This window comes from Paraburkholderia sp. BL9I2N2, from assembly GCF_004339745.1.
Lineage (GTDB): Bacteria > Pseudomonadota > Gammaproteobacteria > Burkholderiales > Burkholderiaceae > Paraburkholderia.
In genome coordinates this window covers 2,702,796-3,160,879 of record NZ_SMGP01000001.1, presented here as the reverse complement: position 1 = coordinate 3,160,879, position 458,084 = coordinate 2,702,796, and the positions used below count along the sequence as shown (strand labels likewise).

Here is a 458,084-nt window from a genome sequence, read left to right as displayed (position 1 = left end):
AGCCCGATCCTTACCAAACATCTCGAGAAATTATCGACTGTCACCATCCGCGTAGTGGGATATTCGCGACGCGTCCCCGGAATAGGCAATGAATCAACCTCAGCACGTCCGGATTGCTGGCCTCGACGGCTTACGCGCACTTTCCGTCATTGCGGTATTTCTTGCGCATACCGGTCTTGCCGGCGTTGTGGGGGGCGGGTATGTCGGTGTCGATGTATTTTTCGTATTGAGCGGCTACCTGATCACCAACCTACTCGTAGCCGAACACTTGCGCACCGGCCGGATCGATTTGCCGGCGTTTTATTGGCGGCGCGCCCGGCGGCTTTATCCGGCTCTATTGCTGATGCTTGCAGGCGTCGGTGTCTATTGTCTGATATTTCCTGCCCCGTTGAGATTGGGTCTGGAAGTCCTGCCGGCTTTCTTCTATGTGATGAATTGGGTGCGTGCGTTCGAGATCTACGATGCGCATCTCACCGGACATACATGGACCCTCGCGATCGAGGAGCAGTTTTACCTCGTCTGGCCGCTGATCCTGCTGGGCGTGTTGAAATTTTGGCCACGGCGCATCCTGATCGCGGTCGCGCTTCTCACGGTCGCGGTGATTGGGTGGCGTTCGTTTCTGATGTCGCATGACTTCCCGGTGGTCCGCGTTTATTGTGGTTTCGATACTCACTCCGACGGTCTTCTGATCGGCGCGTTGCTGGCAGTGGCGCCTCGCCGCTGGACCTCCTGGGCCGGCAAGTTGTGGCCGGTTGCTGCTGCCTATCTCTGTTTCGTGCTGCTGAGCGAGACCGGCGTCGAGTTTTCGTTGCAGGCGTTGGGTTATCCGCTGACACCGTTAGCCGCAGCACTCGTCATTGCGAAGGTCGTGACGGATCAGCGTTCCACGTTGGTTCGGGTGTCGATAGTTAATTGATTTGTTCGGCTGCCGTGCAAGACATGGTAAGTTGCACGGTGCCAGTCCCCACGTCGAGAGGTAGTTCATGAATCTGGTCACGACGCTGCGCCGCGGACATCTTCTGAAACATGCCAATCTGTCGGGAGTCGGTCTCGAGATAGGGCCGTACGATCAGCCAACCGTCTTCAAGTCGGAAGCGGATGTGCGATATCTGGACTGGAAAGATAAAGAGCAACTGGTTCGGGAGTGCACGCACCCGGACATGATTGTCGACATACCCGACATCGATTACGTGGTTCATTCGAACCGGTACGGCGACTACATCAGCGATAAGTTTGACTACATAATCGCGAATCATGTGATGGAACACGCGCCCAACATGATTCAATGGCTGTCCGACTTATGCGACATGATGCAGCCGGGCGGAATCCTGTTTCTCGCCTTGCCCGACAAGAAGTTCAGTTTCGACAAGTATAGGCAAGACACGGCGCTGAGCCATTTCGTGGCCGAGTATCTGGCGGGCGTCGAGGAAATCCCGCGCGAACATCAAATCGAATGCGAGATCTATTACGACGAAGCATTCGTCAACAAGCCGATGCACGTGGCCGACAAGCTGGATATGAACCGTATCCGGCAGAAGCTGCAGGCGCCTCCGCATGTCGGTATTCATAGCCACGTTTTCGAGAGCGGCACGATCGTGTCCAAGGTCTTGAAGCCGATCCTGAAGATGGGTTTCGTGGAATTCAATCTCGTCGACTTCGTGCCTGCGCGCGGAGAAACCGGCGGAGAGATGATCATTGTTTTTCGCAAGGAACCTCCTCGCGTTGAGCTTACGACCGAGGAGTTCTACGGCGCTCCGGTGGGTACGGAGAGGGCGGTGAGCATGAGCGCCGACCCGGCTGAGCGGCTCGCCGAAGCCGAACAAGCTCTTGCGGAAATGCGAGCCAAGGTCGCAGTGATGCAAGAGGAGATCGCATCACGGACTTCGACGATCAGGGAACTCGAGTCGTCGACCTCCTGGCGAATCACGGCGCCGCTGCGTGCCGTGGTGACGAAGCTTCGCGGGCTCGGTGCGAGGGGGCGAAACGTATCGTATTGAGTGCGCGCGTCGAAGTGGCTATGTACCCCGGTGTATCTGGCCGCCGCGTCGCAAGAGATGCGGATAGTCGCTTTGGGGTCAAGGCGGCAGGGTGAACAGGCAATTTCGTGAAAAACGCTCCAGCATCGAGGCACAGCTGACACGGCCGCACCGCTTCTTTGTATGATATTCGGCAGATGCCCTTCACCATTTGTCGGAGACCCCATGAAACCGATCAAATTGCGTGTGCCGCGCGAGGAAGCCGCCGACCTGCCGGACGATCTCAGCGCATGGGCGAGCCTCTCTGGCGTTGATCCGGGACTGACTGTGTTGGGCGAGCCCGGGTCCACGACCGACAGTAGCTCACCGGTTCTGTACCAGGTCTACGTGAGCCAAAGCTTCTTCGAGCAATTCCCGGAATGGCGGATGTATATCGAGCAGTAGTCGATCACGGCTCGGTAAGCGTTTTTGAAAACATCATATGAAATCCCTGGTTATATTCATCGACAGGTTTCTGTAAGATAATGGCTCACGTCAGCGCCCCGAGCGCGGTGTGTGTGTTTTGAGCCGCAGCGTTGCCTGCGGCTTTTTTTTGCTCAGCCTTTCTGAACCAGGTGGTAGTTTCCCTGGTGGCTCACCTTGGGGCATGGCGGTTGCGCGATGTTGGCTGCATACGCGGACCATCGCGTCAGGAGATTGATCATGGTTTGCCAAACCTATGCTCCGTATCGCGGGTTCAGAATCGACGTTCAGGTCACGACCGGGAAGACGTTGTGTTTGCACAATGTCGGACGCCGGTACAAGGTGTCCTGGACTATCAGTTCGTCGAGTCAACCTGTACAAAAGGTTGCAAGTTTTCCAGAGCAACTGGAATTCATCTCTGAGCAGGATGCGTTCAGATACGCGGAGAAGCGAGCGCATACGTTTATAGACTGTATGCACTCGGAAGACTCCGCCATTTATTCCCTTCGTGATGTTGGGGGCGGTCGCGAGGAAGCGCCTCGCGCCTGAAGGGGGATGTCTGTTTAGCTGGCGTGCACGGGGCCGAGTTGGACCGGTCGTCTTGCGGCTTGCAGCGAGCGGGCGATTGGCTTTGGCGGGCGTGGGCGATGGCGCCAACAAAAAGCCCCCAGCGTTTTGCGCTGCGGGGCTTTTGTGTCAATCACGTGCAGCTAGAAAATCTGGCGAGACAGCATTTCACCAACGCCGTCTAACTCAACAGGCATGTGAACGTGAGCTCCGCCTCCTGCGGCGTCCAGCCACGAACGCCATGAGTTTGCATGTCGACTTGATGCATTTGCTTGCCTCGTTGGGCGCAGTATTCGTCCGCGCGCTTCAGACTCGATGCTTTCACTTCGCCCCATGGTGTCATGCCGCCCCGAACCTGCGTTGTCACGGTGTAGTGTCCATCACCCGCTGGCGTAATTTCCGACACCGTTGTGCATGCGGCGAGCACAGTCAGCATCGCCAAAGATATCTTTGTTCTCATTGATCCCCCGATTTTTTTCGCAATTGTGCTGGCACATGTTGCCCACCGCAAGCGTCCGTTAGTCGAGCACCCTCGACCCATGCCTGGTAACCTTCCGCCACTCGCCGACCCTCAACATTTTGCTCGCCGTCTGTGGGCTGAGATGGAGCATGGCCGCAGCCTGCTTGATTGTCACGTGCACGGGCCGGGCGATTCGCGTGCCACTTCGCGTCTCATACAGATTCACAGCGCGGCTCGCGATGACTTGCAATTGATCTTCGATGAACCGCGTTATAAAGCATGGCGGAGCCAATTTCTGACAGGCACTCTCACTGGAACACAGCCTCATATACCTAGTCGACCTTTCCACTTGGCCGCGTGTCGCTCGAACTGAAAACCGTCTGCGAACTCGTCACGTCTTTTTCAACCGGTACTGGCCCGTTGATATCCAGATGTTCCGGAGCACGGGCATATCCGGATTTCTCACTGCACCCCGACAGAATTGCCATAGCGAGCAAAGCTATAGCAATCGACCGTTTTTTCATCTGCATTTTCCCGGTGATGAATATTCTTATTTGGTTCTCCCCGCTCCGGCCGTTTCATTGCCCGATGTTGCTGCCTTCGCGTCGCAGATACGTCGCTTCGCGATACCAGTCTATTTCGGACCAGATCCAGACTGCGCAGCCGACGATCGACCAAAATAGCGCTCCCTGATGAACCTCATATATTCTCAGCCCGAGCATATAGACAGCTTTTAATATCAATTCTGGCACTGAAAGGACACCGCATATCCGTATCAATGCTCGAACGGTCGTGTTTGTCACTGCTACACTCCTTTTGTATGAGCATATTTTACTGGAAGTGCGATTGACCCTTGATTTGCGCTGCCGCCGAGGAGCCTAACTGCATGGTTTTGCCACAAACGGGCTGCAAAGCTCGTACTTCCGTCGCGCCTTCATTTGGCATAGCCGACGGTCGGCCGGATGTGTGCAGTCGGGACTTCCTGCTCTTAGCGCTTCCGAGTGGTCAATTGGTGACGGGCCGGGTCACTGCGCCGGCCCGGATTGCTGCCGATTGATGACGCAGCGAAAGCGAGTGCGCAGATCGGGTTGATGGAGTTTCAGGTGGCATTGTCTGCGGCGCTCGCAGAGTTTGGCACGCCGACGGCCGCGCCTGGAGTGACGCGAATCGTGAGTGCATTCCTGACAGAGTTGCAGGTCGAACTGGTCAGTGACACCACGGACGGGGCGGCTGACGGCACCGCACATTCCGACAGGGCCCATTGACACACATCAGTCAGCCTGCATCCAACGGCGCGTGAATGTTCTTCGCCACCACTTTTTGCGGACCCTTGCTGATTGGCGCATCGCATGATTGAAAGCGTCGCGCTACCTCGCGTCCCTTCCGCCTTAACGGCTGTTCCAGCAAGCGATAATTCAGTTCTGAGAGACCAAGCATCAACACGAACCAGACCGAGAAGAATCTCAAGAAGAAATTCCCGGCAAAGACAGTCCCTTGCGGTTCTATGAAATACCAGATTGCCCGGGTGATGATCATCGCCGGCAGGTGTATCAAATAGATCGAATATGATCGTGAGCCAACCCATAAAAATATGGGCTTAAGCATCCTGGCTCTGACGATGTAATCACTGTTGAACGATGCGACGAAAACGAGCGCAACGGACACCAATGCAACCAAGCCGGTGGTGAAAGTGACGATGACGGGTTTGCCGGAATCGTTTTCCGGTAGCGAAATGAGTAGAACGACGGCTAAGGCGACGATTGGGAGCGCCAGCCAGCGGCACTCCAAGAACGTAGGCCTTAGTTCCCTATAGATTTTCGTGCGGGTGAAATATGCCAAGAGGACGCCGAGGCAGATCGCGTCGGTTCTCACGTACCAGAGAAAACTAGGAGACTCCCGATGCAGGAACAGTTGGAGGAGTGCGACACCGCCCAAAAAGTAGGGAAGTCGCTTCTTGAAGATCCACGCACAAATGGGGAGAACTATATAGAACTGCTCTTCCAGAGAAAGAGACCACCATACACCTATATCCCCGCAAAATTCCCGGTCGGTCGCGTGGCAAAACGCCCAATGAAAATTCGCAACTTGCAATACCACGGCGGTTAAATCTGCGAAGTTCTGCCTCGGCGATTGCATCAATCCAGTATTTCTTAGCGCCACGCTGAGTACGACGACGATGATCATCCAAAGAAGCGACGACGGCCAGATTCGATAGATGCGCCGGATCCAGAACGCTATCGCGCCTCTCCAAAAAGTAATCGAGTCCCGCGTGCCATCTAGTTGATTAAACAGGCTTTTGGCAATTACGAAACCGGAGATTGCAAAGAAAAGGTCGACGCCTGCCCAAAAATTGAACCATTGATAAAGATGACTCAAACCGGACGGGTTCCAGGGCGTCAAAAAGAGAAGGTGGTCGAATATCGTAATGGTCACAGCGATTGCTCGTAGTGCCTCGATGTCGTCGATGCGTCCGTCGGTGGAGTTCTTCAAAGTCCTATCCAGAAGGGTCGCCGGGGCGGCGTGCAATGATAATGGTCTGGCGAATGGGCTGAGATTATAGACTCGCGACCGAGCCGCAGACACGCAGTTCGCGGAAGGTCAGCTTCTTGCAACGCCCGTGGTAAGAGAGTCGCTTGCCGCCGGCACAAATATTATTCTCGTCGGGCAGTCCACCTTTTCGGGTGGCACGATGACCTGCAACGGTTTTATGCGCGCCCGGCGAATCCGCTGAACTGAAGGGGGAACCTGTCCCTTACCTCAAGTTTCCCCATCCTTTCATAGTGTTACAATCGCCCGCATTGGTAATACGAGCCGGATAACGCCCGGCATACGGGCGATGACTCACCCCAAATCCGGCCGCATCGCAGGCCTAGACGGGCTCCGCGCGCTTTCGGTTCTCGCAGTTTTCCTTTCCCACACCGGTCTTGCTGGCGTCGATGGCGGCTTCATCGGCGTCGATGTATTCTTCGTCCTGAGCGGCTTCCTGATTACGCGCCTGCTGGCTGCGGAGTATTCGCGCGAGCATCGCATCAGCCTTGCCGCCTTCTACGGCCGGCGGGCTCGGCGTCTCTATCCTGCGCTGTTCGGCGTGCTGGCAGCGGTGGCGATCTACTGCCCATTCTTCGAGCCACGCCTGAGCGGCTCGCTGGAAGTCTTTCCAGCGCTTCTCTATGTGATGAATTGGGTTCGGGCATTCGGCGGTTATGACGCCGCGCTGACCGGGCACACCTGGTCGCTGGCGATCGAGGAACAGTTCTATCTCTTGTGGCCGCTCGTCCTGCTAGGCCTGCTGAAGCTCGACCGCCGTCGTGCGCTGATCGGCCTCGCGGCGATCGCGCTAACTATCTGCGCATGGCGCTACTGGCTGTTCTCCGTCGACCATGTGCGACTCGCGCGGATCTATTCGGGCTTCGACACCCACACGGACGGGCTGATCTACGGCGCGTTGCTCGCGCTCATGAGCCGTGAGTGGGTGCGGAAAGTCGGCTACCTGTGGCCGCTCGGCGCCGCCTACCTGTGTGTGGCGCTGTTCAACCCGCACGCGGTCAGGTTTGCGGTGAATCCGCACGGCTACACGGTCACGGCGATCGCCGCGGCGCTGGTGATCGCGCGCGTGGTATCGGCGCAGTCGTCGCTGCTGGTTCGTGGCCTAGACGTCGCGCCGCTGTCGGGGCTAGGTCGCGTGTCCTACGGCTTCTATCTATGGCACTACCCGGTGATCCACGTCATGCTCTACGGCGGCCACGATCCGGTGATGGCATTCTTCGGTAGCCTTGGCTACCCCAAGTTAGCGATGGTCGCCTCGACCTTCGCCGTCTCCCTCGCGTTCACGCTGGTATCGTGGTTCGTGATCGAGAGGCCAGCGATGCGGATCCGCCTGCCCCTGACTGGTCGACCAAATAAAAAAGATTCTGGCTTTTCTAAAAAAGCACGTTCTGCCTGACAAGCCGCACTACACATTCCCGGACGGGGTAACCATACCAACGCGCCTCGCTTGGGTTTCGCGCGTGCCGTTCCGCGAAGGATACGACGCGGTCGACAGTGGCGGCTCGAACCAATACCCGTCGAAGTCGATCCAAGCAAGATCGTGGAACGTTGGTTATAGGAGGCAGAAAGGGCCGCAATGGTCGTCCTGTGATTCGAGTTTCACGCCAGCGTTATCCCGGAACCTCGGCTCCAAACACGCTGACAACGAATGACCGCATGAGCGCGACAAGTGGTGTCGCGCCTGCGGCGTGGTCAGCCTGGAATCCATCGTCAAGCGATCCCGTAAGACAGATCCCATTGCGGCCCGCACCCATGCGGTCAATGACCGCGCCTGCCGCGCCCCAATCGGTCGAGTAGGGCGGCACTACGCCGGGGCCGCTACCGACCGGATAATCCCGCGGATCGTAATTTCTCGGTGCGTCTGCGCTTACTGGATCAAATCGCTTGCTGCGATCGATGGGCGTTTGCAGAGCGCGCGATACCCAATAGTCGAGCAGCGTCCCTTCGAGCTTTTTCGTTATCATTTCCGTGCGTTTACGTTTCACAAGGATCGGTAGAATAACCCGAGCGACCGGCTTGCGCGTCCAGATAATCCGCCCACTCCTGCATCATCTTGCGACGCTCCGGCAGATATTCCGCGCGGACGTAGGCCGCCGTGACCTGATTTCGCTCAGCGTGCGCGAGCTGGCGATCGACGACGTCACGGCTGTAGCCGAGTTCGCGCAAGACCGTTGCGGCCAGTCAGCTTTCTGCGACTCGAACCATGCGCGGGCGACCGCTTCGAACGAGGAAACGGCTTCGAGGGCCCGCGCGCGTTTTACTTCTTTCTTCTGTTCGGATGGGTCGGTTCCTGCGGCCAACAGTTGGCGCGCAGCAAGACACGCCTTCCGGGCGGCGGCGAGCGACACTTCGGGGTAAACAGCGAACGAAGCAAGCTTTTCCTTTCCGTCGAAGCGGTACTTCATACGCCAGTAGCGCGAGCCGTTGGGCATCACCTGGAGATAGAGGCCCTTTGCCATCGGCGAGGCGATAGGGCTGTTCGGCCGGCTTGGCCTTGCGGACTTGAAGCTCGCTCAGAGGCGCGATGCTTAGGCATGGCGTTTGGGGGTATCGAATTTGGGGGTATTCGGCGATATCCCCACCGATACCCCCAACGCATCTGGATTGTGTTGGGCAAACGTGGGCACCGATGGCAGCAAAAAAGCCCCGCAGCGCAAGGCATACGGGGCTTTTATGAGCAAACTTGGGTGGCGCTGGGAAGCTAGTTGGTCCCCCTGACAGGAATCGAACCTGTATCTAGCGCTTAGGAGGCACTTGTTCTATCCATTGAACTACAGGGAGATGGATATTTGCAATGGGAGGATCGGAGCCTTGCTGCTATTGGCTTCCGTCTTATCCCATGGGCGTTTCCGGCTTTTTCGCTCCACCCTAAATGAAGCACCGTGACAGCCTGTGAACCCCTGTTTGTAGCAGTCAGTGCTACACTTTTGCTACAAATCGACCCTGTAGCAGTCGGAAGTGATCTGGCACTGCTACAGTTTCCGGACGGGGTAAAACATGGCTTCAATCCTGCCAGTCGGCAGTCGCTGGCGTGCCCAGGTACGCAAGCGAGGGCAGAGTATAGCAAAAACATTCAAAACCAAAGGCGCTGCCGAGGCCTGGGCGCGGGAAAAAGAAGTCGAAATCGACAAAGGACAGAACACCGTTGATGCGGCGACTGTGACGGTCGGCGACCTCGTCAAGAAGTATCGCGAGGCGCGGGCCGAATCTGATCGGGCCGTCAAACCGAAATCGAACGAGTACTACATCCTGCAGCGGCTGGAGGATGCGTTCCAAAGTCACTTTGCCTCGCGGCTCACCACCCAGCAGATCGTCAAGTTTGCCCAGGATCGCAGGAAAGCCGGCGCCGGCGGTTATACGGTCGACATGGATATCTCCAAGCTGGGGACCGTGCTGCGTCACACGGCGTCACTGCTTGGCCTGACACTACCCGACGCGATTGGCGCAGCCCGGCCAACGCTTCACCATCTGCGACTGATCGATGCCGGCGGCAAGCGGGATCGCCGACCGACGCCAGAAGAAATCGAAAAGATATTCGCCTGGTTTGCCGAGCATCCGGAACGTCAACAGGCAATGCCCGATCTGTTGCGCGTCGCCATGCAGTGCGCGTTCCGTCGTGGTGAGCTGTTCAACCTGCGCTGGGATGATATCGACGCCGAAAACCACCTCGCGCTCGTGCGCGATCGCAAGCATCCCCGGCAGAAGGTTGGCAACAACGAATGGATCCCGCTGATCGGTGACTCGTTCGAGGTCATCATGCGGCAACCGCGCTATCCGGTGCCGCCGGAATATGCTGAGAAGCGCAACGCGGATCCGAAGATGCCGCCGCACAGGAACGAATACATTTTCCGGTTCGACAAGGGCACGGCGAGCAAGTACTTCAAGCAGGCGTGCGACGAGAAAGGGATTGTAAATCTGCACCTTCACGATCTGCGGCACGAAGCAACTAGTGCGCTGTTTGAGGCGGGCTGGCAGATCCCGGAAGTTGCCGCGGTGACGGGGCACAAAGACTGGCGGAATCTGAAGCGGTACACCAACCTCGACCCGGCGCAGGTGGCGAAGAAAGGACGCCTCAAGCTTGTAAAAACTGCCTAGTTTTTTGGGTCCGCGTCGGGATTCAATTCGACTCCCCAGCGTTTTACGCGGATCTCATTCACGGCGGATTCGTTGGCAATGGCTTTTAGCGTAGCAATCATAGTCTGGCGGACCGTTTCCATTTCTTCGTCTGTGCCACGTGCGCGCATGATTCCTTCAACAAGCCGATTTAACATCGGCCCTTGATTCTGTTTGAGTAACGTGACCATTTCAGCGGGGCTAGCCGCCGCGAGTGTCGACGGAATCGCCTCGTCCCAATGTTTGTTTTCGATGATCATGTCAGCCGCATTCTGCAGCGTAAACTCTCGACGACTATTGCGTAATTCCTCAAAACAGCGCTCCCGGAACCGGGCGTCATCTACATCGCCCAGTCTGCCCTGATGATCGATGTCAAAGACCTTGGGCGTTGTTCTTCGTTGCTGAATGTAGGATTCAATGGCAGCGTCCGCTTCGTTGTCGTATCCGAGCTCCCTCATCAGTCTTACAGTGGAATTCAAATTTACCGGCGAGATCACTGTCGCAGCCTCGTCGATTGCATCGCACCAAGCTCTTACCAAGTCCGCTGCACTGACATCGAGTCTGTCGTGAAACAAATTCCAGGCAGCGGTGAATTTGGCGTTCATTTCGTCACGTCGAGCGATCGCGTCGAGCGCGGCTGCCTGATCTTCGGCCCCTGACCCGGAAAGATAGCCGGATTCCATCGCCGTCAGAATCGCTTCGTCAAACTCGTCGGCGTTCGTGAAGTTGCAGCGATCCAGTAGCGTTATCCAATATGGATCCGGTTCTGCCTCGCGCCGATTTTCGTTTACTCGTTCAAATGCACGAAGGAGCGAGTTGTACTTGAGAATTTCCTTGCCTGTAGGGAAGCCCCGGCCGCGCTCGTACAACGCGGCTGCGAACACGCACACAGACACGACCAGTTGCGTTTTCAAAGCTTCCGACCGCCCATCTACCACAGGGAAAAGCAACTTTAGGCTACGTTCAATTTTTTTGATGACGCGGATATTTGAGAACTCCAAGCGTTCGATATAGTCGAGAGCGAGCTCGCGTAAGGGTGTCTCCTCCGAGCATCCCAATTGCCCCGCTTCTGCGGGGGTAAGCGCAAACAGAAGTTTCTGGTCAATCACCTTTTCGCTATAGCGCTCAAAATCTTTCTTACTTTCGTCTAAGTGATCCTCGTTCAGCACAAGAATAACCTTGCACCCTCTTTGTTCTTTGAGTTCAGACACGAGGCCCATCAAGTCCTGAATTGGGACATTCCTGCTGAGGCGCTCGATGTCGTCTAGGCAAACTACAGTGTCTTTGACCAATGCGCTGGCGATGGTCTCGGCAGCGACGACGAAACTGCCTATACCGAAAGTCTTTAGTTCGCGGAACTGATTTGCGAGGTCCCGGAGCGGTAGACGCTTTGCCACCTGTTCGCGTCGCGATTCGTCGGTTTCCTCTTTGAGAGGCAGGCTACGCTTTCCAGTCAAGATTGCGGTGCGGACCGCCGCAATCGATTGAGCTCCGAAAAGGGAAACATAGGAGTATTGCTTGAGGGATCCTTTGCCGTTATATCCCGCAATGATCTTGCGTATCGCATAGGTTTTTCCTACGCCCCAAGGACCGGTCACGGCGAGGACTTCCGGCACTGGCGAATCGATGAAATCGACGACAACGCTCTCCACATGCTCTCGCGACATGTTCTACCCCGGTTACGAATGCAAATTGACTGCCCTGGGGCAGTCGGAACGGATGCACACTATACCGAATTTGCTGGACTTGGCAGACGACGCATTACCGGGAGCAAAGGGACCTCGCTTTTTCAGACATGGCATCAAGGTATTCGGCGACGGCGTCGTAAGGCGCGTAGCGGGCCGCACCTTCCTTGTATGTCGCTATTGGAAATGTTTCAGCGCTGACCTGATTGCGAATCGTGCCCTCGGACATTGCGAGCAGGGTCGCAAGTTGACCCATAGTCAGCCGCACGCCGAAGCGTTCCAGAATGAATGCGCGGGTTAGAAGACTCATTGTTACTACTCCGTTGGTGTCGGCCGCATCGCGCGATCGAGCATCATCAGTCCTGTTTCGAGCTGGACGCCGGCGGCGCTAGCCCACGTGCGTGCTTCCTGCGCGGCTTTGTGCCGGCGATAGCTGCCCACCTCGTCGCGCATGAGGTCGAGCAATTCAATGTCCGCGCCATGCACGACGACGTCGACCAGTTGACGAATCTCGTGGCGAATCGCGTTGATCCGTGCGAGGGAGGCCAGTCGGGAATCCGACTGGCCTTCGTTCATCTGGATAGTCTTGCGCCGCGTGAGCGGAGCCTCGTCCTTGTGGATCGCATTGGCGGGCGTGAGCACGCCGCAGTTGACGTCGTCGTTCGATGCGTGCGCCGGAACGGCACCAGCGAGCGAAAGCCGTGGGCGTTTGTCCGCTGCTTCCCGCTTACGCGGCAGCGGACGTGAGGTAATAATGGCCGGGCGAACCATCTTCAACCTCCTCGCTTCGTATCAAGTAGATCTTTCACGGGCAGCAGGGCGGTGTGAACTCCTGCGATGGTCTGCTTTTCCAATTGGCCGAATGCGCGGTCATGGAGCACAGCCTGCAGGGCCTGCAAAAGTTGCTTTGCCTGCAAGTCGGTGATTTTGTGCGTAGCCGGCTTGTCGAGAGCCTTCTTGGTGACTTTGGCCTTCCCGCTGGCCTTCACCTGTGCTGCTGCGTTCGAAAGGCGCTCAAGCGCTTTCTCGCCACCATGCGTCCGGATTTCCTCAATCGCGAGCGTCGACGCCACTACCTTGTCGCGGACGAGCTTGTGAAGTGCGACCGGTGCCTGGGCGAGCAGCAGTACGTCGCGGATCGTCTGGTCTGTAATGTTCAGCCGCTTACAGATCGTGGAATTGGGCTCGCCGAGCTGCTGCAGCTCCACGACCTTCTCCGCCAGCTGTAGCGGCGTCAGCTTCTCGCCATCGTTGTTGGTGATGCCCGAATAGATGAGGTTGACGCGGTTGACTGATTTCGCCTCGTCGATCACGATCGGAAGGCGGTCGATCTCGGCGCCTTCCTGAATGGCCATCAGTGCCGCGTGAAAGCGGTGCTGCCCCTCGTACACGAAGATTCGGTCTTGACCCCCGACTTTGCGCACAAAACAGCCGAGCGGTTTTTTACGGTCGTATCCGTTGGCCACTATCAAGCTGGCCAAGTGACGAACCCGCTCCATATCCAGTGGGCGAACGTTGTCGCGCGGATCGTAGTGGATCTCACCCGGCGGGACAGTCCAGAGGTCCGATGATCCACCGCCGGCAGCTTTGACCGCGGCCTTCGTGTTGCCGGTGACGATCATTGCGTCAAGAACGAGTGGGCTGGTCTTAGGCATGATTCGCCTCCAGCGTGGACGGGATACCGCCTACATCGGCGAACGTGGCATCCGGAGCATAGTGAAACAGCGTGCCGTCAAACGGAGCGATACCTACCCCGGCGAGCCAGTACACGAGGCGTTCGTCGGAGCGCCGGATAGCCTGCCGCACGACCGTGGCTCGCACGAGCATGTGCAACTCGAGGCGGAGTGCCTGTCGATCGGCGTGCGGCAATGCGGCCTCAACATTGTCGATTGTGAGCGGGTCTGTCTGGCTAGCAAAAAGGGCGATCAACGCCTTGCAGATCGGGGAGAGGTCAGTCGGCATGTTGTCTCCGGATGCGCCCGTAAAGGGTTACACGCAGGAACGGCCGGGCAAAGCAGACAGCGCAGAACAATGCGATAGCCACGACGACGAGCTTGCCGGCGGAAACACCGGCGAATAGCCAGAGCACGGTGTCTGCGAGACCGAACAGATAGCCAACATGGCGTCGCTGAGCCGGGCCAGTGAGGAACCACGCAGTGCAGCACGTGGTGATGGCGATGAGAAGGGCGAGGATCATGCGGCCTCCTTCACTCGCGTCGCGCGTGGCTTGCGGGTTTTCGCTTTGGCGATTGTCTTAGCGGCGAGCGACTCGGCCTGTTTGCGGCGGGTCTTTTTGATCGCCGTCGCGCAGTCGTCTTCATTCGGATACGAGATCGACGTGCCGGCGACGGCCGTACCGTCGAGGATTATGTAGAGCGTGTGCACGCTGCCGGCGAGAGGTCGGCGCGCAACGACGTACCTTCCCACCATGACAGGTGTGGTCGCGCGCGGTGCCATCGGATCGTAATGAACGATAGAGCGCAGGCCGATGGTATCTCTGCGGGTCGGCTCCTGCGGAGCATTGAGTTTTGGTCTGTGCATGTGGCGTTTATTCCGTATCGCCAGCGGCAAGACGCTTGCCGTCCAGCGTGGATTGGTCTGTTCGTTTCTGCCTTTTGCGCAGCTCGGCGCAGTTGGCGAGGCAGATCCGCAGGGCGGGATTAGTGACGGCGTCGACAGCCGAACCGCGTACGTGACGGAGACGAAATTCGCTGGCTATCTCGGCGTCGCTGACGGGGAGTCGGTCTGCCATCGCGTCAGTTACGCCATTGGGTGGATCGGTTTTGCGATTCCCCCTGTTGGCGGCGGAGCAAGCACATTGATGGTCGCCACGATGACGGCGACCACAACGACCAGGCGCCATGCCAACGACGTTTCAAAGTCACTTTGCGACGGCGCCAATTCTTCTTGCATCAGGCGAAGCCACGCCCGGCGGTCATTCCCAGCTGAATCACGTATGGAATTCATGCGATCTCCTGTTCCGACGCAAATGCGTCAGACGAAAGATAGTCTTTTATGGCTTACGCCGTCAAGGCATAAATGGCTATTTCTGTTTGGGAAATGCAGCACGCGACAGTTGGCGCATGCTGGGTTAAGTCGCCGGTGCCTACCTGAGGGGGCGCAGACGCGTCAGGGCGTAGGAGATGCCGACTTGCGCAGTCAGCGACAGTGCAGCGTCAATCCACGGCACGGTGTTGAGATACGTTGCAGCCATGCAGGCGAGTGAAAAAAGCGGGACGAGTCTGGTGAAGCCGCCGTGTCGCCGAGGCGGAGGGTGGTTGTCGCCGTGGGAATTGATTAGTTTCCTGAGGCGCAGCAGGCCTGCGCTGATCGCCGGCGTGAACTCGGGTTCTATACCGGTTGCCGCTAGTGTGACGGTGCCGTCTTGCGAAAGGAGAACGACCGCGAACGCGATAGCCGGTGAGCTGAGCCCATCAAACTGGGCGATAGCTTCGGATCTTGCGAGTCGGGCCCTGGTGGCCGCAGCTGAGCGGTCGGGGGAGATGTAATGCTTAGTGGTGAGTCTTTTCTTTCTGTAGCTAGTGAAATCAGCGACGTCCGCGCCTTCCACCGTGAGGTTTGGTTTGGTCTTCATCGATGCTCAACGTTTTGTTTGAAAGGTCTCGTTGAGCAACGCGCTTAACCATCTCTTCTTGTGCGGGGGTGGGTTTCATTGCCTCGGAATATTTAAACGGCGCGTCGCTCACCGAGTTCTTATCCTGCGACACAAACGTGAATTCGATAAATGACTCGATCTTGGCTCGATCTGCCAGCGATAGCTTTGCGAACTTTTGGCGATCGTAGCGGAGTTCGGCAACCCCTGACGTGTAGTCGGTCAAAAGGTCGGTGACAGTAACACCAAGCGCTTCTGCGACTCTTTCAACATGCCCCAGCTGCGGGTCCACCTCGCCGTTCAGCATGCGTCCGACGGTTCGTTGGGCAATGCCGGACTTCTGGGCGAGGCGCATCTGCGTGTCAAGCGTTGGATGCGCAGCCATCGCCTGCCGAAGGTTTGTCGCAAGCACGGCTCGGATGGGGGTCTTTTTCATGCGATCTATATTGCCAAATATGGCTAGACACTTGTGTCCTCTTTCGTACATTACTTCGGGTTGAAAAATAGCCATAAAAGACTTAAGATCGGGCCTGACTACATCTCGGAGCATGCAATGGAGCAAGGACAGGTGTCATGGTTGGCGACCGTAGTTCGCTCTCTGCAGGAAACCAAGGGCAAGTGGCGGACGATTTCGTCCGTGACGGGGATTCCATACGACACGCTCACCAAGGTAGCCCTCGGCCGGGTCGCCGATCCTCGCGTCTCGACGGTGCAGGCCTTGCATAACTATTTCGCAAGTCGGCCTACCGAGACGTCGCCGGCCGATCGCGCTCGCACGGCGCACTAACTCTTTTTTAAGCATTGGTGTTGAGCGGCGCCACGGGTGAGAAGAGCGACGGTGAGATCGCATAGTACGAGCGCCTGACAGCGGCAAACAGCATGAAAAGCCGTATCGACAAAGACACCGGGGATTCACATGACCTGCAGATACAGCGGCACGGATTGGCTAGACGTTCTTTATACGTCGGTACGCGGCACGCCGGGCGGCGTTGCAGACGCAGCGGCTTTCCTGACCAATCGTCGCGGCAAGAGCATTGGCACTGAGTCCTTGCGCCTGCGTTTGCGCGGGGAAGGCGAAAACCGTCTCTCGATGGAAATGTTCGAGCTTCTAATCGAGTGGATGGAAGAAAAGCGTCAGCCACAGCGCTTCGACGTGATTCATGCACTCAACGAACGTTTCGGACTTCGGGCGACCGAAGCCACCGAGCAGGATGGGCCCGACAGCGTCGAGGCGGTTGCGCTTGGCGCGTTGGAGCTTGCTCGGCAATCCGGCGTGGTGGCCGGCGAAGTGCGCACGGCAATCGAAGACGGGCGCATAACGGATCAGGAAGCCGACGCAATCGTGCTCGCTGCTCGTGATAATCAGCGACTGCTTGACCGACTCCTGCGCACCGTGCAGGCCGTTAGCAGGTTGGGTCGCCGTCAAGCATGAGGTTTTGTCCTGGAATGTCATGCTGCAACCCGCACCGTGAGCGGGTCGAACTGTCCTGCGACGTGAATCAGCAACTCGCGTGCGGCATGTCCGCGCTCCAGTGGATGGCCGATCGAGATCCGGACCACACGCCGCAGTTTCTGGCTTCCCTCATCAATACCTTTCCCCGCGACCTCGCTCTGATTCGACAGGCGGCCTTGCGCGCGGCGGTTATTCCCCTGTTCGTTGAACGGTCCGCACAGGCCTGTGCGGCATTGAAGACCAAAACTGAGCGACATGACTTCAGGCGACAACTGGCGGGAGGGCTCGCGCCTGCCGATCTGGATCGCTTTGATCAGCTCATGTCCGCTGAATGGCGCCGCCTTCGCGGCAAGTAATCAGGGAGATCTCAAAGTGACTTTGCGCGGTGCGAGTTCATTGCTTCGCCGTAGTAACCCGTCTTTCGGACGTTCTCCGTCCGGTCCACAGATGTACGCCGCCGGCCGCGCCGCGTGGCGTGCGTTTTCTCATCAACGCGAACGCCAGAGGAGGATCAACGAATGTCTTCGTTAGAGCAGATCGTTCAGCAGCTCGAGGCTGATGGTCATCCGAAGCTGCCTGACGGCCACCCGATTGCCGATGGCAAACCCCATCGGTATGGGGCTGGAAAAAAATACTGGTACTCGCTCCACCAGATCGAGCGTGCGGGCAAGGTCCTCGGCTACACCGGTGCATTCGGGCGCTGGTCCGGCAATGACAACGGCGCTCAGACTTTCCAGTGGCAGGGCGAGGCATTGACGCCGGAAGACGTCAATAAAGCACGGCAGCGTCAGCAGGCCGCCGATCGTGCGGAAGCCGAGAAGAAGGCACATGCGGCGAAACTCGCCGCGAATCGTGCGCGTGATCAATGGCAAAGAGCAAGTGACGACGGCACGTCCGGCTATCTCGACAGAAAGCAGATCACGCCAGAGGGCGTGCGCTTCGATTCCGAAGGCACGGTGCTCGTTCCGATGTTCCAGTACGCCGACAGCATCCGGCTCGTCGGCCTGCAAAAGATCACGCCCGATGGCGCAAAGCGTTTTAACAAGGGCATGGAGAAGAAAGGTGCTGCGTACCTGCTCGGCGAGATTAGCGATGATGACAAGGTCGCAATGGTCGCAGAAGGGTATGCGACCGGACGCTCAATCCGGATGGCGACCGGCGAGGCCATTCCGCTGTCGATCTGCTTCGATGCCGGCGGCATTCTGCCCGCAGCGCGTTACCTGCGTGATGTCTACCCGGATCTGCATCTGCTGATCTGCGCGGACGACGACTGGAAAATCGACCAGCGGCTGCGGGACTGTCTCGCCGAAGAGTTTGGCTATACAGGCGAACTGGCAATCGGTGGCGATGCCGTGCGCGTCGAAACAAAAAACACCTGGTACAGGATGCGCGCTGTGTTCAGGCGCGACGATCAGGGCGTCGGATTTATCGAGTTGTCTTACGGCAATGACGTGGCGCCGGAGCGCCGCAAGCGGTTTGAGAACGCCGGGCTCAGGTGCGCATTTGAGGCCGTTGCGGACGTCGGTAATGCGAGCGTCGTGTTCCCGCGCTTTGCCGGCCGCGGTGACCGTAAGCTCACCGATTTCAACGATCTGCATTGCGAGGAAGGTCTCGAGCCCGTGCGGCAGCAGATCCAGTCTGCGCTGTTCGCTGCATTGGCGCTGGCCGCACAGGACATCCCGCTGGCTGCACCCATGCAGGATCAGGATCTGGCAGGCGACCCGCTATACGACAGGGCGGTCGCCGTTGTGCGCGCAGCCCCGCGGGCTTCAGTGTCGCTCGTGCAGCGTGAGTTGCGCATCGGCTTCAATCGCGCGGCTCGGCTGATCGAACGCATGGCGTCAGACGGCGTCGTTTCCGACGAAAGCCCGAACGGTACGCGCTCGGTGATCGACGCCGCCAATGTAGAGCGCGCGACATCCGCTGGCGCTGCGACAGAGGAGAACGGCGGTCACGATGTCGAGAATGGTGCACATACGTGGGAGCGTGATCTCGCGCGAAGCGACAAAGGCAATCTGCTGCCCACGCTCGGTAACGTGCATCTGATCCTGTCGAATCACAAGTCATGGCAGGGCGTCATCGCCCAGGACGACTTCGCTGGCCGCGTTGTGAAGCGTAAGAGGCCGCCGTTCGCGCAGGGGGAGGTCGGCGAATGGTCTGACATGGACGATATCCGCTGTGTGCTTTGGTTGTCGCAGAAATACGGAATATCGGTGCGGCAGGACATCGTGATGAGCGCGGTGCTGCTGGTCGCCGACGCGACGCATTTTCACGACGTGCGCGAATACCTCGAATGTGTCGTGTGGGACGGTGTCGAGCGCGTGCGTACCTGGGCAACGCGCTATATGAAGGTGGCCGATAGCGAGTATGTGCAACTGGCCGGCACGAAGTGGCTCATCGCGGCAGTCGCGCGCGTGATGCGGCCCGGCTGCAAAGCGGACAACGTGCTGATTCTGGAAGGCAAGCAGGGCTGGTACAAGTCGACCGCGCTGGAAGTGATCGCGGGCAAGCCGTGGTACACGAACTCGCCGATCCGTATCGGCGACAAGGACACCTACGCCGTCATGGCGGGCAAGTGGATTATCGAACTGGCCGAGCTGGATTCACTTAACAAAAGCGATTCGTCGGCCGCCAAGAGCTTCTTTGCGACGGAAACGGACCGGTTCCGCAACTTCTATGGCAAGCGTGCAACGGACGTGCACCGGCAGGGCGTGTTCGCCGGCTCGGTCAACTTCGACACATATCTCAAGGACGAATCCGGAAACCGGCGTTACTGGCCGCTGCGTGTAGGAGGCCCGATCCTTATCGACGACCTGCGCCGTGACCGCGACCAGTTGTGGGCAGAGGCCGTGCACCTGTACCGGCAAGGTGTCATCTGGCACGTGACCGAGGCCGAAAAACCGCTGTTTGAAAGCGAGCAGACCGAGCGCTATGAAGGTGACGTCTACGAGGACCGGATCGCGCGCGATCTGGAGCTCCGGTCGCGCGTCACGATGGAGGAGATCCTCGCCGACATTCTCAAGCTCGACACGTCGAAGTGGACGCTGCCCGAGCAACGCCGCGTCGGCAAGGCGCTGAAATCACTCGGGTGGGTGCGCAAGCGGGAGTCGACGGGCCGGCGCGATTGGTACTACGTCAAGGAAGATGAGGCGCCCGCACCGGTGATGGAACTCGCGACTCAAGGCGCGGACGATGATGCACCGCTTTGATTTTGTGTCTTTCTGGCGCGCTGCGCTTCGGTTTTCGGCGCGCTTTTGCGACAGCTTTGGCGCGCCGTTTTCTGGGTGCAGCGTCGTCCTGTGTCCCAACGTCCCAAGCGATCGCCTTGCGTGTGTGCGCATGCCCGCGACGTGCGCGACGTGAGGGTGTGCGCATGTCGCGGGCGCGCACGCACCCACAAGCCTTTCCCTTGGGACATTAGGACATTGGGACATAGAAGGGGATAAAGATGATCGACCTGAAAGAACGAGCCGGTGTCGCAATGAATGTCCGCAGCCAGCTGGGCGAGCCGACTGGTGATCCAAAAGTAACTTTGGGCGCGCTCGCATTTGCAAACGAACTGGGCAATCTGCTGTGGAGAATGAAGTATGGGCAGGACATTAAGCGAAGCGGCCTGCACCGCGCGACATTGTTGCTGGCGAGTCGCATCCGGTGGTCGGGGAAGTTCGCACGCGGCAAATTCACTGGTCTCGATCGGAAAGAGAATCGCGATCGGCGTGCGGGTCGCTCTGTTGAGCGCTCGCATGCCGATATCGTCGAGCGATTCGCTCAGCGTGTGATTATCGAATGGGTTGCAGACAAATGCCCTCATTGTGAGGGGCGCGGTGTGTCCGGCCGATCGGAGAAGCGAAACACTGCAAAGATCGTCGAGGTCAAGTGCGCGACCTGTCATGGCGAGCGCTTTCTGGTGGTCGATGAGGAATACATTCCATTTGCGCACAACGGCCGGGGGCCGATGGCTTTTCGCGAATACGAACGGTGTGTCACCTGTCATGGTCGTGGCACGATCCGCAGCGAACAGAAGGCTGTGCGCGATGGACGGCAGATCTGCCGGTTCTGCGACGGGTCGGGTAGGCATCCGGTCGACGAAGCAGCGCGCGCGGTAGCGCTCGGCGTGTCGCTCGATCTGTACCGCTCACAATGGGCTCGCTACTTTCACGGCGTGTTCGCGGTGCTCGACAAGGTCGACGGCAGCGCGGCTGACACGATGCGTCGACAGATGCGAGCATGAAATTCTTGCAAACCAAGATTCAATCGAATATATTTCGGCCATCCTTTACCGAGCCACTGGATACCCGCTGGCACCGCGCGTTAGTCGTGCAAACCTCTCGGCGACACAACAATAAAAACTGGAGCCCGTTAGGTCGTGTGGAGGCGTGCGCCTTCGCGAAACGCAGAATCCAAAGCCCTGAGCGCGAAAGCCCCAGGGCTTTTGCATTTGGGAGTCGCCATGTCGCGTGGCTCGTTTCAGATCAGGGTCGATGCCAGCTCGCTGGTGCAGGGCATCGACGATAACGTGCAGCGTCAGTTGCCGTATATCCAGGCGACGGCGTTGAACAACACGGCGAAGCAGGCGCAGTCGGCATTGAAAACTGCGATGCCGCAGTACTTCGATAGGCCAACACCGTACACGTTGAGTTCGGCGCGCATTACGTTCGCAACCAGAGCAAAGCCGGTAGCGACCGTGGGGTACAAAGACGACTCGTTCAAGGGGACGCCGGCGACGAAATTTCTGCTGCCAGAGGTGGACGGCGGCACGCGAAACGTAAAACGCATCGAGTCGTTGCTGCGTGGCAAAGGCCTTTTGCCGTACGACATGTACGTCGTGCCGGGCAGTGCGGCGCAGCTGGACCGGTATGGCAACTTCAGCCGTGGGCAGTATTCGAAGATCCTGGCGCAACTGCAGGCTTCGCGTGATCGAACGCAGAACGAAACGAAAGCGTCGCGCGGGCGAAAGCGGCGCAACCCGTCGACCGATGTACGCTACTTTGTTGGGCGGCCCGGCGGTGGCCGCATGCCTCTCGGTGTGTGGGCTCGCTACCAGTTTGCGCACGGCTACGCAGTCAGGCCGGTGCTGCTGTTTGTCAAAGCGCCGCGTTACGCCGCGCGTTTCCCGTTCGACCAGATCGTGGCCGACGTGGTCGACGCAAACCTCAGCGCGAACGTCGCCGCTGCGTTCGCGCTGGCCGCGTCGACGTCGCGATAGGCGCGGTGGATGGCTGAGGGGATAGGGTGGTCCTATGCGGAGCGACGGCTCATAGCCCGCAAATGGGTCCTTCCTGGATATCGGCCAATGCGGGTAATTCGAGCCCCATCACACGCGCCGTCAAAGCAACTTTTCAGGGTAGTCACTCTGGTAGTCAGGTAGTCACTTTAGGGGTAGTCGGGTAGTCAACGACTGCCCCTTTCCCGTTTCTGGAGGCCGGATGGCAAAGCTCGGACAGAGGGCGTTTGCTCGGCACATTGGCGTCACATTGCGTGCGGTGCAAAAGGCGATTCAGTCGGGGCGCATTGCTGTCGATGCAGACGGCAAGATAGATGCCGACACAGCGGTCGAGGCCTGGCGTCGCAACACAGACGAGTCAAAGCGTTCGATCGCCGATCAGTCCCGCCGCTCACTTAGAAACGCCGCGTTCTCGATGCCGGCTTCTCCGGCTAATCCTGACGATGATGAGGAATACGACGACGTTCCTGCTGCCGCGAGCAGGGAAGACCCGTCGATGGTCACTTATCGCGCTGCACGAGCGGCGAGAGAACAGACACGTCTCGAGCGGGAGCGCATGGACCTCGAGCGCGAGCGCGGCACGACGCTGCCGCTCGCTGACGCACAACGTCTTGCCTTCACCGCGTTTCGCACCGTGCGCGACAACGTGATGAACATTCCTGTTCGTCTGAAAGACGCGCTCGCGGCAGAGGCTGATCCGATCAGGGTCGAGTCGATGCTCGAGGCGGAACTCGCTCGGGCACTTGCGTCCGTTGACGCGACTGCGCTTCTGAGCGAAAACGATATGGATGACGCCGATGGGAGCGACCGAGGCATTTCTGAAGACGATCACGGAGGCGATACGGCCTGACAAGCGGATCGGCATCGCCGAATGGTCAGAGAAGCACCGCATCCTGCCGGAAAGCAGCCCGGAGCCGGGCAAATGGCGCAATGAGCGCACGCCGTACCTCGTCGGCATCATGGATGCGCTCTCGGGTCAGGCGAGCACCGTCACGCGCTACGCGAACGACGATGACCGGCCGTTCGATAACAGTCGCGTGATTACGGTCGCTCTCATGAAAGGGCACCAGCTCGGTGGCTCGGCGCTCGGCGAAAACTTCATTGGTCGTTGCATCACGACGGCGGCCGGCAACATCCTCGCTGTTTTCGCTACGTACGACGACGCCGAGAAGTGGGAAATTGACCGCTTCGAGCCGATGCGTTCGTCGACGCCGGATCTGCGTCGCCGCGTGCGCGACGCGATGAAGAAGGGCAGCGAAAACACGAAGCTTCGCAAGAAGTTCCCAGGCGGATTGATGAATCTCGTCAGCGCGACCAAGGCAGGCCGTCTGAAATCGACGACCGTCCGTTACGTGCTGCTCGAGGAGATCGACGAGTATGAGCTCAACGTCGACGGCCAGGGTAACCCGATCGACCTTGCGACGAACCGGACAAGTAACTTTGGTCGCCGCGCGAAGATTTTCGCGAACAGCACGCCGACGATCAAGCGACGTTCGCAGATTGAAAAACTGTACGAGCGGGGCGATCAGCGCCGCTACTTTGTGCGCTGCCCGGATTGCGGTTCGCCGCAGTTTTTCGACTGGCACAAGGGCATGCGTCGATCGCCGGATGATCCAGGCGTCGTGCTGTACTACTGCCAGACCGGTTGCGGCGCCGGCAATCCGGAGAGCGTCTGGAAAACGCGCGGGTATGAAGGCGCCTGCTGGATGCCGACGGCGATTGGCGACGGCAAGACCGCCAGTTTCCATTTGAGCGCCCTGTACGCACCGCTCGGATGGCGCCCGTGGTCCGATCTGATGGACGACTGGGAGGCCGCGCAAACCGACACAGAGAAGATGATCGCGTTCGTCAACAACGCGCTCGCCGAGTGTTGGGAAGACAGGAGCGCGGAAATGAAGTGGGAGACGATCAAGCGCCGTGCGGAGCCCTACAAGCTTCGTACCGTGCCGCCAGGTTGCCTGCTGCTGACGTGCGCCGTCGACACGCAGAACGACCGGCTCGAAGCGGAGATATCCGGTTGGGGCCGGGGCATGCGCAACTGGACAGTCGACCATGTCGTCTTGCGTGGCGACCCGGCATTGCCTGACGTATGGAACCAGCTCGACAAATATCTCGATACGCCGATTACCAACCAGTTCGGCGTGTCGATGCGCATCGAGTTGTGTGCGGTCGACACCGGGGGTGGCCGCACGCAGGACGCGTACGACTATTGCCGGTTGCGTCGGCATCGGGGGGTGTTCGCCGTGAAAGGTGCGAAAGACAAACACAAGCCGATCATAGGCCGCCCGACTGATCAGGACGTAACGGTCAAGGGAAAGACCTACGCAAACGGCGTCAAGCTCTGGCCTGTCGGAACCGACACCGCGAAGAACCGTGTCTTCGGTGCGCTGCTCGCTGATGAGGACCGGGAGATCGTTGACCGGCGCATGCATTTTTCGACGGACCTTGACGATGAGTACTTTGAGCAGCTGACGGCGGAGGCATACAACCCCTCGAAAGACCGCTGGGACAAGCTCAGAAAGCGCAATGAAGCGCTCGACCTTAAGGTCTACAACTTCGCGTGCGCGTATCACCCCCGGCTGCGCCTGAATGCCTATCAGGATTCGGACTGGGCAGCGCTCGAAGCACTGATCGAGCCGCGTGTGCAGGATCTGTTCACGTCTGTTCCGGCTCGTGGTGACGCAGCGGAGAAGCCGGCTGTCGCGGGGACGACAGTGGTTGAAGCCGAAACGGTCGCGGAGGTTGACGGCGCGGCGATTGGTGAAGCGGTCGGGTTGGCCAGCGATCGCGTTGCGGCAGTTGAGGCACCAGTTCCGCAGGACACATGGATTCCACGCCGGGATAACTGGCTGAGGCGATAGATATGGCATTCACACAGCAGAACCTCGACGCGCTTGAACAGGCGATTGCTACCGGCACACTGTCGATCGAGTACAACGGCAAGCGCATCACCTATCGTTCCATGGCCGATCTGTTGAAAGCGCGAGACGTGATCAAGACGGAACTGGCGAAGCAGAAACCGGACAGTCCCCTGCGATCGAGCATCGCCATTTACCAACGGTTCTGACATGAAGACAAACATTCTCGACAGGGCTATCGAGTACGTGGCGCCGGGACTCGCTGCGCGGAGGATGCGCGCACGCGTATCCATCAATGCCGCGCGTGGCTTCGACGGGGCCAAGCGCGGTCCGCGTGCGGCAGGGTGGCGTGCATCCGGCGCGAGTGCGACTGCGGAGGTCATGCCCGCCCTCGGCGTACTGCGCAATCGCGCTCGCGACCTTGTACGAAACAACCCGCATATCCGCCGGGCGCTCAAGATCATGGTCGCGAACGCGATCGGGACCGGCGTGCAGGCCAAATTTGCCGACAAGGCTCTGCAGAAGCTCTGGAAACGCTGGATCAAGGTGAGTGACGCTGCCGGGTTGCTGGACTTCAACGGACAGCAGGCACAGGCATACAAGGCTCTCAAGGAGTCGGGCGAAGTGCTGGTGCGGTTCCGCACGCGTCTTCCGCAGGACGGCATGGAGGTGCCCCTGCAGCTGCAGGTTCTCGAGATCGACTATCTCGATACGCTCAAAGTCGGGCTGGTCGATGGTGGCTTTGTGGTGGCCGGCGTGCAGTTCAATGTGATCGGCCAGCGAACCGGGTACTGGCTCTTTGACCAGCATCCTGGTGAAGTCGCAACAGTGCCTCGCAACATGCTGAGCCGCTTTGTGCCGGCGTCGGAAATCATCCACCTCTTTGACGCCATCGATCGGCCGAACTCGGTGCGTGGATTTCCGTGGCTCGCCTCGGCTATCTGGAAGGCACGGGATCTTGACGAGTATCAGGACGCGGAGCTGGTGCGTAAGAAGATCGAGGCCTGCTTCGCGGCGTTCGTCACGACGAGCGACGAAGGGTTTCAGGTCGGTCGCACAACTGCAACTGCACCAACTGACCTTCGCCGGGTTGAGGCTCTGTCGCCTGGCATGGTTGAGTATCTGCGGCAGGGAGAGACTGTCACATTTTCAGCGCCGGCGACGAGCGCCGAATACGAGAGCAACGTGCGTGTCGATCTGCGCGCGATCGCCGCCGGTACGGACACCACCTACGAGCAGCTGACAGGCGACTACTCGCAGGTGAACTTCACGAGCGGCCGTATGGGCAAGATGGAATACAAGCGCATGCTCGAGCAGGAACTGTGGCTGATCTTCATTCCGATGTTCTGCGAGGTCGTTGCGCGCCGTTTTGTTGCGACCGCATACCTTGCCGGCAAAACGAAACTTCCCGTGGCGGACGTGTCGTGGTCGCCGCAGCGCATTGAGTTCATCGATCCGCTGCGGGAAGCCAACGGGATCATTGCCCTGATCGATGCTCGGTTGAAAAGCCGTCATCAAAGCATTCGCGATCTTGGCGATGACCCGGACGTGGTCGATGCAGAGATCGAAGTAGACACCCTCGCAATCGAGGTGCCCGTTTCGGGACGTTCGCTTGAAGCGAAATCGGCGCATGACATCCTCGACCGGCTGGAGCAGATCCTGTCGACTGTGCCGCAGTAGTTCCCTGCAAAGCAACTTTGAACCCTCTACAACGCCCGCGCAATGCGGGCGTTTTCTATTGGAGTGAACCATGCCCGAACCCGTTAATGGTCGTCGAGGCGGCGTCGGCACGTCTGCCTCGACGATGCCCCTGCAGACACGGCTGCAGCCGGTCTCGTCGGTCGATGCACAGAATCGCACGGTGGATGTCACCTGGACTGCCGGTGCCCAGGTACAGCGCTACGACTGGATGCGCGACCGAACCTATCTGGAAGAGCTCAGCACCGATCCGGGCGCGGTCCGGATGGACCGGCTGCAATCCGGAAACGCCCCGGTGCTCAACGATCACGATCGCTGGGGCGGTCTTGATTCGGTGCTCGGCGTTGTTTCCACCGCCTCATTGGACGACGGGAACAGTACCGGCCAGGCGACGCTGCGCTTTTCGGCACGCGATGCCGTGCAGCCTTATTTCCAGGACGTGCAGGACGGGATCCTTCGCAACGTCTCTTTCGGTTACCGGACCTATCGGATCGACATGATCCCGCCGGGTCAGGAAAGCAACGACCAGTGGATCTATCGGGCGATCGACTGGGAGCCGTATGAAATTTCGCTGGTCTCCATTCCGGCCGATCCGAATGCAACCGTGCGCAGCGCGGGCGGCGCATCCGAACAACAACGTTTTTTCCCCTGTGAATTCATCGATCGAAGCGCAGGGACTTCATCTGACGGGGCCGACGCCTCGCAACTTAACCAAGGAGCTGTGATGCCCGGTGAAAACCAACCTCAAACCCCCGCACAACCGTCCGGTTCGCAAACCACTACGGCGGCACGAAGCGATGACGCTGCGGCCCAGAACGAAGCCGCTCGCACTGCGGGCGCGCAAGCCGAACGTCAGCGCATGATGGATCTGCGCACGGCAGTGCGCGCGAGCGTGCTGGACAACCAGGACCAGCTGCTCGAGGGCTTTATTGAACGTGGCGTGACCGTCGAAGCCGCGCGAGAAGAAATCCTGCGCCTGCAGGCTGAGCGTTCGGCGGCCAATCCCCAGCGTGGTGCCGCCAACATCGTCACCGTGACCGACGAGACCGATGTTCGTCGCACGGCGATGACCGATGCGGTGATGCATCGCGTGAACCCACGTCATGAGCTGAACGATGCGGCCCGCCAGTATCGCGGCATGACGCTGCGGGAAATGTGCCGCGAGGCGCTGGAAGGGGCTGGCGTCGACACGCGTGGCATGGACCTTCGCCAGCTGGCTGGCATGGCACTCGGTATGACGGGCCGTGCGGGATACACCTCGACGTCGGATCTGCCGATCGTCTTCGGCAACGTGATTAACCGGACGCTGCGCGACGCCTATTCGGCGGCGCCGCGGTCCTTCACGAGCTGGGCACGGCAGGGCTCGCTGACGGACTTCCGTCCGGCGACGCGCGTGCAGGTCGACGGCGCCCTGAAGCTGGAAAAGATCAACGAGACCGGCGAATACAAGTACGGCAAACTGACCGATAGCGGTGAAGTGATCCAGCTCGGCTCGTACGGAAAGATCATCAACTTCACGCGCCAGATGATCATCAACGACGATCTTTCTGCGCTGCAACGCGTGCCGCTGTATTTCGGCCGCGCTGCGGCAAACCTCGAGTCCGATGTCGTCTACGGCTGCCTGACCGCCAACCCCGCCATGTCGGACGGCAAGGCGCTGTTTCATGCCCAGCATGCGAACCTCGGCGCGGGCGGCGCGATCTCAATCGACACGCTGACGGCTGGCCGTACAGCGATGCGCGTGCAGAAAGCGCCGGGCGACGGTACGCCGCTCAATACTGCGCCGAAGTTCCTGCTCGTGCCGGCTGCGCTCGAAACGATCGCTGGTCAGTACACCAGCAACCAGTACACGCCGAATCAGGCCACGCAGCAAAACCCGTTCTTCAACACGCTCACGCCGATCGTCGAGCCTCGTCTGGATGCGGTCAGCGCGTCGAGCTGGTATCTGGCCGCCGATCCGTCCGCGATCGACACGGTCGAATTCTGCTACCTCGAAGGCGAGCAGGGCTTGTACACGGAGCAGGACCTGGATTTCGACGTCGACGGCCTGAAGGTCAAGGCGCGGCTCGATTTCGCTGCGAAGGCAATCGACTATCGTGGCCTGTTCAGGAATCCGGGCCAGTAACCCCGCACTTGCGCCGGCCTCGTGCTGGTGCAGTTCAGTCTATTTCAACTTCAGAAGGAACTGATCTATGAATAACTTCATTCAAAAGGGCCGCACACTCACGGCCACGCTGGCGGCAGCGGTCACCTCCGGCCAACTGGTGCTGCTCGGCAACGGCAAGCTGCCGGCCGTCGCTTCGGGCACCTATGCTGCCAACGTAGAGGGTGAGTACAACACCGGCGGTGTGTACGAGTTCCCGAGCGCGACCAATGGTGCTGCGGTCGTTGGCGACCGCGCGTATCTGGATCCGGCAACCGGCGTTGTCACAGCGACGGCAGCGGAGAACGATCCGGTCGGTCACTTCGCCGCGCCGAAGGCTGCAGCCGATGCAACCGCGCGCGTGCGACTGTGGCTGTAGGCGATTTTGATCCGGGCGTGTTCTGGGGTGCGTTCGCAGCCGCTGGCATGCTGAAGACCGCGACGCTCGCGTTGGGCGATGGCTCAACGCGAGACGTCCAGGTTGGATTCATGTCGCCGGACGAACTGCAGCTCGACGGTCAGGTCACGGTGACTGACTATCAGATCGAGTACCAGAGTGCTGACCTGCCGGACCTGCGCCGTGATTCGACGCTCACGATCGGATCGGTTCGTTATCGCGTGCGACGACCGCCGCGTCGTAAAGACGACGGCTTCTTCAGCGTGGCCGATCTGGAGGCGTTGAAATGACCACGCGCCGCGAATCCTATGTCGCTGCCCTGATGAGTTTGCTCGAGGCAGACCCCGGTCTGCAGGCGCTCGGCACGACACTCAAACGGTCGATAGCGGAGGCAATCGACAGCGGAGAGTCTCCGGCGCTTGTTGTGCATCGTGGGCGCGATGTGGTTGCCGACTCGAATATCGGTCGGACGACCCGATCGTGTGCCCTGATGCTGACAGCGGTCGTTCGCGACCCAGCTCCGGACCGGGCCGCCGACGAACTGTTCGAGTTTGCTCATCCGATCCTTATGCATTTCGACGCTGACGGTGTGGTCGGCGTCAATGAGGAAACGACCGACGAACCGGAGACTGCGGAGATTGAGGGCGGCGTCGGTGTCGTGACGTTGCACTACACGATTCTGTATCAAACGAACACCGACAGCCTGATCGCCTGACATCGCGGTCGCAGCGTCACCTACCAACCTAGAGGAGTTGATATGGCCGGGTCCAAATCAATGAAGAATTCCGTCGTGCTGGCGGCACTGCAGGTCGCGATCGGCACGCCGGCCGTACCGACATCCGCCGACGATGCGATGCTGGTCAGCAACATCAGCGCCAAGCCGGTCGCGGCCGACTATGTATCGCGCGACACGATCCGCCCGTTCTTCGGCAACGACCAGCAGCTCACGGCCGGCTGTCACGCCGAGCTCGACTTCGAGATCGAAGTGGCCGCCTCGGGCGTCGCAGGTACGCCGCCGGCATGGGGGAGGCTGCTGGTCCCCTGCTACTTCTCCGAAACGGTCACGGCAGACACGAGCGTTGTCTATGCGCCCGTCAGTGTGCAGCCGACCACGCCATTGACGCTGTATTACTACCTCGACGGTCTCCTGCATAAGCTCACCGATGCGTACGGCACGGTCTCGTGGGACTTTACGGTCAAGCAGATCCCGAAGCTGAAATTCCACTTCATGGGCGTCTATAACCCGGTGACGGATTCGCCGATTCCGGCCGGCACGGACTTCTCGAAATTCCTGGTGCCGAAGGTCGCGAGCACGCAGTTCACCACATGGCAGATGCACGCGTATAGCGGTCCGTTGCAGGCGTTGTCGCTCGACATCGCCAACACACTGAACTGGTCGCAACTGATCGGTTACGAGCGGGCGGAAGTCACAGACCGGAAGCCGACGGGCAAGATCACCATGCAGCTCGGCTCGGTCGCGGACAAGGACTGGTGGACCTCCGCTAAAGACGCGCTGCTCGGTGCGCTGACGATCACGCACGGTGTCGGTGCCGGCAACATCGTCCAGCTCGACGCGCCAAAGGTACAGCTGACCGACCCGTCGTACACGGATCAGGACAACAAGGTCATGCTCGATGCGACGCTCACGGTCACGCCGGACGCCGGCAACGACGAGCTCATCATCACCGTAAAGTAACTTTGCAGTTCAACGACGCGGGCCGCCATGTGCGGCCCGTTTTCATTTGAGGATTCGAATGCCATACGTTCTCGCAAAAAATCCAACCTTCACGACACTCGTCAGGGTCGTCGAACCCGGCACTGCTGACGATGGTTCGCTCGAAACGCACGAATTCACGGCCGAGTTCAAACGGCTCAAGCGTGATGAGGCGGAAGCGCTCATGAAGTCGGGCCAGTTGGCCTATGTGGTGCTGGCGGATGTGCTGGTCGGCTGGTCGGGATTGAAGGGCGAGGATGGTGCGGTTCTGCCGTTCACCACGCAGTACCGTGATGCGCTGCTGCAGATTCCCCACGCGATCGTGGCCCTGTGGGATGCGTTCCTGCTGAATACGTCGGGAGCAGCACGAAAAAACTGATTGACGCGGCGCGGCGGTGGGCGGGTGTCGCGGTTGATGACAGTCGGGTCGATGCCGGCGTCGCGGCCGCGCTCGCGGCTTTCGGTGCACGACCGGAGGATGTCGAAAGGGCGCGCGAGCAGCAGGCTGAAAACGACTTCGAGGTCTATCCGGAGAACTGGCGGGCCGTTCAGGTGTTCCTTGCGCTGTCGACGCAATGGCGTACGGTCGCTATTTCAACGATGACCAGAGCCCGCCTCATTCATACCGGTCTCGACTATGCGGCAATCGAACCCGTCTTTCGGATGATGGGTATCAAACCGAAGCGCTGCGCCGCGATATTTCAGAAACTCAGGGTGATGGAAGAAGCCGCACTCGATGCGTTGCTGCCTGAATAGCCCTGTCTGCAGACGCCCCTCGTTGAGGGGCTTTTTCATTGGCGGATCGATATGGCTGGAACAAGTGGGTCGCTCGGGCAGCTGGTCGTGCAGATCACGATGGACCCGTCGTCCTACCAGGCGGGTGCGCGTGGCATCAGATCAGATGCGCAGGCAATGGGCTCAACCGTCGGGAAGGCGGGTGCGGACGGAGCCGCCGGCATGGACAAGATTGGCGCGCATACGGCCGGCGCGCGGCGGGAGTTGCTCGTCATGGCGCACGAGCTCGCAACCGGCAATTTCAAGAACTTCGGCGGTTCGCTGATGGTGTTCGGCGAACAGATCGATGCATTCAGGTTCATTCTGAGTCCAGTCGGGCTCGCGGTGGGGGCCGTGGTCGCGGGACTTGGCCTGTTCGCGGTAGCGGCATACAAGGGCCACGAAGAGGCGGAGACGCTAAGCAAGTCGCTGCAGGTCACGGGCAACTATGCAGGGTTGACAGCGAGCAGTTTCGCAGCGCTTGCGCAGCAGATTTCCGCCGGCACCGGAGACAGTTTCGGGACCGCACGCGCCGGCCTTCAGGCGTTGGTCTCCACAGGTCAGATCACGGGACAGTCGCTCGAAGTGCTTGGTGAAGACGTCGTACGCATGCACGACCTGACCGGGGAGAAGCTGGACGATATCGCCAAGGATTACGCCAGGATGCCCGAAGGCGTCGCGAAGTGGGCCGAGCAGCATAACCAGAGCATGCACTTCATCACGACGGCGCAATACGATTACATCCGGCAGCTTGAAGACGCGGGTGACAAGCAGGGTGCGATGCTGGTTGTCGCGAAAGCACTCGACGATCAGTTGCGCAACGAGTCGCTTAAAAACCTGGGGCTGCTGGAAACTGCGTGGCGAAAAGTCGGCAATGCCGTCAGTGGCGCGTGGGAATGGATGAAATCTATCGGTCGCGCGGAGACGGCGGCCGAGCAGATCGCGAGTGCAACGGCGGAAGTGCAGCGGCTTCAAAACGCGTTGATTGCACCCAGCGGCCAGATGAATGCTGATCTGCTGCAACCACAGCTTCAGGCGGCGCATGCGAAGCTTGAATCGCTGAATCGTGATGCTTTGCGTGCACAGGATGCAGCGACGGAGAAGTCGCAGCAGGCGCAGACGCAGCAGGCTGGTATCGCCGCATCGGACTTTCTGAAGAAGCTGCAGGACGAAGAAAAGGGCATCAATCGCGTCAGTCAGGCGCGGGATGACTACCGCAAAAAGGTCGCCGACTATAACAAGGCCAATCCGAACAGTCCGGTTTCGAAGCAGCAGCAGGCCGCCGATGAGGCTTATCTGCGCAAGCAGTACAGCGACCATTCGGGCCAGGCTGAGGCGAACAAGGTCCGCAAGAGCATGCTCGATGCTGCGTTGCAGACGACAAAAAACGGGCTGGATCTGATCCAGTCGGCGTACAAGGCGGCGGACGACCAGTTGCAGGCGCTGCACAAAGCTACTTTGATTTCGGACCAGACTTTCTACACGGCAGAAATCACCGCGGCCGACGATGCCGCGCAGAAGCAGATTGCGGCCTACGAGCAGGAAAAGAAAACGCTGCAGGATGCGTACTGGAAAGCGCCCCTCGACGAACGGATCAAGATCACGCAGGAGATCGGTGAGGTCGACACGAAAATCGCCAGGGTCCGGCAGGATAACGCCGCGAAGGATGCGGTCTACCTGACGCAGCAGACTGAGGCGCAGCGCAAGTACCAGAAGTCCATCGAGGATACGCGCGATGCGCTTCTCGCTCAGGCCGGTGTGAGCGCTCCAAAGGCTGCACACGACTACGATGAAAAGAACCGCGGTGCGATGCTGCAGGCAGCGACGACGGGCGATCTGAGTGGCGCCGCATTCCTCGACCAGAACCGGCAGCTCACGGTCCTGATCGCGCAATACAACGACGTCATCACGCAGTCGAAAGAGGCACAGAACAGCATTTCGCTCGACCAGCAGACGGGTGTGACCGGGCTGCTTGATGCGTTTTCGCAATTGCGTTCGAATTCGGCCGACACCGTGCAGTCGTTGCAGTCACTGTACGACCAGGTGAACAGGCTGTCGTGGCAAACAACCGACGAGGGTGTGCTGCGCAGTCTCGACCAGCTGCGCGACAAGATCCGGCAGTCGATGCTCGATAGCCAGAACTACTTTCAGGATTTCGCCGACGCCGGCAAGAGTGCTTTCTCCGGGATGTTTTCGGACATCGTGACGGGTTCCAGAACGCCCGCACAGGCGGTTCAGTCGATGGTTTCCAGCATGCTCGCTTCGTTTGCGCAGCTCTTCGCAAACAAGGCGTACTCGAGCATCGTCAACGGTCTGTTCGGTTCGCTCTTTCCGACGTCAACCGCAGCCACGGGAAGCGCCGCCTACGATTTCACGATGCCGTCTTCGATTCAGGGCAGCGGTGCACTGTTCGGAACCGGTGCGGGACTGATGTTCGCGAGCGGCGGCGACGTGTCGGGGCCGGGCACTGGAACCAGCGACAGCATCAACGCGAAGCTTTCGAATGGTGAGTTCGTGGTGAAAGAAAGCGTTGTGTCGCAGCCCGGCGTGCGTTCGTTTCTTCAGGCACTGAATGGCGGCCAAAGCGTCAGCGGCCGGAATCGCTTCGCAAGCGGAGGCTATGTCGGTGACGACTCGTCGAGCAGCTCGATGGCAGGACCGAATGTTGATCTGCATATCCATAACGCGCCGGCCGGTGCGCAGGTCAGCCAGACGAAGATGGCAAACGGCGGTCTGCGGCTGGATGTGATCCTCGAGAAGGTCGATGCGCATATCGCGTCCGGAATACGGTCGGGCAGGGGTGCGACGGCCCGCACGATGCAGCAGCAATACGGGCTTAACCGAACCGTGGGGCAAACCTGATGGCAGACCTACCAACGTGGCCGGCCACGCTGCCGGATCCGCGCGCGAGTGGCTATGGCATCCAGCCGGTAACTCCCTACGCGCGCACCGATATGGACAACGGCGCCGCCCGCCAGCGGCGTCGCTTCACGAGCGTCCCGTCGCATGTGTCGGTGACGTGGCGCTTCACGCACACGCAGCACGCGATCTTTGAAGGGTTTCTCGCATACGAAATCAATCTCGGGACGGACTGGTTCGCGGTAGGCCTGCTCAACGGTATGGGCGTGAATCGGGTGCAGGCGCGGTTCATGGACGATCCACCGTACAAGTCTGCAATCAGCGAATCGCGCGCGTGGTTCGACGTGACAGCAACGCTTGAAGTGAAATCGCTACCGTTGCCGTCGCGCGATGACTATGACGTGCTGCGTGTGTACACGGAGGCCGAAATTGCTGCGATGAGTGACTCGCTTCACGAGATCGTTCACGTTCAGTTGCCGGGTCCTATGAGGTGGAACTGATGGCGACAATTACTGAAGCACTGGCGGAGGTGTACGCCAGTAATCCGCGAGGCGAGGTTGTGTTGACCACGCTGGAGTTACGGCATTCCTCGTTTATCGATGAGGCGGGAAGTCCGGCTCCGATCCGCGTGGTCGCGGACTATAACGATCTGGTCGCAACACTTGAGAGTGATGCGCCGCTGAACGCGGGTGAGAGCGTGACCTTCACCGCTGTGGCGTTCCAGTTCGCGCTGCCGTCGATGGAAGAGGGGCAGGCGCCGCAGATCGATATCATCATAGACGGTGCGAGTGCAGAAATTATCGGCCATCTCGAAAGCGCGGTGACGCAGACCGAGAAGATCGAATGCACTCACCGGCGTTTTCTCGCATCGAACCCGGCTGCGGGGCCGCATGACGAAGAGCCGCTGACGCTGTATGTCGCCAGTGCCAAAGTAACTTTGACACGGGTCACTGCGACGGCGGCGCTCACGGACATCAATAACAGCCCATTTCCGTCGGACGTCTATAGCCCCGACGTCTTTCCGGGGCTCGTGCGATGAATTCAGAACAGGCGAATGCCTACGTCGGCCTGCCGTGGGTCGACGGTGCTCGCGGCCCCGACTGCTTCGATTGCTGGGGGCTGCTGCGCTGGGTGCAGTTTCACCATTTCGATCTTGCGCTGCCGGACCTGCCAGCCATGCCGGATATGCGCCGCGAGCTCTATAGGGAGCAGATGGAGTCGGGCGCGTGGAGCGTTATCGAACGGCCTGTGCATGGATGCGGCGTGCTGCTTCGCGGTGGAGATCGCCCGCATGTTGGCGTGTATCTCGATCTCGACGGCGGCGGCGTACTTCACGCTCAGGAAGGGGCGGGCGTCATCTACACCGAGCGGTCCAAACTCAAGAAAGTGGGGTATCCACGTGCTAGCTGGTACAGCTTCCTATAAAGCGACGATCGTTCGCGCAGTCAATCCGTATTGCCATGCGCAGGGACGGCGGGTCTACGAACTGGACGCGCCTTCCACGCCCGCTGAGTGGGCGGAACGGGCGGGCGTCGACACGCAGCATACGATTGTCTGCGTCGACACCGACTACTGGTTGCGCAGGGACTGGGACAAGCCGATCCCACACGGCGCGATTGTCCAGTTCATCCCCGTACCGAAGGGCGGTGGCGGATCGAATCCCCTGCAGGCCATATTGATGATCGCGGTGGCCGTCGCGTCGGTCTATACGGGCGGCGCTGCAGCAGCCGCATATGGCGCGGCGACCGGGGTCGCGGCTGGCACCGTTACGGCAGGCATGATGGCGGTCCAGGCAGGCGTGTCGATGGCCGTCATGGCCGCAGGCTCGATGCTGGTTAATGCGATCGTGCCGGCCAGGACAGCGAGCGTCGCACAGGGCACGACAAACAGTCCGACCTATTCCCTGTCGGCGAGCGGGAACGTGGCCCGGCTGCTCGAGGCAATTCCCGTTCTGTATGGCCGGATGAACACTACGCCTGATCTGGCCGCGACCCCGTACACCGAGTACCTCGGTAATGATCTGTACGTGTACGAGCTGTTCTGCATTTCGAAAGGCGAGATCGAAATCGAGCAGATCCTGATCGGCACCACAGACATCGGCAATTTCAGCGAGATCGACTATCAGGTCATCGGCCCTAATCAGGCGGTGACGCTTTTTCCCGACAACGTGGTGACGAGTGATGCGGTCAGTGGCATCGAGCTGCAGGCGCCGAACGATAGCGGGGACTGGGTTGGGCCATTCGTTGCCAATCCGGCAGCAAGCGCGGCGAATTTCATCGGGGTCGATATCACGCTGCCCTCGGGTCTCTTTTATGCGGCCGACAATGGATCGCTTCAGAACCTTTCGCTGACGTTTGAGGCGCAGGCGCGACTGATTGACAATGCCGGCGCTGCTGCAGGCGACTGGGTCGAGCTTGATCTGCGTGAGCTCAGTATGGCGACATCCCAGCCCCAGATGATCTCGTACCGCTATAGCGTTACGCCTGGCCGATACGAGGTCCGCATGCGTCGCACGACCAATCTCAACGAGGACACGCGTGCGCAGAACCGGATCCAGTGGGCGGCCTTGCGCGCCTATCTGCCGAGCGAGCGGTACTACGGCAATGTGACTTTACTGGCGATGCGCGCACGTGCAACGAATTCCCTGAATTCAAGCACCGCGCACGATGTCCACGTGATCGCAACGCGAAAACTGCCAGTTTGGACCGGCAGCGACTGGAGCGATCCGCAACCGACAAAGAGCATCGCATGGGCCATCGCCGACGCGGTCCGTAACGCCGACTACAGCCTCGGTCTGCCGGACACACGACTGGATATCGATGCGCTCGAACGGCTGGACGCTATCTGGACTTCTCGCGGCGATGAATTCAACGGCGTGTTCGATACGAAGGGCTCATTCTGGGATGCGCTGACGACGATCTGCCGTGCCGGTCGGGCGATCCCGATGTACTTCGGCGGGGTGATCAGCGTCGTGAGGGATGAGCTCAAAACGGTGCGCACCGCGATGTACACGCCGCAGAACATCGTGGCCGGATCCTTCGAGGCCGACTATGGATTCTTCAGCGTCGATTCGCCCGACTACGTGACGGTCGAATACGTGGACGAGACGACCTGGTCATGGCAGGACGTGGCGTGCATTCCGACGGGTTCGCCGGCTCTCGTCGAAAAGCGGATCCAGATGGTTGGACCAACCAAACGGGCGCAGGCGTGGCGCGAGGGCATCTATATGGCCTACGCAAACCGCGACCAGCGCAAGACGGTCATGATCACGACGGAGCTCGACGGGCTCATTCCGCTGTACGGCGATCTTGTGGGTATTTCTCATGACCTGCCGAAATGGGGCATATCCGGCATCGTCGAGGGTTTCGATGGGGTTCGTGTCGACGTAAGCGAGCAGCTCGAATGGACAGCCGGCGCACAGCATTACGTCTATTTTGCACAGCGTAACGGAGCGCCCACTGCAGCGCTCAGGGTTGCAAAACCGGCGGACGATGACGACGGCATGTCGATGGTGTTGTTGGATCCGTTGGCGGAGCTTTTCGACTTCAGCGACGGACACTCGGAAGAGCCGACGCGGTTTTCGTTTGGCCCGGCGCTCGACAGGATCGCGCAGGACGTCCGGCTGATCAAGGCGACGCCGCGCGACGGGCAGGTTGAGCTGACGTTCGTGAACAACGCGGAAAGCCCCCATACGGCAGAGACCGGGATGAGCCCGCCTGCGCCCGTATCGCCGTCGCTTCTGCCGGGCGTGATCCACGCGCCGATCATTGCGCAGGTGAGCGCGAACTCGAAGATCACGCCGCGCTATGTCTCGATTACCGCGTCGCCGGCCGCCGGGGCGTTGCTGTACGAGTATCAGGGCAGTCTCAATGCTGGCGTGACGTGGGCGCAGCTGGGCACGTCGGCGGGCAATGTCCTTACGGTACCTATTGCGCTTGGAGCATGGGAGTTTCGTGTGCGTGCCTATGGCGTGAGTGGCCTTCCCGGTCCGTTCGCGACCTGGGCAGGCACGGTCGACGAGTTCAGGTATCCGCCGGCACCGCCTGTGCTCACTCTGCGCGAGCCGTTTGCAGGTAATCAGCTCTCGGTCGAAATCCAGCGCTTGCCGGATGTCGATTATTTCGACGCTAGCGTGGTGGTGGGTGGCGTCGTCAGGTATGGGGCAGAAATCACGGCTCAAAACTTCACGTGGACGCTCGATCAGGCGAAATTCTATGGCGCCGTCGCCGGCACATTCGACGTCAAGGTGGCGGCCGGCAACATCGCCGGATTAGGTAATCCCGGCACCATCACCGTCACGAACCAGCCCCCGCCCGCACCGACTGTGACGGTAACAGCGGGCGACACCACGGTGACGTTGTCGATGAGTGTGACGGGCTATCCGGATGTCGCTGGCTATCGTGTCGCGGATCCGGACGGAGTCGTCGTATGCGACAGCACGACCGGAACTTGCACGCTTGACCCGGATGGCGCGACCTACACCGCCTATGCATATAACTCGTGGGGAAGCGTCTCGGCCGGTACACCGGTTGTTGCTTCGCCACCGGGCATTAATAGCGGTCCTGGAGATGGCGGTGGTCCGGCGTAACCAGCAGAAGCACGAAACAGAGGCTGCCTGAGGGTGGCCTTTTTTATTTCTACCGGGAAACCCATGTATGGCACTTTCCACAATTCAGAAGATTGACCGGCTGTCGGTCGACTGCGACCTCGCGCATCAGGTCGTCCACGGCGCGGCGGATGCCACCGTGCAGACCGAGGGCGGCCCAATCCCGACGATGGCGAATGCGGTCGCCACGCTCAAGGCTTACAACGTGCGCGGAGACTGGGTCGCCGGCATGACCCTCGCGATGAAGGATATTGTTGTCGCGGGTGGCGTTGCATACGTCGCGTTGTCGTCGGCAGAGTTCGTTTCCAATGAGATCGCAGCGGATCTGGCTGCGGGCCGCATTGGGGTGCATCAGGGTGCGACGGTCGAGGATCTGGCGAATCCCGACAAGGGCGTCAGGATGGTGGCTCACGCCGTCGACGATCGGGATCTGGCAAGTGGCGACGCCGGCAAGGGCGTCGCGATGGTCGCTCATGCTGTCGACGACCGGGCGCTCGCGGGAGACGGCGGGGCGGCGCTCATCGGCTTTCTGGCGGCCGGTGACGCAGCGGTGCGGCAAACGCTCGCGGCGATCCTTGATGAGTCGGTAAGCGTCGCTCGCTACGGGTCGGACCCGTCTGGCGTCGCGGATTCCACCAAGGCATTCAAGGCGGCGATTGCACGGGTCACGGCGCTGGTGACAGCTCAGGGGAGTCCCTATCCCGCACCGGTGATTGACTTGCCGCCTGGCGTCTACAAGCTCTCGGATACGCTGAACCTGCTGCCCTGGCACAGGATGCGGTCGAAGGGCGTCGTGCTGCTCGACTTCCGCGCGCTTGACGTGGCCAAGGACGGCATCGTCATGCGCAACGAGCAGAAGGCCATCCTGATGGGCGATGCGAAATGGGCATCGGTGGCGCCGTTTCTTGATGGCAGTGCCGGCTCGATTGTCGTGCTGGGGCCGGGCAAGGCGACATCGACCGGCTGGGGTGTCCGGGTGGGTAACACGACGGCCGAGTCCAGCGATATTCGCGATACGGGCGGCCGCAACGTGATTGTGACGGGTTGGCGTGGCGCCTTGCGCTATGACCCGATCAATCTGTACCTGATCACATGGGAGCGCAGCCGGTTCGAGCAGAACGGTTCGGAAAATCTATACGTGAGCAGTGCTACACCGGTGGTCAATAGTGGTGAGCGCATGGCATTCAACGACTGCACGTTCGCTGCGGCTAGCAATGCCGTTTATCACAACTGCGACGGCTACAGCTACGAATTCAACGGCTGTTCGTTCGACTATCACGCGACGCCATTCAGGATCGATGCGCTCGGCCGGTATTCGCGGTTTCTTTTCAAGGGCGGTCACTCAGAGGCATTCGACGGCCTGTGGTTCGATGCGACGGCGAGCGGTGAGCGCGTGGAATTGACGATGCAGGGTCACGAGATCCTGCCGACGCACTATGTCGACACCTCGGTGATCGCGTCGCCGCGCAAGCTCATCGACGGCAACGCGGCGAACCGTGTGCGTCTGGCGGCGTTCGGTACGTCGCTAAGGTATCTGTGGCGTCCTTATCTGCCGGATACACCGATCGTGGGCGATAACGTGCTGATTCACGCGCTGGACGGGACGATCCAGGAGGGCTACTACGGTGTGCTCACGCGCTCACGCTCGCTGATCCGTGACTATGACTTTCTTGCGAACGCGATCGGCACAAGCGCCGATGCACTGACAAACTGGACGCGCGATCCCGGGTTGGTCGACGTCGACGTGCGCGACATCCAGACGACACCATCGCTCGGGCAGTCGCTACACCTGCACGGCGCGTCTGCCAATTCGACGATCACCGTTCATTCCAACGACAGCATTCCGTGCAAACCGGGCGAGACGTATTGCGCCGGCTGCGATGTCTTCGCCAACGGTACGACGGGTGATCTCAACGTGCGCGTCTTCATGCGCTGTTACGACACGAGCGGAGCGCAGGTCGGCGCCGATCTCGGCGCCACCTACAGGATGGCCGATGCCTACGCCGACCCGGTGTTACCGAATCTCGCGGCCGGTCGAAACCGTGCCATGGGCATCGATCACCGGATCCAGACGATTCCGCCCTACGCCGCGAGTTTCAAACTGTACGCCACCGTCTCCAGCTTTATCGGCGACGTCTATATCAAGAATGTCCGCGCATTTCGCGCTTAAAAGAGGGGAATCCCATGTTTCGATGCGTCGAGGCCGCAATCATGCGAGCCATCCCGCAGGACAAGTGCCTGCACGTTATTGCCGGTGTGGTGGTGTTTGCTATCGCGCACTTTGCGACGTGGCAGGTTGGCATCGCAGCCGTGCTCGTTGCCGGCATCGCCAAGGAGCTGCTTGACCACTTTACGGGCGGTGACGTGTCCGTGTGGGATGTCGCGGCGACTCTGTCTGGCGGGCTGCTTGGACTGCTCTGTTTCGCACGTTAGCTGAATTTTAAAAGACGTTATCTGGACCGCCGTTGGGCGGTTTTTTTTCGGCTGCTCCGATCGCATATCGGCGCGGCCTTTTTTATTGGGGGCGTCGTTTGAACGAGAACCTGAAATATTCCGATCAGGGCATGTCGCTCACGGAGAACGCGGAGACGCTGGTCCTCTTTGCGTATCCGGATCCTGCGTCGCCGCTAGCCAAAGCGCTGCAAGCGCGCGGGCTCTGGCAGAAAACGCAGCAGGGTGCGCCGATCCCAGGTGATCTGCTCGGCTTGAGCGGAGCGCCGTGGACCGGCGGATGGGGGCACACCGGGCCGGACGTGCATTACGGCATGGTCATCACGCGCGATCTGGCCGTCGACTGGCTGCGTGCAGACGTGCGCGGTGCAGAGGCGGTGGTCAAGCGCGACGTCAAAGTTGCTTTGAACCAGGAGGAATACGACGCGCTCGTCGATCTGGTGTTCAACATCGGCAGCGGCAACTTCGACACGTCGACGCTGTTACGCAAGCTGAACGTCGGCGACACCGACGGCGCCCTTGCCGAATTCGTCCGCTGGAACAAGGCAGGCGGCGTCGTGCTGGCAGGACTCGTCAAACGGCGCGAGGCGGAACGCGTGCTGTTCCAGCTCGGCGCAAATCACGCGAGGGTCGCCGCATGAAAAACGATGCGCTCGCCCGGCTCATCTACGCGTATCTGGCGATCTACATCGCGGTGTCGGCATTCGCCGCACCGTGTTCGGCGACGTCGGTGATGCTCACGCGCGATGGATTCTGGGGCTATGTCGTCACGGCAGGGACCGCAGCGCTGGCGCTTGTCGTGGCGGTCGACGTCGCGATCAATGACTGGCTGCCGGACAGATACGTATTTCATTGGGCACAGAACCGCCGGCACTGGCTTTATGTGACGACGGCGACCTGCTACGTCACGCCCATGTTCGCGGCAAGCGCGTATTTCATCAACGCGGCGCAAGTGGTTTTTTACGTGGGCATGGCGCTGTTCGGGCTGCTGCTCGGTTATCGGGAAACGCAGGCAAAACGGGGGACAACGTGCGCCGATTGATTCAATGGGGTTGGGGAGGCTGTGCGCTGCTGTGGGCTGCTGCGGCATACGCAATGGTGCGGCAGAACGAGACCGCGCTCGCCGATGGACTGGCAGGCATTCCGGCCGCATCGCTGATGCTGGCCGTGTTCCTGGCGCTGATTGGAGGCACCGCCAGCACGTTCCAGCGTTTCGCGTCGAGCGATCCGCCGGCGCGTTCGGCGGCGATTGAAGTCGGCAGTGTGATCACCGCATCGATCGTCGCGGGGCTGTCCGCATTCTTTTTTTGCGAGTGGCGGGGGTGGCCCGCGCCGCTGACCGCGCTCGCGATCACGTTGGCGAGCTGGGGCGGCAAACGCGTGCTGGATCAGGCGGTCGATGCCGGGCTTCGTCGCCTTCAGGGAGAAAAACCATGACGGAAATCACCAGTCGTATCGCAACCGTGGTCGTGGGCCTCGTCGCCGTCGTGCTCGCGATCACGTGTGCCGTGCAGTTCTTCGAGCTGCGCGGTGTCCGATCGGACTATGCATCGGCACAGCAGAAGGCGCAGGCGGACGACCAGTCGATCGGTACGCTTCGTTCGCAGCTCGCGACGTCGCAGGCGGATCTCGCTGCGGTGGCCTCGGGCGCGCGAGCGTGCTCGGCCTCGGTGGCGCAGGCCGCGTCCGAGGCGGGCGCGGTCAGGGCCGCAGCGACTGCAGCGCAGGCGAAGGCAGCCACGCAGGCGCAGGCGTACCAGCAGCAGATCGACGCGCTTTCAAGGCGTATTCAGGATTCATCCAACCAGTCGGAGACATGCGATGCGGAATTCGATCGTTTGCGCGGCGCTCTGTAGCGCGCTGCTCGTTATTCCCGGTTGCGGGACGGCACCCCCGGCGCCGATCTCGCCAGTCGTCCATACAGAGATAGTCGAGGCAAAGGTGCAGGTGCCGGTGGCCTGCATCGATGCTGTGCCGCAGGCGCCAGCATTCCTCTCAGACGCGGATCTGCTCGCCGCGCCCAATGGTTCGGCTGTCGACCGGATCTGGCGGGACCACCTGCAACGCAAGCAATGGGAGGGGCAGCTTGAGGCGCTGATTGTTGCGTGTGCCGGTGTGAAGAAGTGAAAAAGAAGCCTGCCGGCGGACTACCGGCAGGCTGAAGGCATTTGAGGGATGGAGTTCGCCACCAGGGTTCCCTCAAACGGTCCGAGGCGGAGCGAGTGTAGGGTCGTGGAAAATCGGCCAGAAGAGGGGCTGCGGCCGAGGACAAAGTATTGGCGGAATGGACCAACAAAAAAATGGCCCATCAAAAACGGATGGGCCGAGACGCTTGGGGATCAGCCCGAACGGAAGGACGATTGTGAAGAAGGGTGATGAAATCGGGCAGTATGACTTTGATCGGGGATCAAGAGTCTGGTTGCCCGGCTGAACTGCTCAGTTACCAGCGAGTGGCTTGAGTGGCAGATAGCGTTCGCCGTCGTATGCCGTGGTGACGGTGTAGCCATCCCTCTTGCGGATCTTCAGGAAAAATAGTGTGGGCGAAACGCCCTCGGCGCCGCCGCAGGCATCGTTGTGATTCTCACGCACGCGCACGAGGAAGTACTTCCCTTTATCGGCGGTGTCGAACAGCAGGCATTCGGTTTTGTCTTTCGAAAGCTGGTAAGTGTGCGTGATCTCCGATGCACGGACCGCCGCGTCGTCGCCAGTCGCTAACGTCTGCTGGCCAGCGCATGCCTGCGTGCAGGCGACGAGTGCAAATACGATGATCGCCCGGCGCATCATTGATCGGCCTTTCGCGTGTCGTACTGGTCGAGCTTGTGGGCGCGAATGATTGCGTTGAGCTTCGCAGAATAGCTGGGATCAGTTGCGTAGCCGTTCTTCGCTAGCTGGACGGCGAACTGCGAGCTGCTTGTGTATAGAAAACACGAACGGAAGCGCGGATTGTTTCGCAACATCTGTGCGTAGTCGTCGGCGGAGTCGTCGTAGCTGGCGTAGGCGCGAAACGCATCGTTGATCTGGATCGACTGCCCGTTGATGACCTCATGAGTCGTGAACGTCGTGCTGTTGCCGCCTGGCGCCCGGCCCTTCACGCCGAAGTAGGCGTTACCAACCACCGACCGTCCCCAGTTGCTCTCAAGCGCCGACTGTGCGATCACCAACCCGGCCGGCACGCGATATTTGCGCTGGATCTCTTTGGCTGCGTCCAGATGTGCGTCGATGAACGCCTGCACGTACGCCGGTCGCTCGTGGTGCTTTGGCGGATGGTGAGCGGCATGGTGCCGGTGGGCGCCCGGTTGCGTCATGACAGCCTCATTCTTCAGAAGAAAAGACTTTCAGAATGCCACAACGGCGATGGCGCGGGCAATCCGCGCCATGCGGTACGCATAAAAGTTACTTTGACCGGGCCTCGTGGCTCCGGAAAAGACAGGGCGACCGGGATGATGTTCGCGCATTTCCCCCGGCCGCCTTTCCACTGAACCGACCAGTGAATTAGCCAAGGCCCTGACACCTACCGGTAGGCGGGGCGAATTCTAACAAATTCCCAACAAGGCAATCCACATATGGCAACTCCCATCGTTCCGTGGATCGGCGGCAAGCGTCGGCTGGCCGATCATCTGATCCCGCGTTTTCCAAAGCATGAGTGCTACGTCGAAGTGTTCGCGGGCGGAGCGGCGCTGTACTTTCTCCGGCCGCCGGCAGCGGTCGAAGTCATCAACGATATCAACGGGGATCTGATCAACCTGTATCGGGTCGTGCAGCACCACCTCGAGGAGTTCGTGCGTCAGTTCAAATGGGCGCTAACGAGTCGCCAGGTGTTCAAATGGTTGCAGGAGACGGTCCCGGAAACCCTCACGGATATCCAGCGAGCGGCACGCTTCTATTACCTGCAGCACAACTGTTTCGAGCTAAGGTCAAGAGTGGTGTATGAGCAATTTGACGGCGGACGATTTCAAGCGGCGAATTTCTGCTGAACCGGCCGATCGTCTTGCACCGGTTCGCCGTCCTTGAAGGCAACGCCCTCGAGCAACAGCTTGATCTTTTCCGGGCCGTTGACACGGCGCCAGGTTTTCTCGGCTTCCTCGATCAGCTTGAACGCCAGTCCGAGGAAGGTTGGTCGCGATACGCAGTTACGCGTGCGCGTCGTACGGTGGCGCACCGTCGCGAACGTCGATTCAATTGCGTTGGTCGTGCGCAGATGCTGCCAGTGCTCGGCAGGGAATTCGTAAAACGCGAGCAAGGCCTCCCGGTCCTTCTTCAACGTCTCGGTCGCCTTCGGATATCTGGCCGCATAGATCGACACGAAACGATCGAACGCGGCGTGCGCGTCGGCGCGGGTCGCCGCCATCCAGATCGATTGCATGTCGGCCTTCGCGCGTGCCTGTTGCGACTTGGGCAGTGCGTTCATGACGTTTCCCATTTTATGAAACCAGCAGCGCTGGCCACGCGTGGTCGGAAACACCTCTTCCAGCGCCGCCCAGAAGCCCATTGCGCCGTCGCCGACCGCCAGCCGTGGGCCCGCCTTCAGACCGCGCTTTTTCAGGTCGAGCAGCAGTTCCAGCCACGACGCTTTCGTCTCGCGATAACCATCGCCGATCGCCACACGCTCTTTGCTCCCGTCCGGTTTCACGCCGATGATGACCAGCAAGCATTGTCCATCGGAGTTCTCACTGCGCAGCCCCGTGTGAATGCCGTCGACCCACCAATAGACGTAGTGCGACCCGGACATGTCACGACGGCTCCAGGCCACATGCTCGTCGGCCCATTGCGCCTTCAGCCGGCTCACCACGTTGGCCGACAAGCCCTTGGCATCATCGCCCAGCAGCACGCTCAACGCTTCGCCCATATCGCCCGTCGAAATACCCTTCAGATACAACCAGGGCAGCGCTGCGCTCACGCGAGGCGACTTCCTCACGTACGGCGGCACGATCGCCGAATTGAACTTCACGCCCGATCCCGATCGATCGCGCACCTTCGGCACCTTCACCGCAATCGGCCCGGCGGCCGTCAATACCTCGCGCTCTGGCAAGTAACCGTTGCGCACCACGGCGCGTTGCCCGTGCAAGGTCTTGACGTTCGCGAACCGCTCCATCAGCTCTGCCAGCTCCGCTTCGATCACTTGTTGAATCACTTGCCGCGCCCCGTGACGAACCAATTCGTCCAGACCAAGCCCGACTCCCGATAGACCGACGACTGCTTTTTCCGTATCCTTGCTCATGGTGGATGGTTTGATTTTTTGCTGGTTTCCGACTTCGACAATCAGATTCTCAGCTGAAACCTCCACCGCCTTCAACTTCCCGCCTCAACTCCCCCCGTACACCAGATTCGACTTTAGCTCAACTGTTTCGGCGCCAAGGTGGAGGGGCAGTCGTTCGGGACGGCAACCACGACCCCGCCCGGTCTAAACCTGCTGAGGCTCGAGGAAACGCTGTCGGCCGCGCACCTTCGGCTTTCCAGTACGTTCGTCGAGCACCTGGACTGGAAGACGTGCGTGGACCGATACGATCGGCCCCACACGCTGTTTTATCTGGACCCGCCCTACTGGGAGACTGAAGGCTACGGCGTCCCGTTTCCCTACGAAGAGTACGTCGCCATGGCGGCCCGGCTGCGTACTTTGAAGGGTAAGGCGATCATTAGCCTGAACGATCACCCGGCGATCCGACAGGCCTTTGATGGCTTCCACATTGAGACGGTGGACATCAAGTACACCGTGGGCGGTGGCGGGAAAGAAGCCGCCCGCAAGGAAGTGATTATTTTCAGTTGGGACGAAGCCGCACAACCTGTCGGCTTATTTTAATTCTGGCAGGGTTCGGCTCGCGGATGTCGCGAGCCGTTTGCACGGCGATTTCGAAAGATTGAAGAAAAATTTCCACTCATCGGTTGCATAAAGTTGTCGTTTTCGAGAATCTGTCTCTTTTATCCACGGGGGAGATGGATGACTAGTGCAACTGACGAGTCGACGACCGGCTCAAGCGGCTTTCCGATAACATTGGCTGAGGTCGCCGAGTCCGTGCGCAAGGGGAAGGGGTTTGACGTGACTATTTCAGCCCTCGCGCTGACTCACGGCGTCCCGATACCGCCGTCAATAATCGAGCGCATTCGAGTGGGGTGCGGTCGCTTAATCGATGGAGGATTTAACTATGTGGCCAGAGCGGTAGACCGTCGTACCGAAGCAGCGGATTTCCACGCGAGAAAGACTACCGAGTTGGTTTCGAAAGCAGCGAATGCAGGACTGAAACAAATCCCGGCCGACGTCAGTGAAGCGATAGCGATGTCGTTCTTGAACGAATACGCTGTGAAGCACGACAACAGATCGCAGGTCGTTGCCGACGCCTTGACTGTTCTTGCCGCCGATCCACGGATCGAAGACGAAGACCCCAATGCAGTGCTTAGTAAAGACTGGCTGAACTATTTCGCGGACATCGCGGCCCAGAAAAGCGATCCTGAGATGCAGTCATTGATGGGGCGAATTTTGGCTGGAGAAATTCGGCGCCCTGGTTCGTTTTCGCCACTTACTATTCATTGCTTGGCAACACTTACGCGTGCGGTCGCTCAGAAATTTGAACTTCTGTGCTATCACGTGGTGTGCTGCCAGGAAGCCTTCTTTGTGCCTCTCTCGGACGAGGACGCGAACACCGGCAAGGGTCTGCCACAAATTGGTTTAAGCATTATTGATCTAATTCAACTTACGACATATGGTTTGCTGCTGATGGACACGAAGCATATGCAACTCGATAGTCCGGATATTTTTGCAGTCCGGGGCCAGAGCTTTACCGCGATACCGAGTGCAGACGAAGCTTTGATCCCGTGCTTTCTGCTGACGCAGGCTGGAGCGGAAATTTACAGACTCGTTGAGATTTCAGGCTCATTTGATCTTCAGGCGTGGGTGGCATCGAACCTCGGCCCTCGCGGAGTAGCGATCGGCTGAAGCTGAAATGTATGTCACCCCGACGTGCAAAAAAGCCCGCTTCGGCGGGCTCTCTGCTTATCACTCCCTTGATCTATCGCCGCTCGGGACGACCCGGCAAAGTGACTTTGAACGGCTCCGTCGACCCGCAAGTGATCTTCAGCCGTTCGGAGCAACCGTCCGCTTCGCGGATAAGATCTGCCTCGGTTCAAAATGAGCCCAACAGCCTGCGTCGGCAGTCTTGCCCTTAGGCATCGCAAATACACGCGCGTTTGCGAGAACTAGTATTGTTGATTTCTAATTTTCATGAGTTCAATTTTGACAGTCTCGCCCCTTACCAGAATAATCTGCACGCGGTTTGGCTCCGGACTACCCGATTTGCTGCCAAATGTTCCGCCAGTGCACGCCGTGGTAAATTCATTGAGGGAGCCAAGGATCATTGGCTTGTCGAACTCCTTATACTGCTCGTTCAAGTACTGAACCATAAGCTCTATCTTAGTTTGCATTCCGATAACGTAATAATTCACGTTGGTCTTTTCTCTATCGGTGCAGACCCAATATTCGCATGCGTAAGTCTCTAACTTTGATATGGATTGAGCTATCTCTTCGATGCGCTTGGAAAAATCCTGCGCCCTTATTGTGTAACGTGTTCGCCAGAAGTTAGTAAAAATTGCAACGAACGCACCGACTAGTGCCGAAAAAATGCTGATGATGTATTTATCATCCATTGTTCTCACTCGCTGTATCAATGAAGTGAAAAATTCGACTGGTATAAATTTTGTTTTGGCTGACGAGCTTTAGCCGTAACTTTAATTCTGACGAGGAATAACCACGACGAACAAGTCCACCGAATGCCTCTTCCAAAAATGAACTGGCGTATCCGAGTGGTCCATCTAGGGTGATCGTAACTATCTCCGCCTCACTGAGAGCATTTTCGATCTTCATAGAGAACTCTTCCCCTGAATTGGGGCCGTCGGATACAAACCGACCGCCTGGCGTCTCGGAAAAATCCTTTGCGATAGATATCTCAATGTTTGGCAGACGCCCTGATAGTCGAGTGCAGGATGCTATAGAAAATGAAATGGACGTGCCGTCAAACGATACATCCGTGTCGCGTACAGTATTGCCTGACAAGCATGCATGCGAAAAATAACCGTGGCGACTCGTGATAGAAAACGAAGCAAAGATGCCGCGTTGGGCAGTTTCTAAAATGAACGCAAGGCCCTTTCCGCGCCACGGCTTACTCCGATCAGCGCCTCCGTCGACGGCAGCCTCTATCAATGCACTGTCAGACTCTCCTTTCAAAGAGATATCGCGTTGAACGGACGAAACGATCTTATCGAATATTGATTGAGGTATTGTGATGCCGGAGTCAATGACCGAAATTTTCACCGTATCGTCGTCTGCAGTGTATAGGCGAATCTCGCAAGTACGCTCGGACTTGTAAACGTGGTCTTTGGGATACGCGTGTTCGAACACGTTCGAGACCAATTCGATCGTGGCGGCGTACGTGTTCACCAACGCTTCATTGCCAATTTCGTAATTATCTTTAAGAAATTCAATGAGTTCTGCTGTTTCTGTCGTGCTGACTTTTATTAAAGTCCATTTTTTGTTTAATTTCACACCGCCCTCAACAATTATCTAAACTGTATTATAAGAATTTAAGATAGGCAAAAGCCGACAGGTTTCATGGCATACGTTGCGCAAGCGAATCCGAATCTGCAAATCCTGGCAGCTCAGCGAAGTTCAGCGCGACCATTTCCGACCGAGCGCCAAGACGCAGACGGTCAAGCCAGCTGACTTGGGCTCCATTGGCGTTTGCCCAGATGCTCTGTAACTCCACAACATGATCGGTTCGCATCCAGCCGCTGGTACGTGCTCGTGCAACCAGCTGTCCTGCCACCAAGTAGCAGAGCAGCTCGGCGCGGGCTTCGTCGTCAAGTTTGCTCGAATAGGTCATCTGCTGCCTTATCGCTTATCCTTGCCACCGGGGGTATGTTTTCGGTTGCGGGTCGTTCTAATCGCATGTTATGTAACCCTGCCCTTCGGTAATGTGCCCCCTCCGACGCGCGACATCGACCGCGCTAAATCGCCAATCAAAGAGTAACGACAATGACTTTATCGGAAGAACAGAAGGAATATTACATGCTTAAGGCGCACGTCGAACAACTTGAAAACGATAAACCTGACATCGTTGTTCAAGTAGAAGCTCTGCCGAATCGGATGGTGGGATTTGAGGGACGTGCCATTCTGCGTCGAGTGGTGCTGAACCACAATGGAGGCCTCTTCCGCGTCGAGACACAGCGGGGGAATGCGAACTGGAACCCGACCGTTATGCGGGTCATCGCCGACGGGCTGAAGAGATCCAACGAACCCCGCGTGGAGTTTATCGAAGTCCTGAAGGCTGGCTGACAGGCTAGGCAACTATGGAAACGGATATTGGACGGGCGTTGCGCCTGTCATTGCTGCGACTGAATGCCGCAAGCATGGTCTGATCCAAAGTCACTTTAACGATGACTGATACTCGCGGACGAGCTGTAGGATGCTGTTGAGGTGCGTACGAATTCTTTCCGCCAATTTATCCTTAGGCTCCACGGGCTCCCCGGAAGCCGTTTTCAGCCCGTTCCGATTCGAGTTGCAGTACGTAATAACTGCATCCTCTACTTCATCGAAAGCCTCTGATGCTGGATCGTATAGCTTGGGAGAGAGCAGTCCGAAGGCGATAAGGTTGGTCGATTGAATCCGGTGATCTTGTTGGTACTTCGACATGAACGCGTCGAGGGCATCTGGCAGAAAATTAGGTCCGCAGCAATCGGGCGGAATCGCACTTATTGTTTCCAGCATCGTCTTAATAAGCGGCTCGATCGCCAGTGGGCTGACGACCTTGCGGAGCCAATAGTCATCAGAGATGGATTGTGTGCGCGCTTTCCGATCCTTGAATAGAGTGTAAATCGCCAACGACCCGGACAGAAAGAGCGCTAACGTCGACACGACCATTGTGTAGATCTTGTCGGCGGACACGTTGCCCTGGTCAGACCTGATCGACGTCTGGCTCGCGGCGGGTGTCGGGGGAATGGCAGGGGGAGTTCGAGGAGCGGGCTGTTGAAGAGCCTCCCTCCGATCGGCAGGACCACCAACGGCCTGAATTGCTGAAGCAGCGACACCAGGTCCGGACGAAACTGGCGCAGACGAGCTAGAAGAGGGCGGAGGGGCGGCTTGCGCGCGCGCAAGTACGCTGATCCCGAAAAAAAGGATCAGCTGGAGCTTTGCCCAACGCTTAGGCGTGCCGTTCGCCAAGAATGCTTTTTTGCTGAAGCGCCCGATTGACGCAGGTGTCGACAACGTCGCGAAACATTTGCGAACTCATGAAGTGGTACTTCCTGTAGAACGCCTCGCGACTGCCCGCCTTGACGACGCTCTTGCCAAAAAGGCCGAGGACGAAGGAACTGCTGATCGAATAGGTGCTGTCAGGAATCTTCACTTCCACTACTTCGTTGCTCTCGTCCAGAGCGTCGACGCCGAGCTTGTCCCGAAGCTGCTCGCCTCTAGGACGTCCAGTGAAGACGGGGCCTTCCAATGTTCCAAAGTCAATCACGGTATGGCTCATTTTTGTTCACTCCCAAAGCTACAGTGCTACCCGTACTTAGGGGAAAACGGATGCTAATGATGGTTCCAGGAAATTGTACGCTACCTAACGACCTGACATACCCGGAATCTGGCTGTTTGTAAAGAGTATTTTGTGCGTTAAACGCTATGACTTTACCATGACCTGGCGCGCCGCTGCTCAGTCGATATTTCCCATCGAACAAGATGAAGGTGCTACCAGAAAGTATCGCCATCTTCGCTTTCTCTGTGCTGTCCTTCGCACACTCCTCGTACATCTTCTGAAAGAATTCGATCAGGTCGACAGTTCCTTGGCCACGCGTATCTTCCACAGAAAAATTCTTCGAACTTACATTTCCTTGCAGCGCTACCAGCGTCAGCAGGTCCCGTTCCCGCCACCCTTTGCGAAAAAAACCAGCGCCACGGTGCATGAGAATATAGGGACTGATTTGTTTCCACGTGTAGCTGTTCTGCGGAAGCCCCATGAGCGTGTCAGCAATCGAAGTACCGAAGTTGAAGATAGCTATCTCACATATGGGGGTGTCCATGGAATTGTCCAGGTACCCTTGGATGGTCCAATCTGAGAAGCCAGCATGATCTTCGGCGTTGCCGAGAATTTCTCCGATGTACACGCACAGCTTTTGGACCGCGGCGGGAGTTAGTGTGCGGCCGTGGTCGCTGAGGCAGTTGTTGATATGGTCGACGAACCCTTCCGCTACCCGTGATTTGAAGTCGGCTTGAGCTGGATCGTCTGGTTCGCTGTAGTTGCGTTTCCGTTTGTCGAACACGCGAACGGCGTTCTGTTCGTCAGACGACGCTACCTCGTGTGCGATATCTAGCTGCTTAACAATTCCAATACATCGTATAAATCGTTTCAGATGAGCCGGCAACGGATAACGGCCAAAAAATCTGACCTTTGTGGCGCGTTGACGCGCCTCAAGCGCGAGCTCGCTCGCGACTATGTCCAGCACTGCATTGGCCGCCAAGTCGTAGGTTTGCATCTGACTATGGTCGAACTCAATGTTGCGGATCTTATTTGTCCGCACCAACTTAGCGAAGCTAAGAATTGTCCGCAGCGCTCGTTGTGGATCATCAATAATCGAAAACACCGGCGGCACTACGACTCTAGCTCCGCTACGTTCGAGTTTGACCTCCGGCGGGTATGCATCTGCGAGCATTCTGATGATTCGCGAATGGTCCCCGAAACGAAGTCGCTGGGAACGCTGCTGATCCAGTGCTCTAGCCCTTACCTTGGTCAGGCGCCATCGCCTTCGTACAGCCTTACGGAAGCGTTTTTCGGAGAGCAGTTGGTCTACGTCCAATGGTAACGGCATGGGGGATGTGGCCTCTCTCTTTGTCAGCGCTGGGGAAGCGCTGTTTTCTTTTAGTGCGGTAGGCCCACACCGTTCTAATTTCGTTGCTACTAATTTGCTACAGCACCGTAGTGTCGCCTTGTCTGACGGGCTTCCGGCGTATCATTCCACCCCCTGAACTACAGGGAGAAGACCAAACCAAAATGATCGCCGCAATCCCGCTATCGAACAAGGTCCGCGAGGATCGGGCGAGTCCAAATTCGCCAGCGAGCGCAGAGTATATCAAACACGCCCAAACGCGAGGAGGGCCGTGCAGGAGCGCCGAAGCCCGTCCCACAAAGCACACGGCCCAGCAGTCAAAGCCTGCTGGGCCGTGTAAACTGCCCGGGCGACCGCTCCAGCGCGCGCAACGACCTAATGCTGCGCCCCGGCAGCCCGATAAACCCGCCTCAGAACTCCACCACCGCGAACTCAGCCTTGCCCACATCGCACAGCGGGCAGCGCCAGTCTTCGGGAATCGCGGCGAAGCGCGTGCCCGGCGCGATGCCTTCCTCGGGCAGGCCTTCTTCCTCGTTGTAGATCCAGCCGCAAATCAGGCAGACCCAGCTCTTATATTCAGTCACTTCAATTACTTCGCTCACGACGCACTCTTCTCTAGTTCAATGCAAAATCCGCCCAGTCTGCCCCTTTTTTGGGCACGGCGGCGACCCGCAATATTACCGGAATTTGTCAATCCGGCTGAAAACGGCCGATGTGGCAGCGCCGTAAAGCGTCCGGCACAACGCCGAACCCACTCGACGGACCGCGTCACACACAGCGTGTATGCTCTGATCCGCAGCTGATCTTTTGGACCGGCGCGCCGGGGCGCCTGGCATGAACTGCGACGATCGGCCTCAGGCCACTGAGGCGCCATCGCCGCCGACATGGCCCGCGCATGACTTTCGTTTCCCAAAAAGGAGAAAAACGATGTTCAAGAACAAATGGTTGGTCGGTGCGGCATTGGCCGGATTGCTCGCCGTATCCGGTGCGGCGCAGGCCGCGAGCGTGTCGTTCGTGCAGCCGGCGGACGGCGCGACCGTCAGCAATCCCGTCCACGTGGTGTTCGGCGTCGACGGCACGAAGATAGCGCCGGCCGGCACGATGACGGAAGGCACGGGCCACCATCATCTGCTGGTGGACGGCAAGCCGCTGCCCAAGGGCGAGGTCATCCCCGCGAACGACAAGTCGCTGCACTTCGGCAAGGGCCAGACCGAAACCGATCTGACGCTGCCGCCGGGCGACCACACGCTGACGCTGCAATTCGGCGACGGCGCGCATCGTTCGTACGGTCCGGAAATGAGCAAGACCATCACGGTGCACGTGAAGTAACCCGCCGCACGGGACAGCCGGGTGGGCGCAACTGCCCGTCCGGCGTCCGCGCCATGCGCAGCCGGGCTATCCGCGTCCGGCAAGCCGGCCGTTCGATCTATCTCTTCCGGCATACAGGCACCCGCCCGTGCGCCCGGTACAATGGGCAGTTCCGACTCATCGCTGTCTTCTCCAATTCTCCATGTCGCTTTACACCATTACCGGAGCCCAACTGGCGTTCGGTCACGTCGCGTTGCTCGATCACGCGGATTTCTCTCTCGAAGCGGGCGAACGCGTCGGGCTGATCGGCCGCAACGGTGCGGGCAAGTCGTCGCTGCTGAAGATCGTCGCCGACCTGACCAAGCCTGACGACGGCCTCGTCACGCGCCAGCAGAGTCTGAGCACGATTTACGTACCGCAGGAGCCGGAGTTCGACACGGACGACACGGTGTTCGAAGCGGTCGCCGCCGGCCTCACGCACGCCCGCGCGCTGCTCGACGAATACGACGCGGTCGCCAATCAGCTCGCCGACGAGCCGGAAGGCCCGGAGCACGACGCGCTGATGTCGCGCATGAACACGCTGCAATCGGCGCTTGACCATTCGGACGCCTGGAACTGGAGCACGCGCGTCGCGACCACGCTGCAGCAGATCGGCCTGAACGGGGAGGCGCGGGTGGGCTCGCTGTCGGGCGGCATGCAAAAGCGCGTGGCGCTGGCGCGCGCGCTGGTCGTGCAGCCGGACGTGCTGCTGCTCGACGAGCCGACCAACCACCTCGACTTCGACGGCATCCGCTGGCTCGAAGACCTGCTGGTCTCGCTGCGCGCGGGCCTGCTCTTCATTACCCACGACCGCGCGTTTCTCGACCGCGTCGCCACGCGCATCGTCGAACTGGATCGCGGGCGTCTGTTGTCGTATCCGGGTAATTTCTCGGCTTATCAGACGCGCAAGGCGCAGCAGCTCGAAGTCGAGCAAGTGGAAGCGGCCAAGTTCGACAAGCTGCTCGCGCAGGAAGAAGTGTGGATTCGCAAGGGCGTCGAGGCTCGCCGCACGCGCAGCGTCGGCCGGATTGCGCGGCTCGTGGAAATGCGCAACCAGCGCGCGGAACGCCGCAACGTGCAGGGCAACGTCAAGCTCGACGTCGGCCAGGGCGAGAAGTCCGGCAAGATCGTCGCCGAATTGACCGACGTCACCAAGCGCTACGGTTCGCGCACGGTGGTCGACAGCTTCACGGCCACGGTCATGCGCGGCGACAAGATCGGCTTTGTCGGTCCGAACGGCGCGGGCAAGACCACGCTGCTCAAGATGATCCTCGGCGAATTGGCGCCCGACGAAGGCACGGTGCGCATTGGCACAAATCTGCAGGTCGCGTATTTCGACCAGATGCGCGCGCAGCTCGATCTGGACAAGAGCCTTGCCGATACCATCAGCCCGGGCAGCGAGTGGGTGGAAGTCAACGGCCAGAAGAAGCACGTCATGAGCTATCTCGGCGACTTCCTGTTCGCGCCGGAACGCGCGCGTTCGCCGGTCAAGTCGCTGTCTGGCGGCGAGCGTAACCGCCTGCTGCTCGCCCGTCTGTTCGCACGTCCGGCCAACGTGCTGGTGCTCGACGAACCGACCAACGACCTCGACATTCCGACACTCGAACTGCTCGAAGAACTGCTCACGGAATACGACGGCACGGTACTGCTGGTCAGCCACGATCGCGCGTTCCTCGATAACGTCGCGACCTCGGTGATCGCGTCCGAAGGCGGCGGCAAGTGGCGCGAGTATGTCGGCGGCTTTACCGATTGGCAGATCCAGCGCGACCGTTCGCAGCAAATGGCGCTGGACGCGCAGAAAGAAGCCGGCAAGGACGCGGGCAAAGATGCGGCCGCGGCCAAAGACAGTTCCGCGGGCCGCAATACGCAACGCGCCGCGAAGCTGTCGTTCAAGGAGCAGCGCGAACTGGAGGCGCTGCCGGAGAAAATCGCCGCGCTCGAAGCCGAGCAGAAAGCGATTGGCGCACAACTCGAAGACGGCTCCGTATTCGCCAAAGACGCGCAGGAAGGCACGCGTTTGACTGAGCGCTATGCCGCGATCGACGAAGAACTGCTGGTTGCGCTCGAGCGTTGGGACGAGCTGGAAAACCGGCGCAAATGAGGCGCGGGCGCGGCGCGCGATGGGGCCGCGCCACCGCCGTCCCTTACCAGACGGCCTATCCCGTGCATCGTGAATTGCCGCGCGTATCGAAATCAGTAAAATACCCCGCGAACAGGCTTCCCCGGCGTTCGCACCAGCGTCGACGTTGCCCGCCTTGTTGCACATGCAGGGCAGGCTTCGAGCCGCCATCGAGCGCGCCAACGGGAAGCCATGCGACAAAACAGCTTGCCCGCACTGCGGGCACCCCACCTAACCCCGTTGTTTCGTTTCGCTTTTTTTGAAAACTCAACGCATTGTCCACAGACCTGTGAACAGGACCTGTGGACAACGATGAACCGACGCACCCGAGTCAACCATGTCTACGAAAAAGCCAAACGCCGCGTATAGCGAAGCGTCGATCAAGGTGTTGAAGGGCCTGGAGCCGGTCAAGCAACGGCCCGGGATGTACACCCGCACCGAGAATCCGCTGCACATCATTCAGGAAGTCATCGACAACGCGTCGGACGAGGCCCTCGGCGGCCACGGCCGGCAAATCACGGTCACGCTGCACGCGGACCATTCGGTCTCGGTCGAGGACGACGGCCGCGGCATTCCCTTCGGTCTGCATCCGGAAGAAGGCGTGCCGGTCGTCGAGATCGTTTTCACGCGCCTGCACGCGGGCGGCAAGTTCGACAAAGCCGCCGGCGGCGCGTACACGTTCTCGGGCGGCTTGCACGGCGTCGGCGTGTCCGTCACCAACGCGCTGTCCACGCGCCTCGACGTCACCGTGTGGCGCGACGGCAAGATCGCCGAACTGAGTTTCGCCAATGGCGACGTCGCCAAGGAACTCGAAGTGCGGGCCGCCGCGAAAGGCGACAAGAAATCCGGCACGCGTGTCACCGCGTGGGCCAATCCCAAGTACTTCGATTCGCCGAACCTGCCGCTCGGCGAACTGCAACGTCTGCTGCGTTCGAAGGCCGTGCTGCTGCCCGGCGTCGAAGTCACGCTGATCAACGAGAAAACCGGCGAGCAGCAAACCTGGAAATACGAAGACGGTCTGCGCGGCTATCTGCTCGAAGGCATGAACGGCAGCGATCTGCTGATTCCGCTGTTCGAGGGCGAGCGCTATGCCGAAAACTCGCGCGCGAGCGAAGAGACGTTCGCCGAAGGCGAGGGCGCCGCATGGGTGGTCGCGTGGAGCGAGGAAGGTACGCTCATGCGCGAGTCGTATGTCAACCTGATTCCGACGCCCGCGGGCGGCACGCACGAATCCGGTTTGCGCGACGGTCTGTATCAGGCGGTGAAGAGTTTCGTCGAGTTGCACAATCTGCAGCCGAAGGGCGTCAAGCTGCTCGCAGAAGACGTGTTCGCGCGCGTGTCGTTCGTGCTGTCCGCGAAGGTGCTCGATCCGCAATTCCAAGGGCAGATCAAGGAGCGCCTGAATAGCCGCGACGCGGTCAAGCTGGTGTCGTCGTTCGCGCGGCCGGCGTTGGAGTTGTGGCTGAATCAGCACGTCGAGCACGGCAAGAAGCTCGCCGACCTCGTCATTAAGCAGGCGCAGGCGCGCACGCGCGCCGGGCAGAAGGTCGAGAAGCGCAAGAGTTCGGGCGTCGCGGTGCTGCCGGGCAAGCTGACCGATTGCGAATCGACGGAAATCGGCCGCAACGAACTGTTCCTCGTCGAGGGCGACTCGGCGGGCGGCTCCGCGAAGATGGGCCGCGACAAGGAATATCAGGCGATCCTGCCGCTGCGCGGCAAGGTGCTGAACACGTGGGAAACCGAGCGTGACCGCCTGTTCGCCAACAACGAGGTGCACGACATCTCGGTGGCGATCGGCGTTGATCCGCACAGCCCTGACGACAAAGTCGACCTGTCGAATCTGCGCTACGGCAAGATCTGCATTCTGTCGGACGCGGACGTCGACGGCTCGCACATTCAGGTGCTGTTGCTCACGCTGTTCTTCAAGCATTTCCCGCAGCTGATCGAACGCGGACATGTGTGCGTGGCGCGTCCGCCGCTGTTCCGGGTCGACGCGCCCGCGCGCGGCAAGAAGCCGGCGCAGAAGTTGTACGCGCTCGACGAAGGCGAACTCGAAGCGATTCTCGACAAGCTGCGCAAGGACGGCGTGCGCGACACGCAATGGTCCATCAGCCGCTTCAAGGGTCTCGGCGAAATGAGCGCGGAACAGTTGTGGGACACCACGATGAACCCCGACACGCGGCGCCTCTCCCCGGTGGCGCTCGGCGAACTCGACTACGACGCCACGGTCGCGCGCATGACGATGCTGATGGGCAAGGGCGAAGCGGCGTCGCGCCGCAGCTGGCTGGAAGAAAAGGGCAACGAAGTAGAAGCGGATATCTGAGCGCTTTTTAAAGCGCACTCACTCCGCACGAAAACTTCACGCCAAACACGGATACGGAATCTAGATGGACGACGATAACACTCTCGACCTTTTCACCGAGCCGCCGCCCCCTGAGGGCGACTTTCTCACGCTCGGCAACTACGCGGAACGCGCGTACCTCGACTATGCGGTGAGTGTGGTCAAGGGCCGCGCGCTGCCGGATGTGTGCGATGGCCAGAAGCCGGTGCAGCGCCGCATCCTGTTCGCGATGAACGACATGGGTCTGTCCGACAACGCGAAGCCGGTCAAGTCGGCGCGCGTGGTCGGCGACGTGCTCGGTAAGTATCACCCGCACGGCGACCAGTCCGCGTACGACGCACTGGTGCGTCTCGCGCAAGACTTTTCGATGCGCTATCCGCTGATCGACGGTCAGGGCAATTTCGGATCGCGCGACGGCGACGGCGCGGCGGCAATGCGGTACACGGAAGCGCGCCTCACGCCGATCGCGAAGCTGCTGCTTGATGAAATCAACCAGGGCACGGTCGATTTCATGAAGAACTACGACGGCGAGTTCGACGAGCCGAGGTTGTTGCCGGCGCGCTTGCCGTTCGTGCTGCTGAACGGCGCGTCCGGCATCGCGGTGGGTCTGGCCACGGAAATCCCGTCGCACAATCTGCGCGAAGTCGCGGGCGCCACCGTTGCCATGATCCGCAATCCGAAGATCACGCACGCGGAATTGATTCAGCACATTCCGGGTCCGGACTTTCCGGGCGGCGGCCAGATCATTTCGAGCGAAGCGGAAATCTCCGCGGCGTACGAATCCGGCCGCGGCAGCCTCAAGGTGCGCGCGCGCTGGAAGATCGAAGAGCTCGCGCGCGGCCAGTGGCAACTGGTGATCACCGAACTGCCGCCGAATACGGCCGCGCAGAAAGTGCTCGAGGAGATCGAAGAGCAGACCAATCCGAAGATCAAGCTCGGCAAGAAGGCGCTCACGCCCGAACAGTTGCAGACCAAGCAGACCATGCTGGCGCTGCTCGACGCGGTGCGCGACGAGTCCGGCAAGGACGCGCCGGTGCGTCTCGTGTTCGAGCCGAAGTCGAGCCGCATCGATCAGACCGATTTCGTCAATACGCTGCTCGCGCATACGAGCCTGGAATCCAACGCCTCGCTGAATCTGGTGATGGTCGGTGGCGACGGCCGGCCGCGTCAGAAGGGCTTGAGCGAAATCCTGCACGAGTGGATCGCGTTCCGCTTCGCCACGGTCACGCGCCGCACGCGGCATCGTTTGTCGAAGGTCGACGACCGGATTCACATCCTCGAAGGCCGGATGATCGTCTTTTTGAATATCGACGAGGTCATCCGCATCATCCGCGAATCGGACGAGCCGAAGGTCGCGTTGATGGCCGCGTTTGGCCTGTCCGATCGTCAGGCCGAGGACATTCTTGAAATCCGGCTGCGTCAGTTGGCGCGGCTCGAGAAGATCAAGATCGAGAAGGAACTCGCCGAACTGAAAGACGAGAAGGCCAAGCTGGAAGAACTGCTCGGCAGCGAATCGGCGATGAAGCGCCTGCTCATCAAGGAAATTGAAGGCGACGCCAAGCAGTACGGCGACGAGCGCCGCACGCTGATCCAGCAGGAAAAGCGCGCGACGTTCGAAGCGCGCGTGGTCGATGAACCGGTGACGGTCGTCGTCTCGCAGAAGGGCTGGGTGCGTGCGCTGAAGGGCCACGGCCTGGACGCGGCGGGCTTCACGTTCAAGGCCGGCGACGGCCTCTATGCGGCCTTCCAGTGCCGCACGCCGGACACGCTGGTCGCGTGGGGCAGCAACGGCCGCGTCTATTCGGTCGCGGTGGCAATGCTGCCGGGCGGCCGCGGTGACGGTGTGCCGGTCACGTCGCTGATCGAACTGGAGTCGGGCAGCCATCTGATGCATTACTACGCGGCGTCCGCGGATCAGGCGTTGCTGCTTGCTTCGAGCAACGGCTTCGGCTTCGTCGCCAAGGTCGGCGACATGGTGAGCCGCGTGAAGGCCGGCAAGTCGTTCATGACGATCGACGCCGGCGCCGCGCCGCTCGCGCCGATGCCGATGTTGCCGGACGCGACGCACATTGCGTGTCTCTCCTCGGGCGGGCGTTTGCTGGTGTTCGGCCTCGACGAGATGAAGACGCTCTCGGGCGGCGGCCGCGGCGTCACGCTGATGGGCCTCGACGACAAGGAAACGCTCGTGCAGGCGCTGGCCATCAATAACGCGGGTGTCGTGTTGATCGGCACGCGCCGTGGCGGCCGCGTCGACGAAGAAAAGGTGAGCGGCGCCGCGCTCGCGCCGCATATCGGCAAGCGGGCGCGCAAGGGCCGCGCACCTGAGAGCAAGATGAAGCTCGAAGGCATGCGTCCCGTGCTGGCCGTTTAACAAAGCTTGATGCTGAAACACGGCAAGCGTCTGCTAGCATGCGGGCGCTTGTCGTGCGTAGTACAAAACCGGGGAGCAGCATCGCCATTGCGGTGGGCATGCTGCGATAACAACTACAAAAACGGCGTGAAAGCCACGAATGCCATGGAACTGCGTGCATAGCGCGCGGTCGAATGCGCTCAATAGCCGCTCGTTATGCGCGGTGTGGCGTCGTCGGGAGAGGAAAACAACATGAACAAGGCTATCGAACTCGCGCTCTTTCTCCATCTACTCGCGGTTGCCGTGTGGGTAGGTGGGATGGTGTTCGCGCATTTCTGTCTGCGCCCGGCAATTGCCGATCTCTCGCCTCAATTACGCTTGCCGTTGTGGGAATCGGTGTTCGGCCGCTTCTTCAATTGGGTCGCCGCCTCCGTGCTGGTGATACTCCTCACCGGCGGCTTCCTGCTGATGCAATTCGGCGGTGGGCATGCCACCTGGCCGCTGCATGCCATGGCCGGCCTCGGCATTGTGATGATGCTGATCTTCGGGCACATCCGTTTCGCCGTGTTCCCGCGCATCCGCCGCGCAGTGCAGGCGCAAAAATGGCCGGATGGCGCGCGGGCCGTCGGCACGATCCGTCGTCTGGTGCTGATCAATATCGTGCTCGGCGTGGTGACGATCGGCGTCGCGGTGCTGTCGCGCGGCTTCTAAGATTTTGCAATTGCCCGTTTGAAGTCCGATCGCCGCGTGGTGACACCGCCGCGCGGCGCACTCTTGAAGCCTCGCCACCATCGAGCGAAGCGCCGCTGCGCCGTCTAGATCAGCGCGCCATATGCGAGCCACAGCCCGCACACCACCGCCACCGTCCCGTACACCACGTACACCGGCACCTTCAGCTTGGCGAAGCACATCGCGGAGAACAACGCGGTCAGCAGATAAACCGGTTTGAACGGCACATGCGCGGCAATGCGCAGCACGGCCACCGCGAGAAACGCGGTGGTGACGGCGCGCAGGATCCGCATGCCGTGCTCGAAGCGCGGATTGGCCTTCAATTGATGCAGATGCCGCTGTGCCAGCACGACGAGGCACCCCGACGGCACGAATAACGCGAGCGTGGCAATCAGCGCGCCCACCCAGCCATCCACCAGATAGCCGAAGAACGGCACCACGTTCAACAGCGGCCCGGGCGACAGCGGCGACAGCGAGAACGCCAGCGTGAAGTCGTTATCGGAGACGCCGATCGCCGGCGTGACGAACAGCGTCTTGAGCACCGGCAACGCCGAGAAGCCGCCGCCGAACAACGTCATGCCGGCACCCGCAAGCCGCGGCCACAGGAGCGCCAGTTCATAGCGATGCGGCAACGGCATCGCGAACAACACGAGAAACACGCTCAGGGCGGTCAGCATCTGCCAGTCGCCACGCGCGAACGACACGACGACGCGCGAGTTCCGAACCGGGCTCACCAGCCAGCCGGTGCCGAAGGCCGCCCCGAGCATGACGACATAAGCGGCCGGACTGCGCGCATAGAAGAGCGCGATGCAACGAGCACCGCCGCGCCCCATTCGAGTTTGCCGCGCACCAGCGCGCGCGTCTGTTTGTACCAGGTGATCGCGATCAGCGTGGCCAGCACGACACTGAAGTGATTGAGCAAGGTTTGCGAGGCGGCGGCGCGCACGAACGGCGTGCGATAGAAGATCGCGAACAATGTCATCAGCATGAAGAAGGGCAGCACGCTGGCAATGCCCGCGACCCAGGCGCCGGCGCGTCCGCGCAGCGCATGTCCGAGTTGCACGGCGACATTGCAGCCTACCGGGCCGGGCACCATCCAGGCGAGTGCGATCAGATCGGAGAAAGCGACGCGCGAGAGGCGTCCTTCGCGTTCGACATAATGGTTTTCAAGTTGCGCCATGAGCGCGAGGCCGCCCCATGACAGCGCGGACAGGCCGAATACGACCCGAAACAGCGTCCATAGCGGTTCCCGTTCACCTCGTCGGGCAGCATCCTGGCTCGTGATCATCTGCATGGCGCCACGAGCGCCCGGCACGCGGGCGCTCGTCCTTTGAGATCATCGTTTAGTGGTTTTGACGCGGCCGGCGGGCGGCATCGCGCTGTGATGCAGTACAGCGAGAATGTAGCCGGTTTTGCGGCGCTGCGGGTAGATGACCCGTGACGATCCGCTGCGTGCGCCGCTCAGGTGTTGGTGCTGGACACGCTGCTGGCGCTGTCGGCTTCGTGCGCGGTGCGGCGGCCCGTCATGCCGCAGACGCCGAAGCGTTCGAGCAGCGCCGGAATCGCGTCCACCGGCACCGGACGCGAGAACAGGAAGCCTTGCGCCTCGATATGGCCGAGCGCGGCGAGCCACGCGATCTGCTCTTCGGTCTCCGTGCCTTCAACCACCACCGTGAGCCCGAGCGAACGCGCCAGATTGACGATCGCGGTGACCATCACGCAGACGCTGCGGTCGCCCGGAATTGCCTGGATGAACGAACGGTCCACCTTCAGCGTATCCACCGAGAAGCGGTTCAGGTAGGACAGCGACGAATAGCCGGTGCCGAAATCATCGAGCGCGATGCGCACGCCGAGACGCTTCAACGCGAAGATCTTCTCCGAGACGAGTTCGGGATACTCCATCATCGCCGTTTCGGTGATTTCGAGCTCGAGGCGGCGCGCGGAAATGCCGCTTTCCTCGATGGCGTGCGAGATCGTTTCGTACAGGTCGCCGCGCCAGAATTGCACCGCCGAGATGTTCACCGCGAGCGACAGCGTGTCGTAGCCCTGTTGCTGCCACAGCGCGAGTTGCCGGCAGGCGGTCTCGATCACGAAGTCGCCGATCGGCACGATCAGGCCGGTCGATTCGGCAACCGGAATGAACTCGTTGGCCGGAATCAAAACCGTGCTGCGGATGATTCCAGCGCACCAGCGCCTCGAAGCCGGTAATGCAGCGGCGCGTCAGATCGATCTTCGGCTGATAGGCGAGGAACAGTTGCCCTTCGGCGAGCGCGACGCGCAACTGCTGTTCCCACTTCATCAAATGATCCGCGCGATGCGACAGTTGCGGCGAATAGAATTGATAGCAGTTCTTGCCCGCGTCTTTCGCGCTGTACATGGCGAGGTCGGCTTTTTTTCAGCAGGTCGATCTCGCTTTCGTTGGTGACGGAGTAGAGCGCAATGCCGATGCTCGCATGCAGCACGAACGAACTGCCGCGCACTTCGAACGGCTTGGCGAACGCTTCGGCCGCGGCTTCGGCGAGCGCGACGGCGCGCTTCTCGACGTCGTCGCCCTTGATCACGACGACGAACTCGTCGCCGCCGATGCGGCTCAACGCGCCGCCTTCGCCGACCGCGGTGGCGAGTCGCGAGGCCGTCATTTGCAGCACGATGTCGCCGGCGTTGTGGCCGAGCGTGTCGTTGACGGTCTTGAAGTTGTCGAGATCGATAAAGAGAATCGCGAGGCGGCCGAGGTTGGCCTGCTGCGCCACGTCGTGCCGCAGCGTTTGCAAGGTCGCGTAGCGATTGCGCAGACCGGTGAGCAGATCGTATTCGACCAGATGCGTCATCTCGCGCTCGCGGCCGAGCAGTTTGCCGATCAGGCCGGTGGCCACGGCGAAGAAGCTCAGCATGGCGAGCGAGATGAAACCCGCCATTAGCAGATAGACGTTGCGTGTGTGGTTGTAGTCGGCGAATTCTTCGGCTTGCGAGAGACCCACCAGCACGCCGAGCGGATAACCGTCGATATGCCGGTACGACACGATCCGCGTGACGTTGTCGATCGAATCGATGTAGGTGCCCGACACATGCTCCGAGGTCGGATACGAGCCGCTCGCCGAGAACGCGCCGTTGGCGGTTTCGGCGCTGCCGGTGCGCCGCGCGAGCACGGTGCCGTTGTCCGAGATCACCGCGATCACGCCTTCGCGGCCGATGGCCGCGTTGTTGTAGAAGTCGGTGGTGAAATAGCTGGGATCTTCGGAGACCACCACGACGCCCGCGAACGAGCCGTCCGGATGATTCAGACGCCGCGTCATCTGCAATGTCCAGTGACCGGACACGCGACCGAGCACCGGCTTGCTGATATACAACTGGTCGTCGTTCTCGTGTTCGTGGACCTTGAAGTGTTCACGGTCGGATAGATCGATGCGCCTGGGATTGAGTTCGGCGGTGTTGGCGATCAGCGTGCCGTGCTCGTCGATCAAGGACACCTGCACCAGCGTCTCGCTTTGCACTACGCCTTTTTCCACTGTGCTGGCGAGATCGAAATGATTCGGCGTCTTCTCGAACTCGAATTTGACAAAGCGGGTGATCTGATCGACCTGGTGAATCGCCTTGACCGTGTGCTGCTCCAGCGCCGCGGAGAGAATCGCAGCAGAGGCCATGGCTTCACGATAAGTGGCTTCTTTCTCGACCGACAGACGCGCGAAGATCACGGTCCAAAGCAGGATCAGGACCAATACGCCGAGCGCGGGAATCGCGAGCAAAGCGCGCCGGCGCGACACTGCGGGATCGCGCCGTGCTTTGGCTTCGCGCTGGTCGGAGAACCGGGATTGACTCATCGGGCGGCCCGTGCGTGGGTGCCGGCCGGTTGCAAACGAACGAGCGTCGACTGCGCTGATTTCATGAGTGGCTGCATGGTGACCAAGGTGCCGGAACTGCTGCGCAGAAGAGATAAGCGTGGCGCCGTGCCTGACCATCCGCAGGTCATCGGGTACGTCTCGATATTACTTAATGCCACTGGATTAAGGAAGAGGCCGGGCATCGGGTATACGAGGGCGCGGCAAGCTGCCCGGTGCGGCGATTTTGACACCCCGTCCGGCCAATCTTGAGGCGGCCGCTGCGCTGTCGTGTTCGAGTATTTCATCGGGAATCGGCGGCGAGGCGCGCCGGCATTCAGGTGTGCCAGGCCTTTAACAGGCCTCTTCCAATGCAAGGCGCATTTAATCGCGCAAACGATGCGGCGTTTTGTGGTCAAGCGCGGCCAGGCAGGGCGAACCCTATGCCGCCTTCTTCGGTTGCATGCCTGACACATGAACGAGGCAAGGGGCGTGCCGATCAGGGCAAGCGAAACGTGCCGTCGACAATCGTCACCGACGGGCCGCCGATCCATGTCTTGCGGCGTGCGTCGTCGTAGTGCACGGAAACCTGGCCGGCTCGGCCCAGCGCGGTGCCTTGACGGGCTGAATAGTGCGTGCCCGGGCGCAACTGCTGGGCGCTCAGCAGGCCGGCGAGCGCCGCATTGGCGCTGCCTGTCACAGGGTCTTCACCGATGCCGAAACTACCGCCGGCCATCAGGCAGCGTACCTCGAAAGTGGCCGGGCCGCCGGCCTCGTGCGGGCCGTAGACGGCGAGGCCATGCGTATTGACCGAACGCACGATGTCGGCTAACGCGGCGGCATCGGGTTCCAGCGCGAGGCATTCACGCGCCGAATTGACGCGCACCACGAGCCACGGCGCACCATTGTCGACCGCGCAGGGCGTCGCGCTGAAATCGATCGCGTCGCTACGTAAAGCCGTAGAGAGTGCCGCGTAGCGATCCTCGGCAAGCGGCGTGACTCGCGCGGGCGGCGCGGCGAAGGCCCATGCGCCGTCCGCTCCCGGCAGCGCCTCGAGTTCGACGAGTCCCACGCCGCATTGCTGCACGAGTTTGCCGGCCTGCTTCGGCTGATAGCCGCTTTCGCGCAGCGCGTGCGCGGTGCCGAGCGTCGGATGACCCGCGAATGGCAGTTCGCCATGCGTGGTGAAGATGCGCACGCGATAGTCGGCGGCCGGGTCGGTCGGCTTGAACAGGAAAGTCGTTTCGGACAGATTGGTCCAGTGGGCGATGGCCTGCATCTGATTCGCATCGAGTGCATCGGCATCGAACACGACGGCAAGCGGATTGCCTTTGAACGGCACCGACGTGAACACGTCGACTTGTTTGAAACGGACAGTGTGAGCGGGCATCGGGCGCGGTCCAGCGAATCAAACGGATGGATAGGGTTGGCGGATTCTATCCGTTGACGGCGGAACGATCTACCTCGCCACAAATGCAAAACGCGCCGCGGGTGGCTGACACCTCGCGACGCGTTCCTGTTCCGCTGCGCCGGATGGACCGGCAGCGTCGACTGCGTTACTCGACTTCGGCGATCATCTCGATCTCGACGCACGCGCCGAGCGGAATCTGGGCGACGCCGAATGCCGAACGCGCATGCTTGCCGCGTTCGCCGAACACGTCGGCGACCAGTTCGGACGCGCCGTTGGTGACCAGATGCTGTTCGGTGAACTCGAGCGTCGAGTTGACGAGGCTCATCAGCTTGACGATGCGCGTGACGCGGTTCAGATCGCCGACATGCGCGTGCAGCGTGGCGAGCAGGTCGATGGCGATCGAGCGTGCGGCGGCTTTGCCTTCCTCGGTCGTGAGGGTGGCGCCGAGCTTGCCGGTCCACACCTTGCCGTCCTTCTTGGCGATATGTCCGGAGAGATACACCGTGTTGCCGCTTTGCGCGCTCATCACATATGCGGCAGCCGGTGCGCCGGCGGTCGGCAGTTCGATGCCCAGTTCCTCGAGCCTGTCGTAAATATTCGTTTGAGCCATGGTGTGTCCTTCGTCAGTAGTGGAATTCGCTGGATGCGGGCCGGGCGAAAATCGCGCAAACCGCGCGCAAACAAGCGCGCGGCAGCGTCTAGATTTTCGCGCGGATCAGCGCGCCGAGACGCGACACGCCTTCGTCGATTTTGGCCGGCGGCACCGTCACGAACGACAGGCGCAGCGTGTTGTGTTGCGCTTCGCTCGCGAAGAACGGACCGCCCGGCACGAACGCGACGTTCTGCGCGACAGCTTCTTCCAGCAGCTTCATGCTGTCGATCTGCGCGGGCAGATTCACCCACACGAACATGCCGCCTTCCGGGCGGTTCCAGCTTACGCCTTCCGGCATGTAGCGTTCGAGCGAAGCCAGCATGGCCGCGCATTGATTGCGATACAGTTCGCGGATGGTCGGTACGTGCGTGTCGAGGAAGCCGTCCTTGATCACTTCGTACACGATGCGCTGCGTGAAGCTCGGCGTGTGCAGATCCGTGGCTTGCTTGGCTTGCACGAGTTTGAAGATCAACTCTTCCGGCGCGATGATGTAGCCGACCCGCAGGCCCGGCGCCAGCACCTTCGAGAAAGAACCGAGATGGACGATGTGGTCAGGCGCCATCGACAGCATGGTGGGCAGCGGTTCGCCCGCGTAGTCGAGCGCGCCGTACGGATCGTCTTCGATCACCGGGAACGGCGCGGTCTTCGCGAACTCGGCGAGCGCGCGACGGCGTTCGACCGGCAGGCGGCGCCCCGTCGGGTTCTGGAAATTGGGTTGCGCGTACAGGAGGCGCGCGCCGGCCGTCAGTTCGGGCGTGAGCCCTTCGGGGACGAGGCCTTGTTCGTCGGTCGGCACTTGCACGTAGCGCGGCTCGTACATGGAGAACGACTGCAGCGCGCCGAGGTAGGTCGGCGTTTCGACCAGCACCGGGCTGTCCGGACATACCAGCACCTTGCCGAGAAGGTCGAGCGCCTGCTGCGAGCCGGTGGTGATCAGCACCTGAGTCGGACGAATCTGCGCGCCGTTCACCGAATAGCGCTTCGCGACCCATTCACGCAGCGGCAGAAAGCCTTCGGTCGCGCTGTATTGCAGCGCCGCGGCGGGTTCGTCGCGCAGAATGCGGTCCGCTGCCGCGCGCATGCGTTCGGCCGGGAAGGTCGCCGGCGAAGGCAGGCCGCCCGCGAACGAAATGACTTCGGGCCGCTCCGTGACCTTCAGAATCTCGCGAATCGCCGAGCTCGTGAGCTTGCGTGCGCGTTCGGACAATTGCCACGTGGGGGCTTTCAAGTCGCTTTGGTCCATGGTCTCCTCTGCTGGTACTGGAACCGGTCAAAACTTCAATTATCGCGCGAGTTGGCGACCCGCGCGCGCTGCTTATTTAAGGGTCCGTAGACCGTCGGGTGTTTCAAATTCGGCGCTGAGCGCCGGGGCGCCTTCCGTGGGCTGCAACTCGATCAGATGCGCTGCGCCGAGCCAACGCAGTTGCGCCGCCATAGTATCGGCTTGCGGATGCGCGCCTTTCAAGGCTTTCAGCGAAATCTCCGTTTCCGGCAAGGCCGTGGACGGATGGTTCGTCGTATCCCACTGGATCAAGGAGGGCAGCACGCCGTCGCCGATGCCTTGCCAGGCGGGGAACGCGCCGTCGTCGGGTACGGTCAGGCTCCACGTGAAATCGCCGCGCGTCATTGGCACGACAGGTGGAATGCGCTGCGGATACTGCGCCTGCCACGTCGGCAGGTGTTTTGGCCGCTCGACCCGGGCGACCCAGTGCGACAGATACGGTCCGTTTTCGAGCCGCGCGTGCGTTGCCGGGTCGTCGAGGGCAAAGAGGCGCGGGCGTGGCGCGCCGCCGTCGGCCGGCGCAGCGGCCAGCGACGCCGCCTGCGGATCGACCGCGATCACTTCCAGATACACGCCGCCCCACAGATTCAGCAGACGGTTGTGCGTGCGCATCAGCGGATGCGCGCCGCCGCCGGCCGGTGCGACGCCGAGCGTATCGGCGACGTACTGCGTGCCCTCGTCGAGGGTGCGGGCGGAAATGACGAGGTGATCGAGGCGGAGCGAATGAGCAGTCATGACGGATCGGGGAAACGGTTTCTGCGGTAAACCGGAGCGTGCCGGGTGTCGCGGCAACGCTGCCGGGGCCGTAAGCATAACCGTTTGCCGGATCGGCGGGCCATGCGGATGGATGTTCGGCAGGGTTTTGCCGGAGAGCGCCTGGGCGTGGTGAGGCTTGCCGTGCCGCATTCCATCCTTTACTGATCTCAAATGTAACGACGCCGACCGGCACAGTAACGGTACAATCCATTCGATACTGTTCGGTACAGTTGGAGCCCGTCATGTCCGTCCCGCTCGCCCAGATTCCCGCCCCGCACGACACGGCGTCGCTGACGCTGGTCGAGCAGCTCGTCCAGTGGGCGCGCCGCCGCATCGAGGAGCGCGTGTTCCGCCCCGGCATGCGCATGCCGTCGATCCGCAAGCTCGCGCTCGACAAGGGCGTGTCGCGCTTCACCGTGGTCGAGGCGTATGAACGGCTGGTGGCGCAGGGTTTTCTGGAGTCGCGGCGCGGCTCCGGGTTCTATGTGCGCGAGCGGCTGGGCGCGTCGGCCAGCACCGAGATTCATCCGCTTACCGAGGCGGCGCCGGCGCCTGCCACGATCGACGTGGTCTGGCTGCTGCGCAACATGCTTCACACCGGCGCGCGGCCCGAGCGCAGTCCCGGCCTCGGCTATCTGCCGGCGCGCTGGCTCGACGGCGACCTGATCACCAATGCGCTGCGCACGCTCGGCCGGCAAAGCGGCGCGCAGATGCTCGGCATCGGCACGCCGCTGGGTTTCCTGCCGCTGCGCCAGCAATTGCAGACGCGGCTCGAGGAACTGGAGATCGGCGCATCGCCGGATCAGATCGTGATGGTGTCCGGCATCACGCAGGCCATCGACCTGATCTCGCGCATCTACGTCAAGCCGGGCGATGCCGTGATCGTCGGCGACCCGGCGTGGTTTCAGATGTTCGGGCGTTTCGCGTCTCAGGGCGCGCGGCTGGTCGGCATGCCGTACACGCCGGACGGCCCGGATCTCGACGCGCTCGAGTCGCTCGTGCAGACGTGGCGGCCGAAAATGCTGGTGATCAATTCGGTGCTGCAAAACCCGACCGGCACGTCACTCACGGCGGCCCAGGCGTTCCGCATTCTGCGTCTTGCCGAAGCGTACGATTTCATCGTCGTCGAGGATGATATTTATGGCGATCTATGTCCGCCGAGCTATCCGGGCACGCGCCTCGCGAGCCTCGACCAGTTGAAGCGCGTGATCTACCTCGGCAGTTTTTCGAAGACGCTCGCGCCGAATCTGCGGGTCGGTTTCGTCGCCTGCGCGCCTGAAGTGGCCACGGCGGTCAGCGACCAGAAGATGCTGGTCGGCATGACGAGCCCGGAACTGAACGAGCGTGTGCTGTACAAGATCCTGACCGAAGGCCACTACCGGCGGCATGTCGAACGGCTGCGTGTGCGGCTCGACGGCGTGCGCGAGAAATCCGTGCGGATGCTGGAGAAGACCGGCCTGAAGCTGTTCCTGACGCCCATGGCCGGCATGTTCCTGTGGGCCGACACGGGCGTCGACGCCGACGCGCTGGCGGCCGCCGGCCACGAAGCCGGTTTTCTGCTGACGCCCGGCAGCCTGTTTTCCCCGCAGCAGTCGTCGACCACCTGGATGCGCTTCAATATTTCCAACTGCGGCGATCCGGAGCTGGCAACCTTTTTGTGCCGTTATCTCGACAGCGTGGCGCGCCGCGCCTCTTGAAACCGCGCCGGCTTGCCCCCAATTACGCGGACAATCCGGCGGCCGGCGCATCCGGCGGCCGGCGCTTCGGCCCAGCGGCGGCGGCCCACCGGCGTTCCGCCGGCGGCAAGCCGGCAGGCCGCAACGAACGGCGCCGCGCCTGACTTGAACCCCCATTCGCAACAGAGAGGAAGTCCGACCATGGCACAAGAAACCATGAGCTTTCAGGCAGAAGTGAAACAGCTTCTGCACCTGATGATCCATTCGCTGTACAGCAACAAGGAAATTTTCCTGCGCGAGCTGATTTCGAACGCGTCCGACGCGGCCGACAAGCTGCGCTTCGAAGCGATCGAAAACAGCGCGTTGTACGAAAACGATCCGAACCTGCGGATTCGCGTGTCGTACGACAAGGCCGCGCGCACCATCACGCTCGACGACAACGGCATCGGCATGAGCCGCGACGAAGCGATCGCCAACCTCGGCACGATTGCGCGCTCGGGCACCAAGGAATTCTTCGGCAAGCTCTCGGGCGACCAGCAGAAAGACGCGGCGCTGATCGGCCAGTTCGGCGTGGGCTTCTATTCGGGCTTTATCGTCGCGGACAAGATCACGGTCGAAACGCGCCGCGCCGGTTTGCCGGCCTCGGAAGGCGTGCGCTGGGAAAGCGCGGGCGAGGGCGACTTCGCCGTCGAGCAGATCGAGCGCGCCGCGCGCGGCACGACCATCACGCTGCATCTGCGTGCGGATGAAGACGACCTGCTGTCGTCGCATCGTCTGAAGTCGATCATCCAGAAGTACTCCGACCACGTCGCGCTGCCGATCCTGATGCAGAAGGAAGAGTGGGACGCGGAAAAGAGCGAGATGGTCACCAAGGACGAGGACGAGACCGTCAATCAGGCCAGCGCGCTGTGGACCCGCGCAAAGAACGACATCACCGACGAACAGTACAAGCAGTTCTATCAACATCTCTCGCACGACCATCAGGATCCGCTCACGTGGACGCATAATCGCGTGGAAGGCCGCAGCGAGTACACGCAATTGCTGTACGTGCCGACCCACGCGCCGTTCGACATGTTCAACCGCGACTATCGCGGCGGCCTGAAGCTGTACGTGAAGCGCGTGTTCATCATGGACGACGCCGAGCAACTGCTGCCGGCGTATCTGCGCTTCGTGAAGGGCGTGGTCGATTCGGCGGATTTGCCGCTGAACGTGTCGCGCGAAATCCTGCAGGAAAGCCGCGACGTGAAGGCGATCCGCGAAGGCGTGACCAAGCGTTCGCTGTCGATGCTCGAAGAACTGGCCAACTCGGATAACGAGGCGGACAAGGAAAAGTACGCCGGTTTCTGGAAGGAATTCGGCCAGGTGCTGAAGGAAGGCATCGGCGAAGACTTTGCCAATCGCGAGCGGATCGCGAAGCTCGTGCGCTTTGCGTCGACGCATACGGACACGCCGGAGCAGACCGTGTCGCTGGCCGACTACGTCGCGCGTATGAAGCCCGAGCAGACCAAGATCTACTACGTGACCGCCGACACCTGGCAGGCCGCCACCCACAGCCCGCACCTCGAAGTGTTCCGCAAGAAGGGCGTGGAAGTGCTGCTGCTGACCGATCGCGTGGATGAGTGGATCCTGTCGTTCCTGAACGAATTCGAAGGCAAGCCGCTGCAAAGCGTGGCGCGCGGCGATCTCGATCTGGGCGCGCTGAACGACGAGGAAAAGCAGGCGCAGGAGAAGGTCGGCGAAGAGTTCAAGCCGCTCGTCGAGAAAATGAAGGAAGCGCTGAAGGACAAGGCCAAGGACGTGCGTCTCACGTTCCGCCTGACCGATTCGCCGTCTTGCCTCGTTGCCGACGACGGCGAAATGAGCGGCTATCTGCAACGCATGCTCAAGGCCGCGGGCCAGCAAGCGCCGTCGTTCCATCCGATTCTCGAAGTGAATCCGGAGCACGCGCTGGTGAAGGGCTTGCATGCGGACAGCGCGAACTTCGACGACTGGTGCCATCTGCTGTTCGATCAGGCATTGCTCGCCGAAGGCGGCGCGCTGGACGATCCGGCGAGCTTCGTGAAGCGCACCAATGCGCTGCTGCTGGCGCGCGCGAATTGAGCGTGGGTCGAGTTTGATTACGCGGCGTCTTACTGACGCCTGGAGTTGAAAGATGCGCTGCTTCCGCAGCGCATTTTTTTTGCCTGGTGCGGCCTGGTGCGGCGTGACGGAGCGAAGCGCAGTTGACTCCGCTTCGGCCGCCTCAGGACGGGTGCTTAACGCGCGGGCACCGATTCATCCAGATGGCGCGCTTGCGAGAGCACGCAACCGGCCAACTCTTTTGCCTCGTGACACGAAGTGTGATCGGCCAGCACTTTCGCCGCGAGACTACTGATGGCCTTGCTGGTCTGTTTCGACGTGTGGTGTTGCGCCAGCGCTGAGCCCGCCAGTTCTTTTTCCAGTTGCGCGACACCCGCGCGCCGTAGAACGATCGCAGCCAGATGAGCGATGCGGTCGGACGTTTTCTTCAATTTTTCAGTATTCAAACATTGCTCCATTCTGTAGTTGATCAAACTGATCGACTAACGGGCGTTACTCGTAGTCGACTGAAATTAATTATGGTTAACTAACTAAATGGAATCAACGTCATTAAATTGAGATTGATTTATGAGATGTGAAAACGCGGTTTTGTCTTATGCTCGCGCGATTTTTATTCGGAGGCTTGAAGGATTATTTTCAATCTCTAGGCATTGAAATCACCAGGTCTTATTTTTGTGATTACGCCTTCGCGCATGACAACAACAACGCTCTGAACTCCCCATGTCCGATTCCGCCCTGGCAGTACCTCTCGATTCCGTTCATCTCCTGTGGTCGATCCTGCGCGAGCAAGGTTTCGATGCCGCCGCGCGTCGCGCGGTCGAATTCGCCGTGGCCGGCGCAACGCGGCAGTTGCACGCCGACTTGTGCGCGAGCGCGGGGCGTTTCGAAGAGGCGTATCACAGCGCGTCGCAGGCGCAAGCGTGCGCGAACGGAGCGCGCCATGCGCGGGTCGCGCTGTTCGCCGACGCGCTCGGCTACACCAGCGCCGCGCAGCGCAACAGCGAGCGCGCGGTGGCCGTGCAGCCGGTCGAGGCAACGATCGACTGGGTCGTGTGGTTGATCGACACGTGCGGCGCGCAATCGGCGGCCGCGTGGATCTTGCGTGCCTATGAGCGTCGAGCGCCGCAGGACGCACGCGCGCCGTGGTGGTTGTCGATCGCGTTGGCGGCGCTGCCCGACACGAACGCGCGGGACGAGCGTCGCGCGGCGTTGTTGCGGGCGTACGCGCTCGACCCCGCGGTCGATCCGGCGTTGCCGCTGCAACTCGTGCTGGCGTTACGCGAAGTGCGCGATTGGCCGACGGTCGAGCGTATCTGCCGCGAAAGGCTTGCGCGCAATCCCGCCGATGCGGAGATGGCGTGGCAACTCAGTCACGCGCAATGGCAGTGCAACGACGCGCCAGCGGCGGAGGCCACCATGCGCGCCGTGAATGCCGTCGCGCCCGGCAACGCGGACGTGCTGGCGGCCATCGGCATGTATCTGAACGAACAGGCTTGCTACGAGGACAGCGAGGCGGCACTGCGTGCGGCGCTCGCGATCGATCCATCGGCGGTGCAGGCAGCGGTCGATCTCGCGGACCTGGAACTACGGCGCGGCGATTGGTCGAGCGCGTGGCCGCGTTTCGAGGCGCGTCTTGCGCGCGAAGACCGCCAGCAGAACAACATCGTCAGCGTGATGATGCGTTTGTGTCCGCGCTGGCATGGCGAAGCGCTCAGCGGCAAGACCCTGATCGTGCACAGCGAGCAGGGCAGCGGCGACGACATCCAGATGGTCCGCTTCGTTCCGCATCTGGCGGCGCGTGTGCGTGACGAAGGCGGACGGCTGGTGCTCGCCGTGCGTCGCGCGTTGCAACCGCTGTTTGCGCGTTCCTACGCGGACTGCGTGTCGATCGAAGAAGGTCCGCTCGGCTCACCGGATTACGCTTTGCCGCTCATGAGCCTGCCACTCGTGCTCGGTCTGGAACCGGAGCAGATCCGCGGCGCGCCTTATCTGCAGGCCGATGGGTCGAAGGTCGCGGCGTGGCGCGAACGGATCAGCGCGCACGCGCCCGCTGCGATGTGGCACGTCGGTCTCGTGTGGTCGGGCAGCCCGACGCATCGGCGCGACGCCAAGCGATCGATTCCGCTCGCGGCACTGGCGCCGTTGCTGAGGCTGCCGGATGTCGTATTCCATCCTCTCACGCCTGGACGCCACGCCGATGTGACGACGCTGGCCGCGCAGGGTTTTCGTCTGTGCGATCTGACCGGCGATTACGAAGACGGCTTCGCCGATGTGGCGGCGCATCTCGCCGCACTAGACGCGCTCGTGACTATCGACAGCGCCCCGTTGCATCTCGGCGGCGCGTTAGGACATCGCGTGTTCGCGATGCTCGATCACGTTTCTCATTGGTCGTGGGGCAACGAGGAGACGCAGCCCTGGTATGACTCGGTCGAACTGTTCCGACAGCCGCAGCCCGGCCAGTGGGCGCCGGTGGTCGAGCGCGTGGCCACGCGTCTGAAGACGATGATGGCGCCGGACCGGACAGCCTGAGCGGCGCAAGCCACGGCAAGTTGAGCAACTCACGCAACTGATCGATGTCGATGCACGAACCCGAATTCCCACTCCATACCAGCGCCTCCAACGATGTCGGCGCGATCACCGCGCGTGCCGATGCCTGCTTCGCCGCGGGGCGCCATCGCGAAGCGATTGCCGGCTACGAGCGCGTTCTCGCCGAACAACCGCGCAACGTGCACGCGCTCCATCGTCTCGGCATCGCCTCATTTCGCGTCGATCGGCCCGAACTTTCGCGCAAGTATCTCGACCAGGCATTGAGCGTCGCGCCTGAGCGCGCGGATATCTGGGAGCATCGCGGCTTGATCGCCGCGCTGGGCGGCGAGCTGACGGCCGCCGAAGCGTTTTACCATCGCGCGATGGATCTGGATGGCGGCACTGCGAGCCTGCATCGGAATCTCGGCGATTGCCTGAAGCTTGCGAAGCGTCTCGTCGAAGCGCGCGGACACTACCTCGAGGCGCTCGAACTCGAGCCGGCATTGCATCATGCCGTTCGCGCGCTCGCACAGATCAGTACGGAGCTCGAACGCTATCAGGACGCCGCGGATTACTGGCTGCATGCGTGGACGCTCGACTCGACGCATCTGACGGACGCGCTCGAACTAATTTCGGCGTTGTGGAGAGCACAGGGCGGTGCGGGGATAGACGGCGTGCTCGTCGAGCTGCGCGCTCGCTTCGCCGGCGACGCATCCGCGCTGCAACAGGTGGCCTTCGCATTGAACGGCGTGGAGCGTTTCAAGGATGCAATCAGCGTCGCCACTGAAGGCCTCGGCGTCGATCCGCACAACGGCTGGCTGCATCACAACGCGTCATTTGCGTTCAATATGCTGGGCGACTTTCCGGCCATGTATGCGCATGCCGTCGAAGCCGCGCGGCTGATGCCCGATCATCCGTCGATGCATTTCAACCTCGCCGCGGCACAACTGCGCGCGGGCGACTACGAAAACGGCTGGAAGCAATACCGCTGGCATGAGGCGCTGCCGGAAAATCACGACCTGGTTCGCCCGCCATATCCGGAGTGGCAAGGCGAGCGGGTGACGGGCCGTCGCTTTCTGCTCGTCGGCGAGCAGGGGCTGGGCGATCAACTGCAGTTCTTGCGCATGGCCGAGTGGTTGCATCGCCGCGGCGCGCAGGTCGACGTCTGGGTCGAGGCTCCGCTGAGCGAAGTGGCGCGCAATGCGGCCGGCGTGCATGCTGCGTGGACCACCGCGCCGCCCGGACCGTACGACTACTGGTGCCGCATGCTCAGAATGCCGGAGCATATGAAGCTGGACCTGCCGATGCTGCCGCTCGCGACGTCCTATCTGCGAGCGGAACCGGCGCAGGCGCAACGTTGGCAGAACCGCCTCGATGCAATCTGTGCGGCCGATGCGCGCGGTCCGCTCGGAAAACGCGTCGGCATTGTCTGGGCCGGCAATCCGGCGTACGGGCTCGATCGCTATCGTTCGATTCCGTTACGCGAATGGCTGCCGGTTTTGCAGCAGACTGGCCTGCAATGGTTCGCGCTGCAAAAGGGCGAGGCACAGAACGAGGCGGTGGCGTGGCATGCGGATATCGGCATGCACAGGCTCGGGCCCGAGATCGGCACGTTCGCCGACACGCTGGCGATCCTGCAGTCGCTTGATCTGGTGATTACGGTGGACACGGCGGTTGCCCATCTGGCCGGCGCATGCGGCACGCCGGTCTGGGTGCTGGTGCCCACGTTCACCGACTGGCGCTGGATGACGGAGCGCGATGATAGCCCGTGGTATCCGTCGGCGCGTCTGTTCAGGCAGCGCGAGTTGGGGCGTTGGGATACGGTGCTCGACGAGGTCGCACGAGCATTGCGCGATTTTGTCGCTGATTGAAAACCGGGCGGGCTCACACGCGCCCGGGTTTTTATTTAGAGCTGGCCTGGAACTGTGGCCGTCTACTTCTTTCCCATCAACGTATCCATCGTCTCGCCACGCACCACGATCTCGGTGCGACGATTCAGCGCGCGGCCTTCGGGCGTATCGTTGCTCGCCACCGGATCGTTGTACGCATTGCCCTTCGTGCGAATGCGGCTCATCGGGATGCCGCGCGCCACCAGCGCGTAGCCCACCGCGGTCGCGCGCGCTTCGGACAGTTGCTGGTTATATTCGAGGGTGCCGACGTTGTCCGTGTAGCCTTCCACGACAATCGGTTTCTTGCTGCGCTTGAGCAGCACGGCCGAACGATCGATGACTGCGGCGGCGTCGCTGCGCACGTTGGATTTGTTGAAATCGAACAGGGCGGTTTCGGGCAGCTTGACCGCGACACCGCCGGCAACCGGCGCCACCTCGATACCAACGGCCTTGTTCAACGATGTCTCGGTATCGCGGTTCAGTTGCGCCGCGCAACCTGCCAACAGCAGGACAGAAATCGCGCATGCGGTGATGCTCAGGATGTGCTTCATCTTCGTGTTTTCTCCTTGATTATTCGTTCACATGGCGCGCCATTCGATCGTCGGCGGCCGGCTTTGCAAAGCACGGAGGTTTTATCGCGCGACGCGAGCCGCGGAGAATCGGAACTATCTGAAATCGACGCGCCCGTAGAAGTGCTGCACGACCGCCGTCGTAGTCGATGGAATCCGCTGAAGGGAAAGGCCTGCGCGCTGGCGAATGGTCCGACAGCCGCGCCGTTATAATCCGACACCATGTCTATCCGTTTCGATGCCGCCGACGCCCACTGGCGCGTCGCGCCCTTACCCGGCTTGAGCGCCGCCCAGAAAGACTGGCTGACCCGTGGTGGTTCACTGACCGCGCATCTGCGTGCGCTCGGCGCGGTCGCGGTACGCGTGACGCGCGAAGGCGTCGCGCTGCCGTGGGCCGACGAGAGCGCCGCGCTCGGCCTTGCGCCGCGTGCGCCGGTCTGGGTTCGGGAAGTCGTGCTGTGCGTCGACGGCGTGCCGTTTGTCGCCGCGCATAGCATCGCGCCGCTCGCCGCGAGCGCGGGCGTGTGGCAGGCCATGCGGCGCTTGCGAACGCGACCGCTGGCGGAACTCCTGTATAGCGATAGCAGTGTGGCGCGTTCGTCGCTGGTGAGCCGCAGGTTGACCGCGCGGCATCCGCTCTATCACCTCGCGGCACATGAGGTCGACGGGCCCCCGCCGCATGCGCTGGTCGCGCGCCGCTCCGTGTTCGAGCGCCATGGCGCGCCGCTGATGGTCACCGAGTGCATGTTGCCGGCGTTATGGACGCATCTGGCGACTCTGTCCGGCGCGAGCAAATCGGATGAGTGGCTGGCGCATCCGCGGGTGCGCGAGCACGGCCGCCCGCTCGAGCACACCGCATCGCGCGCGCATCCCGCAACGCGTGCATCCGACGAACGGAGCCGCTGATGCTGCGCGGCTTTCCTCCCGTCGTCGCCGCGGACACGCATACGCTGATTCTCGGCAGCTTTCCCGGCGAGGCGTCGCTTGCCGCGACGCAGTACTACGCGCATCCACGCAACCAGTTCTGGCGCCTCATCGGCACGGTGCTCGACGAACCGCTCGCCGAACTCAGCTACGAAGAGCGTCTGCGCCGCGTGCTCGCGCACGGCATCGGCGTGTGGGACGTGCTTGCCGCCTGTACGCGCGAAGGCAGTCTCGACGCGGCGATCCGCAATGCCAGCCCCAATGATTTCGCTTCGTTGCGCGCCCACGCGCCGAAGCTCGCGAAAGTCTGCTTCAACGGCAAGACGGCGGGCCGTTTCGCGCCGGTGATCGGTGCGGCGGGCTACGTCACCCTGGTATTACCTTCGTCGAGTCCGGCGAATGCTATGCTCTCGTTCGACCAAAAATTGCGTCTTTGGCGCGACATCCTTACATGACGAAATTGATCAAGCGCGCTTCGGCTGAAGCGCGTGCCTTCCGCAACCGCGACGCTGACGTCGCCGGCGGTAAACAAAAAACGCAAAAAACGCAGAAAAAGCAGAACGCCGCGCGCAACAAACAGCGCGTTTCGCACGACGACGATCTGCACGATGCGCCGCAAATCGAAGCGCCGCGCAAGCCGCGTTTCGCGCCGGTGACGTTCTCGGAAGAGGGCGGCGTGCGCTTCCTGCATTTCGGCACGGAGTGGGTGCAAGGCGCAATGCGTCTGCGCAAGCCGGATCACATCGAACTCGAATACGCGCAGCAGATGATGGCCTGGCTGCTCTTCATCGAAACGCCCAAGCGCATCGTCCAGCTCGGTCTGGGCGCCGCGGCGTTGACCAAGTTCGCGCACCGTTTCCTGAAACGCGCGAAGGTCGAGGCGGTGGAAGTGAACCCGGCGGTCGTGGTGGCCGCGCGCACGATGTTCGAATTGCCGCACGACGACGCCCGTCTGACGGTGCACGAAACCGACGCATGGGACTTCGTCAACGACCGCGCCAACCACGGCACGATCGGCGCGCTGCAGATCGACGTCTATGACGCGACGGCGCGCGGTCCGGTGCTCGACAGCGTCGGCTTCTATCGCGCGGTGCGCGCGTGCCTGATCGACGCGGGCGTGGTGACGGTGAACCTGTTCGGCGATCACCCGAGCTTCGTGCGCAATATGAAGCGTTTGAACGAAGCCTTCGACGGCCGCGTGGTCGCGCTGCCGGAAGTGCACGACGGCAACCGCATCGCGATCGCATTTTCGGGTCCGGCGCTCGAGGTGCCGTTCACGGCGCTGCAAGCGCGCGCCAAGTTGATCGAAGCGGAACTCGGTCTGCCAGCGCGCAAGTGGATCAAGGGTCTGCAGGAATCGACCGGACAGACCGGCGTCTCGTTCTCGGTCTGATTGCGACGACCTGGGCGGTCGGGCCGCGCAAGCCGGTCCGATCCAAAGCAGTGCATGGACTGAACACCGCCGTCGGTGTGCCGCTCGCCGTTGCGCCCACGCGACGCTCGCCGCCGTCATCCATCGCGCATTGAACAGCCGGTCCCCTTCCTCGCGAAGCGGGCCGGCCTGTCAGACCCAAGCCACGCGGCCTTACGCGCCCCGCTGCAGCGCTTCAAATACGCCCGTCGAAACAGCGTCCCACTGGCCCCTGAAAGCACGCTCGTGCTGGGGTCGTCCCTGCTTGACCGCGCGTTCGCCGCTCCTATACTCTTTCGAAGCTTTCGGGGCGCCCGTGGCCATCCGCTATGGGATCCACCTCCCGTCAAACACGGGCCAACATTTCAATAATAGGGAAGAGGAGACGTCATGGCTCACGACGCCGACGCGAACAAGGCCAGTAAGCACTGGCTCTGGTTGCTGCTGTTGCCCTGGATCGCGATGATCTGGGTGCCGTCATATAACAAGGTCGAACCCGTGCTGTTCGACTTTCCGTTCTTCTACTGGTATCAGCTCCTGTGGGTGCTGATCAGCGCAGTCATCACGGCGCTCGTGTACTTCAAGACCAAGACGCGCTCCAGCGGCCGTCCGCAGGGGGGCGCACGATAATGAACGCCATTGCAACTTTCGTCTTCGTTCTGTTTTTCATCGGCGTCACGATTCTCGGCTTTATCGCGGCTCACTGGCGGCGCGGCGATCTCGCGCATCTGGAAGAGTGGGGCCTCGGCGGGCGGCGCTTCGGCACCATCGTCACGTGGTTCCTGCTGGGCGGCGACCTGTACACCGCGTACACCTTCATCGCCGTGCCGGCGCTGGTGTTCGGTGCGGGCGCAACCGGTTTCTTCGCGTTGCCGTACACGATCCTGATCTATCCGTTCGCGTTCGTGGTGTTCCCGAAACTGTGGAGCATCGCCAAACGTCAGGGCTACGTCACATCGGCGGACTTCGTTTCGGCGCGCTATGGCAGCCGTATGCTCGCTCTGGCGATCGCCGTGACCGGCATCGTCGCGACCATGCCGTACATCGCGCTGCAACTGGTCGGTATCGAAGTGGTGATCGGCGCGCTGGGTTTCGACACCAAGGGTTTCGTCGGCGATCTGCCGCTGATCATCGCGTTCGCGATTCTGGCGGCGTACACGTACACCTCGGGTCTGCGCGCGCCGGCCATGATCGCGGTGGTCAAGGACGTGCTGATCTACATCACGATCTTCGCCGCGATCATCGTGATTCCGCCGCAACTGGGCGGCTTCGGCCACATCTTCAGCGTGGTGCCGCCGGCCAAGCTGTTGCTCAAGGCGCCGGACGTCTCGAGCCTGAACGGCTACAGCGCGTACGCGACGCTCGCGGTGGGTTCGGCGCTCGCGCTGTTCCTGTACCCGCACTCGATCACGGCGGTGCTGTCGTCGAAGTCGGGTAACACGATCCGCCGCAATATGGCGATGCTGCCGGCTTATTCGCTGGTGCTCGGCCTGCTCGCGCTGCTCGGCTACATGGCGCTTGCCTCGGGTGTGAAGGACATGCCGGAGTTTGCGCCGTACTTCAAGGCGTTCGGCCCGAACTTCGCGGTGCCGGCGCTGTTCCTGCATTACTTCCCGTCGTGGTTCGTCGGTGTGGCGTTCGCGGCGATCGGCATCGGCGCACTGGTGCCGGCGGCGATCATGTCGATCGCGGCCGCGAACCTGTACACGCGCAACATCCACAAGGAGTTCGTCAACCGCAACATGACGCATGAGCAGGAGACCAATGTCGCAAAGCTGGTCTCGCTGATCGTCAAGGTCGGCGCGGTGGCGTTCATTCTCGGCCTGCCGCTCACGTACGCGATCCAGTTGCAGCTGCTCGGCGGTATCTGGATCATCCAGACTTTGCCGGCGATCGTGCTGGGTCTGTACACGCGCGTGCTCGACTACCGGGGCCTGCTGATCGGCTGGGCGGTCGGCATCGCAACCGGCACGTGGATGGCGATTTCGCTGAAGCTGGCCGGCTCGATCTTCACGATCCACCTGTTCGGCATGGCGATTCCGGGCTATGCCGCGGTGTGGTCGCTGATCGTAAACCTGGTGGTGGCGGTGGTGGTGAGCCTGCTGGTGCGCGCGGCCGGCATGCAGCGCGCCGAAGACCGCACCCGTCCGGAGGACTATCTGGACGTGGTCGAAAGCTGATCACACCTGCTTGATGTCGTGCCGCTTCACGGGTTCGACAAACTGAAAACCGCAACGCCCGCACACGAAAGTGTGCGGGCGTTTGTCTTGCCGACGTTTGTCCTAAGGAGGCACTCCAGGGCAGGATAGCGGAACCGTCCTTATCGCATCGAGCGCGCCGCCATGGCTTCTGCCGATTCCCACACCGTGATTCCACGCCGCTCGGCCCTTAGCCGGATGGTTCGCGCGGTTACGTCGCCTTACTACCGCTATCGCCACGCCAAGGTGCTGCACAGTCTGCGCGTCGGGCTGGCCATGCTGGTTTCGATTCTGGCGACCACCGGGATCGACATTCCGCACGGCATCTGGTCGTCGGTCACTTTGCTGGTGGTGATCGGCGGCTTGCAGCATCACGGCAATATCCGCAAGAAGGCAGCCGAACGGGCGGCGGGCACGTTGCTCGGGGCGTCGATCGGGCTTTCGCTGATCGTGTTGCAGAACCTCACCGGGTCGGCGCCGCTCACCTATGTGCTGATGTCGATCGTCGCGGGCATCTGCGCGTGGTTCGCGATCGGCTCGTCAGGCTATATCGGGCTGTTGACGGCGATCACCATGTGCATCGTCGCGGGTCACGGCGACAACCTGATCGACGTCGGCCTGTGGCGCACGCTGAACGTGCTGATCGGCATTGTGATCGCGCTGGCGTTTTCGTTCGCGCTGCCTCTGCATGCCACCTATTCGTGGCGCTACGGGCTCGCGACGAATCTGCGCGAATGCGCGCGCGTCTACACGCGGCTGCTGGAAGGCGAGACGATCAGCGAGGAAGAGCAGGTCAAGCGCTTTCTGGCGATCAACAAGCGGCTCGTGCAATTGCGGTCGCTGATGCCTTCGGTGGCGAAGGAAATCGACGTGCCGCAGTCGAAGCTCGAAGAGATTCAGCGGCTGCACCGCTCGGTGCTCAGTTCGCTGGAGCTGCTCGCCACGGGTCCGCTGATGCACGCCGACGCCACGGCGCGCGCCACGTACGCCGAGCAATGCGGCGTGGAGGTGCGCACCGTGCGCTCGATTCTGCTGGCGATGGCGCGCGGCCTGCGTTTTGGCCGGGCGACACACTTCGGCATTCCGGCCGCATCGCCGCTCGCGCAGAGGCACGGCGACGCGGCGCTCAAGCTGCCGACCGAATTTCAGGGGCCGTATTGGCTCGGACAGCGGCTTGCCGAACAAGTGGACCGGCTGCGCGAACTGTTGCTGGAAACCGAGCCGAACTGGAACATCGAACGGCATTCGAGGACTTTGCTGAAGGCTTAGGTGCGGCTGCGGCCCTCAACGCTCAGCCCTCCGGCACCGTCACCATCCACATGAGACCGAAGCGATCGACCACCATCCCGAAGCCCTTGCTCCAGAAAGTCGGCTGAAACGGCAGCGTCACCTGGCCGCCGTCGGCGAGCGCATTGAAGTACTTTTCGGCGGAGGCGGCGTCGTCGGCGGTGAGTGACAGGCTGAAGCCGTTCATCGTAGCCGAGGGATCGCAATGGCCGTCGGAGGCCATCCAGTCGGTCGAGCCCATCCGCACGTTAGCGTGCATGATCTTTTCTTCGAGACCCGGCCGCGGCTGGTTTTGCGGATCGGGCGGCGCCTCCTTGTAGCGCATCTTGAAGGTCACCTGAGCGCCGAGTTTCGCGCAGTAATAGTCGAGCGCTTCTTCGCAGCGCCCGTTAAAAAATACGTAAGGTTGAACCAGCATGATCGTCTCCGGAAAGGGTGAGCAGCGCGATATCCCCGCAACAAGCAACGCAAGGGCCCCAGGTTTGAAGAAGTACCGCGACGGCGCGCGCAGCGCCGCCGGAAGAATGAGTGCCTTGTCACGAGCGCACAATGCGCGAGGGCACGGATTCCAGATGCACCACTACCGTGGCTGCGCGGGGAGCCCGCTTAAGGGTTGGCGGTATAAAGCGGTTTTTTTTGCCTCCTTTCTTTGCCGCGGCAAAGAAAGGAGGTGCCGCCCCGCACAGGGGCAACGCTAATAGACCACCGTGAATCGCCCTTGCAGAAGATTCTAGTCGTCCGTCAGGCGTTAATTGTGACGATATGTCGTAGGCGCGGCGGTCCATGACGCGGGTCAAACGCAACCACAACCGCCGAAGGTCGGTAAACGGCACACGGCCCGGAACCGTGAAGTCCAAGGCCGTGTGTTTTGCGCGCCAGCCAAGCGGCGCGAGCAAAGCTTAACGCAACGCTTCGATCAGCTTTTCCAGCTTGACCGCGTCCGCAGCGAAGGCGCGAATCCCTTCGGCGAGCTTTTCAGTCGCCATGGCTTCGTCATTGACGAGGAAACGGAACGACGCTTCGTCGACCGGCACGCGTTCGATATCCGCACCTTTGGCGATATCCGGCGACAGCTTGCGCTCCACCTTATCGGTGCTGTCCTGCAGCTTTTGCAGCAAATCCGGGCTGATGGTCAGCAGATCGCAGCCGGCCAGTTCCAGAATCTGACCCGGCGTGCGGAAGCTCGCGCCCATCACCTCGGTCTTGTAGCCGAACTTCTTGTAGTACGCGTAAATGCGGCGCACCGATTTGACGCCCGGGTCGTTGGCGCCGCCGTCTTTCGCTTCGTCCCACGCGCTGCCAGCATTCTTTTTGTACCAGTCGTAAATCCGGCCGACGAACGGCGAGATCAGTTGCGCGCCCGCTTCGGCGCAGGCGGCCGCCTGGGCGAGCGAGAACAGCAGCGTCATGTTGCAGTGGATGCCTTCCTTCTGCAGCACTTCCGCCGCGCGGACGCCTTCCCACGTGGAAGCCAGCTTGATCAGCACGCGTTCGCGGCCAATGCCGTGCTCCTTGTACAGCGAGATCAGTTCGCGGCCCTTGGCGATCGAGGCTTGCGTGTCGAACGAGAGGCGCGCGTCCACTTCCGTCGACACGCGGCCCGGAATGATCTTGAGAATTTCGGTGCCGAAGGCGATCAGCAACTGGTCGATGATCGCGCCGACCGGCTTCGACGCGTGCGCCTTCACGGTCTTTTCGAGCAGCGGCTTGTAGTCGTCTTTCTGCACCGCTTTCAGAATCAGCGACGGATTGGTGGTCGCGTCCTGCGGCTTGTACTGGGCAAGCTGCTGGAAGTCGCCGGTATCGGCCACGACGGTGGTGTATTGCTTGAGTTGATCGAGTGCGGTTGTCATGTTCGAGCCTTCAGGGCGCGTGCGCGCCGTGGTTCAGGAGAAATGAGGTTGCCACCGGCCTGAAACGCTAACCAGATCCGGCGGCCGCGGGTCACGCTGCAACGCTGCCCGCCATCTTGCCGGGGAATTTTGACGGAAAGCGCTGCCGGATGCTTCTATTCTATGGCGGATCGGCTGATGCGGTATTGACAGTTGCCCACGGCGATCCGTTCACGCGGTTTCAGGCGGCATTTTCCGCCGACCGACCCGGCGCTGACCGATTCCGCCGAGCGCTTTTTGCCGACTGATCAGGCGCGCCGCGCGTTCAACACCACTTGCGTCAGCACGCCCGCCACCAGCCCCCAGAAAGCCGAGCCGATGGACAGCAAAGTCAGCCCGGACGCGGTCACCATGAACGTGACCAGCGCCGCCTCGCGCTGCTTCAGGTCCTGCATGGCGTTGGCGAGGCCGCTCATGATCGAGCCGAACAGCGCCAGCGCCGCGACGGAGACCACCAGCGCCTTCGGCAAGGCCGCGAACAGCGCGGCGATGGTCGCGCCGAAAACCCCTGCGATCAGGTAGAAGATGCCGCACCATACCGCCGCCATATAGCGCTTGTTGCGGTTTTCGTGCGCTTCGGGGCCGGTGCAGATCGCCGCGGTGATTGCCGCAAGATTGATGCCGTGCGAGCCGAACGGCGCGAGCAGCAGCGAGGCGATGCCGGTGGTCGAAATCAGCGGCGCCGAGGGCGTGCTGTAGCCGTCCGCGCGCAGCACGGCGATGCCCGGCACGTTCTGCGACGCCATCGCGACGACGAAGAGCGGGATCCCGATGCTGACACTGGCTGCCGCCGAAAACACCGGCATCGTGAACACCGGATGCGCCAGCGCGACATGGAAGCGGCTGAAGTCGAGCAGTCCGAGCCCGCCGGCGGCCGCCGTGCCGACGACCAGCGTTGTGACGATCGCATAGCGCGGAGCGAGCCGTTTGACGACCAGGTAGGTGAAGAACATGGTCAGCACGAGCGCGGTCTGGAACTGCGCGGCGCGGAAAATCTCGATGCCGATCTCGAACAGGATGCCCGCCAGCAAGGCCGAGGCGATGCCCGCCGGAATCTTCTTCATCAGCGTGTCGAACCAGCCGGTCAGGCCGACCAGCGTGAGCAGCAGCGCGCAGACGATAAACGCGCCGATCGCCTCTCCATAAGCCACGTGCGGCAGCGACGACACCAGCAGCGCCGCGCCGGGCGTCGACCAGGCGATCACGATCGGCGCGCGAAACCGCAGCGAGAGGCCGATCGTGCAGACGGCCATGCCGATCGACAAGGCCCAGATCCACGACGAAATCTGCGCGTCGCTCAGATGCGCGGCCTGGCCCGCCTGGAACATCAGCACGAGCGAACTGGTGTAGCCCGTCATCATCGCGACGAAACCGGCGACGATGGCGGACAGCGAAGTGTCGGCGAAAGGGTTGAGGCGCCCGGGCGGAGTGACGGCAGGGGACAAATCGGGCGTGGAAGACGGACTCATGCAGATGCTTTCTTATCGTTGAATGTAAAACTCGAGCGGACTATTTGCTCAGGGTGCGCATCGCGGTCTCGAGGCCGGCGAGCGTGAGCGGGTACATGCGGTGGCCGAGCACCTCGCGGATCGCGCTGACCGACTGCCGGTACGCCCACAAGCCTTCCGGTTCGGGATTGAGCCACGCGTGGTGCGGGAAGTGATCGGCGAGCCGGCGCAGCCATACCGCGCCGGCTTCGGCGTTGTTGTACTCCACCGAGCCGCCTGGCTGCAGCACTTCGTACGGGCTCATCGTCGCGTCGCCGACGAAGATCAGCTTGTAGTCGGACGTGAATTTGTGCAGCACGTCCCACGTCGGCATGCGCTCGGCGTGACGGCGGCGGTTGTTCTTCCACAGGAAGTCGTACACGCAGTTGTGGAAATAGTAGAACTCCAGGTGCTTGAACTCGGCTTTGGCGGCGGAGAACAGCTCTTCGGTGCGCTTGATGTGATCGTCCATCGAGCCGCCCACGTCGAGCAGCATCAGCACTTTCACCTTGTTGTGCCGCTCGGGCACCATCTTCAGGTCGAGCCAGCCGGCGTTCGCGGCGGTGCTGCGGATCGTGTCGGGCAGGTCGAGTTCTTCGGCGGCGCCCTCGCGGGCGAAACGGCGCAGGCGGCGCAGCGCGATCTTGATGTTGCGCGTGCCGATTTCGACCTGGTCGTCGTAATCGCGATACGCGCGCGCTTCCCAGACCTTGACGGCGGTCCGGTTGCCCGCCGCGTCGCCGCCGATGCGCACGCCTTCCGGGTTGTAGCCGCCATTGCCGAACGGCGAAGTGCCGCCCGTGCCGATCCACTTGTTGCCGCCTTCGTGGCGCTCCTTCTGTTCGTCGAACAGTTCCTTCAGGCGCTCCATGAGCTTGTCGAGGCCGCCCATCGCCTCGATCTGCGCTTTTTCTTCCGGCGACAGATCGCGTTGCAGCTTCTTCTTCAGCCAGTCGAGCGGGACGTCGAAGGCGAGCTCCGAGGCTTGCGCGACGCCTTTGAAATACGCGCCGAACGCCTGGTCGAACTTGTCGAAGTACTGCTCGTCCTTGACCAGCGTGATGCGCGCGAGATAGTAGAACTCGTCGAGTGACGGCGCGATCACGTTGGCTTTGAGCGCCTCGAGCAGCGTCAGGTATTCCTTCACCGACACCGGCAGTTTGGCGGCGCGCAGCGAGTAGAAGAAGTCGATCAGCATGCTGGGTCCTCTGCGGCGGCGGCGGGTGGTCGGGGCGCCGCGCGCTTCAATGGCGGCTTGGCGGCCGGCCGGCGACCATCCGGCGCTCAATCAACGATCAATCAACGGTGGTTCAACGGTTGTTGCGGTTCATGAAGATCAGCCGCTCGAACAGATTCACGTCCTGCTCGTTCTTCAGCAGCGCGCCGTGCAGCGGCGGAATGATCTGCTTCTGGTCGGACGAGCGCAGCGCTTCGGGGGGAATGTCTTCGGCGAGCAGCAGCTTGAGCCAGTCGAGCAGTTCCGAGGTGGACGGCTTTTTCTTCAATCCGGCGACGTTGCGCAGTTCGAAAAAGCTCTGCATGGCGGCCGCGAGCAGTTCCTTCTTGATGCCCGGATAGTGCACCTCGACGATCTGCTGCATGGTGACCGGATCGGGGAACTTGATGTAATGGAAGAAGCAGCGGCGCAGGAACGCGTCGGGCAGCTCCTTCTCGTTGTTCGACGTGATGATCACGAGCGGGCGCTGTTTCGCGCGGATCAGCTCGTGCGTCTCGTACACGTAGAACTCCATGCGGTCGAGTTCGCGCAGCAGGTCGTTGGGGAATTCGATGTCGGCCTTGTCGATCTCGTCGATCAGCAGCACCGTTTGCTCCTCCGACTCGAACGCCTGCCACAGCACGCCCTTGACGATGTAGTTGCCGATGTCCTTGACGCGTTCGTCGCCGAGTTGCGAATCGCGCAGGCGCGACACCGCGTCGTACTCGTACAGACCCTGCTGCGCCTTGGTGGTGGACTTGATGTGCCACTGCAAAAGCGGCATGCCGAGCGCGGCGGCGACCTCTTCGGCGAGCATGGTTTTGCCCGTGCCGGGTTCGCCCTTGATCAGCAACGGCCGCTTGAGCGTCATCGCGGCGTTGACCGCGAGCTTGAGGTCGTCGGTGGCGACGTACTGCGATGAGCCTTCGAAACGCATGGCGAGATGCTCTTTTTCGGGAAAAAACCCAGTATAAGTCAGAAGGCCTGTTGGCCTGAAACCGCCTCGCGTAAGGTGTCACCCGCGGTGCCGTAGCGCGAAGCCAGTGCGCACGCGGCGCCGGCGAGCGGCCCGAACGTTCGCCCGGCGGGCCTGGTGGGCGGGCGCGCCGGGCGAGAGCGGGCTGAATGCGGTGTCGGATGCGTGTCGAACCGGCGCGAGCGCCCGGCATGCGGCGGTGGCCGCCATGCCTTGCGGATCGGGCGCGGCGGAGCAAACCGGCGCTAGCCGTGGCTTTGCGGTGGCCGGATGCGCCGCGGCCCCGCGCGGTGGACGTTCGGCGCGGCGTCGCGGTACAATTAGCCCGATTTTTTTGGCCTGCGTGGCTCCCTATAAGAATAACGGCGCGGGCCGTTGCCTTTTTGGTCGCCCGTTTCCCCTCAAGCCAGGTTACATGCTATGAATAAATTCGTTGGCAAACACGTCGTGATCGCAGCGCTGTCGGTGCTCGCGGGCTATACGGCCGGTGCGCAGGCAGCGGATGTCGTCGGCAACGCGAAGGCGGGCCAAGGCAAGGTCGCGATGTGTATTGGCTGCCACGGCATCCCTGAATACCGCACGGCTTACCCTGAGGTCTACCGCGTGCCGATGCTCGGCGGGCAGAACCAGGCGTACCTCGAGAACGCCCTGCATGGCTACAAGAAGGGCGACCGCCATTTCGAAACAATGCGCGCCATCACCGCGTCGCTGTCGGATCAGGACATCGCCGACATCGCAGCCTACTACGCAGCGCAAAATTCCTCTTCGAAGAGCAATCCCGACAAGTGACCGGCGGCTTGTCCATCCAGTCACTCGGCAAATAAATTCGCGGGATAGGAGAATTCATGAATAAGCCCCAACAGGCACTCCACACGGTGTTCAAGGCTGCATGCGCGTCGGCGGCAGTGATCGGTCTGGTTGCAGCGAACGTCGCGCACGCCGCCGACGCCGGCAACGGCAAGGTGCTGTCCGACAGCCACAACTGCGCGGCTTGCCACGGCGTGAACCTGAACAAGCCGGTGAGCCCGGAGTATCCCAAGCTCGCGGGTCAGCATTCCGATTACGTCTACTGGGCGCTGCGCCAATACCAGATGGGCAACGGCAACCCGCACCTCGGTCGCAACAACCCGATCATGCAGGCGCAGGTGCAAAGCCTGTCGCAAAGCGACATGAAAGACATTGCCGCTTACGTCGAATCGCTGAACGGCGATCTGGTGCAGAAGAAGTAAGCGCGCCGCATAAGTCTTCGCGCTGCTTTTGGATTGAACGACACCCCGCTTCGGCGGGGTGTCGTGCTTTTGGGCGCTTGGTTCCGACTAGCGGATGTGCCAGCTTCAGTCGCGCGTGGCGCGCCGCTCGATGCGCTGCAGGTATGCGTCCGTGTCGGGCGGCGTGCCGGTGCGCTGCGCTTCCCAGATGGTTTCGCCGAGGCAGTCCATGATGGCGTGCTGCGCCTCGTGGGTCGAGCCGAGGCGTGCGGCAAGCCGTCCGTGCGCCGCGCGAATGCCGGGCGGCTGGTCGATCGACAGCTGTTCGGTGATCGCCAGATGCATAGATAGATGCAGGAACGGGTTGGTCTGGCCGCGTTCGGGCGAGTAGTCCTGTGCCTGGGCGGCGTCGCCGTCGGTCAGGTCGGCGTGGTATTCGGGATGCTCGACGATCCAGTCGGCGGCGATCGCCTCCAGCGGCGTCAGAATCTCGCCTTTGCGCTGCTTGCGCCAGGTGTCGGTGAAGAAGAGACGGACTTCGTCGCGGCTGGGATTGAACATCGTGAGACCGGTGCGTTGAGTGGGGCGTGTGACGTGAGCCTGTAAAGCGTCAGCCTGTGAATCGGACGAGGCAGGGCGTCATTTTACGCCGGGGCGCCGCGGGCTGCTGGCGGCGCTTTGGCGTTGAATGAGGTGTCGGTTCCCTACAGATCCGGCGGCGGGGTTTTCGGCCGGAACTCGCACAGCGGCTCGATCACGCAATGCCAGCATTCAGGCCGGCGCGCCTTGCATACATAACGGCCGTGCAGGATCAACCAGTGGTGCGCGTCCTGCTTGAACTCGGCGGGCGTGAATTTCTCCAGCGCCGCTTCGACCGCGCGAACGTCCTTGCCGGGTGCAAGACCGGTTCGATTCGCAACCCGAAAGATGTGCGTGTCGACCGCGATGGTCGGATGACCAAACGCGGTGTTCAGAATCACATTGGCCGTTTTCCGGCCGACACCCGGCAGGCTTTCGAGCGCTTCGCGATCCTCTGGCACTTCGCCGCCGTACTGGTCGAGCAGAATGCGGCAGGTAGCAATGACGTTCTTCGCCTTGGTGCGATAGAGGCCGATGGTCTTGATGTAGCCGGTCACGCCTTCTTCGCCGAGATCGAAAACTTTCTGCGGCGTGTTCGCGACCGGGAACATCTTGCGCATGGCCTTGTTGACCGACACGTCGGTGGCCTGCGCCGACAGCAGCACGGCGATCAGCAGTTCGAACGGAGTGGTGTACTCGAGTTCGGTTGTCGGATGAGGCGTGAGACTCTGAAACGTCTCGTAGATGGCGCGGCGTTTGTTCGCGTTCATGCTGGGCGTGACGGTGCGGTTAGTGCTTATCGGACGGTGTATCGGGTTTGTCCGCGGCGAGGCCGAGACGGCGGCGGCGTGCTTCGGCGGCATCGATCTGCGCCTGCACGTCCGCGCTCACACGTTCGGTGTTCAGCGGGCCCTGGCCTTTGGCGGCCAGTTCCTCTTTCTTCTTGCGAGCACGGTCGAGCGCGGCCTGGATAATCGCGCGTTTCTTTGCTTCGGCGTCGTTCGCGGCGGGCGCGGCCGATGGCGCCGCAGCGTCGGCTTGCGTTGTTTCGGTAACCTGAGCAGCGGGAGCGCTGCCGGCCCGCCGCGCTGCAGCACGTGCTTCGGCAGCCTCGCGCTCGCGGGCGAGACGCGCTTCGCGCCGGTCATGGCGCTCGCGCGCGGCGTCGGCCTGCGCCTGGCTCCACGCGTCCCAACCGGTCGCTTCGCCGGTGACCGGCGGCAAGGCAATGCAGTCGACGGGGCAGGGCGGCACACACAAATCGCAACCGGTGCAGAGTTCGGCGATCACCGTATGCATCTGTTTCGGTGCGCCAACTATTGCATCGACCGGACAGGCCTGCATGCACAACGTGCAGCCGATGCAAACTTGTTCGTCGATAACCGCCAACGGACGCGGCCGTTCGACGCCGTTGGCGGAATTGAGCGGAATCACCGGCTTGCCGAGCAAAGCGGCAAGCCGTGCGATGCCTTCGGCGCCGCCCGGCGGGCATTGATTGTAGTTGGCCTCACCGCTTGCAACGGCTTCGGCATAGGGGCGGCATGCGGGGTAACCGCACTTGGTGCATTGCGTCTGGGGGAGCAGATCTTCGATGCGGTCTGCGAGTGTTTTGGTATCTGTCACGGTCACGACGTGGGGCTTTGGCTTGCGGCCGCACAGCTTGAACTAAATAGCACATTATCGCCGATTTCCCCAATTGCCATCCGCAATCCATGTGCCATAATCGAAGCGCTTTTTTCGAAAGACCGCAGAAGGGTATTCCCCCAACCAGCCCGTTCAGTGCTGTCGGTGCAAGGCCCGAGGAGAGGCCGGCGGCGCGATCCGGATAACGCGGCTCACGAAGACGATGCCACCATGAATCAGCCGAAAATCAAAAGAGATCCTGAAGGCACACGGCGCCGCATTCTGCTTGCGGCGGCCGAAGAGTTTGCAAATGGTGGGCTATTCGGCGCGCGCGTCGATCAGATCGCCCGCCGCGCGGAAACGAATGAGCGCATGCTCTATTACTACTTCGGTAGCAAGGAGCAGCTTTTTACCGCCGTACTCGAGCACGCGTTCAGCGCGCTCAATGAAGCGGAGCGCACGCTCGAGCTCAATGGCATCGCCCCGGTCGAGGCGATCACGCGTCTCGCGCATTTTGTTTGGGATTACTACCGCGATCATCCCGAGTTGCTGCGTCTCATCAATAACGAGAATCTGCATGAAGCACGCTATATGCAGAAGTCGACGCGCATCCGCGAAATGATCTCGCCGATTGTCGCCACGCTCGGCGGCATTCTCGAGCGCGGTCAACGTGCGGGGCTGTTCCGCACCAACGTCGATCCGCTGCGCTTCTATGTCACGCTCTCGGGCATGGGCTACTACATCGTGTCGAACCGCTTCACGCTCGAAGCCACACTCGGCCGCGATTTCAGCAGCGCGAGCGAGCGCAGTGAAGTGATTCAGATGAACACCGAGTTGCTGCTCGCGTATCTGTTGCGCAAGTAGGCTGCGTCAAAAGCGGCGCACTGAGGCTTCGGGATCCTCATGAACGACAACGGCCTCCGAAGAGGCCGTTGTTTGTCGATTACGCGTGCGACGCTCAGGCTTCGACTTTTTCCTTCGCTACCTTCGGCGCCTTGTTGTGCTCGAGGATGAAGTCGCGCAACTGCGGATAGATGATGGTGCGCCAGCGGCGTCCGGAGAAAATGCCGTAGTGTCCGCACTTCTCCGCGGTGAAGTGACGTTTGTGCTCTTCCGGAATGCCCGTGCACAGCTCATGCGCGGCAAAGGTCTGGCCGTCGCCGGAGATGTCGTCCAGTTCGCCTTCGATCGTGAAGAGCGCGGTTTTCGTGATGTCCTGCGGCTTCACCCGTTCGCCGGAAACGTCCCACGTGCCTTCGGCTAGGCGGAATTCCTGGAACACCACGCGGATCGTGTCGAGGTAATAGTCCGCATCCATGTCGAGCACGGCGTTGTACTCGTCGTAGAAGCGGCGGTGCGCTTCCGCATCGTCTTCGTCGCCGCGCAGCAGGCTCTGGTAGAAATCCCAGTGCGACGCCGCGTGACGTTCCGGATTCATGGCGACAAAACCGGTGTGCTGCAAAAAGCCCGGGTAAACCTTACGGCCTACGCCCGGATAATTCGGCGGCACCGTGAAGATCACGTTGTTGTCGAACCACTCGTACGAGTGTTGCGTGGCGAGCGAGTTGACCGACGTCGGGCTCTTGCGCGCGTCGATCGGGCCGCCCATCATCGTCATGGTGCGCGGCGTGTCTTCGCCGCGGCTCGCCAGCAGCGAAATGGCGGCAAGCACCGGCACGGTTGGCTGACACACCGAGATCACGTGCAGATTCTTCGCGCCGATGTGACGGATGAATTCCTGAATGTAGGCGACGTAGTCGTCCAGATGAAACTCGCCGGCTTCGAGCGGCACCATGCGTGCGTCGATCCAGTCGGTCAGGTAAACCTTGTGGTCTTGCAACAACGTGCGCACGGTGTCACGCAGCAGCGTGGCGTGGTGCCCCGACAACGGTGCGCATACCAGCACGACCGGTTCGTCTTTCAATTGGGTAACAGCGTCGCTGTCGTCGGCGAAACGCTTGAAGCGCATCAGGCGGCAAAACGGCTTCTCGATGATCGTCTGTTCAATGATCGGAATGTTATGACCGTCTTTGACAATCTGATGAAGATTGAACTCGGGCTTTTCGTAATCTTTACCGAGCCGGTAGAGTAGTTCGTAACCGGCTGAAAGGCGCGTGGCGCCGGGCACGTAGGCCAAAGGGCTGGCGGGATTCGCGAAGGATTTCGACGCGGCCTGGGCCCAGGCGGTAAGGGGGCTCAACATCGCCCGCTGGAATTCGTGCAGTTGGTAGAGCATGGGTGCTCCGTTCTAAGCGGTTCGCATGGGGCTTCGCAAACACGCGTGTGGCGTTGCGGCGGGCCAATTTGGTTGTGGGCACATTGTTTTTCGGCCGACAGTCTAGTCGATCATATCGAACAAAGCGTACTTGTGCAATGCAGCATTTTGCGCGCGGCTATCACGCAAACTGTCATTAAATCATGCTACTGGCGATGTTGCCGCGCCGCTATCGGGGGTTGCAGCAGCATCAAGTTCTGGTTCTCCGGTGCCGTCATGGGGCGGTTGCCCGGTCGCCTGCGCCATCGCCTGCTCGTGTTTCATCAGGTTCAGGCCGGTGTGCACGAGCGCCACATGCGAAAACGCCTGCGGGAAATTGCCCACGAGGCGCTTCGCAGCCGGATCGTACTCTTCCGCGAGCAAACCGACATCGTTGCAGAGCGCGAGCAGACGTTCGTACATCGCGATTGCTTCGTCGAGGCGGCCTTGCAACGCCAGGTTGTCCACCATCCAGAACGAGCAAGCGAGAAACGTGCCTTCCCCCGGCGGCAGGCCGTCGTCGTATTCGGTGGTGCGATAGCGCATCACGAAGCCGTCGCGCATCAGGTCCCGCTCGATCGCCGCCACGGTGCCTTTGACGCGCGGATCGTTCGGCGGCAGGAACGCGACCAGCGGCATCAGCAGCACGCTCGCGTCGAGCTGGTCGGTGCCGTAGCACTGCGAGAACGCGTTGAGCGCGGGATTCCAGGCCTTCTCGCAGACTTCCGCGTGGATTTGCGCGCGGGTGGCGCGCCATTCGTCGAGCGGGCCGTCGAGCTTGAACATTTCCGCCGACTTGATGGCGCGGTCGTAGGCGACCCACGCCATCACCTTCGAGAAGGTGAAATGCTGGCGGCCGCCGCGCGTTTCCCAGATGCCTTCGTCGGGTTCCTGCCAGATCGTGTCGAGGTGCTTGAGCAACGCGCACTGCACGTTCCACGCGGTGTCGTCCGCCTGCAGGCCGCCGACGCGCGCGAGATGCAGCGCATTCATCACTTCGCCATAGACGTCGAGCTGGCGCTGGCCGACCGCGTTATTGCCGATCCGCACCGGTTTCGCGTCCTGATAGCCCGGCAGCCAGTCGATTTCGAATTCGGGCAAGCGCCGCTCGCCCGCGATGCCATACATGATCTGCAACTGGTCCGGCGCACCGGCCATCACCCGGCCGAGCCACGTGCGCCACGCGCGAGCTTCGTCGTAATAGCCGCCGCGCATCATCGCGAGCAGTGTGATCGTGGCGTCGCGTAGCCAGCAGTAGCGGTAGTCCCAGTTGCGCATGCCGCCGAGCTGCTCCGGCAGCGAGGTCGTGGGCGCGGCGACGATGCCGCCGGTCGGTTCGTAAGCGAGCGCCTTCAGCGTGATCAGCGAACGGCGGATCGGCTCGGCCCAGCGCCCTTCGACCGTGCCGCGCGCCGACCATTCGAGCCAGTGATTCTCGGTGCGCGCCAGCGAGGTGTGCGGATCGCGCGCCGGCGGAATGCGCAGATGCGAGGGTGAGTAGGCGAGCGAGAACGGCACCCGTGCGCCTTCGGTGACGGTGAATTCGGCGACCGTCTTCATGTCTTCGCCACGCAACTCGACCGGCGTGCGCAACACGGCGGTGTCCGGTCCGACGATCGCCTTGATGCCGCTGTCGTGCTTCAGGCGGTCGACCCACGGAATCGAGAAGCCGTAGTCGAAACGCAGCACCAGTTCCATCTTCATGCGCACCGTGCCGCGTTTGCCGACGACGAGCCGCACCATTTCCGACCAGCCGTTACCCGGCGGCATGAAATCGATCAGCGTGACGGCGCCCTCGGGCGTCTCGAAGTCGGTTTCGAGGATCAGCGTTTCGCCGCGATAACGGCGGGTGATGGTCGGCGGCGTGTCCGAGACCGGCGAGATCAGCCAGCGGCCGTTCTCGGGCGTGCCGAGCAGGGCGGCGAAGCAGGCGCCGGAATCGAAGCGCGGCCAGCAGAGCCAGTCGACGGAACCTTCGCGGGAAACGAGCGCGGCCGTGTGGCCGTCGCCGATGAGCGCATAGTCTTCGATGAGTGCGGGCATGAGGAGCGAGTCAGTATGGCGCGCGGCGCGGAGGCGCCGCGCAAGGTGTCATCGAGGTGTCGTAGTTGTTACCGGACTTGCGCGATGCGCTTTGGTTCATCATGCAATGCAGCGAAACGTGGGTTGGTAATTGTCAAATCAATGCCTACAATCAGATTTCAAGCCGACGCCCGGAGCTTTCCGGATTATGAACCGGCCCCGCCCATGGCGCATACAGACGCCGTTTCCGAGGACCAAAGCTATGCTGAACCCGTCGAAATCCGATTGCATTACGATTCTCTCGGCCGCCAGCGAACTTGCCGACGATTCGATGTTACCGCTCGATTATGGCCGGCTAGGGCTAAGCCGCAACGGCATGCTGACCGCCGCCGCCTTTCTGGTCGAACGGGCCTGCTTCCGGCGCTATAAGGAAGGCGATGGCCATTATGCCGTTGGCGCTCTCTCGCTGCAGGGACGCTTGCGTCTCGACCAGCTTTCGAACGGCTGACTGACGGCGCTTCGCGCACGCCGGATGGTTGCTGCACCGCACTGACCGCACACTCACCGTGCTTCGGGCGAGCCTACGCCGCTTCGCCGTGCCATCCGGCTTTATTGCTTGCCTCGTGCTTCACGGCCATTGGCGCGTGACGCTTGCGCACGTCTTATGTCCTGCCTCGACGCGAGGCGCCGCCGGGCCGGCGCTGCGCCCGGTCGTGCGCCCCGTGCTTGCGTAGCAGATTGCCGCCGCCGCTCAGAAGTGCGACGACCCCACGCCGAAGATCCCAATGATGCCGATGATGATCAGATAGAGCGCGACGATGTAGTTCAACAGGCGCGGCATGACGAGAATCAGAATACCGGCGATCAACGAAACCAGCGGGCCCAGGCTGAGTGTGACGTTCATGAAGACTCCGTAGTGTGAGACGCGATTGAAAAAACGCCCCGTCAGGCGGGACAATTGCCACTCATGCTGCCGATTGCCGCCTGACCGGATAGCGGTCACCGGATTCGCTGCATGATCCGACACAACGCTTTTATACTTCTTTCGATAAGAACAACGCTCGAACGATTGCGCGGCAGACCAGAGACACCATGACAACCGAATCAACCAAATAACCGATGTAGAGGAGGTCATATGCTTCGTCGTCACCGGGCCGCGATGCCTGCGGTTGCAGATTCCCGCTTGCCTTCTGCTGCTGCTTCCACCTCATGGCGCGCCGCGCACCCTGCTCCATTGCGCTCCGCCCGTTCGATAATAAAAGGTTTCGTGCTCATGGTCTCGATTGTTGCTACGCAGGCGTTTGCGCAAGATTCCGGCCCGGCCCCCGCCGACGGCGTCTATGACATGGTGGTCGGCACCTATACCGGCCCGAAGAGCGAAGGCCTGTATGTCTATCGCTTCGACACCAGGACGGGCGAAGCGACGCGCGTCTCGGTCGCGCAGACGGTCAACCCGTCCTACCTCGTGGTGAGCCGCGATCGCCGCTTCGTCTACGCGGTCAACGAAATGCCCGGCGACAACGGCCCGGCCACGCAGCGCGGCGGCATCAGCGCGTTTCGTTTCGACGCCGCGAGCGGCCAGCTGACGTTCCTCAACAAGGTCTCTTCGGACGGCAATGATCCGTGCTATCTGAGCCTGTCGCCGGACGGCAAGTATTTGCTGACCGCGAACTACTCGGTGGCCGCCGATCCGGGCGGCAGCTTCGCGGTGTTCCCGTTGCAGGCCGACGGTCAGGTCGGCCCGTCGGTGCTCACGGTGCATCACGAAGGCGGCGGTCCGGTGAAGGGCCGCCAGGACAACTCGCACGTTCACTCCACCGTGTTCTCGCCGGACGGCCACTATCTGTTCGCGCAGGATCTCGGCGCGGACAAGCTGTACTCGTATCGCTACACGCCTGACGGCAGCCGCGGGCTGTTCGGCCCGACCGACTGGCGCTACAACCAGGAGAAAGCCGGCTCGGGTCCGCGCCATCTGGTGTTCGGCGCCGACGGCAAACATGCGTATCTGACGAGCGAAATGGCGGCCACCGTCAGCACGTTCAATTACAACGACGGCAAGCTCACGCAGGTGCAAACGCTTTCGCTGACCGAGCCGGGCTTCAAGGGCGCGGTGGGCGCGGCGGCCATTCATCTGTCGCCGGACGGGCGCTTTCTGTATGCCACCAATCGCGGCGACGCGAACGACATCGTGATCTTTTCGGTCGACCCGACCAACGGGCACCTGAAGAAGATCGGTCATCAATCCAGCATGGGCAAGTCGCCGCGTGAATTCGCAATCGACCCGACCGGCAACTGGCTGATCGTCGGCAATCAGAACAGCGATACCGTGTACGTGTTCAAGCGCGATCAGCAGAGCGGTATGCTCGAAGCCAATCCGAAGCGTTTCGAACTCGGCTCGCCGGTGGATTTCAAGCTGGTCTCGCCGTCGTAAGTGTGGGCGAAGCGCGTGATGTGACGGCGCGCATCGAATGAAAAATGGGCCGCTTTTTCAAGCGGCCCATTTTCTTGCGGTGGGTGGTTTCGCACTGGCGGTGGCCAACAATAGTTGCTTATTCCGCCGGCCCAGGCGCGAGCACTTCGCGGCTTCCGTTGATGCCCATAGCCGACACGAGGCCCGCCGTTTCCATCTGCTCGACCAGACGCGCCGCGCGGTTATAACCGATGCGCAACTGCCGCTGCACCGACGAGATCGACGCGCGCCGCGTGCGCACCACGAAAGCGACGGCTTCGTCGTAGAGCGGATCGGCTTCCGCATCCGGCGATTCGCCGAACAGATCCTGCGCCGCACCGCCGTCGGTGGCCGGGCCGTCGAGAATGCCTTCCTCGTACTGCGGCTCGCCGAACTGCTTCAGATACTCGACGATCCGATGCACTTCCTCGTCGGCGACGAACGCGCCGTGCACCCGTTGCGGATAGCCCGTGCCGGGCGGCAGGAACAGCATGTCGCCCTGGCCGAGCAGCGACTCGGCGCCCATCTGATCGAGAATCGTGCGCGAGTCGATCTTCGACGACACCTGGAACGCCACGCGGGTCGGAATGTTCGCCTTGATGAGGCCGGTGATCACGTCCACCGAAGGACGCTGCGTCGCCAGAATCAAATGGATGCCGGCGGCGCGCGCCTTCTGCGCGAGGCGCGCGATCAGCTCTTCGATCTTCTTGCCCGCCACCATCATCAGGTCGGCGAGTTCGTCGATCACGACCACGATCAGCGGCAGCGGCGCGAGCGGTTCGGGCGCGTCCGGCGTCAGCGAGAACGGGTTGCCGAGCTTCTTGCCCTTGGCTTCGGTGTCGCGGATTTTCTGATTGAAGCCGGCCAGGTTGCGCACCCCGACCGCCGACATCAGGCGATAGCGCTTTTCCATTTCGCCGACGCACCAGTTCAGCGCATTGGCGGCGAGCTTCATGTCGGTGACGACCGGCGCGAGCAGATGCGGAATGCCTTCGTAGACCGACAGCTCGAGCATCTTCGGGTCGATCATGATGAGGCGGACTTCTTCGGGCGTCGCCTTGTAGAGCAGCGAGCAGATCATCGCGTTGATCGCCACCGACTTGCCCGAACCGGTCGTGCCGGCGACCAGCATGTGCGGTGCCTTGGCCAGATCGGCGACCACCGGATGGCCGGTGATGTCCTTGCCCATGGCGAGCGTCAACTGCGAATGCGAGTTCTGATAGACGCTGGCTTCGAGGATCTCGGACAGGCGGATGGTCTGGCGCTTGGCGTTCGGCAATTCGAGGCCCATGCAGGTTTTGCCGGGAATCGTCTCGACCACGCGGATGGACGTGAGGCCGAGGCCGCGCGACAGATCCTTCATCAAGCCGACGATCTGACTGCCGCGCACGCCGAGCGCCGGCTCGACTTCGAAGCGTGTGATGACCGGGCCGGCCGACGCACCGACGACGGTGACCGGCACCTTGAATTCCTGCAGACGTTGTTCGATCAGCAGGCCGGTTTCGATGAGCTTTTCTTCGGAGACCGGTTCGACGTCGATGTCCGCGGGCGCGAGCAGGTCGAGCGTAGGCAGTTCGACCATCGATGCCGCGGGCGCGTGGAACTCGAAGCCGTTGGTGGGGCTGTGGCCGCGCAGGGGTGGGCGTGGTTGGGCGGTGGGCTCCGTGGCTTCCGTGGGCTCCGTGGATGGGACCGCGGTTGTGTACGGTGCGGCGAGCGGTGCCGATGTTGCCGGCGCTGGCGGTGCTAGCGGAGGGATGGCGGCTTCGTTGGTGCGGTCTTCGACGGCGAAGGGTGCGTCGGCGATGACGTCGGATCCCATGGGCGTGGCCTGAACCACAAAGCCCGGAAAGCGGACTACGTTCGATGCTTGCGGCGCGATGGGTTGCGGCGGTGCTGCGGTGGTTATGTTTGTCGCTTGCGCGGGGGCGGACGAGTCCGAAGCGTGCGGTGCGATGCTTTGCGGCGCCGCTGCCGTGGTTATGTTCGCCGCGTGTGCGGTGGTCGACGAGTCCGAAGCATGCGGTGTGATGCTTTGCGGCGCCGCTGCCGTGGGTATGTCTGCCGCGTGCGCGGTGGCCGACGACTCCGAAGAGCGCGGCGTGAAGTTTTGCGGCGTTACTGCGGCGGCTATGTTGGCAGCGTGCGTGGTGACCGACGAGTCCGATGCTTCAAGTGCGTCCGAGAGGGCAGGGGAGTCCACCGTTTCCGTTTCGATCGGCGTGGCGAATTCGCTTTGGCGCGCGATACTCGGCGATGGCGTGGCGTCACGCGCCGGCACTGCCCCGCTCGACACAACGACGCTGCCGACAGCCGGCGCACTCGATGACGAAGCCGCGTGTTGCGCTAGGACCGCATCGAGTTCGGTTTCCCAAGGCGCGAGCGTTTTATCGATCACGGCTTCAGCAACCGGTGCAGGCGCGGCGGGTTGCGGTTCGACAAACGGTGCGGCTTCTTTCGAATGTTCGGTGATTGCCGGCGCAGTCGTCTGCCCGGTGACTTTCGGTGTGGCGACTTCCGAATGGTCCGCAGACTTGCTGAGCGTCTGCGCGGTTTCAACGCTCGGGCTCGCGTGACTGTCGGTGTGAGTTGTCGATGCCATCGAATCGTCTTCGCACGGCGATTCATTCTCGGTCGCTTCGCTTGCTTGCAACTGCGCGGCAAAAACCTGGAACGGCGTCGGCGTGGCGACCGGCGGCACATACTGCGACGCAGGTGCAGGTGCAGGTGCAGGTGCAGGTGCAGGTGCAGGTGCGGGTGCAGGTGCAGGTGCAGGTGCAGGTGCAGGTGCAGGTGCCGGTGTAGGTGCCGGTGTAGGTGCAGGTGCGACCACCGGCGCCGCCGTCAACGGAGCTTGAATAATCGGCGGCTCGATCGGCCATTGCACGACGGGCTCGTGGCTGACTTCGGGCGGATCTTCAAACGCGGCTTCCATGCGCGGCGCATCGGTCGGCGCTTCTATTGCGTGATCAGCCGCAGCATTAGCATTACCGGTAACACCCAGCGAAGGCGCGTTCTCATCCGGCGGCAAAGCCGGTTCAACCGCATTCGCTCGCGGCACATCCACACTCGACCGCTCAGCCTCGAACGACGGCGCGGCGTTCGGCGCGCTCGTCACCTTTGCGTTTTCCGTGCCGGTGCTGCGCGCGAGGCTGACGCCCGCAATGTCGGTCCAGCGAGCGGCGTTTTCTGCGATGCTGCGTAGCGTCTCCTGGACGCTGGCGGGTGGCGTAACTTTCTGCGTCGCCGGCATCGGCCGCGTGTAGCTCGGCGGCGGACGGCGCGTGGCCGGCGTCGGCGTGACATCGTTGGAATGCGGGGCAGGCGAGAAACCTTGCCGGGGCGCCGGCGCGCGACTGACTGGAGCCGCCGGGGCCGCCGAGCCTTGAGTCGTCGTCGCAGGACGACCCGCACCGGTCGGCGCATTTCCTGCGGAACCTACGGTCGCATGGGAGCCTGCGCCGCCGGACATTGCTCGCGCCGTCGCTGTCGTTGCGCGCCGCAGCTTGAGCCGCTTTAGCTGCCGCCCCCGCCGCACCCGCCGCAAAGGCAGCACCCGCAGCCAAACCCGCGCCGCTCCCCAAAGATCCCGCCGGCCGTTGTTCACCAGCCGAGCGACGTCCAATCTGCGACGCCCCATCGCGAGCCGCCGCACCGGACGCACCCGACGCACCCGGCGCAGCGGCGCGCGGCCCAGACTCGCGCAACCACCCAGCCGGCGCGACCGGCTCTGCCGGCATCCATGCCGCCTTGTCCGCTTTAAGTGGTTGCGTCTGCATCGGCACTTGTCGCGGCGGTGTCGTCGCGGCCCCCGTGCGCAGCACCGGCTCAGCCTGTATTGCCTGACGGCGCGGCGTGGCCGCGCCAGCACGCCAGCTCGCCGCAGCGCCACGCGCCGCCGCATCCTTACCCGCCGCACTCGCCGCGGCGCCGGCCGCAGCCGCGTCGCGTCCACGCGTCGGCGGACGCCAGACCGTCGGGCGCGCATAACGGCCATTGGTTTTAGGCGCCATCGTATTGGTGGCCGGCGAAACATGCGACGGCAAACCATCATCGACGCTGCGATGACGGCGCGCTTCCTCGTCGCGTTTGGCGAGGCCGCGCGACAGGCCGAGGCCGAACGCGCCGTCGGCCCAGGCGGCGAAGTCGCGCCAGCGGAAGTCGATCAGCCACGGCAGGCTGATGAAAAGCAGCGCGAGCGCCGCCAGGGGCGTGCCGATATGCCCGAGCAGATGGCCGAACCCTGCAGCCAGCGCATGGCCGAAGCCATTCACGCCGGCCACGCCGATCAGCGACGCCTCGAGTGTGCAGCTCGCCACCAGCACGCAGACGAAGCCGAGCCACAGCCGGATCGTGCCGGGGCCGCGCAGACCCGCGCCGCCCGGCAGTGCAGACTTTACGAGACGCCACAAAAGAGGAATGAACCAGACGGCTGACCCGCCGAACCAGCCGAAAACTACCGTGTGCATACTAGACATCAACGAATGACGGACGCGCAAAAAACGCAATCCGTCGAGTTTAAACCGGCGAAGCCCGATGCTTCGAAGGCAGACGCAAGTATGCTTGCGTCAATTGGAAAGCAGACCGGCGCGCGGCCCGCCGTCGGTGAAAAACAACGGCTGTCGGGACAGCCTTCATCGGTCATGTGGCCCGTCCCGATCGAGGCGCTCCGCTCCGCGGTCCGGTTCGCTCATCAGCGACCTCGAGCATCGACCGGACGATCCGCGACTCGTTCATTTCGTGCTGCGGTCGAAGGTCAGCGTGTCGCCGTTGTCGAGCACCAGTTGCATTTGCTGTGGCGCGCGCATCTGCACGCCGGTGCGGTCGATGTGCGTCAGCGCATTGAGATACGCGCCTTCGATCTGTCCGCCGGGCGTCATGCACGCCATGCGCGTGCCGCCCAGCGTGCCGAAGCTCAGCTTGCCGTCTTTCAGCGCGTACGAGCCCATGTAGCGGTTGCAGCCGGAAAAGCCGCTGGCATGGCGCTGGCCGGTCGAGGTGGAGAGCGTGAGCGTGATCGGCGCGTCCTGGTCCGCGGCCGGAATCGCGCGTGCCGTGCCGTCGGCCTGTTTCCAGGCGCTCAGCACCCAGCTGGTGTCGTCGAGCAGTTGCGCGGCGGCGGGATTGAATGGATCGGGCGCGGCGGCTTCCGAGTCGGGATGTTTCGGGATCGCACAGGCGCTCAACAGCGCGGCGACGCTCAACGCGGCGAGGGCGGTGCGCAGATACGGGGTGAAGCGCGCAACACGTCGCGCGGAGGAGCTTTGGAGCATGGCGTCGTTCCTCTTCAAACTGGCGAAGGCGTAAGGGTAACGCACTAAGCTTGCCGCACGCGAGAGCATTGGCGGGCGGAGCGCTTATTCGGTGCGCCGCGGCGCCCTTGCGCGCCGTCGTCGTGCTCCGCCGTTGCCCTTCACGCGCAGATCAGGATGCGGCCGCCGCGAGCAAGGCGCGGCGAGGGGCCCGCATGTTAACATCGTGTTCTACTCAATCCCACCCTCATCCGACTTTTATCTGGAGACCTCATGCAGATCGGCCAACGGATCGGCACGCCCCTTTCTGAATCCGCCACGCGTGTCATGCTGCTCGGCGCCGGCGAGCTCGGCAAGGAAGTGATCATCGCGCTGCAGCGGCTGGGTGTCGAGGTGATCGCCGTCGACCGTTATCCGAATGCGCCGGGCCACCAGGTGGCGCACCGCGCGCACGTGATCGACATGACCGACCGCGGGGCGTTGCGCGCGCTGGTCGAACAGGAGCGGCCGCATCTGATCGTCCCCGAGATCGAAGCGATCGCGACCGACGCGCTCGCCGCCATTGAAAACGACGGTCTCGCCGAAGTGATCCCGACCGCGCGCGCCACGCAGCTCACCATGAACCGCGAAGGCATCCGCCGTCTCGCTGCTGAGGAGCTCGGCTTGCCGACCTCGCCGTACGCGTTCGCCGATTCGCTCGACGAACTGCGCGCGGGCATCGCCAAAGTCGGCTATCCGTGCGTGGTGAAGCCGGTCATGTCGTCGTCGGGCAAGGGGCAGTCGGTGCTCCGCAGCGACGCCGACGTCGAACCCGCATGGCAATACGCGATGGCCGGCGGCCGGGTGAATCATGGCCGCGTGATCGTCGAAGGGTTTATCGACTTCGAATACGAAATCACGCAATTGACCGTGCGCGCCATCGACCCGGCGAGCGGCGAAGTCCGCACCTATTTCTGCGACCCGATCGGCCACGTGCAGGTGGCGGGCGACTACGTCGAATCGTGGCAGCCGCAGCCCATGAGCCCGCTCGCGCTCGAACGTTCGCGCGAAGTCGCGCACAAGGTGACGGCCGCGCTCGGCGGCCGGGGTCTGTTCGGCGTGGAACTTTTCGTGCGCGGCGATGACGTATGGTTTTCGGAAGTGAGTCCGCGTCCGCACGATACGGGGCTCGTCACGCTGTGCTCGCAGCGCTTTTCGGAATTCGAATTGCACGCGCGCGCGATCCTGGGTTTGCCGGTGGACACGTCGCTGCGGGCGCCGGGCGCGTCGGCGGTGATTTACGGCGGGCTCGACGAGACCGGCATTGCGTTCGAAGGCGTCGCCGCGGCGTTGGCGGTGCCGAACGCGGACCTGCGTCTGTTCGGCAAGCCGGAGAGTTTCGTCAAGCGCCGCATGGGCGTGGCGCTCGCCACCGGCGAGAACACCGACGAAGCACGTTCGCGCGCGAAGCAGGCCGCGGCAGCGGTGCGGCCGGTGTCGGCGAAGTAAGCGACGGCGTGGTGCACGGCGAACTGCTGCAACTGAAGCAATTCGCCGTGACTCGCCCGACCCGCGTGCCCGGCACCCATCGCCGCGCGCAATCTGAATGATTGGGCTCGTCGAGCCCGTCGGAGTAGAGGTACGTATGGCGCTGGAATTGCGCAACAACACGCGGCGCGGTTGGACTGGCCGCCTCGGCGCGCTCGGCGTGCTGCTCACGCTGTGCGCCGGGTTGACGGGCTGCGGCCTCGCGGCTGCGCCATGCCGGATCGCGTCCGCAGGGTTGAAGATCGTGCCGGTGGTCGGGCATGTGGCCGCCGCGCCCACCGACGCATGCGCCGACGTGATCGACCCATAACCGGCCCGTCGTCCGCATTTCAGCCGCAGTTCCAGAGGCGCAACGTGCGGCGCGCCGCCCGTGTTCGATTTGCCGCAACGATCGAGGCATCTCATGAAGAAATGGCTTGTTACAGTCACCACGGCGGCGGGTCTCGCGGCGCTGTACGGCCATGCGTGGGCCGCGCCGTTGCAGTTCTCGGAGATTCAGGCCAAAAACCGTCAGACGCACAAATACACCTGCGCGACCGGCAAGATTCTGCATGTCACTTACTGGAACACGGCGAACGGGCAAAGCTTCGCCCTCGTGCCGGTGAAGGGCAAGCAACTGCTGTTCGTCAATACGCTGTCGGCGTCGGGCGCGAAGTATCAGGCCGGCAGCTACACATGGTGGACCAAGGGGCCGCGCGCCGACCTGTATGACGCAATGGCCGGCGAAAACGCGCCACCCATGCTCTCCGACTGCATCACCATCAATCGCTGAGCGCGATGCGGCGGCTTTCCCTTCCCATGCCGCCGCTTGTCTCACCGCCTTCAGCTTCGCCGCATTGTCCGCCGGCGCACGCCGTTTCCATTCGAGTAGTAAGCTGTCCCGCATGGCATTTGCCGCCGTGCCACCGCGTCATGCCATCCGTGCCATCCCAGGCACTGTCGGCGTGGCCGGGGTCGTTTTCGATCGTCCGTTTCCGGGCTCCAGCAATGGAGTCACGGCCCGCGTCCGTATCATCAAGCGAGACCCTCAATGAAAGCATCGGACCTGTTCGTCAAATCGCTGGAAGCCGAAGGTGTCGAGTACGTGTTCGGCATTCCCGGTGAAGAAAATCTCGATCTGCTCGAATCGCTGCGCCGCTCGAAAATCCGTCTGATTCTCACGCGCCACGAACAGGCGGCCGGTTTCATGGCCGCCACATATGGCCGTCTCACCGGCCCGCACCGGTGTGTGTCTGGCCACTCTCGGGCCGGGCGCGACCAACTTCGTGACCGCCGCGGCGTATGCGCAGCTCGGCGGCATGCCGATGCTGATGGTCACCGGGCAAAAGCCGATCAAGTCGAGCAAGCAGGGGCATTTCCAGATCGTCGACGTGGTGCGCATGATGGAGCCGCTCACCAAATACACGCGGCAGATCGTATCGGTTGCCAATATTCCGGCTGCGGTGCGCGAGGCGGTCCGTCAGGCTGAAGAAGAACGGCCCGGCGCCACGCACCTCGAATTGCCCGAAGACGTCGCGCATGAAGAGGGCGATGGCAAGCCGATTCCGAAAAGCTTCAGCCGCCGTCCCGTGGCCGAGGAAAAAGCCGTGGCGCGCGCGGTCGAGGCGATCACCAGCGCGAAGCATCCGCTCTTGATGATCGGCGCGGGCGGCAACCGCAAGACCACCACCAAGATGCTGCGCGAGTTCGTCGACCAGATCGGCATTCCGTTTTTCACGACGCAGATGGGCAAAGGCGTGATCGACGAATCGCATCCCATGTGGCTCGGCAATGCGACGCTGTCGGACGGCGACTTCGTGCACCGCGCGATCGACCACGCCGACTGCATCATCAACGTCGGCCACGACGTGATCGAGAAGCCGCCGTTTTTCATGCGCAGCGGCGACGCCGGCGAGAAAACGGTGATTCACGTCAACTTCCTCGGCGCGGAAGTGGATACGGTGTACTTCCCGCAGATCGAAGTGGTTGGCGACATCGCCAACGCCGTGTGGCAACTCAAGGAAAGTCTCAAGGAGCGCCAGAAGCATTGGGACTTCACGCGCTTCAAGGAGATCAAGGAGCACTTCGAGGCGCATCTGGCCAAAGGCCAGCACGACGACCGCTTTCCTATGTATCCGGTGCGCGTCGTCAACGACGTGTATGAGACCACGCCGGTGGACGGCATCGTGTGTCTGGACAACGGCATGTACAAGATCTGGTTCGCCCGCTACTACCGCGCGCACGAACCGAATTCGCTGCTGCTCGACAATGCGCTGGCGTCGATGGGCGCGGGCCTGCCGTCCGCGATCGCCACCAAGATCGTGCACCCGGACCACAAAGTCATGGCCGTGTGCGGCGACGGCGGCTTCATGATGAATTCGCAGGAACTGGAAACGGCGGTGCGTCTGAAGCTGGATCTGGTGATCCTGATCGTGCGCGACGACGCGTTCGGCATGATCCGCTGGAAGCAGGAAAACATGAACTTCCCGGACTACGGCATGACGCTGAGCAACCCGGATTTCGTGGCGTATGCAGAGAGCTACGGGGCGAAGGGACACCGCATCGAATCGGCGACGGAATTCGCGCCCTTGCTGCGCGAATGTTTCGCGACGCCCGGCGTGCATGTGATCGATCTGCCGATCGACTACTCGGACAACGAGCGCGTGCTGAATCGCGAGATCAAGCGGCTTTCGGCGCAATTGTGAACTTGTCACGCATCGGATCAAGGAGACGCGTCATGTTGCAAAAGACTTACCCGTACTACCTGGCGAACGTTGCGGTGGCCGCCAACACCGATCTCGAAGTCACTGATAAATTCAGCGGCGAAGTCGCCACCCGCGTCGCGATGGCCGACGCCACCGCGATCGACAAAGCGATCGGCCATGCGGTCGATGCCATGCCCGCCATGCGCGTCTTTCCCCCGTTCAAGCGTCAGGCGGTGCTCGAACATTGTGTGAAGCGCTTTCGCGAGCGCTACGACGAACTGGCGCTCGCACTGTGCATCGAAGCCGGCAAGCCGATCAACGACTCGAAAGGCGAGGTCACGCGCCTGATCGACACGTTCAAGGTGGCCGCGGAGGAGTCGGTTCGCATCGACGGCGAGATCGTCAATCTGGAAATTTCGCCGCGCGCCAAGGGCTATCACGGCTATGTGAAGCGTGTGCCGATCGGACCGTGTTCGTTTATTTCGCCGTTCAACTTTCCGCTGAACCTGACCGCGCACAAGGTCGCGCCGGCCATCGCGGCGGGCGTGCCGTTCGTCTTGAAGCCGGCGAGCCGCACGCCGGTCGGCGCGCTCATCATGGGCGAGATTCTTGCGGAAACCGATTTGCCGAAAGGCGCATTCTCGATTCTTCCCGCGCATCGCGACGGCGCCGATCTATTTACCACCGACGAGCGCTTCAAATTGCTGTCCTTCACCGGCTCGCCTGCCGTGGGTTGGGAGTTGAAAAAGAAAGCCGGCAAGAAGAAGGTGATTCTGGAGTTGGGCGGCAACGCGGCCGCGATCGTCGACGGCGATCAGGGTGAGAAGCTCGACTACGTGGTCGATCGGCTGGCGTTCGGCGCGTTCTATCAGTCGGGGCAGAGCTGCATCGGTGTGCAGCGGATTCTGGTCCACGCGAAGGTTTATGATGCGCTGCGCGAGAAGCTGATCGCCAAGACGAAGTCGCTGGTGATGGGCGATCCGAAAGACGAAAAGACCTTTGTCGGGCCGATGATCTCCGAATCGGAGTCCAAGCGCCTCGCCGGCTGGATGGAAAGCGCGGTGCAGGCCGGTGCGAAAATCGTCGCGGGCGGCAAGGTCGACGGCGCGATGTTCGAGGCCACCTTGCTCGAAGGCGTGAAACGCGACACGGATCTGTATCGCAAGGAAGCCTTCGGGCCGGTGGCGATTCTGGAGCGCTTCGACGATTTCGGCGCCGCGCTCGCGACCGTCAACGACAGCGACTTCGGCCTGCAAGCCGGCGTGTTCACGGATTCGCTCGCGCACGCGCATCGCGCGTGGGATGAACTCGACGTGGGCGGCGTGGTGATCAACGACGTGCCGTCGTTCCGGGTCGACAACATGCCGTATGGCGGCGTGAAGGATTCCGGGCTAGGGCGTGAAGGCGTGCGCTACGCGATCGAGGACATGACCGAGATCCGGTTGATGGTGATGCGCGAGACGTGGTGAGACGATTTGGCGGCGTGACGGCGTGACGGCTGAGGGGCATCGGGGCCACCCGCACGGCCGGACGCGGCATCGCGCGCCGATCGCCGGGCCGCCGAACCAGCTCGCTGTCACGCAACTGTCGTCTCCACCAACTACGCTGCGAGCGAGGCGCGCCGGTGCTTTGCCGCGATTCGCCGGCGGGTGCGCAGTCTGCCGGCACCCGGCTTTCTCCGCCGTAAGCAGAAAGCCGGCGCATGCGCCATGAGTGTTTTTGCTGAAGTGCTACAATACCGGCCTTTCCGGCGGGTGTTTCCGCCGGCCGGAGCCGGCCGCATTTTTTCCCGCAATATTGACGGGTCCCGTGCGGAACGCCGTGGCTCCGCCTTCATCACAATGCCCTCTGCGGTTTCGACCGCTGCCGCGCGTACGCGCCAAGCGCATTTTTAGCGAAAGCCACCATGTCCGACACAGCCGTCACGCCCAGCACTGCGACTTTTGATCAATTCGGCCTCGCGCCCGATATCCTGAAAGCCGTCAAAGAGTCGGGCTACACCATCCCTACGCCGATCCAGGAGCAGGCGATCCCTGTCGTGCTGGCCGGCCGTGACATGATGGGCGCCGCGCAAACCGGCACCGGCAAGACCGCGAGCTTCTCGCTGCCGATCATCCAGCGTCTGTTGCCGCAGGCGAGCACGAGCGCTTCGCCCGCCCGCCATCCGGTGCGCGCGCTGATCCTTACGCCGACTCGCGAACTGGCCGACCAGGTCGCCGCGAACGTGCAGGCGTATGCGAAGCACACGGCGCTGCGCAGCGCAGTGGTGTTCGGCGGCGTGGATATGAATCCGCAATCCGAGCAACTGCGCCGCGGCGTCGAGATTCTGATCGCCACGCCGGGCCGTCTGCTCGATCACGTGCAACAGAAAACGGCCAATCTCGGCCAGGTGCAGATTCTCGTGCTCGACGAAGCCGACCGGATGCTCGACATGGGCTTCCTGCCGGATCTGCAGCGCATCCTGAACCTGCTGCCGAAAGAACGTCAGACGCTGCTGTTTTCGGCCACGTTCTCAGGCGAAATCAAGAAGCTTGCCGCCACGTATCTGCGCAACCCGCAAACCATCGAAGTCGCGCGCAGCAACTCCACCGCGACCAACGTGACGCAGGTCGTGTACGAAGTGGCCGAGGGCGACAAGACCGGCGCGGTCGTGCAACTGATTCGCGAACGCGGCCTCAAGCAGGTGATCGTGTTCTGCAACAGCAAGATCGGCGCGAGCCGTCTGGCGCGCAGCCTCGAGCGCGACGGCGTGGTCGCGACCGCGATTCACGGCGACCGCACGCAGAATGAGCGGATGCAGGCACTCGACGCGTTCAAGCGCGGCGAGATCGAAGCGCTGGTGGCGACGGATGTCGCCGCGCGCGGCCTGGATATCGCCGAACTGCCGGCGGTGATCAACTTCGATCTGCCGTTCAACGCGGAAGACTACGTGCACCGGATCGGCCGTACCGGCCGCGCGGGTGCTTCGGGCGATGCGTTGTCGCTGTGCAGCCCGAACGAGCGCAAGCAGCTTGCCGATATCGAGAAGCTGATCAAACGTCCTCTGGACGTGCAACGCCTGACGGTGGAAGCGCCGGTGCGGCATCACCATGAAGAACGCGCGCCGCGTCGTGAACGCAGCAGCGAGGGCCGTGAGGACCGCGGCAGCCGCCGGCGCACGGGTGCGTCGTCGGGTACGTTCGACCGGCCGCATCATCATCGCGCTCAGCCCGTGGATGATTTCTTCCTGAAGCCTTATGAGCCGTCGCCTTCTTCGGTTCGTAAAATCGAGGAGGCCGCTGCTTCCTCTGCGCCGCAAAAGACGGCTTCGAAGCAGCCGTTGGCAGCTTTGCTGGGCGGATTTGGGATGCCGAGGAAGTCGTCGTCTTCTTCCTGATTTTTGATTCGCTGGCGTGGCTCGGGTGCGGTTCGCCTGGGGCGCGGGCTGGGCTTGCGCCGGTAGTGGGGCCGCCGGCGGCGCGGCAAAATTTAGGGCGCTTCGAAAGCTCACCCCGCAGCGCGCTGGTTGCCGCAGCCAGCCGCGCACGGCGAGATCATTGTTAGGCGTGAACCGCGTTCACGCTGCTGGTAAGCCCATCCGCTTTGCCCATGCCGCCGTGGCGGCAGCATAAAAGCCGTCAAGCGTCGTATGGGCCGCAGCGCTTTCCAAGTCGAGCCCAAGATGCTGTGCCGCTGCGCATAGCGCTTCAAGCGGCTTGTCGATATCCAGTGCCGTCGCGCCGTTCTGCTTGCTGAGTTTTTCGCCCTGTTCGTTCGTGACAACGGGCACATGCAAATACTCCGGCGTCGGCACGCCGAGGCAACGCTGCAAATAGATCTGCCGCGCCGTTGAATCCATCAAATCCGCGCCGCGCACGATGTGCGTGATGCCCGCGTCCGCATCGTCCACGACCACCGCCAGTTGATAAGCCCATTGGTCGTCCGCGCGTTTCAGCACGAAATCGCCGACCTCGGTGGCGAGATTCTGCGTCTGCTTGCCCTGCCAGCGATCCTCGAACGTGATGACCGCGCTGTCGCCGTCGGGCACGCGCAGGCGCCATGCGCGCGCCGGTTTGCCGTGCAGGCCGTCGCGACAGGTGCCGGGATAGGCGAGGGTCGTGTTGCGCGCGTGCGCGTTGAGCAGCGAGTCGGCGATTTCCTTGCGCGTGCAGCCACACGGATAGATCATGCCGGCGGCCTTCAATTGCTCCAGCGCTTGCTGGTAGTGCGCCGTCCGCGTGCTTTGCCAGACGGGCGGTTCGTCGGCATGCATGCCGACGCGTTCGAGGGTGGCGAGGATGTCTTCGGCGGCGCCCGGCACGGTGCGCGGGCCGTCGATGTCTTCAACGCGAACGAGCCATGCGCCCCGATGAGCGCGTGCGTCCAGCCAGCTCGCGAGCGCGCTCACCAGCGAGCCGAAGTGCAACGGCCCGGTGGGCGAAGGCGCGAAACGTCCGCGATAGGTCATGGTCGAGTGGTGGCGTTTTGCGCCGCCACCATCACGCGGCGCGCGCCGCCTTGCTGTCCGGATGGCATTCCGGACACGTCTTGCCCGCCACGTACAACGGCGATTCTTGCGCTTCCGGCGGGACCACCGCGCGGCAACCGAAGCATTGCGTGGTCTTGCTGGGCTCGAGTTGCGGATTGAGCGCGGTGCGGTAGTCGAACACGAAGCAGTCGCCGTGATAATGCGCGCCGCCCACTTCCTCGAAGTACTTCAGAATGCCGCCTTCGAGCTGGTACACGTTCGCGATGCCGACTTCCTTCATGTGGATCGCGGCCTTTTCGCAGCGAATCCCACCTGTGCAGAACGACACGACCGTCTTGCCTTCCAGGTCGGCGCGATTTTGCTCGATTACTTCGGGAAACTCGCTGAATTTCGTAATGCGGTAGTCGAGCGCGTTGTCGAACGTGCCGACGTCGACTTCGAACGCGTTGCGCGTGTCGAGCATCACGACCGGACGGCCCTGATCGTCGTGACCGCGGTCCAGCCAGTGTTTCAGCGTGGGCGCGTCGACGAACGGCGCGCGGCCGAGCTCCGGCCGGATGGCCGGCTTTTTCATCGTGATGATCTCGCGCTTGAGCTTGACCAGCATGCGGGTGAACGGCTGCTTGTCCGACAGGCTTTCCTTGAACTGCAGATTCACGAACTTGCCGTCGAACAGGGCGTCGTGACGGATGTAGTCGATGAACGCGTCCGTGGCTTCGCGCGTGCCGGCGACGAACAGGTTGATGCCTTCCGGCGCGAGCAGAACGGTGCCCTTCAGGCCAAGCGCGTTGCAGCGTTCAGTGACGAACGGGCGCCAGGCAGCGGTGTCTTCGATAGTCGCGAAATGGTACGAAGAGAGATTGACGATACTCATGAGTGTCCAGCGGTAAGAAGTGGCCGGGCCTTGCGGAAAACAGGGCGCGTTGGGCTGCCCGCCTTCAAACGCCATGCGGCGCGGCCACGTCGAATAGGGCGAAACCCGTATTATCTCTCAACCCGGCGCTTTCCCCGACTCGGCCGAATGGGCAATGGGTTGCGGTAGCGCAAACCGTTCGTGAACTTGCTGCCGATTCGCTTCGCCCGAGCGGCCGTTCGCATGGTCCGCCACCTCAGGAACGCCTGCACACGCGGCTCGCGCGCTCGCGTCCTAAGCCGGTCGGCTAACGCGTGGTTTTGGCCTGAAAACTCCGGAAGGGTGGAGTTACAATGTCGCCCATGTCAGATCCCCGCTTCGTTCATCTCCGCGTTCACTCCGAATTCTCGATTGCCGATGGCATCGTGCGTCTTGACGACATCGTCAAGGCCGCGGCCAAAGACGGCCAGGGCGCGCTCGCCCTCACCGATCTCGGCAACGCATTCGGCCTCGTCCGTTTCTACAAGGAAGCCCGCGGCAAAGGGGTCAAACCCATTGCCGGCTGCGACGTCTGGATCACCAATCCAGACGACCGCGACAAGCCTTCCCGTTTGCTGCTGCTGGTGAAAGACCGGCTCGGCTATCTGAACCTGTGCGAACTGCTCAGCAAGGCGTCGCTCACGAATCAGTATCGCGGTCGCGCGGAGATCGAGGCCGGCTGGCTCGAATCCGGCCTGGGCGCTGGGCTGCTTGCATTGTCCGGCGCGCAGCAGGGCGACATCGGCCTCGCGCTCGCGGCGGGTAATGAAGAAGCGGCCAAACGCAACGCGTTGCATTGGGCTAAGGTGTTCCCGGGCGGTTTCTATATCGAGTTGCAGCGCTGTGGTCTGCCGGGCGGCGAGCAGTACGTGCAGCAGGCGGTCGCGCTCGCGGCGTCGCTGAAATTGCCGGTGGTCGCCACGCATCCCATGCAGTTCATGACGCCGGACGACTTCACCGCGCACGAAGCGCGCGTGTGCATTTCCGAAGGCGACATTCTGGCGAATCCGCGCCGCTCGAAGCGCTTTACATCCGAGCAGTACTTCCGCACGCAGGAAGAGATGGCGGCGCTGTTCGCGGACATTCCGTCGGCGCTTGCCAACTCGGTGGAAATCGCCAAGCGTTGCAACCTCACGCTCGAACTCGGCAAGCCCAAGCTGCCGCTGTTCCCGACGCCCGACGGCATGTCGCTCGACGACTACCTCGTGCATCTGTCGAAAGAGGGCCTCGAAAAGCGTCTCGAACAGTTGTATCCGGATGAAGCCGAGCGCGCCGCACAACGCGCGACGTATTACGAGCGCCTCGAATTCGAGTGCGGCACGATCATCAAGATGGGCTTTCCCGGCTACTTCCTGATCGTGGCGGACTTCATCAACTGGGCGAAGAACAACGGCGTGCCGGTCGGACCGGGCCGGGGCTCGGGCGCGGGCTCGCTGGTCGCGTACGCGCTCGGCGTGACCGACCTCGATCCGCTGCGCTACAACCTGCTGTTCGAACGTTTCCTGAATCCGGAGCGGGTGTCCATGCCCGACTTCGATATCGACTTCTGCCAGCACGGCCGCGATCGCGTGATCCAGTACGTGAAGGAAAAGTACGGCGCGGACGCGGTGTCGCAGATCGCCACGTTCGGCACGATGGCAGCGAAGGCGGCGGTGCGCGACATAGGCCGGGTGCTCGATCTCGGCTACATGTTCACGGACGGCATCGCCAAGCTGATTCCGTTCAAGCCGGGCAAGCACGTCACCATCGCCGACGCGATGAAAGAAGAGCCGCTCCTGCAGGAGCGTTTCGACAACGAAGACGAAGTGCATCAGCTGCTCGAACTCGCGCAGCGCGTGGAAGGCCTGACGCGTAACGTCGGCATGCACGCGGGCGGCGTGCTGATCGCGCCCGGCAAGCTGACCGATTTCTGCCCGCTGTACACGCAGGGCGATGAAAGCGGCGTCGTGAGCCAGTACGACAAGGACGACGTCGAAGCCGTCGGCCTCGTGAAGTTCGACTTCCTGGGTCTGACCACGCTGACGATTCTCGACTGGGCCGAACGCTATATCCGCCGTCTCGATCCGTCCAAGCAGGACTGGTCGCTCGCGCAGGTGCCGCTCGACGACCCGGCGTCGTTCTCGATCCTGAAGAAAGCGAATACGGTCGCCGTGTTCCAGCTGGAAAGCCGCGGCATGCAAGGCATGCTGAAAGACGCGCAGCCTGACCGCTTCGAGGACATCATCGCGCTGGTCGCGCTGTACCGTCCGGGCCCAATGGACCTGATCCCGAGCTTCTGCGCGCGTAAGCATGGCCGCGAAGTGGTGGAGTATCCGGATCCGCGTGTCGAACCTGTTCTGAAAGAGACCTACGGCATCATGGTCTACCAGGAGCAGGTGATGCAGATGGCGCAGATCATCGGCGGCTACTCGCTGGGCGGCGCCGACTTGCTGCGTCGCGCGATGGGTAAGAAGAAGGCCGAGGAAATGGCCGAGCACCGCGAGCTGTTCCGCCAGGGCGCCTCGAAAAACGGGCTGACCGGCGAGAAAGCCGACGAAATCTTCGACTTGATGGAGAAGTTCGCGGGCTACGGCTTCAACAAGTCGCACGCGGCCGCGTATGCGCTGCTCGCGTACTACACCGCGTGGCTGAAGGCGCACCATCCGGCGGAATTCATGGCGGCGAATATGTCGCTCGCCATGGACGACACGGACAAGGTCAAGATCCTGTTCGAAGACTGTCTCACGAACAAGATGGCGGTGCTGCCGCCGAACGTCAATCTGTCCGCGTACCGCTTCGAGCCGGTGGCGGAGCCTGATGGCAAGCGCTCGAAAACGATCCGTTACGGACTCGGTGCAATCAAGGGCAGCGGCCAGAACGCGATCGAGGAAATCCTGCGCGCGCGTGAAGAAGGTCCGTTCATCGACATCTTCGATTTCTGCAACCGGGTCGACCGCCGCATCGTCAATCGCCGCACGGTCGAAGCCTTGATCCGCGCCGGCGCGTTCGACACCTTGCATGCGAATCGCGCGCAACTGATCGCGTCCGTCTCGCTCGCCATGGAAGCCGCCGAGCAGGCGAGCGCCAATGCGCTACAGGCGGGTCTGTTCGACATGGGCGACGCTCCCTCGCAAGGTCACGAACTGGTCGACGAGCCGGAGTGGCCGGAAAAGAAAAAGCTGCAGGAAGAGAAGGCCGCGCTCGGCTTCTACCTGTCGGGCCATCTGTTCGACGCGTACAAAGACGAAGTGCGCCGCTTCGTGCGCCAGAAGATCGGCGAGCTGAAAGAAGGACGCGACAAGCTGGTTGCGGGTGTGATCGCGTCGCTGCGCACGCAGATGACCCAGCGCGGCAAGATGCTGATCGCGCTCCTCGACGACGGCACCGGCCAATGCGAAGTCACGGTGTTCAACGAGACGTTCGAAGCGCACAAGCAGTTGTTCAAGGAAGACGAACTGCTGGTCGTGCAGGGCCAGGCGCGTAACGACGCGTTCACGGGCGGCATCCGCTTCACCGTCGACACCGTCATGGATCTCGGCCGCGCGCGCTGCCGTTACGCGGAGGCGGTGAAGGTGCAGATGAACGGCAATGCGGACGCGCTGGCGTTGCGTCGCGTCCTTGAGGCGCATAGCGCCGGCAAAGACGAGCCGCAAGCGGCAGCGGCGCCAGTGGCTTCATCGCGTGGCGGAAACGGTGGTGGAAACGGCGGTGGCCGTAATGGTGGAGGCTATGGCGGGGGTGGCCAGCGTCAGGCGGTACAGATTCCGAACGGGCTTGCCGTGCAGGTGGTCTATCGCAGCCAGAATGCGGAAGGTGAAATGCGTCTGGGCGACGCATGGCGTGTGAAGCCGACCGACGAACTGCTCGCGGCCTTGCGTGGCGAGTTCGCGGGAAGCTCGATCGAGATCGTCTATTAGCCTTGAGTTTGCCCGCGCCACTGGCGCGGGCAAATCGATCGCTGGCCGCGCGCCTTTCTTGCCGGTATTCAGCGCCGCGCCTTCTCCCCCAACCGCGCCAGCTTCAAAAACCGGTAATACACCGTCTCCGCATTGAACACCGCGATCATGAAACCGGCGCGGCCGTCCAAAAAACCACGGCGCAGCAAGTAAGTCCGCACGAACGCCCATGCACCGCGCCCGAGCGCCTTGCCGAAGCTGCCGCGCTGACCCGCCGCATGACGTTGCTCGGCGCCCGCTGTCGAATACGCATCGAGCTTGCGCAACACGGCTTCGAAGTCCTCGTAGGAGTAATGCATCAGCTTTCCGGTGAGGCGCTGGGCCGGTGTATCGAACACGAGCCGCTCGTGCACCAGGTCATCGGAGAAACGCGCCGCGCCGCGTCTGAAGAGGCGCGGAATCCAGTCGGGATACCAGCCGCTGTGATGAATCCAGTGGCCGCAAAAGCTCGACAACCGGTCTACCGCGTAGACATCGGCGGTGGGGGCGGTAAGCGCCGCGCGAATCGCCGCCGCCAGTTCCGGCGACACGATCTCGTCGGCGTCGATTGAAAGAATCCAGCTGGTGCTGAGCGCGTCGACCGCGCGATTCTTTTGCGGGCCGAAGCCCGGCCAGTCGGTCTCTTCGATCACGCGGGCGCCGTGCGCGTGGGCGATCTCGGCGGTGCCGTCGGTGCTTCCGCCGTCGATCACGACGATCTGATCGGCGAAGGCCACGGCTTGCAGGCATTCAGCCAGCCGCGCCGCCGCGTTTTTGGTGATGATGGCGACGCCGAGGGTGGTTTCTTGCATACCTGAGTAGCGTGAGGGCGGAATGACGGAACGAATCGCGCAAGCGGGTGGCGCCAGGCAAGTGGCACGAGGAGTATACACAGCCAGCCTCTATCCGCCGACGCCCACCCCCAACCGTTTACAATGCTCTTTTTTGATATTCCGCCCGGCCGGCATTCCGTCCGCCGTGCGGTTGCCGTTCCGCATTCTCAGAGGATTCCTTGAGCGCGAAGCCAACGTTAAGCAAACCCATCGGTTCAGGTGAGGCGTCATCGGCCGCCGTCGTCTTTAAACGGCTATGGCCGTATATCAAGCCGTTGATGTGGGTTCTCCTCGGCGCAATCGTCGCGATGGCCGTCAGCGCCGCGACCGACGCGGCGATCCCCGCCTTGCTCAAGCCCCTGCTGGACAAGGGCTTCGGCGCGCATGCCAACGACAAGACCAAGTGGTTCGTGCCGGCCGCGGTGATCGGCCTCGCACTGGTGCGCAGCGTGTCGCAATACGCGTCCGGGTATCTGCTCGCCTACGTGACGAACAAGATCCTGCTCGATCTGCGCCTGAAGATGTTCAGCCGCATGATTCACACGAGCGTCGCGTTCTTCCAGCGCGAAACCGCGAGTACGGTGATCAACGCGATCGTCTTCGAGGTGAACCAGATTCTCAACGTGCTGCTGAGTGTGCTGGTCACGCTGGTGCGCGATTCGCTCACCGTGGTATTCCTGCTCGGCTATCTGTTCTATCTGAACTGGCGTCTGACGCTGATCGTCGCGGTGCTGCTGCCGGCGATCGGCTGGCTGGTCGGCAAGATCAACCGCCGGTTGCGTCGTTTGAACCGCGAGCATCAACTGCTGACCAATGAACTGTCGTACATCGTCGAAGAATCGGTGGGCGGCTACAAGGTCGTCAAGGTGCACAACGGCGAGCAGTACGAGATGGACCGCTTCGAGGCAATGAGCAAGCGTCTGCGCGGCTATGCCATGCGCATGACCGTGTCCGGCGGCCTCGCGCAGCCGTTGACGCAGTTCCTCGCGTCGATCGCGCTCGCCGTCGTGATCACGATCGCGGTGGTGCAGTCATCGTCGGATCAGACCACGGTCGGCGGCTTCGTCGCCTTCGTCACGTCGATGCTGTTGATCATCTCGCCGCTCAAGCATCTGATGGACGTGAACCAGCCGCTGCAACGCGGCATGACGGCGTGCGAACTGATCTTCGGTCTGATCGACGAGCCGTCCGAACCGGAAGGCGGCGGCAAGCCGCTCGAGCGCGCGCGCGGTGAAGTGGAATTCCGGGGCGTCTCGTTCAACTACAGCACCAACGCCACGCACAACCGCCACACGCTCGACCAGGTGTCGTTCAGAGTGGCGCCGGGCGAAATGGTCGCACTCGCGGGTCCGTCGGGCAGCGGCAAGACCACGCTGGTGAATCTGCTGCCGCGCTTTTTCGATCCGACCGGCGGCCAGATCCTGGTCGACGGCGTGGCGATCCCCGAATACGACCTGCACGCATTGCGTAGTCAGATCGCGATGGTGAGCCAGGACGTGGTGCTGTTCAACGACACCGTCGCGAATAACGTCGCGTACGGCCAGGCCGCCGATCCTGACAAGGTCAAGGCGGCGCTGCGCGCGGCCAACTTGTGGGACACCGTCGAGGCAATGCCGAAAGGCATCGATACGCTGGTCGGCGACAACGGCCTGATGCTCTCGGGCGGCCAGCGGCAGCGTCTGGCAATTGCGCGCGCAATCTACAAGGATGCGCCGATCCTGATCCTCGACGAGGCGACCTCGGCGCTGGATTCCGAGTCCGAGCGCCACGTGCAGGCCGCGCTGGAAACTTTGATGAAGGGCCGCACGACACTGGTCATCGCGCACCGTCTGTCGACCATCGAGCGCGCCAACCGCATCCTGGTGATGGAAGCGGGGCGGATCGTCGAGAGCGGCAGCCATCGCGAACTGCTGGCGCAAGACGGACTGTATGCGCATCTGCACCGCATCCAGTTCCAGCAGACCGCGGCCTGAAGCACGACACGTCAATCCGCCATTCGGCTCTCCCTTCACGCGGTCCGCTAGCCGGACCGCGCGTGACCGACCCCCTTAACATTTGACGAGGCGCAGGCGCGCGCTGTCTGAATGAAGAAACTTGGACTCTCCAGTAACGCCTTGCAGCACAGCGGCGGTCTCGAGCGCTACGCCATGGATCTGGTGCGCGGCCTCGCCGCGCTCGGCGTGGAGCCGGCTTTCTTCGCGCGTCGGTTCGACGCGTCGCTGCCGGAATGCAAGTTGGTCGAGCCGCATCGCATCAACGTCTCGTTCCTGCCGGGCAAACTGCGCGACCGCTGGTTTTCATGGCGCTTGCGCGCGGCGCGGCACGCGGCGCACGTCGATGTGCTGATTGGCTGCAACCGTGTCGACTCGTCCGAGATGGCGATCTGCGGCGGCACGCATCTCGGTTTCTTGCGGGCGACGGGGCGCGCGCACAAGCGTTCGGACCGCTGGCAGATTGCGCTCGAGCGCCGCCAGTATGAATGCTCGAAAGTCGTCGTGGCGCATTCGCAGTTGATGCACGACGAACTGCGCGAACTGTACGGTGTCGACGAAGCGAAGATCCGCGTGCTGTATCCGCCCGTGGACGGCGCGCGCTTCGCGCCGACCGATGCCGCGACGCGCTCCACCTTGCGTCACAAATATGGTTTCGCCGACGACGAGATCGTCCTGCTGTTCCCGTCGAGCAGCCATGAGCGCAAGGGTCTGCCGCTCATCGAGGCCGCATTGCGAGACACTTCGCTGCCCGTGGTGGTGGCCGTCGCCGGGCGGCCGCCCGCGCGCACATCCGAGCGGCTGCGCTATATCGGCTATGTGAAAGAACTCGCGGAGTGTTACCAGGCTGCGGACTTCACGATCCTCGCATCCACGTATGAGCCGTTTGGGCTGGTCGGTATCGAATCGGTGATGTGCGGCACGCCGGTCATTTTCCCGTCGAGCATTGGCTGCTGCGATGCGATCGCCCCGCATGCGAAATTCGTGTTCGCGCCGAACGACCTGGCCGACCTGCGCGCCACTCTCGAACGGGCAGTGCGCGCGCATCGCGACGGCACGCGTCGCGCGTCGCCGGAACTCGCCCGCGACGCGGTGCTTTATGACGCAAGCGTGACAGCTCACGTGAGCGCGCTGTTGACGCTGGCTCGGCAGATCGACGCCGCGCGTTAGAGACCGCCACGCCCTTGTCACAGAAGGGGCGGGCGGGCCGCCTGGCGCGGTTTTGCGTCGTTCCGCGGCAGGGGCGCATGTTATAATTTCAAGCTATCAACGCTCGAACTCAACTCGAGCCGAACACCCACTTATTTCATCGAGCTTTCCATGCCGGCCTGGACAGGCGGCGGGCAAAAAAGGCGGCGCGTCCCGAGCCGCGCCAGCCCGCCGCGACGGGGCCGTCGCCGCTGCACTGGAGGCCTTCGGGAAGAATACCGCTGGAGATTGTGCATGGCGAACGCGACCTCACGCCGGGTATCGGCGTACAGCAAGATCGCGGCGGGAACCCACGCGCCGATGAGCCTATGAGTCGGCTTGCCGGGCGTCTTCGTATTTTTGCGCGGGCTATCCCGCGACTGCTGATCAAGCCATTGCGACGCGAGCCACGGCGCCCGCGCCGTATCCTGATTGCGCATCATCTATTGCTGGGCGACACGCTGCTGCTCACGCCGTTGCTCGCCAAGCTGCGCGAGCAATACCCCCAGTCGCAGATCGTCCTCGCCTGTCCGAAGGCGATCGTGCCGCTGTATGCCGGCCGGCCGTTCGACATCACGGCCTTGCCGTTCGATCCGCGTGATGTGAAGTCGGTGCGCGACGTTTTGCTCTCCGGACCTTACGACCTCGGCATGGTGCTCGGCGACAATCGTCATAGCTGGCTCGCGTTGGGCGCGGGCTGCCGCTGGATCATCGGACACGCGGGCGACCGCCCGGCCTGGAAAAACTGGCCGCTCAACCGTAGCCTGCCGTATCCCGACACGGCGGCGGCCTGGGCCGACCTCGCCACTGAACTGATCGACGGGCCGCCGCCGCGCGCTTATCGCCCGGCCGACTGGAGCCCGCCGCAACACGCGGCGCTGCCCGAACCGTCGCTGCTGACCAAGCCTTACGTCGTGCTGCATCCGGGCGCGAGCACGAGCGTCAAACGCTGGCCCAACGCGCGTTGGCGCGAGCTTGCGCAACGCGTCGAAGCACTCGGCTATCTGCCGGTATGGACCGGCGGTCCAGGCGAAGCGGAACTGATTCGCGCGATCGACCCGGACCCGCATCATCCGAACCTGGCGGCGCGGCTCGGTCTGGGCGAGTTATGGCATCTGTTTGCAGGCGCGCAAGCCGTGGTTTGTCCCGATACCGGCGTCGCGCATCTGGGGCGTCTGATTGGGGTGCCCACCCTCGCGCTGTTCGGGCCGGGCAACGCGCTGATTCACGGCGCGGGCCGCTATTGGCGCGAGGTGCCCTTCGTGCCGATTACGATCGCCGATATGCCGTGCCGCGATCAGCCTTTTATTTTCCGCCGCGAGGTAGCATGGGTGCGACGCTGTGATCGCAACGAGACGACCTGCGTCGCGTGGCGCGGCGACCATGCCGACTGTATGGGCCGGCTGTCGGTCGAGTCGGTATACAACGCATTGCAAAATGTTCTGGTGAAAGTGTAATGACTCACACGGCTGCGCGAGTGGAGCGCGTGTTCTGGGTTGCCTGTCCGGTCATTCTGTTCGTGGTGATGTTCGGCCACATGACGGCGATCGTCTTCAATGCGCTCGCCCTGATGGCGCTCGGCGTGGCGGCGGCGGCCTGGTCGCCGGAGCGGCCCTCGCTGCGGCACTGGCCGCTGGCGCTGCCCATCGCGGGCTGGGCCGGCTGGAGCCTCGCCTCGGTCGCGTGGTCCATGTATCCGTCGATCAGTCTGCACGCCTGGTGCGACGAAGTGCTCTATCCGCTGGTGTCGTTCTGGGGCTTCTGGCTATTCGGCACGCAACTGCGGCGGCCCGAGCCCGTGGTGGCCGTCAACTGGATCGCCTGCGTGGCCGTCGCCGTGATCAGCGCGCTCAACTGGGGACATTTGCAGCCGCCCACCCCCAATACCTTCCCCATGCATTTCTATAACCGCGTCGGCCACACCAGCACGCTCGCGGTATTTTCCATGGCGCTGTTCGCGGGCTTCATGCTGCGGCCGCGGTGGCGCGTGATCGGCGCGAGCGGTATCGTGCTGTGCCTCTTCATCGGCCTCGCCACGCTCAACCGGTTCTTCTGGCCGGCGGCCGCCGCGACGCTGCTGGTCGCGCTGTTCCCGCTGTACCGGCGGCGCCTGCCGCTGGCGTTGCTGGTCATCGCCGTGGTGGGCGCGGCCGGCGTCGGCACGCTCGAACTCAGTTCCCGCTTGCGCACTGCGGCCCTGCCCCCTGCCACGCAGTTACACGATCTGGCGATCGAGGGTCATCAGGTCTATGTGCCAGGCTCGCTGTCCGCGATCGGCGACACGGTATCGGCCGACACGCGTCCGAAGCTGTGGGCGTTTTATGTCGGCGAGGCCGAGCGTCATGCGTGGGTCGGCGTGGGCTTCGGCAAGCCGCTGCCGGGTATCGTCTATCGCAGCGAAATGCCGGCCAGTTTGCTGGCGGTCGAACCACAAGCGCTGACGCACGCGCACAACCTGTTCATCAACACATGGCTGCAGACGGGATTCATTGGCGTGGTGCTGCAGACCGTGCTGTTGCTGTGCCTCGTCGCGCGTTTCTGGCGGCTGCGGCGGGTCAAGCCCTGGCTGTGCGCCGCGGGCATTGCGCTAGTGGCCGGCATGATCGCGAAAAATACGACGGACGATTTCATGTGGCAGACCACCATGCTCGCATTCTGGGCTTTCGCGGGCCTGCTGCTGGGCTGCGCGGAACAGGCTCGCGCGCCAGGCGGAACGTCGACCGAGACTGCACGTGGGCAATCCACGGCGGCACGCAGTGAACAGCGGCGCGAAGCGCCGACAGCAGAGTTGGGCGAATAACCTTGATGACGAACGTGAACCCTCACTCTATTGAAGCTGACCGCACCCCGCTGCGCATCCTGTTTCATATCAACGATTTCGGCAAAGGCGGCACCGAGACCGCGTTGCTATCGTGGTTGAAGACGCTCGACCGGCGGCTGTTCGCGCCGAGCCTGTCGGTGGCTTACCCGACCGACGACCTGGCGTTCTGGCGCGCGCAGTCGATTCCCGATGACGTGCCCGTCCACGTGCTCGCCTCGTCGAAGTGGATGTACGCGCTGCATCAGGCGGCCCGCCGGCGCAAGCTGGGGGCCGGCGAGAAGTTATTGCACAAGCTGTTGACCTACGGCGTGATCCGGCCGCTGGCGGCGCTGCGTATGCGGCGCCTCGCGAAGCAGCACGATCTGGTCTGCGATTTCGATTTTTCGCTGCGTCATATGGCGGGCAGTTGCAATGTGCCCTGGTTCGGTGTGAACCATTTCAGCCTCGCGGCTCGGCTCGGCGGCAAGAGCGAGCGGTACATCGCCCGGCGTGTGAGGCACTATGCGCGTTACTCGGCGATTACCGTGCTGATCCCTGCCATGCTGGACGAGGCGCGCGAACTCTTTTCGACGGCCGGCCAGGACATGGACATCGTCGAATTGCCGAATGTGATCGACGTCGACGCGCTGCGGCACGCAGCGCGCGCGGAGATCAAGCGTCCGGCTGAATCATTCATCGTTTCCGTGGCGCGTCTGGACGAAGGTCAGAAGGACCACAAGACCTTGCTGCGAGCCTACGCCCAACTACGCGAGCGCGGCCGCTGCGAGGCGGCGCTCGTCCTGATCGGCGAGGGGCGGGACCGGCGCGAGCTCGAGCAACTCGCCGACACATTGGGGATCGGTGCATCGGTCCAGTTTCTTGGCTTCTGTGCCAATCCGCTGCCCTATATCCGGCAGGCAGAAATGCTCGTCTTGAGCAGCCGCTACGAGGGTTGCGCCGTGGTGCTCGGCGAGGCGATGGCGCTCGGCACGCCGGTGCTGTCGGCGGATTGCCCGACCGGTCCGCGAGATATGCTGGAAGGTGGCAAGGCCGGCCTGCTGGTGCCGGTCGGCGACGTGGACGCAATGGCGCTTGCCATCGAGCGCCTGCTGACGGACACCGAGCTACGCCGGAGTCTCGCGCAAGCCGCGCTGCAAAAGGTCGAGACGTTCACGCCCCCACGCGCCAATCAGCGGATGCTGGAACTGGCGTTGCGCCTGCTGGCGAAGCACGACTCGACGTCGGGCGTGCAGACAGCTCACTGAAGCGCAAATCAGCGCAAGCCAGAGATTCACACGCCGCCGGTCACCAGCGGCAACACCGTCAGGTCTGGGTGCGTGCCTTCCACGATGCTGCGTCCCACGTGTATGCCTTCATAGAGGGCTTCGTCTTCGCCGGCGAAGCTCTCTTCGCCGTCGGGGTGAAATGGCACCGCGTGGCCGGGAATGGCCGGATCCGCGCCCGGATGGCAAACGTAGCCGATATACGTGTAGCGTTTATTCGCCGCGGTCGGCGTGTGCCCTTCCTTGGGCGGGTTTTTCAGAAACGGCGCTACGTGAATCTCGAAACCCTCGTATTCCACCATTTGCCAGGGTGCGGTTTCATCGGCCATGGCCGCCTCCGTCTAGTCACGTGCTTGTCAAAAAGTCTAGGTGATTTCAACGTAAAGCGCGTTCAAAACGGATCCGGCTAAACCATTACTGCTTGATGGCGCCGAGCTGTTTGAGCAGCGTCAGATTGTCTTCGAGATGCCAGTTTTCGACGATGCGGCCGTCCTTCACGCGATACAGGTCGAAGGCCTGGAAGTCGACGGTCTGGCCGGTGCCTTTGAGGTTCTGGAACTGCCCGGTGAAGTGACCACGGAAATGCAGGTGAACCGAGGCGCGGTCGCCGGCCACCACGAGGTCGTCGATTTCCGCGTGCAGGTCGGGCACCGCCGCGCGAAAATCCTTCGACGCTTGCAGCGGACCGTCAGGACCCTGCGGGCGTCCATCCGGCAAGGTGCGGTCGACAAAGGCGGACGACAGCGCGAGCTTCGCGTAGGCTTCGTCGCCGGTGTTCCAGAAGGCGGCGTAGCGGCGCGCGGTCCGCACGACTTCAGCGCTTTGCGCCGAGTTCGACGCAACCGCGACGTGGTGCGGCACGGGCAGGTCGGCGTCGCTTGCGGCGTGGGCGCTCAAGGCGCCGGCGAGGCTCGCGGCGAGCAGCAGATGACGGGCGATTCGGGACAGGGAAGAGGTCGACATGGCGCGTTCCAGAGAGCGTTGAAGTGCATGAAGCGCATTCTCCAGCGTAAGGCCGTGTTTGATAATCGGTCTGTCGCTTAAAGGATTTTCTATCCGTATTTGAAAATCACCCGTTCAGTGCTGAAGTGCGCGAACGAAGTAACAGAGTCCGTCCGGCCGACCGCGCGACGTCTATCGTCAGATAGAATGCTGCGCTTTGCCCGTACACGACTCTGCCCATGTGGTTCAAAAACCTTCAGCTTCACCGTCTTCCCGCTCCGTGGTCCGTCACCCCAGAACAGATGCAGAAGTGGCTCGCGCCGCACGCGTTCGCGCCCGGCAACAGCGTCGAGATGCAAAGCCATGGCTGGGCATCGCCGCGCGATAACGACTCGCTGGTGTACTCGCTCAATGGCCAGATGTTGCTGGTGTTTCGCGCCGAGAAGAAACTGCTGCCGGCGTCGGTCGTCACGCAAGTGACCAAGGAACGCGCGTTAGAACTCGAGGATCAGCAAGGCTTCAAACCCGGCCGCAAGCAGATGCGCGAACTCAAGGAACAGGTCACCGACGAACTGTTGCCGCGCGCCTTCAGCATTCGCCGCGACACGCGCGTGTGGATCGATTGCAAGAACGGCTGGCTCGTGATCGACGCCGCTTCGCAAGCGGTCGCCGATGAAGTGCGCGGCCTGCTGGTCAAGTCGATCGATCAATTGCCGCTCGGCACGGTGCGCGTCACGCACTCGCCGGTCGCGGCCATGACCGAATGGCTGCTCTCAGGCGTTGGTCCCGCCGGCTTCACGCTCGACCAGGACACCGAATTGCGCTCGCCCACGGAAGGCAACGCGACCGTGCGCTATGTGGGACATACTTTGGATGCCGAAGATATGCGCCGTCATATCGAAGCCGGCAAGCAATGCATGCGGCTCGCGATGACGTGGAACGATCGCGTGTCGTTCGTGCTGACACCGTCGCTGACGATCAAGCGCATCGCGCCGCTCGACGTGCTGAAGGAAGCGAGCGACCCCACCGCGCAAAACGACGACGAACGCTTCGACTCCGACGTCACGTTGATGACCGCCGAACTCGACCGCATGCTAAGCGATCTGCTCGACGCATTGGGCGGCGAGCAGGGCGGCGAAGCGATGCCGCAAGCCAGGGCGGCGTAAGCAGCTTCTGGTTTTCTGGTTCGTTGCAGGCCGGCGCGTTGAAGTCTATCCGCGCCGGCCTTTTTCATGCCTGATCGATCGGGCGCGAAAGCGCATCGGCATGAGCGGCACAAAGACGCTTGAGCGAGGCGCGGCGAATGTGCGCTTTCGCTTCGTGGTTCACGTTGAACCGCTGCGCGCCCACGCCGCGAAAATGGTTAAGATGGCGATCAGCAGAAGGCATCAGTCACGGAGGACTCGCAATGGTTCGTCTGGTCATGATTCTGTTGGGCGTCGATTATTTGCGCACGCGCTGGCGATCGTTGCGGATCGTCGGTTGCATCAGTGTGCTGCTCGGCGTGTTCGTGTTCAGCGACGCGCTCGATGGCGCGCTCTATTTTCCCATCACCCCGTTCGTCTCGTTGCTGTTGCTCGAAGGCCTCGCCACGCTGGCCGTCGCCTGGACCGGCATGGGCGGGCAACGCACGCTGCGCTATGTGAAGGGCATCGGGTTCACCACCGCGGCCGCGCTGATTCTGGTCGGTCACCAGCACGGCAACTTCATTCTGTCGATGATCTTCGGCACGCTCTTTCTCGCGGATGGCCTCCTGCAGATCGTCTCGGCCAAAGTGGTCCGCTTTCGCACTTGGCGGCTCGCGATGATCGGCGGCGCCGTCGAAATCGCGCTGGCAATCTTCTTCTATCAACCCTATCCGACTCACTACGTCGGCACGGTGCCGTACTGTGTCGGGCTCGGCCTGATCTTTGGCGGATGGAACATGATCCTGCTGAGCGCGCGGGTGCGGCGGCTCGCGACGAACCCCGCGGTGGTCGCGAGTAATTCCGCGGCGGATGCCGGCATCGCCGCGGCGAGCGCGCTCGCCGCGAGCCGTCTGATTGCTCATGAATGGGACGGCCCGCCCGCCGCCGACGAAGCCGCTTTGACCGTGCACGTGTGGACGCCGGTCGGTTCGGCCAAGGGCGAAGCACGTCGGCAATTGATCGTGGATCGCTATATCGCGGCGGTGGATCGCAACGGCGTGATATCGACCGGCCATGCCGCGCTCGAATCGCCCGAGGGCGTCTATATCAGCCTGTATCCGGGTGTCGAGATCGATCGTTCGCCCGACGACTTCGCGCGGCTTCTGCGCGCCACGCGCGAGAACGACGTGCCGGGGCTATTCCAGCCCGATTACCCGACCGAATCGAAAGCGTGGTGTCCATCGACGGTTCAGGTGCGCATCCGCAACTACGATCCGGTGCGCTTGCGCCGCTTCTGGGACACGTATCGACAGGACACGACGTACAACCTCACGCATCGCAACTGTTCGAGCAGTGTCTCGCGCGCCCTGGAGGCGGCGATCGAGGGCGCCTCGTCGCGTGTGTGGGGCGACCTCGGCGGCTGGCAGCCGTTTCTGCGCGTGATCTCGACACCCGAACTGTGGGTCGCCGCGCAAGTGCGCAAGCGAGCCGCGACGATGGCGTGGACACCCGGCCTCACGCTCGACTACGCGCGCGCTCTCAGCATGCTGGCCGACCCGCGGCCTTCGGGTTGGGTCAAGATGGCGCGGCTCGCGGTGCGCCGAATGGTTCGCTCGCGTCAGCAATGGCGCGAAGAAGCCCGTCACGCGCACGTTGCCGACGACGCGGCGCGCGGCACGGTGCGCGAATGACGCGCGCTCGGCGCGAGCGCTGCCCAACTTCGGCGTCACGGTAAAAATGGCAATCGCATCAACAGCTTGCGGTTTTTGCCGGATAGTTATGCACAGATTTGCGAACAGAATCTGTTGATAACTTTTTTGCCGCGGTGAAACGGTCTCACAGACTCGGTTAAGTTTTAACTCAGCAAGCTACTAGGTGGCACGCGGGGTTCGACTCGGGGCACTTGTTATTCGACGGGGGTGACGGGTTTCAGCAAACCTTAGATGCTCCGGTTGGCCTCTTGGACGACATGAGCGGCGTCGCGCCAGAAGTAGCTGTCATTGTCTTCATTGCGGGTCTCAGGAATAGACCTCTGGCCGGTCTCGGCATGTCACTGACTAACGTCTAGCCGCATTCTGCTTGATGTCAAACATACCCGTCACGACACCGCGACTTCCGCCTTGGGCATTCTGCACCATGTATTCCTGCTTCACCTTGGCAAACGACAGACGAACTTGTTCATAGCTCGCGGACATTTCGACACCGGTGATGACAACATCGCTCATGGTGATTCGCAGGAAGTCAAACGGCACGCCGCCCGCTTTGCGCATGCTCAGGACGACCGTGGGGATATGTTTGCCGGTCAAACAGTACGTCATCAGATTAGGGCTCGCCCGGTCTACATCATGAAAGATCACAAGGTCTTCAACCGTTGCCTTGCCCGCGCCTCCGCCAGATCCCGACATCGCGGATGCTTGCTGGGACATTTTCCAGGTCCAGTTCGCAATCTGGATCTCGTCAGGGTGCGCCGCGTCCTGTGATTCCCCCGCGATGCCATCGATTTTGATAAAAACGTCATTTGACATTTGATGGTCTCCGCTTACGCCACTCAACAGTGCGAGTCACAATCAACACAAGAAGCAGTGCTACAAATAAAGAGAGAAAGAACGCGGCGCCGACAAGGAAGTCGCCAATCGCTTCATCACCATAAATATGAAGTGCAGAGGTCGTGTAAAACACTGCACGATCCATGAAACTCGAAAACAGAAACATGCCAATAGGTATGTTGACCAATATGGCCACGCTTGCCACCGCACCGCACCGGATTGCAAATTTTTTGATATTCATTGGACGTCGACCGTGCCATATGCGAAACCCTTCCCACCCGGCAGAGCTATGAGTGTCGTGTGAAGAAGGCGATCTCTCAGTCTGTAGAACGCAACCGGATCGGCCAGTGTGATGCAGCCTTCGCTGAGATTTTGTCTGCCGTGCGGATGAAGTCGGAAGTTACCCCGCTTCACGCCGTCCACGAACGTCCAGTCGTCAATTTCGCCATCCGCCTTGAATAGTGCAAACCATTTACCGCGTTCGGTATGGTTGTAGATGTCATAGGCCCATGTCTTGATGTGTGAAAAGATGCCGCCCGAGCCGCGATCTACGATGTAGTAATGACCGGGCGGAAGTGGGCCAACATCACGAATAGCCGCGGCGGCGGGATTATTCTTACCGTTGCCGTCTCCCGAGAAAGCCGCAAAGTCACCAACACCGTCGCAATGCAACGTGGACATGGGCTTACTATTGAGGCGGAATGTACATGTAACCGGCAATCTGCCCTCCGTTGTTCGGCCTGATTGCTCCGGATCATTCAAAAAAACGGGGATGTATGGAATCGGACAAGTCCGAGAGTGCGGGGGGCGAGCAAGCGGGCTATGCGATCCGCACAGGACATCCTTCCCCGCGCACCGACCGCAAAGCCTTGAGGGCCAAAGTTTCAGCGCCTAGTGAGAAAATCCTCCACAGATCTGCGAACAGATTCTGTTGATAACTTCTCCCGCGCGACGCCGCGGCCAAATGAGTGCTTTCAACCAATATGGCGGGTGTATGCTGAACCCGTCAGTTTGTCGTGCAGAGCACTCGACCACACCGCAAGCCGGCCGTGGCTCATTAGGATCAAAACCGCGTCGTGCGCTTTTCGCCTGCGGCGGCCGCGGCTTTTTAAAAGCGTGAACGCGATGGACAGGATGAACCCGGCGGCATCCATCGGGCGGTCGGATGAATGAGCCGCAGCGCTTCACGGTGCGCCACGTCAGTGTCTACCGCTACTCGGAACCCGTGCGTTTCGGCGAACATCGCATGATGTTCAGGCCACGCGCGAGCCACGATTTGCGGCTCGTCACGAACAAGCTGGTGATCACGCCCGCGCCGTCGCGGCTGCATTGGCTGCACGACGTGTTCGACAACTCGGTGGCGGTCGCGAGTTTCGCGGAGAAGGCGAGCGAATTGCGCTTCGACAGCGAAGTGACGCTCGAGCACTTCGAAGCGCCCATGCCCGACTACGCGCTCGAACCGTACGCGGTGAACTGGCCGTTCGCGTACACCAACGAGGAGGCGTCCGATCTCGTGAACGCGCGCAGCCGCCAGTATCCGGACAGCGACGTGGACGAGTGGGCGCGCCGTTTCGTACCGACATCGGGTGTCGCTGCAAAGAGCGGCGAAGGCGGCAAAAACGGCAAAAGCGGCGGCACGGGCAGCGGCACGATGGCGCTCCTGCGCGCCATGACGCTCGAAATCAAGAGCTCGTTTTTCTATGTGCGCCGCACGGAAAAAGGCGTGAACCGTCCCGGCGACACCTTGCGCAGCCGCAGCGGCAGTTGCCGAGATTTTGCCGTGCTGATGATGGACGCGGTGCGTTCGCTCGGCCTCGCGGCGCGCTTCGTGAGCGGCTATATATTCGTGCCCGAGCATGATGCCACCCAAGGCGGCGGCGCGACGCACGCATGGTTGCAGATCTATTTGCCGGGCGCCGGCTGGGTCGATTTCGATCCGACCAACAGCATCGTCGGCAACCGCCATCTGATTCGCGTGGCGGTGGCGTGGAACGCCTATCAGGCGCTGCCGTTGTGGGGTACGTGGCACGGCGCGCCGCATTCGTTTCGCGGCTTGCAGGTGGACGTGAGCGTGACAGAAGGCGAATGACGGCGAAGCAAGGCGGATAAGAACGAATGAACGCGCGCCGAAGGTCGCGGCGTGTCGAATTAAAACGCGTATGCGGGGAGTGCCGTTTCGGGCGGCTCGCCGTGCGCGTCAACTGAACGTTTCAACTGGAAGAGGGCGTTGCGATGAAATTGCGCGTTGGCTACGAGCTGGTCTATGAGTGCGTGCAACCGACGCCGATGATGCTGATGTTGAACACCCACTATTCGCATGCGAAAGAGGTGCTGAATCCGGATTTGCTGGTGGTCGATCCACCGGTGCCGATCAGCCAGTATCGCGATTCGTTCGGCAATCTGTGCAGCCGGCTCGTAGCGCCGCCGGGAAAAATTGCCTTTTCTACGAGTGCGGTGCTGGAGGTGTCGTCCGAGCCGGAGATGCGCCCGCCCTACACCGAACAGCATCCGGTGGAAATGCTGCCTGACGATACGCTGGTGTTTCTGCTCGGCAGCCGCTATTGCGAAACCGATCTGCTCTCCGAATTCGCGTGGCAGACCTTTGGCAAGCTGCCGCTCGGCCGTGGGCGCGTGGATGCGATCTGCAATTACGTGCACAACCACATCGTGTTCGGCTACGACTTTGCGCGTCCGACCAAGACCGCATGGCAGGCCTGGCAAGAGCGCAAAGGCGTGTGCCGGGACTTCGCGCATCTGGCGGTGGCGCTATGCCGGGCCATGAATATTCCGGCGCGATATTGCACAGGCTATATCAGCGATGTCGGCTTGCCACCGCCGTACGCGGCGATGGATTTCGCCGCGTGGTTCGAGGCGTATATCGGCGGATGCTGGCAGACGTTCGACCCGCGCAACAACGCGCCGCGCACGGGGCGCGTGCTGATGGCGCGCGGGCGCGACGCGGCCGACGTGGCGCTCAGCAATGCGTTCGGGCCGACGCAGTTGCTAAAGTTCGCGGTGGTGTGCGAGGCTGTCTAGCTGCGTTGCGGATAAAGACCTAAAGCTGCCCGAGCGCTGCGCAACCCGCACTCGATATTGACAACGGCATTCAGGCATGCCGGCGCGGCGTCATTCCCCGAGCGCCAGCGCGCGCTTCCTTCGCACCAGCGCCGCGCCGATCGACACGGCGGCGCCGATGCCGCCCATCGTCAGCGACAGGGTCACGATCAGCGGGCCGGTTTGCGTGCGCGCCGAGAACACGCTGACCAGCAGGCCGGCGAGCGGCTGTGTCATGTTGTTGAGAAGGATCACCACGCCGGTCGTCTTGCCGTAGTCCTGCGGCGGAATGATTTGCTGCCGCGCGCTGCGGATGTAGACGTTGAACATCTTGTCGAAGCCGACGATCAGCAGGAAGCCGAGCGCATAACCCCACGGCGCCGGGCTCGCGCCGGCGATCACGCCGCCCGCGCAGATCGAGACGAAGGCGACCAGGCCCAAGGTGCGCGCCGGCCACGCGGCGCGTGCGATCGTCAACAGAATCAGCACCGTGGCCACGGCGCCGGCTGTTTGCAGTCCGGCATAGTAGTGATTCGATTGCGTGTGAAGGCCGGTCACCATGGCGGCGGACGTGGCGAGCGTCACGCCGATCACCAGATTTTCGGCGGCGGCGAGCACCACGACTTTCTTCAGGCCGGGCAGCACCAGCACATGACGCAGCGCGATGCGCAGCGGCAACGTCCAGTGACCTGGAGCCAAGGCCGGCGGCTCGGCGGCGCGAAAAACCGCTCGCGCGTTGCCACAGCAGCAGGGCGCCATCGGCGAGGAGAAACAGCACGCCGGTTGCACCGACAACCCATTCCCAACGCCACAGGCCGAGTAGCAGCGCGGCGAGCATCGGACCGAGCACGAACCCCAACTGATCGGCCAATTGCGAGTAGGCGAGCACGCGCTGAAACTGCTGCGTGCTGAAGATTTGCGGCAGCATGACTTCACGCGCGACGAGACCCTGGCTCGTCAACACGCCGCACACGGCAGAGAGTGCGATCAACCAGCCGATGCCGCCGAACAGCGCGTAAGCGAGTACACCGCCGAAACACGCTAGCGCCCGCACGGTCTGGCTCACGCGCATCAATCTGAGCGGCGAGATGCGGTCGCACAAGGCGCCGAAGAAGGGAAACACCAGATAGCGGGGCAGCGTTTCGATAAAGAACGCGAGCCCCGACCACGAGACCTGGTGCGTGGTCTGGAAGACGACGAGCGGTACGAGAAACAGCAGGACCTGATCGGCGAGACGGGCGACAAACAGCGAGCAGAAGAAAGCCTGATAATTGACGCGCACCGTTCATGTCCCGCCGATTATGGGTCGAGACCGATCCTATCAAAGATAGCGCTCTCGCGCCCCTGGCCTGCTTGCCGCGCCGTGAATTCTCAATGCAACGGCAAGCAGGCCGCGCGCCGACGGCAGCGCGCGTTCAGGGTTGCACTTCAATCGCCGCGATAAGCCGCTTCGAGCGGCGCGATTTCCAGCTTGACCATATCCATCATGGCCTTCATCACGCGGCTCGCCTTGGCCTCGTCCGGGTCGCGCAGCATGTCGCCGAGCACGTCGGGCGCGACCTGCCACGAGACGCCGAACCGGTCCTGAAGCCAGCCGCATTGCCACTCCTTGCCGCCGTCCAGAAGTTTCGTCCAGTAACGGTCGATTTCCTCCTGCGACTTGCAGTGCACGAACAGCGAAATGGCCGGCGTGAAGGGGAACTGTGGGCCGCCGTTCAGCGCCATGAACTCCTGGCCTTCGATCTCGAACGTGATGGCCAGCACGCCGCCCTTCGGCCCGGGTCCGGCGTCCGTGTAATGCAACGTGGTGGCGATGCGGGAATCGGAAAACACGGACGTGTAGAAGCGGGCCGCATCTTCCGCATTGCCGTCGAACCACAGGCACGGCGCAATCTTTTGCATGACGTTTCTCCTCCTTCTCACCGGACGGACCGCGCCTTACTTCATGCAGTCCATGGCTTTCTGGATTTCTTCCGGGCTCAGGTCGCGCTTGTGCGTGGCCAACGACCAGCTATGCCCGAACGGGTCTTTCACCTGACCGTAGCGGTCGCCCCAGAACATGTCGGTGACGGGCATCACGACGGTCGCGCCGGCGTCGACGGCCTGCTTGAAGCTGGCGTCGACATCTTCCACATAGTAGTGAATCGTGACCGGCGTGCCTTTCAGCGAATTCGGGCCGAACGACTGGTGCTCGGGCCATTCGTCGGTCAGCATCAGCATGGAATCGCCGATCTTCAGCGTGGCGTGCATGACCTTGCCGCCGGGGCCGGGCAGGCGGACCTGCTCGACCGCGTTGAAGGCCTTGGTGTAGAACGCGATGGCGTCCGCGGCGTTGGCGCAGATCAGATACGGGGTGAGCGAGTGCATCCCGTCCGGGATCGGTTTGACAGCGTTGCTGGACATGACGGCGACTCCTTGAAGTAACAGGTTCGTGAGGTGAAAGACCGACTCGTCGAGTCAGGTCTTCAACGTTACGACGAGTACATGACCGTTGAATCGACACTCCGGAAAAAATATTTTTGGTCCGGGCGTACGGCGACCACCCGGGCGCCTGTTTCAACCGGCCGGATTGTCCTCGTCCGGCGGCGGGGCGGACGGCGCCGGGGTGCCGCCACGTGGTGCGCCGAGAATGCTGATCTGGAACTTCGGCGTCGCCGCGAGCGATTGCAGCGTGGCGTCTTCGGGAATGTGTTCGAACAGCGGCAGAATCACCGAGCCGCCGATCACCGCGCGCCGGCTATCGTCGGCGGGCCGCAAGCCCCATACGTCCTGATAGACGACCGGCACCGCGCTGCCGTTGCGGGTGGTGTTGCCGATATACAGCATCACATGGCCGCCGATGTAGACCAGCGTGCGCAACGGCTCGCCGTGCTGCGCCAGATAGTCGAGCCGCTGGGCGGGCGTGGACGACGACAGGTCGATCATGCGGCCGGCGTTCATCTGCGTGGACGAATGGCGCGGCAGCCAGACGCCGAACGCGGCGAAGATGCTTTGCAGTTCCGACGAGCAATCGTTGTAGAGGCCGCTATTGCCCCAGCCGTAGGGGCGGCCGATCAGCGTTTTCATCAGCATCGCCAGATGGCGCGGCGTCGCGGCGAGCGGCATCGGCGCGATTTGCGCGTCGTTCAGGGCGGCGGTGCGGATCAGCGCCTGGCCTTCGGCGTCGCGCGCCGGGACGAGCACCTGACGCGCAACGGCCGGCTCGGCTGTGTTGCCGGTGTTGCCGGTGTTGCCGGGGTCGCTCGCCACGGGTTTTGCTTGCGCCGGCCGCGCGGCGCTGGCTGGGACGATCGGCAGCAGTGTGCCGGCCGGCGCGTCGAAGCGGAACACGCCGCGGCTGTCGCGCACCGGCGCCGACGCCACGATCACCGCACCGAGCGATTTGCCCGTCGCGGCGCGCCATGTATCGACGAAGCGGTCGTCGGCCATGCCGACACCCTCGCTGCGCACCCAGCCCTGCACGTCGGGCGTCTGCACGTAATGCCACGCGCCGTCGAGGCTGCTGCCGAGCACATACAGCGGCGTGCCGGGCCGCGCGGCCGAGATCTGCAGGTTGTCGAACGGATAGCCTTCGCCGGCCAGATGATGGTCGTAGAACGATGGGTCGGGGGTCGGCAACTCGCGCACCATCAGGTTGCCGGTCGCGATTGCGCGGCGCTGCGGCTGATAAACGGCGATCTGCGTGAACTGCGCGACGTTCATGTTTTGCGCGATGGCGTCGATCCATGCCTTGTCGTGCGGCCGGAAATTTTCTCCGTAACCGATGTCCGCGCCGCTCTTGCCGGTATTGTCGAACTTGCCGATGCGCCGCTGCTGCAGTGCGGCAATGTCCGCGCCTTGCTGGCGATACACCAGCATTGTCACGAAGTTGACATTCCACGGCGAGGGCGCCGCGGTACCGGTGCCGAAGTAGCGCGCGTACAGGGCCTTGAAGTGCGCCTGCTGGTCTGCGGGACTCAGGAACGGCTGGTCGTAGCCGGGGCTGTCCGGTTCGAGCCAGTGATCGACGTCCTGATCGTAATGTGCGATGGGGAAGAGCGTGACGGTGTCGACCGGCGCGTGCGCGTCGTGCGTCGGCGACGGATTGCTGCAGGCAGTGATCGCCGCGAGCGCGGCACACAACGCGGCGGCGCGGCAGGCGTTCGGCCAGGCGGCGAGGCGGGATAGAACGGCAACGGGCATGAGGTTCGGCGAAGAAGGTCCAGGGCACGATGATACGGTGTCGGCGCATTGTGCAGCATGTCGTACCGGCGCCGCGTTTGCACTCCCAAACACAACGCTTATGTGGTTTCATTAGGGTTCGCGTCGTCCATAGCGGCTGCGCGATACCGCGCTTCACGCGCAGGCTGCCGCAGCCGGCGAGCGTTCCACCACGCTCACTGCTTAACCCCAACGCATGGCCTCGAAAGAACACTCGCTCGAGGCCGCCCAACCAAGGAGAACAACATGCAAACCAGCGCACGCAATCAATTCGCCGGCGAAGTCACCGAGCTCAAACATGGCGCCGTCAACGACGAAGTCACGCTGCGCACCCAGGAAGGTCTCGAGATCGTGTCGATCATCACCCACGGCAGTGCGACGTCGCTCGGCCTCGCGGTGGGCAAGAAAGCCTTTGCGCTGGTCAAGGCGTCGTCGGTGATCCTGATGGTCGACATCACGAAGGACCAGGTGTCGGCGCGCAATTGCATCGCCGGTACGGTATCGGCGGTCACGAAGGGCGCGGTGAATTCCGAAGTGTTGATCAGCGCCGGCGGCGCGCAGATTGCGGCGATCATCACCAATGAGAGCGTCGATCGCCTCGGCCTCGCAAACGGCAAAGCGGTGACGGCGATTTTCAAGGCATCGAGCGTGATTATCGGCGTCGATCAGTAATCGTCGTGTGGTTTTGCCCGTTGGCTTCATGTCCGCGTGGACGCCGACGGGTCCTTCGTGCACCTTGCGCCGCGGCGCCGGCGCGCGCCGTGAAGGAAACGGCGGCTTGCTTTAAACTGCACGACTCGCTGTTCCTCTTTCCGCTTTCATCACGGACGCCGTCATGTTCGAAGTCTCCTCCGCCTCCCATCTGCCCAAAGCCGCGCACTACGAAGAACTGGTCGCCCAGGCGCGCTCGCTGCTCGCCGACGAAACCGACTGGATCGCCAACGCTGCGAATTTTTCCGCCTTCGTGTTTCATTCCCTCAGTGATCTGAACTGGGCCGGCTTCTATTTCCACGACGGCCGCGAACTGGTCGTCGGACCGTTTCAGGGCAAGCCCGCGTGTGTGCGCATCGCGCTCGGCAAGGGCGTCTGCGGCACGGCCGCGCAAACTCGGCAGACGCAAGTGGTGCGCGACGTGCACGAGTTTCCCGGCCATATCGCCTGCGATTCGGCGTCGCAATCGGAAGTTGTCGTGCCGCTCGTCGCGCCGGACGGCACGCTGATCGGCGTGTGGGATGTGGACAGCCCGATCGTCGCGCGCTTTGACGAAGAAGACGCGAAGGGCATGGAAGCGCTGTGCGCGGTGTTCATCGAAGCGGCGTTGCCGCGCGCCGCGTAAAAAGCGCGGTCGCGGTGCGGCGGCTCGCTATGCTTTTCCGTACATAGAGTCAATGCATTTCAGGGGATGGGTCGGCGGACCTCATCCCGCTATCGTTCTCTCCAACGCGCTCGAGACAGCTCATGAGCGCGACGAACCCCCACCAGGTTCTGGAGACACGCATGAGTTCCGCCACTGCTTTTGCCAACGCTTCGGCCACCACCAGTCCGCTGACATTTCAACGTTCACCCGCGTTACCCCGCAATTGCACGTTCGATAGCCACGCCTGGGAGATTCTCAGCCGCTACTGGCATCCGGTGGCGTTTGCCGCCGAAGTCACCGACAAACCCATCAGCGTGACGCTGCTCGACGAACCGCTCGTGGTGTTCCGCTCGAACGGCCAACTGGTGAGCGCGCGCGATATCTGTCCGCATCGCGGCGCGCCGCTCAGCCAGGGATGGGTCGATAACGGCAACATCGTGTGCCCGTACCACGGTCTTGCCTATAACAGCGAAGGCAAGTGCAAGCACATTCCATCGCAAACGGACGGCCCGATTCCCGAGCGGCTGCATCTCGTCACTTATGCGACGCAGGAAGCGTACGGACTCGTGTGGGTGTCGCTGGGCGGCGGCATGGAAGCCTTGCCCGCGTTTCCGAACTGGAATGATCCCGACTTCCAGCAGATCCTGCCGCCTTCGATCGACATCAACGCATCGGCGGGACGGCAGACCGAAGGCTTCATCGACGTCGCGCATTTTGCGTGGATTCACCACGACAGTTTCGCCGACCGGCACAACCCGGTGGTGCCGCAGTATGGCCGTGGGAGGCGTGAACTAGCCCATAACAATCTTCCGTCTGACCGACCTCACTTTGTGATCGCTCGGTGTCTGAAAGGGGCCGGTCACCTCGAAGGTATCCGATGATTGCATTCGCGCCGCAAGCTCTCTCGCTTGCTGCTTTTTTTGCCGACAAGGATAGTACGGCGTAGGCTGGAAAAGTTTGCTTAGGAAGCCAGATATTTGGCGACGCTCATGAAGGATCGAATATCCCGGCAATAGCGAGGCTCGTATGGCGCGCGCAAGCGCGAGCGAGCCGGTCGGGAGGATTGGGGATTACACCAAGGGAAACGATTGGCGCGAAGAATGGGGGGCTCGCGAATTCGGCGAGGGCACGAAAGCCCGTTATCATACGCACGGTTGCCCGAAACATCGGACCGGAACTCGGGGTTTCACTATTTGCGCCCGCGCGCAAGAATACGTCCGATCGCTTTGACTACTCAGGAAAAAACAAAAGGCCGGCGCGATGCAAGTCCCCCTCTACGCCGACATGCGTACGCGCGATGCCGCGCTTGCCTCGGCGCCTTACGGCATGTTCATCTGCACCGCGGACGGCACGTTCGAGACCGTCAACGCCGCTTTCGAAAAGCTGACTCGATTTGCAGCGGAAGAACTGATTGGCCGGCGGACTTTCGAGTCTTTGTTCGATCCCGCCGAACTCGCCAAGCGCCGCGGAGAACTGTCGCCGCTTGCCACGGTGACTTCGCGCTATGAGGCCGAATGGAGTTTTTTGCGGCGCAATGGCACGCCGGTTCGCGTGGTGCTGGCGTTGGCGCCGCTCATCGCCGAGCCCGCGCATCCGGGTGGCCTCGCCAGCAGGCCGGCGCGCTACGTGGGCATCGCCATCGACATGACGCGTTACGCGCAATCGGAAGCGCGTCTCTGGTACGTCGCGCATCACGACGGCGTGACCCGTCTGCCCAACCAAACGCTATTTACTGAGCGCCTGGAACTGACGATCGCGCGTTGCCAGCGTAGCGGCAGCGGTTTTACTGTGCTGATCGCCGAGCTCGATCATCTGCGTAAACTGCGCGATGCGCTCGGGTTGCATGCGGCCGAACTCGTGCTGCAGATTGTCGGTGAACGGTTGCGCGGTCTCTTTCCGAACGACGGCACGATCGCCTCGATCGGCGGCACGCAGTTCGCCTTGCTGGTCAACGAAACAGGCGCGGCCGCCGATGCCTTCGCCGCCGAAGCACTGGGCCGCATCGCCGAGCCGATCGACTACGCCGGCACTGCCTTGAACATTACCGCGAGCATCGGCATCGTGGCTTATCCGGCCGACGGCGGCGATGCGCCTACGCTGATGCGTCGCGCGGGCGTGGCGTTGTCGGCGGCTTCGACGGTGAACGGCAATGCGGTGCGGCGGTTTTCCACCGCGCTGGAAGGTCAGGCGGCGCGCCGCTTCGAACTGCAAACCATGCTGCGCGATGCGATCGAGCGTCAGCAATTGCATCTCGTGTATCAACCGCAGGTGACGCTCTCCAATGGCCGCATCGCGCAAGTGGAGACGCTGCTGCGCTGGAACCATCCGCAGCGCGGTTTGATCAGTCCCGTCGAATTCGTGCCGGTCGCGGAGGAGGCGGGGTTGATCGAGCAGATCGGCGAATGGGTGATTCGAACCGCGTGCCGCGATGCAGGCAAATTATTGAGGCTGACCGGCACGTTGCCGCGCTTCGCGGTGAACGTGTCACCGCAACAGTTCCAGCGACAGAATCTCTTCGAGACGATCCGCGAGGCGTTGGAAGATGCCGCGCTCGACCCTTCATACCTCGAGGTGGAAATCACCGAAGGCGTTTTGCTCGGCGACACCGAACAGGCTGTGCAGACACTTTTTGCGTTGCGCGATCTGGGCGTGGAAGTCGCGGTGGACGACTTCGGCACCGGCTATTCGAGCCTTGCGTATCTGACGCGCTTTCCGCTGAATCGCCTGAAAATCGACCGCTCGTTTGTGATGCGCATGAGCACCGACCCGCAATGCGCGGCGCTGGTCGGCGCCATCATCGCGATGGCGCATGCGCTCAAACTGCGCGTGACGGCCGAAGGCGTCGAAACGGCCGAGCAGGCCGCGCAACTGGAAGCGCTCGGCTGCGACGAAGCGCAAGGCTTCTGGTTTTCGCGTCCGATCACCGTCGCGGCACTGCGTAATTTGCTGAGGCCGTTGGGCACTGTTTGACGCGCAGGTTTGCCGGCGGCATGGATGCATGCTCACACGCATGCTTAGCCATCCCTATCAATTCTTGACCCGATGCAATGCATCGCCGCGATGAACGGCATGCTTGCCGCTCTTCTCGCTTTGTACTTCGTAATGTGGATCGGATGTCGACGCATCGATGGTTCTGCCGTCCATAGTCGTATGGGTAGAAATGACTCGCACGATCTTGCCGTGGGTGACGCCTTGCGGCGTGTTCCAACTGACACGGTCGCCAGTCTTCAAATGTTGGGACATGAGGTCCTCCTTTGCCTGTACTAACGACAGCGTAAACTCCCTTGCTGTAAGGCTTTGCATGATTGCACTGCCCGTGTTCGCATGTTTAAGCAAGCAGCGTGCCTCTGTGCACGAAATGTAAAGGGCGGGAACGTATCCTGCTTCGTTGCGTCAAGACTCCTATACCGTAACGGAACGAAGACTCAAGATGAACGATCTCCTCGCGCGACTCTTTCACTTCCAGCCGTCGTTGCTCGTCACGCTGACGCACGACGCCCTTCATATCGTGCTGGCCGTGCTGATCCTCGTGATTGGCTGGTGGCTCTCGAATCGCGTCGGCGCGATGTTCGCCCGCGCGCTCGCGCGCACGCACGCGGATCCGACGCTCGCGCCGATGCTGGCGGCGATGAGCACCTGGGCCGTGCGAGTGCTCGTGTTCATCGCGGCGCTCAGCGAAGTCGGCATCGCGACCGCGAGCGTGCTGGCGGTGCTCGGCGCCGCCGGCCTCGCGATCGGACTCGCGTTGCAAGGCACGCTGCAGAATATCGCGGCCGGCATGATGCTGTTGATGTTGCGGCCGTTTCGCGTCGGCGACGTGATCGAAGGCAGCGGCGCGGCGGCCGGCATCGTGCGCGAAGTGGGACTCTTCACCACGCGCATCGAGCGCGGCGACGGCAACGCCGTGTTCGTGCCGAATAGCCAGATCTGGAGCAATCCGGTGATCAACTACAGCAGCGGCGGCACGCAGCGCATCGAGGTCGAAGTGGGCCTCGCGCAGCGCAAGGACGTCGACGCCGCGATCGGCGAATTGAAGAAGCTGGTCGCAGACGAACCGCGCGTGCTGAGCGGCGCCACGCTCGCACCGATCGTCACGGTAGCGGACTATCCTGACGATGGCGGCGCGACGCTGCGCATTGCGGCGTGGGTGCGCACACCGGACGCGTCGCTCGCCAGCGGGGACCTGCACGAGCACGCGCAGGCCGCGCTTGAGCAGGCGGGCTGCCCGGTCGCGGCGTAGGCCGCGGCGCGGCATTTACCGGGGCCTTTTATCGCTCGCCCGCGCTGCTATAGCGCACGAGGCGCCTCTTGCAAAATGCGTCTCGCCCAAGCGGCTGTATAACCGGCAGTCCGGTCATTCATATTCAACCGGACTAGCTTGGTCCGGCGCCGATGTGCCGACTCAGTGCAGGCGCGGATGGGCGAGGAAGAATCGCACCATTTCCGCGGCGGCGTCGGGACCGGACGGGTCCGTGTACGAACCGTGCTGACTGCCGCCGGACCACGCGTGACCCGCGCCGTGAATCGACCAGGACTCCGCTTCGACGCCGTTGGCCGCCATGTGCCGTTGCTGTGTATAGGTGCGCCGTCCGCTTGCAGCGCCGGATTGCGTGCTGACGGTGGTGGTGCCGGCGTCGAAGGGCGCAACGATCTGCGCCGCGTTCGACGGATGGACTGTCGTGTCAGCGTCGCCATGAAACACGATCAGCGGACGTTGCGGCGCGGCATGTGTGCGATTGCGTGGCGCCTTGCCGCCTTTCATCGCGGCGAGCGCCGAAGGCAGGCCTTTCGCGCATCCATAGGGGAGGCCCGAGTGCACACCCGCTGCCGCGTAAAGATCGGGCGACGTTTTCAGCATGACGTCCGCCATCGCACCGCCCGCCGACAGACCCGCCACATACACGCGCGCCGGATCGACGCGATAGCGCGCCATCACCTCGCGCGTAATGCCGGCGATCAAGGACGGCTCGCCTTGATCGCGCAGCTGATCGGCAGGTTTGAACCAGTTCCAGCACTTCGAATGATTGGCCGCTTGCGCCTGATTCGGATACACGACGATGAAGCCGTGACGCTCGGCCATTTCGTTCATGCGCGTGCCGGCGGCGAAGTCGTCGGCGTTCTGCGTGCAGCCGTGCAGCATCACGATCAGCGGCAATGGTTCGGTCTTGTAGACAGCGGGCACGTAGAGCTTGTACTGGCGTTGTCCGGCTGCGTTGCTGAACGTGTGCGTGCTGAAGGTGCCCGGTGTGTCGGCGTCCAAAGTCGGCGCGGCAGGGGCGTGCGGAGCGGGGCTCGCTGGCGTTTGCGGCTGCGTCCACGCTTGCGCCCATTCGCTGGCATTCGAAGGCGTGTGCGGTGTTTGCACCGGGTCCACGTGGACATTGTTCGCGTTGTGGCCCGAGAGCGCGCGCTGAACCGCCGCCGTGGCTTCTTTGGGACCCTTCGTGCGCAATAGCTCGAAGGCGTCTTTCATCGATTTCAGGAAGTCTTCGTTCATTTTCATGATGGTTTGTATTGACCTGTGTGGGGCGTGGTTGAGAGTCGACTGATGGGTCGCCCGTTCAGCCACGGTAATGAGTCGAGCATCGCGCCTAGCTGATGCGGCCGGCGAGCGCCGCCTTGACCGCGGGCGACGCATGAAAGGCACCGAGCACCACCACCGATGCAATCGTGGCCGCCGCGAGTTCGGGCGGCACATCGGCTGCGATGCTGGCGAGGCCGAGCACGTGAATGTCGAGTTGTTCGTGCGCGGCCTGAGCGGCTTCGAGATCCTGTCGCGAGAAGTGCTGCAGGCCGAGCACCATGGCACGCCGGGTCACCGTTTCCGTGACGATCTGGGCGTGCACCGCGAGCTGGTTGCGGATTGCTGTGCGGATCAGGTCGGTGCGGTTCGAGTAAAAGCCTTCTTCGACCAATAGATCGATCTGACCGAGGTCGATCGGGCCCAGGTTGATGGTGATTTTTTCGGTCTCGCCGCCTTTGGGGCGCGAGGTGTTGATGAGATTGAGTTTGGGCATTTGCACTCCGGGAGGCATCTAGGTGCCATCCAATTAACATCCAGTGGGATGGTTATACGCCTCTCGATGGGGTGCGGTCAATGAGGAAATTGGGGGTTCGTTCGGGAGTGGGTGTGGGCGCTAGGCTCGGTGGCGAGGCCTATCGCTTCAATGCTGGGTTGGGTTTGGTCACCGGATTACTCCCGGTGAGCTTTGCGGAACCCGCGACGGGATGGCTGGCGCGGGACGTCGGCTAGGGCAGTCTGGCTAGCAGCCGGTCGTATAGCGATGGCGGTAGATGAATCGTTCCCAAGTCGGCACCGCTCTCGTCTCCGCGCTCGTAACGCAGTGCATCGCGTTCCCAATAAAGCCTGGCGGCGTCGTCGGTGTAGCTTCTATATGTTCTCTCAGCCAGAAGTTGCTGGCTTGGCTGCTCATAGAGCCGCAAGACAGTATGCGATCCAAGGTAACAGCCCCGTGCCGTATAGCGGCCATCGGCCGATTGCGCATCGTCGCAGTCTGTCGGCTTAACGATCGAACGTAGTCTCGCGCCGTCCCAATAGCTCCAAGCGGAAACGAATGCCGCCACAACGCAGACACCGACAATGGTTCGTTTGACCGAAGTCATTGCAATCAGTTTGGCCCGCTCATTGCGTCCGTCGCTGCTGGTAAGGCTCGGGTGCGGGCGGAATCGATAAGCCCGGCGGAGCTTTGTTCATCGAGATAATCAGATCTGGGACGGGAAGGCACCCGTTCTCAGCGTCACACCGGCTCCAGCGCCATAGAATCTTGTTGATTCTTTAATACGCGATTTTTCGTAATCAGCGGTCGACATGTTTGTTTTTGCCGGGCAATTTTCGAGTTCCGATTAGTGGCCGTTCTCTCGTTTCCGTCATATCGGGAAAGCCATCCTAATCGGTAACCGCGTCTCGAAAAACTGCTTTATGTTGTTTCTCCTAGCACAAACCAATCGCACCGCCAGCCGCGCACGATACCTTGGGCGACATCAATAAAAAGCCGGCCATTGCGCGACGTGAACTAACCTACATCAGCACAATATCGTACTGCTCCTGACTCAGATTCGACTCGACCTGCAGCGACACCGGCTTCCCAATAAAATCAATCAGCATCGCCAGATGCTGCGACTCTTCCTCGAGAAACAGATCGATCACCTGCTGCGACGCCACCACGCGGAACTCGCGCGGATTGAACTGGCGCGACTCACGCAGAATCTCGCGCAGCACGTCGTAACACACCGTACGCGGCGTCTTGACCTGCCCCTTCCCCTGGCAAACCGGACAAGGCTCACACAACACATGCGCGAGAGATTCACGCGTACGCTTGCGCGTCATCTCGACAAGCCCGAGCTGCGAGAACCCATTCACCGTCACACGCGTGCGATCGCGCGACAACGCCTTCTTCAATTCGCCCAGCACCTGATCACGATGCTCGACATTCTCCATATCGATGAAGTCGATGATGATCACGCCACCCAGATTGCGCAGACGTAATTGCCGCGCAATGGTGTGCGCGGCTTCGAGGTTGGTCTTGAAGATCGTATCGTCGAAGTTGCGCGCGCCGACATAGCCGCCGGTGTTCACGTCGATGGTCGTCATCGCTTCAGTCTGGTCGATCACGAGATAACCGCCCGACTTCAGATCCACCCGGCGCGACAACGCGCGCTGAATTTCCGCCTCGATGTTGTACAGATCGAAGAGCGGCCGCTCGCCGGTGTAGTGGTGCAGCTTCGACGACACTGCCGGCGTGAACTCGGCCGCGAAATCGGCCAGCATCTGATACGTCTCGCGCGAGTCCACCTGAATGCGCGACGATTCGTCGTTGACGAAATCGCGCAGCACGCGTTGCGCGAGATTCAGATCCTGATACAGCAGGCTCGTCGACGGCATGCGCTGCCCTTGAGACAGAATCGTCGCCCACGTCTTGCGCAGATACGCGACGTCGCCGGCCAGCTCTTCGCTGGTCGCATCTTCCGCGATGGTGCGCACGATGTAGCCGCCTTTCTCGTCGGCGGGCAGCACGGCGGTCAGACGCGCACGCACGGCTTCACGTTCGGCTTCGCTCTCGATCTTCTGCGAGATGCCGATATGCGGCTCCTGCGGCAGATACACGAGCGTGCGCCCGGCAATGCTCACTTGCGTGGACAGGCGCGCGCCCTTGGTGCCGATCGGATCCTTCACGACCTGCACCATCAGCGTCTGCCCTTCGAAGACGATTTTCTCGATCGGTTGATGCGGCGTCTGATGCTGCGGTTCGCCGGCAATGCGCGGATGCCAGATGTCGGCGACATGAAGGAACGCGGCGCGTTCGAGACCGATGTCGATGAAGGCGGATTGCATGCCCGGCAACACGCGTACGACCTTGCCGAGATAGACGTTGCCGACGCGGCCACGCGACAGAGTTCGCTCGACGTGAAGTTCCTGGACGGCGCCTTGTTGGACCAGCGCGACGCGCGTTTCCTGCGGCGTGACATTGATCAGGATTTCTTCATTCATGGTGTTATTTTAGAAGTCGATGCGCGCTGCACGCAGGAGGGCAGCACATTCAAAAAGCGGCAAACCCATGATACCTGAATAGGACCCGTCGATATGCTCGATAAACTCCGCGGCGCGCCCCTGCACACCATACGCGCCCGCCTTGCCGAGCGGCTCGCCGCTCGCCGCATAGCGGCGAATCGCGTCTGCGTGCAGTGCAGCAAAACGCACCTTCGACACGGATAGCGCGGCCGGCAGCAACATACCCTCGGCATCGACCACGGCCACGGCCGTCAGCACTTCGTGGTCGCGGCCGGCGAGGCGCTTGAGCATCGCGACGGCGTCGTCGGCATCGACGGGCTTGCCGAGAATCGCGTCGTCGATCGTGACGGTTGTATCCGCAACCAGAATCGGCCGCGCCGCATGGCCGCCGGCCACGAGGCGCGCGCGTGCCGCATGCGCCTTGGCGACGCATACGCGCTGCACATAGTCGTGCGCGCGCTCGCCGGGCAGCTCGGCTTCGAGCGCTTCCGCGTCTTCATCGGGACGCGGCAGCAGCAGTTCGAAACGCACGCCGAGCTGTTGCAGCAGCTCCTGGCGGCGCGGACTCTGCGAAGCGAGATAGACGAACGGATGCAGCGAAGCGGCGGACGTGGACATGAACAGGTCTCGATGAAGCGGATTGTATGAGGGTTCGGCGAGCGTGCCGGTCGAGCGTCGATCAGCGTCTGGTGAACGCTATCGCCGCGCGCACAAAAACACGCGCGTCGACATGCGATTCACTCAGCGCAGGCGATGCGGCGGAAAGCGCCCGGAAAGCGCGCGCGGCAACACGCGACAAAGCCGCGCGCTACACACGCCGCCTCGTTCGCTCACACGCGATGATAGGGGTGATTTTGCGTGATGGTCCACGCGCGGTAAAGCTGTTCGGCAAGCAGCACGCGGACCATCGCGTGCGGCAAAGTCAGGCTGGAGACGCGCAGCAGCATATCGGCGCGCGCTTTCAGATCGGGATCGAGCCCGTCGGCACCGCCGATCAGGAACGCCACGTCGCGGCCGTCCTGCTGCCAGCCGGGCAGGGCGCCGGCGAGCTGCATGGTGGTCCAGTCCTTGCCGCGTTCGTCGAGCGCGACGATCCGCGCGTTCTTCGGTAACGCGGCTTCGATCTTGAGCCGCTCGGCGGCCATCACGCTTTCCGCCGGCCGTCCCGACGAACGCTGCTCGGGTTTGATTTCGCGCAGTTCGATGCGCAGCTCGGGCGGCATGCGCTTCGCGTATTCGTCGAAGCCTGTGGCGATCCAGTCCGGCATCTTGTGGCCGACGGCGAGGATATGCAGTTTCATGACGAAGAGAGTCGCGGACGATTACCGTAAGCCGGCCAAAGCCCGCTTACTTGCGGCGTACGGCCGTCTTGCGCGCGGGCTTCTTCACGGCCGGCGCTGCTTCGTCTTCGTCCTCGTCTTCATCGGGCTCACTCGAGCGCGCGCCACCGAACGGGTCCGGCGTGGACAGCTTGATGCGCACCGGCTTGTCGCCCCAGATTTCTTCGAGGTTGTAGTACTGGCGCAGGGCCGGCTGCAGGATGTGCACGATGGCGTCGCCGCAATCCACCAGCACCCATTCGCCGATGTCCTCGCCCTCGGTGCTGATGATGTCGCCGCCGGCCTCCTTGACGCTCTCGCGCACGCTCGAAGCGAGCGCCTTGGTTTGCCGGTTCGAGGTGCCGCTCGCGACGATCACGCGATCGAACAGCGCGGTCAGGTGGCTGGTGTTGAACACCTTGATGTCTTGCGCCTTGACGTCTTCGAGAGCGTCGACGATCACGCGTTGCAGTTTGCGAATATCCATGAGGTTACCGGTGGTACAGATGATGTTGAAGAATATAGTCCCACACCGCGGTGGGGACATGGCTCGCCGCCTGGTCTTGCTGTTCGCCGCCCGCGAGGGCAAGCCGCCGGTTCACCTGCTCGCGCAGATGCGCGCGAATGTCGGTGGCCGAAACGTTGAACGCAAGCGTCGTATCGATCAGCAAGTGGCCGCAGGGCGTGGCTTGCAGAACGTCGGCGCGGGCACGGCGCGCGTCGATTTCTTGAGCGACCACCGGCGGAATCGACGCGAGGTCGAAACCGGGCCGGGTGGCCGCGCAGATATGGGCGAACTCGAACAGGCGCCGCCAGTCGCGCCATGTGTCGAGATGCACCAGTTGATCCGCGCCGATCAGGAGCGCAATCGAAGCGTCCTCACCTTCGCGTTCACGCCAGCGTTGCAGCGTGTCGAGCGTGTAAGTCGGGCCGTCGTGATCGATCTCGTCAGTCGCGACACGCACGGTCGCGCCCGGCAGCACCAGTTCGCTCGCCGCCGCGCGCGTCATGGCAAGGCGATGCACGGCCGGCGAAACGTCCGATTTTTGCCAGGGCTGGCCGGCCGGCAGCAGCACGAGTTCGGTCAGTTTCAGCACATGCGCGAAACGCCGCGCGAGCGCGAGGTGGCCGTCGTGGATCGGATCGAAAGTGCCGCCGAGCAGTCCGATCCGGCGAGGCAGGGCAACAGGATGAGCGTTCGGCTTCAGGTGAAGATCCTTTGTCGTGACGATTCGAGTGATGCGCGGGCGCGGCCCGTCACAGCCACTCGCGCGGCACGAGAAAATCGCTATAAAGACGCGCTTCCGGCGTGCCCGGTTCGGGCTGCCAGTTGTAGCGCCAGTTCACCACAGGCGGCATCGACATCAGGATCGATTCCGTGCGTCCGCCGCTCTGCAGCCCAAACAGTGTGCCACGGTCGAAGACCAGATTGAACTCGACGTAGCGCCCGCGCCGGTAAGCCTGGAAATCGCGCTCGGCTTGACCGTACGGAATGTTGCGGCGCTTTTCGATGATCGGCAGGTACGCTTTGAGGAACGCGTCGCCGACACTCTTGAGCATCGCGAACGATTGGTCGAAGCCCGGCGCCGAGAAATCGTCGAAGAAAATCCCGCCGATGCCACGCGCTTCGTTGCGGTGCTTGAGGAAGAAATATTCGTCGCACCAGCGCTTGAAACTCGGGTACAGGTCCTCGCCATAAGGCAGCAGCGCGTCGCGGCAGGTGCGGTGGAAGTGCTGCGCGTCTTCCTCGTAGCCGTAGTACGGCGTGAGGTCCATGCCGCCGCCGAACCAGAACACCGGCTCTTCGCCGGCCTTGGTCGCGATCAGCAGACGCACGTTCATATGCACGGTCGGACAGTGCGGATTGTGCGGGTGCAGCACGAGCGACAAGCCCATCGCTTCGAAACCCCGCCCGGCCAGTTGCGGCCGCGCCGCGCTCGCCGAACCCGGCAAGGCGTCGCCCGCGACATCCGAGAAACCGATGCCGGCCCGCTCGAAGAAATTGCCGCCTTCCAGAATCCGCGTGCAGCCGCCGCCGCGCAGCTTCTCGCCGGGGACGCGCTGCCATGCGTCGGTTGCGAACGGCGTGCCGTCGAACGCGCCGAGCGTGTCCGCGATATGCGTTTGCAGGCCTTGCAGCCAGCTGCGCACGGCCTGTGCGTCGTAGCTCGAATCGGTCATGAATGCAGATGCTGAGGGCGGCACGCTCGTCGTGCCGCGGGTTCTTCGTGAAGGGCGACGGCCGGGCCCGCGTCAGGGTGGAACCTGCGAAGGCGCGGCCATTCAGTTTTTCGCGCCGGGCGGGATACTGCCGCCCTAGTCAGGCCACGTCGGGCCTGCATCGGCCCATATCGGCCCACATGCTGCGGTGCGCGCGGTGACCGGGGTCAAACCGGCCGAAAACCCGCAGTGTAGCGCTGTTGGCGCCGCACGCGGGCGAGTGGGGTCATGGCTTAATGCTTGCCTTCGGTCTTGGCGTCGTGCTTGCGGTTCAACGCACGGTAGCCGATGTCGCGACGATACTGCATGCCGTCGAACGAGATCTGGTTGATCGTTTCGTACGCGACCGACTGCGCGCTGCGCACCGAATCCGCCAGACCGACCACGCACAGCACGCGGCCGCCCGAGGTGGTCAGCTTGCCGTCCGCCAACGTGGTGCCGGCGTGGAACGTGACCGAATCCGCGGTTTCAGCCGGAATGTCGTTGATGCGGTCGCCCTTGCGCGGCGTGTCCGGATAGTTGTACGCGGCGAGCACGACACCGAGCGCGGTGCGGCGATCCCACTCCAGTTCCACCGTGTCGAGCGTACCGGCGATGGCCTGCTCGACCACCTTCGAATAGTCGCCCTTCAGACGCGCCATGATCGGCTGCGTTTCCGGGTCGCCCATGCGGCAGTTGAATTCGAGCGTTTTCGGATTGCCTTGCGCGTCGATCATCAGACCAGCGTACAGGAAGCCGGTGTAGCGGATGCCTTCCTTCTCCATGCCGCGCACCGTCGGCAGGATGATTTCGCGCATCACGCGGGCATGCAGTTGCGGCGTGACGATCGGCGCGGGCGAATAGGCGCCCATGCCGCCCGTGTTCGGCCCCTGGTCGCTGTCGAGCAGGCGCTTGTGATCCTGGCTCGAAGCGAGCGGCAGCACATGCTTGCCGTCGACCATCACGATGAAGCTCGCTTCCTCGCCGGCGAGGAATTCCTCGATCACGACACGCGCGCCGGCATCGCCGAGCTTGTTGTCCGACAGCATCATGTCGACCGCGGCGTGCGCTTCTTCCAGCGTTTGCGCGACCACCACGCCCTTGCCCGCGGCGAGGCCGTCGGCCTTGATGACGATCGGCGCGCCCTTGGCGTCGAGATACGCGTGTGCGGCGGCGACGTCGGCGAAGGTTTCGTATTCGGCCGTCGGGATCGCGTGGCGCTTCATGAACGCCTTGGCGAAGTCTTTCGAGCTTTCGAGCTGAGCGGCTTCTTTGGTCGGCCCGAAAATCTTCAGGCCGCGCGAGCGGAACAGATTGACGATGCCGGCCGCCAGCGGCGCTTCCGGCCCGACCAGAGTGAAGGCGATCTGTTCTCTTTCGACGAAATCGGCGAGCGCAGCTGGCTCGGTGATGTCGACGTTGCGCAGACGCTCGTCCTGGGCGGTGCCGCCGTTGCCAGGAGCCACGTAGACGAGCTGAACCCGCGGCGATTGCGCGAGCTTCCATGCGAGTGCATGTTCGCGACCGCCGGAACCGACGACGAGTAACTTCATGTGAATCCCCGAGACTTAAAAACCATAAACGGCTGACGCAGCACGCTCAGCCGTGGAATAACAACGAGGTTCGCATTGGGCCCGCAGCCGGTGACGGCGCAGGGCATAGTGCGAACCCGGGTGGAAGCGCGGTGCAAAACCACACGCACGTCCGCTCAGCAACGACGCGAGGGTCAACCGGCAGAGGGTGGCGCGGCTCGACACGAGCCCGCGCGCCACGCGCTGCCGGGGCGCGCTCATTCGTCGGCGATCGCGGCGTTTGTATAGACTTCCTGCACGTCGTCCAGATTCTCCAGCGCGTCGAGCAGCTTCTGCATTTTCACCGCCTCGTCGCCGGTGAACTCGACTTCCGTCTGAGGTTTCATCGTCACCTCGGCCAGCTCGGCCTTGAAGCCCGCGGCTTCCAGCGCGGACTTCACCTTCGGGAAATCGTTCGGCGGGCACAGCACTTCGATACTGCCGTCTTCGTTCGTGACGACGTCGTCGGCGCCGGCTTCGAGCGCGGCTTCCATCAGCTTGTCTTCCGGCGTTCCGGGCGCGAACAGGAACTGGCCGACGTGATCGAACATGAAGGACACCGAGCCGTCCGTGCCCATGTTGCCGCCGTTCTTCGAGAACGCGTGACGCACTTCCGCCACCGTACGCGTGCGGTTGTCGGTCATGGTGTCGACGATCACCGCCGCGCCGCCGATGCCGTAGCCTTCGTAGCGGATTTCTTCGTAGCTTGCGCCATCAACACCGCCCACGCCACGCTGGATCGCGCGGTTGACGTTATCTTTCGGCATGTTGGCGTCGTACGCCTTTTCGACGGCGAGCCGCAGGCGCGGGTTCGAGTCGATGTCGCCGCCGCCCATGCGAGCCGCGACCTGGATTTCCTTGATGAGCCGCGTCCAGACCTTGCCGCGCTTGGCGTCGGCCGCTGCTTTCTTATGCTTGATGTTGGCCCATTTCGAATGACCCGCCATACCTTTCTCCATCGCGCGCGCCAGTGGGGCGCACGCATTGTGCAATTGTCGTTGCGATGCCGGGCGCTTGCGCGTGTTTGCGTGTTTTGCGCCTCGATGTCAAACCGTCCGCTACCTGACTGTCCGGCTCAACCGTTCGTGGCTACCGCCTGTGACTAGCCCTCCGCAACCAGGCGTTTCAAGCCTGATCACGCCCAGCCGAGCCCGGCTAGCGGGCCCGCGGGTTGGCAGCGCGATTGGGACGGGGCGCGGTGCGGCTGGCACGCGGCAAACGCCGCGCCGGCCTGCCAGGCCCCGCGAAAGGCGCCGTGCGCCAGGCGGTGGTGCGAGTTGAGCCGCTCTTTGAGCGGATTCGAATTTTATCACGCCGCAGGGGTGCGGCAGAGGGCGAGATAGTGGCAAACGCTGCGAAAAGTGCGCAACAGCGGCGTCTGATGCTCGCCGTCACGCAGTTTTCAGGCCGCTTTCAATTTTTCGTGCCGAACAGGCGGTCGCCGGCGTCGCCGAGACCCGGCACGATGTACGCGTGCTCGTTCAGATGCGAATCGAGCGAGGCGACATACAGCTTGACGTCCGGATGGGCGTCCTGAAACACCTGCACGCCTTCGGGCGCGGCGACCAGCGCGAGGAACAGGATGTTCTCGCCGGCCACGTTGCGGCGCTTGAGCACGTCGACCGCGTGCACGGCGGAGTAGCCGGTCGCGACCATCGGATCGCACAGAATGAACACGCGATCTTCGAGGTCGGGCAGGCGCACCAGATATTCGACCGGCCGATGGTCCTCGGCGCGATACACGCCGATGTGGCCCACCCGCGCCGACGGCACCAGCTCCAGCAGGCCGTCCGACATGCCGATGCCGGCCCGCAGCACCGGCACGATCGCCAGCTTCTTGCCGGCGATTACCGGCGCGTCGATCTCGACGAGCGGCGTGGTCAGGCGGCGCGTGGTCATGGGCAGATTGCGGGTGATTTCGTAGCCCATCAGCAACGTGATTTCGCGCAGCAGTTCGCGGAACGTGCGAGTCGAGGTATCCCGGTCGCGCATATGCGACAGCTTGTGCTGGATCAGCGGGTGATCGAGGATGAAGAGATTGGGAAAACGGCTGTCCTGGGTCATGGCGGGTGCGCACGGGGCGGCTAGAGGGATCGGTTCGGCGCGCCGCACGGCCGGTGAACCGGCTGGCTGGCGGACGCGCCACGGCGCAAGTTTACCGAAAGAGTGCCGCCCGAAGATACCGGAGATTGCAGCGGCCCGGCGCAGTCCGGCACCGATTCTTCTAGAATCGGGGAAACTTTGCCGCGAGAGGGCATCCAGAGCTGTCGCTTCGCGCCTGACGCGCAGGCGCAGAAAACTTGGGACGGCCCGGCGTTTCTCACGAGGCACACTTTCACGAGGAGAACACTGATGGACATGGGAATCGCAGGACGCACCGCGCTGGTCTGCGCGGCCAGCAAGGGTTTGGGGCGCGGCTGCGCGGAAGCGCTTGCCGCCGAAGGCGTCAACTTGACGATCGTCGCGCGCACCGCCGAGACGCTGGAGGCGACCGCGGCGGAGATTCGCAAGCAAAGCGGCGTGGAAGTGAAGACGGTGGCCTGCGACATCACCACGCCGGAAGGCCGCGCCGCGGCGCTCGCCGCCTGTCCGCAGCCGGACATTCTGGTCAACAACGCGGGCGGTCCGCCGCCGGGCGACTTCCGCAACTTCACGCATGACGACTGGATCCGCGCGCTCGAGAGCAACATGCTCACGCCGATCGAGCTGATTCGCGCGACCATCGATTCGATGAGCGCGAACGGTTATGGGCGCATCGTCAACATCACGAGTTCGGCGGTGAAGGCGCCGATCGACGTGCTCGGTTTGTCCAATGGCGCGCGCTCCGGGCTGACCGGCTTCGTCGCGGGACTCGCGCGCAAGGTCGCGCCCACCGGCGTGACCATCAACAACCTGCTGCCGGGTCTGTTCGACACCGACCGCATCGGCGTCACGTTCGAGGCGCAAGCCAAGGCGCAAAACATTTCCGTCGACGAGGCGCGCGCGCAGCGCACAAAGACGATCCCCACCGGCCGCTTCGGCACCCGCGAGGAATTCGGCGCCGCCTGCGCCTTCCTGTGCAGCGTGCATGCCGGCTATATCACCGGGCAGAACTTGCTGATCGACGGCGGCGCCTATCCGGGCACCTTCTGAACGGCCCGCATTCAAGCATCACCACAACAACGACAATCACAACGGTTTCAGGAGTCTTACGTCATGACCACCCGTATCGCGCTGATCGCGCACGATCATAAAAAAGACGACATCGTCAAACTGGCCGGCGAATACGTCGACACGCTGCGGCGCTGCGACATCGTGGCGACCGGCACGACCGGCGGGCGTATCGCCGACGCGCACGGGCTCTCGGTCGAACGCATGTTGTCCGGCCCGCACGGCGGCGACCTGCAGATCGGCGCGCAACTCGCGGAAGGACGCGTGGACATGGTGATCTTTCTGCGCGACCCGATGACGCCGCAGCCGCACGAGCCGGACATCAACGCGCTGGTGCGCGCGTGCGACGTGCACAACATTCCGTGCGCGACCAACATTTCGACGGCGCGCATGGTGCTCGACTCGCTGACCTTGCGTCTCACGCAACAGATTTGAGCTCGCACTCTCGACCCGATCAAGCGACACCCAACCTCAAGGAGACATGATGGTCAAAGCAATCCGATTCGATAAAACCGGCGGCCCCGAAGTGATGAAGTGGGTCGACGTCGAAGTCGGTGAGCCGGGCGCGGGCGAGATCCGTGTCCGGCAGACGGCGGTCGGGCTGAACTATATCGACGTGTACTTCCGCAAGGGTCTGTATCCGTTGCCGTTGCCGGGCGGTCTCGGCATGGAGGCGGCCGGCGAAGTGACGGCGCTCGGTTCGGGCGTGACCGGTCTGAAGGTGGGCGATCGTATCGCCTACGTGGGGCGTCCGCCCGGTGCGTACGCGCAGGAGCGCGTGCTGCCGGCCGCGCAGGTCGTGAAGGTGCCCGACGCCCTGAGCGACGAGCAGGCCGCCTCGGTGATGCTGCAAGGCCTGACCGCGCAATATCTGCTGCGCCGCACGTATCCCGTGAAAGCCGGCGACACGATCCTGATTCAGGCCGCGGCGGGCGGCGTGGGTCTGCTGGTGTGCCAGTGGGCGAAGGCGCTCGGCGTGACGGTGATCGGCACGGTCGGCTCGGATGAAAAAGCGGAGATCGCCACGGCGCACGGCTGCGATCACGCGATCGTCTACACGCGCGAGAACTTCACCAAGCGCGTGCGCGAGATTACCAACGGCGCGGGCGTGCCGGTGGTGTACGACTCGATCGGTAAAGACACGTTTACGGCCTCGCTCGATTGCCTCGCGCCGCTCGGCATGTTCGTGAGCTTCGGCAATGCGTCGGGGCCGTTGCCGCCGATCGATTCGTCGGAATTCGCCGGACGCGGTTCGCTGTTCTTCACGCGCCCGACGCTCTTCACTTATATAGCCAAACGCAGCGACTACGAGGCGATGTCCACCGAATTGTTCGACGTGCTGGTGTCGGGCAAGGTCAAGACGAGCATCAATCAGCGTTATGCGCTCTCGGATGTCGGCCGCGCGCACGCGGACCTCGAAGGGCGCCGCACGACGGGCTCGACGGTGCTGCTGCCGTAACGCCCACGACATCAGCGCGACGGCAGCCGTCGTATAAAAACCGCGCTCATTCGAGCTTGCGCCAGGGCCGGAGCCGAACCGGCGCGGCATGCCGCAAAACCACGCCCAGCAGGCACAAGGCCGTTCCATCGCAGGATGGAGCGGCCTTGTCCGTTTACGCGATTTTTATATACGCCCCCCCATCTTTGACCAGCCCTTTACACGGATCGGCATAACGTTGCGGCTATCCAAAGTCCGTGAATGGAGACCAAAAATGGATGTGCTGTATGTCGGGGGGCTGGTGCTGTTTTCCGCGCTGACCTTCGCGTTGATTATCGGCTGCGAGAAGTTGATGCAGTTTCGCCGTGGGCAGGGAGCGCGCTCATGAACTGGATTCTCTGGTTGTCCGGCGCCGCGACCGCGTTGCTGTTTGTGTACCTGGTCTATGCGCTGTTGCGCGCGGAGGACATTGAATGAACTCGAACAATGTCCTGCAAGCGGGCCTCTTCATCGTCGTGCTGCTGGCAGCCGCGGTGCCGATGTCCCGCTATCTGAGCGCCGTGATGGACGGCAGCTCGCGCGTGGTCCGCTTCGGCGGTCCCGTCGAACGTTTCCTGTATCGCATCGCGGGCGTCGATTCGTCGACGGAAATGAGCTGGAAGCACTATGCGATCGCCACGATCGCGTTCAACGTGCTCGGCGTGGCGTTCCTCTATGTGTTGTTGCGCGTGCAAGGCTGGCTGCCGGCCAACCCGCAGCAGTTCGGCCCGATGACGGTCGACGGCGCGTTCAACACTGCCGTCAGTTTCGTGTCGAACACGAACTGGCAAGACTACTCGCCTGAGCAAACCGTCAGCTATCTGACGCAGATGCTCGGCTTCACCGTGCAGAACTTCCTTTCGGCGGCCACCGGCATCGTAGTGGTGATCGCGCTGATTCGCGGCTTCGCGCGTCACACCGCGCAAACCATCGGCAACTTCTGGGTCGATATCACGCGCGTGACGCTCTATGTCTTGCTGCCGATGTCGGTCATCGTCGCGGCTCTGCTGATGAGCCAGGGCGTGGTGCAGAACTTCAAGGCCTATCAGGACGTGCCGACGCTGCAAACCACCACGTATGCCGCGCCGAAGCTCGACGCGCAAGGCAATCCGGTGAAGGACGCCAAGGGCAACCCGGTGACCGTCGATACGCCGGTGAAAACGCAGACGCTCGCGATGGGCCCGGTTGCTTCGCAGGAAGCGATCAAGATGCTCGGCACCAATGGTGGCGGCTTCTTCAACGGCAACTCGGCGCATCCGTATGAAAACCCGACCCCGTTCTCGAACTTCCTGCAGATCTTCTCGATCCTGATCATCCCCGCGGCGCTGGCGCTGGTGTTCGGCCGCATGATCGCGGACCGCAAGCAGGGCGTGGCCGTGCTCGCCACCATGACGATCGCGTTTGCGGTCTGCGTGTTCGGCGAGATCAGCTCGGAGCAGGGCGGCAATCCGGCCATCGCCGCATTGCACGTCGACCAGTCGGCCAATGCGCTGCAGTCGGGCGGCAATGCGGAAGGCAAGGAAACGCGCTTCGGCATCGCACAGTCGGGCATCTTTACGGTTGCGACCACCGCGGCTTCGTGCGGCGCGGTTGCCAACACGCATGACTCGCTGACGCCGATCGGCGGCCTCTATCCGATGCTGCTGATGCAACTCGGCGAAGTGATTTTCGGCGGCGTGGGTTCCGGTATGTACGGGATGCTCGTGTTCGCGATGCTGGCCGTGTTCGTGGCGGGCCTGATGATCGGCCGCACGCCGGAGTACGTCGGCAAGAAGATCGAAGCGTACGAGATGAAGATGGTGTCGATCGTCGTGCTGCTCACGCCGCTGCTGGTGCTGGTCGGCACGTCGATCGCGGTGTTGAGCGACGCGGGCAAGGCGGGCATCGCCAACCCCGGCGCGCACGGTTTCTCCGAAATCCTCTACGCGTTCAGCTCGGCGGCCAATAACAACGGCAGCGCGTTCGCGGGTCTCACGGTGAGCACGCCGTTCTACAACTGGCTCACGGCGATCGCGATGTGGTTCGGCCGCTTCGGCACGATCATTCCGGTGCTCGCGATTGCCGGTTCGCTGGCCGCGAAAAAGCGCATCGGCGTGACGGGCGGCACGCTGCCCACGCACGGCCCGCTGTTCGTCGTGCTGTTGCTCGGCACGGTGCTGCTGGTCGGCGCGCTGACTTATGTGCCTGCGCTCGCGCTCGGTCCTGGTGTCGAACATCTGATCATGATGGGCGCGCATTGAGGCGACCCTTGCGATCTAACGACTGAACAGGCGCAAACGGGAAATTCGAGGATTCAATGACTGAACATAATGCAACCCGGTCCATGTTCGACCCGGCGCTAGTGCGCCCGGCGATCGTGGACTCCTTCAAGAAGCTCACGCCACGCACGCAGTTCCGCAACCCGGTGATGTTCTGCGTGTACGTGGGCAGCATTCTCACGACCATTCTCTGGATCGCCGCGCTCGGCGGCCAGGCCGAGGCGCCCGCGGGCTTCATTCTCGCGGTCACCTTGTGGCTGTGGTTCACGGTGCTGTTCGCCAACTTCGCGGAAGCGCTTGCCGAAGGCCGTTCGAAGGCCCAGGCGGCGTCGCTGCGCAGCGCGAAGAAAGACGTGATGGCCAAGAAGCTCAACGAGCCGCATCCGAAGTCGCCGATCCGCATTCTGACGGCTTCCGATCTGCGCAAGGGCGACGTCGTGCTGGTCGAAACCGGCGACGTGATCCCGGCGGACGGCGAAGTGATCGACGGCGTCGCGTCGGTCGACGAATCGGCGATCACGGGCGAATCCGCGCCGGTGATCCGCGAGTCGGGCGGCGACTTTTCGTCGGTGACGGGCGGCACGCGCGTGTTGTCGGACTGGATCGTGGTGCGCGTCACGGCGAATCCGGGCGAGGCGTTCCTCGACCGCATGATCGCGATGGTGGAAGGCGCCAAGCGTCAGAAAACGCCGAATGAAATCGCGCTGACGATTCTGCTGGTCGCCTTGACGATCGTGATGCTGCTGGCCACCGCCACGCTGCTGCCGTTCTCGATGTTTTCGGTCGAAGCCGCGAAGGCCGGCCACGTGGTGGCGATCACCGCGTTGGTCGCGCTGCTGGTGTGTCTGATTCCGACCACCATCGGTGGTTTGTTGTCGGCGATCGGCGTGGCCGGCATGAGCCGCATGATGCAGGCGAACGTGATCGCCACATCGGGCCGCGCGGTCGAAGCGGCCGGCGACGTCGACGTGCTGTTGCTCGACAAGACCGGCACCATCACGCTCGGCAATCGCCAGGCTTCGCAATTCGTGCCGGCGCCGGGTGTGACGGAAGAAGCGCTCGCGGATGCCGCGCAACTGTCGTCGCTCGCCGACGAAACGCCGGAAGGCCGCAGCATCGTCGTACTGGCGAAGCAGCGCTTCAACATCCGCCAACGCGATATGGCTTCGTTGCATGCCACGTTCCTCGCGTTCACCGCGCAAACGCGCATGAGCGGCGTCGATCTGCCAGGCCGTGAGATTCGCAAGGGCGCGGCCGATGCGGTCAAGAACTATGTCGAAGCCAACGGCGGCCGTTTCCCCAACGAAGTCAGCAACGCCGTGGCCGAAGTTGCACGGCGCGGCAGCACGCCGCTGGTGGTCGCCGAGAAAGGCGAGCAGGGCGCGCGCGTGCTCGGCGTGATCGAGTTGAAGGACGTGGTGAAGGGCGGCATCAAGGAACGTTTCGCCGAACTGCGCAAGATGGGTATCAAGACCATCATGGTGACGGGCGATAACCGCCTGACCGCGGCGGCGATTGCCGCGGAAGCCGGCGTCGACGATTTCCTCGCCGAAGCCACGCCGGAAGCGAAGCTCGCCACGATCCGCGCGCACCAGGCCGAAGGCCGCCTCGTCGCGATGACCGGCGACGGCACCAACGATGCCCCGGCGCTCGCGCAGGCCGACGTCGCGGTGGCGATGAACACCGGCACGCAGGCCGCGAAGGAAGCGGGCAACATGGTCGACCTCGATTCGAATCCGACCAAGCTGATCGAGATCGTCGAGATCGGCAAGCAGATGCTGATGACGCGCGGTTCGCTCACCACGTTCTCGATTGCCAACGACGTCGCCAAGTACTTCGCGATCATTCCGGCCGCATTCGCCACGACCTATCCGGCGTTGAATGCGCTGAACGTGATGCACCTGGCCACGCCGGCCTCGGCCATCATGTCGGCGGTGATTTTCAACGCGCTGATCATCGTGCTGCTGATTCCGCTGGCGCTCAAGGGCGTGCGCTATCGCGCGCTGGGCGCGGCGATCCTGCTGCGCCGCAATCTGCTGATCTATGGTTTGGGCGGGATCATCGTGCCGTTTATCGGCATCAAGCTGATCGATATGGTGCTGGCCGCGTTCGGTTGGGTCTAAGCGCTAGTTCAAGAGGAATTATTCATCATGAAAAATCTGTTCCGTCCGTTGATCGTGATTTTCGCGGTGCTCACCGCCGTCACCGGACTTGCCTATCCCGCGGTGATGACTGCCGTCGGTCAGGCGGCCTTCAACGATCAGGCCAACGGCAGCATCCTCGAGCAGGACGGCAAGGTGGTCGGTTCGAAGCTGATCGGCCAGCAGTTCGATGCGCCGCAATACTTCTGGGGCCGCCTGTCGGCCACCAGCCCGATGCCGTACAACGCGCAGGGTTCGAGCGGTTCGAATCTCGGCCCGACCAACCCGGCGCTGCTCGACGAAATCAAAGGCCGTATCGACGCGCTGAAGGCAGCCGGCACGGATATGTCGAAGCCGGTGCCGGTCGATCTGGTGACGTCGTCGGGCAGCGGTCTCGATCCCGAGATCAGCCCGGCGGCTGCGGCTTATCAGATCGAGCGCGTCGCCAAGGCACGCAAGCTCGCTGCGAACGACGTGCAGGCGCTGGTGGATCGCTATACGAGCGGCCGTCAGTTCGGCATTCTGGGTGAGCCGCGTGTGAACGTGCTGGAACTGAATCTGGCGCTGGACGAGATGAAGCACGGTTGATCGACGAAACGCGGCAGCGCTTCGCTTCGCAAAGGCGGCGTCCGCGCGACTCCGCCTTTGCCTTTTGACGGCGCAACGCCATGTACGGTGACCGCGGTGTACGGTGGCCGCTATTTGCGGCCGGGCCGCCGCCGTGCCACCATGCATACACCGCCGCTCGCCCAACGATGAAAACCATTGAGCATGAACCGCCCCGATCCCGATGAGTTGCTCGACAAGCTGCAACGCGACGAAGAAAAACGTCAGCGAGGCAGGCTGAAGATTTTTTTCGGCGCGTCGGCGGGCGTCGGCAAAACCTATGCGATGTTGCAGGCCGCGCGCCGGCGTCACGATGAAGGTGCGGACGTGGTGGTCGGCATCGCCGAAACGCATGGCCGCACTGAAACCGCGGCATTGCTCGACGGTCTCGACGTGCTGCCGCTCGCGCATATCGAATATCGCGGCCGCAAGCTCGGCGAGTTCGATCTCGACGCCGCGCTCGCCCGCAAGCCGCAACTGATTCTCGTCGACGAACTCGCGCACTCGAACGTGCAGGGCGCGCGGCATCTGAAGCGCTGGCAGGACGTGTATGAACTGCTCGACGCGGGCATCGATGTCTATACGACGGTCAATGTCCAGCACCTCGAAAGCCTGAACGACGTGGTCGGCCAGATCACCGGCATTCGCGTCTGGGAGACGGTGCCGGATCGCGTGTTCGATCGCGCCGACGAAGTCACGCTGGTCGACTTGCCCGCCGAGGAACTGCTCGACCGGATGCGCGACGGCAAGGTGTACATGCCGCAGCAGGCCGAGCGCGCGGTGCGCAACTTCTTTCGCAAAGGCAATCTGATCGCGCTGCGCGAGCTGGCGCTGCGCCGCACCGCGGATCGCGTCGATGCGCAGATGCGTGAATATCGCGCCGACCGTTCGATCCAGCGTATCTGGCAGGCGCGCGAGCGCTTGCTGGTGTGCGTCGGCCCTGGCCCGGAAGCACCGATGCTGGTGCGCGCGGCGGCGCGTCTCGCCGCCAGCCTGAAGGCCGACTGGATTGCAGTCTATGTCGAGACGCCGGCGCTGCAGCGTTTGCCGGATGCGCGCCGCGAACGCACGCTGAACGCGTTGAAACTCGCCGCCGAACTCGGCGCCGAAACCGCCACGCTGGCGGCCGCCGACGCGGCCGTCGCGTTGATCGGCTACGCGCAGGCGCGCAACGTGTCGAAGCTGGTGGCCGGCGCGTCGGCGCGCACGGGCGTGAAGCGCTGGCTGCGCCGGCCGCTCGGCGAACGTATCGCCGAGAAAACGGCCGATCTCGATCTCACGCTGATTCGCGCCTCGTCCGACCGCGACGGCGGCGAGCATCGCCATCTGTTGAACACCACCGCGAACGCGTGGCGCGAGGCGCTGAGCGCGGCGCGCGAACGCCGCTCGCCGCCGCGCGCCTATGGCTTCGCGCTATTGATCTGCGCGGCCATCACGCTGCTGTCGAGCCAGTTGATCGACCATATCGATCTGACCAATCTCGTCATGCTGTACCTGCTCGGTGTGATCTTCGCCGCGGTGAGGCTGGGACGCGGACCCGGCGTGGTGCTGTCGTTCATGAGCGTGGCCGCGTTCGATTTCTTCTTCGTGCCGCCGCGTATGTCGCTGTCGGTCTCCGACACGCAGTATCTGTTGACCTTCCTGGGCATGCTGCTGACCTCGCTGGTGATCAGCCATCTGACTTCGAGCCTGCGCCGCGAGGCGAGCGTGGCGCGGCGCCGCGAGCAGCGCACCGGCGCGATGTACGCCATGGCGCGCGAACTGGCCGCGGCGTTGACCACGGAACAGATCGTCGGCATCGGCAGCCGTCATGTGAGCGAGGTGTTCGGTGCGCGCGTCGCGATTCTGTTGCCGGACAGCGTCGATCAGGTGAAGCAGAAGATCGAGGATCCCGACGCGGCGATCACGCTCGAAGGCGAGATGCTCGATAGCGACGTCGGTCAATGGGTCTACGATCAGCAGAAGCCGGCCGGCCACGGCACCGATACGCTGCCGGCCGCCGCCGCGCTCTACTTGCCGCTCAAGGCGCCGATGCGCACGCGTGGCGTGCTCGCGGTGGTGATGCGCGACGAGGGCGAGCTCGACGTGCCCGAGCAGCAGCGCATGCTCGACGCGTTCGCCGCGCAGATCGCGCTTGCGCTGGAGCGGGTGCATTACGTCGACATCGCGCGCGATGCGCTCGTCAACATGGAGTCGGAGCGCCTGCGCAACTCGTTGTTGTCGGCGATCTCGCACGATCTGCGCACACCGTTGACGACCATCGTCGGCTTCTCGTCGATGCTGGCGCAAGCGCCCGAGGCGCAGCCCAACGGCGAGCTGGTCGAAGCGATTCACGAGGAAGCGCTGCGCATGACCGGCATCGTCACGAATCTGCTCGACATGGCGCGTTTGCAGGCGGGCAGTCTGCAACTGAACCAGCAATGGACGCTGCTCGAAGAGACGGTGGGCGCCGCGCTGCGCGCGTGCAAACGCGTGCTGGCGAATCATCCGGTGCAGGTGAAACTGCCCGCTGATCTGCCGCTCTTGCACCTCGACGCCGTGTTGATGGAGCGCCTCTTCTCCAATCTGTTCGAAAACGCCGCCAAATATACGGCGCCGGCCACGCCGCTGACGATCGGCGCGCAGCGTCTCGACGCGGACGGCAAGTCGTTCGTGCGCGTGACCGTCGACGATAGCGGCCCGGGCCTGCCCGCGGGCATGGAAGCGCGCGTGTTCGAGAAATTCACGCGCGGCGAGAAGGAGTCGGCCAAGCCGGGCATCGGCCTGGGGCTCGCAATCTGCCGCGCGATCGTGGAAGCGCACGGCGGTACAATCGGCGCGCTCAATCGCGTGTCGGCGGACGGCCGTGTCGAAGGCGCGCGCTTCTGGTTCACGCTGCCGGTGGAGACGCCGCCCGACGCACCGGATTCCATGGAAGACGAGGGCGCCGATTCCTTGACTCACGTCGATACCGGCAGCGATTCAACTCTTAACCCGCTTTCCAAGCCTAGCCATGAGTGACCCCAGCATCACCGTCGTCCTGATCGAAGACGAAAAGCAGATTCGCCGCTTTGTGCGAACGGCGCTGGAAGGCGAGGGCATCGTCGTGCACGATGCCGAAACCGGCAAGCAGGGTCTCGTCGAAGCCGCGACGCGCAAGCCCGATCTGGTGATCGTCGATCTCGGCCTGCCCGACACCGACGGACTCGACGTCATTCGCGAACTGCGCGGCTGGAGCGAGCTGCCGGTGATCGTGTTGTCGGCGCGCACCCAGGAAAGCGAAAAAGTCGCCGCGCTCGATGCCGGCGCGGACGACTACCTCACCAAGCCGTTCGGCGTGTCCGAACTGCTGGCGCGGATCCGCGCGCATATGCGGCGGCGCAATCAAGGCGGCGCCAACGAATCGCCACAGGTGCGCTTTGGCACGGTGACAGTCGATCTGGCCCTGCGGCAGGTGAGCCGCGACGGCGCTGTCGTTCATTTGACGCCGATCGAATACCGGCTGCTCGCCACGCTGGTGCGCCATGCCGGCCGCGTGCTGACGCACCGCCAGTTGCTGCGCGACGTGTGGGGGCCGTCGCATGTCGAGAGCCATCACTACCTGCGCATCTATATGGCGCATCTGCGCGGCAAGCTGGAGCGCGACCCGGCGCAGCCGGAGCACATCATTACGGAAACGGGTGTCGGATACCGGCTGGTAGGCGCGGTTTGAGGCCGTGTGGCTAATTTGCGACGGCGCGGCGCGCTTGCTTGCGGCGGCCCGCTGCCGGCGGCGCCTGAACGGGCTTTGGTATAATTACAGTTCGTAAGGACGACCTTGCGGTTTCACAAACGGGGACGGCCCCATCTGACCATGGAGCTGTCTCATGTCCTGGATTCTTCTGTTGATTGCCGGTTTGCTCGAAGTCGCGTGGGCGGCCGGTCTCAAGACCTCCGAAGGTTTTACCCGGCTCTGGCCGTCCGTGTTCACGGTGGTGACTGCGCTTGGCAGCTTTGTGCTGCTCGCCATGGCCATGCGCCAATTGCCGCTCGGCACGGCGTACGCGGTGTGGACCGGGATCGGCGCGGTCGGCGCGTTCATCTTCGGGATCGTGATGATGGGCGAGGCCTTGACCGTCGCGCGGGTCGCCAGCGCGGCGCTGATCGTGGTCGGACTGATCGGATTGAAGCTATCTTCCGGGCATTGAGCCCTGCATTGCATGCCGCTGCCGGGCGCATTCGCCGAGTCCGCCGATGCCCGGCCGGCGCCCAATCAGTCTCGCCATTTATTCTCCGCTCTGCGTTCTGCGAATTAACGTGGCTATAATGAGATCGAATCCAACCTGAAATTGTCCGCGGCCCATTTGGCGCGGCCGGCTTGGCGCGGGTCTGACGACTTCAGTGCGGCTCCCCTTTCGTGGCCCGTCGAAGCGCCCGGCACGCACAGCGCGCCCGGAGGCGGCCATGCTTGAATCACTTTCGCTCGCTGCGGGCCTCTCATGGGGCAGCGGTCTGCGCCTCTATCTGACGGTCCTGCTGGCCGGCGTATTCGCCCGGCTCGGCCTCGTCCATCTTCCCGATACGCTGTCCGCGTTGTCCTCGCCGTGGGTCATCGGCGTGGCGGGCGTGCTGACCGTCACCGAATTCCTCGCCGACAAGATCCCCGCGTTCGATTCGCTGTGGGACGCGGTCCATACCTTCATTCGCATTCCGGCGGGCGCCGTGCTGGCAGCCGGCGCGCTCGGCCATGCCGATCCGGCGCTGTTGACCGTGGCCGCGCTCGCGGGCGGCACGCTGGCGGGCACGGCGCACCTTGCTAAAGCGGGCACGCGCGCGTTGATCAATCTGTCGCCGGAACCGGTGTCGAATGTCGTGACCTCGACCGCTGAAGACGGGCTCGTGTTCGGCGGCATGCTGCTCGCGCTGTTCGTGCCGCTCGTCTTTCTGGTGCTGATGGTGGGCTTCCTGATGCTGGCCGGCTGGGCGTTGCCGCGGCTCTGGCGTGGGGTGCAGGGCGGTTTTCGCGGCATGGCGACGCACATGGTGTCGCGCTTTGCCAGGAGCAGGCACGATTGAGCGATACGGTACGGGGTTCCACGGCGCGCAGGGCTTTACCGACGACGACGCGCCGGTTCGGTGGCATGGATCTGGTGCGCCAGTCCATTCGCATGACGGCGCGCGACTGGCGCGCGGGCGAGCTGACGATGCTGCTGCTGGCGCTGGTGCTGGCCGTGGCGGCTTTGTCGAGTGTCGGCTTTCTGGCTGACCGTCTGCACCAGGGGCTCGAACGCGACGCGCGGCGCATGATTGCCGCCGACTTCATCGTGCGGGCCGATCATCCGGTCGATCCGCAATTCGCCGGGCAAGCCAAAGCGCTCGGTCTGAATACCGCCAGTACGGCGATCTTTCCCAGCATGATCAATTCGACCGGCGCACAGCCGGTCTCGCGGCTTGCCGCGATCAAAGCCGTGTCGCCCGGTTATCCGCTGCGCGGCGCGTTGCGCATCGCGTCGGCGCCGGGCGCGGCGGACCATCCGGCGCAGTCGATTCCGCCGCCGGGCGTCGTGTGGGTCGATCAGGCGCTGCTCGACGCGTTGAAGGTGCGTGTCGGCGACGCGGTGAAAGTCGGCGGTCGCAACTTCACGATCGGCGCGGTGATCACGCGCGAACTCGACCGCGGTTTCTCGTTCGTCAACTTCTCGCCGCGCCTGATGTTGCGTGCCGACGACGTGCCGTCGACCGGCCTCGTCACCTACGGCAGCCGTGTGACGTACCGCTTGCTGGTCGCGGGCCCGGACGAATCGGTGGCGCGTTTCGCGCAGTTCGCGCATGAGCGGGTGGACGGCGGCAAGATGCGCGGCGTCGCGCTCGAATCGCTGCAGGATGGGCAGCCGCAAGTGCGCCAGACGCTCGACCGCGCGAGTCACTTCCTCACGCTCGTCTCGCTGCTTACGGCCTTGCTGGCGGCCGTGGCGATTGCAATGGCCGCGCATCGGTATATGCGCCGGCATCTGGACGGCTGCGCGGCGATGCGTTGCCTCGGCGTCAGTCAGTCGACGCTGCGTGCGCTCTTCACGCTTGAATTCGTCGGACTCGGTTTGATTGGCGGCGCGCTGGGCGTGGCGCTCGGTTACCTCGGGCATCTCGCGCTGCTCACGTGGCTCGGCAGTCTGATCGACGTGGTGCTGCCGTATCCGACGGTATGGCCGGCACTCGAAGGCATCGCGGCCGGTCTCGTGCTGCTCCTGGGCTTCGCGTTGCCGCCGCTGTTGCCGCTCACGCGCGTGCCGCCGGTGCGCGTGCTGCGCCGCGAATGGGGCGAAGCGGGGCGCACGGCGTGGGCGGCCTACGCGCTAGGCATCGCGCTGTTCGCCGCGCTGCTGATCATCGCGGCGGGCGAGTTGAAGCTCGGCGGGATCGTCGCGGGCGGCTTCGCGGGCGGGATGCTGGTATTCGCGTGCATCGCGCGGCTCGCGCTATGGGGCGCGGCGCGCGTCGTGCGCAGCGAGCGCGTGAATGCGAGCATCGGCTGGCGTTATGCGCTGGCGTCGCTCGAACGGCGCAGCAGCGCGAGCGCATTGCAGATCACCGCGCTCGGCATCGGCCTGATGTGTCTGTTGCTGATTGCGATGACGCGCAACGACCTCGTGGCTGGCTGGCGTAAATCGACGCCGCCCGATGCGCCGAACGAATTCATCATCGACATCCAGCCCGACCAGCGCGACGCCGTCACGCAATATCTGAGCACGCATGGCGTGCCCGGTACGGTGCTCGCACCGATGGTGCGCGGACGGCTGACGGCGATCAACGGCAAGCCGGTCAATCCGGATGCGTTCAAGGGCGACGACGCCAAGCGTCTCGTGGATCGCGAATTCAATCTGTCGTACACGACCGAGCTACCCGACGACAACCGTCTCGCCGCCGGCACATGGTACGGCGACACGAAAACGCCGCAGATTTCGATCGAGCAGGGGCTCGCCAAGCTGATCAACGTGAAGCCCGGCGACATGCTGCGTTTCGACGTGACCGGCTTGCAAATCGACGCGCCGGTCACGAGTGTGCGCAAGCTCGACTGGGGTTCGTTCAAGGTCAACTTTTTCGTGCTGATGCCGCCCGCTGCGTTGCAGGATTTCCCGGCGACGTTCATCACGAGCTTCCATTTGCCGCAGGAGAAACAGTCGACCATCGACGGCCTGATCTCCACTTATCCGAACCTCACGGCTATCGACACCGGGCCGATTCTCGCGCAGGTGCAGCGCGTCTTGCAGCAGGTGATCGGCGCGGTGCAGTTCCTGTTCGCGTTCACGCTCGCGGCGGGCGTGCTCGTGCTGTACGCGGCGCTTGCCGGCACGCGCGATGAGCGTATGCGAGAATCCGCGCTGCTGCGCGCACTGGGCGCGTCGCATCGACAGGTGCGGGCGGTGCAGATCGCCGAGTTCGTCGCGGTCGGCGCGCTGGCGGGTCTGATGGCGGCGGCCGGCGCGCAGGCCATCGGCTACGTGCTGGCGACGCGCGTCTTCGAGTTCTATCTGAGTTTCAATCCCTGGTTGTTGCCGGCGGGCATCGCCGCCGGCATCGCGTGTGCCGGCGTGGGCGGCTGGCTGAGCTTGCGGCATGTGCTGGCGCGGCCGGCGTTGCAATCGCTGCGGGACGCGTGATTTTTCTTATCGGTTAGTGAGCAGGTATGAGTGATTTGAACGACGAAGTGTCCGCGGCGCAGCCGACGGCCTTCGAACTGGTGGGCGGCGAAGCGCGTGTGCGTGAACTGGTCGACCGCTTTTACGACCTGATGGATCTCGAAGCGGATTTCGCCGGAATCCGCGCGTTGCATCCGGAATCGCTCGACGGTTCGCGCGACAAGTTCTTCTGGTTCTTGTGCGGCTGGATGGGCGGCCCGGATCACTACATCAGCCGCTTCGGTCATCCGCGTTTGCGCGCACGGCATTTGCCGTTCGCGATCGCCTCCAGCGAGCGCGATCAGTGGCTCAGGTGCATGGCGTGGGCGATGGAAGAAGTCGGTCTTGCCGAGCCGCTGAGGGAGCGCCTGCTCGGCTCGTTCTTCGAAACGGCTGACTGGATGCGCAACCGGAATGGCTAACGGGTTGGGGTTGGGCTCGACACCCGGCGCGGCAACTGCGGATTACGCCGACTTGCCTCAGGAAGCACGCGAAGTCCTCGACTGCTGGTTCGGCGTACCGGGCGCGCCGGAGTTCGGCACGGAGCGCAAAATCTGGTTTTCACGCAATGCGGCTTTCGACACGATGCTGCGGGAACGCTTCGGTACCCTGATCGATGCGGCCCGCGAGTCCGCGCTCGACAACTGGGCGCAAACACCGCTTGGCGCGCTGGCGCTCGTCATCGTGCTAGATCAGTTCTCGCGCAATTGTCACCGTAACACGGCGCGCGCGTTCGCCGCCGACCAGAAAGCCTTGCTCACCGCGCAGCAGATGATCGCCAGTGGGGCCGACCGCCGGTTGCCTACGGTGCACCATCGCGCGTTCGCCTATTTGCCGTTCGAGCACGATGAAACGCTCGCAAGTCAGCGCGAGTCGCTGCGTCTGTTCAAGCAGTTGGACGCGGAGCGGGGCGGCAAGTCGTATTACCGGTCCGCGGTGCGGCACGCGGAAATCATCGAGCGTTTCGGACGCTTTCCGCATCGCAACGCGCCGCTCGGGCGTCCCTCGACGGCGGAAGAAAGCGCCTTCCTGCGCACACCCGGTTCATCGTTCTAGGCCCACAGGCACTAGCCGCTCGGCTGACGCGCACGCGGCGCGTAGCGAGCAGGAAAGCGAGACCTAGCGTCCGCCGGATACATCGAGCAGCGCACCCGTCACATACGAAGCAGCGTCGCTCAACAACCAGGCGATCGTTTCCGCCACTTCGTCGGCCGTGCCGGGGCGGCCGAGCGGTGTGGTCGCGCCGAGTTGCGCGGCGCGCTCGGGCTTGCCGCCGCTCGCGTGGATATCGGTGTCGATCAACCCAGGGCGCACCGCGTTCACGCGCACGCCTCGCGGGCCGAGTTCCTTGGCGAGGCCGAGCGTCATCGTATCGACGGCGCCTTTCGAGCCGGCGTAGTCGACATATTCGTTCGGCGAACCAAGACGCGACGCCGCCGACGACACGTTGACGATCACGCCGCCCGCGCCGCCGCGGTCGGTCGACATGCGCCGCGCGGCTTCGCGCGCGCACAGATACGCGCCTAGCACGTTGACGTCGAACATGCGCTTCAGGCGCGCGAGGTCCATGTCGGCGAGTTGGCTCGACGGCGCGACGATCCCGGCGTTATTGACGAGCGCATCGAGCCGGCCGAACTTCTGTTGAAGCGCGTCGAAGATCGCCAGCACGTCGGCTTCGTTCGCGACATCGCCCGCAATCGTCAACGCGCGGCCACCCGCGCGTTCGACTTCGGCGGCGGTGTCCTGCGCCGCGGCGAGATTTTGCGCGTAATTCACGCCGACCGACCAGCCGCGCGCACCCAGCAAACGCGCGGTCGCGCGGCCAATGCCGCGGCTGCCACCGGTGATCAGAACGGCTTTCGTCATCGCAACCTCAACGTTAAGGGAAACTCAGACCGCGTCGCGCTTGATCGCCCACTTGTCGCTGACGGGCGGCTGGTAGCGTTGCAGCTTGCCGATCAACCCGGCGGGATCGGCGTCGATCTGCAGGATGTCGAAATAGGTCTGGCGCATGAACCCTTCGTCGACGGTGTGCTGAAGCATATTGATCAACGGATCGTAGAAGCCGTCGATATTCAGCAGCGCCACCGCTTTCTGGTGGTAGCCGAGTTGCGCCCACGTGTAGACCTCGAACAGCTCTTCGAGCGTGCCCGCGCCGCCAGGCATCGCGACGAACGCGTCGGACAGGTCGGCCATCATCTTCTTGCGATGATGCATATCGGGCACGACATGCAGTTCAGTCAGGCCGTTATGGCCGACTTCCTTGTTGACCAGCAGCTCGGGAATCACGCCGATCGCGCGGCCGCCTTCGGCCATCACCGTGTCGGCGATCACACCCATCAGACCGACCTTGCCGCCGCCGTACACCAGTGCGAGATCGGCTTGCACCAGCGCGCGGCCAAAGGCGCGCGCCGCTTCCGCATACAACGGTTTGGCTCCGTTGGAGGAGCCGCAATACACACACACCGACTTCATGCTCAAACGTCCTTCGGTTCGTTGCGGGGCGCGGCGCCTTCCTTGGGCGGCAGGTAGTCGTAAAACTCGCGCTTGGGCAGCTTGCCCGACACGAGGTCGTCGAAAATCTGCCGCGAGCGGCCGCGCAGATAAGGCGCCATCAGCGACACGATCTGCACGCTCACCTGATGCAGCTCCGCGCGCATCGCTTCCTGCTCGTTGTATTTGCGCGGGTTCATCACGAACTGGTACGAGAGCCAGTACGTGCCGATCACGCCGACGTTGGTGGCGATCACGTGCAGCTCTTCCGGCGTGACGACCATTTCGCCGTCAGCGACGAGCTGTTCGCAGAACTGGCTCGCAAACCGCACCTTGTGGCTGATGATCTGCTTGAAATGCGTTTCGAGCGTGCGATTGCGCGCCAGCAGATCGTTCAGGTCACGATACAGGAAACGATAACGCCACGTGAAATCGACCATGTACTGCAGATACGACCACATTTCGTCGATGGTCGCGCGATGGTCGTCGGGAAAACGCAGACGCTTTTCGATCTCCTGCTCGAACTGGCTGAAGATGCTGTTGATGATGTCGTCTTTGTTGCGGAAGTGGTAGTACAGGTTGCCTGGACTGATTTCCATTTCCTCGGCGATCGTCGTCGTCGTGACGTTCGGCTCGCCGATTTCGTTGAACAGCTTCAACGACAGTTCGAGAATCCGTTCGCGCGTGCGGCGGGGAGGTTTGGCTTCCATGTCGTCCGGCCCTGGTTACGCCGGGCTGGGGCACACGGCGGCGTGCCGCTCTTTGCGTGATCCACCCGGACGCGGTTGGTATATGAGCGCCCCCAACCTGTCGCAGTTCGACAGGCCTCCGCGAGGGCAATTCCCCCAAGCCCCAAAGGGGACTTCCTTCGGAACGGGGACTTCCTGCGGAGCGGAAAACTTGGGGCGGCCCAGCGTTTTCCTGTGAGACTGTCGGACGATTATAAACCGAGCGTTCTTATACCAAGCGGATAGTCAGGATTTTCATTGCTCAAGGCGGTTTCGCGCGCCGTTCGACGGCGGCGTGAGCGCATTAAAACGCGCTCACGCGCGCCTTCACAGCCATGCCTTGACCCAATGCACGACCAGTGGCCCGACGATCAGCAGCCACGTCATCAGGCACATGCCGAGCGCGACCATCACGGCCGCGCTGCCGAGATCCTTCGCGCGGCGCGAGAGTTCATGGCGTTCGAGCGAAATCCGGTCGATGGCCGCTTCCACGCTCGAATTCAGCAACTCGACGATCAGCACCAGCAGCACGGAACCGAGCAGCAATACGCGCGACACCGGCTCGACCGGCACCAGCACGCCGCAGGGAATCAGGATCGCGGCGAGCGTGAGCTCCTGGCGAAAGGCGCTTTCCTCACGAATCGCCACGCGAAATCCGGCGAGCGAATTTTTCATCGCGTGCCAGGCGCGCGTGAGGCCGCGATTGCCTTTGTAGGGATTGAAAGGCAGCGGCGCGAGTGGATCGTCGGGACTGAGCGGTTCGTTCTGCGTGTCGGATTGCGTGCCGTTCTGTCGCGTGCCGTTCGCGGCACTCGCTCCGTTCATGCCGTTCAAACCATGCGCGTGATCCGCATGATTCGGCGTGCCTGGCTCGCTCACGTCGTCGAAGGGTTCGATGCTCGCGTTGTCGTTGTCGTTGTCGTTCTCGGCATCGACGGCACGCAGCGCGCCGTTCGGCGCGCGCCCCACGGTGGATGGTCTGGTTCGCATGGACAACTCGGCACGCCGCGTCACGCGGCGGCGCTTTCCTCGCGATATGAAGCGCGCGGCAGCGGCTTCAGATGCGCGGCGAATTGCTCGGAGGCCGCCGCCCACGAGAAGCGTTCGGCCCACGCGCGCGCGTGGTTGCGATCGATCTTCAGCGCTTCGAGGCAGGCTTCGCGCAGGTCTTCGTGCATCGCACCCGCGCCGCCGTCGCCGAGCACGTCGATCGGACCGGTGACGGGATACGCCGCGACCGGCGTGCCGCAGGCGAGCGCCTCGAGCAGCACGAGCCCGAACGTATCGGTGCGGCTCGGGAACACGAAGACGTCGGCCGCCGCATAGACCTTCGCCAGCTCGGCCTGCGTCAGCACGCCCAGGTAATTCGCTTGCGGATAGCGCGACTTCAGTTCGGCGAGCGCCGGACCTTCACCGGCAACCCACTTCGAACCGGGCAGATCGAGCTTCAGAAACGCCTCGACGTTCTTCTCGACTGCCACACGTCCCACGTACAGAAAGATCGGCCGTGCGCTGTTGAGCACCTTCGAGTCCATCTGGTGAAAGATGTCCAGGTCGACGCCGCGCGTCCACAGCACGACGTTGGTGAAGCCGAATTTTTCGAGGTCGCTCTTGACGACCGGCGTGGGCGCCATCACAGCCAGCGACGGCTTGTGAAACCAGTGCAGGAACTTGTAGGTCGCGGCGAGCGGAATGCCGAAGCGCGCCTGCACGTACTCCGGAAAACGCGTGTGATAAGCGGTGGTGAACGGCAGCTTGTGCTGGATCGCGTAGGCGCGCGCGGCCATGCCGAGCGGACCTTCGGTGGCGATGTGCAACGCGTCGGGCGAGAAGGCATCGATACGCTCGCGCAGCTTGCGGCGCGGCAGCAGCGAGAGGCGGATCTCAGGATAAGTCGGGCAAGGGATCGTTTTGAATTCGAGCGGCGTCAGCAGATCGACGTGATGGCCGAGCGCGCTGAGTTCGCGCGTGGTGTTTTTCAGCGTGCGCACGACGCCGTTGACCTGCGGTTCCCATGCGTCGGTGACGATCATGATCTTCATCGGTTTTGGCCCAATAGAAGTTAAGAGGGACTACGCGGTCGCCCGGGCCTTTTGCACGCCCATTTCCGGGGAGCGCATCACGGTCCAGTAGATCACCTTCAGTTCGCCTTCATAGGTTTCGACGAGTGCCGACAGGCTTTCCACCCAGTCGCCGTCGTTGCAATACAGGACGCCGTCGATATCGCGTATCTCGGCTTTGTGGATGTGCCCGCAGACCACGCCGTCGCAGCCGCGGCGGCGTGCTTCGTCGGTCATCACGCGTTCGAACGAGGAGATGAAATTCACCGCGTTCTTCACCTGATGCTTCAGGTACTGCGACAGCGACCAGTACGGAAAACCGAGCCGGCTGCGGATCCGGTTGAACCAGCGGTTCAGGATCAGGATCATGGTGTAGAGCGTGTCGCCGAGATAGGCGAGCCACTTGGCGTGCTGGATCACACCGTCGAACAGATCGCCGTGCACGATCCACAGACGCTTGCCGGCGAGCGTGGTGTGAAACGCCTCGCCGCGCACGTGGATGTCGCCGAACGCGAGATCGCAGAACTGGCGTGCGGCTTCGTCGTGATTGCCGGGCACGTAGATCACTTGCGTGCCTTTGCGCGCCTTGCGCAGCACCTTCTGCACGACGTCGTTGTGGGCCTGCGGCCAGTACCAGCCTTTCTTCAACTGCCACCCGTCGATGATGTCGCCCACAAGGTACAAATACTCCGACTCGTTGTGGCGCAGGAAATCGAGCAGATACGGCGCCTGGCAGCCGCTCGAACCGAGATGGATGTCGGACAGCCAGATGGTGCGGTAACGGTGCGGCTCGGCGTGATCGTCGTCGTGATGACTGGCGTTGGCGTCGAGCGGCAGTGGCGGCACGGGCAGCGGCAAGCCGTGACTATGGTTGGGTTCCGGGCGGAACGCGACAGGGTCGACGCTCGGGCCGGTCTGGCGGAACAGGGAAGTCGCGGACGTTTTGGGGTCCATGGCTCACGCGTCGAGTTGCGGTGCCCGTATTGGGCCAAGTGTGCGTGACTGTGCCGTGACAGTCATGAGAAGTTCTTATTACTGCGCGGCGGGGAGGTGGGGCGGTGGAGGTGACGGGCGGGGGATCAGAATATAGACGGCCGTGATGGGCGCGGCTCGCGCGGCGTCGCGGTGGGTCGAAGGGCGCGCGAAGTCATGGACTGGTCAGCTCGGCCGCGACTGGCGTGGCTCGCGTAGTGTGGTAACGAGCCGACAGGAGAGCGAAATAATTGTCCGGCCGGCACGGTCGCGCTCGGCATGACGCGCGCCGGGAGATAGCGGCCCAACAGTTAAGCGAAATATCGACCGGGTAGCTCGAGGCGGATCAGCGCGAGACGCTGACGATCCGTGTACCCGCGAGGCGGTCGTGCAGGAACTGACGCTGCGGATCGAAGCGGCCGGTGGCCGCCCACAAGACGAACCAGATGCCGGCGATCAGCAGCGTCTGCGGCAGCTTGAGTCCGAGCAGCGGATGCAGCGCGAGCGGCGGCAGAAACCACAGCCACGCGAATACGTAGCGGGCGACCGCGCGGCCGGTGGAGAGCGGCGTGCCGTCCGCGGCGACCACGCGCAGACGCCAGGTTTTCATCGGCAGGGTCTGGCCGCTGTGGGTCCAGAACCAGACGAAATACACGCCGACCACGAGGCCGATCCAGGTTGCCAGCAGGTTGTGATGAGTCAGACCATTGCGTTGCTGCGTCAGCGTGCTGAACAGGTAGCCGGCGATGAACACCACGCCGAACAGGATCACCGCTTCATAGAGCAGCGCCGCGAGGCGCCGCCGGACGGTGGGTGCGTTGCCGTTGGTATCGGCGGTCAATGCTGAGGACGCGAGCGGTTGGGACACGGCGCGGCCAGGCTCAGGAGCCGTTGAAGATCGACGGCGCTTCAGCCGGCGAAACCGGCAGCGGCGTAGCGGGCACGAAACTGCCGGCGGCGGGAATCGGCGGCGCGGCGACCGGGCTCGGCAACGACGCCGCGGCTGCCGCGCTCACCGCTGCAGCGCCGCTTGCGCCATGCTCACGCGCATTGACCAGGCGATCGAGCCCCTTGATTTCGCTGCGGCCCGAGGGCGGCGCGCTGACCACGCTGGGGCGCCGCTTGCGCTCGCTGGCGGCGAGCCGTTCCTTCTGTTCTTCGGGCAGCTGCTGATACGCCTTCCACGCGTTCTGACGGGTTTCGCGCGGCAATTCCTTCGACACCTGGTAATTTTCACGCGCGACGCGCCGCTGATCGGGCGTCATACGGGTCCATTCAGTCATGCGCTCATGCAGGCGTTTTTGCGCATCAGCCGACATCTTCGGGTAACGCGACGCGATCTTCAGCCATTTGCGCTTACGTTCGTCGCTGAAGGAATCCCATTGGGCTTCAAACGGCGCGAGCGCGATATGTTCGGCCGATGTCAGGCGCGACCATGCCATCGGACTGTTGCTGCCGGGCAGGCTGGGCAATTCGACGGCGAGCGTCGGCGTGGGCGCCTTGGCGGTCGCGTTGGCGCCCGCGACTGGCGCGCTGACGGGCGACGGGCTCGGATAAAAGCGCGGATAAGTCGCGGCAAACGACACCAGGGCCGCGATCGTGCATCCGAAAACAACGGCCAGGCCGCGCTTGTAACTCACCCGAAGAATCTCCCGCTCAGTGGGCGCGTGAAAGGTACGCGTTGAAACCGTGGTCGAGATAGGCATTGAGCGGCAGGTCGTCGCTTAGCATGGCGGCATCGATATCGGCGAGTTCGGCGGTGCGTTGCTGGTCTTCCCAGTAGGCAATGCCCACGAGGCTGACGACCAGCGCGGCGAGCGGCCACGCGAGCGCAAAGCGGCGCAGCGGCGAACGGCGGCGCTGCGGCAGTTCGACCGGCGGCATGCCGGAGGCCATGCCCGCGCCGGCGAGGGCCGGCACGAACACCGGCGCGCTCACGGTTTCGGGCTTCTTGCGGGCGAGCGCGGCACGGCGCGCCGCGGCGAGTCGATCGACGGTGGCGGGCGCAATGCTGGCGGCGTTTTCGTCGAGCGCGCGGCGCACCTGGCGGGCGAACTCGAGTTCTTTAGTTTCGAGGGAGCTCATAGCGTGATTCCTTTGGCCTTGAGCGCTTGCGCCAGCGTGTGGGTGGCCCGCGAGCAGTGCGTTTTCACACTGCCTTCGGAGCAGCCCATTGCGGCGGCAGTCTCGGCGACATCCATATCTTCCCAATAACGCATGAGAAACGCCTCCCGTTGACGTGCCGGTAACTTTTGGATCTCGTCGTCGATTAACTGCAGAACCTGTTCGCGTTCGAGTTTCTGTTCGTTGCTCTCGGAACCCGCCGAGCCTTGCTGGGCCTCGAAGGTTTCGAGGGGGTCGAAATCCTCGTCGTCGGCGTTGCCGAGCGACGAAAAAAGACTCACCCAAGTATTGCGCACTTTCGCACGACGGAAATAGTCGTGCATCGCATTCTGCAGAATACGCTGAAACAGCAGCGGAAGTTCGGCGGCCGGACGGTCGCCGTATTTTTCGGCGAGCTTGATCATCGCGTCCTGCACGATATCCAGCGAGGCGTCGTCGTCCCGCACGGCGTAGACCGTCTGCTTGAATGCGCGCCTTTCGACGCCCGCCAGAAAATCGGCGAGTTCCTTGTCTGATGCCATCCGTTGGGGGTCGGCGCAGCGAGCGTGCGCGTAATCGGTCGAAAAATGTCGTAAAACTCGCGGATGCTAACAAACTTTTGCGCCGCTGGGGCGAAACGTGATTCACCTTGCATCTCTATAACAGGCTTTCGGTCATTTTCGAGATTCGGCGGAAGGCGCCAAGGCAATATTTGCTTGACCGCGCGGGCGTCTGCAGATATCGTCGCTGGTTCGCAACATAAGTGACTTGTCTCAATTGAGGTGTGGCCCAAGAAGCTCACCTGTCAACTGGACGCGCCGCTTGAACCCGAGCCACAAGCCCGGCAGAGAGCACCCGATCAAATTTTTGCCGAAATTTCGAAAGGTGAATTAATGAATATGCCCAGCGCGGAATTCTCCACGTCGGATACGACTCCCCATCCCGAAGCTGACTCTATCGGCGCCACCGTGCTCATGAAGGCACTGGCCGACGAAGACGTCGAGTTTGTGTGGGGCTATCCCGGCGGCTCGGTACTCTACATTTACGACGAGCTGTACAAGCAGGACAAGTTCCAGCATATCCTCGTGCGCCACGAGCAGGCCGCTGTCCACGCCGCCGACGCTTACTCGCGTTCCACCGGCAAGGTCGGTGTGTGCCTCGTGACCTCCGGCCCCGGCGTCACCAATGCGGTGACCGGCATCGCCACCGCCTACATGGATTCGATCCCGATGGTGGTGATCAGCGGCCAGGTGCCGACTGCCGCGATCGGCCAGGATGCGTTCCAGGAGTGCGACACGGTCGGCATCACGCGTCCTTGCGTGAAGCACAACTTCCTCGTGAAGGACGTGCGCGACCTCGCCGCCACCGTCAAGAAAGCCTTCTATATCGCCCGTACCGGCCGTCCTGGCCCGGTGCTGATCGACATTCCGAAAGACGTGTCGAAAGCGCCTTGCCAATACGAACCGCTCAAGACTGTTTCGCTGCGCTCGTACAACCCGGTCACGAAGGGCCACTCCGGCCAGATCCGCAAGGCCGTGGCGTTGCTGTTGTCGGCCAGGCGTCCGTACATCTATACCGGCGGCGGCATCATTCTCGCGGACGCCTCGCGTGAACTGAACCAGTTCGCCGATCTGCTCGGCTATCCCGTCACCAACACGTTGATGGGTCTGGGCGGCTATCGCGCGAGCGACAAGAAATTCCTCGGCATGCTCGGCATGCACGGCACGTACGAAGCCAACATGGCGATGCAGCACTGCGACGTGCTGATCGCGATCGGCGCGCGTTTCGACGACCGTGTGATCGGCGACCCGGCGCACTTCTCGTCGCGTCCGCGCAAGATCATCCATATCGACATCGATCCTTCATCCATCTCCAAGCGCGTCAAGGTCGACATTCCGATCGTCGGCGACGTGAAGGAAGTGCTGAAGGAGTTGATCGAGCAGCTGCAAACGGCCGAACATGGCCCGGACACCGCGGCGCTCGCCGACTGGTGGAAGGACATCGAAGCCTGGCGCGCGAAAGACTGCCTCAAGTTCGACCGCAAGAGCGAGATCATCAAGCCGCAGTACGTGGTGGAAAAGGCGTGGGAACTGACCGACGGCAATGCCTTCGTGTGTTCCGACGTCGGCCAGCACCAGATGTGGGCGGCGCAGTTCTATCGCTTCAACAAGCCGCGCCGCTGGATCAACTCCGGTGGTCTCGGCACGATGGGCTTCGGCCTGCCGGCGGCGATGGGCGTGAAGATGGCGCACCCGGACGACGACGTGCTCTGTATCACGGGCGAAGGCTCGATCCAGATGTGTATTCAGGAGCTCTCCACCTGCAAGCAGTACGAGACTCCGGTGAAGATCATTTCGCTGAACAACCGCTATCTGGGCATGGTGCGCCAGTGGCAGCAGATCGAATACAGCAAGCGCTATTCGCATTCGTACATGGATGCGCTGCCGGATTTCGTGAAGCTCGCCGAAGCGTACGGCCACGTCGGCATGCGTATCGAACGCACGGCCGATGTCGAGCCGGCGCTCAAGGAAGCGCTGCGTCTGAAAGATCGCACGGTGTTTCTCGATTTCCAGACCGATCCGACCGAAAACGTCTGGCCGATGGTTCAGGCCGGCAAGGGCATCACCGAGATGCTCATGGGTTCGGAAGATCTATAACGACGGAATTTGCGTCGGCTTCGTCATGCGCGCCTTCATGAAAGGCGAGGGCGGACGAAGCGGCGCGACTCCGCTCGCAGACATCGACAAAACATCTGGAAGAAGCGAATCATGAGACACATCATTTCCGTCCTGCTGGAAAACGAACCGGGCGCGTTATCACGCGTGGTTGGTCTGTTCTCGGCACGCGGCTACAACATTGAAACCTTGACGGTGGCTCCGACCGAAGACCGTTCGCTGTCGCGCATGACCATCGTCTCCATTGGCTCGGACGACGTGATCGAACAGATCACGAAGCATCTGAACCGCCTGATCGAGGTGGTGAAAGTGGTCGACCTTACCGAGGGCGCCCACATCGAACGCGAGCTGATGTTGATCAAGGTGAGGGCGGTCGGCAAGGAACGTGAGGAGATGAAGCGGATGTCGGATATTTTCCGCGGCCGCATCATCGACGTCACCGAAAAGACCTACACGATCGAACTGACGGGCGCGAGCGACAAGCTCGACGCCTTTATCGAAGGGCTCGACGCCACGGCGATTCTCGAAACGGTCCGCACGGGCAGCTCGGGGATTGGTCGCGGCGAGCGCATTCTGAAGGTGTGACGCGCGAGCGTTCAACCGTCTCGATCCAGGCCGGGCCGTGCCTGCACCAACCCGGCCACGCAACACACTATTTGCAGCATTTGAATTTCACTGAATCATCGAATTTAGCCAAGGAACCGACATGAAAGTTTTCTACGACAAGGACGCTGACCTCTCCCTCATCAAGGGCAAGCAAGTCACCATCATCGGCTATGGCTCGCAAGGCCATGCGCACGCGCTGAACCTGAAGGAAAGCGGCGTGAACATCACGGTCGGTCTGCGCAAGGGCGGCGCATCGTGGAGCAAGGCTGAGAACGCCGGCCTGCAAGTCAAGGAAGTGGCGGAAGCCGTCAAGGGCGCGGACGTCGTCATGATGCTGCTGCCGGACGAACAGATCGCCGAAGTCTATGCGAAGGAAGTGCACGCCAACGCCAAGCAAGGCGCGGCGCTGGCATTCGCACACGGCTTCAACGTTCACTACGGCCAAGTGATTCCGCGTGCCGACCTCGACGTGATCATGATCGCGCCGAAGGCACCGGGCCACACGGTTCGCGGCACCTACACGCAAGGTGGCGGCGTGCCGCACCTGATCGCCGTCGCGCAGGACAAGTCGGGCGCAGCACGTGACATCGCACTGTCGTACGCGGCAGCGAACGGCGGCGGCCGTGCCGGCATCATCGAAACGAACTTCCGCGAAGAAACGGAAACCGACCTGTTCGGCGAACAAGCCGTGCTGTGCGGCGGTACGGTCGACCTGATCAAGGCCGGCTTCGAAACGCTGGTGGAAGCGGGCTACGCGCCGGAAATGGCGTACTTCGAATGCCTGCACGAACTGAAGCTGATCGTCGACCTGATCTACGAAGGCGGCATCGCGAACATGAACTACTCGATCTCGAACAACGCCGAATACGGCGAGTACGTGACGGGTCCGCGTATCGTGACGGCGGAAACGAAGAAGGCGATGAAGGCCGTGCTGACCGACATTCAGACGGGCGAGTACGCAAAGAGCTTCATCATCGAAAACAAGGCTGGCGCACCGACGCTGCAATCGCGCCGCCGTTTGACGTCCGAGCACCAGATCGAACAGGTCGGTGCGAAGCTGCGCGCGATGATGCCGTGGATCGCGAAGAACAAGCTGGTCGACCAGTCGAAGAACTAAGCTGGTTCTAGCTGTTGTCCGGCGCGGCGCCGTGCCGCAATAGCCGGACAGATCAAAAAGCCGTCCAAGGGTGCTGAACCCTGGGCGGCTTTTGCTATCCTACGGTTTTACGTGCGACACGCACGCTCGTGTCCGTCAGCCCCACGTTACGGGGCATCGACTAGAGGGTTATTGAGGAAGGTCTCGACTGAACTCACCATGCCCTCCGCAGGCGGCTCCCTTGTGAGCCGCACTTTAAGCAGTAGATGTGTCCTTAGGGGCACACCTTAGTAGTGAACACGGGACACGGTGCATTCCGCCGTCAACCGTATTGCATTGACCTGATTACCGTCAGGTCCCGCCCAGTCAGCGGCTTCATCTCCGCCGACAGGGCGGGGTGATGTTTGCAATTCCTGCGCCTCAGGGCAACGGAGTCGCTAAACGATACGAGCGAAAAGCTCGGTGTGTCATTGTTCGGCCTCGCTGGCTGCATTGGCGAGGGTAGTGAACCTGCTGTACGACCAGCAGTAGCCTAGGAAGACATGCGTCACTGGCAACGGTGAGGTGTGAAGCTCTTCTAACAATGTACCCCCCGGAAGTTCGGGCGGATGGTGGTTGCGAGATGACCATCCGGAGACTCCCAGCAGCAACGGGGTTGAGGGGCTAGGCTGGCTGATATGGTTAATGCAAGTGAACTGCTGATAAACCTCGTAAGTAGGACGGTGCCAAAGCTGCTGACAGGCATCAACCAAACAGGTGTGCGGTCGGATAACCCGCTGTAAATTCGGGTTACGTCGTCATCGGACCGCCGGGGAATAGGCAGAACCTAAGTCAGTCGTGTGACATGCCGGGAACGTGGTAAGCCTGTATGGTTGCCGGTCGTAGTTTGACTGGCAGGCGAACCGTGAGGGACGCTGTTGATTGTGCAGGTATGGGACGACGGAGAAAGCGAAAGCCGGTCTGTAATGGGTCGGATAGGGGTTGGAACATTACCCCACGCGAAAGCGGGCAGACTTCCGTCTGGTCTACCGTCGCAAGATGGCTGACTAACCCTTAGCTGGAAGATGATTGCTGTCGGGCTTCTGGACCGTCTGCATATGTTTTTTAACCCCCCTTGCGGGAGCAGATCGCTCCCGCAAGGGGCGATCTGTTCTTCGCTCGGGATTCACTTCTTCGAGTAGGAGAGCAGCATGAGAGTATCTGTCCGAAAGGACGGATCTGCGCTTTCCCACGCGCCGGACAACTGGTACGCCGTAGATTGGCGGCGGGTTGAACGGAACGTGAGAGGGATGCAGATTCGAATTGCGAAGGCGACGCGGGAAGGCAACTGGCGCAGGGGGAGAGCCCTGCAACGGATGTTGACCCGCACGTTGTCCGCAAAGCTGTATGCGGTACGACGTGTTACGCAGAATCAGGGTGCGCGAACGGCTGGAGTCGATCGCGAACTTTGGGACTCGCCTGAGAGCCGATGGCTTGCTGTCGGCAGGTTGAAGCGGCGTGGATATAAGCCTCTGCCTTTACGGAGAGTCTTTATCCCCAAGGCCAATGGAAAGGAGCGCCCTCTGGGCATTCCGACCATGCGGGACAGGGCGATGCAAGCCTTGTATCTGCTGGCCTTGGAGCCGGTGTCGGAATCGACGAGCGACCCGAACTCTTATGGGTTCAGGTTAAACCGCTCGACGGCTGACGCCATGTCACAGATATTCGTCGCCATGTCCCAGAAGGGCTCAGCCCGTTGGGTGCTGGAGGCGGATATCAAGGGATGCTTCGACCATATTAGCCATAACTGGTTGGAGACCCATGTCCTGATGGACAAGGAAATCCTCCGGAAATGGCTGAAAGCTGGCCTGATTTACAAGGGGCAGCTTCAGGCGACAGAGGCCGGTACGCCGCAAGGAGGGATCATTTCTCCGACGCTGGCGAATGTGACGCTGAACGGGCTGGAGCGAGAACTGCTAGCGCACCTTAGTGCGAAGTTTGGGATCGCAAAAGCCAACAAGCTTAAAGTCAATGTGGTGCGGTACGCGGACGACTTCGTGATCACCGGTGACTCGCAAGAGTTGCTGGAGCAGGAAGTTCGACCTTGGGTGGAAACATTCCTTGCCGTTCGAGGTCTGCAACTGTCCGAGGAGAAAACGCGGATCACACACATTGACCAAGGCTTCGATTTCCTGGGGTGGAATTTCCGTAAGTACTCGGGGACGCTACTCATCAAGCCGAGCAAGAAGAACGTGAAAACGTTCTATCGCAAGGTGGCGGATACGATCAGCGGTCATAAGACGGTAAAGCAGGAGAATCTGATTCGACTGCTGAACCCGATGCTACGGGGCTGGGCGCAGTATCACAGTCCTGTGGTCGCCAAAGAGGCATACAGCCGCATGGAGTCTTTGATTTTCCGAAGGCTTTGGCGGTGGTCGAAGAGGCGGCACCTGAACAAGAGCGCCGAATGGGTGAAGAAGAAATACTTTCACTCGGAGGGCAATCGACACTGGGTGTTCGCTGTTCCTGTAGCTCGTGACGACGATGGTAAGGGGTTGCTTAGCCTGTACCAGATCAGCGGTACGGAAATTAAGCGACACAGAAAGGTCAAAGGAGCATTCAATCCCTTTGATCCTGAGTGGGAGCAGTACGGCGAACAGTTGCGACAGGCGCGCATGGAACACTCAATGCGTTATCGGAAGCAATGGGTTTCGCTGTATATGTCGCAAGACGGGCTTTGCTCGCATTGTGGCTGTGCCCTGACAAAGGAGACCGGCTGGCATGACCATCATCTAGAGTATCGGATGCACGGTGGCACGGACGCTCTCTCGAACAGGGTTCTGCTTCACCCACACTGCCATCAGCAGGTGCACGCAGGTAAAATTGCGGTAACTAAGCCGGCCCGGTCCTAAGACCGGGCTTTGTTTGTAGATTTGAGCCGTATGCGGGGAAACTCGCACGTACGGTTCTTAGGGGGCCCTTCTTCCGCGAGGAAGGGGGGCTACCCTCCAAAAACACAGAAGCCATTCATGAATTACCCTCATCCGATCATCGCGCGAGAAGGCTGGCCGTTCATCGCCATCGCGGCCGTCGTTGCACTCCTGGTTCACTTCATCGCGGGGTTCGGCTTTTCATGGCTGTTCTGGCTCCTCCTGATCTTCGTCGTGCAGTTCTTCCGCGATCCGGCGCGCCCGATCCCCACGCAGGCGAATGCCGTGCTGTGCCCGGCCGACGGCCGTATCGTCGCGGTCGAAACCGCGCATGATCCGTATGCCAACCGTGAAGCGCTGAAGATCAGCGTGTTCATGAACGTCTTCAACGTCCACTCGCAACGTTCACCGGTGGATGGCGCAATCTCCAAGGTCGAATATTTCCCGGGCGCGTATCTCAATGCCGCAGTGGACAAGGCTTCCACCGAAAACGAGCGCAATGCGGTGGTGATCGAAATGGCCGGCGGACAGACGGTGACCTCGGTGCAGATCGCCGGTTTGATCGCGCGGCGCATTCTTTGCTACGTACGGGCAGGTGAGCCGCTCACCCGTGGTCAACGGTACGGATTTATCCGCTTCGGTTCGCGCGTCGACGTGTATCTGCCGCTGGGCAGCCGTCCGCGTGTGTCGATCGGCGAGAAGGTTTCGGCGTCGTCCACGATCCTCGCTGAACTATAAAGCGGCACCAAGGAGGTTTTCCGAATGGCCGCATTCAAACCGCGTCGACCCCGTAACAGCGGACCGCTTCCGCGTCCGTTCCGCCGTAACAAGCCGATGGTGACGGAGGCGGCGGTCGACAGCCGGCGCGCCCAGCGTCAGCAGTTCCTGAGAAAGCGCGGCATTTATCTGCTGCCGAACGCCTTTACCACCGCGGCCCTGTTCTGTGGCTTCTTTGCCGTGGTGCAGGCCATGAATGTGCGCTTCGAGGTCGCGGCCATCGCGATCTTCGTGGCCATGGTGCTCGACGGCATGGATGGCCGCGTCGCCCGCATGACGCATACGCAAAGCGCGTTCGGCGAGCAGTTCGACAGCCTGTCGGACATGGTGTCGTTCGGTGTGGCGCCGGCGCTCGTGATGTACGAGTGGATTCTGAAGGACCTCGGCCGCTGGGGCTGGCTCGCGGCGTTCGTCTACTGTTCGGGCGCCGCGTTGCGTCTCGCGCGCTTCAACACGAACATCGGCGTGGTCGACAAGCGTTTCTTCCAGGGCATGCCGAGCCCGGCCGCGGCGGCGCTGATCGCCGGTTTCGTGTGGCTCGCCACCGACAACCGCGTGCCGCTCAAGCTGGTCTGGCTGCCGTGGGTTGCCTTCGTGCTGACCATCTACGCCGGCGTGACGATGGTGTCGAACGCGCCGTTTTATAGCGGCAAGGCGCTCGACGTGCGGCATCGCGTGCCCTTCGGCGTGATTCTGCTGGTAGTGGTCGCGTTCGTGCTGGTGTCCTCCGACCCGCCGCTGATGCTGTTCGGCCTGTTCGTGCTGTACGGCCTGTCCGGTTACGTGTTCTGGGGTTATCAGGCGATGCGGGGCAGGGCGAATCCGGCTCGCTCGGTGACAGGCGACAGGTAACGGTTCGCTCGCGTGCGCTGATGTGCATGACACAGGAAAACGGCGGCCTCCGGGTCGCCGTTTTTCGTTTGGCGAGCCCGTTTGGCGGTGCCCCGCAACGCTCCGTAGGCAGGTCCGGCGCTAATTGCACGCCGGCGGGAATGTCGCTATAGTCGTTGGATCAATGCGTTCACGTTCCTTGTCGAACCGCGCAACGAGCCTCGACAGGCGGCGCGCCGCTGAGCGTGCCCTTGCTGGAGCGTCCGCCGCGCTGATGGCCACGCTTCGGGTCACGCTGATCGTTTTACCCTCCGTCCGCCTTCTCCGTGATCGAGTGTCGCCAGCGGTGGCGCAGACAGCCGAATTCCAATATCCCATCCCTACAATTGAACGACTCCGCAGGAGACTCGACATGTCCGACAAACTGATCATATTCGACACCACGTTGCGAGACGGCGAGCAATCGCCCGGCGCGTCAATGACGAAAGAAGAGAAAATCCGTATCGCCAAGCAACTCGAGCGGATGAAAGTGGACGTGATCGAAGCGGGCTTCGCGGCAAGCTCGAACGGCGACTTCGATTCGATCCATACGATCGCGGGCCTGATCAAGGACAGCACGGTCTGTTCGCTCGCCCGCGCCAACGACAAAGACATTCAGCGCGCGGCCGACGCGCTCAAACCCGCCGATCACTTCCGCATCCACACGTTCATCGCAACTTCGCCGTTGCACATGGAAAAGAAGCTGCGCATGACGCCGGACCAGGTCTTCGAGCAGGCCAAGCTGGCCGTGCGTTTCGCCCGCAAATTCACCGACGACGTCGAGTTCTCGCCGGAAGACGGCAGCCGCTCGGATATGGACTTTCTGTGCCGCGTGCTGGAAGCGGTGATCGCCGAAGGGGCGACTACGATCAACATCGCGGATACGGTCGGTTATGGCGTGCCGGAGTTGTACGGCCAGCTCGTCAAAACGCTGCGCGAGCGCATTCCGAACTCGCATAAAGCGGTGTTCTCGGTGCATTGCCATAACGACCTCGGCATGGCGGTGGCGAATTCGCTGGCCGGCGTGCAGATCGGCGGCGCGCGTCAGGTCGAATGCACGATCAACGGCCTCGGCGAGCGCGCGGGTAACACGTCGCTCGAAGAAATCGTGATGGCGGTGAAGACCCGCAAGGATTACTTCGGCCTCGATATCGGTCTCGATACCACGCAGATCGTGCCGGCTTCGAAGCTGGTGTCGCAGATCACCGGGTTCGTCGTGCAGCCGAACAAGGCGGTGGTCGGGGCAAACGCGTTTGCGCACGCTTCGGGCATCCATCAGGACGGCGTACTGAAGGCGCGCGACACCTACGAAATCATGCGCGCCGAAGACGTGGGCTGGAGTGCGAACAAGATCGTGCTCGGCAAGCTGTCGGGCCGTAACGCGTTCAAGCAGCGTCTGCAGGAACTGGGTATCGCGCTGGATAGCGAAGGCGAGTTGAACACGGCGTTTGCGCGCTTCAAGGAACTGGCCGACCGCAAGTCGGAAATCTTCGACGAAGACATCATCGCGATCGTCACGGAAGAATCCGCCGAGGCGCAGGAGAGGGAGCACTATAAGTTCCTGTCGCTGTCGCAACATTCGGAAACCGGCGAGCAGCCGCACGCGAAAATCGTGTTCTCGGTGGAAGGCAAGGAAGTGACCGGCGAAGCGCGCGGCAATGGCCCGGTCGACGCCACGCTGAACGCGATCGAAACGGAAGTGGGCAGCGGCTCGGAACTGCTGCTTTACTCGGTGAATGCGATCACCACCGGCACGCAGGCGCAAGGCGAAGTGACCGTGCGTCTGTCGAAGAGCGGGCGCATCGTCAACGGCGTGGGCACTGATCCGGATATCGTCGCGGCTTCGGCGAAGGCGTATATCTCGGCGCTCAACAAGCTGTACTCGAACGCGGACAAATTGAATCCGCAACGTTCGGAGTAAGCGGTGTGGTAGCAGCGCGCTGACGGTGCGACGGCGTGGTCATCGTTCTCGTACGAGCCGGGAGAGCCCCGTGCCTTGATTGGCACGGGGCTTTTTCATTGCGAGCGGCGTTACTCCGTCGCCGTCCGTCGCATCGACCAGCCGCGTGAAGCGCGTGCCTGTGCCTGCACCTGATGCCGCACTTCAACGGCGATGCCGCGGCGTGGCGCGTCGGCCACGAATGTGTCGAGCAGTTCGCGCACGTCGTGGTCGACGAAATCGGCGCGCGTCGCATCGACGATCAAGGTGGCGCCGTCAGGAACCTGCTGCAGGTAGTGCTTGAGCGCCACCTTGCCGAGAAACGACACGTCCTTGCGAAACGACAGCAGATAGTGATCGCCGTGTTGCGCGAGCACGATCGGGCTGCGCAGATTCGCGTACAACGCGAGCAGCACGCTGCACAGAATGCCGAGCACGATGCCGATCAGCAGGTCGGTCGCGAGCACGCCGACCAGCGTGACGATAAACGGCGCGAACGGTGCAAAGCCCTGTTTCGCGACGGCGACGAATAGCGACGGCTTGGCGAGCTTCAACCCCGTGAAGATCAGGATCGCCGCCAGACAGGCCAGCGGAATCAGGTTGATGACGCTAGTGAGTGCAAACACGCTGACGAGCAACAGCACGCCGTGAATGAACGCCGAGAGCCGGCTTTGCGCGCCCGCATGCACATTGGCCGAACTGCGCACGATCACCGACGTGATCGGCAAGCCGCCGATCGCGCCGGCAATCAGGTTGCCCACGCCTTGCGCCTTCAACTCGCGATCCGGCGGCGCGGCGCGTCGTTCGGGATCGATCTGCTCGACGGCTTCGAGGCTCAGCAGCGTTTCCAGGCTCGCAACGATCGCCAGCGTGATGGCGACGCGCCAGACATCGGGATTGACGAGCTGCGCGAAGTGCGGCCCGAAGTCGGCCCATTCCAACGCGAGTTGCAAGGCCGCGAACGATTCCAGCGGCGGCAGGGCGACCCGATGTTCGGCGGGCGGCGCGAGCGACGGCGCCAGCACGCTGAGCAGCAACGTCGCGCCGATCCCCAGCAGAACGACGGCGAGCGGCGCCGGTACGCGGCGCACCAATGCGAAGCGCCGAAATGCGCGCGTCTCCCAGCCGATCAGAATCGCCAGCGACAGCAGGGTGATCACGCAGGCTGCAAGCGAAATCGAGCCGAACGGCGTGGCAACCGCTCCGGGCGCCAGCGAGGCAGCTTGCGTACCCGACGCCGCATGCACGCCGGACAGTCCGAGCGCGAGCGGAAACTGCTTGACGATCAGCAGCACGCCGATGGCCGCGAGCATGCCCTTGATCACCGGCGACGGCACATAGGCTGCAAAACGGCCGGCTTTGAGCATGCCGAAACCGAACTGGATCGCGCCGGACAGCAGCACGGCCAGCAGGAACGCGGAGAAGCTGCCAAGCTGCGCGATCCCATCGACGACGATCACGACGAGGCCCGCCGCCGGCCCGCTCACGCTCAAGCGCGAGCCGCTCAGCACGGCCACCACCAGCCCGCCGACGATGCCCGAGACAAGCCCGGCAAATGGTTCGACGCCCGATGCGTTAGCGATACCCAGACAAAGCGGCAGGGCCACTAGAAAAACGACCGTGCCCGCAAGCAGGTCGCGCTGAAACGTGGAGAAGAAAGCTCGAAGGTTCATGGTGTCGGTGCAGTGAGGAGTGGGGCCTGGTATGCGGCGAAAGCTGAACCGGATCGGATTCGCATGCAGTGCCGCGTGGGTGTCGCGTCAAGCGGCGGCGCTGTGGGCGGCGGTCGTGCAGGTCATCGCGTCGTCGGCTTCGTAGCCGGACGTGAGGACCTTGATGCGCCCGTCTTCGAGCGCGAAGATCCAGCCGTGTACGAGTGGCGCCGTATCGGCCTCCCGCACGACGGGGTGCGCGCGCAACCCACGCACCTGTTCGAGCACGTTCAGCTCGGCGAGGCGGTTGACACGCTCACGTTCGCTTTCGTGGTCCTGCAGTTCTTCGCGATGCGCCTTGGCGAGCGTGCAAAGCGGCGCGATCCGCCGATTCACATGCGGCAGGCTCGGCTCGGGCGGCAGCAGCGCGGCGCGCACGCCGCCGCATCCGTAATGGCCGCAGACGATCACGTGGCCGACCTTCAGCACCTTCACCGCATATTCGAGGACACTCGCCGAATTGTCGTCGTCGGGCTGAAAGAGGTTGGCGATGTTGCGGTGGACGAACAGGTCGCCCGGTTCGCAATGCGTAATGGTCTCGGCGGGCACACGGCTGTCCGAGCAGCCGATCCACAGGACGTGGGGATTCTGGCCGCGCACCAGATCGCGGAAAAACTCGGGGTTGCGCACGGCGGTTTCATGCGCCCAGGCGACGTTGGCGACCAGCAGGCGTTTGGGACGATTCATCGATAGCGGCTCCGTAGTGGGGCGCATTCATCCGGCGCCGAATTCACGGCTGCGCTCGTGCGGCCTCATGAGAGGCCAGCACCGAATCAATGCTTACGAAAGCCTTTCTATCAAAAAATAAATCCGCTGTGCGCGAAATAAAATTCGCCGCCATGCGTAATAAATAAAAAAAAGCCGCCCGGGAAGGCGGCTTCGTAGATGCATGCGAATCGGATCAGGCGGCGCTCAGAACAGGCTGCGGCGATCCGGATCGTGCAACGGATCGGGCGTTTTCTGCGTCAGGCGCACGATGCCCTGCTCATCGAAATAAAAGCTGTACATCATGTACCAGACGTTGTCTTCCAGATAACGGTAGGTCCAGACTTCGCGCTTCATCAACGGGAAGTACGACGTTTCGACCGGGCGGCCGAAGTTCACCAGCACGTCGCTCTTGGTCCATTTGCCGATTTCGGCGCGGTAGAACTCGTTGGGCTGCAGCACCTGGCGCACGTTGACGATCTTGCCGGATGCGTCGATGTCGGCCGCGGTGGTGGTTTCGCCCATCGGCTGGGTCGGCCACATCAGCCGCTTGCCGCCGTTCGGCAGGTCATAGCTTTCGCGCGGCGGGCCGAGGCGCGCGACGATGGTCGATTCGTCCGCGCCTTGGGTGTATTGCTGCCACGGCTGCACGCAGCCGGCAAGCGCCAGCGCGCTCAGGCAGACGAGCGCCGCGCGGCGCAAGCGCCCCGCGGCCGGCGCTCCGATCGAGGCCGCCGTGGTGTGATGGCGGTTGAACATGAATTCCTCCGATGGCGTTTGAGTAGCGGTTTTTATCATCGAGACGCATTATTTTGACACGCGCTGCGGCAAAAGATTTGCGCTTCATGAAGAGCCGGCCGGGCAATACGATAACGCTTGCGCCGGCTTGCTTATTCCGTGCTGAACACCATATGATCCGCGCTTTCACCAATCAGGCGGGGTGATGACGATGGCGAAGTGGCAACGGACGGCGGCAGCGGTGCTGGCGGCGATGTCGATGGCGGCGATGGCGTATGCGGCGAGCGAGCCGGCAGCCAATCCCGCGGCCGGCCTTGGAACAAAGCCGGCGAGCAAACCCACCGGCGCGCCGATCCAGCTGGCGCTGATCGAAGGCATGTCCGGCCCGTTCGCCAACGCGGGCGCGGCGGTGGAGCGCAACCTGCGCTTTGGCGTCGAGCAGGTGAATGCGCACGGCGGCGTGAAGCTCGCCGACGGCGCGCATCCGTTCGAGCTGGTCGTGCTCGACAGCAAGGGCGGCACCGAAGAGGCGCTCACGCAATTGCGCGCGGCCGCCGACCGTCATATCGGCTACATCATGCAGGGCAACAGCTCGGCGGTCGCCGCCGCGCTGATCGGCGCGATCGACAAGCAGAACAGCCGCGAACCGGGCAACCGCGAACTGTTCCTCAACTATTCCGCCGACGACCCGTCGCTGACCAACGCCAACTGCAGCTTCTGGCATTTCCGCTTCGACGCGCACGCGGGCATGCGCATGGACGCGCTGGCCGACGTGATCCAGCGCCACAAGGCGGTGAAGAAGGTCTATCTGCTGAACCAGGATTACAGCTTCGGACACGACGTCAGCAGCCTCGCGCGTTCGACGCTGACGACGAAGCGTCCGGACATCGCGGTGGTCGGCGACGAATTTCATCCAATCGGCCGCGTGAAGGACTTCGCGCCGTACATCGCGAAGATTCGCGCAAGCGGGGCGGACGCCGTGATCACCGGCAACTGGGGCAACGACCTGACGCTGCTCGTCAAGGCCGCGCGCGAGCAGGGGCTGGACACGAAGTTCTACACGTTCTACGGCAACAGCCTCGGCGCGCCCGCCGCTTTGGGCGACGCCGGCGTCGGTCACGTGGTCGCGGTGGCAGACTGGCATCCGAACGCCGGCGGCGCGGCGTCCGACGCCTGGTACGGGGCCTTCCGGGCGCGCTTTCCGGCCGCGCAGGACGACTACCCGGTGCTGCGCATGCCGCTGATGATCGAAACTCTGGCTGCGGCAATGACGCGCGCCGGCAGCGCCGATCCGATGGCGGTGGCGAAAGCCCTCGAGGGAATCAAGTTCGACAACGGCTTTCACGCCTCGTGGATGCGCGCCGACGATCATCAACTGATCCAGCCCCTTTACGTGATGGAGATGGACAAAGCCGGTACGCCGGGCGTGCATTTCGATAACGAAGGCTCCGGCTACGGTTTTCGCACGGTGCTGGCGCTGCCGCCCGAGCGCACCGTCCTGCCGACCGTCTGCAGGATGAAGCGGCCGTGATCGAGGTGAGGCGCGCCATCGCCCGGCACAGCGGGGTTCGCGGCCGGATTGGGCTGTGCTACAATACGCGTCCCGTTGTGAGGCAAGCCTTTGTCCAAGGCCTGTCAGCAATATTTAAAGCACACGGGTAACCCACGGCACGGCCTTTCTTCCGTGACCGCCTGTCTAGTTCTTAAGGAAATCGACATGTCCGCAGTTGAAACAAGCAAGAAGTCCGAAGTCGTTGCGCAATTCGCACGCGCCGCTAACGACACCGGCTCCCCCGAAGTTCAGGTCGCGCTGCTCACGACCCGCATCAACGAACTGACCGTTCACTTCAAGGCACACACGAAAGATCACCACAGCCGCCGCGGTCTGCTGCGCATGGTGAGCCGCCGTCGTAAGCTGCTCGACTACCTGAAGGGTAAGGACGCGGATCGTTACCGCGCACTGATCGAAAAGCTGGGTCTGCGTAAGTAATCGGCCAGTCGTTCAGCAAGATGCCTGTGTCAGTTCCACTGATACAGGCATTTTGTTTTTGCACGGTGCGCTTCATGTGATGCGCGCCGGCTGTTCTCCGCAGTGGCGTGCCGGTTCATGCGGCGGGAGCAGGCAGCAGTAATCAAGCAGTAGAGCAAGCAGTAAAGAAGAGATTCATGGCCGGGCTTCAGGGGCGGAGCTTTGTGTCATTCCAGCGGTTCGCGCGCGTACTCGACGTAGGGCGTGGTTCTCTGGAATGGCATAACACTACTCTTCCCATGCGGCGCCGGTCCTGGCGTTGCCGCGCCGCTTCTGGTCCGCGCGGCATTACGAAGAGGAAAAGCAATGACTATGTTCAATAAGATCGTCAAAGAATTTCAGTGGGGACAACATAAGGTTCGCCTCGAGACCGGCGAAATCGCTCGCCAGGCGAGCGGTGCCGTAATCGTCGACGTCGAAGATACCGTGGTGCTGGCCACCGTGGTCGGCGCCAAGACGGCCAAGCCGGGTCAGGACTTTTTCCCGCTGACCGTCGACTACCTCGAAAAGACTTACGCCGCCGGCAAGATCCCGGGTGGCTTCTTCCGCCGCGAAGGCCGTCCGTCGGAAGGCGAAACGCTGATCTCGCGCCTGATCGATCGTCCGCTGCGCCCGCTGTTCCCGGAAGGCTTCTACAACGAAGTCCAGGTTGTGATCCACGTCCTGTCGCTGAACCCCGAAATCCCCGCTGACATCCCCGCGCTGATCGGCGCGTCGGCGGCGCTCGCCGTGTCGGGTCTGCCGTTCAACGGCCCGGTCGGCGCAGCACGCGTGGCCTACATCAACAACGAATACGTGTTGAACCCGACGCGTCCGCAAATGAAGGAATCGGCGCTCGACCTGATCGTCGCCGGTACGGAACGCGCGGTGCTGATGGTGGAATCGGAAGCGCAGCAACTGAGCGAAGAAGTGATGCTCGGCGGCGTCGTGTTCGGCCACGAACAAATGCAGATCGCGATCGACGCAATCCACGAACTGGTCCGCGAAGGCGGCAAGCCGGAATGGGATTGGCAACCGGCGGCGAAGAACGAGCCGCTGATCGCACGCGTGACGGAACTGGCGCAAGCCGACCTGCTCGCGGCTTACCAACTGCGCGACAAGCAAGCCCGTTCGACCAAGCTGAAGGAAGTCTACGCAGCCACGTCGGCGAAGCTGGAAGAAGACGCCGCAGCAGGCGGCACGGTGGCGGCCGACAAGGCAACCGTCGGCAACGTGCTGTTCGACATCGAAGCGAAGATCGTCCGTACGCAGATCCTGAACGGCGAACCGCGTATCGACGGCCGCGACACGCGCACCGTGCGTCCGATCGAAATCCGTACCGGCGTGCTGCCGCGTACCCACGGTTCGGCACTGTTCACGCGCGGCGAAACGCAAGCGCTGGTGGTGGCCACGCTGGGCACGAAGGGCGACGAGCAGAACATCGACGCGCTCGAAGGCGAGTACCGCGAACGCTTCATGCTCCACTACAACATGCCTCCGTTCGCGACCGGCGAAACGGGCCGCGTCGGTTCGCCGAAGCGCCGTGAAATCGGTCACGGCCGTCTCGCCAAGCGCGCGCTGGCTGCCTGCCTGCCGAGCGCCGACGAATTCGGCTACTCGATTCGCGTCGTGTCGGAAATCACGGAATCGAACGGTTCCTCGTCGATGGCTTCGGTGTGCGGCGGCTGCCTCGCGCTGATGGACGCCGGCGTGCCGATGAAGGCGCACGTCGCCGGCATCGCCATGGGCCTGATCCTGGAAGGCAATAAGTTCGCCGTGCTGACCGACATCCTCGGCGACGAAGATCACCTCGGCGACATGGACTTCAAGGTGGCGGGCACGGAACAAGGCGTGACCGCGCTGCAGATGGACATCAAGATCCAGGGCATTACCAAGGAAATCATGCAGGTCGCCCTCGCGCAAGCGAAGGAAGGCCGTATGCACATCCTCGGCAAGATGACCTCGGCGGTGTCGGGCGCGAACACGGTGCTGTCGGACTACGCACCGCGCATGATCACCATCAAGATCAATCCGGAAAAGATTCGCGACGTGATCGGCAAGGGTGGTTCGGTGATCCGCGCGCTGACCGAAGAAACCGGCACGACGATCGATATTTCCGACGACGGCGTCGTCACCATCGCCAGCACGAGCAGCGAAGGGATGGCCGAAGCGAAGAAGCGTATCGAGAACATCACGCTGGAAGTCGAAGTGGGCCAGGTGTACGAAGGCACCGTGCTCAAGCTGCTCGATTTCGGCGCGATCGTGAACATCCTGCCGGGCAAGGATGGTCTGCTGCACATCTCCGAAATCGCCAACGAGCGTATCAAGGACATCAACGACTACCTGAAGGATGGCCAGCAAGTGAAGGTCAAGGTCATCCAGACGGACGAAAAGGGCCGCGTGCGTTTGTCGGCCAAGGCGTTGCTGAATGAAGGCGCGAATGGCGCAAGCGGCGCGCCGCAAGGCGAACCGACGCCGCAGTAATGCGGTAGCGGCACAACGGCCGGCAGCGTGAATGCGCGCCGGCCGTTTTTTATGAAGGGTGCAGGGTGGATTGCGTTGCAGGTGGACAGAAACGGGTACTCTATTTGTTCATTCCGGCATGCAACGCAATCCAATCTTGGAGTTGACGCAGATGAAAGCGATCGAAATCACCGAATTCGGAGCGCCGGACGTCCTGAAGCTGGCTGAGCGGCCCACGCCGCAGCCAAAAGCAGGCGAGGTGCTGATCAAGGTGGCCGCATCCGGCATCAACCGTCCGGACGTGTTCCAGCGCAAGGGCGGCTATGCGCCGCCGCCGGGCGCGTCGGATCTGCCGGGGCTGGAAGTGGCGGGTGAAATCGTCGAAGGGTCGATCGACGAGAAGAACAACCCGTTCGGTCTGAAGGTAGGCGATCGCGTGTGCGCGTTGCTGGCCGGCGGCGGCTACGCGGAATACGCGGTCGCGCCGCTGCTGCAGTGCCTGCCGGTGCCGGCCGGTTTGTCGGATGTCGAAGCGGCTTCGCTGCCGGAAACGTTCTTCACGGTGTGGAGCAATGTGTTCGACCGTGCGCAACTCGGCAAGGGCGAAGGCGCGCCGAACGAAACGCTGCTGGTGCAGGGCGGTTCCAGCGGCATCGGCGTGACGGCGATCCAGATTGCGCATGCGCTCGGCTTTCGCGTGTTCGCGACCGCTGGCTCGGACGAGAAGTGCCGCGCCTGTGAAGCGTTGGGCGCGGAGCGGGCGATCAACTACAAGACTGAGGATTTCGTCGAAGTGATCAAGTCGCTGACCAACGATCGCGGCGTCGACGTGGTGCTCGACATGGTGGCGGGCAGTTATGTGTCGCGCGAGCTGACGGCGTTGGCAGATGGTGGCCGCATCGTGCTGATCGCGTTGCTGGGTGGCGCGAAAGCGGAGCTCAATCTGAACGAGGTGCTGCGCCGCCGTTTGACGCTGACCGGTTCGACACTGCGTCCGAGGCCGATCGAATTCAAGGCGAAGATTGCCGCGCAGTTGAAAGAGCATGTCTGGCCGCATCTCGAAGACGGCCGCATCAAGCCGGTGGTGCATCGCGTGTTCCCGGCCGCGCAGGCTGCCGACGCGCACGCGCTGATGGAGAGCAGCACGCATGTCGGCAAGATCGTACTGTCTTGGGGTCAGGACGCTTGACACGGTCGGTTTGACCCGATCCACCCCACGCAGTAAAATTGCGCGTTTTGCGCACGCCGCATGAAACCGAAAGGCGGACTGTAAGCGCAAACAAAGTCCGCCGCCAAGACAAGACGAGACGATGTCGAAACAACGAGCCAAACTGGTAGTCGGTAACTGGAAGATGCACGGGCGCCTCGCCGAGAATGCCACGCTGTTGCAAGCCGTGGCGCAAGGCGCGGGCGAATTGCCGGCCGACGTGCGCGTCGGCGTCTGCGTGCCGAGTCCGTACCTCGCGCAGTCTCAATCGTTGCTGGAAGGCAGCCGGGTCGTGTGGGGCGTGCAGGACGTGTCAGCGTTCACGCATGGCGCCTATACCGGCGAAGTGGCCGCGCCGATGGTGGTGGATTTCGGCGCCACGCTCGCGATCGTCGGACACTCGGAACGCCGTGCCTATCATCGCGAAAGTGCTGAACTGGTCGCGGTGAAAACGCAGCGCGCGCTGGAAGCAGGCCTGACGCCGATCGTCTGTGTCGGCGAAACGCTTGAAGAGCGCGAAGCCGGTTCGACCGAGCAGGTGGTCGGCACGCAACTGGACGAAGTGCTGGCCAAGTTGTCGGTGCAAGAGGCGGCGCGGCTTGTCGTCGCGTATGAGCCGGTTTGGGCGATCGGCACCGGCAAGAGCGCAAGCTCGGAGCAGGCGCAGGCAGTCCATGCGTTCCTGCGTGCGCGTCTGGCGGCAAAGGGTGCGGCGGTGGCGGATGTGCCGCTGTTGTACGGCGGCAGTGTGAAACCGGAAAACGCGGAAGAATTGTTCCGCCAGCCGGATATCGACGGCGGCCTGATCGGCGGCGCGTCGTTGAAAGACCAGGATTTCCTGGCGATCTGCAAGGCGGCGGCCGCAACGAGCGTCGCCGGTTAAGCAGGGCGCCTTGGCGAGGATGACCCCATCCCGTGCAACACGCAGTGCGTGGCGCGGTTAAATAAAGACTCAGGTGAGTGTGATGCTGTATTTGAAAACATTGATTATCGTCGTTCAGCTGTTGTCGGCACTCGGGGTTATCGGCCTCGTCTTGCTGCAGCACGGCAAAGGCGCCGATATGGGCGCGGCTTTCGGTAGCGGTGCGTCGGGAAGCCTGTTCGGCGCGACTGGTTCGGCAAACTTTTTGTCGCGTACGACGGCGGTGCTCGCAGCGGTATTTTTTGTCACCACGCTGACGCTCACTTACCTCGGCGCGTATCGTGCGAAACCTTCTGCAGGCGTGCTGGGCGCGGCTGTGACTGCGCCGGTCGCGGCTTCGGCTGCCTCGGCGCCGGCAGGTGGCTCGGCTGTTTTGCCGGCATCGGCTGCGTCCGTCCCGGCGACCGACGTGCCGAAATAAATTTTCGTTCAAACGTGCTTTTGTGCGTTGAACAATCTGTTTAGACCAGTTACAATCTAAGTCTTGAAGCGATTCGCGGGTTTTATAAGTTGTTTTCCCGGATTGCATGCAGTGCCGACGTGGTGAAATTGGTAGACACGCTATCTTGAGGGGGTAGTGGCGAAAGCTGTGCGAGTTCGAGTCTCGCCGTCGGCACCAAAATGTTATCTAAATGCCAGCCGCTTGCTTCGCTTCGGCTGGCATTTTCACTTCTGACGTGCGGCTTGCGTTGGGCTTGCGGCATGTGCGTTTCGGAAGTGATTTCGCGTCAGGAGTGCTATGCTCCTGACGGCACTCAGAACCAACCGATTGAGGATAGTCTTGAACCTCGCAGCCTATTTCCCCGTCTTGTTGTTCCTCGTTGTGGGCACCGGTTTAGGCGTAGCACTGGTCAGTATCGGCAAGATCCTCGGTCCCAACAAGCCCGATACCGAGAAAAACGCACCGTACGAGTGCGGCTTCGAAGCATTCGAAGATGCGCGCATGAAGTTCGACGTGCGCTATTACCTCGTCGCCATTCTCTTCATCATTTTCGACCTTGAAACCGCGTTCCTGTTCCCGTGGGGCGTTGCTCTGCGCGACATCGGCTGGCCGGGCTTCATGGCAATGATGATTTTCCTGCTCGAATTCCTGCTGGGCTTCGCCTATATCTGGAAGAAGGGCGGCCTCGACTGGGAATGATGGATTAATCGCCGGTTTGCGTGGGTGGCCAAGGCTTGCCGCCCCGTCTGGAGTGGAAAGCAAATGAGTATCGAAGGGGTCTTGAAGGAAGGGTTTGTCACCACCACGGCTGACAAACTGATCAACTGGACGCGCACCGGCTCGCTGTGGCCGATGACGTTCGGTCTTGCGTGCTGCGCGGTCGAGATGATGCATGCGGGCGCTGCCCGTTACGACCTCGACCGTTTTGGCGTGGTGTTTCGTCCGAGTCCGCGTCAGTCGGACGTGATGATCGTCGCCGGTACGCTGTGCAACAAGATGGCGCCGGCTCTGCGCAAGGTCTACGACCAGATGGCCGAGCCGCGCTGGGTGATTTCGATGGGCTCGTGCGCGAACGGCGGCGGCTATTACCACTACTCGTATTCAGTGGTGCGCGGCTGTGACCGGATCGTGCCGGTCGACGTCTATGTGCCGGGTTGTCCGCCCACGGCGGAAGCGCTGGTGTACGGCGTGATCCAGTTACAGGCCAAGATTCGCCGCACCAACACAATCGCCCGTCAATAAGGCCAACGCCTCCCCCACAATATGGCAAGCAAACTCGAGACCCTGAAAGCGAACCTCGAGGCGGCCTTTGGCGGCCTCCTGCTGAACATCACCGAAGCAATCGGTGAGTTGACGATCGTCGTGAAGGCTGGCGACTACCTCAACGTGGCAACCCGTTTGCGCGACGACCGCTCGCTCGGTTTCGAGCAATGCGTGGATCTGTGCGGCGTCGACTATCAGACCTACGCCGACGGCGCTTACGACGGTCCGCGTTTCGCGGCCGTTCTGCATTTGTTGTCGGTGCAGAACAACTGGCGTCTGCGTCTGCGCGTGTTCGCACCGGACGACGAAGTGCCGATCCTGCCGTCTGTGGTCGAAATCTGGAATTCGGTCAACTGGTACGAGCGCGAAGCATTCGACCTGTACGGCATCGTCTTCGAAGGCCACCCGGACCTGCGCCGCATCCTGACCGACTACGGTTTCATTGGTCACCCGTTCCGTAAAGATTTCCCTGTCTCCGGCTACGTCGAAATGCGTTACGACCCGGAAGAGAAGCGCGTCGTCTATCAGCCTGTGACGATCGAGCCGCGGGAAATTACGCCGCGCGTGATCCGCGAAGATCGCTATGGCGGTCTGAAACACTAAGAGAACGCCATGGCAGAGATCAAGAACTACACGCTCAACTTCGGCCCTCAGCACCCGGCAGCGCACGGTGTGCTGCGCCTCGTGCTCGAACTCGACGGCGAAGTCATCCAGCGCGCCGATCCGCACATCGGCCTGCTGCATCGTGCGACTGAAAAGCTCGCCGAAACCAAAACATTCATCCAGTCGGTGCCGTACATGGACCGTCTCGACTACGTGTCGATGATGGTCAACGAGCACGGCTACGTGATGGCGATCGAAAAGCTGCTCGGCATCGAGGTGCCGGTACGCGCGCAATACATTCGCGTAATGTTCGACGAAGTCACGCGTGTGCTGAACCACCTGATGTGGATCGGCGCGCACGCGCTCGACGTCGGCGCCATGGCGGTGTTTCTGTACGCGTTCCGTGAACGCGAAGATTTGATGGACGTGTACGAAGCGGTGTCCGGCGCACGGATGCACGCGGCTTACTATCGTCCGGGCGGCGTCTATCGCGATCTGCCTGACGCAATGCCGCAATACAAGGCGTCGAAAATTCGCAATGCGAAGGCATTGTCGAGGATGAACGAGAACCGCCAGGGCTCGTTGCTCGACTTCATCGACGATTTCTTCACGCGTTTCCCGAAGTGCGTCGACGAATACGAAACGCTGCTCACCGACAACCGGATCTGGAAGCAACGTCTGGTCGGTATCGGTGTGGTCAGCCCGGAACGTGCGCTGAATCTCGGCATGACCGGCGCGATGCTGCGTGGCTCGGGCATCGAATGGGATCTGCGCAAGAAGCAGCCGTACGAAGTCTACGACAAGCTCGATTTCGACATTCCGGTCGGCGTGAATGGCGATTGCTATGACCGCTATCTGGTGCGTGTCGAAGAAATGCGCCAGTCCACACGGATCGTGAAACAGTGCATTGAGTGGCTGCGCAAGAATCCCGGCCCTGTGATGGTCGACAATCACAAGGTTGCGCCGCCGTCGCGCGTGGGCATGAAGTCGAACATGGAAGAGCTGATTCACCACTTCAAGCTCTTCACGGAAGGCTTCCACGTGCCGGAAGGCGAGGCGTATGCCGCGGTCGAGCATCCGAAGGGCGAGTTCGGCATCTATCTGATTTCGGACGGCGCCAACAAGCCGTATCGCCTGAAGATCCGCGCACCGGGCTACGCACACCTGTCCACGCTCGATGAAATGGCGCGCGGTCACATGATCGCCGACGCCGTGACGATCATCGGCACGCAGGACATCGTGTTCGGCGAAGTGGATCGCTAGGACGTATTCATCAGAGCGCGCCTTCAGATTGCATCGAAGCGCGCGTCAAGCAAAGGAACGCCGGGTCTGTCGCATCATGCAGCGCGCGACAGGTTTTCGTTCGGTAGGAATTGAAAGAGTCGTGTCTGAAAATGATCTCAGCTGAAGGCCTGAAAGAAATCGATCGCGCGATCGCGAAGTATCCCGCCGATCAGAAACAGTCCGCCGTGATGTCGGCGTTGGCTACTGCTCAGGAAGAGCATGGCTGGCTGACGCCCGAACTCATGCAGTTCGTCGCGGACTATCTCGGCATGCCGGCAGTCGCCGTGCAGGAGGTGGCTACCTTCTACACGATGTACGAGACCTCGCCGGTCGGCAAGTACAAGATCACGCTCTGCACCAACCTGCCGTGCCAGCTCGGCCCGGACGGCGGCTCGGACAGCGCCGCTGAATATCTGAAGCAGAAGCTCGGCATCGACTTCGGCGAAACCACGCCCGACGGCAAATTCACCCTGAAAGAAGGTGAGTGCATGGGTTCGTGCGGCGACGCGCCGGTGATGCTGGTGAACAACCATCGCATGTGCAGCTTCATGAGCCGCGCGAAGATCGACCAGCTGCTCGAGGAACTTTCGAAATGACGTCTTTACACGATCGTCACATCAAACCGCTGATTCTCGCCGGCCTGAACGGCGACAACTGGCATCTCGAAGACTATGTGGCGCGCGGCGGTTACGCCCAGCTGCGCCGTATTCTGGAAGAGAAGATTCCGCCCGAGCAGGTGATCGCCGACGTCAAGGCGTCGGGTCTGCGTGGCCGTGGCGGTGCGGGCTTCCCGACCGGCCTGAAGTGGAGCTTCATGCCGCGTCAGTTCCCCGGCCAGAAGTACCTCGTCTGCAATTCGGACGAAGGCGAACCGGGCACGTTCAAAGACCGCGACATCCTGCGCTTCAATCCGCATTCGCTGATCGAAGGCATGGCCATCGGCGCGTACGCGATGGGCATCACGGTTGGCTACAACTATATCCACGGCGAAATCTGGGAAGTCTACAAACGCTTTGAACAAGCGTTGGACGAAGCTCGCCGCGCCGGGTTCCTCGGCGAAAATATCATGGGCTCGGGCTTCTCATTCGAACTGCATGCGCACCACGGTTACGGTGCCTATATCTGCGGCGAAGAAACCGCGCTGCTCGAATCGCTGGAAGGCAAGAAAGGCCAGCCGCGCTTCAAGCCGCCGTTCCCGGCGAGCTTCGGCGTGTATGGCAAGCCGACCACGATCAACAACACCGAGACGTTCGCCGCAGTGCCGTTCCTGCTTGCGATCGGTCCGCAGAATTACCTCGAGATCGGCAAGCCGAATAACGGCGGCACGAAGATTTTCTCCGTCGCAGGCGACGTCGAGCGTCCGGGCAATTATGAAGTTCCGCTCGGCACGCCATTCGCCACGTTGATGGAACTCGCCGGCGGCATGCGCGGCGGCAAGAAGATCAAGGCCGTGATTCCCGGCGGCTCGTCGGCACCGGTGATTCCGGGCGACATCATGATGCAGACCGACATGGACTATGACTCGATCGCCAAGGCTGGCTCGATGCTCGGTTCGGGCGCGGTCATCGTCATGGACGAGACGCGCTGCATGGTGCGCTCGTTGTTGCGTCTGTCGTATTTCTATTACGAAGAATCGTGTGGTCAATGCACGCCTTGCCGCGAAGGCACGGGCTGGCTGTACCGCGTCGTGCATCGTATCGAGCATGGGCTCGGCCGTCCGGAAGATCTGGATCTGCTGAACTCGGTCGCTGAAAACATCATGGGCCGCACGATTTGCGCGCTCGGCGATGCAGCGGCCATGCCGGTTCGCGGCATGCTCAAGCACTACTGGGACGAATTCGAATACCACGTCGCCCACAAGCATTGCCTCGTCGGCGGTCATGCCGGCGCAGCAGCGGCGTCGGAAACCGTAGCGGCTTGAGTCTGCGGATAAACAAGCAGATAAGCACGCAGAAGAACATGCCATCCGCGGGGTTCATCGCCTGAAACAGGCGCTGAACAGGCGAACGATTGAGCGGTAACAGGTTAAGGAAGATTGACCATCATGGTTGAACTTGAAATAGACGGCAAGAAAGTCGAGGTGCCCGAAGGCAGCATGGTGATCCAGGCTGCGCATAAGGTCGACACATACATTCCTCACTTCTGCTATCACAAGAAGCTGTCGATTGCGGCCAACTGCCGGATGTGTCTGGTCGATGTCGAAAAGATGCCGAAGGCGGTGCCCGCATGCGCCACGCCGGTATCGGCCGGCATGATCGTGCGCACCAAGTCGGACAAGGCGGTGAAGGGCCAGCAAGCCGTGATGGAATTCCTGCTGATCAACCACCCGCTGGATTGCCCGATCTGCGATCAGGGCGGCGAGTGCCAGTTGCAGGATCTGGCCGTGGGTTACGGCAAGTCGGCATCGCGCTACAGCGAAGAAAAGCGCGTGGTGTTCCACAAGAACGTCGGCCCGCTGATCTCCATGGAAGAAATGTCGCGTTGCATCCACTGCACGCGTTGCGTCCGCTTCGGCCAGGAAGTGGCCGGCGTGATGGAGCTCGGCATGCTGGGCCGCGGCGAGCATTCGGAAATCACGTCGTTCGTCGGCAAGACGGTGGATTCGGAGCTGTCGGGCAACATGATCGATCTGTGCCCGGTCGGCGCACTGACCAGCAAGCCGTTCCGCTACAGCGCCCGTACGTGGGAATTGTCGCGCCGCAAGTCGGTGAGCCCGCACGATTCCGTCGGCGCGAACCTCGTGGTGCAGGTGAAGAACAATCGCGTGATGCGCGTTCTGCCGTTCGAAAACGAATCCATCAACGAATGCTGGATTTCGGACAAGGACCGCTTCTCGTACGAAGGCTTGAACAGCCCCGAGCGCCTGACTCAGCCGATGCTCAAGCAAGGCGGCAAGTGGGTCGAGACCGACTGGCAAACCGCGCTCGAATATGTGGTGAAGGGTTTGAAGGGCATCAAGGGCGACCACGGCGCGAACGCGCTGGCCGCACTCGGCAGCGCCCACAGCACGGTTGAAGAACTGTTCCTGTTGAAGCAACTGGCGCAAGCGGTCGGCACGCCCAACGTCGACTTCCGTCTGCGTCAGTCGGATTTCTCCGCACCGGTCAACGGTACGCCGTGGCTCGGCGCCGCTATCGCCGATCTGTCGAACGTCGACGCCGCACTCGTGATCGGCTCGGATCTGCGCCGCGATCATCCGTTGTTCGCCGCGCGTCTGCGTCAGGCTGCGAAGGGCGGCGCGAAGCTCACGCTCGTGCAGTCCACCAGCGACGACGCGCTGATCCCGCAAGCGGAGCGCGTTGTAGCAGCGCCGTCGGCATGGCTGGAAGCGCTGGCTGGCATCGCCGGCGCAGTGTCGGAAGCCAACGGCGTGGCACTGCCGGAAGCTTTCGCCGGCACGCAGCCGACGGACGCCAACAAGCGAGTCGCGAAGTCGCTTGCCACGGGCGAACGCCGCCTCGTGTTGCTGGGCAACAGCGCGGTCCGTCATCCGGATTTCGCGGTCATTCACGCCGCGGCGCAATGGATCGCGGACGCGACCGGCGCGACGCTGGGCTTCCTCACGGAAGCGGCCAACACGGTCGGCGCGCATCTCGTGAACGCGTTGCCGGGCGAGGGCGGTCTGAACGCTCGCGAAGTGTTCGAGCAACCGCGCAAGGGTTATGTGCTGCTGAACGTCGAACCGGAGTTCGACACGGCCAATCCGGCGCAGGCTTTGGCCGCGTTGAAGCAGGCTGAAATGGTCGTCGTGATGTCGCCGTTCCAGACCGGCGCGGAATACGCCGACGTGCTGCTGCCGATCGCTCCGTACACGGAAACTGCCGGCACATTCGTCAACGCCGAAGGCACGGTGCAGACGTTCAACGGCGTCGTGCGTCCGCTCGGCGATACGCGTCCGGCATGGAAGGTATTGCGTGTGCTGGGTAGCCTGCTGGGCGTGCCCGGTTTCGAATTCGACACCTCGGAAGAAGTGCGCACGGCTGCCCTCGGCGACGGCGAACTGACGTCGCGTCTGTCGAACAAGACGGGCGTCGCGGTTGCGCGCGGCAATGCGGCGAAAGCGTCGGAAGGCAAATTCGAGCGTATTGCGAACGTGCCGATCTACCACGCCGACGCGCTGGTGCGTCGCGCTGAGTCGTTGCATCTGACCGCAGCGGCACGTGCAGCGAACTCGGTCGGTCTGCCGGCTGGGCTGTTCGACAAACTGGGTTTGAAGGAAGGCGACGCGGTGCGCGTGCGCCAGGGCGAGCAATCGGTGCAGTTGCCGGCCGTGCGCGACGCAAATCTTGCGGAGACGGTCGTCCGCGTATCGGCGGCTACGCCTGCCGGTGCAGCGCTGGGCAGCCTGTTCGGTGAACTGGTGGTGGAGAAGGCGTAAATGAGCTTGTTCGATACGATCAACTCGGGCGGCACCCAGCTTCTCGGTGTGGCATGGCCCACGGTGTGGGCACTGGTGCGCATCCTGGTGGTGGCCGTCGTGATCCTGCTGTGCGTGGCTTACCTGATTCTGTGGGAGCGTAAGCTGATCGGCTGGATGCACGTGCGTCTCGGCCCGAACCGCGTCGGCCCCGCAGGTCTCTTGCAGCCGATCGCCGACGTGCTGAAGCTGTTGCTGAAAGAAGTGATTCAGCCGGCGCAGGCGAGCCGCTGGATCTACCTGATCGCGCCGATCATGGTGGTGGTGCCGGCCTTCGCGGTCTGGGCGGTGATTCCGTTCCAGGCGGGCGCTGTGCTCGGCGACATCAACGCGGGTCTGCTGTACGCGATGGCGATCTCCTCGATCGGCGTGTACGGCGTGATTCTGGCGGGTTGGGCGTCGAACTCGAAGTACGCGTTCCTCGGCGCGATGCGCGCCGCGGCGCAGATGGTCTCGTACGAAATCTCGATGGGCTTCGCGCTCGTGGTCGTGCTGATGACCGCTGGCACGCTGAATCTGTCGGGCATCGTCGCTTCGCAGGAACATGGCATCTTCGCGTCGTACGGCTTGAACTTCCTGTCGTGGAACTGGCTTCCGCTGCTGCCGATGTTCGTCGTGTACTTCATCTCGGGCATCGCCGAAACGAACCGTCACCCGTTCGACGTGGTGGAAGGGGAGTCGGAAATCGTCGCGGGCCACATGATCGATTACTCGGGTATGGCGTTCGCGCTGTTCTTCCTTGCCGAGTACATCAACATGATCGTGATCTCGGCATTGGCTGCAACACTGTTCCTCGGCGGCTGGAGCGCACCGTTCGGCTTCCTGTCGTTCGTCCCGGGCATCGTATGGCTCGTCGCCAAGGTTTTCTTCCTGTTGTCGGTGTTCATCTGGGCGCGTGCCACATTCCCGCGCTATCGCTATGACCAGATCATGCGTCTGGGCTGGAAGATCTTCATTCCGGTCTGCGTGGTGTGGCTGGTGGTGGTCGGCTTCTGGATCATGTCGCCGTTGAACATCTGGAAATAAAGGGCGGATGAACCCATGACCGCAATCCAAAACTTTTTCAAGACCTTCTTCCTCACGGAACTGCTCAAAGGCCTCGCGCTGACCGGACGTTATACGTTCCAGCGCAAGGTGACCGTGCAATTCCCGGAAGAGAAGACCCCGATCTCGCCGCGTTTCCGCGGGCTGCACGCGCTGCGCCGCTATGAAAACGGCGAAGAGCGCTGCATCGCCTGCAAGCTGTGCGAAGCAGTGTGCCCGGCGCTCGCCATCACCATCGAGTCGGAAACGCGCGCGGACAACACCCGCCGCACGACGCGCTATGACATCGACCTGACCAAGTGCATCTTCTGCGGTTTCTGCGAAGAGAGCTGCCCGGTCGATTCGATCGTCGAAACGCACATTCTCGAGTATCACGGCGAGAAGCGTGGCGACCTGTACTTCACGAAAGACATGCTGCTGGCCGTGGGCGATCGCTATGAAGCGGAGATCGCCGCGAACAAGGCAGCCGACGCACCGTATCGTTGAAGCGCTTCAGTTAAAGCAGTAAATGCAGCAATCACGGCCTGTTGTCGGGCCGGGCGCCGCGGCCTGAACGCCGCGGCACGGCGCACCTGTGCGGCTGTTCTGGCGTTATGCCAGCCACAAGTGCCAAAGAACAATGCCTGACGATGGCCTAACGATGAACCGGTAATCATGGAATTCACGACCGTACTGTTCTACATCTTCGCGCTGCTCCTGGTGGTTTCAGGGCTGAAGGTGATCACCTCGCGCAACCCGGTGTCGTCCGCACTGTTTCTGGTGCTGGCGTTCTTCAACGCAGCCGCGATCTGGATGCTGCTGCAGGCCGAGTTCCTTGCGATCCTGCTGGTGCTGGTCTACGTCGGCGCGGTGATGGTGCTGTTCCTGTTCGTCGTGATGATGCTGGACATCAACATCGACGTGCTGCGCAAAGACTTCAAACGCTTCGTGCCAATGGCCACGTTGGTGGGCGCGATCATCGTGATCGAAACCGCACTGATTCTCTGGCACGGTTACGGCGCGACCGCCACGGCGCTGCGCGACACCACCGCCGCCGCGAACGGCATGGGCGACTGGTCGAATACGCGCCTGATCGGCAAGGTCATCTACACCGACTACATCTTTGCGTTCGAAGTGGCCGGTCTGGTGCTGCTGGTGGCGATCATCGCGGCGATTGCGCTGACCACGAGCCACAAGAAAGACAGCAAACGTCAGAACGTCAGCGAGCAGGTCAAGGTGCGTGCCCAAGACCGTGTGCGCGTCGTGAAGATGGCGTCGGAAAAGACCGCGGCAACCGTCGCGGCGGAAGAAGCCGCAGCAGCGGCAGCAGCAGCGGCCGACTCGGCACCGGCTAAGAACAGCTGAGCGGACAGGAGATAGAAATCATGTTGACCCTTGCCCATTACCTTGTCCTCGGCGCGATCCTGTTTGCGATCAGCATCGTCGGCATTTTCCTGAACCGTCGCAACGTCATCATCATCCTGATGGCGATCGAACTGATGCTGCTGGCGGTGAACACCAATTTCGTCGCGTTCTCGCATTACCTCGGGGACGTGCATGGTCAGATCTTCGTCTTCTTCGTGCTGACGGTTGCGGCAGCCGAAGCGGCGATCGGACTCGCAATTCTGGTGACCCTGTTCCGTAGCCTCGACACGATCAATGTCGAGGACCTCGATCAGCTCAAAGGTTAATTTCAGGTAAAGCGGTTATGTCAACGACACTCAATGAAAACCTGCTGCTGGCGATCCCGCTGGCACCGCTGGCTGGCTCCCTGATTGCGGGGCTGTTCGGGAAAGCGGTAGGGCGAGCCGGTGCACACACGGTTACGATCCTCGGCGTCGCGATCGCGTTCATCCTCTCGTCAATCGTCTACTTCCAGGTGATGGACGGCGCGAGCTTCAACGCGACCGTCTACGAATGGATGTCGATCGGCAAGACGAAGTTCGAGATCGGCTTCCTGGTCGACTCGCTGACGGCGATGATGATGTGCGTGGTGACCTTCGTGTCGCTCATGGTGCACATCTACACGATCGGCTACATGGCCGACGACGATGGCTACCAGCGCTTCTTCTCGTACATCGCGCTGTTCACGTTCTCGATGCTGATGCTCGTGATGAGCAACAACTTCCTGCAGCTGTTCTTCGGCTGGGAAGCGGTGGGTCTGGTGTCGTACCTGCTGATCGGCTTCTACTTCACGCGTGAGAGCGCGATCTACGCGAACATGAAGGCGTTCATCGTGAACCGCATCGGCGACTTCGGGTTCCTGCTCGGCATCGGCCTGCTGTTCGCTTTCGCCGGTTCGATGAACTACGGCGACGTTTTCGCGAAGCGCACCGAACTCGCGGCGTTGAGCTTTCCGGGCACGGACTGGGGTCTGCTGACGGTCGCCTGCATCTGCCTCTTCATCGGCGCGATGGGTAAGTCGGCGCAGTTCCCTCTGCACGTCTGGCTGCCGGATTCGATGGAAGGCCCGACGCCGATCTCCGCGCTGATTCACGCGGCAACCATGGTGACGGCCGGTATCTTCATGGTCGCGCGCATGTCGCCGCTGTTCGAATTGTCGGATAGCGCGCTGTCGTTCATTACCGTAATTGGTGCGATTACAGCGTTGTTCATGGGCTTTCTCGGGATCGTCCAGAACGACATCAAACGCGTGGTGGCTTACTCGACGTTGTCGCAGCTCGGTTACATGACGGTTGCACTGGGCGTGTCGGCATACCCGGTTGCCATCTTCCACCTGATGACGCACGCGTTCTTCAAGGCGCTGCTGTTCCTCGGCGCGGGTTCGGTGATCATCGGCATGCACCACGATCAGGACATGCGCAACATGGGCGGCCTGCGCAAGTACATGCCGATTACGTGGATCACGTCGCTGGTCGGTTCGCTGGCGCTGATCGGTACGCCGTTCTTCTCGGGCTTCTACTCGAAAGACTCGATCATCGACGCAGTGAAGCTGTCGCATCTGCCGGGCTCGGGCTTCGCGTACTTCGCCGTGGTGGCGAGCGTCTTCGTGACCGCGCTGTATTCGTTCCGTATGTACTTCATGGTGTTCCACGGCAAGGAGCGCTTCCGCGATCCGAAGCATCCGGAATCGCCGATGGGCATCGAAGCCGCAGCGCATGCACATGACGCGCACGGCCACGATTCGCATGGTCACGATTCACATGGCCACGGCCATGGTCACGACGACCACGCTCACGAACCGCACGAAACGCCGTGGGTGGTGTGGCTGCCGCTGGTGCTGCTGGCGATCCCCTCGGTGGTGATCGGTGCGATCGCCATCGGCCCGATGCTGTTCGGCGACTTCTTCCAGCACGGCGTGGCGTTCGACAAGGTGATCTTCATCGGCGAAAACCATCCGGCGCTGCATGAGATGGCCGAAGAGTTTCAGGGCTGGGCGGCGATGGGTCTGCACTCGGTCGCGGGTCTGCCGGTCTGGCTGGCGCTCGCGGGTGTGGTGGTCGCGTGGTTCCTGTATCTGGTTCGTCCGGATCTGCCCGCTGTCATCAAGCGCGCGTTCGGTCCGATCTACACGCTGCTCGATAACAAGTACTACATGGACAAGATCAACGAAGTCGTGTTTGCGCGGGGCGCCGTGGCAATTGGCCGTGGTCTCTGGAAGGAAGGCGACGTCGTGGTGATCGACGGCATCGTCAACGGCAGCGCACGCTTTATCGGCTGGTTCGCCGGCGTGATCCGCTTCCTCCAATCCGGCTACATCTACCACTACGCGTTTGCCATGATTGTCGGCATGTTGGGGCTCCTGACCCTGTTTGTAACGCTCGGCGGCAAATAAGGCGAGGGACACTAATGCACGCTTATCCGATTCTCAGTATTGCGATCTGGTTGCCGATCCTCGTCGGCCTCCTGGTCCTGGCCATTGGTTCCGACCAGAACCCGGCTCCCGCGCGCTGGATTGCGCTGATCGGTTCGGTCGTCAGCTTCCTCGTGACGATCCCGCTGATTACCGGTTTTGATTCGAGCACCGCCGATCTGCAGTTCGTCGAAAAGGCGAACTGGATCGAGCGCTTCAATATCACGTATCACCTGGGTGTCGACGGCATCTCGATGTGGTTCGTCGTGTTGACCGCATTGATCACGGTGATCGTCGTGATCGCCGCGTGGGAAGTGATCACCAGGAACGTGGGGCAGTACCTGGCCGCGTTCCTGATCCTGTCGGGCATCATGGTCGGCGTGTTCAGCGCGGCCGACGGCATGCTGTTCTACGTGTTCTTCGAAGCGACGCTGATTCCGATGTACATCATCATCGGCGTGTGGGGCGGGGCGAATCGCGTGTACGCGGCGTTCAAGTTCTTCCTGTACACGCTGATGGGCTCGCTGCTGATGCTGGTCGCGTTGCTGTACCTGTACGTCGAGACCGGCACGTTCGACCTCGCCACGTGGCAGCATGCGCAGATCGCCATGACGCCACAGGTGCTGCTATTCATAGCGTTCTTCCTGGCCTTCGCCGTGAAGGTGCCGATGTGGCCGGTTCACACGTGGTTGCCTGACGCCCACGTGGAAGCGCCGACCGGCGGCTCAGTCGTGCTGGCCGCGATCATGCTGAAGCTGGGCGCATACGGTTTCCTGCGCTTTTCCTTGCCGATCACGCCGGACGCCAGCCACTTTCTGGCGCCGGTCGTCGTCACGCTGTCGCTGATCGCGGTGATCTACATCGGCCTGGTCGCGATGGTGCAGACGGACATGAAGAAGCTGGTCGCGTATTCGTCAATCGCGCACATGGGTTTCGTGACGCTCGGCTTCTTCATCTTCAACCAGCTCGGCGTGGAAGGCGGGATCGTGCAGATGATCTCGCACGGCTTCGTGTCGGGCGCGATGTTCCTGAGCATCGGCGTGCTGTACGACCGTATGCATTCGCGTCAGATCTCCGATTACGGCGGTGTCGTCAACGTGATGCCGAAGTTCGCGGCGTTCGTCATGCTGTTCTCCATGGCGAATTGCGGCCTGCCGGGCACCTCCGGTTTCGTCGGTGAGTTCATGGTGATCCTGGCTGCAGTCCAGTACAACTTCTGGATCGCGGGCGGCGCGGCAGTCACGCTGATTCTCGGCGCGGCCTACACGCTGTGGATGTACAAGCGCGTGTACTTCGGCGCGATCGCCAACGATCACGTGAAGGGCCTGCTCGACATCAACCGTCGCGAATTTTTCATGCTGGCAGTGCTTGCCGCACTGACGCTGTTCATGGGCCTGTATCCGAAGCCCTTTACCGATGTGATGCACGTATCCGTGGAAAACCTCCTCGCCCACGTTGCGCAGTCAAAGCTGCCGTTGCCTCAGTAACGCCGAGCGAGGAATTAAAGACCATGCAAAACGCCCCTATGACTGCTCTGTTGCCCGACGCGCTGCTGATGCTCGCGGTTGTCGTCGCGTGGCTCAACGACACGTTCGTCGGCCAGGCCGGTCGCCGTACCACGTACTTCATCGCGTTCTTCTCGTCGCTGGTCGCCGGCGTCTGGTTCGCAATGAACGCGTTCGACCCGCAAGTGCGCTACTACTTCGGCCACATGTACGTGGTGGACTCGTTCGCCAACGTGATGAAAGCGGTGGTGACGCTCGGCTACGCGGTGTCGATCGTCTATTCGCGACGTTACCTCGAAGATCGCGGGCTGTTCCGCGGCGAGTTCTTCCTGCTGGGCATGTTCTCGTTGCTCGGCCAACTCGTCATGATCTCGGGCAACAACTTCCTGACGCTGTATCTCGGCCTGGAACTGATGTCGCTGTCGCTGTACGGTGTGATTGCCCTGCGTCGTGACGCAGCGCCGTCGAACGAAGCGGCCATGAAGTACTACGTGCTCGGCGCGCTGGCTTCCGGCTTCCTGTTGTACGGTATTTCCATGTTGTACGGTGCGACCGGTTCGCTCGACCTGAACGAAGTGTTCAAGGCGATCGGCACGAGCCACTACGACCCGAGCGTGCTGCTGTTCGGCGTGATCTTCATCGTGGCGGGCGTGGCGTTCAAGATGGGCGCGGTGCCGTTCCACATGTGGGTGCCCGATGTCTATCAAGGCGCACCGACGGCAATGACTCTGCTGGTCGGCGGCGGTCCGAAGGTTGCTGCGTTTGCCTGGGGTCTGCGCTTTCTCGTAATGGGTCTGCTGCCGCTCGCGGTCGAATGGCAGGAAATGCTGGTGATCCTCGCGGCGCTGTCGCTGATCGTCGGCAACATCACCGGTATCGTGCAACGCAACGTCAAGCGGATGCTCGCGTACTCGGCGATCTCGAACATGGGTTTCGTGTTGCTGGGTCTGCTGGCCGGCGTGGTTGATCACAAGACCACGGGTGCGGCCAACGCGTACGGCTCGGCCATGTACTACAGCATCGTCTACCTGATCACGACGATGGGCACGTTCGGCGTCATCATGCTGCTGGCGCGCCGCGATTTCGAAGCGGACACGCTCGAGGACTTCAAGGGCCTGAATCAACGCAGCCCGGTGTTCGCGTTCGTGATGATGATCATGATGTTCTCGCTCGCCGGCATTCCGCCCGCGGTCGGCTTCTACGCGAAGCTCGCGGTGCTGCAGGCCACCATGAATGCCGGTTTGACCTGGCTGACGGTGCTGGCCGTGATTACCTCGTTGTTCGGCGCGTTCTACTACCTGCGTATCGTCAAGCTGATGTATTTCGACGATCCGCAAGACAAGTCGCCCATCCTCGCCGACACCAGCACGCGTGCTTTGCTCGCGTTCAACGGTGTGGCCGTGCTGGTGCTCGGTATCGTGCCGGATCCGCTGTTGAAGGCCTGCCTGCAGGCGATCCAGCACACGCTGCTGCTCTGATGTCGGCAGCGGGTTGGTTTATCGTGCTGTTGGCGCTGGTCGGCGCCAACCTGCCGTTCCTGAATCAACGCCTCTTCGCCGCCGTGCCGTTGAAAGCGGTGAAGAAAAGCGCCTGGATCCGGATAGCCGAATTGATCGTGCTGTACTTCGTAATCGGCGCGCTCGGTTTTCTGCTGGAAGCGCGCGCGGGTAACCGCTTCGAACAGGGTTGGCAGTTCTACGCCATCACGTTCGCGCTCTTCGTGGTGTTCGCGTTCCCTGGCTTCACCTTCCAGTATCTCGTCAAACGCCGCTGACGGCGTCTCGCCGTCGGCGCACCATGTCCCCAAGGTCCGCATATGGCTGAACTTCCCGATCACGACGCCGCGCTTACCGAGACCTGTCTCGAGAGCAAAACGATCCATCAAGGGCCGTTTCTGACGCTCAAGTGCGACACCGTTCGTCTGCCGGACGGCAAGCACGCCACGCGCGAATATGTTCAGCATTCCGGCGCCGTGATGGTGATTCCATTATTCGACGACGGCCGCGTGCTGCTGGAAAGCCAGTATCGCTATCCGATGGGCAAGGTCATGGTCGAGTATCCGGCCGGCAAGCTCGATCCGAACGAAGGCGCGTTGGCCTGCGCGAAACGTGAGTTGCGGGAAGAGACGGGTTATACCGCGCGCGAGTACGTTTATCTGACGCGCATTCACCCGATCATTTCCTATTCGACCGAATTCATCGACATCTACCTCGCGCGCGGTTTGACCGCCGGTGAGCGCAAGCTCGACGAAGGCGAATTTCTCGAACTGTTCACGGCGACAGTGCCTGAGATGTCCGAGTGGGTGCGCACCGGCAAGGTCACTGATGTGAAGACGGTGATTGGCACATTCTGGCTGGAGAAGGTGTTGTCGGGTGCGTGGCCGTTGGCGAAGCCGGAATAACGTCGGTAGCGAAGAAGCTGCGCGCCGCTTCGGAAGTCTGAGAAAAGCCCCTGCCGGTCTAAGACCGGCAGGGGCTTTGTCATTGCAGGTTGCGAAATCTCTGCAACCGCGTGTGTGTTTGCCGGCGCCTTGAAATGTGTCCTTTGTCTTATGCCATCCGACAGACTCGTCGCACAGCCGCCGTCGCTCTAGTATCGACTTTTGAGAGCGGGCACCACGATTTGTTTATTTCGGATAGCGAAGTTGTGGGGACTCTCGATTCTTTCGAGTGGCGATCAGGTTGTCATTTGACAACCTGATCGCCACTCGCTAAATTGGAGGACATTAGATGGTTCGAGGAACCCACTCTAAGAAAGAGGTCGAAGCGGCGTTGGCGTATGCCGAAAGAAATGGCTGGCGTGTTCAGGGCGGCGGCAAAGGTCACGCCTGGGGAAAAATGTACTGTCCTGATAAAGACGCGGAGTGTCGGTGCGGCGAGTTCTGCATATCGAGCGTCTGGAGCACACCGAAGAATCCCGGCAACCACGCCCGAAATCTGCGGCGCATCGTCGACAACTGTACGGCTCGCCGGTAGCAGAAGCGTTCTGTTGGCGAAAGCCTTGGGCTGAACGAAGGCAGGAGTAACTTATGGAATATGTGTTCACCTTGAAGTACCGGCTCGCGGCGCAAGACTGCGATCTTGACGCGATCGTCGAGCGTCTGGGCGAGGCCGGGTGCGACGATGCGACCGTCGGCGTCGGGCAACCGGGCCGCATCGCGCTGTTTTTTACGCGCGAAGGCGAGTCCGCATTCGAGGCGCTGGTCAGTGCTCTGCAGGACATCAAGCGCGTGGTGCCGACAGCACGTCTCGTCGAGGCGGGTCCCGATTTTGTCGGCCTCACCGACGTCGCCGAAGTCGCTGGTGTGTCGCGGCAAAACATGCGCAAGCTGATGCTGAGCCACGCAATTGATTTTCCGCCGCCGGTCCACGAGGGCAGTGCATCGGTATGGCATCTGTCGGACATCCTTGATTGGCTCGCGGCGCGCGGCGGTTATGAAATCAAGGCAGACGTGTTCGACATCGCGAGAGCGGTCAAACAGATCAACCTCGCTAAAGAGGCACGCGAGCTCGAACCGCAGCTTGGTCGTCAACTGGAATGTCTCGTGGCATAGAAGCAGCGCGGCGGCCAGCGTGCGAAGGCGCGCAGACGTTTGTGACCGGCAAGCCCATTTGCCTTCCGGAACACCTTCGGCAGGCGTTTGCGCAAAGCGTTAAAATCGCCCACCGCGTCCGAATTGTCAGCAACCTCCGGCGTCGGCGCCCTCGTCCGTAAATTTTTACGAACGACCGTTCACAAATTTCCGTTTTGCGCTAAACTGGCACGCAAGCCCTGATTCCACATGAAGGTCCTCGATTTACAGTGTCCGCATGGCCATCGGTTCGAAGGCTGGTTCGCTTCGGCTGATGACTTTGAATCGCAGCAGTCCCGCAAGCTCGTCGAATGTCCGATCTGCGGCGCGAACGAGGTGAGCCGTTTGCCGTCGGCGCCGCGCCTGAACCTGTCGGGTGCGACCGAAACGAAAGCGCCAGCGGGCGCAGGGGAAATGCAGGCGCGTGTGATGCGTGCCTTGCGCGAGGTACTGGAAAAGACCGAGAACGTGGGCGACCGCTTCGCCGAGGAAGCACGGCGCATTCACTACAATGAAGCGCCTGCACGCAATATTCGCGGTGTCACGACACCGGAAGACGCGAGAGCCTTGGTCGAAGAAGGCATCGAAGTGATGCCGCTACCGGTCCCGGCTGCCTTGAAGGAACCGCTGCAATAGCGCAGTGGCTCACTGGCGGCGGGTGGTGGCGGCCAGGAGACACGACGCATGAATCTGGACTATTCTGCGGCTGATAACGCGTTCCGCGCGGACATCCGCGCCTGGCTCGAAGCGAATCTGCCTCGCGAACTGAGCGACAAAGTACTCAATCACAAGCGTCTGGCTCGCGAAGACTTCGCAGGCTGGCACAAGCTGCTCGGCACGCGCGGCTGGTCGGCGATCGCGTGGCCGAAAGAATATGGCGGCCCGGGCTGGGACGCGACTCAGCGGCACATCTGGGACGAAGAGTGTGCGCGTATCGGCGCGCCGTCCGTGCTGCCTTTCGGTGTCTCCATGGTGGCGCCCGTGTTGATGAAGTACGGCAACGAGGCGCAGAAGCGCCATTATTTGCCGCGCATTCTCGACGGCACGGACTGGTGGTGCCAGGGCTATTCCGAGCCGGGCTCGGGTTCCGATCTGGCCTCGCTGCGCACACGCGCCGAGCGCGTCGGCGACCATTACGTGGTCAACGGTCAGAAAACATGGACCACGCTCGGCCAGTACGCCGACATGATGTTCTGCCTCGTGCGCACGGACAGCGGTGCCAAAAAGCAGGAGGGCATCTCGTTCCTGCTGATCGACATGAAAACGCCGGGCATCACTGTGCGGCCGATCATTACGCTCGACGAAGACCACGAAGTCAACGAAGTCTTTTTCGAAGACGTGAAGGTGCCGGTCGAGAATCTGGTCGGCGAAGAAAATCGCGGCTGGACTTATGCGAAGTATCTGCTCGGCCACGAGCGCACAGGCATCGCGCGGGTCGGCCAGTCGAAGCGCGAACTCGTTTTCCTGAAACGGCTTGCATTGAATCAGAAAAAGAACGGCAAGCCGCTGCTGCAAGACCCGGTTTTCGCCGCGAAAGTCGCGAGCCTCGAGATCGAGTTGATGGCGCTCGAAGTCACCGTGCAACGCGTGGTCGCGAATGAAACCAGTGGACGTGGACCGGGACCGGAAGCGTCGATGCTGAAGATCAAGGGCACGGAAGTGCAGCAAGCGCTGACCGAACTGATGTTCGAAGCGGTCGGCCCACTCGCCGCACCGTTCGACGTACCGTTCCTCGAAGGCGAACGCGAACACAGCGTGGCCGGCGACGACGATGCCGCGCCCTTGGCCGCGTACTACTTCAACTTCCGCAAGACGTCGATTTACGGCGGCTCGAACGAAATTCAAAAGAACATCATCGCGCAGATGATTCTCGGACTTTGAGGAGCGGCGCATGGACTTCACTTTCAACGACGAACAACAGCAATTCGCCGACGCGCTGCGCCGCTATCTGGACAAAAGCTACGGGTTCGAAGCGCGCCAGGCGATCGTGAGATCGGAAACCGGCGTGTCGGACGCGCATTGGGCCGCGTTTGCCGAACTGGGCCTGACAGCGTTGCCGGTGCCGGAAGCGCAAGGCGGCTTCAACGGCGGCCCGATCGACATGCTGGTGGTCATGCAGGAACTCGGTCGCGCGCTGGTCGTCGAGCCTTATTGGGCGACTGCGGTCGGCATCGAGGCGTTGCGCCTCGCGGGTAGCGATCAGGGCGAAGACGCGTCGCTGCTCGAACGCGCGGCTCAAGGCGAGATCAAACTGGCGGTGGCATTTCACGAACCGAACGCACGCTACGACCTGTTCGCGGTCGAGACAACCGCAAGCGGCCACGGCGAGCAGTTGACACTGACCGGCACGAAGTCTGTGGTGCAGCATGGCGCGCAAGCGGATCACTGGATCGTGCCGGCCCGGCTGAACGGCGAGATCGCGCTTTTCGTCGTGGCGCGCAATGCGGCGGGCGTCAAGATCGCGGACTACCGCACGATCGACGGCCAGCGTGCCGCCACACTCGAATTCAACGGCACGCCCGCGCGCCGGCTTGCCGGCCAACACGCCGGCGCGGCCGCGCTCGAACATATCGCGGATTACGGCACGGTGCTGTTGTGCGCCGAGGCGATCGGCGCGCTGGATGCCTTGAACCTCGCCACCGTCGACTACACCAAGACGCGCCAGCAGTTCGGCCAGCCGATCGCGCGGTTTCAAGCGTTGCAGCACCGTATGGTCGAGATGCTGATTCACGCCGAACAGGCGCGTTCTGTCACGTATCTGGCCGCGATGCGCTACCCGAGCACGGATGCGGACGAACGTCGCCGCGCGGTTTCCGCCGCGAAGGCGCGGGTCGGTCAGGCCGCGCGGTTCGTCGGCCAACAGGCGGTTCAGTTGCACGGCGGCATGGGCGTCACGAACGAAGTGGCCGCGGCGCATCTGTTCAAGCGGCTTGCAATCATCGAAACCACATTGGGCGATGTCGATCACCATCTCGCGCGGTTCGCCACGCTACCCGGCTTCGTGACTGCCGAAGCCTGATCAGACATTCGAATCGGATACAAGGAGGTGCGGCGATGGGTTTGAGTTACGAGGACTTGATAGTCGGCACGAGCGTCGAAATCGGCAAGCATACGTTCACGCGCGAAGAGATCGTCGAGTTTGCACAGAAGTTCGATCCGCAGCCGTTTCATCTGGATGAAGCCGCGGCTGCCGAATCGCCGTTCCGCGGCTTGGTGGCGAGTGGCTGGCATACCTGTTCGGTCATGATGGGCATGCTGGTCCGTAACGCGTTCGCGGGTTCCACGTCGATGGGCTCGCCCGGTATCGACGAAATCCGCTGGTTGAAGCCGGTGCGTGTCGGGGACACGATCACCATGATCAACGCCGTGCTCGACAAGCGCGTCTCGGAGAGCAAGCCGGATCGAGGTATCGTGTCGACGCAGTGGGAGGGCATCAATCAGCATGGCGAAACCGTGATCACGGTGCGCTCGAAGGGACTGTTCGGCCTGCGCAATCCGGGCGCTGCGTCATGACGGGCAGCGCGGCGCCTGCCGCCGCAACGTTGGGCAGCGCCACGGCCTTGGGCGCGTTGGTGGGCGCCGAGCCGCTCGTGAGCGAATGGCTGACGGTGGATCAGGCGAGCGTCGATCGTTTCGCCGAAGCGACTGGCGATCATCAATGGATTCACGTCGACCCGGAGCGGGCGCGGCGCGAGTCACCGTTCGGCGGTCCTGTGGCGCACGGTTTCCTGACGCTGTCGTTGATCCCGGCACTGCTCGGTAAGACGGTGGCACTCGAGCAGCGCATGGGCGTCAATTACGGCTTGAATCGCGTGCGGTTTACGTCGCCGGTGCCGGTCGGCTCACAGTTGCGCGCGAAGTTCGCGGTCGAGTCCGTGACCGAAGTCGAAAACAACGGTGTGCAAGTGGTGTGGAATGTGACGCTGGAGCGGCAGGGCAGTGAGCGGCCTGTGTGTGTCGCGGAGTTCATCACGCGGCATTATTTCTAGCGTTGCAGCGGGCGCATGCAAGGCAAAACAAGCGCGAGCGGCATTCATGCCGGCTCGCGCTTTTTTTGTTAGTTCAGATTCAGATGCCGCGCTGAGATCAGTGTTTCGCGTACTGCGTCGCACCGAACAGTATTTCCTTCGCCTTGTCGTCCATGAGCGGTTGGCGCGCGGACGCCAGCACTTCCACACCACGCACCACTGCCGGACGCGCGGCGATCTCTTCATGCCAGCGCTTTACATTCGGAAACGCATCGAGTTCCAGGCCCTGGTTTTGCCACGAACGCGTCCACGGGAAGGCGGCGATGTCCGCAATCGTATAGTCGTTGCCCGCGAGATATTTCGTCTTGCCGAGTTGCGTGTCCATCACGCCATATAGACGCTTCGTCTCGTTCGTGTAACGGTTGACCGCGTATTCAATCTGTTCCGGCGCGTAGTTGCGGAAGTGGTGCGTTTGACCGAGCATCGGACCCAGACCGCCCATCTGGAACATCAGCCATTGCAATGTCGAATAGCGCGCGGCTGGATCGGTCGGCAGAAACTTGCCGGTTTTTTCGGCGAGATAAATCAGAATCGCGCCCGATTCGAACAAGGCGAACGGCTGGCCGCCGGCGCCCTTGGGCCCCTCGGAATCGACGATGGCTGGGATCTTGTTGTTCGGGCTGATGGCGAGAAACTCGGGTTTGAACTGGTCGCCCGCGCCGATATTCACACCGTGCACGTTGTACGCGAGGCCCGTTTCCTCGAGCATGATGTGAACCTTGTGGCCGTTCGGGGTCGCCCAGCTATAGACGTCGATCATCGTATCTCCTTTGTTTCGTGAAAGCGGCGCCTCGAAGGGCGCCGCAGTTGACGAAAATTAGAGCATAGATCGCGCGATGCTGCTTGCGGCGCCGCGAGTCGGTCGCGACCGCGCTGCGCCGGGCGTGACGGTTCGGCTCAGCATCAAACCCGCGTGATCGGCGTCTCCACACGAGCGGCCGCGCCGGCATCCATATAACGCGCGAGTTCGAGCTTGGCGATCGCGTTGCGATGCACCTCGTCGGGACCGTCGGCGAAACGCAGCGTTCGTGCCGACGCGTAGGCATACGCGAGCGGGAAGTCGTCGCTGACACCGCCGCCGCCGTGCGCCTGAATTGCCCAGTCGATCACCTGACACGCCATGTTCGGCGCAACGACCTTGATCATGGCGATCTCGCCGCGCGCGCCCTTGTTGCCGACGGTGTCCATCATGTAGGCGGTTTTCAGGGTGAGGAGGCGCGCCTGTTCGATCATGCAGCGCGCTTCGGCGATACGCTCCTGCGTGACGCCTTGCGCGGCGACCGGCTTGCCGAACGCGACACGTTGCAGCGAGCGTTTCGCCATCAATTCGAGCGCGCGTTCAGCAAGACCGATCAAACGCATGCAGTGATGGATGCGTCCCGGTCCGAGTCGGCCCTGCGCGATTTCGAAGCCACGGCCTTCACCGAGCAGCATGTTGCCGACCGGCACGCGCACATTTTCGAGCGTGATTTCCATGTGCCCGTGCGGCGCGTCGTCGTAACCGAAGACGGTGAGCGGGCGATGCACGGTGATGCCGGTGGCGTCGGCGGGAATCAGAATCATCGACTGCTGCTGATGGCGGGGTGCTTCCGGATCGGTCTTGCCCATGACGATATAGATCTTGCAGCGCGGATCGCCCGCGCCTGACGACCACCACTTGTGGCCGTTGATCACGTAGTAATCGCCATCGCGCACGATGCTGGTCTGGATATTGGTCGCATCCGACGACGCCACTTCAGGTTCCGTCATCAGAAACGCCGAACGGATCTGACCTTGCAGCAGCGGTTCGAGCCACGCGCGCTTGTTGTCGTCGCTGCCGTAGCGCTCGATCGTTTCCATGTTGCCGGTGTCGGGCGCGTTGCAGTTGAATACTTCAGGCGCCCAGGGCACGCGGCCCATGATCTCGCACAATGGCGCGTATTCGAGATTCGTCAAGCCCGCACCGCGCACGGAGTCGGGCAGGAACAGGTTCCATAAGCCGGCGTCGCGCGCTTTCTGCTTGAGTTGTTCGATCAGTTCGGTCGGTAGCCACGCGTTGCCGTTCTGGCGATTGCGTGCGATTTCCGCGTAGAACGCCTGCTCGTTCGGATAGATGTGCTCGTCGAAGAATGCGAGCAGTTTCTCGCGCAACGCCTGAACCTTCGGGGTGTAGTCGAAATTCACGTAAGACCTCGCGGATGATGAGTAACGAACGACGTTTGTTCGGAGCGCAGCATGATGCACACCCGGACACGCGACTTAGCGCGCGATTCCGGTCAGCGCACTTTCTGCGCGTAGCGCCAGGCGAGTTCGGCCATCGGCTTCGCGCGACGGCCGGCGTCGAGTGCCTGAGCGCTGGCCGCGGTGCCGTCGACGACGCGTTTCATGATGCCTTGCAGGATCGCGGCAATGCGAAACATGTTGTACGCCAGGTAGAAATTCCAGTCGCCGTGAATCTCGAAGCCGGTGCGTTGACAATAGCGCTCGACGTACTCGCGCTCGTCGGGAATGCCGAGGGCCGCCCAATCGAGGCCCGCGATACCGCGAAATTGTGTCGGGTCGACGTGCCATGCCATGCAGTGATACGCGAAGTCGGCGAGCGGATCGCCGAGCGTCGACAACTCCCAGTCGAGCACCGCGAGGACGCGCGGCTCGTCGGGATGAAAGATCAGATTGTCGAGCCGGTAGTCGCCATGTACGACCGATGCGCGCTCACCCGTTTCGGCCGGCATATGCTGCGGCAGCCATTCGATCAGGCGCTGCATCGCGTCGATCGGCTCGGTCTCGGATGCGATGTACTGCTTGCTCCAGCGGCCGATCTGGCGCACGAAGTAATTGCCTGGCTTGCCATAGTCGGCGAGGCCCACAGCCGCGACGTCCACGCTGTGCAGCGCCGCGATCACGCGGTTCATTTCGTCGTAGATGGCGGCGCGCCCGGCGGGCGTCATGCCGGGCAACGATTGATCCCACAGCACGCGGCCTTCGACGAACTCCATCACATAGAACGCGCGGCCGATCACGCTTTCGTCCTCGCACAAGGCGAGCATTTTTGCGACCGGCACGTCAGTGTCGCCGAGCGCATGCATCACGCGGTATTCGCGTTCGACGGCGTGCGCTGACGGCAGCAGCTTCGCCGCCGGCCCTGGCTTCGCGCGCATCACATACGAACGCGACGGCGTGAGCAGTTTGAACGTGGGATTGGACTGACCACCGGCGAATTGCTCCAGCGTGAGCGGCCCGGAAAATCCGTCGACATGCTGGGTCAGCCAGGCGGCGAGCGCATCGGTGTCGAAGCGTTGCCGCTCGCTGACCGGGCGCGTGCCCTCGAAGTCCGAATAGTCCGGTTGGTGTTCTGGTTCGCCGGTCTGTGTGGCTTGCACCATCTGTCTCCTCCAGTTCGGGGTTCAGCTACGCTTGTATTGAATGAATTGTGCGTAGAGCATTTCCATCGTGGTGTTGCGGACGTCGCGATGCAGCGGCGACGGCGGTGAATAGTTGATCGTGCGCAGCACCCAGTCGCGCGGGGCAGCGCCCACGTCGAGCGCGTTGATGCAGCCGGTGGCTTGCGCCAGATGGCCGAAGAACGTGCGGCCGCCGGCGGTGAGCGCATGCGACAGGATTGCCCGATTCACACCACCGTGCAGCACGAGCAGCACGGTGTCCCACGACGTGTCTTCTCGCAACGCCGCAACCGCGGGCAAAACGCGATCGAACAGGGCGCCGATGGTCTCGCCGTCGAGAAAGCGCGTGCTGTCCGGCACGATGCCGTCGAACACGCCGAGAAACGCGGCCTCGATATCCTGCGGCGGAATATTGCCGAGCTTGCCGCCGCGAATCTCTTCCCAGGCAGGTTCGATTTCGAGTTCGATCTGCTGGCCGGTCTCTGCCAACACGCGCCGCGCAGTTTCGATGGTGCGCGGCAAGCCACTGACGATCACCCGGTCGAAGCGGACCTGCTGTTCGGCGAACACGCGGCCCGCCGCGCTGGCCTGCGCGCGGCCGTTGGCGTTCAGGGGCACGGTTTCGGGATCGATCGCGCGGCCGGAGTCGTCGAAGTAGGTGACGTCGCCGTGACGCATCAGAAAGATGCGGCGGCGCTTGGGCAGCTGGTAGTCAGGCATCGTCCCTTCGCTCACTTGTAGACCGGCGCGCGTTTTTCGAGGAACGCGGAAATGCCTTCCAGCCCTTCACGGTGATGCAGCGAGGCCACAAAGCTGTCGCGCTCCGCCACGAGATGATCGGCGAGCGGCTGCGTGCCGGCTGCGCTGATCAACCCCTTGATGCGCGCGACCGAGTTAGGCGAAATCTTGCCGAGCTCGTCGGCCCAGGCAATCGCGGAATCGCGCACGGCGCCGGTCTTGGCCAGTTTGTTGACGACGCCGAGTTCATGCAGACGCGTGGCGCCGATCGGTTTGCCTTCGATCAGCACTTCGGTGGCCAATTGACGCGGCAGGGCTTGAGCGAGAAACCACGAACCGCCGCCGTCGGGGGTCAGGCCGACACGTGCATACGACATGACGAACTTGGCATCGTCCGCGGCGACGATCAGGTCGCACGCAAGCGCGAGCGAGAATCCCGCGCCGGCTGCGGCGCCATCGACGGCGGCGATCACCGGCTTCGACGATAGACGCAGCGCCGAGATCCATTCGCCGAGCAGATCGATGCTTTCGGCTTGCACGGACGGATCTTTCGCACGGTTTTCCAGCAGGCGGTTCAGATTGCCGCCCGCGCAAAAGAAGTTGTCGGCGCCGGTAATTACGACGGCGCGAATCGACGGATCGCGCTCCACCGAGTCGAGCGCCTCGATGCCGGCGGCGTACATGTCCGGATGCAGCGCGTTGCGTGCGCCGGGGTTCGAAAGCGTAAGGACCAGCGTCGATTCGCTTTCGGTGGGGCGCGAGGTCAGCAGTTCGGCGCTCATTGTCGCGTCTCCAGGGTCTGCGTTTCGGTATCGGCTGCGTCGCGCTGAGTGAGCGACAGGCCAAGCTGGGCGCGTCGCGCAAGCCAGGGCGACGGACGATAGCGCGGATCGCCGAGCACACTGAACATGTTGCGCAAGATCGCGAGAATGGTCGTCGAGCCTAGCGCGTCGCCGAGGGCAAGCGGGCCGCGCGGATAGCCGAGGCCGAGCGTGACGGCAAGGTCGATATCGTCCGGCGTGGCGATCTGTTTTTGCGCGATGTCGCAGCCGATATTGACGATGGTCGCCACCACCCGTTGCGCGACGAAGCCGGTCGAGTCGCGGATCACGGTGACGGGCACGCCGTCGGCGGCAAAGAGCGCGTGCGCCGTGTCACGCGCGGCGCGCCTGGTGGCGGGTGTGGTCATCAGCGTGCGGCGTTGCGCTCCGACGAGCGGGAAGAGCGCATCGATGGCGACGACGCGGCTGGCGTCGAGTGCTTCGTCGACAGCGGCCGTGGTCGCATCGTGGCCGAACGGTGTGACGACGATCAGCGAATTCGCTGCGGGCGTAGCGCCGTCGTCGAGTTTCACGCCGGCTTTCTCAATGAGTTGCACGACGGCATCGTGAGCTTGCGGATAACGCTTGCTGACCCACACGCTGGCCGGCAATCCAGTCGGCGCGGGCGCTTCGGCAGGCACTTGCTGCTTGCCTTCTTCGTAGAGATAAAAGCCTTCGCCCGTCTTGCGGCCGATCAATCCGCCCGCGAGCCGCGTGCCGGTGATGGGCGACGGCGTGAAGCGCGGCTCTTCATAGAACTGGTGATAGATCGACTCCATCACGGGATGCGAGACCCGCGCCGTCAGATCGAGCAACTCGAACGGTCCGAGGCGAAAGCCTGCCTGCTCGCGCATGATGCGGTCGATGTCGGCGAAACTGGCCACGCCTTCACCCGCCACGCGCAAGCCTTCGGTATTCATGCCACGGCCCGCGTGATTCACGATGAAGCCGGGCATATCTTTCGCGCGCACCGGCGTGTGACCCATGCGGCGCGCGAGATCCATCAGCGCGTCACCGGCCGCGGGGTCGCTGCGTAGACCGTCGATCACTTCGACCACCTTCATCAACGGCACGGGGTTGAAGAAGTGATAACCGACCACGCGCGACGGGTCACTGCAGCCGGCGGCAATCGCCGTGATGGACAGCGAAGACGTATTGGACGCCAGCACGCAGTTGCCGCTCACGACGGTTTCGAGTTCGCGGAACAGTGCCTGCTTCACGTCGAGTTTCTCGACAATCGCCTCCACGACCAGATCGCAACCGGCCAGCTCGCCGATGCTTTGCGCGCCGCTCACGTTCGCGAGCGCCGCAAGCGAGCGCGCCTGGTCGAGCTTGCCTTTGGCGGTCAATTTGGCGAAAGTCTCGGCAAGGTAGTCGCGCGCGGCGCCGATCGCAGCAGGGTTGGTGTCGTACAGACGCACGGTGAGCCCAGCCAGTGCGGCGATCTGGGCGATGCCGCGGCCCATTGCTCCGGTTCCGACAATGCCAATAGTCTCGATGCTGAAATTGCGAGAGGTCATTGTGATGCTCGACTCCATGGTTATTTTAGAATAGCACGATCGTGCAATTTACTGGATGATTGAACGAAGGCCGCTGCTTTGACGTTGACGGGCGGTCGCATACAACTCAAGGGAAGGAGACACCTGATGATCAAGCTGTGCGGTTTCGCGCTCTCTAACTATTACAACAAAGTGAAGTTCGTGCTGCTCGAACACGGCATTCCGTTCGAGGAAGTGTCCGTGAAGCCCAGTCAGGACGAGGCGATGCTCGAGCATTCGCCGCTCGGCAAAGTGCCTTATCTGCAGACTGAAGACGGCGATCTGTGCGAATCGCAATGCATCGTCGAGTATCTGGCCGCGCGGTTTCCCGACAAGGCGATTTTCTCCGCCGACCCATGGGAAGCGGCCAAGGAGCGCGAACTGATCATGTTCGTCGACGTGCATCTCGAACTGACCGCGCGCAATCTCTACAAGGAAGCGTTCTTCGGCGGCACCGTGACCGACGCGACCAAGGGGCGCGTGGAGAAACTGCTCAAGCACCACATTGCCGGCTTCAAACGGATCGCGAAGTTCGGGCCGTATCTGATGGGCGAACGCTTCAGCGTGGCGGATACGGCCGGGTATGTGAGCTTGCCGCTGGTGGGCATGGCAACGCAGACCATTTACGGCAGCGATTTTCTGGTCGACGCCGGCATTGACTGGAAGAGCTATGTGAAAGCGATCAACCCCAGGCCGGCCGCGCAGCGTGTGACCGAGGACCGCAAGGCGCATATCGCGGCATCGCGCCCTGCTTGACGGGCGTTGCCCCGAAGGAAGCGGACCGGCGCGTGCCGCGCACGCCGGGGCCGCTGCGCGCGATGGCGAGGAACGTAGGTTCGTTCGCAGCATCGCGCGGGACATGCTAGAGGCGCGCCAGCCGCTCGAGCGCGGTGGCGAGTGTGTTTTCCTGCTTGGCGAAGCAGAAGCGCACCACGCCCGACTCATGGGCCTCGTGATAGAACGCCGAGACGGGAATGGCCGCGACGCCGATCTCGCCGGTCAGCCATTGCGCGAATTCGGCTTCGGGCAAGTCGCTGATCGCCGAATAGTCGACGCACTGAAAGTACGTGCCCGTGCACGGCAACAGCTTGAAGCGCGAATTCGCGAGGCCGGCGCGGAAGAAGTCGCGCTTCTTCTGATAAAACGCCGGCAAGTCGAGATACGGAGACGGATCTTTCATGTAGTCGGCGAGGCCGATCTGCATTGGCGTGTTCACCGTGAACACGTTGAACTGGTGCACCTTGCGGAACTCGGCGGTGAGCGCGGCGGGCGCGGCCACGTAGCCGACCTTCCAACCCGTCACGTGGTAGGTCTTGCCGAAGCTCGACACCACGAAACTGCGTTGCGCCAGTTCCGGATAGCGGGCCACGCTCTCGTGCGGCGCGCCGTCGTAGACCATGTGTTCATACACTTCGTCGGACAGGATCAGCACGTTGGTGCCGCGCACGATCTCTTCGAGCTTGCGCATGTCATCCGCGCGCCAGACCGTGCCGGTCGGATTGTGCGGCGTGTTGATCAGCAGGAGCCGCGTTTTCGGCGTGATCGCGGCGGCCAGCTTGTCGAACGGGATCGCGTAGTCGGGCGCGTCGAGCGTGACGAATACCGGCTTGCCGCCCGCCAGTTCGATGGACGGCAGGTAGCTGTCGTAGGTCGGCTCGACCACGATCACTTCGTCGCCCGGGTGGACCGTGCACAGAATCGCGGTCAGCAATGCTTGCGTCGCGCCCGCTGTCACGGTGATTTCGGTGGTGGCGTTGTAGCGGCGGCCGTACAGGTTCTCGATCTTGTCCGAGATCGCCTGACGCAGCGGCGCGGCGCCGGCCATTGGCGGGTACTGGTTATGGCCGTCGCGCATGGCGTTCGCGACCGCGTCGACGATCCGCGGATCGCAGTTGAAATCGGGAAAGCCCTGACCGAGATTCACCGCGCCTTTTTCGGCGGCGAGCGCGCTCATCACCGTGAAAATCGTCGTGCCGACATCCGGCAGGCGAGACGGAAACGTGGGACTCGTGGGCGTGTCGTGCGGTGCATTCATGGCGCTGTCCGGAGCGTGGGCAAGTGGGTTGGGCAAAGGCGTCGTTTGAAACGGGCGAAGCCTGATTGTAGGGAATCGCGGCGTGGTGTGCGCGCCACGGAACTCACGTTAGCCGTCCGGCCAGGGCCATGCGGCTGAAGAGTCATGCTGTTAAAGGCTCGCCGGCGGCGCTCAGGGACATGCCGATGGCGGCGACGAACGGCGCCGGCTGCGCGATCTGAAAGCCGAAGTCACGCGCAATCCGCTTGGCCAGCTTCAATACCGCGCGATCTTTCGAAACCAGCCAGTCGGCCTGCGCGGCGTGCGCGAGCTCGAGAAACTTCTGGTCGTCGCGGTCTTTGCATTTGGGCAAGGGTTTGGCGTCTTCCGCTTGCACCTCGGGTTCGACCAGCTGCGCGAGCCGTGCGACGACCGCCAGCGCCGCGGCCTTGTCCACATTCCGATGCACGAATTGCGGATAGTCGAGCACGTAGGTGAGTTCGGCGAGGCAGCGTGCATCGATCAGCGCGGCCAGCGCGCCGCTTTCGAGCGCGGCCGCGATCGGCCGCGTGTGCGGGTCGTCGAACACGAGTATGTCGATCCACACATTGGAATCGAGGACGACGCGCAAAGCGTCGGGTGAGGCATGGGAACCGGGCATTCGTTACAATCTGGCTTTCGTCTTTGACCGCCAGGCACGGCGTGCCTGCAAGCCTCTATGATAATCGTTCTGTCGCCGGCGAAATCGCTCGACTACGAAACCCCGCCTCACGTCAAAAAGCACACGATCCCCGATTTTGTCGACGATGCGGCCGAATTGATCGGCGGATTGCGTCGTTTGTCGCCGCAGCAGATCGCCTCCCTGATGGACATTTCGGATCAGCTCGCGCACCTCAATTTCCAGCGTTACGCGCAGTGGTCGCCCAAGTTCGGCACGCACAACGCCAAGCAGGCGGTGCTGGCGTTCAATGGCGACGTGTACGAGGGCTTCAACGCGAAGACGCTCTCGTCGGCGGATCTGGACTATGCGCAGAATCACGTGCGCGTGTTGTCCGGCCTGTACGGTTTGCTGCGTCCACTCGATCTGCTGCAGCCTTACCGGCTCGAAATGGGTACGCGTTTCGTCAACCCGCGCGGCAAGGATCTGTACGCGTTCTGGGGCGAGCGCATCACGCAGGCGTTGAATGCGCAGTTGAAGAAGAACGCCGCGGCATCGCGCGTGCTGGTGAACTGCGCATCGGGCGAGTACTTCAAGTCGGTCAAGCCGAAGCTGCTCGAAGCGCCGATCATCACGCCTGTTTTCGAGGACTGGAAGGGCGGCCGCTACAAGATCATCAGCTTTCATGCAAAGCGCGCGCGCGGCCTGATGGCGCGTTATGCCGTGGAGAACCGCCTCGACAGGCCTGAGCAACTGAAGGACTTCGACGCCGACGGCTATGCGTTCGACGCTGATGCCTCGAACGATTCCACTTACGTATTCCGCCGCCGCGTCGCTGAATAAGCGTTGCGCCGCGCATAGAAGCAGGGAAGAACATCATGACGTTATCGATTACAAGCAACTTCGACGCGGGTGCGATCGAAGTGCTGTCCTGCGAAGACGCGGGCAATATCCGCTTGCGCGTGCGGCCGGACAGCCATGCCGAGTTCGCGCAGTGGTTTTATTTCGGTTTGTCGGGCGCGGCGGGCGAGCGCTGCGTGATGACCTTCGAGAATGCGGCCGCGTGTGCCTTCGCCGAAGGCTGGCGCGACTATCAGGCGGTGGCGAGCTATGATCGCGTGAACTGGTTTCGCGTGCCCACGTCCTACGACGGCCGTGTGCTGACGATCGATCACACGCCGGATTTCGACCGTATTTACTACGCGTACTTCGAGCCGTACAGCGAGGAGCGTCATTCGGAGTTTCTCGGGGCGGTGCAGCAGATGCCGCAGGCCACGCTCACCGAATTGGGCACGACCGTCGAAGGCCGGCCCATGTCGCTGCTCACGCTCGGCACGCCGCAAAGCGGCGACACGCCCAAGAAGAAAATCTGGCTGATCGCGCGCCAGCATCCCGGCGAGACGATGGCCGAATGGTTTATCGAAGGTCTCGTGAAGCGGCTCGCGGGTTGGGGCGATTGGGCGGGCGACCCGGTTGCGCGCAAGCTTTACGATCACGCCGTCTTCTACATCGTGCCGAACATGAATCCGGACGGCAGCGTGCACGGCAATCTGCGCACCAATGCGGCCGGAGCGAATCTGAATCGCGAGTGGATGGAGCCGGATGCCACGCGCAGTCCTGAGGTGCTGGTGGTGCGCGACGCGATTCATGCCACCGGTTGCGATCTGTTCTTCGATATCCACGGCGACGAGGCGCTGCCTTACGTGTTCGTGGCCGGCTCCGAAATGCTGCCGGGCTTTACCGAACGGCAAGGGCAAGAGCAGAAAGCGTTCATTGAAGCGTTCAAGCAGGCGAGCCCTGATTTCCAGGACAAGTACGGCTACGCCGCGAGCAAGTATCGCGAGGACGCACTGAAGCTGGCGTCGAAGTACATCGGCAACGAATTCGGTTGCCTGTCGCTCACCCTGGAGATGCCATTCAAGGACAACGCCAATCTGCCCGACGAACGGGTGGGTTGGAACGGTGAGCGTAGCGCGTCGCTCGGCGCTGCGATGCTGCAGGCGATCTTGCGACACGTGGAAACATTTGCCTGAGCATCGCCGCGCATAAAAAACAAGGCACACACTTCACGGTGTGTGCCTTGTTTTCATTGGAGCGCTTGTTTTGACCTGTGGCACCGGCGGCCCGATGCCGCAAGCGTGACCCGTTATTGAGTCTTTTTCTTCGCGGTTGTTTTGTTCGAACTCGTTCGCGACGATTTGCCCGAACTCGGTTTGGAAGACTTCGTGGTCGCCTTCTTCGTCGTTTTGCCGCTCGCCGAGTGCTTGCCTTTGGCGCTTTTATGCTTGCCTGACGACGCTTGCGACCCCGATGGTTCAGCGCTGCGTGCACGGGTCGGCGGCACCGGATCGTTCCAGCTGAACGCCAGCATCTGCGCGCCGACATAGCCGCAGCGGAACTTCAGATCGGCAGGATCGCCGCCGCCACTCTGGCGGATGCCGAGCCCTTCGACGGTGACGATGTTATCTACCTTGACGCGCTGCTTGCCCTCGTCGAACGAATCGTTCCACGGCGTGACCGACGCGTGCGCGCTGTCGAACGAACTAGGTGGAAATTCGACATGGTCGAAGGCGGTCGACGTGCTGGCAACAAAGTTGCCATGCGCCGCGCAGTCCGCGACCAGCGGGTCCGCGTGCATATCATTGACAAATTTGTTGACGAGATCGTTGTGCTGTTCGAGTTGATCGGCGAATGCGGGAGCAGAGCATATCAGCGAGAGACTCGCCGCACATGTTGCCAACCGGCCGACCAACCGCAGCAATCGGCGCGGTACGTTGGTGCGATCCATCTAGTTCGTTAGACGCTAATGAGATGAGGCACGTAAGATGCCCGGCGAGAGGGTGGAGTTCAATCCTGACACAAATATTTTGTCCTGTTGATGGCGTGTCCGCTGGCGGCTCGATGTTGTCGAGTCGCCAATTGCCGCAAGTACGCGTTCGGTGCCCGCGCAAGTGTCAGGTGCGCGGTCCGCCTAGCCGGTATCGCCGCACATCATAAGTGGTGACCCACGCAGGGCGGTAGACCGCGATCAATGCCGTCGACATGCCAGTGAACCAGGATTCCCCGATGGCAAGTAGAAACACGCTGAACGCGTAGCCCGCAGGCACCACGGTCATCGAACCGTCAGCGAGCGCGATATGAATGCCGAGGGCGGCGGCGGCCGTGAGCGACACGGCGATGGCAGGCGAGACAAAACCCTGGCCGAGGATGAACATGAAGAGATTGCGTGGCAGCCACGCGATGCTGATGCGCTGGAGCAAAGTGGAAATGCCGACCGGCAGTGCACCGTAGACGAGGAAAGTTAGCGCGATGCCCTGCCACGGGGCATCGAAGATGACGGCGGCAAGACCGGTGACCACCGCCATGGCGATCAGCGCCAACGCCCAGTCGAACAACGTGACGACTAGCGTGGCGCCGAGCAGATGCATGACGGTGCCGTCGTCGAGCCATGCATTACTTGCCCACAGCACCGACACTGCGACGATGATCGCAAGCCAGACATGCTGCAGTGTGCCGTCCTGAAGTCGTTTGAAAGGATTTTTCCACAGCGCGAGCGCGACCACTATCGCAGTGGCGATCCAGCCACCGACAGCGACCCAGAACGGAAGCGGTGTGTAGAGGAAACCCATGAGTCTCATATTACTCGTTGGACGAGAAAAGGTGTGAGCGGATTCCATGCCAGCACGCGCAAACGCTGCCGGAAAGTGCTCGCCCGGATTCTATTGCGCGCGCCGGCTGCACTCATGCAGGACCTTGTGCGAGCGGGTCCGGTGCCGCTCCGGCGGGCGCCGCGTCGCCATATGGCGCGCCTGGTTCGGCAGCCATGGGCAGCAAGGCGGCCGTGTCGTTAGCCGGCAACGGATATTGGAAGCGGCGCCGCGCGCGGCGCCGCAACGGCACCACGCCGGGTTGCCCCATGATCGGGCGCAGCAGGCCATCGCCGCCATTGCGCAGCACTTGCAAATGGTTCGACAGCCAACCGTTGTAGAGCGCGACCGCGGCGGCGCGATTCGGCGCACCGAGCTGCTGGAATATGCTGGTCAGATGGATCTTGACGGTGCCTTCGCTGATGCCGAGCGTGCGAGCGATCATCTTGTTGGTGCTGCCCATGTGGACACAGCGCATGATCTGCTGCTGACGGGGCGACAGTACGTTGGCCAGTCTGGTGCGGCGCGGCGGTGGGCTCTTCTCGTCGAACGGCCGGATCGTGGTGTCGGGCGGCAGCGGAGGATCGAGCGCCAGCGCGCCGGGCGGCACGTAGTGACCGCCCAGCAGCACCATTTCAAACGCGCGCACGATCAGACAAGGATCGGTGTCGCGCGGCACGACGCCGAGCACGCCTTCGTCCATCAGTTCTCGCACGGCGACCGGCGAGATCTGATCGGTGAGCACGGCAATGCGCAGATCGGGGTAATGGCTGAGCAGATGGCGAATGTCGGCGATCGACATCCAGCCCTGCCAATCTATCAGGAGCAGGTCGGGCCGTTGACGTTTGAGCGTGCGTTCGACCTGACGCCAATCTTGTGCCTCGTTGAAACGCGCCAGCCGGTCGATTTGCCGCAGCAGCGCTTTGAGCCCATCACGTCGTTCCGCGTCTGAGTTGAGTATCGAGAATCGCATGCATGTCTCCAGATGAGTCGGGCGAAGTGGCGCGATGCGCGCGCACGGCACGTGAGGAGCCGAATGCGTTCGCGATGCGTCGCCGTTCCTATGATGACAAATTCCCTTCAACTTGACGGCCTGTCCAAAAGGCATAAGAGGAATGACGTAAAAATGAACCGGCAAAAAAAGCCCCGCGCGTGGCGGGGCTTCTTTATGTCGACTTCGACGCGCGAGCGCGCCGGCGAGGATGGTCAATGGAAGTGCGGCTGCGCAGGTTCTGCGTCTTCCGGCATTTCAGCGTGGACGATTTCGCCGAGCGGATCGGCATACAGCGGCACGCCGCAGTCGTCGCAGTATTCCGGCTCGAAGCGGCCGGCGTGGCGGCGCACTTCGGTCACGCCGGTCTCCTTGAGCAATGCGACGATTTCTTCGAGCGGATCGTCCGAGGCGGGGGTTTCCTGCGGTTCCTCGTCGATGCCGGGTTCGCCGTTCTCACGGCCGTACAGCGGCCACACGACGCCGTAGATCACGTCGTTGCTGCCGCGGCGCGTGAAGCCGACGCGGTATTCGTCGATGCGGCGTTCGCCGAAGCCCGCGACAACCGCGCGCAACTCCTGCGGCGCCGCGCCGATCGTGTCGAACAGATAGCGCACGGCGGTGCGCACCGTGTGGGGTCGCACGCGTTCGTCGGCATCGCGGCAGGCCGAGTAATAGGCATCCGGCAGCAGGCACTCGAATTCGCAGCCCGGCAGCACCAGCGACAAATTGGCGCCGCCTTGCGTGGCCCATTGCTCGAGGCATTGCCCGCGCTCGATCCGGCTGCCGTGTTCTTCTTCCTGCCAGCGGAACGTCGGCTCGCCGACCGGCGCCGCGACCACGGCCAGCAGGAAGCGCGGGTCGGCCAGAATCGGCGAAGTCTCCGGCAACTCGCCGAAATTCAGCTTGACGTTGCCACCGGCCATGGCCGCCTGTGTGAGTTGCTGGGCAATGCGCCAGGTTTCGACGTGATGACGCGGCAGTTGATCGATGCTGTATAGGAACGGTGCCATGGCGACCCGCGTGTTGGCCGCGAGCACGTGCGCCTGCAGGTGCGCGCGCAGGGCGTCGGCGGCGTCGGTCTTGAGCGGACCGGACGGAATCATGTAGCGCGTCCAGGCGAGTACGGGTGCGGCGATCAGCAGCGCCTCGTACGGCACGCCTTCGTGTTCGACGATGAAAGACTCGCTATGGGTTTCCGCCATATCGGCGAGCGCGCCGTAGGCATCGGGATGATTTTGTTGCAGATGATCGAGCGCGGCGTCCAGCGTAGTCTGGTTGGCGTTGCGGACGATCTTGGCCAGCAGCGCATCGAGTTTCGCTTCCCAGAAGCGGTCCTCGGTGCGGCTGCCCGACGCGAAAAGCGCGAGCGAGAGACCGACAAGCTTGTCGGCATCGGGGGGGAGACGTTTGGCGATTCGCGAGCGCATAAATCCGGAAATTGGGGTGCACAGAACCTTATATTCTAGTCTTTTCTATGCCGCCATATTGTTTGGCCGGCAATGCCGGATGAATTAGGACGTTTCTACACGAAAAATCAGCGCTGTTTAGCGTGCCTGTGGAGTCGTTGCGGGGCGACCTGGCTCGATGATATAAGACGCCCCAGGCGCATGACTGGCTTCTATACTGACCCTTTCAGCGGGCGCCCGACAAGCTTATGTCCGCTCGTCACTGGGGTTTGGCGCAACAGGAGATTCATTGTGAAATCGGACCAACTGATCGAACGCCTTGCCGCAGTGTTCGCGCTGATTATTCTGGTGGGCGGCTCGCTGCTGGTGCTGGCGCCTTTCACGACCGCGCTGCTGTGGGGCGCCATTCTCAGCTATAGCTCCTGGGGCTTGTACCGGCGGCTGACCGCGGCCTTGGGCGGCCGACGCAAAGGGGCCGCCACCTTGATCGTGTTGATCATTCTGATTGTGGTGCTCGGACCGTTCGTCTATGCGGGCTTCGCCTTTGGGGCGCACGTGCACGAAATCGTCGCACTGGTTCAACGGCTCTTCGAGGCCGGCTTGCCGGATTTGCCACCGTGGGTTGCCCGGATTCCGCTGGTGGGTTCCAGCATCGATGCATTCTGGGAGCGTCTCACGAGCAGCAATTCGGAACTGATCGCGCAATTGCGTACGCTCGCGGCGCCGGCCGGCAAGTGGATTCTGGCGGCTGCGATTGCTGTTACGCATGGTCTCGGGTTGCTGGCGTTAAGCATCGTGCTCGCTTTCTTCTTTTATACGGGAGGCGAGGGCGCAGCGGCCTGGCTGAATGCGGGCATGCGGCGTATTGCTGGCGAGCGCGCCGATTATCTGCTGGCGCTGGCTGGCAGTACGGTGAAAGGCGTGGTCTACGGGATTCTAGGCACGGCGCTCGTGCAAGGGATTCTGGCTGGGTTCGGATGCTGGATCGCCGGCGTGCCGGCGCCGGCGCTGCTCGGGCTGGCGACGTTCTTTCTGTCGGTGATACCGGGCGGCCCGGTCGTCGTGTGGTTGCCCGCTGCAATCTGGCTGTACCACGGCGGCGCGACAGGATGGGCGATCTTTCTTGTCGTGTGGGGCGTGCTGGTCGTCGGCATGTCAGACAACGTCATCAAGCCGATCCTGATCGGCAAGAATAGCGACATGCCTCTGATCCTGGTGATGCTGGGTATCCTGGGTGGCGCATTTGCTTTCGGCTTCCTCGGTGTTTTCATCGGCCCGACTTTGCTGGCGGTCGCCTATACCGTGCTCCACGACTGGACGATCGGTGCGCCGGCTGCGCGTGGCTTGGCACCCGATGCAAAAGCGCCCGTCGTCGACGAGCCGGGGCCGGTAAAAAAGCTGCCTTGAATAAATTCCAGATAACGCTTGCAAGGCGGAGTTGGGCTCGCTAGAATCTCGCTCTTTCGTGCTCCGGACAGCGGGGCACGGGAGGCGGGAGAGCCAGCAGTGGCAAGGCTTTCAGCGAAGTGGGCAGGTTCAGGAAGTTGGAAAAAACCTGTTGACGACGTAGCGAAAGTTCTTCATAATCTCGTTTCTCTGCTGCTGATGCAGCGACGCAGAACGAAGCGGTGCCGGGTGGTTGTGAGGTTGACGACGCGCGGTGCCGGTCCGGTAGTGAATGCGTAACCGATCTTTAAAAATTAACAGCCGATAAGTGTGGGCGCTTGATGCGCGACGCGAGGTGGATCCTTCGGGATCTGCCGACCAAGCGAAAGTATCAAGTCTCACACAGTATTAGAGGAAGGTTTGAGCAATCAAATCATCGTCAGTACGTTGAGTGAGCGACCGGTTCTTAACTGAACCGAAAACAGTAACAGGTTTGAACTGAAGAGTTTGATCCTGGCTCAGATTGAACGCTGGCGGCATGCCTTACACATGCAAGTCGAACGGCAGCACGGGAGCAATCCTGGTGGCGAGTGGCGAACGGGTGAGTAATACATCGGAACGTGTCCTGTAGTGGGGGATAGCCCGGCGAAAGCCGGATTAATACCGCATACGATCTGTGGATGAAAGCGGGGGATCTTCGGACCTCGCGCTACAGGGGCGGCCGATGGCAGATTAGCTAGTTGGTGGGGTAAAGGCCTACCAAGGCGACGATCTGTAGCTGGTCTGAGAGGACGACCAGCCACACTGGGACTGAGACACGGCCCAGACTCCTACGGGAGGCAGCAGTGGGGAATTTTGGACAATGGGCGAAAGCCTGATCCAGCAATGCCGCGTGTGTGAAGAAGGCCTTCGGGTTGTAAAGCACTTTTGTCCGGAAAGAAAACCTCGTGGTTAATACCCGTGGGGGATGACGGTACCGGAAGAATAAGCACCGGCTAACTACGTGCCAGCAGCCGCGGTAATACGTAGGGTGCAAGCGTTAATCGGAATTACTGGGCGTAAAGCGTGCGCAGGCGGTTCGCTAAGACAGATGTGAAATCCCCGGGCTTAACCTGGGAACTGCATTTGTGACTGGCGGGCTAGAGTATGGCAGAGGGGGGTAGAATTCCACGTGTAGCAGTGAAATGCGTAGAGATGTGGAGGAATACCGATGGCGAAGGCAGCCCCCTGGGCCAATACTGACGCTCATGCACGAAAGCGTGGGGAGCAAACAGGATTAGATACCCTGGTAGTCCACGCCCTAAACGATGTCAACTAGTTGTTGGGGATTCATTTCCTTAGTAACGTAGCTAACGCGTGAAGTTGACCGCCTGGGGAGTACGGTCGCAAGATTAAAACTCAAAGGAATTGACGGGGACCCGCACAAGCGGTGGATGATGTGGATTAATTCGATGCAACGCGAAAAACCTTACCTACCCTTGACATGTATGGAACCTGGCTGAGAGGCCGGGGTGCCCGAAAGGGAGCCATAACACAGGTGCTGCATGGCTGTCGTCAGCTCGTGTCGTGAGATGTTGGGTTAAGTCCCGCAACGAGCGCAACCCTTGTCCCTAGTTGCTACGCAAGAGCACTCTAGGGAGACTGCCGGTGACAAACCGGAGGAAGGTGGGGATGACGTCAAGTCCTCATGGCCCTTATGGGTAGGGCTTCACACGTCATACAATGGTCGGAACAGAGGGTCGCCAACCCGCGAGGGGGAGCCAATCCCAGAAAACCGATCGTAGTCCGGATCGCACTCTGCAACTCGAGTGCGTGAAGCTGGAATCGCTAGTAATCGCGGATCAGCATGCCGCGGTGAATACGTTCCCGGGTCTTGTACACACCGCCCGTCACACCATGGGAGTGGGTTTTACCAGAAGTGGCTAGTCTAACCGCAAGGAGGACGGTCACCACGGTAGGATTCATGACTGGGGTGAAGTCGTAACAAGGTAGCCGTATCGGAAGGTGCGGCTGGATCACCTCCTTTCTCGAGCTAACGTGTCAATCGCGTTGAGCGCTCACGCTTATCGGCTGTGAAATCTAGGACAGACTCAGGGGTCTGTAGCTCAGTCGGTTAGAGCACCGTCTTGATAAGGCGGGGGTCGATGGTTCGAATCCATCCAGACCCACCAAAGTCTTGTCTGGTGTGCTGATCGATGATCCCGGGGTATCCATGCAGGTAGAGAGTTTATCTGTGTATGACTGGGGGATTAGCTCAGCTGGGAGAGCACCTGCTTTGCAAGCAGGGGGTCGTCGGTTCGATCCCGTCATCCTCCACCAATCCTCAATGCGTAGCGTTCTGCACGAAGCAGAGTGTTGTGCATTGGCGATTGAGCCAGTCAGAGTGATATGAAGCAGAGCTTTATATCGGCTGTCGTTCTTTAACAATCAGGAAGAAGTAGTAAAGAGATTCACGAAAGATCACTTAGAGATGGGTGATTGAGTAGGTGAATCAGGGTTGTGATTGTATCAATGTATTTTAAAGGTGATCGAAAGATCGCTTTGGAATACGGCGCAACACGAATACTCAACCTGTAGCGATTGTGGCGAGCACATGATTCCCCGTGGATCATGCACGAGACACACCCGTTATAGGGTCAAGCGAACAAGTGCATGTGGTGGATGCCTTGGCGATCACAGGCGATGAAGGACGCGGTAGCCTGCGAAAAGCGGTGGGGAGCTGGCAAACGAGCTTTGATCCACCGATATCCGAATGGGGAAACCCGGCCCGTATGGGTCATCCATGACTGAATACATAGGTCATGTGAAGCGAACGCGGTGAACTGAAACATCTAAGTAACCGCAGGAAAAGAAATCAACCGAGATTCCCAGAGTAGTGGCGAGCGAAATGGGACCAGCCTGTACTCTTTATCCGTACTGTTAGTCGAATGCTCTGGAAAGTGCAGCCATAGCAGGTGATAGCCCTGTAGACGAAAACAGAATGGAAGAACTGGGTGTACGACAAGTAGGGCGGGACACGTGAAATCCTGTCTGAAGATGGGGGGACCATCCTCCAAGGCTAAATACTCGTGATCGACCGATAGTGAACCAGTACCGTGAGGGAAAGGCGAAAAGAACCCCGGGAGGGGAGTGAAATAGATCCTGAAACCGCATGCATACAAACAGTCGGAGCCTTCGCAAGGGGGTGACGGCGTACCTTTTGTATAATGGGTCAGCGACTTACATTCAGTGGCAAGCTTAACCGATTAGGGCAGGCGTAGCGAAAGCGAGTCCGAACAGGGCGTTCAGTCGCTGGGTGTAGACCCGAAACCAGGTGATCTATCCATGGCCAGGATGAAGGTGCGGTAACACGTACTGGAGGTCCGAACCCACTAACGTTGAAAAGTTAGGGGATGAGCTGTGGATAGGGGTGAAAGGCTAAACAAACCTGGAAATAGCTGGTTCTCTCCGAAAACTATTTAGGTAGTGCCTCGTGTATCACCTTCGGGGGTAGAGCACTGTCATGGTTGTGGGGTCCATTGCGGATTACTACGCCATAGCAAACTCCGAATACCGAAGAGTGCAATCACGGGAGACAGACATCGGGTGCTAACGTCCGGTGTCAAGAGGGAAACAACCCAGACCGCCAGCTAAGGTCCCCAAATATTGCTAAGTGGGAAACGAAGTGGGAAGGCTAAAACAGTCAGGAGGTTGGCTTAGAAGCAGCCATCCTTTAAAGAAAGCGTAATAGCTCACTGATCGAGTCGTCCTGCGCGGAAGATGTAACGGGGCTAAGCAATATACCGAAGCTGCGGATGCATATTTATATGCATGGTAGGAGAGCGTTCCGTAAGCCTGCGAAGGTGCATTGAAAAGTGCGCTGGAGGTATCGGAAGTGCGAATGCTGACATGAGTAGCGATAAAGGGGGTGAAAGGCCCCCTCGCCGTAAGCCCAAGGTTTCCTACGCAACGTTCATCGGCGTAGGGTGAGTCGGCCCCTAAGGCGAGGCAGAAATGCGTAGCTGATGGGAAGCAGGTTAATATTCCTGCACCATTGTTAAATGCGATGGGGGGACGGATCGCGGAAGGTTGTCCGGGTGTTGGAAGTCCCGGTCGCTGCGTTGGAGAAGGCACTCAGGCAAATCCGGGTGCGCAATTCAAGGGCGTGGCGCCATTCACTTCGGTGAAGAAGCAACTGGAAGTGGTTCCAAGAAAAGCCTCTAAGCTTCAGTTTAACAAGACCGTACCGCAAACCGACACAGGTGGGCGAGATGAGTATTCTAAGGCGCTTGAGAGAACTCGGGAGAAGGAACTCGGCAAATTGGTACCGTAACTTCGGGATAAGGTACGCCCCTGTAGCTTGACTGGCCTGCGCCAGAAGGGTGAAGGGGTTGCAATAAACTGGTGGCTGCGACTGTTTAATAAAAACACAGCACTCTGCAAACACGAAAGTGGACGTATAGGGTGTGACGCCTGCCCGGTGCCGGAAGATTAAATGATGGGGTGCAAGCTCTTGATTGAAGTCCCGGTAAACGGCGGCCGTAACTATAACGGTCCTAAGGTAGCGAAATTCCTTGTCGGGTAAGTTCCGACCTGCACGAATGGCGTAACGATGGCCACACTGTCTCCTCCCGAGACTCAGCGAAGTTGAAGTGTTTGTGATGATGCAATCTCCCCGCGGCTAGACGGAAAGACCCCATGAACCTTTACTGTAGCTTTGCATTGGACTTTGAACCGATCTGTGTAGGATAGGTGGGAGGCTTTGAAGCGTGGACGCCAGTCTGCGTGGAGCCGACCTTGAAATACCACCCTGGTTTGTTTGAGGTTCTAACCTTGGTCCGTTATCCGGACTGGGGACAGTGCATGGTAGGCAGTTTGACTGGGGCGGTCTCCTCCCAAAGTGTAACGGAGGAGTACGAAGGTACGCTAGGTACGGTCGGAAATCGTGCTGATAGTGCAATGGCATAAGCGTGCTTAACTGCGAGACCGACAAGTCGAGCAGGTGCGAAAGCAGGTCATAGTGATCCGGTGGTTCTGTATGGAAGGGCCATCGCTCAACGGATAAAAGGTACTCTGGGGATAACAGGCTGATACCGCCCAAGAGTTCATATCGACGGCGGTGTTTGGCACCTCGATGTCGGCTCATCTCATCCTGGGGCTGTAGCCGGTCCCAAGGGTATGGCTGTTCGCCATTTAAAGAGGTACGTGAGCTGGGTTTAAAACGTCGTGAGACAGTTTGGTCCCTATCTGCCGTGGGCGCTGGATATTTGAAGGGGGCTGCTCCTAGTACGAGAGGACCGGAGTGGACGAACCTCTGGTGTACCGGTTGTCACGCCAGTGGCATCGCCGGGTAGCTATGTTCGGAAGAGATAACCGCTGAAAGCATCTAAGCGGGAAACTCGCCTTAAGATGAGATATCCCCGGGGCTTCGAGCCCCTTGAAGGGTCGTTCAAGACCAGGACGTTGATAGGTCAGGTGTGGAAGCGCAGTAATGCGTTAAGCTAACTGATACTAATTGCCCGTAAGGCTTGATCCTATAACCGGTGTGTTTTGCGATGACCGTCAGTGCTTCAGCACTTGCGCGCATCCCACCCCCGAAGGGGGGCGCACACAGGTTGAGATCGATGTTGTGCCAGAAACAGCACAGCCCAACGCTTTACCCCTGGTGAGCATCACCAGAAACTACTTCTTCCAGATTGGCTGTACTGCTCCACGGGCAGTGCGGCAACCAGTCATGCCTGATGACCATAGCGAGTCGGTCCCACCCCTTCCCATCCCGAACAGGACCGTGAAACGACTCCACGCCGATGATAGTGCGGATTACCCGTGTGAAAGTAGGTAATCGTCAGGCTCCCCCGCAGCAAACAGAAACCCCACCCCGAAAAGGTGGGGTTTCTGCGTTTATACAGCCGGAAAACCGCCCTCAATCCCTCCTCATCCGCAGCGCGTTCGCGTAGTAGCTCGTTAGCCTTCGGCATCCATACTTGACTCCTCCCATCCCTTCACAACAACTCAACCTGAAGCATAAAAATAGCTGTTTTCAACAGATATAAAAGCTGTCCTAAAAACAGCATTCATCACTTCCTCAAGCCCCTTCCTGCACACACCGGGCTGCATCCCTCCGTCTTAACATTCATCCCAAAATACTGTATAAATATACAGTGAAAAATCGTCACCTCATGCTTGCTCGATGCCGGGCAGGGCGGAGCATTCCCTATTCAAGAGCGTGTCTATGGCAGCAGCGATTCAGCTTGCGACGACCGCGCTGTCGTCTAAATTACGGCGTCAGGTGTGGCAGGGCAACGAGCTTGCCGAGGCGGACTCGCGTGTAATTTCCAGCGGCTATGCCACGCTGGATCAGTTGTTGCCGGGACAAGGCTGGTCGGCTGGCGGCCTGACAGAGTTGTTGGTTGAGCATGGTGGAGTGGGTGAAGTACGGCTGCTAGCTCATGCGCTGCGTCATCTGACGAAGCAAGCCGGGCGGCATGTCATGCTCGTGGCGCCTCCGTATCAGCCATGCGCTGCCGCATTGAGAGCTTGGGGTGTCGATGTCGAGCGAGTCTTATGGGTGCGCTCGAGTGAAGACCAGGCCCTGTGGGCCGCTGCTCAGGCCTTGAAGCAGGATGGCATCGGCGCGGTCCTGGTTTGGCTGCCGAATGCGCGTGCCGACAAGGTCCGACGCCTGCAAGCGGCGGCTCAGGAGTCGGCATCGCTGGCATTTTTGATCCGGCCTGTCGAGGCCGCCACGCAATCTTCCCCAGCGCCATTGCGAATGATCTGCGAGCCGCTTTTGCCGGCCAATGCGCAGACGATCAACCGTCGTCAATGGCTGCAGGAGATTGGTTTGTCTATCGACATCTTCAAGCGTCGCGGGCCGCCGCTAGCCGAGCCTCTTCGTCTCGTTTTGCCTTTACAAAGCGTCTTGTTGCCGGAAGACGGGGTCGACCGTCATCAAGGGCCAGAGATCAAACATGCTGTGGATCGCAGTCACATTGCCACTCTTGTCGCTGGAAGCGGTGAAGCCTCTCGCGCCGCTCCAGGATGGTTCGCTCGCGAAGCCGAATCGGCGTGAGTCGCGCGACGAGACAAGCAAACTTCACGATGCCGAAGACATCGGTGGAGGGCGTTGTTACGCCCTAGCCGATCACGCGCACATCCTGATGCCGGATCTCGACGCGCTGCGTGCCGGCGTGCATGCGGGTCATTCGCGTTCGTACGCCTTGGCGTTGGCGCCGGGGCTTGAACTGCTTGCCGCCGATGCCGCCCGCGAAACTCAGGCATTCGAAGCCATAGCGCTTGCCTTGCTGACATACACGCCGAAAGTGTCGCTTGCCGACGCGCACACCCTGTTGCTGGAAGTCGGCTCGGGTTTGAGATTGTTCGGCGGCTTGCGCGCGTTGTTGTCGCGGGTGTCTGCCACGGTGGCGGAATTCGGCTATACGGCGCGCATCGCCTGTGCGCCGACCGCCTGGGGAGCGTGGCTGTTGGCGCAGGCGCGCGCCGTTCGGCAGGGCCATCGCTGGCACGTGGTCAAGGAGACGTCGCTTGCGCGCGTCCTCGATGGCTTATCCGTCTCGCTGCTGCCGGTCACGCAGGCGCATCGCGATGCGTTTTCGCACGTCGGCTGTACGACGCTGGCCGATTTGCGTCAATTGCCACGTTCGGGTGTCGTGCGACGTTTCGGCAGCGGTATTCTGGATCTGCTGGCGCAGGCGTATGGCACGCGCCCGGATCCACGCGAATCGTTTCGCGCGCCGGCGTCGTTTCATGCGCAACTGGAGTTGCCCTCGCGGGTCGATAACGCGGATGCATTGCTGTTCGCCGCGCGTCGGCTGATTGTGCAGTTGGCCGGCTGGCTGAGCGCGCATCATGCAGCGCTCAGCGGTTATACGTTGCTGCTCGAGCATGAATTGGCGTCCCGTCATGCACCGAAGACATCGAGCCTGAAGGTCGCATGGGCCATACCGTCGCGTGATGCCGAGCATCTGATCTGGTTGTTGCGGGAAAAGTTGAATCAGACCGTGCTGGCGGCACCGGTCATCGAGTTGAAGCTGGTCGCTGAGCAGATCGGTGAATATGCCGGGCAGTCGGACACCTTGTTTCCCATGCCCGAATCGGATGGCGATTCGATTGCGCGTCTGCTGGAGCGCCTGAGCGCGCGATTAGGGCCGGAGAATGTGCTGCAGATGTCGGTGCAGGACGATCATCGTCCCGAGCGGGCAATGCGCGTCGAAGCCTACCAGGCGCAAGCGTTTTCGCGCAAGAAGCGTTCGCCTGCGAAGTCCCGGTCGAAGATCAAAGCGGACAAAACCTGGCTGACCGATGAGTTGCGGCACGCTGCCGCGGAGGAAGGGCGCGAAGACGGCGAGTCGCTCGCCTACGCGGTCGAGGCGGCTGAGGCGACCCAGGCACCCCAACGCCCATCCAAAACAAACGACGCCAAAAACACCAGCACATCCGCACCGCAACCCGGCAACGCACAGGCATCCCTTGACCTACCTGACAGCGCATTGCCTTCCCAGCCTCGCCCGGTCTGGATGCTCGACAAACCGCTGCGCCTGATGATGCGCGACCAGCGGCCGATCTATCGCCGGCCGCTGAAAATGCTCACGCGTACCGAACGGATCGAAGCAGGGTGGTGGGACGGCAACCGCGTCGAGCGGGACTACTACGTTGCAGCCGACGACCGCGGCCACATGTTCTGGGTATACCGCGAACGCCTCAGCGGCGAGTGGTATTTGCAGGGTTTGTTCGGTTGACCATCATGCCTCTAACCCAGCCATCATTCCTCGCGCAGCCGCCGCTCGCCACCCAGTTGCCGGCGTATGCGGAATTGCATTGCCTGACTAATTTCTCTTTTCTGCGTGGCGCGTCGCATCCTCATGAACTCGTCGAGCAGGCGATGTCGCGCGGCTACTGCGCGCTCGCCATCACCGATGAATGCTCATTGGCAGGCGTCGTGCGCGCCCACACGGCGTTGAGGGAAATCAAAGCGGAGCGGGACCGTCAGCAGAAAGAGCGCGAGGAAAAGGCCAAGGCTGCGCAACCGGAAGCGCCTTTGGAAGACGCGACAAAAACCGGAACGTCGCAACAGGAAACCGTGGAAGCCTCGGAAACCGAGGCACTAAAACCCCTCCCTCAACTGATCATCGGCAGCGAACTCAATCTGACCGACGAAACCGGCGAGCCTTTCTGCACCCTGGTCGCGCTAGCAACCAACCGCAACGGTTACGGCAATCTTTCCGAGCTGATTACGCTAGCCCGCTCGCGTGCGGACAAAGGCAGTTATCGCCTCGGTCCGTCCGACTTCACCGACTCCTTGCCTCATCTGGCACATCTGAAGACGTTGCCCGATTGCGTCCTGATGCTCGTGCCGCAGCGCGCGGCGACGCTCTCGCATACGCTGCGTTGCGCGCATTGGCTCGCATCGTTCGCTGCACAACGGGCATGGATCGCGCTCGAACTCTGGCAAACGGGCGGCGACGATCTTCAGATCGACGCCCTGCGCATGATTTCAAAAGCGAGTGGTTTGCCGCTGGTCGCGGCGGGCGGCGTTCTCATGCATGCCCGATCGCGCAAGCCTTTGCAGGACACAATGACAGCCATCGGCCTCGTTACGCCGCTATCGCAATGCGGCCACGCGCTCGAGGCGAATGCGGAGCGGCATATGCGTACGCGCGTGCGGCTCGGCAAACTGTATCCGCACGATACGCTGGAAGAAACGCTGCGTATCGCCGCGCTATGCCGCTTCTCGCTCGACGAACTCAAGTACGAGTATCCCGAAGAACTGGTGCCCGCCGGCGAGTCGCCGTCGAGTTATCTGCGCAAGCTGGTCATGGCCGGTGCGATGGAGCGCTGGCCCAAAGGCATGGACCTGAAGCGAATCGGTCAGATCGAAAAGGAGTTGGGGCTGATCGCCGATCTGAAATACGAAAAGTATTTTCTGACGGTGCACGATATCGTGAGTTTCGCGCGCTCCAGAAACATTCTCTGCCAGGGGCGAGGTTCGGCGGCGAATTCGATCGTCTGTTATTGCCTGCACGTGACGGAAATCGATCCGGTGCATATGAACATGCTGATCGAGCGGTTCATCTCTCGCGCGCGTAACGAGCCGCCTGATATCGACGTCGACTTCGAGCATCAGCGGCGCGAAGAGGTCATTCAATATATCTACACGAAGTACGGCCGTCATCGGGCGGCCCTGACTGCATCGCTGATTACGTATCACGCGCGTAGTGCGCTGAAAGACGTCGGCAAGGCGCTGGGTCTCGAGGCGTCGTTGATCGAGCGGATCAGCAAGTCGCAACAATGGTGGGACGGCACGGATGCAGTCGCCAAATATCTGGCCGAAGCGGGCTTCGATGCCAACTCGCACATCACGCGGAACCTGATTCGTTTGACCCAGGAGTTGCGCAGCTTTCCGCGTCATCTGTCGCAACACGTCGGCGGTTTTGTGATCGCGAAAGACAAGCTGTCGCGACTCGTGCCGATCGAGAACGCGACGATGAAAGACCGCAGCGTGATCGAATGGGACAAGGACGATATCGACGCGCTCAAGCTGCTGAAAGTCGACGTGCTGGCGCTCGGCATGTTGTCGGCGATCAGACGCGCGCTGGAATTCGTCGCGTTGAGGCGCGGTTTTCCAACGTTCAGGGTGCAGGATATTCCGCGCGAGGATCGCGCCGTCTACGAAATGTGCGGCCATGCCGATACGATCGGCGTATTCCAGATCGAATCGCGTGCGCAGCAAAGCATGCTGCCGCGCCTGAAGCCCAACAAATACTACGATCTCGTGATCGAAGTGGCGATCGTGCGGCCCGGGCCGATTCAGGGCGGCATGGTGCATCCCTATCTGCGCCGCAAGCAGGGGCTCGAACCGGTTGACTACGCGAAGGATGAATTGCGTCCCGTACTCGAACGTACGCTCGGCGTGCCGATTTTCCAGGAACAGGTCATGCATCTGGCGATGGTTGCGGCGAAATATACCGGTGAGCAGGCCGATCAGTTGCGGCGCGCGATGGCCGCATGGCGTCGCAGCGGCAACCTGGCGAAGTATCAGAAGGATTTGAGCGACCGCATGTCGGCGCGCGGTTATGAACAGGAGTTCATCGACCGTATCTGCAAACAGATCGAAGGCTTCGGCGAGTATGGTTTTCCGGAGAGCCATGCGGCGAGTTTCGCGTTGCTCGTTTATCTCAGCGCGTGGTTGAAGCGCTATGAACCGGCAGCTTTTCTGGCGGGGTTGCTGAACAGTCAGCCGTTGGGGTTTTATTCGCCGTCGCAACTCGTTCAGGATGCGAAGCGTCACGGCGTCAAGGTATTGCCGCCCGACGTGACCCTGAGCGATTGGGAGTCGACATTCGAAAGACGCGGTCATGAAGGACAGCGGATCTCAGCGGACGAAACCTGTTTGCATCGTCAACAGGCCGTACTATCCGCGCAGCAATTGCGCGATCTTTCGCTGCGGCGCCTGACGGTGAGCAGGACGGTCCGGCGCGCGGCACAGCGATTGACTGCCCGCGTGTTTCAATCGTCGGATACCTATGGCGCTCGCGGTCCCGCCGTGCGCATCGGCATGCATCTGATCAAGGGGCTGGCACAAGGGGCCGCCGAACGCATCATGGCGGCACGCGACGAGGCGCAGTTTACCGATGTCGACGATCTGGCGCGCCGTGCGGCCTTGACGCGGCGCGATCTCGAAGCGCTTGCCGCGGCGAACGCGCTGGTCAGTATCGCGGGACATCGGCGCGAAGCATGGTGGGCCGTGACGGCGCAGCACACGGTGCCCAAACTGCTGCGCGACGCACCGATCGCCGAAGCGCCGCTGCTGTTGCCGCAGGCAGCCGAAAGCCGCGAAATCGTCGACGACTACGCGAGCCTCGGCCTCACGCTCAATCGCCATCCGCTCGCGTTGTTGCGCGCACGCCTTGCTCACCATCGTTTTCGCACGGCCGCCGAACTCGCCGCGTGTCAGCACGGCACGCTGGCGCGAGCGTGCGGCATCGTTACCGTGCGGCAGCGGCCGGGCACGGCAAACGGCACGGTGTTCGTTTCCATCGAAGACGAGACCGGGTCGATCAATGTGATCGTCTGGCCGTCGCTAGTGGAAAAGCAGCGCAAGGTTTTGCTGGGCTCGTCGTTGCTCGCGGTCTACGGCGTGTTGCAGCGCGACGACGGCGTGGCGACCGGCGGCGACCATGCCGGAAATGGCGTGAGCGCAAACCAGGCAGGCAAAGCGAAACGGAAAAACAAAGGCGAGGTGATCCATCTCGTCGCCCATCGCCTCGAGGACCACAGCGAATGGCTGGGTGAACTGGCCACGGCGAGCCGCGATTTTCATTGAGGGCGGCTTGCGGCTGTTAAACCCGCACGACCGCCATCAGGCCGTCGTGCCGGCGCATCGCACTCATGGCGACACGGGGTGCCGCCGTGGCCAGCCCTATCTGCCAGACGAGGCGTTCTACGCCTATTCGGCACCTCGCCACGGAAACACGGCTAACACCTGCCGGATCGCCGTATCGAACGGTGTGCGGCGGCCGATCCCGAGCGCCTCGAGCCGGCTCGAAGCCAGGTGGCAGTTATGCGGGCGCGGCGTCGCATCGGTCGGCGTGTGTTGCGGCGTCAGATGCGCGCCGACTTGCAACGCTTCGGCAAGGCGCAGGGCGATTTCGTACTTGTTCATCGGTTCGCCGCCGGACCATTGCACGATGCCGCGGATCGCGTCGCCCCGCGCATGCCGTTCGAGCATTTGCCGGATCACGAACGCGACGTCCGGCGTGAAGGTGGGATAACGGATCGCCCATGCATCCATGACGGCGGGTTTGCCATCGGGCGTGGCCGACGCGGCGATCGCCGGCACGAGACTCGTCACGGCAGACTCCGCCCAACTGACGATCGGCCCGTACAGCAACGGCAAACGCAGCACGCAGCCGAGGTCGGTCGATTCAGTCAACGCGCGCTCGCCTTCGAGCTTGCTGCGCCCATAGGCGTTGAGTGGCGCGGGCGCGGAATCGTGCTGGTAGGGCGGGTGCGTGCCGTCGAACACGTAATCGGTGGAGATCGACAGCGTCCATGCGCCGCGCCGGTTCGCCGCCGCGGCAAGGGTGCGCACCGCGTCGACGTTCAGCGCGCGGGCCAGCGCGGGATCATGCTCGCACACGTCCGGCCGACGCTCCGCCGCGGCAATCACGAGCGCGTCCGGCGCTTCGCGCTCGACGAACTGCTCGACTGCCTGCGCGTCGCGAATATCCAGCGCGACCGTGCCCGGCGCCAGCCGGCTGAAAGCTGTGGCGACGACTTGCCAGCCGGTCTGCTGCGCCAGTTCGTCGACGAGCGCGCGGCCAAGCAGCCCTGAGGCACCAATGACGGCAACTTTGAACATGACGTGAACTCGCTCACCGGGCGGCGCCGGACGCGCCGTTTGTCGTGTCGTTTGACGCGCCATTCGCGATGCCCGTCACCGTGTATCCGGCCTCGTCGATGGCGGCCTTCAGCGTCTCAGCCGGTTGCGCCGATTCGATCGCCACTCGCCCGGATGCCAGATCGACGTGGACTTTCGCGGCTTCATCGTGTTCGCGGATTGCGTTCGTAACCGCCGCCACACAGTGCTGGCAGCTCATGCCTTCTACCTGGAATTCGATTGTCATCGGGATTGCCTCGGAAAAATGGATAGTGCGATGGTTGAATTATGCCTGCCGATTCGCAATTGAGTGGTACACCTTCCCATCATGGGAAGGTGTACGATCGACGTACATAGACTGGGGAAAGAGCCATGAATATCGGTGAAGCAGCCCGCGCGTCGGGCGTCACGGCGAAAATGATTCGCTACTACGAAAGCGTCGACTTGCTGGCGGCGAAATCGCGCACGAGCGCCGGTTACCGCGTATACGGCCCGCAAGAGGTGCATTCGTTGCGCTTCATTCGCCAGGCGCGCCGGCTTGGCTTTCTGGTCGAAGACATTCGACGGCTGCTGGCGCTGTGGCACGACCGCTCGCGCGCCAGTGCCGAAGTGAAGACGATTGCGTTGGAACACGTTGCGGAGCTGGATCGCCGCATCGCTGAACTGACCGACATGCGCGACACACTGGCGCACCTGGCCGACCATTGTCACGGCGACGACCGCCCCGATTGTCCGATCATCGAGCGACTCGCGGATACCGATCTGGTCTCAGGACAGGGTTGTCATCCAATTTGAGATGGTCTTTTTGGCGTTCGCCGCAACCTCTAGCTGAGTTAATTGCGACCCAATCGACATTTGCACCAATATCGTGCGTTAAAATATGGGGCGGTATCGATTTTTGCAAAAAATCCGTCTCAATTTAAGCCAAATCAACTAGTTACGTGCACCGCTCTCGTGCACCATTCCAAAACGGAATGCACGTCATGCGGGCATTTCACTAGTCAGGTTGCGCTATAGGGCTATAATCCGGGTTAACCCTTTTACGGGAAATCCCTGATGCCCAATCCACCGGGGATTCAATCTGATCCTTGGAGAACATCATGTTTGCATACGTACTTGAAAAGCTGAGCACCTGGTTTGAAACCGCTGAACGCACCCGCCGCGAAGCCTATCTGGCGTCGTCGTCGGATATCGTCCAGCTCGAACAGCGCATCCGCTCGCTCGAAACCAACGGCTACTCGCTGTAAGTTTCAACTGCATCAAGTTTGACCCGGCAGCGCTTGTCGCGCAGCCACGGCAGTAAAAGCGTCAAGCCCCGTCCATGCGGGGCTTTGTCACATCTGGACGTCGAAAATTTCAGTCCGACGGCGTCTGCGGGCTATTTGTGGCGAATATCGACTAGCCTCGCGGCGACCGTCGCGGTAAGGTAAAGCGTTTTCTGCGAAATCCGGCTTTCCCACACTCAACCGGTCCGCCCATGTCACCTGTTCGCCCGCTCAAATCCCTCCTGGCCGTGACCATTGCAGCCTCGCTGACCACGGTTTTTGCCATGTCGAGCGCTTGTGCTGCGTCGACCAGTGCGCGCAAGCCGGTGATTCTCGACTCGCAGAACGGCATCAACGACGGCCAGAGCGGCACCGTGCTGCAGACCGCGCCGCTTTCGCATCAGCCGATCGTCGAAGCGCAGCCCATCGCGACGCCGGCCGAACTGGCGCCGAATTCGACAATCCCGATCGTCGTTGCGCCTTATATCCAGTTGCCTGCGGGCGGAGGCATGCCGCTGCCGCAACCGCAGCCTCGTCCAGTGCCCCGGCCGCAATAAATGCTCGCGACGCGGCCGTTCCCGCCGGCTCTCTTCCATATCCGTTGATCCTTCGGGTGCGCGGCTAATCCCACCGCCTCGTGGACGCCTGCGCGAGTACGCCCGCGATTAACGCAGCCCCGCCTTGCACGCCGACGACGGCAGCGCGTGATTGCTGGGCGTGAGCACAGGCACGGGATCGGACATATGCGCCGACTCGCTGCGTGCGCCATTGGGGTTTGGGCGCATGGCGCGCGCGAAACCGTCCGACGACAATCATCGCGCGGTCTCTCGCTAGCGACGCGGGCCCCACATCAAGCCCGGCGCCACCGTATCGAACGAAAAACAGAATAAGGAGACATCGAATGCCGACTCACTGGATGCGGCAGGCCGCCGGCGCCTGCGTCACGCTGCTTGCACTGGTCGCGCTGCCTGGCGCCGCGCTCGCCAAAGACACACCGGAAAAGCCCACGCTGACGATGGCAGTCGGTGGTCTGCCGGGCCTCTACTATCTGCCGGTGCTCGCTGCGCAACAGTTGGGCTACTTCAAGGACGAAGGCCTCGACGTCACGCTCGAGGATTTCGCGGGCGGATCGAAGGCGCTGGAAGCGGTGGTGGGCGGCAGCGCCGACGTGGGTGCCGGCGCATTCGAGCACACGCTGTTCATGCAGGAGAAAGGGCAGCACTACCGGGCGTTCGTGTTGATGGGACGCGCGCCGCAGATCGTCGTTGCCGTGTTGAAGTCGAAGGCGGACCAGCTCAAGACTTTGGCGGACTTCAAAGGCGCGAAAGTCGGCGTGAGCGCGCCGGGATCGTCGACGGATCTCGTGCTCACCGTGGCTTTGCGCAAAGCCGGCGTGCAGCGCAACGAGATTTCAGCGATCGGCGTGGGCAGCGGCGCCTCCGTGCTCGCCGCGGTAAGCGGCGGCCAGATCGACGCGCTCTCCAACGTCGATCCGATGATGACCAAACTGACGCGCAGTGGCGCGATCAAGGTGCTGGTCGATACGCGCACGGTGAAGGGCACGCAAGAGGTATTCGGCGGAACGATGCCGGCGGCGACGCTCTATGCCTCGGACAATTTCATCCAGAAGTATCCGAAGACGACGCAGGCGCTGGCCAATGCCATCGTGCGCGCGGATCACTGGCTGCAGACCGCGAGCGATGCCGATCTGCTGAAGATGGTGCCGCCGGCTTATCTGCTCAACGACTCGGCGCTCTATGTGGAGGCCTTCCACAACGTGCGCGACGCCTATTCTCCGGACGGCTTGATGCCCGCGGACGGTCCGGCGACGTCATTGCGCGCGTTGTCGTCGTTCGATAGCCGGCTCGATCCGAAAAAGATCGACCTGAACGCGACCTATACCAACGACTTCGCCCGGAAGGCTGACGCGCAACTCAAGTAGGCGGCGCGGCCCGGACTGACTGAGCAGCCGCACCGGCTGCGCGCGTCGTGCGCGCGTGGCCGGTGACAACGTTAGGATGGCTCGACGAACCGCGTAAGCTCGGAGGCCACAAAAACTCGTAGCCGACAAAAGCTCACAGCCGAAAAAGCTCGCTTCCCACAATAAGAAGCTCAGTCGCCGCGATACTCCACCTTGAACTGCGCGGCCTTGTCCTCGCCAAGCGCGTTGACGAGCCAGGGCATCTGGTCCTTCAACGTTTTTGCCAGCGTATACGGCGGGTTCAGAATGAACATGCCGCTGCCGAAAAGCCCAAAACCATCTTCTGGCGGATTGCTGACAGTCAGACTCACGTGCAGCCAGTTCCGGTCCTGCAGCTTCTTCAGTTGATCGGGGAAGCGCTGCGACTCAGGGCGTCTCACCTGCGGATACCAGACCGCATACGTACCGGTCGGAAACCGCTTCAGGCTTTCTTCGACGCAGCGCAGTGTGCGCGTGTAGTCGCGCTTGTCCTCATACGACGGATCGAGCAGCACCAGTGCGCGGCGTGGGGCCGGCGGCAACAAGGCAAGAATGCCGTCGAAGCCGTCCCCCGCATAGAGCATGGCGCGGCGGCCCGCGTCGCGGAAATTGTGGCGCAGCACGTCGATTTCGGTGGTGTGCAGCTCGAACAGACGCATGCGGTCCTGTTCGCGCATCTGCCGCCACGCGATATACGGCGAGCCGGGATAGAAGCGCAGCTGGCCGTCCGGATTGAGCGCGCTCACTTCGTCGACGTAGTCGGCGAACATCGGCGGCAGATCGTTGCGTCCCCACAGTTTGCCGATGCCGGTCTGGAACTCGCCGGTTTTGGTCGCGTAACCTTCCTTCAGCGAGTAGACGCCGGCGCCCGCATGCGTGTCGATATACCAGTAGGACTTGTCCTTCTGGCCGAGGTAGCGCAGGAGCTGCAACACGACGGCGTGTTTCAGAACGTCGGCGTGATTGCCTGCATGAAAGGCGTGGCGGTAGCTGAGCATGATGAGGAGACGCTGAAAGAGGGCGTGCCGCTCCAGGGCGGATTCGGCGATGCGGCTGCAATGTGGCTGCACAACGCGGACATACAGCGCCGGTGTGCAGCGCGGTCGCGTATTGTACGCGACACCGCGTCGCGCCCTGCGCATTGCAGCAAGTTCCATGCGTAACACAGCCGCGATGCCGCCACGGCCATGTTACGCGGTCACGCGAGTCCGGTCAGTCGTGGGCGTCGCCGATAATTTCCTCGATTCGGGTTTTGATCTCCGGCGTGATCCGCTCGGCTACATCGGCGGACTTCATGTTCTCGCCGATCTGTTCGACCCGTGACGCACCTGTGATCACCGTACTCACATTGGGATTCTTCAGAATCCAGCCAATGGCGAGCTGACCGACGGTGCAGCCCAACTCATCGGCCACTTCGCCGAGCTTGCCGACCACGTTGTTCTTGCCGGCGTCGGTGACCTGCTTGCGCAGCCAGTCGTAGCCCTGCAATTGCGCGCGGCTGTCGGCCGGCACGCCGTCGCGGTATTTGCCGGTCAGCAAGCCGGATGCAAGCGGGCTCCAGGTGGTCAGCCCGAGGCCGATATCCTCGTAAAGCCGCTTGTATTCCTGCTCGACGCGGTTGCGATGGAACAGGTTGTACTGCGGCTGCTCCATGACCGGCTTGTGCAGATGATGCCGTTCCGCGATGTCGTAAGCAGCGCGGATTTCATCGGCGCTCCATTCGGACGTGCCCCAGTACAGCGCCTTGCCGCGAGTGATCATGTCGCTCATGGCCCAGACGGTTTCCTCCACCGGCGTGTTCGGGTCGGGACGATGACAGAACACCAGATCGACATAGTCGAGCTGCAGCCGTTTGAGCGACGCGTCGATCGCGTTCAGCAGATATTTGCGGTTCAGCGTGTGGTACTGGTTCGGCGCTTCCGCGAGTCCCCAGAAGAATTTCGTCGACACTACGTAGCTCACGCGCGGCCACGCCAGTTCCTTGAGCGCCTGGCCCATGATCTCTTCGGACTTGCCGCCGGCATAGACCTCGGCGTTGTCGAAGAAGTTGACTCCCGCGTCGCGCGCGGCCGCGAGCGATTCGCGCGCCGCGTGGGTGTCCACCTGATTGCCGTAGGTGACCCACGAGCCGATGGACAGTTCGCTGACTTGCAGGCCGGAACGGCCCAGACGTCGATAATTCATGCATTGCTCCTTGTTGGTGATGCCACCGGAATCCCGCCGAAAACGTCCAGTTTAAAGAGATACGCTTCGATGTGCTTTTAACCGATGGAGTTCACACGGTTCATGCACAATAGCAGCGTTGGCCGCAGTGCAGCATTCGGCCGAACGGCCTATGCCGTTTGGCTGACTTCACGCCGCCCGCGGCCCGCGGTCTCATTGCTCATCAACTGCATGGAGGTTCTAGATGTCGTCAACGAACACGAATCTGAATGGCAAGGTTGCGGTGGTTACTGGCGCCGCAAGCGGCATCGGCAAGCAGATTGCGCTGACTCTTTCCGCGGCGGGCGCGGCTGTCGCGATCGCCGACCTGAATCAGGACGGAGCGAACGCCGTCGCTGAAGAAATCAAGAAGGGCGGCGGCAAGGCAATCGGCGTGGCGATGGACGTCACGAACGAAGACGCCGTCAATCAAGGCATCGACAAAGTGGCCGCGGAACTCGGTTCGGTCGATATTCTCATTTCCAACGCCGGCATCCAGATCGTTAACCCGATCGAAAACTATTCGTTTTCAGACTGGAAAAAAATGCAGGCGATCCACGTGGACGGCGCCTTCCTGACCACCAAGGCCGCGCTCAAGCACATGTACAAGGACGATCGCGGCGGCATCGTGATCTACATGGGCTCGGTCCACTCGCACGAAGCGTCGCCGCTCAAATCGGCCTATGTGACGGCCAAGCACGCGCTGCTGGGTCTCGCGCGCGTGCTGGCTAAAGAAGGCGCAAAGCACAACGTGCGCTCGCATGTCGTGTGTCCTGGTTTCGTGCGCACGCCGCTCGTCGACAAGCAGATTCCCGAACAGGCCAAGGAACTGGGCATCAGCGAGGAAGACGTGGTCAAGCGCGTCATGCTGGGCGGCACAGTCGACGGGGTCTTCACCACGGTGGAAGACGTCGCGCAAACGGTGCTGTTCCTGTCCACCTTCCCGACGGCGGCGCTGACCGGCCAGTCCTTTATTGTGAGCCACGGCTGGTATATGCAATAAGGAGGTGCCTATGGCGCAACGCAATCTCAAGCGGGCGCGCGTCGGCGCGCCCGGCGACGGGGAAGGCGAGGGCGCCGGTCCGGCGCCCTCCGCACATCCCGGCCGGCACCTCCATTTGCCCAACTACGAAACCGTTGCCTTGATGCTGCAAGGCGGCGGCGCATTGGGCGCCTATCAGGCTGGCGTCTTTCAGGGACTTTACGAAGCCGGCATCGAGCCGAACTGGCTGGCCGGTATTTCGATCGGCGCGTTGAATACGGCGATCATTGCAGGCAATCCGCCCGAAAAGCGGGTCGAACGGCTGTTGCAATTCTGGGAGACGATTTGCCAGCCGGCCTTCGGGCCGCCGTTGCCCGCGTTTATCGAACACGCGCTCTTCAATTCCAGCGACGCCGTGCGTAAGGCCTTTACGGCAACGCAGGCAATCGGCGCCATCGTCGAAGGGCAAAAGGGCTTTTTCGTACCGCGCTTTCCGCCGCCGTTGCCCACCGTGTCCGGGCCGCCGCAACTGGCCAGCTACTACGACACCACGCCGTTGAAGGCCACGCTCGAAGCGTTCTGCGATTTCGATCGGATCAATTCGAAGGAAATGCGCGTCTCAGTGGGGGCGGTCAATTGCGGCACGGGGAATTTCGCGTACTTCGATAACACGCATACGACGCTCAGGCCCGAGCATTTCATGGCGTCAGGCGCGTTGCCGCCCGGCTTCGCGGCGGTCGAGATCGACGGCCAGTACTACTGGGACGGCGGCTTGATGTCGAACACGCCGCTCTACGAAGTGATCCAGTCCACGCCGCGTCGTGACACGCTCGCCTTCCAGGTCGATCTCTGGAGCGCGATCGGGCCGGTGCCGGACAACATCACCGACGTGCAAGGGCGCGTGAAGGACATCCAGTATTCGAGCCGCACGCGTCTCGTGACCGATATGCTGCAACGGTCGCAGCGGTTCCGGCACGTGTTGCGCGAGGTGCTGGATCGCGTGCCGTCCGATCAGCGTGACGATCCGTGGTGCAAGCTTGCCGAAGATCTGTCGTGTTCGAAGCGCTACAACGTGATCCATCTTATCTACCGGCACAAGGAGTACGAAGGGCACTACAAGGACTTCCAGTTCGGTCTGTCGACAATGCGAGAACATTGGCAAAGCGGTTTGGAAGATATCCGCCATTCGCTCGCGCAACCGGATTGGCTCGACATGCCGGATAACGATGCGGGTTTTGTCACGCACGATATCCATCGGGATTCGCGCTGAAGGAGCCACGGGTCCGAGTGGCGCATGACTGAATGAAGTGGGTCGCGGCAATTGTGGCAGTCCTTGCTGTGTCGAAAGCGGCCTTGCTCGAGCAACAGGCAACAAGTAAGTTGCGAACGCAAACAGGCCGCAAACAAAAACGGCGCCCTAAAAAGGGCGCCGTTTTCACAAGCATTTCCAGCGGAGCGGGTGCAATGAATGCCCGCGCCCGCCAATACCTTACTTCAACACGTGAGCGACCGCGTTAGCCACTACGTCGAGGTTGCGCGTATTCAGCGCAGCCACGCAGATGCGACCGGTGCTCACAGCGTAGATGCCGAACTCTTCGCGCAGACGGTCCACTTGCGGTGCGGTCAGACCCGAGTACGAGAACATGCCGCGCTGCGCGTTCACGAAGCTGAAGTCGCGATCCACGCCGCTCGCCTTCAGACGCTCGACCAGACCGTTGCGCATGGCGCGGATACGGTCACGCATTTCGGCCAGTTCGGTTTCCCACGTGGCGCGCAGTTCCGGCGACGCGAGCACTGCCGCGACCACCGAGCCGCCATGCGTCGGCGGGTTCGAGTAGTTCGTGCGGATCACGCGCTTGAGTTGCGACAGCACGCGAGCGGCTTCTTCCTTGCTTGCCGTGATGATCGACAGCGCGCCGACGCGCTCGCCGTATAGCGAGAACGACTTCGAGAACGACGACGACACGAACACGTTCAGTTCCGACGCAGCGAAGAGACGCACTGCCGCGGCGTCCGCTTCGATGTTGTCGCCGAACCCTTGATACGCGATGTCGAGGAACGGCACCAGATTGCGCGCCTTCACCACTTCGACAACCTGCTTCCATTGCTCGACGCTCAGGTCCACGCCGGTCGGGTTGTGGCAGCACGCGTGCAGCACGACGACGGTGCCGGCGGCGTAGCTGTTCAGCGTGCTCAACATGGCGTCGAAATTCACGCCGTGCGTGTGCGCATCGTAGTACGGGTACGACACGACTTCAAAGCCTGCGCTTTCAAACAGCGCGCGGTGGTTTTCCCAACTCGGATCGCTGATCGCGACTTTGGTGTTCGGGTTCAGGCGCTTCAGGAAATCGGCGCCGATCTTCAGCGCGCCCGTGCCGCCCAATGCTTGCGCCGTCACGACGCGGCCCGCTGCGATCAACGGCGAGTCGTTGCCGAGCAGCAGTTTCTGCACGGCGGCGTCGTAAGCGGCAATGCCTTCGATGGGCAGATACCCGCGCGGCAGCGCGGCTTCGACGCGAGCCTTTTCGGCGTCGCGCACGGCGCGCAGCAGCGGAATCTTGCCTTCTTCGTTGAAGTACACGCCGACGCCAAGGTTGACCTTGGTGGTGCGCGCATCGGCGTTGAAGGCTTCGTTCAGGCCCAGAATCGGGTCGCGGGGAGCAAGTTCGACGGCGGAGAACAGAGACATGATGGGTGGGCAGCAGTAGTGAGAAGAGGGCGGCTTCGATCGCGGACGGCCGGGCCAGCGGCGTCCGACGCAAAACGCGGACAGGCGGCGGACAACGGCGAGCGAGCGCAACTCCGCATTGTAACGAATTCGCGACCGTTTTTCGGACGCCAACGCCGCTCGTAGAGATTTTTTTGCTTGAAAAACAGGCACTCCGACGCCACCTGGCAATAGCGGCGCTGCCTGGCAGGCCGCGCGGAGAAGCCCAGCGAGCGGCACGCAACCAGGCGTGGCCATGGCTTGTAGTGAGCGTCGGCTGCCATGACCAGAAGCCGCGAGAAGCCGCGCGGCTGCTCCAAAGGGCCGTACCATCGCGTCGGACCCTACCCACGCGAGCGGCCCCAAACCCTACGCAGACCCGCTCGGTCTTCGATTCCCGCAACCCGTTAGAATAGTTCTTTGCCCAAGGCCCGGTGCCGCCCCCCATGTCCGAACAACATCTGACTGAAGCCGAAGAAACGCTCGACGAATCCAAATTCGTCAGGTTCGAAGGCTCGCCGTTTCAGCTCTACCAGCCGTATCCGCCCGCCGGCGATCAGCCCACGGCGATCGACAGGCTCGTCGAAGGCGTCGAGGACGGCCTCGCGTTCCAGACGCTGCTCGGCGTGACCGGTTCCGGCAAGACCTTCACGATGGCCAACACGATCGCGCGGCTCGGCCGCCCGGCCATCGTGTTCGCGCCGAACAAGACGCTCGCCGCGCAGCTCTATTCGGAGTTCCGCGAGTTCTTCCCGCGCAACGCGGTCGAGTACTTCGTCTCGTACTACGACTACTACCAGCCGGAAGCGTACGTGCCGCAGCGCGATCTGTTCATCGAGAAGGACTCGTCGATCAATGAACATATCGAACAGATGCGGCTGTCGGCCACCAAGAGCCTGATGGAGCGGCGCGACGTGGTGATCGTGGCGACCGTGTCGGCCATTTACGGTATCGGCAATCCATCCGAATACCACCAGATGATTCTGACGCTGCGCACCGGCGACAAGCTCGGTCAGCGCGACATCATCGCGCGGCTGATCGCCATGCAATACAACCGCAACGAAGCCGACTTCCAGCGCGGCTCGTTCCGCGTGCGTGGTGACACGATCGATATTTTCCCGGCGGAGCACGCCGAGATGACGGTGCGCGTCGAACTGTTCGACGACGAAGTCGAAACGCTGCAACTGTTCGATCCGCTCACCGGCCGCGTGCGTCAGAAGATTCCGCGTTTCACGGTGTATCCGTCGTCGCACTATGTGACGCCGCGCGATACGGTGGTGCGCGCGGTCGAAACGATCAAGAACGAACTGCGCGAGCGGCTCGAATTCTTCTATAGCGGCGGAAAGCTGGTTGAAGCGCAGCGGCTCGAACAGCGCACGCGCTTCGATCTGGAAATGTTGCAGGAGTTGGGCTTCTGCAAAGGCATCGAAAACTATTCGCGGCACTTCTCGGGCGCCGCGCCCGGCGAGCCGCCGCCTACGCTGGTCGACTACCTGCCGTCGGACGCGATCATGATGCTCGACGAATCACACGTGCTGATCGGCCAGTTGAACGGCATGTACAACGGCGACCGTGCGCGTAAGGAGAATCTGGTCGATTACGGTTTCCGTCTGCCGTCGGCGCTCGACAACCGGCCGCTCAAGTTCAACGAGTTCGAACGCAAAATGCGCCAGGTGGTGTTCGTGTCGGCCACGCCGGCCGACTACGAGCAGAAGACGGCAGGGCAGGTGGCGGAGCAACTGGTGCGTCCGACTGGCCTCGTCGATCCGGAAATCGAGGTGCGGCCGGCACGCAGCCAGGTCGACGACGTGCTCGGCGAGATCAACGAGCGCGTCAAGGTGGGCGACCGCGTGCTGGTCACGGTGCTGACCAAGCGCATGGCCGAGCAGTTGACGGAGTTTCTTGCTGATCACGGCGTCAAGGTGCGCTATCTGCACAGCGACATCGACACGGTGGAGCGCGTCGAAATCATCCGCGATCTGCGCTTGGGCACCTTCGACGTGCTGGTGGGGATCAACCTGTTGCGCGAGGGGCTGGATATTCCGGAAGTGTCGCTGGTCGCGATTCTCGATGCGGACAAGGAAGGCTTTTTGCGCGCTGAGCGCTCGCTGATCCAGACCATTGGACGGGCGGCGCGGAATGTGAACGGCAAAGCGATTCTCTACGCGGACAAGGTCACCGACTCGATGCGTCGCGCGATCGACGAAACCGAGCGGCGGCGTAACAAGCAGATCGCCTTCAACCTCGAGAACGGCATTACGCCGCGCGGGGTGGTCAAGCGCATTCGCGACATTATCGACGGCGTGTACAACGTCGACGATGCTCGCGCCGAACTGAAGGAACAGCAGGCGCGCGCGAAATTCGAGGACATGTCCGAGAAGCAGCTTGCCAAGGAACTCAAGCGCCTCGAAAAGCAGATGATGGAGCACGCCAAGAACCTCGAGTTCGAGAAGGCCGCGCAGACCCGCGACCAACTCGCGTTGCTGCGCCAGCGCGTGTTCGGCGCGAACGCCGGCGACCACGTGTCGGGCGTCGACTAGTCGTTTTTCCGCCTCGGGGCGCGGCAACGTGCCGCGCCCTGTCGATCAATGCCGGGCACTCGCCCGGCCTCGCATCATTCCATTCCAGCACTTTCTTAAGACCGCCTTAAGACCCTGCTGCCACAAGGCTTTGCGTGCGTTCTGATTTGTTCTCCCTTGCGATCGATGATAAACTCGACCAATATTGAGAATGGTTCGCATTAACGTTCGTACTGCCGCCTGGCTGGCGATCGATCGCGGTGCTCAAGGCCCGCGACCGCTGCATCGAGGTATGCGCGACGCACTGTTCCAATGGGTTCGATTCCAGTCTGATAAAAACAAGGAGTTTCAATGCGGATTTCTTCATTTGTGCGCGGTGGCGCGGCAACGCTGGCCGCAGTGGCGGCTTTCTCGGCAGCGGCGGCGGAGTATCCGATCGGCAAGCAGCAGATTCATGGCGGCATGGAAATCAACGCGGTCTATCTGCAGCCGATCACGATGGAACCCGAAGGCATGATGCGCAAAGCCTCGGATTCGGACATCCACCTCGAAGCGGACATTCACGCGGTCAAGAACAACCCGACCGGTTTCGCCGAAGGCGACTGGATGCCGTATCTGCAAGTGCACTATGAACTGACGAAAGCCGGTTCGACCCAGACGCAGAAGGGCGACCTGATGGCGATGGTCGCCAACGACGGTCCGCACTATGGCGACAACGTCAAGCTGCAAGGCCCGGGCAAATATCACCTGAAGATGATCGTCGAGGCACCGATGCAAACGGGCCATATGGCTTTCGGCCGCCACGTCGACAAGGAAACCGGCGTGGGTCCGTGGTTCAAGCCGATCACGCTCGAATACGACTTCACCTTCGCCGGAATCGGCAAGAAGGGCGGCTACTGATCGCCGCGCGTGAGTGAATGACCGAATGAGCTGAGCGAGCCAATGCAGCAGGCGGCGCTTTGGCGGTTGAATGCCAACGCGCCGCGTTTTCCGGAAGGGCTAATGAGAATCAACCGAAAGATCGCGATCTTCGCCGCCACGGCTTTGCTGGCGGGCGCGGCCCACGCAGCCGACCTGCCGACCTTCAAGCTGGAAATGAACGACGGCAAGCTGAACCCGGCCCGCATCGAAGTGCCGGCGGGGCAGCGTATCAAGATCGAAGTGCGCAACACCGGCAAAGGCGCGGCCGAATTCGAAAGCGTGCAATTGCGCAAAGAAAAGGTGTTGGCGCCGGGCGCGGATTCGTTCGTCGTGATCGCGCCGCTCGAGCCGGGCGAATACAAGTTTTTCGACGATTTCCACCAGCAGGCGCAGGGCGTCATCGTCGCGAAGTAGTGGCTTGGGACGCGAGCGCCGGCCGTCATCAGGTCCGCGTTCGCTGGAAGCAGAAGCAGGTAGAGGGAGAGCTTGATGGGTCAGATTCTATTCATCGTGTGGCGGGAAAGTGTCGAGGCGTTGCTGGTCGTCGGCATCCTGTACGCGTGGCTGAAAAATGGCGACGACGACGCGCGCCGCGGTTTGCCGTACCTGTGGGGCGGCGTGGCGGCTGGCGTGATAGCGGCGGTGGCGCTCGGCGCCGCGCTGGTCGGCTTCACCGAAGTGCTCTCCGGTGACGCGCAGGATTATTTCCAGACCGCGATGGTGCTGGTCGCTTGCGTGCTGATCGTGCAAATGGTGCTGTGGATGAAGCGGCACGGCCGCACGCTCAAGCGCGACATGGAACAGTCGCTGCAAAAGAGCCAGCGCGATTCGAACTGGTGGGGCGTCGCATTGCTGGTGGCGTTGGCCATTGCGCGTGAAGGCAGCGAGACGGTGATCTTTCTGTACGGGCTCGGCTTCGGCCAGTCGGGTCACGTGGACGCCAGCCAGACGCTCGCGGTCGTGATCGGCCTGGCGCTCGCATTCCTGACCTTCTACGTGCTGCAACTCGGCGGCAAGATCTTCTCGTGGCGGCTCTTTTTCCGCATCACGGAAATCATGCTGCTGTTTCTCGGCGCGGGTCTGTTCCAGACCGGTGTCGACAAGCTGATCGACAAGGAAATCCTGCCGACGATCGTCGACCAGATGTGGAATTCGTCGGCGATTCTCGATGATTCGAGCACCTTCGGTTCGCTGGTCGCCACGCTAACCGGCTATCGCGCCCACCCGGCGCTGATGAATCTGATCGCCTATGTGGCGTATTGGGCGGTCGTCTATCTGCTGGTGCGCCGCGCGAATCGCAAGCCGGCGCCGCAAGCCGCCGGGCGCACGGCATGAGCACGGTCATGACCCGTCCGGGGCGCCTCGCGGCGGCCGGGCAGTGGATGCAACGTCACGGTGCCGCGATTCGCGGTATTCAGTGGGTCGTGGTGGCGGTGTACGCATTTCTGATTCTGGTGCCGGCCGTGATGCCGCTGCCGGACGACACGGCGCACCTTTGGAACAACCTGACGCTCGCCGCGCAGTTCGTGTTCTGGGGTATCTGGTGGCCGTTCGTCCTGCTCTCCATGGTCATGCTCGGCCGCGTCTGGTGTGGCGTGCTGTGCCCCGAAGGCGCGCTCGCCGAATTCGCCAGCAAATACGGGCGAGGCTGGGCGATTCCACGCTGGATGCGCTGGGGCGGCTGGCCGTTCGTCGCGTTCGGCATCACGACCATCTACGGTCAGATGGTGAGCGTCTACCAGTATCCGAAGGCCGTGCTGCTGGTATTGGGCGGCTCGACCTTCGCGGCGATGATCATCGGCTTGCTATACGGACGTGAGAAGCGTGTCTGGTGCAAGTATCTGTGCCCCGTCAACGGGGTTTTTTCGCTTCTGGCACGCCTCGCGCCGTTTCACTACAAAGTCGATGAAGACGCATGGCGCCGCTCCTACAAGAACGGCGAGCATGGGCATCGCGTGATTCCAATCAATTGCGCGCCGCTCGTGCCGTTGCGCAATATGAAGGGCGCGTCGGACTGCCATATGTGCGGACGATGCAGCGGCCACCGTGACGCGATTGCGTTGACGTGGCGCGCGCCGTCGTCGGAAGTGGTCCAGTTGGGCGACAAGCAGGCCAATGCGTGGGATACCGCGTTGATCCTGTATGGCCTGCTCGGCATCGCGATCGGCGCGTTTCACTGGACCGCGTCGCGCTGGTTCATCGATCTGAAGATGTTCTTCGCGAACTGGCTGGTCGATCACGACATCACGTGGCCGCTCGACACCAACGCGCCGTGGTTCCTGTTCACGCACTATCCCGAGCAGAACGATGTGTTCTCGTGGCTCGACGGCACGATGGTAATCGGCTACATCCTCGCCACGGCACTGGTGTACGGCACCGCGCTGCTGGTGCTGCTGATGGGCGCGACGCGCATGCTGGGGCGCTTCAATACCGTGCGTCTGCATCATTTGACGCAAGGGCTGATTCCGATTGCCGGCGCGGGCGTGTTCCTCGGCCTGTCCGCTACCACGCTGTCGCTGTTGCGCGCGGAGCATGTGTCGTTGTGGTGGGCGTCGGATATGCGCATCGCGATTCTGGCAATTGCCAATCTGTGGAGCGCGTGGCTCGCCTGGCTCGTCACGCGCCGCTATAGCGAGCGTTTCGTTCAACGCGGTCTCGCGATGGTGTGGTTCGCCGCGGCGCTGGCCGTGGTCGATAGCGCGTGGTGGTTGATGTTCTGGGGCTGGGCTTCGAAGTAACGAATTCACCGCTCGCGCTTGCAGTAGTTAGCGCCAGCACAAAACAAAAAGCCGTGGAGATGACAACATCCCACGGCTTTTCCATTTTCCACATGATCGGCACACGGTGTTGCGTGCTGCCGTATCGAGTGAGAACCAAAAAAAGCGGCCTGGCTTGCTGCGACGGCTGGCTTGGTGTCTGCACGAAGGGGTCTAGTTCTCGCGTGCAAGCCGTCATGGCTGGCTACTGCCCAACACCTCTCTGGGAGGTGGTCCCCACAATACCCGGTACTGACTGCTATTCGTTCCTACTTCGTCAGGATCAGCTTGCCTAAGCGCGTTGCCCGCAACTGATAGGTCTCGCCGTTATGCACGATGCTGACGTGGCTATGTCCTTGCAACAGAGCGTCGCTCCGTACGACTCGCTCCGACGTCTCGCCCGAACCGTTAGTCCGATCCGCGCCGGGTTTCTGGCCGGTTACCGGTGCCGTCGCCGTCGACGTTTTCGGGCGGCTGGTCAGCGCGGCCGCCGGGCGGCGCAGGCTGAGTGTGGAAGGGCGCGTGGGATCGGTCATTCGTTTTAGCTGTTGGTCGATTCGATGGATTAATTCTAAATGATAACTATTCCCATTTACAAGGAAGAGAAATTGATCGGATTTGATTTTCGATAGTCTGTGGGGGGAGGCGGAACGGCGGAGGAGTTTGCAGCAAGACCGCCAGCTCGTTCGGCGGTCTTGCGCTCAATGGCGAGCAGGGTGCCCGCGCGACATTCAATGCAGCGTGCCGGGCTCCCGTTTCGTTTGCACATACTGGCGAATCAGCCGAACGGTATCGATATCGTTCTCCCGATATGCCGACTTCACGATCTCCTGCGTCTGATGCGCGTCGGGATCGGTCGATTCGGGCAGCGTGGTCGCGTACTCGAAGCGCAGGAACAGTTGCAGTTCGTCCGGTTGCTCAATCGTCATGGTGAGCGAGCCGCCGACGTGATCGGCCGTCGGCAGAATGTCGTAGCGCACGCTCTGGCTCTCCTCCAGCGTGACGCGGTCGCGCACCGTGGCCTGGCCATAGTGCAGCTCCCGTTCGAGGACGTTGCCGTCGCGCGAAAGAATCGTGCAACTATCGAGCCCCATCACGAACAGTTGCGGCTGTTCGGCACGCAGCACGAGACCCTCCCACAACTGCTCGCGGGTCATCGATTCGACAAACGGATTCAACGGGTCGTTGATCTGGATAAGGTGTTCGAAATTCAAAACGACGGCTTCCTATGAAAGCGTTTAAGCGACGGCGAGCCCCGAACGGATCGTAATCGAATGCGTGAGGATCTTGTGAACCGGGCACTGATTGGCGATTTGCAAGAGCCGTTCCCGCTGTTCGTCGGACAGATTGCCTTCGAGCACGATCCTGCGATCGATGGTCGTGCCCGCGTCGCCGGTTTCGAGCGAAAGCGTCACGCGCACGTCGGCGAGCGGCCAGTCCTTGCGCTGGGCGTACATCTTCAGCGTGATCGACGTGCAAGCACCGAGGCTCGACAGCAACAGTGACACAGGCGTCGGCCCGCGATCACCGCCGCCGAGCGACTCGGGTTCGTCGGCAAGCCATGTGTGCGTGCCGTCGTCGAAAAGAACCTGGAAATTCGTCGAACCGATGTGTGCGGTGACGGTGGACTCTGCCATGCGCGCTCCTGAACAGGGACGGAAATCGCCGCGCGCCACGGCCCGTTATCAGTGAACGGCGTGGCGCGCGGCCTGAATTGCTATTGTGAACGAATTTACCGGCCTTCGCGCCTCGGGTTGCGCCGCGGACGGACCATGCCGCGCCCGTCGACGACTCAATGCGTGATCGCGCCCATGCGCCCCGCCTGGTAATCAACGACAGCCTGGCGAATCTCGTCTTCCGTGTTCATCACGAACGGGCCGTAGCGCACCACGGGCTCCTTCAGCGGCACGCCGCCGAGCAGCAGCACCTCGAGTGGCTCCGCGCCGGCCGTGAGCGTCACGGAGTCGCCATCGTTCTGAAACACGACCATTTTCTGCGCGTCGATTTCCTGACGCGCTTCGCCTTCACCGTAGAAGCCCTTGCCGGACAGGCTATAGGCAAACACGCGATAGTCGGCCGGCACCGGCTGCCGGATCGTCGCGCCCGGTTGCAGCGAGAAATGCTGGTACAGGATCGGCGTACGCGTTTCGATTGCCGCTTTGACGCCGAGCGCCTCGCCGGCGATCACCTTGACGCGCACTTTGCCGTCCGCGGAGGTCGCCACGGGAATGCTCGACGACGGGATTTCCTGGTAGCGCGGCTCGATCATCTTGTCGCGCCGCGGCAGATTCACCCAGAGTTGCAGGCCGTGCACGCGTCCGCCGGTGCGGATGAACGACGGGTCCGGCATCTCGCTGTGCACGACGCCCGCGCCCGCGGTCATCCATTGGACGTCGCCGGCGTGCAGGGTGCCGGAATGGCCGGCCGAATCTTTGTGGCCGAACTGTCCCTCGAGCACATACGTGACCGTTTCGAAGCCGCGATGCGGATGGTCGGGCGCGCCTTTGGCCTCGCCCGGCGCGTAGTCGATCGGGCCCATTTCGTCGAGCAGCAGGAACGGATCGAAGTCCATCAGCAGGCGGGTGGGAAACGGGCGGTGGACGATAAAGCCGCCACCCTCGGTCGTGCGAACGGCCGGGAACGTGCGTTCGATCGTGCGGGTCGTGCTCATCAAAGTCACCTCAAAAAATGGGGAATAGCGTTATTTTTGAAACATGGAGCTATTATAGGGACCGTTTTCCGGGGTGCCAGCCGCCCTCACGCAATGGATTGTTCTATTACTGGAACGATGAGATGAAGATCGATTCACATAATCTGAATGACCTGATGTATTTTTCGCAGGTTGTCGAACACGGCGGGTTTTCGGCCGCCGAACGCGTGCTGGGGATTTCCAAGTCGCGCCTGTCACGCCGTCTGACCGAACTGGAAGCGTCGCTCGGCGTGCGGCTGTTGCAGCGATCCACGCGCAAGCTGGCGCTGACCGAAGCCGGGCAATTGTTCTACCAGCATTGCCAGGCGATGCTAAGCGAGGCGCAGGCGGCCGTGAACGTTGTCCAGCAGCTGCGCTCGTCGCCGCGCGGCACGGTGCGCGTCAGCGTGCCGGTCACGATCTCGCAGACCATTCTGTCGCAGATCCTGCCCGAATTCATGCATCGCTATCCGGAAGTGCGGGTGGTGATGCGCGTGACGAACCGCGTGGTCGATCTGTTCGAGGATTCGATCGACGTCGCGCTGCGGGTGCGCTCGGATCCGCCGGAAAACGCCAATATCGTGGTGCGGCCGCTGTGGCGCACGCAGCAGATGCTGGTCGGCGCGCCGAGCCTGTTGCAACAGAATGCGCCGCCATTGCTGCCAGCCGATCTGAACGGTTTCGAAACGCTCGACGTACCGACCGGCGACGGACGCCACGTCTACAACCTGATCGCGCCCGACGGCACGCGTCATGCGCACGAACACGAGCCGCGCCTCGTGACCGCCGATCTGATGACGATTCGTGAAGCGGTGCTCGCCGGCGTCGGCATCGCCGCGCTGCCGGAGATGATGTACGGCGCCGCGCTGCGAGCCGGCCAATTGTCGCCGGTTATGCCGGGCTGGACGTTTCCGACGCCGCAGTTGTACGCCGTATTCGTGTCGCGGCAGGGGATGGTGCCGGCCGTGCGCGCCTTTGTCGATTATCTGGTCGAGATGCTCGATCCTGACGACGGTAAACACATCGCGGGCGAGTGTCCCGCGCGCGAAGTAAATGTCGTTGCCGCGCAGCCGATGTTTGCAATTGCGCCATAGCACTTGTTACGGACCGCAACATCGCTTTTAGCATTTAAGCGTGGCCTGTCATGAGTACTTTCAATGGCCGTTTGCTTGAATGCGCGCGCGGACGGGCCTATAGTGAAATCCCTTCGCTAAGGAGTCTCTTATGCGGAAACTCATGGCCGCTATCATAGCGGGCCTGATAGGGCTGACCGCGCTGTCCGTGTCGATCACGGCTGTCGCATGCGGTGATTCGACGAGCTATCAATCTTCGAACGATGGCAAATGATCCCGCCGCCCGAAGGCGCCGAGTGCGCACAAAAAAAGGCCTTCATCTGACGATGAAGGCCTTTTACTTTTTGGCCCTTGTTTCAAGGGCTTTTTACGGCGTCACCTGGCTTTCGGTTGCGTAACGAAGCCGATCTTCGTAAGGCCGCCGGCTTGTGCCGCCGACATCACTTCCGCCACTTTCTCGTACGGAACCTTGCGGTCCGCATCCAGATGCAGCTCGGGTTGCGGGTTCGCTTGCGCGGCCTCTGCAATCTTCGCGCGCAGTGCGGCGTCGTCGAGCTTCTTGTCGTCCCACATGACGTTGCCGTCCGCGTCGACCGTGACCGTCACCTGCGCGGGCTTGGTGTCTTCCTTCTGACTGCTTGCGTGCGGCAGATCGATTTTGACCGCATGACGAATCACCGGAATCGTCACCATGAAGACGATCAGGAGAACCAACATCACGTCGACGAGCGGCGTCATGTTGATTTCGTTCATCAGGCCGTCGTCATCGTCGCCGGCGAAGGGGCTCATTGCCATCGGAGTGCCTCGTCAATCAGTTCGTGCGCGCGGCAAGACGCAGGCCGTCGCCGCGCCTGGACGACGACAGGCGCGCGCCCGTCACGAAGAATGCATGCAGGCCGTGCGCAAAACGGCTCAGTTTGGCGACGACCGCCTTGTTGGCGCGCGTCAGTGCGTTGTAGCCGAGCACCGCCGGAATCGCGACGAAGAGGCCGAACGCGGTCATGATCAACGCTTCGCCGACCGGACCGGCCACCTGATCGATCGACGACTGGCCGCTCGCGCCGATGGCCAGCAGCGCGTGATAGATGCCCCACACCGTGCCGAACAGACCGACGAACGGCGCCGTGCTGCCGATCGACGCGAGAACCGCGAGACCGCTCTGCATGCGCGCGACGCTTTCGTCCATCGTGTCCTTCAGGCAGCGCGTGACCCAGTCCGACACGTCCATGCGGTCGTGCAGATGCGGCTGCGTCTGATGATGATGATCGGCCGCTTCCTGGCCCGACAGCGCCAGCGCGAGGAACGGATTGTCCTGCGGCGTCGACGACCCGGCGCCGAGCTTCTTCACGCCGTCGGCGAGGTCGTCCGAATGCCAGAATGCCTGCTCGGCATTCTTCGTGAGACGGTTCAGGCGCATCACGTTCCAGCCCTTGATGACGATCACGCTCCACGACATCACCGACATGATCAACAGCGCGAGCGCGATTCCGCGCGTCACGAAATCCCCTTGCGCCCAGACGTGCGCCAGTCCGTAGTTTTGCATTGCAATTCCTTTTTTTAAAATCTGCCTCAATCGTTCAGATTGAAGTCGTAAGGCTGGGTGTAGGCGGCCCGAATTGGCTGGCCGTTCTCGAGATAAGGCTTGCAGGCGCTCCCGTGCACGGCTGCGAGCGCGGCGTCGTCGAGGCGGCTGAAGCCGCTGCTTTTCTTCAATTCGATGTTTTCGAGCTTGCCGGTCAGGCCGACCACGAACTTCACGTACGCGGTGCCGGTTTCGCCGCGGCGCTTCGAGAGCGACGGGTACTCGGGCTTGGCGATGTTGCAGTCGAGGTGCGAGACGTTTTTAGGCGCGCTGATCTCCATCGTCTGATGGCCGATCGCCGGTGCGGCAGGCGCGGGCGGCGCAACGGGGGCAGCCGGTGCGGGCGGCGTCGGATCGGGCGCCGCCACGGGCGTCGGCGACGGCGCGGCGGCCACCGGTAGAGGCGTAGGCGTTGGCTTGGGCGTCGGAGTCGGCTTCGGTTGGACCTTCGGCTTGGTATGAACCGGCGGCGTCGGCGTGGGTGGCGGCGGCGCGATCGACTGCATGGCGACCGGCGCGGCAACCGGCGCCGGCGGCAGCAACTGCGCGGTCATGACGTGCGATTCGAGGGCCGGCTGCACGGGGTCGTGACGCAAGGTCATCACGACGGCAAGCAACGCGACGTGAATCGCTGCAACCACGGCGGTTGCGGTCAGGACGCGAGAGTTCGTGCGAGTGGACGAAGCCGGCATGGCGCCGGCTGAAGCGGTATGCGAAGCCTGCATGTTAGCGTGGTGGCGCGCAGTCGATGCAGCGCGTCAGACAAGACATCGTCATGTTCGAAAAATCAGCAGCGAAATGAACAAAGTAGTCACGAAACCAATCAGCAATTCCATCTCGAACTCCTGTGACGGGTGAGCGGGTAGCTGGCTGGTACGAATACTGGCTTGCTGACGGCAGTGGGATAACGCTTGAACAGCGAAAACGGCAGGAGCGGTAAGAGCGCTCGAGGCGCGGCGTGAACCGCGCCCTGGAACCTGGCTCAGGCGGCCTTGCGTTCGTAAAATGTCAGCGGTACGGCTTGCGGGTGATGCTCGAAACCACAGCGGCTCGCGCAGACGCCGCTTTTCATCATGACGTCGCGCACGGAGTCGGCGCACTTGCCACAGCAGGATGCAACGCCGAGCTCGAATTGAAGCTCGTCAAACGAATCCATGCCTTCCTCGATCGAAGCACGGATCTTTCGGTCAGAAACAGACTTGCAGACACAGACAATCATGGCGGGCGTCATAGCTAACGTTAATGCGAATTATTATCATTTTGTTTGGTCCGTTTGGCAAGTGTCCTGCTTGATTTTTTGTAACAAAACCAGACTCTTAGAAGGGTTTCGTCTATGAGACGGAATCTGGTGCCAGCGGCGGGCGGCGCGGAAAAGCGCCTAAAAAGCGGGCAGAAGGCCGCGTAACGGACCAAAAACGGCGCTTGGTGGCAGTTTATGCGGCTTGGGAGTCCGGCGCTGCCGTGCGGCGCGAGGGGATCGACACCTGTTCGACGGTGGCGTCGATGTGGAGCAGGGTAGCGGCCAGCTGCTGCTGATGCGAGCCGTCGCCGGTCGAATAAAAGCGGGGCAGAACAATGGCCGTGTTTTCCGGTGCGGCGCGCAAACCGTGCTGGTCGAGCACCCGTTCCAGTTGGCGCGCAATAGCGACGCTCGTGTCGATCAGCATCAGCCGGTCGCCGACGATGTCGCGAATCGCCGCATCCAGAAACGGGTAGTGCGTGCAGCCGAGCACCAGCGTATCCGCGCCGGCGTCGAGCATGGGTTGCAGATAGCCGCGCAGCAGCGCGCGCAATTCGGCGGAGCCGACGTCGCAGCGTTCCACGGCCTGCACGAGCCCGTGGCCCGGCTGGCAAAGAAAGCGGCAATCCGCGGCGTAGCGTTCGAGCAGCGCCTGAAAGCGGGCGCTGCGTAGTGTCACTTGGGTGGCGAGCACGCCGGCGACACGCGTTTTCGACTGGAGCGCGGCGGGTTTGACGCCAGGTTCGACGCCCACCAGCGGAATAGGCAGCTTTTCGCGAACCAGCGCGATCGACTGCGCGGTTGCCGTATTGCAGGCGACCACCAGCGCCTTCGCGCCTTGCTTGACCAGCCATTCGCCGATCGCGAGCGTGCGGTCGGCGATGAAGTCGTCGTCGCGCTCGCCGTACGGCGCGTAGAGCGAGTCCGCGACGTACAGAATCGCTTCGTCAGGCAGTTGTGCCCGGACCGCCCGCAACACCGACAAACCGCCGAGCCCCGAATCGAAAATGCCGACCGGTGCGCGCGATCCGGCGCCAGACGTGAACATTCTTGCATTCGTGGACGGTGATTCTGCGGGCATAGGCGAAGAGGACGCGTGCGGCACAGCACTCAAGGGAAACTCGGAAAAACAGGAAAGTGCGCAAGTATATCGTCCGCGCGGCCAGGGCCATCGCAAATAAGCTGACCCATGAACGGGCACGCGGACGGTTGCAACCTGGTTCGATCAGGACTCGACCGAGCCCATTGCGGATTGCTGGTAGTTCTGGATGCCGACCTTGCCGATCAGGTCGATTTGCGTTTCGAGCCAGTCGATATGCTCTTCGGTGTCGTCGAGAATCTTCGTGAAGATTTCACGCGAGATGAAATCGCGAACCGTTTCGCAATATGCGATGGCTTCTTTACAGGTGCTCTGCGAAATCTGTTCGAGCTTCAAATCGCATTCGAGGATTTCTTTCGTTTCCTCACCGATCAGCAGCTTGTGCAAGTCTTGCAGATTCGGCAGACCGTCGAGCATGAAAATGCGTTCGATGAGCCAGTCGGCGTGCTTCATTTCGCCGATCGATTCATCGTATTCATGCTTGCCGAGTTTCTCGAGGCCCCAGTGCTTATACATCCGCGCATGCAGGAAGTACTGATTGATGGCGGTCAGTTCGTTTTTCAACTGCGAGTTGAGATATTCGATGACCTTTTTGTCGCCTTGCATGGTGTGTCCTTGTAGGGGCTTTGAATTTCCCAGAACAATAAACGGCGAAACGCAAAAAGCCAAGCCAAAATATCAGTTTTTCGCCTGATTTTAGAGGGTTTTTCGCGTGATGCGTACCGTTCTCATTTCATCATAAAAAAAGCCGGGGTTTCAGGCCCCGGCTTTGAATTACTCAGCGGATGTCAATACCAATCAAACCGTCGCGACTGGAATCTTGCCGATCTTTGCTTGCCATTCTTTCGGGCCGGTCTGATGAACGGAAGTGCCGTTCGAATCGACAGCCACCGTCACTGGCATGTCCTGCACGTCGAACTCGTAGATCGCTTCCATGCCAAGGTCTTCGAACGCGAGAACCTTCGCGCTGCGAATCGCCTTCGAGACGAGATACGCCGCGCCACCCACGGCCATCAGATACGCGGCCTTGTGCTTCTTGATTGCCTCGATGGCGACGGGGCCGCGCTCCGCTTTGCCGATCATCGAGATCAGGCCGGTCTGCGACAGCATCGTCTCGGTGAACTTGTCCATGCGCGTTGCCGTGGTCGGGCCTGCGGGGCCGACGGCCTCATCGCGCACCGGATCGACCGGGCCGACGTAGTAGATCACGCGGTTCGTGAAGTCGACCGGCAGCTTCTCGCCCTTGGCGAGCATGTCGGCGATGCGCTTGTGGGCCGCGTCGCGGCCCGTCAACATCTTGCCTGACAGCAGCAGCGTCTGGCCCGGCGTCCACGCAGCGACTTCTTCCGGCGTGAGCGTGTTCAGATCGACGCGCTTGCTCTTCTCGGTGTCCGGCTCCCACTGCACCTTCGGCCATGCGTCGAGCGACGGCGCTTCGAGCTTGGCGACGCCGGAACCGTCCAGCGTGAAGTGCGCGTGACGCGTAGCCGCGCAGTTCGGGATGATCGCGATCGGCTTGGACGCGGCGTGCGTCGGCGCGGCCATGATCTTCACGTCGAGCACGGTGGCGAGACCGCCGAGACCTTGCGCGCCGATCCCGAGCGCGTTGACCTTCTCGTGCAATTCAACGCGCAGTTCTTCGATCCAGTCCTTCGGGCCGCGTGCGATCACGTCCTGAATGTCGATCGGATCCATCAGCGATTCCTTCGCCATCACCATCGCTTTCTCAGCGGTGCCGCCGATGCCGATGCCGAGCATGCCCGGCGGGCACCAGCCCGCGCCCATGGTCGGCACGGTCTTCAGAATCCAGTCGACGATCGAATCCGACGGATTCAGCATTGCGAACTTCGACTTGTTTTCCGAGCCGCCACCCTTGGCCGCCACCTGCACGTCGACCGTATTGCCCGGCACGATCTCGTAGTGGATCACGGCCGGGGTGTTGTCCTTGGTGTTCTTGCGGCCGCCTTCCGGAGGGCTCACGATCGACGCGCGCAGCACGTTGTCCGGGTTCAGGTAACCACGGCGCACGCCTTCGTTGATCATGTCGGTGACGCCCATCGTCGCACCGTCCCAACGGACGTTCATACCGACCTTCACGAACACCGTGACGATGCCGGTGTCCTGGCAGATCGGGCGCTTGCCTTCGGCGCACATGCGGCTGTTGGTGAGAATCTGTGCGATGGCATCCTTCGCGGCCGGGCTCTGTTCGAGCTCGTAGGCGCGGCCCAAGGCCTGGATGTAATCGAGCGGGTGGTAGTAGCTGATGTACTGAAGCGAATCAGCAATGCTCTGAATCAGATCTTCCTGTTTGATGACGGTCATGGCTAGCTCAGTGGGGACAGTGGCGCTTGTTTTCAGACACGCGGGGCAGTGCGGGTCAGTCGTGCGCCTTCAGGGGAGTGGAACCTTTAACGGCACCCACGGCGTGCAGCACCGTGGGCTCTTCGAAATGCTTGGGATGCGTATGCGTGGTGAGGCGGTCGACCAGTGCCATCACGAGCGCCGAGACGAGGAACGCGACATGGATGATCACTTGCCACATGATCGTATGCGTCGTGTTCTGATCGGGGCTGATGAAGGTCTTCAGCAGATGGATCGACGAGATGCTGATCAGCGCCATCGACAATTTGACTTTGAGCACGCCCGCGTTCACGTGGTCGAGCCATTCCGGTTCGTCCGGATGACCCTCGACGCCCAGGCGCGACACGAACGTTTCATACCCGCCGATGATCACCATGATCAGCAGGTTCGAGATCATGACCACGTCGATCAGGCCGAGCACGACCAGCATGATGTTAGTTTCGTCGAGCGTCATGGAGGCCGTGACGAGATGCCAGACTTCCTTGAGGAACAGCACGACGTAGACGCCCTGGGCGACGATCAGGCCCAGATAGAGCGGCAACTGCAGCCAGCGGCTCATGAAAATGATGGCAGGGACCGGGCGCATCGGGCGGCGCTGATGGGCGGAGTCGGATCGCGGAGCGGACATGGGCAAGAGTCAGATGAAACGCAGGTGACGGAACATGGACCAAATGCGCCGACCCGGCACGCGCAATACTCCTCAGCACGCACGCGGATCAGGCACGCAAACCAGGCGTAGACGGCGCGGTGCACGACCAGGGGAGGCCGGAAAAGCTCGCGTCAGGCGCGCTATTGTACAGCGTCGGGTGAATTTGCTGCGTTGCGGCGGGCAAGTTGGCGGCGCCCGACAGGCAGCGCGCGTGGCGAATTGCGGCTCGCGCGTTCATGCTTCAGGGCTCACGACGCCACCGGCGGCATTGCCCGTGAACGATGTCTCGCCGCCCGCGCTCTGATCCACGTGAGCGAGATTGATGACAACCACCCCGACGATTGCCAGCGCGATCGACGCGAGTGCCCGACCGTTCGGACGCTCTTTGAGGATGGGCCATGAAAGCAGCGCGACGACCACGGGGATCGTGCTCGTGATGCCCCCCCGGCCGCGACCGCGCTCGTGCGTTGCACGCCGCCCAGCATCGGCAGCGTAAACCCGAAGGTGCCGAACAGTGCCTGTAGGAGCAGATTGAACCATTCATCGCGCTTCACGTGGCGCAGTCTTGACACGCGCACAAGCGGCCACAGTAGTGCCATCGCGATCACAAAGCGCAGCAGCGCGAGCAGAGGGACGGGGACAACGTCGACGATCGATTTACCAATTCCGGCATTGCTGCCGACCGGCCGCATCGAGGCGATGAGAAGCAGGAGTAACGATTCAGGCTGGAATCCAGGCGGCTAGTTCAGTTAGCATTGTAAGAGGCCGTGCGAGCCAGCGTACCGGCGCGCCTGGTGTCGCGGCATTCAGGATGCTCGACGATATGGTGGCGGGTCAAGCACATGTTCGTCACGGAGCGCGTAGCATGCGTTGCTTCGCGCTGCATCTTCATACGACGCTGGCGTCACATGAGCCGCGTTAGGGTTTTCGCTGGCAGTCCGGCGCCATGCGCGTAAGTGGCCGGTAAGTTGCAGCGCTTATGTTTGAGCGTGAGAGCGGAACGTCGTCCGGCACACACTCATGTTGCAGTGCCGCATGAGTGGTCGATGCAGAGTGACGGGCCGTGGCGCGATGATCGGTGAAACGACGCGCGAGGTTTGGAGACAGCGCGCCGCACGTTGCGGCGTCAACAAGACATGGCGCGCCAGACGCGCGCCGGCCAGGTTTTACGTTTCATCTTCACCAAGGGGTTGTCGATGTCTGCGATTGAATCGGTTCTTCACGAACGCCGTGTTTTCCCGCCCTCCGCTGAAGCAGCGGCAGGCGCCGCGATCTCCGGCATGGACGCGTACCGGGCGCTGGCCGCCGAGGCGGAACGCGATTACGAAGGTTTCTGGGGGCGCCTCGCGCGCGAGACGCTAAGCTGGAACACACCCTTCACCAAGGTGCTCGACGAGTCGAACGCGCCGTTCTACACGTGGTTCGAAGACGGCCAGATCAACGCCTCGTATAACAGCATCGACCGTCATGTCGAAGCCGGCAACGGCGAGCGCGTCGCGATCATCTTCGAAGCCGACGACGGCACCGTCACCAACGTCACCTATCAGGATCTGCTGCAACGTGTCTCGCGCTTTGCGAACGCGTTGAAGAAGCGCGGCGTGAAGAAGGGCGACCGCGTGGTGATCTATATGCCCATGTCGATCGAAGGCATCGTCGCGATGCAGGCTTGTGCGCGGATCGGCGCGACGCATTCGGTGGTGTTCGGCGGCTTCTCGTCGAAGTCGCTCAATGAGCGGCTGGTGGACGTGGGCGCGGTCGCGCTCGTCACGTCCGACGAACAGATGCGCGGCGGCAAAGCATTGCCGCTGAAAAACATTGCCGACGAAGCGCTTGCGATGGGCGGCTGCGAAGCAGTCACGAGCGTGATCGTGTACCAGCGCACCGGCGGCAAGGTCGCCTGGAACGAAGGCCGCGATCTGTGGATGCACGAGGTCACGCAAGGCGAATCGGATCAATGCGCGCCCGAGTGGGTCGGCGCCGAGCATCCTTTGTTCATCCTGTACACGTCGGGTTCGACGGGTAAGCCGAAGGGCGTGCAGCACAGCACCGGCGGCTATCTGCTGTGGGCCGCGCAGACCCTGAAATGGACCTTCGACTGGAAGCCCGCCGACGTGTTCTGGTGTACCGCCGACATCGGCTGGATCACCGGCCATAGTTACATCACCTATGGTCCGTTGACGCTCGGCGGCACGCAGGTCGTGTTCGAAGGCGTGCCGACCTATCCGAACGCCGGCCGCTTCTGGGACATGATCGCCAGGCACAAGGTCTCGCTGTTCTATACGGCGCCGACCGCGATCCGCTCGCTGATCAAGGCCGCCGACGCCGACGAGAAAGTGCATCCGAAGAGTTACGATCTGTCGACGCTGCGCATCATCGGCACGGTCGGCGAGCCGATCAATCCGGAAGCGTGGATCTGGTATTACGAGAACGTCGGCGGCAGCCGTTGCCCGATCGTCGATACGTGGTGGCAAACCGAAACCGGCGGCCACATGATCACGCCGCTGCCGGGCGCGACACCTTTGGTGCCGGGTTCGTGCACGTTGCCGCTGCCGGGCATCATGGCCGCGGTCGTCGACGAAACCGGCCAGGACGTGCCGAACGGGCAGGGCGGCATTCTGGTGATGAAGCGTCCGTGGCCGTCGATGCTGCGCAACGTGTGGGGCGATCCGGACCGCTACAAGAAGAGCTACTTCCCCGAAGAACTCGGCGGCAGGTTGTACCTCGCCGGCGACGGCGCCGTGCGCGACAAGGACACCGGCTACTTCACGATCATGGGCCGTATCGACGACGTGCTGAACGTGTCGGGTCACCGGCTCGGCACGATGGAGATCGAGTCGGCGCTGGTGTCGAACCCGCTCGTCGCGGAAGCCGCTGTGGTGGGGCGCCCCGATGCGACCACCGGCGAAGCCGTGTGCGCGTTCGTCGTGCTGAAACGGGCGCGTCCGGAAGGCGAGGAAGCGGTGAAGCTCGCCAACGAACTGCGCAACTGGGTCGGCAAGGAGATCGGTCCGATCGCCAAGCCGAAGGACATCCGCTTCGGCGAGAACCTGCCGAAGACGCGTTCGGGCAAGATCATGCGCCGCCTGCTGCGCTCGCTCGCGAAGGGCGAGGAAATCACGCAGGACGTGTCGACGCTGGAGAACCCGGCGATTCTCGATCAGCTCGGCGAGTCGCTCTGAGCCTGGGTTTGTCCGTGTGAACGGCAAGAGCGTGTCGAACGACACACTCTTGCTTCGACGCAGAACTTTGGTTGTGATGCCACGTTGTTGAAGCCACCGCGCGGTCAATCCCGATTGCCTGCCCGGTGGCTTTTTGATACATAGGCGCATGGCCGCGCCGCACCACTCCTCTCACGCTACGCTCAATCCGCCGCCCGAACCGCCCGCGGTCTCGGCAGCGATGGCGCGCGCGCATCAAAAGTACTGGCGTTTCAACCTCGCCTTGATTGCGACGTTGATGACCTTGGGCTTCATCGTGTCGTTCGTCCTGCCGTTGATGGCGCCGGCTTTGGCGCAGGTGCGGGTCGGCGGCTTCAGGCTGCCGTTCTATTTCGGCGCGCAGGGCGCGATCCTGATCTATCTGGCGCTCATCGTCGTCTATATCGTGCTGATGCAGCGCGCCGACCGCCGGCTGCAACGCGCTTTGGAAGCGGACGCCAGCGCCGGTGCCGACGCACTCACCGCGCTCGGAAACTGAGCCGATGAAGCTCACGAACCGGCTGATCCGCTACTACGCCCTTTACACACTCGGCTTTCTGCTTTTCATCTACGTGATGTGGCGCATCGAGCGCACCACCGGTCCCGGTGTGTGGATCGGCTATGTGTTTCTGTTCGTGCCAATCGCGGTGTATGCAGTGATCGGTCTACTATCGCGGACTTCCGACCTGGTCGAATACTACGTGGCGGGGCGGCGCGTGCCGTCCGCCTTCAACGGCATGGCGACGGCGGCCGACTGGCTTTCGGCGGCCTCGTTCATCGGCCTTGCCGGGTCGATCTATGCGACCGGATATGACGGTCTCGCGTATCTGATGGGCTGGACCGGCGGCTATTGCCTCGTCGCGTTCCTGCTCGCGCCGTATGTGCGCAAGCTCGCGCGCTACACGATTCCCGATTTTCTCGGCACGCGTTTTTCGAGCAACGCCGTGCGCGGCCTTGCGGCGCTGGCGGCGATCCTGTGCTCGTTCGTTTATCTGGTCGCGCAGATCCAGGGTGTCGGGCTGATCGCGACGCGCTTTATCGGCGTGGATTTCGCCGTCGGCATCTTCTGCGGACTCGCTGGCATTCTCGTGTGTTCGTTTCTCGGCGGCATGCGTGCCGTGACGTGGACGCAGGTCGCGCAGTACATCATCCTGATCGCGGCGATTCTGATTCCCGTGTCGATGATCGCGCACAAGGACGGCCTGGGCTGGGTGCCGCAATTCAACTACGGCCGTTTGATGGAGCGTGTCGAAGGCCTCGAGAAGCAGGTGCGCGACGCGCCGCTCGAGCAGACCGTGCGCGACGACTACCGACGCCGTGCCGCGTTGATGCAGATGCGGCTCGACACGTTGCCGCAATCGTTCGTCGACGAGAAGCTGCGTCTCACGCAAGAGGTCGCCGATCTACGCCGCCATAACGGCCCGCTGCGCGAGATCAACGAGCGCGAGCGGGCGCTCGAACAGTTTCCACGCGATGCCGCCGCCGCGCAGATCGTCTGGACCCAGCGACGCGATGAAATGCTGATGCGTGCCGCCGCACCCGTGCCGATGCATGAGCCGTTCCCCGCCGTGAACGATGAAGACCGGCGCACCCATGAACGCAATTTTCTTTCGCTGCTGCTGTGCCTGTCGCTCGGCACGGCGAGCCTGCCACATATCCTGACGCGCTATAACACGACCACCTCGGTGGCCTCGGCGAGACGTTCTGTCGGATGGACGCTCTTTTTCGTCGCGCTGTTCTATCTGACAGTGCCGGTGCTGGCGGTGCTGATCAAGTACGAGATATTGACCAATCTCGTTGGCCATCATTTCTCGGATTTGCCGCAGTGGCTCATGCAATGGCGCAAGGTGGAGCCGAGCCTGATCAGCCTCGCCGATACGAACGGCGACGGCATCGTGCGTTGGAGCGAGATTCAGATGCAGCCCGACATGGTCGTGCTTGCCGCGCCGGAGATCGCGGGGCTGCCGTATGTGATGTCGGGGCTGATCGCGGCGGGCGCTCTGGCCGCGGCGCTTTCCACCGCGGATGGTTTGCTGCTCACCATCGCCAATGCGTTGTCGCACGATGTGTACTACCACATGGTCGATCCGAACGCGTCGAGCCAGCGGCGCGTGACGATCTCGAAGATTCTGTTGCTGGGGGTCGCGCTGTTTGCCTCGTATGTGGCGTCGCTGAATACGGGGAACATTCTGTTTCTGGTGGGCGCGGCGTTTTCGCTGGCGGCTTCGAGCCTGTTTCCGGTGCTGGTGCTGGGCGTGTTCTGGAAGCGCACCACGCGGCTCGGCGCGGTGGCGGGTATGGTGGCGGGGCTGGTGGTGTGCATCTACTACATCGTCTCCACGTATCCATTCTTCACGCAGATGACGGGCTTCGCCGGCGCGCGGTGGTTCGGGATCGAGCCGATCAGCTCCGGCGTATTCGGCGTGCCGGCGGGCTTTCTGGTGGCGATCGGCGTGAGTCTGGTTGACCGCAAACCGGACGCTTACACGCGGGCGTTGGTGGACTATATCCGGCATCCTTAGGCCGGTTTGCGCGTGGGTCTGGCGCAGGGCGCGAAGTTTGCTATAATTCGGCTCCCCGCCGGAGAGATGGATGAGCGGTTTAAGTCGCACGCCTGGAAAGCGTGTATAGGTTAATAGCCTATCGGGGGTTCGAATCCCCCTCTCTCCGCCAGGACATCACTGAATACGGGCCTCTTGGCCCGTTTTTCATTTCTACCCGCCAAAGAACCCGCCAACCCGGAAAGTGTTGTTCCAACGACAATGGCCGAACAAGAAAACATCGATCGCTTCAACAAGTACGCCTCCGAGGCATTCGCGATTCTGTACTCGTTCTTTCCGCAGGGCTGCAACTTCGGTCCACACGATTTCGATATTCCGAAAGATGAGCACGGTGGCGTAACTGACGAGGATGCCAGCTTCGTCTCTGCCACCATCGATTGGTTGAAGGACGAGGGTTATCTGAGGATTTTGAGCGCGGACATGTCCGGCAATGTCTATGGCGCAGTCCTAACGGGAAAGGGGCTCGCCGTGCTGAAACTTATCCCCGACGCACTTACCAACCCCGCACCACTGGGCGAACAGATCCAAGCCGCAGTCAAGGCGGGCTCTGTGTCGGTCGCGAAGACGCTTCTCAATACCGCGCTCGACGCCGGGATCAAATATACGATGGCACACGCCGGCATTCCGGTCTGAGAACTCCGCAAATTGTCCGCAGGCCGTAAGCATGACACCGTGACTTGCTTAACCAAAGCCCCAACCAAACCCCACACCAAAGCCGAGCTTGGGTGCAAGCATCCGTGAGCACTTGCTAAGCAGGTGCTAAGCACTTCCTAGACGCATGCTTGCAGGATGCTCCAAGCATTCCTTCAAGCATCCTCGTTGCATCGCGTTGCCCTGCGTTGCAGGGTATCCCATTTGGGGACTAGTCCTGATTCGAAAACGGGTTTAATCATCCCCTTGCTCGCGCTACAAGGCTACCGTCGATAATCCGGTAACGTTACCGGTTTGTCCCATGGGACAGACGCTGCGCTCCTTGGGGACAAGTTCTGTCACAGAGCGTCGACAGAGTCTGTCGGTAACGCCGCGTGCGTTACTGAAACGTTACCGCGCTGATATCACCTCGATATCTGCACCTTCGGTGGTTGTCAAAACAACAAGGGGTTGTCGAAACGCCAACCGTTGTCAAATCAACAACCCTGTGACGCCGCGTGACGCACGGTGACGCTCCGATAACCCACGGTGAACCCACGGGTAACCGCTGGGTTCCGAAAGGGTTAGCGAAGGGTTGCCATTTCAGCAACGGTTGCTTTTTGGCAACCGGGGTTACCGAATCAGTAACGGTTACCAAAACGGTAGCCCCTAAGCAGTGTGCGATTTCCATCGCAGGGCGACTCCGGCTTTGAGCTAATCTAGGTGCCCATCTTCCTGCTCAGGTGCGTCATGCCTGCAACTAGATCCGTCCGTAAGCCTCGCGAACTTAAGCTCGCTGATTTCATCAAGCTGGAATACGAAGTGGCTCGGCTCGCGGCCGAAAACACGAGGCTCGCGGCGGACAATCGTTCGCTAGAGAGCGATCTGTCGATGTCGCGCTACGTGATCGTCGACCTTATGGACGTCCGGGGGCTGCTGGACGGATATGTTGGCCTGGAAGACTACAAAGACCTTGTGGTTTGGAGAGAAAAGGCCTTAGAACGCGTGCTCGATGCCGCCGACCCGCGACCGGCGATGCAGATGGGGGATCTTGGATCTGGAGAGCGTGCTCTTTGCCCACTCTGCCGCGGTAGCGCTAGCAGTCCTAGCGTCCGCGGTTTCGCCTTTCCCGAAGGGTTGAAGCGCCATTTGCTGGGCTCACATACGCCTCACCAGTGCGAGGTCTTTGCCGCTGCTGATAAAAGCATCATCGGGCGCATTCGTGCGAAGGTCGTTCGCATGGGCGGCGCTTAAACCGGTATGGAGTGGCAATACTAGAAGGTGTACGAAAACCGTACATAGCGAAGACGCAAAACCGCCTCATATAGATACGGTTTCCGTACATACAGGACAAAGCCCATGTACGGTTTTCGTACCTATCAGGCGGCTTCCATATACGGTTTTCGTACAGGAGACTCTGTTTTGGGATCGGGCTTCGGCGATGGTTTCCAGCGTGCGTAGGCGCCGCGCGGAAACGCTGCCGGCGACACATCCAACCCGTCCAGTTTGTCGAGCGCTGCCCAGGTGATCGCGTACCAGCTCGCCTTGTTCGGCATGCGCCCTTGGACTGTCAGAAAGATCAGATCCCGCTCCAGAAGCTCGAGCCGGGCGCGGTTCAGCGTCTCCTGCGAACGCCAGCCGCGCTTCTCGTTCATGTACCGCCATGAGCAGAGGAGCGCACCATTGTTGCGAGTGTTGTATTGCTGGGCGATGTCGACGAGCAGCTTCACGCCGTTGCCTGAGAGAGTCAGGAAAGCGTCGCTGAAGAGAACCACATGGGGAATGAGCATAACGGCCCCGCCGGGGCCGTCACGCTTTGATTTAGCCGTCTTGGCGCGGTTTGAACGGTCGCTCATACATTGAACGACCTCTCGCACAGGCAACGGCTGAGAAGACGCCGCGTCATGTTCATGTTTTCTCTGCCCCGGCGGCGCGCATCACAGATCCGTTCCGAGGTCTGCTCTTTCGATACCCTTCACAGACCACATGACCGGGTAAAACTCCCTGATAAGTCGGCGGGAAACCGTCTCGGTCATCTCGGGAGCATAGCTATGCACGGTCAACTCGGTTTCGCTAATGCCATCGAGCCGCCATACGATGGACCCACCATTAACGAAGACGACGAAGATATCGTCTCCCACTTGCACGGGCTCGTTTTTATCAAATAGCACGAAATGACCTTGCTTATGCCGGGGAGCCATGTTGGCATGGACCACACGTCCGACGAACACAGCAGTGCGCGTCGACTGACCATCCATGGCGGCGAAATGACGGGCGTCGTTATACATGGCAGACCTCCTTGTTTGCGAGTGCTTGGCGGGTGCGGCGCAAGGCCTCGTCGAACAGATCGCGCGCCTTGGCTTCGATCTCCGGCATCAACGCTGCAAGTGCTTCGTCGGTCAGCGTCGGCGGCAAATTGATTCGACCGGTGTAGTAGCTTTCATCATCACCCAGAAGGCTTGCATTCGGCCTATGGTCGCCTGAATCGCAAGGATGCTCCGCCAACAACTCGCGTGCTCGCCAGCAGTCCTCGGTAAGTGTACGAAGCGCGTCAGGCAATGCCTTCTCAAACCTTCGTCGAGCAGCCCTTCCGTCGATCGTCAGGCCGAAACTGAATGGCGCAACGAACAGCAGATGACATGCAATCGCCGGCCGGTCGTTATCACCGCGGCGGCCTGTCACGTGCTTCAGGGTCGCGGCCTGACGAGTATTTCGGCCACCGCGTGCGGCGGCCTTGCGCACTGCAGGTGATGCACAAACCGCGCGCGTGATTTCCGCCAGCCGCTCATCGTCAGCCATAGTGTGCGAACGGAGGGCCAGCGCAGTAACTTGCTGCACGCCCGTCAAACCAGTGTTACGATTCGTCATGTTGACTCTCCTTACCAGAGGGGACTTCTTCAGATCACAACGCCTCGCCGGTTGCAGCCAGCGGGGCGTTTTCTTTTTCGGCGCTCAAAACAGCGCCTGCCAACAAACTGTTCTGCAGCCGGAACACCACCTCAGCGTTGACGCTTCGACGATTGACCTCTGCCTGAGCGGTCAGCCAGTCTTTCAGCGTCTCCGGCAATCGAAGCTTCATCTGCGGAAGCTGTGCGGCCGTACTCATTTACACCTCCCTGTATGAACCACAGTGGTCCGTTGCAATCAACGATAGACCACCGTGGTCCCATTGTCAAGACCACCGTGATCCATCATTATTCGGGCCATGACACGCGAAGATCCACAAATGAAGCTGCGGCTTCCGCCCGAACTGAAGGAAGTGCTTGCGGAGGCGGCGATCGCAAACAATCGGTCGCTGAATGCCGAGGTTGTGTCGCGCTTGCAGGAAAGCGTTAGCGGCCGGGCGTCGGCGATCGACGAATGCACCATTGATCTCTTCGCCGAGAAGGTTGGCCAGGTGCTGGACGAGCGCGACAAACGCCGCAAGAAGGTTTAAACTCCGCGAAAAACGCTGTACCGACATAGCCCGCCTTGAGCGGGCTTTCGCACATTCGGCTATCGAAACGGAGGTGCGAACATGGCAGGTATAGCGCGGCGCCGGGCGGACCGGGCGCGAATTAAGAAGAACCGTGGGTACTATTGGTGGGGTCGTCGGCTGGTCGACGACGAACTCGGAAAGGTGATCGATACTCCCACGCCATGCAGTTGCTGGATGTGCGGGAATCCGCGGCGACGCCTGAAGAAGGATCGGCTCACAATCTGGGAGCAGCGCTGGTTTCAGGAGGTCGATGATGAGTCATAGCAAACGGAAGACGCCGATTACCGCAATGACGACGGCGGTCAGCGAAGCATGGAAAAAAGCAAAGTGGCATCGGCGCCATCGCCGTGAGGAGCGCGCCCGGCTGAAAGTCGAGGCCGAGGGCTATGTCCCGCGCAGTCACCGCGAGCACTCAAGTCCGTGGACAATGGAAAAGGACGGCAAGTTGTACTTGGGATCTGAGGCCGATCCCAAAGAGATGCGAAAATGAGGTCGGTTGGCGGGCTAATGGTGGGTAAAACCGGGCCGCACGCTCCGAAGCGTTGCCGTGCCTAATACTGTGGCGGTTCCGCCGATCTACGCTGTTACGCTGCAGTTACTCGGCAAGCCATTCGTTCGCAGCCGAAAAAAATGAGTCGATTTCTGTTAGCAAATCGGAATCTCTCTTCTTTAATGCATTTGTATGGCGCGACATATGCGCGTCTTTGTCTTTGAGCACCAAAGAGCGATTACTGGAGTGTTCGAAGATATCCAAATCGATCCGCTCTTGGACCATTCTGTTGTTGATCTGAAGAGAGAGAATCAATCGCTTGAAACGCGAATACACTGAAACAATCAGTCTACGTAGCTCAACATCAGGCACCTTTCCTATTTGATAGGACGCGGAGCCGTTGTAGATTGTGAATGCATCTTCCGATGCCGGAAATAAGTAAAGGAATGGCTGATCATCGCGTGTCTTTCGCAGTGCGGGTCCAACGTGCTCGTTATAGTCACTCCATATCGCTCGCAATTCATCATGAGTTGCCTGAATGAAGGCGCGTATCTCCGTTTCTTCTCTGGCGATTTCAGCCCCCCTCCGCTGACCCTCAAGAAGCTGACTGTCTCGATACTGCTTGTGAGACACCCAAATGGCGATCCCAACAGCGCCTATTGAGCCAATTGCCTGAACCCAGGTCGCCCAGTCGGAACTGCTGTTTGGGGGGAATTTCAAGAGTGCCGTCAGCAGCATTCCTGCCCCAAACCCAATCGCAAATAGAATCTTCCAATTAACGGACTTCATGCGATCCTCGTTTTTTTTGGGGATCGTAGCATGGACGGAGGACCGCGCGCTCGCGGTCACAATTCCTCGCCGTCCGCGGCGAGCTAAAGTCGTCGGCTCCTGGTGCCGTTATCCCATTGTGGACTGCAATAATCTTCGCGCTTCCTACAAACAATCTCACAATCGGGGAAAAGTATGGCGACTTACGTAGAGAAAAATCTTGTCTCGGGCGAACAAATTATCTACCGGGGCCAACTGAGCCTTTGGCACCTTGCACCCAATATTATCGCTGGCGTGCTGTTGCTGCCGCTGTTCGGCCTCGGCTTGCTGGTGTTGCTCGGAGTGCTCATCCGCTACAAGTCAACTGAACTGGCAATTACGAACAAGCGAATCGTAGCCAAGTTTGGCTTTATTCGTCGTAGCACCGTAGAGATCGGCGTGCGGAAGATCGAAAGCATCCAGGTGCATCAAGGCATTCTTGGTCGCCTATTTAATTTCGGATCGATCGTGATGGCCGGCGCGGGAAATCCGCAAGCGCCTATTCCAGGAATCTCCCAACCGATGGAGTTCCGCAAGCAATTCCTCGAGCATCAGGAAGCAGCAGCGTAATTTCATGGCAGTTTCGGCGGAGCCAGTCTCCGCCGTACCGCCTTGCTGGTTGTGACTCGATGGACTTCCATGCGTGTCAACCCGCCATCCACCCGCCCATTCGGTCCAAATTGAAAAGCCGCCCGAAGGCGGCCTGAGCTAGCTGAGCACCTTAGGTCGGCGTCGGCAAGTACGGTTTATCGGCGGCTAGCGCGTTATCGTAAAACGTCTTGTAACGCGGGTCATTCGTTTCGACTGCGCCCTGATAGAAGTTTTCCTGTTCGGGCTGCGGATCACTGAAAGCGCCGTTGATCGCCGATTCTGTTTCGTCGGAAAACTGAACATAAATTGTCATGATTAGAACCTGAACCAGTTTGTACTAACGGTGAAGCCGGGAGTTCCGGCGCTGTTTGCGCTCTGAGTAAAAATCGACTGGGGCGCGACAATATCGACTTCGTACGGAATCGCCTGCGAACTGCCGGCCGCCAGATTTGTTGTGTTGAATTGACCGCCCATGTTATTGACGCCGGTTCCGGCTATAACCTGAGAAATAGCGCTTGCAGCACTGCTGCCAACCTGATTGAAGCCACCGACAGAGCGCGCATTGAGCGGAATCAATGCGGCGCTTGTTCGAATCGTCGGGCCGCCTACAAACGTCGAGGCAGTAATGATATTGCCGCCACTCCATGACACCTTGCGATCGGTCAGCGCAAACGGTGCGAAGTTGGCCGTCGTTGTGCCCATCGGGGCGATACAGATGAGCGCGCTCGCCGTGTAACCTGCCGGTAATGTTCCGCCATAAACCTCTGGCGCCTTAGCCGCAGTCGCATCAGTGACGAAAACGTTGGTCCCGGCCACCGCGCCGAACGCTGCGTAGACCGCCGCAAAGCCGTTTGCTGCCGGTGTAGTGCCGACGACGCCACCAATACCACTGGTGCCAAGCGAAACGGCTTTGCTGAACGATGACAGCAAATATGAAAGGCCGCCGAGAGCCGACTGGACAACGATCTCGTCTGCTGTGAATGTCACGCTCGGACCAGTGGCGGCGAGGAAGGCGGAAACATTGCGCGCTTGGCCAACTACCGCTCTTGAACTGGCCTGCACTGCCGCCAGAAGGTTGGCAATCAGAGTGGTAGTCGTACCGTCGTCAACAGCATTTTGTCCTGTCTGGTTCACGATGAACTGAGCCAGAACAGCCGCCATGATGCTCGACTGACGCCACACCTTGTTCAGGTCAGGCGATTTCGCGATGCCTGATGCAAAGCCGCCTTGAAGCAGCGTCGTGTCGGCCGCATAAGTTGCCTGCGGCGTGACGTTGGCAGTGCCGCCTACGGCGAACGGAAGGAAGTCATTCGACATGCGCGACCTCCTTATCGAAGCCGCCGTTCGGGTCGTCGAGCGAGATGAGATCGAACGCCTTCAGGATCGTGTTGCGGACGACACCGACTTGATAGCGCTGCATGCCCAGCACGTCCTGAGGAGCGGGCAGGGAGCCTTCCGAGATGCGCCTGCGGATGGTGGATGGGTGCACGCCCAGGAGGCCTGCTACAACGCCGATGTCGACGTGCGCCGAATCGGGTAATTCATCGAAGTGCTTCAGCGTCGGTTCAACGCCAGCATCCGAAATCGCGGTGGTCATGTGATGCCTCGCGCAACAGCAATCGCGAGCTGAGTAGTTCTGTGTGCGTGTGCTGTCGCTAGGGGTCTAAAGTCTCAGCTTGACACGAAGAATCTAACGTTGGCATTGGCAAACCTAAAGGGCTTGCCAAGTTTTGCATGGTGGGTGCTATGGCGGGTTATTCAATGAATGGAGTGAAGTGCTGCGTCGCATAAGGCCTAGCGGCGGAACTATGATCCGCCTTACCTTGGCGAGAGCGTAAGATGGCAGCAATTCGTTCGAGCCCCCTCTGATCAATGGACCCTCAACTTCAACTTGCCTCGCAAGTAGCCGCGGCCGTCGCGGACCAACTGCCTCAGTATTCTTGGGCTCGCCTCGGCATTCAGTCGATCCTTCTCGTCATCGCTGGCGCGATCGGCGGGTTTCTCGGCTCGCTTATTCGTGAGCACGCGAAGAATTGGGCGGCGCTACGCACCATCAGGAAGCTGACTCGCGCAGTCGAGGACATCAAGACTGATAACGCAAAACAACTCGCGGAATTGGGGCATCAAAACTCGATTTTTCTCGAACAGGCGAAGGCTCAAAACCAACTTCGATTCGCGGCGCTAGATAAGCGATTAAATGCGCACCAGGAAGCGTTCACGCTGTGGCGACGTCTTCTTGCACGTGCACACGAAGATGACGTCCACGAGATAGTCCGAGAATGCTACGTTTGGTGGGAAAGGAATTGCTTATATCTGGAACCGACCGCTAGAAACGCATTTAACCAAGCATTTTGGGCCGCATCTCATCACAAAGTGCTGTTGGAAACGCCGGTTCGAGATGAGGCTGCCATTGAGGCGATAAAGCGCAACTGGTCGGCAGTGCAAGACGCTGGAACCATAATAATGGACGCAGCGTCACTCCCCGCCATAAACGACCGTGAGCGCGAGGATCTGATTAAGACCCCGGGGCAAAACGTGCCGGGGACCGGGCTCGAACCGGAAAATCGCCCCAAGTAACCATATTCAGCGTTCGATGACGACCGATTTTGCGATACGTGTCATTGGTTGTGCGGATAAGAGTGCAACGTTGCACGCTTTTCGACTCCGCATAGGACTCCTCACCGCCGCAGGGGTGGCGTTAGACAAGTCAGGCCCCGGCAAGCTGCCACTTAAAGTGGTTATCGAATTTCCTCAATTTGAGGAAATCCACCCAGCCACGAAGCCGAGGTGCATACCAGCGTTTCCAAACGGCCCAAACCGTGGAAACCAAGTGGAAACTATCCGAGTCATCTGTTTCATAGATTGCAACAATCCGGTTTCGTCAAATCGCGCCGTTCGTACTAATCTGCGCAGTTATTCGTTCGGAAACAAGTGCCTCTGTCAGCGCTTATCCGTTGCGGCACAAGGCTTCCAGCGGATCGGCGCGTTCAGAAACATGCGCGGAAATATCGGGTTTACCGCCGCCGTAGCGCTCGCTCGATCGCTCGGCTGTGGCGAAGAAACTCGCGAACCTCGCGCATAGTCTCGATTACCTCGCGCGTGCGGACGCCGTGCTTGAACGAGTTGCGAGCTGCCGCGGCCTTGCCGGCTTCAGTCACAGGTCCGGTCGACTGCTCCCACGGTTTCCATCTGCGGATCTTTTCCGCCTGCTCGGCGCGTTGCTCCGGTGTCCAGCGTCGCGGCATGTTGCGCCCCCATCTCGTCGGTTAATAGTTCGTTTGCCGGGTTTCCATCTTCCTTCTCATGCGCGCGCGCGGGCATGGCCGCTGCGCCCTGCGTTACTGGTCCGTTGTTGACCTGCTGCGGGCCGGCCGCGTTGTTCTGCTGCTTGATGAACGCGACCGACTTTGGCGCCTTCAACTCGCCGAGCACGCGGAGCGTCTGGGTGCATTGCGCCTGTGCCTTGAGAGCCATTCGCAGCAGTACTTCAGCCTGCGGCAGCCGGTTCGCTATGTTCAGGCCGGCGAGTTGGGCACACTCGTTATAGATGGAGTTGAGCGACATCGCCTGCGAAATAAGCAGGGCTTCGGGAGTAGTCATGTCACCTTCAACCACTGCCTTGCATTTATCCCTATATTCCTCGTGCATGGTCAGGATGTTGGCCGGCCCATAAGCCTTCATCGAGTCCGGTATGAAGCTCATGGCTGTATGCGCGGACATGAACGACGGGCGGGCCATCAACGTAGCGGTAATCTTCGAAATATCGTGCCTGGCTTCCTTATCCGCCTTCTCGTTGGCCGCCAGGGTAGCGGCATCCGATTCCACTTGCGGCGCCGGCTCTTTCGGCTCGATCTGTTTCTTGGACATTATTCTTTCCTTTTTCAATATTGGGTGCCGGCCGCGGCGCCTGATAGGAGGCGGCGCCCGCCGGCTGTCGGGGTTTTCTTCTGGGGCGGCACTCACCGACTAATCCGCCTGGACTTGCCTAACGCTTTCCTTTAGTTCTCAAATGCATACGAAGCATCGTCAGAATTTCGTCGACGTTGATGTGCAGATGCTTTGCGGCGGCCTTGTCAGCCGTCTGGCGACGGCGTGGCGCACATTCGGCACACTTCGGCGCTCCCGCATGCCGCGAACACCCGCAACGCCTGGTGTCGGTCGTGAAGTGTTTGGGCAGGCGCTTCATGCGAAGTCCTCCCGCGCTGCTTCCGGATCGTCACGCAGAGCCGCGCTGTAGCGGTGCCAGACCTTGGCCGCGGTGTCCGGCGATGGAATCTCGATCCGCATTGCCTGCTGCCCGCTGAACGTGGCTGGCACGTCCGAGTACTGCGCGGCATCGATCGCCGTGGCCAGAGCCGTAAATTCGGCTTTGACGTCCTCCAGTCGCTTAACCATGGCTTCGACGTCTGCGCGCTTCACGGCCATCACCGCGAGCCGCACGGCTGTCTCTGCGGCCTTATAGGCGGCGTCCGATTCGGTCTGCTCCGCAACGAGCTGCTCGAGCGCAGCCTTGGCTGTGTCACGTCGCACCTCAGCATCGAGTACCGGGCCTCGATCGATCACGCGGCTGGCGTCGAACGATGCGCCACCTGATTTCAGTGCTTCGGCCAGATTGGCGCCGGATGCCTCGATCTCGCTTTTGTGCGCCGCCGTCATGGCGTCCAACTCAGACTGGCGGGCCGCAACAAATGCGCTGGCGCGCTCGACTGCCTGATTGGCAGCATCAAGGCGCGCTGAGGCGTCCAGCTGGGCCTCGATCGCCTCGCGCAGTGCATCGCGTTCCTTACCCGGCTCGATGTCCGGCAGGGGCGTAGCGGCCGCCACAATGTGCGGCGCAGCTACTGGCGCCGCAGACTGCTCTGGCGCGTCCATCAGCTCAGTGCGGATGCCTGGGAGGTTTCGATTCGTGACCAGGAACGTCGCCATGGCGTAAGCCGCGGTCGATGTCAGTTTTTCGGCATGCACCTCGCCATCGCCGGAAACAACTCTGAAAATTGCTGGCTCTTGCATGGTTACTCCGCCATCAAAGTAAGTTGCAGGTTGGGCAGGTTGTAGGACGTTTCGAGTACCTGGAGAATGTCCCAGGCGATTGCGTGCGAAACGTTTTGAACGACTACCGTGCCGTTGGTTGTGATTTGCCAAATGTTCATTTAGTGCTCCAAAATTTAAGGTATTTGGTAAGGCGCTGAATAAGTGAGTGCTTGGTGCGTTCGGCGCCTTCCAGCCGCACGGCACTATCTACGTCAATTACGATGTTCGGCGGCTCGCCGGCGATCGGATTGGGCGAAATAGACATCGATCCAATGACCCGCACGCGATCGCCGTGGCGAAGCGGCAGGACGTCCGCATAGCCGGCGCTGCGTGCTCGCGTGATGAGCCGCACGCTAACCTCGTTCCCTCTTGCGTCGAGCGCGATTAGCTTCGCCCGCAGCGTCCGTTGCAGCGGACTGCGTTGGTGCGGATCGTTGCGCATCGTTCCCTCGATCGCCGCCCACATCCGCGAATCAGTTTGCAGGTCGCTCATTGCCCAGCCCTCCCACAAACAGTCCCTGTAGATGGCATCTCTAGAGGGTGCACGACCGGCGTGTTAGAGAGACGTTCGAAAATGGTCCTGATTGACACGATCGGCGTGTCAGCGGAAAGGCCCCATGACACGGTCGGCGTGTCAATCAGGCGGCTTGTGACACGCTCGGCGTGGTAAGCGATGTGTTTTTCTGCATGATGGTTGGAAGGTCCGCGAACGCCATAAACGGGAAGGTTCGGGGTGAGACGTCGTACCCGTCGTTCGGATCGATTGCGAAGAAGGTCAGCGCAAACCAACTCGCTTTGTTCGGCCGCTTGCCCTTCACCGTCTCGAAGAGGAAGCCCGCCGCGGTTAATTCCGCACGCGCCTTGTCCAGCGTGTCGCGCGACTTCCAGCCGCGTTTCTCGTGCATGTGGGCCCAAGTGCAGATCAACCGCCCGTTGTCGTCCCCGCGATACTGCTCGAGCATGTCCATCAACAACGCTTTCGCGTGCGCGGACAGGCGGATGTACTTCGCGCTTTGCAGGACGACCGCCGGCAGCGCGTAGAACCGCCCGGATGCCCGTTTCTGCTTGGCGCCCTTGAACCGTTTGTTTGCCATACATCACGCGGCCTCCATCATGTCGACGAGATCCAGTTCGCGATCGATCAGGCTGTAGCGGGCGACGTTGGCGTGCGAGTAGCCATCGCTATCGACTGCTGTGACGCGATGCGAGTAGATGCGAAAGCCTTGCTGGATCAGCTCTTTGACGCGCTGCGCGGGGTGACTAATGCCTTTGGCGCGGAGGCTGTAGGTGGTTTGACCGTCTGCCTTAAGGTAATCGAGCACGCGCTTGCATTGCGCCGCAGCCGACATGTCTCTATGATTGCTCTTGGTGGTCTTCTGGGTCGCGCTCTTGCCGGAGTTGCGGCCCTTTTCATTGTTGGTGGTCATGCGCGCCCTCCTTATGCTCGGCAGGAGGATGCGCGCGAGGCAAGCCAAGCGTTCAGCTGCGATTCGAAAAAGATCGTGCATCGCGGCGACAGCTTGACCGGCTTGGGGAAGTCGGGGATGGTCTTGGCGTAGCGCCAGAAAGTCGAAACGCCGATGCCGAGGTGTTCGGCTGCCTTCGACGGGCGCAGGGCGCGCCCTTGTGCTTCTGCTGACATAGAAACTCCTGTTCGTATCAGGTTGTTTCCCAAGACAATCCGTCTTGGTTGTCAGCAGATTAATTTTCGAGGATTGGCAAACCTAAAGGGCTTGCCAGAAATCTCTAATCGACTACTCGCCGAATGGTGCTGATTGCTTCCAGTGGCAGCCCAAGACGATGCGCAATCACCCGCGCTTTCTGAAGCTTCGACTTTCCCCGCAGGTCTTCACCCTCGGCAATTTTCCGCCACGCAGCCTTATCTTCAGGGCCGTACTTCGTGACCTCTGCGACCGCCTTTCTTTGATTCTTGCGCTGCTGCTCAAGGGTTTGCTTGCCTTTGTCGCCGAGCGTTGCGCGCTCCTCGAGGTTTCGCCTGTCTGTCCGAACTGCATGTTCAGAAAGCAGATCGGCTTCGAGTGAGTTAAGACCCTTCACACCGCCCCAGCGCGTCGCTGTCTGTGCTTGCGAGGCGATGACTTCGCTGAGTAGCTCTGGGTCCTCCAGCAGCGGCTTTACCTGCTCCTGGACTCGTTCCCAAAACTCACGATTACGCTCGTTGATGTCCTTCTTCTTTGTTGTCATTGCGCCCTCACGCAACATCCCTCAATAGGGACCGCGCCAACCAAGGAGGGACTTGGCTTTCGGGGATCAGCCTAGGCGCGGTGTGATCGATTTACTGCTCGCTTGAATCGTAGTCGACGGGACCGAGCTGCTTCAAAGCCTGTTCGACAGATAATCTCGCGCTCTGAACGTCCGAATCATGAATGTGTCGTCTGTGCGCTCTGTCCAGAAAAATAAGCGCGGTGCCCAGCTTTACCCTGAGCAACTCGAACTCAAGTTCATTCATGCGTGCGCCCGCGAAAGATTGACCACGTTACCAGTCGGGAACGGTCGGGAAATGAAATGCGCCCAGTCTTCCATCAGTCGGCGCCGACGTTCAAGCACTTCACTGCGCCAGTAGGCCATCTCGCTCGAGTCTCCTGGAACGTGGGCCAATGCTACTTCGATTAGCTCGCGCGGGTGATTCGTCATTTCTGTGGCCCAGTCCTTAAACGTTGACCGAAAGCCGTGGGGCACGATAGCCGCATCGCTCTGCTTCGGATCTCGCCAGGTTGGTGGTTTACTATCGCCGTTCATTCGTTGGATAACCGCGAGCAGCGTCATGTCGCTTAGCGTCTTTCCGCGTGGGCTCGGAAAAACAAGGCCGGTCCGCGGTTTGTCGGACTGCGGTAATGCTTTCAATAGGTCAATGGCGGCTGGAGGAAGGGGAACGCGGTGCTCCTTTCCCAGTTTCATTCGATCGCCGGGCACACTCCATATCTTGCTTTCGAGATCAAATTCTCCCCAACGGGCGCCTCGAACCTCTCCCGAACGTGCTCCTGTGAGAATGGCAAACTCCAGGCACCGCGCACCAGTTGAGTCAATGGACCTAAGTTCCTTTATGAACGCAGCTGCTTGCTGAAATGGCAACGCTGGAAAATGGCGCACTTTTGCAACTTTAGAAGGCTTCGCCAAGAGGTGGTCAAGGTTGCCTCTCCACAGCGCGGGGTTTTCACCCGAGCGATACCCCTTGACTCGGGCCCAATCAAGCACGTTCTCAATACGTCCGCGGACGCGCGAGGCGGTCTCCGTCTTCGTTGTCCAGATTGGTTCAAGCACCTGCAGCACATGCTCGCGCGTGATATGCCGGACAAACATTTTTCCAAGAATCGGCTCGGCATACTGTGCCAGGGTGTTGCGCCACTGGTCCCCATGTTTGGCGTTTTTCCATTCGACAGACCGGGACGAGATGAACTCCTTAGCGGCCTTACTGAACGTAATTTCTGACGCTTGGGCGACGCGTAAAGCGCTTTCAGCAGCACGTCGCTGGAGAACTGGGTCGACGCCTCCGCGGACCATTTCGCGCTCGGCTTGTGCCTTCGTCTGCGCATCTTTAAGGCTGACGGCGGGGTAGGCTCCCAAGCCAATTTCCCGGCGCTTATCGCCGATCTTCACTCGCAATATCCACGAGCGGGCTTGCGGGCCAGCTACCTGCAAGTACAGGCCTGCAACTTTTCCGACCGGGTGCATACCTGGCTTAACCAGACGAGAGACAGCGAGAGCCCCGAGTTCCTTTGCTACCTTTGGCATTTTTTACCCACCATTCAACCCGCCATAAATATCAAGATTGAACGATATCATTCGACACATTCAAAGACAACGTTTCTTGTGAAGCCTTTTGTAAATGGGCTCTGTGGTTGTCTCACTATGTCTCGATTTGTGTAAATATGGCGGACCCTCTCTCCGCCAGGAACGAATGATATGCCGTTGAATCCGTAAGGATTCAGCGGCTTTTTGTTTTGGCTTGCCGCCCGAGCGTCAAACTGGGCTCTGCACGCCGTATCCGCACGTCGAACCCAATAGCGCAACGCACAATCCAACGGACCTTCGATGCGGTAGACTTCCGCGGAACCACCCCGGAGATCGCGCAATGGATCGCAAGGTCAATCTGCTATCTGGACTGAATCTGTCTACTGCAATTGGTGCGGAAATCGGCGCACTCTGCCGGCCGGTGGTGACACGATCGGACGGTACGGTCTATTACATCGACCACGCCAGCACCGACGCTCTGCGCGAAAAATATAAACATGATCCGAACGTCGACATCGGCGCGCTCGTCGATGTCGACGCCGTCTGGGGCAAGCAATCGCTCTCCGAAGCGCTAGGTGGCAAATCCGTCGACTACGTGATCGCATCCCATGTGGTCGAACATGTGCCCGATCTGGTCGGCTGGTTTGCCGAGATCGGCGCGATCCTCGAACCGGATGGCCAACTGCGCCTCGCTGTGCCCGACAAGCGCTTTACTTTCGATCTGATGCGGGAGGAGTCGCGCATCAGCGACGTGTTGAGCGCTCATATCGTGCGGGCGCGCATTCCTCAGCCGCAGGCCATCCTCGACCATGTCGTGAATGTGCGTTACGACGTGAATGCAGGGGCGATCTGGGCCGGCCTCCCGTCCGGTGGACGGCCGGCGCATACGTTCGCGGAGGGCATGGCCGCTGCCCAGGATGCTTTTGCCAACGGCAATTATCATGACGTGCATGTCTGGGTGTTCACGCCAGCCACGTTTGCGCGGATTTGCCGCCTGCTCGTCGAAAACGGCCTGCTGAGCATGTCGTGCGCGAACTTCTTCGACACCGCAAGAAACGAACTCGAGTTTCTGGTTCATATGCAGCAGTGCGCCGATGTCGAATTCGCATGCGCCAGTTGGGCGCGCATGGAAGCGGCCGCCGCACCGTTGCCGGCGGACCAGCCTGCGGCATCGCTTCAGGTTCGCGCCGTGCCTTCGCGGCTGCATCGTGTGGTGCGGCGCGTGGGACGTCTGCTGTCGTAGTGCGAAGCAGAGGACCAGCGCTTCAGTTTTCGTCCGCTTGCGGCGCTCGCCTGTCTGGCTCGATTTCGACTCGACCACGCTCGTTTCTGAATCTTGCAGCCGCGGGTATTCTGTAATCTGTAAAATGCGCGGATGGAAACACACAGCATCCGCGACGCAAGTTCTTTGCGCTACGTAACCGGCCTCGATGGACTCCGTGCCATTTCGATGATGCTGGTCGTCCTGTTTCATTACACGAGCTATTTTTCCAGTCGCCTTTCCGGGTTGGGCGGCGTTTGGTCCGTCATCGTGCGCATTGCGTCGACCGGCTGGATAGGCGTGGACGTGTTTTTCGTGATCTCGGGCTTTCTCATCACCACAACGCTATTGAAGCGGCCCGTCAATTCAATCGCGTCATATTCCAAGTTCATTCGGCGCCGGGCAATTCGGTTGCTGCCGGCCTACGTCGCGAGCCTGCTGATATTCACGCTTGTTGCGCTGCTCATCGATCCGCATACCAAAGTCCTGAGAAACGAGTATTTGCTATGGACATTCACGGCCAGTCTGCAATCGCTGTTCGGCGACCGGGTTGCGCTGGCCGATCAACACTTCACCATGGCGCATTTCTGGACGCTCGCCGTGGAATGGCATTTCTATCTCGTCTTCCCGATTCTCGTTGCCCGTTTCCATTCGTACTTTCGCCCGGCTGTGGCGCTGTTGCTGGTGGCGATAGCGTTCAGGGTGGTGTGCCATTTTGCCGGGGTTTCCGACAACGGTATCTATACTTTCACGCTGTGCCGGATCGACTCGATTGCAGTAGGTTGTTTGTTGGCACTGGTGCCTGCCCATCTTCGTTCCAGGCAGTCCACAGCAGCGGGCGTGCTCGGCGCGGTGATTTTCATGGCGGTCTGGATTGCGTTGGCCTGTTCGGATGTCCCATTCAAGACCTTGGCGTGGCTTCAGACGTTCGGATACACGCTGTTAGCGGTGTCCGTCGCGTTGATGATTTACCGGGTCATTCATTCCCCGCCGCGCTCGGTGATCGTGCGTGCGCTGGAATTCAAGCCGCTTACTGCAATAGGGCGCGCAAGCTATAGCCTATACATCTGGCACGTGCCTTTTTATCCCGCCATCGTGCTGGTGGCGCAACACAACTTCACGGACATCAGGCTTGCCTATCTTGTCGCGGTATTGGCCGGCGTCGCGATGACGGCGGTGCTCGGCAGCCTTTCTTATCTGCTCGTCGAATCCCGATTCACCCGGGCGCGTCCGGCGGTGCTGGCGTGAAGGCGGTGCGCTGCTCGATGTATGGCGGCGAGACCGACCGCACGAGGCGGTAAACCAAAACAAATCATCTTGCTCTAAACTAGCGGCCGCCCAAGCCCCCCAGTCAAGAGCAAGAACTCCATGCCTCCAGCGCCCGCCGAGCCACCCGGCTCCTCATCCGTTAGTTTGCCGAAACACCCCGCATTTCAGCGTTTCTGGTGCACCCGCATCCTCTCGTCGCTGTCGTTCCAGATGCTCGCCGTGGCAATGGGCTGGCACATCTACGCGCTCACGCATAGCGCCTTCGCACTCGGCCTCGTCGGCCTCGCGCAATTTCTACCGATGTTCGTGCTGACGCTCGTCGTTGGACACGTCGCCGACCGCTACGACCGCCGCTGCATTGCGGCCATCTGCCAAAGCCTCGAAAGCGTCGCTGCATTGTTATTCGCTTTCGGCACCTTCGGCGGATGGATCAGCGCGCCCGTGATCTATGTGCTGGCCGCATGCGTCGGCGCGGCGCGCGCCTTCGAATCGCCCGCGGTGGCTTCGCTGTTGCCTGGCGTCGTGCCGCGCGGGCAGTTGCCCAAAGCGACCGCATGGGCCACTTCCGCGAATCAGACCGCGCAGATCGCAGGCCCGGCGTTGGGCGGTCTGCTCTATGGCATCGGCCCCGGCGCGGCCTATCTCGCCTGCACGCTGTCGTTCGCGGCCGCGGCCACGGCCGTGTGGGGCATCTCGCTACAGACGAAGCCGGCGAATCGCGCGCCCGTCACGCTTGAATCGGTGTTCTCGGGCATTGCCTTCATTCGCAAGGAACCGGTGATTCTCGGCGCGTTGTCGCTCGATTTGTTCGCCGTGCTGTTCGGCGGCACGACCGCGCTATTGCCGGTCTTCGCACGCGATATGCTGCACACGGGCCCACTCGGCCTCGGGTTGCTGCGCTCGGGCACCGCCATCGGCGCGCTCGCGGGCACCATCTGGCTCGCGCATTTCCCCCTGCGTAACCGGCCCGGCGCGGCGATGTTCGGCGGCGTGATCGCGTTCGGCGCGGCCACGGTCGTGTTCGGTCTGTCGCATCAATTTCTCGTGTCGCTTCTCGCGCTGATGGTGCTCGGTGCTTCCGACACCATCAGCGTGGTCGTGCGTCTGTCGCTCGTGCAACTGCGCACGCCGGATGAAATGCTGGGGCGCGTCAGTGCGGTCAATTCGCTTTTCATCGGGACGTCGAATCAATTGGGCGAATTCGAATCCGGCGTGTCGGCGGGGTGGTGGGGCGCGCGTCCGGCCGTGCTGGTGGGCGGCGTAGCGACCATCGCGGTCGCCTTACTATGGATGCGCTTCTTCCCCGAACTCCGGCGCACGCGCTCGCTGGAGCGCGAAGAGGAACTGGCGCCGAGCCATTGATCGACGCGAGACGTTGCGTCAGGCCTGCGCGGCACTCACACGCAGCGCGGTCCATCGCACCGTCGCCAGAATCGATGCCGCGACGATCAATGCGCCGCCGACCCACGCGGTCACCGAAATCCGTTCACCCAGCCAGATGCAGGCAAACAACGCCCCGAACGCCGGTTCGCTGCCCATCAGCAGCGAGACACGTGTCGGACTGCTGCGTTTGATCGCGAAGTTCTGCGCGAAGAACGCGAACAGCGTGCAAGCGATCACCAGATAGCCGACATAGCCCCAGAACGCCGCATGTCCCGCAATCGAGGGCAAGGGCTGCCACTGCTGTGGCGCAAACAGCCAGGCGGCGGCCGCGCTGCCGAATGCCACCACGCCTGACTGAACCGCTGTCACCGAGAGCGGCGGCAGGGCCGAATCACGCATCACGCGTTTGGTCACGCACACCGTCAACGCGCGCAGCAGGGCGGCGAGCAGAATCAGCGCGTCGCCGGGATTGAGGCTCAGCGCGCCGTCGCCGGCGAGCAGCCATGCGCCCAGCAGTGAAAGCGCCACCGCCAGCCATTCGACACGGCTCGGCTTGCGCTTGAGCAACAACCATTCGACGATGGGCGTCAGCACCACGCACAAGCTGATCAGAAACGCGGCGTTGGCGGCGCGCGTCATCAGGATGCCGAACGTTTCGCACAGGAAGATGCCGAGAAGCAGCGCGCCAGCGATCAGCACGCCGCGCAGCGTGCGGCCATCGGCGGCGCGCAGGTGGCGCAGGGTGGGCGACAGGATCAAGAAAGTGATACCGAAGCGCAGCGCGAGCAAACCGAGCACCGGATAAAACACCAGGGCGCTTTTGACCACGCCGTAACTGGTGCCCCACACGACTGCGACGGCGAGCAGCATCAGATCGGACAACATGAGCAGGCGTTCTTGTTTCGACATGGACGGACCTCGGAGCTAACGAGACCATATTGTCGAACTTTGCGCCAAGCGTGATAATCGGGTCTCGGCGCACAGCGTTTATGTCGCAAATGCATTAATAGCCTGCCCGCACTCACGGACCTGGAACGATGACCCCAACCGAGCTTTTCGCGTTGCTACCGGACATGGCGGTTTTCGCGCGCGTCGTCGACGCCGGCAATTTCTCGGTGGCGGCGCGGCAACTCGGCAGCACGCCGTCCACGGTCAGCCGTCAGATCAAGCGTCTTGAAGACGCCCTGGCGACCCGTCTGCTGGAGCGTTCCACGCGCACGGTACGGGTGACGGAATCGGGTGCCCAGGTGGCGCGATTCTGTCGCGACATGGTGAGCGCAGCGTCGGGCGCGGTGGACGCCGCCGGGCAATTGGCCGGCAGACCGCAAGGCAAGGTGAGCGTGAGCGCACCGACCCAGTTCGCGAAGTCCGTGATACACCCGCTCATTCCCGGCTTCCTGCACGCTTACGACGAAGTCGACCTGCAACTCCTCTTCACCGACCACGACGTCGACCCGCTCGCGGACGATGTCGATCTGGTGATCCGCCTGACCGAGCATCCGCCGCAGGGACTCGCGGGGCGCCGGTTGGGCTCGGTGCGCTGGCTGCTGGTGGCGTCGCCGGCGTATTTGCGCGAACGCGGCACACCGGCGCAGCCACGCGAATTGCAGAAGCACGCCTGCATCTACCTCGGCGAGACTGCCGACGACAACCGCTGGCGCTTTCGCCGCGGCACGGAGACACAGAGCGTCGACGTGAAGGGCCGCTACATCGCCAATCATGCCGGCGCGCGGCTCGAAGCCGCGCTGCAGGACTTCGGCATTGCGTGTGTACCGGAATTCGCAGCCTCGGAATCACTGCAGAGCGGCGAACTCGTGCAGGTCCTGCCGAACTGGAATCTCGAAGCACGCGCCTACGTCGGCTCGGTGTGGCTGCTCTATCCGCCGAATCGTTTCTTGCCGCCGAAGGTGAGGGCATTGATCGACTACCTCGTCGAGCATCTTCACGACACGCTCGCTACCGCCTGAGAGCCACCGCACGCGAGACGAAAGTAGAATCGCCCGCGTAATCCATGATTCAATGCAGTCCCAGCGATTCGATCGATCACGAGGAGAACAGCATGAGCTTGCGCGAAACCGGACCGATTGCGGCGACTGTCTATCGCGGCGCTTCGATTGAGAACACGCATCTGGCGCACGTCGCGGTGGTCGACGCGAGCGGCCGCCTGTTGGCATCATTCGGCGATCCATCGCGTATGACGCTCGCACGTTCCGCAGCGAAGCCCGCACAAGCGTTGGCGGTGTTGGAAACCGGCGCGCTGGAGCGTTTCGGCTTCGACGAAGCCGACCTTGCGCTGATGTGCGGCTCGCACAGCAGTGAGGCGCGCCACATCGAGCGCACGCGACAGATGTTGGCCAAGGCGCAGGCGAGCGAAGCCGACTTACGCTGCGGCGGCCATCCGCCGCTATCCGACGCCGTCTACATCGACTGGCTCAAACGCGACTTCAAGCCGGGCGCCGTATGCAGCAACTGCTCCGGCAAACACGCGGGCATGCTGGCCGGCGCGCAATCGATTGGAGCAGCGATAGCGGGCTACGAGCGACCCGACCATCCGTTGCAGGTACGAGTAAAACACACGGTCGCGGACGTCTGCGATTTGCCTGACGACGCGGTGCAATGGTCGACAGACGGCTGCAATCTACCGACCCCTGCGTTTCCGCTAGACCGCCTCGCGCGCCTGTTCGCGAAGCTAGCCGCCGCGGAGGACGAGGTATCGTCGCAAGCGCAGTCCATCACATCGCGCACGACGGCGCTCGCCCGAATCTACCGCGCGATGACAACGTATCCGGAATGGGTAGCGGGCGAGGGGCGCTTCTGCACGCAGCTGATGCAAGCCTTCGACGGCGCGCTGGTCGGCAAGGTGGGCGCGGACGGCAGCTACGCGATAGGCGTACGAGCATCGGAGCAGACGAAGAGGGCGGGCGCGCAAGGCGCGCTGGGCATCGCCGTAAAAATCGAGGACGGCAACGTCGGCATACTGTACGCGGTGGTCGCGGAACTGCTTGCGTTGCTAGACATCGGAACACTGGAACAACGAGCGAAACTCGCGTCGTTTCACGCACCGAAGATGTTGAACACGATGGGCATCCCAACGAGCCGAATAACCTATTCGGTCGCACTCAAACGCGCACCAGAAGCCGCCACTCGATGAACGACCGCGACGGCGCGCGCAGCGCCGCCGGAAGAATGACTGCTGTGTCACGAACGCGGACTGTGCGAGAGCACAGATTCCAGATGCGCCACTACCGTAGCTGCGCGGGGGACCCGCTTAAAAGCTAGCGGTGTAAAGCCGCTTTCTTTGCCTACTTTCTTTGCGGCAAGCAAAGAAAGTAGGTGCCGCCCCGCACAGGGGCAACGCTAATAAACCACCGCGAATTCAAGGAAAGGCCAACAAACCAACAAGAAGCAACAGAAAAAACCCCCAACTCAAGCAGCAACAACAGAAGGCACAACCCCAATAGCATTCCGAATAGCATCCGCCAACTCCGAGGCAGCGAACTTCGCCACATACCCATTAGCCCCGGCATTCTTCACATGCGCCTCATTAGCCGCCCCGGTAAGAGAAGAATGAATAATGACCGGAATATCGCGAGTCCGCTCATCAGCCTTAATTTGCCGAGTGAGCATAAACCCATCCATCTCGGGCATCTCAAGATCAGTCAAAACAAGGGCGATACTATCCTTGACACGAGTCCCATTAGCCTGCGCCTCGCGCGCAACCTGCTGCAACGTATTCCAGGCCTCTTCCCCAGTCTTGGTCATGACATAATCCGCGCCAATAGCACTCAAAGCCTGCTCAATGAGCTTCCGAGCAAACCCCGAATCATCAGCAGCAAGAATCTTCGCCCCACGCCGAATCCCCAACGCCTCCCCAACGGAAGTCGGATCCACACTAGGATGCTGTGACGGAAACACATCACGCAAAACCTGCTCGACATCGATCACCTGGGCCAAGCGCGAATCACCAGTATTCCCATCGATCCGCGCAATGCTAGTAACCAGATTGCCCCCAGCCGCACCTTCGGCGGACAAAACCTGATTCCACTCCAGCCGCACGATATCGTCGACCTCTTCAACCGCGAACGCCTGCGTCGACCGAGCAAACTCCGTCACCAGCAAAATATTCAGCCCGCGCGTCGGCTGACACCCCATCAGCCGCGGCAAATCGATCACGGGAATGATCTGCCCGCGAATATCCACGGCGCCCATCACAAACGGCGACGAACCGGCGATCGGCGTAACCGTCGGCATGGTCGAGATTTCCCGCACCTTGAAGACGTTGATGCCATAAAGCTCATGCGCGTCGCTGCCGGGCACGGCGCCCAAGCGGTACAGCAACAACTCGAACTTGTTGGAACTCGTCAGGTTGCTGCGTTCATCGTTCGCGCGGTTTTCTACTGCCATCGAATCTCTCCAGGATTGCGTGTGATGCGCCATGCCACCGTTGCGTTCGATCCTGGCGCGCGCCCTACCTTTCTGTTATCGGCGCGGCGGACGGAAAGTTCAGCGATTCGACGGCGATTTCCTCGCATGCTCTGGTTAACGCGCAGCCGATATTGAGTTGAGGGCGGGAATCGGCGCAAGCGCAACGGCCGCAATCCAGCGCTGTCAAGGCATTCATATGAAGGTTACCTAAGGTTACAGAAACGACAGCGTCGTATCACATGGCGCACAGCGCGCCTTCTAGAATTCACAGCGATAAAAGCGTGGCGCCGTCAGTAGCTCGCAAGCTGACCGCAAGGTAACCGCACAGTCGGCAGGAGCCTGAGGCGCACACGCATCGCAGTTGTTTCGCTTCCACCTCAAGGAGAACGTATGATCCGCTTGCCTCTCGCCACTATCACCAGCGCCTGCATGGCTGGCCTGCTCGTCGTCGCCGGCGCGGCCAACGCTCAAACAACGCCGGCCGCACCGGCAGCGGCTGCGGCCGACGCCGGCCGTCTGCATGCCGCCGACCAGACGTTCATCGCGGACGGCACCAAGGCCGTTGCCACGCAACGCGACGCCGCCCGCATCGCGACCTCGCGCTCGACCGATCGCGACGTCAAGGCATTCGCCGAGCGCGTCTCGGCCGACAACGCGAAAATCTCCGATTCGCTGCGCGCGGCGAGCCCACGCGGCGTCGACGTGCCGAAGAACGACCCCGACGCAGCGGTGCTCGCGAGCATCAACAACCTGCGTGGCGCCGACTTCGACAAGGTCTATATCGAGCAGGTCGCGCTCGCCGGCGAACAGAAAGCGCTGTCGGCGTTCCAGGCGGAAATCGCTTCGGGCCGCGACGAACAGTTGAAGGACGCGGCGAAGAAGGCATTGCCGACCATCCAGGAACACTACGCGATGGCGCAGGATCTCGCCAAGCGTAAGCATCTGCCGACCGCGCAGTAAGCGGCTTAACGCGCGTCACGTTGCGGCGTGGCGCGCGGCCGTTCGAATGCGTGGTTTTCGGCGATAATCGGCTTCGCTCTTTCGAGTCCGCTGCGCGCAGGGTCTTGCGCGATGCATCGTTTGCGATTCATCTTGCGTGATGCGCGAACCTCGAAAGCTCCCACCACTTTCACGCGCATTCGACCAAAGCTCTCCGCATGAGCAAGTCCGCCAATCTGCCGCAACAGTTGGACCATATGCTTCGGCAAGCCGTCGCGCTTCAGCGCAACGGCGCTTTCACCGAGGCCGAGGAACTCTATCGCGAGATTCTCGAACTCAAGCCCCGTCATTTCGACGCGCTGCAATTGCTGGGCGCGCTGACGCTGCAAGCGGGCCGCCTGCAAGAGGGCGTCGAGTTACTCAGAAAAGCGCTTGCCATCAACGCGAAGCAGGCGCCGCTTCATTCGAATCTGGCCTATGCGTTGAACGCTTTGCAGCGATTCGACGAAGCCCTCGCGAGTGCCGAGCGCGCGCTGACCTTGCAGCCCAAATTTTCCGACGCACTGAACAATCGCGGCAACGCGCAAGCCGGCCTGAATCGGCCGCTTGATGCGCTCGGCAGTTTCGATCGTGCAATTTCATTGATGCCGGATTTCGCGCCGGCCTGGAACAACCGCGCGTGTGTGCTGCGCGATCTGGGCCGTCCCGCTGATGCGCTCGCAAGCTGCGACCACGCGCTCGCGCTGCAACCGAATTATCCGGATGCGTGGAGCAATCGCGGCAACGCGTTCAGTGACCTGAACCAGCCGGAAGAAGCGGAACGCTGCTACCGTCGCGCGCTCGAATTGGCCCCGGCATTCGCCGATGCCTGGAACAATCTCGGCCTGACGCAGATCGACCTCAATCAGCACGCGCAAGCGCTGTCGAGTTACGAACGCGCGTTGGCCGTGAATCCAGATGCTGCGGAAACACATTGGAATGAATCGCTGTGCCTGCTGCAAATGGGACAGCTCGAGGCCGGCTGGCAAAAATATGAATGGCGCTGGGAGCGCAGCCGCATCAAGGCAAGTCGGCGCAGTTTTGCGCAACCCCTTTGGCTGGGCGATTTTTCGATCGACGGCAAGACGATTCTGTTGCACGCGGAGCAGGGCCTCGGCGACACGCTGCAGTTTTGCCGCTACGCCGCGCTGGTGTCGAAACTCGGCGCCAAGGTCGCGCTCGAAGTGCCGCCCGAGTTGATGCGTCTCATGGCCACGCTCGATGGCGTGGACCAATTGATCGAAGCCGGCCAAACGCTGCCGCCGTTCGATTGCCACTGTCCGTTGCTGAGTCTGCCGCTTGCATTCAAGACCGAGCTCGACAGCATTCCATCGACAACGCCTTATCTCATCGCAAACGCCGAAGCGGCTCGCCAATGGCACGATCGGATTCACGCGGAAGCAGACGGACGCCTGAAAGTCGGACTCGTGTGGGCGGGCGGAAACCGGCCGCATGTCGCGGAGCTTCGCAAGAACGATGCGCGCCGTTCGATCGCTTTCGCACAACTCGCGCCGCTTCTCGAGGTGTCGAACGTGCAGTTCTTCAGCCTGCAAAAAGGCCCGGCGGCACAGCAACTCGAGAGCAGCGAGTGGGGCGAACGCGTGATCGATTACACGGAAGAACTCAGCGACTTCGCCGACACCGCAGCGTTGGTGGCGAACCTCGATCTGGTGATTTCCGTGGACACGTCCACCGCGCATCTGGCCGGCGCGCTCGACAAGCCGGTCTGGATTCTGAACCGCTTCGACACCTGTTGGCGCTGGATGCTAGAGCGTACCGACACGCCGTGGTATCCGCGCGCCCGCTTGTTCCGGCAACCGGCGCTCGGCGATTGGGACAGTGTGATGCAAGCCGCGCGTGACGCGCTGAGCGCATTGGCTACGGACGTGGCGCATTCACGATAACGATCCCGTTCGCACCCGCCACGTTCCCTGCGCGCTGGCCGACGCGTTTGCGCGGACGCGCGTAGACTGAATGTCCGTTTATGGACGGCTAAGCCACGGAGATTGATCAATGGAATACAGACATCTGGGTGCATCCGGTTTCAAGGTGCCGGTGCTGAGTTTCGGCACGGGCACATTCGGCGGCAAGGGCGAGTTTTTCCAGGCGTGGGGCGCGACCGACGTCGCCGAGGCGCGGCGTCTGCTCGACATCTGCTTCGATTCGGGCGTCACCATGTTCGACAGCGCGGACATCTATTCGAGCGGCGCGTCCGAATCGGTGCTCGGCGAAGCGCTCAAGGGCAAGCGCGACAAAGCGATCATCTCGACCAAGGCGACCTTCCGTTTCGACGATGGACCGAACAGCGTCGGCTCGTCGCGCTTCCATCTGATTCAGGCCGTGGACGCGGCGCTCAAGCGCTTGCAAACCGATTACATCGATCTGTTCCAGTTGCACGGCTTCGACGCCAGAACGCCGATCGCCGAAGTCATGTCCACGCTCGACGATCTCGTGCGCGCCGGCAAGATCCGCTACACCGGCGTGTCGAATTTCTCCGGCTGGCACCTGATGAAGTCGCAGGACGTGGCGGATCGCTACGGCTATCCGCGCTACGTCGCGAATCAGACCTACTACTCGCTGGTCGGACGCGATTACGAGTGGGAGCTGATGCCGCTCGGCGTCGATCAGGGCGTGGGCGCGGTGGTGTGGAGTCCGCTCGGGTGGGGGCGTCTCACGGGCAAGATCAAGCGCGGCCAGCCGCTGCCCGATTCGAGCCGCCTGCATAAAACCGCCGACATGGGGCCGCCGGTGCCGGACGAGTATCTGTTCCGCGTGCTCGATGCGATCGACGAGATCGCGGCCGAAACCGGCAAGACCGTGCCGCAGATCGCGCTGAACTGGCTGCTGCAGCGGCCGACGGTATCGACGGTGCTGATCGGTGCGCGTAACGAGGAACAACTGCGGCAGAACCTCGGTGCGGTGGGCTGGAATCTGACGCCCGAGCAGGTGGCGAAGCTCGACGCGGCGAGTGCCGTGCGTCCCGCTTATCCGTACTGGCATCAGGAAGGATTCGAGGAACGCAATCCGAAGGCGGTGTAAGCGCGCTTTCGCCTCGAGGCGCGCTGCGTGTCACGTGCTCCGGTTCGGACTCATTTCGCGAGTTCGGCTGGAGCGGCGAACAGTTGGCCGTAGTAGCGGCGGCCGGCGTCGAGATGCGTGCCGAAGGCAAAGCCTTGCGCGAGCATGGCATCGAAGTCGGCTCGTTCGATTTTCATCACGTAGCTGTGTTCGGTGGTGACGAGGCGGCACGCGGTGCCGGACGCCGCCGCCGCGCTGAACCACTTGCCCGCGCCAGCATGGTCCGCCGGGAAAGCGTGCGGACCCACTTCGACTTGCCAGCCGCCGTCCAGCAGAATCCACATGGCCTGATCCTCGGCAGTTGCCGCGCTGTCGTTGCATTGCGCGACGACCGTACCGGCCTGCGCTTCCCATTCATGCGAGTGGGCGATCACCCATCGCAGTTGGTCGGTCGTCAGGCCCGTAAAGAACGGCGTGTGCTTCAGCAAATGAAGGTACGTGACCGAGGGTTTCATGGTCGTGCTCCTCGTCGTGATGGAAGTGGCGGCCGGTTGAGGTTGGGCATCGCATGCGCCGATGAGAACCGGCAGCACAACGGCGCATGCGATCAGCGAAATTGCTTTCACGGCGGTATGCCTTGACGTCACGTTCAACGTTGAACCCGCGCTTCCAGCAAATCGCCCATACCGATTCGCTTGGCGAACTCGATGCGCACACGCTCCGACACTTCGAGCACCTCGCGCGCGCCGTCGCCGACGAAGTCGATCACCGAACGCATCGGCCGCCCGCCTGAAGGCAGGCCGACGAGCCGCACGATTTCATCGGCCACGGCTTGCGGATCGGCGTCCTCGGGCGTCAGCTCGGACAGGCGCTGGCCGATCTGATCCATCACGCCGTCGTAGCGTGCGTAGGCCGCGGCGCGTTCGGTATCGGCCGGCTTGCCCGCGCTCGGGAAGTGAGCGGTGCCGCGTGTGAACGCGCCCGGCACCACGATCGAGGTCTCGATGCCGAAGCGCGCGATCTCATATGCGAGCGAAACCGCCAGCGAATCCATTGCGGCCTTCGCGGCGCCGTATGGACCGAGGAAGGGAGGAAAGCCGCCCTTGGTCGTCGAACTGCTGATCCACAGCATCAAGCCGGCTTCCTGCTTGCGCAGATAGGGCAGCACGGCGCGGTTCACGCGCTGCGCGCCGAACAGGTTGGTGTCGAACACCTTCACCATTTCCTCGGGCGTGAACGCTTCGCTCGGGCCGACCACCAGATGGCCGGCGTTTTGCATCACCACGTCGAGCCGTCCCTGTTCGCGCACGACCGTCGCGGCGGCGGCATCAGCCGATGCTTGCGACAACACGTCGAGTTCGAGCGGATGCAACTGGATGTCCTTCGCTTTCGCAAGCGCGCGCTTTTCATCGGCGCGTGGCTTATTGCGTCCTTCGACGTCGCGCATCGTCGCGTAGACAATGTGGCCGGCTTCGGCGAGCGACTGTGCGCTGAGTTTGCCGATACCCGTACCGGCGCCCGTCACGAGGATGATCTTCTTCTGCATTTTTCTTCTCCGATTCGATGAAAGTGAGGCGGCTCGTCAGAGCCTGCCCGCAGCGATGTGCACCGAGCGCGTTAGGCAATGCCGCCGTTCGCACGCAGAATCTGCCCGTTGATCCAACCCGCGTCCGGACCGGCGAGGAACGCCACCACCGACGCAATATCGTCCGGTTGGCCGAGGCGTTGCAGCGGCGGCATCTTCGCGAAGGTCTGGATCTGTTCTTCGGTCTTGCCGTCGAGGAATAGCGACGTCGCGATCGGACCTGGCGCCACGGCGTTGACGGTGATGTTGCGGCCGCGCAGTTCCTTGGCGAATACATGTGTGAAGGATTCGACGGCCGCCTTGGTCGCGTTGTAGATCGCATAGCCCGGCATGTTCAGCGCCAGTGTGGTGCTCGAAAAGTTGACGATGCGCCCGCCGTCGTTCATGCGCGCAGCGGCTTCGCGCAAGGTGTTGAAGGTGCCGCGCACGTTGATGTCGAAGGTCTGGTCGTAGAGCGCGTCGCTGGTGTCGGCGAGCGGCACGGTCTTGAGCACGCCCGCGTTGTTGACCAGCACGTCCACTTTGCCGAGCTGCTGTTCGGTGGTCTCGAACATGCGGCGCACGTCGTCGGCGTTCGACACGTCGGCCTTCACCGCGACGGCTTTGGCGCCGGCTGCCGTGAGTTGCGCGACGAGCGCATCGGCTTCGGCCGAACTGGATGCGTAATTGACCGCGACCGCGAAGCCGTCCTTGGCCAGACGTTGCGCGACCGCTGCGCCGATGCCGCGGGACGCGCCGGTGACGATAGCGACCTGGGCGTTTTTTGGCGTGTTCATGATTCGTTTCCTTGTGTCCGTTGGGTGGGTGAGGTGAATCATGGACGCTTTCCGCGCATAGATAATCGGGTTAGACTTAGCATCATAATTCCATTTGCTTTAACAATTGACCTACGGACCACTCGACAGGCGTTACAAACAGCCACCCACAGCCACCCACAGGCACCAACCATGGATCGTTTCGAGGAAATGCGGGTTTTCATACGGATCGCCGAGCGGCAAAGTTTCACGCGCGCCTCGGACGACCTGCAGATTCCGCGCGCCACCGTGACCAATCTGATGAAGCGCATGGAGCAGCGGCTCGGCGCGCGGCTGCTCGAGCGCACCACGCGCACGGTGCGTCTTACGCACGACGGCGAGGCGTACTACCGCCGCTGCGTGCGTCTGATTGCCGACATGGAGGAGGCCGAGGGCTCGTTTTCGAACCTTGCGCCGAAGGGTTTGTTGCGGGTGAACTTGCAGGGCACGCTGGCGCGGCACTTCGTGGTGCCGGCGCTGCCGGCCTTTCTCGCGCGCTTTCCCGATATCGAACTGACCATCGGCGAAGACGACCGGCTCGTCGATCTGGTGCGGGAGGGAGTCGACTGCGTGCTGCGGGCGGGCAATCTGCAGGATTCGTCGATGGTGGGGCGGCGCGTCGCGCAATTGCCGCAAGTGACGGTCGCGAGTCCGGCGTATCTCGCCGCATATGGCGAGCCGGCCGAGCCATCGGCGCTGTCCAAGCATCGGGCCGTCAATTACGTGTCGAGCGCGACCGGCAAGGCCGTGCCGCTCGAATTCAGCGTGGCGGGCCGCGAGGTGGCGATGGTCCTGCCGTCGGCGGTGTCGGTGACCGGCACCGAACTCTATACGGGCTCCGCGCTGGCGGGGCTCGGCATCGTGCAGGTGCCGCAATACCGGGTGGCGGCCGAACTGGCGGCCGGGCGGCTGAAAATCATTCTTGCGGACTTTCCGCCGCCGCCCATGCCGGTGTCCGTGCTCTATCCGCAGAACCGTCAGTTGTCGTCGCGGGTGCGGGTGTTTGCGCAGTGGCTGCGTGATATTTTCGAAGCGGCAACGGCGACCACGGGCGGCGCGCTGTGAATACGCGTGTTCAGGCCGCCGCGCTGTGCGTGTCGAAGATGTTGATCAGCATGATGTCTATTCCCTGACTGCATACGGCCGCGAGCGAATAGCGGCAGTCGTGTCCTGCACCCCGAGCCGTGCCCGATCATGCGGCGCCAAGAAATCCTGAACCGGACCAAGCGGCACGACGCCGGTCGGATTGATGCCCCGGTGACTCTCGTAGTAATGCCGCTTGATGTGCGTGAAATCGACCGTCTGCGCAATGCCGGGCAACTGATAGATATCGCGCGTGTAGGCGGACAGATTCGCGTAATCGGCGATGCGGCGCAGATTGCACTTGAAGTGGCCGACGTAGACAGCGTCGAAGCGGATCAGCGTCGTGAACAACCGGATATCGGCTTCGGTGAGTTGCGCGCCGGTCAGATAGCGTTGCGTCGCGAGTTGCGTGTCGAGCCAGTCGAGCGTTTCGAAGAGCGGCGTGACGGCTTCTTCGTAGGCCTGCTGCGTGGTGGCGAAGCCCGCCTTGTAAACACCATTGTTCAGCGTGTCGTAGACGCGCGCGTTGATCGCGTCGATTTGCGGACGCAACGGCGGCGGATAAAAATCGCCGGGCTTGGCGCCGATGCCGTCGAACGCCGAATTCAGCATGCGAATGATTTCCGACGATTCGTTGCTGACGATCGTGGCGCGCTGCTTGTCCCACAGGATCGGCACCGTGACGCGGCCGCTGTAGTGAGGATCGGCGGCCGTATAGACTTGGTGCAGCAGCTTCGCGTGATTGACGGTGTCGGCCACGACGCCGGGGCCATCCGCGAAGGTCCAGCCGTTTTCCAGCATCAGCCAGTGCACGACGGAGACGTCGATCATCGCTTCAAGGCCTTTGAGCGCCCGCACGATCAAGGTGCGATGCGCCCACGGGCAGGCGAGGCTCACATACAGGTGGTAGCGTCCCGCTTGCGCTTCGAAGCCGCCGCTGCCGCTCGGAACGGGCGAGCCGTCGGCCGTCACCCAGTTGCGGAACGCCGCGTCCTTGCGCACGAAACGGCCGCCGGTCGACTTGGTGTCGTACCAGCGGTCCTGCCATTGTCCGTCCACTAAAAGTCCCATGTCGCCGCTCCTTGTGCGTACGCCGTCGTGCCACGACCGCGCGCAATGAATGTTCCAGGCGCCGCGTCGGCCGCGTTTGCAGTGGCTCGTCACTGGCTCGTGCGGCTTTTCCGAAAGCCCGCGCCAACCGTGCTTGCGGCCAATGTTGCCGCCATATCGCCATAGTGGACTAGCAGCGGCGCTTTGCCGTACCATCTTTTCGTCGAACTCGTTCGAAGGAGTAGAACATGTTGTCGGAAGACGAACTGGCTTTGCTCGACGCGATACGCGAGACCGGCAGCCTGTCGCGCGCGGCGGCGCGCCTCGGCAAGGCGCCGTCCACGATCTCGCATGCCGCCCGGCAACTGGAGACGCGCTTCGACGCGCTGCTGTTCGACCGGCGCCGCTACCGGCTGCAACTCACGCCCGCCGGCCAGCTTCTCGCCGACGAAGCCGCGCGTCTCATGCTCGACATGTCGCGTATGACGCAGCGCGTGAAGCAGATCGCGAGCGGCTGGGAAGACCGCCTTTGGGTGGTCACGGACGAGATTCTCGAATTCGAACTGCTGATGCCGGTGGTACGCGCCTTCGACGCACTCGACTCCGGCGTCAAGCTGCGCTTCACCCACGAAGTATTGAGCGGCACCTGGGAGGCGCTGCGCGACGGCCGTGCCGATCTGATCGTGGGCGCGACCAACGAGCCGCCGGCGATTCCCGGTCTGCGCTGGTTCGAACTCGGCGTGATGGAGTGGGTGTTCGCGGTGTCGCCGCGACATCCGCTGGCGGGTGTCGAGGGGGCGCTCGGCCGCGAACGGATCCTCGAACATCGCGCAGTGGTGGTGGCGGATTCATCGCGTACGACGGCGGGGCGTGCTTATGGTCTGATCGGCGGACAGGCGTCACTCGCCGTGCCGTCGATGCGCGCGAAAATTCTGGCGCAGCGCGACGGCCTGGGCGTGGGCTGGTTGCCGCGCCAGCGCGTCGCGACGCTATTGAAGCAGGGCGAGCTGATCGAGAAAGCGACCTCCGATCCGCGCGAGCCGAACGTGCTGTACGTCGCGTGGCGTGGCGATCATGAAGGACGCGCATTGCAGTGGTGGCTCGAACAGTTGCGGCAACCGCGGCTCGCGAAACGCCTCGTGCGCGGCGTGGATTTGACGATCTGCGCGTGACGCTCACGCCGTTGGTCCGCGAATCAGCGGCGCTTTTTATAGAGGCCGCGCCGCTTCTCGTGGGATCATACGCGCCGTGCTGGGCGATTTTGCTTTCTGCACGGTACGAAACAAGAGGAGCAAGGCGATGATCGATGGACTGGTGGGCGGGCGGTTATACGGCGAGGCGCAGATTCGCACGGGGCAGAACGGCAGGCGTTTCGTGACCTGCAAGGTGCGCGCGGCCACCAACGACGGCGACACGATTTTCGTCAACGTGATCGCTTTCGACGACGACGTGCAAACCGCGCTGCTCGCGTTGAGCGACGCGGACAGTGTCGCACTGAGCGGCACCTTGACGCCCAAGGTCTGGACCGACAAGAACGGGCTCGTCAAACCGGCCGTGGATATGGTCGCCCACAAGATGCTGACGGCTTACGAAGGCCGCCGCGAAGCGGATGAATGAGCCGTGTTCGGCGGCTCGCCGCCGGCATCCCTGAGATACTCGACGAAGCGGTCCGCGACGGGTTCCGCGTCGCCGCTTCGGCGCAGCAGCAGCACTTGCGACATTAGCGTCTCGCCCGTCAGCGGTAAAAACGCGACCTTCGGGTCTTGGACCTGACGCAACGTGTACGGCACCAGCGCAACGCCCATGCCGAAGCCGACCATCGTCACGACGGTCTGCCACAAGCGCGCCTCATGGCGAATCAACGGACTGAATCCCGCTCCCACGCACTGCGCGATGATCAGATCGTGATAGTGCGGCGACACGGTGCGCGGAAACAGAATGAACGGCTCCTGCGCCAATCCCCGCAGATCGACCTTGCGTTTGCGCGCCAGCGGATGAGCGGCGGGCAGGCAGCACAGGAACGGCTCGGAAAAAATCGGCGTGGAAATGACGTCGGTCGGAAAATTTCCCCAATGCGCGCAGCCCATATCGATCTGCATGCGCTGGATTGAGTGCACCTGCTCGCTGGTGTTCATCTCCTTCAGGACGATTTCGACGCCGGGGTAATCGGCCTCGAAGCGTTTCACCGCTTGCGGCATGCCACGGTACAGCATCGAATTCACGAAGCCGATACGCAAGCGGCCGGCGAGGCCATGCGCCGAGCGCACCGTCATGCGTTCCGCCTCGTTCGCCTGCAATAACAGGCGGCGCGCTTCGCCGAGCAGCACCTGGCCGGCGTTGGTCAGCGACACCGTTTTGTTGGTGCGCGCGAGCAACTGCACGCCGAGCCGCTCCTCGAACTTGCGAATGTCGAAACTGAGGGCCGGCTGCGAAATGAACAGCCGCTTGGCCGCGCGGCCGAAATGCAGCTCCTCGGCGACCGCCACGAAATAGCGCAACTGCTTCAGGTCCACGGCTGCCTCCTTGGTCTTGATCGATAAGCTGCGTCTATCGTACCGGATATAAGTTGTATTAGACGATTATCGACGCCGCTCCTATGCTCCTCCCACAAGCACTGACGTGCATAGCAGAGTAAGGAGACACGTATGAGCGAAATCACCGCGCAGCCGGCACACGGCTCGTCCAACATTCCCGATAGCCGGGGCATCAACTTCTTCACCAGCGATCCCGACTTCGAGCGTCTGTTGAAGCTGCATCTCGGCGAGACGCTGTTTCACGAACTCGAAAGCCAGCTCGTCTCGCTGGGCCAGCGCGCGTCCGACGAACTCGACGTGTGGGCGCTGTCCGCCGACAAGAACCCGCCGCAATTGCACCATCGCACGCGGCGCGGCGAAGCGCTGCAAAGTATCGACAAGCATCCGGATTACGTCGCGCTGGAACGCGTGGCTTACGCGGAGTTGGGACTGGCCGCGATGAGCCACGAAACCCGCGATGGCAAAAAGTCGCCGCCGCCGCTCGTGAAATACGCGCTGACCTTCCTGTTCGTGCAGGCGGAATTCGGCCTGTGTTGCCCCGTGAGCATGACCGATTCGCTCACGCGCACGCTGCGCAAATTCGGCGCGCCGGAACTGGTCGCGCGTTTTCTGCCGATGCTCGCCTCGCGCGATTTCAACACGCTATTCCAGGGCGCGATGTTCATGACCGAACAGGCAGCGGGTTCGGACGTCGCGCGCATTGCCACGCGTGCGTCGCTCGAAACCGATGCGAACGGTGACGAAACGTGGCGTCTGTATGGCGACAAATGGTTTTGCTCGAACGCCGACGCCGATCTCGCGATGGTGCTCGCGCGGCCGGACACGGCGCCGCCCGGCATCAACGGACTCGGACTGTTCCTGTTGCCGAAGACGCTGCCGGACGGCTCGCGCAACAGCTACCGGATCGTGCGTCTGAAGGACAAGCTCGGCAGCCGTTCGATGGCGAGCGGCGAGATCGTGCTGGAAGGCGCGGTCGCGTATCTGATCGGCGAAGTGGGCCGCGGTTTTCATCAAATGGCGGACATGATCAATATGTCGCGTCTGTCGAACGGCGTGCGCGCCGCCGGTTTGATGCGCCGTGCGCTGACCGAGGCGCTGCACATCGCGCGCAATCGCGAAGCGTTCGGCCGCAAGCTGATCGACATGCCGTTGATGCAGCGTCAGTTGCTCAAGATGATGCTGCCCGCCGAACAGGCGCGCTCGATGTTCATGCGCATCGCGCTGCTGCTGGAGCAGGCCGACGCGGGCGACCGGCAGGCGGCGAAATGCGTGCGCATCCTCACGCCGCTCATCAAGTTCCGTGCATGCCGCGACGCGCGCCGCGTGACCGGCGACGCGATGGAAGTGCGCGGCGGCACCGGCTATATCGAAGAGTGGAGCGACGCGCGGCTCGTGCGCGACGCGCATCTCGGCTCGATCTGGGAGGGCACCAGCAATATCGTCGCGCTCGACATCGCGCGAGCCGCGAAACGCGACGGCGCGCTCGAACCGTTGCGCACGTATCTGCAGGATCTGCTCGGCGCGGCAGGATTGCCGGCGGCCAGTCTCGCGTTGCTGCGCGCGACACTCGCGCGTGCGTGCGACGCGCTGGCGAGCGTGGCGGATTCCGGCCGCGACGAATGGGTCCGGCAAGCGGGCACCGCGCTGTATCACGCAAGCACCGCAGTGTTGATGGCCTGCGAAGGCGTGTGTCTCGCGCCGGATTACCGGCGTCTTGCGCTTGCGCATCTGGTGGTGCGGCACAAGCTGTTGCCGTTCGATCCTCTGGCCTTGCATTCGGCATCGGACGAGAGCGATGTAATCGACGCTTTGGTTCACGGCCGCAGCGTCACGCTCGAACAGGCGCTGCAACTGTTGCCGCAAAGGAGCGCGTAATGGCCGCACCGCTTCCGAACGATGGCAAGCAAGGCGCGTTGCAAGGCATCAAGGTGATCGACTTGAGCCGCGTGCTCGGCGGCCCGTACTGCACCCAGGCGCTCGCCGATCACGGCGCGCAGGTGATCAAGCTCGAGCCGCCCGACGGCGACGAAACGCGTGGCTGGGGGCCGCCGTTTTACGGCGACACCGCGTGGTACTTCGCGGGCGTGAACCGCAACAAGCAGGGCATCGCGGTCGATCTCTCGCGCGATGAAGGCCGCACGATCCTGTGGAAGCTGTTGGAAGATGCCGACGTGCTGGTCGAAAACTTCAAACCCGGCACGCTCGGGCGCTGGGGCATGGATTACGAGCGCGATCTGCGCGAGCGTTTCCCGAAGCTGATCCATTGCGCCGTATCGGGTTTCGGTCCCGACGGTCCGCTCGGCGGCTTGCCCGGCTACGACGCCGCGATTCAGGCGATGACCGGCCTGATGAGCGTGAACGGCGAGCGTGACGGTCCCGCCACGCGCGTCGGCTTGCCGGTCGTCGACATGGTCACCGGCCTGAACGCGCTCGCCGGCATTCTGCTCGCGCTCGCCGAACGCGCGAAGAGCGGCCGCGGTCAGTCGATCGATATCGCGTTGTACGACTGCGGCGTCTCGCTGCTGCATCCGCATCTGCCGAACTATTTCGGCTCGGGCCGCACGCCGCAGCGCAGCGGCAACGCGCATCCCAACATCACGCCGTACGACAGCTATCGCACAGCGACGGCGCCGATCTTTCTCGCGGTAGGCAACGACCGGCAGTTCGCGAAACTGTGCGCGCATCTCGGCGCGCCCGAACTCGCCGACGATCCGCGTTATGTCGACAACCGCAGCCGCTGCGCGCATCGCGAGCCGCTGAAGGCCGCGCTCGAAAGTCTGCTCGCCACGCACGAGTGCGAGCCGCTCGCGCATGCGCTGATCAACGCGGGCGTGCCGTGCGGTCCGGTGCAAACCGTCGACGTCGTGGCGCGTCATCCGCATACCTTGCATCGCGGCATGGTGGTCGAGATGGGTGAGTATCGCGGCACCGCGTCGCCGATCAAGCTGTCGCGCACGCCGGCCACGTATCGCAGCGCGCCACCGTCGCTCGGCGCCGACACGCGCGACGTGCTCGACGCATTGGGTATCGACGCCGCCACCCAGCAGCGTCTGCTCGAAGCGGGCGTGCTCAAAGCTTAAACACGCAGTTCCCGGCGACGGCACGCAGAAGCCGCGCCATCCAGAAGAAAGACCTTGGAGACAGAGACATGAATCACGAGTCCGACGACCACGCCGCAAGCCGGCAACCGACGCGCGCCGCAGCCGCGGCTTTTGTCGGCACCACGATCGAGTGGTACGACTTTTATATCTATGCCACGGCGTCCGCGCTGATATTCGGCAAGCTGTTCTTTCCTGGCAGCGATCCGTTTTTCGCCACTCTCGCTTCGTTCGGCACCTTTGCGGTCGGCTTCTTCGCGCGGCCGTTCGGCGGGCTGGTGTTCGGCCACCTGGGCGACCGCATCGGCCGCAAGAAAGCACTCGTGGCGACGCTGGCGATCATGGGCATCGGCACCGTCGGCATCGGCTTCCTGCCGACCTATGCAAGCGCCGGCGTGTGGGCGCCCGTGCTGCTCGTCTTGCTGCGGGTCGCGCAGGGCATTGCGATCGGCGGCGAGTGGGGCGGCGCGGTGCTGATGGCAAGCGAACACGCACCGCAGGGACGGCGCACCTTCTTCGCGTCGTTCGCGCAGCTCGGCAGTCCGGCGGGCTTGATCCTGTCGCTGCTCGCGTTCCGCGCGGTGGCCTCGATGGATAAGGACGCGTTCCTTGGCTGGGGATGGCGCCTGCCGTTTCTCGCGAGTGCCGTGCTGCTGGTGGTCGGCCTGCTGATCCGCGCGGGTGTCGACGAATCGCCGGAATTCAAGGCGCTCAAGGCGCAACGACGCGTGGCCGCGCTGCCGGTCGCCGAGGTCGTGCGCGATGCGTGGCGCACGCTGTTGCTATGCCTCGGCGCGAACGTGATCGGCGTGGCCGGCGCATGGTTCGTCAACACATTCATGCTCAACTACACGACGCAAACGCTCGGCCTCGACCGTTCGTTGATTCTCGATTGCCTGTTCGTGGTCGCGTTCATCCAGTTGTTCACGCAACTGGGGTCCGGATGGTTCGCGCAACGCATTGGCACGGGACGCTTCCTGAAGGGCGCGGCCGCGTTGGCGATGCTGTCGCCTTATCCGATGTTCGCGCTCGTTTCGACCGGGCGGCCGGTGGCGATCGTGATCGGCATTGCGCTCGCTGTGATGTGCATGTCGAGTTCCTACGCCGTGATGGCCGGCTTCATGTCGACCGCGTTCCCGGTGCGCGTCAGGTATTCGGCGATTTCGCTGTCGTATCAGGTGTGCGCCGCGCTGGCCGGTGGTCTGACGCCGCTGATCGGGACGTTGCTCGCGCATCGTTATCCGGGCGCCTGGTGGCCGTTGGCCGTGTTCTATAGTGTTCTGGCCGGCGTATCGCTGGTATGCATCGGCACGCTGGAGCGCCGCAAGCGCGGTGCGGCGCACGGCGTCGCCGAAGCGGCCTAGGCGTTTGCCGGTGCGCTCGACGCCGGGAAACACAGGGTAATTGTGGTTCGTGGTTGACCCCACGTCATAGTCCGCCTGCATAATGTCATCCTCAACCGCGCAAAAGCCGCCTACCATCGAGGCGGGCGGCAAAAAAAACGACGGGGGGAAGCCATCATGAATCGCTATCGTTCGCTGGGTGTCGTGACCGGCGCGGCGCAGCTCGCCAGCGCCGACGTCCTGTGCCGGATGAGCGCCGCCTGGAACCGGCTGGGCGCGGCGTGGCCATTCGATCTCGTTCTCGAGCAGCAGTCCTGGCAAGGGCCGGCCTCGCAGAGCGAGGCGAGCGCCCAGTTCAAGATTCACGTATTCGACACCATGCGCGCGTTCGAAAAGCGCGGCGTCGAGGCGATCGTGTTGCCGTGCTTCCTCAGCCATACCTTCATCGACGAACTTTCGGCGAACGTGGCCGTGCCGGTCGCCAACATCATGACGGCGCTCTCGGCGCACGTGCGGCAAGCGTTTCCGTCGGTGCGGCGGATCGGCGTGCTGACTTCGGAGGCCATCCGTCATCACGGCCTCTTCGAACGTTATTTCGATGCCGCGCGGTTCGACGTGCTGCATCCGCGCAACGAAGCGGGCGTCGATTGCGTGACGAGCGCGGTCTATAGCGATGAAGGCATCCTAAACGGCCGCTTCCATGGCCGCCCGGTCGAGTTGCTGCGCGCCGCGTGCGCGGACCTCATTGCGCAGGGCGCGGAGCTCATCCTGCCGGGGCTCGTCGAAATCGCGCTGGTCGCGCGCGCGCTCGGCCGGCTCGAGGTGCCGCTCGTCGACGCCAATCTCGTTTACGCGCGCTACGTCGCGGCGGCCCAATATGCGCAGCCGGAGCGGCGCTTCAAGGTGGGCGTGCTGGGCGGCGTCGGGCCGGCGGCGACGGTCGACTTCATGGCCAAGCTGGTGCGCAATACGCCCGCCGCGTGTGATCAGGATCACATCAAGATCATGGTCGAGCAGAATCCGCAGATTCCGGACCGCACCGCCGCGCTGCTCGGCAACGGCGACGATCCGACGCTCGCGTTGTATGCCGGCTGCAAGACGCTCGAGGACGGCGGCGCGGACCTCATCGCGATTCCGTGCAATACGGCGCATGCGTTCGTCGAGCGGATCCAGCCGTCGCTCGGCATTCCGATCGTCAATATGCTGACCTGTACCGCCGATTATCTGCGCGAGACCTTTCCGGACGTGCGCGAAGTCGGCGTGCTCGCCACTTCGGGCACGCTCGCGAGCCGCGTCTATGAGCAGGCGCTCGAAGCGCGCGGTTTCGTGCAGATTGCGCCGGGCGAACCGGCGCAGGCGCGGCTGATGAACGCCATCTACGGACCGAAGGGTGCGAAGGCGGGCGTCACGTCGGGCGAGTGCTGCGATGATCTCGCCGCGGCGCTCGACGATCTGGTCGCGCAAGGCGCCCAGGTGATCGTGCTGGGTTGCACCGAGTTGCCGCTGCTGTTGCGTGACGCGACGCTGGCGTGCGCGGGCGGACGGGTGATGCGGCTCGTCGATCCGACCGAGGTGCTGGCGAAGTGCTGCGTGGCGTATGCGCTGGGTAACAGCGGGGCGCTGGATGCAGCGCCGGGGGCTGCGGTGCCGACAGGGAGCCGATCAGTGCGGAAAGCGTCTACGGTCAAGAAATGTGCGCCCGTTACCACACCGTTGCGCCTTGCAAGTCTGGTGCGATAGCGCCGCTTCACGTCTCCGACGCCGCTTCGAGCGGCTTTAAACCTTTCTCTCCCCAACGGCACAACGCTTGCTGCCGCGCCAAGCGGCGCGCATTTTTGCCGCCGGTCACCGCCTGACGGGCCTGCAAAGCCCACCCGGGCCGCGTCGTGGAAAACTGTATAAATATACAGTATAGTATCCCGTTGCAAGCCGGGCTTCGGCGCGAGTTTCCGCCAGCCCGGCGCACCGAACTTGCGCGGTCGCGAGGCGTCCGTGAGAGGTGGCCCACTCATTCAGACGGTCGGAAAAATTGGCATCTAACGGCACTATCAAGATTCGCGGCGCACGCCAGCACAACCTCAAGAACGTCGACCTCGACGTACGAACCGGCGAAATGACGGTCGTCACCGGCCCGTCCGGCTCCGGCAAGTCGAGCCTCGTGTTCGACACGCTTTACGCGGAAGGGCAGCGGCGCTACGTCGAAACATTCAGCGCTTACGCCCGGCAGTTTCTCGATCGCATGGACCGGCCGCAAGTCGACCGCGTCGACGGCGTGCCGCCGGCCATTGCGATCGACCAGACCAACCCGGTGCGCAGTTCGCGTTCCACCGTCGGCACCATGACGGAGCTCAACGATCACCTGAAGCTGCTCTACGCGCGCGCGGCCGAACTGTTCGACCGCAAGACGGCCCATCAGGTGCGCCACGACACGCCGGAAACGATCTACGCCGAGTTGCTCGAACGCACGGCGGAAAACGAGCCGCGGCTCGTCGTCACGTTCCCGGTCGAGTTGCCGGAATCCGCGTCGGAGCAGGAAGTGGAGCAGTGGCTGTCGGCCAGTGGCTACACGCGCGTGCAGGCGCAGCGCGAAGTCGATTCGCCCACCGGCAAGCGCAAGCTGCTCGACGTGGTGGCCGACCGCTTCCGGCTGCGCTCGGTGGACAAGCAGCGGGTGGTCGAGGCGATCGAGGCCTCGCTCAAGCGCGGCGGCGGGCGCGTCAATATCTATGTGCTGCCGGCGTCATCGGAAGGGGCGGACAGTCAGGAAGCCGAACCGCAAATCTGGCGTTTCTCCACCGGCTTGCACAGCCCGGAAAGCGATCTGCGCTACGCCGATCCGCAGCCCGCGCTGTTCTCGTTCAACTCGGCCTACGGCGCGTGCGAAGTGTGCCGCGGTTTCGGCCGCGTGATCGGCGTCGACCTCGGGCTGGTGATCCCGGACGCGCGCAAGACGCTGCGCGACGGCGCGATCAAGCCCATGCAAACGCCCGCGTGGAAGGAATGCCAGGACGATCTGATGCGCTACGCGGCGAAAGCCGATATCCGCCGCGGCACGCCGTGGGGCGAGCTGACGGACGCCGAGCGCGACTGGGTCATCAACGGCTCGCCGGATTGGAACGGCAAGTGGCAAAGCCATTGGTACGGCGTCAAACGCTTCTTCGAGTATCTCGAATCGAAAGCGTACAAGATGCATATTCGTGTGCTGCTGTCCAAGTACCGCAGCTATACGCCGTGCGAAACCTGCGGCGGCGCGCGCCTGAAAACGGAATCGCTGTTGTGGCGCCTCGGCAGCAAGGCCAATGCGGACGACGTGCTGCCGGCCGAGAAGCGCTTCCTGCCGCGCGGCGTCGACTGGACGCGCGGGCAGCTCGAAGCGTTGCCGGGTTTGACCGTGCATGACCTGATGCTGATGCCGATCGAGCGCATCCGGCGCTTCTTCGACGAAATCAGTTTGCCGAGCGCCTTGCTCGACGACGCGCTCAAGCTGCTGCTAGCCGAAGTGCGCACGCGCCTCAAGTACCTGTGCGACGTGGGCCTCGGCTATCTGACGCTCGACCGGCAAAGCCGCACGCTGTCGGGCGGCGAAGTGCAGCGGATCAACCTGACCACGGCACTCGGCACGTCGCTCACCAAGACCCTGTTCGTGCTCGACGAGCCGAGCATCGGCTTGCATCCGCGCGATCTGAACCGCATCGTCGAAGCCATGCACCGTTTGCGCGACGCGGGCAATACGCTGGTGGTGGTCGAACACGATCCCTCCGTGATGCTCGCGGCGGATCGTCTGATCGACATGGGTCCGGGACCGGGCGAGCGCGGCGGCTCGATCATTTACGACGGCGTGCCCGAGGCGATCCGTTCGTCAGGCACGCTCACCGGCGAGTACCTGGGTGGCCGCCGGCATGTGGCCGACGCGGCGCATTGGTCGCAGCGTCCGGTGGATGCCGCCACGCCGCGCATCGTGCTCGAAGGCGCGACTGAGCACAATCTGCGCGATGTCACGGTGGAGATTCCATTGCAGCGGCTCGTCTGCGTGACGGGGGTGTCGGGGTCCGGCAAATCCACGTTGCTGCAGGACGTGTTGTATCCGGCCATGGCACGGCACTTCGGTCTCGCCACTGAGTCGCCGGGCGCATTCACAAGTTTGAGCGGCGCCGATCAGGTCACCGACGTCGTGTTCGTCGACCAGTCGCCGATCGGCAAGACGGCGCGTTCGAATCCGGCGAGCTACGTCGGCGCGTTCGACGAGATCCGCAAGCTGTTTGCCAAGGCGCCGCTCGCGCAGCAACGCGGCTACGGTCCGGGCATGTTCAGCTTCAACTCAGGCGAAGGCCGTTGCCCGACCTGCGGCGGCTCGGGTTTCGAACATATCGAAATGCAATTCCTGAGCGACGTGTACCTGCGCTGCCCCGATTGCGACGGGCGCCGTTATCGCGCGGAACTGCTCGAAGTGAAGATCGAGCGCGGCGAACCGGCGCGCGCGCTGAGCATTGCCGACGTGCTGGAATTGACGGTGAGCGAAGCCACCGCGTATTTTGCAAAAGATGCCGAAGTGCTGCGCGTGCTGCAGCCAATCGTCGACGTGGGCCTCGAATACGTGAAGCTCGGCCAGCCGGTGCCCACGCTGTCGGGCGGCGAAGCGCAGCGGCTCAAGCTCGCCGGTTTCCTCGCGGAATCGGCCCAGGCGCGGACTGCGCGCAGCGCAAAGCAGCCGGTTGCCAAACGTCTGTTCATGTTCGACGAACCCACCACGGGCCTGCATTTCGACGACATCGCCAAGCTGATGCAGGCGTTCGGCAAGCTGCTCGCGAGCGGTCATTCGCTGATCGTGATCGAGCACAATCTCGACGTGATCCGCGCGGCCGACTGGCTGATCGACCTGGGTCCCGAAGGTGGCGATGGCGGCGGCCGGGTCTTGTGCGCCGGCACGCCGGAAGACGTCAAAGCTTGCCCGGAATCGCATACCGGCGTGGCGCTGCTGCAATATGACCGTGCCATGGGCGCAGCGGCCGAACCGGCGTCGCAAGGCATTCCGCTGCAAAAGGCGCTGAGCGCCGCGCGCGCGCGCCGGGCGATCGAAGGCGAGGACGTGGTGCGCATCGTCAATGCGCGCGAGCACAACCTGAAAGCGCTGGACGTGGACATTCCGCACGGCAAATTCAACGTGATTACCGGCGTGTCCGGTTCGGGCAAGTCCACGCTCGCCTTCGACATTCTGTTTCACGAAGGGCAGCGCCGTTACCTCGAATCGCTGAATGCCTACGCACGTTCCATCGTGCAGCCGGCGGGGCGGCCCGAGGTCGACGCAGTGTACGGCATTCCGCCGACCGTCGCGATCGAGCAGCGGCTCTCGCGCGGCGGCCGCAAGAGTACCGTGGCGACCACGTCGGAGGTCTGGCACTTCCTGCGTCTGCTGTATGTGAAGCTCGGTTTGCAGCATTGCATTCACGACGGTACGCCGGTCACGTCGCAAAGCGTCGAATCGATCGCGGCGCAGTTGCTGCGCGATCACAAGGGGCAGCACGTTGGCTTTCTCGCGCCGCTGGTCGTGAACCGCAAGGGCGTTTATACGGATCTGGCGAAATGGGCAAAAGCGCGCGGCAATACTCATCTGCGTGTGGACGGCGAGTTCGTGCCGGTGGATCCGTGGCCGAAGCTCGACCGCTTCCGCGAGCATACGATCGAGCTGCCGGTGGCCGACATTGTCGTGTCGCCGGACAACGAAGCCGAACTGCGTCAGGCGCTCGACCAGACGCTCGAAGTCGGCAAGGGCGTGATGCATCTGCTGGCGCCGCTCGACGGTTTGCACGACGCGATCAGCGGCGGCCATCCCACCGCGAAACTCGGCGCGGTGAAGGTGCTGTCCACCAAGCGCGCATGTCCGGTGTGCGGCACGAGTTATCCCGAACTCGATCCGCGCATGTTCTCGTACAACAGCAAGCATGGCTGGTGTACCACGTGTGTCGGCACGGGCCTCGCGCTCACGCGTGAACAACGCGCGGTGTACGACGATACGATCGTCGTCGACGACAATCGCGGTCGCGAACAGAGCCTGCCGTCGGAAGAGCAGGAACCCGAAGGTCTCGTGGACGAACCATGTCCGGATTGTGCGGGTACGCGTCTGAACCCCACCGCGCGCGCGGTCACGTTCGACGCGCAGGCGATTGTCGATGTCGCGCAGTGGACCGTGTCCGACACGCGCGCGTGGATCGACACGCTGGAGATGACCGGTCGCGACGCGGAGATCGCGCGTGACGTGGTGAGCGAAATCGGCAGCCGCCTGCAGTTCCTCGAGGAAGTGGGGCTCGGCTATCTGAGTCTCGATCGCGCGGCGCCGAGTCTGTCCGGCGGCGAAGCGCAGCGCATCCGGCTCGCGGCGCAACTTGGCAGTAACTTGCAAGGCGTGTGCTATGTGCTCGACGAACCGACCATCGGTCTGCATCCGCGCGATAACCAGATTCTGTTGAACGCTTTGCGCAAGCTCGGTGAAAAGGGCAATACGCTGGTGGTCGTCGAGCATGACGAGGACACGATTCGGCGTGCGGATCACATCATCGACATCGGGCCGGGCGCGGGCAAACGCGGCGGCACGCTGGTCGCGCAGGGCAGTGTGGCCGACCTGTCGGCGCAACCCGATTCGCTGACCGGACAGTTTCTCGCGCAGCCCATCGTGCATCCGTTGCAGCCGCGCCGCGAAGTGGTCGCGCCGGGCAAACGTACGGCTGCAGTGCCGGAGAATTGGCTGACTGTGCACGGCGGCAAGCTGCACAATTTGCGCAACGTCACGGTCGGCATTCCGCTCTCGCGGCTGGTGGCGGTCACCGGCGTCAGCGGCTCCGGCAAGTCGACACTTGCACGCGACGTGCTGATGACCAACCTGCTGGATGCTGTCGGACGTTCGGTGCTGTCGTCGCCGGCCACGCGGCGCGCGCGTGCGGCGGCCGAGGAGAAGCCCGCGGCGAACCGGCGTTCCAGCGTGCTGGCGCGCACAGCGCCGCGTGCGCCGCTCAACGTGACGCATGCATGGCAAGGGTGCGATGCGATCACCGGCTGGGAAACCATCGACCGTGTACTCGAAGTCGATCAAACACCGATCGGCAAGACGCCGCGTTCGTGTCCCGCCACTTACATCGGCGTGTGGGACGCGATCCGCAAGCTGTTTGCCGGCACGCTCGAAGCGCGCGCGCGTGGCTATACGGCCTCACGTTTCTCGTTCAACGCCGGCGAAGGCCGTTGCCCGGCCTGCGAGGGGCAGGGCGTGCGCACCATCGGCATGAGCTTTCTGCCCGACGTGAAGGTGCCTTGCGATGTGTGTCACGGGCAGCGCTTCAATCCCGAGACGCTGGCGGTCACGTGGCGCGGCAAGAATATCGGCGACGTGCTGACCATGGAAATCGACGAGGCCGTCGAGTTCTTCGCGCCCATCTCCAATATCGCTCATCCATTGCAGTTGATGAAAGACGTCGGGCTCGGCTATCTCACGCTGGGTCAGCCGTCGCCCACGTTGTCGGGCGGCGAGGCGCAGCGTATCAAGCTCGTCACCGAATTGAGCAAAGTGCGTGACGACATCACACGGCGCGGCCAGAAACCGCCGCATACCTTGTATGTGCTGGACGAACCGACTGTGGGCCTGCATATGGCGGACGTCGCCAAGCTGATTCGCGTGCTGCATCGTCTCGCGGACGGCGGGCATAGTGTCGTCGTCATCGAACACGATCTGGATGTGATCGCCGAGGCGGACTGGATCATCGACCTCGGTCCGGAAGGCGGAGTGGGCGGCGGGGCGATCGTTGCTGCTACGGATCCCGAAGGATTGTCGCGCGTTGCGGCGAGTCATACGGGCGCCGCGTTGCGGCCGGTTCTCGCGCGATCGCGTAACAACAGCGCTGTCGTGGCAGGCGAGGGCACGAACGGTTGATGCAGCAGAGCGGCGCGATCATCGTTGCGCCGCTCCCGCTTGCTCCTTTGTTGAGTTGAACCCGCAAGAGTTGCCGGCGCATGATTCATTTCATTCTGGCCGGGCGAATTCGGCCCTCACGAAATTGCCCTATATGCCCACCAACGTCGCGCCGACATCGCCCGCGCCCGACATGATTCGTGTTGTTGGCTTAATGTAATTTATTGGAATTGTTTTGTAATTCAATTCAACGCGTAATTGAGATGCGTATTTAGAGTGTCGTAAATACCGCTAAAGTTTTTTTAAACGCTTCTACTCTTCTGCTATCGTCTCGCCTTCGGCGGCGGTCACACCCCCGGCGCCCGAACACCACAACAAACGTCCTATCCGCGATCCACGCGAGTCATGTTGAGATGGCGCGCAAACGCCTGCCCAGCGGGGGCTTTCGCGATCCGGATCAGACGTACTGCCGGCCGTTTCGCGTGCATCGATGCACGACGAATGTGCAGCGAATTCCCAATTGTCGGGCAGAAAAAGCCGAATGCTTATCTGCTCGACATACGCTTATTCTTTTAAAGCGGAGCGAATTTCGCTTGAGTTAGAGTTACCTCTCTAAACTAAGTATGTTGTCATCAAAAAAAGTTTGACCGTACATTTTTTGTCCTGCTATCGTTGCGACCGATGAAACGCGTGTGACGTTTGCGCAAAAAGTTCCAGGCGCTACGACTTATAGCGATCGGGTGGTCTCCAGCGTTCATGCAAGGCAGAAGTAAGCGGCTCAAATTTAATCTATTAGTAGTTCTACTTAGATCGGCTATTCGGCTCGCATGACGCACGGCCGCGGTCTCCTGGAGACGCGTCCGTGTCGTCGGATCGGAGCCGGGTAGTGTCACGTCCGTTTTGGACTCCGAATCAAGGACCGCCGGTCATCGGATGGTTGAAGTGAATGTTGTTTGCGGTAGATAAGCGCACTGCAGTTACAGAAATGGACGATTCACGCCGGAGGAGTAAAGGTGGGTACGAAAGTCGAAGGGCAATTTCCGGCAGTAGCGGCCCGTATGGAGAGGCCGGGGCGCCCGCGTGAGTTTGGGCGCAAGCAGCAAAACCCAGTACGCCGCTTTGGCGGTATCGCAGTTGTTCTGCTTTTGCACATCGTGCTGATTTATGCGCTGATCAATGGCCTTGCCACCAAGGTCGTGCAGGTCATTCAGCATCCTATCGAGACGAAAATCATCGAACCGGTGAAGCCACCGCCTCCGCCGCCGTTGCCCACGGTTCAATTGCCGCCGCCTAAGTTCGCGCCGCCGCCGCCGCCGTTCGTGCCGCCGCCGGAAGTGCAGGTGCAAACGCCGCCGCAGCCGACCATTACGCATCAGGCCGCGCCGGTCGTGTCGGCGCCTGCCGTGGCGCCGCCCGCACCGCCGGCACCGCCCGCGCCGAGCAAGCCTGTGAGCACCGAAGTTGGAGTCGTGTGTCCGAACTCGGATCAGATCCGTTCGTCGATCCGCTATCCGAAGGAAGCGCAGGAAAACAACGTGACGGGTGATGTCCTCATTGAATTCGTTGTCGACCCGCAGGGCCATATTACGAATGAACGCGTTGCCAAATCCTCGGACGACTCCTCACTGGATCGTGCCGCATTCAACGCAGTCAAGCAGTTTACGTGCGTTTCCCAAGGCCAGGCTGTCCGTGTGCAAGTTCCGTTCTCGTTTAACCTGAACTGAATTCACAGACTGTTCGGTACCGGTAGCGATTTATCAGTCTTAGTTTAGAAGTTGTACTAATGAACTTGGAGCAGGCATGAAGAAGCGTACTCTCGCCGCACTGGCGGCAAGCATGTTGATCGCCGTAACCACGGTGGATACCTTTGTTGCACCGCAAATGGCCCATGCGCAGGCTAGCGACGCCACCGCGTCGGCAACCGTCGCACCGGCCACCGCCGCGCCGCAAACCGCGAGCACGGCCGCCGACGAAGCGGTGCCGCCGCCGGCGCCAGCTACGTCCGAAACCGTCAGCAACCCGTACGGCCTTAGCGCCCTCTGGAAGAACGGCGACTTCGTTGCCCGTTTCGTGCTGATTCTGCTGGTGATCATGTCGATGGGCAGCTGGTACATCATGATCACCAAGTTCTTCGAACAGTTCCGCGCGAACCGCCGCGCAAAGAGCGCCGACGAGCAGTTGTGGACCGCGCCGTCGCTGGGCGAAGGCGCGAAGCTCCTCGACGAAGCCTCGCCGTTCCGCTTCATCGCTGAAACGGCCATCGAGGCCGGCGAGCATCATGACGAAGCGCTGCTCGAAGCCGTGGACCGCAACACGTGGATCGATACCTCGGTCGAGCGTGCGATCACCAACGTGTCGAATCGTCTGCAAGACGGTTTGGCTTTCCTCGGCACGGTCGGTTCCACGGCGCCGTTCGTCGGCCTGTTCGGTACGGTGTGGGGGATTTACCATGCGCTGACGGCCATCGGCATTGCCGGCCAGGCTTCGATCGACAAGGTCGCGGGTCCGGTGGGCGAGGCGCTGATCATGACCGCCATCGGTCTCGCGGTCGCGGTGCCCGCGGTGCTCGGCTACAACTTCCTGGTTCGCCGCAACAAGTCGGTGATGGAGCGTGTGCGTGCATTCGGCGCGCAACTGCATACCGTTCTGCTGGCCGGCAGCCGCCGCCCGGCGCGCGCCGCGGTTCGCGAAGCATCGCTGGTTCAATAAGCGGAGTCCGTCATGGCAATGAGCGTTGGGCAGGACGACAACGACGAGGTCATCTCCAGTATCAACACCACGCCGCTGGTCGACGTGATGCTGGTTCTGCTGATCATCTTTCTGATCACGATTCCGGTCGTGACGCATACGGTGCCGGTGCAATTGCCGAAGGAGACGATCCAGCCGCTGCAGACCACGCCCAAAAGTATCGTCATCGCGGTCAACCGCGACGGCGACTTCTTCTGGAACGAGAAGCAGGTCGACGCGCCGACGTTGCTGGCACGCCTGAAAACCGTGTCGGTCATGACGCCGCAACCGGAAGTGCATGTTCGCGGCGACCAGAGCGCGCGTTATGAATTCATCGGCCGGGTCATTACCGAGTGCGAGCGCGCCGGTATCGCGAAGGTTTCGTTTATCACTGAGCCGCCCGCGCGCGGCGGCTAACTTTGCATGGGATCGGACCAGGCGTAAAGCGCCAGGTCCGATCGACAGGAGGCGATGATGGGAATGAACGTATCGTCGGGCGGCGGCAGCGAACCGGATGTGATGGTCGACATCAACACCACGCCGCTGATCGACGTGATGCTGGTGCTGCTGATCATGCTGATCATCACGATCCCGATTCAGACGCACGCCATCAAGATGAACCTGCCGGTCGGCAATCCGCCGCCGCCGATCACGCAGCCGGAAGTGGTGCAGATCGATATCGACTTCGACGGCACCACGACCTGGAATGGCCAGCCGGTGCCGAACCGCGCGGCGCTCGAATCCAGGCTCGCGCAAGTGGCCGCCGAACCGGTTCAGGCGGAAATCCATCTGCGTCCGAACAAACTGGTGCCGTACAAGGATGTCGCGGAGGTAATGGCGTCGGCGCAACGATTGGGCGCGACGAAGATCGGCCTGATCGGCAATGAGCAGTACATGCAATAGGGAAGGGCAATGCAAACGATTCATCAACGGTTCAAGCGCGCCGTCATCGCGGCCGCTCTCGCGCTGCCGCTCGCCTCTCATGCTGCCGACACTTTGCGGCCGGATGTGGCGAAACCGCTGAATGCCGCACAGGATCTGTATCGCGCGCACAAGTACAAGGACGCGCTGACGAAGATCGATCAGGCGGCGGCAGTGCCCGGCAAGACGCCGTACGAAAGCACCATGGTCGAGCAGATGCGTGGCGCGGCAGCGGCGGCGGCGGGTGACACCGGCGTGGCTGCTCAGGCCTACGAAACGTTGCTGAGTTCCGGGAAGTTGAGCGGCGCGGACGAGCAACGTACGTCAGCGGCATTGGCCGGCATCTACTTCCAGCAAAAGAACTATGCGCAGGCGGCGAAGGTTGCACAACGCTATCTGAAGTCGGGCGGCGGTGATCCCGACATGCGCACGCTGCTGGTTCAGTCTTATTACCTGTCGAACGATTGCGCGAGCGTGGTGAGCTTGCTCAAGCCCGGCGTCGATGCGCAGGTGCACGCTGGCCACGCGCCTGACGAGTCGCAACTGCAATTGCTCGGCACCTGTGCGCAGCGCGTGAAGGACGATGCCACGTACCGCAGCACGCTCGAAAAGCTGGTTGCTTATCATCCGAAGCAGTCTTACTGGGACGATCTGTTCTCGGCGATTCGCAACAAGCCGGGCTATTCGTCGAAGCTCGATATCGACACGTATCGCTTGCGTCGCGCGACCGGCTCGCTGTCGACCGCCGACGACTACATGGAAATGACCCAACTGGCGATCGTGGCGGGCACCACCGCGGAAGGCAAACAGGTCATCGATCAGGGCTTTACGTCGGGCGTTTTGGGGCGTGACGCGCAGGCGGATCGCGAGAAACGTCTGCAGGCACTCGCGGCCAAACGTGCGCAAGCGCCCGCTGATCCGGCAAACCCCGTTGCCCCCGTCGACATGGGTTTCAATCAGGTTTTCGCGGGGCAGGCGAAGCAGGGTCTGGCGGCGATGGATGCCGCGATCGCCAAGGGTGGACTCGATCATCCGGACCAGGCGCAGCTGCATCTCGGTGAGGCGTACTACATGGCGGGCGACAAGGCTCGCGCGTTGCAAACCTTCCGTGCAGTGAAAGGCACCGATGGCTCAGCCGATCTCGCCCGTTTGTGGGTGCTGGTGGCGTCGAAATAAGAACACTCCGTTCCCGTTATGTTCCATCGGACGAGACGCGCTCGAGCTCTCCTCATGGCGGGCGCGAGGGGACGCGCTCGTCGTAGGAAATGTGGCTCGTCTCCGATGCCTGCTTGGCGTTGCAGCCGCGATCGTCACAAGGCATTCGCAGTATCCGGAAGTCTTCTGGACAACCAATTGTTCCCGTTGTCCATGGCGTAATTTCAGTTGACCTATCAGCAACGTTTGGGGAGAACGTTGCGCCGGACGAAACTTAATTTGCATATATCAAACTATTTTTGACTACGGGATTCTGTCTTGCTATGGTCTTGCCACTCAATAACAAGGCACACGTTGCAGTCTCTATAGGAAGCAAAATCCGCGCGCTGCGCCAACGGCTCAGTCGAACGCTGGATGAAGTGGCAAAGACCGCGGGCATTTCCAAGCCCTTTCTGTCGCAAGTGGAACGGGGTCACGCAACACCTTCGATCACATCGCTGGTCGGTATTGCGCGAGCTCTGGGTGTCACGGTGCAGTATTTCGTCGACACGCCGACTGAAGACAAGTCGGTGCGTAGAGGAAGCGAGTTGAAGTACTTCGGATTTGACGGAACCGCCAATCTGTTTGGAAGGCTGACGAACCTGTCGGTCGGCGGCAAGCTGGAAGTGATCCTCGTCAGGATGCCGGTGGGACAGAACCCATCAGAAGTCACGACGCACGCTGGCGAAGAATTCTTGTATGTGATGAGCGGCCAGATCTCGCTCACGTTGGAAGGCACAACGTTCGTCTTGCAGGCGGGCGACACCGCGCATTACGAGTCCACCGTGCCGCACTCCTGGTCCAACACCGCGCGTGAAGAAGCGGTGGTCGTGTGGGTAGGGACGCCAAGATTGTTTTAGTGCCGTAGGCCATGCTTTAGAAAAAGCAGTCACTCGATATTTGTAAGCATTACTTAAGTTTGTACCCGCGATTTGGGAAAATAAGCCGGCGCATAGCGGCATCCGTTCGGGTGGCAGTAGAAGTGGCATCAATCGGAAAGCGATGCGCATTCCGATTGCAATAAATTAGTAGTCCGACACTGACTTATTTGACGTTGCTTTAACGGAACGCGGCGCAAGATCGCCGTATATCGAGTAGAGCGGTTCACGAGACCACTCTTCACATACTGCTGTGGCCTTACTGACGAGCGAGAAGGGGAAAAATGAAACAAAGGGCATTGGCGCTGGCCATTAGAAGAATAGTCTGGGCTGAACTGGCATTGTCGGCCGTAATCGCGGTACCGGCGTTTGCACAAAGCCAGCCGGCCGCCACCGGCACTGCGGCAGGCGCGACGACGGAAAGCACCCCGGCAACGGGCACTGCCGCCACACCGTCCGCGGATGGCAACACCGCGACGCCGACGGGGAAAGGGGTTCAGCAACTCAAGAAATTTGAAGTGACCGGCTCGCTGATCCGCACGTCGGACAAGGTCGGCAATACGGAAGTTCAGACCATCACCGCCAAGGATATCCAGCAAAGCGGTTATACGACCGTGGCCGACTTCCTGCGCGGCACGTCCGCGAACTCGGGGAGCAGCTGGGGTCAAACGACGATGAATAGCTCCGCGCAAGGCGGCGGCGGCATTGCATTGCGCGGTCTGAGTGAGAAGTACACGCTGGTGCTGGTGGACGGGCAACGGGTGGCGAATTACGGCAAGGCGGTGAACTTCACCGACACGTTCTTCGACGTGAATTCGATCCCGCTCAACATGATCGACCACATCGACATCGTGAAGACCGGTGCGGTCTCGGTGTATGGTTCGGATGCAATTGCGGGCGTCGTCAACATCATCACGAAGAAGGACTTCCAGGGCCTGCAGATCGATGGCCAGCTCGGCAAGGCGCAGCATCCGGGCGACGCACAGGGCAACTTCAGCGTGCTCGGCGGTATCGGCGATCTGAATGGCGACCGCTTCAACGTGACGGCCGCGGCGAGCTACTACCGCGACACGGGGTCGTCGCTCGGCGATCGCGACATGACCGCGGGTCAGGACTTCAGCCAGTTCCCGGGTGGCCTCGCGGTCCGCTCGGTCCGAACCAGCAGTCGTTCTGGACCACGGCCGACGGCACCAACATGGCGCTCAACCCCTGTCCTCCGGGCAGCGTGTCGGCGAACGGCGCGTCCACGTGTAAATCGAATCCGGCCAGCACCACCTCGCTGGTGCCGGCGATCACGCGCCTGAACGCGAAAGTGCGCGGCACCTTCAAGGTCAACGACGACGTGCAGGCTTACGCCGACCTCTGGGTGAGCCGCAACGAAACCGTGCAGAACGAAGGTCCGGCGGTGCTGAGCAGCCAGACCAACGCGTTCAACCCGGCCACCGGTTCGGCGTTGCCGATTTCGCGCACGGTCTCGGGCACCAACCCGTACAACCCGTTCGGTGTGCCCACGCTGATCAACTACACGTTCCCGAACACGGTGTCGGCGGATACGGTGTCGACGTTCTGGCGTGCGATGACCGGTGTGAAGGGCTCGTTCACCACGGCCAAGTTCGGCGACTGGGATTGGTCCGCGGATTACGGCCATTCGCAGAGCACGGTCGACACGACCTACGGCAACGCGCTGAATGTTGCAGGCCTCGAGAACATTCTGCAAAACGGCGTGTTCAACTTCTCGAACCCGTCGGCCACGCCGAACGGCTTGAACGGCGTCTTCCAGAACGACTATGAGCAGGCGATCTCGAAGCTCGACAGCGTCACGGCGAAGACCTCGACGGGCAACCTGTTCAACCTGCCGGGTGGTCCGGTCGGTGTCGGTTTCGGTACGGAATTCCGTCACGAAAGCAACATCATCAACTCGCGCACGTATAGCGCGCTTGGGGTGACCGCGCCGGCCAACGTGCAGACAGTCGACGGCGAACGCAATGTGGCCGCCGTCTACTATCAGGTCGATATTCCGATCATCCGCAACCTGACGTTCACGCAGGCGGGCCGTTACGACCACTACAGCGACTTCGGTGGTGCGTTCTCGCCGAGCTTCGCATTGCGCTTCCAGCCGGTGCAGGCTCTTACAGCTTTTGCATCGTATAGCCGCGGCTTCCGTGCCCCGACGCTGGTCGAAAACTCGCAGGCGACCTATCTGGCTCACCAGAACCTGGTCGACCCGAACGACCCGAGCGGCACGCCGACCAAGCACTTCACGACGGAACAGGTCAACGGCAATCCGGCGTTGCAGCCTGAGCACACCAAGAACTACAACATCGGCTTCCAGCTTTCGCCGGACTCGTCGACGGATATCGGTGCGGCGTTCTACAAGATTCACATTGACGGCGTGATCGGCACGGACGATCCGAACGCGGTGATGGATGCGAACAACCCGTCGACCGTGATCCGCAATCCGGACGGCACGGTGGCCTTTATCAAGGAGCAGTTCGTCAACCTCGGTTCGCTCGACACCGACGGCTTCGACATGAACTTCCGCAAGTCGGTGGGCACGAAGTACGGCACGTTCACGCTGGCAGGCGACTGGGCCTATGTGTGGCACTTCAAGCTGAATAGCCCGGGTGCGCCGACGCAGGACTTCGCCGGCAACAACCTCGCGCTGCTGCAGCCGTTCGGTGCGTCCAATCCGCGCTGGAAGGGTAATACCAGCTTCTCGTGGGATTACCGCAAGCTGACCACTACGCTGACGTGGCAGTACACTGGCCCCTACACCAACGCGGTGGCGGCCGAGTTCGGCGACGGCGGCACGCTGTCGGTGGCGTCGTACAGCCAGTTCAATCTGATGGCCACGTATCGCGGCTTCAAGAACTGGACGATCTACGGCGGCATCAACAACATCTTCGATCGCACGCCGCCGTTCGACGTCGAGTGGCAGGCTACCCCGGATATCACGGGCTACGACCAGTCGCTTTACACCAACATCGGCCGCTTCTTCCAGGTCGGTGCGACGTACCGCTTCTGAAGTCCTTGATGTTTCTGATGCACCGGCAGTCTGTCTAGCCGGTCGGCCGCTCCGGCTTCCGTTCATCGGTACCGGAGCGGCGCAATTCTGTTAGAGACGTGCTTTGGAGTTCCCCGCGCACACTGCTCGTTCAAGCTCACGGCGAGCGACGGCGGCCAGTCATCAGCAGCGCTGCGCCAGCGGGGAAAGCTACGGGAGCGACGGCGTCGGGCCGTCACTCGCGCCGATTCGATTTACCGCGCGCCGGCCTGAAGCCGGCGCGCGTCCTTACGCATTCCGAAGATGAGACTTGTGAAGTTTCTCTGGCCGCGCACCTCCGGGCGAATCGCTCTATGCGCCGGTGCGTGTCTGGCATTGAGCGCGGTCTGCGCGCAGGCGCGGCCCTCGATTGCGCAATACGACGAGCCCAAATATCCTGCCGGCTTCACGCACTTCGACTATGCGGATCCCGCGGCGCCGGGCGACGGCAAGCTCAGCTTCCAGAACTTCGACGAACTGCAGAGCTACGATTCGCTGAATCCGTTTCTCGTACGCGGTGCGCCCGCGCCGGACATCCTGCATCTGATGTTCGATACGCTGATGCAGCGCAGTTGGGACGAACTGGCTTCCGAGTATCCGCTGATCGCCGACGATGTCGAAGTCGCGCCGGACCTCGCTTCGGCCACCTTCCACATCAATCCCGCCGCGCGCTTTTCGAACGGCGATCCGATCACCGCGGCCGATGTCAAATACTCGTTCGACACATTGACGAGCCCGAAGGCATCGCCGCTCTTCAATGCGCAGTTCTCAGTGATCAAAAGCGCGACCGTGGTCGATAAAAACACGATCCGCTTCGTTTTCAGGCACGCGGAGCGCGACGCGCCGCTGATTGCTGGCGATTTGCCGATCTTCTCGCCGAAGTGGGGCATGCGCGCGGACGGCACACGTCTGCCGTTCGACCAGATCGCGAACGAGCCGCCGGTCGCGAGCGGTCCGTATCTGATCGAGTCGCGCAAGAACGACAAGCAGATCACCTATCGCCGCAACCCCGATTACTGGGCCGCGAATTTACCGTCGCGGCGCGGCATGTTCCGCTTCGCGAGCATCACCTTCAAACTCTATCGCGACCATTACACGCAACTGGAAGCGTTTAAGGCCGGCGACGCCGACGCGATTGTCGAATACAGCGCAACGCAATGGGCGCGTAAATACGTCGGCAAGAACTTCGACAATGGACTGCTGAAAAGAGGGGAATTCGCCGACGGCCCCGCGCAGATGCAAGGCATGCTGATGAACCTGCGCAAGCCGATGTTCCAGGACCCGCGCGTGCGCCACGCACTGACGATGGCATTCGACTACGACTGGATGAATCGCCTGATGTTCTACGGTCAATACCGGCGCACCAGCAGCTATTTCGCAGCGAGCCCGTTCGGCGCGACCGGCATGCCCGGCCCGAAGGAACTGGCCTTGCTTGAACCATTGAGAGCCAGTGTGCCGCCGGAAGTGTTCGGTCCCATGCTGAAGCAACCCACGACGATCACGCCGGATTCCTTGCGCGGCAACTTGCGCGTGGCGCGCGATCTGCTGGCGCAAGCCGGCTGGCACTATCGCGACGGCGCATTGCGCGACGCCAACGGCACGCCGATGACGATCGAGATCATGGACGATCAGCCGGGCATGGACCGCCTGATCCTGCCGTATATGCAGGCGCTCGGTATGCTCGGCATTCAGGCGCATATGCGCGAGATCGACAGCGCGTTGTACCAGAAACGGCTCGACAACTTCGAGTACGACATGACCACCTTCATCTACCCGCCGGTGACGATTCCCGGCGCGGAATTGACGCGCCGCTTCGGCAGCGCGGCGGCCTCGGAAGTCGGCTCGGAAAACTATCCGGGCATCCGCTCCAAGGCGGTCGACTCGCTCATTCACTCAGCGCTCTCCGCCGACAATCTCGACGACCTGGAAGCGGCGACCCGCGCCCTGGACCGCGTGCTGATCTACTCGTTCTACCTCGTGCCGGAGTATTACGCGCCGGGCGCGCGGATCGGATACAAGTCGACGCTCGGTCATCCGGACAAGGTGCCGATGTCGTATCAATACGAAGACTGGGTGATCGACTACTGGTACACGAAAACGCCGGCCGCCCAGACCGCATCTTCCACCGCGGCCACGGCCGCTACGGCCCACTGAGGCACAGCATGCTTGCCTACATTCTCAGACGATTGTTGTTGATGGTGCCGACCCTGCTCGGCGTGGTCACGTTGACGTTTGTCGTCACGCAGTTCGTGCCGGGTGGGCCGGTCGAACAGGTGATGACGCAACTCCGCCACGGCGCTGGCCGTGGCGGAGAGGCGGGGGCGGGCGGCGGCGGTTATCACGGCAGCCAGGGCGTCGATCCGCAGCAGATCGAGCAGATCAAGAAGCAGTTCGGCTTCGACAAGCCGCCGCTCGAACGCTATCTGCTGATGCTCAAACGCTACGCGACGTTCGACCTCGGCCAATCCTACTATCAGCACGACAGCGTGTGGGACGTCATCAAATCGAAGCTGCCGGTGTCGATCACGCTCGGCTTATGGACGGTGCTGCTCACGTATCTGATATCGGTGCCGTTGGGAATCGCGAAAGCGGTGCGCAACGGCTCGCGTTTCGATACTGTCACGAGCGTGCTGGTACTGGCCGGCTATGCGATTCCCGGTTTCGTGCTCGGTGTGTTGCTGCTGATGTTGTTCGGTGGCGGCACGTTCTGGCAGGTGTTTCCGATGCGCGGCCTCACCTCGGATAACTTCAACGACCTCAGCGCGTTCGGCAAGGTGCTCGACTATCTGTGGCACATCGTGCTGCCGGTCACGGCATCGGTGGTGGGCAACTTCGCGATCGTCACGATTCTGACCAAGAACACGTTCCTCGAGGAAATCGGCCGGCAGTATGTGCTGACCGCACGCGCCAAGGGCGCGCCGGAGCGCGACGTACTGTGGAAACACGTGCTGCGCAATGCCGCGATTCCGCTGCTCACCGGTTTGCCGGCGGCGTTCGTCGGCGCGTTTCTGAACGGCAATCTGCTGATCGAAACGCTGTTCTCACTCGACGGCATGGGCCAACTGTCGTACGACTCGGTGATTCGCCGTGACTATCCGGTCGTGCTCGGTTCGCTGTTTCTGTTCACGCTGATTGCCCTCGTAACCAAACTCATTGCTGACGTCTGCTATGTCCTCGTCGACCCCCGCATCCAATTCAACCGCCTGGACCGCTGACGCGGCCGGCGCGGCGCACGCGGCGTCGCCTTCTCCGTGGCGGCGTACGTGGCTGCGCTTCAGGCAGCAGCGTCTGGGCTACTGGAGCCTCGTGATCTTCGTCTCGCTGTTCGTCATCAGCCTGCTTGGCGAGGTGTTGTCCAACGATCGTCCGTTGCTCGTGCGTTACGACGGGCACTACTACTTTCCCATCGTGAAGGACTATCCGGAGACGCTGTTCGGCGGCGACTTTCCGGCGCGCGCGAATTACCTCGATCCGTATATCCGTTCGCGGCTCGAATCGAACGGCAACTTCGCGGTCTATCCGCCGAATCATTTCCACTACGACACGATCGATTACTTCGCCGCGCATCCGTATCCGGCGCCACCTACCACGAGTAACTGGCTCGGCACGGATCAATTCGGGCGCGACGTGCTGGCGCGGCTGCTGTACGGTTTCCGCCTGTCGGTGCTGATGGCGCTGGCGCTCACGGTGTCCGGTGTCGTGGTCGGCGTGCTGACCGGCGCGGTGCAGGGCTTTTACGGCGGACGCACCGATCTGATCGGCCAGCGCCTGATCGAAATCTGGAGTTCGATGCCCGACCTGTACCTGCTGATCATCTTCGCGTCGATCTTCGAGCCCACCTTGTGGCTGCTTTTCATTCTGCTGTCAATGTTCGGCTGGCTCGTACTGTCCGACTACGTACGCGCCGAGTTTTTGCGCAACCGTTCGCTCGATTACGTCAAGGCGGCGCGCACGATGGGTCTGTCAAACTGGCAGATCATGTGGCGCCATGTATTGCCGAACAGCCTCACGCCGGTGATCACCTTCCTGCCGTTTCGCATGAGCGCGGCGATTCTCTCGCTGACCAGCCTCGACTTTCTCGGCCTCGGCGTACCGCCGCCCACGCCGAGCCTCGGCGAATTGCTGCAGGAAGGCAAGAACAATCTCGACGCATGGTGGATCTCGATGTCGGCGTTTGCCGCGCTGGTGATTACGCTTCTGTTATTGACCTTCATGGGCGACGCATTGCGCAATGCGCTCGACACGCGCTCGCGCGGTTCGGCTTTCGGCGGAGGTCCGCGATGACCAACACTCAGGCGCCAATCGGCCGGCCGTTGCTGGAAATCGACCGTTTCTCCGTGCGTTTCGGCGACAAGGTCGCCGTGCACGAACTCAGTCTTTCCATTGCACGCGGCGAGCGCGTGGCACTGGTCGGCGAATCGGGTTCGGGCAAGAGCGTGACCGCGTTATCCATTCTGCGGCTCGTCGAGCATGCCGAATTGAGCGGCCGCATGCTGCTCGATGGTGAAGACCTGCTGCAGAAAACCGAGCAACAGATGCGTGGCTTGCGCGGCGCGGACGTCGCGATGGTGTTCCAGGAACCGATGACGGCGCTCAATCCGCTCTTCACGATCGGCAAACAGATCGCCGAGAGTCTGCGTCTGCACGAAGGTTTGCGGCCGAATGCGGCGCGCGAGCGCGGCATCGAGTTGCTCAGGCGCACCGGCATTCCCGAACCGGAACGGCGCATCGACAGCTTTCCGCATCAGTTGTCCGGCGGCCAGCGGCAGCGCGCGATGATCGCCATGGCGCTCGCCTGCCGTCCGCGTTTGCTGCTCGCGGACGAACCGACCACCGCGCTCGACGTCACCGTTCGCCAGCAGATCGTCGATTTGTTGATTTCGTTGCAGGAACAGGAAGCGGCCGAACGCGGCATGGCCGTGCTGCTGATCACGCACGACCTGAATCTGGTGAAGCGTTTTGCGCAGCGCGTCGCGGTGATGGAAAAGGGCGTGCTGGTCGAAACCAATACGACCGAGGCGCTGTTCACGAGCCCGCAGCATCCGTACACGCGGCGGCTGCTCGACAGCGATCCGCAACGCGCGGTGGGGCCGGTCGAGGAGGGCGCGCGTCGGCTGCTGGAAGTGCAAGGCCTGGCCGTCGATTACCGCACGTCGGCGAAAGGCTGGCGGTCCATGTTCGGGCGCTCCACGTTTCGCGCGGTGCAGGACGTCGATCTGAGCGTGCGGCGTGGCGAAACACTCGGCATCGTCGGTGAATCGGGTTCGGGTAAATCGACGCTGGCCGCCACCGTGCTCGGCCTGCAGCAGCCGGCCGCCGGTCATATCCATATCGACGGCTTGCCGCTTTCCACGCTCAAGACGGCGAGCTCGCGCCGCGCGCTGTATTCGCGCATGCAAGTCGTGTTTCAGGACCCGTTCGGTTCGCTGTCGCCACGCATGACGGTGGAGCAGATCATCGGCGAGGGCCTGGCCGTGCATCGGCCGGAAGTGGATGCGAAGGCACGGCGCGCGCGCGTCGGCAGCCTGCTTGAAGAAGTCGGCATGCCCGCCGACGCGATGCTGCGTTATCCGCACGAATTCTCCGGCGGGCAGCGTCAACGCATTGCGATTGCGCGCGCGCTGGCAGTCCAGCCGGAATTGATCGTGCTCGACGAGCCGACCAGCGCGCTCGATGTCTCGATCCAGAAACAGGTGCTGAATCTGCTGACAAATCTGCAGAAAAAGTACAAGCTAAGCTATTTGTTCATTACGCACGATCTGGCGGTGATGCGAGCCATGGCGCATCGCGTGATTGTGATGAAGTCGGGACGCATCGTCGAAGCGGGCGACACACTCGATGTGTTGCATGCGCCGTCGCATCCTTATACCCAGTCGCTGCTGGCCTCGTCGCTCAACGTGCCGGAGCCGGGCGCCGCCGCGACTCATACGGGACACGCCAATGATTGACGAACGTTGGGCGCAAGCCGCCCAAACGCTGAAGAGCCGCGCGGCGTTCTGGTCGCTGCGCATTGTCGACGAACAGGTCGACGACCACGAGATCCGCAATGACGTCGCGCAGCCGCTGCGCACGGTGCGCGATCGCGGTGCGATGCTGATCGCGTGGGTGGGCGCCGGCGCGGGCTATGCCGCGACCGCGAATCTGTCGGCAGCGGGTTTGCAGGCGGCGCTCGATATGGCGACCGCGCGCGCTGAAGCGAGCGCGGCTTTCTCGCTGATCGACCATCGCGAAGTTGCACGTCCGGTTGCGAGCGGGCAGTACTTGTCGCCGAATGCGCAACGCGCGTTGCCGAGCCGCGCCGAATGGCTCGAGCTTCTCGGCGCGGAATGCGCGGGCGCGAACCTCGATGCAAAGATTGTCGAACGTGTGGCGGCGGTGCAGATCACACACACCGATCAACTCTACATGACCGGCGACGGCGTGCGGATCGACCAGCAGTTCCGCTTCGTGATGCCGCAATTGAGCGTCGCCGCGCATGCGAACGGCGACACGCAAGTACGCACGCTGGGCGGCAACTACGGCACGCTCGGACAGGGCGGCATGGAAGTGCTGACGCGCTTCGGCTTCGAAGGATCGGGCGCGCGCGTCGCCAATGAAGCGCTGCAATTGCTGGCCGCGCCGAATTGCCCGTCGGGCAAGCGCGATCTGTTGCTGATGCCCGACCAGATGATGCTGCAGATTCACGAGTCGATCGGCCATCCGCTCGAACTGGACCGCATCCTCGGCGACGAGCGCAACTTCGCGGGCTGGAGCTTCGTCAAGCAGGACATGTTCGGTTCGTATCGCTACGGTTCGGAACTGTTGAATGTCACCTTCGATCCGGAGCTGCGCGAAGAAGCGGCAACCTACGCATTCGACGACGACGGCACTGAAGCGCACAAGCAATATCTGATTCGCAACGGCGTGCTGGAACGTCCGCTCGGCGGCGCGCTGTCGCAACAGCGCGCACGCATGGCGGGTGTGGCGAACTCGCGCGCGTCGAACTGGAACCGGCCGCCGATCGACCGCATGGCGAATCTGAATATCGAGCCGGGCGAGAGTTCGCTGGAGGAGATGATCGGCAACATCGAACACGGCATTCTGATGCGCACCAACACGTCCTGGTCGATCGACGACCATCGCAACAAATTCCAGTTCGGCTGCGAGTTCGGCCAGTTGATCGAGAACGGCAAGCTCACGCAGGTCGTCAAACAGCCTAATTACCGCGGTATTTCGGCGAATTTCTGGCGTAGCCTGAGTGCGGTGGGCAATGCGGCCACGCGTGAAGTGTATGGCACATCTATGTGCGGCAAGGGCGAACCGGCGCAGATCATCCGCGTCGGCCATGCGTCGCCGGCCTGCGTGTTCAGCAACGTCGACGTGTTCGGAGGCGCATGATGAGCCAGTTCATCTCTTCGCGCGCGGCTACGTCGGTGGATTGGGAGCGGCATTTCACTTTGCTCGCCGATGCGATCGAGCGCCTGCAACAAGGCGGCGAAACCACCCTCAGTTCATTTGCCGGCGAGCAGTCCGACTTCATTCGCTTCAATTCGGGCAAGGTGCGGCAGACCGGCAGCGTGTCGCAAGGCAAGCTGACCTTGCGCCTGATCGACGGCGCACGTCAGGCCTATTCCACGCTGACCGTATGCGGCGATCTGCAACAGGATCTCGACGAAGTGAGCGCGGCCCTCGCCACCTTGCGCGAAGGTCTGCGCGATGCGGCGGACGATCCGCATCTGCTGTTCGACACCTCGAAATGGCAGCGCACCACGCAGCGCTCCGGCAAGCTGGCGAATTCCGACGGCCTCGCGCGCATCGTCGCGGAATGTGCGCAAGGGCTCGACTTCGTGGGCTTCTATGCGGGCGGCACCATTGTGCGCGGCTTCGCATCGACGAAGGGCAGCCGCGGCTGGTACGAAGTGGATAACTTCAATTTCAGCTGGTCGCTGTACGACCCGAGCGGCCGCGCGATCAAAACCAGCTACGCCGGCGACGACTGGAGCGATGCCGTGTTCGCGCGCAAAGTCGAACAGGCCGCGACACGTCTTGCCGTTCTGGCGCGCACGCCGCGCACGTTGGCGCCGGGACGCTACCGTTCCTATCTGGCACCCGCCGCGCTCGCGGAACTGCTCGGCGTCACCGCATGGAGTGGCTTTTCCGCGCGCGTCCAGGCGAGCTCGCGCAGCGAGTTGTACAAGCTGCATGTGGGAGAAATCGTAGTCGACCCGCGCGTAACGATCAGCGAAGATCTGAGCCTCGGCATCACGCCAGGCTTCAACGACGACGGCTACCTGCGTGACAGCGTCCCGCTGATCGAGGCCGGCCGCCGTGCCGAACGCCTGACCAACGCACGCAGCGCGCGCGAGTACGGCTTGATGCCCAACGGTGCGCTGGCCAGCGAGTCGCCGGCCGCGCTGTCGATGCAAGCGGGCGATCTGCTGGAAGAAGACGTGCTCGCCAAGATCGGCACCGGGCTCTACATCGGCAACCTGTGGTACGTGAACTTCTCGGACCGCATGAATTGCCGCCTCACCGGCATGACGCGCTTCGCGACGTTCTGGGTCGAGAACGGAGAAATCGTCGCACCGCTCGAAGCCATGCGTTTCGACGACAGCCTGTACCGTTTGCTCGGCAGCGAACTCGAACAACTCGGCGCGCAAGCCGAACTGCTACTGAGCGACTCGACATGGGGCGAGCGCGCCACGGGCGGCATGCAACTGCCTGGCATTCTGGTGAGGTCATTCGAATTGACGTTATGAGCCCATGGATCGACAAATAAAAACAAAATCAAACCCTGAGAGCTTGCCCGAGGGCCTGACGCTGCGCGCATTGCGCGTGGCCGACACAGAACAGTTTCACGCGCTGCTCCAGTTGCCCGCGGCGATGAACGGCAATCCGCAGCTGCCGTATCGGACCATTGCGAACACGCGCGAGTACCTGGAAAAACTCGAGGCGCCCGAAATCGCGATCGCGGCGACGGTCGGCGACACGCTGGTCGGTTCGGCGAGCCTCAGGCCTTTCAAGGGGCGCCGTGCGCATGCGGCATCGCTTGGCATCGGCGTGCACGACGCATGGCAGCGGCGCGGCATCGGTTATGCCTTGATGGCCGAACTGCTCGATCTCGCCGACAACTGGCTCGGTCTGCGGCGCGTCGAGTTGCATGTCTACACCGATAACCACGCAGCACTCGCGCTATATCGCAAGTTCGGCTTCGAGATCGAAGCGCATCAGCGCGGCGCGGTATTGCGCCGTGGCGTGCTGATCGATTGTTTCTTCATGGCGCGGCTGCGCGAGCCGGCGCCCTGGATGTCGCCGCCATCGGCCGCCCATCTCGCAGCGGAATAAGACCATGAAACAAACAAGGTTGCCGGACGACGCTGCACATTACAAATGTATTATGGTGCGCGCTCTAGAATCGTCGGACATGGATGCGTTCGCCGAGATCATGAGCTTGCCCGGTGTGCGGCGCGGCACGCTGTCGGTCGGCTATCGCAGTCCTGAGCAACTCGCGGCCTGGTACGAGCGGCGCCTCAAAGGCGGCGTGAACGTGTGCGCGATTATCGACGAACGCATGGTCGGCCATGCCGGCCTCGAGGTCCATCGGTCGAGCCGCGCGCACTGCGCGCATTTGGGCCTGGCCGTGCACGACGCGTATCGTGGCCGCGGTGTCGGCGCCGCGCTTTTGCAAGGCTTGATCGATTGCGCGGATGCGTCGCTCGGTTTGCGCCGCATCGACCTCACGGTGTTTTCCGACAATACGCCGGCCATTGCGCTGTATCGCAAGTTCGGCTTTGTCGAAGAAGGCCGCTCGCGCGGTTTTGCCCTGCGTGACGGCGTGTTGGCCGACGTGCTGCATATGGCCCGTCTCGTCGATGCACCGCGCCTCCAGACCATCTGAACGGATTCTTTGAGTGCCATTTTTCTTCATCGACCGCCCGGTCTTCGCATGGATCGTCGCGCTCGCCATTGTCGTGGCGGGCGCGCTGGCTATTCCGCAACTGCCGGTGGCGCAGTATCCGCGCCTTGCGCCGCCGCGCATCGTGATATCCGCCATGTATCCGGGGGCGTCGACTGAAGTCGTGGACGAGAGCGTCGGCAGCATTATCGAGGAGAGTTTCGATGGCGCCGACAATATGCTGTACTACCAAACGACCAGCGACAACCTGGGCGAGCTCGAAATCGACGCGACCTTCGCGCCCGGCACCAATCCGGATCTCGCGCTGGTCGACATCCAGAACCGGCTCAAGCAGGTCGAGCCGCGTTTGCCGCAGCAGGTGGTGCAGCAGGGCATCAGCGTGTTCAAGGCGGCCAACACGTTCCTGATGCTGGTCGCGCTGAGTTCCACCGACGGCACGCGCGACTCCGTGCAATTGAGCGACTATCTGAGCCGCTACGTGTTGCGTGAGCTGAAGCGCGCGCCGGGCGTGGGCTCGGCCCAACTCTGGGACGCCGACGAAGCGCTGCGTATCTGGCTCGATCCGATGAAGCTGCGCGAATACGGCCTCGGCGCCGCCGAAGTGAACGCCGCGATTGCCGCACAGAACGCGACTGTCACGGCAGGCACGCTCGGCGACGCGCCGTTCGTGCCGGGCCAGCAACTGACGGCCTCGGTGAGCGTGAAGGGCCAGTTGATCTCGCCGGCGGAATTCGGCCAGATCGTGCTGAAGGCGCGGGCGGACGGTTCGGCTGTGCGTCTGCGTGACGTCGCGCGAGTCGAACTCGGGCGTGACAATTACTCGTACTATTCGCGCCTGAACGGCAAGGCTGCGGCGACGGTCGGGATTCAACTCGGGCCGCGCGGCAACGCGCTGGAAACGTCGAACGCGATTCGCGCGCGGCTTGCCGAGTTGGCGAAAGGATTGCCTTCGGGCGTCGCCATCGAAATCCCGTTCGACAATGCGCACTTCGTGCAGATCGCGATTCACGAGGTGCTCGTCACGCTCGCGGAAGCGGTGGTGCTGGTGTTCTTCGTGATGTGGCTGTTCCTGCGCGATCTGCGCTATACGCTGGTGCCGACCGTGGTGATTCCGGTCACGCTGATGGGCGCGTTTCTCGCCATGTATGCGTGCGGTCTGTCGATCAACGTGTTCACGATGTTCGGCCTCGTGCTTGCCATCGGCATTCTCGTCGACGACGCGATCGTGGTGGTGGAGAGCGTGCATCGCGTGATGGAAGACGAGGGCCTGCCGCCACGCGAGGCCACGCGCAAGGCCATGTCGCAGATCGGCGGGGCGATTGTCGGCGTGACGGCGGTGTTGACGGCGGTGTTCGTGCCAATGGCGTTCTTTCCCGGCGGCGTCGGCGGAATCTACCGGCAATTCGCGGTGGCGATGATCGCGTCGATGCTGGTGTCGTCGTTCATGGCCTTGTCGTTGACGCCCGCGTTGTGCGCGAATCTGCTGAAGGCGCACACCCAATCGGTGCGTCAACGCGATGCGCGCCGTGGACTGCTGGGTTTCGCGGCACGTGCGGCAAGCCGCTTCACCTCCGGTTTCGACCACGCCGCGCGTGGGTATCGCGGGCTGACCGCGCGCACGCTGCGCCGCATCGGCCCGATGCTGGCCGTCTACGCGGTGCTGGTTGGTGTGTGCGGTGTGCTCTACTGGCAAATGCCCGGCGGTTTTCTACCGAGCGAGGACGAAGGCCAGTTGCAGGTGATGGTGCAATTGCCCGCGGGCGCCACCCAGGCACGCACGTTGGGCGTGGTGCAACGCGTGGAAGAGATTCTGCATGCCGAGCCCGCCATCGCGAACGTTACGAGTGTGATCGGCTGGAGCTTTTCGGGCAGCGGTCAGAACGTGGCGATGGGGTTCGTCGAACTCAAGGATTGGGGCAAGCGCGATATCGATGCACTGGCCCTGCGCGACCGGCTCAACGCAAAGTTCGACAAGATTCTGGACGGCAGCGTCGAGGCGCAATTGCCGCCTTCGGTGCCGGGACTCGGACATTCCGACGGTTTCGTGTTCCGCCTCGAAGATCGCGGCGGAGTGGGGCTCGATGCGTTGAAGGCCGCGCGCGAGCAACTGTTCGCGCAGGCCAAGGCGAGTCCGGTGCTGGCCTCGGTGCACTCGGAAGATCTGCCTGACGCGCCGCGCGTCGAACTCATCGTCGACCGCGCGAAGGCGTATGCGCTCGGCGTGTCGTTCGATCGCATCGCCGACGTGCTGGGCAGCACCTTCGGCTCGACCTATATCGACGATTTCCCGGCCGGCGGCCGCATGCGCCGCGTGATGATCGCCGCCGACGCCGCCACGCGCATGACCGAAGACGATCTGCTCGCGCTCGCCGTGCCCAACGCGACGGGCGGCATGGTGCCGCTTTCGGCCATCGCGACGCGTCAGTGGACGATCGGCCCGGTGATGCTGACGCGCTACAACGGTTATCCGTCGCTCGACGTGAGCGGTCACGCTGCGCCCGGCTACAGTTCCGGCGCGGCGATGGCGGAGATGGAGCGGCTTGCCGCTTCGTTGCCGGTCGGCGTGCGCTATGACTGGGTCGATGCGGCACGCGAGGAAACCGCGGCCGCGAAACTCACGCCGCTGTTGATCGGCCTCTCGTTGCTGGCGGTGTTCATGGCGCTGGCCGCGCTTTACGAAAGCTGGACGATTCCGCTTGCCGTGCTGATGGTCGTGCCGCTCGGCGTGATCGGCGCGGTCGCCGCGGTGCTGTTGCGCGGCATGCCCAACGACGTGTACTTCAAGGTCGGCATGATCACGGTGATCGGCCTCGCGGCGAAGAACGCGATTCTGATCGTGCAGTTCGCCCGCGATCTGTACCAGCGTGGCCTGCCATTGACGCGCGCCGTGACCGAAGCCGCGGGCGCACGCTTTCGGCCGATCGTAATGACCTCGGCGGCGTTCCTGCTCGGCGTCGTGCCGCTTGTGGTGTCGAGCGGCGCGGGCGCCGAAAGCCGCCGCTCGATTGGCACCGGCGTGTTTGGCGGCGTGCTGGCCGCCACGCTGTTCGGGCTGGTGTTCGCGCCGGTCGCGTTCCATGCGGTCGCATCGCTCACGCATGGACGGCGGCGGCTTGCGGAATTGCATCGCAAGCGTGCGGAGCGGCGGGCGCGCCGTGTTGCGCTCGAGCGCGGATCATTCGACGAATCGCCGACGGCCTGACCGTGCTCCACCGGTGCCGTGCTCAACCGGCCGGCTGATTCGCCGCTTGCACGGGCGTCGCGCTAGTCGGCATCTGGGCATTGCTTGCCGACACGCGCGGCGCGGCCGGCATGCAGTCCGCGCGATACTCGGCCTGCAGCTTATTCTCCGCGTGTTGCAGATCGCGCGGGTAGTCGTCGTCATCGGCGGTCGGTTGATAGCCGACCGCTTCGAGTTCGCCGAGTTCGCGCATCAACTGCTTGTGCGTCACTTCGCCTTTCAACGGTGTGAACGGATAATCGTTGCATTGCTGCGGCGTGAGATGCGGTGCGGCCATGGCCGATGCGCTGCCAATCAGAAGAAGGGCGCTGAGCAGGGTTTTCGTTGCAAGCTTCATGTTCATGTCATCCACGAGAGGGTTCGAGTCGTCCCGCATTGACGGCTGCGGGTTGACATCAGGCTAGTGGAGTGCGCCTACCGGAGCGGCGTCGGCAACATTAAACTTGTTTTATCCTGGCGTGATTTGCCGGGTTTTCATGGCTTTGCGGCGAACTTAAATTTTTCTTCATGAAGCGGACATCTATCCGCTAACAGCCCCCGCGTAGCCTGCATGCAAGCACCGAGGCAAAGCGCCGACATTCGTCGAACCGTACGCCCGTGCTCTGAACGCGCAAGCCGAATATGGCATCATGTCCCTCTACTGATAACCGGTCGCGCCCGCCGCTTGCATCGGTAGAGCGGGCTGTGGCGCATGCAATGATCATGTCGCGAGTACTGACGATCGAAGATGATGAAATTACCGCGAATGAAATTGTCGGTGAACTGAAAAGCCGCGGCTTCACCGTGGATTGGGTGGCCAACGGCCGCGACGGCATGGCGCGTGCGATCAGCGAAGACTACGACGTGATCACGCTCGACCGCATGCTACCCGGCATGGACGGCCTGACAATACTTACCACCATGCGCAGCATCGGCATTCAGACGCCGGTGCTGATGTTGAGCGCGCTCGGCGACGTGGATGAGCGGGTGCGCGGCCTGCGCGCCGGCGGCGACGATTATCTGACCAAGCCGTTCGACCCCGAAGAGATGGCCGCGCGCCTCGAAGTGCTGCTGCGCCGCAGTCAGACGCCGGCCGCGCAACTCGAAACGCACTTGCGCGTTGGCCCGCTCGAACTCGATCTGATTTCACGCAAGGTGCAGCGCGACGGCGAGGAAATCGTTCTATTGCCCACCGAGTACCGCGTGCTCGAATTCATGATGCGCCACGCGGGGCAGACCATCACGCGCACCATGCTGTTCGAGGCCGTGTGGGGCTATCACTTCGATCCGGGCACCAATCTGATCGACGTGCACATGGGACGCCTGCGCAAGAAAATCGACCCGCCCGGCGTGACGCCGATGATTCAGACAGTGCGGGGCTCGGGTTATATCCTCGCATGAGCGACACATTTTTGATGGACACAACCTTCCCCGCTCAATCTGCGCTCGGGCGGCGCTGGCATTCCACCACCTTTCGCCTGCTCTCCGTTTACGCGGTCATCTTTTCGTTTTCCGTGATGCTGCTGCTGGGCTTCATCGGCTGGGCCGTGACCGGCGACATGGAGCGTGAGACCGATGTGGTGATGGACTGGCAACTGATCTACTTCGATTCGCTGCCCGATTCGGGTCTCGCGGACGCGATCCACCGGCGCATCGAGCATGAGCGCATGCACACGAATTACTACGGCCTGTTCGCCGCCGACGGCCGGTTGCTGGCCGGCGACGTGCTCGCCTATCCGGGCGCGCTGCCCACCAATCGCACCGGCAAGACGCTCGATCTGACGCTCGCGCTCGGGCGTAACGATCAGGCACCGGTGGTGCGCGCCATGGCCGAGCGTCGCGAGGACGGCTCGACGCTCGTGGTCGCGCGTGACCTCACGCACATTCTGCGGATTCGCCAGACCATCATCAATGCCCTGGTGGGCGGAGGTGTTTTCTGTCTGCTCGCCGGTGTGGCCGGTGGTCTCGCACTGAGCGTGCGGCAGATGCGCCGTCTGAGAGCGATCCGGCGCGTCACGCAGCGCATCGCGCAGGGCGATCTCGCGCAGCGTTTGCCTATTGGCGGACGCGACGAAGTGGATATGCTCGCGCATCTCGTGAATCATATGCTCGCCGAAGTCGAGCGTCTGATGAACGAAGTGAAGGGCGCTTGCGATGGCATCGCGCATGATTTGCGTACACCGCTTGCGCATGTGCGGACGGTGCTTGCGCACGCGGCGGAGCGGACCGGGACGCTCGACGACGCCGAGTTGGCGAATCTGGTGGAGCGCGCGCGCACGGAAACGGATGCGCTGCTCGATCGGTTCCGCGCGATGCTGCGGATCTCCGAGATTGGTACGTTGCAGCGGCGCGGCGGCTTCGGTGAGATGCAGTTGGAGACGCTGATCGAAGAGGTCGGCGAACTGTACGAACCGCTCGCTGAGAGCCGTTCGATTCAGCTTTCTGTTCATGCGCAGCCTGTGGATGCGATCTATGGCGATCGTGCGTTGCTCTTTGAAGCGTTGAGCAATCTGGTGGATAACGCTATCAAGTTCACGCCTGAAGGCGGCGTGGTGCGGATGGAGTTGCGTCAGACGGCTGCTGGGCCGCAGGTGGATATTGTCGATAACGGGCCCGGTATTGCTGCCGATGAGCGTGATGCGGTTTTGCAGCGATTCTATCGCGGTAAGAGTACGCGGCATCTGGCCGGGTCAGGGCTGGGGCTGAGTATTGTCTCCGCGGTGATGCGGGTGCATGACTTCACGATGAAAATCGGTAATGCGCAGCCGGGTACTCGAATATCGATTGAATGCTGGTCAAGGACACTTGCATGAGCCTGATTTCTTTTCTTGTTCTTGCGGGGGCGTGAATGCGCGTTCTCTTCGTGGGACCTTCTCATCCGGAAGCTGCGTGGCTTTTCAAGGCGCTTCAGGAGAGCGCACATAGTTTGCAGCGAGCTGATGATCTGCGGGATGGGGTCTTTCTCGCGGCTCAGGAACCGTTTGATGCGATCGTTTTGATGGTGTTGGAGGTGGGGTTTTATTCTGCGTTGCTGGAATTTGTTGTCAAGTTTGCTTCGGCTGGGAGTGGGGCGGCGATTGTAGCTGTACTGGGCGCGGCTACGGCGCAGGATCGCACCAAAGTTTTGCGCGCCGGCGCGGATGCTTGCTTCTGCCAGCCTTACTCGTTTATTGAAATGCATGAGCGGATGCAGGCTTTGCAGCGCATCGGAATAGGGCGAGCAGTTGTTGGGGGCTCGGGTCCTTCTTCTTTTTTTTCCTCGGTTGATGAGCCCTCTTTGGATACCGCTACTCGGGAGCTTGTTTTTGGTGGGCGCAGGGTTGGGGTCACTCGTAGAGAGTTTCTTTTGCTCGAGTGTCTGATCAAGCAGGTTAATGCGCCTGTGGCGCGGGATCAGCTTATTCGGTATGCCTGGCCGGAGAAGGAAGATGTCGATCCTTCTAGTGTCAATCTGGTTGTTTCTCGGTTGAGGAGGAAACTTTTGGGTGATTTGCCTGAGGTTCGGATTGAGACGGTTAGTCGGTTTGGGTATCAGGTTTCGGTTGGTGTTTAGTTTTCTGTTTGGGGTTTCTTCTATTCGTGGTGGTCTATTAGTGTTGCCCCTGTGCGGGGCGGCACCTACTTTCTTTGCTTGCCGCAAAGAAAGTAGGCAAAGAAAGCGGCTTTACACCGCTAGCCTTTAAGCGGGTCCCCCGCGCAGCTACGGTAGTGGCGCATCTGGAATCTGTGCTCTCGCCCATTCCGCGTTCGTGACACAGCAGTCATTCTTCCGGCGGCGCTGCGCGCGCCGTCGCGGTACTTCTTCTAAACCATTTCTTTCTGCGTCCGCGTTGGCGGACGCGTTCGTTGCTTTTTCTTACTTCTCTCTCGTTCCCTCTGCTTCTACGACCCGTTCATGTACTCCCGTCAATGATCGGGGCATGAAAATCCAACGCATTTATTGAAAGTCTGTCTTGCGGGGGTGGTGTTTTCTGATCTGGATATATTCGTCTCGTGGCTGCATCCATTGCAAAGCGGTCGCTATTTTCAGGCATCCTAAATTAAATGGAAGGTGATTCATGAATCAGAAGATGAAGCTGGCGCAACTGGTCGGGGCACTGTTTTGCGTCGGTATCGCGTCGTCGGCACACGCGCAAAGCAGCGTCACGCTCTATGGGCTCCTCGACACAGGTATCGATTTCGCCAGCAACGTCAACGGCAGCCGTCTCTATCAGATGGCCAGCGGTGTGAGCGCAGGCAGCCGTTGGGGGCTCAGAGGCAAAGAAGATCTCGGTGGCGGACTGTCCGCTATTTTTGATCTCGAAAGCGGTTTCAATTCGACTAACGGTAGTCTCGGCAGCGGGCTCGCGTTCTCGCGTAATGCCTATGTGGGTCTCGCCAGTCAAACGGTCGGCACCGTCACCCTCGGGCGGCAGTGGGATCCCGTGGTCGATCTCATTGAACCGTTCTCGCTCAACGATAGCTACGGTGGCTGGTATTTCTCCCATCCCAACGACATGGATAACCTCGATAACGGCTTTGCAATCAGCAATGCAGTGAAGTACAAGAGTCCCACCATCGGCGGATTTACCGGCGAAGCGCTCTATTCGTTTGGCGGTCAGGCAGGGCAGTTTTCGAATAATGCGGCTTATAGCGCGGCGGCGGCGTATACGAATGGGCCGTTTTCCATTGGTGCGGGCTATTTGCGTGTCAACGATCCAGAGGAGTCGATTCAGAGCTATCAGAACAGCCCGGGATTTACCAATGCCGTGTACGGCAACTTTCTCGCCAATGCGCGTAGTCAGGGCATCTTTGCCGCCGGCGCTTCGTATCAACTCGGCAAGTTCAAGGTCATGGGCAACTTTACCAATGTCAATTTCCAGCAGGGCGACGCGGGTCAGGACGTCAAATTCCAGAACTATGAAATCGCCGGCACTTTCGCCGCGACTAGTCAGCTCAATCTCGCAGCAGGCTACACCTACACGGATGGCCGGGTTCACGCCACCAATCAGGAGCCGAAGTATCAGCAGCTCAATCTGAGCGCGGAATACGAATTGTCGAAACGTACTGCCGTGTATGCACTCGCCGCGCTGCAGAAAGCAAGCGGCGGCGCAGTCGCGCAGATTGCCGGGTTCGATCCGTCGTCCAACGGCAAACAGGTGGTCGGCCGAGTCGGCGTGCGGCACTCGTTCTAGAATCGGAGCAGTCAGTAAAAGAGCGCGCTATCCGCGAGGGTAGCGCGCTCTTCTTTTTAGGAACCAAAGTAGATGTTGCAGTAACTGGGTGGGCCGACGCAGCTGTCGGCAGTGCTCGAAGGGCGCGTCGCGCAGCCGGATAGCAGGAGCCCGGCTGCGACAGCGGCCGCGGCGAAGCGCGCGGAGCGTTTGATCGCGGTGCGAAGAGTCATCGATATCGTCGGTGAGGAAGAGGGTGGTGCGATTAACGGTAGAGCTGGTTGAGATAGTTCATCTGACCGTCACCCTCGGCTTTGATCAATTCGCGGTAGACCTGAGCGCGTGACTTGCCGTGAGCGTTCGTGGCGGTCGGCGAATTCCACTTTCCAGCGGGTGACAGTGTCGTTGAACGGCTGAGCGCGCCGCCCACCGGCGACGCGGCGACGGCCGATGTGGCCGCGGCCGCGAGGCCGGTGGCGAGCAGCAGCGCGAAAGTGGCGCGTGGTCGGGGATCGAGCATTGCAGGCGTCTCAGTGCGCGTAAATCGTCGAATTCAGATACGCGAGCTGGCCGTCCTTCTCTGCGTGCACCAGTTCCCGATAGACCTGTGCGCGCGTCTTTTCGCCGGTGGCCTGGCCATACGGCGGAACCCAGGAACCTGCGGCATTGATCGCCGAGGTGCTATTCGCGGCAACTTGCATCGACGGTGCGGCGGTCTGTTGAGTCGGTGTCGTGGTCGATTGAGCGAAGGCGGAAGCCGTTGCGGTAGCGCCGATGAAAGCGATGGCGAGCGACAGTGATTTCATGTTCGTAATCCTCACAAATCAAGTTGGATGGGCCGATGCGCGAATCTCACTGCATTCGTGGATCGGTTGATGAGAAGGATAGTCAACCGGCTTTAGCGGATCGGCGGTGTGTGCATGAAAAGATATTTATCCGTTCGAGCGTCGGTGAGCCGATGAATCAGGCATTCGCCGGATGCATGTCACGAAGATAAAAAACGTTTCATGAAACGGCCGGTTTTGATCACGGGTGTGTCACCGCGTCTATCTACATTGCGGCTACCCGCACGGTGTGCGGGATCGGTCCGACAATGCGCGGGCCGGCGCCTTCTCTTACCCGGAATCAAACATGAACAAAGCATTGGCAACCACACTCGTCGCGCTGGCCGGCACCTTCTGTGCGGCAGCACATGCGCAAAGCAGCGTGACGCTCTACGGCACGCTCGATACGGGCCTCGACTACATCAGCAATCAGAAGACGGCCACCGGCGGAAAAAGCAACTGGATGATGGAAAGCGGCAACGTGAGCACGGATCGCTGGGGCTTGCGCGGCAACGAAGATCTGGGCGGCGGCTTGAGCGCGGTCTTCGATCTCGAGAATGGCTTCAATATCGACAGCGGCAAGTTCTCCAACGGCGGGGACGAGTTCGGCCGGCAAGCATGGGTGGGTATCGCGAGCAAGCAGTGGGGCACCGTGACGTTGGGTCGGCAATACGACTTTCTGGTGGATTTCGTCGCGCCGCTGTCGGCGACCGGTTCGGGCTTCGGCGGCAATATCGCCGATCACCCGTTCGATAACGACAACCTCAACAACGATCTGCGCCTGAACAACGCGCTGAAATTCCGCAGTGCGACCTACGACGGTCTCACGGTAGGCGGCGCATACGCGTTCAGCAACGCGGCGGGCGGCTTCAGCAACAACAACGCCTATAGCTTCGGTGCCCAGTGGGCGGGCGGTCCGTTCAATCTGGCCGTCGCGTATCTGCAGATCAACCAGCCGGGCGGCGTCAATCAGCCCGCCAATACGGGTGGCGCGGTGAGCAGCAGCGACGGCGACGCGACCTTCACCGGCGCGCGTCAACGCATTCTCGGCGCGGCGGGGCGCTATACGTTCGGCGCGGCGACGGTCGGCCTCGTCTTCACGCGTACGATGCTCGACGATCCGCATCAGATCATGCAAGGCGGCGCCTATTCGACGCTCAACGGCGATCTGCTGACCTTCAACAATTACGAGCTGAACGCCCGCTACGCGCTAACGCCCGCGTTTACACTCGGCGGTTCTTATACATTTACCGACGGGCATTTCAGCGACGCGGGCAAGAGCGTCTCGCCGAAATGGAATCAGTTCATGCTGCAAGCGGATTACGCCTTGTCGCGCCGCACCGATCTGTATCTGGAAGGCGTTTATCAGCACGTGTCGGGCGCGGACGGCATCGCGGTGCTCGGCAATGCCTCGATCTATTCGCTGGCGGCCTCTTCGAACAACCGGCAGGCCGTGGTGGCCGTCGGCGTGCGGCACAGGTTCTGAGCGAAGCGAGCGGACTATCCGCGCGACGCGAGGCCCAGCGCAAACGCAAAAGTCGCCGGTGATGAGCCGGCGACTTTTTTACATACCGTAGGACGCCTTAACCCGCGGCGTCGGTAACGCGTGCTTTAGCGGCGTTCGCGTGCGTTTGCGCACGCGCCGCCTGAACGTCAGGCGCGCTGCTGGCGGCGTCGGCCGACCAGCCACCGCCCAACGCCTCGATCAACCCCACGGAAGCCAGCAAACGCCGCGTATTGAGGTTCAGCGCCGAGATCTGCGTATCGAGTTCGGTAGTCTGCGCCGTCACCACGTCGAGATAGCTGACCACGCCGTCACGGTAGCGCGACATCGACAGCGTCAAAGTGCGTTGCGCAGCGATGAGCGCTTCGTTCTGTTTCGTGGCCTCGTCGCCGAGATGATGCAGTTGCGCGAGGTTGTCCTCGACCTGCTGGAAGGCGAGCAACACAGCGGCCTTGTACTTGGCGCCATTTTCCGCGAGCTTGGCGCGGGCCCGATCGGTGATCGCCGCACGGCGGCCGCCGTCGAAGAGCGTGAATACGAGGCTCGGCCCGACCGACCACATTTCGTTCGGCGCGATCAGCCACGGCGAGAGCGTGTCGCTTTGATAGCCGCCGTCGAGGCCGAGCGAAATGTCCGGAAAGAACGCTGCCTTCGCGACGCCGATCTGCGCGTTCGCCTCGGCGACGCGCCGTTCGGCCGCGGCGATATCGGGGCGCCGTTGTAGCAGCGCCGCCGGCACGCCGGTCGGAATGGACGGCAAGTAGGCAGCGTCGGTCACGGCGGCGAGCGTGAAACGGGACGCGGGCGCACCGGTCAGGCTGGCGATCGCGTGTTCGAAGAGCGCGCGCTGCGCGGCGATGTCGTCGGCGGAAGCGCGCGCGGTGTCGAGTTGCGTTTGCGCGCGCGATACATCGAGATCCGATGCGATGCCGCCGGCGTGGCGGCTCAGCGTGAGCGTGAGGGCGCGCTGGTAGGTGTCGATCGTATCGTTTAGCAGTTGCTGCTGGGCATCGAGGCCGCGCAGGTTGAAATAGGCGCTCGCGAGATTCGCCTGCAAACTCAGACGCACCGATTCGAGGTCGGCCTCGCTGGCCTGCATCGCGGCGCGGCCGGCGGCCACTTCATTGCGGACCTTGCCCCACAGGTCGAGGTCGTAGGCGATGCCGACGTCGACGGTATTGGCGCCGTACACCGCAGGCTGTCCCGCGCCACGCAGCGGCCGGTTATCCGACTGCCGCTGGCGTTCGACCGAGGCTTCGGCGCCGATGGTCGGAAACAGGCCCGAACGCGCCTGCGAGAGATCGGCCGCGGCTTCGTCGTGGCGCGCCATGGCCGCGGCGACGTCGGGGTTCGCGGCGGCCACCTGTTCTTCCAGATGGTCGAGCACGGGGTCGCGATACACGCTCCACCACGCATCGCGTGGCACGCGGTCAGCGGGTCGGGCGAGCTGCCACGGGCCGCTTTCTTTGAACGTGGTGGGGATGCTGGTAGGCGGCGCGTGATAAGTCGGCGCGAACGAGCAGCCGTTCAGCAACGCCGCGGCCGCCAGTGCGATGCATAGACGGCGTTTATCCATGAGTGCTCTCCGCCGTGCGTCGGCCGGCCAGGGCGGTGTCGCTCGTGCCGCTCGCGCCGGTCTGCAATCGCACTTCATCGCCGGATGCGAGCGAGTCGGGCGGGTTGTCGATTACGCGATCCGTGGCGTTCAAACCCGAGGCGATTTCGACGTGCGTGCCAAGATCGGTTGCGATCGATACGGGCTTGAGCTCCGCTCGATTGCCCTTGCCGAGCACGGCGACCTGCAAACCGTTCTGCCGGAAGATCAGCGAGCTCGCCGGAATCGACAACGCGTGCGCGTTGGTCGGCAAGGCGAAATGCACCTCGGTGTACTCGCCGGGAATCAGCAAACCGTCGTGATTGTCGACCGCGAGCTGGACCAGCAAGGTGCCGGAAGACGGCGTGATGGCGTCGTCGGTGTCGACGAGTTTCGCGTTGAACTTTACGCCCGGCCGCTCGGGCACCGTGAGCGTGGCGCTCATGCCGGGCTGGATTGCGGCTGCTTCATCCTGCGGCACGCTCACGTAGACACGCAACTGATGCGCGTCGGACACCGAGAACAGCTCGGGCCCATTGCCACCGCCCGCATTGATGAGCGCGCCGATGTCGGTGGTGCGCGCCGTGACGATGCCGTCGAACGGCGCGGTAATGCGCTTGAACGATTCGAGGGCTTCGAGGCGCCGCACGTTGGCCTCGTTGGCGGCGACGGTGGCCTGTTTGGCGACGAGATCGCTGGTCTTTTCATCGGCGTCCTGCTGCGAGACGGAGTCCTGCTGCAACATCTGCGTCCAGCGGCGCGCGGTGGACGCCGCGAGTTTTTCATTGGCCACCGAGTTTTGCAAATCGGCGCGCGCCTGCTGCAATTGCTGATCGAGGTCGGGCGTATCGATCTCGCCGAGCAACTGCCCGGCTTTGACATGCGTGCCGATATCCGCGTACCACGCATGCAGATAACCCGACACCCGCGCATAGATCGGCGCATTGACGAAGGCCGACAGACGGCCGGGCAGCACCAGTGCTTGCGCGTCGGAGTCCCGCTTAGGTGTGTAAGCCACTACGGTAGGCACGGCTTGCTGGGCGGACCAGGTGGTCAATTCCTGTTTCGCATGCACGCGGCTGGCAACGCCGCTCACCACGATGCCCGCTGCCGCGAGCAGCGCGACGATACCGATGAGCTTCAGATGACGCAGCCGTTTCGGCGAATTGATCTCGATCTCAGTGGACATGATGGACTCCGGGTTCGGAAGAAGAGTGGTCGTGCGAAGGGCGGTGAGCGGCGGCGTCGCGCCGGTGCACGATGCTGAATACGACGGGGACGAACAGCAGCGTGGCGAACGTCGCGCAAAGCAGGCCGCCGATCACGGCGCGGCCGAGCGGCGCGTTCTGCTCACCGCCGTCGCCGAGACCGAGCGCCATCGGCGCCATGCCGATGATCATCGCGAGTGCGGTCATCAACACCGGGCGAAAGCGCGTGAAGCCCGCTTCCATCGCGGCGACCAGGGCGTTGCCGGTGACGGCCAGCCGTTCGCGCGCGAAGCTCACCACCAGAATGCTGTTGGCGGTCGCCACGCCCATGCACAGAATCGCGCCCGTCAACGCCGGCACCGAGAGCGGCGTGTGCGTGGTGAACAGCATCCAGACGATGCCGGCCAACGCCGCGGGCAATGCGGTGACGATCACGAACGCGTCGCTCCATGAATGGAAGTTCACGACGATCAGCAGATAGATCAGTGCAATCGCGCCGACCAGACCGAGCGACAAACCGAGAAACGCGCTATTCATTGTCTGCACCTGTCCGCGCAACGTGACGATGGAACCCTTGGGCACGTCTTTCTCCGTCGCGTGCAGGATGCTCTGAATCTTCGCCGCCACCGCGCCGAGATCCTGGCCTTGGGTTGTCGCGAACACGTCGTAGAGCGGTTCGATGTCGTAGTGCGAGACCACAGCATTGCCCACGCCGCGTGTAATCGTCGCAATGCCGCCGAGAATCTGCGCCTGGCCGCTCTTGCCGGTCACGGGCAGGTTGTTCAGATTCGACAGGGACGTCATGCGATATTGCGGCGTCTGCGCGACGATCGGATACGACACGCCGTTGTTAGGGTTGAGCCAGTACGTCGGCGACACCTGGCTCGTGCCGGACAGACTCGCCACCACGGAGTTGGTGACATCCTGTTCGGTAATGCCGAGCTGATCGGCGCGCGAGCGGTCCACGGAAACGGTGAACTGCGGATACGTCGACGCCTGTTGCATGCGCGTGTCGGCAATGCCGGGAATCATGCGCATGCGGCGCATGACTTCATTCGCGTACCGGTGATTGGCGGCCTGGTTCGGACCGGCCACCTGCAGATCGATCGGCGCGGGTGCGCCGAAATTCAGAATCTGGCTGACGATATCGGCCGGCAGGAAGGCGAACGTCGTGCCCGGAAATTGACGCGGCAGGGTTTCACGCAACGTGCGCACGAAGTCCGCGGTGGGCCGATGATTTTCGTTCAGCGAGATCAGAATGTCGCCGTCTTGCGGCCCAGCCGTGCCGCTATTGTTATACGTGAGATTGATCCCGCTATTCGGCAAGCCGATGTTGTCGATGATGCTGCGCAACTGGTCCGGCGGAATTGCGCGGCGCACCGCGTTTTCGATCAGATCGAACTGCGCGGCGGTATCTTCGATTCGTGTGCCGATCGGCGCACGCACGTGGATCGCAATTTCGCCGGAGTCGATATCGGGGAAGAAATTGCGGCCGAGCCACGGCGCGAGTAGGAACGACGCCCCCACCACGATCAGAAAGCCCGTCACGAAGCGTTTGCGATGCGTGAGCGCGAGACCGAGCACGATCCTGTACACGCCGCGCACGCGTTCGAAGCGCTGCTCGAAGCCGCGTTGGAAGCGCACCAGCGGATTGCGCGAAGGCGCCGCGTGGGAGTGGCCGCCAAGCGGGTCCATCGTCGCGGCCAGTTCGCCGGAGGCGTGGCCGCCCGATGCATGGGCACGCAGCAGGTATTGCGCCATCATCGGCACGAAAGTGCGCGAGAGGACGAAGGAGGCGATCATCGCGAAGATCACGGCCTCGGCCATGGGCACGAACAGGAAACGCGCAATGCCGTCGAGCAACAGCATCGGCACGAACACGATGCAGATGCACAGCAACGACACGAACGCGGGCGCGACGATCTGCGCGGCGCCGTCGAGAATCGCGCTCTTTACGTCCTTGCCCTGTTCCAGATGCCAGTTGATGTTCTCGATGGTGACGGTGGCGTCGTCGACCAGAATCCCGACCGCCAATGCAAGGCCGCCGAGCGTCATCACGTTGAGCGTTTCGCCCATTGCCGCGAGCCCGGCAATGGCCGCCAGCACGGCGAGCGGAATCGACGCCGCGATGATCAGCGTGGAGCGCCAACTGCCGAGGAACAGCAGGATCATCAGCGAAGTGAGCGCGGCGGCGATCACGCCCTCGCGCGCCACGCCGCTGACGGCACCTTTCACGAAGGTCGACTGATCGCCCATCGTGACGAGCTTGAGTCCGGGCGGCAAGGTCGCTTCGATACGCGGCAGTTGTGCCTTTACGCCGGAGATGATGTCGAGTGTCGAGGCGGAGCCGTTCTTCAGAATACTCATCAGCACCGCGCGGTGCCCGTCCACGCGCACCACGTTGCCTTGCGGCGGATAACCGTCGCGTACGTGCGCCACGTCGCGGATATAGATCGTGGCGCCGTCCACGGTTTTGATCGGCAGCGCGTTCAATTCGTCGAGAGCAAGCGGACTGTTGTTCAGCTTGATGTTGTATTCGAAGCGGCCGATCTTCTCGGTGCCCGCCGGAATGATCTGATTCTGTTGCGCGAGCGCGGTGGCGACATCGTTCGCCGAGAGTTTTTTCGCCTGCAAGGCCTGCGGGTCGAGATCGATCTGCACTTCACGCGTCTTGCCGCCGTACGGCGTGGGAATCGCCACGCCCGGCACGCTCAGCAATTGCGGACGAATGAAGTTGGTCGCGTAGTCGGCGAGCTTCTGTTCGTCGAGCGTATTGCTGGTCAGCGCCAGTTGCAGCACCGGCACCGTGGACGCGTTGTAGTTCAGGATTTGCGGCGGCGTGGTGCCGGGCGGCATCTGCTTGAGCACTGTCTGCGAAACCGAAGTCACCTGGGCGGTGGCGGTGCGGATATCCACGGTCGGCTGGAAGAAGATCTTCACGATGCCGTAGCCGCGAAACGACTGCGACTCGATATGCGCGATGTCGTTGACGGTGGTGCCGAGCGTGCGCTCGTAGTACGTGACGATGCGCCCGGACATGTCGTCCGGTTGCAGGCCGGCGTAATTCCACACCACGCTGATCACGGGAATGCGGATATCGGGGAAGATATCCGTCGGCGTGCGCAATGCGGCAAGCGGGCCGATCAACAGGATCAGCATCGCGAGCACGATAAACGTGTAGGGCCGGGTCAAAGCTAACCGGACTATTTTTAACATCGAAGGCTGCTCCGTTCAGAGGCGCGATTGAATCTGCGCGGGCGTGTGGCAATGGGGACTCGCGTCAATGGCGCGGCCCGGTAACGGCATTCTGGGGAGCGGGCCCTAACAGGCGCGGACAAAACAAATGAAACTAGTTTTAGGAAGCGGCGTGTGATGGGTGTTTGCGTCGATAGGCGTGCTGAAACGGCTTTGGCGCTGCATGCAGCGCCAAAGCTTGCTCGTCAGAAATGCGAATGCGCCTGGGTCAGCCGAACAGATAGCCCGAGCCGCGAATCGTGCGAATCAAGGGACGTTCGCCGGGCATCTCGACTTTCTTGCGCAAACGCCCCACGTGCACGTCGATCAGATTCGTACCCGGGTCGAAGCGACAACCCCACACGGCTTCGAAAATCATCGTGCGTGTGAGCACCTGGCCGGTGTGGCGCATCATGAATTCGAGCACGCGGAATTCGGTGGGTTGCAGATCGAGTTCGCGCTGACGGTGCGTGACTTTGCGGCGCACCAGATCGAGCTCGAGCGCGCCGTTGCGCAGCATCGTTTCAGCTTTCGCGTGACGTGGGCGCCGCCGCAATAGCACCTCGACGCGTGCGAACATTTCATCGGGCGAGAAGGGCTTGGTCAGATAGTCGTCGCCGCCGGCACGCAGGCCCTGAATGCGCTGATCGACATCGGACATCGCGCTCATCACCAGCACGGGCGTTTCCATGCCGACACCGCGCATGGTCGCGACGATCGTCAGACCGTCGAGATCGGGCAGCATGCGGTCGAGCGTGACGACGTCGTAATCGCCCGCCATCACTTTCGCCATGCCTTCGCGGCCGGTGTGAGCCACATCGACGGAAAAGCCGCTCGCGCTAAGCGTGCGAACGATGTCGTGAGCGATCAGCTCGTCATCTTCAATCGTCAATATCCTGGGCATGATGCGCGCGCCCGCTTCAGGCGACCGCGCGCAGTGCAACCGGGCGGTCCGGCGCGCGATACTGGCTGACCGCGAAGTCGATGAAGCTGCGTACGCGCATCGACAGGTAATTGCGGCCGGAGTAGAGAATCGACACCTGGCGCGGGCCGCCGTTGATCTCGAACTGTTCGAGCACGGGGACCAGCGCACCGCGCGTGAGATCGTCGGCGATGATCGGCATGGGCAGCAAGGCGATGCCCATATGGTTGAGCGCGGCCACGCGCACCATTGCACTGCTGGTCGCGGTGAGCGCGCTGCCGGTGTTGACGCGGTAGATGCCGTCGGCGTCCGCGAACTCCCAGGCTCGCGGCGAACCGTCGGACACTGTCAGTAGACCATGCCGGTTCAAAGCAGCGGGGTCGCGTGGCGTGCCGTTGCGCGCAAGATAAGTGGGCGACGCAACCGTCAGTTCGTCGACGCTGGTGAGTGTGCGGCTCACCAGTGTGGAATTGGCGAGGCGCCGGTCGTCGGAGAAGCACACGTCGAAGCCGCCTTCCACGAGATCGATCTGCGTGTCGAACGTCGTCACGTCGAAGTCCACGCGCGGATGCAGCGTGCGGTAGGCGGCAAGCAGCGCGCCCAAGCCCGCGGTGGCGAAGGTCATGGGTGTGGCGATCCGTAACGTGCCCTGTGGGTCGCGGGTGGTCTCCAGCAGATTCGATTCCATCTCGTCGAGTTTCTCGATGATCGCGCGGCAACCATCGAGATATTCGCGGCCCACGTCCGTCAGCGAAAGACTGCGTGTGGTGCGGTTCAATAGGCGCATGTTCAGATGCGCTTCCAGCGTGCCGACGCTGCGCGTGACCGCGGCCGCGGACATGCCTAACTGTCTCGCCGCGAGATTGAAGCTGGCGAGATCGACTACTCGTGTGAAGACACGCATCGCTTGTAGCTGGTTCATGTTGGAACAGTAGAGAAGGGCGATGGGTGCATCATCGGCGATGGCGGATAAATCCGCGCTGCTAGGTGCATTAAGTCTTTTTTAATTTTGTGCAATGTTCATGAACTGTACGCGCGAACGGCTTGCCGGTTCCAGGAGAACTGTGAGCAACACTAAGTAAGGGACAAAAAAGAGCGCGGACAAAGCCGCGCTTGCGAAAGAGACTTGAATGAAAGTAACCGCCGCTACGCGGCCACTGAAGTATAGGTGGACTGCGTAACGCGTTGCGCGTGTGATCTGAAACGCAGTCCTGCGTGAAACGCAACAAGCCTGCCTGCGGGTGTTTCAGTTGAGCATGCCGTGTACTTCCAGCGAGGCTTCCAGTTGCTGCGTGAGCGCGTGGTGCAGTTTGGCGAGGCTTTCGGTGGGCAGTGCGAAACCGGCCCAGCCGAGACCGGAATGCCGCAGGAACAGCACGGCGCCATCGTGCAGCGGATGCTTCTCCGCATGCCAGCACGGGTCGATCTCGATCACGTACTGGTGGGTGCGCAGCGGCTCCTCGGGCACTTCCGGGCGCATGCCGGCCCGCAGGACGCTGAGGTGCTCGATCACGGCGTCCAGATCGGCCACGTCGAGTAGCACGGCGCTGTCTGCGATGGCGATGCGAACCGCGTGCTGACCATATTCGTTGACTCTTTCGATGCTCATGGGGCGCGACATGTGCTGGCTCCTTGCGGCTATCACGATGCACAAATTATGTCGCTGCCGCGTCTGGCGAATCCTTAAAGAGCACGATCCACGGATGAAACTTTGTTTAAGGAACGCGCCGGCCGCATTCGCCGCGGCCGGCGTTCAATCCTCTGAAGTTTGCCAGAATTGTGCGCCGCAACCGCCTATTGTTCATACGTATAAAACCGCCAATGTTTCAATATAGAAACATTTTTGGGCGTTCGAGAATCGCGATTCAAAATCTTTAATCACGATCGATTCGTTAAATACGGGTTCGATTGCATCAGGTGGTCAATAAATTCCCAATTTGCGAATAAAGCCGCTATTGAACGGTCATTATCTGGGAGGTTTGGAGTTCAAGTTTGAAACACTTTTGGATGGGGCTCCGCCATACGCGGGTCACAAATCGAATCCCTGCCGACAGGCTCGGTTCACGCGCGCCGATGCCGGAAGATCAAGGCTGTACTTGGCTTCCCGGCCAGATGACGAAAATCGCGCCAGCATGGTTTGCTGTCGCGGCTGCGCAACCTGCCGTTCTCATATCAAACGCAAGATTACGGTTTTCTTCATACATTCTGTTTCTCGATAGTAATTTGTTTTTCAAATTTACTATAGCGATCCATTCCGCTAACATCACGCTTAATCCGTTAAGTGGCCTTGCCGTGATTCTGCCGGCAATAAATCATTTCGCTCATAGTGGCTGCTAACGGCGATCGGGGTCCACAATGTACGACAGTTTGGGGAAATATCATGCCGCACATGCACCTTGATACTGCGAGGATCACCTGGTTACATACGCCGACATTGAACGTGCGTAGTGCAACGCGGCGAATCGGCGTGTTGCTGTTCGACGGCTTCTGGCTGCTCGGCCCAGGCACCGTGGTGGAGATGTTCCAGACCGCGAACGAACTCTCGGGTTCGCGCGCCGGTGAAGAACAACCTTACGAAGTGCAATTCCTTTCCATGGACGGCGGCAGCGTCGCCAGTTCTTCTTCCGCGCGCATCTGGACTGACCGTATCGACGCGCGCTTTGCCAGCGGTTTCGACGTGCTGTTCATCGCGGGCGGCTACGGCGCGCATGTGGCCGCGCGCGACGAGCGCGTGCTGGGCTGGCTGCGTTCGGTGCAATCGCGCACGCGTGCGATCGAAACAATCGGTGAAGGGCGGCTCGTGCTGGAAGCGGCTGGCCCGACGGATAGCGACGGACTGCAGGTGAACCGCTATCTCAGCAATGTCACCGGCGAGTCCGCGCTCAACGCGTCCAACGATCGTAACGATTGTGCCCGCAGCGCGCTCATGTTCATCAAACGCGATCTCGGTGCCGAGCTTGCTCGCAGCGTTGCCGACCGCGTGATGCCTGGCATGGCTGCAACCTGGGTGCCGTTGCCGGCGGAAGGCGGCACGCTCAGCGTGGCCGAGAAGATCCGTGCCGCGGCGCGTTGGATGGAGGCCAATTGCGACCGTCCGGTTTCAGTGGCCGACGCCGCGCAGGTCGCGGCGATGAGCGAGCGCAATTTCCTGCGGCGTTTCAAGCATGAAATGCAGGTCACGCCGTCGGACTATCTGCTGCAGGTCCGACTACGCATTGCGTGCAACTTCCTGACCGAGACCGAACTACCGGTCGACAAGATTGCGCGGCGCAGCGGCACGGGCAACGGCGATCGTCTGGCGAAGATTTTCCGCAAGCGCATGGCGCTATCTCCAACCGAATATCGCGCGCGCAGCCGCGTGGCGAGCGAGGCGTAATATTCATGCAGGTGCCCGTGCCGGCGGCGGGGCGCCTGACGACAGTTGGGCGCGTCCGTCGTGGCGGCCGCGTTTTCGCCGGTCAGGCTTCTTACGAGCACAGCAGCAATGGGCAACAAGGTGATCGCGACGGCATTGCCGGAGGTGAAACTCATCGAGCCCGAGGTGTTTTGCGACGAATTCGGCTTCTGCTTCGAGAGCTTCAGCGCGGACGAGTTTATCGACGACCTCTCGCAAGCTTTCCAGTTCGTGCAGGACCGGCATTCGCGTGCGGTGCATGGCGTGTTGCGCGGGTTGCACTATCAGGTGCAACGTCCTCAGGGTCGCCTCATGCGGGTCGTGGTGGGCGAAGTCTTTGCGGTTGCCGTCGACGTGCGGCTCAATTCGCCGAATTTCGGCAAGTGGTGCGGGGCGTATCTGAGTGCGGCCAATTATCGACAGATCTGGGCGCCACCGGGCTTCGCGCTCGGTTTCGTCGTGCTGTCCAACTTTGCCGAGTGTTTGTGGAAGACCACGGAGTACTGGTTTCCCGAACTGGAGCGCTGCATTCTGTGGCGCGATCCCGACATCGGCGTCGAGTGGCCGATCGATTTCGAACCGACCCTTGGCGCGAAGGATGCCGCGGGCCGGCGTCTTTACGAAGCGGAAAACATCGCCTGAGTTGAGTGTGCGGTCTTGCCGCGCCGAAGCGCGCGCCTCGCGCCGCGCCTGTCAGCGCGTCGCCACTACGGCGCCGACGCTTGCGGTCACCACTAGCAACGTGCCCGCGATCTGTAGAACCCCCATCGGCTGATGCAGTACGACGAAGCCGGCCAACGCGCCGATCGCCGGTTCGACGCTCATCAGGATTCCGAATGAGGCGGCCGGCATGTGCCGCAGCGCCACCATTTCCAGCGCGTACGGCAACAGCGGGACCAGTACCGCGAGGCCCGCCGTCGCCGCGATCTGGCCCGTCGCGACATGCAGACCGCTTTGCGCCAATCCGAATGGCGTGGCCACGAGTGCCGCAGCGATCAGCGATACCGACAGTCCCTCGAGTCCAGCGAACAAGGTGCCGGTCTTCTTCATCAACACGATGTAGGTGCCCCACCCGAGCGCCGCGCCGCAGGCGAGCAGCACGCCGAGCGGTTCGCCGATCCAGCCGGCGCGATCACGCGAAAGCAGTATGACGCCGGCAATCGCCAGCGCGGGCCAGAGCAAGGCTCGCGCGCGACGGACCGCGAAGGTCGCGACGGCGAGCGGCCCGAGAAAGTCGATCGCGACGGCGAGTCCTAAAGGAATGCGCTGGAGCGCCGCGAAAAAGCACAGGGTCATGCCCGCCATCGCCGCGCCGAGCACGCCGGCGGCAGTCCAATGAGCGCGCGAGTAACTCAGCAAGCGCGGACGCACCAGCAAGGCGAGCACCAATGCCGCCCAGCACAGGCGCAACCATGTGGTGCTGAGTGAACCGTAGGTGGCCATCGTCGGCGCGGAAAGCGCGGCGCCGAATTGCACGCACGACATCGACAGTACGCACAGCAACGCCGCCCCGGCCGCGCTGCGGGCGGGTTTGACGCGGGTTTGCGCGGGATTCAGCGCGGCTTTGAGGGTGGTGTCCTGCATGGTCGTCTGGTGAGTTGGCGCTCGATCGGAGTTCGTCATCGCTATCTTATCGGTGCCGGCGGTATTAAGATAAGTTGATATTTCTTATGCTGACTTCAAGAACCTTTATGACCCGAGATCTCGACAGCAGCCTGCTGCGCGCCTTCGTCACCGTGGCCGAGACGGGCGCGGTGGGCGTGGCGGCGACGCGCCTCGCGCGGACCCAGGCCGCGGTGAGCATGCAATTGCGTCGGCTCGAAGAAGAACTCGGCCAGCGCCTGCTCGACCGCTCGCCGCGCGGCGTGCAGCTTACCGAAGCAGGTCACTTGTTGCTGCCGTATGCTCACACGATACTCGGCGCGGGCGCCGATGCGCGCCGCGCGTTGAGCGCAGGGCAGGTGTCCGGCACCGTGCGGCTCGGCATGCTGGAGGACATTGCGGTCGGTCGTTTGCCGCGGGCGTTGCGGCGCTTTTCGATCGCTTATCCGCAAGTGGCGCTGGAGATCGTCGTCGACAGCAGTGCGGCGCTGTCGAACCGGCTCGCGGATGGCAGCCTCGACGTGGTGGTCGGCGATCCCGCGCTGGTCGACGCAACGCCGCTTCTCACGTGGACGCAACCACTCTTCTGGGTCGGCGCGCGCGGTTTTAGCCGCGACGCGCAGGCCGCGTTGCCGGTGGTGGCATTCGGCGGCGCGTGTCTATGGCAGCAGCAGGTGTTGACGGCGCTGCGGCGCGCGGGGATCGCGTGGCGCATCGTGTGCACCAGCACCAGTCTGCCGGCCGTGCAATCCGCGGTTGAAGCGGGGCTCGGCGTGTCGGTGCTGCTCGACGGCAACATTCGTTCGGAATCGATGCGCGTGCTCGGTCAAAGCGAGGCTTTGCCCGACGCGCCCACCGCGGACTTCGGGCTCTTCATGCGCGAGGTTTCCGGCGCGCAGGCGGCCGCCGTGCAAACCTTGCAAACGTTCCTCTGCGAGGAATTGCATCTCGGTCTGCGCGAAGGTGGGCCGCAGCTCGTGCCGGCTTTGGGCTAATGCGTCGGCGCCTGGTCCCATGTGAGTTTTTACGACATTTTTTCTTGAGACGCATCCACGCGAAATCTACACTTCGAGCATCTTGATACCACGAGGTGCTCAACGTGAAGCGACGTGCAACGAAGCAACAATCCGTTCGTATCGACTACGTGTGTCACGGCATGGGCCGTGTCGAATTGCGCCGCTTCGATCCGGCACGCGATTCGTTCGTCGCGTTGACGGCGTTGTTGCATCGGGCCTTCACGCCGCTCGGCGCGATGGGCCTCAATTGCACGTGCGTGGATCAGACCGTCGAGACCACACGCTTGCGCGCAACGCGCGGCGATTGCTACGTGGCGGTGTGCGACGGGCGCATCGTCGGCACGATGACGCTCTATGCGACGGACCGTGAATCGGCGTGCGATCTATACCGTCGCGACGATATCGCCAGCATGCGCCAGTTCGCGGTCGAACCGGTGTGGCAGTCGCGCGGTATCGGTACGTTGCTGATCGCATTCGCCGATCATTGGGCCGCGACGCGAGGTTATGCCGAGCTTGCGCTCGACACGCCGCAACCGGCAGCGCATCTGATCGCGTTTTATCGTGAACAGGGGTTTCGTATCGTCGATTTCGTGCGCTTCGACGGCAAGCGTTACGACAGCGCGATCTTGAGCAAGCCGCCGGTGGCGACGCGTACGCTCGCTAACTGGTCGCATCGATTGAGCGTGCGTGCGCCGATTGCGCGCGCGGCGTGAAGACGAGGAAGCGACAACGAAGAGCGGGGAAGTGCTGCGGTGCAATGCGCTGTGTAGAACGCATGGATGCAGGTCGAGCCCGGAAGTGAAAACCCCGGCGCGGGCAGCAACAATTGCAATACGGTACGGCAAGTATTGCAACGGATTGCTGATTCTCGCGCCGGGGCAGGTGTGTTTCCGCCTAAACGGTCGAAGCATTCATCAGCGTCGCATCACGCCCATCAGCAAGGTGACGAGGAAGATCACCACGAAGATGAAGAACAGGACCTTGGCGATTTCCGTCGCGCCTGCGGCGATGCCGCCAAAGCCGAATACCGCGGCGATGATTGCGATGATGAAGAAGATTGCAGCGTATCGAAGCATGGGGCCTCCCACCGATGGATTGCTGGATTGAAATGGAAAACGGCGACTCGTTGTGGGCACTGCGTGCTTTGACGGGTTATTTGCCGGCGAGCGGAATAGAGCAATACGTGTGCCCAGACCTGGCCGTGCGAGGGCGTGCGTCTGATCGGCGCGTCGGCGTGAAGGAAATTTCGTTTGAAGCCGGCGGCGAGAAGGCGGCTGTCGTATCCACGCCAACGCGGATTTCGACACGGCGGCGGCCGGCGTTCCAGACCCGAGCGTTCACGAATGAATGTGGGCTATAAGAGGTGCGCGGCCGGTGTCACCGGCCGCAGCAAGCAGCATGTCAATATAAGTCAGCTCATCAATGCGCGGCGGCGTCCGTCACTTCATCGTTCCAGTAGGGCGGCAATGCCTTATACGGATTGCCCCCGGCAAGCGACGTGACATACACGCCGCCCGCGCCATGCGTCTTCGCGTATTGCACGACGCCCGGCAATTGCGCGGCAGTCGCGCCATACACCATGTGCACGAAGCGGTTCTTCGGATAGGCGGCTTGCCAGCTCATCGGCTGATATTTTGCGTAACTCTTCGCAGTGCTTTCGAACACGACGAACTGGTCGGCCGTCGGCAGGCTTGCGTAGAGTTCTGGAATGTTGGTGCCCGGATTGGCCGTCACCGAGTAGGTGGCGTTCAGTCCTTTGATGTAGTTGTAGATCGACTGGTAGAACTGGATGTGCGACATCTGGCTATCGGACGTCATCTCGTCGATGAAAAAACCATCCACCTTATACAGCGCCACGTAGGTATTGATGTCGGCCACGACCGCGGAGAGCGAGCGCTTTCCGTACGAGGTGGACACATAGCCCAGCACCTTGCCGCCCGCGGCGCGAAGCTTGGCGACGGCGGCGGCATAGTTCGGATCTTCCTTGACGCCGGGGCCGCTGTTCGGATTCAGGATGGCGGTGGTCGGCACTTTGCGCGCCGAGGTCACGAGGCTGTTCCAGTTCGCGACGCTGCCGGTGGCGTTGAAGTAGGACGGTACGACGAGACTGGTGGCCGTGCTGCCCGCCGCGAAGGCCGTGCCGTCGAGGCATCCCAGCAACAGACCTGCGATGAGTCCAACGCGTTTCAGACACCTGCCGGTGCGCCCCGCAAGGCGGGTTGTTTCCGCCGATTCCAACGCGAAGACCGCACGCACACCCGCAACCGCACCCATTCCCCGATTTTCTTGCATGTAGCCTCCTGACGCGGTCTTTCGAAACCGCTGTCGATTGGCCCGCCGTGGACACGGCGGGCAACTGGCAAACTCCCGCAAGGGAGTCCCTGTAGTTTTGCGTCGCCGGATCGCTCCGGGTTTGCCCAAACTGCGCTAACGGCATCCCTTGAGTTTTCTTTAGGGGGCCGATTTATTTTTTTGTCGTTTGATTCGAACCCCATCCAGAGTAACCAAAAAAAATCGATTTCTTTTTGCGTTTCGGTATTTATTGCAGCATGCCGCGGTGAGCCGAGCTTGAACGCCGGTCGATTACGCCTGTTTGACGAGGATTAAAAATATTTGAAAGAGCGCAGAAAGAGTAGGGCAACGCCTCTGTCTCGCGCGATTTATTGATCGGAAGATTAAGAGCCAGCAAGATTGATCTGCCTGCTGCAGCGGTTTTCCAACACATTGCGGATCTCCTTGACGAATCGATTTTAAGCAGCCGCAACACTTGATATCGGTTGTGCTCAGGTGCGCAATCGTTTGCCTTTGAATTCAAGCGGATGCATTTACCACTATTTAACAATCCAGATTCCGCCGACGACATAAGCGAGCTTGAGACGCCACATGTCATGTGCTATCTTCCACCGCCTTACCAGTAATCAGACAAAAAGTCGGTATCGCATCCGGCGCAAAGTCAGTTTTTGCGCGATGCAAATAATGCCGACGGGCCGGCTCGAAAATCCGCTAGCGGAAACATTCTCCCCACAAGGAGAACGCCGCTTGCGTTCAGACTGAACGGGGTAAAGATTTTGGCGATGAAGAAGCGGACCCGGGCATGCGCCGGCGGGGACTCTTGCGGGGTGGTCGAACGTGCGGGCGAACGATTTCTTACGCGCACCTTGATAGCGGTAATGCTTGGCGCGGCCGGTATTGCACCGCTTGCGACTCATGCAGTGACACGGACGGAGGCTGCACCGCTGCAGTCCGCTGCCGCGGCGACCAGCTCCACCTCTGCCGCGTCTGCCCCCAACGTCGCTTTCTTCTACGCCGCCAATCCGCCTGTCGGCGAATTGCAAGCATTCGATGCCGTCGTCGTCGATCCCGCCACGGGTTTCGACCCGGCCGCTCATCCGCTCGCGCATACCACCTGGATCGCCCGCACCACCGGTGCCGAGTCCGCCGGATCGGCCGACGCATTCCTCTCCAGCCAGATCGAACCGCTGTGGCAGCGCGGCTATCGTGGCTTCCTGCTCGACACGCCCGCGGCCGTGGCCGCCGCCGGCCGCATTCATGAAGCGCATCCGGACGCGCGCCTCGTGGCGGGCGGCGCCGACGTCATGCGTAACGCGCTGCCGGTTGCGAAGTCGCTCTACGCGGTAGTCGGCGATTCGCTGGTGCGTGGACTCGGCGACAGCGGCCAGCTTCTCGACGTCCCCGAATCGTTGCGCGCGCAACGCATTGCGGATGCGCGCGCATTCACGCAGCAAAGCGGCGTGCCGGTGGTGTCCGTGGAATATTGCGCGCGCAACGACCGGCAATGCGCCCGCGACACGGCGGCGCGCGTCGTGTCGGCCGGCATGCTGCCTTATGTGACGAGCAAGGCCCGCGACGTGGTCGGCATCGGCAAGATCGAAGTGCTGCCGCGCAAGATTCTCGTCGTGCAGGACCGCGACACCCAGGATCCGCTCGACCTGAGCGCGGGTGTGCGCGATCTGGCCACGCCGCTCAACTATATGGGCTACGACGTCGAGTACGCCGACTTCTCGTCGCGTCTGCCGGACGCCATCACGCCGGATCGCTACGCGGGCGTCGTCGCGTGGATCCAGCGCGGCGCGGTGCCCGATCCCGAAGCGTGGCAACGCTGGGTCGCGGCGCGCATGGCGGATCACGTTCCCGTCGCGTTCCTCGGCCAGTTCGGCTTCGACGCGGCCGGCTCGGCCGGCGCGGCACTCGACCTGCAAGCCGTGGGGGGAACCCTGGCCGCGCCGGTCACAGTGGTCAAGAGCGATCCGATGGTCGGCTTCGAAATCAGCCCGAAGCCCGAGCCGCGCGATCTGCAAGGCGTGCGCGTGGGTTCGCGCAGCCAGCCGTTGCTGCGCGTCTCGGCCAACGGCGTGCTGCTCGATCAGGTCGCGCTGACGCCGTGGGGCGGCTATGCGCTCAGCCCGTACACCGTGGCGTCGCTCGACAGCATCGAGCAGGAGCGTTGGGCGATTCAGCCGATGGCGTTCATGAAAGCGGCGCTGCGTCTGCAGGACATGCCGTCGCCGAGCGTCACGACCGAAAACGGCCGGCGTCTGCTCATGTCACACGTGGACGGCGACGGTTTCGCCTCGCGCGCCGAATTTCCCGGCCCCGACTATTCCGGCGAAGCGTTGTATCAGCAGATCTTCACCCGCTATCAGGTGCCGATGACGCTCTCGGTGATCGAAGGCGAAGTCGGCCCCAAGGGCCTGCATCCGGATATCTCGCCGCGTCTCGAAGAGATCGCGCGCAAGATGTTCGCGCTGCCGCATGTCGAGATCGGCACGCACACGTATTCGCATCCGTTCCAATGGGAGCAGGTGGACAGCAAGACCGGCGCGCAGGTGGACCGCGGAGGCGGCGACGCGGCGTTCTCGCTGAACATTCCGGGTTATCACTTCAATATCGACCGTGAGATCACCGGTTCGATCGACTACATCAACACGCGCCTCGCGCCGCCCGGAAAGAAGACCGTGCTGCTGCAATGGTCCGGCGATTGCCGGCCGCCGGGTTTCGTCGTGCGCAAGGTGTACGAGGCCGGCGTCTACAACTTCAACGGCGGCGACACGGTAATCACCAGGTCAGCCAATAGCTGGACCAATATCGCGCCGATCGGCGTGGACAAGGGGCCGGGCGCGTATCAGGTGTATGCGCCGAATCAGGACGAGAACGTCTACACGAACGACTGGCAAGGTCCGTTCTACGGCTTTACGCGCGTGCTCGAAACCTTCTCGATGACCGACCGGCCACTGCGCTTCAAGCCGATCGACATTTACTACCACATGTATAGCGGCACCAAGGTCGCCTCGTTGCGCGCGCTCGACCAGATCTTTTCAACCGTGCTCAAGCAGCCGGTGATGCCGGTCTACGTGAGCGAGTACATCCGCAAGGTGCTCGACTGGCACACGTTCGCCGTGGCGAAAGAGGTGGGCCCACAGGCGAGCGACTGGATCGTGCGCGGCAACGGCGAGGTGCGTGAGTTGCACTGGCCGCAAGCGGCCAAACCGTCGCTCGATAACGCGTCGGGCGTGACCGGCTTTGCAGCGGGACCTGACGGCACGTATATCCATATCGACGGCGGCAACGCCCGCTTTGCAATCGGCAGCGCGGCGGCCACACAGGCGGCGCCGTATATCGGCGAAGCCAACGGTTTCGTGCGCAACTTCCGGCGCACGGCGCAGGGCATGCGTTTCGAATTCGCCGGTCACTACCAGCCATTCGTGAAACTGGCCAACGCGCAGCAGTGCAAGGTCAGCGTCAACAAGCAGGCTGTCGCCACGCGTCGCGACGGCGAGTTCCTGCGTTTCGATACGCCGGCTGACGTCGGACAGAAACTGAACTACCAGTCCGTCGAGGTCGCCTGTGGCCGCTAATCGCCCTCGCATCGCGCCCATGTGGCTCGTCCTGCTGCTCGCGGGCGTCGTGCTGATCACGCTGTATCTCGTGCATCCGCGCGGCGGCCTGCGTAGCCGGATGACGTCGACCGACGCGCCGAGCGATCTCAGCATCGCCTACCTCGAAGCATGGCTGCGCGTGCAGCCCGACAACACGGAAATCCTCTCGGTGCTCGGCACGCAGTACGTGCGGCTTGGCCGCAACGAGGACGCGCGCCGTATCGCCGCCCGCATGGAAGCGATTCCGAGCGATCACATGCGCCGCGCGGCGCAGTTGCTGCGTCTAACGGTCGATACGCGCGAGACGTTTGCGCTGCCCGCTAACGATCCGGGCCGTGATGCCGCGCTCGCCCGTTTGCGTACGCAGCTCACGAATGCGGCGGCGCTGACGTGGTCGAATGCCGATCTGCAGATGCTGGCGGAAGCAGCCGCCTCGGTGAACGCGCAACAGCTCGCCGGCCAACTCTATGCGCGCCTCGCTGAACAGGACCCGGCGCAGCAAACGCGCTGGAACCGCGAAGTGGTGCGCTTCGCCATGTATGGGGGCGACTATCGCGGCGCGGCGAACGGCTGGTTCCGACTGCAAGCGAGCGCTGCGACCTTCGATGCAAAGCGTCAGTGCTTTCTCGAAGGTATTCGGGCCTTGCAATCGGGCAATCTGCTAGATGAGGCGCTCGCGGCCGCCAACGAACACGGCGCCGCGTTCGCGCACGATCACGAAACGCTCGTCGTGTTGCTGAATCTGGCGCGCGCGGCGCATCGTCCGGATCTCGTCGACCGTTACGCGAAGGCGCTGGCCGGCTATGCGCGGGCTCAGCCTGATCAGGACGGCGCGCTGCGTCTCGTCGCCTTCATCCGCGAACGCTCGCGTGAAGACGGCTCGCAAGGGCAGTACGCGTATATGGATGGTCCGCAAGGCGGGGCCGGTGTAGCCATGCACACTCGCACGCACGGCTCGCGCGATGTGCGTCTCGTGCGCGTCGCGGTGTCCAGCGCTGCGTCTGCGTCGGCGGCCGCGGCGTCGAGTCCCGCAGCAGCTGCGCCTGCGGCGCCGTCTGCCGCATCGAACTCCGCAGCCGCATCGAACGACGTCCCGAGCCTCCTTTACCAGTCCTTCCTCGAATCGAGCGATCTGCCGAACGCACAGCGAGTCGCTACCGAGCAGGTCAGCAAGAACCCAGGCTCGCCACTCTGGACCAAGCGCCTTGCTCAGGTCGCCGAATGGAACCATGCGTCGCCGCTCGCCTTGCAGATGTGGCTCGCTTACGCACAGACCACGCACGATCCGGAAGGCTGGAAAAACGTCATGCGCCTCGCGCCCATGCTCAACGACGACAATGCCTATCTGGCGGCGTTGATCCAGGCATCGAATGCGGCGCCCGGCGATCTCAAGCTGGCCGACTCGGTGGTTGCGGCTTACGAGCGTCTCGGCCGTCCGGACGACGCGCTGGCTTTCCTGCGCGGCCGCCAACGCAATTCGCCGGCTGAAGCAATCGATTCGCGCCTGGGTCAGCTCGCCGAGCGCTCCGGTCAGGACGACGAAGCGCTGACCTACTATCGCAAGCTGAATCAGCTCTATCCCTCGAACACGCAATACGCGCTGCGCACGGCGAGCCTTTTGTATCGCCACGGCGACTACAAGGGCGCGCTCGACACGCTGCTGGCCGCGCGCCGGGGCGCCAAGGACGACGACGTGCTGTTCTGGCGCAATGCCGCGCAACTCGCGCGTCTATTGCAGCGTGACGACATAGCGAACGACGCCTACAAGCATCTATTGGCGAGCGGCCAGGCCACACCCGAAGACCTGAGCGCGATGACGTACTTCTACGACGCGTACCCGGTCGACGCGGCTCGCACGTCCGAGTTGCAGTTCCGCCGCGACCACTCGCAGCGCGCGCTGCAGAGCGCGATTCACTATTACACGGATGCGGAGCAATACGACCGCGTCGACGCGTTGCTCAAGAGCCTGACGCCCGAACAACTGACGGCTGGCGAAGCCGACCCCGCGTTCCTGCGCGTGAGGGCCGAATACTATCGCCAGACCGATCGTCCGCTCGACGCACTGCACGATCTGCAGCACGCGGTGTCGCTGCCCGGCGCGACGCTCGACTTGCGCGCCGCGCTGCTCTGGACGCTGGTGGACTACGGCAGCGAAGCGCAATTGCGCGAGGCGGTCGCCGAATGGCGCGATGCGCCCGCGCAGGCGCCGGCCTTGTGGGGCCCGCTGGCCGCCGCGCTGATGCGTCTGAACCGGCCGGAAGCCGCGTTGAAATATCTGCGTCTGCAGTCGGCGTCGATGTCGCGCGATCCGTTGTGGCAACTCACCTACGCCGAAGCGCAGGAAATGGCGGGGCGCAGCGATCTCGCGTGGTCGATCCGTCGCAACGTCTGGCGTCAGATGCAGCAGGAAGAGGCCGAAGTTCGCGCCAACAGCGCGCAAGGGCAGATCGTGCTGCGCACGCGCGCTTCACAGGGCAGCGAAGTGCGCGAGCAGATGCTCGGCCGCCAGGTCACGCTCGCGTCGATCTTCGAAAACGCGGACGTGTCGAAGGCTTTCCTGATCGATCTGCTCGCCAGCGACGCAGGCCGCAACGACAACGCCGAAGCGCGCCGCACGCTGCTCGGCGACGCGGCCGGCCTGCCGCCCGCGCAACCCGTGAAGGCGCACGTGGCTGCGAAGTCGCCGGATCAGGCGCAGTTGACTTCGTCGGTAGCGCGCGACGTGGCGCTCGCCTGGGCGATGTCGCATGAAGCGAATCCGTTGGCAAAGCGCTGGCTGGCTCGCCAGTACGCCAATGTGCTGGTGCAGCCTTCGGAGCAGTTGATCGCGATCGCGCTTGCTGAAAACGACAAGCCCGCGATGGAGCGTCTGCTCGACCAGCAAGGCGCGCGTTTGCCGCTCTACAACCGTATCGACGCATCGATCGCGGTGGATCGTCCGGGCGCGGCTGAAAACCTCGCGTTTCAAGGCCTGGAAGGCGCGCCCTACGATTCGGAACTGCATAGCCGGCTGGAGCAGACCGCGTTGACGTGGCCGCAATCGCTCGACGCGACGGTGAACAGCTTCGTCGAGCATCCGCTCGATTACGTCGAGCAGACGTTGGCGGGCAGCATCAAGATTGCCGATTTCTACATGGTCGGCGTGAACGGTGTGCAGCGCTTCCAGCATTCGACGGACGAGTCGCAACTGACCAACGTGCCGTCGGTGGATCGGTCCGTGGAATTTTTCGCGCGGCGTCAAACGTACGACACGGCTTTCATGGTGACAGCCGGCCGCCGCGAAGCGCTCGACAGTTTCTATAGCGTGGCGGTGGCAGCGGAGTGGGGCAGGAACTCGCCGTTGTCGGTGGCCGTCAAGGCAGGCCGCAATCAGACGGCGCGTGAATCGCAGGCACTGCTGGTCGGCGGCATGAAGGACAACGTAATCGGTACGGTCACGTATCGCATGACGCAGAATCTGTACGCCACGGGCAGCGTCGAAGCGGATCGTTTCTATAGCCAGGCACGCAATTACCTCGGCAGCGGCGTGCTGTCGACGGGCGAGATCGGCTATCGGATCCGCACGAACTATCCGGACTACACGTTCCGCCTGGTCGGCGCGCATGGCGACTACGGCGCGAGCGGCAACGCCGACGCCCTGATTTCAAGGCTGGTCCCGGCGGCCGCCGGGCCGGTCACCGCGTCGACTTTCATCCCGCAGACATACTCGCAATACGGCTTTTTCTTCGGTTTCGGCAACGATCTGATCGACCAGTACACGCGCGCGTGGCGGCCGTTCCTCGACGTGGGCCTACAGCACGACTCGAATCAAGGCTGGGGGCCGGCGATCAGCCTGGGGCTCGCGGGCACGATCTTCGGCGGCGATCACGCGGCAATCTACTTCTCGCATCAGCGCGTGTCGCATCTCGGCACGCCCGTGACCCAGATCGGCGCACGGTATAGCTGGTTTTATTGAACCTGATTTCGAATACATATCCAAAGGAGCATTCTTCATGGTCGGCATTAAACGATTGGTTCGTACGAGCGCCTGGTGTGCCGCGGCAACCGCGCTGGCTCTGATGGTAAGCGCATGCGGCACGGTGCGTCAGACCTCGGGCCCGGCGCTCTCGCGCGGCGACAAAGTGGCGGTCGTGTCGATCGCCAACTACACTGAAACGCCGGACGCGGGCCATAGCGCCGAGTCGATCGCGGCCAACACGCTGCGCGCGGGCGGTATCGCCGATGTGCGCATCGCGCCGGCCGATTCGAGCCGCAATGCGATGTTCGACACCACGCAGCGCGCCGACGGCGACAAGGCGCTGGAATGGGCGCGTTCGCAGAACGCCCGCTATGTGCTGTCCGGCGCGGTCGAAGAATGGCGCTACAAGACGGGCGTGGACGGCGAGCCGGTGGTCGGCGTGACCTTCGAATTGATCGACGTGTCGAACGGCGCCGTGGTGTGGAGCGCGACGGGTACGCGTACGGGCTGGAGCCGCTCGGGTCTGTCGAGCGTGGCGACTTCGTTGATCGGCAAGGTTCTGTCGCCGTTGCAAGCGCGTCAATAAGGACGCCGGTAAGCATATCCCCAAGGTTGCGGCTTGCGCCCGAAGTGCGGGCCGCAAGCTGAAACCCGACATGTAAAAAGGAAATGGCCGTGAATACCGCAGCCGTGGAAAACAACCCGGGCGCCTCGAAGCCGCGCCATGCGCATCCGTTCGGCAATCTCGGACGCGTGCGCCGCTTGCTGGCGCCCGCGGTGGCACGGCCGTTCGCGATCGTTGAAACTGTCGTGCTCGTGCTGGTCGTGCTGGCCGTGGCCCGCTGGCTTCATCCTGAAGACCCGTTGCTGCTGCACGCCGGTTTTCCGTGGCTGTGGCTGGTGCCGTTGCTGGTGGCGTTGCGCTACGGCGCCCTGCTCGGTCTGCTGAGCGGTGCTTTCATGCTCGGTGCATGGACGCTCTTTTATCAGCACGGCGATCCGTTCCCCACGCTATATTTCGCGGGCGGTTTGATCCAGACGATTCTCGCCGGGCATTTCGGCGATACGTGGGGCAGCCGCGCCGGGCGCGCGTCCTCGTTGAATGACTACCTGAACGACCGTCTCGTGGCGTTGACCAACAGTCACTATCTGATGCGGCTCTCGCACGAGCGGCTCGAAAAGGACCTGCTGTCCCGCCCGACCACGTTGCGCGATTCGATTACCGAGTTGCGCCGTCTCTCGGTCGCCACCGATACGGCGCTCGCCGTGCCGGCGGCGGGCAAGGAAAGCGACCCGCTGGGCGGCGCGAGCGGTCTGCTCGAATTCGTCGCGCAGGCCTGCCAGATCGAAGTCGCGGCGCTGTATCCGGTGCATCACGGCAAGCTCGGCACGCAGGCCATCGCGCAGATCGGCGACGCGTTCGAACTCGCCATGCACGACGAACTCGTCACGCATGCGCTCAACACGCTGAGCGTCGCGCATCTGAAGAACGAAAACACGGTGGTGCCGGTCAGCCAGTACCTGGTCTGCGCGCCGCTGGTGTCCGCGGACGGTGAATTGCGCGCGCTGCTTGTCGTCAAGCGCATGCCGTTCCTGTCGCTCAATTTCGACAACCTGCAACTGTTGCTGGTGTTGCTGGGCTATTACGCGGACGGCGTCGAGCATTCCGCGTTCGTGCAACGCATTCTCGACAGCGTGCCGAATTGCCCGTACGAATTCGCGCTCGACCTGAGCCGCCTCACGCGTCTCCAGCAGAAGGCGGGCGTGGCGTCGTCGCTCGTCGCGCTGGCGTTTCCGCGCGATGAAGAGGGCGACTCGCTGTTCGAGCACGTCATGCGCCGCCGTCGTTCACTGGACGTGATGTGGCCGGTGCAGACCGCGAAGCAGTCGGTGCTGGTGAATCTGATGCCGGCCACCGACACGACCGGTATCGACGGTTATCTGGCGCGGATCGAAGCCAGCCTGACGGCCCAATTCAACACCGACCTCGAACACGCGCGCGTCGGCGTTCACACGCTCCACCTCGAGGGCGACGAGCCGGGCGCGGCGCTGATGCGTCTTCTCAAACGAAGCGGCCTCGATGTCTAAGACCCTTTCACTCATCGTCAGCGTGCTCGCGGCCGTGGTGGCCGTGATCGTGCAGTATCTGGCGATCGCGAGCCTGCTGCAACCGGCCGGCGCGATCGATCCTTTGCTGCGCTTTCTCGCGTTGCAAGCGGTGGCGGGACTCGCCGAAGCGGTCGCGTTCCGCGCGTGGCTGCCGGCGAATTATCGCGAGCCTCGCATGGTGTCGTTCGTGTTCCTGTGGCTCGCCTGCACCTTCGTGCCGCTGTTCGGCGGCCTCGTGGTGCTGATTAGCTGCCTCTGGGCAGCGCTCTTTCCGGGCGACAAGGACAGCGATCAACTCGCCGATGTGCCGCGGCCGGAATTCGTCACCTACCTGGTGTCGCGTGTGTCGCACGGCGGCGGCGCGCGGCTGCAGGCGCGTCTTGCCAACACCCAGGTGTCGCCCACCGACCGGCTGTCCGCGCTGGTGGCGATCCAGAGCATGCCCACTCGCACGACGGGCACGTTGCTGCGCGAGTTGCTTGCCGACCCACTCGAAGACATTCGCCTGATCGCTTACGGCACGCTGGATCACGCCGAAAACGAAATCATGCAGAAGATCTTCCGGACCAGCAAAGCGCTCGAAGCGACCGACAGCGACGTCGAACGCCACGCGCTCAACCGCATGCTCGCCGAGCTCTATTTCGAACTCGTGTACCAGAATCTGGTGCAGGGCGCGGTCTATCGCCATACGCTGCAACAGGCCGACCGCTACGCGCAGGCAGCGCTCGAAACCGATCCGGGCGACGCCGCGCTGTGGCTGATTCGCGGTCGTCTCTCGCTGGCGAGCGGCTTGCCTAACGCCGCGCACGAATACATCGGGCGAGCGCTCGCACTCGGTTTCCCGCGCGAACGGCTGGTGCCGTGGCTGGCTGAAGCCGACTTCCTGCGCGGCGACTACGCTCGTGTCGAGCAGCTTCTCGCATCGCTGGGCAATGCTGCCGCGTTGCCCACACTCAAACCGGTTGTGAAGTACTGGTCATGATGAAAGAACTCCCGATCCGCCGTGCCGCCGATGCCGATGTCTGCCTGCTGCTCGAAGGCACGTTCCCGTTCGTGCGAGGCGGCGTGTCGAGCTGGGTCAATGAAATGATCCGCTCGTACCCGGCAACCCGTTTCGCGATTGTCTTCATTGGCAGCCGGGAACAGGACTACAACGGTGCTGCTTACGCGCTGCCGGACAACGTCGTGCATATCGAAACGCACTACCTGTACGAGCAGGCCGTTGCGGACTTCCAGCCGCGCGCCGTCGATGGCGACGCCGCGGCCTTTGCCCGCTCGCAGAAATTGCATGACGCTCTGCGCGATCCGCGCAACGGCCGGGACGTGAGTGCGCTGATGGCCGACGTGATTCCGATGCTCGGGACCAACGGCGCGCTGAGCGAGGAACAATTCCTGTCGAGCCGCGCCGCCTGGGACACGATCGTCGATCAGTATCAGAAGTACTGTACCGATCCTTCGTTCACCGATTACTTCTGGACCGTGCGCATCATGCACAAGCCGCTGTGGCAGCTCGCGCGCGTCGCTGAAAAGCTGTTGCCGGCGAAGGTGTACCACACGGTATCGACGGGATATGGCGGTTTTCTCGGCGCACTGGTGCATTACCGCACGGGGCGCCCGCTGCTGATCTCCGAGCACGGCATCTATACGAAAGAGCGCAAGATCGACCTGCTGCAGAGCCAGTGGATTCGCGACAACCGCGGGGTGTTCGAGCGCGATATCTCGCGCGTCAGCTATTTCCGCGAACTGTGGGTGCGTTTCTTCGAAGCGATCGGCAAGCTCGCGTACGATGCGGCGGACGACATCGTCGCGTTGTACGAGGCGAACCGCCAGCGCCAGGTCACGGACGGCGCGCGCGCCGAGCGCACGCAATGCATTCCGAACGGCATCGACGTCGACGCGCTCGCGCCGCTGGTCGCCGAGCGCAAGCCGCGGTCACACAAAGTGGTGGCGCTGATCGGGCGCGTGGTGCCGATCAAGGACATCAAGACCTTCATTCGCGCGATCTTCATTGCGTCGCGCACCATGCCGGATCTCGAAGGCTGGATCATCGGACCGGAAGAGGAAGATCCCGCTTACGCGCTCGAATGCCGCGCGCTGGTGGAGAGTCTCGGGCTGAGCCGCAACGTGAAATTCCTCGGCTTCCAGCGTATCGACGACATGATGCCGAAAATCGACGTGATCGCGCTGACCTCGATCAGCGAGGCGCTGCCGCTGGTGGTGCTGGAAGGTTTCGCGGCCGGCGTGCCGGCCATCACGACGGACGTGGGTTCGTGCCGTCAATTGATCGAAGGCGTGGATGAGGAAGATCGCGCGCTCGGCTCGGCGGGCATGGTGGTGCAGCTCGCGGACCCGGCGGCGTTCGCCCAGGCGGTGCTGTCGCTGCTCGCCGACGAAACGCGCTGGCAGGCTGCGCAGCAGGCCGGACTCGCGCGCGTGCGCCGCTACTACACCAAGAAGCAGATGATCGACCGCTATCGCACGCTGTATGAGCGCCTCGCCGCCATGCCGGACCGTGACCGTAACGGCACGGCCGCCGATGCGGCGCGCTGCCCGATGCACCACGGCACCCAATCCAAGGCGGACCCGCGCGTGCAGCCGGCGCAGCCCGTTCAATCGCAGGAGACACGCTGATGGCGGGTATCGGCTTCGAATTACGCAAGATCATGCGCCGCGACACGCTGACCGGCGTGGCGCGCGCCTATGCCTACGCGGGCCTGATCAGTTCCGGTCCGCTGATCCTGTCAATCTTTGGGATCCTGATCATCGGGCTGATCAGTCTCACCTCGGTGATTCCGACTTTTGCGATCGTGCAGTTTCAGGTGTCGGTCACGTATCTGATCGCGCTCAGCCTGATTCTGACCGGGCCGCTGCAACTATCGTTCACGCGCTTCATCTCAGACCGGCTATTCGAAAAGCGCGACGACCTCGTGCTGTCGAACTATAACGGCGTGGTGCTGGTGTCGTCGGTGCTGGCCAGCGTGGTCGCGGTGATCGCGATGCTGGTGGGTTTCCGCGAGGAACCGCTGATCTACCGCTTGCTGATGATTACGGGCTTCGTCGTGGTCAGCAACATCTGGATCGCCGTGATTTTTTTGTCGAGCGTGAAGCAGTATCGGCAGATCCTCGTTGTGTTCGCGGTGGGCTATGCGTGCGTGGTGTGCCTTGCACTCGCGTTGAACGGCTATGGACTGGTCGGCTTGCTTGGCGGCTTCGTGGCGGGGCACATCGTGCTGCTCGCCGGTCTGTCGGGCTTGATCTACCGTAACTACCGCAGCGAGCGTTTCGTTTCGTTCGAGGTGTTCGAGCGGCGCTTCGCCTACCCGAGCCTCGCGCTGGTCGGCCTGTTGTTCAACATCGGCGTGTGGCTCGACAAGTTCATGTTCTGGTATGCGCCGGGCACGGGCACGCACGTGATCGGACCGCTGAATGCTTCGGTGATTTACGACATTCCGATTTTTATTGCCTACGTGTGCGTGATGCCCGGCATGGCAACGTTTCTCGTGCGCATCGAAGCGGATTTCGTCGAGTACTACGACGCCTTCTACGACGCGGTGCGCAGCGGCGCGACGCTGCGCCATATCAACGAGATGCGCGACATGATGGTGGGCAGCGTGCGTGCCGGTCTGTACGAAATCATCAAGGTGCAGACGGTCGTGCTGCTGCTGATCATCGCCTTCGGCGAGCGCGTGCTGGGCTCGCTCGGCATTTCGCCGTTGTACATGCCGCTGCTCGTCGTCGACGTGGTGTCTGCGAGTCTGCAGGTGTTGCTGCTGGGTCTGCTCAACGTGTTCTTCTATCTCGACGGGCGGCGCGTGGTGCTGCGGCTCACCGGCGCATTCGTCGTGCTGAACGGACTCTTCACCGGCATCACGCTCAGGCTCGGGCCGGATTTTTACGGCTATGGTTTTGCGCTGGCGCTGCTGGTCGTGGTGGTGGCATCCGTGAAGGTGCTCGACCGCAAATTCATGTCTTTGGAATACGAAACGTATATGTTGCGGGGTTGAACCCAAGGCGTCGCTGTTTGCGACTCAAGATCGTGTTCGTGCTGCCGTTCTAAGGTGGCGACATCCCGGCGCGTTTGACGAGCGTGAATCGGCGCGCCGACACCCTTGGCCTCACACCGTTCGACTTCGGATTCCACCATGCATCAGTATGATCCTGGCTCGCTTCGGCGGCCCGCGCGCGCGCGCCTTGCCGCCGACGTCCGTTACGGCCGCCGCATCGCGCAACGCTGGATCGGTGCGGCTGCGATCGTCGCGTCCTGCAGTCTGCTGGCAGCCTGCGGAGGCGGCGGCAGCGGTACGGGCAGCACGAATGGCACAACGGTGTCGTCGACGAGTTCGGCCACCGGCAGCGCCACGAACTCCAGTAACGCCGGTAATTCCGGCAACTCGACGGGTTCGACGAACTCGTCCGGTTCGGGCAATTCATCGACGAATACCAATTCCGGCTCGAGCACCACGCCGACGATCTCGACGGCGCGCGCCTTGCCGGCGTCGCCGGTCTGGGCCGTCTATTACGGCCAGGGCAGCGCGATCAACATCGCCCACGCGGCGGCCACATTTAAGCTGATCGTGATCGACGCGGACCTCGGCAACGGCACGCCCGCCTTCTCGGCCGTGCAGATCGCCGCGTTGAAGGCGAATGGCGCGAAGGTGCTCAGCTACCTGAATTTCGGTGCCTGCGAGAAATCGCGCACTTACTGGAACACGGTCCCGTCCAGCTTCGTGTCGTGCGGCGCGAATACCTCGGCGCAAAATCAGCAGATATTCGGGCTTCCAGGAATACTGGATGAATCCCGCCAACGCCGACTATCAGAACCTGATCGTCAACTACATCGCGCCGCGTCTCGCGGCTACCGGTGTCGACGGATTCATGCTGGATAACTTCGAAATCGTCGGCCACGGCGCCAATGCGTCTACGGCCCCATGCGATGCAGCCTGCGCGCAAGGTGGCCTCGATCTCGTCAAGCGACTGCGCGACCGCTATCCGGATCTGGCGATGGTGCCGAATGCGGCGCCGGTGCAGGCCATCGCCGGGACGACTGGCGGTGTATCGTTTCCGTGGCTGATCGACGGTGTAATCGCGGAACAGGTGTTCTTGCCGTCGACGAGCACGTCAGTCGTGCAGTTGTTGAAGTCATGGCAAAGCACCGAGCAGAATCTCGGTCGCAGCGGTTTCTTCGTGGGATCGCTCGACTATACGTCGTCATGCACGGCGAGTTCGTCCGCGCAAACCGCGTGGACGGCGGCGCAACAAACGGGCTTCAGTCCTTCGATCTCGACTGTGTCGCTCGATAGTATCTGCTGGTGGTCGTTCCTGCCTGTGGGTAGTTAGGACGACAGCCAGAAACGGGCGACGTTGCCCGAACAACATGAAAGAGGAACCGGCTTTGTCCGAGCACGATCACGATCACAACCGACGTTTCACCTTGCGCGCGCTGCTGCGTCGTGTCAGCCGGTTCGCGCGCATGGCCGCGCTCGGCGCGCTGGCTTCGGTGGCGCACGCGCAGAGCGCGGCGGACGCGCCGGCGGGACCGTCGGTGGCGCTGTATTACGGCGCGAATCCTCCCGTCGAAGAACTGGCCGCATTCGATGTCGTGGTGGTCGACCCCGACGCGCACTTCGATCCGCGCGCTCACGCGAAGGCGCAGCCGGCGTGGTTCGCTTATGTGAGCGTCGGCGAGGTGAACCCGCACCGCGCGTATTACAGCGCCATGCCGTCCGCGTGGCTGCCGGGCGTTAACGAAGCGTGGGCCTCGCACGTGATCGATCAGACGGCCGCCGAATGGCCGGCGTTTTTCGTCGACAAGGTGATCTCGCCGTTATGGAAAAAAGGCTATCGGGGCTTTTTCCTCGACACGCTCGACTCCTACCATCTGATCGCCAAAACCGATGCCGCGCGAGCCGCGCAGGAAGCTGGACTGGTGCGCGTCATCCGCGCGATCAAGAAGCGTTATCCGAAGGCGAAGCTGATCTTCAACCGCGGGTTCGAGGTATTGCCGCAGATCCATGATCTCGCCTACATGGTGGCGTTCGAATCGCTATACCGCGGTTGGGATGCCGGCAAGCAGCGTTATACGGAAGTGCCGCAGGCCGATCGCGACTGGCTGCTGATGCAGGCGGCGACCATTCGCGATCAATACAAGCTGCCGGTGCTGTCCATCGACTATTGCCCCCCGCCGACGACACGTGCGCAACCGCCACCGCGGCGCGGATCACGCAAGCCGGCTTCGTCCCCTACGTCACCGACGGCGGACTCGCGACCGTCGGCGTGGGCGCGACCGGGACCCGCAATGAGCGGCCGTGACACTCGAATTGAGTAACTATAAAAGGGAATTTCGCATGGACTTGAAAGGCACGATTCTGGTAACCGGCGGCGCGGGCTTTATCGGCTCGCATACCTGTGTCGAATTGCTGAATGGCTGCTACGACGTGGTCGTGGTCGACAACCTGGTGAACAGCAACCGCGAGTCGCTCAAACGCGTCGAGCAGATCACGGGCAAGCGCGTGGCGTTCTACGAAACGGATTCGCGCGATGAAGCGGCGTTGCAACGCATTTTCGACACGCACGCGGTGACCGGTGCGATTCACTTCGCGGCGCTCAAAGCGGTCGGCGAATCGGTCTCGAAGCCGATCGAGTATTACGACAACAACCTCGGCAGTCTGCTCACGCTGCTCTCGGTCATGCGCGCACGCGATGTGAAGCAGTTCGTGTTCAGTTCGTCGGCCACGGTGTACGGCGTGCCGAAGACCTCACCGATCGACGAATCGTTTCCGCTGTCCGCCACCAATCCGTATGGACAAACGAAGCTGATCGCCGAACAGATCCTGCGCGATCTGGAAGTATCCGATCCGTCCTGGCGCATCGCCACGCTGCGTTATTTCAATCCGGTCGGCGCGCACGAGAGCGGTCTGATTGGCGAAGACCCGGGCGGCGTGCCGAACAACCTGATGCCGTATGTCGCGCAAGTCGCCGTCGGCAAGCTGGAGAAGCTGCGCGTGTTCGGTGGCGACTACGACACGCCGGATGGCACCGGCGTGCGTGACTACATCCACGTGGTGGACCTCGCGCGCGGACACCTTGCCGCGCTCGATGCGCTGGTCGAGCGCGATGCGAGCTTCGTCGTGAATCTCGGCACGGGGCAGGGCTATAGCGTGCTGGACGTGGTGCGCTCGTTCGAAAAGGCGTCGGGCAAGCCGGTGCCTTATGAAATCGTCGCGCGCCGTCCCGGCGACGTCGCGTCCTGTTTCGCCGATCCGGCCGCTGCGGACAAGCTGCTCGGCTGGCGCGCGCAATACGGCATCGAACGCATGTGCGCCGACCATTGGCGCTGGCAATCGACCAATCCCGCCGGATACGCCTGAAGCTCGACTCGATTCGGGGCGGCTCGCCTCATCCGATACAACATCACGTGGGAAAGCAAATTTATGTGTGGCATTGTCGGCGCGGTAGCGCAACGTAACATCGTCCCGGTTCTGATCGAAGGACTGCGGCGTCTGGAGTATCGCGGTTACGACTCGTGCGGTGTCGCCGTGCTGGCCGAAGCCGGCCCGCGCCGCGCGCGCAGCACGGCGCGCGTCGCGGACCTCGACGCGCAGGCACGCGAGACGCATCTCGAAGGCGGCACGGGCGTCGCGCATACGCGTTGGGCGACGCACGGCGCGCCGGTCACGGACAACGCGCATCCGATTTTCTCGAAGGACGAGTTGGCGTTGGTGCATAACGGCATCATCGAAAACTACGAGCCGTTGCGCGAGATGTTGCGCGCAAAGGGCTACGTGTTCGTTTCGCAAACCGACACCGAAGTGGTCGCGCATCTCGTGCATAGCCTGTATCGCGGCGATCTGTTCGAGGCGGTTCGCGAAGCCGTGAAGCAACTGGACGGCGCGTACGCGATCGCGGTCGAGCACAAGGCGCATCCGCATCTGGTGGTGGGCGCGCGGCAAGGCTCGCCGCTCGTCGTCGGCATCGGCGAGGGCGAGAATTTCCTCGCGTCGGATGCGCTGGCGTTGGCCGGCGAGACCGAGCGCTTCATCTTCCTGGAAGAGGGCGATGTGTGCGAGCTGACGCTCGAGCGCGTGCGGGTCGTGAGCCGCGACGGCGCCGACGTAGCGCGCGAAGTACGCACGGTGGCCGCGTATGGCGGCGGCGTGGAACTCGGCCCGTACCGGCATTTCATGCAGAAGGAAATCTTCGAGCAGCCGCGTGCGATCGCCGATACGGTGCCGCAAGGCGAGTCGCTCGATGCGTCGCTGTTCGGTAAAGCGGCCGCCGCCGTGTTTGCGGATATCGACAGTCTGTTGATTCTCGCGTGCGGCACCAGCTATTACTCGGGACTGACGGCTAAATACTGGCTCGAATCGATCGCGAAGATTCCCACTCAGGTCGAAATTGCCAGCGAATACCGCTACCGCGATTCGGTGCCGAATCCGAAGGCGCTGGTGGTCGTGATTTCCCAGTCCGGCGAAACGGCCGACACGCTCGCTGCGTTGAAGCATGCGCAGTCGCTTGGGCATCAGCACACGCTGTCGGTCTGTAACGTGGCGACGAGCGCAATGGTGCGGCTGACGTCGCTGTCGTTTCACACGCACGCGGGCCGCGAGATCGGCGTGGCATCGACCAAGGCGTTCACCACGCAACTGGTCGGCCTGTTCGTGCTTGCCGCGACGCTGGGCAAAATCCGCGGCACGGTGAGCCCGGAACAGGAAGCCGACTACGTGCGCCAGTTGCGCCATTTGCCGGCCGCATTGAACGCCGTGCTGGCGCTGGAGCCGCAGATCATCGCGTGGTCGGAGAAGTTCTCGGGCAAGGAAAGCGCGCTGTTCCTCGGACGCGGTTCGCACTATCCGATCGCACTCGAAGGCGCGCTCAAGCTCAAGGAGATTTCCTATATTCACGCGGAGGCTTATCCCGCCGGTGAGTTGAAACACGGCCCGCTGGCGCTCGTCACCGATGCGATGCCGGTCGTGACGATCGCGCCGAACGATGCGTTGCTGGAGAAGCTGAAGTCGAATCTCCAGGAAGTGAAGGCGCGCGGCGGCGAGCTTTATGTGTTTGCGGATGCGGACACGCGGATTGGCAGTGAGCCGGGGATTCACGTGATCAGAATGCCCGAGCACTATGGGCCGTTGTCGCCGCTTTTGCATGTGGTGCCGTTGCAATTGCTCGCTTACCACACGGCGTGCGCGCGTGGGACGGATGTCGATAAGCCGAGGAACCTGGCGAAGTCGGTTACGGTGGAGTGAAGGGTTGGCGGCGGGGTAGTCGGCGGCGGCTCCCCGTCGGCTTTGCTGTTGAATGGTTGCCTGCCAAAGTTTGCTCAGAGCTTTGACCATTGTTCACGAACCGCAGGGCGACCGCATTCTCCTCTTCCTTACTCCTTGGCGTCATGACCCGAGCGCAAGCTGTTCGGTGCGACGATCATTGGATTGCGCAAAGACCTGTATGGATGTACAGTATCCGGCATGGGATTTCGTTGCGCCGCCGTGATTGTGGCGGCGTGATCGATGGCGCATAGGGAGAGAACATGTTTCGATTTTTGGGCTTGGGCGCTCTGCTGTTCGCGGTGGCTTCGACGGCCATGGCCGGCGCACACTATGTCGAAGTCTGGAACCCGCCGGAAGCACGAGCGAGCATGCCGCATCGCGCGGTCGTTGCCCATCGACCTGCCGGTGGTCGGCACATCGTTCCTCATGCCGTGAAAGCCCGCGCGCGGCCTGCATCGGCGCCAGTTGCCAGGTTCGTCGCGAAAACGGATCGGCGGGAAAACTTGCCTGTTCATGCGCCGGACATGTCGGAGATTCCGCGGCAGATCACGCCCGAGGGCAATGTGCTGCGGGTGGATTCGCGCGCCATGACGGCTGAGGTGACGCGCTGATGGAGTCCCAGACCTATCACGGCTACACCGTCTGGGGTCACGCCATCTTGCAGCAGGAGGACATCTTGCAGCCCGAGCGGTACGCCGCTAGCGGGACCATTACGCTTGCCGGCAAGCTGATCGAAGCGTCGGGCATTCTCGCCCACTTCGATACTGAGGAAGAAGCGCAACGCGCGGGCCTCGAGTGGGCGCGTGCCTGGATCGATAGCCACGGGTGAGCGGCAAAAAAAGCCGGCGATAGCCGGCTTGAATGGTCCTGGTTTTCCGAGGCTTCCAGAACCTGAGAGAAGGTGAGGGCTGCGTCTGACGGTCACTGAGACAACGTCCCAAACGCACGACGCACCCTCAAGTCAAGATGCTGCGACTGCTTCGATTAAGAGACGCTTAAGCAGGCGTGGAGCGGCTGCATGAGCGTTGAGGTTCCCGAACCGCTCGTGAGCCAGAATCTTCACTTCGCCGCACGAGCGGCCGTGATAATAGCCGCGGCAACTTCAGTCGGCTGCGACAGCATCGCAACGTGGCTCGCATTGACCTTGACCAGCGTGGCGCCGATCTGTTGCGCCATCGCGGCCTGCAAGGGCGCGGGGATCATGCGGTCCTTCTCCGTCAGCACGTACCACGACGGCTTGCTGTGCCACGCCGCGCTCGCCACCTTGTCGTCCGAGCAACCGGCAAACCAGGGGCCTTGTGTGGCCGCTACGATACGGGCCTGGGCCGGCGGGAGGTCCTGCGCGAAGTCCTTGATGATCCCGTCTGTCGACAGCGTCAGATAACCGGCGGAGTCCTTCTGCAACTCCGTCGCCCATGAAGGCGCGGGCTTGCCTTTGAGGAGGTCGTTGATCGACTGACCGTTATCCGGCGCAAACGCCGCGACATAGACGAGGGCCTTGACCTTGTCGTCGTTGCCTGCCTGAGAGATCACCGCACCGGCCCACGAGTGGCCCACCAGAATGACGGGCCCGTTCTGTTGTTCAATGACGCGTTGCGTCGCCGCTGCATCGTCCTCGAGTGATTTGAGGGAGTTTTGCACCGCCACCACGTGCAGACCTTTTGCCTCCAGGAGCGGAATCACTTTGTTCCAGCTCGAACCGTCGGCGAATGCTCCGTGCACCAGGACGACGTTTTTGCCTTTCAGATCGCCGTTCGGCGCGGCGGCGCTTGCCGGCGTGACAGCGGCCAGCGACAGCAAGCCTCCCAGCATCAACGTGGCAGCCAGGCACTTTTTCAGCAAGGTATTCATAATGTTCATCCTCTTCGTCAATTTCGTTGGGTAAGAAACAACTTGCGGATTGGAGGATGCGCCGATCGGCCGATTTCCTGTATCGGTCGAATGACCGAGCCGACACAGTCCGGCTGGACGCGCGAGTACTGACAACAAGGTCGAAAGCTATGCATGACGTTTCTGCAATCCGGGTGCTGGACGCAGTCAAGGCCCTCGCGTTCATTGGCGACCTCAGCATGGGGCAGCCCACCGACCATTCGCCGCGCACCGCCTGGCTGGCGGCGCGACTCGCCGCCGAGGCCGGTCTGGACGGCACGCAATGCGACGTAGTCAAGGAAGTGTCCCTTCTGAGGTGGTCCGGCTGCACGGCAAACGCGGCCGGTTTTTCTGACTGGCTGGGCGACGACATCGGCGGCCGCGCGGCCATGCTTGCCATGCGGCCGGACTGGACCGGGACCGGCGAGTCGCCGGCGCAAGTGGGCGCCGCGATCACGCCGCTCGCCCAGATACACTGCGAGGTCTCGGGCGAGGTGGCTCGTATGCTCGGGCTCACTCTTGCGACTCAGGAGGCGCTTCGACGTATTTTCGAAAGTTGGGACGGCGGAGGTTTCCCTGACCATCGGCCGGGGCGCGATGTACCCGCCGCGGTGTTCATCGTCGCCGTGGCCGGGGATCTCGAGATCCTGAGCCGGGTCTACGGTATCGAGCGCGCGCAGATGCTGATCGCGCAAAAGGCCGGCCGGCAATACCCGTCGGAATTGGCACAGCTCGCCTCGGCTCGGGCGGCCGCGTGGCTCGAGGAACTCGGGGATTCGATCGCGCGGCGGCGTGACGAGTCGGGCTGCACGCAAGCGCTGCAACTGGTCAGCGCGCCGGAGATCGTCGCCGACGTGATCGACCTGAAGCTGCCGTGGATGACCGGCTATTCGCGGCGAGTAGCGGAGACGGCTGGCGCCTGCTGCGCGCATTTAGGCCTGAGCGACGATGCGCGGCGCTGCACGTACACGGCGGGGCTGCTCCATGGCATGGGACGTATGGCGGTCCCCAACGCCATCTGGAATACGGCGGGCGAGCTTTCTCCGGCAGCATGGGAAAAGGTTCGCCTTGTGCCCTACTGGACCGCGCGTGCGGGCAAACAGATCGAGGGTCTTGCTCGCGAGTCGGAGATCGCTTCTTTCGCGTACGAGCGTCTCGATGGTTCGGGCTATTTCCGCAGCAGCGCCGGCGACGCAATTGGACGCGAAGCGCGGGTGCTTGCGGTTGCTGCCGCCTGGGTGGCGCTGCGCTCAGCGCGCCCCTGGAGGCCGGCATTTTCGCCGGAGCAGTCCGCGGCGCTGCTCAACGAGCAGGCGCGGGCGGGGCGTTTCGATACAGAGGCGGTCGAGGCAACCGTTTCCTCGGAACTCGGCGATGGTCCCGCATTCGGCGAACGTGCGCGCAATCCGAAAGCAGGGTTGTTGTCGCCGCGAGAAGCGGAAGTGCTAAAACACATCAGCCTGGGGGCGAGCAACAAGGAAGTCGCCCGCATTCTCGAACTGAGCCCCAGTACCGTGCGCACGCATGTGGAAAGCGTCTTTCGCAAGCTCGAATGTTCTACCCGTGCCGCGGCCACGTTGAAGGCTTCCGCGCTCGGGTGCATCTAGGCGGGTGTGCTGCGTACGGGTTTGCCGTGGCGCGGACACCGTAGTTTCTAAAGTTTTTGTGTTCCGGCAACACCACCTGACGGCAACCGCGCTGGCGGCGCTCACCGAAACTGTGTCACCGCGAGCAGCAGCACCATGCTGCCGATCGCGCCATCCAGCACGCGCCATGCTGTCGCCCGCTTGAAGAGCGGCGCGAGCGCCCGTGCGCCGTAGCCCAATCCGATAAACCAGATTCCGCTGACCGCCATCGCGCCCAGCGCAAAAGCGATCCGCGCGCCTTCGGGTTCGCGTGCGCCGGCCGTGCCGATCAATAGGAACGTGTCGAGATAGACGTGCGGATTGAGCCACGTGAAGGCGAGCGTCATCAGAATGATCGGCACGGCGCGCTGCACGGGCGCCGCGCTGACGTCCCCGCCTTCCAGTACCGCATGCCCAGGCCGCACCGCGCGGCGCAACGCGCTGATCCCGAACCACGCAAGATAGGCAAGCCCGACATACAGCATGGCGTGAACGAACACAGGATAGCGCTCGACCAATACCGATGCGCCGCCGACCCCCGCGCCGATCAGAAGGCAGTCCGACAACGCGCACAGCGCGACGATCTTGCCGACATGCGAGCGCATGATGCCCTGACGCAGCACGAAGGCGTTTTGCGCGCCGATCGTCACGATCAGGGAGGCGCACAAGGCGGCGCCGTGAGAAAAAGACAGCCAATTCATAATCGATCCAGTAGACGGGAGAAGCGAACGAGGCTAGTCTGCGGGTTTGCTGCTCATAAGAGAAGCTAATTCACTTAATGCCGATTAAGGAACGCTAATGCTCGACTATGCGTTGCTCGATGCGCTGGCCGCCGTGGTGCGCCACGGTTCGTTCGACCGTGCCGCCAGCGAACTGAATGTGACACCGTCCGCGGTATCGCAACGGGTCAAACTGCTGGAAGAGCGCGTGGGCAGCGTGCTGGTGAAGCGCGGCCAGCCCTGTGTCGCGACCACCTCGGGCGCGCTGCTGTGCCGCCACACCGAACGCGTGCAATTGCTCGAAGCGGAGCTGACCGGCCGCCTGCCGGCGCTGCCCGGCGCGCTGGTCGAACCGTGGCCGGCGCTGCGCGTGGCCGTCAACGACGACAGCGTCGGCACCTGGTTTATCGACGCGGTCGCGCAATTTTGCGTCGAGCGGGAGATGCTGCTCGATCTGGTGATCGACGATCAGGACCACACCGCGCAGCGGATTCGCGACGGTAGCGTGCAAGGCGCCGTCACCACGCAAGCCGAGCCCGTGCAGGGTTGCCGCTCCACGCGTCTTGGGCGGATGCGTTATCTGGCGGTCTGTTCACCGGATTTTCTCGCACGTCACTTTGCCGACGGCGTCACGCGCGAGAGTTTGCGGCGTACGCCGTGCGTCGACTTCAATCCCAAGGACCAGTTGCAAAAGCGCTTCATGCGCCGCATCACGCGCGCGGACATTGATCCGCCGTTGCATTGGATTCCGCACGTCGCCGGTTTTTTGCGCGCCTGCGTCACGGGCCTCGGCTGGGGCATGTGTCCGGAACGCATGATCGCCCCGCATCTGGCCAGCGGCGAACTGGTGGAGATCGCGCCCGGCAAGCATATCGATGTCGATCTCTACTGGCAGAGCTGGCGTTTATCGATCGACTGGCTCGACGACTTCGGCGCGGTGTTACGTAAGCGGGCAACCGAGTTTTTGGACTGAACATCCGCAATGCGTAATCAGGCAGCTGGCCAGTGCCGGTACTCGATCCGCACACTGCCGGTCCGCGCATCCGCCATGAAACTGTCGATCACGCGCCGCACGTCGTAGTCAATATAATCGGCCTGGGTCGCGTCGAGAATCAAGGTCGCGCCCGGCGGAATCTGCCCGAGATAACGTTTCAGTTGCGGCGTACAGAAGAAGCTCGCGTTCTTGCGCAAGGTCAGCACGTAGTGATCGCCGTCGCGCGTGAAGCTCATCGCGCGATGCAGGTTGCGTTCGACAACAAGTACCACGCTCAGCGCGAAGCCGATTGCAATGCCGCTCAGCAGATCCGTCAACAGCACCCCGGCGATGGTGCCGATGAACGGCACGAACTGACTGCGTCCGGCGCGGCCCATTGCGACGAACAGCTGCGGCTTCGCGAGTTTGTAGCCGGTGTGGATCAGAATCGCCGCGAGGCTGGCGAGTGGAATCATATTGATCACGCCGGTCAGCGTGAGCGTGGCGATCAGCAGCACGAGGCCGTGTGTCATGCACGAAATACGGCTGCGGGCACCCGCATGCACGTTGGCGGCGCTGCGCACGACCACGGCGGTGAGCGGCAGCGCGCCGATCAGACCGGCGAGCAGGTTGCCGACGCCTTGCGCCTTCAGTTCACGGTCGGGCGGCGCTCTGTGATGCGCGGGATCGATCTGTTCGAGCGCTTCGAGACTCAGCAAGGTTTCCAGACTCGCGACGATCGCGATCACCACGGCCACGCGCCACACAGCGGGGTCGAGCCAGTGCGCGAAGCCGGGAAACGTGAGCGCGTCGCGAAACGCATCCCATGATCCGAGCGCGGGCATCGCCACACGTTGCACGGACGCGATCGCGTTGCCCGGTGCGAGAGAGTCGGCGAATCCTGCGACCGCGATGCCGATCAACACCACCACAAGCGGCGCGGGAGCCGCGCGTACGAGCCGCCAGCGCTGCAACGTTGGCGTGTTCCACGCCACGAGTATGGCGATCGACGCGATCGCGAGGAGCGGCATGACCACGGAGATGCCGTCGCCACCGATGCCCGCGGCCAGCGGCAACTGGTTGGCGATCAGCAGAATGCCGATCGAGGCAAGCATGCCGTTGATCACCGGCACCGGCACATAGCTCGCCAGCCGTCCGGCGCGCAGAAAGCCTAGCATGATCTGCAAGGCGCCCGCGATCACGAGCGCGCTCAGAAACGCGGCGAAGCTGCCGAGCGTGGCCAGCGCATCGACGACAATCACGACGAGCCCGGCCGCCGGTCCACTCACGCTCAGCCGTGAGCCGCTCAGCAACGCGACCACAAGGCCGCCGATCACGCCGGCCAGAATGCCGGCGAATGGTGCGACGCCGGAAGCCTGCGCGATGCCCAGGCATAGCGGCAACGCAATCAGGAAAACGGTGATGCCCGCGAGCAGGTCGCTGCGCCATGCATACGGGCGAGACGCGGGGCTGCTGTTGACTTCAGGTTGTTCAGAGGTGGATGGAATCATCGTAAAGCTTGCCTCCAAGCTGGGGAGTCGAAAAAAACGCCGCGCTTATCGGCGGCGTTTGTCGTGCGCGGTTACAGCAGCGCGGGGGATTGGGACGAGTCGGTCTGCTCGCACGTATTGCGACGGGTTGGTGCAGCGGCGGTCAGCCCATCGCGGCTTCGGTGGCAGCGTTGCTGTTCGCGGTCCAGGGCGTGTCGGTCAATGTTTTCAGACGCCCTTCGAGCATCGAGAAAATCCAGCCGTGAATCTGCACGGGACGCCGCGCACGCTGAATCAGCGGCATGGCGTGCAGCGCCTGAACCTGTGCCAGCACATTGAGTTCGGCGAGCCGATCCACGCGTGCCTCGAAGCTCGGCAGCTCGCGCAATTCGGTGGTGTGCAGCGCGCACAGCCGGCGAATTCCCCCAATGCGCCGATTGACGTTCGGCAGTTCGGGCACGGGTGGCCGCAGCGCCGCCTGCACGCCGCCGCAGCAGTGATGGCCGCAGACGATCACATGCTCCACCTGCAGTGCGGTGACCGCGTATTCGAGCACGCTCGAGAGGTTGTCGTCGTTGTCGGCGACGAGATTCGCGATATTTCGATGCACGAAGATCTCGCCGGGCATCGCCCGCGTAATCGCTTCCGGCACGCGGCTGTCGGAGCAACCGATCCACAGCACGTTCGGTTGCTGATTGCTGGCGAGGCGCCGGAAATACGCGGGATCACGGTTGTTGATTTCGTCGGACCAGGCGAGGTTTTCGACGAGCATGCGTTTCGGGTATGTCATGAACGAGCTTCCGTTGATGCGACGATCGCGTTGTGAATTGCATCTGTATCTGTTGCCGAACGAGTGTCAGTCGTTCTCGGCCCAGTAGCGTTGCATGGCTGCATGGCGGGCTTTATTCGCGTCGATGCTCCGTTGACTCGGCGGATAGTCGGCCTCGGTGTTGGGAATGAGACCTTGCCGCTGAGCCTCGATTAACTCCTGACGCACCTGTTCGCGGGATTTCCCCATCTGTTGCGGCTGGCCCGCGAGGGTGCCTTGTGGTTGCGAGGTGAAGGTGGGAATGCTGTTGTTGTCGGTTGCTACGGCGGTGGTGGCGAGTGTGCTCAGAATCAGGGCGGTTGCGTAGTGTTTCATCGCGTCCTCTGCAAGTTGATTGGGATGTCTGATCAATGTTGATCAGACAGGGATATTGTGCATAGCAGGGGATGAGACCGTGGTGATCGCCGCATGATAGTTTTGTCATCGTGCGGGCGTGTGCCTGGCTCAACTGATCGGCGGATGCCTCGGGAAGCGCAAGCTGAACGTGGTGCGCACGTGCGGCACGCTTTCCACGCTGCATTCGCCGTGATGTTCGTCCATGATCGACTTGACGATGGCAAGTCCGAGGCCCGTGCCGCTTGCCGAGTTGTGCCGCGATGGATCGACCCGGTAAAAACGGTCGAAGATGCGCTCCAGATGCGGTCGCGCGATGCCGGCGCCGGTGTCCGACACCGAGAGGTGCGCATAGCGCCTGCGTTCCGCGCACTGCACGTCGACGGTGCTGCCGCGCGGCGCGTGGGTCAACGCGTTCGAAATCAGGTTGCTGAGCGCCCGTTGCACCATCAGCACATCGCCTTCGAAACGCGCATTGCCCAATACGACGATTTCGACGCCGGCATCCGCCGCCATGATTTCGTAGTAGCCGGCAATGCGCAGCGCCTCGCTGCGCCCGTCGACACATTGCAGCGTCAAGCGGTGGCGAATGCTGTCCGCGCGCGCGAGAAACAGCATGCTGTCGATAAGACGCGCGAGGCGCTGGAATTCGTCCACGCTCGATTCGATCACGCCGCGGTATTCGTCGGCGGAACGCGGTTGCGAGAGTGCCACTTGCGCTTCAGCCAGCAGATTCGTGAGGGGAGTCCGCATGTCATGCGCAAGGTCGGATGAAAATTGCGTGAGACGCGTGAACGATTCATGCAGGCGCGCCAGCATGCGATTGAAGGCACGGCTCAGCTCCTTCAGTTCGCCAGGCATGTCGCGCTCGGGCAATGGTTCGGCGAGATGGCTGCTGGAGATCTGCTCGGCGCGCGCCGTCAAACGAGCCAGCGGCCGCAGTCCGAAACGGGCGATCGACCACGCAAGCAGCGCATTCACCAGCGTCCCCGTCACGATGACGACCAGCACGTTGAGTGCGTAGGCGCGCAGTAACGCGCGTTCGCCGCTCGCGTCGTATTGCACGACCACGCGCACTTGTGTGCCGGATGGGTCGCCGAGCAGCGCCATTGCCACCAGAAAGCGCAGCGGCAGTTTCTCGATCGACACGCGCACGGGTGCGACGCCAGCGCGCACGGTCATGGTCTCCGCATTCGGCCAGTAGCCGTTGGTGCGAATGAGCGGTGCGCTGCGCGAATCGAACAGCGCGATATCCAGGTTCTGATGTCCGTATAGCTGGTTGTGCCACGTCTCACGATCAGCGCTGACCGCCTGGATGCTGGGCATGGTGTGCAGGCGCAATTGCAGCGCGGCGAGCGTGGTGGTCATCTCGCGCGCCGACGCGGCTTCGATGCGCGTTTTCAGGCCGTGATACAGCAATACGCCATTGAATATGAGTAGCAGCGAAGTCGAAAGGGCGAAGAGTATCGACAGCCTCGCACGCAAGGTGCGCGGCACGAGCCGCGCGGGCGGCCTGAAGCGCAGCGTTGACGCGCGCAGGCGCAGCGCCGCGAGTAGACGTCGGATCATGACTGCGATGGGCCGCGCTCTTCCAGTACGTAACCCATGCCGCGCACGGTGTGAATCAGCTTGGGCTCGTAATTGTCGTCGACCTTCGCGCGCAGGCGGCGGATCGCGGCGTCGACGACATTCGTGTCGCTGTCGAAGTTCATGTCCCACACCTGGGACGCAATCGTCGAACGCGGCAGAATTTCACCCTGACGACGCATCAGCAGCCATAACAACGCGAATTCCTTGGCCGTGAGCAGGATCATGTCACCGTGGCGCGTGGCCTTGCGGCGCGTCAGGTCGAGCACCAGATTGGCGACTTGCAGGGAAGCCGCGTCGCGCGTTTGCCCACGTCGCAGAATCGAGCGCACACGGGCCAGCAGTTCGGCGAAGTCGAACGGCTTGACGAGATAGTCGTCGCCACCCATGTTGAGGCCGCGCACTTTGTCGTCCACCTCGTCGCGCGCGGTGAGCAGCAGGACCGAAGTCGAATGGGTGCGGCGCAGGTTTTTCAGCACCGTCCAGCCGTCCTGGCCCGGCAGCATGACGTCGAGGACGATCAGGTCGTAGTCCTCCGTCAACGCGCGGTGCTGGCCGGTCACGCCGTCTTCCACCCAGTCGACGATAAAGCCCGCTTCGGTCAAACCTTTGCGAAGATACGTGCCGGTTTTGATTTCGTCCTCGACGATCAGGATACGCATGATTTTCTCTCAGTGCCGCGAGTCAGCGGCCGATGCGTGCATTGGGCGCGCATGACGTGGAGGCATTGGCTGCATCGAGCCCGTGATCGACTGCAGGCAGCGAACTGGAAGTCCGCGGCATGGTGCGAGTCATCGCGGAAAACACCTCGAGCGAGAGCAGGCCTCGCTTGAATAACGGCTCGTCCTGGCCAGTTGACTTTGCATATACGGAAGGGCAGGCTGGTTTGCCGCCGTCGAACAGCCCGTCAGGCTGAATCCACCAGAACGCTAGCGAACTGAGTGCAATGACGAGCAGCGCGGCTCCCAGAGAGACCGGGTGATCGATGCGGAGCCGTTCCCAGCGTGCCGGGACGCTTGCACTGAAATGCGTGATGCGCATCGTCAGACTTCGCATTCGTTGAAAGTGCCGCATACGGTTCAATTTGAAGATAGAACGGGTCCATCGTACGGATACCTGATCGATGCGAACATGAACGCAACATGACAATTCAGTCATATATCTTGCGTGCATGTTTTATTGCGGTGCGTCGCACGCATGACAGGATCGTCATGGCACGCTCATGTTCAGGGAGCCGCTTCGATCTAGCATGGGAGCTCAATCAAACGGAATCGGAGAATAGATCGTGCGGAAAGCGAAGTGGTTTGCGGGAGTCGTGCTGGGCTTTGCGTGGATGAGTGTGTCGGTGGCGAGCGACGGTGTTTCGTCGCTTGACCCAGCTACGGGGCCGCGTGTGGCTTACGAGGCTCAGGAGCAGGTGCAGCAAAAGCCGCAACAGGTGCAGGGTGGAGAAGAGCGTGCGGTGCGGAAGGCGCGGCAGGCGCCGCAGGGAAAGACCCGCGAGGAGGTGAAGCGTGAACTGGCCGTCGCGCGCGCGGCGGGTTGCATGGACGTGTCGGACAGCCAGTATCCGCAGCCGTGTCCGTTGCCGGACGGCGCGCGTTCCGTGGCGGACGCGTTTCAGATGCGCTAGGTTGAAGTAGGTGGCAAGCCGCTCACTTGCCGAACCGATCGCATCTATCGGCGCGTGAGCGGCAAAGTTTTCTCTAGTGCAAACGGATCACCGGATGCACGCGTCTGCGCAACCAGTGGCTCGCCGTATCGAGCGCCATGCGCGCGAAACCGGTCAGTGTCATGACGTGCCGCCGATAGATGAGCTTGTAGACCGCAGTGGCGAGCCAGCCATCGACAAACACCGGCTGCGTCAGCAAGCTGTTGCTGAGGCTGCCTATGGTGCCCTCACGCCCGAAGCCGACCAACGTGCCGGCGTCGCGGTACACGAACCCGGGTAACGCTTCACCTGCGATCCGGCACTTCAATGCGCGCGCGAGAAACAGCGCCTGTTGATGCGCGACCTGCGCGCGCGGCGCGAGGAATGCGCCGGCGTCGTCGGCGGGGCAGGCCGCGCAGTCGCCGAGGCCGAAGATATTCGGATCGTTCGTGCATTGCAACGTGCGATTCACCTGGATCTGCGCGTTGCGATTCACCGCGATGCCGTCTAACGTGCGCAATACAGGTGGTCCCGAGATGCCCGCTGTCCAGATCGCGATGTCGCTGGCGAGAGGGGCGCCGCCGTCGGTCAGCACGGCATCGGCGCGCACTTCGGTGACACGCGTGGCACTTAACACTTCCACGCCGAGACTGGCGAGCATCCGCTGTGCGCGCGCTGAAATCGTTTCGGACAAAGCGGGCAGCACACGTCCGCTGCTTTCGATCAAACGAATGCGGAAGTCGCGCACCGGATCGAGTGAAAACGGGCTGTAGCGATTCAGCAAACGCACCGTGTCGCGCAACGCGGCGGCGAGTTCGACACCCGTCGCGCCGGCACCGATGATGTTGATCGACACCGGTGTAGCCGCATGCGCGGTCTGCGCCCGGCGCGCATGGTTCGCGCGCAGACAGGCATCGAGCAACTTGCGGCGGAATGCTTCCGCATGTGCGACCGATTCGAGCGGCAACGCATGCTCCGCAGCGCCGGGCACGCCGAAATACTGTGTGACGCTGCCCATGGCCAGCACCAGCGTATCGAAAGCGATCTGCCGTGCCGGCAGAATTTCGCGGCCGTCTGCATCGTGTAACGCGCTCAGCGTGATATGCCGCTCGGCGCGATCGAGCGCAGTGAGTTCACCCTGTTCGAATTCGAAGCCGTGCCGTTGCGCCTGCACCGCATATTGCAGTTGATGGGTCGCGGGATCGAGTTGACCTGAAGCGGCTTCGTGCAGCAGGGGCTTCCAGAAGTGCGTGGGCCAGCGGTCGACCAGCACGATCTGCGCGAGGCCGGCACGCCCGAGCGATTCGGACAGGCGCGTGGCGAGCCCGAGTCCACCCACACCGCCGCCGACGATCACGACCCGATGCGCCGCCGAATTGTCCATGCGTTGCGCGGATTGCGCGTGGTGCGCCCGCTGCGTTGTTGCGCTTGCCTGTTGATCGATTGCGGCCATGATCTCTATCCTCCTGACGTTATTCGTGCCGGGCCGGTGCTGGCGCCGCGCGGAGCGCGATTCCAAACACTCCCCGGCTCATCTGTCAGGCCAGTATAGAATCGGCGAAAACCGCAGCACAATTTAATGTTTATACGGAACATATAGGTTTTCACTTATGTTAAAAGCCGCGACGTTTCGTCAGTTAAAGGCCTTGCATACGATTGCGAAGCTCGGCAGCGTGTCGCGTGCGGCCGAGGAATTGCGGCTCACGCAGCCGGCCGTGTCGCTACAGGTGCGGCTGCTCGAAGAGGCCGCGGGCGCGCCGCTGTTGCAGCGCGTGGGCCGTGGTGTGCAGTTGACCGCGGCCGGTGAGATCCTCGCCCGTTATGCGTTGGAAATCCTCGACCTGTGGAACGGCGCGGCCGACGATCTGGCCGCGTTGCACGGCGAGCAGGGCGGCACGCTGCGCATCGGCGCGATCACCACGGCCGAGTATCTGATTCCGCCGTTTCTGGTGCGTTTCACCGAATTGCGTCCGCAAGTGAAGGTGCAGTTCAAGGTCGGCAATCGCGCGGACATCATCCGCATGCTGGCGACGCACGAGATCGATCTCGCGGTGATGGGCAGCGCGCCGCGCGAATTGCGCACGGCGGCGACCGCGTTCGCCAAGCACCCGATGGCGTTCGTCGCCTCGCCCGCGCATGCGCTGATGAAGAAAAAGCGTTTGTCGCTCGACGATCTGCAAAGCGCGAATCTGTTCGTGCGGGAACGCGGCTCGGGCACGCGCTCGACCGTCGAGAATCTGTTTCGGCTCGCGGGCCTCAAGCTTCATATCGGCTCCGAGTTGTCGAGCAACGAGGCGATCAAGCAGTTGGTCGAGGCGGGATTGGGGATCGCGTTCCTGTCGCTGCACGCCTGTTCGCTGGAGTTTCAGGCGGGCTTGCTCGCGCTGTTGCCGATACCCGCCAACCCGATCGAGCGCGACTGGTATGTGATGCATGTGTCGGATAAACGTCTGCCGCATGTGGCCGGGCTGTTCCGCGATTTTTTGATCGAGCACGGCATGTCAGGCGCGGTGCCGGTGCCGCTGCCGACTGTCGCCGCCGCAAAAAAACGCCGCCAGACGCGCCAGGCGGGCGGCGCGGACGCGACATAACGCGTGCGGATTCTCGCTATTCGCTTCGACGTTTGCGCTGCGCGAAGCCTGCGGGAAGTCCCTAAGCGGCCTTTCTGAGCGCCCGCAGAGCCTTGCCGGGCCGTGCTTGCGGGTTACATCGCCAGCGATCGAAGTAAAGGTTGGGCGGACGATATTTTTGCCCGTGCCGATTGTCTTTACAGTGGCGTCCAGACATCTGAGAAAAGTGGACGCCGCATCCCCGTGGCGAGCCATTGTGATTGACCTGGCCGTTACAGGAGTCGGAGACAATGAGCAGCAACAGCATCACTCAAGTCGAAACATTCGGTTTCGAACGCATTCCGGCTCGCTCGCGCTATGCGCGGCCGATCGATCTGTTCCGCTTGCTGTTCGGCGGTTGCAATACCTTTTCGACGTCGGTGCTCGGCAGTTTTCCGGTGCTGCTCGGTTTGTCGTTCAAGGCGGGTGTCTGGTCGATCGTGCTCGGCGTGCTGATCGGCTCGTGCATTCTTGCGCCGATGAGCCTGTTCGGTCCGCGTAACGGCACCAGCGACCCGGTCTCGTCGGGCGCGCATTTCGGCATTCATGGGCGCATCGTCGGCTCGTTTCTGGCGGTGCTGACCGCGGTCGCGTTTTTCTCGCTGGCGGTGTGGAGTTCGGGCGATGCGCTCGTGGGCGGCGCGAATCATCTGCTCGGTTTGCCGGTCAACTGGATGACGCTGAGCTTCGCATATGGTCTGTTCGCGGTGCTGGTGCTGACCGTGTGCGTGTATGGTTTCCGCTTCATGCTGTGGGTCAACAAGATCGCGGTGTGGGCGGCGAGCATTCTGTTCGTCGTCGGTCTGTTCGCGTTCACCAAGTCGTTCGATGGCGCCTACGCCGGCAAGGTCGCGCTCGGCTCGGTGGGTTTCTGGCCGGTCTTCGTGAGCGCCGTGCTGGTTGCGATGAGCAATCCCGTATCGTTCGCCTGCACGCTCGGCGATTGGGCCCGCTATATTCCGGAGAACACGCCGAGAAAGCGCACGATCCTCGCGGTAATGCTCGCGCAACTGGCCACGTTCGTGCCGTTCTTCTTCGGCCTCGCCACGGCGACGATCATCGCCAGCAAGGCGCCGGATTTCATCGCGTCGAATAACTATGTGGGCGGTCTGCTGGCGATCTCGCCGAACTGGTTTTTCCTGCCGGTGTGTCTGATCGCGATCATCGGCGGCATGTCGACGGGCACGACCGCGCTGTATGGCACCGGCCTCGACATGTCGAGCATGTTTCCGAAGTTCCTGAACCGCGTGCGCGCCACGTTGCTGATCGGCAGCCTCGCCATCGGCTTCATTTTTCTCGGCCGCTTCGCCTTCAATCTGGTCGAAAGCGTGTCGACGTTCTCGGTGCTGATCAACGTCTGCAGTTGCCCGTGGATGGTGATCATGATCATCGGCTTCGTCACGCGGCGCGGTTTCTATCTGTCCGACGACTTGCAGGTGTTCAATCGCGGCGGCCGTGGCGGTCACTACTGGTTCACGCACGGCTGGAACTGGCGCGCGATGGGCGCATGGATTCCGAGCGCGGCGATCAGCCTGTGCTTCGTGAATCTGCCGGATCAGTTCGTCGGTCCGCTCGGCCAGCTCGCCGGTGGCCTCGACATCAGCATGCCGGTTTCGCTGACGCTGGCAGCCGCGCTGTATATCGCGTTGTTGCAGTGCTTTCCGGAGCCGGACGGCGTGTATGGACCGCAAGGCCGCCGTTGGCTGCGCGGCGGTTCGCAGCGCAATGTAACCGTGCATCCCGTGGTGCCGGCGACTAAGCTTAAAGCGGCCACGCAGCGGCGGACGAAACCGCAACGCGCCGTGGGTGCGGAACGGGAGCGCGAGGCGGAACTGGACACGCAGGACGCAGGTTAAAGCGCACGCCGATGTGCGCGGCTTCGTGCAGTGCAAGCAATGGTATTTAAATTGAGTAGGCAAACAGGATGAGCGAGTCAGTAAAGCGCGCGTTTGAAGGGGTAAAACTGTTTCCGTTCTGGCTGGACAATCCGCGCGCGCCGGCTGTCGAACGGGAATTGATCGGTCCGACCACTGCGGATCTGGTCGTGGTGGGAGGTGGCTTCACCGGTCTATGGGCCGCGATTCAGGCGAAAGAAGCCGACCCGTCGCTCGACGTCGTGCTGGTCGAGGCGGGCAAGGTGGCTTATGGCGCCTCGGGCCGTCCGGGCGGCATCATCTCGACTTCGGTGATGCACGGCCTGCCGAATGCGACGCGCGTCTTTCCGCAAGACCTCGACGTGCTCGAAAAGCTGGGCCAGGAGAATCTCGACGGCTTCAAGGAGTCGTTGACGCGCTATGGCATCGAGGCGGATGTCGAATGGAACGGCGAGATGACTGTTGCAGTCGATCCGGGCCACCTCGGTCATCTGAAGGGCGATTACGAGTTGCATGTCTCACACGGGCACGACGTGGTGCTGCTCGACAGCAAGGGCGCGCGCGAGCAACTCGATTCACCGCTTTTCGCAGGGGCGATGTGGTCGCGCAATCGCAGCGGCACGATTCATCCGGCGAAGCTCGCGTGGGGTTTGAAGGCCGCCGCGCTAAAACTCGGCGTGCGTCTGCATGAACATTCGCCGATCACGCGCCTCGAAGATTGCGGCGCGAAGATGATCGTGCACACGCAATCGGGCCGCATCGAAACGCCGCGCGTGCTGCTCGGCACCGGCACGGCGGATGTCGGCGTGACCGACATCAAACGCCGTGTGATGCAGGTGCGCGATCACATCATCGCGACCGCGCCGTTGAGCGAAGAACAGATGGCGCGCATCGGCTGGAAGAATCGCCAGGGCATTTACGACACGCGCACGCAGCTCAATTATTTCCGGCTCACGAAAGACAACCGCATCATCTTTGGCGGCCGCGTGAGCTATCACTTCGGCGGCAATCCGAACCCCGCCGCCGATCGCGACGAAAGCACCTACTACAAGCTAGCCGAAGCGTTCTACCGCACCTTCCCGCAACTCGACGACGTACGCTTCACGCATGCCTGGGGCGGCCCGATCGACTACTGTTCGCGCGGCGCCGTGTTCGCGCGTCGCTATCACGGCGGCAAGAGCGTGTTCGTCGCGGGTTATACGGGCTTTGGCGTGGCGGGCAGCCGCTTTGGCGCGAAGATGGGCCTCGACATGCTGTGGCATCGCGAGACGGTGATCACGTCGCTCGATATTTCGCGCAAAGGGCCGTCGTATATTCCGCCGGAACCCGTGCGCTGGATCGCCGCGAAGATTACCTTCAACGCGTTCGACGGCGCCGACGATCGCGGCGGCTGGCGGCGTCTATGGATCAATTCGATCAAGGCGCTGGGTTTTCCGATGTAGTTGATGGCGTCCGCGCAATCGTGGCGGACGCTTTTTTTGCGTTTTTTGGTTTCTTCGCCAGAATAAAAAAAACGCACCTCAATGGGTGCGGTTTCCGGTGAAGCAACGGTGCGATGCAGTCAGAATCAACCGCAGTACACGATGCTGTACTTCTTGGTCGCCACCGGCATATGCCACGTGCCCGAGAAGCCTTTGTGCAGGATGAAGGCGTCGCCGGCGGCATAGCGTTCGCTACGGCCGTCGTCGCTGGTAATCACGACTTCGCCTTCGATCAGCACGCACACTTCGTGGATCGGCAGGTCGGCCAGCTTCAGCGTGCCCGCATCGCATTGCCACACGCCCGCGGACAACATGTTGGTGGCGTCGGAGAAAGCATTGAGGGCGTGCGGTGCCTTGGCGCCTTCGAGAATGACGTCGGCCGGATCGTGCAGGGCGGGGTTCAGGCCGGATGCGCCAGGGCCTTTAGCGTCGATGCGGGTGAAAGTGATGTTGCTCATGTGTCTCTCCTGGTTGATTGGATCGAGGTCGCTATCGGTGTGAATCGATGCGAAAAATGGATTCGAAGCCGGAGTCTGAGCCAAAGCCGCGTAGCGATGAATTTCGATTTGAAGACATTCAGATTGAGTGGCGTCGATGTAAAGCAGGCGATGCCGCCGCGGGTGCGATTTGCCCCGCATCTGACCTGAAATTTTCATGTAGAGGACAAGCCCCATGCAACACGCCAAGCAGTTTTATATCGACGGTCAGTGGGTCGACCCCGTCGACCAGACCAACGCCGCCACACTCGACGTGATCGATCCGTCCACCGCCGCCGCGTTCGCGCAAATCTCGCTGGGCAGCGCGGCGGATGTCGATCGCGCCGTCGCGGCCGCGAAGCGCGCATTTCCCGCCTACAGCGACACGACGATCGCGCAGCGCATCGATCTGCTGCAAGCGATCCTCGACGCCTATCGCAAGCGCTATGACGACATGGTGCATGCGATCAGCCGCGAGATGGGCGCACCGCTGCAGTACGCGAACGACGCGCAGGCATGGACCGGTGTCGCGCATCTGGAAACCATGATCCGCACGCTCGATACCTTCGAGTTCGAGTACGTGAAGAGCGGCATTCTGATCCGCAAGGAAGCGGTCGGCGTGTGCGGGCTGATCACGCCGTGGAACTGGCCGGCCTTGCAGATCACCACCAAGGTCGCGCCCGCGCTCGCGGCCGGCTGCACGATGGTGCTCAAGCCTTCGGAACTAGCGCCGCTGTCCGCCATTATCTTCGCCGAGATCCTCGACGAAGCGGGCGTGCCGGCCGGCGTGTTCAATCTCGTGAACGGCGAAGGCCGCACCGTGGGTGAAGCCATGTCGTCGCATCCGGACATCGACATGATGTCATTTACCGGGTCGACGCGCGCGGGCGTGCAGGTCGCGAAGGCCGCGGCGGACACGGTCAAGCGCGTGCATCAGGAATTGGGCGGCAAATCGGCCAACCTGATTCTCGAAGACGCCGATCTGAAAGAAGCCGTGACGCGCGGCGCGCGTGCGTGTTTCGACAACAGCGGCCAATCGTGCGATGCGCCTACGCGCATGTTCGTGCCGCGTGCGCGCGAAGCCGAAGCGCTGGCGTATGCGAAAGAAGCCGCGGAAGCGTTGAACGTCGGTCCCGCGGACGCGAAGGGCACGGACCTCGGCCCCGTGATCAGCGAACAGCAGTTCGACAAGATCCAGCGGCTGATCGGCGTGGGCATGGAAGAGGGCGCCACGCTGGTGGCCGGCGGCCCGGGCCGCCCCGAAGGATTGAAGGGCGGCTACTTCGTGCGTCCAACGGTATTCGGCAAGGTCACGCCGGACATGACGATCGCGCGCGAGGAAATCTTCGGGCCGGTGCTGTCGATCCTCGCGTACGACTCCGAAGACGAAGCGATCGCGATGGCCAACGACAGCCTCTATGGTCTCGCGGGCTACATTCAATCCGGCTCGATCGAGCACGCGCGTGCGGTGGCGAAGCGCCTGCGCACCGGCACGATCTATCTGAACTACGCGGACTACAACCCCGAGGCGCCGTTCGGCGGCTTCAAGCAATCGGGCAACGGGCGCGAGTACGGCGAGTTCGGTCTGGAGGACTTTCTGGAGATCAAGGGCGTGGTCGGTTACGCGGATTGAATTCGCACAGCGCCGTGAGGTAACAAAACACTAAAGCAGCAACTCGATCGAATGAAATAGCCGGCGCTGCTCGGGATCTTGCGAGCGCGCCCCTTCGTCGATCACTTCACGCAGGCATTCGAGAAAGCACGCGGCCGCCGGACTCGTCGGCGCGCCGCGGCGTGAGGTGATGCTGACGATGGTTTCATCGACCGTCTCACGCAATGGCAGCGCCCACAGCTGCTCCTTCGCGAGCGTCACTTCCACGAGCGGCCACGGAAAGATGCTGAGCATGTCCGTGTGGGCGAGCAGCCCCAGCACGACCGCCAGCGAGTGCGCAAGCAGAATGGTGTGCGGCACCTGCATGCCACGCTTGCGAAACACGTTGTCCGAGATCGACTCGCGACTCGCCGGGTCCCAGTTCAATATCCACTCCGCGTCTTCCAGTTCGAGCAGCGTGCGGCAGCCGGCCTTCGGATGATCGCGCCGCGCGACCACGGCCGAGTGCGTGGAAAACAGCGGCACGTTGTGAAACTCCGATTGCGGCGACGCGGGTGGCGGCCGTCCGATTGAAAAATCGAGGCTGCCGTCGCGCAAACGCGGCTGCACGACCGCGAGCAATCCTTCGAAAAACTCCAGTTGCACTTCAGGCATGCGCTGCCGGAAGCGCTGCACCGTGGGCGGCAAAAACGTCAACGCGACCCACGGCGTGACGCCGATCGACAGTTTGCCGGCCGCCGCGCCGCGTAATGCTTCGATCTCCGCTTGCGCCCGTTGCAGTTGCCCCAGCACCACGCGCGCATGCACGACCAGCGCGCGGCCGAACTCGGTAAACGCGACGCCGCTCGCGCTGCGCACCACCAGCGGCGCTTGCAGATCGGCTTCCAGTTCGCGCATCGCCTTGGTCACGGCGGCGGGCGAGAGGCCAAGCGAACGCGCGGCGGCCCGGATACTTCCAGTATCGGCAATGGCCGCTAAGGTGCTGAGTTGATGCAGTTTCATCTGACAGAGTAGGTGTGAGGGTGGCAACCATGAGTTGCTGCCGTAACGATTTTACGCCTGCCGCTGGAATATCGGCGTCGTTATGCTGGGTTCACGCTTTCAATGACGGAGACACGACGTGAACACCATGGCCATTCCGGCGGGCATCGCCGAACTCGAAGACGAAATGATCGCGCTGCGCCGCCAGATCCACGCGCATCCCGAGCTGGCTTACGAAGAGTTCGCCACCGGCGATCTGGTCGCCGAACGCTTGCAGGAGTGGGGCTATACGGTGCATCGCGGGCTCGGTGAGACGGGCGTTGTCGGGCAATTGAAAGTCGGCGACGGTACGCGCAAGCTCGGGCTGCGCGCCGACATGGACGCATTGCCGATTCATGAAACCACCGGCCTGCCATATGCGAGCAAGCTGCCCGGCAAGATGCACGCATGCGGCCACGACGGCCACACGGCCATGCTGCTCGCCGCCGCCAAACATCTGGCGCAGGAAAAGTGCTTCGACGGTACGTTGAATCTGATTTTCCAGCCCGCCGAAGAGGGCTTGGCCGGCGCGAAAAAAATGCTCGAGGACGGCCTGTTCGACAAGTTTCCATGCGACGCCGTGTTCGCGATGCACAACATGCCCGGCCATCCGACGGGCAAGTTCGGCTTCCTGCCGGGCTCGTTCATGGCTTCGTCGGATACGGTGATCATCAAGGTAACCGGCCGCGGTGGCCACGGCGCGGTGCCGCATAAGGCGGTCGATCCGGTAGTGGTGTGCGCGCAGATCGTGCTGGCGTTGCAGTCCATCGTATCGCGCAACATCGCGCCGCTCGATATGGCGATCATCACCGTCGGCGCGATTCACGCGGGCGAAGCACCGAATGTGATTCCCGAGACGGCCGAAATGCGTCTCTCGGTGCGTGCACTGAAGCCCGAGGTTCGCGATTATCTGCAGGAGCGCATCACGGCAGTGGCGTGCGGCCAGGCGGCCGTGTTCGGCGCGCAGGCGCACGTGGACTATCAGCGTCGCTATCCGGTTCTCGTCAACGATGCGGAGATGACCGGGCTGGCGCGGCAAGTCGCGCTCGACTGGCTGGGCGAAGCTGGCCTGATCGCCGACATGCAACCGCTCACTGGCAGCGAAGATTTCGCGTTCCTGCTCGAGCGTTGCCCCGGCAGCTATCTGATCATCGGCAATGGCGACGGCGAGGGCGGCTGCATGGTCCACAACCCGGGCTACGACTTCAACGACGATTGCCTCGCCACCGGTGCCGCCTACTGGGTGAGACTCGCGCAGACGTTTCTGGCCTGAGGCCACAGCGTTTGCATAAGCGGGCAAAGCCGCCGCGCATTAGCAGGAAGAACATCACGGAGACACAGATGGACTATTCCGCCACACCGCAACCCGCAGGCACCGACGCGTTGAGCATGCAGAGCACGCCGGCCGCGCAGCCTGTCGAACGCACGAGCCACGCCAAGGCGATTGCCGCGATCACGCTGGGCAACGGCCTCGAGTTTTTCGACTTCACGATCTATAGCTTCTTTGCGACGATCATCGGCAAGCTGTATTTCCCGGTGGAAGGGCAACTCGCGCAACTGATGCTGGCGGTCGGCACGTTCGGCGTCGGGTTCATCATGCGTCCGGTGGGCGGTATCGTGCTCGGCGCGTATGCCGATCGCGCGGGCCGCAAAGCCGCGATGAGCCTCACGCTGTGGCTGATGACGCTCGGCTCCGCGATCATCGCGGTCGCGCCGACTTATGCGGCGATTGGTGTTGCCGCGCCGCTGCTGATCATTCTCGCGCGGTTGATTCAGGGCTTTGCGCTGGGTGGTGAGGTAGGGGCGTCGACGTCGCTGTTGCTGGAGTATGGGAGTAATGAGACGCGCGGGTTCTACGGCAGTTGGCAGTTCGTGAGTCAAGGGTTGAACACCGTGTGCGGATCGTTGCTGGGTGTCGCTTTGGCGGCGGCGCTTTCGACTGCGGCGCTGGAGAGTTGGGGGTGGCGCGTGCCGTTCGTGATCGGTATGGCGATGGGGCCGATTGGTATTTATATTCGGCGCCATCTGAATGAGACGCTGCCTGGTGTGGAAGATGGCGCGGCAGTTTCGCAGCCGGGTTTGCAGCCTGCCTCGCAGCCGGTGCGCAAGCTGTTTCGCGAGCATTCGCGCGTGATTACGACGGGCGTGTTGACGACGATCGGTGGCACGGCGGCGAACTACATCGTGCTGTTTTATCTGTCGACCTACGCGATCAGGATTTTGCATTTGCCGATGTCGTCGGCGCTCTGGGCTGCGTGGACCGCTGCAGTGGTGACGGTGATCTGTTCGCCGTTTGCCGGGGCGTTGTCCGATCGTGTTGGGCGTAAGCGGGTGTTGTGGATCTCGCGGGTGTTGCTGATCGTGGCGGTGTATCCGGCGTTCATGATTATCAATGCTTCGCCGACGGTGCCGGTTTTGTTGTCCGTAGTCGCCGGATTGGCTGTGCTCGTTGCGTTTACCGCTGTGCCTAATATCGTCATGCTGCCGGAGATGTTTCCTCGTGAGATTCGTGCTACCGGCATGTCGATTGTTTATTGTCTCGGGGTTTCTATCTTTGGTGGGTTTGCGCAGTTTTTTGCTACGTGGTTGATTCAGATTTCGGGGAGTAATCTCGCGCCGGCTTGGTATCTGATTGGGTGTGGGGTGGTTTCGTTGTTGCCGTTGCCGTTTATGCGGGAGACTGCTGGGCGGGATATTGGGTAGTGGCTTTTTGGCTGTGCTTTTTGGGGTGTTGGCCTTTCCTTGTGTTGTTAGTGGTCTATTAGCGTTGCCCCTGTGCGGGGCGGCACCTACTTCTCTTTGCCGCCGCAAAGAGAAGTAGGCAAGAGAAAGCGGCTCAAACCGCTAGCTTATAAGCGGGTCCCTCGCGCAGTCGCGATAGTGGTGCATCTGGAATCTGTGTCCTCGCGAAATTCGCGTCAGTGACAAGGCCGTCATTCTTCCGGCGGCGCTGCGCGCGCCGAAGCGGTTGTTCAATGAACACTGGCTGCATCTTTGCGGATGCGGTTCTCGGGGTCTTGAGTATTAGCGCCATCCCGTCGCCGATGCGCCTGTCTTCGCTTAAGCGGCGCGGTTCTTCGCTCACTCATGCTTAGGATAACGTTCTAGCTTATGCCGACGACCAAGAACTGTTCGTGACAATCCGCATGTGTCACCGGGGCCGAATCGTCATGGGGGTCGCCAATCGCACCACTTCGCGGCTCGCCGACGCCGCATTGAAAGAGCCATGACGATCGCCATCAACTCCGGAGACGACGGCTGGCGACGAATAGGAATTCTGGTCTCAGAACGAAATAACCGCTTCGCACGCGGCATGAATGCCGCGCGATTCGTTGGCAGAAATCGAGCAGGCGCGCACAAACCGCCATATAGAATGAAACCAATAGCCAGCAACGTGCGGCTTGAAGTACCGCGACGGCGCGCGCAGCGCTGCCGGAAGAATGACGGCCTTGTCACTGACGCGAAATTCGCGAGGACACAGATTCCAGATGCACCACTATCGCGACTGCGCGAGGGACCCGCTTATAAGCTAGCGGTTTGAGCCGCTTTCTCTTGCCTACTTCTCTTTGCGGCGGCAAAGAGAAGTAGGTGCCGCCCCGCACAGGGGCAACGCTAATAGACCACTAACAACACAAGGAAAGGCCAACACCCCAAAAAGCACAGCCAAAAAACCACCAGACAGGCCCAAACCCCTGCCCATTCACCGCACCGCCGACTTCCCCCCATCCGCCACCGGCCCCTCATCCTCAGCCGCCGCATCGCGAGTCTCCGGCATCGCCGCCCACACCAGCAATACAGCCAACGCCCCAGCCGCAGCCAATCCAAAAAAGCTCACAGCATTGCCAAAGTGATCGGCGACAAACCCAGCAGCGGTAGTGCTCAACGTAGCCCCGATCCCAGCCGCCAACCCGAACAATCCAATACAAAGGTTATAACGCCCCTTACCGCCGGCCACATCGGCGGCAATCAACGGAAGCATCACGCCAAACACCGCAGCACTCAACCCATCGAGCATCTGCACCGGCACGAGCAAATAAGGGCTGCTGATCCCGGCAAACAACAACGCCCGTATCGGCAACGCCGAAAACCCGAGCAGCAGAATCGGCCGACGTCCCCATCGCTCGGCCGAGCGTCCGACCCACGGCGACATCATCGCCACGATCGCCTGCGGCACGATGATGCACGCGGCAATCACGAGCTGCACGTTGTCACCCATGCCGGCCGTCACTTCGCCGGCGGCGAGATTGAGCATCGCCGCATTCGACAAATGGAACAGCACGATACACGCCGCGAACAACAGCATCCGCTTGTCGCGCAGCAATTCGCGCAGACTCTCGCGCCGCTCGATCTGCTGCGGCGTCGGCGCGGACTTCGGCAGTTCGACGGTGTCGGTGCGCTGGATCATCGTCAGCGCGAAGAGCGCGGGCACGGCGAGCGCGGCGGTCAGCCAGAACACCGCGCGCGGCGAATAGTATTCGCCGAACACGCCCATCAGGCCGGCCGCGACCGCGCTGCCGATCGACGCCCAGCGCGCATTGCGCCCCAACCGATCGCCGAGATTCGCTCGCCCCACCAGCGCGAACGAGATCGCGGCGAGCGCCGGCGTCAGCATGCAGCTCGCGAAGCCGTGGAAGACCTCGGCGGCGATCACCGGCAGCACCGTCGGGCTGACGGCCAGCAGCACCGCACTCAGGATGATCGCGATGATTGCCCAGGCCGCCGCGCCTTTCTTGTTGCGCAAGGCATCGACGGCGGCGCCGCCGGGCACCTGGCTCACCATCGCGCTGATGGTGCCCACGGAGAGCGCCATGCCGATCTCGCCCTGCGTCCATTTATGCGAGGCGAGATAGGACGCGATGAACGGTCCAAAACCCGTCTGCACATTGGCGACGAAAAAATTCAGCCAATCGAGCGCGCGCAAGCTGCGCGCCGTTACCAGAGTGCGGCCTATCATCGGGCCGCCCGTGCGTTGGAAACCGCCGTGGACGTGGCCGCGGCGGCCGGCGCCGCAACCGCGGCGGGTGCGGAAGCAGGAGCGGGCGCAGGCGCGGGCGGTGGCGCCGGCGACACCGCACGTATCGGTTTGTCGCTGGCGTATGGCGGTGTCGCGTTGATCTGCGCATCGCTCAAATCCATCAGCGGATGCAACTCCTTGTCCTTCGTCACGAAGCGCAGCGCCGACCAGTTGGCGGCAATCGTGCGCCGTTCGGTGCTGACCATGCCGTTGACGTCGAGCACGACCGCCTGCGGCTGCGCGTTGGCGTCGATCAACACATCGATCACGCGGCCGACCTTGGCGCCGTTCGAGCGCTCGACGGTTGCGTCGATCAGCGGCAATTGCACGGCAACCGAGGCGGCTTTGGCCGCGTTCGCCGGGACCGCGGCGGCATTCAGTGTGATGGGGGCGGCCTTCGCGGTCGGCGTAAAGCGGAACGCGCTCCACGGGAAGTTCACCTTGCGGTCGCCGACACCCAGGAAGCCTTGCAGGTTCACGACCATCTCACGCGGCTTGCCGCCGGCGTCGGCGATCAGATCGACTGCGCGTCCGACCACTTTGCCGTCGGGCTTCTGCACTTCGCTGTCGAGCAGCGCGCGCGCCTCGTTGCGCTCGATGGTGCGCAGCACGATCAGCGGCGGGGGCGGCGGAGGGGGCGGCGGAGGCGCCGTGACAACAGGCGGCGGGGGCTCGACCTTGTGCGGTTTGACGACCGGCTTCTTCGGCTTTTTCGATTGTTCGGGTTCGGCCGCTTCGGTCTCGACCGGTTCGGGCGCGGACGCGACCACCGGCGCGCTGGCCGGCTCGACGGGCATCACCGTGGCGTCGACGATCGGCGCCTGCTGCGGGCCCCACAGCAGGCTGCAACCGGACAGCGCGAACAGCGCGAACACAGCAAGAATCAAGAGACGCCAGGCAGGACGCGAAAAACCGCCGCTCATCAAGAAGGACTCCATGGGCCGGTGCGGACGGGCGCAGTGAGCCGCCGCAGTTAAAACAGGTACGGGCCAGAGTGTAACCCGCGACGTCGGGCGGCCCCGTTTTTGCAGGCGATCTGACAGGTTGGCCCAAGCACGGTTCATGCCGCGCTCCGCGGTTGCGCTCGCTCATCGAAGTCCATTTTCACGCGTGAAAACCCTCAAAACCCTTTCAGATCTTCATGACAAACCGTAGGTGTAAACACGCGGACCGTGAAGCTGGTTTGCCGTCCCTTAAAGGATATAAGCATCGCGACATGTCAGGCATGCCATCCATGCGATGGGAGATATATTTGTGTTGCCCTACATTTCGAGACAGCGAATAAGACCCCACCCCACACTAAACCAACGCAACGAGACGAACCTGATGACGACCGAATCGACGGCCGTTTCAGCACGCTGATAAAGGAGGCACTCATCATGATGGAACCCCACGCCCAACCGATTTCTGAAGTCGGCGCCGAATCATTCGACGGAAAGGGCTTTCTCGACCGCTACTTTGAAATCTCCTCACGCGGCAGTTCGCAGCGTCAGGAAATCGTCGCGGGGATCACGACCTTCCTCGCGATGGTCTATTCCGTGTTCGTCGTGCCGGGCATGTTCGGCAAAGCGGGCTTCGACACCAGCGCGGTGTTCGTCGCCGTGTGTCTGACCACGGCTTTCGGCTCGCTGCTGATGGGTGTGTGGGCGCGCTTGCCCATCGCGATCGGCTGCGCGATTTCGCTGACGGCCTTCACCGCGTTCGGCCTCGTGCTCGGCAAAGGCCTGCATCCGAACGTCGCGCTCGGCGCGGTGTTTCTGATGGGTGTCGTGTTCACCGCGATTTCGGTGACGGGCGTGCGTTCGTGGATTCTGCGCAATCTGCCGACGGGCATCGCGCACGGCACGGGCATCGGCATCGGCCTGTTCCTGCTGCTGATTGCCGCCAATGACGTGGGCCTCGTCGTGAAGAATCCGGGCGCTGGTCTGCCGGTCGCGCTGGGCAATATCACCGCCTTGCCGGCCATCATGTCGGTGGCGGGTCTGGCGGCCATCTTCGGTCTGGTGCGCCGCCGCGTGCCGGGCTCGATCCTGATCGTGATCGTGGCGATTTCGGCGATCGCCTTCGTGATCGATCCGGCCATGTCGTTTCACGGCGTGTTCGCGGTGCCGTCGCTCAGCGCACCGGGTCACGCGTCGCTGATCGGCGCGATGGACATCAAGGGCGCCTTGTCGATGGCGGTTCTGCCCAGCGTGCTGGCTCTCGTGATGACCGCGGTGTTCGACGCCACGGGTACGATCCGCGCCGTCGCGGGACAAGCGGGCCAACTCGATGAAAACGGCCGCATCATCAACGGTGGCCGTGCGCTGACGGCCGACTCGCTGAGCTCGATTTTCTCGGGCCTGCTCGGCGGCGCGCCGGCAGCGGCGTATATCGAATCGACGGTCGGCGTGGCGGCAGGCGCGAAGACCGGCATGGCCGCGGCGGTGGTCGGTTTGCTGTTCCTCGTGGTGATGTTCTTCTCGCCGCTCGCGGCCCTCGTGCCTTCGTACGCGACGGCGCCCGCGCTGATGTACGTGGGTTTGCTGATGCTCTCGAACGTCAGCAAGCTGCATATGGACGACATGGTCGACGCGATGTCGGGTCTGATGTGCGCGGTGTTCATCGTGCTGACCGCCAACATCGTGACGGGCATCATGCTCGGCTTCGCGACGCTGGTGATCGGCCGCGTGGTCAGCGGCGAGTATCGCAAGCTGAACGTGGGCACGGTTGTGATCGCCGTCGTGCTGGTCGGTTTCTATCTCGGCGGCTGGGCGATCTGATCGTCACGTCATAGGCTCGGGCATTGCCTGGGCCTCGCCGGGTTGCAGTATCGATCTGTTGAATCTGTGCTGGAAAGCGAGAGCGGAGTGGTGCGATTCTGGCCGCTTCGCTCGAGCCTGTAGTCGGTTGTTCTCCACCTTTGACGCGGCGCGTTGCAGAGGCTATCTGCGGCACGCCGCGTATCTTTTTTGCCGCGCTCCCCCTTTACTTTCCACGCGCTCTACGAAAGCGCGTACCTGTCCTTGACATCCTTCGCTGCGTTTCTATACTTAACCTCATGGTTAAGTTTAACGAAGCGCTACTGGATCGCACCTTCGCCGCGCTGTCCGACCCGACACGGCGGGCGTTGCTCGCGCGTCTATCGTCGAAAGATCTGTCGGTCAGCGAGCTCGCCGAGCCGTTTGCGATGTCCTTGCCTGCTGTGATGAAACACCTCGACGTGCTGAGCGAGGCGGGTCTCATCACACGCAACAAAACCGGCCGCACGGTGGCGTGCCGCCTGTCCGCCGGGCCGATGGAAGAAGCCATGGCGTGGCTTGGCCGCTATCAGCGCTTCTGGTCCGAATCACTCGATCGTCTTGCCGCTTTCGTCGAAGAGGAACAAGCCCCATGTCCACCCAGCCCAGCCTCACCCTCCAGCGGCGTCTCAACGCCGCGCCCGCCAAAGTCTTCCGCGCCTGGACGGAACCGGCGCAATTCATGACATGGATGCATCCGGGCGGCTCGGACGTGGTGCGCGCGGAGCTGGATGTGCGGGTCGACGGGCGTTACGTGATCGTCTATCGCAAGCCGGACGGCAACGAGGTCGAGGTCGGCGGCCGGTATCTGGAGGTGGTGCCCGACCGCAAGCTTGTTTTCACATGGGTGTGGCGCTATAGCCCGGAGCATGAGTCGCAGGTCACGCTGCTGCTGGAACCGGACGGCGACGCCACATGGCTCACGCTCACGCACGAACGTCTCGCCGACGATGCGCAGTGCGAGGATCATCGCCGCGGCTGGACCGACGGGATCGATTCGCTGGAACGCTACGTGGCGTGATGTCGTTTGTATTCGTTAGTCTGCACGACGCAGAGAAGGAGACGCATATGGAACCGCAATACCGTACTGGGTCGAGAGAGGAATGGCTGGCCGCCAGCAGGGCATTGTTAGCCGAAGAAAAGGCGCACATGCGCGCCGGCGACGAACTCGCGCGCAAACGCCGCGCGCTGCCGTGGGTGAAGGTCGACAAGACGTATACCTTCGATACGCCGCAGGGCCGCAAGACCCTGGCCGATCTGTTCGACGGACGCAGCCAGTTGATCGTTTATCACTTCATGCTGGGCGCCGATTGGGAAGAGGGCTGCGTCGGCTGCTCGTTCCTGTCGGATCACATGACCGGGATCGTCACGCATCTCGAACATCACGATGTGTCGTACGTGACGGTGTCGCATGCGCCGCTCGCGAAGATCGAGGGTTTCAAGAAGCGCATGGGCTGGAGTTTCCCGTGGGTGTCGTCGGCCGGCAGCGACTTCAATTTCGACTATCACGTGTCGTTCACGCCCGAACAGTTGGCGAGCAAGAAAGCGTTTTACAACTTCACCGAGCAGGACGTCGGCATCGATGAGCAACACGGCCACAGCGTGTTCTACAAGGACGAGAGTGGCGACGTGTATCACACGTATTCCTGCTATGGACGCGGCGATGAACGCTTCATCAACACCTACGCGCATCTGGACGTCACGCCGAAGGGCCGCAATGAAGACCGCAGCCTGACCGACTGGGTCAGACATCACGACCGCTATGAAGAGAAGATGCAAGGTGGCTGCGCCGCGTGCGGTTGACGGACCGCGGCGCTAGCTCAGGCTCGCGTTGAAAAGCGGGGACGTCATGCACCTTGGCGTCCCGCTTCGTAAAACAGCGCGAACAGTTCCGACTGTGAATTGACGTTCAGCTTCGTATAGATGTGCTTCTTGTGCGCGCGCACGGTCTCGAACGAGATCGTCAGTTTCTCCGCGATGGCGCGCGTCGAAAATCCGCTCAAGGTCAGCATCGCCACTTCCACCTCGCGTGCCGTGAGCGATGCGCGGCCACCCGACGATGCGACCTGTTCGAAGCGCGCGGCGTACGCGGGGGTGTCCGTGGGTGCTAGTGTTTCCGTTGCCGTTTCGGGGCTGGCCTCGGTCAGGGCCGACCGCGTCGCATCGAATCCCTCGTATGGCAAGCGCTGTCGCAAGAGCGCAATCACCCACGGCGCGCACAGCGCCAGCACGGCCAGATCACGCTCGCCATAGCGATGCGTCGCGCCCAGCGAAAAGGCGAGCGTGTGCCGCGCGTCGATCATGTAGTTGAAGTGCACCTCGTCGCCGACGATATTCTTCCTGAAGTACCGCTGGTAGTAATCGGTCATCGAGAAGTTGTCGGGCGCGACATCGGCCAGCGTGACGAAGCCCGACGCGGGCGTCTCGGTAGCGGCGATATAGAACGGATCGAGTTGATAGAGCGCGGCCAGATAGTCCTGAAACATCGCATCCACGGTGCCGTCCGGCGTCGGCGATTCGGCGCACACGAGCGGCGCTTCGCCGGGTGTGAAGCGCAACGCGACCCAACTGTCGAAGGCCACATAGCGTTCGAGCGCGCGCGTGAGGCGGGTCCAGAAGTGCGCGCTATCGAGGGCTTCGATAACCGCGCCGATCTCGCGATGAAAGGCCAGATCGCGCCATTCGAGTTCCATGCGTGCTCCGATGAGGGTAACCCAGCAGGGTAATTACGAACAAAAATATGTCTGGTAATAATAGGCCCAACCTGATCGCGCGGCGGCTTAAAACAGCCGCTATGCAACGCGAAGCGAACCGGCATGGACGGCAACTAAATTGCATGGGACCCGAGTCAGCACTGACTCGGGTCGACAGGAGACACAATGCTTCAACTCGAACTGGCACAGATTCCCGTCGTGGATGGCGCCGTGGGCGTCAGCGGCGCGAACGTGCAACGCGTGCTGCAAATCATCGGCCAGCGTTCGGCCGGAACCGATCTGATCGTGTTTCCCGAGACGACGCTGTCGGGCTTTCCGACGCGGCATAACGTCGGCGAAGTGGCGGAAACCATCGACGGTCCTTCGCTCACCGCCGTGCGCCATGCGGCGCGTGAAGCACGCGTGGCGGTGGCGGTGGGCCTCGCCGAGCGCGACGGCAGCCGCTTTTTCAACACCACGGTGCTGGTCGACGAGCGCGGCGAGATCGCGCTGCGCTATCGCAAGACGCACCTGTGGGCGTCGGACGTCGGCGTGTTCGAACCGGGCGACCGCTATGAAGTATGCAGGTTCAAGGGCATGACCGTCGGTCTCTTGATCTGTTACGACATCGAATTCCCCGAAACAGCGCGAGCGATCGCCTCGCTAGACGCCGATCTGCTGATCGTGACCAATGGCAACATGGACCCGTTCGGGCCGGTGCATCGCCGGGCCATCGTGGCGCGCGCCATGGAAAACCAGATGTTCGCGGCGCTCGTCAATCGTATCGGTCCGGGCGACGACAACCTCACGTTTCCCGGCGAATCGGCGCTGATCGATCCGTTCGGCGACGTGGCGTGCGACGCCGGCCAGCAGGAAACCGTGCTGCGCGCGACGCTGGATCGCGCGCGTCTCGAAGGCGCACGCGAACACTACCGTTACCTGCACGACGCGCGCATCGCACTCGATCTCGCCACTGAAGACGGCGCACAGGGCCAACGCGCGCGCGTGATTCGCTCGCGCTGAAGCAAACGCTCAGACAGATAGCGACCGGGCGCGTGCCGCTTTGGCGGCGGCATGCACAAGCCCGGCAAATCAGTAAAGACATCGGCGCGAATCCCGCGCTGCCAGCAAGTCCGATCGATCCGGTTCGACTGGGGCGCGTGCCATGCCGCGCCCGGGGCGACGCCTGTCCATTCGCAAGAGGAGACACCGTATGACTTCATCATCATCCGCCGCTGAACCCACGGCCCCGCGCAGCGCGCATCTGAAGCGCACGCTCGGCCTGCCTTCCGTCCTGCTGTTCGGCCTCGCCTACATGGCGCCGCTGATCGTCTACGGGACGTATGGCGTGCTGGCGAGCGCCAGCCACGATACGGCGGCGCTCGCCTATCTGATTGCCCTGGTGGCGATCGTGTTCACCGCGCTCAGTTACGGCAAGCTTGCGCGGCTCTTCCCGGTGGCCGGTTCGGCCTATACGTATACGCGCAAGAGCTTCAACCCGCATCTCGGCTTCATGATCGGCTGGGCCACCTTGCTCGATTATTTTTTCCTGCCGATGGTGATCTGGCTGATCGGCGCGGCGTATCTGAGCGCCGCTTTTCCGCATGTGCCGAGCTGGATCTGGATCGTCGCTTTCATCGTGCTGACCAGTGCGCTGAACATTCTCGGCATCGAACTCGCGAACCGTTTCAACATCGTGCTGATGGTGGTGCAACTGGCGATCGTCGCGTTGTTCGTCGTGCTGTGCTGCCACTATGTGACGGCGGCCGTCGGGCCCGGCGGCCTCATTTCGGCCGAGCCGTTCTTCAAGCCGCGGGTGCCGCTCTCCGCGACGATGGCGGGCGCCGCGATCGCCGCGTATTCGTATCTCGGCTTCGATGCTGTCTCGACGTTGACGGAAGAAACCATCGCGCCTGAGAAGACCATGCCACGTGCCATCGTGCTGATCGCGCTGATAGGCGGCGCGATCTTCGTGATCGCGGCATACACGGTGCAACTCGCGCATCCGGGCGCGGTGTTCAAGGACCCGGATTCGGCGGCCTTCGAAGTCGCGCGCAAAGTGGGCGGCGATATTTTCGTCACGGTGTTTCTGGCGGGCCTGATTCTCGCGCAGTTCGCCTCGGGCATCTCGGCGCAGGCGAGTGTGGGACGTCTGTTGTATGCAATGGGCCGAGACGAGGTGCTGCCTAAACGGATCTTCGGTTTCGTGCATCCGAAGTTCAAGACGCCGGCGCTGAACATCGCGATCGCGGGCGCCATCGGTCTGGTCGCCTTGAAGCTCGATGTGGCGACTTCGACGTCGTTCATCAACTTCGGTGCGTTCCTTGCGTTCACGGCTGTCAATCTCTGCGTGATCCGCCAGTTCTTCAACGCGAAGGGCAGTGCGAATGCAATGGGTGTGATCGGCGGCCTGCTGTTCCCGCTGGCTGGCGCGCTCGCAGACGTCTGGTTGCTGGTGAGTCTGGAGAAAACGGCGCTGGTGCTCGGCGCGGTGTGGTTCGTGTTGGGCTTGTGCTATCTCGGCTGGATCACGCGCTGTTTTCGTCAGGCGCCGCCGGAAGTCGCGGTTTGATGAAACGGCTTGCGCTCATGGATGAGCGTGGCCGTGGTGGGAGTGACGCCGCCGCGCGTGGCGTCACGCTCGAAGCGCTCGTGTTCAAAGCGACATGTCGAAGGCGGGCCTGAGGAACAGTTCGATCGCCATCACGACGAGTCCCATTGCGGCAGCTGACAGCGTCAACGTACCGTATTCGTCGTAGCGTGCATCGTAGAGACACGCCACGACGAAGAGAATCGCCAGCAGATTGGTTAGCCAATCGAAATTCAGCGCCAAAGTCATCGATCAAATCCGGGCTCATGTGCGGCTCGGATTGTCGAATCGCACGATCAGGTGAGCGCGATTCTATCGAGTCGAGCTTACGGATTCGCAACGGCGACGCTTACACTAATTACGCCCGGAAGAAGTCCTCTCGGGGTGTGCCCTGGAGGGCACACCAAAGGAAAATCCCCTCGGCTTACGCCGCGGAAGAAGTCCGCTCGGGGGACAGCATGTCGTGCTCGATCCAGTCGATCACTGACGTGCGCTTCGGCTGCCACCCCAGCAGCTTGCGCGCGCGCTCGCCGCGTACGCGGCTATTCGAGCCGAGGCCGTACGAGGCCATTTCATAACCCCATTCCTTCTGCGCTTCTTCGAGCGGCCAGTCTTGCGGCGCGCCGAGTTTCATCGCGCGCGCAATCGCGGCACTCATGTCGCGGAACGATGCTTCGCCGCTTTCGACGAAGTAGAAGGTACCCCCAGGCGTCTTATCCAACGCGAGGCGATACAGTTCGGCGACATCGTCGATGAACACGTTCGACCAGATGTTGCCGCCGCTGCCCACATGACGCACCACGCCGCTCTCTTGCGCCTGACGCACGAGGCGCGGCAACTGCACACTCGCGCTGCCCGGCACGGCGCCATGACCGTAGATCAGCGTGTTGCACAACACGGCCGAGCGGATGTTCTGCTGCGCGGCATCGAGCACCAGTTGATCGATGGCGACGCGCGCGGCCTTGTCCGCGGTCGGCTCGGGCAGCGCGTCCTCGTGATAGATGCGCGCCTGACCCGCTTCGCCGCCCGATGCATCGCCGACGATGCTCGAACCGCTCGTATGCAGAAACGTTTTGCCGGAGCCTGCGAGCCCGTCGATCAGCGCCTTGACCGCGCCTTCATGATCGCTGCTCGCGGCATTGATGACGGCGTCGGCGGCTTGCGCTTCGGCGCTCAGCAACGCGCGATCGTCGAGCGTGCCGATCACGGGTTCGATGCCGAGGCGTTGCAACTCGGCGCTATGGTCGGGGTTGCGGATCAAACCGCGCACGGTGTGGCCGGCGCGCGCCAGATGCGCTGCAATCGAACCGCCGATAAAACCGCTTGCACCAGTGATGAAAATCTTCAAGACGTTCTCCTTGATGAGAAACACGATGACATGCACGCAGTATCCGCCGACTTGATTCTCGCAAAAACCGTGTTAGTCTCAAATCAATCTTGATTTGAAATCAACAATGAAAACATCCACCGACGAGTTGCTGGTGTTCGTCACGGTGATCGACAGCGGCTCGATCACCGCGGCTGCGGAGAAATTGGGCCAAACCGTCTCCGGCGTGAGCCGCGCGCTCACGCGCCTCGAAAAGAAACTCGATACCGCGCTGGTGCGGCGCACGACGCGCCGTCTGCAACTCACCGAAGAGGGCGAGACCTTCCTGCAGCGCGCGCGGGCGATTCTGGACGCGATGGAAGAGGCCGAGGAGTCCGTCACGCGCGGACGCGAGCGGCCCTCGGGGCGCCTGCGTGTCGATGCGGCGTCGCCCTTCATGCTGCATTGCGTGGCGCCGCATATGACGGCGTTTTCGGCGCAGTATCCGGAGATCAGGCTGGAGCTGACCAGCAATGAACGGATCGTGGATCTGCTGGAGCAGAAGGTGGATATCGCGATCCGTATCGGCGAATTGCAGGATTCGACTCTGCATGCGCGCGCCCTCGGCACCAGCAAGCTGAGAGTGCTCGCGAGTCCGGCGTATCTGGCCGAATATGGCGAGCCGAAATCGGTGGAGGCGTTGCGCGAGCATCGGCTGATCGGCTTCACGGCGCCGGAGCATCTGAATCGCTGGCCGTTGCGGGAAGGGCGCAAGGGCGGTGCCGAGTCGCTGAAGATCGAACCGGCGATCACCGCTTCGAGCGGCGAGACGTTGCGGCAACTGGCGCTGTCGGGTTGGGGCATCGCCTGTCTCGCCAATTTCATGAGCGCGGCCGATGTGCGCGAGAAGCGTCTCGTGCCGATTCTCGGCAACGCGCTGGTGGACGAGCGGCAGCGGGTGAGCGCGGTGTACTACCAGAGCGCGTCGCTGGCGGGGCGCGTGCAGTGCTTCCTGGATTTCATCGCGGCGCGCGTGAAGCTTTAGCCACGCTGTCCCATTACTCGCCCAATAAGAAGGAGCTCGCGGCTCGCCTGAGCACGCGGGCTTTTTTGCGTCACAAAAAGCCTTTCCTATAACGCTCTTATAGGCAGCGAAGCGCGCCCGTTCGCCAGTGAAATCTTTTTGTCCGTCTCGCGCCTGCCATTTTGAACGTGTATATACAAGTTGAGGCCCACGCCGCCTGGAAGGTGATCCGCAGCGCGCGGCCGCCGGAAATCGCCGCAGTGGCAAGATCCAAGCCAAGCGTGCATCCCGCCCTAATGGAAACCCCTGGGGCAAAACCTCAAAAAACAAGTTGTATATACAAGCCGACGTCGCTAGACTTCTCTCAAATTGTATAGACAGGACGACAACCATGATGAATCTGAAGCCCGGCCACCTGACTCTCCCGCAACTGCGCCAGATCGCTCGCGAACATGTCGCGTTGCAACTCGATCCCGCCAGCCACGCCGCGATCGACGCCTGCGCGCAAGCCGTCGCCGATATCGCCGCGAAGGGCGAGCCGGCCTACGGCATCAACACGGGCTTCGGGCGCCTCGCCAGCACGCATATCCCGCATGACCAGCTCGAACTGCTGCAACGTAATCTGGTGCTCTCGCATGCCGTCGGCGTGGGTGAGCCGATGTCGCGTCCGGTCGTGCGTCTGTTGATCGCGCTGAAACTCTCGAGCCTCGGCCGTGGTCATTCCGGCATCCGCCGCGAAGTGATGGAAGCGCTGATCACGCTGTATAACGCCGACGTGCTGCCGGTCATCCCGGTGAAGGGTTCGGTCGGCGCATCGGGCGACCTCGCGCCGCTCGCGCATATGTCGGCAACGCTGCTCGGCGTCGGTGAAGTGTTCGCGAAGGGCGAGCGCATGCCGGCCACCGAAGGTCTCGCGCTCGTCGGCCTCAAGCCGCTCACGCTGCAAGCCAAGGAAGGTCTGGCGCTGCTGAACGGCACGCAAGCTTCGACCGCGCTCGCGCTCTACAACATGTTCGCCATCGAAGACCTGTACCGCACCGCGCTGGTGTCGGGCGCGTTGTCGGTGGACGCGGCAATGGGTTCGGTCAAGCCGTTCGATGCGCGCATTCACGAACTGCGCGGCCATCAAGGTCAGATCGACGCGGCCGAGGCGTACCGCTCGCTGCTGCAAGGCTCGGGCATCAACGTCTCGCACGCCGATTGCGACAAGGTGCAGGACCCGTACAGCCTGCGCTGCCAGCCGCAAGTGATGGGCGCGTGTCTGGATCAGATGCGCCACGCCGCGAACGTGCTGCTGCTGGAGGCGAACGCCGTCTCCGACAATCCGCTGATTTTCCCGGACACCGGCGAGGTGCTGTCGGGCGGTAACTTCCACGCGGAACCCGTCGCTTTCGCCGCCGACAACCTCGCGCTCGCCGTCGCCGAAATCGGCGCGCTGGCCGAACGCCGCATCGCGCTGCTGATCGACGCGACGCTGTCGGGCCTGCCGCCGTTCCTAGTGCGCGATGGTGGCGTGAACTCGGGCTTCATGATCGCTCACGTCACGGCCGCCGCGCTCGCCTCGGAAAACAAGACGCTCGCGCATCCGGCTTCGGTCGACTCGCTGCCCACTTCCGCGAACCAGGAAGACCACGTGTCGATGGCGACGTTCGCTGCGCGCAAGCTCGGCGACATTGCTGAAAACACCGCGAACATTCTGTCGATCGAGTTGCTCGCCGCCGCGCAAGGCGTCGATCTGCGCGCGCCGCACAAGACCAGCCCGAGCCTGCAGAAAGTGATGGACGCAGTGCGCAAGGACGTCGCGCATTACGAGCTCGACCACTACTTCGCACCGGATATCGCGGCGGTCACGCGCCTCGTGCAGGACGGCACGATCGCGAAGCTGAGCCCGTTCTCCTTCGTGTCCGAACAGTAAGCCTCAACGCACATCAAGCCAATGAACGCACCGGCCTACCAGGGCATCAAGGACTTCATCCTCGCGCGCATTCATGCGGGCGAATGGGGTGAAGGCGACCAGGTGCCCTCCGAAAACGAGCTCGCGCGCGAATTCAACGTGGCGCGCATGACGGTCAACCGCGCGTTGCGCGAGCTGACCTCGGAGCAGGTGCTCACGCGTGTGCAAGGGTCGGGTACCTTCGTGGCCCGTCCCAAGTACGAATCCACACTGGTGGCGATCCGCAGCATCTCCGACGAAATCGTCGCGCGCGGTCATCGTTATCAGGCGAACGTGCTGCACATTGGCGCGAGCATCGCCGACGAAGCGCTCGCCGAGGAAATGCAGGTGAGCGCGGGCAGTCCGGTGTTTCATTCGCGTGTGCTGCATTTCGAAAACGACGAGCCGGTGCAACTCGAAGAGCGCTGGGTCAATCCGGCAGTCGCGCCCGAGTACGCGCTGCAGGACTTCACGAACACCACGCCGAATCAGTATCTCGTGCGTGTCGCGCCGTTGCAGCGGGTCGAGTACCGCATCGAGGCGCTGGCCGCCGATGGCGATACCCGCGAGTTGCTGACCATGGACGAACTCGAACCCTGCCTCGTGCTCCATCGGCGCACGTGGTCGCAAAGCCAGGTCGCTTCGATCGCCAATCTGTGGCATCCCGGCAGCCGTTATCGCTTCACCGGACATTTCTGACAACGCCGTTTTTGCCGTACCCGAATCTTTTTCGACCATCTTCAAGCATTCCGAGGGCCATCATGAACAACCCGAAACACATCGACCCGCGTCTCGATCCCACCCGCACGATCCGCGCACCGCGCGGCGCGGAAAAGACCTGCAAGACATGGATCGCGGAAGCCGCGTACCGGATGATCCAGAACAATCTGGATCCGGAAGTCGCCGAGCATCCGCACGCGCTGGTCGTGTACGGCGGCATCGGCCGTGCCGCGCGCAACTGGGATTGCTTCGATCAGATTCTCAAGTCGCTGAAGGATCTTGAAGAAAACGAAACGCTGCTGATTCAATCGGGCAAGCCGGTCGGCGTGTTCCGCACGCATGCCGACGCGCCGCGCGTGCTGCTGGCGAATTCGAATCTGGTGCCGCATTGGGCGACGTGGGAACACTTCCACGAGCTCGATCGCAAGGGCCTGATGATGTACGGCCAGATGACGGCGGGCAGCTGGATCTACATCGGCAGCCAGGGCATCGTGCAGGGCACCTACGAGACGTTCTTCTCAGTAGCGAACCAGCATTTCAACGGCGATCCTTCGGGCCGCTGGATTCTGACGGGCGGCCTGGGCGGCATGGGCGGCGCGCAGCCGCTGGCGGCGACGATGGCCGGCTTCTCGATGATCGCGGTGGAATGCGACGAGACGCGTATCGATTTCCGTCTGAAGACGCGTTACGTCGACAAGAAAGCCGCGACGCTCGACGAGGCGCTCGCCATGCTCGAGGAAGCGAAGAAAGCAGGCAAGCCGGTGTCGATCGGCCTGCTCGGCAACGCAGCGGATGTGTTCGCCGAATGTGTGACGCGTGGCATCACGCCGGATTGCGTGACCGACCAGACCAGCGCGCACGATCCGATTCACGGCTACCTGCCGCAAGGCTGGAATGTCGAAGACTGGCGCGAGCGTCAGAAAACCGTGCCGGACAGCATCGTGCTGCCGGCCAAGCAGTCGATGGCCAAGCAGGTGCAAGCCATGCTGACGCTGCAGGAACGCGGCGCGGCCACGCTCGACTACGGCAACAACATCCGTCAGATGGCGCTGGAAATGGGCGTGGAGAACGCCTTCGATTTCCCTGGCTTCGTGCCGGCGTATATCCGTCCGCTCTTCTGCGAAGGCAAGGGCCCGTTCCGCTGGGTCGCGCTGTCGGGCGATCCGGAAGACATCTACAAGACCGATGCGAAGGTCAAGGAACTGATCCCCGACGATCCGCATCTGCACAACTGGCTCGACATGGCGCGCGAACGTATCGCGTTCCAGGGCTTGCCGGCGCGGATCTGCTGGGTCGGCGTGAAGGATCGCTATCGTCTGGGCCAGGCGTTCAACGAGATGGTCAGGAACGGCGAGCTGAAGGCGCCGATCGTGATTGGCCGCGATCACCTCGACACCGGTTCGGTGGCGAGCCCGAATCGCGAAACGGAATCGATGAAGGACGGCTCGGACGCGGTCAGCGACTGGCCGCTGCTCAACGCGCTGCTGAATACGGCGGGCGGTGCCTCGTGGGTCTCGCTGCATCATGGCGGCGGGGTCGGCATGGGCTTCAGCCAGCACTCGGGCGTCGTGATCGTCGCGGACGGCACGGATGCGGCGAAAGAACGCCTCGGCCGCGTGCTGTTCAACGATCCGGCCACCGGCGTGATGCGTCACGCGGATGCGGGTTATGAACTCGCGCAGGAAACGGCGCGCGAGGCAGGTCTCAATCTGCCGATGCTGGGCCGTTGAGCGTGACGCTTCACAGCACGCCTGTCGGCAGCGGGGCAAGCCTCACGCTGATTCGCGGCGCCGACCTCGTGGCGGCGCCGTGGAAGAACGGCGGCGGCGTCACGCGCGAAGTGGCGGCGTTTCCCGAAGGCGCGGGGCTCGATGCTTTCGTGTGGCGGGTGAGCGTTGCCGATGTCGCGCAAGCCGGGCCGTTCTCGCGCTTTGCGGGTATCGATCGCACGCTCGTGTTGTTGTCCGGCGCGGGCATGTTGCTCGATGAGGTGGACGGTGCGCGCGGTTCAACGACGCACGCGTTGACGCAAGCGCTCGACATGGCCCGTTTCACCGGCGAGGCGCAGATCGACGCGCGTCTGGTCGATGGCGCGACACGCGACTTCAACCTGATGGTGCGTCGTAACGCGGCGCAGGGTGAAGTGGAAGTATGGCGCGGCGTAACGCAACGCACGCTTTCCGCCGACGCGGTCCTGCTGTATTGCGCGGAAGGTTCGATGTCGGTTACAGCGGGCGATGCGCGAGCGCTGTCGCTCGCAACCGGCGACACGCTGCGCATCGACACGCCAAACGCGCTGTCATGCACGGTCGAAGGCGCGGGCGCCTTGCTCGCAATCAGCATCCGCTACACGCAACGATGACGACGATTCGCGTGCGTGCTCGCCGCTTATGTCACAGCAGTCGCGGCACGCGCACGCGAACCACCACAGACACGCAACAAGCTGCAAAGAGCACGCGATGAAGCAAACCGTCTGGCATCACCTGAAACTTTGCCCGCAGGGCGATCCCCAACATACGCTGCCCGATGCCGCGATCGCCGTTGAAAACGGCACGATCGTGTGGCTCGGCGCGGCTTCCGCATTACCCGCCGAATACGCCGCATGGCCGCGCGAAGATCTGCACGGCGCGTGGGTGACGCCGGGTCTCGTCGATTGCCATACGCATCTCGTGTACGGCGGTCAGCGCGCGGACGAATTCGCGCAGCGCCTGGCGGGCGTCAGCTACGAAGAAATCGCGCGGCAGGGCGGCGGTATCGTCTCCACGGTGCGCGCCACGCGTGCCGCGGACGAAGCTTCGCTGTTCCGTCAGTCGGCCGCGCGGCTCGAACCCTTGCTCGCCGAAGGCGTGACCACCGTCGAGATCAAATCCGGCTACGGCCTCGACCTCGCCAGCGAGCGCAAGATGTTGCGCGTGGCGCGTCAATTGGGCGAGCGCTATCCCGTCACCGTGTACACGACGTTTCTCGGCGCGCATGCGTTGCCGCCCGAGTTCGCCGGTCGCGCCGACGCGTACATCGACGAAGTCTGCAACACCATGCTGCCCGCGCTCGCCGGCGAAGGTCTCGTCGACGCGGTCGACGTGTTCTGCGAGCGCATCGGTTTCTCGCTGGAACAAAGCGAGCGCGTCTTCGAAGCGGCAGAGCGCTACAAGCTGCCGGTGAAAATGCACGCCGAGCAGTTGTCGAACGGCGGCGGCACGGCACTCGCCGCGCGCCATCATGCGCTGTCCGCCGACCACCTCGAATTTCTCGACGAAGCCGGCGTTGCCGCGATGAAGGAAGCCGGCACGGTGGCCGTGCTGTTGCCGGGCGCGTACTACTTCATCCGCGAGACGCAGTTGCCGCCTTTGGAATTGCTGCGGCGCTATCAGGTGCCGATCGCGATTTCGACCGACAGCAACCCCGGCACGTCGCCCGCCACCTCGCTGCTGCTGATGATGAACATGGCCACCACGCTGTTCCGCATGACCGTGCCCGAAGTGCTGCAAGGCGTGACGTCGCACGCGGCGCGCGCGCTCGGCAAGGCGGATCGGCACGGCTCGCTGGAAGCGGGACGCGCGGCCGATTTCGCGGTGTGGTCGGTCGACTCGCTGGCCGAGCTGGCTTACTGGATTGGACGTCCGCTGTGCGCGCGAGTCGTGCGCGCGGGCGAGACCGTTTATACGCGGCGTGAATTGAGCTAGGGCCTGAGATGACTGAACCGCACAAGCAATCGAATCAATCGCTGTTCGCCGAGCACGCATACCTGCCGGATGGCTGGCGCCGCAACGTGCTGCTGGAGTGGGACGCAAACGGCACGCTCACCGCCGTCACACCCGATACGTCGACGCCGCCCGCCGGCGTGCAGAAGGCTGCTGGTCCGGTACTGCCCGGCATGCCGAACCTTCATTCGCACGCGTTTCAGCGCGCGATGGCCGGGCTCACCGAATATCGCGCATCCGGCGCCGGCGCGACGGATAACTTCTGGAGCTGGCGCGATCTGATGTATCGCTTTGCCGCACGCATCACGCCGGAAGGCTTGGCGAGCGTCGCGCAATGGCTGTACATCGAAATGCTGAAGGCGGGCTATACGTCGGTGTGCGAGTTCCACTACGTGCATCACACGCCCACCGGCAGCCGGTACGCGAACCAGGCCGAACTCGCGCAACGCGTGGTGGATGCTGCGTCCGCGAGCGGCATCGGCATGACGATGTTGCCGGTGCTGTATCAGTACAGCGGCTTCGGTGCGCGCGCGCCGCGTGAGGATCAGCAGCGTTTCATCAACACGCCGGACAGTCTGCTCGATCTGCTCGGCACGTTGCGCGCGGCGCGCCCCGAAACTGCCGCGTTGCGTTATGGCGTGGCGCCGCATTCGCTGCGCGCCGTATCCGCGGATTCGTTGCGTGCGTTACTCGGTGGAATCGAGGACACGGCGCCCGTTCATATTCATATCGCCGAGCAAACAGCTGAAGTCGATGCTTGCCTCGAAACCGAAGGCGCGCGTCCGGTGCAATGGCTGCTCGATCGTTTCGATGTCGACAGCCGCTGGTGCCTCGTGCACGCCACGCACGTCGATGCGAACGAAACGCTGGCGCTCGCGAAAAGCGGCGCGGTCGCCGGTTTGTGCCTGACTACTGAAGCCAATCTCGGCGACGGCATTTTTCCGGCGCAGGCGTATCTCGACGCGAACGGGCGCATCGGCGTGGGCTCGGATAGCCATATCGGCGTCGACTGGCGTGCGGAGCTGCGTTTGCTCGAATACGGCCAGCGTCTCACGCGCCGGCAGCGCAACGTACTGGCGTCGGCGCAAGCCACGCACGTCGCCGATGGTCTCTTCGACGCCTCGCTCGAAGGCGGCGCGCGCGCGACGGGCCGAGCCGTCGGCGCGCTGCAAGCCGGCCGCCGCGCCGATTGGCTGGTGCTCGACGCGGATCATTCGAGCATCGCCGAGCATGCGCCGAACGCGTGGCTCTCGGGCGTTGTATTCTGCGAGCATGGCGAAACGCCGATTCGCGACGTTTACGCGGGCGGCGACAAGGTCGTCGACAACCGCAGGCATCGCGATGAAGAGGGCGCGTACGCGCGCTATCGCGTGGCGCTGGCGGACCTGCTCAAATGAATGACGCGCCGACTTGCCGGCGCGCCTCGCATGAGTTGCTGAACCGATCCTTCGATCCTATCGATTCCGGACTGACATGACTGCTTCGAACACTCCGCCGGTTTTCTCGCTGCATCGGGGAAGCCTGCCGTTCCTCATTTCGATTCCGCATCTGGGTACGCAAATCCCGGCCGATATCGCGGCGACGATGACACCCGTCGCGCAGCGCACCGACGATTGCGACTGGCATCTGGACCGTCTCTATGCGTTCGCGAAACGCATGGGCGCGTCGATTCTCGCGCCCACCTACGCGCGCTATGTGATCGACCTGAACCGTCCGCCCGACGGCGCGAATCTCTATCCGGGCCAGGACACGACCGGCCTGCTGCCAGTCGACACGTTCGACAAGGAGCCGTTGTACCTGGACGGCCATCTGCCGGACGAGGCGGAAGTCGCGCGCCGTCGCGAGGCTTACTGGAAGCCTTACCACGAGGCGCTGCAAGGCGAACTCGCGGCGCTGAAAGCGAAACACGGCAAGGTGCTGCTGTGGGAAGCGCATTCGATCCGCTCGCATGTGCCGCGTTTTTTCGAGGGACGTCTGCCCGATTTCAACTTCGGCACCTCGAATGGCGCGAGCGCGGTGGCCGGATTGGCCGAGGATATGGCTGCTATTGTCGAGCGAGACGACGGCGGCTATACGGCGGTTGCCAACGGCCGCTTCAAGGGCGGCTATATCACGCGCGAGTATGGTCAGCCGTCGCAAGGCGTGCATGCCTTGCAACTCGAACTCTCGCAGATCACGTATATGGAAGAGCATATGCCATATGCGTATGACGAAACGCTGGCCGCGAAAGTCGAGCCTCTGCTGGAAGCGCTGGTCGTGAAGGCATTGGAGCGCGTCAAGACGGCGTGACGCCGCGCGTCATCTTCTCTTCTTTTCCACGCGATTCACGGCGCCGCGCCAGTTGCTCGGCGCCGTGCGCGCGTCGGCCGACACCGCAAAGGTGTAACAGCATGTGTCCGTGATTGCATGCTGCCGTTTTCGCGCAGAACGTATATAGCGCGTTGAAGAAATCTGCCTGCTCCGCGCCGACTCGCCGGCGAAAAAAAGCCCCGCCTGTAGCGGGGCTTTACGATGTGCCGTGCCGGTCAGAGCGTGGCACCGCCCTTAATGGCAGCGTTTTTCCCAGTGATGATGAACGCGCACCTTGTGGCACTCCGGATGATGATGCTCATAAGCTTGTGCGGGAGCGATGGCGCTCAGGGCTGCAACGGCTGCGGCGATGGCGAGGACGATCTTCTTCATTACAAAATCCTTAAATCAGTGTTGGGGTACTAACGGTGCAGCACGGGGCGTGCCGCAACCGCCTGCAAGCATGCCATATCGCGAGGGCAGAGCGGAGGAACGCTGAACAAATGCAGATGTCAATTCACAACGTCGATCGTCGCGAGCCGCCACCGGCAATGGATAGCGGGCAATGGTGCGCAATGGCGCAGTGGCGTGTAATTACGACAGATCGACGCTCACGCAGTGGCATTTCGGGATTGCGCGCCATGCGGTGATGCGTCTACCCTTTCAATACGATAACGCGCGAGTGGCGCGTGATCTCTACATCGGGCAAAAAGATGGAAGACCCAGCGATGGAAGATTCCGACGAATTGCTGCTCCCGGTCTGGCGAGCAAACCTGGTGCTGTTGACCCGTGAGGTCGGCGCGGCGACGCGACTCGCGCGCATGATGACCTTCTCCGCGAGCTATCTGAAACTGATGTTGTCCGGCCAGCGCGAATTCAGCGAGGAATTCGTGCGGGGCATCGAAGCGGTCACCGGCTTGCCGGGCGGCTGGATGAACGTGCCTCACACCGAGCACGACATTCCGCCCAACGCGCGTGAGGCGATCGACAACGAACAGCCGCTCGCGCGGTTTCGCGGTACGGCGCATCCGGTGCGAAAGAAGACGGTGCTGCGGCCACCCGAGCCGATTTTCGGCCAGCCGGGGCCGGCCAAGCGTGTCGAGGAAGAAATCCTCGACGCGGAGGCGCATCGGCGTCAGGCGCACTTCCGCAAAGTCCGCGACGTGGCGATTCAGGACGTGCGGCGTTTCGAGCGGCATCTGACTCACGCGCCGGTGGAGCTGGCGACGATGCGTGCCAAGGTGGAAGACGTGATCGCCGCTGCCGATCTCGACGACCCGATCCAGGCGGACCTCGCGGGACGGCTCGAACAGATCGAAAAGCACCGGCATCTGCTGCTCAGGCACGTTGAGCGATTGCAGGCTTTGCTCGGGCAACTCGGCGAAACGGAGTGATGCAGCGAGGCGCGAGCTGGCGCTCGCTTACGTGGGCTGAGAGGAGCTCCTGCGGCGAGCGTGAAACTCGGCCTCGAGCGTCCACGTCACGCCGTCCTGTGCGAGCGCCACGCCGGTCCAACGGAACGAATCCGGCGTGATGTCGGTGAAGTTCCATCGAATCGGCGTGCCGTCGGCGTGTGTGCCGATCTGCACGAGATGCTCGCCGATGCGGCGGCCCACCAACTCGTCACGCTGACCGGTCCGCGGATTGAGGTACGTGACCCGCCATGCCCGCAGCGCCGGGTCCCAGACACGCAAGGTCGTGCCGTACATCGCGTCGCCGGGCGTCGGCGCGTCGCGTTGTGCGGCGAGCGGCGGCATGATCCAGACGTCCTGCACGGCGCGGCCTTCCAGCACCCAGCCGAAATGAATTTCGCCGCGACGGCGCGCGCTGCCCAGGTCGACGCGGTAATGCACCACGTCCATGTCCCAACTGCCGATCAGCCAGCCGTAGAGGTCGTCGGCGGCGTCGATGTCCGCGGCGCGCGCGGGCGCGCTCAGGGCGGCGTGAAAGCCGCTGTCCAGGTTGTACTCCAGCCGGTTCATCGTGTGTGCTCCTTCGGTGCATAGCGGGATCGGCATCGGCGGAGCCAACGGAAACGCGCCGGCCGCCGATGTGCTAAAACCACGATACGGACTCAGCCGAGGTGCATCTTGGGGAAAATTGCCGTCACGCTGCAACAGGCGCTGGCCCGCCGCGAACAGGAAGGCGCGCGCGGCGGCACGTCGGCGCGCGCGCTCGCCGGGGGCACAGGGTGGCGCGTCGAGGATGTGTTGTGCACCTTCGGCCCGCGCGACCAGCCGTTCGAAGAGCGGCACGACGGTGTGTGCATCGCGATGGTGGTGGCGGGCTCGTTCGCTTACCGCGAGGCGACCGGCCGCGAGTTGCTCACGCCTGGCGCGCTGCTGCTCGGCAACACGGGTGATTGCTTCGAGTGCGGGCATCGGCATGGCGCCGGCGACCGTTGCATCGCGTTTCACTATGCGCCGGCGTACTTCGAACGGCTTGCCGCGGATGCGGGGCTGGCGAGCGGCAATCTGCAATTCAAACGCGCGCGTTTGCCGTCGCAGCGTGCGTTGTCGCCGTTGATCGCGCGTGCATGTGTCGGTGCTGGTGGTGCAACTGGGGGTGAAGTTGGAGCCGATGCAGGTGCAGGTTCTGCTGTCGGCGCTGGAGCGAATGCCGGTGCTAGTGCTGGTGCCGGCGTAAGCGGCTCTGCCGCAACAGCATGGGACGAACTCGCCGTCGAACTCGTCGCCACGACGCTGCAAGCGGCCGGCGCCTTGACGCGTTCCGCTGCGCCCGCTAGCGCCACCGCCTGTTCGCGCGTCGCGCAGACCGTGCGGCTGATCGACGACACGCCCGGCGCGCCGCATTCGCTCGCGAGCCTCGCGGCCGCCGCGGGCTTGAGCGAGTTCTACTTTCTGCGCACGTTCCAGCGCGTGACCGGCGTGACGCCGCATCAATACCTGTTGCGGGCACGCTTGCGCGCCGCGGCGCTGCGTCTTCAGGACGGCGGCGCGAAGGTCGTCGATATCGCGTTCGATTGCGGCTTCAACGATCTGTCGAATTTCAATCACGCGTTTCGCGCGGAGTTCGCTTCGAGTCCGCGAGCCTGGCGCGCGCGGGGCAGGGCGCGGCGCACATGACGCGCTGCGTGGCGTTTTTTCTCAGGCTGGCCTGCGGGTCGGCACTGGGCGTATGCCTCGCCGCCAGCGCGTTCGCCGACGACAGCGCGTCCGCCACATCCGGCGACGATCGCGCGCCTTCCACGATCGAGCGCGACGTCCATCTCTTCACGATCCAGAAAGACGGCTCCGTCGAGGAACACGACGACACTGTCCTGCGCGCCAACACCACGAGCGGCGTCGACGATATCGCGCAACGCTACGTGTGGTTCAACAAGGACATCGAGCAGGTGCAGTTGCTGGCTGCCGAGACGATCGACCTGGACGGCGTCGCGCATCCGGTCGGTCCCGAGGCGATCCGCGACGTGCAGGAGCCGCGCTCGGCAGGCGCGCCGAGTTTCGAGGACGGCGTGTTGCGCACGGTGATTTTCCCTGGCGTGGAGCCGGGCTCGCGCGTGCATCTGGCGTTTCGCAAGACGCGCACGAAGCCCTTGCAGGCGGGCACCTTCGCGTATCTCGTCGAACCGACGCGCGACCCCGTCGAACTGCAGCGCCTGATTTTCGATCTGCCCGCCGACGTGCCGCTCTACGCCGACGCGCGCGGCTACGTCGCCGTGCCGCCGGTCACGGCAAACGGCCGTACCCGCTACGAGTTCGACTATCAGCACGGGCCGTATGCACCGCTCGAAGCGGGCGCGGTCGGCTACGCGAACTGGGGCGACCGTCTGATGGTGTCGACGGTGCCGGACTTTGCGAGTTTTGCCGCGCGCTATCGCGGGCCCGCAGCCGACGCAACGGCGAGCGATCCGGCGATTGTCCGCTTCGCGCAAGCGCTGACCGCCGGCACCGACGACCCGCGCGTGAAAGCGCAACGGCTATACGACTGGATGCGTTTGAATATCCGCTACGTCGCCTTGTTTCTCGGCGAAACGGCGGCGATTCCACACAAGGCGACCGACATCCTGCGCAATCGTTACGGCGACTGCAAGGACCACGTCGCGCTCTACGGCGCGATGCTGGCCGCGGTCGGCATCCGCAGCGAGGCGGTGCTGCTCAATCTCGGTCCGTACTACAGTTTGCCGGACGTGCCCGGCTACGGCACAAGCGCGATCAATCACGCGATTATCTGGATTCCTGAGTTGTCGTTGTATGCGGATACGACGGCGGGCGGCACGGCTTTCGGTTATCTGCCGCCGAGCGTAATGGACAGGCCGGTGTTGCTGGTCGGCGAGGGCGTGCTGTCGCGCACGCCGGCCACACAGTTGCGAGAGCGCAGCGCGCGCGTGCAGATCGACATCGGCGAAAGCGGGGCGGCGAATTACGCTTACCGCGCGGAGGACGCGGGATTTACCGCCGAGATCGAGCGCAACACGTTCCGGCGCGCGACGCGGCAACGTACGCAGCAGATCGCCGCGAACCGTCTTTTGCAGACGGGTTTGCACGGCACAACGCAATTGCGCACGGCGGAGCTCAGGGCCACGAATGGACCGTTCTCCACGTCGATGCAGGGACAGGTGGAACACTTCGTGTGGACCGACGGCACCACGGCGATACCGGCCTTGACGAGTTTTTCCGGCGGCATGGGCTCGCAGGTGCAGGCGTGGCTTGCGGAGCCCGCGAGGACTCAGCCCTGGACGTGCATCGGCGGGGAGTTCGACGAAACCTTGGAAATGACGCTGCCGCGCTTCGTACGGGTGACGGATTTGCCGTCCGACACCGCGGTGCAAAACCGCTTTCTGACCTTTTCATCCAGCTATGTCTACGATCCGGCCGCGCGGGTCTTGCAGGTCAGGCGGCACCTGCGCGCCGCGTTTGGTCATCAGATGTGTTCAGCGAGTGAATTCGCCGAGCTGCACGACGATCTCGTGCGGATCGAGCGCGATCTCGAAGCCGAACTGGTGGTCAAGGTCGCCAATTCGAAGAACCCGTAGCGATTCCGCCAGCACGGGCGCAAGCATTAACACCCGTGCCGGGACCAGAAGTCGCCTAACTCCCGCTCTTGGTCACGATGGGCACCCACGCTCCATTCTTGACCTGATAGAGCGTCGATGCGCCGCTCTTCAACGCGCCGGTGTTGTCGAAGGAAATCTTGCCGGTCACGCCTTCGAAATCGATGGCCTTCAGCGTGGGCCGGTAGTCGTTCGGCGAGATGGACTTGGCCTTCTGCATCGCCTTGATCGCGGCCCATGCGCCGTCATAGCCGAACGGCGCATAGGACAGGATATCCACCCCGAAGCGCTTCTTGAACTTCGAGGAGAAATCCTTGCCGCCAGGCAGCTGCGCGAGTGGCCGTCCGTATTCCCAGGCCATCACGCCTTCCGCGGAATCGCCGGCGAGCTTGATGAAATCCTGATCCATCACGCCGCCGCCGCCCACTAGTTGCGCGTTCATGCCCAGCTGCTTCATGCGCTTGGCAAAGCCCGCGGCCTGCGTGTCCAAGCCGCCGAAGAAGATCAGATCCGCATTGGTCGATTTGATCTTGGTGATCTGCGTGCTGAAGTCGACCGCCTTGTTGTCGGTGTACTCACGCGTCACGATGTTGCCGCCGTGCGCTTTCACCGCTTTCTCGAACTCGTCGGCCTCGCCCTGGCCGAACGCGGTCCGGTCGTCGATGATCGCGATGCGTTTGGCCTTGGTCACTTCCACGGCATACACGCCCGCGTTGCCGGCGTTCTGCGCGTCGGTGGAAATCACCATGAAGGTGTTCGCGAAGCCGCGTCCGGTGATGATCGGATTGGTGGCGGCCGGGTCGATCACCGGAATGCCGGCCTGCTCGTAGACCTGCGAAGCCGGAATTGTCGTGCCCGAGTTGAAGTGGCCCACCACGGCCGACACACCCGCGTCGACCAGTTTCTGCGCGGCCTGCACGCCGATGCGCGGGTCGGCCTGGTCGTCTTCGGAGACGATCTGGAATTGGGCCACCTTGTCGCCGATCTTGATCTTTTGCGCGTTGGCCTCTTCGAGTGCGAGCCGGACGCCGTTCTCCAGGTCCTTGCCGTAGCCGGCGTTGGCGCCGGTCAGCGGCGCGGCGAAGCCGACCTTCACCGGCAGATCGTCGGCGTAGCTGGCCGGCGGCACGATGGCGAAGATAGCGCCAACGAACAGGGCAAGCGGTTTCAGCGTGTAGCGAAGACTCATGGTCTCTCCTTCCATCGACAGTTTCAGGTTGTGAAAGCGGCCAGGCAGTAACGCTGGATCGACGCGCAAGCATGGACTTCCCATGGCGCGCATCGAGAGACTACGGATGATCGGTCGCTTTGAACAATGCGGGAATGCGCGCACTTGTGCGCATTTGCGTTTAAGCGTCGGTCAATCTGGCGCGAATATAGAAAGCCAATTTGCCGTCGTCTTGGCAGTTCGAGGCACTTTGAATGAGCATTTCGGCATAGCTGGCGCAGCGCGTTCGCTGGCGGCGTGTCCGCGCCGGCGCGCGGGTGCGGATTGCGGCATATGCTTAAGAGACCGGCGCGAGCGCGCCGGCCATGTGACTACGGCAAAGCGGCGGGAGTGAATCCGTGCGCCATGCGCCGAGCTCAAGCCTCGTCGTGAGCTTAAAACCAGGCGCTCAATGCTCGCCTTGCTGGCGCAACAACTCTTCGCGCAGACGCAGCAGTGGCGCCTTGGTGTCGTCGTCGGCCCAGGTGTCGAGATCGTCGAGGGCGCGCTGGCAGCCGTCGAGCACCAGGTCGAGGTCCACCGGCACGCCGTTGTTCAGCGCGAACTCGATGGTCTCGGCGAACTGCTGGCACTCGTCCTCGCCGTACGAGATGTCGAGATTGTCGGCGATGACTTCGGCGATATTGCTGCGCGCCTTGTCGTCCGGCGTCACCATGTCGACGATGCCGCGCGCCACGGCCGGCGAGTAGTACAGCGCGATGTCGAGCCACTGCGCGGGATCGAAGTCGGCCTGATCGAACTGGCTCTCGAAGAACTCGATCGCTTCCTGTTCGTGCGCCTCGTCGGCATCGACGCTGATGCACAACTGCTCAAAAAATTCTTCCCGCTCGCTGCGGATATAACCGTCCATCGATGCCTCGTCTGCTGAATGCCGGATGCCTGAAAAATGCGGTGTGGGCTGGCAGGTGCCTCGTCCACGCGGCACGCATTATAGGACGGGCGGCTGACACCGAGCATCTTGCATGGGACCGGAGTCGGCGCGCAAGCGCCGAACTCTGGTCGACAGCCGAGCGACGCGGCGCGAATCGGCCGGTCACAGGGCGCGCATTACGGATTGCTTGCGCTGCACGAAACACACCGCCTACGCCGTATCCGCGACCCACGCATCGAACCACTCGCGCGGCTGTGCGATTTCATTCTGCGCGGCCACCAGTTCGAGCTCATAGCGGCCGGCCTGCCAGGTCGTCTTCACCACGGCATTCACGGCGGCCAGCGTGTGCTCGAAGGCCGCGCGAATCGAATCGCCTAGCAACGTGCGCGCGACGAACACCGCGCTCGTCAGATCGCCGACCCCCACCGGTTGCCGCGCGAACGGATAGAGCGGGCGCTGCCCCATCCACGATTCGCGTTCGGTGACGACCAGCATGTTGAAGCGGTCGGCGGGACTGTTGCGATCGAGCAGATGTTTGACCAGCACCAGCTTCGGTCCGCGTGCGATGAGTTCGCGGCATGCCGTCACGGCTTCTTCCAGCGTCTCGATCTCGCGTCCCACGAGGCGCTGCAATTCGGTGTGATTCGGCGCCATCGCGTCGGCCATCTCGGGCATGGTGCGCACGAGAAATTCCTGGATGCCCGGCTCGACCTTGCAGCCGCTCGCGGCGCCCATCACCGGATCGCAGAAGTACCAGGCGCGCGGATTAGCGGCCTTCACGGCCTTGACGATCTCCAGCACCGACTGCGCCTGCTCGGGCGTGCCCAGATAGCCGGACAGCACGGCGTCGCAGCGCGGCAGCATGCCGATGGCGCCGATGCCGTCGACCAGATCTTCCATTTGCGAGCCGTCGATCGCGCTGCCGGTCCAATGGCCGTACTGCGTGTGGTTCGAGAACTGCACGGTATTGAGCGGCCAGACGTTGACGCCGAGCCGACGCATCGGAAACACGGCCGCGCTATTGCCGGCGTGACCGAAGACGACATGTGACTGGATGCTCAGAACGTTTTTCGTCATGGTGTGGCCCGCGCAAACGGGTATGCGCGATCAATGAAAACGGGAAGGGTGCACCGCGGCGGCGATCCGGCTAGCACCCGGACGCCTCATGCGGCAGGACTGCTTCAGATGGTGCAGGAAATCGGCACACTCTGCATCGTCAGGAAACAATACATGAGTTTGCCTTGCGCGAGTCGATCCGTCCCCGCGTTGTTGCGCCGAACCATCAGACATGAGCATGGTGACGGACGGTTGCGAAGCCGTCCTTGGCTCGTAAAAAGCGGCGTGGCCGGGTTGCCCAACAGCCGTTCGAACTCAGGCCAGCTCGCGATACAACGCCAGATAACGCTCCGCCGAGGCGCCCCAGCCGAAGTCCTGGCGCATCGCGCGCCGCTGGGTTGCCTTCCATTCGGTGCGGCGTTCATACAGCGCGAAGGCGCGGCGGATCGCGGCGCCAATGCCTTTCGGTTCGAATCGCTCGAACACGAAACCGGTGGCGAGATCGTCGGCGAGATTTTCGAGCGAGGCGTCCACCACCGTATCCGCGAGGCCGCCGACGCTATGCACGAGCGGCAGCGATCCATACGCCAGCGCATACAGTTGCGTCAGCCCGCACGGCTCGAACCGCGAGGGCACCGCAATCACGTCGCTGCCCGCGACGATCGTATGCGCGAGCGTTTCATCGAATCCCAGTTCCACCGCCACGGATTCGGGATGCGTATGCGCGACGCGTTTCAAACCGTTCTCCAGCGCCGGGTCGCCGGTGCCGAAGACGATCAGCTGCCCGCCGTGCTTGACGATTTCGGGCACAGCCTCGAGCAACAGGTCGAGGCCCTTCTGCTCGGTCAGGCGGCTCACCACGCCGAACAGCAGCGCATCGCTTTTCTGCGCGAGGCCGAAGCGTTTTTGCAGCGCTTCCTTGCACGCCAGTTTGCCGGCGAGCCGCGTCATGCTGTAGTGGTTCTCGAGCAGCGTATCGGTGGCGGGACACCAGACCGTGTAGTCAACGCCGTTCAGGATGCCGCTCAGATCGTGCGAGCGATGCCGCAACAGACCGTCTAGCCCGCCGCCTTGGGCGAGCGTCTGGATTTCGCGAGCATAGGTCGGGCTGACGGTGGTGATGCGGTCGCTGTAGTAGAGGCCCGCCTTGAGAAACGACAGTTGCCCATAGAACTCCACGCCATGCACGCTGAAAAAATCGTCCGGCAGGCCGAGCTGACCGAACTGATGCGCGGGAAACACGCCTTGATACGCGAGGTTGTGCACCGTGAAGACGCTGCGCGCGAAGCGCTTGCCGTGCTGCCGCTCGGCCGCTTTCAGATAGGCCGGCGCGAGCCCCGCGTGCCAGTCGTGCGCGTGGATGATCTGCGGCGACCATGCCGGGTCCAGTTGCTGGGCGAGTTGCGCGGCGACCCAGCCGAGCAGCGCGAAACGCTGCGCGTTGTCGCCGTAGGGCACGTGCTCGTCGTTCAGATAGGGATTGCCGGGCCGGTCGTACAGCGTGGCCGCGCGGATCACATAGACGACCAGGCCGTTCGACGCCAGCGTGCCGCGCTCGAGCGTGACGCCCGGCGCGTCGAAGCGGCGGCCCAGTTGCGCGACCGGCGCCAGATCGGTCAGGCCGGCGACCACCGCCGGAAAGCCGGGCAACAGCACCCGCACATCGGCGCCGCGCTCGATCAGCGCGGGCGGCAACGCGCCCGCGACGTCGGCGAGACCGCCCGTTTTGAGGAGGGGATACAGCTCGCTTGCGACGTGCAGGGCGCGAATCGTCATAGGCTCCGTCTCTGTCCTGTTAGTGCGGGTTGGATGGCCGGCGGCAACCGGTCCGGTCTGCTAAGTCTTCTGCTGCAACGCCTCCGGCGTGACCAGCACGACGCCGTCGTCGGTACGGTAGAAGCGTTCGGCATCGCTCACCGGATCTTCGCCGATCACAGTGCCGTCCGGTATCGCGCAACCGCGGTCTATCACCACTTTCTGCAGCCGGCAGCTCGCGCCGACGGTGACCTGCGGCAACAAGACTGCCTCATTGATGTTACAGAACGAACTCACCTTCACATTCGAGGACAGCACCGAGCGCGAAATCTGCGAGCCCGAGATCACGCAGCCGCCGCACACGATCAGATTATTGCCCGAGCCTTGCAGCCCCTTCATGTCGCGCACGAACTTGGCGGGCGGCAACTGTTCCTGGTACGTCCAGATCGGCCAGTTGCGATCGTAGAGGTCGAGCGTCGGGATGGTGGAGGCGAGGTCGAGATTGGCGGCCCAATAGGCGTCGATCGTGCCGACGTCGCGCCAGTACGGCTCCACGTTCGGATCCGACGACACGCACGACATGCTGAACGGATGCGCGATCGCCGTGCCTTGCGTGACGACGCGCGGCAGGATGTCCTTGCCGAAGTCGTGATCGGTGTCGATGGTGGAGATGTTCTCTTCGAGCAGCGAATACAGGTAATCCGCGCTGAACACGTAGATGCCCATGCTGGCGAGCGCCGTATCCGGGCGGCCGGGAATGGCGGGCGGGTCGGCGGGCTTTTCCACGAAGCCGGTCACGCGGCGGTTTTCATCGACGTGCATCACGCCGAAGGCCACCGCCTCCATGCGCGGCACCTCGATACAGCCGACCGTGCAATCCGCGCCGCTCTCCGCGTGGTCGGCGATCATGCGCGTGTAGTCCATCTTGTAGATGTGGTCGCCCGCCAGCACCACCACGTATTTCGGCCGGATCGAACGGATGATGTCGAGGTTCTGGAACACCGCATCCGCGGTGCCGCGATACCAGTGAGCACCTTCCACGCGCTGTTGCGCGGGCCACAAGTCGATGAATTCGCCCATCTCGCCGCGCAGGAAACTCCAGCCGCGCTGCAGATGGCGCAACAGCGAGTGCGCCTTGTACTGCGTAACGACCGCGATGCGGCGGATGCCGGAGTTCAGACAGTTGGAGAGCGCGAAGTCGATGATCCGATATTTGCCGCCGAAGTGCACGGCCGGCTTGACGCGTTTGTTGGTAAGCGGCCCGAGCCGCGTGCCCCGTCCGCCCGCAAGGACGATGGCGAGGGTAGTGCGTTGCAGATCGTTCAGCCGTGCCGGAGTGTCCATGTCTGTCTCCTGATTAGTATGCCCCGGATGGTGTGGTCGCTTGCTCTCCACTGATGAATCGTGCTGCGAGGCGGCTCCGTCTTCGCGGGTCCGTCTGCTAGTTCTAGCACTGATTTGCCGCGGGGGAGTAGTCTGAATTGTGCGGATGCCGCGCGTGCGCCCACCTTGCGCACGATCACCCCTTGCAGCGCGGCGATCCGTGCGCCACGACACATAGGGCGTGAGGTGAGCAGCTGCAATATGCGTGCCACGACCGCCATGCCGCTGTCAGCGGGCGCCGGCGGCAGCAGAGTCGGGCGGCGCGTCGTAGAATCGTGCGCTCCCGGCCGCGGGTTCGGGCGTTGGTTTCGCCGTGCGTTTGCCTCGCATGCCTGCCGTGTTTCCTCTTTAGAAAAAACTTCGATGAGTTTTCGCCGCCTGTCCTTGCTCGCCACGTTGAGCGTTTGCGCGCTAGCCGCCACCTCCGCGCCCGCCGTTTTAGCGGCTTCCGCCGCCACACCCGCGAGCGCCGCCGTGCCCGCGAGTGCCGCCGTGCGGAGCGAGGCGAGCGTGGCTAGTCCGGCCAGCCAGGCCGTTTCCGCCGCCACGAGCGCCGCCGGCGATACCGGTACGGCTTACGGTCCCGAGTTGCAGGGTTTCAACTATCCGGCGCCGGTCGAGCAGTACGACTTCACCTCGCAAGGGGTGGCGCTGCATATGGCGTACATGGATATCAAGCCGGCGAAGGCGAACGGCCGCACAGCGGTGCTGCTGCACGGCAAGAACTTCTGCGCGGCGACGTGGGACGCGACCATTCATCGGCTGACCGACGCCGGTTATCGCGTGATCGCGCCGGACCAGATCGGCTTTTGCAAGTCGAGCAAGCCTGAGCACTATCAGTACAGTTTTCAACAGCTCGCGCGCAATACGCATGCGTTGCTGGAATCGCTCGGCGTGACCAATGCGACCATGATCGGCCATTCCACCGGCGGCATGCTGGCGATTCGCTACGCGCTGATGTATCCGCGCGAGACGCAGCAACTGGTGCTGGTCAACCCGATCGGTCTGGAGGACTGGAAGGCGAAGGGCGTGCCCTCGCTGTCCGTGGATCAGTGGTACGAGCGTGAGCTGAAGACGACCGCCGAGGGCATTCGCCGCTATGAGCAGGCCACCTATTACGCGGGGCAATGGCGCGCCAACTACGAACCGTGGGTGCAGATGCTGGCGGGCATGTATCGCGGTCCTGGAAAGCAGATCGTCGCGTGGAATTCCGCGCTGCTGTACGACATGATCTACACGCAGCCGGTGGTGTACGAACTGGGGCAGTTGAGCATGCCGACGCTGTTGCTGATCGGCCAGAAAGACACCACGGCGATCGGCAAGGACGCCGCGCCTGCCGAAGTGCGCGCGAAAATCGGCCATTACCCGGAACTCGGCAAGGCTGCCGCGAAGGCGATCCCGCATGCGACGCTCGTCGAATTCGCCGATCTGGGGCATGCGCCGCAGATGCAGGATCCGCAGGCGTTTCATAAGGCGTTGCTGGACGGTCTCGCGGCGGTGCCGGCGAACCGGTGAGTCAGGATTCGGTTGACTCTCGCAGATCGAAACTCTCGCAGATCGAAAAAAGGGCAGCCGCGCGCTGCCCTTTCTACATTCGTTGACGTAATTACCTGTCTTACTTGCCGCCCGCCAACTCCTCACGCACTTGCGCGCCGATCTCGAACGAGCGCAGCCGTGCCTTGTGATCGTAGATCTGTGCGGTGAGCATCAACTCGTCGGCGCCGGTTTGATCGATGACCGACTTCAAGCCTTCGCGCACCGTCTCACGATCGCCCAGCACTGTGCAGGCAAGCGAGTGCGCCACGCCGTTCAATTCCATCTGCGACGCCTCGAGCCGTTCGGCCGGCGGCTGCAACTGACCCGGCGTGCCGCGTCGCAGGTTGATGAATTGCTGCTGCAGCGAGGTGAAAAGGCGCTGCGCTTCTTCGTTCGTATCGGCGGCGAACAGATTGACGCCGACCATCGCATACGGTTTGTCGAGCGCGGCCGACGGACGGAATTGCGAGCGATACACCTGCAACGCCGTGAGCATGTAATCCGGCGCGAAATGCGAAGCAAAGGCGAACGGCAGACCGAGCGCCGCCGCGAGTTGCGCGCTGAAAAGCGACGAGCCGAGCAGCCACAGCGGCACGTTCAGCCCCGCGCCCGGCACCGCGCGAATGCGCTGGCCCGGCACGGGGTCGGCGAAATAACGCTGCAATTCGACGACGTCGTCGGGAAACGACTCCGCGCTATTTTGCAGATCGCGGCGCAGCGCGCGAGCGGTGCTCTGATCGGTGCCGGGCGCGCGGCCGAGGCCCAGGTCGATGCGGCCGGGATACAGCGAGGCGAGCGTGCCGAACTGTTCCGCGATAACGAGCGGCGCATGGTTCGGCAGCATGATGCCGCCCGAGCCGACGCGGATCGTTTTCGTGCCGCCCGCGACATAACCGATCACCACCGAGGTCGCCGCGCTGGCGATGCCCGTCATGTTGTGATGTTCCGCGAGCCAGAAGCGGCGGTAATTCCAGTTTTCCGCGTGCTGGGCGAGGTCGAGCGTATTCCTGAACGCGTCTGCCGGCGTGGCGCCCGCGGTGACCGGCGAGAGGTCGAGGACCGAGAAGGGGATCATTGTCTGTTCACTTGTTGTTTCCGGCGCTTTCGCGCGATGGGGCATTCTCGCAAAGGTTGTGCTTTTCTGCTGACGGTGCCGCGATGCCCACGTTCGTGAAAGGGGGTTTGCTCGCGCGCGGCGTTGGAAACACAAAACGCGTCGCTAGAGGGTCCGAGCGTTACATGCAAATCCGATATAGATATGGCTGATCAATATTTAACAAGCGCATGTCGCGCTGCTACCTTAACCCCTCGCACGAAACCCATGCATCCAGCCAGTCAACGTCACCGCCCCGCCGGGCAGAAACCATTCAGGGAGACACGCACGTGTCCATCGAATTCATCGGCATGATCCAGACACGCAAGGTGTCCGAAACCCACGCGGCGCAAGGTCCCGTCATCGACATCGATTACGTCGAACAGTTTGCCCGCGCGCATGAAGCCGCGGGCTTCGACCGCATCCTCGTGCCGCATCATTCCACCAGCCCCGATGCGCTGTTGACGATCGCGCATGCGGCGAGCGTGACCAGCAAGGTGCACTTCATGCTCGCGCATCGGCCGGGTTTTGTCGCGCCGACGCTCGCCGCGCGTCAACTGGCGACGCTCGATCACTATTCGGGCGGCCGCCTCGCGGTCCACATCATCTCGGGCGGCGACGACACCGATCAGCGCCGCGACGGCGACTTCCTCTCGCACGACGAACGCTACGCCCGCACGGACGAGTATCTGCACATCCTGCGGCGCATCTGGACCGAAGCCAAACCCTTCGATCACAACGGCCAGTACTACCGCTTCGAACAGGGCTTCTCTGAAGTAAAGCCGGTGCAGCAGCCGCATATTCCGGTGTACTTCGGCGGCGCGTCGGCGCCCGCGCTCGAAATCGCCGGCCGTCACGCGGACGTCTACGCGCTGTGGGGCGAGTCGAAGGCGCAAGTGCGCGAGCAGGTCGCCCGCGTGCGCGCGGAAGCCGCGAAGCACGGCCGCACCGTGCGCTTCTCAGTGTCGTTCCGGCCGATTCTTGCGGCCACGGAAGCAGCGGCTTGGGAGCGCGCGGAACACATCCTCGAAGAAACGAAGCGGCTGCGCGCGGCGCAAGGGATCGGCGTGGGTGGGCCCGCGCAAAGCGAAGGCGCACGGCGGCTGCTCGCGGCATCGGGCGATTCGGATCGCGTGGACGAGCGGTTGTGGACCGGTATCGCGAAAGAAATCGGCGGACGCTCGAATTCGACCGCGCTCGTCGGCACGCCTGAGCAAGTGGCCGATACGCTCGCCGAATATCACGCACTTGGTGTCTCGACCTTCCTCGTGCGCGGCTTCGATCCGCTGGAAGACGCCATCGACTACGGCCGTGAACTGATTCCCGCCACTCGCGAACGTATCGCGCGCGTCGAGCGCGTGGCGGCGTGAACGGAGGCGCCATGACCGATCTGTCTCTCACCACGTTCGCCAAGGAACTACCGGCAATCCGGCGTCACGCGCCGCAACGCAAATTCTGGTTCGACGATGTACCGCCGCGCGAGAGCGTCGCCGCTGAACGCCGCTATCGGCAGGAGCGGCTTGCCGTGGCGTTTCGTCTCTTCGCGCGCTACGGTTTCGATCAAGGGCTCGCGGGCCACATCACCGCGCGCGATCCGGAATGGCCCGATCACTTCTGGGTGAATCCGTTCGGCAAGCATTTCAGCCGCATCCGCGTGTCCGATCTGCTGCTGGTGAATGCCGAGGGCGAGATCGTGGTCGGCGAGGGACCGGTCAATCAGGCGGCGTTCGCGATTCACGCGGCGATTCACGAAGCGCGCCCCGACGTGGTCGCGGCGGCCCACACGCATTCGCTGTATGGCAAGGCATGGTCGACGCTCGGCCGTACGCTCGATCCGCTGACTCAAGACTCGTGCGCGTTCTATCAGGATCACGCGTTGTTCGACGATTTTCGCGGCGTCGTGCTCGATACCGATGAAGGCGCGCGGATTGCCGCGGCGCTCGGCGAGCGCAAAGCGGTGATCCTGAAGAATCACGGCATTCTCACGGCCGGCCCGAGCGTGGAAGCGGCGGCGTGGTGGTACATCGCGCTCGACAACGCGTGCCACGCGCAACTGCTCGCTGAAGCCGCCGGCACGCCGCAAGCGATTCCGCACGACATCGCCACGCTCACGCATGAACAGGTCGGCCGCGCGGGCGGCGCGCTGTTCGCGTTCCAGAGCCTGCTGGAAGGGCTGGTCGAAGCCGAGCCCGACGTCCTCACCTGAACGCTCCCACACGATGACTCAACGTACGAATTCGCCGGTTTCGCACCGGCGTCGCCGGCTCATGGCTGCGCTGTCAGCCGCGTTGCCGGCTGTGGCATGGCTCGGAGCGGGCAGCGGTTTGATCGCCCGCTCCGCCGTTGCTGCCACGCCCATGCCCAACACCGCAACCGGGCCGCGTCTGGACCTGAGCAAAGTCCGCCTGCGCGTCGCCACTTACAAAGGCGGCGACGCCACGCTGCTGAAAACCGCGGGCCTGACCGATACGCCTTACACGATCGACTGGTCCGAATTTCAATCGGGCAACGCGATGGTCGAAGCGATGAATGGCGGCTCGCTCGACATCGCCTCGGGCAGCGAGATTCCACCGATTTTTGCGCGCCTGCAGAACGCGCAGATCCGCGTGATCGCCGTCTATAAGGACGATGTCAACAACCAGGTCGTGCTGGTGCCCAAAGGCTCGACGATCCGCTCGATCGCCGATCTCAAGGGCAAGCGCGTCGGCTATCTGCGCGCGACCACCACGCATTACTACTTGCTGCGCATGCTCGAGGAAGCGGGACTCTCGTTCAACGACATCCAGGCGACCTCGCTCGCGCCGCGCGACGGCTTCGCCGCATTCAACGCCGGCTCGCTCGATGCCTGGGCGATCTATGGCTACAACGTGCCGCTCGCGATCTCGCAGGCTGGCGCGCGCGTGCTGAAAAACGCCAACGGCTATCTGTCGGGCAATTACCTGTACTACGGGCATCCGGCGACGCTTGCCGATCCGCTGCGGCGCGCCGCGTCCGCGGATCTGCTGGTGCGCTTGCAACGCGCGTGCACGTGGTTCGCGCAACATCAGGACGCGTACGCGAAGGTGCTGTCCGCCGAGTTGCGCGTGCCGGAGGAGGCGATCCTCTCGCTCTATCGCAACCAGAGCCAGGCGCGCCGCGTCACCGGCATCACGGCGGCGGATATTGCGAGCGAGCAGCAGGTGGCCGATACCTTCGCGCGTGCCGCCGTAATCGAGCGGCGTGTCGACGTCGCACCGCTGTGGACCGACACCTTCAACACCGCGCTCGCCCACGGTGCGTGAGCGCGCCATTCGAACCTACCTTCTGAATACTCGATGACTCAAGCCCTGAGGCCGGACCGCCTGCGCGCGTTCGCCGGCCGGATTGCCTCGCTCGTCGACGAAGCGGCGCCCGAAGCGCATCTGCTGGAAACCGGCGGCGCCGCGCTGCGCGAACTGATCGCCCACGACGACTGGCTGCCCGACGCCTTCGCGCAACCCGATCCCGAGCGGTATCAGCAGTACCTGTTGTACGCGGATGCGCGGCAGCGTTTTTCAATCGTCAGTTTTGTGTGGGGACCGGGGCAGGCGACGCCGGTGCACGATCACACCGTATGGGGTTTGATCGGTGTGCTGCGTGGCGCGGAAATTGCGCAGGGTTACCGTATCGCCGCCGACGGCGCGCTACAGGAAAACGGCGCGGCAAAACGACTGGACGCCGGCGCCGTGGATGCGGTGTCGCCGCGCATTGGCGATATTCATCGTGTGAGTAACGCTTTTAGTGACCGTACGTCGATCAGCATTCACGTGTACGGTGCAAATATCGGCGCGGTAAAACGGTCCGTCTATCCGGACGGCGCCACCCGCAAGCCCTTTGTCTCCGGCTACGCGAACGACGTGTTGCCGAATATCTGGAATGTTGCGAAGGAGTCCCCGATCTCATGAGTTTCGTTCAGGCATTTCGTACCCGATCATTCGAAGACGTGCGCCGCGCACTGCTCGAACGCGAGGAAATCGCGCTCGTCGACGTGCGCGAGGAAGATCCGCACGCCCGCAGTCATCCGCTGTTTGCCGCCAATCTGCCGCTGTCGCGGCTCGAACTCGACGCGCCCGTGCGCTTGCCGCGCCAGGCGGTGCCCATCGTGGTGTTCGATTCCGGCGAAGGACTCGCCGAACGTGCCGCGCGCCGTCTAGGCGAGCTGGGCTATACCGACGTCGCTCTGCTTGAAGGCGGTTTGCAAGGTTGGCGCGCGGCCGGCGGCGAACTGTTCCAGGACGTCAATGTGCCGAGCAAGGCGTTCGGCGAACTGGTGGAGAGCGTGCGTCATACGCCGTCGCTGACCGCGCCGCAAGTGCAGGCGCTGCTCGATCACGAAGCCGACGCGGTGGTGCTCGACGCACGCCGTTTCGACGAATATCACACCATGAATATTCCCGGCAGCATCAGCGTGCCGGGCGCGGAACTGGTGCTGCGCGCGCGCCAGCTTGCGCCGAATCCGGCGACGCGGATCATCGTCAATTGCGCGGGGCGCACGCGCAGCATTATCGGTGCGCAGTCGCTGATCAACGCGGGTGTGCCGAACCCGGTTGCGGCGCTGCGCAATGGCACCATCGGCTGGACGCTGGCTGGCCAGGCGCTCGCGCACGGCAGTTCGCGCAGGTTCGAGCCGATTGTCGACGATCAGCTACGTCTGGCCGCCGCCGATTCGGCGCGCACGGTGGCGGATCGCGCGAAGGTGGGCCGCACCTCACGCGATGAAGCGCGCCGCTGGGCCGGCGAAGCGGTGCGCACCGTGTATCGCTTCGACGTGCGCACGCCGGAAGAATACGAAGCGGGCCACGTGCCCGGTTTTCGCAGCGCGCCGGGCGGCCAGCTCGTGCAGGAAACCGATATGTTCGCGCCGGTGCGCGGCGCGCGCGTGATCCTCGCGGATAACGACGGCGTGCGCGCGAACATGACCGCGTCATGGCTCGCGCAGATGAATATCGAGGTGTATGTCGTCGATGGTTTGATGGCGGCGGACTTCGGCGAGAAGGGCGCGGCGCCCGCGGTTCGCCATGCGCCCACGGCGCCCGACGCCGACGAGATCACGCCGGCCGGACTGGTCACGTTGCTGCAATCGCGAGGCACCGCGGTGCTCGATTTCACCAGCAGCGCGAATTACGTGAAGCGGCATATTCCCGGCGCGTGGTTCGTGATTCGCGGCGAACTCGAGAAGGCACTGCACAAGCTGCCGGATGCGCAGCATTTCGTCGTGACCTGTGGCAGCGGCGAGCTCGCGCGCTTCGCCGCTCCCGACGTTGCGGCATTGACCGGCAAGCCGGTGCAGGTGCTGAGCGGGGGCACGACGGCGTGGATCGAAGCGGGCTTGCCGCTCGAGAGCGGCGAGACGCGCATGGCGTCGGGGCGCATCGATCGTTACCGGCGGCCTTATGAGGGCACCGATAACGCGCGCGAAGCGATGAACGCGTATCTGGAATGGGAGTATGGGCTCGTCGCGCAACTCGGGCGCGACGGTACGCATGGGTTTCGCGTGATCTGAGCGGTTTGCTGCGACGAAACCGTCGAACAGGCGAAGTGAGCGAGGGCGGCGCGGCTCAGGCCGCGCGCTGCGCGCGCGCTTCCTTGAACTGCCGCTCGACAGCCGCGCCGAAACGTTCGACAGGCTGTTGCAGTTTGCCGAGCACGCGCGGCTGCACGAGCCAGATGTCGATCAGCGGCTTGAAGTCGCTGATCGGAATGATATCGAGCGTGTCTGCGTGGGCGCTCATCTGCAGTAACGGCAG

General features: G+C 62.3%; 410 protein-coding genes, 5 tRNA genes, 3 rRNA genes, 10 pseudogenes and 1 riboswitch (1 of these 429 only partly in view). Of the genes and pseudogenes, 254 read left to right on the top strand and 174 right to left on the bottom strand.

Annotated elements, in window-relative coordinates:
• Window positions 1–88 precede the first annotated feature (88 nt).
• The 4 genes from B0G74_RS14610 to B0G74_RS14590 all read left to right on the top strand — a co-directional run bounded on the left by B0G74_RS14610 (window position 89) and on the right by B0G74_RS14590 (window position 4,730).
• A complete protein-coding gene (locus tag B0G74_RS14610) occupies window positions 89–916 on the top strand; it encodes an acyltransferase (protein ID WP_132375497.1) in 828 nt (275 codons plus the stop codon).
• 67 nt (window positions 917–983) lie between these two features.
• A complete protein-coding gene (locus B0G74_RS14605) occupies window positions 984–1,997 on the top strand; it encodes a methyltransferase domain-containing protein (protein ID WP_132375495.1) in 1,014 nt (337 codons plus the stop codon).
• A gap of 204 nt (window positions 1,998–2,201) precedes the next feature.
• A complete protein-coding gene (locus B0G74_RS14600; protein ID WP_132375493.1) occupies window positions 2,202–2,420 on the top strand; it encodes a hypothetical protein in 219 nt (72 codons plus the stop codon).
• Window positions 2,421–4,508: 2,088 nt separating this feature from the next.
• Window positions 4,509–4,730: a hypothetical protein gene (locus B0G74_RS14590; protein ID WP_132375489.1), complete on the top strand. Its 222-nt coding sequence runs from the start codon at window positions 4,509–4,511 to the stop codon at window positions 4,728–4,730.
• A 10-nt stretch (window positions 4,731–4,740) separates the two neighbouring features.
• On the opposite strand, the gene B0G74_RS14585 is transcribed toward B0G74_RS14590, so the two are convergent.
• Window positions 4,741–5,955, bottom strand: coding sequence for an acyltransferase (locus B0G74_RS14585; RefSeq protein ID WP_165923858.1), 1,215 nt, complete (start codon window positions 5,953–5,955; stop codon window positions 4,741–4,743).
• 346 nt (window positions 5,956–6,301) lie between these two features.
• Between B0G74_RS14585 and B0G74_RS14580 the strand changes: the two genes are divergently transcribed.
• Window positions 6,302–7,408 carry an acyltransferase gene (locus tag B0G74_RS14580; protein ID WP_132375485.1) on the top strand — a complete coding sequence of 369 codons (1,107 nt, stop codon included), beginning with the start codon at window positions 6,302–6,304 and terminating at the stop codon, window positions 7,406–7,408.
• 578 nt (window positions 7,409–7,986) lie between these two features.
• Here B0G74_RS14580 and B0G74_RS46615 read toward each other — a convergent pair.
• From B0G74_RS46615 to B0G74_RS14565, 3 genes and pseudogenes are all read right to left on the bottom strand, one after another.
• Window positions 7,987–8,178: a hypothetical protein gene (locus B0G74_RS46615; RefSeq protein WP_243658275.1), complete on the bottom strand. Its 192-nt coding sequence runs from the start codon at window positions 8,176–8,178 to the stop codon at window positions 7,987–7,989.
• 155 nt (window positions 8,179–8,333) lie between these two features.
• A pseudogene (locus B0G74_RS46610) lies at window positions 8,334–8,417 on the bottom strand (integrase); the annotation flags it as partial.
• 301 nt (window positions 8,418–8,718) lie between these two features.
• Window positions 8,719–8,793, bottom strand: a tRNA-Arg gene (locus tag B0G74_RS14565).
• Between the two features lie 216 nt (window positions 8,794–9,009).
• On the opposite strand from B0G74_RS14565, the gene B0G74_RS14560 reads away from it, so the two are divergent.
• Window positions 9,010–10,107 (top strand): site-specific integrase, encoded by a 1,098-nt coding sequence (locus tag B0G74_RS14560; protein ID WP_132375481.1) that lies wholly within the window; start codon window positions 9,010–9,012, stop codon window positions 10,105–10,107.
• Here B0G74_RS14560 and B0G74_RS14555 read toward each other — a convergent pair.
• From B0G74_RS14555 to B0G74_RS14510, 10 genes are all read right to left on the bottom strand, one after another.
• Entirely contained in the window at window positions 10,104–11,792 is a 1,689-nt protein-coding gene (locus tag B0G74_RS14555; RefSeq protein WP_132375479.1) for a hypothetical protein, read from the bottom strand. The two genes, B0G74_RS14560 and B0G74_RS14555, sit on opposite strands and share 4 nt — an antisense overlap.
• A gap of 94 nt (window positions 11,793–11,886) precedes the next feature.
• Window positions 11,887–12,120, bottom strand: a complete 234-nt coding sequence (locus tag B0G74_RS14550; protein WP_132375477.1) for a hypothetical protein — start codon at window positions 12,118–12,120, stop codon at window positions 11,887–11,889.
• Between the two features lie 5 nt (window positions 12,121–12,125).
• Window positions 12,126–12,581, bottom strand: coding sequence for a hypothetical protein (locus B0G74_RS14545; protein WP_243658185.1), 456 nt, complete (start codon window positions 12,579–12,581; stop codon window positions 12,126–12,128).
• 2 nt (window positions 12,582–12,583) lie between these two features.
• On the bottom strand, window positions 12,584–13,465 hold the full coding sequence (locus B0G74_RS14540) for a chromosome partitioning protein ParB (RefSeq protein ID WP_243658184.1): 882 nt from the start codon (window positions 13,463–13,465) through the stop codon (window positions 12,584–12,586).
• On the bottom strand, window positions 13,458–13,772 hold the full coding sequence (locus tag B0G74_RS14535; protein WP_132375475.1) for a hypothetical protein: 315 nt from the start codon (window positions 13,770–13,772) through the stop codon (window positions 13,458–13,460). The genes B0G74_RS14540 and B0G74_RS14535 overlap by 8 nt, the downstream gene beginning before the upstream one ends.
• On the bottom strand, window positions 13,762–14,007 hold the full coding sequence (locus B0G74_RS14530) for a hypothetical protein (protein WP_132375473.1): 246 nt from the start codon (window positions 14,005–14,007) through the stop codon (window positions 13,762–13,764). Before B0G74_RS14530 ends, B0G74_RS14535 begins: the two co-directional genes overlap by 11 nt.
• Window positions 14,004–14,381, bottom strand: coding sequence for a beta-hexosaminidase (locus tag B0G74_RS14525; protein WP_243658183.1), 378 nt, complete (start codon window positions 14,379–14,381; stop codon window positions 14,004–14,006). The genes B0G74_RS14530 and B0G74_RS14525 overlap by 4 nt, the downstream gene beginning before the upstream one ends.
• A gap of 189 nt (window positions 14,382–14,570) precedes the next feature.
• The gene (locus B0G74_RS14520; RefSeq protein WP_132375471.1) at window positions 14,571–14,777 is read right to left on the bottom strand and encodes a hypothetical protein; all 207 of its coding nucleotides are present in this window, start codon (window positions 14,775–14,777) and stop codon (window positions 14,571–14,573) included.
• A gap of 139 nt (window positions 14,778–14,916) precedes the next feature.
• Window positions 14,917–15,405 (bottom strand): hypothetical protein, encoded by a 489-nt coding sequence (locus tag B0G74_RS14515; protein ID WP_132375469.1) that lies wholly within the window; start codon window positions 15,403–15,405, stop codon window positions 14,917–14,919.
• The gene (locus B0G74_RS14510) at window positions 15,359–15,859 is read right to left on the bottom strand and encodes a helix-turn-helix transcriptional regulator (protein ID WP_132375467.1); all 501 of its coding nucleotides are present in this window, start codon (window positions 15,857–15,859) and stop codon (window positions 15,359–15,361) included. The genes B0G74_RS14515 and B0G74_RS14510 overlap by 47 nt, the downstream gene beginning before the upstream one ends.
• A 117-nt stretch (window positions 15,860–15,976) precedes the next feature.
• On the opposite strand from B0G74_RS14510, the gene B0G74_RS14505 reads away from it, so the two are divergent.
• The 29 genes from B0G74_RS14505 to B0G74_RS14365 all read left to right on the top strand — a co-directional run bounded on the left by B0G74_RS14505 (window position 15,977) and on the right by B0G74_RS14365 (window position 43,727).
• Entirely contained in the window at window positions 15,977–16,210 is a 234-nt protein-coding gene (locus B0G74_RS14505; RefSeq protein WP_132375465.1) for a hypothetical protein, read from the top strand.
• A gap of 129 nt (window positions 16,211–16,339) precedes the next feature.
• Entirely contained in the window at window positions 16,340–16,855 is a 516-nt protein-coding gene (locus tag B0G74_RS14500; RefSeq protein WP_132375463.1) for a phage regulatory CII family protein, read from the top strand.
• A 14-nt stretch (window positions 16,856–16,869) separates the two neighbouring features.
• The gene (locus B0G74_RS14495) at window positions 16,870–17,232 is read left to right on the top strand and encodes a hypothetical protein (protein ID WP_132375461.1); all 363 of its coding nucleotides are present in this window, start codon (window positions 16,870–16,872) and stop codon (window positions 17,230–17,232) included.
• Between the two features lie 162 nt (window positions 17,233–17,394).
• Window positions 17,395–20,085, top strand: a complete 2,691-nt coding sequence (locus B0G74_RS14490; RefSeq protein ID WP_132375459.1) for a VapE domain-containing protein — start codon at window positions 17,395–17,397, stop codon at window positions 20,083–20,085.
• 239 nt (window positions 20,086–20,324) lie between these two features.
• Window positions 20,325–21,107, top strand: a complete 783-nt coding sequence (locus B0G74_RS14485) for a hypothetical protein (protein ID WP_132375457.1) — start codon at window positions 20,325–20,327, stop codon at window positions 21,105–21,107.
• A gap of 219 nt (window positions 21,108–21,326) precedes the next feature.
• Entirely contained in the window at window positions 21,327–22,082 is a 756-nt protein-coding gene (locus B0G74_RS14480) for a hypothetical protein (protein WP_132375455.1), read from the top strand.
• A 220-nt stretch (window positions 22,083–22,302) separates the two neighbouring features.
• On the top strand, window positions 22,303–22,950 hold the full coding sequence (locus tag B0G74_RS14475; RefSeq protein ID WP_132375453.1) for a hypothetical protein: 648 nt from the start codon (window positions 22,303–22,305) through the stop codon (window positions 22,948–22,950).
• Window positions 22,898–24,961, top strand: coding sequence for a terminase gpA endonuclease subunit (locus B0G74_RS14470; protein ID WP_132375451.1), 2,064 nt, complete (start codon window positions 22,898–22,900; stop codon window positions 24,959–24,961). Before B0G74_RS14475 ends, B0G74_RS14470 begins: the two co-directional genes overlap by 53 nt.
• A gap of 2 nt (window positions 24,962–24,963) precedes the next feature.
• Window positions 24,964–25,167: a hypothetical protein gene (locus tag B0G74_RS14465; RefSeq protein ID WP_132375449.1), complete on the top strand. Its 204-nt coding sequence runs from the start codon at window positions 24,964–24,966 to the stop codon at window positions 25,165–25,167.
• Window position 25,168: 1 nt separating this feature from the next.
• Window positions 25,169–26,638 (top strand): phage portal protein, encoded by a 1,470-nt coding sequence (locus B0G74_RS14460; protein ID WP_132375447.1) that lies wholly within the window; start codon window positions 25,169–25,171, stop codon window positions 26,636–26,638.
• Between the two features lie 70 nt (window positions 26,639–26,708).
• Window positions 26,709–28,781: a prohead protease/major capsid protein fusion protein gene (locus tag B0G74_RS14455; RefSeq protein WP_132375445.1), complete on the top strand. Its 2,073-nt coding sequence runs from the start codon at window positions 26,709–26,711 to the stop codon at window positions 28,779–28,781.
• Between the two features lie 67 nt (window positions 28,782–28,848).
• On the top strand, window positions 28,849–29,178 hold the full coding sequence (locus B0G74_RS14450; protein ID WP_132375443.1) for a DUF2190 family protein: 330 nt from the start codon (window positions 28,849–28,851) through the stop codon (window positions 29,176–29,178).
• A gap of 47 nt (window positions 29,179–29,225) precedes the next feature.
• Window positions 29,226–29,486: a hypothetical protein gene (locus tag B0G74_RS14445; protein WP_132375441.1), complete on the top strand. Its 261-nt coding sequence runs from the start codon at window positions 29,226–29,228 to the stop codon at window positions 29,484–29,486.
• On the top strand, window positions 29,483–29,911 hold the full coding sequence (locus B0G74_RS14440; RefSeq protein ID WP_132375439.1) for a hypothetical protein: 429 nt from the start codon (window positions 29,483–29,485) through the stop codon (window positions 29,909–29,911). Before B0G74_RS14445 ends, B0G74_RS14440 begins: the two co-directional genes overlap by 4 nt.
• A 60-nt stretch (window positions 29,912–29,971) precedes the next feature.
• Window positions 29,972–30,892 (top strand): phage tail tube protein, encoded by a 921-nt coding sequence (locus B0G74_RS14435; protein WP_132375437.1) that lies wholly within the window; start codon window positions 29,972–29,974, stop codon window positions 30,890–30,892.
• Between the two features lie 58 nt (window positions 30,893–30,950).
• Window positions 30,951–31,289 (top strand): hypothetical protein, encoded by a 339-nt coding sequence (locus B0G74_RS14430; RefSeq protein WP_132375435.1) that lies wholly within the window; start codon window positions 30,951–30,953, stop codon window positions 31,287–31,289.
• Entirely contained in the window at window positions 31,241–31,666 is a 426-nt protein-coding gene (locus B0G74_RS14425; protein WP_207915647.1) for a DUF1799 domain-containing protein, read from the top strand. The genes B0G74_RS14430 and B0G74_RS14425 overlap by 49 nt, the downstream gene beginning before the upstream one ends.
• 51 nt (window positions 31,667–31,717) lie before the next feature.
• The gene (locus B0G74_RS14420; protein WP_132375433.1) at window positions 31,718–34,546 is read left to right on the top strand and encodes a phage tail length tape measure family protein; all 2,829 of its coding nucleotides are present in this window, start codon (window positions 31,718–31,720) and stop codon (window positions 34,544–34,546) included.
• Window positions 34,546–35,043, top strand: a complete 498-nt coding sequence (locus B0G74_RS14415) for a hypothetical protein (RefSeq protein WP_132375431.1) — start codon at window positions 34,546–34,548, stop codon at window positions 35,041–35,043. The genes B0G74_RS14420 and B0G74_RS14415 overlap by 1 nt, the downstream gene beginning before the upstream one ends.
• Window positions 35,043–35,582 (top strand): DUF1833 family protein, encoded by a 540-nt coding sequence (locus B0G74_RS14410; protein ID WP_279388609.1) that lies wholly within the window; start codon window positions 35,043–35,045, stop codon window positions 35,580–35,582. The genes B0G74_RS14415 and B0G74_RS14410 overlap by 1 nt, the downstream gene beginning before the upstream one ends.
• Window positions 35,579–35,968 carry an NlpC/P60 family protein gene (locus B0G74_RS14405; protein ID WP_132375427.1) on the top strand — a complete coding sequence of 130 codons (390 nt, stop codon included), beginning with the start codon at window positions 35,579–35,581 and terminating at the stop codon, window positions 35,966–35,968. The genes B0G74_RS14410 and B0G74_RS14405 overlap by 4 nt, the downstream gene beginning before the upstream one ends.
• A 496-nt stretch (window positions 35,969–36,464) precedes the next feature.
• Window positions 36,465–39,131, top strand: coding sequence for a host specificity factor TipJ family phage tail protein (locus B0G74_RS14400; RefSeq protein ID WP_132375425.1), 2,667 nt, complete (start codon window positions 36,465–36,467; stop codon window positions 39,129–39,131).
• A 67-nt stretch (window positions 39,132–39,198) separates the two neighbouring features.
• Window positions 39,199–41,319, top strand: a complete 2,121-nt coding sequence (locus B0G74_RS14395; RefSeq protein WP_132375423.1) for a hypothetical protein — start codon at window positions 39,199–39,201, stop codon at window positions 41,317–41,319.
• Window positions 41,320–41,360: 41 nt separating this feature from the next.
• Window positions 41,361–41,582 carry a hypothetical protein gene (locus tag B0G74_RS14390; protein ID WP_132375421.1) on the top strand — a complete coding sequence of 74 codons (222 nt, stop codon included), beginning with the start codon at window positions 41,361–41,363 and terminating at the stop codon, window positions 41,580–41,582.
• A 98-nt stretch (window positions 41,583–41,680) separates the two neighbouring features.
• On the top strand, window positions 41,681–42,241 hold the full coding sequence (locus B0G74_RS14385) for a lysozyme (protein WP_207915646.1): 561 nt from the start codon (window positions 41,681–41,683) through the stop codon (window positions 42,239–42,241).
• Window positions 42,238–42,642, top strand: a complete 405-nt coding sequence (locus tag B0G74_RS14380) for a hypothetical protein (RefSeq protein WP_132375419.1) — start codon at window positions 42,238–42,240, stop codon at window positions 42,640–42,642. Before B0G74_RS14385 ends, B0G74_RS14380 begins: the two co-directional genes overlap by 4 nt.
• Complete coding sequence (locus tag B0G74_RS14375; RefSeq protein ID WP_132375417.1) at window positions 42,630–43,037, top strand: phage holin family protein; 408 nt, start codon at window positions 42,630–42,632, stop codon at window positions 43,035–43,037. The genes B0G74_RS14380 and B0G74_RS14375 overlap by 13 nt, the downstream gene beginning before the upstream one ends.
• On the top strand, window positions 43,034–43,456 hold the full coding sequence (locus B0G74_RS14370; protein ID WP_132375415.1) for a hypothetical protein: 423 nt from the start codon (window positions 43,034–43,036) through the stop codon (window positions 43,454–43,456). The genes B0G74_RS14375 and B0G74_RS14370 overlap by 4 nt, the downstream gene beginning before the upstream one ends.
• Window positions 43,422–43,727, top strand: a complete 306-nt coding sequence (locus tag B0G74_RS14365; protein ID WP_132375413.1) for a hypothetical protein — start codon at window positions 43,422–43,424, stop codon at window positions 43,725–43,727. The genes B0G74_RS14370 and B0G74_RS14365 overlap by 35 nt, the downstream gene beginning before the upstream one ends.
• Window positions 43,728–44,036: 309 nt before the next feature.
• On the opposite strand, the gene B0G74_RS14360 is transcribed toward B0G74_RS14365, so the two are convergent.
• Window positions 44,037–44,384: a hypothetical protein gene (locus B0G74_RS14360; RefSeq protein ID WP_165923855.1), complete on the bottom strand. Its 348-nt coding sequence runs from the start codon at window positions 44,382–44,384 to the stop codon at window positions 44,037–44,039.
• A complete protein-coding gene (locus tag B0G74_RS14355) occupies window positions 44,381–44,905 on the bottom strand; it encodes a glucosaminidase domain-containing protein (protein WP_132375411.1) in 525 nt (174 codons plus the stop codon). The genes B0G74_RS14360 and B0G74_RS14355 overlap by 4 nt, the downstream gene beginning before the upstream one ends.
• 258 nt (window positions 44,906–45,163) lie before the next feature.
• Between B0G74_RS14355 and B0G74_RS14350 the strand changes: the two genes are divergently transcribed.
• Entirely contained in the window at window positions 45,164–45,574 is a 411-nt protein-coding gene (locus B0G74_RS14350) for a DNA adenine methylase (protein ID WP_279388580.1), read from the top strand.
• Here B0G74_RS14350 and B0G74_RS14345 read toward each other — a convergent pair.
• On the bottom strand, window positions 45,553–46,818 hold the full coding sequence (locus B0G74_RS14345; protein WP_132373950.1) for an IS256 family transposase: 1,266 nt from the start codon (window positions 46,816–46,818) through the stop codon (window positions 45,553–45,555). The two genes, B0G74_RS14350 and B0G74_RS14345, sit on opposite strands and share 22 nt — an antisense overlap.
• 120 nt (window positions 46,819–46,938) lie before the next feature.
• Here B0G74_RS14345 and B0G74_RS14340 point away from each other — a divergent pair.
• Together B0G74_RS14340 and B0G74_RS14335 are read left to right on the top strand one after the other, a co-directional pair.
• Window positions 46,939–47,397: pseudogene (locus tag B0G74_RS14340) on the top strand (DNA adenine methylase); the annotation flags it as partial.
• 138 nt (window positions 47,398–47,535) lie between these two features.
• Window positions 47,536–48,528, top strand: a complete 993-nt coding sequence (locus tag B0G74_RS14335) for a DUF2806 domain-containing protein (protein WP_132375410.1) — start codon at window positions 47,536–47,538, stop codon at window positions 48,526–48,528.
• Window positions 48,529–48,788: 260 nt separating this feature from the next.
• On the opposite strand, the gene B0G74_RS14330 is transcribed toward B0G74_RS14335, so the two are convergent.
• From B0G74_RS14330 to B0G74_RS14320, 3 genes are all read right to left on the bottom strand, one after another.
• Window positions 48,789–49,235: a hypothetical protein gene (locus B0G74_RS14330; RefSeq protein WP_132375409.1), complete on the bottom strand. Its 447-nt coding sequence runs from the start codon at window positions 49,233–49,235 to the stop codon at window positions 48,789–48,791.
• Window positions 49,228–50,130: a DUF4325 domain-containing protein gene (locus B0G74_RS46605; RefSeq protein WP_243658182.1), complete on the bottom strand. Its 903-nt coding sequence runs from the start codon at window positions 50,128–50,130 to the stop codon at window positions 49,228–49,230. The genes B0G74_RS14330 and B0G74_RS46605 overlap by 8 nt, the downstream gene beginning before the upstream one ends.
• A gap of 64 nt (window positions 50,131–50,194) precedes the next feature.
• Window positions 50,195–50,467 (bottom strand): hypothetical protein, encoded by a 273-nt coding sequence (locus B0G74_RS14320; protein ID WP_132375408.1) that lies wholly within the window; start codon window positions 50,465–50,467, stop codon window positions 50,195–50,197.
• Window positions 50,468–50,619: 152 nt separating this feature from the next.
• On the opposite strand from B0G74_RS14320, the gene B0G74_RS14315 reads away from it, so the two are divergent.
• Entirely contained in the window at window positions 50,620–50,919 is a 300-nt protein-coding gene (locus tag B0G74_RS14315; protein WP_132375407.1) for a hypothetical protein, read from the top strand.
• A gap of 90 nt (window positions 50,920–51,009) precedes the next feature.
• Here B0G74_RS14315 and B0G74_RS14310 read toward each other — a convergent pair whose 3' ends face one another.
• From B0G74_RS14310 to B0G74_RS14295, 4 genes are all read right to left on the bottom strand, one after another.
• Window positions 51,010–51,528, bottom strand: a complete 519-nt coding sequence (locus B0G74_RS14310) for a hypothetical protein (RefSeq protein ID WP_132375406.1) — start codon at window positions 51,526–51,528, stop codon at window positions 51,010–51,012.
• Between the two features lie 256 nt (window positions 51,529–51,784).
• Window positions 51,785–52,114 carry a DUF4325 domain-containing protein gene (locus B0G74_RS14305; protein WP_132375405.1) on the bottom strand — a complete coding sequence of 110 codons (330 nt, stop codon included), beginning with the start codon at window positions 52,112–52,114 and terminating at the stop codon, window positions 51,785–51,787.
• On the bottom strand, window positions 52,095–53,288 hold the full coding sequence (locus tag B0G74_RS14300; RefSeq protein WP_132375404.1) for a hypothetical protein: 1,194 nt from the start codon (window positions 53,286–53,288) through the stop codon (window positions 52,095–52,097). Before B0G74_RS14300 ends, B0G74_RS14305 begins: the two co-directional genes overlap by 20 nt.
• Before the next feature lie 584 nt (window positions 53,289–53,872).
• Entirely contained in the window at window positions 53,873–54,064 is a 192-nt protein-coding gene (locus B0G74_RS14295; protein WP_007175738.1) for a rubredoxin, read from the bottom strand.
• 325 nt (window positions 54,065–54,389) lie between these two features.
• Between B0G74_RS14295 and B0G74_RS14290 the strand changes: the two genes are divergently transcribed.
• From B0G74_RS14290 to B0G74_RS14270, 5 genes are all read left to right on the top strand, one after another.
• Window positions 54,390–54,791, top strand: a complete 402-nt coding sequence (locus B0G74_RS14290; protein WP_132375403.1) for a DUF4399 domain-containing protein — start codon at window positions 54,390–54,392, stop codon at window positions 54,789–54,791.
• A 181-nt stretch (window positions 54,792–54,972) separates the two neighbouring features.
• Entirely contained in the window at window positions 54,973–56,910 is a 1,938-nt protein-coding gene (locus B0G74_RS14285) for an ATP-binding cassette domain-containing protein (protein WP_132375402.1), read from the top strand.
• Window positions 56,911–57,265: 355 nt separating this feature from the next.
• On the top strand, window positions 57,266–59,251 hold the full coding sequence (locus B0G74_RS14280) for a DNA topoisomerase IV subunit B (RefSeq protein ID WP_132375401.1): 1,986 nt from the start codon (window positions 57,266–57,268) through the stop codon (window positions 59,249–59,251).
• Window positions 59,252–59,315: 64 nt separating this feature from the next.
• The gene (parC, locus tag B0G74_RS14275) at window positions 59,316–61,640 is read left to right on the top strand and encodes a DNA topoisomerase IV subunit A (RefSeq protein WP_132375400.1); all 2,325 of its coding nucleotides are present in this window, start codon (window positions 59,316–59,318) and stop codon (window positions 61,638–61,640) included.
• Window positions 61,641–61,871: 231 nt separating this feature from the next.
• Window positions 61,872–62,330 (top strand): CopD family protein, encoded by a 459-nt coding sequence (locus B0G74_RS14270; protein WP_012432243.1) that lies wholly within the window; start codon window positions 61,872–61,874, stop codon window positions 62,328–62,330.
• A gap of 104 nt (window positions 62,331–62,434) precedes the next feature.
• On the opposite strand, the pseudogene B0G74_RS14265 reads toward B0G74_RS14270, so the two are convergent.
• From B0G74_RS14265 to B0G74_RS14240, 6 genes and pseudogenes are all read right to left on the bottom strand, one after another.
• Window positions 62,435–63,642, bottom strand: a pseudogene (locus tag B0G74_RS14265) (chromate transporter).
• Window positions 63,643–63,809: 167 nt separating this feature from the next.
• A pseudogene (locus B0G74_RS14260) lies at window positions 63,810–66,166 on the bottom strand (EAL domain-containing protein).
• 496 nt (window positions 66,167–66,662) lie between these two features.
• On the bottom strand, window positions 66,663–67,553 hold the full coding sequence (locus tag B0G74_RS14255; protein WP_132375399.1) for a PhzF family phenazine biosynthesis protein: 891 nt from the start codon (window positions 67,551–67,553) through the stop codon (window positions 66,663–66,665).
• Window positions 67,554–67,719: 166 nt separating this feature from the next.
• On the bottom strand, window positions 67,720–68,184 hold the full coding sequence (locus tag B0G74_RS14250; RefSeq protein WP_132375398.1) for a RidA family protein: 465 nt from the start codon (window positions 68,182–68,184) through the stop codon (window positions 67,720–67,722).
• Window positions 68,185–68,272: 88 nt separating this feature from the next.
• Window positions 68,273–69,469 (bottom strand): PLP-dependent aminotransferase family protein, encoded by a 1,197-nt coding sequence (locus tag B0G74_RS14245; RefSeq protein ID WP_132375397.1) that lies wholly within the window; start codon window positions 69,467–69,469, stop codon window positions 68,273–68,275.
• 72 nt (window positions 69,470–69,541) lie between these two features.
• Window positions 69,542–70,243, bottom strand: coding sequence for a VOC family protein (locus B0G74_RS14240; RefSeq protein ID WP_132375396.1), 702 nt, complete (start codon window positions 70,241–70,243; stop codon window positions 69,542–69,544).
• Window positions 70,244–70,506: 263 nt separating this feature from the next.
• Between B0G74_RS14240 and B0G74_RS14235 the strand changes: the two genes are divergently transcribed.
• Both B0G74_RS14235 and htpG read left to right on the top strand, forming a co-directional pair.
• On the top strand, window positions 70,507–71,961 hold the full coding sequence (locus B0G74_RS14235) for a PLP-dependent aminotransferase family protein (protein ID WP_132375395.1): 1,455 nt from the start codon (window positions 70,507–70,509) through the stop codon (window positions 71,959–71,961).
• Window positions 71,962–72,141: 180 nt separating this feature from the next.
• Window positions 72,142–74,040 (top strand): molecular chaperone HtpG, encoded by a 1,899-nt coding sequence (gene htpG, locus B0G74_RS14230; protein WP_132375394.1) that lies wholly within the window; start codon window positions 72,142–72,144, stop codon window positions 74,038–74,040.
• Between the two features lie 155 nt (window positions 74,041–74,195).
• Here htpG and B0G74_RS14225 read toward each other — a convergent pair whose 3' ends face one another.
• Window positions 74,196–74,477 (bottom strand): hypothetical protein, encoded by a 282-nt coding sequence (locus tag B0G74_RS14225; RefSeq protein ID WP_132375393.1) that lies wholly within the window; start codon window positions 74,475–74,477, stop codon window positions 74,196–74,198.
• Between the two features lie 262 nt (window positions 74,478–74,739).
• Between B0G74_RS14225 and B0G74_RS14220 the strand changes: the two genes are divergently transcribed.
• Together B0G74_RS14220 and B0G74_RS14215 are read left to right on the top strand one after the other, a co-directional pair.
• On the top strand, window positions 74,740–76,548 hold the full coding sequence (locus B0G74_RS14220; RefSeq protein WP_132375392.1) for a hypothetical protein: 1,809 nt from the start codon (window positions 74,740–74,742) through the stop codon (window positions 76,546–76,548).
• Window positions 76,549–76,592: 44 nt separating this feature from the next.
• The gene (locus B0G74_RS14215) at window positions 76,593–78,416 is read left to right on the top strand and encodes a tetratricopeptide repeat-containing glycosyltransferase family protein (protein ID WP_132375391.1); all 1,824 of its coding nucleotides are present in this window, start codon (window positions 76,593–76,595) and stop codon (window positions 78,414–78,416) included.
• Window positions 78,417–78,478: 62 nt separating this feature from the next.
• On the opposite strand, the gene B0G74_RS14210 is transcribed toward B0G74_RS14215, so the two are convergent.
• On the bottom strand, window positions 78,479–78,985 hold the full coding sequence (locus B0G74_RS14210; RefSeq protein ID WP_132375390.1) for an OmpA family protein: 507 nt from the start codon (window positions 78,983–78,985) through the stop codon (window positions 78,479–78,481).
• A gap of 240 nt (window positions 78,986–79,225) precedes the next feature.
• On the opposite strand from B0G74_RS14210, the gene B0G74_RS14205 reads away from it, so the two are divergent.
• From B0G74_RS14205 to B0G74_RS14180, 6 genes are all read left to right on the top strand, one after another.
• On the top strand, window positions 79,226–79,909 hold the full coding sequence (locus tag B0G74_RS14205; RefSeq protein ID WP_132375389.1) for a chorismate lyase: 684 nt from the start codon (window positions 79,226–79,228) through the stop codon (window positions 79,907–79,909).
• On the top strand, window positions 79,909–80,382 hold the full coding sequence (locus tag B0G74_RS14200; RefSeq protein WP_132375388.1) for a DNA-deoxyinosine glycosylase: 474 nt from the start codon (window positions 79,909–79,911) through the stop codon (window positions 80,380–80,382). The genes B0G74_RS14205 and B0G74_RS14200 overlap by 1 nt, the downstream gene beginning before the upstream one ends.
• A complete protein-coding gene (locus B0G74_RS14195) occupies window positions 80,379–81,320 on the top strand; it encodes a spermidine synthase (protein WP_132375387.1) in 942 nt (313 codons plus the stop codon). The genes B0G74_RS14200 and B0G74_RS14195 overlap by 4 nt, the downstream gene beginning before the upstream one ends.
• Window positions 81,321–81,728: 408 nt before the next feature.
• A complete protein-coding gene (locus tag B0G74_RS14190; protein ID WP_132375386.1) occupies window positions 81,729–81,968 on the top strand; it encodes a DUF3311 domain-containing protein in 240 nt (79 codons plus the stop codon).
• A complete protein-coding gene (locus tag B0G74_RS14185; RefSeq protein ID WP_132375385.1) occupies window positions 81,968–83,518 on the top strand; it encodes a sodium:solute symporter family protein in 1,551 nt (516 codons plus the stop codon). The genes B0G74_RS14190 and B0G74_RS14185 overlap by 1 nt, the downstream gene beginning before the upstream one ends.
• Before the next feature lie 162 nt (window positions 83,519–83,680).
• On the top strand, window positions 83,681–84,805 hold the full coding sequence (locus B0G74_RS14180; protein ID WP_132375384.1) for an FUSC family protein: 1,125 nt from the start codon (window positions 83,681–83,683) through the stop codon (window positions 84,803–84,805).
• Window positions 84,806–84,827: 22 nt separating this feature from the next.
• On the opposite strand, the gene B0G74_RS14175 is transcribed toward B0G74_RS14180, so the two are convergent.
• The 5 genes from B0G74_RS14175 to B0G74_RS14150 all read right to left on the bottom strand — a co-directional run bounded on the left by B0G74_RS14175 (window position 84,828) and on the right by B0G74_RS14150 (window position 90,355).
• Window positions 84,828–85,241 carry a VOC family protein gene (locus tag B0G74_RS14175; protein ID WP_132375383.1) on the bottom strand — a complete coding sequence of 138 codons (414 nt, stop codon included), beginning with the start codon at window positions 85,239–85,241 and terminating at the stop codon, window positions 84,828–84,830.
• A 481-nt stretch (window positions 85,242–85,722) separates the two neighbouring features.
• The gene (tal, locus tag B0G74_RS14165) at window positions 85,723–86,676 is read right to left on the bottom strand and encodes a transaldolase (protein ID WP_132375382.1); all 954 of its coding nucleotides are present in this window, start codon (window positions 86,674–86,676) and stop codon (window positions 85,723–85,725) included.
• 287 nt (window positions 86,677–86,963) lie between these two features.
• Entirely contained in the window at window positions 86,964–88,184 is a 1,221-nt protein-coding gene (locus tag B0G74_RS14160) for a benzoate/H(+) symporter BenE family transporter (protein WP_132375381.1), read from the bottom strand.
• 40 nt (window positions 88,185–88,224) lie between these two features.
• Window positions 88,225–89,400: a VWA domain-containing protein gene (locus B0G74_RS14155; protein ID WP_132375380.1), complete on the bottom strand. Its 1,176-nt coding sequence runs from the start codon at window positions 89,398–89,400 to the stop codon at window positions 88,225–88,227.
• A 112-nt stretch (window positions 89,401–89,512) separates the two neighbouring features.
• Complete coding sequence (locus tag B0G74_RS14150; RefSeq protein WP_132375379.1) at window positions 89,513–90,355, bottom strand: MoxR family ATPase; 843 nt, start codon at window positions 90,353–90,355, stop codon at window positions 89,513–89,515.
• 459 nt (window positions 90,356–90,814) lie between these two features.
• Here B0G74_RS14150 and B0G74_RS14145 point away from each other — a divergent pair, with 459 nt between their 5' ends.
• Window positions 90,815–91,183 (top strand): c-type cytochrome, encoded by a 369-nt coding sequence (locus tag B0G74_RS14145; RefSeq protein WP_132375378.1) that lies wholly within the window; start codon window positions 90,815–90,817, stop codon window positions 91,181–91,183.
• A 56-nt stretch (window positions 91,184–91,239) separates the two neighbouring features.
• Window positions 91,240–91,623, top strand: a complete 384-nt coding sequence (locus tag B0G74_RS14140; RefSeq protein WP_132375377.1) for a c-type cytochrome — start codon at window positions 91,240–91,242, stop codon at window positions 91,621–91,623.
• 105 nt (window positions 91,624–91,728) lie between these two features.
• On the opposite strand, the gene B0G74_RS14135 is transcribed toward B0G74_RS14140, so the two are convergent.
• The 3 genes from B0G74_RS14135 to rsxB all read right to left on the bottom strand — a co-directional run bounded on the left by B0G74_RS14135 (window position 91,729) and on the right by rsxB (window position 93,810).
• On the bottom strand, window positions 91,729–92,163 hold the full coding sequence (locus B0G74_RS14135) for a DUF1841 family protein (protein ID WP_132375376.1): 435 nt from the start codon (window positions 92,161–92,163) through the stop codon (window positions 91,729–91,731).
• 143 nt (window positions 92,164–92,306) lie between these two features.
• A complete protein-coding gene (gene nth / locus B0G74_RS14130; RefSeq protein WP_132375375.1) occupies window positions 92,307–92,951 on the bottom strand; it encodes an endonuclease III in 645 nt (214 codons plus the stop codon).
• 19 nt (window positions 92,952–92,970) lie between these two features.
• Window positions 92,971–93,810, bottom strand: a complete 840-nt coding sequence (rsxB, locus tag B0G74_RS14125) for an electron transport complex subunit RsxB (protein ID WP_132375374.1) — start codon at window positions 93,808–93,810, stop codon at window positions 92,971–92,973.
• Window positions 93,811–94,035: 225 nt separating this feature from the next.
• On the opposite strand from rsxB, the gene B0G74_RS14120 reads away from it, so the two are divergent.
• Complete coding sequence (locus tag B0G74_RS14120) at window positions 94,036–94,668, top strand: TetR/AcrR family transcriptional regulator (protein WP_012432273.1); 633 nt, start codon at window positions 94,036–94,038, stop codon at window positions 94,666–94,668.
• A gap of 94 nt (window positions 94,669–94,762) precedes the next feature.
• Here B0G74_RS14120 and phaZ read toward each other — a convergent pair whose 3' ends face one another.
• Window positions 94,763–96,040: a polyhydroxyalkanoate depolymerase gene (phaZ, locus tag B0G74_RS14115; protein ID WP_132375373.1), complete on the bottom strand. Its 1,278-nt coding sequence runs from the start codon at window positions 96,038–96,040 to the stop codon at window positions 94,763–94,765.
• Between the two features lie 180 nt (window positions 96,041–96,220).
• Window positions 96,221–98,101, bottom strand: a complete 1,881-nt coding sequence (locus B0G74_RS14110; protein ID WP_132375372.1) for a glycoside hydrolase family 15 protein — start codon at window positions 98,099–98,101, stop codon at window positions 96,221–96,223.
• Between the two features lie 241 nt (window positions 98,102–98,342).
• On the opposite strand from B0G74_RS14110, the gene B0G74_RS14105 reads away from it, so the two are divergent.
• Window positions 98,343–98,588 carry a hypothetical protein gene (locus B0G74_RS14105; protein ID WP_132375371.1) on the top strand — a complete coding sequence of 82 codons (246 nt, stop codon included), beginning with the start codon at window positions 98,343–98,345 and terminating at the stop codon, window positions 98,586–98,588.
• A 243-nt stretch (window positions 98,589–98,831) separates the two neighbouring features.
• Here the strand turns inward: B0G74_RS14105 and B0G74_RS14100 are convergent, their stop codons facing one another.
• Entirely contained in the window at window positions 98,832–98,984 is a 153-nt protein-coding gene (locus tag B0G74_RS14100) for a DUF3096 domain-containing protein (RefSeq protein ID WP_007175701.1), read from the bottom strand.
• Window positions 98,985–99,215: 231 nt separating this feature from the next.
• On the opposite strand from B0G74_RS14100, the gene B0G74_RS14095 reads away from it, so the two are divergent.
• Complete coding sequence (locus B0G74_RS14095) at window positions 99,216–100,511, top strand: lactonase family protein (protein WP_132375370.1); 1,296 nt, start codon at window positions 99,216–99,218, stop codon at window positions 100,509–100,511.
• 118 nt (window positions 100,512–100,629) lie between these two features.
• Here the strand turns inward: B0G74_RS14095 and B0G74_RS47440 are convergent.
• A pseudogene (locus B0G74_RS47440) lies at window positions 100,630–104,998 on the bottom strand (DNA translocase FtsK).
• 264 nt (window positions 104,999–105,262) lie between these two features.
• Window positions 105,263–105,802: an META domain-containing protein gene (locus tag B0G74_RS14080; RefSeq protein ID WP_132375365.1), complete on the bottom strand. Its 540-nt coding sequence runs from the start codon at window positions 105,800–105,802 to the stop codon at window positions 105,263–105,265.
• Between the two features lie 252 nt (window positions 105,803–106,054).
• Between B0G74_RS14080 and purT the strand changes: the two genes are divergently transcribed.
• The 6 genes and pseudogenes from purT to B0G74_RS14045 all read left to right on the top strand — a co-directional run bounded on the left by purT (window position 106,055) and on the right by B0G74_RS14045 (window position 113,368).
• A complete protein-coding gene (purT, locus tag B0G74_RS14075; protein ID WP_132375363.1) occupies window positions 106,055–107,269 on the top strand; it encodes a formate-dependent phosphoribosylglycinamide formyltransferase in 1,215 nt (404 codons plus the stop codon).
• A gap of 136 nt (window positions 107,270–107,405) precedes the next feature.
• Complete coding sequence (locus B0G74_RS14070) at window positions 107,406–107,618, top strand: DUF6726 family protein (protein ID WP_132375361.1); 213 nt, start codon at window positions 107,406–107,408, stop codon at window positions 107,616–107,618.
• A gap of 93 nt (window positions 107,619–107,711) precedes the next feature.
• Entirely contained in the window at window positions 107,712–108,080 is a 369-nt protein-coding gene (locus B0G74_RS14065) for an MliC family protein (protein WP_132375359.1), read from the top strand.
• 258 nt (window positions 108,081–108,338) lie between these two features.
• Window positions 108,339–109,992: pseudogene (locus B0G74_RS14060) on the top strand (acetolactate synthase large subunit).
• Between the two features lie 32 nt (window positions 109,993–110,024).
• Complete coding sequence (locus B0G74_RS14055) at window positions 110,025–111,461, top strand: aldehyde dehydrogenase family protein (RefSeq protein ID WP_132375357.1); 1,437 nt, start codon at window positions 110,025–110,027, stop codon at window positions 111,459–111,461.
• Between the two features lie 437 nt (window positions 111,462–111,898).
• On the top strand, window positions 111,899–113,368 hold the full coding sequence (locus tag B0G74_RS14045; protein WP_132375355.1) for a DEAD/DEAH box helicase: 1,470 nt from the start codon (window positions 111,899–111,901) through the stop codon (window positions 113,366–113,368).
• Window positions 113,369–113,548: 180 nt separating this feature from the next.
• On the opposite strand, the gene gluQRS is transcribed toward B0G74_RS14045, so the two are convergent.
• Window positions 113,549–114,439 carry a tRNA glutamyl-Q(34) synthetase GluQRS gene (gene gluQRS, locus B0G74_RS14040; protein WP_132375353.1) on the bottom strand — a complete coding sequence of 297 codons (891 nt, stop codon included), beginning with the start codon at window positions 114,437–114,439 and terminating at the stop codon, window positions 113,549–113,551.
• Window positions 114,440–114,470: 31 nt separating this feature from the next.
• The gene (locus tag B0G74_RS14035) at window positions 114,471–115,334 is read right to left on the bottom strand and encodes a sulfurtransferase (RefSeq protein WP_132375351.1); all 864 of its coding nucleotides are present in this window, start codon (window positions 115,332–115,334) and stop codon (window positions 114,471–114,473) included.
• A gap of 332 nt (window positions 115,335–115,666) precedes the next feature.
• Here B0G74_RS14035 and dnaE point away from each other — a divergent pair, with 332 nt between their 5' ends.
• Window positions 115,667–119,248: a DNA polymerase III subunit alpha gene (gene dnaE / locus B0G74_RS14030; protein ID WP_132375349.1), complete on the top strand. Its 3,582-nt coding sequence runs from the start codon at window positions 115,667–115,669 to the stop codon at window positions 119,246–119,248.
• A gap of 68 nt (window positions 119,249–119,316) precedes the next feature.
• On the opposite strand, the gene B0G74_RS14025 is transcribed toward dnaE, so the two are convergent.
• Window positions 119,317–120,078: a glycosyltransferase family 2 protein gene (locus B0G74_RS14025; RefSeq protein WP_132375347.1), complete on the bottom strand. Its 762-nt coding sequence runs from the start codon at window positions 120,076–120,078 to the stop codon at window positions 119,317–119,319.
• Window positions 120,079–120,278: 200 nt separating this feature from the next.
• Between B0G74_RS14025 and msbA the strand changes: the two genes are divergently transcribed.
• From msbA to B0G74_RS14000, 5 genes are all read left to right on the top strand, one after another.
• Window positions 120,279–122,072: a lipid A export permease/ATP-binding protein MsbA gene (msbA, locus tag B0G74_RS14020; protein WP_132375345.1), complete on the top strand. Its 1,794-nt coding sequence runs from the start codon at window positions 120,279–120,281 to the stop codon at window positions 122,070–122,072.
• 111 nt (window positions 122,073–122,183) lie between these two features.
• A complete protein-coding gene (locus B0G74_RS14015) occupies window positions 122,184–123,260 on the top strand; it encodes a glycosyltransferase family 4 protein (RefSeq protein ID WP_132375343.1) in 1,077 nt (358 codons plus the stop codon).
• Window positions 123,261–123,607: 347 nt separating this feature from the next.
• Window positions 123,608–124,735, top strand: a complete 1,128-nt coding sequence (locus B0G74_RS14010) for a glycosyltransferase family 9 protein (RefSeq protein ID WP_132375341.1) — start codon at window positions 123,608–123,610, stop codon at window positions 124,733–124,735.
• Window positions 124,735–126,078, top strand: a complete 1,344-nt coding sequence (locus B0G74_RS14005) for an O-antigen ligase family protein (RefSeq protein ID WP_132375339.1) — start codon at window positions 124,735–124,737, stop codon at window positions 126,076–126,078. The genes B0G74_RS14010 and B0G74_RS14005 overlap by 1 nt, the downstream gene beginning before the upstream one ends.
• Before the next feature lie 5 nt (window positions 126,079–126,083).
• Window positions 126,084–127,343 carry a glycosyltransferase gene (locus B0G74_RS14000; RefSeq protein ID WP_132375337.1) on the top strand — a complete coding sequence of 420 codons (1,260 nt, stop codon included), beginning with the start codon at window positions 126,084–126,086 and terminating at the stop codon, window positions 127,341–127,343.
• 26 nt (window positions 127,344–127,369) lie between these two features.
• Here the strand turns inward: B0G74_RS14000 and B0G74_RS13995 are convergent, their stop codons facing one another.
• Window positions 127,370–127,690, bottom strand: a complete 321-nt coding sequence (locus B0G74_RS13995; RefSeq protein ID WP_132375335.1) for a hypothetical protein — start codon at window positions 127,688–127,690, stop codon at window positions 127,370–127,372.
• Window positions 127,691–127,775: 85 nt separating this feature from the next.
• Entirely contained in the window at window positions 127,776–128,324 is a 549-nt protein-coding gene (locus B0G74_RS13990; RefSeq protein ID WP_132375333.1) for an ester cyclase, read from the bottom strand.
• A 218-nt stretch (window positions 128,325–128,542) separates the two neighbouring features.
• Between B0G74_RS13990 and B0G74_RS13985 the strand changes: the two genes are divergently transcribed.
• Both B0G74_RS13985 and B0G74_RS13980 read left to right on the top strand, forming a co-directional pair.
• Window positions 128,543–129,469, top strand: coding sequence for a recombination-associated protein RdgC (locus B0G74_RS13985; RefSeq protein ID WP_132375331.1), 927 nt, complete (start codon window positions 128,543–128,545; stop codon window positions 129,467–129,469).
• 242 nt (window positions 129,470–129,711) lie between these two features.
• Window positions 129,712–131,121: a DUF308 domain-containing protein gene (locus B0G74_RS13980; protein ID WP_132375329.1), complete on the top strand. Its 1,410-nt coding sequence runs from the start codon at window positions 129,712–129,714 to the stop codon at window positions 131,119–131,121.
• A 366-nt stretch (window positions 131,122–131,487) separates the two neighbouring features.
• Here the strand turns inward: B0G74_RS13980 and B0G74_RS13975 are convergent, their stop codons facing one another.
• From B0G74_RS13975 to B0G74_RS13965, 3 genes are read right to left on the bottom strand one after another with little or no spacing between them, the layout of a single operon-like run.
• Window positions 131,488–131,955, bottom strand: a complete 468-nt coding sequence (locus tag B0G74_RS13975) for a type VI secretion system tube protein Hcp (RefSeq protein WP_132375327.1) — start codon at window positions 131,953–131,955, stop codon at window positions 131,488–131,490.
• On the bottom strand, window positions 131,945–132,217 hold the full coding sequence (locus tag B0G74_RS13970) for a hypothetical protein (protein WP_132375326.1): 273 nt from the start codon (window positions 132,215–132,217) through the stop codon (window positions 131,945–131,947). Before B0G74_RS13970 ends, B0G74_RS13975 begins: the two co-directional genes overlap by 11 nt.
• Window positions 132,214–132,657: a DUF2778 domain-containing protein gene (locus B0G74_RS13965; RefSeq protein WP_132375324.1), complete on the bottom strand. Its 444-nt coding sequence runs from the start codon at window positions 132,655–132,657 to the stop codon at window positions 132,214–132,216. Before B0G74_RS13965 ends, B0G74_RS13970 begins: the two co-directional genes overlap by 4 nt.
• A gap of 484 nt (window positions 132,658–133,141) precedes the next feature.
• On the opposite strand from B0G74_RS13965, the gene B0G74_RS13960 reads away from it, so the two are divergent.
• Entirely contained in the window at window positions 133,142–134,065 is a 924-nt protein-coding gene (locus B0G74_RS13960; RefSeq protein ID WP_132375322.1) for a transglutaminase family protein, read from the top strand.
• Window positions 134,066–134,208: 143 nt separating this feature from the next.
• Window positions 134,209–135,012 (top strand): transglutaminase family protein, encoded by an 804-nt coding sequence (locus tag B0G74_RS13955; RefSeq protein WP_132375320.1) that lies wholly within the window; start codon window positions 134,209–134,211, stop codon window positions 135,010–135,012.
• Between the two features lie 90 nt (window positions 135,013–135,102).
• On the opposite strand, the pseudogene B0G74_RS13950 reads toward B0G74_RS13955, so the two are convergent.
• From B0G74_RS13950 to B0G74_RS13935, 4 genes and pseudogenes are all read right to left on the bottom strand, one after another.
• Window positions 135,103–136,312: pseudogene (locus B0G74_RS13950) on the bottom strand (MFS transporter).
• A 146-nt stretch (window positions 136,313–136,458) separates the two neighbouring features.
• A complete protein-coding gene (locus B0G74_RS13945) occupies window positions 136,459–136,932 on the bottom strand; it encodes a VOC family protein (protein ID WP_132375318.1) in 474 nt (157 codons plus the stop codon).
• Between the two features lie 36 nt (window positions 136,933–136,968).
• Complete coding sequence (locus tag B0G74_RS13940) at window positions 136,969–137,433, bottom strand: VOC family protein (protein WP_132375317.1); 465 nt, start codon at window positions 137,431–137,433, stop codon at window positions 136,969–136,971.
• 153 nt (window positions 137,434–137,586) lie between these two features.
• Window positions 137,587–139,212, bottom strand: coding sequence for an SH3 domain-containing C40 family peptidase (locus B0G74_RS13935; RefSeq protein ID WP_132375315.1), 1,626 nt, complete (start codon window positions 139,210–139,212; stop codon window positions 137,587–137,589).
• A gap of 264 nt (window positions 139,213–139,476) precedes the next feature.
• Between B0G74_RS13935 and B0G74_RS13930 the strand changes: the two genes are divergently transcribed.
• From B0G74_RS13930 to B0G74_RS13915, 4 genes are all read left to right on the top strand, one after another.
• Window positions 139,477–139,902 (top strand): TOBE domain-containing protein, encoded by a 426-nt coding sequence (locus tag B0G74_RS13930; protein WP_132375314.1) that lies wholly within the window; start codon window positions 139,477–139,479, stop codon window positions 139,900–139,902.
• A gap of 163 nt (window positions 139,903–140,065) precedes the next feature.
• Window positions 140,066–140,566, top strand: a complete 501-nt coding sequence (locus B0G74_RS13925; protein WP_132375312.1) for a GAF domain-containing protein — start codon at window positions 140,066–140,068, stop codon at window positions 140,564–140,566.
• 161 nt (window positions 140,567–140,727) lie between these two features.
• Window positions 140,728–141,468, top strand: a complete 741-nt coding sequence (locus B0G74_RS13920) for a Rieske (2Fe-2S) protein (protein WP_132375310.1) — start codon at window positions 140,728–140,730, stop codon at window positions 141,466–141,468.
• Between the two features lie 379 nt (window positions 141,469–141,847).
• Window positions 141,848–143,557 carry a GGDEF domain-containing phosphodiesterase gene (locus B0G74_RS13915; protein ID WP_132375309.1) on the top strand — a complete coding sequence of 570 codons (1,710 nt, stop codon included), beginning with the start codon at window positions 141,848–141,850 and terminating at the stop codon, window positions 143,555–143,557.
• A gap of 57 nt (window positions 143,558–143,614) precedes the next feature.
• Here the strand turns inward: B0G74_RS13915 and B0G74_RS13910 are convergent, their stop codons facing one another.
• Entirely contained in the window at window positions 143,615–143,830 is a 216-nt protein-coding gene (locus tag B0G74_RS13910; RefSeq protein WP_132375307.1) for a DUF2945 domain-containing protein, read from the bottom strand.
• Between the two features lie 187 nt (window positions 143,831–144,017).
• Between B0G74_RS13910 and B0G74_RS13905 the strand changes: the two genes are divergently transcribed.
• A complete protein-coding gene (locus tag B0G74_RS13905; RefSeq protein ID WP_132375306.1) occupies window positions 144,018–144,827 on the top strand; it encodes a mechanosensitive ion channel family protein in 810 nt (269 codons plus the stop codon).
• Window positions 144,828–144,989: 162 nt separating this feature from the next.
• Here B0G74_RS13905 and B0G74_RS13900 read toward each other — a convergent pair whose 3' ends face one another.
• The 11 genes from B0G74_RS13900 to upp form a co-directional block, all read right to left on the bottom strand.
• Complete coding sequence (locus tag B0G74_RS13900; RefSeq protein ID WP_132375304.1) at window positions 144,990–146,090, bottom strand: PHB depolymerase family esterase; 1,101 nt, start codon at window positions 146,088–146,090, stop codon at window positions 144,990–144,992.
• A gap of 88 nt (window positions 146,091–146,178) precedes the next feature.
• On the bottom strand, window positions 146,179–146,604 hold the full coding sequence (locus tag B0G74_RS13895) for a CopG family transcriptional regulator (protein WP_132375302.1): 426 nt from the start codon (window positions 146,602–146,604) through the stop codon (window positions 146,179–146,181).
• Between the two features lie 1,022 nt (window positions 146,605–147,626).
• Window positions 147,627–149,096, bottom strand: a complete 1,470-nt coding sequence (gene rng / locus B0G74_RS13890) for a ribonuclease G (protein ID WP_132375301.1) — start codon at window positions 149,094–149,096, stop codon at window positions 147,627–147,629.
• 9 nt (window positions 149,097–149,105) lie between these two features.
• The gene (locus tag B0G74_RS13885) at window positions 149,106–149,735 is read right to left on the bottom strand and encodes a Maf family protein (protein WP_132375300.1); all 630 of its coding nucleotides are present in this window, start codon (window positions 149,733–149,735) and stop codon (window positions 149,106–149,108) included.
• Between the two features lie 212 nt (window positions 149,736–149,947).
• Window positions 149,948–150,418, bottom strand: coding sequence for a 23S rRNA (pseudouridine(1915)-N(3))-methyltransferase RlmH (rlmH, locus tag B0G74_RS13880; RefSeq protein ID WP_091795971.1), 471 nt, complete (start codon window positions 150,416–150,418; stop codon window positions 149,948–149,950).
• 46 nt (window positions 150,419–150,464) lie between these two features.
• Window positions 150,465–150,923, bottom strand: a complete 459-nt coding sequence (gene rsfS, locus B0G74_RS13875) for a ribosome silencing factor (protein WP_132375298.1) — start codon at window positions 150,921–150,923, stop codon at window positions 150,465–150,467.
• A 4-nt stretch (window positions 150,924–150,927) separates the two neighbouring features.
• Window positions 150,928–151,677, bottom strand: a complete 750-nt coding sequence (locus B0G74_RS13870) for a nicotinate-nucleotide adenylyltransferase (RefSeq protein ID WP_132375297.1) — start codon at window positions 151,675–151,677, stop codon at window positions 150,928–150,930.
• 16 nt (window positions 151,678–151,693) lie between these two features.
• Window positions 151,694–152,617, bottom strand: coding sequence for an oxygen-dependent coproporphyrinogen oxidase (hemF, locus tag B0G74_RS13865; RefSeq protein ID WP_132375296.1), 924 nt, complete (start codon window positions 152,615–152,617; stop codon window positions 151,694–151,696).
• Window positions 152,618–152,889: 272 nt separating this feature from the next.
• Window positions 152,890–154,188 (bottom strand): phosphoribosylamine--glycine ligase, encoded by a 1,299-nt coding sequence (gene purD, locus B0G74_RS13860; RefSeq protein ID WP_132375294.1) that lies wholly within the window; start codon window positions 154,186–154,188, stop codon window positions 152,890–152,892.
• Between the two features lie 236 nt (window positions 154,189–154,424).
• Window positions 154,425–155,153 (bottom strand): YebC/PmpR family DNA-binding transcriptional regulator, encoded by a 729-nt coding sequence (locus B0G74_RS13855; protein ID WP_132375293.1) that lies wholly within the window; start codon window positions 155,151–155,153, stop codon window positions 154,425–154,427.
• Between the two features lie 466 nt (window positions 155,154–155,619).
• Window positions 155,620–156,270, bottom strand: coding sequence for a uracil phosphoribosyltransferase (gene upp / locus B0G74_RS13850; RefSeq protein ID WP_011487457.1), 651 nt, complete (start codon window positions 156,268–156,270; stop codon window positions 155,620–155,622).
• 288 nt (window positions 156,271–156,558) lie between these two features.
• Here upp and B0G74_RS13845 point away from each other — a divergent pair, with 288 nt between their 5' ends.
• The 15 genes from B0G74_RS13845 (at window position 156,559) to B0G74_RS13775 (ending at window position 172,528) form a co-directional block, all read left to right on the top strand.
• On the top strand, window positions 156,559–157,338 hold the full coding sequence (locus B0G74_RS13845) for an SDR family oxidoreductase (protein ID WP_132376945.1): 780 nt from the start codon (window positions 156,559–156,561) through the stop codon (window positions 157,336–157,338).
• 63 nt (window positions 157,339–157,401) lie between these two features.
• Window positions 157,402–157,791, top strand: coding sequence for a methylglyoxal synthase (locus B0G74_RS13840; RefSeq protein WP_132375292.1), 390 nt, complete (start codon window positions 157,402–157,404; stop codon window positions 157,789–157,791).
• 49 nt (window positions 157,792–157,840) lie between these two features.
• Window positions 157,841–158,815 carry a quinone oxidoreductase gene (locus B0G74_RS13835; RefSeq protein ID WP_132375291.1) on the top strand — a complete coding sequence of 325 codons (975 nt, stop codon included), beginning with the start codon at window positions 157,841–157,843 and terminating at the stop codon, window positions 158,813–158,815.
• A gap of 253 nt (window positions 158,816–159,068) precedes the next feature.
• The gene (locus B0G74_RS13830) at window positions 159,069–159,182 is read left to right on the top strand and encodes a potassium ABC transporter ATPase (protein ID WP_132375289.1); all 114 of its coding nucleotides are present in this window, start codon (window positions 159,069–159,071) and stop codon (window positions 159,180–159,182) included.
• Window positions 159,179–159,271: a K(+)-transporting ATPase subunit F gene (gene kdpF, locus B0G74_RS13825; RefSeq protein ID WP_011487462.1), complete on the top strand. Its 93-nt coding sequence runs from the start codon at window positions 159,179–159,181 to the stop codon at window positions 159,269–159,271. Before B0G74_RS13830 ends, kdpF begins: the two co-directional genes overlap by 4 nt.
• On the top strand, window positions 159,268–161,073 hold the full coding sequence (gene kdpA, locus B0G74_RS13820) for a potassium-transporting ATPase subunit KdpA (RefSeq protein WP_132375287.1): 1,806 nt from the start codon (window positions 159,268–159,270) through the stop codon (window positions 161,071–161,073). Before kdpF ends, kdpA begins: the two co-directional genes overlap by 4 nt.
• Window positions 161,074–161,129: 56 nt before the next feature.
• Entirely contained in the window at window positions 161,130–163,214 is a 2,085-nt protein-coding gene (gene kdpB / locus B0G74_RS13815) for a potassium-transporting ATPase subunit KdpB (protein WP_132375286.1), read from the top strand.
• A 27-nt stretch (window positions 163,215–163,241) separates the two neighbouring features.
• Window positions 163,242–163,820 carry a potassium-transporting ATPase subunit KdpC gene (gene kdpC, locus B0G74_RS13810; RefSeq protein ID WP_132375285.1) on the top strand — a complete coding sequence of 193 codons (579 nt, stop codon included), beginning with the start codon at window positions 163,242–163,244 and terminating at the stop codon, window positions 163,818–163,820.
• A gap of 183 nt (window positions 163,821–164,003) precedes the next feature.
• Window positions 164,004–166,838: a DUF4118 domain-containing protein gene (locus B0G74_RS13805; protein WP_132375284.1), complete on the top strand. Its 2,835-nt coding sequence runs from the start codon at window positions 164,004–164,006 to the stop codon at window positions 166,836–166,838.
• On the top strand, window positions 166,831–167,529 hold the full coding sequence (kdpE, locus tag B0G74_RS13800) for a two-component system response regulator KdpE (RefSeq protein WP_132375283.1): 699 nt from the start codon (window positions 166,831–166,833) through the stop codon (window positions 167,527–167,529). Before B0G74_RS13805 ends, kdpE begins: the two co-directional genes overlap by 8 nt.
• A 154-nt stretch (window positions 167,530–167,683) precedes the next feature.
• Window positions 167,684–168,004, top strand: a complete 321-nt coding sequence (sugE, locus tag B0G74_RS13795) for a quaternary ammonium compound efflux SMR transporter SugE (protein ID WP_132375282.1) — start codon at window positions 167,684–167,686, stop codon at window positions 168,002–168,004.
• 256 nt (window positions 168,005–168,260) lie between these two features.
• Entirely contained in the window at window positions 168,261–168,872 is a 612-nt protein-coding gene (locus B0G74_RS13790; protein WP_007175644.1) for a DUF4126 domain-containing protein, read from the top strand.
• Window positions 168,869–171,454 (top strand): FtsX-like permease family protein, encoded by a 2,586-nt coding sequence (locus tag B0G74_RS13785; protein WP_207915645.1) that lies wholly within the window; start codon window positions 168,869–168,871, stop codon window positions 171,452–171,454. Before B0G74_RS13790 ends, B0G74_RS13785 begins: the two co-directional genes overlap by 4 nt.
• 26 nt (window positions 171,455–171,480) lie before the next feature.
• Complete coding sequence (locus B0G74_RS13780; protein ID WP_132375281.1) at window positions 171,481–171,894, top strand: group II truncated hemoglobin; 414 nt, start codon at window positions 171,481–171,483, stop codon at window positions 171,892–171,894.
• Entirely contained in the window at window positions 171,887–172,528 is a 642-nt protein-coding gene (locus B0G74_RS13775; RefSeq protein WP_132375280.1) for a DUF924 family protein, read from the top strand. Before B0G74_RS13780 ends, B0G74_RS13775 begins: the two co-directional genes overlap by 8 nt.
• 63 nt (window positions 172,529–172,591) lie before the next feature.
• Here the strand turns inward: B0G74_RS13775 and B0G74_RS13770 are convergent, their stop codons facing one another.
• The 10 genes from B0G74_RS13770 to B0G74_RS13725 all read right to left on the bottom strand — a co-directional run bounded on the left by B0G74_RS13770 (window position 172,592) and on the right by B0G74_RS13725 (window position 180,370).
• Entirely contained in the window at window positions 172,592–173,338 is a 747-nt protein-coding gene (locus B0G74_RS13770) for an SDR family oxidoreductase (RefSeq protein ID WP_132375279.1), read from the bottom strand.
• Window positions 173,339–173,362: 24 nt separating this feature from the next.
• On the bottom strand, window positions 173,363–173,947 hold the full coding sequence (locus B0G74_RS13765; protein ID WP_132375278.1) for a TIGR00730 family Rossman fold protein: 585 nt from the start codon (window positions 173,945–173,947) through the stop codon (window positions 173,363–173,365).
• Between the two features lie 2 nt (window positions 173,948–173,949).
• Window positions 173,950–174,675, bottom strand: a complete 726-nt coding sequence (locus tag B0G74_RS13760; protein WP_132375276.1) for a TetR/AcrR family transcriptional regulator — start codon at window positions 174,673–174,675, stop codon at window positions 173,950–173,952.
• Window positions 174,676–175,020: 345 nt separating this feature from the next.
• The gene (locus B0G74_RS13755) at window positions 175,021–175,683 is read right to left on the bottom strand and encodes a diacylglycerol kinase (protein WP_132375275.1); all 663 of its coding nucleotides are present in this window, start codon (window positions 175,681–175,683) and stop codon (window positions 175,021–175,023) included.
• A gap of 20 nt (window positions 175,684–175,703) precedes the next feature.
• Window positions 175,704–176,735, bottom strand: coding sequence for a glycosyltransferase family 1 protein (locus B0G74_RS13750; RefSeq protein ID WP_106306728.1), 1,032 nt, complete (start codon window positions 176,733–176,735; stop codon window positions 175,704–175,706).
• A gap of 30 nt (window positions 176,736–176,765) precedes the next feature.
• Window positions 176,766–177,707, bottom strand: a complete 942-nt coding sequence (locus tag B0G74_RS13745) for a UDP-2,3-diacylglucosamine diphosphatase (RefSeq protein ID WP_132375273.1) — start codon at window positions 177,705–177,707, stop codon at window positions 176,766–176,768.
• Between the two features lie 364 nt (window positions 177,708–178,071).
• Window positions 178,072–178,593, bottom strand: coding sequence for an RDD family protein (locus B0G74_RS13740; protein WP_132375272.1), 522 nt, complete (start codon window positions 178,591–178,593; stop codon window positions 178,072–178,074).
• Between the two features lie 13 nt (window positions 178,594–178,606).
• Window positions 178,607–179,365 (bottom strand): DUF3106 domain-containing protein, encoded by a 759-nt coding sequence (locus B0G74_RS13735; protein WP_132375270.1) that lies wholly within the window; start codon window positions 179,363–179,365, stop codon window positions 178,607–178,609.
• 16 nt (window positions 179,366–179,381) lie between these two features.
• Window positions 179,382–179,810 (bottom strand): DUF3619 family protein, encoded by a 429-nt coding sequence (locus B0G74_RS13730; protein WP_132375269.1) that lies wholly within the window; start codon window positions 179,808–179,810, stop codon window positions 179,382–179,384.
• Window positions 179,807–180,370: an RNA polymerase sigma factor gene (locus tag B0G74_RS13725; RefSeq protein WP_012432361.1), complete on the bottom strand. Its 564-nt coding sequence runs from the start codon at window positions 180,368–180,370 to the stop codon at window positions 179,807–179,809. Before B0G74_RS13725 ends, B0G74_RS13730 begins: the two co-directional genes overlap by 4 nt.
• 351 nt (window positions 180,371–180,721) lie before the next feature.
• Between B0G74_RS13725 and B0G74_RS13720 the strand changes: the two genes are divergently transcribed.
• The 7 genes from B0G74_RS13720 (at window position 180,722) to B0G74_RS13690 (ending at window position 190,682) form a co-directional block, all read left to right on the top strand.
• The gene (locus B0G74_RS13720) at window positions 180,722–182,485 is read left to right on the top strand and encodes an acetolactate synthase 3 catalytic subunit (RefSeq protein ID WP_132375267.1); all 1,764 of its coding nucleotides are present in this window, start codon (window positions 180,722–180,724) and stop codon (window positions 182,483–182,485) included.
• A gap of 111 nt (window positions 182,486–182,596) precedes the next feature.
• Complete coding sequence (gene ilvN / locus B0G74_RS13715) at window positions 182,597–183,088, top strand: acetolactate synthase small subunit (RefSeq protein ID WP_007175629.1); 492 nt, start codon at window positions 182,597–182,599, stop codon at window positions 183,086–183,088.
• A gap of 121 nt (window positions 183,089–183,209) precedes the next feature.
• A complete protein-coding gene (ilvC, locus tag B0G74_RS13710; protein ID WP_132375266.1) occupies window positions 183,210–184,226 on the top strand; it encodes a ketol-acid reductoisomerase in 1,017 nt (338 codons plus the stop codon).
• A gap of 1,169 nt (window positions 184,227–185,395) precedes the next feature.
• A complete protein-coding gene (gene ltrA / locus B0G74_RS13705) occupies window positions 185,396–187,096 on the top strand; it encodes a group II intron reverse transcriptase/maturase (protein ID WP_132375264.1) in 1,701 nt (566 codons plus the stop codon).
• A 117-nt stretch (window positions 187,097–187,213) separates the two neighbouring features.
• A complete protein-coding gene (locus tag B0G74_RS13700; RefSeq protein ID WP_132375263.1) occupies window positions 187,214–187,852 on the top strand; it encodes a phosphatidylserine decarboxylase in 639 nt (212 codons plus the stop codon).
• A 24-nt stretch (window positions 187,853–187,876) separates the two neighbouring features.
• The gene (gene pssA / locus B0G74_RS13695; protein ID WP_132375262.1) at window positions 187,877–188,743 is read left to right on the top strand and encodes a CDP-diacylglycerol--serine O-phosphatidyltransferase; all 867 of its coding nucleotides are present in this window, start codon (window positions 187,877–187,879) and stop codon (window positions 188,741–188,743) included.
• A 391-nt stretch (window positions 188,744–189,134) separates the two neighbouring features.
• Entirely contained in the window at window positions 189,135–190,682 is a 1,548-nt protein-coding gene (locus tag B0G74_RS13690) for a 2-isopropylmalate synthase (protein ID WP_132375261.1), read from the top strand.
• 110 nt (window positions 190,683–190,792) lie between these two features.
• Here B0G74_RS13690 and B0G74_RS13685 read toward each other — a convergent pair whose 3' ends face one another.
• From B0G74_RS13685 to B0G74_RS13675, 3 genes are all read right to left on the bottom strand, one after another.
• A complete protein-coding gene (locus B0G74_RS13685) occupies window positions 190,793–192,373 on the bottom strand; it encodes a SulP family inorganic anion transporter (RefSeq protein WP_132375260.1) in 1,581 nt (526 codons plus the stop codon).
• Between the two features lie 87 nt (window positions 192,374–192,460).
• Complete coding sequence (locus B0G74_RS13680) at window positions 192,461–193,099, bottom strand: carbonic anhydrase (protein WP_132375259.1); 639 nt, start codon at window positions 193,097–193,099, stop codon at window positions 192,461–192,463.
• 225 nt (window positions 193,100–193,324) lie between these two features.
• Entirely contained in the window at window positions 193,325–193,876 is a 552-nt protein-coding gene (locus B0G74_RS13675) for a hypothetical protein (protein WP_132375258.1), read from the bottom strand.
• A 184-nt stretch (window positions 193,877–194,060) separates the two neighbouring features.
• Between B0G74_RS13675 and B0G74_RS13670 the strand changes: the two genes are divergently transcribed.
• The 30 genes from B0G74_RS13670 (at window position 194,061) to B0G74_RS13525 (ending at window position 222,366) form a co-directional block, all read left to right on the top strand.
• On the top strand, window positions 194,061–195,386 hold the full coding sequence (locus tag B0G74_RS13670) for a branched-chain amino acid ABC transporter substrate-binding protein (RefSeq protein ID WP_132375257.1): 1,326 nt from the start codon (window positions 194,061–194,063) through the stop codon (window positions 195,384–195,386).
• Between the two features lie 186 nt (window positions 195,387–195,572).
• Entirely contained in the window at window positions 195,573–195,845 is a 273-nt protein-coding gene (gene rpsO, locus B0G74_RS13665; protein WP_011487489.1) for a 30S ribosomal protein S15, read from the top strand.
• Window positions 195,846–196,190: 345 nt separating this feature from the next.
• Window positions 196,191–198,347 carry a polyribonucleotide nucleotidyltransferase gene (pnp, locus tag B0G74_RS13660; protein ID WP_207915644.1) on the top strand — a complete coding sequence of 719 codons (2,157 nt, stop codon included), beginning with the start codon at window positions 196,191–196,193 and terminating at the stop codon, window positions 198,345–198,347.
• Between the two features lie 151 nt (window positions 198,348–198,498).
• On the top strand, window positions 198,499–199,515 hold the full coding sequence (locus B0G74_RS13655) for an NAD(P)H-quinone oxidoreductase (RefSeq protein ID WP_132375256.1): 1,017 nt from the start codon (window positions 198,499–198,501) through the stop codon (window positions 199,513–199,515).
• Between the two features lie 121 nt (window positions 199,516–199,636).
• On the top strand, window positions 199,637–200,416 hold the full coding sequence (gene tpiA / locus B0G74_RS13650) for a triose-phosphate isomerase (RefSeq protein WP_106306759.1): 780 nt from the start codon (window positions 199,637–199,639) through the stop codon (window positions 200,414–200,416).
• 82 nt (window positions 200,417–200,498) lie between these two features.
• Entirely contained in the window at window positions 200,499–200,876 is a 378-nt protein-coding gene (gene secG, locus B0G74_RS13645; RefSeq protein ID WP_095419939.1) for a preprotein translocase subunit SecG, read from the top strand.
• A 113-nt stretch (window positions 200,877–200,989) separates the two neighbouring features.
• Window positions 200,990–201,074: transfer RNA gene (locus B0G74_RS13640), tRNA-Leu, on the top strand.
• A gap of 162 nt (window positions 201,075–201,236) precedes the next feature.
• A complete protein-coding gene (locus B0G74_RS13635; RefSeq protein ID WP_013339872.1) occupies window positions 201,237–201,596 on the top strand; it encodes an NADH-quinone oxidoreductase subunit A in 360 nt (119 codons plus the stop codon).
• A gap of 63 nt (window positions 201,597–201,659) precedes the next feature.
• On the top strand, window positions 201,660–202,139 hold the full coding sequence (locus B0G74_RS13630) for an NADH-quinone oxidoreductase subunit B (RefSeq protein ID WP_006052903.1): 480 nt from the start codon (window positions 201,660–201,662) through the stop codon (window positions 202,137–202,139).
• A gap of 21 nt (window positions 202,140–202,160) precedes the next feature.
• Window positions 202,161–202,763: an NADH-quinone oxidoreductase subunit C gene (locus tag B0G74_RS13625; protein WP_132375255.1), complete on the top strand. Its 603-nt coding sequence runs from the start codon at window positions 202,161–202,163 to the stop codon at window positions 202,761–202,763.
• Window positions 202,764–202,772: 9 nt separating this feature from the next.
• Window positions 202,773–204,026, top strand: coding sequence for an NADH-quinone oxidoreductase subunit D (locus B0G74_RS13620; RefSeq protein WP_132375254.1), 1,254 nt, complete (start codon window positions 202,773–202,775; stop codon window positions 204,024–204,026).
• A 131-nt stretch (window positions 204,027–204,157) separates the two neighbouring features.
• The gene (gene nuoE / locus B0G74_RS13615) at window positions 204,158–204,643 is read left to right on the top strand and encodes an NADH-quinone oxidoreductase subunit NuoE (RefSeq protein ID WP_106280364.1); all 486 of its coding nucleotides are present in this window, start codon (window positions 204,158–204,160) and stop codon (window positions 204,641–204,643) included.
• Entirely contained in the window at window positions 204,640–205,968 is a 1,329-nt protein-coding gene (nuoF, locus tag B0G74_RS13610) for an NADH-quinone oxidoreductase subunit NuoF (protein WP_132375253.1), read from the top strand. Before nuoE ends, nuoF begins: the two co-directional genes overlap by 4 nt.
• A gap of 123 nt (window positions 205,969–206,091) precedes the next feature.
• Complete coding sequence (nuoG, locus tag B0G74_RS13605; RefSeq protein WP_132375252.1) at window positions 206,092–208,425, top strand: NADH-quinone oxidoreductase subunit NuoG; 2,334 nt, start codon at window positions 206,092–206,094, stop codon at window positions 208,423–208,425.
• The gene (nuoH, locus tag B0G74_RS13600; RefSeq protein ID WP_106280370.1) at window positions 208,426–209,490 is read left to right on the top strand and encodes an NADH-quinone oxidoreductase subunit NuoH; all 1,065 of its coding nucleotides are present in this window, start codon (window positions 208,426–208,428) and stop codon (window positions 209,488–209,490) included.
• A gap of 15 nt (window positions 209,491–209,505) precedes the next feature.
• A complete protein-coding gene (gene nuoI, locus B0G74_RS13595) occupies window positions 209,506–209,994 on the top strand; it encodes an NADH-quinone oxidoreductase subunit NuoI (protein WP_012432383.1) in 489 nt (162 codons plus the stop codon).
• 168 nt (window positions 209,995–210,162) lie between these two features.
• Window positions 210,163–210,852: an NADH-quinone oxidoreductase subunit J gene (locus B0G74_RS13590; RefSeq protein WP_028196947.1), complete on the top strand. Its 690-nt coding sequence runs from the start codon at window positions 210,163–210,165 to the stop codon at window positions 210,850–210,852.
• 20 nt (window positions 210,853–210,872) lie between these two features.
• Window positions 210,873–211,178, top strand: coding sequence for an NADH-quinone oxidoreductase subunit NuoK (nuoK, locus tag B0G74_RS13585; protein WP_006052894.1), 306 nt, complete (start codon window positions 210,873–210,875; stop codon window positions 211,176–211,178).
• 17 nt (window positions 211,179–211,195) lie between these two features.
• On the top strand, window positions 211,196–213,283 hold the full coding sequence (gene nuoL / locus B0G74_RS13580) for an NADH-quinone oxidoreductase subunit L (RefSeq protein WP_132375251.1): 2,088 nt from the start codon (window positions 211,196–211,198) through the stop codon (window positions 213,281–213,283).
• A gap of 14 nt (window positions 213,284–213,297) precedes the next feature.
• Window positions 213,298–214,788 (top strand): NADH-quinone oxidoreductase subunit M, encoded by a 1,491-nt coding sequence (locus tag B0G74_RS13575; RefSeq protein WP_132375250.1) that lies wholly within the window; start codon window positions 213,298–213,300, stop codon window positions 214,786–214,788.
• Between the two features lie 23 nt (window positions 214,789–214,811).
• On the top strand, window positions 214,812–216,284 hold the full coding sequence (gene nuoN, locus B0G74_RS13570; RefSeq protein ID WP_132375249.1) for an NADH-quinone oxidoreductase subunit NuoN: 1,473 nt from the start codon (window positions 214,812–214,814) through the stop codon (window positions 216,282–216,284).
• Window positions 216,284–216,580, top strand: coding sequence for a DUF2818 family protein (locus B0G74_RS13565; protein ID WP_132375248.1), 297 nt, complete (start codon window positions 216,284–216,286; stop codon window positions 216,578–216,580). Before nuoN ends, B0G74_RS13565 begins: the two co-directional genes overlap by 1 nt.
• 42 nt (window positions 216,581–216,622) lie before the next feature.
• Window positions 216,623–217,207, top strand: coding sequence for an NUDIX hydrolase (locus B0G74_RS13560; RefSeq protein WP_132375247.1), 585 nt, complete (start codon window positions 216,623–216,625; stop codon window positions 217,205–217,207).
• A gap of 328 nt (window positions 217,208–217,535) precedes the next feature.
• Entirely contained in the window at window positions 217,536–217,781 is a 246-nt protein-coding gene (locus tag B0G74_RS46585) for a hypothetical protein (protein ID WP_132375246.1), read from the top strand.
• A gap of 53 nt (window positions 217,782–217,834) precedes the next feature.
• The gene (locus B0G74_RS13550; protein ID WP_132375245.1) at window positions 217,835–218,359 is read left to right on the top strand and encodes a DNA-binding protein; all 525 of its coding nucleotides are present in this window, start codon (window positions 217,835–217,837) and stop codon (window positions 218,357–218,359) included.
• A 228-nt stretch (window positions 218,360–218,587) separates the two neighbouring features.
• Window positions 218,588–219,013, top strand: a complete 426-nt coding sequence (locus B0G74_RS13545) for a DUF1178 family protein (RefSeq protein ID WP_132375244.1) — start codon at window positions 218,588–218,590, stop codon at window positions 219,011–219,013.
• Window positions 219,014–219,061: 48 nt separating this feature from the next.
• The gene (locus B0G74_RS13540; protein ID WP_132375243.1) at window positions 219,062–220,258 is read left to right on the top strand and encodes an acyl-CoA dehydrogenase family protein; all 1,197 of its coding nucleotides are present in this window, start codon (window positions 219,062–219,064) and stop codon (window positions 220,256–220,258) included.
• 10 nt (window positions 220,259–220,268) lie between these two features.
• Window positions 220,269–221,396: an acyl-CoA dehydrogenase gene (locus B0G74_RS13535; protein WP_132375242.1), complete on the top strand. Its 1,128-nt coding sequence runs from the start codon at window positions 220,269–220,271 to the stop codon at window positions 221,394–221,396.
• 35 nt (window positions 221,397–221,431) lie between these two features.
• On the top strand, window positions 221,432–221,890 hold the full coding sequence (locus B0G74_RS13530) for a MaoC family dehydratase (RefSeq protein ID WP_132375241.1): 459 nt from the start codon (window positions 221,432–221,434) through the stop codon (window positions 221,888–221,890).
• Window positions 221,887–222,366, top strand: coding sequence for a MaoC family dehydratase (locus B0G74_RS13525; RefSeq protein ID WP_132375240.1), 480 nt, complete (start codon window positions 221,887–221,889; stop codon window positions 222,364–222,366). The genes B0G74_RS13530 and B0G74_RS13525 overlap by 4 nt, the downstream gene beginning before the upstream one ends.
• A 97-nt stretch (window positions 222,367–222,463) precedes the next feature.
• On the opposite strand, the gene B0G74_RS13520 is transcribed toward B0G74_RS13525, so the two are convergent.
• The 6 genes from B0G74_RS13520 to B0G74_RS13495 all read right to left on the bottom strand — a co-directional run bounded on the left by B0G74_RS13520 (window position 222,464) and on the right by B0G74_RS13495 (window position 228,864).
• The gene (locus tag B0G74_RS13520) at window positions 222,464–223,165 is read right to left on the bottom strand and encodes a glutathione binding-like protein (protein ID WP_132375239.1); all 702 of its coding nucleotides are present in this window, start codon (window positions 223,163–223,165) and stop codon (window positions 222,464–222,466) included.
• A gap of 143 nt (window positions 223,166–223,308) precedes the next feature.
• Window positions 223,309–224,568, bottom strand: a complete 1,260-nt coding sequence (locus B0G74_RS13515) for an acyl-CoA dehydrogenase family protein (RefSeq protein ID WP_132375238.1) — start codon at window positions 224,566–224,568, stop codon at window positions 223,309–223,311.
• 92 nt (window positions 224,569–224,660) lie between these two features.
• Window positions 224,661–225,767, bottom strand: coding sequence for a phosphotransferase (locus B0G74_RS13510; protein ID WP_132375237.1), 1,107 nt, complete (start codon window positions 225,765–225,767; stop codon window positions 224,661–224,663).
• Between the two features lie 21 nt (window positions 225,768–225,788).
• Complete coding sequence (locus B0G74_RS13505) at window positions 225,789–226,505, bottom strand: histidine phosphatase family protein (protein WP_132375236.1); 717 nt, start codon at window positions 226,503–226,505, stop codon at window positions 225,789–225,791.
• An 11-nt stretch (window positions 226,506–226,516) separates the two neighbouring features.
• Window positions 226,517–227,305, bottom strand: a complete 789-nt coding sequence (locus B0G74_RS13500) for an enoyl-CoA hydratase (protein WP_132375235.1) — start codon at window positions 227,303–227,305, stop codon at window positions 226,517–226,519.
• Complete coding sequence (locus B0G74_RS13495; protein ID WP_132375234.1) at window positions 227,302–228,864, bottom strand: 3-hydroxyacyl-CoA dehydrogenase; 1,563 nt, start codon at window positions 228,862–228,864, stop codon at window positions 227,302–227,304. The genes B0G74_RS13500 and B0G74_RS13495 overlap by 4 nt, the downstream gene beginning before the upstream one ends.
• 126 nt (window positions 228,865–228,990) lie before the next feature.
• Here B0G74_RS13495 and B0G74_RS13490 point away from each other — a divergent pair, with 126 nt between their 5' ends.
• A complete protein-coding gene (locus tag B0G74_RS13490; RefSeq protein WP_132375233.1) occupies window positions 228,991–229,638 on the top strand; it encodes a glutathione S-transferase in 648 nt (215 codons plus the stop codon).
• Between the two features lie 106 nt (window positions 229,639–229,744).
• On the opposite strand, the gene B0G74_RS13485 is transcribed toward B0G74_RS13490, so the two are convergent.
• On the bottom strand, window positions 229,745–230,917 hold the full coding sequence (locus B0G74_RS13485) for a pyridoxal phosphate-dependent aminotransferase (RefSeq protein WP_132375232.1): 1,173 nt from the start codon (window positions 230,915–230,917) through the stop codon (window positions 229,745–229,747).
• 142 nt (window positions 230,918–231,059) lie between these two features.
• Window positions 231,060–231,557 (bottom strand): putative toxin-antitoxin system toxin component, PIN family, encoded by a 498-nt coding sequence (locus tag B0G74_RS13480; protein ID WP_132375231.1) that lies wholly within the window; start codon window positions 231,555–231,557, stop codon window positions 231,060–231,062.
• A 57-nt stretch (window positions 231,558–231,614) separates the two neighbouring features.
• Here B0G74_RS13480 and yaaA point away from each other — a divergent pair, with 57 nt between their 5' ends.
• Both yaaA and B0G74_RS13470 read left to right on the top strand, forming a co-directional pair.
• Window positions 231,615–232,397 carry a peroxide stress protein YaaA gene (gene yaaA, locus B0G74_RS13475; RefSeq protein ID WP_132375230.1) on the top strand — a complete coding sequence of 261 codons (783 nt, stop codon included), beginning with the start codon at window positions 231,615–231,617 and terminating at the stop codon, window positions 232,395–232,397.
• 35 nt (window positions 232,398–232,432) lie between these two features.
• Window positions 232,433–233,587, top strand: a complete 1,155-nt coding sequence (locus tag B0G74_RS13470; RefSeq protein WP_132375229.1) for a M14-type cytosolic carboxypeptidase — start codon at window positions 232,433–232,435, stop codon at window positions 233,585–233,587.
• 113 nt (window positions 233,588–233,700) lie between these two features.
• Here B0G74_RS13470 and B0G74_RS13465 read toward each other — a convergent pair whose 3' ends face one another.
• From B0G74_RS13465 to B0G74_RS13450, 4 genes are all read right to left on the bottom strand, one after another.
• Window positions 233,701–234,342 (bottom strand): hypothetical protein, encoded by a 642-nt coding sequence (locus B0G74_RS13465; RefSeq protein WP_132375228.1) that lies wholly within the window; start codon window positions 234,340–234,342, stop codon window positions 233,701–233,703.
• Window positions 234,343–234,508: 166 nt separating this feature from the next.
• On the bottom strand, window positions 234,509–235,183 hold the full coding sequence (locus B0G74_RS13460) for an energy-coupling factor ABC transporter permease (protein ID WP_132375227.1): 675 nt from the start codon (window positions 235,181–235,183) through the stop codon (window positions 234,509–234,511).
• Window positions 235,184–235,295: 112 nt separating this feature from the next.
• Window positions 235,296–236,174, bottom strand: a complete 879-nt coding sequence (locus tag B0G74_RS13455; protein ID WP_132375226.1) for a response regulator transcription factor — start codon at window positions 236,172–236,174, stop codon at window positions 235,296–235,298.
• A 233-nt stretch (window positions 236,175–236,407) separates the two neighbouring features.
• The gene (locus B0G74_RS13450; RefSeq protein ID WP_132375225.1) at window positions 236,408–237,622 is read right to left on the bottom strand and encodes a DUF2863 family protein; all 1,215 of its coding nucleotides are present in this window, start codon (window positions 237,620–237,622) and stop codon (window positions 236,408–236,410) included.
• Between the two features lie 270 nt (window positions 237,623–237,892).
• Here B0G74_RS13450 and B0G74_RS13445 point away from each other — a divergent pair, with 270 nt between their 5' ends.
• The 9 genes from B0G74_RS13445 to B0G74_RS13405 all read left to right on the top strand — a co-directional run bounded on the left by B0G74_RS13445 (window position 237,893) and on the right by B0G74_RS13405 (window position 251,309).
• A complete protein-coding gene (locus tag B0G74_RS13445) occupies window positions 237,893–239,008 on the top strand; it encodes an AI-2E family transporter (RefSeq protein WP_132375224.1) in 1,116 nt (371 codons plus the stop codon).
• A gap of 474 nt (window positions 239,009–239,482) precedes the next feature.
• A 16S ribosomal RNA gene (locus B0G74_RS13440) occupies window positions 239,483–241,013 on the top strand.
• 68 nt (window positions 241,014–241,081) lie between these two features.
• Window positions 241,082–241,158: transfer RNA gene (locus B0G74_RS13435), tRNA-Ile, on the top strand.
• 72 nt (window positions 241,159–241,230) lie between these two features.
• Window positions 241,231–241,306 (top strand) — tRNA-Ala (locus B0G74_RS13430).
• A 315-nt stretch (window positions 241,307–241,621) separates the two neighbouring features.
• Window positions 241,622–244,502: ribosomal RNA gene (locus B0G74_RS13425) — 23S ribosomal RNA — on the top strand.
• 201 nt (window positions 244,503–244,703) lie between these two features.
• Window positions 244,704–244,817 (top strand): 5S ribosomal RNA (gene rrf / locus B0G74_RS13420).
• The 16S, 23S and 5S rRNA genes sit together here with 2 tRNA genes alongside, the layout of an rRNA operon.
• 381 nt (window positions 244,818–245,198) lie before the next feature.
• The gene (imuA, locus tag B0G74_RS13415; RefSeq protein WP_132375223.1) at window positions 245,199–246,038 is read left to right on the top strand and encodes a translesion DNA synthesis-associated protein ImuA; all 840 of its coding nucleotides are present in this window, start codon (window positions 245,199–245,201) and stop codon (window positions 246,036–246,038) included.
• Window positions 245,938–247,725: a DNA polymerase Y family protein gene (locus B0G74_RS13410; RefSeq protein WP_132375222.1), complete on the top strand. Its 1,788-nt coding sequence runs from the start codon at window positions 245,938–245,940 to the stop codon at window positions 247,723–247,725. Before imuA ends, B0G74_RS13410 begins: the two co-directional genes overlap by 101 nt.
• A 5-nt stretch (window positions 247,726–247,730) precedes the next feature.
• A complete protein-coding gene (locus B0G74_RS13405) occupies window positions 247,731–251,309 on the top strand; it encodes an error-prone DNA polymerase (protein ID WP_132375221.1) in 3,579 nt (1,192 codons plus the stop codon).
• A gap of 123 nt (window positions 251,310–251,432) precedes the next feature.
• Here the strand turns inward: B0G74_RS13405 and B0G74_RS13400 are convergent, their stop codons facing one another.
• Together B0G74_RS13400 and B0G74_RS13395 are read right to left on the bottom strand one after the other, a co-directional pair.
• A complete protein-coding gene (locus tag B0G74_RS13400; protein WP_132375220.1) occupies window positions 251,433–252,347 on the bottom strand; it encodes an SDR family oxidoreductase in 915 nt (304 codons plus the stop codon).
• Between the two features lie 13 nt (window positions 252,348–252,360).
• A complete protein-coding gene (locus B0G74_RS13395; RefSeq protein ID WP_132375219.1) occupies window positions 252,361–252,612 on the bottom strand; it encodes a heavy-metal-associated domain-containing protein in 252 nt (83 codons plus the stop codon).
• A 125-nt stretch (window positions 252,613–252,737) separates the two neighbouring features.
• On the opposite strand from B0G74_RS13395, the gene cueR reads away from it, so the two are divergent.
• The 4 genes from cueR to B0G74_RS13375 all read left to right on the top strand — a co-directional run bounded on the left by cueR (window position 252,738) and on the right by B0G74_RS13375 (window position 255,572).
• A complete protein-coding gene (gene cueR / locus B0G74_RS13390) occupies window positions 252,738–253,160 on the top strand; it encodes a Cu(I)-responsive transcriptional regulator (protein ID WP_132375218.1) in 423 nt (140 codons plus the stop codon).
• A gap of 305 nt (window positions 253,161–253,465) precedes the next feature.
• Window positions 253,466–253,612 carry a DUF3563 family protein gene (locus tag B0G74_RS13385; RefSeq protein WP_012432419.1) on the top strand — a complete coding sequence of 49 codons (147 nt, stop codon included), beginning with the start codon at window positions 253,466–253,468 and terminating at the stop codon, window positions 253,610–253,612.
• A 230-nt stretch (window positions 253,613–253,842) separates the two neighbouring features.
• Window positions 253,843–254,187: a hypothetical protein gene (locus tag B0G74_RS13380; RefSeq protein WP_132375217.1), complete on the top strand. Its 345-nt coding sequence runs from the start codon at window positions 253,843–253,845 to the stop codon at window positions 254,185–254,187.
• A gap of 344 nt (window positions 254,188–254,531) precedes the next feature.
• Entirely contained in the window at window positions 254,532–255,572 is a 1,041-nt protein-coding gene (locus B0G74_RS13375; protein ID WP_132375216.1) for an ABC transporter substrate-binding protein, read from the top strand.
• 170 nt (window positions 255,573–255,742) lie between these two features.
• Here B0G74_RS13375 and rlmJ read toward each other — a convergent pair whose 3' ends face one another.
• The gene (gene rlmJ, locus B0G74_RS13370; RefSeq protein ID WP_132375215.1) at window positions 255,743–256,588 is read right to left on the bottom strand and encodes a 23S rRNA (adenine(2030)-N(6))-methyltransferase RlmJ; all 846 of its coding nucleotides are present in this window, start codon (window positions 256,586–256,588) and stop codon (window positions 255,743–255,745) included.
• Here rlmJ and B0G74_RS45745 point away from each other — a divergent pair.
• The gene (locus tag B0G74_RS45745) at window positions 256,532–256,753 is read left to right on the top strand and encodes a hypothetical protein (RefSeq protein WP_165923794.1); all 222 of its coding nucleotides are present in this window, start codon (window positions 256,532–256,534) and stop codon (window positions 256,751–256,753) included. The two genes, rlmJ and B0G74_RS45745, sit on opposite strands and share 57 nt — an antisense overlap.
• A 49-nt stretch (window positions 256,754–256,802) precedes the next feature.
• On the opposite strand, the gene B0G74_RS13365 is transcribed toward B0G74_RS45745, so the two are convergent.
• On the bottom strand, window positions 256,803–257,774 hold the full coding sequence (locus B0G74_RS13365; protein ID WP_132375214.1) for an aldo/keto reductase: 972 nt from the start codon (window positions 257,772–257,774) through the stop codon (window positions 256,803–256,805).
• 223 nt (window positions 257,775–257,997) lie between these two features.
• Between B0G74_RS13365 and B0G74_RS13360 the strand changes: the two genes are divergently transcribed.
• Together B0G74_RS13360 and B0G74_RS13355 are read left to right on the top strand one after the other, a co-directional pair.
• Window positions 257,998–258,795 carry a 3-hydroxybutyrate dehydrogenase gene (locus B0G74_RS13360; RefSeq protein ID WP_132375213.1) on the top strand — a complete coding sequence of 266 codons (798 nt, stop codon included), beginning with the start codon at window positions 257,998–258,000 and terminating at the stop codon, window positions 258,793–258,795.
• A gap of 10 nt (window positions 258,796–258,805) precedes the next feature.
• Window positions 258,806–260,044, top strand: coding sequence for a patatin-like phospholipase family protein (locus tag B0G74_RS13355; protein WP_132375212.1), 1,239 nt, complete (start codon window positions 258,806–258,808; stop codon window positions 260,042–260,044).
• A 219-nt stretch (window positions 260,045–260,263) separates the two neighbouring features.
• Here the strand turns inward: B0G74_RS13355 and B0G74_RS13350 are convergent, their stop codons facing one another.
• Window positions 260,264–261,463, bottom strand: coding sequence for an amino acid aminotransferase (locus B0G74_RS13350; RefSeq protein ID WP_132375211.1), 1,200 nt, complete (start codon window positions 261,461–261,463; stop codon window positions 260,264–260,266).
• Window positions 261,464–261,927: 464 nt separating this feature from the next.
• Between B0G74_RS13350 and uvrB the strand changes: the two genes are divergently transcribed.
• The 5 genes from uvrB (at window position 261,928) to B0G74_RS13325 (ending at window position 267,659) form a co-directional block, all read left to right on the top strand.
• Complete coding sequence (gene uvrB / locus B0G74_RS13345) at window positions 261,928–264,021, top strand: excinuclease ABC subunit UvrB (protein WP_132375210.1); 2,094 nt, start codon at window positions 261,928–261,930, stop codon at window positions 264,019–264,021.
• A 330-nt stretch (window positions 264,022–264,351) separates the two neighbouring features.
• The gene (locus B0G74_RS13340; RefSeq protein ID WP_132375209.1) at window positions 264,352–264,900 is read left to right on the top strand and encodes an iron transporter; all 549 of its coding nucleotides are present in this window, start codon (window positions 264,352–264,354) and stop codon (window positions 264,898–264,900) included.
• A gap of 102 nt (window positions 264,901–265,002) precedes the next feature.
• Window positions 265,003–265,335: a cupredoxin domain-containing protein gene (locus tag B0G74_RS13335; RefSeq protein WP_132375208.1), complete on the top strand. Its 333-nt coding sequence runs from the start codon at window positions 265,003–265,005 to the stop codon at window positions 265,333–265,335.
• Between the two features lie 75 nt (window positions 265,336–265,410).
• Entirely contained in the window at window positions 265,411–266,256 is an 846-nt protein-coding gene (locus B0G74_RS13330) for an FTR1 family protein (RefSeq protein ID WP_132375207.1), read from the top strand.
• Complete coding sequence (locus B0G74_RS13325; protein ID WP_132375206.1) at window positions 266,253–267,659, top strand: 4Fe-4S binding protein; 1,407 nt, start codon at window positions 266,253–266,255, stop codon at window positions 267,657–267,659. Before B0G74_RS13330 ends, B0G74_RS13325 begins: the two co-directional genes overlap by 4 nt.
• A gap of 287 nt (window positions 267,660–267,946) precedes the next feature.
• On the opposite strand, the gene B0G74_RS13320 is transcribed toward B0G74_RS13325, so the two are convergent.
• The 4 genes from B0G74_RS13320 to B0G74_RS13305 form a co-directional block, all read right to left on the bottom strand.
• Window positions 267,947–268,213: a hemin uptake protein HemP gene (locus B0G74_RS13320; protein ID WP_132375205.1), complete on the bottom strand. Its 267-nt coding sequence runs from the start codon at window positions 268,211–268,213 to the stop codon at window positions 267,947–267,949.
• A gap of 195 nt (window positions 268,214–268,408) precedes the next feature.
• A complete protein-coding gene (locus B0G74_RS13315; RefSeq protein ID WP_132375204.1) occupies window positions 268,409–268,891 on the bottom strand; it encodes an SRPBCC family protein in 483 nt (160 codons plus the stop codon).
• A 24-nt stretch (window positions 268,892–268,915) separates the two neighbouring features.
• Entirely contained in the window at window positions 268,916–269,314 is a 399-nt protein-coding gene (locus B0G74_RS13310) for an OsmC family protein (protein WP_132375203.1), read from the bottom strand.
• Between the two features lie 155 nt (window positions 269,315–269,469).
• Window positions 269,470–270,348: a pirin family protein gene (locus B0G74_RS13305; protein ID WP_132375202.1), complete on the bottom strand. Its 879-nt coding sequence runs from the start codon at window positions 270,346–270,348 to the stop codon at window positions 269,470–269,472.
• 122 nt (window positions 270,349–270,470) lie between these two features.
• Here B0G74_RS13305 and B0G74_RS13300 point away from each other — a divergent pair, with 122 nt between their 5' ends.
• Window positions 270,471–271,460 carry a LysR family transcriptional regulator gene (locus B0G74_RS13300; protein ID WP_132375201.1) on the top strand — a complete coding sequence of 330 codons (990 nt, stop codon included), beginning with the start codon at window positions 270,471–270,473 and terminating at the stop codon, window positions 271,458–271,460.
• A 354-nt stretch (window positions 271,461–271,814) separates the two neighbouring features.
• On the opposite strand, the gene B0G74_RS13295 is transcribed toward B0G74_RS13300, so the two are convergent.
• The 9 genes and pseudogenes from B0G74_RS13295 to B0G74_RS13255 all read right to left on the bottom strand — a co-directional run.
• Window positions 271,815–272,234, bottom strand: coding sequence for a biopolymer transporter ExbD (locus B0G74_RS13295; RefSeq protein WP_132375200.1), 420 nt, complete (start codon window positions 272,232–272,234; stop codon window positions 271,815–271,817).
• Window positions 272,235–272,250: 16 nt separating this feature from the next.
• Window positions 272,251–272,982, bottom strand: a complete 732-nt coding sequence (locus B0G74_RS13290) for a MotA/TolQ/ExbB proton channel family protein (protein ID WP_132375199.1) — start codon at window positions 272,980–272,982, stop codon at window positions 272,251–272,253.
• Window positions 272,983–273,008: 26 nt separating this feature from the next.
• The gene (locus B0G74_RS13285) at window positions 273,009–273,746 is read right to left on the bottom strand and encodes an energy transducer TonB (RefSeq protein ID WP_132375198.1); all 738 of its coding nucleotides are present in this window, start codon (window positions 273,744–273,746) and stop codon (window positions 273,009–273,011) included.
• Window positions 273,747–274,003: 257 nt separating this feature from the next.
• The gene (locus tag B0G74_RS13280; RefSeq protein ID WP_012432441.1) at window positions 274,004–274,240 is read right to left on the bottom strand and encodes a (2Fe-2S)-binding protein; all 237 of its coding nucleotides are present in this window, start codon (window positions 274,238–274,240) and stop codon (window positions 274,004–274,006) included.
• Window positions 274,241–274,454: 214 nt separating this feature from the next.
• On the bottom strand, window positions 274,455–275,342 hold the full coding sequence (gene murI / locus B0G74_RS13275; protein WP_132375197.1) for a glutamate racemase: 888 nt from the start codon (window positions 275,340–275,342) through the stop codon (window positions 274,455–274,457).
• 144 nt (window positions 275,343–275,486) lie between these two features.
• Complete coding sequence (bfr, locus tag B0G74_RS13270) at window positions 275,487–275,966, bottom strand: bacterioferritin (protein ID WP_132375196.1); 480 nt, start codon at window positions 275,964–275,966, stop codon at window positions 275,487–275,489.
• Window positions 275,967–276,158: 192 nt separating this feature from the next.
• Complete coding sequence (locus B0G74_RS13265; protein WP_132375195.1) at window positions 276,159–277,682, bottom strand: fumarate hydratase; 1,524 nt, start codon at window positions 277,680–277,682, stop codon at window positions 276,159–276,161.
• Between the two features lie 55 nt (window positions 277,683–277,737).
• Window positions 277,738–278,307, bottom strand: coding sequence for a TIGR00645 family protein (locus B0G74_RS13260; protein WP_243658265.1), 570 nt, complete (start codon window positions 278,305–278,307; stop codon window positions 277,738–277,740).
• A 372-nt stretch (window positions 278,308–278,679) separates the two neighbouring features.
• Window positions 278,680–279,062: pseudogene (locus tag B0G74_RS13255) on the bottom strand (DMT family transporter); the annotation flags it as partial.
• Between the two features lie 504 nt (window positions 279,063–279,566).
• On the opposite strand from B0G74_RS13255, the gene acs reads away from it, so the two are divergent.
• From acs to B0G74_RS13225, 6 genes are all read left to right on the top strand, one after another.
• Window positions 279,567–281,549, top strand: coding sequence for an acetate--CoA ligase (gene acs / locus B0G74_RS13250; RefSeq protein WP_132375193.1), 1,983 nt, complete (start codon window positions 279,567–279,569; stop codon window positions 281,547–281,549).
• A 148-nt stretch (window positions 281,550–281,697) separates the two neighbouring features.
• The gene (locus B0G74_RS13245) at window positions 281,698–282,066 is read left to right on the top strand and encodes a DUF4212 domain-containing protein (RefSeq protein WP_132375192.1); all 369 of its coding nucleotides are present in this window, start codon (window positions 281,698–281,700) and stop codon (window positions 282,064–282,066) included.
• Window positions 282,067–282,070: 4 nt separating this feature from the next.
• Complete coding sequence (locus B0G74_RS13240) at window positions 282,071–284,089, top strand: sodium:solute symporter family protein (protein WP_132375191.1); 2,019 nt, start codon at window positions 282,071–282,073, stop codon at window positions 284,087–284,089.
• Window positions 284,090–284,149: 60 nt separating this feature from the next.
• Window positions 284,150–284,240: transfer RNA gene (locus tag B0G74_RS13235), tRNA-Ser, on the top strand.
• Between the two features lie 23 nt (window positions 284,241–284,263).
• Complete coding sequence (locus B0G74_RS13230; protein ID WP_132375190.1) at window positions 284,264–284,761, top strand: hypothetical protein; 498 nt, start codon at window positions 284,264–284,266, stop codon at window positions 284,759–284,761.
• Window positions 284,762–285,508: 747 nt separating this feature from the next.
• Window positions 285,509–286,012: a hypothetical protein gene (locus B0G74_RS13225; RefSeq protein ID WP_132375189.1), complete on the top strand. Its 504-nt coding sequence runs from the start codon at window positions 285,509–285,511 to the stop codon at window positions 286,010–286,012.
• Window positions 286,013–286,137: 125 nt separating this feature from the next.
• Here B0G74_RS13225 and B0G74_RS13220 read toward each other — a convergent pair whose 3' ends face one another.
• From B0G74_RS13220 to B0G74_RS13205, 4 genes are all read right to left on the bottom strand, one after another.
• The gene (locus B0G74_RS13220) at window positions 286,138–286,614 is read right to left on the bottom strand and encodes a hypothetical protein (RefSeq protein ID WP_132375188.1); all 477 of its coding nucleotides are present in this window, start codon (window positions 286,612–286,614) and stop codon (window positions 286,138–286,140) included.
• Window positions 286,615–286,695: 81 nt separating this feature from the next.
• The gene (locus B0G74_RS13215; RefSeq protein WP_132375187.1) at window positions 286,696–287,046 is read right to left on the bottom strand and encodes a hypothetical protein; all 351 of its coding nucleotides are present in this window, start codon (window positions 287,044–287,046) and stop codon (window positions 286,696–286,698) included.
• Window positions 287,039–287,626, bottom strand: coding sequence for a hypothetical protein (locus tag B0G74_RS13210; RefSeq protein WP_132375186.1), 588 nt, complete (start codon window positions 287,624–287,626; stop codon window positions 287,039–287,041). Before B0G74_RS13210 ends, B0G74_RS13215 begins: the two co-directional genes overlap by 8 nt.
• 34 nt (window positions 287,627–287,660) lie before the next feature.
• Window positions 287,661–287,864 carry an Arc family DNA-binding protein gene (locus B0G74_RS13205; protein WP_132375185.1) on the bottom strand — a complete coding sequence of 68 codons (204 nt, stop codon included), beginning with the start codon at window positions 287,862–287,864 and terminating at the stop codon, window positions 287,661–287,663.
• A gap of 99 nt (window positions 287,865–287,963) precedes the next feature.
• On the opposite strand from B0G74_RS13205, the gene B0G74_RS13200 reads away from it, so the two are divergent.
• Both B0G74_RS13200 and B0G74_RS13190 read left to right on the top strand, forming a co-directional pair.
• Window positions 287,964–288,194, top strand: a complete 231-nt coding sequence (locus B0G74_RS13200) for an Arc family DNA-binding protein (protein WP_132375184.1) — start codon at window positions 287,964–287,966, stop codon at window positions 288,192–288,194.
• A gap of 295 nt (window positions 288,195–288,489) precedes the next feature.
• The gene (locus B0G74_RS13190) at window positions 288,490–288,726 is read left to right on the top strand and encodes a hypothetical protein (protein WP_132375182.1); all 237 of its coding nucleotides are present in this window, start codon (window positions 288,490–288,492) and stop codon (window positions 288,724–288,726) included.
• Window positions 288,727–288,831: 105 nt separating this feature from the next.
• On the opposite strand, the gene B0G74_RS13185 is transcribed toward B0G74_RS13190, so the two are convergent.
• Window positions 288,832–289,515, bottom strand: a complete 684-nt coding sequence (locus B0G74_RS13185; protein ID WP_132375181.1) for a hypothetical protein — start codon at window positions 289,513–289,515, stop codon at window positions 288,832–288,834.
• A 174-nt stretch (window positions 289,516–289,689) separates the two neighbouring features.
• On the opposite strand from B0G74_RS13185, the gene B0G74_RS13180 reads away from it, so the two are divergent.
• Window positions 289,690–290,103, top strand: coding sequence for a PH domain-containing protein (locus B0G74_RS13180; RefSeq protein WP_132375180.1), 414 nt, complete (start codon window positions 289,690–289,692; stop codon window positions 290,101–290,103).
• Between the two features lie 151 nt (window positions 290,104–290,254).
• On the opposite strand, the gene B0G74_RS13175 is transcribed toward B0G74_RS13180, so the two are convergent.
• From B0G74_RS13175 to B0G74_RS13165, 3 genes are read right to left on the bottom strand one after another with little or no spacing between them, the layout of a single operon-like run.
• A complete protein-coding gene (locus B0G74_RS13175; protein WP_132375179.1) occupies window positions 290,255–290,437 on the bottom strand; it encodes a hypothetical protein in 183 nt (60 codons plus the stop codon).
• 2 nt (window positions 290,438–290,439) lie between these two features.
• Window positions 290,440–291,441, bottom strand: coding sequence for a hypothetical protein (locus tag B0G74_RS13170; RefSeq protein WP_132375178.1), 1,002 nt, complete (start codon window positions 291,439–291,441; stop codon window positions 290,440–290,442).
• The gene (locus B0G74_RS13165) at window positions 291,431–291,721 is read right to left on the bottom strand and encodes a transcriptional regulator (RefSeq protein ID WP_132375177.1); all 291 of its coding nucleotides are present in this window, start codon (window positions 291,719–291,721) and stop codon (window positions 291,431–291,433) included. The genes B0G74_RS13170 and B0G74_RS13165 overlap by 11 nt, the downstream gene beginning before the upstream one ends.
• Window positions 291,722–291,996: 275 nt before the next feature.
• Here B0G74_RS13165 and B0G74_RS13160 point away from each other — a divergent pair, with 275 nt between their 5' ends.
• Window positions 291,997–292,701, top strand: a complete 705-nt coding sequence (locus tag B0G74_RS13160) for a hypothetical protein (protein ID WP_132375176.1) — start codon at window positions 291,997–291,999, stop codon at window positions 292,699–292,701.
• A gap of 573 nt (window positions 292,702–293,274) precedes the next feature.
• Here the strand turns inward: B0G74_RS13160 and B0G74_RS13150 are convergent.
• From B0G74_RS13150 to B0G74_RS13115, 9 genes are all read right to left on the bottom strand, one after another.
• Window positions 293,275–293,991, bottom strand: coding sequence for a hypothetical protein (locus B0G74_RS13150; protein ID WP_132375174.1), 717 nt, complete (start codon window positions 293,989–293,991; stop codon window positions 293,275–293,277).
• Between the two features lie 315 nt (window positions 293,992–294,306).
• Window positions 294,307–295,134, bottom strand: coding sequence for a hypothetical protein (locus B0G74_RS13145; protein WP_132375173.1), 828 nt, complete (start codon window positions 295,132–295,134; stop codon window positions 294,307–294,309).
• 2 nt (window positions 295,135–295,136) lie between these two features.
• The gene (locus B0G74_RS45740) at window positions 295,137–295,274 is read right to left on the bottom strand and encodes a hypothetical protein (protein ID WP_165923854.1); all 138 of its coding nucleotides are present in this window, start codon (window positions 295,272–295,274) and stop codon (window positions 295,137–295,139) included.
• The gene (locus B0G74_RS13140) at window positions 295,271–295,648 is read right to left on the bottom strand and encodes a hypothetical protein (protein ID WP_132375172.1); all 378 of its coding nucleotides are present in this window, start codon (window positions 295,646–295,648) and stop codon (window positions 295,271–295,273) included. Before B0G74_RS13140 ends, B0G74_RS45740 begins: the two co-directional genes overlap by 4 nt.
• Before the next feature lie 145 nt (window positions 295,649–295,793).
• On the bottom strand, window positions 295,794–296,249 hold the full coding sequence (locus tag B0G74_RS13135; protein WP_132375171.1) for a hypothetical protein: 456 nt from the start codon (window positions 296,247–296,249) through the stop codon (window positions 295,794–295,796).
• A 3-nt stretch (window positions 296,250–296,252) separates the two neighbouring features.
• Window positions 296,253–296,582 carry a helix-turn-helix domain-containing protein gene (locus B0G74_RS13130; protein ID WP_165923853.1) on the bottom strand — a complete coding sequence of 110 codons (330 nt, stop codon included), beginning with the start codon at window positions 296,580–296,582 and terminating at the stop codon, window positions 296,253–296,255.
• Window positions 296,583–296,593: 11 nt separating this feature from the next.
• Window positions 296,594–296,797: an AlpA family phage regulatory protein gene (locus B0G74_RS13125; protein ID WP_132375169.1), complete on the bottom strand. Its 204-nt coding sequence runs from the start codon at window positions 296,795–296,797 to the stop codon at window positions 296,594–296,596.
• Between the two features lie 104 nt (window positions 296,798–296,901).
• A complete protein-coding gene (locus B0G74_RS13120; protein WP_132375168.1) occupies window positions 296,902–297,360 on the bottom strand; it encodes a hypothetical protein in 459 nt (152 codons plus the stop codon).
• A 261-nt stretch (window positions 297,361–297,621) separates the two neighbouring features.
• Window positions 297,622–298,848, bottom strand: a complete 1,227-nt coding sequence (locus B0G74_RS13115) for an integrase arm-type DNA-binding domain-containing protein (RefSeq protein ID WP_347814519.1) — start codon at window positions 298,846–298,848, stop codon at window positions 297,622–297,624.
• 400 nt (window positions 298,849–299,248) lie between these two features.
• Between B0G74_RS13115 and B0G74_RS13110 the strand changes: the two genes are divergently transcribed.
• The 3 genes from B0G74_RS13110 (at window position 299,249) to B0G74_RS13100 (ending at window position 302,800) form a co-directional block, all read left to right on the top strand.
• Window positions 299,249–300,151: a methyltransferase domain-containing protein gene (locus tag B0G74_RS13110; protein WP_132375166.1), complete on the top strand. Its 903-nt coding sequence runs from the start codon at window positions 299,249–299,251 to the stop codon at window positions 300,149–300,151.
• A gap of 132 nt (window positions 300,152–300,283) precedes the next feature.
• A complete protein-coding gene (locus B0G74_RS13105) occupies window positions 300,284–301,417 on the top strand; it encodes an acyltransferase (protein WP_132375165.1) in 1,134 nt (377 codons plus the stop codon).
• A gap of 120 nt (window positions 301,418–301,537) precedes the next feature.
• On the top strand, window positions 301,538–302,800 hold the full coding sequence (locus B0G74_RS13100) for an MFS transporter (protein WP_132375164.1): 1,263 nt from the start codon (window positions 301,538–301,540) through the stop codon (window positions 302,798–302,800).
• A gap of 18 nt (window positions 302,801–302,818) precedes the next feature.
• Here B0G74_RS13100 and B0G74_RS13095 read toward each other — a convergent pair whose 3' ends face one another.
• Window positions 302,819–303,730 (bottom strand): EamA family transporter, encoded by a 912-nt coding sequence (locus tag B0G74_RS13095; RefSeq protein ID WP_132375163.1) that lies wholly within the window; start codon window positions 303,728–303,730, stop codon window positions 302,819–302,821.
• Window positions 303,731–303,858: 128 nt separating this feature from the next.
• Here B0G74_RS13095 and B0G74_RS13090 point away from each other — a divergent pair, with 128 nt between their 5' ends.
• Window positions 303,859–304,788, top strand: a complete 930-nt coding sequence (locus tag B0G74_RS13090) for a LysR family transcriptional regulator (protein WP_132375162.1) — start codon at window positions 303,859–303,861, stop codon at window positions 304,786–304,788.
• A gap of 92 nt (window positions 304,789–304,880) precedes the next feature.
• On the top strand, window positions 304,881–305,972 hold the full coding sequence (locus B0G74_RS13085) for an asparaginase (RefSeq protein WP_132375161.1): 1,092 nt from the start codon (window positions 304,881–304,883) through the stop codon (window positions 305,970–305,972).
• Between the two features lie 275 nt (window positions 305,973–306,247).
• Here B0G74_RS13085 and B0G74_RS13075 read toward each other — a convergent pair whose 3' ends face one another.
• The gene (locus B0G74_RS13075; RefSeq protein WP_132375160.1) at window positions 306,248–307,225 is read right to left on the bottom strand and encodes a chemotaxis protein; all 978 of its coding nucleotides are present in this window, start codon (window positions 307,223–307,225) and stop codon (window positions 306,248–306,250) included.
• Between the two features lie 411 nt (window positions 307,226–307,636).
• Between B0G74_RS13075 and B0G74_RS13070 the strand changes: the two genes are divergently transcribed.
• The 3 genes from B0G74_RS13070 (at window position 307,637) to B0G74_RS13060 (ending at window position 311,263) form a co-directional block, all read left to right on the top strand.
• The gene (locus tag B0G74_RS13070; protein WP_132375159.1) at window positions 307,637–308,206 is read left to right on the top strand and encodes a DUF4142 domain-containing protein; all 570 of its coding nucleotides are present in this window, start codon (window positions 307,637–307,639) and stop codon (window positions 308,204–308,206) included.
• Between the two features lie 197 nt (window positions 308,207–308,403).
• Window positions 308,404–310,128, top strand: coding sequence for a tetratricopeptide repeat-containing glycosyltransferase family protein (locus B0G74_RS13065; RefSeq protein WP_132375158.1), 1,725 nt, complete (start codon window positions 308,404–308,406; stop codon window positions 310,126–310,128).
• 109 nt (window positions 310,129–310,237) lie between these two features.
• Entirely contained in the window at window positions 310,238–311,263 is a 1,026-nt protein-coding gene (locus B0G74_RS13060; protein ID WP_132375157.1) for an aldo/keto reductase, read from the top strand.
• A 50-nt stretch (window positions 311,264–311,313) separates the two neighbouring features.
• Here the strand turns inward: B0G74_RS13060 and B0G74_RS13055 are convergent, their stop codons facing one another.
• The 3 genes from B0G74_RS13055 to B0G74_RS13045 all read right to left on the bottom strand — a co-directional run bounded on the left by B0G74_RS13055 (window position 311,314) and on the right by B0G74_RS13045 (window position 313,603).
• Window positions 311,314–311,757: a hypothetical protein gene (locus B0G74_RS13055; RefSeq protein ID WP_243658178.1), complete on the bottom strand. Its 444-nt coding sequence runs from the start codon at window positions 311,755–311,757 to the stop codon at window positions 311,314–311,316.
• 134 nt (window positions 311,758–311,891) lie between these two features.
• On the bottom strand, window positions 311,892–312,788 hold the full coding sequence (locus tag B0G74_RS13050; protein ID WP_132375155.1) for an SDR family oxidoreductase: 897 nt from the start codon (window positions 312,786–312,788) through the stop codon (window positions 311,892–311,894).
• A 71-nt stretch (window positions 312,789–312,859) separates the two neighbouring features.
• The gene (locus tag B0G74_RS13045) at window positions 312,860–313,603 is read right to left on the bottom strand and encodes an SDR family oxidoreductase (protein ID WP_132375154.1); all 744 of its coding nucleotides are present in this window, start codon (window positions 313,601–313,603) and stop codon (window positions 312,860–312,862) included.
• A gap of 171 nt (window positions 313,604–313,774) precedes the next feature.
• Between B0G74_RS13045 and B0G74_RS13040 the strand changes: the two genes are divergently transcribed.
• Window positions 313,775–314,686 (top strand): LysR family transcriptional regulator, encoded by a 912-nt coding sequence (locus tag B0G74_RS13040; protein ID WP_132375153.1) that lies wholly within the window; start codon window positions 313,775–313,777, stop codon window positions 314,684–314,686.
• Between the two features lie 57 nt (window positions 314,687–314,743).
• Here B0G74_RS13040 and B0G74_RS13035 read toward each other — a convergent pair whose 3' ends face one another.
• Window positions 314,744–315,775: a glutathione S-transferase family protein gene (locus tag B0G74_RS13035; protein ID WP_132375152.1), complete on the bottom strand. Its 1,032-nt coding sequence runs from the start codon at window positions 315,773–315,775 to the stop codon at window positions 314,744–314,746.
• Window positions 315,776–316,002: 227 nt separating this feature from the next.
• On the opposite strand from B0G74_RS13035, the gene B0G74_RS13030 reads away from it, so the two are divergent.
• Together B0G74_RS13030 and B0G74_RS13025 are read left to right on the top strand one after the other, a co-directional pair.
• Window positions 316,003–316,926: a LysR family transcriptional regulator gene (locus tag B0G74_RS13030; RefSeq protein ID WP_132375151.1), complete on the top strand. Its 924-nt coding sequence runs from the start codon at window positions 316,003–316,005 to the stop codon at window positions 316,924–316,926.
• Between the two features lie 127 nt (window positions 316,927–317,053).
• On the top strand, window positions 317,054–317,371 hold the full coding sequence (locus tag B0G74_RS13025; protein ID WP_132375150.1) for a single-stranded DNA-binding protein: 318 nt from the start codon (window positions 317,054–317,056) through the stop codon (window positions 317,369–317,371).
• Here the strand turns inward: B0G74_RS13025 and B0G74_RS13020 are convergent.
• The gene (locus tag B0G74_RS13020) at window positions 317,341–318,267 is read right to left on the bottom strand and encodes a LysR family transcriptional regulator (RefSeq protein ID WP_132375149.1); all 927 of its coding nucleotides are present in this window, start codon (window positions 318,265–318,267) and stop codon (window positions 317,341–317,343) included. The genes B0G74_RS13025 and B0G74_RS13020 overlap by 31 nt on opposite strands.
• 132 nt (window positions 318,268–318,399) lie before the next feature.
• Between B0G74_RS13020 and B0G74_RS13015 the strand changes: the two genes are divergently transcribed.
• The 21 genes and pseudogenes from B0G74_RS13015 to B0G74_RS12915 all read left to right on the top strand — a co-directional run bounded on the left by B0G74_RS13015 (window position 318,400) and on the right by B0G74_RS12915 (window position 352,483).
• On the top strand, window positions 318,400–320,163 hold the full coding sequence (locus tag B0G74_RS13015; RefSeq protein ID WP_132375148.1) for an acyl-CoA dehydrogenase family protein: 1,764 nt from the start codon (window positions 318,400–318,402) through the stop codon (window positions 320,161–320,163).
• Complete coding sequence (locus B0G74_RS13010) at window positions 320,163–321,368, top strand: CoA transferase (RefSeq protein WP_132375147.1); 1,206 nt, start codon at window positions 320,163–320,165, stop codon at window positions 321,366–321,368. The genes B0G74_RS13015 and B0G74_RS13010 overlap by 1 nt, the downstream gene beginning before the upstream one ends.
• A 68-nt stretch (window positions 321,369–321,436) precedes the next feature.
• Window positions 321,437–322,750 (top strand): MFS transporter, encoded by a 1,314-nt coding sequence (locus tag B0G74_RS13005; RefSeq protein ID WP_132375146.1) that lies wholly within the window; start codon window positions 321,437–321,439, stop codon window positions 322,748–322,750.
• Between the two features lie 156 nt (window positions 322,751–322,906).
• A complete protein-coding gene (locus tag B0G74_RS13000) occupies window positions 322,907–324,469 on the top strand; it encodes an amino acid racemase (protein WP_132375145.1) in 1,563 nt (520 codons plus the stop codon).
• 289 nt (window positions 324,470–324,758) lie between these two features.
• A complete protein-coding gene (gene uvrA, locus B0G74_RS12995; RefSeq protein WP_347814515.1) occupies window positions 324,759–330,644 on the top strand; it encodes an excinuclease ABC subunit UvrA in 5,886 nt (1,961 codons plus the stop codon).
• 1,037 nt (window positions 330,645–331,681) lie between these two features.
• A complete protein-coding gene (locus B0G74_RS12990) occupies window positions 331,682–332,347 on the top strand; it encodes an energy transducer TonB (protein WP_207915680.1) in 666 nt (221 codons plus the stop codon).
• Between the two features lie 76 nt (window positions 332,348–332,423).
• On the top strand, window positions 332,424–333,332 hold the full coding sequence (locus B0G74_RS12985; protein WP_132375142.1) for a MotA/TolQ/ExbB proton channel family protein: 909 nt from the start codon (window positions 332,424–332,426) through the stop codon (window positions 333,330–333,332).
• A gap of 12 nt (window positions 333,333–333,344) precedes the next feature.
• The gene (locus B0G74_RS12980; RefSeq protein WP_012432473.1) at window positions 333,345–333,767 is read left to right on the top strand and encodes a biopolymer transporter ExbD; all 423 of its coding nucleotides are present in this window, start codon (window positions 333,345–333,347) and stop codon (window positions 333,765–333,767) included.
• 57 nt (window positions 333,768–333,824) lie between these two features.
• Window positions 333,825–334,253 carry a biopolymer transporter ExbD gene (locus B0G74_RS12975; protein ID WP_011487696.1) on the top strand — a complete coding sequence of 143 codons (429 nt, stop codon included), beginning with the start codon at window positions 333,825–333,827 and terminating at the stop codon, window positions 334,251–334,253.
• Between the two features lie 9 nt (window positions 334,254–334,262).
• Window positions 334,263–335,447 carry a tetratricopeptide repeat protein gene (locus B0G74_RS12970; RefSeq protein ID WP_132375141.1) on the top strand — a complete coding sequence of 395 codons (1,185 nt, stop codon included), beginning with the start codon at window positions 334,263–334,265 and terminating at the stop codon, window positions 335,445–335,447.
• Between the two features lie 302 nt (window positions 335,448–335,749).
• A complete protein-coding gene (locus B0G74_RS12965) occupies window positions 335,750–336,325 on the top strand; it encodes a cupin domain-containing protein (RefSeq protein WP_132375140.1) in 576 nt (191 codons plus the stop codon).
• A gap of 302 nt (window positions 336,326–336,627) precedes the next feature.
• Window positions 336,628–339,368, top strand: a pseudogene (locus B0G74_RS12960) (TonB-dependent receptor).
• Window positions 339,369–339,650: 282 nt separating this feature from the next.
• Window positions 339,651–341,540: an extracellular solute-binding protein gene (locus B0G74_RS12955; RefSeq protein ID WP_132375139.1), complete on the top strand. Its 1,890-nt coding sequence runs from the start codon at window positions 339,651–339,653 to the stop codon at window positions 341,538–341,540.
• A gap of 8 nt (window positions 341,541–341,548) precedes the next feature.
• On the top strand, window positions 341,549–342,601 hold the full coding sequence (locus B0G74_RS12950; protein WP_091795321.1) for an ABC transporter permease subunit: 1,053 nt from the start codon (window positions 341,549–341,551) through the stop codon (window positions 342,599–342,601).
• Complete coding sequence (locus B0G74_RS12945; protein WP_132375138.1) at window positions 342,555–343,670, top strand: ABC transporter permease; 1,116 nt, start codon at window positions 342,555–342,557, stop codon at window positions 343,668–343,670. Before B0G74_RS12950 ends, B0G74_RS12945 begins: the two co-directional genes overlap by 47 nt.
• Window positions 343,667–345,334, top strand: a complete 1,668-nt coding sequence (locus B0G74_RS12940) for a dipeptide ABC transporter ATP-binding protein (RefSeq protein WP_132375137.1) — start codon at window positions 343,667–343,669, stop codon at window positions 345,332–345,334. The genes B0G74_RS12945 and B0G74_RS12940 overlap by 4 nt, the downstream gene beginning before the upstream one ends.
• On the top strand, window positions 345,327–346,763 hold the full coding sequence (locus tag B0G74_RS12935) for a TldD/PmbA family protein (RefSeq protein ID WP_132375136.1): 1,437 nt from the start codon (window positions 345,327–345,329) through the stop codon (window positions 346,761–346,763). Before B0G74_RS12940 ends, B0G74_RS12935 begins: the two co-directional genes overlap by 8 nt.
• Window positions 346,763–348,124 carry a metallopeptidase TldD-related protein gene (locus B0G74_RS12930; protein ID WP_132375135.1) on the top strand — a complete coding sequence of 454 codons (1,362 nt, stop codon included), beginning with the start codon at window positions 346,763–346,765 and terminating at the stop codon, window positions 348,122–348,124. The genes B0G74_RS12935 and B0G74_RS12930 overlap by 1 nt, the downstream gene beginning before the upstream one ends.
• 4 nt (window positions 348,125–348,128) lie before the next feature.
• Window positions 348,129–348,710: a GNAT family N-acetyltransferase gene (locus B0G74_RS12925; RefSeq protein WP_132375134.1), complete on the top strand. Its 582-nt coding sequence runs from the start codon at window positions 348,129–348,131 to the stop codon at window positions 348,708–348,710.
• Between the two features lie 4 nt (window positions 348,711–348,714).
• Entirely contained in the window at window positions 348,715–349,263 is a 549-nt protein-coding gene (locus tag B0G74_RS12920) for a GNAT family N-acetyltransferase (RefSeq protein WP_132375133.1), read from the top strand.
• 13 nt (window positions 349,264–349,276) lie between these two features.
• Complete coding sequence (locus B0G74_RS12915; protein ID WP_132375132.1) at window positions 349,277–352,483, top strand: multidrug efflux RND transporter permease subunit; 3,207 nt, start codon at window positions 349,277–349,279, stop codon at window positions 352,481–352,483.
• 22 nt (window positions 352,484–352,505) lie between these two features.
• On the opposite strand, the gene B0G74_RS12910 is transcribed toward B0G74_RS12915, so the two are convergent.
• On the bottom strand, window positions 352,506–352,859 hold the full coding sequence (locus B0G74_RS12910; RefSeq protein ID WP_132375131.1) for a DUF4148 domain-containing protein: 354 nt from the start codon (window positions 352,857–352,859) through the stop codon (window positions 352,506–352,508).
• Between the two features lie 365 nt (window positions 352,860–353,224).
• Between B0G74_RS12910 and B0G74_RS12905 the strand changes: the two genes are divergently transcribed.
• The 4 genes from B0G74_RS12905 to B0G74_RS12890 all read left to right on the top strand — a co-directional run bounded on the left by B0G74_RS12905 (window position 353,225) and on the right by B0G74_RS12890 (window position 357,675).
• Window positions 353,225–353,902: a response regulator transcription factor gene (locus tag B0G74_RS12905; RefSeq protein ID WP_132375130.1), complete on the top strand. Its 678-nt coding sequence runs from the start codon at window positions 353,225–353,227 to the stop codon at window positions 353,900–353,902.
• Window positions 353,903–353,916: 14 nt separating this feature from the next.
• A complete protein-coding gene (locus B0G74_RS12900) occupies window positions 353,917–355,314 on the top strand; it encodes a HAMP domain-containing sensor histidine kinase (protein ID WP_132375129.1) in 1,398 nt (465 codons plus the stop codon).
• Window positions 355,315–355,349: 35 nt separating this feature from the next.
• The gene (locus B0G74_RS12895; protein WP_132375128.1) at window positions 355,350–356,054 is read left to right on the top strand and encodes a response regulator transcription factor; all 705 of its coding nucleotides are present in this window, start codon (window positions 355,350–355,352) and stop codon (window positions 356,052–356,054) included.
• Window positions 356,055–356,577: 523 nt separating this feature from the next.
• Window positions 356,578–357,675, top strand: coding sequence for a porin (locus B0G74_RS12890; RefSeq protein WP_165923902.1), 1,098 nt, complete (start codon window positions 356,578–356,580; stop codon window positions 357,673–357,675).
• 244 nt (window positions 357,676–357,919) lie between these two features.
• Here B0G74_RS12890 and B0G74_RS12885 read toward each other — a convergent pair whose 3' ends face one another.
• Both B0G74_RS12885 and B0G74_RS12880 read right to left on the bottom strand, forming a co-directional pair.
• Window positions 357,920–358,174, bottom strand: a complete 255-nt coding sequence (locus tag B0G74_RS12885; protein ID WP_132375126.1) for a DUF4148 domain-containing protein — start codon at window positions 358,172–358,174, stop codon at window positions 357,920–357,922.
• Between the two features lie 10 nt (window positions 358,175–358,184).
• A complete protein-coding gene (locus tag B0G74_RS12880) occupies window positions 358,185–358,460 on the bottom strand; it encodes a DUF4148 domain-containing protein (RefSeq protein ID WP_132375125.1) in 276 nt (91 codons plus the stop codon).
• A 325-nt stretch (window positions 358,461–358,785) separates the two neighbouring features.
• Here B0G74_RS12880 and B0G74_RS12875 point away from each other — a divergent pair, with 325 nt between their 5' ends.
• Window positions 358,786–359,964 carry a porin gene (locus tag B0G74_RS12875; protein WP_132375124.1) on the top strand — a complete coding sequence of 393 codons (1,179 nt, stop codon included), beginning with the start codon at window positions 358,786–358,788 and terminating at the stop codon, window positions 359,962–359,964.
• Window positions 359,965–360,061: 97 nt separating this feature from the next.
• Here B0G74_RS12875 and B0G74_RS12870 read toward each other — a convergent pair whose 3' ends face one another.
• The 6 genes from B0G74_RS12870 to B0G74_RS12845 form a co-directional block, all read right to left on the bottom strand.
• Complete coding sequence (locus tag B0G74_RS12870; protein ID WP_132375123.1) at window positions 360,062–361,558, bottom strand: efflux transporter outer membrane subunit; 1,497 nt, start codon at window positions 361,556–361,558, stop codon at window positions 360,062–360,064.
• On the bottom strand, window positions 361,551–362,765 hold the full coding sequence (locus B0G74_RS12865) for an efflux RND transporter periplasmic adaptor subunit (protein ID WP_132375122.1): 1,215 nt from the start codon (window positions 362,763–362,765) through the stop codon (window positions 361,551–361,553). Before B0G74_RS12865 ends, B0G74_RS12870 begins: the two co-directional genes overlap by 8 nt.
• Entirely contained in the window at window positions 362,755–366,000 is a 3,246-nt protein-coding gene (locus B0G74_RS12860) for an efflux RND transporter permease subunit (RefSeq protein ID WP_132375121.1), read from the bottom strand. Before B0G74_RS12860 ends, B0G74_RS12865 begins: the two co-directional genes overlap by 11 nt.
• A gap of 247 nt (window positions 366,001–366,247) precedes the next feature.
• A complete protein-coding gene (locus B0G74_RS12855) occupies window positions 366,248–366,922 on the bottom strand; it encodes a response regulator transcription factor (protein ID WP_132375120.1) in 675 nt (224 codons plus the stop codon).
• 16 nt (window positions 366,923–366,938) lie between these two features.
• Window positions 366,939–367,862: a LysR family transcriptional regulator gene (locus tag B0G74_RS12850; RefSeq protein WP_132375119.1), complete on the bottom strand. Its 924-nt coding sequence runs from the start codon at window positions 367,860–367,862 to the stop codon at window positions 366,939–366,941.
• 324 nt (window positions 367,863–368,186) lie between these two features.
• Window positions 368,187–368,561 carry a hypothetical protein gene (locus tag B0G74_RS12845; protein ID WP_132375118.1) on the bottom strand — a complete coding sequence of 125 codons (375 nt, stop codon included), beginning with the start codon at window positions 368,559–368,561 and terminating at the stop codon, window positions 368,187–368,189.
• A gap of 759 nt (window positions 368,562–369,320) precedes the next feature.
• Here B0G74_RS12845 and B0G74_RS12840 point away from each other — a divergent pair.
• Both B0G74_RS12840 and rfbC read left to right on the top strand, forming a co-directional pair.
• Window positions 369,321–370,316: a helix-turn-helix domain-containing protein gene (locus B0G74_RS12840; RefSeq protein WP_132375117.1), complete on the top strand. Its 996-nt coding sequence runs from the start codon at window positions 369,321–369,323 to the stop codon at window positions 370,314–370,316.
• Window positions 370,317–370,424: 108 nt separating this feature from the next.
• On the top strand, window positions 370,425–370,976 hold the full coding sequence (gene rfbC / locus B0G74_RS12835; protein WP_132375116.1) for a dTDP-4-dehydrorhamnose 3,5-epimerase: 552 nt from the start codon (window positions 370,425–370,427) through the stop codon (window positions 370,974–370,976).
• Window positions 370,977–371,027: 51 nt separating this feature from the next.
• Here the strand turns inward: rfbC and B0G74_RS12830 are convergent, their stop codons facing one another.
• Window positions 371,028–371,918: an EamA family transporter gene (locus tag B0G74_RS12830; RefSeq protein ID WP_132375115.1), complete on the bottom strand. Its 891-nt coding sequence runs from the start codon at window positions 371,916–371,918 to the stop codon at window positions 371,028–371,030.
• Between the two features lie 107 nt (window positions 371,919–372,025).
• Here B0G74_RS12830 and B0G74_RS12825 point away from each other — a divergent pair, with 107 nt between their 5' ends.
• Both B0G74_RS12825 and B0G74_RS12820 read left to right on the top strand, forming a co-directional pair.
• The gene (locus B0G74_RS12825; RefSeq protein WP_132375114.1) at window positions 372,026–372,931 is read left to right on the top strand and encodes a LysR substrate-binding domain-containing protein; all 906 of its coding nucleotides are present in this window, start codon (window positions 372,026–372,028) and stop codon (window positions 372,929–372,931) included.
• A gap of 104 nt (window positions 372,932–373,035) precedes the next feature.
• Window positions 373,036–373,665 (top strand): GNAT family N-acetyltransferase, encoded by a 630-nt coding sequence (locus B0G74_RS12820; protein WP_207915642.1) that lies wholly within the window; start codon window positions 373,036–373,038, stop codon window positions 373,663–373,665.
• A gap of 201 nt (window positions 373,666–373,866) precedes the next feature.
• Here the strand turns inward: B0G74_RS12820 and B0G74_RS12815 are convergent, their stop codons facing one another.
• The gene (locus B0G74_RS12815; RefSeq protein ID WP_007182451.1) at window positions 373,867–374,028 is read right to left on the bottom strand and encodes a DUF1328 domain-containing protein; all 162 of its coding nucleotides are present in this window, start codon (window positions 374,026–374,028) and stop codon (window positions 373,867–373,869) included.
• A 343-nt stretch (window positions 374,029–374,371) separates the two neighbouring features.
• Window positions 374,372–375,244, bottom strand: coding sequence for a spherulation-specific family 4 protein (locus B0G74_RS12810; RefSeq protein ID WP_132375113.1), 873 nt, complete (start codon window positions 375,242–375,244; stop codon window positions 374,372–374,374).
• Window positions 375,245–375,300: 56 nt separating this feature from the next.
• Window positions 375,301–375,380: riboswitch (cyclic di-GMP riboswitch) on the bottom strand.
• A gap of 742 nt (window positions 375,381–376,122) precedes the next feature.
• Between B0G74_RS12810 and B0G74_RS12805 the strand changes: the two genes are divergently transcribed.
• The 7 genes from B0G74_RS12805 (at window position 376,123) to pelG (ending at window position 388,920) form a co-directional block, all read left to right on the top strand.
• Entirely contained in the window at window positions 376,123–378,828 is a 2,706-nt protein-coding gene (locus B0G74_RS12805) for a sugar ABC transporter (RefSeq protein ID WP_132375112.1), read from the top strand.
• A 19-nt stretch (window positions 378,829–378,847) separates the two neighbouring features.
• Entirely contained in the window at window positions 378,848–382,804 is a 3,957-nt protein-coding gene (locus B0G74_RS12800; RefSeq protein ID WP_165923852.1) for a tetratricopeptide repeat protein, read from the top strand.
• A 37-nt stretch (window positions 382,805–382,841) separates the two neighbouring features.
• On the top strand, window positions 382,842–383,393 hold the full coding sequence (locus B0G74_RS12795) for a penicillin-binding protein activator LpoB (protein WP_132375110.1): 552 nt from the start codon (window positions 382,842–382,844) through the stop codon (window positions 383,391–383,393).
• Window positions 383,394–383,476: 83 nt separating this feature from the next.
• Window positions 383,477–384,895, top strand: a complete 1,419-nt coding sequence (locus B0G74_RS12790) for a PelD GGDEF domain-containing protein (RefSeq protein ID WP_165923851.1) — start codon at window positions 383,477–383,479, stop codon at window positions 384,893–384,895.
• The gene (locus B0G74_RS12785; RefSeq protein ID WP_132375108.1) at window positions 384,888–385,898 is read left to right on the top strand and encodes a hypothetical protein; all 1,011 of its coding nucleotides are present in this window, start codon (window positions 384,888–384,890) and stop codon (window positions 385,896–385,898) included. Before B0G74_RS12790 ends, B0G74_RS12785 begins: the two co-directional genes overlap by 8 nt.
• Window positions 385,895–387,547 (top strand): GT4 family glycosyltransferase PelF, encoded by a 1,653-nt coding sequence (gene pelF / locus B0G74_RS12780; protein ID WP_132375107.1) that lies wholly within the window; start codon window positions 385,895–385,897, stop codon window positions 387,545–387,547. Before B0G74_RS12785 ends, pelF begins: the two co-directional genes overlap by 4 nt.
• Window positions 387,547–388,920 (top strand): exopolysaccharide Pel transporter PelG, encoded by a 1,374-nt coding sequence (gene pelG, locus B0G74_RS12775; RefSeq protein WP_132375106.1) that lies wholly within the window; start codon window positions 387,547–387,549, stop codon window positions 388,918–388,920. The genes pelF and pelG overlap by 1 nt, the downstream gene beginning before the upstream one ends.
• Before the next feature lie 203 nt (window positions 388,921–389,123).
• Here the strand turns inward: pelG and B0G74_RS46580 are convergent, their stop codons facing one another.
• On the bottom strand, window positions 389,124–389,378 hold the full coding sequence (locus tag B0G74_RS46580) for a hypothetical protein (RefSeq protein WP_243658176.1): 255 nt from the start codon (window positions 389,376–389,378) through the stop codon (window positions 389,124–389,126).
• Window positions 389,379–389,403: 25 nt separating this feature from the next.
• Between B0G74_RS46580 and B0G74_RS46575 the strand changes: the two genes are divergently transcribed.
• The 7 genes and pseudogenes from B0G74_RS46575 to B0G74_RS12745 all read left to right on the top strand — a co-directional run bounded on the left by B0G74_RS46575 (window position 389,404) and on the right by B0G74_RS12745 (window position 395,014).
• The gene (locus tag B0G74_RS46575; RefSeq protein WP_243658175.1) at window positions 389,404–389,802 is read left to right on the top strand and encodes an endo alpha-1,4 polygalactosaminidase; all 399 of its coding nucleotides are present in this window, start codon (window positions 389,404–389,406) and stop codon (window positions 389,800–389,802) included.
• Complete coding sequence (locus B0G74_RS46570) at window positions 389,708–390,253, top strand: endo alpha-1,4 polygalactosaminidase (protein WP_243658174.1); 546 nt, start codon at window positions 389,708–389,710, stop codon at window positions 390,251–390,253. Before B0G74_RS46575 ends, B0G74_RS46570 begins: the two co-directional genes overlap by 95 nt.
• 133 nt (window positions 390,254–390,386) lie before the next feature.
• Window positions 390,387–391,195 (top strand): annotated as a pseudogene (locus tag B0G74_RS12765) (endo alpha-1,4 polygalactosaminidase); the annotation flags it as partial.
• A gap of 65 nt (window positions 391,196–391,260) precedes the next feature.
• Entirely contained in the window at window positions 391,261–392,283 is a 1,023-nt protein-coding gene (galE, locus tag B0G74_RS12760; RefSeq protein ID WP_132375105.1) for a UDP-glucose 4-epimerase GalE, read from the top strand.
• A 63-nt stretch (window positions 392,284–392,346) separates the two neighbouring features.
• Window positions 392,347–394,164, top strand: coding sequence for a glutamine--fructose-6-phosphate transaminase (isomerizing) (gene glmS / locus B0G74_RS12755; RefSeq protein ID WP_132375104.1), 1,818 nt, complete (start codon window positions 392,347–392,349; stop codon window positions 394,162–394,164).
• Between the two features lie 281 nt (window positions 394,165–394,445).
• Window positions 394,446–394,796: a hypothetical protein gene (locus B0G74_RS12750; protein WP_132375103.1), complete on the top strand. Its 351-nt coding sequence runs from the start codon at window positions 394,446–394,448 to the stop codon at window positions 394,794–394,796.
• Complete coding sequence (locus B0G74_RS12745; protein WP_132375102.1) at window positions 394,796–395,014, top strand: hypothetical protein; 219 nt, start codon at window positions 394,796–394,798, stop codon at window positions 395,012–395,014. The genes B0G74_RS12750 and B0G74_RS12745 overlap by 1 nt, the downstream gene beginning before the upstream one ends.
• Before the next feature lie 230 nt (window positions 395,015–395,244).
• Here B0G74_RS12745 and B0G74_RS12740 read toward each other — a convergent pair whose 3' ends face one another.
• Window positions 395,245–396,036 carry an alpha/beta hydrolase gene (locus B0G74_RS12740; RefSeq protein ID WP_132375101.1) on the bottom strand — a complete coding sequence of 264 codons (792 nt, stop codon included), beginning with the start codon at window positions 396,034–396,036 and terminating at the stop codon, window positions 395,245–395,247.
• A 149-nt stretch (window positions 396,037–396,185) separates the two neighbouring features.
• Between B0G74_RS12740 and B0G74_RS12735 the strand changes: the two genes are divergently transcribed.
• Complete coding sequence (locus B0G74_RS12735) at window positions 396,186–397,661, top strand: HD domain-containing phosphohydrolase (protein WP_132375100.1); 1,476 nt, start codon at window positions 396,186–396,188, stop codon at window positions 397,659–397,661.
• Window positions 397,662–397,762: 101 nt separating this feature from the next.
• Here the strand turns inward: B0G74_RS12735 and B0G74_RS12730 are convergent, their stop codons facing one another.
• Window positions 397,763–398,380 carry a LysE/ArgO family amino acid transporter gene (locus B0G74_RS12730; protein ID WP_132375099.1) on the bottom strand — a complete coding sequence of 206 codons (618 nt, stop codon included), beginning with the start codon at window positions 398,378–398,380 and terminating at the stop codon, window positions 397,763–397,765.
• Between the two features lie 97 nt (window positions 398,381–398,477).
• Here B0G74_RS12730 and B0G74_RS12725 point away from each other — a divergent pair, with 97 nt between their 5' ends.
• Complete coding sequence (locus tag B0G74_RS12725; protein ID WP_132375098.1) at window positions 398,478–399,371, top strand: LysR family transcriptional regulator ArgP; 894 nt, start codon at window positions 398,478–398,480, stop codon at window positions 399,369–399,371.
• A gap of 17 nt (window positions 399,372–399,388) precedes the next feature.
• On the opposite strand, the gene B0G74_RS12720 is transcribed toward B0G74_RS12725, so the two are convergent.
• The 6 genes from B0G74_RS12720 to B0G74_RS12695 form a co-directional block, all read right to left on the bottom strand.
• Complete coding sequence (locus tag B0G74_RS12720; RefSeq protein WP_132375097.1) at window positions 399,389–400,882, bottom strand: SulP family inorganic anion transporter; 1,494 nt, start codon at window positions 400,880–400,882, stop codon at window positions 399,389–399,391.
• 142 nt (window positions 400,883–401,024) lie between these two features.
• On the bottom strand, window positions 401,025–401,651 hold the full coding sequence (locus B0G74_RS12715; protein WP_132375096.1) for a carbonic anhydrase: 627 nt from the start codon (window positions 401,649–401,651) through the stop codon (window positions 401,025–401,027).
• 66 nt (window positions 401,652–401,717) lie between these two features.
• Window positions 401,718–402,005 carry a DUF4148 domain-containing protein gene (locus B0G74_RS12710; protein WP_132375095.1) on the bottom strand — a complete coding sequence of 96 codons (288 nt, stop codon included), beginning with the start codon at window positions 402,003–402,005 and terminating at the stop codon, window positions 401,718–401,720.
• Between the two features lie 129 nt (window positions 402,006–402,134).
• Complete coding sequence (locus B0G74_RS12705) at window positions 402,135–403,592, bottom strand: heavy metal sensor histidine kinase (RefSeq protein ID WP_243658173.1); 1,458 nt, start codon at window positions 403,590–403,592, stop codon at window positions 402,135–402,137.
• On the bottom strand, window positions 403,589–404,272 hold the full coding sequence (gene irlR, locus B0G74_RS12700) for a heavy metal response regulator transcription factor IrlR (RefSeq protein ID WP_132375094.1): 684 nt from the start codon (window positions 404,270–404,272) through the stop codon (window positions 403,589–403,591). The genes B0G74_RS12705 and irlR overlap by 4 nt, the downstream gene beginning before the upstream one ends.
• Window positions 404,273–404,294: 22 nt before the next feature.
• A complete protein-coding gene (locus tag B0G74_RS12695; RefSeq protein WP_165923850.1) occupies window positions 404,295–404,651 on the bottom strand; it encodes a hypothetical protein in 357 nt (118 codons plus the stop codon).
• A 244-nt stretch (window positions 404,652–404,895) separates the two neighbouring features.
• On the opposite strand from B0G74_RS12695, the gene B0G74_RS12690 reads away from it, so the two are divergent.
• Entirely contained in the window at window positions 404,896–405,243 is a 348-nt protein-coding gene (locus tag B0G74_RS12690) for a DUF4148 domain-containing protein (RefSeq protein ID WP_132375093.1), read from the top strand.
• A 73-nt stretch (window positions 405,244–405,316) separates the two neighbouring features.
• Here B0G74_RS12690 and B0G74_RS12685 read toward each other — a convergent pair whose 3' ends face one another.
• Entirely contained in the window at window positions 405,317–406,714 is a 1,398-nt protein-coding gene (locus B0G74_RS12685; protein WP_132375092.1) for an NAD(P)/FAD-dependent oxidoreductase, read from the bottom strand.
• 157 nt (window positions 406,715–406,871) lie between these two features.
• Between B0G74_RS12685 and B0G74_RS12680 the strand changes: the two genes are divergently transcribed.
• The 3 genes from B0G74_RS12680 to B0G74_RS12670 all read left to right on the top strand — a co-directional run bounded on the left by B0G74_RS12680 (window position 406,872) and on the right by B0G74_RS12670 (window position 411,186).
• Complete coding sequence (locus B0G74_RS12680; protein ID WP_132375091.1) at window positions 406,872–407,852, top strand: LysR family transcriptional regulator; 981 nt, start codon at window positions 406,872–406,874, stop codon at window positions 407,850–407,852.
• Window positions 407,853–408,121: 269 nt separating this feature from the next.
• On the top strand, window positions 408,122–409,726 hold the full coding sequence (locus B0G74_RS12675; protein ID WP_132375090.1) for a cytosine permease: 1,605 nt from the start codon (window positions 408,122–408,124) through the stop codon (window positions 409,724–409,726).
• A gap of 68 nt (window positions 409,727–409,794) precedes the next feature.
• Window positions 409,795–411,186 carry an FAD-dependent oxidoreductase gene (locus B0G74_RS12670; protein ID WP_132375089.1) on the top strand — a complete coding sequence of 464 codons (1,392 nt, stop codon included), beginning with the start codon at window positions 409,795–409,797 and terminating at the stop codon, window positions 411,184–411,186.
• A gap of 125 nt (window positions 411,187–411,311) precedes the next feature.
• Here B0G74_RS12670 and B0G74_RS12665 read toward each other — a convergent pair whose 3' ends face one another.
• Window positions 411,312–411,683: a cupin domain-containing protein gene (locus tag B0G74_RS12665; protein ID WP_132375088.1), complete on the bottom strand. Its 372-nt coding sequence runs from the start codon at window positions 411,681–411,683 to the stop codon at window positions 411,312–411,314.
• Between the two features lie 214 nt (window positions 411,684–411,897).
• Between B0G74_RS12665 and B0G74_RS12660 the strand changes: the two genes are divergently transcribed.
• Window positions 411,898–413,334, top strand: a complete 1,437-nt coding sequence (locus B0G74_RS12660) for an aldehyde dehydrogenase family protein (RefSeq protein WP_132375087.1) — start codon at window positions 411,898–411,900, stop codon at window positions 413,332–413,334.
• Window positions 413,335–413,364: 30 nt separating this feature from the next.
• Here the strand turns inward: B0G74_RS12660 and B0G74_RS12655 are convergent, their stop codons facing one another.
• Window positions 413,365–414,315 (bottom strand): LysR substrate-binding domain-containing protein, encoded by a 951-nt coding sequence (locus B0G74_RS12655; protein WP_132375086.1) that lies wholly within the window; start codon window positions 414,313–414,315, stop codon window positions 413,365–413,367.
• A gap of 118 nt (window positions 414,316–414,433) precedes the next feature.
• Between B0G74_RS12655 and B0G74_RS12650 the strand changes: the two genes are divergently transcribed.
• Together B0G74_RS12650 and B0G74_RS12645 are read left to right on the top strand one after the other, a co-directional pair.
• Window positions 414,434–415,606, top strand: a complete 1,173-nt coding sequence (locus tag B0G74_RS12650; protein ID WP_132375085.1) for a M20 aminoacylase family protein — start codon at window positions 414,434–414,436, stop codon at window positions 415,604–415,606.
• 68 nt (window positions 415,607–415,674) lie between these two features.
• Window positions 415,675–417,036 carry an MFS transporter gene (locus B0G74_RS12645; protein ID WP_207915641.1) on the top strand — a complete coding sequence of 454 codons (1,362 nt, stop codon included), beginning with the start codon at window positions 415,675–415,677 and terminating at the stop codon, window positions 417,034–417,036.
• A gap of 997 nt (window positions 417,037–418,033) precedes the next feature.
• Here the strand turns inward: B0G74_RS12645 and B0G74_RS12640 are convergent.
• Both B0G74_RS12640 and B0G74_RS12635 read right to left on the bottom strand, forming a co-directional pair.
• A complete protein-coding gene (locus tag B0G74_RS12640; protein ID WP_132375084.1) occupies window positions 418,034–419,287 on the bottom strand; it encodes an MFS transporter in 1,254 nt (417 codons plus the stop codon).
• Complete coding sequence (locus B0G74_RS12635) at window positions 419,284–420,270, bottom strand: PRC-barrel domain-containing protein (protein ID WP_132376938.1); 987 nt, start codon at window positions 420,268–420,270, stop codon at window positions 419,284–419,286. The genes B0G74_RS12640 and B0G74_RS12635 overlap by 4 nt, the downstream gene beginning before the upstream one ends.
• Window positions 420,271–420,726: 456 nt before the next feature.
• Here B0G74_RS12635 and B0G74_RS12630 point away from each other — a divergent pair, with 456 nt between their 5' ends.
• From B0G74_RS12630 to B0G74_RS12615, 4 genes are all read left to right on the top strand, one after another.
• Window positions 420,727–422,109: an NCS2 family permease gene (locus B0G74_RS12630; RefSeq protein WP_132375083.1), complete on the top strand. Its 1,383-nt coding sequence runs from the start codon at window positions 420,727–420,729 to the stop codon at window positions 422,107–422,109.
• A gap of 278 nt (window positions 422,110–422,387) precedes the next feature.
• Window positions 422,388–422,813 carry a metalloregulator ArsR/SmtB family transcription factor gene (locus B0G74_RS12625; protein WP_132376937.1) on the top strand — a complete coding sequence of 142 codons (426 nt, stop codon included), beginning with the start codon at window positions 422,388–422,390 and terminating at the stop codon, window positions 422,811–422,813.
• Window positions 422,810–423,148 (top strand): SRPBCC domain-containing protein, encoded by a 339-nt coding sequence (locus B0G74_RS12620; protein WP_243658172.1) that lies wholly within the window; start codon window positions 422,810–422,812, stop codon window positions 423,146–423,148. Before B0G74_RS12625 ends, B0G74_RS12620 begins: the two co-directional genes overlap by 4 nt.
• 47 nt (window positions 423,149–423,195) lie before the next feature.
• Window positions 423,196–423,930 carry a thioredoxin family protein gene (locus tag B0G74_RS12615; RefSeq protein WP_132375081.1) on the top strand — a complete coding sequence of 245 codons (735 nt, stop codon included), beginning with the start codon at window positions 423,196–423,198 and terminating at the stop codon, window positions 423,928–423,930.
• A 44-nt stretch (window positions 423,931–423,974) separates the two neighbouring features.
• Here the strand turns inward: B0G74_RS12615 and B0G74_RS12610 are convergent, their stop codons facing one another.
• Window positions 423,975–424,820: a helix-turn-helix transcriptional regulator gene (locus tag B0G74_RS12610; RefSeq protein WP_132375080.1), complete on the bottom strand. Its 846-nt coding sequence runs from the start codon at window positions 424,818–424,820 to the stop codon at window positions 423,975–423,977.
• Window positions 424,821–425,006: 186 nt separating this feature from the next.
• Between B0G74_RS12610 and B0G74_RS12605 the strand changes: the two genes are divergently transcribed.
• Together B0G74_RS12605 and B0G74_RS12600 are read left to right on the top strand one after the other, a co-directional pair.
• Window positions 425,007–425,843: a carbon-nitrogen hydrolase family protein gene (locus B0G74_RS12605; RefSeq protein ID WP_132375079.1), complete on the top strand. Its 837-nt coding sequence runs from the start codon at window positions 425,007–425,009 to the stop codon at window positions 425,841–425,843.
• Between the two features lie 190 nt (window positions 425,844–426,033).
• Window positions 426,034–427,392 (top strand): APC family permease, encoded by a 1,359-nt coding sequence (locus B0G74_RS12600; protein WP_132375078.1) that lies wholly within the window; start codon window positions 426,034–426,036, stop codon window positions 427,390–427,392.
• An 84-nt stretch (window positions 427,393–427,476) separates the two neighbouring features.
• On the opposite strand, the gene B0G74_RS12595 is transcribed toward B0G74_RS12600, so the two are convergent.
• Window positions 427,477–427,659, bottom strand: a complete 183-nt coding sequence (locus tag B0G74_RS12595) for a hypothetical protein (RefSeq protein WP_012432554.1) — start codon at window positions 427,657–427,659, stop codon at window positions 427,477–427,479.
• Between the two features lie 175 nt (window positions 427,660–427,834).
• Complete coding sequence (locus B0G74_RS12590) at window positions 427,835–428,758, bottom strand: NAD-dependent epimerase/dehydratase family protein (RefSeq protein WP_132375077.1); 924 nt, start codon at window positions 428,756–428,758, stop codon at window positions 427,835–427,837.
• 106 nt (window positions 428,759–428,864) lie between these two features.
• On the opposite strand from B0G74_RS12590, the gene B0G74_RS12585 reads away from it, so the two are divergent.
• The 8 genes from B0G74_RS12585 to hutG all read left to right on the top strand — a co-directional run bounded on the left by B0G74_RS12585 (window position 428,865) and on the right by hutG (window position 438,383).
• Window positions 428,865–429,761, top strand: a complete 897-nt coding sequence (locus B0G74_RS12585; protein ID WP_132375076.1) for a LysR family transcriptional regulator — start codon at window positions 428,865–428,867, stop codon at window positions 429,759–429,761.
• 370 nt (window positions 429,762–430,131) lie between these two features.
• A complete protein-coding gene (gene hutH, locus B0G74_RS12580) occupies window positions 430,132–431,655 on the top strand; it encodes a histidine ammonia-lyase (RefSeq protein ID WP_207915640.1) in 1,524 nt (507 codons plus the stop codon).
• 21 nt (window positions 431,656–431,676) lie between these two features.
• Window positions 431,677–432,372 carry a histidine utilization repressor gene (hutC, locus tag B0G74_RS12575; RefSeq protein WP_012432558.1) on the top strand — a complete coding sequence of 232 codons (696 nt, stop codon included), beginning with the start codon at window positions 431,677–431,679 and terminating at the stop codon, window positions 432,370–432,372.
• Between the two features lie 62 nt (window positions 432,373–432,434).
• Entirely contained in the window at window positions 432,435–434,123 is a 1,689-nt protein-coding gene (gene hutU / locus B0G74_RS12570) for a urocanate hydratase (protein ID WP_132375075.1), read from the top strand.
• A gap of 2 nt (window positions 434,124–434,125) precedes the next feature.
• Window positions 434,126–434,755 carry a HutD family protein gene (locus tag B0G74_RS12565; RefSeq protein ID WP_132376935.1) on the top strand — a complete coding sequence of 210 codons (630 nt, stop codon included), beginning with the start codon at window positions 434,126–434,128 and terminating at the stop codon, window positions 434,753–434,755.
• 97 nt (window positions 434,756–434,852) lie between these two features.
• A complete protein-coding gene (gene hutI / locus B0G74_RS12560) occupies window positions 434,853–436,076 on the top strand; it encodes an imidazolonepropionase (RefSeq protein ID WP_132375074.1) in 1,224 nt (407 codons plus the stop codon).
• A gap of 8 nt (window positions 436,077–436,084) precedes the next feature.
• Window positions 436,085–437,491: a formimidoylglutamate deiminase gene (locus B0G74_RS12555; RefSeq protein WP_132375073.1), complete on the top strand. Its 1,407-nt coding sequence runs from the start codon at window positions 436,085–436,087 to the stop codon at window positions 437,489–437,491.
• Window positions 437,492–437,567: 76 nt separating this feature from the next.
• Entirely contained in the window at window positions 437,568–438,383 is an 816-nt protein-coding gene (gene hutG, locus B0G74_RS12550) for an N-formylglutamate deformylase (RefSeq protein WP_132375072.1), read from the top strand.
• Between the two features lie 255 nt (window positions 438,384–438,638).
• On the opposite strand, the gene B0G74_RS45735 is transcribed toward hutG, so the two are convergent.
• Window positions 438,639–438,776, bottom strand: coding sequence for a hypothetical protein (locus B0G74_RS45735; RefSeq protein WP_165923849.1), 138 nt, complete (start codon window positions 438,774–438,776; stop codon window positions 438,639–438,641).
• Between the two features lie 335 nt (window positions 438,777–439,111).
• On the opposite strand from B0G74_RS45735, the gene B0G74_RS12545 reads away from it, so the two are divergent.
• Window positions 439,112–439,777 carry a hypothetical protein gene (locus tag B0G74_RS12545; protein WP_132375071.1) on the top strand — a complete coding sequence of 222 codons (666 nt, stop codon included), beginning with the start codon at window positions 439,112–439,114 and terminating at the stop codon, window positions 439,775–439,777.
• Between the two features lie 27 nt (window positions 439,778–439,804).
• On the opposite strand, the gene B0G74_RS12540 is transcribed toward B0G74_RS12545, so the two are convergent.
• Window positions 439,805–440,365 carry a hypothetical protein gene (locus B0G74_RS12540; protein WP_132375070.1) on the bottom strand — a complete coding sequence of 187 codons (561 nt, stop codon included), beginning with the start codon at window positions 440,363–440,365 and terminating at the stop codon, window positions 439,805–439,807.
• A gap of 108 nt (window positions 440,366–440,473) precedes the next feature.
• On the opposite strand from B0G74_RS12540, the gene B0G74_RS12535 reads away from it, so the two are divergent.
• Together B0G74_RS12535 and B0G74_RS12530 are read left to right on the top strand one after the other, a co-directional pair.
• Window positions 440,474–441,469 (top strand): AraC family transcriptional regulator, encoded by a 996-nt coding sequence (locus B0G74_RS12535; RefSeq protein ID WP_132375069.1) that lies wholly within the window; start codon window positions 440,474–440,476, stop codon window positions 441,467–441,469.
• A complete protein-coding gene (locus B0G74_RS12530; RefSeq protein ID WP_132375068.1) occupies window positions 441,466–443,379 on the top strand; it encodes a DUF3857 domain-containing protein in 1,914 nt (637 codons plus the stop codon). Before B0G74_RS12535 ends, B0G74_RS12530 begins: the two co-directional genes overlap by 4 nt.
• A gap of 55 nt (window positions 443,380–443,434) precedes the next feature.
• Here B0G74_RS12530 and B0G74_RS12525 read toward each other — a convergent pair whose 3' ends face one another.
• The 5 genes from B0G74_RS12525 to glgC form a co-directional block, all read right to left on the bottom strand.
• Window positions 443,435–444,586 (bottom strand): branched-chain amino acid ABC transporter substrate-binding protein, encoded by a 1,152-nt coding sequence (locus B0G74_RS12525; protein WP_132375067.1) that lies wholly within the window; start codon window positions 444,584–444,586, stop codon window positions 443,435–443,437.
• Between the two features lie 427 nt (window positions 444,587–445,013).
• Entirely contained in the window at window positions 445,014–445,475 is a 462-nt protein-coding gene (locus B0G74_RS12520; RefSeq protein ID WP_132375066.1) for a hypothetical protein, read from the bottom strand.
• 231 nt (window positions 445,476–445,706) lie between these two features.
• Window positions 445,707–446,573 (bottom strand): pyridoxal kinase PdxY, encoded by an 867-nt coding sequence (pdxY, locus tag B0G74_RS12515; RefSeq protein ID WP_132375065.1) that lies wholly within the window; start codon window positions 446,571–446,573, stop codon window positions 445,707–445,709.
• A gap of 294 nt (window positions 446,574–446,867) precedes the next feature.
• Window positions 446,868–448,328, bottom strand: coding sequence for a glycogen synthase GlgA (gene glgA / locus B0G74_RS12510; protein WP_132375064.1), 1,461 nt, complete (start codon window positions 448,326–448,328; stop codon window positions 446,868–446,870).
• Window positions 448,329–448,388: 60 nt separating this feature from the next.
• Window positions 448,389–449,651 (bottom strand): glucose-1-phosphate adenylyltransferase, encoded by a 1,263-nt coding sequence (gene glgC, locus B0G74_RS12505; RefSeq protein WP_132375063.1) that lies wholly within the window; start codon window positions 449,649–449,651, stop codon window positions 448,389–448,391.
• Window positions 449,652–450,053: 402 nt separating this feature from the next.
• On the opposite strand from glgC, the gene B0G74_RS12500 reads away from it, so the two are divergent.
• The gene (locus tag B0G74_RS12500; protein ID WP_132375062.1) at window positions 450,054–451,205 is read left to right on the top strand and encodes an alpha/beta hydrolase; all 1,152 of its coding nucleotides are present in this window, start codon (window positions 450,054–450,056) and stop codon (window positions 451,203–451,205) included.
• Window positions 451,206–451,305: 100 nt separating this feature from the next.
• Here the strand turns inward: B0G74_RS12500 and B0G74_RS12495 are convergent, their stop codons facing one another.
• On the bottom strand, window positions 451,306–452,301 hold the full coding sequence (locus B0G74_RS12495; protein ID WP_132375061.1) for an LLM class flavin-dependent oxidoreductase: 996 nt from the start codon (window positions 452,299–452,301) through the stop codon (window positions 451,306–451,308).
• A gap of 308 nt (window positions 452,302–452,609) precedes the next feature.
• On the opposite strand from B0G74_RS12495, the gene B0G74_RS12490 reads away from it, so the two are divergent.
• The 5 genes from B0G74_RS12490 to B0G74_RS12470 all read left to right on the top strand — a co-directional run bounded on the left by B0G74_RS12490 (window position 452,610) and on the right by B0G74_RS12470 (window position 457,840).
• Window positions 452,610–453,689, top strand: a complete 1,080-nt coding sequence (locus tag B0G74_RS12490) for an LLM class flavin-dependent oxidoreductase (protein ID WP_132375060.1) — start codon at window positions 452,610–452,612, stop codon at window positions 453,687–453,689.
• 11 nt (window positions 453,690–453,700) lie between these two features.
• Window positions 453,701–454,525: a class II aldolase/adducin family protein gene (locus B0G74_RS12485; protein ID WP_132375059.1), complete on the top strand. Its 825-nt coding sequence runs from the start codon at window positions 453,701–453,703 to the stop codon at window positions 454,523–454,525.
• 61 nt (window positions 454,526–454,586) lie between these two features.
• The gene (locus tag B0G74_RS12480; protein ID WP_243658171.1) at window positions 454,587–455,600 is read left to right on the top strand and encodes an ABC transporter substrate-binding protein; all 1,014 of its coding nucleotides are present in this window, start codon (window positions 454,587–454,589) and stop codon (window positions 455,598–455,600) included.
• A gap of 33 nt (window positions 455,601–455,633) precedes the next feature.
• Window positions 455,634–456,242: a cysteine dioxygenase gene (locus B0G74_RS12475; RefSeq protein ID WP_132375057.1), complete on the top strand. Its 609-nt coding sequence runs from the start codon at window positions 455,634–455,636 to the stop codon at window positions 456,240–456,242.
• Window positions 456,239–457,840, top strand: a complete 1,602-nt coding sequence (locus B0G74_RS12470; RefSeq protein WP_132375056.1) for a rhodanese-related sulfurtransferase — start codon at window positions 456,239–456,241, stop codon at window positions 457,838–457,840. The genes B0G74_RS12475 and B0G74_RS12470 overlap by 4 nt, the downstream gene beginning before the upstream one ends.
• A 55-nt stretch (window positions 457,841–457,895) precedes the next feature.
• Here B0G74_RS12470 and B0G74_RS12465 read toward each other — a convergent pair whose 3' ends face one another.
• Window positions 457,896–458,084, bottom strand: partial view of a LysR family transcriptional regulator gene (locus B0G74_RS12465; RefSeq protein ID WP_132375055.1) — the final stretch only. 723 nt of this gene lie beyond the right edge of the window; the window shows 189 of its 912 coding nt (coding positions 724–912); its start codon lies off the right edge, out of view; its stop codon occupies window positions 457,896–457,898.

Excerpts from the sequence above, each read along its gene's own strand:
- B0G74_RS14610 (WP_132375497.1), top strand. The coding sequence starts at position 89 with ATGAATCAACCTCAGCACGTCCGGATTGCTGGCCTCGACGGCTTACGC.
- B0G74_RS14605 (WP_132375495.1), top strand. The coding sequence starts at position 984 with ATGAATCTGGTCACGACGCTGCGCCGCGGACATCTTCTGAAACATGCC.
- B0G74_RS14600 (WP_132375493.1), top strand. The coding sequence starts at position 2,202 with ATGAAACCGATCAAATTGCGTGTGCCGCGCGAGGAAGCCGCCGACCTG.
- B0G74_RS14580 (WP_132375485.1), top strand. The coding sequence starts at position 6,302 with ATGACTCACCCCAAATCCGGCCGCATCGCAGGCCTAGACGGGCTCCGC.
- B0G74_RS14560 (WP_132375481.1), top strand. The coding sequence starts at position 9,010 with ATGGCTTCAATCCTGCCAGTCGGCAGTCGCTGGCGTGCCCAGGTACGC.
- B0G74_RS14555 (WP_132375479.1), bottom strand. The coding sequence starts at position 11,792 with ATGTCGCGAGAGCATGTGGAGAGCGTTGTCGTCGATTTCATCGATTCG.
- B0G74_RS14550 (WP_132375477.1), bottom strand. The coding sequence starts at position 12,120 with ATGAGTCTTCTAACCCGCGCATTCATTCTGGAACGCTTCGGCGTGCGG.
- B0G74_RS14545 (WP_243658185.1), bottom strand. The coding sequence starts at position 12,581 with ATGGTTCGCCCGGCCATTATTACCTCACGTCCGCTGCCGCGTAAGCGG.
- B0G74_RS14540 (WP_243658184.1), bottom strand. The coding sequence starts at position 13,465 with ATGCCTAAGACCAGCCCACTCGTTCTTGACGCAATGATCGTCACCGGC.
- B0G74_RS14535 (WP_132375475.1), bottom strand. The coding sequence starts at position 13,772 with ATGCCGACTGACCTCTCCCCGATCTGCAAGGCGTTGATCGCCCTTTTT.
- B0G74_RS14530 (WP_132375473.1), bottom strand. The coding sequence starts at position 14,007 with ATGATCCTCGCCCTTCTCATCGCCATCACCACGTGCTGCACTGCGTGG.
- B0G74_RS14520 (WP_132375471.1), bottom strand. The coding sequence starts at position 14,777 with ATGAATTCCATACGTGATTCAGCTGGGAATGACCGCCGGGCGTGGCTT.
- B0G74_RS14515 (WP_132375469.1), bottom strand. The coding sequence starts at position 15,405 with ATGAAGACCAAACCAAACCTCACGGTGGAAGGCGCGGACGTCGCTGAT.
- B0G74_RS14510 (WP_132375467.1), bottom strand. The coding sequence starts at position 15,859 with ATGAAAAAGACCCCCATCCGAGCCGTGCTTGCGACAAACCTTCGGCAG.
- B0G74_RS14505 (WP_132375465.1), top strand. The coding sequence starts at position 15,977 with ATGGAGCAAGGACAGGTGTCATGGTTGGCGACCGTAGTTCGCTCTCTG.
- B0G74_RS14500 (WP_132375463.1), top strand. The coding sequence starts at position 16,340 with ATGACCTGCAGATACAGCGGCACGGATTGGCTAGACGTTCTTTATACG.
- B0G74_RS14495 (WP_132375461.1), top strand. The coding sequence starts at position 16,870 with ATGTCATGCTGCAACCCGCACCGTGAGCGGGTCGAACTGTCCTGCGAC.
- B0G74_RS14490 (WP_132375459.1), top strand. The coding sequence starts at position 17,395 with ATGTCTTCGTTAGAGCAGATCGTTCAGCAGCTCGAGGCTGATGGTCAT.
- B0G74_RS14485 (WP_132375457.1), top strand. The coding sequence starts at position 20,325 with ATGATCGACCTGAAAGAACGAGCCGGTGTCGCAATGAATGTCCGCAGC.
- B0G74_RS14480 (WP_132375455.1), top strand. The coding sequence starts at position 21,327 with ATGTCGCGTGGCTCGTTTCAGATCAGGGTCGATGCCAGCTCGCTGGTG.
- B0G74_RS14475 (WP_132375453.1), top strand. The coding sequence starts at position 22,303 with ATGGCAAAGCTCGGACAGAGGGCGTTTGCTCGGCACATTGGCGTCACA.
- B0G74_RS14470 (WP_132375451.1), top strand. The coding sequence starts at position 22,898 with ATGGGAGCGACCGAGGCATTTCTGAAGACGATCACGGAGGCGATACGG.
- B0G74_RS14465 (WP_132375449.1), top strand. The coding sequence starts at position 24,964 with ATGGCATTCACACAGCAGAACCTCGACGCGCTTGAACAGGCGATTGCT.
- B0G74_RS14460 (WP_132375447.1), top strand. The coding sequence starts at position 25,169 with ATGAAGACAAACATTCTCGACAGGGCTATCGAGTACGTGGCGCCGGGA.
- B0G74_RS14455 (WP_132375445.1), top strand. The coding sequence starts at position 26,709 with ATGCCCGAACCCGTTAATGGTCGTCGAGGCGGCGTCGGCACGTCTGCC.
- B0G74_RS14450 (WP_132375443.1), top strand. The coding sequence starts at position 28,849 with ATGAATAACTTCATTCAAAAGGGCCGCACACTCACGGCCACGCTGGCG.
- B0G74_RS14445 (WP_132375441.1), top strand. The coding sequence starts at position 29,226 with ATGCTGAAGACCGCGACGCTCGCGTTGGGCGATGGCTCAACGCGAGAC.
- B0G74_RS14440 (WP_132375439.1), top strand. The coding sequence starts at position 29,483 with ATGACCACGCGCCGCGAATCCTATGTCGCTGCCCTGATGAGTTTGCTC.
- B0G74_RS14435 (WP_132375437.1), top strand. The coding sequence starts at position 29,972 with ATGAAGAATTCCGTCGTGCTGGCGGCACTGCAGGTCGCGATCGGCACG.
- B0G74_RS14430 (WP_132375435.1), top strand. The coding sequence starts at position 30,951 with ATGCCATACGTTCTCGCAAAAAATCCAACCTTCACGACACTCGTCAGG.
- B0G74_RS14420 (WP_132375433.1), top strand. The coding sequence starts at position 31,718 with ATGGCTGGAACAAGTGGGTCGCTCGGGCAGCTGGTCGTGCAGATCACG.
- B0G74_RS14415 (WP_132375431.1), top strand. The coding sequence starts at position 34,546 with ATGGCAGACCTACCAACGTGGCCGGCCACGCTGCCGGATCCGCGCGCG.
- B0G74_RS14410 (WP_279388609.1), top strand. The coding sequence starts at position 35,043 with ATGGCGACAATTACTGAAGCACTGGCGGAGGTGTACGCCAGTAATCCG.
- B0G74_RS14405 (WP_132375427.1), top strand. The coding sequence starts at position 35,579 with ATGAATTCAGAACAGGCGAATGCCTACGTCGGCCTGCCGTGGGTCGAC.
- B0G74_RS14395 (WP_132375423.1), top strand. The coding sequence starts at position 39,199 with ATGGCACTTTCCACAATTCAGAAGATTGACCGGCTGTCGGTCGACTGC.
- B0G74_RS14390 (WP_132375421.1), top strand. The coding sequence starts at position 41,361 with ATGCGAGCCATCCCGCAGGACAAGTGCCTGCACGTTATTGCCGGTGTG.
- B0G74_RS14380 (WP_132375419.1), top strand. The coding sequence starts at position 42,238 with ATGAAAAACGATGCGCTCGCCCGGCTCATCTACGCGTATCTGGCGATC.
- B0G74_RS14370 (WP_132375415.1), top strand. The coding sequence starts at position 43,034 with ATGACGGAAATCACCAGTCGTATCGCAACCGTGGTCGTGGGCCTCGTC.
- B0G74_RS14365 (WP_132375413.1), top strand. The coding sequence starts at position 43,422 with ATGCGGAATTCGATCGTTTGCGCGGCGCTCTGTAGCGCGCTGCTCGTT.
- B0G74_RS14360 (WP_165923855.1), bottom strand. The coding sequence starts at position 44,384 with ATGATGCGCCGGGCGATCATCGTATTTGCACTCGTCGCCTGCACGCAG.
- B0G74_RS14355 (WP_132375411.1), bottom strand. The coding sequence starts at position 44,905 with ATGACGCAACCGGGCGCCCACCGGCACCATGCCGCTCACCATCCGCCA.
- B0G74_RS14350 (WP_279388580.1), top strand. The coding sequence starts at position 45,164 with ATGGCAACTCCCATCGTTCCGTGGATCGGCGGCAAGCGTCGGCTGGCC.
- B0G74_RS14345 (WP_132373950.1), bottom strand. The coding sequence starts at position 46,818 with ATGAGCAAGGATACGGAAAAAGCAGTCGTCGGTCTATCGGGAGTCGGG.
- B0G74_RS14335 (WP_132375410.1), top strand. The coding sequence starts at position 47,536 with ATGACTAGTGCAACTGACGAGTCGACGACCGGCTCAAGCGGCTTTCCG.
- B0G74_RS14330 (WP_132375409.1), bottom strand. The coding sequence starts at position 49,235 with ATGGATGATAAATACATCATCAGCATTTTTTCGGCACTAGTCGGTGCG.
- B0G74_RS14320 (WP_132375408.1), bottom strand. The coding sequence starts at position 50,467 with ATGACCTATTCGAGCAAACTTGACGACGAAGCCCGCGCCGAGCTGCTC.
- B0G74_RS14315 (WP_132375407.1), top strand. The coding sequence starts at position 50,620 with ATGACTTTATCGGAAGAACAGAAGGAATATTACATGCTTAAGGCGCAC.
- B0G74_RS14305 (WP_132375405.1), bottom strand. The coding sequence starts at position 52,114 with ATGAGCCATACCGTGATTGACTTTGGAACATTGGAAGGCCCCGTCTTC.
- B0G74_RS14300 (WP_132375404.1), bottom strand. The coding sequence starts at position 53,288 with ATGCTCGCAGATGCATACCCGCCGGAGGTCAAACTCGAACGTAGCGGA.
- B0G74_RS14290 (WP_132375403.1), top strand. The coding sequence starts at position 54,390 with ATGTTCAAGAACAAATGGTTGGTCGGTGCGGCATTGGCCGGATTGCTC.
- B0G74_RS14285 (WP_132375402.1), top strand. The coding sequence starts at position 54,973 with ATGTCGCTTTACACCATTACCGGAGCCCAACTGGCGTTCGGTCACGTC.
- B0G74_RS14280 (WP_132375401.1), top strand. The coding sequence starts at position 57,266 with ATGTCTACGAAAAAGCCAAACGCCGCGTATAGCGAAGCGTCGATCAAG.
- parC (WP_132375400.1), top strand. The coding sequence starts at position 59,316 with ATGGACGACGATAACACTCTCGACCTTTTCACCGAGCCGCCGCCCCCT.
- B0G74_RS14270 (WP_012432243.1), top strand. The coding sequence starts at position 61,872 with ATGAACAAGGCTATCGAACTCGCGCTCTTTCTCCATCTACTCGCGGTT.
- B0G74_RS14255 (WP_132375399.1), bottom strand. The coding sequence starts at position 67,553 with ATGCCCGCTCACACTGTCCGTTTCAAACAAGTCGACGTGTTCACGTCG.
- B0G74_RS14250 (WP_132375398.1), bottom strand. The coding sequence starts at position 68,184 with ATGGCTCAAACGAATATTTACGACAGGCTCGAGGAACTGGGCATCGAA.
- B0G74_RS14245 (WP_132375397.1), bottom strand. The coding sequence starts at position 69,469 with ATGGACCAAAGCGACTTGAAAGCCCCCACGTGGCAATTGTCCGAACGC.
- B0G74_RS14240 (WP_132375396.1), bottom strand. The coding sequence starts at position 70,243 with ATGACTGCTCATTCGCTCCGCCTCGATCACCTCGTCATTTCCGCCCGC.
- B0G74_RS14235 (WP_132375395.1), top strand. The coding sequence starts at position 70,507 with ATGTCCGTCCCGCTCGCCCAGATTCCCGCCCCGCACGACACGGCGTCG.
- htpG (WP_132375394.1), top strand. The coding sequence starts at position 72,142 with ATGGCACAAGAAACCATGAGCTTTCAGGCAGAAGTGAAACAGCTTCTG.
- B0G74_RS14225 (WP_132375393.1), bottom strand. The coding sequence starts at position 74,477 with ATGGAGCAATGTTTGAATACTGAAAAATTGAAGAAAACGTCCGACCGC.
- B0G74_RS14220 (WP_132375392.1), top strand. The coding sequence starts at position 74,740 with ATGTCCGATTCCGCCCTGGCAGTACCTCTCGATTCCGTTCATCTCCTG.
- B0G74_RS14215 (WP_132375391.1), top strand. The coding sequence starts at position 76,593 with ATGTCGATGCACGAACCCGAATTCCCACTCCATACCAGCGCCTCCAAC.
- B0G74_RS14210 (WP_132375390.1), bottom strand. The coding sequence starts at position 78,985 with ATGAAGCACATCCTGAGCATCACCGCATGCGCGATTTCTGTCCTGCTG.
- B0G74_RS14205 (WP_132375389.1), top strand. The coding sequence starts at position 79,226 with ATGTCTATCCGTTTCGATGCCGCCGACGCCCACTGGCGCGTCGCGCCC.
- B0G74_RS14200 (WP_132375388.1), top strand. The coding sequence starts at position 79,909 with ATGCTGCGCGGCTTTCCTCCCGTCGTCGCCGCGGACACGCATACGCTG.
- B0G74_RS14195 (WP_132375387.1), top strand. The coding sequence starts at position 80,379 with ATGACGAAATTGATCAAGCGCGCTTCGGCTGAAGCGCGTGCCTTCCGC.
- B0G74_RS14190 (WP_132375386.1), top strand. The coding sequence starts at position 81,729 with ATGGCTCACGACGCCGACGCGAACAAGGCCAGTAAGCACTGGCTCTGG.
- B0G74_RS14185 (WP_132375385.1), top strand. The coding sequence starts at position 81,968 with ATGAACGCCATTGCAACTTTCGTCTTCGTTCTGTTTTTCATCGGCGTC.
- B0G74_RS14180 (WP_132375384.1), top strand. The coding sequence starts at position 83,681 with ATGGCTTCTGCCGATTCCCACACCGTGATTCCACGCCGCTCGGCCCTT.
- B0G74_RS14175 (WP_132375383.1), bottom strand. The coding sequence starts at position 85,241 with ATGCTGGTTCAACCTTACGTATTTTTTAACGGGCGCTGCGAAGAAGCG.
- tal (WP_132375382.1), bottom strand. The coding sequence starts at position 86,676 with ATGACAACCGCACTCGATCAACTCAAGCAATACACCACCGTCGTGGCC.
- B0G74_RS14160 (WP_132375381.1), bottom strand. The coding sequence starts at position 88,184 with ATGAGTCCGTCTTCCACGCCCGATTTGTCCCCTGCCGTCACTCCGCCC.
- B0G74_RS14155 (WP_132375380.1), bottom strand. The coding sequence starts at position 89,400 with ATGCTGATCGACTTCTTCTACTCGCTGCGCGCCGCCAAACTGCCGGTG.
- B0G74_RS14150 (WP_132375379.1), bottom strand. The coding sequence starts at position 90,355 with ATGCGTTTCGAAGGCTCATCGCAGTACGTCGCCACCGACGACCTCAAG.
- B0G74_RS14145 (WP_132375378.1), top strand. The coding sequence starts at position 90,815 with ATGAATAAATTCGTTGGCAAACACGTCGTGATCGCAGCGCTGTCGGTG.
- B0G74_RS14140 (WP_132375377.1), top strand. The coding sequence starts at position 91,240 with ATGAATAAGCCCCAACAGGCACTCCACACGGTGTTCAAGGCTGCATGC.
- B0G74_RS14135 (WP_132375376.1), bottom strand. The coding sequence starts at position 92,163 with ATGTTCAATCCCAGCCGCGACGAAGTCCGTCTCTTCTTCACCGACACC.
- nth (WP_132375375.1), bottom strand. The coding sequence starts at position 92,951 with ATGAACGCGAACAAACGCCGCGCCATCTACGAGACGTTTCAGAGTCTC.
- B0G74_RS14120 (WP_012432273.1), top strand. The coding sequence starts at position 94,036 with ATGAATCAGCCGAAAATCAAAAGAGATCCTGAAGGCACACGGCGCCGC.
- phaZ (WP_132375373.1), bottom strand. The coding sequence starts at position 96,040 with ATGCTCTACCAACTGCACGAATTCCAGCGGGCGATGTTGAGCCCCCTT.
- B0G74_RS14110 (WP_132375372.1), bottom strand. The coding sequence starts at position 98,101 with ATGCCCGCACTCATCGAAGACTATGCGCTCATCGGCGACGGCCACACG.
- B0G74_RS14105 (WP_132375371.1), top strand. The coding sequence starts at position 98,343 with ATGCTGAACCCGTCGAAATCCGATTGCATTACGATTCTCTCGGCCGCC.
- B0G74_RS14100 (WP_007175701.1), bottom strand. The coding sequence starts at position 98,984 with ATGAACGTCACACTCAGCCTGGGCCCGCTGGTTTCGTTGATCGCCGGT.
- B0G74_RS14095 (WP_132375370.1), top strand. The coding sequence starts at position 99,216 with ATGCTTCGTCGTCACCGGGCCGCGATGCCTGCGGTTGCAGATTCCCGC.
- B0G74_RS14080 (WP_132375365.1), bottom strand. The coding sequence starts at position 105,802 with ATGCTCCAAAGCTCCTCCGCGCGACGTGTTGCGCGCTTCACCCCGTAT.
- purT (WP_132375363.1), top strand. The coding sequence starts at position 106,055 with ATGCAGATCGGCCAACGGATCGGCACGCCCCTTTCTGAATCCGCCACG.
- B0G74_RS14070 (WP_132375361.1), top strand. The coding sequence starts at position 107,406 with ATGGCGCTGGAATTGCGCAACAACACGCGGCGCGGTTGGACTGGCCGC.
- B0G74_RS14065 (WP_132375359.1), top strand. The coding sequence starts at position 107,712 with ATGAAGAAATGGCTTGTTACAGTCACCACGGCGGCGGGTCTCGCGGCG.
- B0G74_RS14055 (WP_132375357.1), top strand. The coding sequence starts at position 110,025 with ATGTTGCAAAAGACTTACCCGTACTACCTGGCGAACGTTGCGGTGGCC.
- B0G74_RS14045 (WP_132375355.1), top strand. The coding sequence starts at position 111,899 with ATGTCCGACACAGCCGTCACGCCCAGCACTGCGACTTTTGATCAATTC.
- gluQRS (WP_132375353.1), bottom strand. The coding sequence starts at position 114,439 with ATGACCTATCGCGGACGTTTCGCGCCTTCGCCCACCGGGCCGTTGCAC.
- B0G74_RS14035 (WP_132375351.1), bottom strand. The coding sequence starts at position 115,334 with ATGAGTATCGTCAATCTCTCTTCGTACCATTTCGCGACTATCGAAGAC.
- dnaE (WP_132375349.1), top strand. The coding sequence starts at position 115,667 with ATGTCGCCCATGTCAGATCCCCGCTTCGTTCATCTCCGCGTTCACTCC.
- B0G74_RS14025 (WP_132375347.1), bottom strand. The coding sequence starts at position 120,078 with ATGCAAGAAACCACCCTCGGCGTCGCCATCATCACCAAAAACGCGGCG.
- B0G74_RS14015 (WP_132375343.1), top strand. The coding sequence starts at position 122,184 with ATGAAGAAACTTGGACTCTCCAGTAACGCCTTGCAGCACAGCGGCGGT.
- B0G74_RS14010 (WP_132375341.1), top strand. The coding sequence starts at position 123,608 with ATGAGTCGGCTTGCCGGGCGTCTTCGTATTTTTGCGCGGGCTATCCCG.
- B0G74_RS14005 (WP_132375339.1), top strand. The coding sequence starts at position 124,735 with ATGACTCACACGGCTGCGCGAGTGGAGCGCGTGTTCTGGGTTGCCTGT.
- B0G74_RS14000 (WP_132375337.1), top strand. The coding sequence starts at position 126,084 with ATGACGAACGTGAACCCTCACTCTATTGAAGCTGACCGCACCCCGCTG.
- B0G74_RS13995 (WP_132375335.1), bottom strand. The coding sequence starts at position 127,690 with ATGGCCGATGAAACCGCACCCTGGCAAATGGTGGAATACGAGGGTTTC.
- B0G74_RS13990 (WP_132375333.1), bottom strand. The coding sequence starts at position 128,324 with ATGTCGACCTCTTCCCTGTCCCGAATCGCCCGTCATCTGCTGCTCGCC.
- B0G74_RS13985 (WP_132375331.1), top strand. The coding sequence starts at position 128,543 with ATGTGGTTCAAAAACCTTCAGCTTCACCGTCTTCCCGCTCCGTGGTCC.
- B0G74_RS13980 (WP_132375329.1), top strand. The coding sequence starts at position 129,712 with ATGGTTCGTCTGGTCATGATTCTGTTGGGCGTCGATTATTTGCGCACG.
- B0G74_RS13975 (WP_132375327.1), bottom strand. The coding sequence starts at position 131,955 with ATGTCAAATGACGTTTTTATCAAAATCGATGGCATCGCGGGGGAATCA.
- B0G74_RS13970 (WP_132375326.1), bottom strand. The coding sequence starts at position 132,217 with ATGAATATCAAAAAATTTGCAATCCGGTGCGGTGCGGTGGCAAGCGTG.
- B0G74_RS13965 (WP_132375324.1), bottom strand. The coding sequence starts at position 132,657 with ATGTCCACGTTGCATTGCGACGGTGTTGGTGACTTTGCGGCTTTCTCG.
- B0G74_RS13960 (WP_132375322.1), top strand. The coding sequence starts at position 133,142 with ATGAATGAGCCGCAGCGCTTCACGGTGCGCCACGTCAGTGTCTACCGC.
- B0G74_RS13955 (WP_132375320.1), top strand. The coding sequence starts at position 134,209 with ATGAAATTGCGCGTTGGCTACGAGCTGGTCTATGAGTGCGTGCAACCG.
- B0G74_RS13945 (WP_132375318.1), bottom strand. The coding sequence starts at position 136,932 with ATGCAAAAGATTGCGCCGTGCCTGTGGTTCGACGGCAATGCGGAAGAT.
- B0G74_RS13940 (WP_132375317.1), bottom strand. The coding sequence starts at position 137,433 with ATGTCCAGCAACGCTGTCAAACCGATCCCGGACGGGATGCACTCGCTC.
- B0G74_RS13935 (WP_132375315.1), bottom strand. The coding sequence starts at position 139,212 with ATGCCCGTTGCCGTTCTATCCCGCCTCGCCGCCTGGCCGAACGCCTGC.
- B0G74_RS13930 (WP_132375314.1), top strand. The coding sequence starts at position 139,477 with ATGCAAACCAGCGCACGCAATCAATTCGCCGGCGAAGTCACCGAGCTC.
- B0G74_RS13925 (WP_132375312.1), top strand. The coding sequence starts at position 140,066 with ATGTTCGAAGTCTCCTCCGCCTCCCATCTGCCCAAAGCCGCGCACTAC.
- B0G74_RS13920 (WP_132375310.1), top strand. The coding sequence starts at position 140,728 with ATGAGTTCCGCCACTGCTTTTGCCAACGCTTCGGCCACCACCAGTCCG.
- B0G74_RS13915 (WP_132375309.1), top strand. The coding sequence starts at position 141,848 with ATGCAAGTCCCCCTCTACGCCGACATGCGTACGCGCGATGCCGCGCTT.
- B0G74_RS13910 (WP_132375307.1), bottom strand. The coding sequence starts at position 143,830 with ATGTCCCAACATTTGAAGACTGGCGACCGTGTCAGTTGGAACACGCCG.
- B0G74_RS13905 (WP_132375306.1), top strand. The coding sequence starts at position 144,018 with ATGAACGATCTCCTCGCGCGACTCTTTCACTTCCAGCCGTCGTTGCTC.
- B0G74_RS13900 (WP_132375304.1), bottom strand. The coding sequence starts at position 146,090 with ATGAAAATGAACGAAGACTTCCTGAAATCGATGAAAGACGCCTTCGAG.
- B0G74_RS13895 (WP_132375302.1), bottom strand. The coding sequence starts at position 146,604 with ATGCCCAAACTCAATCTCATCAACACCTCGCGCCCCAAAGGCGGCGAG.
- rng (WP_132375301.1), bottom strand. The coding sequence starts at position 149,096 with ATGAATGAAGAAATCCTGATCAATGTCACGCCGCAGGAAACGCGCGTC.
- B0G74_RS13885 (WP_132375300.1), bottom strand. The coding sequence starts at position 149,735 with ATGTCCACGTCCGCCGCTTCGCTGCATCCGTTCGTCTATCTCGCTTCG.
- rlmH (WP_091795971.1), bottom strand. The coding sequence starts at position 150,418 with ATGAAACTGCATATCCTCGCCGTCGGCCACAAGATGCCGGACTGGATC.
- rsfS (WP_132375298.1), bottom strand. The coding sequence starts at position 150,923 with ATGGATATTCGCAAACTGCAACGCGTGATCGTCGACGCTCTCGAAGAC.
- hemF (WP_132375296.1), bottom strand. The coding sequence starts at position 152,617 with ATGACCGATTCGAGCTACGACGCACAGGCCGTGCGCAGCTGGCTGCAA.
- purD (WP_132375294.1), bottom strand. The coding sequence starts at position 154,188 with ATGAAGTTACTCGTCGTCGGTTCCGGCGGTCGCGAACATGCACTCGCA.
- B0G74_RS13855 (WP_132375293.1), bottom strand. The coding sequence starts at position 155,153 with ATGGCGGGTCATTCGAAATGGGCCAACATCAAGCATAAGAAAGCAGCG.
- upp (WP_011487457.1), bottom strand. The coding sequence starts at position 156,270 with ATGACCCAGGACAGCCGTTTTCCCAATCTCTTCATCCTCGATCACCCG.
- B0G74_RS13845 (WP_132376945.1), top strand. The coding sequence starts at position 156,559 with ATGGACATGGGAATCGCAGGACGCACCGCGCTGGTCTGCGCGGCCAGC.
- B0G74_RS13840 (WP_132375292.1), top strand. The coding sequence starts at position 157,402 with ATGACCACCCGTATCGCGCTGATCGCGCACGATCATAAAAAAGACGAC.
- B0G74_RS13835 (WP_132375291.1), top strand. The coding sequence starts at position 157,841 with ATGGTCAAAGCAATCCGATTCGATAAAACCGGCGGCCCCGAAGTGATG.
- B0G74_RS13830 (WP_132375289.1), top strand. The coding sequence starts at position 159,069 with ATGGATGTGCTGTATGTCGGGGGGCTGGTGCTGTTTTCCGCGCTGACC.
- kdpF (WP_011487462.1), top strand. The coding sequence starts at position 159,179 with ATGAACTGGATTCTCTGGTTGTCCGGCGCCGCGACCGCGTTGCTGTTT.
- kdpA (WP_132375287.1), top strand. The coding sequence starts at position 159,268 with ATGAACTCGAACAATGTCCTGCAAGCGGGCCTCTTCATCGTCGTGCTG.
- kdpB (WP_132375286.1), top strand. The coding sequence starts at position 161,130 with ATGACTGAACATAATGCAACCCGGTCCATGTTCGACCCGGCGCTAGTG.
- kdpC (WP_132375285.1), top strand. The coding sequence starts at position 163,242 with ATGAAAAATCTGTTCCGTCCGTTGATCGTGATTTTCGCGGTGCTCACC.
- B0G74_RS13805 (WP_132375284.1), top strand. The coding sequence starts at position 164,004 with ATGAACCGCCCCGATCCCGATGAGTTGCTCGACAAGCTGCAACGCGAC.
- kdpE (WP_132375283.1), top strand. The coding sequence starts at position 166,831 with ATGAGTGACCCCAGCATCACCGTCGTCCTGATCGAAGACGAAAAGCAG.
- sugE (WP_132375282.1), top strand. The coding sequence starts at position 167,684 with ATGTCCTGGATTCTTCTGTTGATTGCCGGTTTGCTCGAAGTCGCGTGG.
- B0G74_RS13790 (WP_007175644.1), top strand. The coding sequence starts at position 168,261 with ATGCTTGAATCACTTTCGCTCGCTGCGGGCCTCTCATGGGGCAGCGGT.
- B0G74_RS13780 (WP_132375281.1), top strand. The coding sequence starts at position 171,481 with ATGAGTGATTTGAACGACGAAGTGTCCGCGGCGCAGCCGACGGCCTTC.
- B0G74_RS13775 (WP_132375280.1), top strand. The coding sequence starts at position 171,887 with ATGGCTAACGGGTTGGGGTTGGGCTCGACACCCGGCGCGGCAACTGCG.
- B0G74_RS13770 (WP_132375279.1), bottom strand. The coding sequence starts at position 173,338 with ATGACGAAAGCCGTTCTGATCACCGGTGGCAGCCGCGGCATTGGCCGC.
- B0G74_RS13765 (WP_132375278.1), bottom strand. The coding sequence starts at position 173,947 with ATGAAGTCGGTGTGTGTGTATTGCGGCTCCTCCAACGGAGCCAAACCG.
- B0G74_RS13760 (WP_132375276.1), bottom strand. The coding sequence starts at position 174,675 with ATGGAAGCCAAACCTCCCCGCCGCACGCGCGAACGGATTCTCGAACTG.
- B0G74_RS13755 (WP_132375275.1), bottom strand. The coding sequence starts at position 175,683 with ATGCGAACCAGACCATCCACCGTGGGGCGCGCGCCGAACGGCGCGCTG.
- B0G74_RS13750 (WP_106306728.1), bottom strand. The coding sequence starts at position 176,735 with ATGAAGATCATGATCGTCACCGACGCATGGGAACCGCAGGTCAACGGC.
- B0G74_RS13745 (WP_132375273.1), bottom strand. The coding sequence starts at position 177,707 with ATGGACCCCAAAACGTCCGCGACTTCCCTGTTCCGCCAGACCGGCCCG.
- B0G74_RS13730 (WP_132375269.1), bottom strand. The coding sequence starts at position 179,810 with ATGAGCTCCCTCGAAACTAAAGAACTCGAGTTCGCCCGCCAGGTGCGC.
- B0G74_RS13725 (WP_012432361.1), bottom strand. The coding sequence starts at position 180,370 with ATGGCATCAGACAAGGAACTCGCCGATTTTCTGGCGGGCGTCGAAAGG.
- B0G74_RS13720 (WP_132375267.1), top strand. The coding sequence starts at position 180,722 with ATGAATATGCCCAGCGCGGAATTCTCCACGTCGGATACGACTCCCCAT.
- ilvN (WP_007175629.1), top strand. The coding sequence starts at position 182,597 with ATGAGACACATCATTTCCGTCCTGCTGGAAAACGAACCGGGCGCGTTA.
- ilvC (WP_132375266.1), top strand. The coding sequence starts at position 183,210 with ATGAAAGTTTTCTACGACAAGGACGCTGACCTCTCCCTCATCAAGGGC.
- ltrA (WP_132375264.1), top strand. The coding sequence starts at position 185,396 with ATGAGAGTATCTGTCCGAAAGGACGGATCTGCGCTTTCCCACGCGCCG.
- B0G74_RS13700 (WP_132375263.1), top strand. The coding sequence starts at position 187,214 with ATGAATTACCCTCATCCGATCATCGCGCGAGAAGGCTGGCCGTTCATC.
- pssA (WP_132375262.1), top strand. The coding sequence starts at position 187,877 with ATGGCCGCATTCAAACCGCGTCGACCCCGTAACAGCGGACCGCTTCCG.
- B0G74_RS13690 (WP_132375261.1), top strand. The coding sequence starts at position 189,135 with ATGTCCGACAAACTGATCATATTCGACACCACGTTGCGAGACGGCGAG.
- B0G74_RS13685 (WP_132375260.1), bottom strand. The coding sequence starts at position 192,373 with ATGAACCTTCGAGCTTTCTTCTCCACGTTTCAGCGCGACCTGCTTGCG.
- B0G74_RS13680 (WP_132375259.1), bottom strand. The coding sequence starts at position 193,099 with ATGAATCGTCCCAAACGCCTGCTGGTCGCCAACGTCGCCTGGGCGCAT.
- B0G74_RS13675 (WP_132375258.1), bottom strand. The coding sequence starts at position 193,876 with ATGTTCAACCGCCATCACACCACGGCGGCCTCGATCGGAGCGCCGGCC.
- B0G74_RS13670 (WP_132375257.1), top strand. The coding sequence starts at position 194,061 with ATGACGATGGCGAAGTGGCAACGGACGGCGGCAGCGGTGCTGGCGGCG.
- rpsO (WP_011487489.1), top strand. The coding sequence starts at position 195,573 with ATGTCCGCAGTTGAAACAAGCAAGAAGTCCGAAGTCGTTGCGCAATTC.
- pnp (WP_207915644.1), top strand. The coding sequence starts at position 196,191 with ATGACTATGTTCAATAAGATCGTCAAAGAATTTCAGTGGGGACAACAT.
- B0G74_RS13655 (WP_132375256.1), top strand. The coding sequence starts at position 198,499 with ATGAAAGCGATCGAAATCACCGAATTCGGAGCGCCGGACGTCCTGAAG.
- tpiA (WP_106306759.1), top strand. The coding sequence starts at position 199,637 with ATGTCGAAACAACGAGCCAAACTGGTAGTCGGTAACTGGAAGATGCAC.
- secG (WP_095419939.1), top strand. The coding sequence starts at position 200,499 with ATGCTGTATTTGAAAACATTGATTATCGTCGTTCAGCTGTTGTCGGCA.
- B0G74_RS13630 (WP_006052903.1), top strand. The coding sequence starts at position 201,660 with ATGAGTATCGAAGGGGTCTTGAAGGAAGGGTTTGTCACCACCACGGCT.
- B0G74_RS13625 (WP_132375255.1), top strand. The coding sequence starts at position 202,161 with ATGGCAAGCAAACTCGAGACCCTGAAAGCGAACCTCGAGGCGGCCTTT.
- B0G74_RS13620 (WP_132375254.1), top strand. The coding sequence starts at position 202,773 with ATGGCAGAGATCAAGAACTACACGCTCAACTTCGGCCCTCAGCACCCG.
- nuoE (WP_106280364.1), top strand. The coding sequence starts at position 204,158 with ATGATCTCAGCTGAAGGCCTGAAAGAAATCGATCGCGCGATCGCGAAG.
- nuoF (WP_132375253.1), top strand. The coding sequence starts at position 204,640 with ATGACGTCTTTACACGATCGTCACATCAAACCGCTGATTCTCGCCGGC.
- nuoG (WP_132375252.1), top strand. The coding sequence starts at position 206,092 with ATGGTTGAACTTGAAATAGACGGCAAGAAAGTCGAGGTGCCCGAAGGC.
- nuoH (WP_106280370.1), top strand. The coding sequence starts at position 208,426 with ATGAGCTTGTTCGATACGATCAACTCGGGCGGCACCCAGCTTCTCGGT.
- nuoI (WP_012432383.1), top strand. The coding sequence starts at position 209,506 with ATGACCGCAATCCAAAACTTTTTCAAGACCTTCTTCCTCACGGAACTG.
- B0G74_RS13590 (WP_028196947.1), top strand. The coding sequence starts at position 210,163 with ATGGAATTCACGACCGTACTGTTCTACATCTTCGCGCTGCTCCTGGTG.
- nuoK (WP_006052894.1), top strand. The coding sequence starts at position 210,873 with ATGTTGACCCTTGCCCATTACCTTGTCCTCGGCGCGATCCTGTTTGCG.
- nuoL (WP_132375251.1), top strand. The coding sequence starts at position 211,196 with ATGTCAACGACACTCAATGAAAACCTGCTGCTGGCGATCCCGCTGGCA.
- B0G74_RS13575 (WP_132375250.1), top strand. The coding sequence starts at position 213,298 with ATGCACGCTTATCCGATTCTCAGTATTGCGATCTGGTTGCCGATCCTC.
- nuoN (WP_132375249.1), top strand. The coding sequence starts at position 214,812 with ATGCAAAACGCCCCTATGACTGCTCTGTTGCCCGACGCGCTGCTGATG.
- B0G74_RS13565 (WP_132375248.1), top strand. The coding sequence starts at position 216,284 with ATGTCGGCAGCGGGTTGGTTTATCGTGCTGTTGGCGCTGGTCGGCGCC.
- B0G74_RS13560 (WP_132375247.1), top strand. The coding sequence starts at position 216,623 with ATGGCTGAACTTCCCGATCACGACGCCGCGCTTACCGAGACCTGTCTC.
- B0G74_RS46585 (WP_132375246.1), top strand. The coding sequence starts at position 217,536 with ATGGTTCGAGGAACCCACTCTAAGAAAGAGGTCGAAGCGGCGTTGGCG.
- B0G74_RS13550 (WP_132375245.1), top strand. The coding sequence starts at position 217,835 with ATGGAATATGTGTTCACCTTGAAGTACCGGCTCGCGGCGCAAGACTGC.
- B0G74_RS13545 (WP_132375244.1), top strand. The coding sequence starts at position 218,588 with ATGAAGGTCCTCGATTTACAGTGTCCGCATGGCCATCGGTTCGAAGGC.
- B0G74_RS13540 (WP_132375243.1), top strand. The coding sequence starts at position 219,062 with ATGAATCTGGACTATTCTGCGGCTGATAACGCGTTCCGCGCGGACATC.
- B0G74_RS13535 (WP_132375242.1), top strand. The coding sequence starts at position 220,269 with ATGGACTTCACTTTCAACGACGAACAACAGCAATTCGCCGACGCGCTG.
- B0G74_RS13530 (WP_132375241.1), top strand. The coding sequence starts at position 221,432 with ATGGGTTTGAGTTACGAGGACTTGATAGTCGGCACGAGCGTCGAAATC.
- B0G74_RS13525 (WP_132375240.1), top strand. The coding sequence starts at position 221,887 with ATGACGGGCAGCGCGGCGCCTGCCGCCGCAACGTTGGGCAGCGCCACG.
- B0G74_RS13520 (WP_132375239.1), bottom strand. The coding sequence starts at position 223,165 with ATGATCGACGTCTATAGCTGGGCGACCCCGAACGGCCACAAGGTTCAC.
- B0G74_RS13510 (WP_132375237.1), bottom strand. The coding sequence starts at position 225,767 with ATGGTGCAAGCCACACAGACCGGCGAACCAGAACACCAACCGGACTAT.
- B0G74_RS13505 (WP_132375236.1), bottom strand. The coding sequence starts at position 226,505 with ATGCCTGACTACCAGCTGCCCAAGCGCCGCCGCATCTTTCTGATGCGT.
- B0G74_RS13500 (WP_132375235.1), bottom strand. The coding sequence starts at position 227,305 with ATGAGCGCCGAACTGCTGACCTCGCGCCCCACCGAAAGCGAATCGACG.
- B0G74_RS13495 (WP_132375234.1), bottom strand. The coding sequence starts at position 228,864 with ATGACCTCTCGCAATTTCAGCATCGAGACTATTGGCATTGTCGGAACC.
- B0G74_RS13490 (WP_132375233.1), top strand. The coding sequence starts at position 228,991 with ATGATCAAGCTGTGCGGTTTCGCGCTCTCTAACTATTACAACAAAGTG.
- B0G74_RS13485 (WP_132375232.1), bottom strand. The coding sequence starts at position 230,917 with ATGAATGCACCGCACGACACGCCCACGAGTCCCACGTTTCCGTCTCGC.
- B0G74_RS13480 (WP_132375231.1), bottom strand. The coding sequence starts at position 231,557 with ATGCCCGGTTCCCATGCCTCACCCGACGCTTTGCGCGTCGTCCTCGAT.
- yaaA (WP_132375230.1), top strand. The coding sequence starts at position 231,615 with ATGATAATCGTTCTGTCGCCGGCGAAATCGCTCGACTACGAAACCCCG.
- B0G74_RS13470 (WP_132375229.1), top strand. The coding sequence starts at position 232,433 with ATGACGTTATCGATTACAAGCAACTTCGACGCGGGTGCGATCGAAGTG.
- B0G74_RS13465 (WP_132375228.1), bottom strand. The coding sequence starts at position 234,342 with ATGGATCGCACCAACGTACCGCGCCGATTGCTGCGGTTGGTCGGCCGG.
- B0G74_RS13460 (WP_132375227.1), bottom strand. The coding sequence starts at position 235,183 with ATGGGTTTCCTCTACACACCGCTTCCGTTCTGGGTCGCTGTCGGTGGC.
- B0G74_RS13455 (WP_132375226.1), bottom strand. The coding sequence starts at position 236,174 with ATGCGATTCTCGATACTCAACTCAGACGCGGAACGACGTGATGGGCTC.
- B0G74_RS13450 (WP_132375225.1), bottom strand. The coding sequence starts at position 237,622 with ATGCGCTCGCGAATCGCCAAACGTCTCCCCCCCGATGCCGACAAGCTT.
- imuA (WP_132375223.1), top strand. The coding sequence starts at position 245,199 with ATGGCAGCAGCGATTCAGCTTGCGACGACCGCGCTGTCGTCTAAATTA.
- B0G74_RS13410 (WP_132375222.1), top strand. The coding sequence starts at position 245,938 with ATGCTGTGGATCGCAGTCACATTGCCACTCTTGTCGCTGGAAGCGGTG.
- B0G74_RS13405 (WP_132375221.1), top strand. The coding sequence starts at position 247,731 with ATGCCTCTAACCCAGCCATCATTCCTCGCGCAGCCGCCGCTCGCCACC.
- B0G74_RS13400 (WP_132375220.1), bottom strand. The coding sequence starts at position 252,347 with ATGTTCAAAGTTGCCGTCATTGGTGCCTCAGGGCTGCTTGGCCGCGCG.
- B0G74_RS13395 (WP_132375219.1), bottom strand. The coding sequence starts at position 252,612 with ATGACAATCGAATTCCAGGTAGAAGGCATGAGCTGCCAGCACTGTGTG.
- cueR (WP_132375218.1), top strand. The coding sequence starts at position 252,738 with ATGAATATCGGTGAAGCAGCCCGCGCGTCGGGCGTCACGGCGAAAATG.
- B0G74_RS13385 (WP_012432419.1), top strand. The coding sequence starts at position 253,466 with ATGTTTGCATACGTACTTGAAAAGCTGAGCACCTGGTTTGAAACCGCT.
- B0G74_RS13380 (WP_132375217.1), top strand. The coding sequence starts at position 253,843 with ATGTCACCTGTTCGCCCGCTCAAATCCCTCCTGGCCGTGACCATTGCA.
- B0G74_RS13375 (WP_132375216.1), top strand. The coding sequence starts at position 254,532 with ATGCCGACTCACTGGATGCGGCAGGCCGCCGGCGCCTGCGTCACGCTG.
- rlmJ (WP_132375215.1), bottom strand. The coding sequence starts at position 256,588 with ATGCTCAGCTACCGCCACGCCTTTCATGCAGGCAATCACGCCGACGTT.
- B0G74_RS13365 (WP_132375214.1), bottom strand. The coding sequence starts at position 257,774 with ATGAATTATCGACGTCTGGGCCGTTCCGGCCTGCAAGTCAGCGAACTG.
- B0G74_RS13360 (WP_132375213.1), top strand. The coding sequence starts at position 257,998 with ATGTCGTCAACGAACACGAATCTGAATGGCAAGGTTGCGGTGGTTACT.
- B0G74_RS13355 (WP_132375212.1), top strand. The coding sequence starts at position 258,806 with ATGGCGCAACGCAATCTCAAGCGGGCGCGCGTCGGCGCGCCCGGCGAC.
- B0G74_RS13350 (WP_132375211.1), bottom strand. The coding sequence starts at position 261,463 with ATGTCTCTGTTCTCCGCCGTCGAACTTGCTCCCCGCGACCCGATTCTG.
- uvrB (WP_132375210.1), top strand. The coding sequence starts at position 261,928 with ATGTCCGAACAACATCTGACTGAAGCCGAAGAAACGCTCGACGAATCC.
- B0G74_RS13340 (WP_132375209.1), top strand. The coding sequence starts at position 264,352 with ATGCGGATTTCTTCATTTGTGCGCGGTGGCGCGGCAACGCTGGCCGCA.
- B0G74_RS13335 (WP_132375208.1), top strand. The coding sequence starts at position 265,003 with ATGAGAATCAACCGAAAGATCGCGATCTTCGCCGCCACGGCTTTGCTG.
- B0G74_RS13330 (WP_132375207.1), top strand. The coding sequence starts at position 265,411 with ATGGGTCAGATTCTATTCATCGTGTGGCGGGAAAGTGTCGAGGCGTTG.
- B0G74_RS13325 (WP_132375206.1), top strand. The coding sequence starts at position 266,253 with ATGAGCACGGTCATGACCCGTCCGGGGCGCCTCGCGGCGGCCGGGCAG.
- B0G74_RS13320 (WP_132375205.1), bottom strand. The coding sequence starts at position 268,213 with ATGACCGATCCCACGCGCCCTTCCACACTCAGCCTGCGCCGCCCGGCG.
- B0G74_RS13310 (WP_132375203.1), bottom strand. The coding sequence starts at position 269,314 with ATGGCAGAGTCCACCGTCACCGCACACATCGGTTCGACGAATTTCCAG.
- B0G74_RS13305 (WP_132375202.1), bottom strand. The coding sequence starts at position 270,348 with ATGAGCACGACCCGCACGATCGAACGCACGTTCCCGGCCGTTCGCACG.
- B0G74_RS13300 (WP_132375201.1), top strand. The coding sequence starts at position 270,471 with ATGAAGATCGATTCACATAATCTGAATGACCTGATGTATTTTTCGCAG.
- B0G74_RS13295 (WP_132375200.1), bottom strand. The coding sequence starts at position 272,234 with ATGGCAATGAGCCCCTTCGCCGGCGACGATGACGACGGCCTGATGAAC.
- B0G74_RS13290 (WP_132375199.1), bottom strand. The coding sequence starts at position 272,982 with ATGCAAAACTACGGACTGGCGCACGTCTGGGCGCAAGGGGATTTCGTG.
- B0G74_RS13285 (WP_132375198.1), bottom strand. The coding sequence starts at position 273,746 with ATGCAGGCTTCGCATACCGCTTCAGCCGGCGCCATGCCGGCTTCGTCC.
- B0G74_RS13280 (WP_012432441.1), bottom strand. The coding sequence starts at position 274,240 with ATGATTGTCTGTGTCTGCAAGTCTGTTTCTGACCGAAAGATCCGTGCT.
- murI (WP_132375197.1), bottom strand. The coding sequence starts at position 275,342 with ATGCCCGCAGAATCACCGTCCACGAATGCAAGAATGTTCACGTCTGGC.
- bfr (WP_132375196.1), bottom strand. The coding sequence starts at position 275,966 with ATGCAAGGCGACAAAAAGGTCATCGAATATCTCAACTCGCAGTTGAAA.
- B0G74_RS13265 (WP_132375195.1), bottom strand. The coding sequence starts at position 277,682 with ATGACCGTCATCAAACAGGAAGATCTGATTCAGAGCATTGCTGATTCG.
- B0G74_RS13260 (WP_243658265.1), bottom strand. The coding sequence starts at position 278,307 with ATGCGCCCGGTCCCTGCCATCATTTTCATGAGCCGCTGGCTGCAGTTG.
- acs (WP_132375193.1), top strand. The coding sequence starts at position 279,567 with ATGTCTGCGATTGAATCGGTTCTTCACGAACGCCGTGTTTTCCCGCCC.
- B0G74_RS13245 (WP_132375192.1), top strand. The coding sequence starts at position 281,698 with ATGGCCGCGCCGCACCACTCCTCTCACGCTACGCTCAATCCGCCGCCC.
- B0G74_RS13240 (WP_132375191.1), top strand. The coding sequence starts at position 282,071 with ATGAAGCTCACGAACCGGCTGATCCGCTACTACGCCCTTTACACACTC.
- B0G74_RS13225 (WP_132375189.1), top strand. The coding sequence starts at position 285,509 with ATGCCTGCAACTAGATCCGTCCGTAAGCCTCGCGAACTTAAGCTCGCT.
- B0G74_RS13220 (WP_132375188.1), bottom strand. The coding sequence starts at position 286,614 with ATGAGCGACCGTTCAAACCGCGCCAAGACGGCTAAATCAAAGCGTGAC.
- B0G74_RS13215 (WP_132375187.1), bottom strand. The coding sequence starts at position 287,046 with ATGTATAACGACGCCCGTCATTTCGCCGCCATGGATGGTCAGTCGACG.
- B0G74_RS13210 (WP_132375186.1), bottom strand. The coding sequence starts at position 287,626 with ATGACGAATCGTAACACTGGTTTGACGGGCGTGCAGCAAGTTACTGCG.
- B0G74_RS13205 (WP_132375185.1), bottom strand. The coding sequence starts at position 287,864 with ATGAGTACGGCCGCACAGCTTCCGCAGATGAAGCTTCGATTGCCGGAG.
- B0G74_RS13200 (WP_132375184.1), top strand. The coding sequence starts at position 287,964 with ATGACACGCGAAGATCCACAAATGAAGCTGCGGCTTCCGCCCGAACTG.
- B0G74_RS13190 (WP_132375182.1), top strand. The coding sequence starts at position 288,490 with ATGAGTCATAGCAAACGGAAGACGCCGATTACCGCAATGACGACGGCG.
- B0G74_RS13185 (WP_132375181.1), bottom strand. The coding sequence starts at position 289,515 with ATGAAGTCCGTTAATTGGAAGATTCTATTTGCGATTGGGTTTGGGGCA.
- B0G74_RS13180 (WP_132375180.1), top strand. The coding sequence starts at position 289,690 with ATGGCGACTTACGTAGAGAAAAATCTTGTCTCGGGCGAACAAATTATC.
- B0G74_RS13175 (WP_132375179.1), bottom strand. The coding sequence starts at position 290,437 with ATGACAATTTATGTTCAGTTTTCCGACGAAACAGAATCGGCGATCAAC.
- B0G74_RS13170 (WP_132375178.1), bottom strand. The coding sequence starts at position 291,441 with ATGTCGAATGACTTCCTTCCGTTCGCCGTAGGCGGCACTGCCAACGTC.
- B0G74_RS13165 (WP_132375177.1), bottom strand. The coding sequence starts at position 291,721 with ATGACCACCGCGATTTCGGATGCTGGCGTTGAACCGACGCTGAAGCAC.
- B0G74_RS13160 (WP_132375176.1), top strand. The coding sequence starts at position 291,997 with ATGGACCCTCAACTTCAACTTGCCTCGCAAGTAGCCGCGGCCGTCGCG.
- B0G74_RS13150 (WP_132375174.1), bottom strand. The coding sequence starts at position 293,991 with ATGTCCAAGAAACAGATCGAGCCGAAAGAGCCGGCGCCGCAAGTGGAA.
- B0G74_RS13145 (WP_132375173.1), bottom strand. The coding sequence starts at position 295,134 with ATGCAAGAGCCAGCAATTTTCAGAGTTGTTTCCGGCGATGGCGAGGTG.
- B0G74_RS45740 (WP_165923854.1), bottom strand. The coding sequence starts at position 295,274 with ATGAACATTTGGCAAATCACAACCAACGGCACGGTAGTCGTTCAAAAC.
- B0G74_RS13140 (WP_132375172.1), bottom strand. The coding sequence starts at position 295,648 with ATGAGCGACCTGCAAACTGATTCGCGGATGTGGGCGGCGATCGAGGGA.
- B0G74_RS13135 (WP_132375171.1), bottom strand. The coding sequence starts at position 296,249 with ATGGCAAACAAACGGTTCAAGGGCGCCAAGCAGAAACGGGCATCCGGG.
- B0G74_RS13130 (WP_165923853.1), bottom strand. The coding sequence starts at position 296,582 with ATGACCACCAACAATGAAAAGGGCCGCAACTCCGGCAAGAGCGCGACC.
- B0G74_RS13125 (WP_132375169.1), bottom strand. The coding sequence starts at position 296,797 with ATGTCAGCAGAAGCACAAGGGCGCGCCCTGCGCCCGTCGAAGGCAGCC.
- B0G74_RS13120 (WP_132375168.1), bottom strand. The coding sequence starts at position 297,360 with ATGACAACAAAGAAGAAGGACATCAACGAGCGTAATCGTGAGTTTTGG.
- B0G74_RS13115 (WP_347814519.1), bottom strand. The coding sequence starts at position 298,848 with ATGCACCCGGTCGGAAAAGTTGCAGGCCTGTACTTGCAGGTAGCTGGC.
- B0G74_RS13110 (WP_132375166.1), top strand. The coding sequence starts at position 299,249 with ATGGATCGCAAGGTCAATCTGCTATCTGGACTGAATCTGTCTACTGCA.
- B0G74_RS13105 (WP_132375165.1), top strand. The coding sequence starts at position 300,284 with ATGGAAACACACAGCATCCGCGACGCAAGTTCTTTGCGCTACGTAACC.
- B0G74_RS13100 (WP_132375164.1), top strand. The coding sequence starts at position 301,538 with ATGCCTCCAGCGCCCGCCGAGCCACCCGGCTCCTCATCCGTTAGTTTG.
- B0G74_RS13095 (WP_132375163.1), bottom strand. The coding sequence starts at position 303,730 with ATGTCGAAACAAGAACGCCTGCTCATGTTGTCCGATCTGATGCTGCTC.
- B0G74_RS13090 (WP_132375162.1), top strand. The coding sequence starts at position 303,859 with ATGACCCCAACCGAGCTTTTCGCGTTGCTACCGGACATGGCGGTTTTC.
- B0G74_RS13085 (WP_132375161.1), top strand. The coding sequence starts at position 304,881 with ATGAGCTTGCGCGAAACCGGACCGATTGCGGCGACTGTCTATCGCGGC.
- B0G74_RS13075 (WP_132375160.1), bottom strand. The coding sequence starts at position 307,225 with ATGGCAGTAGAAAACCGCGCGAACGATGAACGCAGCAACCTGACGAGT.
- B0G74_RS13070 (WP_132375159.1), top strand. The coding sequence starts at position 307,637 with ATGATCCGCTTGCCTCTCGCCACTATCACCAGCGCCTGCATGGCTGGC.
- B0G74_RS13065 (WP_132375158.1), top strand. The coding sequence starts at position 308,404 with ATGAGCAAGTCCGCCAATCTGCCGCAACAGTTGGACCATATGCTTCGG.
- B0G74_RS13060 (WP_132375157.1), top strand. The coding sequence starts at position 310,238 with ATGGAATACAGACATCTGGGTGCATCCGGTTTCAAGGTGCCGGTGCTG.
- B0G74_RS13055 (WP_243658178.1), bottom strand. The coding sequence starts at position 311,757 with ATGAAACCCTCGGTCACGTACCTTCATTTGCTGAAGCACACGCCGTTC.
- B0G74_RS13050 (WP_132375155.1), bottom strand. The coding sequence starts at position 312,788 with ATGCAGAAGAAGATCATCCTCGTGACGGGCGCCGGTACGGGTATCGGC.
- B0G74_RS13045 (WP_132375154.1), bottom strand. The coding sequence starts at position 313,603 with ATGAACACGCCAAAAAACGCCCAGGTCGCTATCGTCACCGGCGCGTCC.
- B0G74_RS13040 (WP_132375153.1), top strand. The coding sequence starts at position 313,775 with ATGGATCGTTTCGAGGAAATGCGGGTTTTCATACGGATCGCCGAGCGG.
- B0G74_RS13035 (WP_132375152.1), bottom strand. The coding sequence starts at position 315,775 with ATGGGACTTTTAGTGGACGGACAATGGCAGGACCGCTGGTACGACACC.
- B0G74_RS13030 (WP_132375151.1), top strand. The coding sequence starts at position 316,003 with ATGTTGTCGGAAGACGAACTGGCTTTGCTCGACGCGATACGCGAGACC.
- B0G74_RS13025 (WP_132375150.1), top strand. The coding sequence starts at position 317,054 with ATGATCGATGGACTGGTGGGCGGGCGGTTATACGGCGAGGCGCAGATT.
- B0G74_RS13015 (WP_132375148.1), top strand. The coding sequence starts at position 318,400 with ATGAGCGAAATCACCGCGCAGCCGGCACACGGCTCGTCCAACATTCCC.
- B0G74_RS13010 (WP_132375147.1), top strand. The coding sequence starts at position 320,163 with ATGGCCGCACCGCTTCCGAACGATGGCAAGCAAGGCGCGTTGCAAGGC.
- B0G74_RS13005 (WP_132375146.1), top strand. The coding sequence starts at position 321,437 with ATGAATCACGAGTCCGACGACCACGCCGCAAGCCGGCAACCGACGCGC.
- B0G74_RS13000 (WP_132375145.1), top strand. The coding sequence starts at position 322,907 with ATGAATCGCTATCGTTCGCTGGGTGTCGTGACCGGCGCGGCGCAGCTC.
- B0G74_RS12990 (WP_207915680.1), top strand. The coding sequence starts at position 331,682 with ATGGAGAGGCCGGGGCGCCCGCGTGAGTTTGGGCGCAAGCAGCAAAAC.
- B0G74_RS12985 (WP_132375142.1), top strand. The coding sequence starts at position 332,424 with ATGAAGAAGCGTACTCTCGCCGCACTGGCGGCAAGCATGTTGATCGCC.
- B0G74_RS12980 (WP_012432473.1), top strand. The coding sequence starts at position 333,345 with ATGGCAATGAGCGTTGGGCAGGACGACAACGACGAGGTCATCTCCAGT.
- B0G74_RS12975 (WP_011487696.1), top strand. The coding sequence starts at position 333,825 with ATGGGAATGAACGTATCGTCGGGCGGCGGCAGCGAACCGGATGTGATG.
- B0G74_RS12970 (WP_132375141.1), top strand. The coding sequence starts at position 334,263 with ATGCAAACGATTCATCAACGGTTCAAGCGCGCCGTCATCGCGGCCGCT.
- B0G74_RS12965 (WP_132375140.1), top strand. The coding sequence starts at position 335,750 with ATGGTCTTGCCACTCAATAACAAGGCACACGTTGCAGTCTCTATAGGA.
- B0G74_RS12955 (WP_132375139.1), top strand. The coding sequence starts at position 339,651 with ATGAGACTTGTGAAGTTTCTCTGGCCGCGCACCTCCGGGCGAATCGCT.
- B0G74_RS12950 (WP_091795321.1), top strand. The coding sequence starts at position 341,549 with ATGCTTGCCTACATTCTCAGACGATTGTTGTTGATGGTGCCGACCCTG.
- B0G74_RS12945 (WP_132375138.1), top strand. The coding sequence starts at position 342,555 with ATGTCCTCGTCGACCCCCGCATCCAATTCAACCGCCTGGACCGCTGAC.
- B0G74_RS12940 (WP_132375137.1), top strand. The coding sequence starts at position 343,667 with ATGACCAACACTCAGGCGCCAATCGGCCGGCCGTTGCTGGAAATCGAC.
- B0G74_RS12935 (WP_132375136.1), top strand. The coding sequence starts at position 345,327 with ATGATTGACGAACGTTGGGCGCAAGCCGCCCAAACGCTGAAGAGCCGC.
- B0G74_RS12930 (WP_132375135.1), top strand. The coding sequence starts at position 346,763 with ATGAGCCAGTTCATCTCTTCGCGCGCGGCTACGTCGGTGGATTGGGAG.
- B0G74_RS12925 (WP_132375134.1), top strand. The coding sequence starts at position 348,129 with ATGGATCGACAAATAAAAACAAAATCAAACCCTGAGAGCTTGCCCGAG.
- B0G74_RS12920 (WP_132375133.1), top strand. The coding sequence starts at position 348,715 with ATGAAACAAACAAGGTTGCCGGACGACGCTGCACATTACAAATGTATT.
- B0G74_RS12910 (WP_132375131.1), bottom strand. The coding sequence starts at position 352,859 with ATGAAGCTTGCAACGAAAACCCTGCTCAGCGCCCTTCTTCTGATTGGC.
- B0G74_RS12905 (WP_132375130.1), top strand. The coding sequence starts at position 353,225 with ATGTCGCGAGTACTGACGATCGAAGATGATGAAATTACCGCGAATGAA.
- B0G74_RS12900 (WP_132375129.1), top strand. The coding sequence starts at position 353,917 with ATGGACACAACCTTCCCCGCTCAATCTGCGCTCGGGCGGCGCTGGCAT.
- B0G74_RS12895 (WP_132375128.1), top strand. The coding sequence starts at position 355,350 with ATGCGCGTTCTCTTCGTGGGACCTTCTCATCCGGAAGCTGCGTGGCTT.
- B0G74_RS12885 (WP_132375126.1), bottom strand. The coding sequence starts at position 358,174 with ATGCTCGATCCCCGACCACGCGCCACTTTCGCGCTGCTGCTCGCCACC.
- B0G74_RS12880 (WP_132375125.1), bottom strand. The coding sequence starts at position 358,460 with ATGAAATCACTGTCGCTCGCCATCGCTTTCATCGGCGCTACCGCAACG.
- B0G74_RS12875 (WP_132375124.1), top strand. The coding sequence starts at position 358,786 with ATGAACAAAGCATTGGCAACCACACTCGTCGCGCTGGCCGGCACCTTC.
- B0G74_RS12870 (WP_132375123.1), bottom strand. The coding sequence starts at position 361,558 with ATGGATAAACGCCGTCTATGCATCGCACTGGCGGCCGCGGCGTTGCTG.
- B0G74_RS12865 (WP_132375122.1), bottom strand. The coding sequence starts at position 362,765 with ATGTCCACTGAGATCGAGATCAATTCGCCGAAACGGCTGCGTCATCTG.
- B0G74_RS12860 (WP_132375121.1), bottom strand. The coding sequence starts at position 366,000 with ATGTTAAAAATAGTCCGGTTAGCTTTGACCCGGCCCTACACGTTTATC.
- B0G74_RS12855 (WP_132375120.1), bottom strand. The coding sequence starts at position 366,922 with ATGCCCAGGATATTGACGATTGAAGATGACGAGCTGATCGCTCACGAC.
- B0G74_RS12850 (WP_132375119.1), bottom strand. The coding sequence starts at position 367,862 with ATGAACCAGCTACAAGCGATGCGTGTCTTCACACGAGTAGTCGATCTC.
- B0G74_RS12845 (WP_132375118.1), bottom strand. The coding sequence starts at position 368,561 with ATGTCGCGCCCCATGAGCATCGAAAGAGTCAACGAATATGGTCAGCAC.
- B0G74_RS12840 (WP_132375117.1), top strand. The coding sequence starts at position 369,321 with ATGCCGCACATGCACCTTGATACTGCGAGGATCACCTGGTTACATACG.
- rfbC (WP_132375116.1), top strand. The coding sequence starts at position 370,425 with ATGGGCAACAAGGTGATCGCGACGGCATTGCCGGAGGTGAAACTCATC.
- B0G74_RS12830 (WP_132375115.1), bottom strand. The coding sequence starts at position 371,918 with ATGCAGGACACCACCCTCAAAGCCGCGCTGAATCCCGCGCAAACCCGC.
- B0G74_RS12825 (WP_132375114.1), top strand. The coding sequence starts at position 372,026 with ATGACCCGAGATCTCGACAGCAGCCTGCTGCGCGCCTTCGTCACCGTG.
- B0G74_RS12815 (WP_007182451.1), bottom strand. The coding sequence starts at position 374,028 with ATGCTTCGATACGCTGCAATCTTCTTCATCATCGCAATCATCGCCGCG.
- B0G74_RS12810 (WP_132375113.1), bottom strand. The coding sequence starts at position 375,244 with ATGCAAGAAAATCGGGGAATGGGTGCGGTTGCGGGTGTGCGTGCGGTC.
- B0G74_RS12805 (WP_132375112.1), top strand. The coding sequence starts at position 376,123 with ATGCTTGGCGCGGCCGGTATTGCACCGCTTGCGACTCATGCAGTGACA.
- B0G74_RS12800 (WP_165923852.1), top strand. The coding sequence starts at position 378,848 with ATGTGGCTCGTCCTGCTGCTCGCGGGCGTCGTGCTGATCACGCTGTAT.
- B0G74_RS12795 (WP_132375110.1), top strand. The coding sequence starts at position 382,842 with ATGGTCGGCATTAAACGATTGGTTCGTACGAGCGCCTGGTGTGCCGCG.
- B0G74_RS12790 (WP_165923851.1), top strand. The coding sequence starts at position 383,477 with ATGGCCGTGAATACCGCAGCCGTGGAAAACAACCCGGGCGCCTCGAAG.
- B0G74_RS12785 (WP_132375108.1), top strand. The coding sequence starts at position 384,888 with ATGTCTAAGACCCTTTCACTCATCGTCAGCGTGCTCGCGGCCGTGGTG.
- pelF (WP_132375107.1), top strand. The coding sequence starts at position 385,895 with ATGATGAAAGAACTCCCGATCCGCCGTGCCGCCGATGCCGATGTCTGC.
- pelG (WP_132375106.1), top strand. The coding sequence starts at position 387,547 with ATGGCGGGTATCGGCTTCGAATTACGCAAGATCATGCGCCGCGACACG.
- B0G74_RS46570 (WP_243658174.1), top strand. The coding sequence starts at position 389,708 with ATGAATCCCGCCAACGCCGACTATCAGAACCTGATCGTCAACTACATC.
- galE (WP_132375105.1), top strand. The coding sequence starts at position 391,261 with ATGGACTTGAAAGGCACGATTCTGGTAACCGGCGGCGCGGGCTTTATC.
- glmS (WP_132375104.1), top strand. The coding sequence starts at position 392,347 with ATGTGTGGCATTGTCGGCGCGGTAGCGCAACGTAACATCGTCCCGGTT.
- B0G74_RS12750 (WP_132375103.1), top strand. The coding sequence starts at position 394,446 with ATGTTTCGATTTTTGGGCTTGGGCGCTCTGCTGTTCGCGGTGGCTTCG.
- B0G74_RS12745 (WP_132375102.1), top strand. The coding sequence starts at position 394,796 with ATGGAGTCCCAGACCTATCACGGCTACACCGTCTGGGGTCACGCCATC.
- B0G74_RS12740 (WP_132375101.1), bottom strand. The coding sequence starts at position 396,036 with ATGAATACCTTGCTGAAAAAGTGCCTGGCTGCCACGTTGATGCTGGGA.
- B0G74_RS12735 (WP_132375100.1), top strand. The coding sequence starts at position 396,186 with ATGCATGACGTTTCTGCAATCCGGGTGCTGGACGCAGTCAAGGCCCTC.
- B0G74_RS12730 (WP_132375099.1), bottom strand. The coding sequence starts at position 398,380 with ATGAATTGGCTGTCTTTTTCTCACGGCGCCGCCTTGTGCGCCTCCCTG.
- B0G74_RS12725 (WP_132375098.1), top strand. The coding sequence starts at position 398,478 with ATGCTCGACTATGCGTTGCTCGATGCGCTGGCCGCCGTGGTGCGCCAC.
- B0G74_RS12720 (WP_132375097.1), bottom strand. The coding sequence starts at position 400,882 with ATGATTCCATCCACCTCTGAACAACCTGAAGTCAACAGCAGCCCCGCG.
- B0G74_RS12715 (WP_132375096.1), bottom strand. The coding sequence starts at position 401,651 with ATGACATACCCGAAACGCATGCTCGTCGAAAACCTCGCCTGGTCCGAC.
- B0G74_RS12710 (WP_132375095.1), bottom strand. The coding sequence starts at position 402,005 with ATGAAACACTACGCAACCGCCCTGATTCTGAGCACACTCGCCACCACC.
- B0G74_RS12705 (WP_243658173.1), bottom strand. The coding sequence starts at position 403,592 with ATGATCCGACGTCTACTCGCGGCGCTGCGCCTGCGCGCGTCAACGCTG.
- irlR (WP_132375094.1), bottom strand. The coding sequence starts at position 404,272 with ATGCGTATCCTGATCGTCGAGGACGAAATCAAAACCGGCACGTATCTT.
- B0G74_RS12695 (WP_165923850.1), bottom strand. The coding sequence starts at position 404,651 with ATGCGCATCACGCATTTCAGTGCAAGCGTCCCGGCACGCTGGGAACGG.
- B0G74_RS12685 (WP_132375092.1), bottom strand. The coding sequence starts at position 406,714 with ATGGCCGCAATCGATCAACAGGCAAGCGCAACAACGCAGCGGGCGCAC.
- B0G74_RS12680 (WP_132375091.1), top strand. The coding sequence starts at position 406,872 with ATGTTAAAAGCCGCGACGTTTCGTCAGTTAAAGGCCTTGCATACGATT.
- B0G74_RS12675 (WP_132375090.1), top strand. The coding sequence starts at position 408,122 with ATGAGCAGCAACAGCATCACTCAAGTCGAAACATTCGGTTTCGAACGC.
- B0G74_RS12670 (WP_132375089.1), top strand. The coding sequence starts at position 409,795 with ATGAGCGAGTCAGTAAAGCGCGCGTTTGAAGGGGTAAAACTGTTTCCG.
- B0G74_RS12665 (WP_132375088.1), bottom strand. The coding sequence starts at position 411,683 with ATGAGCAACATCACTTTCACCCGCATCGACGCTAAAGGCCCTGGCGCA.
- B0G74_RS12660 (WP_132375087.1), top strand. The coding sequence starts at position 411,898 with ATGCAACACGCCAAGCAGTTTTATATCGACGGTCAGTGGGTCGACCCC.
- B0G74_RS12655 (WP_132375086.1), bottom strand. The coding sequence starts at position 414,315 with ATGAAACTGCATCAACTCAGCACCTTAGCGGCCATTGCCGATACTGGA.
- B0G74_RS12645 (WP_207915641.1), top strand. The coding sequence starts at position 415,675 with ATGGACTATTCCGCCACACCGCAACCCGCAGGCACCGACGCGTTGAGC.
- B0G74_RS12640 (WP_132375084.1), bottom strand. The coding sequence starts at position 419,287 with ATGATAGGCCGCACTCTGGTAACGGCGCGCAGCTTGCGCGCGCTCGAT.
- B0G74_RS12635 (WP_132376938.1), bottom strand. The coding sequence starts at position 420,270 with ATGAGCGGCGGTTTTTCGCGTCCTGCCTGGCGTCTCTTGATTCTTGCT.
- B0G74_RS12630 (WP_132375083.1), top strand. The coding sequence starts at position 420,727 with ATGATGGAACCCCACGCCCAACCGATTTCTGAAGTCGGCGCCGAATCA.
- B0G74_RS12625 (WP_132376937.1), top strand. The coding sequence starts at position 422,388 with ATGGTTAAGTTTAACGAAGCGCTACTGGATCGCACCTTCGCCGCGCTG.
- B0G74_RS12620 (WP_243658172.1), top strand. The coding sequence starts at position 422,810 with ATGACATGGATGCATCCGGGCGGCTCGGACGTGGTGCGCGCGGAGCTG.
- B0G74_RS12615 (WP_132375081.1), top strand. The coding sequence starts at position 423,196 with ATGGAACCGCAATACCGTACTGGGTCGAGAGAGGAATGGCTGGCCGCC.
- B0G74_RS12610 (WP_132375080.1), bottom strand. The coding sequence starts at position 424,820 with ATGGAACTCGAATGGCGCGATCTGGCCTTTCATCGCGAGATCGGCGCG.
- B0G74_RS12605 (WP_132375079.1), top strand. The coding sequence starts at position 425,007 with ATGCTTCAACTCGAACTGGCACAGATTCCCGTCGTGGATGGCGCCGTG.
- B0G74_RS12600 (WP_132375078.1), top strand. The coding sequence starts at position 426,034 with ATGACTTCATCATCATCCGCCGCTGAACCCACGGCCCCGCGCAGCGCG.
- B0G74_RS12595 (WP_012432554.1), bottom strand. The coding sequence starts at position 427,659 with ATGACTTTGGCGCTGAATTTCGATTGGCTAACCAATCTGCTGGCGATT.
- B0G74_RS12585 (WP_132375076.1), top strand. The coding sequence starts at position 428,865 with ATGAAAACATCCACCGACGAGTTGCTGGTGTTCGTCACGGTGATCGAC.
- hutH (WP_207915640.1), top strand. The coding sequence starts at position 430,132 with ATGATGAATCTGAAGCCCGGCCACCTGACTCTCCCGCAACTGCGCCAG.
- hutC (WP_012432558.1), top strand. The coding sequence starts at position 431,677 with ATGAACGCACCGGCCTACCAGGGCATCAAGGACTTCATCCTCGCGCGC.
- hutU (WP_132375075.1), top strand. The coding sequence starts at position 432,435 with ATGAACAACCCGAAACACATCGACCCGCGTCTCGATCCCACCCGCACG.
- hutI (WP_132375074.1), top strand. The coding sequence starts at position 434,853 with ATGAAGCAAACCGTCTGGCATCACCTGAAACTTTGCCCGCAGGGCGAT.
- B0G74_RS12555 (WP_132375073.1), top strand. The coding sequence starts at position 436,085 with ATGACTGAACCGCACAAGCAATCGAATCAATCGCTGTTCGCCGAGCAC.
- hutG (WP_132375072.1), top strand. The coding sequence starts at position 437,568 with ATGACTGCTTCGAACACTCCGCCGGTTTTCTCGCTGCATCGGGGAAGC.
- B0G74_RS45735 (WP_165923849.1), bottom strand. The coding sequence starts at position 438,776 with ATGAAGAAGATCGTCCTCGCCATCGCCGCAGCCGTTGCAGCCCTGAGC.
- B0G74_RS12545 (WP_132375071.1), top strand. The coding sequence starts at position 439,112 with ATGGAAGATTCCGACGAATTGCTGCTCCCGGTCTGGCGAGCAAACCTG.
- B0G74_RS12540 (WP_132375070.1), bottom strand. The coding sequence starts at position 440,365 with ATGAACCGGCTGGAGTACAACCTGGACAGCGGCTTTCACGCCGCCCTG.
- B0G74_RS12530 (WP_132375068.1), top strand. The coding sequence starts at position 441,466 with ATGACGCGCTGCGTGGCGTTTTTTCTCAGGCTGGCCTGCGGGTCGGCA.
- B0G74_RS12525 (WP_132375067.1), bottom strand. The coding sequence starts at position 444,586 with ATGAGTCTTCGCTACACGCTGAAACCGCTTGCCCTGTTCGTTGGCGCT.
- B0G74_RS12520 (WP_132375066.1), bottom strand. The coding sequence starts at position 445,475 with ATGGACGGTTATATCCGCAGCGAGCGGGAAGAATTTTTTGAGCAGTTG.
- pdxY (WP_132375065.1), bottom strand. The coding sequence starts at position 446,573 with ATGACGAAAAACGTTCTGAGCATCCAGTCACATGTCGTCTTCGGTCAC.
- glgA (WP_132375064.1), bottom strand. The coding sequence starts at position 448,328 with ATGACGATTCGCGCCCTGCACGTCGCAAGCGAGCTGTATCCCCTCCTC.
- glgC (WP_132375063.1), bottom strand. The coding sequence starts at position 449,651 with ATGGACACTCCGGCACGGCTGAACGATCTGCAACGCACTACCCTCGCC.
- B0G74_RS12500 (WP_132375062.1), top strand. The coding sequence starts at position 450,054 with ATGAGTTTTCGCCGCCTGTCCTTGCTCGCCACGTTGAGCGTTTGCGCG.
- B0G74_RS12495 (WP_132375061.1), bottom strand. The coding sequence starts at position 452,301 with ATGATCCCCTTCTCGGTCCTCGACCTCTCGCCGGTCACCGCGGGCGCC.
- B0G74_RS12485 (WP_132375059.1), top strand. The coding sequence starts at position 453,701 with ATGACCGATCTGTCTCTCACCACGTTCGCCAAGGAACTACCGGCAATC.
- B0G74_RS12480 (WP_243658171.1), top strand. The coding sequence starts at position 454,587 with ATGGCTGCGCTGTCAGCCGCGTTGCCGGCTGTGGCATGGCTCGGAGCG.
- B0G74_RS12475 (WP_132375057.1), top strand. The coding sequence starts at position 455,634 with ATGACTCAAGCCCTGAGGCCGGACCGCCTGCGCGCGTTCGCCGGCCGG.
- B0G74_RS12470 (WP_132375056.1), top strand. The coding sequence starts at position 456,239 with ATGAGTTTCGTTCAGGCATTTCGTACCCGATCATTCGAAGACGTGCGC.